Origin of the sequence: Allotabrizicola aquatica (SeqCode) (assembly GCF_965194375.1) — a bacterium.
Classification (GTDB): domain Bacteria; phylum Pseudomonadota; class Alphaproteobacteria; order Rhodobacterales; family Rhodobacteraceae; genus Tabrizicola_A; species Tabrizicola_A aquatica.
The window spans coordinates 442602-844083 of sequence record NZ_OZ239428.1 but is presented as its reverse complement, the minus strand read 5'-3'; the positions used below and the strand labels follow the sequence as shown (position 1 = coordinate 844083).

Here is a 401482-nt window from a genome sequence, read left to right as displayed (position 1 = left end):
GGAGCGGCCCAATCAGGTCTGGTGTGCTGACATCACCTACATCCCGATGCGCCGTGGCTTCCTCTATCTGGTCGCCATCATGGACTGGTATACCCGCAAGGTGCTGGCCTGGCGGATATCCAACACGCTGGAAGCCGACTTCTGCGTGGAGGCTTTGAACGAGGCGATCCATAAGTTCGGCCCGCCCGAGATCATGAACACGGATCAGGGCAGCCAGTTCACGTCCTTCGTCTGGACTGACAGGCTGAAACGGGTTGGCACCCGGATCTCTATGGACGGCAAAGGGCGCTGCATCGACAACATCTTCATCGAGCGCCTGTGGCGGTCCCTGAAGTATGAATGCGTCTATCTGCACGCCTGGGAAACCGGATCGCAGGCACGGGTCGGCATCGGGCGCTGGATCACCTTCTACAACCACCAACGCCCTCACACTGCCCATGGCGGCCAACCGCCCGCCGTGGTCTACTTTAACCGCATTGAAACCGATCAGCAGGTGCAGGCAGTAGCTTAAACAACCCGGAAAGCTGTCCAAGAGTTGGGGAGTAGCTCAACCTTCTTGTCGCTGAACCGCGAATTACACTTCATCCTCTACACCTCGGCCGACAACACGCGTCAGTTAAGGTTCATCGAAACGCTGTGGCTGCAGATCGGCCCCCTCCTGCGGTTGGTCTCAAACGAAACAGACGGCCGGACGGGGCTTGAAGCTCATGGCGAGATGCTGACGGCCGCGCGGGCTCGCGATGCCACGAGCATGGCCGCCGCGATGTCACGCGATATCGAGGAGGCCGCAGTCGGCATTCTGGCTTGGTTGCACGCCCAAAGCGACGAAAACTGACAAGCGATCCCACTGCCAATCTCGTTTGGCCCTGTGAGCTGCAAAAGCTGGCAGCATGACTTTGCCTTCTGAAATCCGAAGCTGCGTGTTCCGTCCTTGGAATCTGGACACCTAGAGGGCAATCGAGGCCACTACAGATTGCAGATGTTCCATCGCAGCACCATCGCCATACCGCATCCGCTGCAGCGCATGGCCCATAAGGTCGCGCCTTATCCTCTCATCAACATTGGCGGCCAGCATCCTGTCCTCGAATGAGTGCCTGAGACTGTAGAGGCTATGATCCAGGGTCTCCAGAAGCCCGTTTTCGCGCAGATACTTGTTGATGGTCGCCGATAGGGTCGGGCTGTCGGCATAGCGAGGGAAGCCATTCGGGAATGCCTTAAACGCCTCAAGGCTCACGCCCACCAAAGGGATAATCCGCTTGGAGTGCTTGGTCTTGAGCGCGCGGATAACCGGTTCGATGCTAATGTAGGGCACGGGCCCATCCAGCCGGATCTGCGCCGCGGTCAGCTGCGAACCCTCCGAAGGCCGATAACCGGTGTTGACCATGCCTAGCAGGATTGCCCGCGCCTCTGGGTTGAGACCGTCCAGCGCACCGGGTGCAAGCAATTTCTCCCTGATCCACTTCTCAGTGAAGGGCGGCCGATGATCGGCATCTTCTTGCTTGAACATCAGCTTCGCCCGGTTGAAGCCAAGCATGATGTTCTTGGCGCGGGCCACGTCCTCGATCACGGTAAGAAGGTGGATCAGGTCTTTGTTGGCCGATGAAGCCACAATCTCACCGGCGCGCACGCGGGCTGATAAGCTGGTCTTGAAGGTGCCGAGATCCTCGGTGGTGATGTCGGCAAGTGGCTTATCGTCGACGGCGGTAATGAACCCAGCAACTGCTTTCTTGCGCGGGTTCTCCCAGCGCCGGATCTGGTCCGCACTCTTGCCCAAGGTCTTGTCTTCGGCGATCGACCAGTATGCCCTCAGCGCCTTAGACACCGTGAATTTTGGCTCCTTGGCGAGACCAAGCAAAGCTGCAGCCTCCAGCCTGTCCGGTCGACCCTCACGGCTGCGAGCGGCGACCGCCTCGACCCTGCGCAGGATTTCCTCGGTCGGCAGTTTTGCGACTTCGGCGGCCGGGAGGTATCGGAACCCGCGCCGGGCGGCGAGGTTCTTGGCAGCCGCGAAAGCTGCATCTGCATCCGCGGAAGCCCCAACCATCTTCGCTTCCCAAGCCTCGATCATTTCCTGCCAGATCGTCGGCGCCTTGATCCGGGCCTGCGTCTCGCTGTCGGTGTGAAGGCTGATCCAAATGAACTCGCGCGCCTCGACCTCACGGTATCGACGCGGAACACGCTTTCGGATGTAGAGGGTCGACTCACGTCGCAAAAAACTGAGTTTCATACCCCAAGAATGGTGAAAATCAGCCGGGCGCGCAAGAAAATCGTACAGCAAAATGTGCAGCAAAAATGACAGAAAGAAACCAGGCGCAGCTAGGGATATTGAGATTAATCCTTACGAAACATCGTATTATCTCAACATTCCCACGATCAAAATCAGGCCGTCTGGCGGAGTGGAAGACCTTCGGGCACCGGTCGTATCGCGTTGCAACTCGCCGCCTGTCCATGAGCCGCCCGAACATGATCTCGATCCGGTTGCGGCGTTTGTAGCGACGCTTGTCGTGCTTGATTGGCTTGCCACGGGATTTCCGGCCTGGGATGCAAGGCTTTATCCCCTTGTCTTTCAACGAATCTGTGAACCAGTCAGCGTCATAGCCCCGGTCGGCCAGCAACCACTCCGCCTTTGGCAAGCTGCCCAGCAGGGCCGCCGCGCCGGTATAGTCGCTGACCTGGCCTGCGGTCATGAAGAAGCGGATCGGGCGGCCATCGGCCTAGGTGACGGCATGCAAATTGGTGTTCATGCCGCCCTTGGTTCGGCCGATCAGACGGCCCCTCTGGTCGCCTGCCCCCCCTTTTTCGACCGCAGGCTGGTCGCCGTGCGGTGTACCTTCAGGTAGGTCGCGTCGATCATCACCGCCTTCGGAACGGCTCCCTCGGCGGCCAGCCCGTCCTTCATCAAGGCAGAGGCCCCTTTGTTGCTCAACGCCCTCGAGCTATTGTTAAGTGTCTTCGGCGGGCCATATTCCTTCGGCGCATCGCACCAGCGCCAGCCATTGCGATTGATGAAGATTATGCCGCTCAAAACCCGCCGATCATCGACGCGCGGCTTGCCATGGCTCTTGGGAAAGAAGGGCTGCAGCCGCGCCATCTGCGCGTCCGTCAGCCAAAAAGGTTGCTCACGGGACAGTCTCCTGGCGGAGGTTGGATCACGCTGCAGACGCAAGATTAATAGGTCCTGACACTAATCTCCGCGGCCAAGCGTTTGGGTCAGAAAGGTGCGAAAGACCCGCGCAGCATCGCCAAGCTGCCGCCCACGCGCCCAAGTCAGGCCGACATCCATGGTCGGGATCGGCTCTTTCAAGCTGCGCTGTTCAAGTCTTTGGCCTTCAAGGGACCAGGGCCGATAGACCATATCCGACAAGATCGTGACCCCCATCCCGGCGGCCACCATTGACCGGACTGCCTCGACTGAGGAGGTGGTGAAGACGACATTCGGGGCAAGCCCGACGATGTTCCAGTAACGGCCGGCGGTGTGGCTCGCCTCGTCCACCGTCAGCATGATGAACGGTTCGCGGGCGACATCGGCAAGGGTGATCTCGTCGTGCAACAAGAGTGGATGTTCTGACGGCAACCACAGCCGGCGCAAGGACCGAAACAGGGTTTCGGCCTCTAGTTCGGCCTCATTGGCCAAGTTTGAGGTCAGCATGACCGCCAAATCCAGATCGCCCGTGACCAGCCCTTGTTCAATCGCAGCCCGTGGTTGTTCGCTCAACTCCAGCGTGACGCCGGGAAAGTTGCGCCGGAACGCGGCATAATGGCGGGCCATGAAGTAGCCTGCCACTGTATATGTGACCCCGAGCCGCACCCGCCCCGTGGCGCGGCTTTCCTCGCCCAAGGGGCTGCGGGTGGCATCCTCGACGGCGGCCATGATGCCGCGCGCGCGGGCCAAAAACCGCGCGCCTTCGGGAGTGACCGTGACGCCCTGAGCGCCACGCCGCAGCAGGCTGACGCCCAGTTGCGCCTCAAGCCCCTGAATGCCGGCAGTAACAGCCGATTGCGAGATGTTCATCTCCATCGCGGCATGGCTGATCTGGCCCGTTTCGGCGGCAGCAATGAAATACCGTAGTTGTTTCAAGGTCAGTGACATGCGGCACTCTCATCTGATTTTTCGATAACGTAATGCAGAATTTCGCATTTGCAAATGCGGGAGACTCGGCTCAGCATCTCGAAAAATGGCGATATCGCGGGGGGAGTGAGATGCCTGTCACGGTCAATTGTGACATGGGTGAGAGCTTTGGGCTTTGGCGCATGGGGGACGATGCGGGGCTGATGCCGCTGATCCATATTGCCAACGTCGCCTGCGGCTTTCATGCCAGTGATTACGACCACATGCGCGCCACCGTTCGGTTGGCCAAACAGCATGGCGTCAAGGTGGGCGCGCATCCCTCCTTGCCCGACCTTCAAGGCTTTGGTCGGCGCGAGATGAAGATGGGCCGCGAGGAAATGGCCAATTGCCTGATCTATCAGATCGGCGCACTCTGCGGCTTTCTAAAAGCTGAGGGCATGGAGCTTAATCACATCAAGCCGCACGGCAGCCTTTACGGCATGGCCGCCCGGCAAGAGGATATCGCCCATGCGGTCTGCGATGCGGCCGATGTGTTCAAGGTGCCGCTTTTGGGCATGACCGGCACGCTGCATGAAAAGATCTACCCCGCGCGCGGCCACGGCTTTGTGGCCGAGTTCTATGCCGATCTGGAATATCGCCCTGACGGCAGCTTGATCGTGACGCGCGAGCATGATGCCAAGGACCCCGCCCTGATGGCTGCGCGCTGTGTCCGCGCGATCACCGAAGGTAAGGGCACCGCCACCGACGGGTCAGATATTCCCGTGCGCTGCGACAGCATCTGCATCCATTCCGACACCCCGAACGCCATCGACATCGCCCGCGCGGTGCGCACGGCCGTTCAACCCTATACCTGAGAGGTTCCCATGGCCCAGCTTCACTCCCACCTTCCCGGCACGTTTTATCGCTCCTCGGCGCCTGACAAGCCGCCGTTCAAGGCCGAAGGCGATACCGTCGCTGTGGGCGATGTCATTGGCTTGATCGAGGTGATGAAATCCTTCCACGAGGTCAAGGCCGAGGTGGCTGGCAGCAACATCCGTTTTGTCTGCGACAATGAAGAGCCCGTCATGGCTGGCGCGGTTCTGGCCGAGGTGGATTGATGCTTCGCAAACTTCTGGTCGCAAACCGGGGCGAGATTGCCGTGCGGATCATCCGCGCAGCCCGCGACCTTGGGATTGCGACCGTTGCGGTCTATTCGGACGCCGACCGTGACAGCCTGCATGTGCAGATCGCCGATGAGGCGGTGAACATCGGCCCGCCTGCGGCGAAGAAAAGCTATCTGAACGTCGCCAATATCCTGAAGGCCGCCGCTGACACCGGCTGTGATGCCGTGCATCCCGGCTATGGCTTTCTGGCTGAAAACGCCGATTTCGCCGATGCCTGCGCGGCGGCAGGTCTGGCCTTTGTCGGGCCAAGCGGTGAGGCGATCCGCACCATGGGCGACAAGGTGGCCGCACGCTCTGCCGCGCATGCGGCGGGTGTGCCGGTTGTACCCGGCTCGATCGGTCGGGTGGCCGACATTGACGCGGCGCGCCATATTCTGATCGACACCGGCTTTCCGGTGATGATCAAGGCCGCAGCTGGCGGGGGCGGGCGCGGCATCCGTATTGCCAATGATCTGGCCGAATTCGAGGCCGCCTTCCCGCAGGCCGCCGCCGAGGCGCTGGCCGCCTTTGGCGATGGCGGGCTTTACATGGAAAAGGTGATCGCAAAGGCCCGCCATATCGAGGTGCAAGTTCTGGGCGATGGCAAGGATGCCGTGCATTGCTTTGAACGCGAATGTTCCTTGCAGCGCCGCCGCCAGAAGGTTTGGGAGGAAGCCCCTTCGCGCGCCTTGTCAGAGCGCGTCCGCGATGAGCTTTGCCAAAGTGCGGTGCGCCTGACCCGCGCGGTGGGGTATTCCGGGGCGGGGACCATCGAATATCTGTATGACGATGAGGCAGACCGTTTTTACTTCATCGAAATGAACACCCGGATTCAGGTGGAACATCCGGTAACCGAAATGATCACCGGCATTGATCTGGTGGCCGAAATGTTGCGGATTGCCGGGGGCGAACCGCTTCGCCTCAAGCAATCTGATATCACGGTGCGCGGCCATGCCATCGAAGTGCGGCTGAACGCCGAAGACCCCAGCCGCGATTTCGCGCCCTTCCCCGGCACGGTGTCCAACTTGCGGGTTCCCGGCGGGCCGGGCGTGCGGTTCGAAAGCATGCTTTACGCTGGTTACACCGTGCCGCCGTTCTACGATTCCCTCTTGGCCAAGCTGGTGGTTCACGCTGAAACCCGCGAGGCTGCGATCACCCGTCTTGTGCGGGCGCTGTCTGAGACCCGCATCGACGGGTTGCGCACCACAAAGCCGTTGTTTCTGGCGCTGGCCGAGGATCCTTCGGTGCAGGCCAATGCTGTTCACACCCGCTGGCTGGAAGGCTGGCTTGAAACCCATTCCACCCGGCTGGTGCCGGACCTGGAGCCATAGGAGGGACCATGTCGATCCGTTTCAGTTTCGGGGGCGACGAGCACATCTTTGCGGAAGTCAGCGAGGAAATGTCGCTTGAGGCCTTCTTCACCTCATTGTCGATGACCAATGCCGTCAAGGCCGCCAGCATCAAGGGCGTGACCGAGATCTGCCCGGCCAACGCGAGCTTTCAGATCAAGTTCGACCCTGATCAGATCAAGCCCGGCGACCTGATGCGCGAGTTGCAGTCGATGGAAGGGGCGGCGTCCAAGTCGGATGCCACGCTCAAGACCCGGATCATCGAAATTCCGGTGCTGTATCAAGACCCTTGGACGCATGAAACGCTGATGCGGTTCCGTGAGCGTCACCAGAACCCCAACGCGACCGACCTTGAGTATGCGGCGGAAGTGAACGGCATGGGCACGGTCGACGATTTCATCCAGTCCCACTCCAGCCAGCCATGGTTTGTTTCGATGGTGGGCTTTGTGGCGGGTCTGCCGTTCCTCTATCAGATGGTGGAACGCAAACGTCAGTTGCAGGTGCCGAAATACCTGCGGCCGCGCACGGATACGCCGAAGCTGACCGTTGGCCATGGTGGCTGCTTTGCCTGCATCTATTCGGTGCGGGGCGCGGGCGGGTACCAGATGTTCGGCGTCACCCCGATGCCGATCTATGACCCGGCGCAGAAGGTGAACTACCTGACCGACGAAATGTGCCTGTTCAAACCCGGCGACATCGTCAAATGGAAGCCTGTCACGCGCGACCAATACGATGCTGCGATCGAGGCGGTTGAGGAGAACCGGTTTGAACCGGTGATCCGCCCGGCCAGCTTTAGCCTGACCGAGTTCAACAAGGATATGGCCGGCACCAATGCCAAGCTGATGGAGGCTTTGAATGGCCGTTAATGTCATTTCTCCCGGTCTGTCCACCACGGTGCAAGACCTTGGCCGTCCCGGATACTATCACCTTGGGATTCCGATCTCCGGCGGGATGGACCGCTTTGCCTTACGTGCCGCCAATATGCTGGTGGGTAATGACGAAGGCGCCGCTGTCCTTGAGGCGGTCTTCATGGGGCCAGAACTGGAGTTCACCTCGGCTGCAACGGTTGCGGTCACTGGCGGCGATCTGCCGCCCAAACTGAACGGCGATGAGCGCGCCACTTGGGAGGCGTTTCCGGTCAAGGCGGGTGACCGTCTGTCCTTTGGGTTCCTCAAGTCCGGCGCGCGGGCCTATATCGCGGTGTCAGGTGGCATTGATGTGCCAGTGAAACTGGGCTCGCGGTCGACTTACACGCTGGGTGCCTTGGGCGGGCATGAAGGGCGGGCCTTGAAGGCGGGTGACAGCATGCCCTTGGGCAAAGGCGCGGGCGGCAAGGGGGCCATCCCGGCCGGTTTGCGTCGGATGCCGGGCAATCCGGCTGAACTGCGCATGCTGCCGGGGCTTTACTGGCACCGCATCACTGCCGATGCCGGAAAGCAGTTCTTTGCCGACACTTGGAAAGTGGCACCCGAGGCGGACCGCATCGGATACCGGTTCAAGGGTGGCACTGCGCTCGACTTTGTGCCGCGCGAGCAGCCCTTTGGCGCGGGGTCGAACCCGTCGAACATCGTGGATGCCTGCTATCCCTATGGCTCGGTTCAAGTGCCGAGCGGGACGGAACCCATCGTCTTGCACCGTGACGCGGTGTCGGGCGGGGGCTATATGATGCTGGGTTGCGTCATCAGCGCCGATATGGATCTGATCGGGCAGTTGCAGCCGCATTCGCCGGCCCGCTTTGTGGAAGTGACGATGGATCAGGCGCTGTCCGCGCGGGCTGACCGCAAGGCCGCCTTGGCCGCCTTGCGCGCGCATCTGGGCCGGTCATCCTGAACGCATGCTCTTCGTAAGCCTTAGGCGTCTCATCGCAGATCAGCGATGAGCGCACGAAGTGCTGCGAAGAGCGGCCTGTCAGGCTCGCCCGCGCGCCTCGGAGGGGCTGAGGCCGAACCGCGCACGAAAGGCTCTCGAAAACTGCGCTTGATCGGTAAAGCCGCGCGCATAGGCAATCTCGCCAATCGCGCGGCGGTCGGCGGGGTTCTTCAAATCTTCCATCGCCGCATGCAACCGTGTGTCGCGGATCCACTGGCCCAAGGTCATGTTGGTGTCGCGCAACAACTCATGCAGATAGCGCAGCGAAATCCCGCACCCTGCGGCCACCGTTTCTGGCCCAAGATCCGCATCGTCGATGTGGCGGCGCACAAAGCTTTCGATCCGCGCCAGATGTGCCGTGCGCACCGTGGAATTGCCCGATGTCAGCACCCGTTCATCCGATTGGATCGCCAGCGCCAAAAGGTCCACCAACTGCCGCCCGACGATCAGGCGCGTCTCTTCTGTCATGCTGTCATAGCGCGCGGGGATCAGGTGGACCATGTCGACAAAGAGGCCATTCGCGCCGTTGGTGGCGTCAAACTGCAGGCTGCAAAACCGGTCCGGCGCGCGGATGCGGCCGCCCAGCATTTCCTTGGACAGCTTCATCACCCAAAGATCGGCAGGTTCGGCATGGCTGAATTCATAAGGCTCGTGGCTGCGTTCAATAAAGAACGCGCCCGGATTGGCCCGCACCTCTTTGCCACCTTGGGTGAAGCGAAGTTCAGATTTGGCGGGCAGTGTGACCAGAAACTCCTCTGGCCCCGGTTCACGGAAATGCTTGGGCAGGCGGCGATATATCAACGCATCTGATGTCAGCCGCGATAAAGACACATCGCCTAAGTCCCAACTTGTCAGCTCGCCATCAAAGGCTTCGGGGCGCTGAAATGTCAGGTCGAGCGGGAAGTAGGTGCGCGCGATGGTTTCATGCCAGTGGCGGCTGCGCCCTGACACATCAACCCCGCGCGTGCTGATCGTGGACTTCATCGCGTTGATCCTCGTTGCACACAGAAGGCCACGGCTGGGCGGCCCTGTAAAGTGGCGCGTTGGCTTGGGGGAGGTGACTGCACGGAAAAACAAAAGCCCGTGCATCCGGTGCAAAGACGCCAGACCGGGCTGGCCGCTAGGCTTTTTGCCACAAAGGCGCAACAGACGCCGCGCAACAGGGAAGATAAGGGGTCAGACGGGCATGTTGCCCGACCCTTTTCCCTATGCGCGGCCCCCAATCGGAGGGCTTCGAAGTGGCGAAAAAATCAGCAAAAAAGGTCGAGGTTGACCCCATCACCCTGTCGGTGGTGCGCGGCATTCTGGAGACGACGCAGCGCGAGATGACGCTGAGCCTTGAGAAAACCGCGCGATCCTCGGTGTTCAACCTTGCGCATGACTATTCCACCGCGCTGTTCAACGCGACGCCGGAAATGATCCTGCAAGGTCAGGACATTCCCATTCACCTTGGATCCTTGATCCCGGCGATGAAGGTGGTCGCGGGGTATTTTGAGGGCGACATCCATGAGGGTGACCTTCTGATTCACAACGACCCGGCATGGGGTGGCAGCCACGCCATCGACACCTGCTTTTACCGGCCGGTGTTTTGGAAGGGCAAACTCAAGTACTGGACTGTCTGCAAGGGACACCTGACCGATGTCGGCGGCCCGGTGCCTGCGGGCTATAACCCTAATGCCAAGGACATCTTTGCCGAATGCCTTCGGATCCCGCCGGTCAAGGTGTGGGACCGCGGGCAGCCGCGCAAGGATGTGCTCAACTTCATCCTGACCAACATGCGCGCCCGGCGCGACCAAGAGGGTGATTTCAACGCGCTGATCGGGGCCTGCCAGGTCGGTGAACGCGCGCTGATCGCCATGCTCGAGAAATACGGCGAAGAGACGGTTGATGCCTGCATCGACACGCTTTTGAACATGGCTGAACGCCAGATGCGGACGCTGATTTCCGAAGTGCCCGACGGCACCTATGAAGGCAGCGCCATTTTGGAGGACGCAGGCCATGGGTTTGGTGATTTCGAGATCAAGGCGAAGGTCACCATCACCGGTGACAATTGCCACATCGAAATCTCGTCCCCGCCGCAGATCCCCTATTTCATCAACAGCTATGAAGGGAACAGCTATTCCGGGGTCTATCTGGGCCTTATGATGTTCGCCCAACTGCCGCCCCCTTACAACGAAGGGCTTTATCGCTGCGTTTCGGTGAACATGGGGCCGAAGGGTACGATCTGCAACGCGGCAGAGCCCGCCCCGCACATGAACTGCACCACCACCCCGATGGAGACGCTGACCGATGCCGTGCGTCTGGCCTTTGAAAAGGCCGTGCCGTCAAAGGTTTCGGCCTCATGGGGCCATGCCAATGGGTTGAACATCGCCGGGTGGGACAAGCGCCACGATGAGGAATATGTGACGATGGTGCTGGCCACCATCATTTCCGGCGCGGGGGCCACGCCATCTCAGGACGGCTGGCACGCCTGCGGGCCGGAATGCTGCTTTGGTGCGCTGACGTCCGGGGATGTGGAACTGCTGGAATACTCTTATCCCATCATCATCCACCGCTATTCCTTGATGACCGACAGCGGCGGTGCGGGCAAATTCCGCGGCGGCTCGGGTACCGCGTGGGAGGTGGAACCGCTGAACGACGACATGACCTTCATCACCTTTGGCGAAGGCCGCCGGATTCCCGCCGTGGGTGCCGCAGGCGCGGCGAGCACGATGATCGACACCAAGGTGGGCCGACTGGAACTTGTAGAAGGCGATCATTCTGAAACCATCCGCGAGAATGTCATCAAGGTGATCAAGCCCGGTGACCGCATTACCAACATGAACCCCGGCGGCGGCGGCTATGGCAACCCGATGGAGCGGCCGGTGGAAAAGGTGGTTTGGGATGTGAAGAACGGCCTCGTGTCACTGGAGGGCGCGCGGGAGGATTATGGCGTCATCATCACCGACCCCGTGTCATTGGATGTAGACATCACGGCAACCCGCGCCTTGCGCGCAAAACGCGCCGTGGCGGCGAAATAAGAGGGCATAGCAATGAAATCCAATTATCGTCTGGGCATCGACGCTGGCGGCACCTTCACCGATTTCGTGCTGGCGGACAAAACGGGCCAAGTGCGCCTGTTCAAAGCCCTTTCTACCCCGCAAGATCCAACCCTGGCCATCAAGAACGGTTTGGCGCTGATTTCCGAAGAAATGGGCGTTTCTGCCGAAGAGGTGGTGTCGAACTGCGATCTGTGCATCAACGGCACCACAGTGGGGCTGAATGCGCTGATTACCCACAAGGGCGCCAAGACCGGTCTGATCTGCACAGCGGGCCATGAGGACAGCTTGGAGATCCGCCTTGGTCACAAGGAAGACGGCTATCGCTATGACCCGGAATATCCGCCCGCAACCATGCTGGTGCCGCGCTTTATGCGCCGTGGCGTGCGCGAACGCATCTTGTCAGACGGCACCGTCCGCGAAGCCTTGACCGAGGCCGATGTCCGCGCCGCCTGTGAGGTGTTCAAGGCCGAAGGCGTGGAAACCGTGGCAATTTCCTTTGTCTGGTCCGTCCTGCATCCCGAACATGAACGCCGCGCTGGCGAGATTGTGCGCGAGATGATGCCGGGCGTGATCCTGACACTGGGGTCAGAACTTTACCCGCAGGTGCGCGAATACACCCGCACCTCAACGGCCGTGGTGAACGCCTATCTGGCCCCGATCATGAAGCGCTATGTCGCCGCGGTTGATAGCTATTTCCGCAGCCTTGGGGCCAAGCAACCGGTGCGCTATTATCAGTCGAACGGTGGGCTTGCGATTGGCCAAGCGATGACGGATCGCTCGGTTTACGCCATCAATTCCGGTCCCGCCTCGGCCCCTGCGGCGGGTCAGTATGTGTGCGAACCCTTTGGCAAGAAAGACGTCATCACGGTCGATATGGGTGGTACGTCTTTTGACATTACCCTGACCAAGGACGGGTCGACCAACATCAACAAGAATATCGACTTTCTGCGCTACCGCATTGGCGTGCCGATGATCCAAGTGGAAACACTGGGCGCGGGCGGTGGTTCGATTGGCTGGATCGACGAGATGGGCCTGATGCAGATGGGCCCGCAATCGGCGGGGTCTGACCCCGGACCGGCCTGCTATGGGCAGGGCGGCAAACTGCCCACCGTGTCGGACGCCAATCTGGTCTTGGGCTACCTCAATCCTGATGGTCTGGTCGGCGGGCGGCTGCCGCTTGACTACCAAAAGGCTCATGATGCCATTAAGGCCAACCTTGCCGATCCCTTGAAGATGACGGTTGAGCGTGCCGCCTATGGCATGTTCACCATCGTCAACGCGAACATGGTCAACGGCATCCGCCGCGTCACGGTGGAACGTGGCTATGACCCGCGCGATTTCGTGCTGGTCGGGGCTGGGGGCGCGACGGCGGCCCACATCACCGCGCTGGCCGATTCCATCGGCATCGACACCATCGTGCTGCCGAAACTCGCCTCGGGGCTTTGTGCCTTCGGGCAGATCATTTCGGACGTCAAATACAACTACATGGCCACCTCGCCGCTGCGGCTGGAAACCGATGCGGCCTATGCGCGGATTGATGAGCTGTTCAACCAGATCGAGGCGCAGGGCATCGCGCATCTGAAGGATGACGGGTTCAAGGGCAAGGACATCAAGGTCAAGCGCAGCCTTGACATGCGCTATGTCGGACAGGTGCATGAATGCACGGTGGAAATCGACAACTTCAAGGTGGACGCCAAGTCGATCGGCAAGATCATCGCCGCCTTCCACAAGCGGCATGAACAGCTTTACACCTATTCCGAACCGCATTCGGTGGTTGAGGTGGTGAACATCGAAAGCACGGTCTACGGCGTGGTCGACAAGCCTGAGCGTATGCGCATTGGCAAAGGTGCCAAGCCTGAGGCTGCGCTGAAGGGCCACCGCAATGCCGTGTTCAGCGCCGATGGCCGCCGCGTCAAGACGCCGATCTATGACGGCACGCCTTTGGGTGTCGGGGCCAAGATCAAGGGCCCGGCGGTGATTGAAGAGGTGACCACCACCATCGTGGTCGAGCCGGGCTGGACAGCAGTTCTCGAGGAAAGCGGATCCTACCTGATCACCCGTGACAAGAAGAAAAAGGCAAAGTAACCAGCGCCTGATTGCATCAACGGCCCCCGTTTGCGCGGGGGCCGTTTTGCTTAGACTCTTGCCTTGCGATAGCTGTCTTTCACCGCAATCAGTTCGCCGGAAAAGGCGAACACGTCGCAACCGCGCACATCTACTGCACTGCCATCCGCCCTTTGCCCGACAAAGCGCCAGCTGGATAGGCCCGTGTCGCCCTCGACCACATGCTGCCCCTCGGTCCATGCCGCCTGAGGGAAGGCTGCGAAAATCGCCTCGGTCGCCAGCCGCACCGCATCGCGGCCGATGTGGCGTTGTCCCTCAGCTTCAGCCCCTGCCGAGGCGTGGAATGCGCAGTCCTCAGCCATGCAGGCCATCACCCCGTCAACATCGCGGGCGTTGAAGGCGGCCATCATCGCCACCATCGTGTCACGGCGCCGATGGGCTGCGGCATCATCCACCACCTCGACCTCGAGAAAGGCCAAAGGCTGGCTGTTTGATCCGTTGATGACGTTATGCTCCACCCCGACGCGGCGCGAGTAGGGTACGCCTTGGGTCAACTTTGCCTCGGCTTTTTGCTCCTCGGGCAGGTCCAGCGAAAGGGTCCCATCGCACAAAGGTACGATCACGTAATCATGCCCATGCCGGTGCCAACCGGTCTCGGCGCCTGGTGCGAACTGCCATTCGGTGACACGGAAGCGGTCATCATCGATATGAACGACGGGTGTGGCGGTCGCGGGCATTGCTTCGTCCTTTTTGGGCAGGTTTCATTCAACATGCTAGACACCAGACACATCTATAGTCAAAGCGAGAAAAGGCGCGCAGACCGTTGCAAAGAGTGCATTGACCCATCCGTGTTGCCCTCTGGGAACCCCGGATAGTTTTGCATCGGCCGAAGATGATTTCGACATGGTTTCTGTGGTCCGAGCTATGCTTTTCAAGGCACTCGCAAGGGAGTCGTGGTCCGCGTGACCAAGGCGGTCTTTACACCCCAGCTGCATCAGGGGGGCAGGCACTTCAGCCTCAAAGCACCGCACCGATTGACGAGATACCAGCTATCGCCTTGGGGTATGGCTTGCGTTCAAGCTGTGCCGATGGGAGCACGCTCTTGCCGCTTTTCTAAGTTATATCAGTGGCTAGTATGCCATTGAGAGGCTTTGACTGACCTTGATCTGGTGCTGCCTGCGGGGGGTACTCCAACCCTTTGCCAGAATTTCGTTGTTGGCAGACGAGAAGGAGTTGGATCAACTGGTCCATATTCATTTTCACGCAAGCAGACAGAACGAACCCTGCGCGGCGGCATTTATGGGTCGCCAAGTCTGGTATTTCTGTCGTGCCGGATCAGGGAGACAGCGATGATCAGGGTCGGTGTTGATGTTGGCGGAACCTTCACAGACCTCGTGCTGGAGGTTGCGGGCGGGCAGGGTGGGCAAAGAGTGTTCACCCATAAAGTGCCCAGCACGGTCGCAGATCAGTCGATCGGTGTGGTGCAGGGCGTCGTGGAGCTGTGCGCCATTGCCGGAGTTGCCCCAGGCCAGATCGACGCGCTGTTCCACGGCACCACCGTTGCCACCAACATCGTGATCGAGCGCGACGGGGCTGAGGTGGGCATGATCACCACCAAGGGCTTTCGCGACATCCTGCACATGGGCCGTCACAAACGCCCACACAACTTTTCCCTGCAGTTCGATGTGCCATGGCAAAGCGCCCCACTGATCAAGCGGCGCAACCGGATTGCCGTGACGGAACGGTTGATGCCGCCAACCGGCGTGGTGGAAACTCCGCTGGATGAGGATGAGGTTGAACGCGCCGCCGAGCTTTTCGCCAAGCGCGGGCTTGAGGCGGTGGTGATCGGCTTTCTCTATTCCTTCCTGAACAACGACCATGAGATGCGCGCCAAAGAGATCGTACGCCGGGTGATGCCCGATGCGTTCATCTGCGCCTCCTCCGAGGTGGTGAACACCATCCGCGAATATGAGCGGTTCTCGACGGCCGCGATGAACGCCTATATCGGGCCACGCACCGCGCGCTATCTGGACAATTTGAAGCGCCGTCTGCGTGAGGCCGGTGTGACGGCCTTTGTGCGGATCATGCAATCCAATGGCGGGGTCACCACCATCGAACAGGCCAGCCGCAGCCCTGTCGGGTTGCTCTTGTCTGGTCCGGCGGGCGGTGTGATCGGCGGGCGCTGGACCGGCGAGGCCTGCGATCAGCGCGAGATCATCACCATCGACATTGGGGGTACCTCGGCCGATATCAGCGTGATCCGGGGTGGGGAACTGACCATCAAGAACCCGCGTGACACCGAAGTGGCCCATATGCCGGTGCTCGCGCCCATGATCGACATTGACGCCATCGGCGCGGGCGGCGGATCGATCGCTTATGTTGACAGTGGTGGGGCCTTCCGTGTGGGACCCCGGTCGGCTGGCGCAGAGCCGGGACCGGCCTGCTATGGGCGAGGCGGCGAGAACCCGACGGTGACCGACGCCCAAGTCGTGTTGGGCCGGTTGGACCCCGAACACTTCCTTGGTGGCGGGCTAAAGATTGACCCCGCCCTGTCCGAGGCCGCGATCCGCGACAAGTTGGCCGCGCCCCTTGGCATGAGCGTCAAGGACGCCGCCTTGGGGGTGCTGAAGATCATCAACAATTCCATGGCCTTGACCATCGCCTCCAACTCTGTGGCGCGCGGCATTGACCCGCGCGGCTATAGCCTGATGGCCTTTGGCGGGGCAGGACCCCTGCACGGCGTGGCCTTGGGTCAGTTGATTTCGGCCAAGAATGTGATTGCGCCTTTGCATCCCGGTATCACGGCGGCGATGGGGCTTTTGGTCACCGAACCGCGCTACGAATTCACCCAAACGGCGCTGACCATTCTGCAAGGCGCGGATGCGGCAGTATTGGCCAACATCAGCGCCACCTTTGACCGGCTGCGCGCCGAGGCCGTGGCGCAGCTGAATTCCGATGGCATCGCTGCAGCGGATCAGAAGTTCACCCGAATCGCCGAATGCCGCTATCTGGGCCAAGGGTTTGAATTGCGCGTTGATGTGCCGGATGGTCCTTTCACCGCCGCGACAGCTACTGAGGTGGCGCGAAGATTCTTTGCCACCCACCGAACCGAATATGGTCATGCGTTTGAGGATCAGCCGGTGCAGGTGGTGACGCTGCGGGTGATCGGGACATCTTCCTCTGACACGTTGAGGCTCCCGCCACTCGAGAAGGGTGGTCGCAACAACCCGTCCGAGGCTGCGCTCTATGCCCGCCCCACGACCTTTGACGATGGCCAGACCATCCAGACCCCGCGCTTTGACCGCATGAAGCTGAAGGCCGGCGATACTGTCACCGGACCTGCGGTCATCGTGCAGCAAAACTCCACCACCATCGTTCCGCCCGGTTTTGTCTCGCAAGTGATGCGGTTGGGCGATCTTGTCATCAGCCGCGATACTCAGGAGGCATGAGCCATGACAATTGATCCGATCACACTGCAAGTCATCGGTGGCGCGTTGCACGCCATTGCCGAACAGATGGGCAATGTCCTCTATCGCATGTCCTATTCATCCATCATCCGCGAAAGCCAAGACCTTGGCGCTGGGCTGTTTGATCTGGACTACAACACGCTGTGCGAAAGCGATTCGACGCCGATGCACATCGGGTCGATCCCGGGCTATATGCGCGGCATCGAGAAAAGCATCCCGCTGTCAGACTGGCGTGAGGGGGATGTGGTGATCCACAACCACCCCTATTACGGTGCCAGCCATTCGCCCGATATCGGCATCGTCATGCCGATCTTTTACCGGGGTGATCTTGTGGGCTTTTCGGCCAACACGGCGCACCATCTGGATATCGGCGCGGCCACACCCGGCCTGATCATCGACGTGCCGGATGTGTTTGCCGAAGGCATGCTTTTGAACGGGCTAAAGCTGGTCGAGGCGGGCAAGCGCAATGACACGCTGTGGCGCTATATCTCGGGCAACACCCGGGTGCCGGGGCTGGTTATGCGCGACCTTGAAGCGCAGATTGCCGCTGCCGAACTGGGCGTCAAACGCTATTGCGAATTGATGGATACCTATGGCCGCAGCACGGTGGAACAGGCCGCCAAGCAGTTGATGGATTATTCCGAAGCCATGCTGCGGCGCGAAATCGCCAAGATCCCGGATGGCGACTATTACGCCGAAGGTTTCATGGATGATGACGGGCGCACGCGGGGCAAGCATCTGCCGATCTGTGTGACGGTTCGGGTGCGGGGTGATGATGTTGAAGTAGACCTGACCGGCTCTTCTCCGCAGGTGCCAACCGCCTTCAACGTGCCGTTCGAAGGCTCCACCAAGGTGGCGTGCTATTTCGCCTTCCGCGCGCTTTTGTTGGATACCTATACCAACAGCGAATACATCCCGCAAAACGAAGGGTCGTTCCGCCCCGTCAAGGTGACCGCACCCTTGGGGTCGATCTTCAACCCCATCGCCCCGGCGGCCTGTGAGGCGCGGTTCAACCAGATCCAGCGGGTCGTTGACCTGATCATCAAGGCATTGGCCCCGGTTCTGCCCGACAAATGCACCGCCGGAAACGCTGCGTGTCTGTCGTTTGCCGCCTATTCCGGGGTGAAACCTTCGGGCGATTACTGGGTGCTCATCGAGGTGAACGAGGCCGCGATGGGCGGGCGTCCGAAGTCAGACGGTCCGGACACCATCGAAGAGTTGATGCGCAACACCCGCAACAACCCGCTTGAAGATCTTGGCATGCAATTGCCGATGATCTGCGACCGCTACGAGATCCGTGACGATGTGTTCCCCGGCGCGGGCGAGTATCGCGGCGGCATGGGGGTGGTCAAATCACAGCGCTTCCTGACGCCAGGCTATATGACCCATGAATCCGACCGCAACGAAGATGTGCCATGGGGCATTTTCGGCGGCCATGAGGGGGCGACGGCGGCGGTTCGTATCCACAACCACAAAAGTGATGCCCCTCCGCGCGATGTCGCGGCCAAATTCTCGGGCCTTCAGGCCGAGCTTGGGGATGTTGTGACCTACCTTTCGCCCTGCGGCGGCGGGTATGGCAATCCTTTGAACCGCGACCCCGCCAAGGTGCTGGACGATCTTCTGGATGGCTACATCACGGTGGAACATGCCCGCGACGTCTACGCCGTGGTGTTCAAGCCGGTCAGCAATGGTTACGACTGGGGGCTCGACATGCCCGCAACCGAAGCGCTGCGGGCCAAAGTGAGGTCGGGCCAGCATGCCTGACGGCACAGGCTTTGGCCTGAAGGGAAGGGCAGACGTGGAACTCGTGGACCTGCGCTATTTCGTGAGCATTGCCGAGACCGGCAGCTTCACGAAATCGGCCCTGCAAAACAACATCGCGCAATCGGCGCTCAGCCGCCGGGTGCGCGATCTTGAGGCAGATCTTGGGGTGCAGTTGTTTTACCGCAACGGCCGAGGCGTTCTGCTGACCGAGGTGGGCGAAACCTTTTTGGCCCGGGCGCGTGGGATTCTGGCCGATATGGAAAGCCTGCGGCAGGAAGTGGTGCGAAGCGCAGGCGTGCTGGAGGGCACGGTGACCTTGGGGGTGCCGCCTTCGGTTGGATTGATCTTGCTGGCCCCCTTGCTGTCGCAGGTGCGTGCGGATTATCCGGGCATCCGCATGCGGGTTCTGGAAGCGTTCAGCGGTCATGTGGCCGACTGGCTGGCGAACGGCAAGGTGGATCTTGCCGTGCTTTACAAGACCCGCTCCAGCGCACTGTTGGACAGTGAGCATTTGCTGTTCGAGGATATGTATCTGATCTCATCGCCCTCGCTGCCTTTGCTTGGCAGGCCAGATGGCATTGCGTTGGCCGAGATTGTCGGCGCCGAACTTGCGCTTCCCAGCCAGCCCCATGGCTTGCGGCTTTTGGTGGATGAGGCCTGTGCCCGCGGTCAAGTGGCGCTGAACGTGGCGATGGAACTCGATACCTTGCCGACAATCTGTGATCTGGTCGCCGCAGGCACCATTCGCACCATTTTGCCGCTGACGGCGGTTCAGGCGGACCTTGCCGCTGGCCGCGTCATTGCCCAAAAGATCACCGATCCCATCATCAGCCGTGAGCTGATCCTGGCCCATGCCCCGCACCGTGCTGCAGCTCCTGTCACAAAGGCCGTTGTTCGCCTGATCCGCAGTCACATCAACCGCCTTGTCCAATCTGGCCTTTGGGTCGGACGAATCTAGGCGATCAACTTAATCGGAGACACCCATGACCGAGGCTTTCCCAACCCTGTTCAGCCCTATAAAGCTGGGCCCACTGACCTTGCGCAACCGCATCGCGATGGCACCGCTGACGCGCCAGATGGCCGAGCCCGACGGCACCCCCACCGATGAGATGGTGGCCTATTACGCGCGGCGCGCGCGGGGTGGCCTTGGGCTGATCATCACCGAAGGCACCTATGAACAAGACGCGTTCCAGTCGCGCGCTTACCTGTCGCAACCGGGGATCACCAATGACCGTCATCAGGCAGGTTGGGCCAAGGTGTGCGACGCGGTGCATGCCCATGGTGCCAAGATCATCGTGCAGTTGATGCACGGCGGGCGGGTCTGCGATCCGCGCACGCTAAACGGCCAGCCGCCGGTCAGTGCCTCGGCCACGCAAAGCGGCGGGTGGGTGCTTTACACCGATGGCGATGATGAAAAGCAGATCCGCAACATTGCAGGCGATTGGACCAAGGTCACCTTCCCGCCCGCCCGTGCGCTGACAGTCGAGGAATTGCATGCCATCGCAGACGGCTTTGCCGCTGGGGCCAAACGGGCGGTTGATGCCGGGGCGGACGGGGTCGAAGTGCATGGTGCGAACGGCTATCTTCTGTGGCAGTTCATCACGCCGAAAATCAACCTGCGCACCGATGAGTTCGGGGGCTCGCCCGAAAACAATGTGCGCTTTGCCCGGCTTGTTGGTGACAAGATCCGCGCCGCGATTGGTCCGAACAAGCTGATCACGCTACGCCTGTCGCAAGATGGGGTGGATGATTTTGTGGGCGCTTGGCCGGGTGGTGTCACCTACGCCGAAGCCGTGGGCAAGGCGCTTAAGGGTTCGGCTTTTGATGCGCTGCACTGGTCGAGCTTCAACTACCTCGACAACCGCGACCCGAATGACCCTACGCCGATGGCCACGGTGCTGCGCCGTGCTTCTGGACTGCCCGTCATCACCAACGGCGGTATTGCCGATGGTCCGGGTGCCGAAGCTGCGCTGACCAGCGGTGCTGCAGATATGGTGGCCGTTGGCCGGCCGATTTTTGCCCATCCCGATTGGGCGTATCTGGTGCGCAGCGGCGCGGAGTATCCGTGGATGGCGTTTGACCGCAAATACGTCATCCAGCCGCCCTTGGACCTTGGCTATGCCTATCCGATGGGGCTGCAAGACCCGAAATGGCCGCTTCCATAAGGCTCAGCCGGCAAATTCGGCCCTAAGCCGGGCGGTCGCGGTGCCAAGATCGGGCACCGCGCCGCTGGCAAAGCTTGAATCGCGGGACGGTGGACGGGGCAAAGAGACGCTTGTGCCGTCCGACAGCGCCACTGACATCCGGCGAAGGGCGGGATGGTTCGACAGGTCTTGCACGGTCGAAAGCCGCCCCCAGGCAATCTGCCCAGCCTCAAGCCGCGCGATCATCTGAGCCACGTCAAGCCGCGCAACGATTGGCGCGATCTCGCGGTCCAAAGCTTCCCTGTTTGCAACGCGCTGGGGGTTGGTTGTGAACCGATCATCTTGGGCGAGTTCTGGCTTGAGCAAGACCGCCGCACAAAAGCGTTCCCATTCGGCATTGGTCTGCACCGCTACCACCAAGGTGCCATCGGCGCAGATCATCGGTCCATAAGGACAGATCACGGCATGGTTCAGCCCATGGCGCTGGGTCTCGCGCCCGGCCTGTTCCAAATGCAACAGCGGCACCGCCATCCAGTCGGCCATGACATCGAACATGGCGATGTCGATATGGCGGCCGCGCCCTGTGATGCCACGCGCAATCAACGCTTCGAGCACGGCGGAATATGCGGTCATGCCAGTGGCAATATCGGCTGCCGAGACGCCGATCTTGCAGGCCTCCTCGGCAGTTCCGGTCAGCCCCGCAATGCCGCTTTCGGCCTGCACCAGCATGTCATAGGCGCGGTTGCTGGCATAAGGGGTGTCTTGTCCGTAGCCGCCAATATTGGCCACGATCAGCCGGGGAAAGCGCGTCGTCAATGTGGCGCTGTCCAGCCCCATCCGCGCCAGCGCGCCGGGGATCAGGTTTTGCACCAGCACATCGGCGCGGCCGAGTATGGACAAAAACAGCGCCAAATCCTGCGGCGATTTCAGATCCAGAACCGCGCTTTCCTTGCCGCGGTTAAGCCAGACGAAATAGGCCGATGCGCCCTGCACTGCGGCATCGTAATGCCGGGCTGTTTCGCCGCCGTCGCGTTCAATTTTGATGACCCGCGCCCCGGCATCGGCCAGCCTTTGCGTACAAAACGGGGCCGCGACCGCCTGTTCCAGCGACACCACCAACAGCCCGTCCAGCGCCCCGGCCATGTCAGTAAGACCGGGGCAGGCCCAGCACATGCTCGGCCAAATAGGACAGGATCAGATTGGTCGAAATCGGCGCAACCTGATAAAGCCGCGTTTCCCGGAACTTGCGTTCGATGTCGTATTCCTCGGCAAAGCCAAAGCCGCCATGGGTCTGGATACAGACATTCGCCGCCTCAAAACTGGCATCCGCCGCCAGCATCTTGGCCATGTTCGCCTCCGGCCCCGGGTTGGCCCCGTTGTCGTAAAGTTGAAGCGCCTCGCGCACCATCAACTCGGCGGCGCGCATGTTGGCGTATGCCTTGGCGATGGGGAATTGTATGCCCTGATTTTGGCCGATCGGGCGGCCAAACACCACTCGCTCGCGGGCATAGGCGGTGGCGCGGTCAAGAAACCACTTGGCATCGCCCACACATTCAGCGGCAATCAGGATGCGCTCTGCATTCATGCCGGTGAGGATATAGCGAAACCCCTTGCCCTCTTCGCCGATCAGGTTTTCGGCAGGCACCCGAAGGTTGTCGAAGAACACTTCGGTGGTGGCGTGGTTCATCATGGTGCGGATGGGCCGGATCGTCAGTCCATTGTCCCGCGCCGCCGCCATGTCGATCAGCAGGACCGACAGGCCGTCCGTCTTTTTCATGCCTTCGCGCAGGGGCGTGGTGCGGGCCAAAAGCAGCATGAGATCGGAATGCTCGGCCCGGCTGGTCCAGATTTTCTGGCCGCTGACAATGAAATGATCCCCCTCGCGCCGCGCCGTCGTGCGCAACGCCCCGGTATCCGTGCCACTGGTCGGTTCTGTCACCCCAAAGGCTTGCAGGCGCAACGCACCGCTGGCGATCTTTGGCAGGTAGCGGGCCTTTTGCTCGGCCGATCCGTGGCGCAGCAGCGTGCCCATCGTGTACATCTGCGCATGGCATGCCCCGCCATTGCAGCCTGCGCGCTGAATCTCTTCCAGCACGGCAGCTGCGGCCGACAGGGGCAGCCCCGCGCCGCCGAATTCTTCGGGGATCAGCATGGCCAGCCAGCCAGATTCGGTCAGGGCGGAGACAAACTCGGATGGGTAGGACATATCGCGGTCCCGCGCGCGCCAATAGTCGCCCGGAAAGCGGGCGCAGAGCCGCGCAACGGCGTCACGTATTTCGGGATAAGTGTCGGGGTTCTGTGCCATCTGAGCCCTGCAAGCAACCTGTCCTGAGCCTAACCTGCTCGCAACTTGACCAACAGCCATAAGGGACGCAAACAGATATGCCCACATCATATGCCGGATCAGCAGCACTGATATTCCCGCCCGTTGATTGCGGCCAGTTCGAGGGGCGGCTAACGTTGTGATCTCGCCGCGCTTGCAGCAAACTTTGCCGATCAGCTTAGGGAACCATATCGCCATGACACCCCGGGAGGATGACGACTACCGCGATTGGATCGGGCGCGAGATTGTTCGGCATGACCAGATATCGGCGCGGCTGGTTGAGCAGATCCGTGCGACCTTGGCCCCGCATCTTGCCCCGGCGGAGGTGCCGCTTGGCACCTTTTGGACGCTGTCCCCCGATGCCTTGCCTCCCGAGGATCTGGGGCGCGACGGCCATCCGAAGCTGGGTCTCGTGTTGCCGCGTTTGCCTTTGCCGCGGCGCATGTGGGCGGGTGGTGAGGTGGTCAGCCACGGCGCATTTCGCGAAGGCGATCTCGTGGAGCGCGTGAGCGCGGTCGAGGCAATCACGTTCAAGACCGGGTCGACCGGCCCGCTTGGCTTTGTCGCCGTGCGGCATAACTATTCGGCAGGCGGGCGGCTTGTCGTGTCTGAACGTCAGGATCTGGTCTATCGTCAAGATCCCGTGCCGGGTGAGGCGACACCCAGCTATCCCATGGCACCCGATCTCGGCCCGCCCGTCATGAGCTTTGCGCTATCACCCGATCCTGTGCTGCTGTTCCGCTTTTCGGCACTGACCTTCAACGGCCACCGCATCCACTATGATCGTAGCTATGCCACGGGCGTTGAGGGCTACGCCGATCTGGTGGTGCATGGACCGATGCAGGCGATGTGGATGCTGAACCTTGCGGCGCAGGTTCTGGGCGGTTGCCCGGGCCGGTTCGCCTACAGGGGCATGTCACCCTTGACCGTGGGCGAGCCGATTCTGGTTGAGGCGCATCAGGCATCTGACGGCAGCCTTGCGCTGCGCGTGCGCAAAGAGGGTGGGCCTGTGACGATGACGGCCACGGCCACGGCGCAGATTTGACGGCTTAGGCCGGAATAAGGGTGTGCATTTGGTTGCGCCGATCAGGGCTTTATGTGTTCTACTGACGGCCAGGACGGGGTGACGCCAGCGGCTTTCCCCACCTCGCGATAGGAGGAATGCATGGGCGTGTCATCGGCGTCATTGGCGGCACCGCCACGACGACACCAGCGCAGGTTACGGGTGCGGGGCACTTCGATCACGCTGCTCAGTCAGGTGCGCGAACGCGCTGAAGCCGAGTTGGGCTTTGGGGTCGATTACGAACTCTTGGAGTTCCCCACATGCCAGCGCCGCGCCGCAATGGAGCCGGAAGGCTATGACGTCTATGAGCAATGCTTTCACAATCTAGACATCGTCTGGTTTTGGGGCGCGTTGCAGCCGATCGACATCAACCGCATCACTGAATGGGACAATATCAGCGATCTGGCCAAAGAAGGTGGGATCAGCAAATACGCATGGCGCGGCCATGGCGACGCCCCCGTGCGCAAGCTTTACGTGCAGCCCGGCGGGTTCTTGGGGCCGAAACCCTCTCGTCACATCAGTATGTTGCCCACTGTCTATAACATGGACAGCTTCGGCTATGATCCGCGCGTGTTTGGCATGGCCGAAGATCCAAGGCCCAGTTGGTCGTGGCTTTTGGACAAGCGTGCCAAGGGCCGTATTGCCCTGGTTGATGAGCCTGCCATCGGCCTTTTCGATGCGGCCCTTGCCGCCGAGGCAGCGGGAGAGCTTCAGTTCGCTGACATCGGCAATATGACGATCGAAGAGATCAACGCCCTGATGCGCCTTCTGGAGGATCGCCGCCGTCAGGGCTTTTTCTGCGGTGCTTGGCGTGATGGCGATCAGGCGGCCCAACTTCTGCGCGACAAAAGCGTGGCGGTGCAAAGCATGTGGTCGCCGGTTTACGGCAAGATTGGTCCGCATCCCGGCAGCTTTGTCGAGGCGGCCCCGACCGAGGGCTACCGCGCTTGGCATGGTGGGGCCAGCCTGTCGCGACACTTGGGTGGTGCGGAATTGGATATGGCATATGAGTATCTGAACTGGTGGCTGAGTGGCTATGCCGGTGCAGTCATGGCGCGCCAAGGCTATTATATCTCGACGCCCGAACGCAGTCGTACCCACCTGTCGCCACAGGAATGGGCCTATTGGTATGATGGCGCGCCCGCCGCGCAGGATCTTTATGGTCCGGGCGGGGAATGGGTGGTCCGGGCGGGTGCGCGGCGCGCGGGCGGCACCTACCGCGAACGGGCCAGCCGCATCGCCATCTGGAATACAGTTATGGATGAGTACAACTACGCCGCCCGTGCATGGGATCGCTTTATTCGTCGTATCCAGAATGGCACCGCTGCCGAGGACAGTGCCGCATGATCCGGTCAAGCAACCCGTTTGCGCAAGAGCCGCGATATGAGCTGATTACCCGCGTGTTGCGGAGCAACATTCAACGCGGAACGCTCCCTGAGGGACTTGTGCTGCTTGAAGGTCCGATTGCAGCGGTGATGCAGACCAGCCGGGTTCCGGTGCAGTCCGCCTTGCGGCTTTTGATGTCCGAAGGTCTGGTCCACCGCTTTGAGGGCCGTGGCTATCTTGTTGGACCCCAAAGCAAGGGGATCCTACCCGTGCGCCGCGACATCCGCGAGTTCACGCTGGATGTGCCCGATGAAGTGGATGACGCGCTGCAGACCCGCGGCACTTGGCGCCATGTCTATGAGGAGGTCGAAGAACAGGTGGCGTCTTGCCAGATCTTCGGCGAATTCCGGATCGTTGAAACGGAACTCTCTGACTATCTGGGTGTCAGCCGCACCGTGGCGCGTGATGTGCTGGCGCGCCTGCAAGAGCGCGGATTGATTCGCAAGAATGCCTCATCTCACTGGATTGCCGGCCCCCTGACTGCACGCACGCTGCGTGAGAAGTTTGAGTTGCGCAGCATCATCGAGCCTGCGGCGCTGCGAATGTCTGCGCCCTATATCAGTTATGCCGAAGTCGAGCAGCTTTTGGAAAAGATTGATTCTGGTGCTACACTGACACCAGAATCGCTGAGCGATGCTTTGGTTGAATTTTGCATCGCGCAGGCACCGAACATGACTCTGGTTGAGATGATCCGCAGCAACAGGTTGCTGTTGTCATCTGTAAACCGTGCGCTGACATCACTCGGGCTTCCGAATGACGAGGCGACGATCGACCAGTACCGAACACTTTTTGAGTTGATTGCACGGCATCCTATTGATTCAGCGGCGGAATATCTAAGGGATCAGGTCCAGATCACAGCGCAGCGTAATCTGGCACGCATGAAGATCGTCGCGGTTATCAGCGAAACAGGGGCTTTTGCCCCTTACCTGCTGCCGCAGTAATTCGGATATTGTATACAGCAACCATGTTGCATCGCGGCATTCTTTCGCCGCGTAGCAGAATTTGGGCGCACATTTTGCAGGATTGCTCGTTATGAAGGCGAAAATAGAAATTTAATGACTTGTTGACACACGGAAAAAATAGCCTTGTTATACGAAATACAGTTTTGGTGGTGATTGTGGCGCGCATCTGTCTGGGGCAACCGTGCCAGACTGGGTGCTTTTCAACCGTTGGGCCTACAGCGCAAGCGCTGTCAGCCCGGGCTCGAATGAGGTGATGGTGGAAACGGCAGTATTTCGACTGAGTGGTGTGACCCGGCGCTACGGAGATCTTGTGGCGCTCGAAGATGTGTCGCTCGATGTTGGGGTGAACGAGTATGTCTCGTTCCTCGGGCCATCTGGGTCGGGAAAGACCACGCTGTTGCGGGTGATTGCGGGCTTTGAAGCGCCGGATGCTGGCCGGGTCTTCTTCGAGGGCCGTGATATCACCCATCTGCCTGCACATGAGCGCGGTGTCGGCTTTGTCTTCCAGAACTTTGCGCTTTTCCCGCATCTGACCGTTCTGAAGAACGTTGGCTTTGGTTTGACCTACGGCAAGTCGCCTTTGCCGGCCGCTGAGGTGGATCGTCGGTCACGCGAAGTGATCGAGATGGTTGGACTTGCCGGGCTTGAAGACCGTGGCGTCGACCAAATCTCGGGTGGACAGCGTCAGCGCGTGGCTTTGGCGCGCACTTTGGCGATGCAACCGAAGCTGGTCTTGCTGGATGAACCATTGGGCGCATTGGACGCAAACCTACGCGGCCGGATGCGCAATGAACTGCGCGCGATCCGTGAGCGACTGGGTGTGACCTTCCTGCATGTGACGGGAAGTGAGACTGAGGCCCTGGCCATGGGGGACCGCGTCGTCGTTCTGGATCGTGGCCGGATTATTCAATCTGGCACAGCCGATCAGGTCTATGACACGCCGGCGTCGCCGGACGTCGCGCACTTCCTGAACCGCTTCAATCTGTTTGACGGCAAGTTGAGCTCAGGGAGCTTCTCGGGCCAGTTTGGCACCGTTTCTGCCGCGTCCGCCCGCAAGTCTGACCGTGACGTCTATGCTGTTCGCTATGACCGCATGCGCGTGCAACCTATGTCTGCCAAAGCAGATGGCCCCGCGCTGAAGGCGACATTTGTCGCATCCGAGTATCTCGGATCGTCGATCATGAACTTCTTTGAGGCCGAAGATGGCAAGGTGATCGAGATGGAACATCACCTGAGCCTTGGCGCACCTGACACCTACGAGCCGAAGCAGGACTACCTGCTGACCTGGAACCCAGAGCAGGCCATCGTCTTTGGTCGGGAGGCGCGCTGATGTCTGAAGCAACCGTATCCGTTCCGCGCAAGGACAACACAACGCGGTGGCTGTTGTTGCCCGGTATCATCTGGATGGCGCTGTTTCTCATCACGCCCATCTTGATGATCGTCTACGTCTCGTTCTGGACACAGACGACCTTTAACATCTCGCCCGAACCGACGCTTGATAGCTGGAAGCAGTTTTTCTCGTCCGATACGTACATCGGGTCCTTGTGGACGACGACGCGGATCTGGCTGATCGTTTTGGCAATGACCTTTATTGTCGGCTATCCCACTGCTCTGTTTGTGGGCCTGTTAGTAAAAAGCAAGACGCTGTCCACCATCTTGCTGGTGATCTGCGTCATCCCGTTCTGGACCTCGTTCCTGATCCGCGTTCTGGCCTGGAGGCCGATGCTGGGCAAGGAAGGCGCGATCAACATCATCCTGATGAAAGCCGGGATTATCCAGCAACCGATCGAGGTGCTGTTGTTCACCGAATTGTCGGTCATCATCGGCATGACCCAGATTTACTGCGTGTTCATGGTCGGCCCGATCGCCTTTATGCTGGCACGGATCGACCGCAACATCATCGAAGCCGCACGTGATCTGGGCGCAGGCTTTGGCCGCATCTTCTGGAAGATCATCTTCCCCTTGTCGCTGCCCGGTGTGGTGGTCGGGGCCATCTTCGTCTCGGTGATGGTCTTGGGCGAGTTCGCTACCTCTGGCGCGCTCTCGGGCCGCAAGGTGAACCTTCTGGGCAACATCATCGTCACGCAGGTCGGGTCGTTGAAATGGGCCATGGCCTCGGTCGTGGGGGTGATCCTGACGGTGGTGATGGGCGTGGTGATTGCAGGCTTCCTGCGCATCGTCGATCTGAAGCGGGAGCTCTGAGCCATGGAATCGCGTATCCTCAAGCCCATTCTTGGCGTCTATGTCGGGGCGTTCCTGCTCTTCCTTTATGGCCCGTTTGTCGTGCTGACGATCATCTCGTTCCAGCAAGGGCCAGAGGGCGGGCCGCAGTTCCCGATCATCGAATGGTCGACCTACTGGTATAAGCACATCTTCGGGCTGACCCCGCCGTCCCGCATCGCGCCCTTGCCGTTTGGTGAGGCGCTGTTCCGGTCGCTGGTACTGGCCTTCATGACCATGGTGACATCCACCGTTCTCGGCGTGATGGCCGCACAAGCGTTTCGCAAGCGGTTCAAGGGTGCGAGCATTGTCTTTTACCTGATCGTCCTGGGCATGATGGTGCCGGGCGTGCTGACGGGTCTGGGCACGTCGCTTTTGGCCAACAACATCATCGGGATTGAACGGCACTGGTACACCACCGCGTTTGCGACCCATGTGGTCTATACCTTCCCTTTCGCCTTCTTGGTCATGCTGGCCATCCTGAACCGCTTTGACGCTTCGGTCGAGGAAGCGTCTTGGTCCTTGGGTGTCAGCCCTTGGACAACGTTCCGCCGGGTCACCTTTCCGCTGATCTTCCCGGGCGTGCTGTCGGCCATGTTGTTTGCCTTCACGCTCAGCCTGGATGAGTTTCCCCGCACGCTTTTTGCCTCGGGCCGCGATCAGACCTTGCCTTTGGCGATTTACGGCACCTTCTCGGTGGAAATTCACCCGAACATCTTTGCCTTCGGCGTTCTGACCACGCTGTTCTCCTTCGCGCTCTTGTCTGTCTACGGCATCTTGATGGGCCTGTCGGTCCGCCGTGCGCGCAAGATGGCGATGCAGGAGGACATCGTATGAACGTTGCGATCGTCACCGGGGCAGGGTCGGGCATCGGCCGCGCAATTGCCGTGCAGCTGGCCGCCGAAGGCTACAAGGTGCTGGTCAATGACTTTCGCACCGAAGCGGCCGAAGCTGTGGCCGCCGAAATCGGCGGGTTGGCCTGTGGTGGCGATGTCTCAAACGAGGCGGATGTTGCGGCTATGGTGGCAAAGGCCGAAGCCAGCTTTGGCCCAGTGACGCATCTCATCAACAATGCAGGCCATGTGCATCAGGGCCGCTTTACCGAGCTAAAGGTCGAAGAGTTTGACCGCATGATCGCCGTGCATCTGCGTGGCACCTTCTTGTGCACCCAAGCCGTGCTGAAGGGCATGCTGGCGCGCGGGCAGGGGGTGATTGTCAACATCGCCTCGCAGCTGGGTCAGATCGGCGGGATCGAGTTGGTGCATTACTCGGCCGCCAAGGCCGGGATTATTGGCCTGACCAAGGCGCTGGCGCGTGAGGTGTCGGCCCAAGGCGTGCGGGTTAACGCCGTGGCCCCGGGTCCGATCAACACCCCGCTTGTGCGCAGCCTCTCGGCTGACTGGCAACGTGCCAAGGCTGCGGAATTGCCGCTCGGCCGATTTGGCGAACCCGAGGAAGTCGCGGCAACTGTCGCCTTTCTGTGTTCGCCCGCCGCCTCGTTGTTCGTGGGCCAGACGCTTGGTCCGAATTCCGGAGATGTGATGCTATGACCGATATCACCCTGATCACCGGCGCAGGAATTGGCATTGGCCGCGCCACCGCTTTGGCGTTTGCGCGCGCCGGAAGCCATGTCGTTGTGACCGATGTGCTGGAAGATGCCGGCAAGTCCGTGGTGGCCGAAATCACAGCCGCAGGCGGCAGTGCTGAATTCATGACGCTTGACGTGCGCTCCACCGAAGGGGCGGACGCCGTGGTCGCCGCCGTCGAGGCGCGCCATGGCAAGATTGACACCATCGTTGCGAATGCGGGTATCGCCCACCGCGTGCCCTTGCCGCAATTGACCGATGCCAAATGGGACCACACCTTTGATATCGACCTGAAGGGCATTTACCGCATCGTTCGCCCCGCCCTGCCGGGCATGAAGGCACGCAAATCGGGGTCCGTCATCGCCCTGTCGTCGATCATGGGCGTGGCCTACGGCTGGGATGAGCATGTGCATTACTCCGCCGCAAAAGCCGGGGTTGTCGGGCTGGTCCGTGGTCTTGCCGTGGAACTGGCACGTGACGGTATCCGGGTGAATGGCGTGGCACCTGGCTACATCCGCACGGCCCAGCTTTTGTCCAAAGAACACTCGGTCGGCCCCGACGCCGACAAGTGCGGCGAATACATTCCCATGGGACGCATCGGCGAGCCGGAAGACATCGCTGACGTGATCATGTTCCTAGCATCCAACGGCGCCCGATACATGACCGGTCAGGTCGTGGTCGTGGACGGAGGACTGCTTGTCGGGCGCTACTGACCCGACAGCACGAGAAGACGACTGCACTACACAACGACAACAGGAGGTAGAAGAATGAACGAAATGTCTCTTTCCAGACGGAAGTTCTTGAAAGGCACCGCCGGAACCATGGCTTTGGCTGCGGCTGGCATGCCGATGCTGGGCGCCCAGCAGGCGTTTGCGGCAGATCTTGCAAGCCAAGAGCTCCGCACCGTCGGCCTGTCGGTTACCGTCCAGGAGCGTATCCTGAACGAGTTCCAGGCGGCCTCGGGCGTCAAGGCAGTGTCGGGCAAGGCCGACATCTTCCCGAACACCCAGACCGAACTCTTGTCCGGTTCTACGGCCTATGACTGCTGGGAAACCATCGGTGAGCGTCTGCCGGCCATCGTGCAGACGGGCCTTGTCTCGCCGATCCCGACGGCCAACCTCACCAACTGGACCGGCGTTGGCGAAAGCTTCCTCAAGCCGTCTGACAAGTGGGAAGCCCGCGCACAGATCGTTGGTCAAATCTGGGCTGATGAAGCGCAAACCGCGTTGAACATGGTTCCGACCGTGTACAACTTTGACTCGATCGGGTACCGTCCCGACCTCGTCGATGCCGAAGAAGCCTCGAACTGGTCTTGCCTGTTCGATCCCAAGTTCAAGGGCAAGACGGGCCTGAACGTTGACCCGCTGATCGCCTTCGGTCAGGCCATCATGGCCATGAACGAGCTTGGCCTTCTGGCTGTGCCGAACCCCGGTAACCCCGATGCAGCAGCCATCGAAGAAGCCTCGAAGTTCCTGATCTCCAAGAAGAAAGAAGGCCAGTTCCGCGCCCTTTGGGGTGACTTTGGTGAATTGGTCAACCTTCTGGCCTCGGGCGAGATGGTGTTGGCAGACGCATGGCAGCCGGCTGTTATGGCTGTTAAGGCACAGGGCGTTCAGTGCTCCTATGCCACCATGAAGAACGGCTATCGTGGCTGGTCGATCGGTGTTTCGGCACTGAAGTCTTCGCCCAACCTCGATGCGGTCACCGCCTATGCCGATTACTGGCTGTCGGGTGGTCCGGCTGTGGCTGTGTCCGAACAGGGCTACTACTCGCCCAACGACAAGGTCAAGGCTGTCATGGCCCCCGAGAAGTATGCCTTCTGGTACGAGGGCGCTCCGTGGGTTGGCGCGGAAGATCGCGGCATCAAGGAAGGCGATCTGCGCGACGGCGGCTCGCTCGCGACTCGTGCAGCGAACGTCGCTTACTGGCACCAGTGGCCAGATGAGTATGACCTGTTGATCCAGAAGTGGGACGAATTCTTGTCTGCTTGATCAGTAAAATCCGGGTCGGGGCTTTTGCCCCGACCCACCCCCTAAAAAAACGCACCGAACGCCCTGAAAGCAAGGACGCATAACTTGGCCTACGACCTGCAACTTTCGCATATCGGCAAGGTTTACGACAACGGCACGCCGGCCGTGATCGATTTCAATCTTGACGTTGAAAAGGGCGAATTCATTGCGTTTCTTGGCCCGTCGGGCTGCGGAAAAACCACCACCTTGCGCATGATCGCGGGGTTTGAAACCATTACTTCCGGGGATCTGATGATCCGGGGCAAGCGGGTCAACGACCTTAACCCCGAACAGCGCCCGACCTCGATGATCTTCCAGAATTATGCGCTGTTCCCGCACATGACTGTGCGGCAGAACGTGCATTTCGGGCTTGAGGTGAAAAAGACCCCGCAGGCCGAAGCCAACCGCAAGGTCGACCGCATTCTCGACAAACTGGGCCTGACCGAAGTGGCCGATGTGCGCCCGACGCGTCTCTCTGGTGGCCAGCGTCAGCGCATCGCCCTTGCGAGATCCTTGGTGGTCGAGCCTGATATTCTTTTGCTGGATGAACCCCTTGGCGCACTTGACGCCAACCTTCGCAAAAGCATCCAGAATGAGTTGAAGTTGTTGCAGCGCGATCTGGGCATCACCTTTGTATTCGTGACCCATGCGCAGTCCGAGGCCTTGGCGCTGTCTGACCGCATCGTGGTGATGAACTCAGGCCGAGTGGAACAGATCAGCCCGCCACGCGAGTTGTATACGCGTCCCTCCAGCCTGTTTGTGGCCCGCTTTATCGGCGCAAACACCCTGATTTCTGGCAAAGCCGGTGCGACTGAGAGTGGTAAAGTGAAGGTCAGTTCCGCATTTGGCCCGCTTGTGGCGCTGGAACATGGTCCTGCGGTGGCATCAGGTGCTTCGGTCTCCATCGTCTTGCCGGCTGAGGCCATGCAAATCCTGCCGGGCACCATGCCCATAAGCGAGGTGCGCGCAACCTACGGTGAGAACGTTATTCCCTGCCAGATCAATCGCTTGCAGCTGGTCGGCCATATCATGCAAATCGCGCTGACCTTGCCCAATGGCGATGCGGTGAGCCTTGAGGGCCATGCCGACAAGTACCGTGGCCTTTTGGTGGCCGGTCAGCCGGGCTTTGTTGCTTGGGCACCGCAAGATGCCACGCTGATCGTGGAATAAGGGGGCGGATATGTCGATCGGCACCGTTCAGGATCTTGCAAGCGCGCTGCGCGACGGGCGCCGCGACCCGGTTGATCTGGTGGCTGAGGTGTTTGATCGTATCGACCGCCACCATGATCCTGCCTTGTTCATCCGCACCCTGCGCCCCCGCGCCGAATCCGAAGCCCGCGCCGCGCGCGAGCGGCTGCGCGCAGGCAATCCTGCCAGTCTGGTGGATGGTGTGCCTTTGGCGTGGAAGGATCTGTTTGATCTGAAAGGGTCAGTGACCACCGCAGGGTCGGCCGTGCTGCGCGATGCGGCGCCTGCGGCCGCCGATGGGGCGCTTGTCAACGCAGCGATGCGCGCAGGCATGGTCAGCGTGGGCGCGGTCAACATGACTGAGTTTGCCTACTCGGGCATTGGTCTCAACCCGCATTACGGCACCCCTCGCAATCCCTGTGATCCCAAGGTGGCGCGCTCTCCAGGCGGATCGTCGTCGGGCTCTGGGGCGGTGGTGGCCGCCGGTATCGTGCCGGTTTCCATTGGCACTGACACGGGCGGGTCCATTCGAATTCCGGCCGCCTTTAACGGGGTTGTCGGCTATAAGACCTCGACCGGGCATTACCCGATGCAGGGTGTTTTCCCGCTGTCTCGCACACTTGATACGCTGGGTCCTTTGGCGCAAAGCGTCGCCGATTGCGTGCTGACTGACGCCGCCTTGCGGGGCTTGGCCGCGCCATCGGTTGCCGCAGCCCCGCTCGAAGCTCTGGATTTCGTTGTCCCTGACAGCTTCATGTTCGATGATCTTGCGCCTGCCGTCGCGGCGAACTTCGATGCCGCGGTGGCCCGGCTTGCAAAGGCCGGCGCACGGGTGCGCGCCATTGCGATGCCCGAGCTGCATGAGGTGTCCGCGCTGATGGGCCGGTATGGCCCGCTCACCTCGGCCGAAGCGATGGATGTCCACAAGGAACGCCTTGCGGGGCCAGAGGCTGCCCGCATCGACCCCCGCGTCGTGCGCCGCATCCGCATGGCCGAAGCGATGTCAGCGGTCGATCTCATCCGTCTGACCGAGGGGCGCCGCGCGTGGATCGCGCGTATGAATGCGCGCCTTGGCAATGCCATTCTCATTTGTCCAACGACCCCATCGGTCGCAATGCCGATTGCGCCGCTTGAGGCGGACGTCGAGGTGTTTTTCCACCACAACTTCCGCACGCTTCGCAACACCGCCATCGGCAATTTTCTGGATTGGTGCGGCATGTCCATTCCCAATGGGACGGACAATGACGGCATGCCGACCGGCTTTATGATGTGCGCCCCGCATGGGCAGGACCGCGCCGTTCTTGCGGCAGGGCTTGCCATCGAACCCCTTGTGCGCGGCTGAGCGCACCAAATGACGACAATGTTCACAGGAGGATAAGGACCATGGCTAAGAAAATAATGTGCGCCTTCGGCACCGATATTGACTCGGTTGCTGGTTGGATCGGGTCTTATGGCGGTGGCGACAGCCCGTCCGACATTCAGCGCGGCATCTTCGCAACCGAAGTGGGCGTGCCGCGCCTGCTGCGCTTGTTCAAGAAATATGACCTCAAGACCAGCTTCTTCATCCCGGGCCACAGCCTTGAAACCTTCCCCAAGGAAATGGAGATGATCGTCAAGGACGGTCACGAAGTGGGCGCGCACGGCTATCTGCACGAAAACCCCATCGCGATGACCCCGTCGCAGGAAGAGGACGTGCTGGTCAAGTCGATCGAACTCATCAAGGGCCTGACCGGCCAAGCGCCGCGCGGCTATGTGGCTCCGTGGTGGGAAATGTCGAATTCGACGGCTGCGCTGTTGCTCAAGCACGGCTTCACCTATGACCACAGCCAAGGCTACCGCGACTTCCAGCCCTTCTATGCCAAGGTCGGCGACAGCTGGAACACCATCGACTATTCCAAGACCGCCAAGGAATGGATGCATCCCTTGAAGCACGGCAAAGAGATCGACCTCGTCGATATCGCCGCCAACTGGTATGTGGATGACCTGCCGCCGATGATGTTCATGAAAAAGGCCCCGAACAGCCACGGCTTTGTCAACCCGCGCGACATTGAAGAAATGTGGCGTGACCAGTTCGACTGGGTCTACCGCGAAATGGATTACGCGGTCTTCGCCTTCACCATTCACCCCGATGTTGCGGGCCGTCCGCAGGTTCTGCTGATGCTGGAGCGCCTGATCGAATACATCTCCAAGCATTCGGGCGTGGAATGGGCAACCTTTGAGGACATCGCCAATGATTTCCGCAAGCGTTACCCCTTCGGCGGCAAAGCCCGCCCCGAGGTGATCTGATCTTTTGGCCGGGGCAGCCACAGGCTGCTCCGGCCAATCCTTGAAAGGACCAGCGATGTGCAATGCCTGCGGCAATCCCGCCGTTCCGGGCCATTGGACCGACGCCGGGGCTGCAACGCCCGGCGACCGTTTGCGCGCGCGGTTTCATCGGGTGGGTGTTCTAAACGCCATTCTGCGGCCCTATGGCTTGACCGCCCATGATGGCGGCGTAGTGCCGGGGATTCAGCTCTCGACCCTGTCGGGGGCGGGTGTGATCGTGCAGAATCTGGCTGAAGTTTGGTCCGAGGCGGAACGCCTGATTGGCCGTCCGATTGATCCTTTGGACCCAAGGTACCTGAATGTCGAGTGATGTGCTCGAAGGGCGCCTGCGGCTGACGATTCTGGGCGGCTATCTTGGGTCGGGCAAGACCACTTGGCTACGGCACCAGCTTCACGCTGGGACCTTTGGTCCAAACGTCCATGTGATCGTGAACGAGGCGGCCGAAACCCCTGTGGATGATGCGCTTTTGGGCAAGGTCACGCTTTTGGCGGGCGGGTGCTGTTGCTGCACAGGCCGTCCGGCGCTGATCACGGCCTTGCGTGGCTTGTGCGATGATCGCAGCCGCGAGGGCGGCGCGCGGTTTGACCGGATCGTGCTGGAAACCAGCGGTCTGGCTGACCCGGCCGCGATAGTCGCGGCGATTCAGGCTGATCCGGTTTTGGTTAACCACATTCTAATTGGTGAGACACTCGTGGCCGTCGACGCCTTGCACGCCTTGGCGCAACTGGCGAGTGAGCCATTGGGCCGGCGGCAGGTTGGTGCGGCGGACCAGTTGATCCTGACCAAGACCGACGCCTGCGCGCCGGGTGATCTGGCCGCCTTGCAAGCGACCTTAGCCGTCTTGAACCCAGGCGCTGCTATTTCGGCGGCTGTCTTGGGTGAAACGGTTGCCCTGCCGCCCGTGCCCCCCGGCACCATGGCTGCCGCCTTGCCGCCCTTGCCCGAAGAGGATGCGCGCGGCTCGATCCTGCCCACCCAGATCGAGGTGGACCCCAGTCTGGATTGGTCCGCCTTCGCGCTTTGGCTGTCCGCCCTTCTTCATGCGCGCGGCGATGATCTGGTGCGGGTCAAGGGTGTGCTTCGCACGCCTGCGGGGCGGCTTTTGTTGCAAACCGTGCGTAAGGTGGTGCAATCGCCCGAGATCTTGCCGGAAACCTCGGATCCGGGGCAGGATAACCGGATCGTCTTTATCGGTCGGGGTTATGACCCAAAGGATCTCACGCGCTCGCTCTATCACTTCCTTGGCCGCCCCCTGCCGGCTGCCTTGAAGCCCTCTTAAGAAAGGACCTCACATGCCTTGTACCATCCGTCCCCTGCGCGCAACTGACGAGGCCGACTGGCGGCGTTTGTGGACCGGCTATCTGGAGTTCTACAAGACCTCGGTACCCGAGGCGGTCTATGTCTCGACCTTTGTCCGGCTGCTTGGCGATGATGCGCGCGATTTCAACTGCCTTGTCGCCGAGGTGGACGGCAAGATGGTGGGCTTGACGCATTACCTGTCGCATCGCCACGCGTGGAAGATCGAAGAGGTGATCTACCTGCAGGACCTTTATGTTGATCCTGCGGTGCGCGGCACCGGGGCCGGGCGGGCGCTTATTGAGGCGGTCTATGCTGTGGCCGATGCCGCGGGCACGCCTGCGGTCTATTGGCTGACGCAGGATTTCAACACGCAGGCCCGGCAGCTTTATGACCGCATCGCGCAGGTCACACCCTTCATCCGCTATAACCGCAAGCTCTGAGAGCTTATCCGACAAGGTCCGCAGGGGCAGGGTGGCGCCAGACCTGCATCTGGCCCAACCGAACATGGGTAAAATCCGCCTCGTGGGTGCAGTCCATGCGTTCAGCCAGCCGGATCGACCGTGTGTTGCCCGGATCAATCAAGCTGATCGCCGTGGGCCAGTTGAGCGTGTCGTAAGCGTAGCGGCGCGCGGCAAAGGCCGCCTCTAGTGCAATCCCTCGCCCTTCGGCGGGGCCCATCAGCACCCAGCCCACCTCAGGCTCGGGCCAACCTTCGGGATGCCAAAGGCCCACATGTCCGCAAAAGGCACCCGTGGCCTTTTCTTCAACCGCCCAGAACCCAAACCCACGCAAGGCCCAATGGCCCAAATGTGTCGCTAGCCCGCGCCATGCCAACTCGCGGTGCATCGGCCCGCCAATGAAACGCGACCGATCGGTTGAATAGAACTCGGCAAAGGCGTCGAAGTCTGTTTGCCGGTATTCGCGCATGATCAGCCGTTCGGTCTCAAGCCGTGGGATGGTCACGGTATAGGCGGTCATTTTAGCAGCACTCCCGTCGGTTGCCCGCCCAGCCTAGCGGTGGGCCATCGCCTAAGGCAAGATGGATGCTGTCACAAGGGCAGCCCCTTTGTCACAGCGGCACCCTTTGCTCTGCCGCGGCATATTCCAGTTCCGGTAAATGCATCAGTGCGACCTCAAAAGGCAGCGAACGTGTTTACTATGAACTCGAAGCGACGCTTGCATCTATCGATGCGGCACCTTCGACCGTCGCCCGCTTGCGCCACTTCGCTACCGTCTTGGGGTTGATGCCAAGCTCCCGGCTTGCCTGCGCCAGCGAAGCTTGCTGTCGCTGTAGTGCTGCTCTGTCGGCGTGCCCTCGCCAGCGGGCTCAAACCGACGGCGCCGCGCTGGCTCTCTCGTGACGAACTTGTCCCACAGTACTTCCTTCCATTCCTGCGAAAGGATGACACCATCAAACCGTGGGATCAAACATCTAGACCCCGATGGGCATCAGGCTTTCGTCACGCACGACGGGACGTGGGGCGATAAGATCGCGCCATTGTGAGTAGGCTCGCGAAACTGGCGGGTTTGGCGTGCGCATCACATGCCGACCATGCCCGGGTTGCGGCTGGCCACCGTTCGGTCCCCAAAGCACCATGCCGCGCGATAGCGTGTATCGAGGCAGGCCAGTGACGGTGAAGCCTTCAAACACGTTGTAATCAATGATAGATTTTTGGGCCGATGCAGAGATGGTCTTGCTGGCCGCCGGGTCGAATACGACGATATCGGCATCCGCGCCAACGGCAATCGCACCCTTCTGGGGGTAAATGTTAAGGATTTGCGCGATGTTCGTTGAGGTGACGGCCACAAATTCATTCATCGTGATCCGCCCGGTCGCAACACCATGCGTCCACAAGAGCGAAAGTCTGTCTTCCAGACCCCCGGTGCCATTCGGGATCTTGGTAAAATCGCCGCGCCCCATCTGCTTTTGCTGGGTGGTAAAGGCGCAATGGTCGGTCGCCACCACCGATAGAGTGCCTGCTGCAAGTCCCGCCCAAAGGCTGTCCTGATGCCGTTTGCTGCGAAACGGAGGGCTCATCACCCGCTGGGCAGCATAGTTCCAGTCTTGATTGGCATATTCACCCTCGTCCAACAGCAGATGCTGAACCAAAGGCTCGCCCCAGACCCGCGTGCCTGCCTGTTTCCAACGACGAATGGCCTCATGTGCCTCTTCAGAGGAGGTGTGCACGATGTAGACCGGCACTCCCACCGCATCTGCGATCATGATCGCACGGTTTGTGGCCTCACCCTCGACTGTCGCGGGGCGGGAATAGGCGTGCGCTTCCGGACCTCTGTTGCCTTCGGCCAGAAGTTTTTGTTGCAGACCGGCGATCAGGTCACCGTTTTCTGCATGTACAAGCGGGATCGCCCCCAACTCACGGCAGCGCGAAAAGCTTGCGTACATCTCATCATCATTCACCATCAATGCGCCCTTGTAGGCCATGAAATGCTTGAATGTGTTCACCCCACGGTCAACGCAAACGGCCATCTGCGCCCAGACTTCCTGTGACCAGCCAGTTATCGACATGTGAAAGCCGTAGTCGATGCTGGCCTGCCGGGCCGCTCTTTCTTCCCACAGCCCCAACGGACCGAGTAGGTCAGTTGGGTTAGAAATGATGTGATCGACGATCATTGTCGTGCCACCGCTTGCAGCGGCGAAGGTGCCACTTTCCCACGTCTCGGCGGTGGAGGTGCCCATGAACGGCATCTCCAGATGCGTATGCGGATCGATTCCGCCGGGCATCACATAGGCGCCTTCCGCATCAATCAGGGTATCGCCCACAAGGTTCTGCCCGATGGCTGCAATCACGCCGCGCTCAACCAGCACATCGGCCTTGTAGGTCCGGTCATGGGTGACGATCGTGCCGCCTTTGATAACTGTGGTCATGGCCTACTCCGGCAGAATTGCCCCTGCACGTTCGGTGATGAGGGTATACGCCTCGGGCCGACGGTGCTGGGCAAAGTTGAAAACGGTGTCCTTATACATGCGCCCCATATCGAGGTCACATTTCGCGGTGATTACTTCGTCTTCGACGGTAACGGCTTGCGCCACAATCTCTCCACTTGGGGCAACGATCACGGACTGGCCACCCATCTTCGACCCCTCCTCGTTGCCACATTTTGCGGTGCCGACGACCCAAGTTGCGTTCTGATAGGCCCCTGCCTGCATCGACAGATGGTTATGGAAAAGGGTTAGGCTGTCCATCGGCTCGCTATTCAGATGGCCAAAGGGCGTGTTGTAACCCAGCATAACCATCTCTACCCCTTGCAGACCCATCACGCGGTAGGTTTCGGGCCAGCGACGGTCATTGCAGATGCACATGCCCATGATGCCACCCATCGTGCGCCAGACAGGAAAGCCAAGATCTCCGGGCTCAAAATAGCGCTTTTCCAGATGTTGAAAGGGCCGGTTTGGTAGTGGCTCTGCCCAACCCGGAAGGTGCACCTTACGGTATTTTCCAACAATCTTGCCGGTCTGATCGACTAGAATTGACGTGTTAAAGCGGTGCTTTACCCCGCCTTCGACCACAAGTTCGGCGTAGCCCAAATAGAAACCGATCCCCAGCTTTGCCGACTCGTCAAACAGTGGTTGAGTGGCAAGCGAGGGCATTGCGGTTTCATAGTAGCTGTCCAGCTCAGCCTCGTCTTCGATCAACCAGCGTGGAAAAAAAGTGGTCAACGCCATTTCGGTAAAGACCACCAACTTAGCCCCACGACCATGTGCTTCGCGCATCATTGCCACGAGGCGGGCCACGGTGTCTTTGCGAGTTTCGGATTTGGAAATTGGTCCCATTTGCGCCGAAGCCGTAATCAGGTGTCGCGCCATTATGCCCTCATCCGGTTAACTCGACTTTTAGAAAACCTACCCGCAGCCCCAGCGCTGTCAATAATCATCGGCCGATGTTCCACTATCATTGGCACCGCAAGACCGGCTATACCAGCGCCCGCCAGGATGGATTGCATCTGTGCATTCTAATGGGTTGTCATAAATGTTTTGTGGAACGTCGGCTTGCATGAGAGCCGGGTGCTGGCTGGTTGTGTGTTTGCTAATGATCACAGTCAAAAAGCCCCAAACTTGGAACTCTCCCTCGTAACGAGCCACAGCTATGACCATGCCGCGCGTGTCGTATCTTTCAAGTCTGCTAAAGCGTCTCTTGCCCTACCCGTCGGATCGGTTGCCGGTGACGGATGATGCAATTTTGGGCGACAGGAATGGCGCCACTGAAGGACTGCCACCTAGGCCCAGCGTGCCGCGTGACTGGCTGATGTCCGACCTCACAGATAGTCTGGAGGAGGAGGCTGAGCTGACAGATGACACATTTCTGTCTGAGGGGGTCGCTGAGCTCTACCGCCAAGCCCATCCGGACAGCATTGGCAATAAAGCCTATTTTGATAGCCTGTTCGCCCTTCAAGCCGAACTCATAAAGCTACAGGACTGGGTAAGCCACCATAAAAAGAAGGTCGTTGTACTGTTCGAGGGGCGAGACAGCGCGGGCAAGGGTGGCGTTATCAAACGCATCACTCAGCGGTTAAACCCGCGTGTCGTCCGTGTCGTTGCGTTGCCTGCGCCATCCGACCGCGAACGTACGCAATGGTATTTCCAGCGCTATGTCCCGCATCTACCTGCGGGTGGTGAGATCGTTTTGTTTGACCGGTCATGGTACAATCGTGCTGGTGTCGAGCGTGTCATGGGCTTCGCGACTGAAGATCAGGTCGAGCAGTTCTTCCGGGATGTCCCGGAGTTTGAACGAATGCTCGTCCGATCTGGTATCATCGTCCTCAAGTATTGGTTCTCAATCACCGATGAAGAGCAGCAACTTCGCTTTACGATGCGCATTCACGATCCAATGAAACAGTGGAAACTCTCCCCGATGGATCTTCAATCGCGTGTACGGTGGGAAGACTACACAAAAGCCAAGGAGGACATATTCGACCGAACCAACATCCCCGAGGCCCCATGGTACATTGTCGAGGGAAACGACAAGCGGCGTGCGCGTTTGAACTGCATAGATCATCTGCTCAGCCGATTTCCCTATGAAGCGGTGCCGCATGACGACATCCAATTGCCAGATCGCGTTTTCAACCCTGACTACGAGCGTGCCGTCCTGCCACCTGAGCTCTATGTCCCAAGCAAATACTAAGCCTGTGAGCAGGCGTCTTGGCCCCGAGCACGACGCCCGCGTTGGCGCTGATATGGCCAAGTCCTTTACAGTCAAATGCTCGCAGCGCAGCCTTTTTGAGGAACGAATGAGCACAGATAAATGAGGTGTGCCGTCGAACCAAAGCACCAGACTGTTGTGATTGCAGCCTTGGGCAGCGCTCAGACCATTAGTTGGGCCTCAAGCTACTATATCCCCGCCGTGCTCGCAGCGCCAATGGCGGCCAGCTTTTCTCTCAATCCCGTTTGGGTTTTCGGAGCATTCTCCATAGCCCTGATCGTTTCTGCCCTCGTTGGGCCCTGGGCTGGTGCCCGCATCGATAGGCTTGGTGGCCGCGGCGTATTGATGATTTCTAACGTGCTTTTCGCCTTGGGACTTGTTCTGCTCGCCCTCGCGCCTTCGTTAGCCGTTCTATTCCTTGGCTGGGCAATCATTGGATTTGGGATGGGGCTTGGGCTTTATGAGGCTGCCTTTGCAACACTGGCAGGCATATATGGAAAAGATGCCCGCCGGCCCATAACCGGGATAACCCTAATTGCTGGCTTCGCGAGTACCGTTGGTTGGCCCTTATCAGGTTTGATGCTGGCGACATGGGGTTGGCGCGAGGCTTGTATAGGTTGGGCCCTTATCCATTTGCTTCTGGCGCTGCCACTAAATGCACTTTTGCCCACGGCCAAGAGCACGAATAAGCCCAGCGTAAGTGATACCTCCGAAGATGCAGAGCCGCCAAGATTGGCGCTCTTTCTCTTGTCATTTGTTTTTGCTTCTACTTGGTTCAACTCAACCGCGATGGCCGCGCATTTGCCTGGGTTGCTCCAAGCATCAGGAGCTAGCGTTGCAGTCGCAATTGCGGCGGGCGCTCTCATCGGTCCAGCACAAGTTGCCGCTCGGATTTTTGAGTTCGGGCTTCTGCGCCGGTTCAATCCACTTAGCTCAGCCCGACTTGCAGCCTCAGCTCATCCAGTTGCTGCGGTCTGCCTTCTAACTTTTGGAGGACCGGCGGCCTATGTCTTTGCTGTTATGCATGGCGCAGGCAACGGAATCCTGACCATAGGAAAGGGCACGCTGCCCCTCGCGCTGTTTGGGACGAGGGGATATGGGGCGCGTTTGGGTTGGCTGAACGCCCCGGCCCGCATACTGCAGGCCGCTGCACCGCTACTTTTCGGTGCAGCGCTCGAAACCTGGGGTCTGCAGGCGATCTGGCTGACTGCTGGGATTGGAGCTTTGGCAACGGTGGCCCTGTTTTTGCTCAGGCGGACCTAAGCAGGCCATCAGAAAATCTAGGGTCGCGACCCAATCTGCCTGTGTCAGCAATAGGCCGCTTTCCGCAGCACGGCTCTCTTCATCTTCCAATAGGTTCCAAAGGAAAAGCCTTTCGTGACGCCAAAACGGTTGAAGTGTCACAGAAACGAATCCCGGCCGAAACCCCGGTGTCACGTTCGCGCCCTAAGCGTTTCTCATCGATACTCAAATGAGGGACAACGCATGAACGCCTTTCTGAAAGCTGGTGCAATTGCTCTTGCAACATTTTGTGCGAATGCTGCATTCGCGCAGGAGACTATCCGCTTTGCGGTAACCGACATTGATGGCCTTGAAGCCCTCCAGACCGAGATGGGGCCCTTCAAGGAAGCGTTTGAGGCTGCCTCAGGCCTTAAAGTTGAGTTCTTCCCAGTGTCTGGCCGCACCGTCGCGGTCGAAGCCATGGCGGCTGAACAGATTGATTTTGTTTTGACCGGCCCTGCAGAATATGTCGTGTTCAATGCTCGCCTTGACGCGCAGCCTGTCGTCACCTGGAACCGGCCGGACTACTACTCGAATGTCGTCGTGCTTGATGCTTCACCTCTTATGTCTGCCGAGGATCTGAAGGGCCAGAAAGTTTCGTTTGGTGAAATCGGCTCAACCTCGCAGCATCTGCAGCCCGCCTCTCTGCTTGCTGATGCGGGGCTCGTTTATGGCCAAGATTATGAACCCGTTTTCTTGAAGCGTAACGTGGCAATGGAAGCAATGATCAAAGGTGAGATCGGTGCAATTGGCCTGAATCGTACGCACATCGAAAGCATATCTGAGGCGTACCCTGACCAGAAGCTGCGCGTTTTGTTGAAAGGTGACGAGCTTCCCAACGATATCCTGCTGGCGTCGTCCAAAGTGCCGGCGGAGGTCGTTGATGCCGTCCGCAAAACCTTCACCGAACACGGCGATGCGCTTCTAGCTGCAATCACCTCGACCGAGGCAAACGCCAAGTATGTAGGCGGCAGCTTCAAAGCGACTGTGACGGATGCTGACTATGACGGTGTGCGCAAGATGTTCGAAAACGTGGGTGTAACCGAGTTTACCCAGTTCGTCGGCGAGTAACTTACTGATGAACGTAGCGGTTCGCGATCTGCCGACCCTAACAGGCTCCGCTCTTGCGGGGCCTGTGCTTTCGGTGTCGGGCCTTGCCAAGGCGTTTGATGACGTCAAAGTTCTGCATGGGCTTGATTTTACTGTCCATGCGGGTGTCGCCACAGCGCTTATCGGCGCGAATGGCTCGGGCAAGTCTACGGCCATGAAATGCCTGATCCGGCTGGTGGAACCCAGTTCTGGAAAAATTGATATGCTGGGCCTTGATGTTGTGAGCCTTGGCCCTCGAGATTTGCGGCAGTTTCGGTCGCAGGTCGGTGTTGTCTGGCAAAAACACAATCTTGTGCCGCGCCTGTCGGCTTTGACCAATGTGGTCCACGGTGTTCAGGCGCGCATGTCAGGGCCACGGACTTGGTTCCAATCGCTGGCCACACAAGCCGTGCGGCAAGAAGCCTTGGCCTGCCTGTCCCGCGTCGGTCTGGCAGACAAAGCCTTGCAACGGGTTGATAGCCTTTCGGGCGGTCAGCAACAGCGGGTCGCCATCGCGCGGATGCTCATGCAGCGCCCGGCGATCATCCTCGCGGATGAACCGGATGCGAGCCTCGACCCCCAGTCGGGCGAAGAGGTTATGCGCCTGTTGTCAGATCTGGCCCGGCAGGACGGGCTTACGTTGTTGTTCATCTCGCACCGGATGGAACACACTTTGGAATTCTCTGACCACATCCTGGGCCTTCAGAAGGGCTCGATTGTGATGGATGTCCCGACGTCATCCACCGACGCGGCCCAGCTTCGTCGCTTTTTCGAGGAGTGACGCATGGCTGACAGTCCAATGCATGTACCGCGCTTTCGTCATCGCAGCCTTGCCGAGTATCTGGGAATTGTGGTTGTCGCTGCCTTGGTGATCAGCAGCCTGACGGCGACAGCGCCTGAACTTGGAGCCCTAGGGCGCGGCATCGAAAGGCTATTCGCGCCATCGGGTTTTCTGGCGTAGATGTTTCCGCCTGACTTCTCCCGCATCGACCGGATTGCACTCAAGCTCTTGGAAACATTGCAAATGGCAGTTGCGGGCGCAGCCCTAGGGCTGTTTTTTGCTGTGCCCTTTGCAATTCTCGCCACCGACCGGTTGTCCCCACACCCGTTGCTGCGACACACCGCGCGCGCGATCATCGCCCTGTTTCGCACCATTCCAGATCTGGTCTGGGCCATCTTCTTTATCATCATGGTCGGCTTGGGTCCCGCTGCAGGCGTTCTGGCTATCATGGTGGACAAGATTGGCTTTGCTGGACGCTTCTTTGCCGAAGCGATGGAAGAGGCAGATACTGGACCTCAAGACGCCCTGCGTGCGATTGGGGCGAGCCGCCTCGGGATCATATTCTCGGCGATCTTCCCGGCTTGCCTGCCTTCGTTCACGGCTACGTCACTTTTTGCGCTCGAAAAGGCGGTTCGGGGTTCAGCGGCACTTGGGCTTGTCGGTGCCGGTGGCATCGGGGTGGACCTGAAGGTGGCCTTTGATCTGTTCAACTATGATGAGGCGCTGACGATCATCCTGATGCTCTTCGCCTTGGTGCTCATCGTCGAACAAGGGTCTGGCTGGATCCGTTCAAAACTTATCTGAGAGACTCGCCATGACGACTGAAAGCGCACATATCTACTGGAACATGGAATGGCAGAAAGCGGATGCCACGTCGCCCTGGGCCACGCCCGAGCCCGAGGTCATGACCCATACGGAAACCCTGGCCGCGGGAAGCAGGATCCTTGACCTGGGTGCAGGGATCGGACGGCATTCTTTGGCCATGGCGCGGCTTGGTCATGATGTTGTTGCGCTGGACGCCGCACAAGCTTCTATCGATTGCATCGCCGATGCGGCCCAAAGGGAAACACTGCGGATTGAGACCTGCCTCAGCTCCATGGCAGATTTGCCCTTTGCCGACGGCAGCTTTGACCATGTCTTGTCCTGGAATGTGATCTATCATGGCGACGAAACCGTCGTCCGCCGCAGCTTTTCCGAGGTGGCACGCGTCCTGCGTCCCGGTGGGACCTTCATGGCAACAATGCTGTCATTGCGTCGCCTGCCTATTGAACAGGCAAAAGCTCCAGGCCGAGAACTGTCGCCTGGAACCTGGGTGTTTGAAGGGGATGGTGACAAGGTTCATCCGCACTATTTTTGCAATGCGGCCCGCTTGGTGGATTTGCTCGCTGGCTTCGAACTTTGGCGGCTTGAAGATCGCGAACATGAAAAGCCCGGCTCTTGGCACTGGCACCTTCTTGCGGAACGCCTGTAATGGAGCCGGTCCTTATCGAAGGCGCGCGCGTGGTTCTTGATGACCGTATCGAGCGGGCCTCAGTCCGTATCGAAGGCGGCCGCATCACTGGCATCGACACCGCACGAGACGGGGCCTCTGTTCTTGACGCGAAGGGCAAGATCCTTGCCCCTGCATTTGTCGACATCCACGGCGATGCGTTTGAACGACAAATCATGCCGCGCCCTGGTGTCACTGTCCCGATCGAGGCCGCACTCCTGGAGACCGATCGACAACTGGCTGCGAATGGTATTGCCACCGCCTATCATGCCCTGACGCTAAGCTGGGAACCGGGGCTGCGATCCGTCGATACGGGCTGGCAAGTGCTGCGCGGTCTTACCAAACTCAGGTCGCGAATGACGGTAGAAAACCGCCTCCAACTCCGCTGGGAGACCTTCTGCCCCGAAGCGTTGCCCTTGATTTCTGAGGCGCTAGAATTGCCGGAACGTCCTTCGGTCGCGTTCAATGACCATACAACAGCAGCCCTTCTGCACCCGTCGATTGCGCTGCACGATCGCCCCCTTGATATGGTGCCCGACTATCCCGTGACCGACATGACCTCGCAGGCCTTTGCTTCCAAAATGGAAAGTCGTGCCAAGAGATCTCACATGACCACCCCAGCTTTTGTGGCATTGATGGCAGCGGTCTGGGAGCGCCGCCCGGAGGTTGTCGGTCTTGTTGACAGTGTCGCAACGATGGCCCGCAACCATAGCGCGCCGATGCTGAGCCATGATGATAGCCAAATCGAAACGCGCGCCTTTTATCGCGCACAAGGTGCCGAAATTGCGGAATTTCCGATGCATGAGCGGGTTTTTGTCGCCGCACGAGAGGCAGGCGACTGGATCGTGCTTGGTGCACCGAATGCCATGCGGGGGGGGAGCCATCTGGGTTCGCCAGGTGCCGCTGACATGATCAGGCGCGGGCTTTGTGATATCCTTGCCTCGGATTACTTCTATCCTGCGATGATGGGTGCGATGGTTCGGCTGTTGTCTGATGAAGTCGCGCCTCTGCATGCGTTGTGGAAGCTTGTTTCATCCAACCCAGCCGCAGCCATGTCTTTGACAGACCGTGGCCGCATAGCGCCGGGATTGCGCGCTGATCTTGTGCTGATTGACTGGCCCGAGTCCACGATGCCCTCTCCCATACGAACTTGGTCGGCAGGAAGGGCGGGGTATTCCGCGCTTTAGAAAACACATAAGCGTTCAGTAGCGGACAGGACCAAGACCGCAAAGGTTCTCCAGCGGCGCTTGCACGGTCTGCGGCTTAGTTTTCGACACTGCCCAGTCGCTGGCGCGCTGCCTGTCGCGTTTTCTAGATTTCTGGTGGTCGTGCCAGAAACTACACCAAACAAGGGGGCACGATCTTCCAAAATCGTTTGTCTGATTAGGACCCGGTACACAGCCTTCATCAAGGCCGCCGGTCACAGGTTGGAGTGCCCCCGTGAAGTGGCCCATCAACTGAGATAGCATGATCCCACTTTTTGGAGGACGCGAAGAAGGCTGAGAAGGGTAGTAGCTGTCCTAGAAAAGACTTCCCAACATCTCATCTTTGATGCGGTGTTGAAAATGACGCAGCTGAATGTGACGCTGCAGAAATCATGCCCATTCGTGGTTTCTTGGATTTGCGAGGGGCCGACAAAACGATCTTGCGACATTGTAGGCTGTGCGCCCCCGAAACCATTAAATATAAACACGATAACAAATACATACGCCTCCCTCGCGGGGGGCTTTGTTGTTTGATACCACAAGAAATTGCCGCGCCCAGCAAGCCTTGCACCATCTCCGCCGCCCCAAACGGTGCGAAAGCCACCCAATCGGTCTCGTTGTAAACCCAAAGTTACCAGATAACTTCAGCACACGTGACCAGAGGGGACGACGCTCATGACCAAGACCAGAACGGACCACAGACAGCGGGCCCTTGAACTCTCCGTCGCTCTTGAGATCACCAAGTTTCAGCGTGACGCCTACCGTGATCAGGTCGCAAAGCTTGAATTGCGTTTGGCGGCTGCCGACCATCGTGCCGAACGCGCTGAAGAGCGCCTCCATAGCGCAACCCTCATGCTGTCCAACCTCGCTGTTCAAGCCGTCTCATCCCCCTCGCGATCAACTGCGACCGAGGTTCTCGTCGACGGAAAAAGCATCCTACGGCTCAACAATCCCATAAACTTCCGCTCAGCGCTGGCGACAACAGGCCGGTAGTCGCTGCGGCGCAGCCGGCTAGGCGCCTGTCACTCGGCTGGAGTTGGGTAAACCGAGACGGGTTTGCATTTGTCTCACAGGACCTTGCGAGTGGCTTTACTGGCGCCGCCTGACCTGCACCTCAAGGCGCGAGACAGCGCGCCCGAGGGACGGGCGCGGGCACCGAGCTGGCGTCACGCCCCGCCGATCTGCCCGCGCAGCCCGCCGGTTTGGCCCCGGTCCATCAGCAGATGATCGGCCAGCACACAGGCCATCATCGCCTCGCCCACCGGCACCGCACGGATACCGACGCAAGGGTCGTGCCGCCCCTTGGTGATCAGATCTATCTCTTCGCCCCGGACGTTCACCGTCTGGCGTGGTGTCAGGATCGACGAGGTCGGCTTGACCGCAAAGCGCACCACCACGGGCTGCCCCGACGAAATGCCGCCCAAGATCCCGCCCGCATGGTTCGATAGAAACTCTGGCCCATTCGGCCCCATGCGGATTTCGTCGGCGTTTTCCACGCCCGTCAGGCTGGCTGAAGCCATGCCATCACCGATCTCCACCGCCTTCACCGCGTTGATCGACATCATCGCAGAGGCTAGATCACTGTCGAGCTTGGCATAAAGCGGCGCGCCAATGCCGGCAGGCACGCCATGGGCCACCACCTCAATCACCGCGCCCACCGAATTGTGCGACAGGCGCAAATCATCCAGATAGGCCGCCCACTCTTCGGCCGCCACTGGATCGGGGCACCAGAACGGGTTCTCCTCAACCACAGACGCATCAAACCGCGCCCGGTCAATGCCGCGCGGGCCCATCTGTACCATGTAACCCTGAAGCGTCATACCGGGTGCCAGCGCAGCAATCACCGCCCGCGCCACGCCGCCCGCTGCCACCCGCGCCGCCGTTTCCCGCGCCGAGGACCGACCCCCGCCGCGATAATCCCGCACGCCGTATTTCTGGTGATAGGTGATGTCGGCATGGCCCGGCCGAAACGCTTGCGCGATGTCACCATAATCTTTGGACCGCTGGTCGGTGTTCTCGATCAACAGCGAAATCGGAGTGCCGGTCGTCATCCCCTCAAACACCCCCGAAAGGATGCGCACCTCATCGGGTTCTTTGCGCTGGGTGGTGAACTTCGACGTCCCCGGTTTGCGCCGGTCCAGCCATGGCTGCAAATCGGCTTCGCTTAGGGCAATGCCGGGTGGGCAGCCGTCCACCGTGCAGCCAATCGCCGGGCCGTGGCTTTCGCCCCAGGTGGTGACCCGGAACATGTGACCAAAGGTGTTGAAGCTCATCCCTGCCTCCGCGCTTTTCCCCCGCATAGGCCGAACCGGCCTGCGGGGGAAGGGGTTATGCGACGGTTACTGCGCAGGTTGCTCTTTGTCACCTTTGGTTTTCCACAAGGACACCACAACACCGGCGCCCAGAATGGCAAAGGTAATGCCCAAGGACCATTCTGGCGGGAACTTCTCCCAACCCATGATATCGGCGATGAAGATCTTGGACCCGATGAAAACCAGCAAGATCGACAGCGCGTATTTCAGATAGGCAAAGCGGTGCAGGATCGCCGCCAATGCGAAATACAGCGCCCTCAGCCCCAAGATCGCAAAGATGTTCGAGGTATAAACGATGAATGGGTCTGTGGTGATGGTGAACACCGCAGGCACCGAGTCAACAGCAAAGACCAGATCCGCGAACTCGATCATCACCAGTGCCAGAAACAGTGGCGTGGCAAAGCGCACGACTTTGCCGGTTTCCGGATGTTGCTTTTTCACAAAGAAGTCGTGGCCATGAAACTCATCCGTCACATGGAACCGTTTTTTAGGAAGCGCAGGATGGGATTTGACGCAATGTCATAAGGCTTGTCGTCGGCCATCAGCATCTTGATCCCAGTCAGGATCAGGAACACCGCAAAGATATAAAGCACCCAGTGATACTGCGCGACAATCGTCGCCCCAAGGCCGATCATGATGCCGCGCAACACGATCACACCCAAGATACCCCAGAACAGCACCCGGTGCTGATATTGGCGTGGCACCGCGAAAAAGCTGAAGATCAGCGCAATGACAAAGATATTGTCCAAGGCCAGCGTCTTTTCCACGACAAAGGCCGTCAGATACTGCGCAGTTTCGGTGGGACCGATCTGCCACCAAACAAAGCCAGAAAAGCTGATGCCTAGCGCGATGTAGAAAGCCGACATCTTCAAGCTTTCTGCCACGCCGATCTCGTGGTCGTCCTTGTGAAACACCCCCAGATCCAGCACCAGCAGGCTGAGGACAATCGAAATGAACAAAACCCACATCCAAATGGGTTTGCCCAACCAAAGCAAAGTTAGAAATTCCATGTGACCCTTTTTCCCCATGACGAGGTCAGCCACATGTGCCGGGCTGACATCGAGGTTTCTCTCGATGCGGTCCGACATCACGCAGTGGCTGCGTCAGAGGGGCCCGGCCCGCTGTACCAAGATGGATCACAATCTCGCTATTACAACCCCCGGTCGCGGGGATTATGCGCGCAACTGGTTCATCGCGCGCACCAGCGCGTCGGAAATTCCCGGCTCGGACAGTGCATGTCCTGCCAGCGGAATCATGTGCAACCGCGCTTTCGGGAGGCCCTGCGCCAAGGCCCAAGCCGAGGTGGGCGGGCAGATCATGTCAAACCGGCCCTGAACGATGGTGGTGGGGATCTGCGCGATCCGGTCCAGGTTGCGCAGGATCCACGCGTCGCCGTCCAGAAAGCCGCCATTGACGAAGTAATGGTTCTCCAGCCGGGCAAAGGCGCGGGCATATTCCGCCGGTCCATCGCCTGTTGTGCCGTCTCCATGCACCGAGGCCAAGGCGTTTTCCCACGCCGTCCACGTCCGCGCCACGCGGGTCTCTTCGCCCAGATGCCCCGAGAACAGCCGCCGATGATAGGCGGCCAAAAGGTCAAACCGCTCATCCTCGGGAATGGGGGCCAAAAACCGTTGCCAAAGTTCGGGGTAAAACGCCCCCGCCCCGCCGCCATAGAACCAGTCCAACTCGGCCCGCGTCATCAAAAACACGCCGCGCAGCACCATAGCGGCCACCCGCTCGGGATGGCTGATCGCATAGATCAGCGCCAACGTGGCCCCCCATGAACCTCCGAACAGGATAAACCGGTCAATCCCCAGCGTCTCCCGGATCAATTCGATATCGCGCACCAGATGCCATGTGGTGTTGTCGTCCACACTGGCATGGGGGCGCGAGCGCCCACAGCCGCGCTGATCGAACAGCACCACCCGGTAATGCGCGGGGTCAAAATAGCGCCGCATCGCCGGGCTGCATCCGCCCCCCGGCCCGCCGTGCAACACCAAAACCGGCACACCCGCCGGATTGCCGCATTGCTCGACAAACACCCGATGCCCCTCACCCACGTCGATCACCCTTTGGTCAAAGGGGTCCAGACTCGGATAAAGGTAATCGACTGCGCGCTTTTGGCCTGATCTCTGGTCCATCATCGTCCTATATAGTGTCCAAAGACTGCGCCGCATCGCGGCCGTGTGCAAGGAGTTCTGCATGACCACCACCATCGATCCCGCCGAAGTGGCCAAATTCGAAGCCATGGCTGCCGAGTGGTGGGACCCAAACGGCAAGTTCAAACCGCTGCATCTGATGAACCCCTGCCGATTGGATTACATCACCAGCCAGATCGCCGCGGAGTTTGACCGCAATCTTGCGGGGCCTGCGCCCTTTGCGGGCCTGCGGATTCTCGACATCGGCTGTGGCGGGGGCCTATTGTCCGAACCCATGGCGCGGCTGGGGGCGACCGTTGTCGGTGCCGATGCTGCACCGCGCAACATCCCAGTGGCGCAGGTTCATGCCGAACAGTCTGGCCTGAGCATCGACTATCGCCACACCACCGCCGAGGATCTGGCCGCAGCAGGTGAGCAGTTTGATGTCGTTCTGAACATGGAGGTCGTGGAACACGTGGCCGACCCATTGGCCTACCTCACCGCCTGCCAGCAGCTCTTGAAGCCCGGCGGGTTGATGATCTGCTCCACCCTCAACCGCAATACGAAATCCTTTCTGATGGCGATCATCGGGGCGGAATGGGTCATGCGCTGGCTGCCCAAAGGCACCCATGACTGGGCCAAGTTCATCACCCCGGATGAGCTTTATGGTCTGATCCGCCAAGCCGGCCTTGATCCGGTGGACAAGAAGGGGATGGTGTTCAACCCCGTCTCATGGCGCTGGGCCGTGTCGGATCGGGATCTGTCGGTCAACTATGTGACCGCAAGCATCAAGCGGTAAACAGTCTCTAACCTGCCGGTTAGAGACTGTCTCAGGCGATCAAACCCCTTCGCTGGACCGCGCCCAAAGGTTGAGGTCCGGCTCTTCGGCAATCGCGTCAATCCGCGCCAGTTCATCAGCGGTAAAGCTGGTGTTGGCCACGGCGCCCACGCAATCCACCACCTGCTCTGGCTTGGATGCCCCGATCAGCGCGCTGGTGATGCGCCCGTCCCGCAGAACCCAAGCCAGCGCCATCTGCGCCAGCGTCTGACCGCGCGCCTCGGCAATCGCGTTCAGCGCCCGCACCGACTCAATCGCACGCGGGGTGATCGTGGCTGGGTCCAACGATTTGCCTTGCGCGGCACGGCTGCCCTCAGGAATGCCGTTGAGGTACTTTTTCGTCAAAATCCCCTGCGCCAAAGGCACAAAGGCAATCGACCCCACGCCCAAATCATCCAACGTGTCTTTCAGCCCGTCCCGTTCTAGCCAACGGTTCAGGATGGAATAGCTGGGCTGATGGATCAGCATCGGCGTGCCAAGGTCGCGCAGAATCGCCGCTGCCTCACGCGTGCGCTGGCTGTTATAGCTTGAAATCCCCACATACAGCGCCCGACCCGACCGCACGATATGGTCCAACGCCATCATGGTTTCTTCCAACGGCGTTTCGGGGTCAAAGCGGTGCGAGTAAAAGATATCGACGTAGTCCAGCCCCATCCGTTTCAGCGACTGGTCACACGAAGCAATCACATATTTCCGGCTGCCCCATTCGCCATAAGGCCCGGCCCACATGTCATAGCCCGCCTTGGAGGAGATGATCATTTCGTCTCTATACGGCCGAAAGTCACTTTTCAGCAGATCGCCAAACGCCTCTTCGGCGCTGCCGGGGGGGGGGCCGTAATTGTTGGCCAGATCGAAATGCGTGATGCCATGGTCAAAGGCCGTGCGGCAGATCGCGCGCTTGGTGTCATGCGGGGTGTCATGGCCAAAGTTGTGCCACAGGCCAAGGCTGATGGCAGGCAGTTTTAGCCCCGAACGGCCGCAGCGGTTATAAGTCATGCGGTCATAGCGGCTGGGGTCGGCGTGATAGGTCATGGGGCACCTTGTGCGAAAGTTTAGGAGACAAACCTAGCGCCCCGCACCGGGCAAGCACAAGGTGGCCAAGACCGCCCCGCTTCGACCTTGATCCCGGTGGCAGTTTGCCGCCGTTGCAGGCAAATCCCCTCAGGTCACATTGCGCATCCCCCCAAGGCTTGCGATACTGTTCCATCGAGTTTCGGGGGTAAATGATGGCTGCCGCAACGATCCGCTCCATGGGTCGGATTTGTTTTCTTGCGCTGGCCCTTGCGGCATCCGGCGCGCAGGCGCTTGACACCGTTGATTTCCAAGTTGCCACCGAAGACGCCCAGCTGATCCGCGCGCTCAAATCGGCCTCGGTGATCCTTGCCGCCGAAAGCGATGGCCAGACCGACGCGCAAGATATTCTCTCGGATGGCCGCGCCGAATATGGCGCGCTTCTCGACGCGCTCTATGCCCGTGGGCATTATTCGGCGGTGATCCACGTCTATGCCGATGGCCTCGAAGTGGCGGCGATCCCGCCGCTCGATGCCCCTGCCCGCATTGATCGCATCCAGATCACGGTTGACCCCGGCCCGCGCTTTGCCTTGTCGCGCGCCACGGTGAGCCCCTTGCCCAACCGGCCCAGTCTGCCCAATGGCTTTCGCATCGGCGCACCTGCTGAAAGCGGCGTCATCGTCGCGGCGGCAGGGGCGGCGGTCGACGGCTGGCGCGGCCAAGGCAACGCCAAGGCCAAGGTCACGGCGCAGGATATCGTGGCCAACCATGCAAGCGCCACGCTTTCGGCCGATATCCAGATCGCCCCCGGCCCGGTCTTGCGCTTTGGACGGCTGACCGTCACCGGACAAGACCGCATGCGCGAGGGCCGAATCCTGAAAATCGCGGGCCTCCCGGAAGGTGAGCAGTTTGACCCGGCCGAGCTTGACCGCGCCGTCGCGCGCCTGCGCCGTACGGGCGTGTTCACGTCTGTCAGTCTTGCCGAAGACGCCGCCATCACGCCCCCCGACTATCTGGGCATCACCGCTACGGTCGTCGAACAAAAACCGCGCCGCTACAGCCTTGGGGCAGAGCTTGGCAGCCTTGACGGGCTTACGCTTTCGGGCACCTGGCTGCACCGCAACCTGATGGGCGGGGCCGAGCGGCTGGAACTGGGGGCCGAAGTCACAAATATCGGGTCGGGCACCAGTGGGGTCGATTACACCCTTGGCGCCAAACTCGACCGCCCCGCCACGTTTTCACCTGACACCAATCTTGGCCTCGCGGTCGAATTCGGCCATCTCGATGAGGCGGATTTCTATGCTGATGTCGCCTCCACCTCGGTCACGCTCAGCCATGTCTTTTCCGACAGCCTCACCGGGCGGGCAGGCCTGTCCTACAGCTATGCCGACATCACCGACGAGGTGGGCGATGCCACCTATCGCGACCTAGCCTTGCCCTTGGGCCTGGCATGGGACCGCCGCGACAGCAAAACCGACGCCAAACTAGGGTTCCTGATCGATGCCGAGGCGAAGCCCTTTGTCGGCTTTGGCATCACTGACAACGGACTGCGCGCCAAGCTGGACCTGCGCGGGTTTCGGGCCTTGGGGGCCGAGCAGAGACTGGTTCTCGCCGCCCGCCTGCAAGCGGGTGCCATTTATGGCGCCTCGCTTTTGGGTACCCCGCGCGATGATCTGTTCTATTCGGGTGGGGCAGGCACCGTGCGCGGCCAGCCCTATCAATCGCTGGGCATCCCGCTGACGCGTGGAACAACAGACACCACCATCGGCGCCAATCACTTCCTCGGCGGCTCGCTCGAGGCGCGGGTGAAGACCAGCGAAACGATCGGTGTCGTGGGCTTCATCGATATTGGCCGCATCGATGTGGACGGGTTTTTCACGGATACCGGCGATTGGCACGCCGGGGCCGGGTTGGGCATCCGCTATGCCACCGGGGTCGGCCCCCTTCGGCTGGATGTTGCCGCGCCCGTGGGCGGCACCACTGGAAATGGGGTGCAGCTTTACCTCGGACTGGGGCAGGCCTTCTGATGCTACGCCGCACCGTCCCCACCCTTTGCCTCGCGCTTTGCCTAGCCCCGCTGCCGGGTCTTGCTCAGCAAAGCGACCGCGATTATCTGACCGCCTTTCTTGAGGACAACCTGTCTGGCGCTGGGCGGCAGGTGGTCATCACCGGGTTTCAGGGCGCACTTTCGTCGCAGGCCAGCTTGGCCGAACTGACCATTGCCGATGATCAAGGCGTCTGGCTTACCCTGCGCGATGTGGTGCTGGACTGGAATCGCGCGGCGCTTTTGACGGGCAATGTCTCGGTCAACGAACTTTATGCGGGCGAGATCATTCTCGACCGTTTGCCACAGACGGCCACGACAGGACCGGAACCTGAAGCCAAACCGTTCAGCCTGCCCGATCTGCCGGTGTCCATCACCGTTGGCCGCCTTGCTGCTGACAGCATCACCCTTGCGCCCGAGGTTCTGGGCCAACGGGTTGAAGGTCGCCTTACCGCCGCGCTTGGCCTTTCTGGTGGCGAGGGGTCGGCAAATCTGCTGTTGGAACGCCTTGATGACGGGCCCTCAGGCCGTATTGCCCTGACCGCGAGCTACTCCAACGCCAGCCAGACCCTCGCAATCGACCTTGGCGCGACCGAAGGGGCCAATGGGCTTGTGGTCAACGCCCTTGGCATCCCCGGCCGCCCCGAGGCCGAGCTGACCGTCAAGGGCAAAGGGCCGTTCACGGGCTTTATCGCTGATCTTGCCCTGTCCACCAACGGCGTGCCGCGTCTGACTGGGCGGGTGGTGACCCAATCGGTCACAGGTCAAACCGGATTTGCCGCCAACCTCGCGGGCGATCTCGCGCCCCTCTTTTTGCCGGATTATGCCGCGTTCTTCGGCCCCCGCGTCAGCCTTGTCGCGCAAGGCACCGCGCATGATGACGGACGGCTTGACCTGACCCGCGCCCATCTCACCGCCCAGGCGTTGGACCTTACTGGCGCGCTGTCGCTCGCCGCTGATGGCAGCCCGCGCAGCTTTGATCTGCAAGGCCGCATCGCCCAACCTGACGGTACGGCGGTTCTGTTGCCGCTCACCTCCGATCTGCCGGTTCGCATTCAATCGGCCGACATCGCGCTTGGCTATGACCGCGAGGACGGTGATGGCTGGACGACCCGCGCCAGCCTTACCGGCCTAGATCGGGACGATCTGCGCCTGTCGTCGCTGGTCCTGTCGGGGTCGGGGCGCATCATACCGGGCCAGTTTGACGCAAGCGTCCGCTTTGACGCCGAAGGTCTGCAGCCCACCGATGCGGCCCTTTCCCGCGCGCTGGGTTCGGTTCTGTCGGGCGATGCGGTGGTGAGTTACGCCACCGACACCCCCGGCCTGTCGATCCCAACGCTGACCTTGTCGGGGCAAGACTATGCGGCCCGCATCACTGAGGCGCGGATCGGCAGCCTTGCCGATGGTTTGCCGATCACGGGACAAATCAGCGCCAGCCTTGCCGATCTGTCCCGCTTTGACGCGCTGGCTGGCCAACCCCTGCAAGGGGCCGCCGAGGCCAAGCTTTCGGGCCGCCTTGATCCGCTGTCCGGTGCCTTCGATCTATCCCTGCAAGCCGATGGGCAGGATCTGGCCACCGGCCAAGCCCAGCTTGATCCGCTTTTGCGTGGCCAAACCCAAGTTTCTGCCCATATCCGCCGCGATGAAACCGGCATGCAGGTGTCGAACGGCACGCTTGCAGGCAATGGCATCTCCGGCAGCCTGACGGGCCGCCTCTCAAGTGATGCCAGCGACCTTGCGGCCACGCTGGTGCTGCAGGATCTTTCCGTGCTGGGCAGCGGCTATGGCGGCGCCACTTCCGCCGAGGTTCGGCTGATCGGCCCCTTGGACCGCGCCCATATCACGGCCACGGCCACCGGCCAGCGCCTCCGCCTTGGCAATCCCGAGGTGGACAGGCTTCTGGCCGGGCAAAGCCGCCTTGCCGCCGATCTAGATGTGCAAGATGGCCAACTGCGCATCAACAGCGCCAGCCTTTCCAATCCCGAACTGACCGCCAATGTCACCGGTCAGGCCGACGGCACTCGGCAGGTCTTGGACATTCAGGCCCAACTGCGCAACCTTGGCCTTTTGATCCCCGAATTCCCCGGTGCGCTTTCACTCTCTGGCTCGGTGGTTAATGACGCTGACGGTGCGGTGGTGAACGTCACGGGCCAAGGGCCGGGCGGGATTGATGCCAGCATCAAAGGGCGCATCACTTCCGGGCAGGGCGATCTGACGATCACCGGACGCGCGCAGGCAGCACTTGCCAATGCCTTCATTGCCCCGCGCGCGCTGTCTGGCGATCTGGGCTTTGATCTGCGCCTTAATGGCCCCTTGGCCATCTCATCCCTTGCAGGCCAGATCACCCTGTCCAACGCCCGGCTTTCGGACCCGTCGCTTGCCTTTGGCGTCACCGGGATGTCGGCCCGCGCCGATTTGGCTGGGGGCCAAGCCAAGCTGACCGCCACCCTGCCGCTGACCACCGCTGGCCAACTGGCCGTCGCCGGCACGATCGGCCTTGCGGCACCCTATCCATCTGCCCTTGGCATCGCGCTTGACGGTGTCACCCTGCGCGATCCTGACCTTTACGAGGCCCAAGCCCAGGGCGCACTTAAACTCACCGGGCCGCTTGCGAACCAGCCGCTGCTGTCTGGCCAGATCACCCTCATCAAGACCGAACTGCGCGTGCCTTCGACCGGCTTTGGCGGTGCGGCGGGGTTGCCGGACCTGCGCCATGTCAACGAACCGGCCGATGTGCACGCCACCCGCGCCCACGCCGGGCTTTTGGACAGCGCCGCCACCGGGCGCCGTGGCAGTAGCGATCTGGCGCTTGATCTGGCCATCGCAGCGGCGAACCAGCTTTTCATCCGGGGCAGGGGTCTTGACGCTGAACTTGGCGGCGAGGTCCGGATTCAGGGCAGCCTTGCCAACCCGCAGCCTTCCGGTGCCTTTAACCTGATCCGGGGGCGGCTCGACATTTTGGGCAAACGCTTTGCCCTTAATGAGGCGCTTTTGCAGCTTGAGGGCGATCTGGTTCCCTTCCTGCGGGTTCTGGCCAGCACCGAAAGTCAGGACATCACGGCGAATGTCCTGATCGAGGGCCGCGCTGATGACCCGAAGGTCAGCTTCACCTCATTTCCCGAACTTCCCGAGGAAGAAGTCTTGGCGCTCCTCCTCTTCGGGCAGGGGCTCCAGAACCTTTCGGCCCTCCAGGCCCTGCAACTCGCCAACGCGGTTGCAACCTTGGCCGGGCGCGGCGGCGAAGGCGTGGTGTCGCGGCTGAGGCAGGGCTTTGGGCTCGACAATCTGGATGTGAAAACCTCGGCCGAAGGGGCAGCCGAACTGACCGCAGGCAAGTATCTGGGCCAGAACCTGTATTCTGAAGTGACGGTCGGCCAAGATGGTAAAACCCAGATCGACCTGAACTTTGACCTGACCGACAGCATCACCCTGCGCGGCAGCACTGGGTCTGGTGGCAACACCGGCGTCGGGGTGTTCTTGGAAAAGGATTACTGACGCTTGGCCCTGTGCCGTTCGGCATCCACGGCCGCCCCCAAAAGCACGGCATAGGCTGACACGTACAGCCACATCATCAGCGCGGCCACCGCCCCGATGGAGCCGTAAATGCGGTTGTAGCTTGGGAAGTTCTCAAGATAGAGCATGAAGCCCCGCGTTGCCAGAACCCAAAGCACGACCGCCACCAAAAGGCCCCATGACAGCAAGGGCGGTGGGTTTTTCCCGTGGTTCGGCCCCAGCCGATAGGCCAGCGCCATAGCCAGCACCCCAAGTCCCAGCCCCAAGGCCATATTGGCCCCCTGCAAGGCGCCAATGCTGTAACTGCCTAAGGGCAGGAACGCCACGACCAGTGGCAGGATCACAGCCAACACCAGCGCCGCCAGAACCAGCCCCACCAGTACAAAGGTCAGTGACACCGCCCGCAGTTGGTGCCAATGACCCGACCGGTTCGGCCTTTGGTGAATGGCATTCAACCCCCGGATCAGCGCCGCCATTCCCGCCCGCGCTGACCACAGCGCAAAGACCGTCGACAGCACCGTCGTCACCCCAAGGTTCGAGGAATTGACGGACATCAGCCCCTCAACTTGGTCAGAAATCAGCGTGAACACGTCGGGCGGCAAGACGGGGCGCAACAGGTTCATCTCTTGTCGGATCACATCGGGGTCCGACACAAAGCCCCAAATGGCGATCACCGCCGCAGCAGCGGGAAAGATCGCTAGAAAGCCGTAAAAGGCCACCCCCGCCGCGATCAGATCCAGTTCAGCCTGCTCTGTGCGCCGGTAAAAGCGCCACAGGGCCGCAAGAACATTGGGGGGAACAAACTGACGCATGGGGCCAAGATGCGGCAGCCGCGCCCGTTCGGCAAGCGACTAGAGCCGAAACCCCTCGGGGATCGTATCGCGCCCTTCCAGAACCAGATCGACCATCGTGGTTGCAACCTTGGGCGCCATGCCAAAGCCAATCTTGAACCCGCCATTCGCGACAAACTCACCCGGCCGTCCCGGCCAAGCGCCCAAAAGGGGGGCGCGTGTCTTGGCGCGGGGGCGGATACCGGCCCAACGCTCCACCACCGGCGCACCCGCCAGCACCGGAAGCGCGGCAATCGCGCGGGCGTGAATCGTCTCTAACTGGCCGTCTGTGCCGGATTCATTGTCCCAAACCGTCTCGCTGGTGGAGCCAATTGCAACAGTGCCGTCAGAATGGGGGATGATGTGCAAACTGTCGGCGTAAAGCTGCGGCGCGTCGCGGGCATCGAACTGCAAGCTAATAGCCTGCCCCTTCACCCCATCGCCCACCGGGCGCCCCAGATCAGCCGTCAGGTCGCGCAACCCCTGCACCCCCGTGGCCCAGATCACCGGGCCTTCATGTGCGCCGTCTCCCAGAACCACCTCACCGCCCTTGGCCTGAATGGCCGCCACCAGCGCCGCCGAGGCCATCCGCGGATGCAGCCGCGCCGAGAGCGTGTCTTGCACCACCCAGCCCGAAGGGCTTGCCGGTTCCCAAGCCCCGCCCGTCGCCGGAATTACCCGCCACTCGGCCCGGTCCTGCCACAGCGCCCGCGCCGTCTCGCCCCGCGTCTGGGCAAGCACAACCGCCGCCGCGTCGGCCAAGGGCTGAACCCGCCCGACCCGGCCATAGCCCGTCGGCAAGCCCGAGGCGTCAGAGACCCCGCCCCAAAACGCCTCGGCCATCAAGAGGCTGTCCAGCTGAAACGCCTTCTTCGGGTTCCAATTCTCCGGCACATGTGGCGACAAGGCGCCCACGATCCCGCCCGACGATCCCGCTCCGATCTGCACAGCCTCGATCAGCCGCACCCGCGCCCCGCGCCGTGCCGCCTCCCACGCGATGCACAGGCCAAAGGCTCCCCCGCCCCGCACTGTCAGATCGACACTTGCCATTCCGGCCCGCCTTCCCCATGGTCCGCCCGATTGCGGAGATACGGCAGATGACGGGCGGCGAACAGGGGCAAGGCCATGATCTGGGCGGGCTAGACTGGCGCGATGGCGTCATCCCGGTGTCGCGCCGCTTTGACGATCCGTATTTCTCGCTGAACGAGGGGCTGGCCGAGACGGGCCATGTCTTTCTGGCCGGAAACAACCTGCCCGCCCGCCTGCGCCCCGGCTTTCAGGTGGCCGAACTTGGCTTTGGCACCGGGTTGAACCTTTTGGCCCTGCACCTGTGCAATCCCGGCCATCCCATCCGCTTTACCAGCTTTGAAGCCTTCCCGCTGGACAGTGCCGACATCGCCCGCGCGCTGGACCATTTCCCGCGGACCCGCGCGGTGGCTGCCCCCTTTTTGACCGCATGGGCCAAAGGGGAACGGCGCTTTGAAATCGGCTCGATCTCCGCAGAGATCATCATCGGTGATGCCCGCGAAACCCTGCCGAAATGGCAGGGCCGTTCGGATGCCTGGTTTCTCGACGGGTTTTCGCCCGCCAAGAACCCCGAGCTTTGGTCATCCGACCTGATGGCCGAAGTCGCCCGCCACACCGCGCCCGGCGGCACCTTTGCCACCTACACCGCCGCAGGCCACGTCCGCCGCGCGCTGGCTGACGCGGGCTTCGCGGTTGATCGCCGCCCCGGCCATGGCCGCAAGCGGCATATGACGGTGGGGGTCATGGCATGAAGCCATCGCATCTAGGCATCGGGCTGATGATCGCCGCCATGCTGTCGTTTTCGGTGCAGGACGGGCTGTCGCGCTATCTGGCGGAAACCTACAACACGCCCATGGTTGTGGCCTTCCGCTATTGGGTCTTTGCTGTCTATGTCATGATCCTTGCCGCCCGCCGCCCCGAGGGATTTCGCGCCGCGATTCACTCCACCCGCTTGCCCGTCCATGTGCTGCGTGCGCTGCTTTTGGTGATCGAGATCGCCATCATGATCTGGGCCTATACCATCATCGGCCTGATCGAGACGCATGCCGTCTTTGCCTTTTGCCCCTTGATGGTGGTGGCGCTGTCTGGCCCTCTCTTGGGGGAAAAGCTGGACCGCCAACGCCTGATCGCGCTGGCCGTCGGGATGGCGGGGGTCATGATCATCCTACGCCCCGGCACGGGAGTGTTCAGTTGGGCTGCCGTGCTGCCCCTCGTCTCGGCCTTTTTCTTCGCGCTTTACTCGGTCCTCACCCGCCTCACCGCGCGGGCCGAGCCGAACTTCCCCTCTTTCTTCTGGCCCGCCGTGATTGGCGCGGTGGTGATGACCTTTATCGGCGTGCCAAAATGGCAAGAGGTGGCAGTGCATGACTGGCCATGGATGTTCGCCTATGCCGCCGTGTCGGTGCTGTCGAACTGGCTTTTGCTGAAAACCTATGAACTGGCCGAGGCCAGTGCGGTGCAGCCGTTTGCCTATATGCAATTCGTGTTCATCACCGTGATTGGCATCTTCGTCTTTGGCGAAAGCCTGTCTGTGGTGGTTGTGCTGGGGGTCGCGCTGGTTGTAGCGGCAGGGATTTATGCCCTTTGGTCGGAAAGAAAGCCCAACCATGGCTGAGCAGAACAGCCGCATTGGCACCCTGATGTTCTGCACGGCCATGTTCATCTTTGCCGCGCAGGACGGAATCTCTCGCCACCTTGGCAGCCACTACAACGTGTTCAGCATTGTGATGCTGCGCTACTGGGTTTTTGCTGCCTTCGGGGTCTTGCTGTTGCAGCGTGCCCATGGCTCGATTCGCCCGGCCTTTGCAACGCCCCATCCTGTCCGGCAGGCGATACGTGGCCTTCTGCTGGCAGTGCAAATCTGCATCATGCAGTTGGCTTTCGTTACATTGGGCCTGATCGAAAGCCATGCCGTCTTTGTCACCGCGCCGCTGATCGTGGCGGCGCTTTCAGGTCCGCTTCTAGGCGAAAAGGTGGGATGGCGGCGCTGGACGGCCATCGGAGTGGGCTGCATGGGCGTCCTTGTGGTCCTAAAGCCCGGGGCAGGGGTGTTCTCCCTTTGGTCTCTCGTTCCACTTTTGGGCGCTCTTCTCTACGCGCTTTACGGCCTCTTGACCCGCTATGTCGGCCGGGCCGACAGCAGCGCTATTAGCTTTTTCTGGATGGGAATGATGGGTGCGCTGGCAATGACTGTGCCGGGCCTTTGGCTGTGGAAACCCATGACCCTGGTTGATTCTTTTTGGATGGCCACACTTTGCTGCACCGGCATCATTGGCCATTGGTTGCTAATTCGCAGCTATGAAATCACTGAGGCCAGCGTTGTGCAGCCCTTTGCCTATCTACAACTGGTGTTCATCGCGATGTTCGGAATCACCATCTTTGGCGAGGTGCTGCGTTGGAACGTAGCCCTTGGCGCGCTTATTGTTGTGGCGGCGGGTCTCTTTACGCTCTGGCGTCAGCGCGTCCGCGCGCAGGCCGAGGCCGCTAACCGCCGCTCAGTTCAGACATAACCCGCACCGGCCCCGCCTCGCCCTTCAGCCGCTGGCGATAGATCACAAGGCTTTCGGTCACCCGCATCACATAGGTGCGGGTTTCGGCAAAGGGGATCGTCTCGACCCAATCTACCGGATCATCCCTGCGCGGATCGCCAAACTCGCTGACCCAGCGGCGCGGGCGGCCGGGGCCAGCGTTGTAGCCCGCCGCCACCATGGCGACCGTCGGGCCGAATTCTTCGATCATCTGCGCGAGATAGGCCGCGCCCAAGACCGCATTGTGCGCCGGATCGGCGGTCAACTGCCGGGTCTCATGCGCCATGCCCAGCTGCTTTGCCATCCGCGCGGCGGTTTCCGGCAACAGCTGCATCAGCCCCAGCGCATTGGCGCTGCTGCGCGCGGTCGGCTCGAACTCGCTTTCGCGGCGGCTGATGGCCAAGGCGAGCGCCCGGCTCACCGCCAGCTCTTGCGGCACCATTTCGGGCACCGGGTAATAGGCGCGCGGCAGGATCCAGCCCTGTTCGGCCGCCTGCTTGGCCACCACCAAGGCCAGATGCGGCTCATCCAGCAACAGCGCCAGATCCGACAGCGCCTCCAGCCCCGCGCGGTCTTGCCCCTCGGCCAGATGCAGGAAGAACCGCTTGGCCTGACCCCGCTCGCCAATGGCCTGCAACAGCCGCCCCGCCTCTAGCACGGACGATTGCGCGAAGGGCGCAGCTTTATAGCCGCGCTGCGGTTCGCCCACCTTCACCAAGGCCGGGTCCAACACCAGCCCCAGCTTTTCCGACGCCAACTGGCCGTAATAGGCGGTTTGATGCTGTGCTGCTGCCTGATAGGCGGCCTTGGCACCCGCCACATCGCCCTTGGCCTCCAACGTACGCCCGGTCCAGTAATCGGCCCGCGACAGGCTGATCGGGGTGGCCACCGCCGCTTTCAGCCGCATGAAATGCCCCAAGGCCGTGTCGGCATCGCCCAGCTTGCGCAAGGCAATGAAGCCCGCCAGAAACTCCAGATCAACGAAATCGCTGCCCTCGGTCAGCTGATGCGAGGCGGCTGCCCGATAGGCCAAGCTCTCTTGCCCGTTGCGCATCAGCCAGCGCGCCACCAGTGCGCGGCGGTCGGCCCATGCCTCGGGCCGGCCCAAGGCCGCTGGGCTGGTCGAGCGTTCAACCAAAAATGCCGCCGCATCGGGGTAATTCTCGCGCCGCATCCGCCACGTAAAGCGTTCATAGGCCAGCCCCGGATCGTCACGCAAAGCCTGCGGCACGGCATCGATTAACCCGCTGGTGCCGGGCTTGTCGGCATGCAGACCCATCCGCGCCTTGGCCAATGCCTGCCAACCTGCCGACACACGGGGCAGCATGCGCAAGACCTCGGGCGTGCGCTTGCCGTCCCACAAGAGATTGTCGAGCCGCACCTCATGCGCCACATCCATCGCGGCACCCTGTAAGGCCAACAGCGCGGCCTCTTCCGCCTCTGAGAATTTCAGCACCGCCCAAGCGCGATGGGCCTCGGCTTCGGCCTCACCGGGCCGCCCAGCGGCCATCAGCGCCTGCACCAAAGCCACGGCGCCCTGCCCGGTCTGTGGCTTGGCCGCCCCGAAATAGGCGATCACCCGCGCGGGGTCGCTGGACCGCGCTACCGCCACCTCGCCCTTTTGGCGCAAAAGCCCCAAGCCCGGCCAATCCGGCCGCTTGGCCAGAAACGCCTCGTAATCCCCCAGCCGTGCCCCCTCATCGCCTGCGCGCAAGCGACCCCATTCCACCAGATCCGCCGCAACGCCGCCGATACCTGCCACGGCAGCACCAGCGCCGGGCCAATCTTCCTCGCGTGACAGGCGTAACCCCTCGCGCAGCGCATCCTCGGCAGGATTCGCCTGCGCGGGCAGGGCAAGGGCAACCAAAAGCGGAAGGATCAGGGCAATTTTCATACCCCCAAACTGCCAGAGCCACCGCGCGGTCACAACCCGGGGCGCGATGAACTTTGCTTTATCGCCCCTGCTTGGCAAAAGCCCGCCGTCCCGTTAATGAGGCTCTCGTTTGCAACCGGGCGCAAAGCTCACCCCAAATAGGAGACGTGTCATGATCAAAGGGTCCATTCCAGCCCTGGTGACGCCGTTCAAAAACGGCGAGCTGGATCTTGATACGCTCAAACACCTTGTCGAATGGCAGATCGCCGAAGGCTCCACCGGCCTTGTGCCGGTCGGAACCACCGGCGAAAGCCCGACGCTGTCCCATGACGAGCACCAGACCGTGATCGAAGTGGTGGTGAAAACCGCCCGTGGCCGCGTGCCAGTCATTGCCGGGGCCGGGTCGAACAACACGGTCGAAGGCATCTCGCTGATGCGCTTTGCCGAGAAGGTCGGCGCCGATGCCGCCCTTGTCGTGACGCCCTATTACAACAAGCCGACCCAAGCCGGGATGATCGCGCATTACACAGCCCTGCATGACTGCTGCAATCTGCCAATCGTGATCTACAACATCCCCGGCCGGTCCGTCGTTGATATGATGCCTGACACCATGGGCACGCTTGCCAAGCTGCCCCGGATCATCGGGGTCAAGGATGCCACCGGCAAGATTGACCGCGTCTCGCAGCAACGCGCCTCTTGTGGCGAGGGGTTCATCCAGCTTTCGGGCAATGATGAAACCGCGCTCGCGTTCAATGCCCATGGGGGTGTTGGCTGCATTTCGGTCACCGCCAACGTCGCGCCGCGTCTTTGCGCCGAGTTTCAGGCGGCCACGCTGGCAGGCGACTACAAAAAGGCGCTGGCCTACCAAGACCGGCTTTTCCCCCTGCACGAGGCGATCTTCCTTGAGCCGGGTCTCGCGGGCGCGAAATATGGCCTGTCGCTTCTGGGCAAGTGCAGCGAAGACGTGCGCCTGCCCTTGGTCACCCTGACCGACGGCACCAAGGCCCGGATCAAAGCCGCCATGCAACACGCGGGCCTGATCTGACCCTCTCAGATTTGGCCCTCATCGTCGCCGTTCCGGCGCTCTTCGGGTGTCACACGACGAGCGTCGAAGACGACGAGGAGCTGTCATGACCGCCAATCAACGCGGCAGCCTGTTCATGGTCGCAGCCATGGCAGGTTTCGCCGTTGAGGACATGTTCATCAAATCCGCCGCCAAGGCGATGCCTTTGGGGCAAGTCTTGGCGCTGATGGGCGCGCTGGGGGTTCTGTGGTTTGCCCTGCAATCCCGCCGGGTGGGAGAACCCGCCTTTCCCGCTGCCTTGCGCTCGCGCACGATGTTGGTGCGTTCCAGCTTCGAGATGGTGGGGCGCCTCTTTTATTCGCTTGCCATCGCCCTGACCCCGATCTCGGTGGCCTCGGCCATCCTGCAAGCAACCCCCTTGGTCGTGGTGGCCGGGGCCGCGCTGATCTTTGGCGAACGCGTTGGGGTTTGGCGCTGGGCCTTGACCGCCCTCGGCTTTGCCGGGGTTTTGGTCATCTTGCGCCCGGGGCTTGAAGGCTTTGACGCCATGGCAGTTTTGGCGGTCATTGGCCTTTTGGGCTTTGCTGGCCGCGATCTGGCTACCCGTGCGGCCCCACCCGCGCTGTCAAACGCCCAGCTCGGCGTCGCGGGCTTTGCGGTTTTGGGCCTGTCCGGCCTCATCATTCTTGGCCTCCAAGGCGGCCCAGTTCTGCCCGATGCGCTGCCAATGGCCAAGGCGCTGGGCGCGGCTGCCTTTGGCATCCTTGGCTACAGCTACCTGACCCGCGCAATGCGCACGGGCGAGGTCTCGGCCGTCACCCCGTTCCGCTACACCCGGCTTTTGTTTGCCTTGCTGGTGGGCGTCGTGGTCTTTGGCGAGCGGCCCGATCTGGCCACGCTCATCGGCTCGGCCATGATCGTTGGCTGCGGTGTCCTGATCCTGACACGGCGCTAAAGCGTGGTCACCGTAGTGGTGAACCCGGCGGGCAAGGTCGCCTCCAACAGCTCCAGATCGGCTGAGCAATCGGTATATTGTGCCGCCATGCCCGGCGGGATCACAAAGGCATCGCCCGGCGACAGGTCCTTGTCGGGCTGACCCTTGGCGCGCAGGGTCATGGTGCCCTCCAGCACAAAGGTGAAATGGATGTCGGTGTCATGCACCGTGGCAGGAGGCGTGCCGCCATCAAACTTCGCCACCTGAATATTCGCCACCCCTTTAGTGCCCGCCGCAATCCCGGTGTCGCGGGCGATAAAGCCCGGAATCCGGAACGGCTGCCACGTCGCGCGGTCCTTCACATGATGGACAAACCGCTGCCCCTGCCATTCGCGCGCGGGGTCGCCTTGGCCGTTGGGAAGGGTCATGTGGTGGTCAATCGTAGTGATATGCTCGGCCGGAACCCCAATTTCGACCACCTCGATATTGGGCGAGGCATGGCAGACCCGGTGGCGGATTTCGGGCGGCTGGATCACGCAATCGCCTGCCGAAAGCCGCATCATCTCATTGCCCTGATCTTCATACAGGACATCCACCCAACCCTTGTAGCAATAGATCAGCTGGAACCCGACGGTGTGATAATGGACCATGTCCGGCACCGGCCCACCGTCCGGAATCCGGATATGGCTCGCAATGATCGACCCGCCCAAGCGGCTGGGAATGAGGTCGCGGTAATGCATCCCCGCCCGGCCAATCACCCAAGGGGCGGAATCTTTCAGCCGCCGCACCCCGTATTCGTGCAGCGTTTCCGGCTGCGTCAGGCGCGGGGTCAACGGCACCACCTCGATCTCAGTGCCATTTGGCGCGGTTAGATGCGTCTGCCCGCCCGCAAAATTCGTCGGATCATCGGTCAGGATGCGCAAGCGCCCCGGCGAAACCTGCGCGTCCCGGTCGATCCGCACCCGCAGCCCATGCCCCGACAAGGTCGCCACCGAGGGGTTGTCGGCGGGAAAGATGTTCTCCAGCTGCATGCCGAGGGTCTTGGTATAGAACGGCAAGTCGTTGCGCAGTTCCTGCGTCGGCAACAGCACTTCGGCGAGGATATCTTGGGTCATCGGGTCAGGTCCTTGGCAATCGGGTCTTTTTGGGTCCGGCAGTTGCGGGTAACTAGGGCGCGGCAAGCAATCCCGCCAGCCCCGCGCGATAGTCGGGGTAGTTCAGCGCCACTCCCAACTCGCGCTTGATCCGGTCATTTCGAACCCGCTTTGACTCGGCATAGAAACTGCGGGCCATCGGTGTCATCTCGGCCTGATCATAGGGCACGGCGGGCGGTTCGGGCAGGCCTAGAAGATGTGCGGCGTAGGACAGCACATCCTCGGGCGGGGCCGGATCATCGTCGCACAGGTTGTAGATCGCGCCCGGATTGGGCTGGGCGATGGAGGCGATGAGGGTCTCGGCGATATCGGCAACGTGAATCCGCGAAAACACCTGACCGGGCTTGATGATCCGCCGCGCGCTGCCGTCACGCACCTTTTCAAAGGGGCCACGACCGGGGCCATAGATGCCCGCAAGGCGGAAGATGTGGACGGGCAGGCCGGTTTCCAGCCACTGGCTTTCGGCCAGCACGCGCTGATGCGCCCGGGCCGAGCCGGGGGTCACTGGGGTCATCTCATCCACCCAGCCGCCCTGATGGTCGCCGTAAACCGCGGTGGTCGACAGATACCCCACCCATGCAGGGTTTGCCGCGCGCAAGGCATCGCCCGCCACCTGCAGGAACGGATCACCCGCCGCATCCGGCGCGGCTGAGGCAAGGACATGCGTCGCACGGGCAAGCGCTGGGGCCAGATCGGCGGGCCACATGAGGGGTTCAACCCCGGCGGAGCGCAAGCCTGCGGCGCGGGACGGATCGCGGCAGGTGCCGATCACCGTCCAACCCAAAGGGATCAGCCGCGCCGCAAGCGCGCTGGCAGAGTAGCCATGGCCAAGGGAAAGAAGCGTGTTCATGCGCGCACTATTGCGACAGCGCGGGGTGGCGGCAAGGCTTGATCTGCGACCGCCAATCGTCCAGCATCATTGCATGACCGATCCAGACCTTTCCGGCGCCCTGACGCTGAACAGCCCCGAAGCCTGCCTCGCCCATTACCGGGCTTGGGCCGACAGTTATGACAGCGGCTTTGCCGAGGGGATGGACTATCTCTTGCCCGCCCATGTGGCTGCAGCCTTCCGCTCGGCGGGCGGGGGCAGCCCCGTGCTGGACGTGGGCGCAGGCACCGGCCTTTTGGCCGAGCGCTTGCGCGAGATGGGGCAGGCCGGGCCGATCGATGCGGTGGATTTTTCGGCCGAGATGCTGGGTCGGGCGGCCGAAAAAGGCATTTACCGCACCTTGGCGCAGGCCGACATCACCCAGCCCATCGCGCTCCCGCGCCAGTATGGCGGCATCGTCAGTTCCGGCACCTTTACCGCAGGCCATGTCGGCCCCGAGGCTTTTGTGCATCTTATCGCCCTTGCCCTGCCTGGCGCCCAGTTTGCCCTGTCGGTCAATCTGCGGGTCTGGACGGCACAGGGCTTTGACCGGGCCGTGGCTGCCCTGCAATCCGCCGGGCAGATCACCGCCCTGCAACTGATCGAGGTGCAGATCTACGGCGCCGCCGCTGCTGCCATTGACCCCGATCACGCCGCTGACCGGGCGCAGGTGGTGCTGTTTCGCGCGACCTGACGTCATAAAGACGTCACTTGCAGCACCCTGCGCCTTCCGGTTTAGATGCGCGATCAAACGGAAGATGAATTTATGCAAGATGATCCCACCCCGGTCCTGACCCCGGACCACCCTGAACCGAAAGCTTTTGATGATGCCGCCGATGCGGTCGCCCGACTTGAGTGGCTTTATGAACAGGCGACCACCTTTCTGGCCCAACATTTCATCCAATCGGTGACCGGGTCCAAACCAGCCCATCGCATCCGCGCCTTTTACCCCGAGATCCGCCTGACCGTGACCAGCCATGCCGAGGTGGACAGCCGCCTGTCCTTTGGCCATGTGTCCGGCCCCGGCACCTATTCCACCACGATCACCCGGCCTGACCTTTTCCGCGCCTATCTGATCCAGCAGATCGCCCTCTTGATGGAAAACCACGCGGTGACGGTCCAGATCGGCCCGTCGCAAACCCCGATCCCGGTGCATTTCGCGGTGGCCGGAAACCCGTCGGTTTCGGTCCCGCATGAAGGCGTGCTGGAGTTTTCCTTGCGCGACGTGTTCGATGTCCCTGATCTTTCGACAACGAATGACGACATCGTCAACGGCACTCGCACGGTGAATGACGACGGGTCCATGCCGCTTGCCCCCTTTACCGCGCAGCGGGTCGATTACTCGCTGGCCCGTCTGGCGCATTACACCGCCACCGATGCGGCGCATTTCCAAAACCATGTGTTGTTCACCAACTATCAGTTCTACGTCGATGAGTTTGAGGCTTATGCTCGCGCCGCCTTGGCTGACAAATCGCTGGGCTATACCGGCTTTGTCGCCACCGGAAATCAGGAGATCTCCTCCCCTGACGGGCTGATCATCCAGCCCACAAAGATGCCCCAGATGCCCACCTATCACCTGAAACGGGCCGATGGGCAGGGGATCACGCTGGTCAATATCGGCGTTGGCCCGTCGAACGCGAAAACCGCGACCGACCATATCGCAGTTTTGCGCCCGCATGCTTGGCTGATGGTCGGGCACTGTGCAGGCCTGCGCAACAGCCAGCGCATGGGCGATTTTTGCCTTGCCCATGCCTACCTGCGCGAAGATCACGTTCTGGACGACGATCTTCCCGTTTGGGTTCCCATTCCCGCGCTGGCCGAAATCCAGATCGCGTTGGAAGAGGCGGTGGCCGAGGTGACGCAGCTCAAGGGTTATGAGCTGAAGCGGATCATGCGGACCGGTACCGTCGCCACCATCGACAACCGCAACTGGGAATTGCGCGACCAATCTGGCCCGGTGCGGCGTCTAAGCCAAAGCCGCGCCATCGCGCTGGATATGGAAAGCGCCACCATCGCCGCCAACGGGTTTCGGTTCCGCGTGCCCTATGGCACGCTTCTGTGTGTCAGCGATAAACCCCTGCATGGCGAATTGAAACTGCCCGGCATGGCCAGCGACTTCTACAAGACCCAAGTCGCCCGTCATCTGCAAATCGGCATCCGCGCGATGGAGCGGTTGCGCGAAATGCCACTGGCCCGCATTCACAGCAGAAAGTTGCGCAGTTTTGAGGAAACAGCCTTCCTTTAAGGCCCTTTGAGATGGCATTTCCTGCAGAAAACAAGGAAAAACACCTTGCATTTCCGCTTTGAAACATGGGAAGTCATGTCATCGCCGTAAGGTAGGATTTGCGTCGCCCTCCGGGCCCTGTAACAACAAGGAAAAGACAGATGACCAAACCGATGACCAAAACCCAGCTCGTCGCGGCACTTGCCGAAGCCATGGGCTCTGACAAGAAAACCGCCAACGCTGCCCTGGACGCCATTGCTGAGGTTGTCTCCAAAGAGGTTGCCGCTGGTGGCGCTGTGACCCTGCCGGGCCTTGGCAAAGTCGTCTGCCGCGAGCGTGGCGAGCGTATGGTTCGCAACCCCGCCACCAACGAGATGGTCAAGAAGCCCGCCGACAAGCAGGTCAAGTTCTCGATCGCCAAGGCACTCAAGGACAGCGTCAACGCCTGATCTCGATCAGCACTGCGTTTGAACCGGAAAGGGTCGCCCGCTGGGCGGCCCTTTTCGCTGGAGGGATGATGGACGTCAAAGCCATAGCGCTGGGTCTGGCCTTTGCGGTCATGTGGTCCTCGGCCTTTGCCTCGGCGCGGATCATCCTGATGGACGCCCCGCCCCTGTGGTCGCTGGCCCTGCGCTTTGCGATCTCGGGCGGGCTGGCCGTGGGGGTCGCGCGTATCCTTGGCCAATCTTGGCGCTTGCCCCATGCGCAAACCCGCGCCGTGGTGATCTTTGGTCTGTGCCAGAACGCGCTGTATCTGGGGCTGTTCTTCGTCGCGATGCAAAAGATCGAAGCCTCACTCGCGTCGATCATCGCCTCGTCCATGCCGCTGATCGTCGCCGGTCTGGGTTGGGGGTTCCGGGGTGAGCGGGTTGCGCCGCTTGGGATTGTTGGCTTGGTCGCCGGATTTGCCGGTGTGGCTCTCATCATGGGCAGCCGATTGCAAGGTGGGGCTGATCTGATGTCGGTGGGCCTGTGCGTGATTGGCGCAACCGCCCTCGCGGTGGCCACGCTTTCGGTGCGGGGCGCCAGTGCGGGGGGCAATCTTCTCATGGTGGTGGGTTTGCAGATGCTGGTGGGGTCTGCCGCGCTGGCCGTCGTTGCCCTGCTGACCGAACCCTTTGCCTTTACCCCGACTCTGCGGCTGGCCTTGGCCTTTGCCTATCAGATCATGGTGCCCGGTTTGGCGGCAACACTGATCTGGTTCCACCTGATCGGCCGCATCGGCGCGGTCAAAGCCTCAGCCTTCCACTTTCTGAACCCATTTTTCGGCGTGGGCATCGCAGCACTTTTGCTGGGGGAAACCATCACCGGGCTGGACATGATTGGCGTCGCGATTGCTGCTGGCGGGATCCTTGCCGTGCAACTGGCCAGAATTCGCGGGGCAGGCGCTTAGCGCGTCTCGCCCAAGATATCGCGCAGCAACGACCGCACCGGGTCTTGCTGTTGCCCGACGCCACCTGTCTGCCCTGTGCCACCAAGACCCGGACTGGGGTTCTGGAACACTCCCAATCCCGGCGCTTCGTCTGGCCGGGCTCGCGGGCTGGGCACGATCATCGGCAATTCCTGCACCGGCAGCCCATCATGCACGCGCATCATCACCTCGCGCCAGATTTCCGCTGGCAGTCCGCCCCCGGTCACCCCTTCCAAGGGTGTGTTGTCGTCATAGCCCATCCAGACCCCTGCGACGTAATCGGCGGTAAAGCCCACGAACCACGCATCGCGCCCCGCCGATGTGGTGCCTGTCTTGCCCGCCGCAGGCCGCCCATCCAGCCGCGCCCGCGCGCCTGTGCCGTCATTGACGACCTGCGCCATCATATAGACCAAAAGCTGCGCCGCTTCCTCGGTGATCACCCGCTCCCCGATCCCGGTTTCGGTGAACATGTTCAGCTCTTCATTGCCCGGCACTTCCAGAATACGAATGCCAAAGGGCGCCACGGACGAACCGCCGTTCAAAATCCCCGCATAGGCCCCCGTCATCTCAATCAGGGTGGATTCACTGGCCCCAAGCGCCAGCGCCGGACCGGCGGCCAGATCGCTTTCAATCCCGAAATCGGCGGCGATCTGACGGACATTCTCGCGGCCCACTGCCTCGGACACTCGCACAGCGGGGATGTTGCGGCTTTCCGCCAATGCCTGCGACAGCGTCACCAGACCCTTGAATTCCTCATCATAGTTTCTGGGCGTCCACGGGCCAGAGCCGGGAATGTTGATCGTCAGCGGCGTGTCCTCGACGAAATCCATCGGGCTCCATCCCTGATCCATCGCGGCGGCATAGACAAAGGGCTTGAACGACGATCCGGTCTGCCGCAGCGCCTGCGTTGCGCGGTTGAAACTGCCCGCCGCCTCAATCTGGCGGCCACCGACCATGGCGCGCACCGCGCCATCGGCGCTCATCACGACAATCGCCGCCTGCGCCTTTGAGCCTTCCTTGACCTTGTTGTCAAAAACCCACGCCAAACCTTCCTCGGCGCGCTTTTGCATCTCGGTGTCCAGCGTGGTGCGGATCACCACATCTTCCATCGTTTCCGTGGTCAGGAAAGAGGGCGCGGTTTCCATCACCCAATCGGCGAAATATCCGCCTGATTTGGCCTGCGCCGCCGAAGACAATTGCGCGGGGTTGGCGCGTGCCTCATCGGCCTCGGCCTTGGTCAGATAGCCCTGCTCCTCCATCAGACCGACAATCAGATTGGCCCGGTCCTGCGCGCGTTGCAGGTTGTTGGTGGGGGCAAAGCGCGACGGCGCTTTCAAAAGCCCGGCGAGCATCGCGGCTTGTGCTGGGTTCACCTGATTGGCGGAAATCCCAAAATAGCGCTGCGCGGCCGCCTCAAAGCCCCGCGCGCCCGCACCCAGATAGGCGCGGTTGAAATAGATCGTCAGGATATCGGCCTTGGAGTACTTCGCCTCCATCGCCACCGCAAAGGGCAGTTCCTTCAGCTTGCGGTAGACCCCGCCCGAGCGGCAATCTTCTTCGTATTCCGCCTCGGACGCCCATTTCGTTTGGTCATAGGGCACGCCAAGGCACAAAAGCTTGGCCACCTGCTGGGTGATGGTCGACCCGCCGTTGCCGGACAAAGGCCCGCGCCCTTCGGACAGGTTGATGCGGATCGCGCTGGCAATGCCGCGCGGGGACACCCCGAAATGCAGGTAAAACCGCTTATCCTCGGTCGCCACCACCGCATTGAGCAGATGCGGCGAGACATTGTCCGAGGTGATCTGCCCGCCAAACGTCTCGCCCCGCCATGCAAACACCCGGTCATTGCGGTCCAACAGCGTGACTGAACCGCGCGCCCGGCCATCCAACAGGTCGGTGACAGGGGGAAGCTGGGCATAGAAGTAATAGACGATCCCGGCAAAGATCAGTGCGGTGACGAATGTGATCCGCCAGACAATCCCGAAGAACAACTGCCACAGAAACCGAAAGAACCGAGAGATCAACCCGCCCTTTCGCCGCGGTGCAGCGGCGCGGCGCGGTTTGCGCGGAGGTTTGGGCGGCGGCGTGCTGGGTGCGCGACGCGTGGGTGTGGGCGCGCCATAGCGCCTATCTGCCACCAAGGGCCGCTGCCCTTTGCCCGTTCCCGCCATGCCTGCCCATTCCGGTATTCTTGGTTTTGTTACCTGTCACCATAACGGCTTCTGCGCGCTTTGCGAAGGGCAGTGGGCGATGATTCGCCTATCGGTTCCGCCTAAAAATGAGGCAACGGCGCAAATTTATGCAGCAGATACCCGGTATTCCTGACATCGGATCCGCTCGCGCCCGCCGCAAACTTGTGCTGCACCTGCGAAGGCCGCCTCATCAGCCCATGCGGCCTGCTCTCAAAGGGCCGAAGACTGGGGAAACAAGTTTTTTGGAAAGGGGTGCGACATGAAGATGATCATTGCCGCCATCAAGCCTTACAAGCTCGACGAGGTGCGCGAAGCGCTGACCGCGATCGGCGTTCGGGGCATGATGGTGACCGAAATCAAAGGGTTTGGCACACAGTCTGGCCACACCGAGATTTACCGTGGTGCCGAATATGCCGTGAATTTCGTGCCGAAGATGCGGCTTGAAATCGTTGTCACAGACAGCATGGCCGAAACCGTGGTGGACACCATCACCAAAACAGCCCGGACCGGAAAAATCGGCGACGGCAAGATCTTCGTCCTCGACGTGGCCAAAGCCCTGCGCGTGCGCACGGGTGAAGCCGACGATGACGCGCTTTAAGGGGGAACCGAGATGAAAAAACTGATGCTTTCCACGGCGTCCCTGCTGGCGGCACTGCCCGCCTTGGCACAGGAAGCCACCACCGAAGCGGTTGAAACCGTGGCCGAGGCCGCTGCCCCCGTGATGGACAAGGGCGATGTCAGCTGGATGATGGTCTCGACCGTTCTGGTGCTGTTCATGACGCTGCCCGGCCTTGCGCTGTTCTACGGCGGTCTGGTGCGGTCGAAAAACATGCTGTCGATCCTGATGCAGACCACCGTCATCGCCTGTGTGATGATGATCGTCTACGTGGTCTATGGCTATTCCCTCTCGTTTGGTGGCTCGACCAGCCCTTGGTGGGGCGGCACGGGCAAACTGTTCCTGTCGGGCGTGACGGTTGACAGCATGGCTGCAACCTTCAGTGCCGGTTACGTCATTCCGGAATACCTGTTCATCGCCTTCCAGATGACCTTTGCCGCCATCACCCCCGCCCTCATCATCGGCGCCTTTGCCGAGCGGGTGAAGTTCAAGGCGGTTCTGGTGTTTTCGGTCCTGTGGGGAACCTTCTCGTATTTCCCGATTGCCCACATGGTCTGGGATGCCAATGGCTACCTCTTCGCCAAGGGCGCCATCGACTTTGCAGGCGGCACGGTGGTGCATATCAACGCTGGCATCGCGGCCTTGGTTGGTTGCATCGTGATCGGCAAGCGCATTGGCTATGGCAAGGAAAACATGGCGCCGCATTCCATGGTGATGACCATGATCGGGGCATCCATGCTGTGGGTCGGCTGGTTTGGCTTCAACGTCGGTTCGAACCTTGAAGCGAACGGCGGCGCGACGCTGGCCATGATCAACACCTTCATCGCTACCGCAGCCGCCACGCTGGCTTGGTCGGCGCTGGAAGGTCTGCAGCGCGGCAAAGCCTCGATGCTGGGCGCGGCCTCGGGCATGGTGTCGGGCCTTGTGGCCATCACCCCGGCCTGCGGCACGGTTGGGCCGATGGGCGCGATTGCGCTGGGCGTGATTGCGGCGGCGGGCTGCTACTTCTTCGTCACGGTGGTGAAGAACAAGATGAAGTATGACGACAGCCTTGATGTCTTCGGCATCCACGGCGTCGGCGGCATCATCGGCGCGGTTCTGACTGGCGTGTTCTCGGCCGCCGCCTTTGGCGGGGTCAAGGGCGACGACTATGCCATGATGGCGCAACTCTGGATCCAGATCGAAGGCGTGCTGATCACGATCGTCTGGTCGGGTGTGGTGTCCTATGTCCTGTTCAAGGCTATCGACATGACCATCGGCCTGCGGGTTGACAGTGACACAGAACGTCAGGGCCTTGACTTGACCGCGCATGGCGAGCAGGCCTATCACGGCTAAAACGCTATGATCGAAATCGAAAAGGCCCGCTTCGGCGGGCCTTTTTCATGTGCCCAGACTGATGAGCCCGGTCCCCAGCACCGCGAGCCCGGCCCCGATCCACCCCGGCAGGGCGGGGGCCTTGCCCGTGACGATCCAGATCAACGGCAGGATCAGAACCGGTGTGGTGGATGTCAGCGTAGCCACAATCCCCACATTGCCCACCGCCAAGGCCGCCATCATCAGGCTCATCCCCAGAAAGATGCCGAGGAAGGCCGACCCCCCAATCGCGCGCATACCTTTCAGATCGGGCAACTGCGCTGCGCGGGCAAAGGGCAGCACCATCAGCGCGACATAAAACCCAAAGCCCAGACCTGACCGGATTGCCATGGCGGTAAAGGGCTCCACCCCATCAGCCATTGCGGGCCGTGCCAGCAGACTGCCACCGGCCTGCCCAAGGCTGGTAATAACCCCCAAAACCACGCCCTGCCATAAGGGCCGCGTCGGGCGATCGCCGGGATCGGCGATCATCACCGCCATCACGATGCCGCCAAGGATCAACGCAATGCCCGCCCCTTGCAGCCCGTTCACCACCTCGCCCAAAAAGAAATAGCCAAGGATCAAGCCAAAAGGTGCGGCCAGTGAAAACAGCACCGCCGTGATGCGCGGCCCGACGGCATAAATGGCCGCGAAATAGGTGGTCGACGCCAGCATGATCCCTGAGGCCGATGAGGCGGCCAAGAGCCAAAACTGGTCGCCCGTCACCCCGCGCCATCCGCCCAGCACAACCGACGCAGCCGCTGTCATCAAAAAGGCCAGCCCCATTTGCCAGCGGCCCAGTTGAAACGGACCAACCCGGCCCTGAAGCCCGGCAATCAGCATGGCGGATAGCGAAAAGGCAATCGCCGCCGCCAAAGACAGGACGACGGCGATCATCTTAGATCACGCTGGCAATCGCCGCAGCCAGGATCGGCACCGTGCGCGTGTTCAGACCGGCAATGTTAATGCGGCTGTCGCCCACCATGTAAATGCCATGCGTCTCGCGCAGTACATTCACCTGCGCCTCGGTCAGACCCAGACGGCTGAACATCCCGCGATGGGTGGCGACAAAGTCAAAGCGATCAGAATTGGTCGCCCGGCGCAGCGCATCGGCCAGCGCCTGCCGCAAGGACAGCATGTTCAGCCGCACCTCTTCCAGCTCGGCCTTCCAATCGGCGCGCAGGCTGTCATCCTCAAGGATCATCGTCACCAGCCGCGCGCCATGATCGGGCGGAAAGCTGTAGTTCTGGCGGTTCAGAAACGCGAGATTGCCCTGCACCACCGCCTTGCGGTCGGGGCTGGTCAAGGCGATCAGAACGCCCGTCCGCTCGCGGTAAATGCCGAAGTTCTTGGAGCATGAGGCAGCAATCAGCACCTCGGGGAACGACTGCGCCACCAAACGCGTGGCCGCGGCATCCTCTTCCAGCCCGTCACCAAAGCCCTGATAGGCCAGATCCACAAACGGCACCGCCCCGCGCGCTTTCAACAGCGCCACCACCTGAGACCATTGGTCCATGGTCAGATTGGCCCCAGTCGGGTTGTGGCAGCAGCCATGCAGCAGCACCGCATCGCCCGCCTTCACCCGGCCCAGATCTTCCATCAGCCCGGCGAAATCGATGCCCCGCGTGGCGGCATCGAAATAGCGATACTCGGCCATGGGCATGCCCAGATACTTGATGATCGACGGATGGTTCGGCCACGTGGGGTTCGACAGCCAGACCGTCGCCCCCGGTGCCGACATGCGGATCAGCTCCAGCGCCTGACGAATGGCCCCGGTGCCGCCGGGCGTCGCGACGCTTGCCGCGCGGTCGGCATAACCGTCACCCAGAATCATTTGCACCATGGCCGCGTTGAACGCGGGCTCGCCGGCCAGACCGGTGTAGGTCTTGGTGGTTTCCGTCTCCCACAGCTTTTTCTCGGCGGCTTTCACAGCGCGCATCACCGGCGTCAGGCCGGTGGCGTCCTTGTAGACACCAACGCCAAGGTCGATTTTGTCTGCGCGCGGATCATCACGATACATCGCGATCAGCTGCAAGATCTTGTCTTGCGGCTGCGGGTTCAGGGTTTCCAGCATTCTTCAGCCTTTCTCGACGGCCAGATCTTCGTACATGCCCCATTCGGCCCATGAGCCGTCATAAAGCGCGTGGTTCTTGTGGCCCATCCGCTCCAGCGCCAAAGACAAGATGGCCGCCGTAACACCCGACCCGCACGAGGTGATGGCGGGCTTTGACAGGTTTACCCCCGCCGCCTCGAACACGGCGCGCAGATCGGCCACCGGCTTCATCGTGCCGTCCGGGTTCAGGAGGCTGGCATAAGGCACATTCTTTGACCCCGGAATATGACCGGCCCGCAGGCCGGGCCGGGGCTCCGGCGCCTCGCCCTTGAAGCGCGCGGCGCTGCGGGCATCAATGATCTCAGCCTCGCCAAGCTTGGCCGCATGGGCCACTTGCGTCACATCCTTGACCAAGGCGTGCTGGCGGCTGACGGTGATGTGGCGGTCGCGCAGCACGGGCGGCATGTCTTCCACCTCGCGGCCCTCGGCCTGCCATTTGGGAAAGCCGCCGTCCAGAACGGCCACATCCGTCTTGCCCATCAGCCGGAAGGTCCACCAAACGCGCGCCGCCGAAAACAGCCCAGATCCGTCATAAACCACCACCTGATGCCCATCGCCAATGCCCATGGCGCGCATGCGGCTGACGAATTTCTCGGGCGGGGGGGCCATATGCGGCAGGTTCGATCGGCTATCGGTGATTTCGTCAATGTCGAAGAACCGCGCGCCGGGAATATGAGCAGCCTTGTACTCGGCCTTCGCATCGCGGCCTGCGTCGGGCAGGTACCAACTGGCATCGATCACCCTCAGATCGGGGTCAGAGCGATGCGCCGCCAGCCACGCGGTGGAGACAAGCGTCTTGGGATCGTCGGCGAGGGTCATCGGCGTCTCCTGTCAGGGATGCTTCGGACCTAACCCGACAAGACCTTTGCCGCAAGTGTCGCGCGGCCAGAACCCCGCCCTTGGCGTACAAATCTGCGATTTCATGGGCCGCAGGCGCCAACCAGCGCGGTGCAGACCCTGTCAGTCGCGGTTGCCCTGCTTCAACAGCCGCGCCTTCTGACGGTCCCAGTCGCGCTTGGCCGAAGTCTCGCGCTTGTCGGCCACCTTCTTGCCCTTGGCGATGCCCAGCTTGACCTTCACCATGCCCCGGTCGTTGAAATACCACTTCAACGGCACCAGCGTCATGCCCTCACGGCCAATTGCGCTCCACAGCCGCGAGAGTTCCTTGCGGCTGACCAACAACTTGCGGTGACGGCGCTCCTCATGGCCCCAAGTCTTGGCCTGCAGATAGGGCGCGATATAGCTGTTGATCAGCCACAGCCCACCGTTCTCAATGCTGGCATAGCTGTCTGCGATGTTCGATCCGCCCTGCCGCAGGCTCTTGACCTCGGACCCCAGAAGCATGATCCCGGCCTCTAAGTCGGATTCGATATGGTAATCGAACCGCGCGCGGCGGTTCTCGGCAATCAGCTTGTTGTTCGGATCGGACATCTTGGCCATGATCGCCCCGAAATAGGGGGTTCAGCCCCCCAAGTCCAGAAGGGGTCGGGCATGTTACTGCAAATCAGCGTTGGGACTGGCCTTTTGCTGGCCAATATCCTGATTGCCGCCGTGGCTGCCATGCTTTTAGAGGTGGTGTTTCAACGCAGCCACCCTTGGATGCTGCGCGAACCCCACAGGCCAAAGCTGGTGCTGATGATCGCGGGTGTCTCGCTTTGGGTTTTGGGCGTGATCACCGCCGGAGTCTGGCTCTGGGCTTTTGCCTACCTGTGGATCGGTGCCTTTGGCACGCTTGAAGAGGCAGTCTATTTCTCGCTGGTCTGTTTTACCACGCTGGGCTTTGGCGATGTTTTACTGCCGCAAGACTGGCGCATCCTTGCGGGGATGACAGCGGCCAACGGGTTTCTCAACTTCGGCCTTCTGACCGCGCTCTTGATCGAAGCGCTGCGCCAAATCCGGCTGGGTCAGTTTGAGCGGCGCAAGTCGCGCTAACGCCGCCCTCAGCCGTTTTCGCGCAGAATGCTGCCCGCCAGATAGAGCGAGCCGCAGATCAGAACCCGCGCCTCGGGCGAGGTCGCCGCAATCGCGGCCAAGGCCTCGACCACCGAAGGCGCGGTCGTGGCGTCAATTCCCGCCTTAACCGCCGCCTCGGCGGTGACTTCTGCAGGAAGCGTGTTCTTCTCGCCGGGAATCGACACCGCATGCAGCCGCGTCGCATGGCCTGCCAAGGGCCGCATATAGCCCGCGACATCCTTGGTGTTCAGCATGCCGCAAATCAGATGCGTCTCACGCTTTGGCATCCGCGTCAGCGTCGCCGCCACCGCCTCGCCGCCAGCCGGGTTATGCCCGCCGTCCAACCACAACTCGACCTTCGGCGCGCTGTCGATCAGCGGACCATGGCGCAGCCGCTGCATGCGGGCGGGCCAATAGGCGCGCGTCACCGCGGCCTCGCAGGCGGCCTCATCCCGCCCCAGCGCGCGCAAGGCGGCAATCGCGGCGCCTGCGTTTTGCACTTGAAACGGCCCAGGAAGATTGGGCAACGGCAGATCAAGAAGGCCGTTTTCATCCTGAAACACCAGCCGCCCGCCCTCTTCGGCCACATGCCAATGCTGCCCAAAGGCCAGCACCGGAGCGCCCGACCGCGCAGCCTTGGCTTCCATCACTGCAAGCCCCGCCTCATCCTGCGGGCCCACAATCACCGGCACGCCGCGCTTGATGATCCCAGCCTTTTCACCTGCAATCTCGGGCAGCGTTTCGCCCAGGTATTGCTGATGGTCCAAGGACACCGGGGTGATAACAGTCAGCGCAGGGCGGTCGACCACATTGGTGGCATCCAGCCGCCCGCCAAGACCCACCTCAAGCAGCGTAAAATCCGCAGGGGTGCGCGAAAACGCGAGGAAGGCCGCGCAGGTGGTGATCTCGAAAAACGTGATCTCATCGGGGCCATTGGCCGCCACGCATTCATCCAAAAGCGCCGTCAACGCGGGTTCCGAAATCAACTCCCCCGCCAGACGGATGCGCTCATGAAACCGCGCCAGATGCGGCGAGGTATAGGCATGAACCTTCGCCCCCCCCGCCTCCAGCCCGGCGCGGATCATCGCCTGCGTGCTGCCCTTGCCATTGGTGCCCGCAATATGGATCACCGGCGGCAAGGACCGCTCTGGGTTGCCCAGCACCGCCAAAAGCCGATGCACCCGGTCCATCGTCAAATCGATGACCTTCGGATGCAGCGTCATCATCCGCTCAAGGATCAAATCCGAGCCGTTCATCGCGCCGCTCACTTTGCGTCAGCCGCCACGGCCAGATCGCCCGGAGGCGGCAGATCGCCTTTGATCGCCGGCGAAAGGCCCATCAACATGCGCAGAACCGTGATCAACTCATCGCGCATATCCTTACGATGGGTCACCCGGTCCAGCATGCCATGGTCCAACAGATACTCCGCCCGCTGGAACCCCTCGGGCAGCTTTTCGCGGATGGTCTGCTCAATCACCCGCGCGCCCGCAAAGCCGATCAGCGCGTTCGGTTCGGCAATCTGCACATCGCCCAGCATGGCATAGCTGGCCGTGACCCCGCCTGTGGTCGGATGGGTCAAAACCACGACATAGGGCAGCCCCGCCTCTTTCAGCATCTGCACGGCCACCGTGGTGCGCGGCATCTGCATCAGGGACAAGATCCCCTCCTGCATCCGCGCGCCGCCTGCGGCGGAAAACAGCACGAAGGGCCGCTTCAACTTCACCGCCCGCTCGGCCCCGGCCAAAATGGCATTGCCGACATAAAGCCCCATGGACCCGGCCATGAAACTGAAATCCTGCGCCGCCGCCACAATCGGGGTGCGGCCCATTTCGCCCTCGGCCACGAGCATCGCCTCGCGCTCGCCACTGGCCTTTTGCGCGGCCTTCAGCCGGTCGGGGTATTTCTTCTGATCGCGGAAATGCAAGGGGTCGGCTGGGGGCTCTGGCACCTTGACCTCGGTGAAGATCCCGCCATCAAACAACGCCGTGAACCGGTCGCGCGGGTTGATCGCCATATGGTGATCACAGGAAGTGCAGACGTTCAGGTTGCCCGCCAATTCGCGGTGAAACAGCATCGTCCCGCATTCCGTGCATTTGGTCCACAGGTTCTCGGGCACCTCACGGCGCGAAAACAGCGAGTTGATCTTCGGTCGGACGTAGTTCGAAATCCAGTTCATCGCCTGCCCTGCGGTCATGTGGTTGCCCCCTCAGATATCCCTCAGGGGGGCAAATTGCAACGCCGGGGGCCGGGCATGGGCAAGCACCTGCAGGCCCGGCCTTTCATCTTGGCAAAAATACTCCCGCCGGAGGCTTACCCGGCCAAAAGCTTGCCCTGCGCCTGCCCGATGATGCGCGCCAAGACGATCTGCCCCTCGGGCTGATCGGTGTCAAAGACCACTTCGGTGAACTGCTCGGTGCGGCCAAGGCGCGGGGATTCCATCAAGACGCGATGGCTCGCGCCCTGCTGGCTGTCCAGATGCCGGGCCAGCGCCGCATCGCCCGCCGCCCGCAACCGCGCGGCGCGCAGCTTGATCTGATCCCCCGGAACCTTGGGCATCCGTGCCGCAGGCGTGCCTTTGCGCGCCGAAAAGGGAAAGACGTGCAGAAAGGTCAGATCGCAGTCGGTCACCAGCTTGACCGAGTTTTCGAACATCTCTTCGGTTTCGGTCGGAAAGCCTGCGATGATATCGGCGCCGAAAATCATTTCCGGACGCAGGCGGCGCGCCTCTTCGCAGAACCGGATCGCATCGTCGCGCAGATGCCGCCGCTTCATGCGCTTCAAGATCAGATCATCGCCCGCCTGCAAAGACAGGTGCAAATGCGGCATAAGCCGCGGCTCGGTGGCAATCGCCAGCATCAGGTTCTCATCCGCCTCGATGCTGTCGATGCTGCTAATCCGCAGCCGCACAAGGTCGGGCACCAGCCGCAGGATACGCATCACCAGATCGCCCAGACGAGGGCCTCCCGGCAGGTCCGCGCCCCATGAGGTCAGATCAACCCCGGTCAGCACCACTTCCAAAAAACCCTTGTCCACAAGCCGCTGAATCTGCTCCACCACCACCCCGGCCGGAACTGACCGAGAGTTGCCCCGGCCATAGGGGATGATGCAAAAGGTGCAGCGGTGGTCGCAGCCATTTTGCACCTGCACATAGGCCCGGTGGCGGCCAAAGCCGTCAATCAGGTGGCCAGCGGTTTCGCGGACGGCCATGATGTCATTGACCTGCACCTTTTCGGTCTCGCCGATAAAGTCGGCAGGGCGGAGCGATCTCCATGTCTCGGCCTGCATCTTTTCATGATTGCCGATCACCCGCGTCACTTCGGGCATGGCCGCAAAAGTTTCCGGCTCGGTCTGCGCCGCGCAGCCCGTCACGATCACTGGCGCACCGGGGTTCTCGCGCGCCAAGCGGCGGATCTCTTGCTTGGCCTTGCGCACCGCCTCGGCGGTGACGGCACAGGTGTTCACCACCACCGCGCCCTCAATCCCTGCCGCCTCGGCCAACTCCTTCATCGCCTCAGTTTCATAGGCGTTCAGGCGGCAGCCAAGGGTGGAAAACACCGGCGGGCGAAAATTTGGCAGGCTCATGGGTGGGCGGCCAGAAACGCGGCCGACAGCCAGCCGTCAAAGACATGCGCCACCGGGCCGGTCATCCAGACACCATCCTCGCGCCAGTCAATCTCCAAGACACCACCGTCCAGATCCAGCGTCACGCGCCGCCCGGTCAGCCCGCGCAGATGCGCGGCCACGGCCGTGGCACAGGCCCCGGACCCACAGGCCAGCGTAATGCCCGCCCCCCGCTCCCAGACGCGCATGCGCAGGCGATCCGGCCCGATCAGGCTGGCAAACTCCACATTGGTGCGCTGGGGATAGAGCGGGTCATGCTCATAGCCGGGGCCAAGGCCCGCCACATCCACCGCCTCGGCGTCTGGGACAAACAGCACGCAATGCGGATTGCCCATGCCCACCGCCACCGGATCGCCCGCCAAGGGCAGGTGCAGCGGATCCACCTCATGCGCCAATGGCACCGACGCCCAATCGAGTTGCGGCGCGCCCATATTCACCGACACCCGCCCATCTGTCAGCCGCACCGCCGACAAACCGCCGCGTGCCGTCACAAGGGTGACCGCTTCCTTGCCAAGCTGGCGCATCATGTAATCCGATACGCAGCGTGTGGCATTGCCACAAGCCCCGGCGCGGCTGCCGTCATTGTTCCAAAAATCCAAACCGAAATCAGCCTGATCCGAATCGCGAATCTCGGCCAGTTGGTCAAAGCCCACGCCCCGGTTGCGATCCCCCAGCGCGCGTGCCAGCGCAGGCGTGACCACGGCGGTCTTCTGCCCGCGTGAGTCGATCACCACAAAATCATTGCCCGCCCCATGCATCTTCATGAAGCCAAGGCCGGAAGGGTCGCGCATCTGGTCCATGCCCCGCATATACGCCCCCCGTCAGGATTTCGCCAGTCACCCGCGCATTTTACCCTTGACCCCACCGCGGCATCCTCCTAATCAGCGGCCCTGTTGTGGGCCGGTAGCTCAGTTGGTAGAGCAGCTGACTTTTAATCAGCGGGTCACAGGTTCGAATCCTGTCCGGCTCACCACTTCATCCCGTTCGATCCGTTGAACATCACGTGACAGTGGTGATGCCGCCCTCGACAGCGCGGGCCTGTGCCCCTTGTGGCGTCCTCCCAACTTTTTTTGCCGATCTTGCTTGCGAAAGGTTCCGCCGGGCGACGACTGACGACAAGGACGTCGCAGCGCCCGAATCCTGGCAGCAGGGACTACTGCGCCAAAACACGCTTTAGGCCCGTCTGGTGCCCGTGTGGTTTGTGTCTGGTTTGCGTCTGGCATCCGTCCCGACACGGGAGCCGGACATCGGCCCCACGCAACCGCCCTTCAGCGCAACTGGACCGACCAGCACCGGGGCATAACTTGCCGTGGTTTCGGATCTCTCGGGCAGGTCATTGTGCATGAAGGGCGCGGCTGATCGGGAACCAGAAAGATGGCGGATCAAAACGGCCAACGGCGATCCTGATCAGGTCTGGGGTCAACCCGATTCTCCACAGTATGTTCGACCCGCAGTTTGGGTGGATGCGATGAAGGCCGCTGGCCCTGCGCCGTGCGATGACACCCGTCAGATGCGGGCCTTGAACTATGTGGTGAGTGAGTTGACAAAGCGGCCAAAGCTGACGGGCGAGAAGATCACCAAGCCCGGCTTCTCGCTGGACCTGAACGGAGGCCATAGATGCATTCCCACCCCATTCGCGCGGCTGTCTTTGACATTGATGGCACGCTGGCCATGCTGGACAAGGACACGGGCACCTATGCCGCCCTGCCGGGGGCTGTGGCTGCCTTGCGGGCGTTGGACGCGCGGGGGATGCCGGTGGTGGCCTATACCAACGGCACCTTCTTTCCGCCTGCGCATTACTATCCCCTTCTGGCCGAGGCCGGGCTGGTGCTGGCGCCGGGGCATATCTTGACGCCTGCCACGGTGGCGGCACGGCAATTGGCCAAGATGGGGGTCAAGCGGCTGTTGACCATTGCCGCCGATGGCACGCGGGTGCCCTTGCGTGATGCGGGGATTGAGGTGGCGCTGGCCGGGCAGGGCGGTGAGGTGGATGGCGTGATGCTGGGCTGGACCAAGGATTTTGGCGCCCGCGATCTTGAGGAGGCAGCGCAGCTTTTGTGGGCGGGAAAGCCGCTTTATGCCACATCCATCGCGCCGCATTTTGCCGGGGCCAAGGGGCGGCTTTTGGGGATTTCGGGGGCGGTGGCGGCGGCGTTGCACAATGCCACAGGGGTCAAGGCCAAGGTGTTTGGCAAGCCGGAAACCATCGGGATTGAGGATATCTCGGCCATGCTGGGGGTTCCGGCGCAGGAGATGGTGGTGATCGGCGATGACCCCAAGTTAGAGATTGCCATGGCCCGCAAGGCTGGGGCTTTCGCGGTTGGGGTGACGACGGGCACCGTGGATGCGGCGGGTTTTGAGGCCGCCGAGCCGGGCTTGCGCGCGCAGGTCGTGCTGCCGGGGCTGGAGGGGGTGATGGCCCAAGGCTGGTGGGGATGATCGCCGAGGGCCAGCTTTCGCGTATGGCCTTCAATCTGGTTCAGATTGAAGGCAACCCCAGACAGGCAAGCCGTTGGAACTGTTGCGTATCGCGTTTGATCTTCTGAACCTGATCAAACGCGGCACGCGCTAGCAGGGCACCACGATGAGGCGGGGGCCTTTGGCTTCCATAGCTTCGGCAAAGGCGGTGTTGAAAGCCTCCGCAGTTTCGACCCGCACGGCCTGCACGCCGTGGCCTTGCGCCAAGGCGACCCAATCCAAGGTTGGCTCCACCATGTCGAACATCCGCGCCACGTTGCGGCCGGGGGTGGCGCCGACGTTCAAAAGCTCTCCATGCAGGATGCGGTAGGTGTCGTTGGCGAAGATGATGGTGCAGATATCCAGCCCTTCGCGCGCCATGGTCCAGAGGGATTGCAGCGTGTACATGGCCGAGCCGTCGCCAGAGAGGCAGAGCACCTTGCGATCCGAGCAGGCCACGGCAGCACCGACCGCTGTCGGCAGGCCTGCGCCAATGGCCCCGCCCATGGTGAAGCGCCAGTCATGCCCACGGGCGGTTTGCAACGGCCCGGCGACGGGCGCGCCGGAGGTGATCGCCTCATTCACCACGACGGTGTTTTCGGGCATGAGATGCGCGATGGTCGCCCCCACCTTTTCCAGCGTCAGCGCGCCGGTGGGCAGGGCGGGCAGGGCCAGCGGGTGCCGCGCATCGGGGGCGAGATTGGGCAGGGGGCCGATGGCATCGGCCATGGCGGCCAGTGTGGCGGGAATGTCCATGGTGATATCGGCCAGCTCCAGCACCGCCGTTCCGGGCGCTTCGGGCAGGCTGGGTTTGCCGGGATAGGCGAAAAAGGCGGTGGGGCGCTGGGCGCCGCAGAGGACGAGGGTTTTGACATCGGCCAGAATGGCGCTGTTGAGATCCACCTCATAGGCGAGCCGGGCCATGCGCAGCGATTCTGCGCCGCGCCTGGCACGGGCGGTGAAGAAGGGGGCCATCAGCCGCGCGCCGGTGGCCGCCGCGATGCGGGCGGCAAGTTGGGCGGTGGCATCGTCGTAAAGGGCGGGACCGTCCACCATGAGCGCTGCACCGGGCTGGCGGAGCGCGGTGACGGCGGCGGTGATCTCGGCGGCGGATGGCAGGCGCAGTGCCGGGGGTGGAGCGGCGGTGGCGGGTGCTGCGCCCGCCTCCCAAGCGGTGTTGGCGGGCAGGATCAGCGTCGCGATCTGGCCGTTCAGGCTGCGCGCCGCTTGCACCGCCGCTGCGCCATCGGTGGCGACTTGGGCGGCATCGGCGCTGGTGCGGGTCCAGTGCGAGATGGATTGGGAAATGCCGGCCGTATCGCCTTTGAGCGGGCTTTCGTGGCGCAGGTGATAGGTGGCGTGTTCGCCCATGACATTCAGCACGCCCGACTGCGCCTTGCGGGCGTTGTGCAGGTTGGCAAAGGCGTTGCCAAAGCCGGGGGCAAGGTGGAGAAGCGTCGCTGCCACGCGGCGCGACATGCGATAGTAGCCGTCTGCCGCGCCTGAGGTGCCGCCTTCGAAGAGGCACAGGATGCAGCGCATCTGCGGATGGTCGTCCAAGGCGGCGACGAAATGCATCTCGGAGGTGCCGGGGTTGGCGAAACAGACGTCAACGCCCGAGGCGAGCAGGGTCTTCACCAGAGATTCCGCGCCGTTCATCTGAGCCCCCAATGTCTGACCGGGCCAGTCTGGCCCCATGGGGCAGGGGAGGCAAGATCAGCCGTTCAGGAAAAACCCGTCATGCGTCTGCCAATAGCGCACAAGATCGGCGCCGCTGCGATGGGGCAGGCCAAGCGCTTGGGCGTCGTAGAGATCAACGCCCAAAAGGGCCGCCATCTGCCAGGCCTCGCGCGCCAGACGGTCGGCCTCGGCCCCGGTCAGGGTGCTTTCGATGCCATTGGCGGCCAAGGACAGGACCAGCACAAATTCCAAGGCGGGGTGATCAGGCCAGCGGGTCGCCAGCTCTCGTGTCAGGGCCCGTGCGCTGCCGCGACCGGACACCAGAAAATCGATGGCAAACTCTGCCAGCTCATCGCCCGTTTCCAAGGCGGCCCCCCGCTCTCCACCGGCCGCCCTGCCGGGCTGGGCCGTTCCCACCGGGGTAATTGGCCATGGCTGTGGGGGCTGTGGCAAGTCTCATGCTGCTGACCGGCCAAGGCCCGGCGTGAAAAGGTCACGCGATGTCGCGCACCAGCCAAGCGTTGGCATCTTTGCGGACCTCGAACCGTTTGGGCAGGCCCTTGATCAGGTCTGAGAGCTTGGCCGCCCCATAGGTGCGCGAATCGAAATCGGGATCGGCGCGCACCATGTATTGGCCGATCTGGCCCAGATGAAACCACTCGCCATCGGGATCGATGCTTTGCATGGCCTTGGCGATCAGGGGGATCGCCTCGATCATCGGGCGTTTCGTGGGTGGGGCGCTGGCGGTGCCCTCGGTGCGGGCGGCGGCCATGACGGGGGCGGCGGGGGCGGTGGCGGTTTCCGCCTCGGCCTCGGTCACGATGTTTTCGATCAGGATAAAGCGATTGCAGACCTTGCGCAGGCTTTCGGGGGTCTTGGACTCGCCGATGCCGATCACCTCAAGCCCTTCTTCGCGGATGCGGCTGGCGAGACGGGTGAAATCGCTGTCAGAGCTGACCAGCACAAAGCCATCGAACTTGCCTTGGTGCAGGATGTCCATCGCATCGATCACAAGGCCGATGTCGCTGGCGTTCTTGCCCTTGGTGTTGGCCGATTGCTGATGCATCACCAGCCCCAGATCGCGCGCCGCCGATTTCCAGCCCGCAAGCTGCGAGCTGGACCAATCGCCGTAAACCCGCCGCAGGGCGGGTTCGCCAATGCGGCCGACCTCTTTCAAGATCGCCTCGGCATGGCGCGAGAGCACGTTGTCGGCGTCGATCAGAACCGCCAGCAGTTTGGCCCCATCGCGGGCCACTTAGTAGACCACGACCGAGCGGATCGATTCACCTTTGTGCATCAGATCGAAGGCGTCGTTGATCTTTTCCAAGGGCAGGATGTGGGTGATCATGGGGTCGATCTCGATCTTGCCGTCCATGTACCAATCCACAATCTTCGGCACATCGGTGCGCCCGCGTGCGCCGCCAAAGGCGGTGCCTTTCCAGATGCGGCCGGTGACCAGTTGGAAGGGCCGGGTTTCAATCACCGCGCCCGCAGGGGCCACGCCGATGATGATGGACTGACCCCAGCCGCGGTGGGTGCATTCCAAGGCGTCGCGCATCACCTTGACGTTGCCGGTGCAGTCGAAGGAGTAATCCGCGCCGCCGATCTTGTCGAAGGGGGTCTTGGTCAGATCGACGATGGTTTGCACCATCGACTGACCTTCGGCCAGCTTCTTGGGGTTGATGAAATGGGTCATGCCAAAGCGGCGGCCCCATTCTTCTTTGTCGTCGTTCAGATCGACGCCGATGATCATCCGCGCGCCGGCCATTTTCAGGCCCTGAATGACGTTCAGACCAATGCCGCCAAGGCCAAAGACCACCGCCGTCGCATCCTGTTCCACCTGCGCGGTGTTCAGAACCGCGCCGATGCCCGTGGTGACGCCGCAGCCGATGTAGCAGATCTTGTCAAAGGGCGCGTCGTCGCGGACCTTGGCCAGCGCGATTTCGGGCATGACGGTGTGCTGGGCGAAGGTGGAGCAGCCCATGTAGTGATAGATCGGCGTGCCATCCAGCATGGAGAACCGGGTGGTGCCATCGGGCATCAGGCCTTGGCCTTGGGTGGCGCGAATGGCGGTGCAGAGGTTGGTCTTGCGCGACAGGCACGAGGGGCATTCGCGGCATTCGGGGGTGTAAAGCGGGATCACGTGATCGCCGGGCTTGAGCGATTTCACGCCGGGGCCGCATTTCACCACCACGCCCGCGCCCTCATGGCCGAGGATCGAGGGGAAAATCCCTTCGGGGTCGGCACCCGACAGGGTGAATTCGTCGGTGTGGCAAATGCCGGTGGCTTTGATCTCGATCAGAACCTCGCCCTCTTTCGGGTCATCAAGGTTCACCTCCATGATTTCAAGCGGTTTGCCAGCGGCAACGGCAACGGCGGCACGGGTGCGCATTTCGGAATTCCTCCCCTTATCAAGGGTCTCAGGCTGTGCCAGAACGTGTGGAATTGCAATTCAGGAAACGACATTTGACAGTGACTTTGTTCCGGGTTTCGGCCCTGTTTGCGGGCCGCATTGCCCCGAAGCGGCGGGGGGCGTTGGGCTGCGCGGTTGCGGTTATGGTGCTGGGGGGGCTCTTGGCCGGGTGCCTGCGGGCGGGTCCGATGTTGGGGCCGGTGGACGAGATGTTGCCCGATTTGCCCGACAGCTGCGGCCTTGCTGCCCTGTCTGACCTGCGTGGTCAGCCGATGGAGCGGCTGGCTGATTTCCGCCTGATGGGTCCGCTGCGCGTGCTTTGGCCGGGGCAAGAGATTACAAATGACATTGTGCCCACCCGGCTGAACGCCGAGGTTGATGTGACCGGTCGAATCCAGCGGTTGATCTGTGGCTGATTTCGGCTGACGCCTGTTCAGGAGAGTGCCATGCGTCCCTTTGCCCTGCTTATCCCTCTTGGCCTTGCCGCCTGCGTTGAGGCCGAAAGCCCGCCCTATCCCGGTGACATTCCGCCACCGCTGCCGCCCGAGGACAGTTGCGGAGCGCCTGATCTTCAGTTTCTGCGTGGGCAGCCTGAGACCGTGCTGCAGACCATGAAATTCGGGGTACCGGTGCGGATCATCCGGCCGGGGATGGCGGTGACGATGGATTACAACCCGACGCGGTTGAACATTGAAATCGACGAAACCGGCGAGATTTTCCGCATCAGCTGCGGCTGAGTTTCGCGGGACATCGCCCATTTGGTCAAACAAAGGCCCCCCGGACATAAGGTCCGAGGGGCCCCTTACCAACGCACCGTTTACTTCTGAACGCGATAGTCGGTGTGGCAGGCCTTGCAGGTGCCACCAATGGCCCCCATGCCTGCGCCAATGCTTTCAGCGCTGGCCACATCAAGGGCACCAGCCGCATCACCCAGCGCCTTGCCCTTGGCCAAGAAATCATTCCAGTTGGTCCAAACCTCGGGCTTGGCCTCAGAGGCCGGATCGGCCGCGTTGTTGGTGAACTTGGCCTCGATCTCGGCGGCGGCCGCGATCATGGCTTGCTTGGCCGCTTCGGCGGCGGCGGCATCATGCGCCACCTCGCCCGAGGCCATGCCGCCCAAGGTTTTGGCTGCCCCACCGATGGTTTTCATCAGATCCTTGCGGGCAATCACATCGGGATCGGTCGCGGTGACAGCTGCAAAGGCGGCCCCGGTCATCAAAAGCGCGCTGATACACAGCGTTTTGGCAAAGGTTCTCATCTGGCTCTCCGCTGATTGGACGAAACACGTTTGGGCTGAATTCAACTTCTGAAACTCAGCTTAGCCAGATCGATACCGCCCGCATAGGGACTTTGGTCTGAACCCTGCCGGTACACGAAGTCGTTACTGCAGGGCCTGCAAGACCGAAAGGCTGGGAAAGCCGTCTGGCACCATGCCGCGGGCCTTTTGAAACGTCTTAATGGCGGCCACGGTTTTAGGGCCCATCTTGGCGTCAACGCCGCCGGTATCAAACCCGGCCGCTGTCAGCCGTTTTTGCAAGGCGACGCGTTCCTCAAACGACAGCGCGCGTTCGTCACGCGGCCAAGGCGCGAGGATCGGTCCTGCCCCGCGCAAACGGTCGGCCAGATGGCCCACGGCGATGACATAGGCATCGGCGGTGTTGTAGGTCTCGATCACATGGAAGTTCTGGAAGATCAGAAAGGCCGCGCCCCGGTGCCCGCCGGGCAAAAGGACCGAGGCCGGGCCATGGTCTGGCAGATCGGTGCCGTCCGCCAGCCGAACCCCCATCGCTTGCCACTCGGCGACGGGCTTTTTCACCCGCTCGGTCGTCAGGTCATAGTTAAAGCCCGGCGGCAGGGTGATTTCGGCGCCCCAAGGCGCGCCTTTCACCCAGCCCTTGCCCGCGAGATAGGCGGCGGTTGAGGCCAGCGCATCGGTGGGATCATCGTCCCAGATGTCGCGCTTGCCATCGGCGGTGAAATCCACCGCAAAGGCATGCCAAGACGAGGGCATGAACTGCGTATGCCCCATCGCTCCGGCCCATGAGCCGCGCAGGGTGGCTGGGGTGGCATCGCCCAGTTGCAGGATCTTGAGGGCGGCGATCAACTCGGCTTCAAAAAACGCGCCGCGCCGCCCGTCATAGGCCAACGTGGCGAGCGCGTGCAGCGTGGGAATGTCCCCGCGCACCGCGCCATAGGCGCTTTCCAGCCCCCAGATGGCGGCGACGACTTCGGCGTCAACGCCATAGGTGGCCTCGATCCGGGCCAGCGTTTCGCCGTGGGATTTCAGGGCCTTAAGCCCATGAGCGATGCGATCATCTGATACGGCGGTGTCAAGATATTCCCAGATCGTCTTGGTGAATTCGTTCTGGTGGCGGTCATTGCGCACGACCTTTGGCAGGTATTCCGCACCTTTCAGCGCATCAAGCGTGGCGGACGAAAAGCCCGCCGCCAAGGCGCGGTCTTTGAAGGTGGAAAGCCACTGGGTTAGCCCCTCTTGCGTGCCGGTTCCTTCGGTCAACATCGCCTCCCCGATGGTTTCAGTCATGGCCGCTTCGGTGTCTTGCGGGCCTGCAAGGGCGGTGGTGGCCAGCGTCAGCGCGGCGGCCATGCTCATCAAGCCCTGACGGGCATTCTTCGCAAAGATTGCCCGCGCGTCGCCCATCCTTAGCCCCGCCGTTTGCGCACAATCTTGCGGGCGAGCTTGGCGGCCTTGGCATTTGCCGCCCCCGGCTTGCGCGGCTGGTAGCGCCCGCCCTTGCGGCCCCGGCCCCCGGCGGCGATGGCAGCGCCGTCAATCTCGACCAGTTCCAGCACAAGGCCACCTGTGACCGGCACCGCCTCGGCCAGTTTCACGACCACGCGCTGCCCGATGCCGATGGTCAGCCCGGTATCGGCCCCCATCAGCGTCTGGGTGGCCTCGTCATAATGGAAGAACTCGCGCCCCACGGCGCGGATCGGGATCAGCCCATCGGCCCCGGTTTCCTCGAGCCGGACAAAAAGGCCAAAGCGCTGCACGCCGGAAATCCGGCCCGCAAAGGTGCTGCCCACCCGGTCGGCCAAGAAGGCCGCGAGATAGCGGTCGGTCGTGTCGCGTTCGGCGGCCATGCTGCGCCGTTCAGAGTCGGAAATCAGCTTGGCGGTCTCATCGAGGCTTTCCACATCCCACGACGAGAGCCCGTCTTTGCCCCAGCCATGGCCTGCAATCAGCGCCCGGTGCACGATCAGATCGGAGTAGCGCCGGATGGGCGAGGTGAAATGCGCATAGTTGCGCAGGGCCAGCCCGAAATGGCCAAAGTTTTCCGCATTGTAATAGGCCTGCGTCATGGAACGCAGGGTGGTCAGGTTGATGAGCTCATCAAACTCGGTCCCCTGCGCTTGGCTGAGCAAACGGTTCAGATGCGAGGTTTTCAGCACCTGCCCCTTGGCCAGCACAAGGCCCGAAGCCTCGGCCACCTCGCGCAGCGCCTCAAGTTTCAGCGGCGAGGGTTCCTCATGCACGCGGAAGAGCAAAGGCTGCTTCAGCTTCACCAATTCCTCGGCGGCGGCGACATTGGCGAGGATCATCATCTCCTCGATCAGCTTATGCGCGTCAAAGCGTTCATAGAACGACACCGAGGTGACCTTGCCCGCGTCATCCAGCACGATCTTGCGCTCGGGCAGGTCGAGATCGAGGGGCTGGCGGGCGGCGCGGGCCTGTACCAGCGCGGCATAGGCGGCATAAAGCGGGCGCAGGACCGGGTCGAGCAGGGGCGCGGTCTTGTCATCGGGCTGGCCGTCGATGGCGGCCTGAACCTGGGCGTAATGCAGGGAGGCCTTTGACCGCATCAGGCCGCGCACATAGCGGTGCGAAAGCTTGTTGCCGTGAGCGTCAATTCGCATCCGGACGGCCAGACAGGCGCGGTCGACATGCTCGTGCAAGGAGCACAGATCGCCCGACAGGATATCGGGCAACATCGGCACGACGCGGTCGGGGAAATAGCTGGAATTGCCGCGCCGCCGCGCCTCACGGTCAAGGGCAGAACCGGGCGTGACGTAATGGGCGACATCGGCGATGGCGACCCAGATGATATGGCCGCCGGGATTGCCGGGCTGATCGTCGGCCATGGCATAGACCGCATCATCGCGGTCACGGGCATCGATGGGGTCAATGGTGACCAAGGGCAGATCGCGCAGATCCTCGCGGCCTTGAAGGCCAACGGGGGCGGCCTTGTCGGCCTCGGCAATGACCGGATCGGGGAATTGGTCGGGGATGCCGTGCTGGTGAATGGCGATCAGACTGACCGCGCGGGCGCCGGAGGGATCGCCGAGCCGCGCCACGATGCGGGCCTGCGGCAGGCCCATGCGGCGGTTGCCAATGGCTTCGCCTTCCACCAATTCCCCATCGCGCGCGCCGTTGGAGGCATCGCGGGCGACGCGCCATTCCTTGTCTTGGCCCTTGTCGATGGGCACAATCCGCCCGCCTTCGTGGCTGTCGCGGTAAATGCCCAAAACCTTAAGCGGATTTGATCCCAGCCGCCGGATCAACCGCCCTTCATAGGCGTGGCCCTCGCCCTTGACGGGGGTCAGACGGCCCAAGATCCGGTCCCCGGCGCCCAGCGCAGGATCGCCCTTTTGGGTGACGATCAACACCCGCTGGCTGCTGTCGACGCCGTCTTCCAACGGCACGGCAAACAAATCCCCCGCCGCATCGGGAGCCAGAATCTGCAGCACAGCGACGGGCGGCAAGACCCCTGGTTCCTGGAAGCGGCGCGCCTTTTTCTCAAGCGCGCCTTCGTCTTCCATCTCGCGCAGGATGCGCTTGAGGTCGATCTTGGCATCGCCTTTGATGCCAAAGGCTTTGGCAATATCGCGCTTGGCGACAAGGCCGGGGTTCTCGGCGATCCATTGGCGGATCTGATCTTTGGTCGGAATGGGGTTCATGGCCTTTGCCTAACACGCCATGACACCCAAGACCACCGCCCGCCCTTTCATCTTGGCGAAAATACTCCCGCCGGAGGCATCCGCGGCTGGCCACAGGAGCCTCCGGCGGGAGTATTTGGGGCCAAGATGAAATCAGCCGCTGGGGTTACAGGGTCAGCACCATTTCGCGGTGGGGGATGCCGGCGTCGTCGAATTCCGGGCCAATGGCGGTGAAGCCGAGGCGTTCGTAAAAGCCCAAGGCATGGGTCTGCGCGCCGAGTTTGACTTTGGTGACGCCCGGCACGGAGCGAAACCGCGCGACCGCCGCTTGCATCAGGTTCGCGCCGAGCCCGGTGCCGCGCGCCTCAGCCAGGACGCAGACCCGGCCGATCTTGCCGGTTTCGCCCAGCACCAAAAGCCGGGCGGAGCCGACCGGTTTGCCGTTTTGTGTGGCCAGAAGGTGGATTGCGTCGTCGTCCTTGTCGTCCACCTCATCGGCCTCGGAGACCCCTTGTTCTTCGATGAACACGGTGCGGCGGAGGGTGCGGCAGGCGGCGATGTCGCGGGTTTCCTCGATCAGCGTCATGCGAAATAGTCTTTCAGGATGCGGCCGTAGATCGCCTTTAGCTGGTGGATCTGCGCCACTTCGACCCGTTCATCGACCTGATGCATCGTGCGGCCCACCAGCCCGAATTCCACCACCGGGCAGTGGTCTTTGACAAAGCGCGCATCCGAGGTGCCACCTGAGGTGGAGGGTTCGGGCAGGCGGCCGGTTTCGGCCTGTACCGCGCCTGCGACCAGTGCCGAGAAGGCGCCGGGGGGTGTGAGGAAGCTTTCGCCGGAGATTGAGATGCGGGCTGTGATCTCGACCCCGGTTTCGGCCTGTACGGCCGCCGCATGGTTGTGCAGCCAGTCTGATAGGCTGGCCCCGGTGTGCAGGTCGTTGAAGCGGATATTGACTGTGGCCGTGCCTTTGGCCGGGATCACGTTGTTGGCCGGGTTGCCGCAGTCGATGGTGGTGATCGCCAGTGTCGAGGGGTCGAAATGGGCAGTGCCTTGATCCAGCGGTTGCGCTTCGAGCCGTGCAAGGAGGGAGACCAGCGCTGACATCGGGTTCTTGGCGCGGTGTGGATAGGCCGAATGGCCCTGCACGCCTTTGGCGGTGAACCAGCAGGTCATTGACCCGCGTCGGCCGATCTTCATCATCTCGCCCATCACGTTGGGGCAGGTGGGTTCGCCGACAAGGCAATGGGTCATCCGCTCGCCCTCGGCAGCCATCCAGTCGAGAAGCGCCACGGTGCCGTCGGTGGCCACGTCTTCCTCGTCGCCGGTGATGGTCAGGATCACGGCGCCATCGGGCGGGGTTTGGCGCACGAAATCGACGGCGGCGGCGGCGAAGGCGGCGACGCCGGATTTCATGTCGGTGGCACCGCGGCCATACATCCAGCCGTCGACCACTTCGGCACCAAAGGGATCGCGGGTCCAAGCGGCGAGATCGCCGACCGGGACCACATCGGTGTGGCCGTTGAAGCCAAAGCTTTTGTTGGCCCCTTTGGCCCCCCAGCGGGCGAAAAGATTGGCGATGCCGCCGCGGTCCACCCGTGTGCAGGCAAAGCCAGCGCCCTCGAGAAGGTCTTGCAAGAGGACCAGCGCGCCGCCCTCAACCGGGGTGACCGAGGCGCAGCGGATCAGGTCTGCCGTCAGGGCGGCGGGGTCAACGGGCGGAGGGTTGGTCATGGTATGTCCTTTCGGCGGGCTGGCTTTGGGATAGCGCAGCCGCCCGGCCAAAGGCAACCATGCCTGCGCCCTGTGGCCGATACGCAACCTAAGCGCGACAAGTCGGCGGAGGATTCAGTTTGGGATGACAGGGTGGAGTGGGCTGACTACTCTTGTCGCCAAGGACGGAAGCCGGGGAAAACCCGGCCAAAGGTGGGCATGGCAGGCAAGAGCATCCCAGATTTCGGGCGGACCCCCTTGGCATCGCGCTTTGGGCTGGCGGTGGCGCATGGCTGACGACTGGCTGTTGCTGTCTGACCGCGCCCCGGTGGCCGATCTGGCCTATGGTCTGGTTGAGGCGGGGATGTTCGTGGTGGAACTGCACCTGCCGCTGGATGAGGCGGCCGTGCTGTTGGATTTTCACAGCACGGCGGGGTGGCCCCGGACCTTTACGCTGTTTCATGATCCCTTGGTGGGTTTGGTGTTGGTGCATCGGCAGGGTCAAAGCGTGGCGCGCCATGCTCTGCCCGGCCCTTTGCCGCAGCATGCCTGCACCGGCCGGTTGAGCCTGCGTTTTGACGCTCCGGCGCGGCATTGGGAGATGCGGTTGGAGTTTCTGGGGCGCGAGGATTTGCCCCCACGCCGGGCGCGCGGGCAGAACCCTTTGCCGATCCGGCTGGAGGATCTGGAACAGTTGAACCACGGCCCCGCCCGGCTGTCGCGGCATGGGTCGGTTTTGTGGTTTGGGCTGACCCGGGGGGCCGATTTGCCAGCGCGTGCGCCGTGGATCGGGCAGCGCACGCCTATTCAAACCGCGGAAGGTCCGGTTCTGGCCGGGCATCTTAAGCCCGGCGATTTGGTGGCCACGGCGGATGGCGGTCTGTTGCCGCTGCGCCGGATCACGCGGCTGGACCTGCCAGCCTGCGGATCATTTTCCCCCATCATCCTGCGCGCGCCCTTCTTTGGGACCAGCCATGATATGCTGGTCGCCGCCGATCAGCGGGTGGCGCTGACCGGGCCTGAGGTGGAGTATCTCTTCGGCGAGGAATGGGTGCTGGTGGAGGCGGGGGCTTTGGTTGATGGCCATTCGGCCTTGGCCGAGCAGCGCCGCGCTGTGGCGTCGGTCTTGGTGCTGGAGTTTGACCATCCGGCGCTGATTTTGGCGGATGGCTGTCCGCTTGTCGCGGCTTCTCAGGGTCGGTCTGTGCCGATGCGGATGCTGGAGCCCTATGAGGTGCTGACGCTGATGGCGCTTTTGGGCCGGGCCAGTCAGCGCCGTGTGGCCTAAGCGGCCTTAGTCGAAAAACGGCGTCATCTGTGCCACGATGACCGAGTTTTCGGCCAAGGCGCGGCCCATCAGTTTGCGCTCTTCAGCGTCAATCTCATCGCCTGCGGCTTCGCGTTCTTCGATGGTGCCAAGGCCTTCAACCTCGAGCACCGCAAGATCCGCCTCTTTCAGAATGGCGACGGTTTCACGCACGGCCTCGGCCTCATCCACGCCGCTGGCGTAGATCATCAACCCGCCGCCCGTGGCCTTTTCTGGCAGCCCATCGCCCGCCTTGCGGCCCACCTCGACCAAAAGCGTATAGACGCTTTGGGCGCGTTTCACCTTGGCAGGCTTTTCGGCGGGGGTGCTGTCGGGTTTGTCGGCCTCGGTCATTGCGGCCTCAGTCCCGCAGGAGTTCGTTGATCGAGGTTTTGGAGCGCGTCTGTGCGTCGACCTTTTTCACAATCACCGCGCAGTAAAGGTTGATCCCGCCCTTGGACGGCATCGATCCGGCCACCACAACCGAGCCGGGCGGCACTTCGCCATACATCACGTCGCCGGTTTCGCGGTCGACGATCTTGGTCGATTTGCCGATGAACACGCCCATGCCAAGGACCGAGCCTTCGCGGATGATGCAGCCTTCGACCACTTCGGAGCGGGCGCCGATAAAGCAGTTGTCTTCGATGATGGTCGGACCGGCCTGCATGGGTTCCAACACGCCGCCGATGCCGACGCCGCCCGAGAGGTGGACGTTCTTGCCGATCTGGGCGCAGGAGCCGACTGTGGCCCAGCCGTCGACCATCGAGCCTTCATCGACGAAGGCGCCGATGTTCACGAAAGACGGCATCAGGACGACGCCCTTGGCGATATAGGCCGAGCGGCGGACGATGGAGCCCGGCACGGCGCGGAAGCCTGCGGCGCGCCAGTCGGCCTCGGTCCAGCCTTGCCATTTGGAGGGCACCTTGTCCCACCAATTGGCCCCGCCGTTGGAGCCGGAGATTTCATACATGTCGGTCAGGCGGAACGACAACAGAACGGCCTTTTTGGCCCACTGGTTTACGTGCCAATCATTGCCGCGCTTTTCGGCCACGCGCAGTTTGCCGCTGTCCAGCGCTGAAAGCGTGGCCTCGATCGCATCGCGCGCCTCACCCTTGGTGGCGGGGCTGATGCCGTCGCGGGCCTCCCATGCGGTTTCGATGGAGGCTTCAAGTGCGGCGTATGACATGGACGGGGCTCCCTGAAAGGTTCGCAGCCCTATAGCCGCCCCTGACCCATCGTGCAATCTTTCCGAGATTTGGCAGTCCGCGATCTGGCTGTGCAGGGCCTGCACATGCGAAAGGGGCGAAGTTCCCTCGCCCCTTTCCCAAACCAGAAGGCTTGCAGGTCAGAAGGAATAAACCAGCGAAACGCCCAGTTTGTTCTCGCTGCGTACGGCGCGGGAATCGTTGTATTCGGTCAGATAGCTGACCCGCGTGGCAAACATTTCGGACATTTTGAAATTTAGGCCCAGATCATTGTTGATCCGCAGGGCGGAATCCGATTTCAGAACATCGGTGTCATTGGTGGCAAACATTCCATCGCTGAGCCGGGCATAAAAGCGCGACGAGGCGATATAGCCGGTCTCGGTGTCACTGGCCCCGGTGCCGTCCTTGAGATAGCTGATTCCAAGGCCCGCTTGCAGCCGCAAGGTCATCTTGGATGTATTGATGACGCGGTAGCCCGGACCAAAGCCGATGAAGGCATCCGTTTTGACTTCATCGGCCAGCGCTGCCAGCCGATCCGAGTTCACTCGGCCAAGCGCAAAGACGTAAATCCCGTGGGAAAAAAAGAAATCGGCCTCATAGACGGCAAAGACGTCATGCTTGGTCTTGACCGATCCCGCGTCCGAAACATCCATCACCAAACCATTGTTCTGAGACATCGGTCCCCCCGCAGAGCGCAGGCGCGCGGCCAGCCGGAAATCGCTGAAGTCTGTCGCGCTGGTCTTGCCACTGTAGTCCAGCGACGCGCTGCCCGATATGCCGCGGCGGACTTCTGGGTTGCCATAGCGAAACGGGTCAGTGCTGCGGTCAAGGTCAACCTCAGTGGCACGGTCAATGCCGTTAATCTGGCCCTCCACCGTCCGGATGTCGGTGAAGGTGGTCTGCGCCAGCGCTCCCTGCGCGCCAAGCGTCAAAGCCAAAGCCGCAGCGCCGACCAACAATCGCAAACGGATCATGGGAAAGGCTCTCATAAAGAAGGCCCGAAAATCGGCGTGCCCCTCGCTTTATGCGCCTCCGCCCATCTGACCGCCCTGCTTTAGGTCAGCGCTGGTGCCGTTTAGCGCAGGGGACCATCGGGCGCGGCCTTTCCAAGCCAGCGCAAAGCCGTTACCCCTTTGACCTGTATTCCGTTTAAGGCTGTGTTTGATGAAAGACGAACCTCGCGCCCATCCGTTCCGTGACAGCACTCAGGATATTGAGGCGGCGCATCGGATCCCCGACACCCCGCAGACCCGTGCTCCGGCCTATCGTCTGGCCTTTGCCGACCCCGATTTCATGACCCGCGAAGAGCTGCGCCCGGTTCGGTTGCAGTTGGAGCTTTTGAAGCCGCAGTTGGTGATGGATGAGCGCGGGATCGAATCTACGATTGTGCTGTTTGGCGGCGCGCGGATTCCGGCGCCGGAACATAAGGACAGCGCCAAGACCCCGATGCTGGCCGAGCTGACGCGCTATTACGATGAGGCGCGGCGGTTTTCGCGGCTGATGACCGAACGCAGCATGGAGTCTTACGGCAAGCAGAATGTGATCGTCACCGGCGGTGGCCCCGGTGTGATGGAGGCGGGCAATCGTGGTGCGGCCGAGGCGGGGGGCCAGTCGATTGGGCTGAACATCGTTTTGCCGCATGAGCAGGCGCCGAACCGCTATGTCACGCCGGACCTGTCGTTCAACTTTCACTACTTTGCCATTCGCAAGATGCATTTCCTGATGCGGGCGGCGGCGGTGTGCATCTTTCCCGGCGGGTTTGGCACGCTGGACGAGATGTTTGAAAGCTTGACGCTGATCCAGACCAAGCGGATGAAGCCGATCCCGTTCCTGTTGTTCGGGCGCGCGTGGTGGGAGACGGTGATCAACTGGGGCCATCTGGCCGAGGCGGGGGTGATCAGCCCCGAGGATCTGAAGCTGTTTCAGTTCGTCGAGACCGCCGAAGAGGCGATGGCGGCGATTGATGCGTTTGAGACCCCCTGCCCCTAGGGTTTGGGGGCCAGGAAGTCACGCTGCCAGTCGGGCAGGAATTCCACGCGGTCGCAGCCGGAGAACCGGGCCAATCGGTCGAGTTCGGCCATGAGTTTTGTTTCGCGAGCCTTGGTCAATTGCACCCCGGCCTCGGGCCAGAAGGCGCGGACCCTGAGGACGCCTTCGGCGCGGTGGGCTTTGGCGTCCAATCGGCCGACCAGCCGGTCACCTTCCAGAACGGGAAAGACATAATAGCCCCAGCGGCGTTTGGGTTCGGGCACGAAAACCTCGATGCGGTAGTAAAAGCCGAAGAGGAATTCTGCGCGCGCCCGGTCGCGCAGGGCGGGGTCAAAGGGGGACAGGACGCGCAGGCGGGCGGGTGGCGGTGGGGCGGCCTCGGCGTTTGTCAGAAGATCGGGGCGGGCAAGGGCGGTGCGTTGCGCGCCATCGGCCCCTTCGACCACGATTTCGACGATCTCGCCCCGCGCCAAGGCGGCCTGCGCCCAAGCCCGGGCCGCGTCACGCGGGAGTGCATCCCAGAAGGCGGCGATTTCGGCCGCAGAGCCAAAGCCCAGATGGTCAAGCGCGCTGGTGCAGGCCCAGTTGGCCTTGGCCTCGGCCGAGACTTCGGCCTGCAAAAGCGGTGCGGGGATCACGCGTTCGGTCAGGTCATAGACCTTTTGGAAGCCCTCGCGCCGGGTGATCGCCAGTTGCCCGGTGCGCCACAGCCATTCCAGCGCGGTTTTCGACGGGTGCCAGTCCCACCAGCCGCCGCTGCCGCGCGGTTCGCCCGTGCTGACATCGGCGGAGGTGACGGGGCCATGGGCGGCGATGTGGTTCAGGATGCGGTCGAACTGCGCCTCATAACCATCGCGGAACCAGCGCTGCCAACTGCCGTGCAAACGTGCCGCGTCGCGTTCAAAGCGGTGCTTCCAATAGGGATAGGTTTCCATCGGCAGGATGGCCGCGTCATGGGTCCAGTGTTCCCAAAGGTGGCGGTCCTGTTCGAGCGGGGCTTTCAGCGCCTCGGGCCGGTAGCTTTGGTCGCGCGACCACAGGATCATGTGATGGGCGCGTTCGACTGTGGTGATGCTGTCGACCTGCACAAAGCCGATGCGGCGCACCAGATCGGCCGGGGCCGTCCCGCGCGCGCTGTCTGACAGGCCGTGGCGGTGCAGAAACAGGCGCCGCGCCAGCTTGTTGGGCAATCGAACCAAGGGGAGTGGCGTGACCATAAGGCAAAGGCCTATCAGGCCAGCCGCAGCCGTCAATCACACCCTGTGCAAGCGGTGGTCAGAAGCGCGATTAGACCGCTTCGGCGAAGACCGGTAGCTGGCTGTCCTGCGCGTCCAGCGCGGCGATGTCCTCGGCGTCAAGACTGACCATGCCGTCCAGCTCTTCCAGCCGCTTTTGCCAGATCAGATTGTTGCTGACGGCATTTTGCACGGCCACATGCAGATCTGCTGCCGTGCAGGGCAGGGCCATCGAGGAATCGCAGATCGGCAGGCGCTCGGTCGAGAAGTCATGCGCGGCCATCCGGGTCGATGCGAGGATGATCGGCAGATCGGGATGCTCTTCGCGCAGCATCAAAAGCTTTGCGATCACCGAGGTGATGCCGCCAAAGCCCTCGATCTCGATGATCAGCATCGACCAATGCTCGATGGGAAGGCCCAGAAGATTCTGAAACTGCCCCATGTCGCTGCAGACGGCCACGTCACGGCCCTGCTTTCTGAGATGCTCGATCTGGAAGGTCAGCGGCGCGGGATCGGCGGCCAGAACCAGCACTGGCCCCGCATGCAACGGACCCGTGGGTGCGGCCTTGTCATGGGCCTTGAACACTTTCAGGCGGTTGTCCCTGCCAGCATCGGTGGTCTTGAGGTCGCGCATCCTGCTCTCCTGTATGCCGCCGGTTTTACCCGCCTGTGCATGGTCTTAACGCCCATCGGCAAAGACCTTTTCACGCTCAGTATCGGCGCTTCAAAGATATGGCGCAAAACAGCATTCGGTCGATTGAGATGCCCGAAGGATAGAAAGATGACTCAATAGTTAGAATTTGCCGAAAAGAGGCTGGAGCTATCCTCGTTTTGGGTCCACTATCTCTATTCAGCGAATCGTCTGAGGCTTGGACTTTTCAGGATTTCTGCTAAACAAAGCTTGATTTGTTGCGACCTGTGCTTGGTTTTCCCGAGATTTCTTTTTGGTTATATCGCAAGCGCAAGTTATTTATCTTTAGCTGTATAGCAATCTCTTTCGCGAAATCGACATTCAAAGGGTTGATCTTGGGCTGTTTACTGACCTACTTCCGCCAGATCGGTCCAAATGGTCCTTCATTTAGAGAACGTTTGACGGAAAAATGACAGAAGATGCCCCTGCCAACCGAATGCGTGTCCTCGTAGTTGATGACCATCTGCTTTTGGCAGAAACCGTCGTCATGGCGCTGTCGAGCACCGGTTTGATGGAAGTTGAGTCGGTTTCAGGCATTGACGCAGCCTTGGGCCGCATCGCCGGCTCTGGGCGGTTTGATGTGGTCTTGTTGGATTATTCGATGCCGGGCGGTGATGGCCTGGCCGGGTTGCGCCATATCATCGCGGCGAATGGCAAGGGTGTCGCCGTGTTCTCGGGCGTGGCAACGCCGGCTGTGATTGAGCGCGCGTTGGCCGAAGGGGCCATGGGGTTTATCCCCAAGACGCTGCCACTGAAATCCTTGGAAAGTGCCGTGCGGATGATCGCGCAGGGTGAGGTTTTCGTGCCTTACAACTATGTTTTGCAGGTGATGGGCAAAGATGAGCCCACCACGAACCTGAAGCCACGCGAACGGCAGGTTTTGCAGTTGGTGTGTGAGGGTGCGCAGAACAAGGAAATCGCGTTCAAGCTCAAGCTGAGCGAAGTGATCGTCAAGGCGGATGTCAAATCCCTTTGCCGCAAGCTTGGGGTTCGCAACCGGACCGAAGCCGCAATGATGGCGCGCAACGAAGGCCTGTGCTGAACAGGCTATCTTACGGGCCGGACGGTGACGTGATTGCCAGTTTCCCCTCCGGTTTCCGAGGACCCTATGCCTGTAAACAACAGGACTTCGGGCAAAGCGCGCCCGCCACACCCTAAAGCGTCTTTAACAGAGGCACATCTCGTGGCTTTGGCCGGGGCTGTGCAGGACATGGACTTTGTCGGGGGCCACGGGTCTGACCTTGAAGCCGGTCTGATCGCGGCGTTGCGCCGGGGCAAGGCAACGCTCAAGGCCGATGTCTGCGCCTTGGTGCGAAGAACAGATACGGGCGATCTTGCCGTGGCGCTTGAGATTGACGGCGAGGCGACGCGCGCGCTGGCCGGAATTCAAACCGAACCGGACAAGCGGCCGCGTCTTGTGGCCCCGGTCGAGCGTGCGGGCGATACATCGCTGCTGCTTTGGGCGGTGTCGGAGGGAACACATGCCTTCTCGGCGGAAGCGAACAGCTTTTTCCAAGCCCTTGCGCAGGCCATCCGGGACCGGCTTGATCTGGCTGATGCCCGTGATCTGGAGCAGGCCAATCGTCCGCCGGAACCTGGGGTCTCCACGCTTTATTGGCAGATCATCGAGCTAACCAACGATCTCTTGGGGCATCAGGGGCCAGATATTGATGCGCATATCAATCTTGCGCTGGCGCGGGTCGGCCAATTGGTTGGGGTGGGGCGCAGCTATGTTTGCCGATTGCAACCGCCCGGCCAGATCAGCACCACGCATGAATGGACCGCGCCGGGTGTTCCGGTGACGCTGAACATCGGCCAAGATCTGCCCTTTGGGTTGCTGGACCCTTGGCATGATCAGTTGAAAGAACCGCGTCCTGTTGCCATTGAGGATGTCGACGCACTTCCCAAAGAGCTGCCCACCCGCGGCATTCTGCAAGAGCAGGGCGTCAAATCGATGGTGGCGGCCCCGATGCGCCGGAACGGAAAGTTTGCGGGCTGTGTCGGCTTTGACTGCACGCTGCGCCCGCGCAGCTTTACGCCTGATGCGTTGCGCTTGATGCAATCGGTCGCCAATGCGATCGACGTTCTGTTGTTCCGGCGCGATGCCGAGCAAGAGGCGAGCATCGCCAAGGCCAAGCTGCAGGCGCACAGCGACCGCCAGACTGCCATGCTGAGCGCGGTTCCCGTTTTTGTGCTTGAGCTTGATGCGAAAGGCCGCTGCGTTGCCTACAACAATGGCGCCGGGCAGAAACAGCGCCTTGTAAAGACAGACTGCGTTGGCAAGACCATTGGACAGCTTTTCGCGCCTGATCTTGCGGCGCGCTTCCGCAAGACCATGAAGGCCGTCAAGGCTGATGGCGTGCGGCGCAGCTTTGAATATGATCAGGAAGACGACGGCAATACGCACATCAGCAAAGCCTTCATCACGCAGCGCAGTGCCAATGGTCCACAGGATGGCTGGTTCGTCGTCCTGGGCGACATCACGTCAAGCCGCCTGCAAGCGCGCCGCGTCGCCCAGTTGAGCAAGATTGCCGAGTTGACCTCGCATATGGTGATCCTCACCGACGCCGACGCCAACATCGAATGGGTGAACCCGGCCTTTGAAAAGCGCAGCGGCTGGCGGTTGGACGAAATTCGTGGCCGCCGACCTGAAAGCTTCTTGCGCTCGCGGCGCGGCGGGCGGCTGGCCAGTTCACGGGTGGAATATGCGCTGCGCCGAGGGAGCCTGACGCAGACCGAAATCATGAACCATGACCGGGCCGGGGTTGAGTATTGGGTCAGCATGGATGTTCAGCCGATGCTGGATGACAGCGGTACCGTGCAGGGGTTTGTGTCGGTTCAGACCGACATCACCGAGCTTAAGCGCAAGCACAGCCGCGAGATGTATGATTGGAAACTGGCCATTGAAGGGGCCAGTGACGGGGTGGCCATGCTGAATGCCCAAGGGCAATTCCTGTTCATGAACCATGCCTTCCGCGACATGTTCGGCATCCCCGATGCCGAGGCGGTCAAGACGTTGACCTGGCGCGACCTTTATCCTTCTGAGGCGGCGGACTGGTTCGCTGCCCGCGCGTGGCGCCAGATCATTGTTGGGCGCGCGCTGCGGGTTGAGCTGCGCGGCAAGCACCGCGAAGGGCATTCGATCCGGCAGGAATTGTCGCTGAACACCCGCTCGGATGGCGGGCTTTTGGTGATTGCGCGCGACATCTCGGACCGCGCGCGGGCGGAATCCGAAAAGTCCCTGCTGCGCGACCAGTTGCAGGTCGCTCAGCAGCGCGAAGTGATTGCGCATATTTCGGCGGGTGTAGCCCATGACCTGCAAAACATCTTCGCCGTTGTCAGCGGCACGGCCTCGCTTCTTGAGACCGGTTTTACAGACAAGGATGAGGCCCTGGCCGGCATTCAACGGATCAAGCGCGCGGCGCAGATGGCGATTGACCTTGGCGCGGGTCTGACCACGTTGGGCCGCAACGACGCCTATCCGATGCAACAGGACCTGCGGGAGCTTGTGCAGCAGGGGGTCGACCTGTTGGGAACCGCGCGGATCGAACAGCATGGCATTGTGCCGAAGGTTCCCGATAGCGTTCAGCCGGTCTGGGCTGATAGCACCAAGCTGTTGCAGGTTATTGTCAATCTGGCGCTGAACGCCTGCGACGCCGATCCTGAGCGGCCAACCGCGGTTCGGGTCGAGGTGCTGCCTGCGGCGGCGTGGCATCCAAGCCGGCCGCCAGACACCGGGACTTGGTCTGTCGCCCGGCTTTATCGCGTCTTTCAGGTGGCGGACGATGGACCGGGCGTCGCGTCCAAGGATCGCGCGCTTTTGTTTCAGCCCTACTTTACCACAAAGGGCGCGGCAGGCACTGGGCTGGGTCTGACGATTGTGACCAATATCCTGCAGCAAAGCGATGCGGCCATGTGGTTTGACACGGTGCCGGGGAAGGGCACGACAGTCACCGTCGCCTGGCCAGAAAGCGCCGCCGAGCCGGTCTTGCTGCTGCCGCCTCAGGACCAGACGGCAAAGAGCGGGGACCAGATCGAAGCGGGAACGCTGGTGGGTCGCACGATCTTGGTGGTGGATGATGTGCCTGATGTGGCCGATGTGCTGGCTGAGATGCTGGATGTGGCGGGGGCTGAAACGCTGGCCCTGTCTGACGCGCAAGAGGCTCAGGCGCTTTTGGTGGACAATCCGGGCCTGTGGTCTGCCCTTGTCACGGATCTTAAGATGCCGCGGAAATCGGGGGTTGATCTGGCACGGGCCGCGGCGGCGCTGGATCCGCCGGTGCCTTGTATTCTGGTCTCGTCGCAGATCGGGGGCAAAGAGCTACCCGCGGGGCTTTTCGCCGCCATTCTGCCCAAACCAACCGAGGCCCCGGCGTTGATTTCAGCGGTTCAGCGGGCGATTGCCAAGCGCTGAGCGGGGTGTCAGGCGGTCTTGGCCTGCTGGCGGGAAAGTTGGTTGACGCGCGCCTTGATCATGCCCGAGCAGATCGACAGGGTCAGTTGGCAGCGCTGTACGTGATCTGCAATCTGCGATGTCTCATGCTTTAGCGCGGCGGTCTCCAGCGCGCAGCAGGCAGCGTGTAGGGGCAAGGCCCCGAGGATCGCCGCCGCCCCGGCGCATTTATGCGCTTCACTGGCAAGTTCGGCCAGATCGCCCTTGGCCGACGCAAGTTCGAACAGGGCGTCAAAACTGCTGTCGACGTCGCGCACCAGCTTGGCCAACCGGTCAACCCCAAGGCTGTTGGCCAGCAGGTCGACCGCATCGCAAATCCCTTCATTCAGCCCCGCCACGTCTTCGGCAGGCGGTGCCAACGGCACATTGTACAACACGCGTTCGACATCGGCCGGGCGCGCTGGCTTGTACAAGATCTCACGCATCCCGGCGGCCAGCGCGCGCGCATGGTCTGCGGGTTGCAGATTTGCGGTAAAGCCGACGATGGGAGACTGGCACGATGCGCCTTCAGCCCGGATATGGCGCGTTGCTTCGATGCCATCCATTTCGGGCATACTGATGTCCATCAAGATCAGGTCATAGCGCTCTGCCCGGGCCATGCGAACGGCAACCTGACCCGAGTCTGCCTGATCCGCCTGATGGCCAAGCGCGTTGACCATTTTTTCAAACAGCAAGCGATTGATCGACTGGTCGTCCACCACGAGGATCTGCATCGGGGTAAGCTGCCCGGTTGCCTGTGGCTGGGGCAGGGCGGGCTGGACGGGAATCTCAAACCAGAAGATGCTGCCTTGGCCAAGGCGGCTGAACACGCCGACTGTGCCGCGCATGCTGAGCACGGCGCGGCGCACGATGCCCAAGCCGATGCCGATTCCACCTGAGAGACGGGTATAGTCGCGGTCCAGCGCTTCAAAATCGTCGAAGATGCGGGACTGATCCTTGAGATCAATGCCAATCCCGGCATCTTCGACTTCGACGCGCAGTGCATCGGGCGACAGGCAGGACAGACGCAGGATGATGGGCTTGCCCGCGCCGAACTTGACCGCGTTGCTGATCAGGTTGCGCAGGGTCTGGCGGAAGGCCCTAGGCTTGCCGATAACCTCGGACGGCACATCGCCCACAAGATCCAGCCGAATGTCGAGCCCCTCTTGTGGTCCGTTGCGGACGGCGGCGGCAATAAGATCGGCCGCGATGGTGGCTGCTGAAAAGGGCTCATCCGCGCGTTCGGGCTGTGCCACGTCATCCAGTGCGGTGACTTCCAGAACATGGTCGATCTGGTCAAGCGCGGCCACGGCGCTTTCTTGGGCGATGTGCAGCAGGGACTGAATGGCCGGATCTGACTGCTGACGCAGCACCAGATCAATCGCGCCCAACACGCCTTGCATGGGCGTGCGCAGCTCGTGGCTTGTCGCGGCCAGAAAGCGCACCTTTTCTGCCGCATCGCGTTCAACGCGCCGGGCGGCTTCGCGCCGTTGCCGTTCCATCATCACGACCGAGGAGATGTCGCGCACAAAGCCAACGTGAATGGGCTGCCCTGAGGAGCCGGTATCGCCGACCGCCGAGACGCTGATCGGAAGCATTTGCCCATCGCGGCCGCGCAGCCGCAGTTTGCGGCGGCGGCGGCGCTCGATCTGTTGGATCAGCTGGCGCGCATCGACCGCCTGACGCTGCCCGGCGCGCGGGGGCAGAAGGATGCTGATGCTCCGGCCGATCACAAAGGCGCGTCGCTGATTGAACAGCGTTTCGGCCGCGCTGTTGAACAACAAGATCCGACCCTCGGCATCGGTCACGATCACACCGTCAAGTGCGGCCTCGAAGCTGGCCCGCAGGTTGGAATCGAGCCGTTCCACCATTGTGTTGCGCAAGGCGCTTTGCCTGTAAAGATGCGCTGAAACGGCAAGAAGCCCAAGGATCAGGGCCAGCGCCAATGCTCCGGCTGTCAAGAACTGCTCCAGCACCGCTTCGCGCTGAAGCCTCAGCATCTGTGCGCGCCGCTGCCAGGTTTGGACCGCAGTGACCACGACATAGCGGATGTCGGGCAACACTTCGGCCATGAGCGCGTTCATCTGGGCAAGGCCAGCCAGATCGCCCGGTCGCAGCGCGTCAACCAGCGGGGTCACGCTGGACAGATTGTTGCGGATGATCTCAAGCCGGGCGTCAAACTCTTCGCGTTCGGCCACAAAATCTTTGACCGTGGCCGTGTGAGAGAGGACGGTTTGCACCCGACTGAAGTAGATGTCGAATTTCAACAAGACCTCTGACAGCGATCTGTCCTGCGGCCCGGTCTGGTTCAGGTGCTCTTGCAGGGCCAAGAGCACATGCTGATGATCGACTTCCAATTGGGCGATAACCCATGAGGAATCTTCGGCCATGTAGAGCCGCAAGTCCCGCGAGGCATCGACGACCCGCCACGCGAGCACGGCAACCGCAGATAGGCATACTCCCAGCACCAGCGATGTGGCCAGCGCCAGCCATCGCGCCCTGCGCCGGTCTGCTTGCGCGGCCCTATCGTGGTGTCCGTCCATCTAGGCTATGGTCTTACAGTCAGGTCGACCAACTGCCAGATGCTGAGCGAGATGACCTCTTCGGTTCGATAGTTGTCCGAAGAGTCATAGGGAAACACAATCCACAATGGTCCGCGGTCGCGGCGCGAAAACGGCGCGCCGTCCATTTTTGTCGCGATGATCGGAACCTGATCCTCAATGTGACGGGGCTCGAAGACAACCTGATAGTCGTTGATCGCCCGGGCGGCGATTGACCGATCTTCTTCTACGCCCGCAAATTCAAGAACGTCTTTTAACGCGGGCCCGGAAAACTCGATAATGCCTTCGGTCCATGTGGTGGAGGTGCGGAAGGTTTCTTGGGGCAAGCTGTCCAAGGTGTTTCGATCTAGGGACACGGTTTCGCCCGTCGCAAGCGTGACGGTGAGAAGCGCGCCTTCTTCGGCGCTGCCGCTTTCGGGAGTTGTCTGTGCCGTCACGGGCAAAGCCAATGTAAAAGCGGCGCAGAAGCAAAGGATGAACTGTCTGAGCAAGATGGATCCTATTCGCAAGGCATTTGAATATCGTACTCGGCACGGACGAGGACTGCTGCAATTGATAGCGAAATAATCGAAATTTCTCAATGTAAGTATCTAAAGATATCCTATGGCCCTTGCGCGGGTATGGAACCCCGCGCGAAATAATCTAACGTTGTGCAAGATAGCCGCAGTGATGCAAATCTTGTCGAACAGTGGTGACGTGGACAACCCTAGGGTTGTCAGAGTGATCCAGACGGCTCATAGAAAATAAAACGAAGATACGGTGCCTAGGGTGATAGATCAAAAGCGTTATTCGATACTCATCGCCGACGACCATAATCTGGTGCGCGATGCTGTTGCAGAGACCCTTGTGGCTGAAGGCGGCTTTTCGGCGACATGCGTCGGTGACCTGCCCTCGGCGCTGGTCGCGTTGCAAGGGACAGAGCCCTTTGACTTGCTCTTGCTGGATGTGTTCATGCCCGGCATGGCCGGCATCGGGTCTATTCAGCAGCTTTTGGTCAAACATCCCGATCTGAAAATCGTGCTGTTCTCTGGAAGTGTCTCAAGCGAGTTTGTCTTTCAGACCTTGCAGTCCGGGGTGAAGGGCTATGTGCCAAAAACACTACCGCTGCGGTCATTGACGTCGGCCTTGCGTCTTGTGCTCTCGGGTCAGGTTTTTCTGCCGATGTCCTTGCTGTCAGAGGCCGATGGATCGACCGGCTTTGACCAGCGTGGCGACAGTCAGAAACTCTTGACCCCGAAAGAGGTGAACATTCTGAGGCTGGTTTCAGACGGCAAAACCAACAAGGAAATCGCTTGGGCGCTTGGGGCATCTGAAGTGACGATCAAGATGTATTTGCGCACTGTTTTCAACAAGTTGGGCGCTTCAAACCGGACCCACGCGGTTATGCTTGCCAAGGCCAGAACCCTGCTTTGACACCGGCCAGCCGACGCTGGCTTTCGACTGTCAGGTCTTGTGGCACTTGATCTGCGACAGTTCAATCTGCCGCTGCTGCCAGACGGTGTTGTTCACCTCTGCCTCGCGCAGCGCAAAGCCAAAACTGGCAAAACTGAATGGGATGCGCAGCGAAACATCGCACAAGGCCAAACGATCCGTGCCGAAGTCATCCGTTGAAAACTCGTCTGACAGCAAAATGACCGGGATATCGGGATGGCGGTCCCGAAACGCGCGCAAGCCGGGGTAGGCCGATGTGATGCCGCCTGCGGCCTCGAGATCTATGATCACATGGTCGGGGTTTGCCCGCGCGATTGGGTAGAATGTGGACAGCGCGGTGCTGTCCAGAACCAAAATCTCGCCGCCCCCATCTTGAACAAAATCCTGGATTTTGTGGAGCGAGGCTTCCTTGAGGCCCACCACAACCATGATATCGGTCGCCCCTTGGACTTGTCTGGGGGGCGTGGCCAAGGCGTTGCGACCCTGCACGGTAAGACGTTCCAGCAGATTGCGAAGGTGCTGCACAGCAAATTGCGTCGTCTCTAACCGCATTCCAAGGACCCCTTCCCGATCGATCGAGATTACACCCCCAAATCGGTGGGTCATTTTCTCCTTGGTTAGAGCGTATAACCATTCGAACATGCCCAGGGTCTGGGGGCATGAATTTCAGCCGATCACCGGGCCGCCTTGTGGTGCTTTTCAAGTTCGCATACTAAAAACGCGTCACGCAGCGGGTGGCGGCCTGAGATCGAACCATCCTTTATTACAATTAAAAGTTGTTTTTAAGATTAATGAAGCACGTCAAGGAATAATTTTGATACATTAAGAGAAATATTGACTCTTTAGATAAGTATAAAAATCAAAAATATTGATAATAAAATCCGTCCGCAGAAGATACCAATCCATCTGAACATATCTATCAGGCGGTACGGCGCATATGAAAGGTTGGCTTCTCCGCGTGATTGCGCCGGGCGTTCCGCTTTTGGCGGTCTTGCTTTGGCAAGTCGCCGAGACCCAGCGCGCCCATGACATGCAAGTCACGCAGGCCATGACGGTGCGATTGGCCGAGAGCATCGATGCTGAATTTGCGCTGCTTGCGCATGAGCTGGATCTTTTCGCACGCCTGCCATCGGTTCAGGACGGCGATCTCCCCAGGATTACGCGCGATGCCGCACAGGTGTCGTTGTACCTGCGCGGATGGCTTTCGCTCGTGGAGAACGGCACGGACCAACACGCCTTTCTTGTCCCGCAGGGCCTAAGCGTCGAGGCTGCCAACGAAGACTACGAGCAGGCCCAGAGCGACCTCGCTGGCGGTGACACCAGCCTTGCCTCGGAAAGCTCCGCTGATCCTGACCGCGTGGTGGTGTCGGCTGTCCGTCCGGGGGCAGAGATGGAGCTGTCCGTCTTTACCATGTCCAAACGGGTGAAAGACAAGTCGTTCCCCGATCACAGTCTGGTCTTGACCGTCGCGGTGAGCCGTCTGGCTCAAAAGCTCTCGGGTCTCGCTTTGCCCCCGGCGGCGGTTGCGGCTATTGTTGACAGCTCCGGGCAGCTGATTGGTGGCGGTGCCGATGTCCCGATGCCGCAGTTGACGGCGATCCCGCAGGGTTTTGCCGAGCAACTTGCCTCACAGTGGCAGGGCAGCACCAACAGTGACGTCCTCGGGTTCGGTTCGCCGCAGTCGGTGACCGGATGGGAGAGCCTGTCGAATGCGCCGGGTTGGGCGGTGGTGGTCAGCCTGCCCAAGGGCCAGCCCGGTGCCGCCTATGGCAGCTTGGCTGTGCCGACCGCTTTGGTTCTTCTGAGCTTGATCTTGCTTGTGGGCCGTCATGCCTTGATCGCGCGGCTGGAGCGGGCCAGCGATGCACCGGCTGTGACGCCGACCGATGCGATCACCCAATTGGTGCAAGATGTCGAGACCTTGCGCCGGGATGCGGCCCTGAGGGATGAGCAAGTGTCGATGCTGTCCCATGATATGCGCACGGCCCTTTTGGGGACTCAAGACTTGATCCAGCGGATCACAGTGGCCAGCCGGGACCCGGGGCAAACCTTTCATCTCAACGCGGCGCTTGCGGCCACCGGCCGGATGTTGCGGATGATCGACCCGCAGATGATGCGCCCAGAAGCCGGGGCACAGTCGCTGTCGCGACTTGAGCCCTTTTCGCCCTATACGCTGTTGGCCAGCCTGCCGCCCCTGATTGAGGGGCCCGCGCAGAAGAATGGCACGCGCCTGTCGGTCAATCTGGCCAGCAACATGCCGTGGCTTTTGGGAGATGCGACGCAGATCGGGCAGATCGTGCTGAACCTTCTTGGGAATGCGGCCAAGTTCACGCGCAACGGTGCCGTCTATCTTGCCGCGCGGGTTGAGCCGATGCCCGACGCTTCACAGCGCGGTCGGCTGGTCATCACGGTGACCGACACCGGCCCCGGCATTGCTTCGGATGAGCTGAGCAAAATTTTCACATCGCGTTTTCGGGGTGCGCAACAGGTTGATCAGCAGATCGAGGGCAGCGGGCTTGGTCTGTCCATCGTCAAGCGGTTGGTGGATGCGATGCAGGGCAGTATTGCCGTCAACAGTGTGGTTGGTCAGGGCAGTATGTTCACCTTGACCCTGCCGCTGGATCTGGCTTGGCCCGTTGAGCGCCGCGAGCCGGATGCCGTGCCGAACCTTCTGGTCGGACGGCGTGTGCTGTTGGTGGATGATGATCCAACGATGTTGCTGGCGGGCTCTAAGGCGCTGCAGCGCGCTGGGGCACAGGTGCGATTGGCCAACACGGCCGAAGATGCTTTGGCGGCCTGCCAGGATGCGTCACCTGACGCCTTCGTGTTGGATCTGAACATTCCGGGCGTCGACGTTGCCGAGCTTGTTCGCACCATCCGCCGCATGCCCGAGTTGAAAGCGCGTCCGATCATTGCCTTTTCGGCCAAGATGGATGCGCAGCGCGCGGCGGAATGCCGGGCGCTGGGGTTTGATGCGGCCATCCAGAAGGATGCCGACCTGTCGCTGGCGGTTGCCGATGTTCTCTTGGCGGCCTGAGCCTGCCAAGGTGCTGCCTGCAGGTTGGCCCGCTTAGGCCTGACCGTACCGCCGCCGCGCATCAGCGAAGGAGGTCAGCTTTTGCAGCTTTTCATCCCACAGGTGCAGTCGCACCGAGGCAAGGCTTTCGCGGATGGTCAGACGTTGCGCCTGGGCCAATTCCCCATGGTCGCGCAGCACTTCGGGCAGCCGGTAGAAGGGGATGCGGCTGTAGAGGTGATGCACATGGTGGATGCCGATATTGGCTGAGAGCCAGCGCAGCGGTTGGGGCAGCACGTAATGCGATGAGCCTTCCAGTGCGGCCTCGTGCAATTGCCAGTCAGAGTCCTTTGCCCAGTGGGTGTCTTCGAATTGGTGCTGCACATAAAACAGCCAGATGCCAACGGTTGCTGCGATCACCGAGGTGGGCAGATAGATCAACAGGAGCGGCATGAACCCGCCCAGCCAAATGATCAGCCCAACCAAAATGGCAATCACCGCATTGGTGCCCATGGCCGACAGCCAATAGCGCCAGCCCGAGGTCATCAACCCCAAGGGAACGCGGTTTTGCACGATGAAGATATAGCTTGGCCCCAGCCCGAACAGCACCAAGGGGTGGCGGTAAAGCCGGTAGATCAGCCGTCCAAACCAGCTGCGGGCGCGGTATTCTTCCACCGTCAGCGTCATCACATCTCCGATGCCGCGCTGGTCAAGATCGCCGTGATGCGAGTGGTGGATGGAATGGGTGCGCCGCCAGACGTCATAGGGCGTCAGCGTCAGCACGCCCAGACAGCGGCCGACCCAGTCTTGGACCTTGCGATTGTTGAAAAAGCTGGCGTGGCCGCAGTCATGCTGGATGACAAAGATGCGCACGAGGAACAGCCCGTTCAGCGCGGCAATGGCGAAGGCCAGCCAGTAGCTGACCGACATCGTCGCCCAGGCCAGCGCCCAGAGGAGCGCAAAGGGCCCGAGCGTGACCACCAGTTCCAGCACGCTGCGTCGGATGGAGGGTTCGCGGTAGCGGGCCAGAATCTGTACCCAATCCTTCGCCGGCCGCGGATCAGCTGCCGTCTCGGTCGTCGTGGTCGTCATATGGTCTGCCCAAGCCTGCCGGTTCGTGGCCCCCCGCAGCTGCGCGGCGCCTTTTTTGTTGTTCCCGTGCCATCGCCCGGTGTCCACATGCATACAGTGGGCAGTTGGGAGCTGGAAAGCACAAATTTTTGACAAGCGCCGCCGGTGGTCTGACCTAAGCCAGAGTTAGCCCACCGAGGCTTTGTCCTTCAGCGCCGATTTGCGCTGCTTCTCGGTGGCCGATTTCAACTGACCGCAGGCCGCCATGATGTCTTCGCCGCGCGGGGTGCGGATCGGGGTGGCGAAACCGGCATGGTACAGGATGTCGGCAAAGGCGTGAATCCGGTTGCCGGACGACCGTTTATAGGGCGCGCCGGGCCATTCGTTGAAGGGAATGAGGTTCACCTTGGCCGGGATGCCCTCAAGCAGCTTGACCAGCCGGTGTGCGTCTTCCTTGGTGTCATTCACCCCGTCCAGCATCACATATTCAAAGGTGATCCGTTCCGAGTTCGACAGGTTCGGATAGTCCTTCAGGGCGGCGAGCAGGGTCTGGATGTTCCATTTCTTATTGATGGGCACCAGAACATCGCGCACCTCGTCGGTGGTGGCGTGGAAGGACACCGCCAAAAGGCAGCCGATTTCGGTGGCGGTGCGGGCGATTTCGGGCACCACGCCGGAGGTGGACAGGGTGATGCGGCGGCGGCCAAGGGCGATGCCTTCGTTGTCCATCACGACCTTCATCGCGTCGCGGACGTTGTCGAAGTTGTACAAAGGCTCGCCCATGCCCATCAGGACGATGTTCGACACCAGCCGCACCTCTTCCTTGGGGGCGCCCGGCACGGGCCATTCGTCCAGATCATCGCGCGCCAGCATCACCTGACCGACAATCTCGGCCGCTGTCAGGTTGCGCACCAGCTTTTGCGTGCCGGTGTGGCAGAAGGAACAGGTCAGCGTGCAGCCGACCTGAGAGGAAATGCACAGCGTGCCGCGGTCGGTTTCGGGGATATAGACCACCTCCACCTCATGCCCGCCGTTGATGCGGACAAGGTATTTGCGGGTGCCATCGGTTGAGATTTGCCGGGTCACCACTTCGGGCACCTCAAGCACGAAATTCTCGGCCAGAAGCGCGCGGTAGTCTTTGGCAAGGTTGGTCATGCGGTCAAAGTCACGCACGCCCCAATGGTAGACCCATTGCCAAACCTGCCCCACGCGCATCTTGGCCTGCTTTTCCGGCGTGCCGGCAGCGATCAGCGCGTCGCGCATCTGGTCGCGCGTCATGCCGACAAGGTTCTGCTTCCCGCCTTCCGCCGGTTTGCGCGGCAGTGTCAGCACGTCTTGGGTGATGGGCGCGGTGGCGTCGGTCATGGGGTGGGTCCGTTGCGATGAAGCGGTTGTATAGGGGATTCGGCTGCAAAACAAAAGCGCCCCAACCTTGCGGCGGGGCGCCTGATCTGCGCGGCTGTCACATCAGCCGCAGCGCTTGCCCGCGTCTTCCATCGCGGCGGTGAACCCGCGCAGCGAGAAGGTATCCACAGTCTGCGTGCCTTTGCCCGAACGCGCGGTCAAAACCGCCGTCGTGCCTTTTTTCAAGGCCTCCAGAATGGCAGCGTCGTCTTCTTTGGTTCCCGGCCATGCCCATTCACCATCGGTGATCAGCTCATACCCGTTGCCATCGACGTTCAGATTGACGGTGGAACCGTCTGCAAAGGGATAGCCGCCGGAAAACGAAATCTCGCCCACAGCGCCGGCGCGGAAGGTGACGAACAACAAGATGTCGCCCCGGCGCACCTGAACGGGCTGGCCGTCACGGGTGTTTACGGTTTCCTTGGGGCTGGAGACGCCCCAGCATTCCTTGGGGTTTTCTTCGACGAAAACGCTCCAGTCGGTCATGGCTGCGACCTGATTGGTCGATTCCTGTGCCACAGCATCTTGCGCGGCGAACGTGCCGACACCCAAACCAACAGTCGCCACCATCAGGGCGCGGGTCATCCAGCTTGCCATATGTCTCACAGCCTCCAAGCTGCAGTTTGCCTCTGCCCTGCCAAGACCGCTTGATCTTGCGGTTTTTCCTGTGGCGCGGGGCGATTTCACTCGATATCCCATGCATAACCAAAATGACCAATCCGCGAAAGCCCCTTGGGCATAAAATCGCGCATCCGTGACAGGAGAAACTGATGGGCAAACCGATCCCGATGGTCGAGCTTTGGCGCGGCGGGCTTTTGGAAAGCACGCATTTGGGCCATGCGGTTCTGGTCGATGACACCGGGCAGATCGTGCAGGCTTGGGGCGACCCTGACCGCATCATCTTTCCGCGCTCGTCGTGCAAGATGATCCAAGCGCTGCCTTTGGTGGAAAGCGGGGCGGCGGATGCCTTTGGCCTGACTACGGCGCAATTGGCGCTGTCTTGTGCCAGCCATCAGGGGGCGGCGCTGCATGTCAACGCCGCGCGTGACTGGTTGGCGGGGATTGGGCTTGGCGAGCCTGATCTGCGCTGTGGCAGCCATGAGCCTTATGACAAGGCGGAGCGCGACCGTCTGATCTGCGACCATGAGGGGCCGTGCCAGTTGCACAACAACTGCTCGGGCAAGCATTCGGGCTTTCTGACGGTGACAAAGCACCTGAAGGCCGGGCCGGAATATGTGGAGATTGACCACCCGTTGCAAAAGGCCATTCGTGCGGCGACCGAAGAGGTGACGGGCGAAACCGTGGCCGGGTACGGGATTGACGGCTGTTCGGCCCCCAATTTTGCCATGTCGGTGGCAGGGTTGGCCCGCGCGATGGCCGAGTTTGCTAAGGCGCGCGAGGGCGGGTCGGTGCGGGAGCGCGCCATGCAGCGGTTGCGCGATGCCATGGCCGCGCATCCCGAATATGTCGCGGGCGAGGGGCGGTCTTGCACCGAGCTGATGCGGGCCATGGGCGGGCGTGTGGCGATCAAGACCGGGGCCGAGGCGGTGTTCATCGCCATGATCCCCGAGAAAAAGCTCGGCCTTGCGATGAAGATCGAGGACGGCAATTCCCGCGCATCTGAGGCCGCGCTGGTTGGGATTTTGACCCAGCTGGGTGTTTTGGATGCCGCGCACCCGATGGCGCAAAAGCGGCTGCCTGCGCCACAGACCAATTGCCGGGGGTTCACCACCGGGGAATTGCGTCTGTCGGAAGGGTTTCTCTGACCCGGCATCAGGCTTGATTCAGGGGCGGCTTGCGTTACAGTTTTGTCATGAACGCGCCGACCCCCTTCTCTCAAGCCGCCGAAGTGGTCAGCTTTGACCGCAGGGAGCTTTCCACCATCCTATCGCTCTATGGGCGGATGGTCGCCTCGGGGGATTGGCGCGATTATGCGATGGATTTCCGCCCCGATGTGGCGGTGTTCTCGGTGTTTCGGCGGGCTGCGGAGGTGCCGCTCTATCGCATTGAAAAGCGCCCGGCCTTGAGGTCGCGGCAGGGCCTTTATGCGGTGTGCGGCGGCGAAGGGCAGGTTCTGCGCCGGGGCCATGATCTGGCCGCAGCGCTGCGGGTGTTGGAAAAGCCGTTAAGGCCGATCGACTAAAGCGTGCGATTACAGCACGCGGCGGCGGTGGGTGACCGGGCCGCCACCTTGCGCGAGGATGCGGGCGATGCAGGCTTTGGTATCCTCATAAGCGACCGACATTGAGTGGCCGTTGGCGTGGATCAGACGGTGGTCATCGACGATGATCGCCACATGGCCTTTCCAGAAGATCAGATCGCCGCGGCGCAGGGGGGCATCGGCGGGGATGTCCTGCCCGGCTGTCTGTTGCAGATCGCTGTCGCCGGGCAGGGCAATGCCTGCGGCCGCAAAGGCCAGTTGCACAAGGCCCGAGCAATCAAGCCCCGCGCGGGAATTGCCGCCCCAGAGATAGGGGCTGTGCAACAGGCTTTCCGCCACCGTGACCGGATCGGGCAGCTTATGGCCCAAGGGCAAGAGATGGCCCGAGGGTAGGAAGCCTTGGGTGGTTTCGGCCCAAGCGCCGTGGTGCGCGGTGATCGCCAGCTCGGCGCCCAAGGACAGCGCGCAAATCTCGGGCGCTTGGACTTTTGGTTCGGGGTAAAGATGGGTGCCGGGGGTGCAGACCCAATGGGTGGGCGTGGGCCCGCGCGACAGGGCGGCGTCGGGCAGCCAGCCGCAATAGCCGTCTTTGTTTGCAAAGCCAAAGGCGTGGCCCTCGTGGCGGTCAATCACGGTGAAGGCTGCGCCCAGCAACAGTTGACGTTCCCGCGCGCCGTTCGGGGCGCGCAAGAGATCGGCAACGGGCAGGGACACCCGCATGGCGGTGCCGTCGGTATAGACCGGCACGTCGATGCGGCCTTTCAGGGAGCTGTGCGCGATGCGTGGGGTGGCGGGGGTCAGGCGGCGGTCCATTCTGTCTCCATCAGCTCGTCGTCGGCCCGATGGGCCGCTCCTCGCGGGTCAGCCAGCAAGGCCAAGGATCGCGGGCAAGGCCCCCAACACCGCCCGCGCCCCTTGGCCAGCACCGCCCTTGGGCCGGGCTGGCAGGTCGGCGGGGCTGTGGCCGTAGATGTCGAAATGCAGGTAACGCGGCCCATCGACAAAGCGGCGCAGGAAGAGGGCCGCCGTGACAGACCCCGCAAAGCCCCAGCCCGGCGCGTTGTCGAGATCGGCGATGCCGGGTTCGATGATATGTTCATAGGGCGTCCAAAAGGGCAGACGCCAGACCGGATCGAAGCCTTGTTTGGCGCCTGACTCGAGCGCCTGCGCCATCGCCTCGTCGTCGCAGTAATAGGGGGCGAGATCGGGACCCACAGCAATGCGCGCCGCCCCTGTCAGCGTGGCCATTGAGATCACCGCGTCGGTGGGCGTTTCGCAGGCATAGGCCAAGGCATCGCCCAAGACCAAGCGACCCTCGGCGTCGGTGTCGTTCACCTCGACGGTCAGGCCCTTGCGGCTGGTCAGGATATCCTTGGGGCGCTGGGCGTTGCCGGCAATTACGTTTTCGACCGCCGGGATCAGAACACGCAGGCGGATCGGCAGGGCAAGGCGCATGATCATATGGGCAAGGCCCATGACCGTGGCCGCGCCGCCCATATCCTTTTTCATCAGGAGCATGCCCGAGGAGGGTTTGATGTTCAGCCCGCCGGTGTCAAAGCACACGCCTTTGCCGACCAGCGTCAGATGCGGGCCGGTGGTGCCCCAAGTCATTTCCAAAAGGCGCGGCGCGCGGGTGGAGGCGCGGCCGACGGCGTGGATCATGGGGAAGTTTTGCGCCAGAAGGTCATCGCCCCGGACGATCTGGGTGGTAGCGTGGAACCGGTCGGCGAGTGCCAGAAAGGCCGCTTCCAATTCTTCGGGGCCCATGTCGAGGGCTGGGGTGTTGATGAGATCGCGCGTCAGGAACTCACCTTCGGCCATGGCCAGAAGGCGGGCGGCATCAACGCCTTTGGGGGCTTTCAGAAGGGTGGGTTCGCTGGCCGATTTGGTGGGGCGATAGCGGTCGAAGCGGTAGGATTGCAAAAGGAAGGCAAGGGCGGCCTCCTCACGTTCGGCTTGGGTGAGATCGCCCTCAAGATGCCAGGCCCCGGCGGGCAGGCCTGCGGCGGCGCGGGCCAGATGGAAGCGGCCCCGCGCGCGGGATTTGGCGCTGCCCATCCCGGCCGCGGCGGCCCGCACCGTGCCATCGGCATCGGGGATCAGGCGCAGCTCGCCCGGTCCCGCTTCAAACCCCGTGGCGCGCAGCCATGCGGCGGTGGCGGGGGCTTGGGCGGCCAGAAAGCCTGCAAGCCCCTCAGGCGTGACAAGATGTAGGGCGCGCGAGGCGGCATCGGCGGCGGCGAAGGTGGGGTTTGGCATGGTGACCTGCGGGCTAAGAGCGTTGCCCCAACCCTAGCCAATCCCGCGCCGCCCGCAACCGCCGATCCGAAGGGGAGGGGCGGCGCGTTGCCGTCACCTAGTTAAAGGTCTGGTCCAGCAACCCCTTGTCGGGGGCCAAGGACCGCTCGGCGATCCGCACCAGACGCGCCCAGACGGCGGCAAAGGCAGTGACATCGGAGCGGTCGAGACACTCGCGCACATCGCCGGCCACAAGGCCCAGACTGACCATGCCCAGATTTTCCGCCATCCGCTGCAACCGCCGCAACTGTCGCGCGAGATCCTGCATGTCGCGCTGGCGCACCTGCGCGGCAAGCCCTGCCATCGTCAGCGCCAGTTCCCCCAGCGCGCGCGTCACCACCTGCTCGGCCGAGGCGGTTCCCAGATTGCGGTAGATGGTGGCAATCGGTTCGGAATCCTGCCGGACCCGTTCCCTGACCGGCAAGGCCACCACGTTTTCCAAAGCCATGACACACCCTTTCTGCAACACCCGGCCCCAGAGTGGCGTATCGTGCTGAAGAAAAGGTTCACCCCTGGGCAGAAAAGCGGGGGAATGGCCCATAATCCCTCTCGCATTTTCCGCGAATGCGGCCTAACCCAACCGGCAAGACAATCGCAGGACGCCGACCATGTCAGCCACCGCACGCCCCCTTCCCGCTTATCTCGTCAGTCGGTTTCAGGGCTGGAAAGCCACCACCTATAAAGACAATCGCGCTTGGTACCGCCGTCTGGCCGAAAGCGGCCAGCATCCGCGCGCGATGGTGATTTCCTGCTGCGACAGCCGGGTGCATGTCACCTCGATTTTTGGGGCCGATGAGGGGGAGTTCTTTATCCACCGCAACATCGCCAATCTGGTGCCGCCCTATAATCCCGATGGTGAGCGTCATGGCACATCGGCGGCGGTGGAATATGCGGTTACCTCGCTAGGGGTCGCCCATATTGTCGTCTTGGGCCATTCCAACTGCGGCGGGGTCAAGGGCTGCCATGACATGTGCTGCGGTCTTGCGCCGGAGCTGGAGGAAAAGACCAGCTTTGTCGGCCGCTGGATGGATATCCTGAAACCCGGCTTTGAACGCGTGGCCAGCCTGCCCAAGGAATTGATCCTGCGCGCCCTTGAAAAAGAGGCGGTTGTTGTCAGCTTGGAAAACCTGATGACTTTCCCCTTCGTGCGCGCTGCCGTGGAAGATGACCGTCTGACCCTGCACGGGCTGTGGAACAACACGGGCGAGGGTGAGTTGGAACAATATGACTCTGACCGCGGCGGTTTCGCCCCCATCTGAGGATCTGCCCATGACTATGCCTGATTTTTCCACCCATCTGGCCCTTGCCCAAATGGATCTTGGCCCGTTTGTCGCCAAACCCACCTCGATTGAAGGCAATCAGTCTGAGGCCTCGGTGGATCTGTGGACCTCGCCCGATGGTCGGGTGGCGTTGGGGGTCTGGGAATGCACGCCCGGTCGCTTTACCGCTGACCGTGCCGCCTCGACCGAGTTTTGCCATTTCCTGTCGGGCCGGGTGGAAATGACCCATCCTGATGGCAGCGTGCAGGCCTTTGGCCCCGGCGATGCGATCACCCTGCCGCAGGGCTGGAAGGGTGTGTGGCGTGTGGTAGAGCAGGTGCGCAAGATCTACGTCATCACCCAAGGCTGACGCGCTGGGCAAAAGTTCAGGTCAAACGGCGTCCAAGGGGTTGTAAACCAGCCCCGAAGTCTTAAGTGGCCTGAAACGCGTGGAGGGCATATGGCAGACCTACTGGCCGTCGCAGGCGACAATCTTCTGACACCCATGATCCTGTGCTTTGCGCTTGGGCTGTTTGCCTCAATCGCGCGATCTGAGCTTACCATCCCCGAAGCCTTTGCCAAGGCAATGTCGATTTATCTCTTGTTTGCCATCGGCTTTAAGGGCGGTGTCGCGGTCGCAGGGCATGGGATTGATGGGCATGTGATTATGGCGCTGGTCGGGGGCATTGCGCTGTCCTTTGTCATCCCCTTTGCCGCTTTTGCGCTCTTGCGGGTGATGACCGGACTGTCGGCGGTGGATGCCGCGGCGGTTGCGGCGCATTACGGGTCGATCTCGATTGTGACCTTTGTCACCGCCACCTCGGTGATCACCGGTCAGGGATTGGCGTTTGAGGGCTATATGGTCGCGGTTGCAGCGGCGATGGAGGCCCCGGCCATTGTCTCGGCGCTGTGGCTGGCCGCCCGCTCTGGCTCGGGCGCGCGGATGGATGCGCGGCTTTGGCATGAGATTTTGCTCAATGGCTCCATCGTGCTTTTGGTCGGCTCCTTCCTGATTGGCGCGGTCACCGGGGCTGAGGGCATGGCGCGGATCGATGCGTTTATCGTGGCACCATTTCAGGGCATCTTGTGCCTTTTCCTTCTGGATATGGGCCTCGTCGCGGGCCGGGGTTTGCGCGGATCGAAGGGCGTCTTGGGGCTGGGCACCATCGCCTTTGGCATGGTGATGCCGATGGTCGGCGCCGCCTTTGGCCTTGTCGTCGCGCTGGTGATTGGCCTGTCAGTGGGGGGCACCGCGCTGATGATGACTTTGGCGGCTTCGGCCAGCTATATCGCCGTGCCCGCCGCCATGCGCGTGGCTTTGCCCGAGGCGAACCCTTCGGTTTACCTGACGCTGTCGCTGGGCGTTACCTTCCCCTTTAACCTGATCTTCGGCATCCCGGCCTATCTGGCCGTTGCCCAGACCCTTAGCGGAGGCTGACCCGTGCAAACCCATCTTGCCAAACGCGTCGAGATCATCATCGAAGCCCCGATGGAAAACCGTCTGACTGAGGCGTTGGAACGTGCGGGCGTGTCGGGCTTTACCGTGCTGCCGGTGCTGGGCGGTTCGGGCCGGTCAGGGCGTTGGAGCCGCGAGGGGCAGTTGGGGCGCGCCGGGATGGTCTCGGTGATTTGCCTGATCCGCCCGGAGCGGCTGGACAGCCTGCTGGAAGCCGCGTTTCAGGTGGTGGAGCGCCACATTGGCGTGGTCTCGGTGACGGATACCCAAGTGCTGCGGGCTGAGCGGTTCTGAGGGTGGCTTTGCGCCCCTAGCGCGCAGGTTCCCCCCACCCCCACCCCTCCCCACAAGGGGGAGGGGATCCGCGGGGTTTATGGCGTTTCTCTTTGTGGCTACCGAAAGCGGCAACATCTGGTCGCCTGTCACCTCCCCTCCCCCTTGTGGGGAGGCGGCGGGGGCGGGGGACCGTCGAGTTGGGTGGTGTCTGGTGCCACGGCCACAAGAAAAAAAGCCCCGCCTGAGCGGGGCTTTTGCTTTGGTCCCGGATCGGGCCTTACATCGACGGATAGATCGGGAACTTCTCGCACAGCGCCTCGACCTTGGCCTTCACCGCGGCCTCAACTGCGCCGTTGCCGTCTTCACCGTTCTTGGCCAGACCATCGACCACTTCGACGATCCAATCCGCGATCAGGCGGAATTCGGGTTCGGCAAAGCCGCGCGTGGTGCCGGCGGGGGTGCCAAGGCGCACACCGCTCGTGATGGTGGGCTTTTCGGTGTCAAACGGGATGCCGTTCTTGTTGCAGGTGATATGCGCCCGGCCCAGGGCCTTTTCGGTCGCATTGCCCTTCACGCCCTTGGGGCGCAGGTCGACCAGCATCAGGTGCGTGTCGGTGCCGCCGGTGACGATGTCCAATCCGCCCTTCATCAGCTGATCGGCCAGCGCTTGGGCGTTCTTCACCACCTGCTTTTGGTAGTCGACGAAGTCCGGGCGCAGCGCCTCGCCGAAGGCCACGGCCTTGGCGGCGATCACATGCATCAGGGGGCCGCCCTGAATTCCCGGGAAGATCGCCGAGTTGCACTTTTTGGCAATCGCCTCGTCATTCGTGAGGATCATGCCGCCGCGCGGACCGCGCAGGGTTTTATGGGTGGTGGTGGTCGCCACATGGGCATGCGGGAAGGGCGAGGGGTAAAGACCCGCCGCGATCAGCCCGGCAAAGTGGGCCATATCGACCAGAAGATAAGCGCCGACCTTGTCGGCAATCGCGCGCATGCGGCCGAAGTCGATGATGCGCGGAATGGCCGAGCCACCGGCGATGATCAGCTTGGGGTTATGCTGCACCGCCAAAGCCTCCAGCTGGTCATAGTCGAGCTGGCTGTCTTGCGGGCGCACGCCGTATTGGATGGCGTTGAACCACTTGCCCGACTGGTTCGGGGCGGCACCATGGGTCAGGTGACCGCCGGCGTCCAGGGACATGCCAAGGATCGTGTCGCCGGGCTGGATCAGCGCCTGAAACACGCCTTGGTTCGCCTGCGAACCCGAGTTCGGCTGGACGTTAGCGAAAGAGCAATTGAAGAGCTTGCAGGCCCGCTCCATCGCCAGATTTTCGGCGATGTCGACGAACTGGCAGCCACCGTAGTAGCGCTTTCCAGCATAGCCTTCGGCGTATTTGTTGGTCATCACCGAACCCTGCGCCTCCATCACGGCGCGCGACACGATGTTTTCGGAGGCAATCAGCTCAATCTCATGGCGCTGACGGCCCAGTTCTTTTGTCACCGCCCCGAAAATGTCGGGGTCGCGGGCGGCGAGGGTGTCGGTGAAAAAGCCGGTGGATACTTTGGCAGAGATGGTCATGGGGTCATCCTTTCATCAGCCGGTCCAGCCCAGACCGGCGGCTATGCAGTTCATGGATTGCATCAAGGGCACGCTGGTGCCGAACCCCGGTTCGGCCCGGGCCCGGCGCAACAGCGCCACTTGCAAATGATTGATCCGGGTCAGTTGCGGCGTTTGCGCCCGGAAGCGGTCATACATGTTGGGGAAACGCGCGCCGGGTTGGGCCGAGCCGGTCAAGAGGCGCAGCGCGTCCAAGGCGGCGGCATGTTCCGCCGTGATGCGGCCAAAGATATCGTCGCGGAGTGCCGCATCTTCGATCAGACCGGCGTATTCGGCGGCGATGGCAAGATCGGTCAGCATCAGCGACTTTTCCACCTCATCCACCATCAGGCGGAAGAGCTTGTGACGCTCAAACATCTCGGCCAGAAGCCGGTCTGCCGCCGCACCCCGGACTTGGCGAAAGGCGGCAATCGCGCTACCAAAACCATACCAGCCGGTGATCATGTGGCGGTTTTGCGACCAAGCAAAGACCCATGGGATCGCCCGCAGGTCAGCCAAGGACCGCGCGCCAAAGCGGCGGGCGGGGCGCGAGCCCATTTTCAGCATGGCGAGCTCTTCCACCGGGCTGGCCTGCTGGAAGTAATCAATGAAGCCGGGGCGCGAGATTAGGTTGACATAGGCGGTCTGCGACAGACCTGCCAAGGCCTCAAGCGCGTCGTTGCTTTCGGGGTCGGCCACCGGCTGCACCCGCGTTGGCAGATGGCCCAAGACCGAGGAGGCCAACAGTTCAAGCTGGTTCAGCGCGGTGCCGCGATTGGCGTATTTTGACGACACCACCTCGCCCTGTTCGGTGATCCGCAGGCGGCCTTGCACGGTGCCCATGGGCTGGGCGGCGATAGCGCGGCCTGTGGGCGCACCACCCCGGCTGACCGAGCCGCCGCGGCCGTGGAAGAACACCGGGCGCAGGCGATGCTGGCCAAGGCTGGCGGTCAGGCGACGCTGGGCCTTGTCCAATTCATAGGTGGAGCAGAGGAATCCGCCGTCCTTGTTGCTGTCGGAATAGCCGAGCATCACTTCAACCGTGCCATCGCGGCTGCGCAGGCTGCGCTGTGCCAAGGGCACGGCCAGCACCGCATCAAAGACGGCGGGCGCGTTGCGCAGATCTTCGATGGTTTCAAAGAGCGGCACGACCCGAAGGTCCAGCTTTTCGGAGCCAAAGCCGGCATGGCGGGCCAGCAGATAGACGGCCAACACATCCTCGGCCGAGCGGGTCATGGACAGGATGAAAGGGCCAATCGCTTCGGGGTCGTCTGAGATATGCGCGTCACGCATCAAGGTGAGCAGATCAAGGAGTTCGCGAGCATCGGGCCCAAGGCGGCTGCGGTTGACATGGACCAGATCCGACTGGCCCAACTCGTCGCGCAGACGGCGCGCCCAATCGGGGCTGCCTTGTGCGGGGACCGGGCCAGTCAGGGCCCAGATTTCAGACAGAACCGCGGTGATCACCGTTGAGTTCTGCCGAACATCCAGCGTTGTGGTGCGGAAACCAAAGGTTTCGGCCCGAAAGCGGAGCGGCGCGATGAACCGTGCGGCCAGCCGATGGGCATCAATCGCCTCAAGCCCCGCTTCAATGCAGCGCAGGTCGGCGATGAAATGGCTGACCGAAGGGTAGCCTGCGCCGGGTTCGTCCGAGCGTTCCTGCATGGCGCGCAGCCGCGCACCGATGGCGGTCAGCGCTTGACGGAACACCTCGCCGGGATTGCGCGAGGCCAGCCGTTTGGCATCGGGGCTGCGGGCAATGAGCGCGCGGATCTGCGCCTCGGTTTGCGCGGGCAGCGGCACGATCCGCTGAGTGATCGAGATCCGGGCGGCGGCGGTGGCGATGTCTTCTTGGTACCGGGTCAGAATGCTGCGCCGGGCGCGGGCCAGTGCATCGCGCGTCACCTCGGCGGTGACATTGGGGTTGCCGTCACGGTCGCCGCCGATCCAGGAATGAAAGCGCACGCAGGGCGTGGTGTCGAGCCCTGGGCCAAAGCGGGCTTCGGCGGCGGTGCTGAACCGGTCAAAGAGTTGCGGCACGGCGTCAAAGAGGGCGTCACGGAAGAACTGCAGGCCCCATTCGATTTCATCGCGCAGGCTGGGGCGTTCCATCCGCAATTCGCCGGTCATCCAAAGAAGATCAATCTCGGCTTCGATGTCTTGCAAGATGTCGTCGCGTTCGCGCGGGGTCCAGCGTTGGGTTTCCAGCGAGACGAGGTGACGATAGATGCGGCGGTGAATCTCGAGCACCGTGACGCGCTTGGCCTCGGTCGGGTGGGCGGTGATGGTGGGGCCGACCGACAGGTTCTGGGTTAGCGCGGTAAACTCGGCGGCGGTCATCTTGGGGTCAAGCGTGGCGAAGGTCTTGGCAAAGCTGCCCTCGACCGCCTCGGGGCCTTGGGCGCCCTCAATCGTGCGGCGGCCGCGCATGGCGGTGTTTTCGTCGATGATCCGGGTCAGTTGGAACCAGATGTTCACCGCCTGCAGGCAGGGAATGGCGGTTTCGTCACTGGGAAGATCGGCCCCGGTGGCAAGAACGGTTTCCAGAACATGGGGTGCGCGGCGTTCGATGACCCTGTGCCACAGGCGGCGCATCTCGTCGCGCAAGCCCGCTGCCTGATCTTCGGGGCCATCCGGGGTGTGCTTGGCGACGGCGACCATGGCTTATGCCACCCGGTCGCGCGGCTGGCGACCCTCAAAGAAATCGGACAGGTTTTCCAAGACGCGAAAGCCCATAGCCTCACGCGTTTCGCGGGTGGCCGAGCCGAGATGCGGCAAGAGAACGAGGTTGTCGGAGTCTAGGAGTTCGCGCGGGATTTTGGGTTCGCGTTCGAACACATCCAGCCCCGCGCCGCCGATGGTGCCAAACCACAGCGCTTGGGCCAGCGCGTGTTCGTCCACGACTTCACCGCGTGCGGTGTTGATAAGAAAAGCGCCCGGGCGCATCAGGTCCAGCCTGCGGCTGTTGATGAGGTGGCGGTTGGCCACACCGCCCGGGCAGTGCAGGGAAACAAAGTCACACTGCGGCAGCAGGTCTTCGATGGTCGGGACCTGAACCGCATTGTAGCGGGCCAGCACTTCGGCCGGGACGGCCGAGCGGTTTTGCACGATGATCTTCATGCCAAAGCCGAAATGCGCGCGCTGCGCCATGGCTTGGCCGATGCGGCCAAAGCCAATGATGCCAAGCGTGGCGCCCGATACTTTGGTTCCGATCATGTGGGTCGGGCGCCAGCCGGTCCAGCGGCCATCGCGCAATTCGCGTTCACCTTCACCGGCGCGGCGGGCGACCATGAGCATCAGGGTCATCGCGATGTCGGCGGTGCATTCGGACAGAACATCCGGTGTATTGGTCACCGCGATGCCTCGGTCTTTGGCGGCGGCGGTGTCGATGTGGGCAAAGCCCACACCGTAGTTGGCCAAGATCCTTGTGCGCGGTGCCGTGCTTTCAAAGACAGCCGCAGGAAGGCGGTCCGTCACTGTTGGCAAGATCGCGTCATACTGGCCGAGGGCGGATGTGAACTCCGCCTCGGTCAGCGGGGTGTCAGAGGTGTTCAGGCTGAGATCAAAGATCTGCGCCATCTTCTCTTCCACCGCCTGCGGCCAGCGCCGCGTCACAAGGACCTTGGGTTTTGACATCATGGCTTCCTTAGGCTGCGCGCTTTGCCATCACGCGTGCCACGGTCTCGCCGATGACCGAGGGGTTCTCGGCCACGGTGACGCCCGCTGCGGTCAGGATTTCCACCTTTTCCGAAGCGCTTTCGCCGAAGGCCGAGATGATCGCGCCCGCATGGCCCATGGTGCGGCCTTTGGGTGCCGTCAGACCGGCGATATAGGCGATAACCGGCTTGGTCATGTGGTCCTGAATATAGGCCGCCGCTTCAGCTTCTTGCGGGCCGCCGATTTCACCGATCATGCAGACGATATGGGTGTCCGGGTCAGCCTCGAACCGCTCCAGCACGTCGCGGAAGGACGAGCCGTTGATCGGATCGCCACCGATGCCGACCGAGGTTGAGACCCCGATGCCGCGGTCCTTAAGCTGCTGTGCAGCCTCATAGCCCAGCGTGCCGGAGCGGCTGACGATGCCCACGTTGCCCGGCAGATAGATATGGGGCGGCATGATGCCCAAAAGCGCCTTGCCGGGGCTGATGGTGCCAGCGCAGTTCGGGCCGGTCAGAACCATGCGCCGCTCGCGGGTGTAGCGCATCATATAACGCTTCACGCGGATCATGTCCTGTGCCGGGATACCGTCGGTGATGCACACGCAATAGCGGATGCCCGCATCGGCGGCTTCCATGATGCTGTCTGCCGCGAAGGGCGGCGGGACAAACACAAGACTGGTGTCAGCGCCGGTGGCGGCAACGGCCTGCTTTACGGTGTCAAACACCGGGATGCCGAAGACGGTTTCGCCGCCTTTGCCGGGGACAACACCGCCGACAACATTGGTGCCGTAGTCTTGCATTTCCTTGGTGTGGAACTGGGCCATACGGCCGGTGATGCCTTGCACGATGACACGGCTGGCGCGATCAAGAAAGATGCTCATCAGATGGACCTCACGGTGGTGTTCTGCTTACGGTCGTTCTTCCAGGCGACGACGGCACGTTCGGCCGCCTCCATCAGCGTGTTGGCGCGGATGATCGGAAGACCGGATTTGGCGAGGATTTTCTGACCCTCTTCCACATTGGTGCCCGACAGGCGCACGATCACCGGCACGTTCACCGGGTTTGCGGTCAGTGCCTGCACGACGCCTTCGGCCACCCAGTCGCAGCGGTTGATGCCGGCGAAGATGTTGACGAGAATGGCTTCGACATTCTCATCCGACATCACCAGACGAAACGCCTTGGCCACACGCTCGGGTGTTGCACCGCCGCCGATGTCGAGGAAGTTCGCAGGCTCGCCGCCGGCCAGTTTGATTGTGTCCATCGTGGCCATGGCAAGGCCCGCACCGTTCACGATACAGCCGATGTTCCCCGACAGGCCGATATAGGCCAGACCGCGGTCAGCCGCACGGCTTTCGCGCGGGTCTTCTTGGGATTTGTCGCGCAGCTCGGACACCTGCGGGTGACGGAAGAGCGCGTTGGTGTCGAAGGTCATCTTGGCGTCAAGCGCCAGAATGCGGTTGTCGGCGGTGATGACCAGCGGGTTGATCTCCACCATCGTCGCATCCAGATCGCGGAAGGCGCGGTAGCAGCCTTGCAGCGTGCGCACCATTTGCTGGGTCAGCGCGTTGGGAATGCCAAGGGCGTAAGAGATTTCGCGTGCTTGGAACTCTTGCAGACCTGCAGCGGGTTCCACGGTCGAACGGACGATCGACTCGGGCTTTTGCTCGGAAATCTCTTCGATCTCCATGCCGCCTTCGGAGGAGGCGACGATCATGATGCGCTGGGTGGAGCGGTCCAGCACGAAACCCAGATAGATCTCGCGGGTAAAGTCGACCGCCGCTTCAACGTAGACGCGGTAGATGCCCTTGCCTTCGGCGCCGGTCTGATGCGTCACCAGTTTGCGGCCGAACATGTCGTTCGTCGCATCCTGAATTTCATGCTCGGAATTGCACAGCTTGACGCCGCCCGCTTTGCCACGGCCACCTGCGTGGACCTGGGCCTTGACGATCCAGCGGTTGCCGCCAAGTTCGCGGGCCCGGTAAGCCGCCTGTTCGGGGCTGTAAGCCAGCCCGCCAGGCGGCACCGTGACGCCGAATTTCGCCAAAATCTCTTTGGCCTGATATTCGTGAATGTCCATTTTTCCCTCCCTCAGGCCGACGTTACTCGGCTGCCATTTCTGCTAGGTAATGCTGGTTCAGCGCCTCCCGCGCCGCGCCAACATCTGCCCCCGCGCCCATCTCGTTCATCGCGGCGGCGAAACGCTCGACGATGTCGGTGATGGCATGGCGGGAGAGTTGGTTGAGAATGCCGATGCGGACCTGAACCGGTTCGGACAGGGTCGGCCAGATGCCGAAGCCGCGGGCGCGGCAGGCCTGCACCAGATCCTTTTCGCGACCGGCCAAAGCGCCGGGCAGGTTCAAGACCACAAGGCTGGTCATGTTCGAGGTGACATCGCAGCCAAGGGCGACGACGGCGGCGCGCAGGGCTGCCTCGTGATAGGCGTAGTCAGCGGCCTTTTGCGCCTTGCCGTGCTGCAGGTTGATGCGCAGCGCCTCGTGGAAGGCGGCGACGGCATAGCCCGAATGGGTGCGGTGATAGGTGCCAGCGGCGCTGTCCTTGCCGTCATGGATGGCCCAGTGGCGGGCTTCCATCATCGGGTGGTTCACATAGCTGGACGAACCATTGGCCTTCAGATGCGCGATGTAGCGGTCCGAAAAGCTGACCGGGGCATAGGTGAGCGGCAGGCACAGAACGCCCTTTTGCGGGCAGGAGGCCCAGCCGACGATGCCGGGATAGTCGTCGATGTCGAAATCTTCGATGCCAAGGGACGAGACGGCGTCAACCAGACCCATCACGCCATGGCGCTCACATGCGTCCGAGAAGGCGCGGATTTCGTTGATCCGGCCCGAGCCGGTTTCCCAATGCGCCATCACGGCCCAAGTGGGCTTGTTGGCGGCAAGGGCGGTTTCAATCACGTCGCCCGTGACCGACTTGCCATGCGGCACGGTGACGAGGGTCACGTTGGCGGGCTTGGGGTCCAAGGAGTTGGCGGCCAGATCTGCGCGGCTGGCGGCTTTCATCCGGACGGTCAGCGCATCGATGCCGCTGAAGGTGCCGTTGACGAAGGTCACGACCGTGTCGCCCGGCAGGATGGCGCTGAACAGGCAGTCCAGCCCGCTCCAGCCCGTACCGGCGACGCCGAAGGTGTAAGTGTTTTTGGTGCCCCAGATCTTGCGAAGCATCTCTTTGCATTCGATCATCCCGCGCAGCACGTCGGCCTGCATGTGATCGGCAAGGCCGGCGTTGGCATAGGCTGCCAGAACGCGGGCATCGGTGTTGCCGGGGCCAGGCCCTGCGGCCAGAGTCTCGGGAATCTGCAGTTTCGACGGAATGCTGGTGTTGGTCACGGACGATCCTCCCTCGGATGGTTGATGCAACAAATGCTGCTTTGACTTTCTGAACAACCTTCCTTAATCCTGCTTTTGGAAGTCCTTATGGGTGGGAAAGTTACTACCCAAATTGGTAAGTATGCGGGTGTATACCGTTTGTGACCAGTTCAAATGGGTAGGTTTATGTCATGAACCGTGCAGAATCTGGGGTGTACGATGCTGGAGATTAGGCCTGAACAGATTGACTTGGCGCTGGCCGAGGGCAACCCTCTGGTGCTGTCGGCCTTGTCGGAAGTCTTTGAAAAAGATCGAAGATTCTCGCTTGTCGCGACATCGTCAACCGCTGAGGGCTTGCTTGGCGCGGTGATGCGGGTGCCGGTCAAGGTGGCGGTGATTGACTGGCACATCCCACAGCTGGGCGGCCAGAAGCTGGCCGAAGTGTTGCGCGATCAAGAGGGCGCGCCGCGGTTGGTGATCTATGCCGATGACTCGGCAGGGACCGAATCGCTTAAGGCTTTGGCAGCGGGGGCGGCCGGATTCGTGGACCGCAAGTCGCCGGTCGAGCGGCTTTTGGACACCTGCGTTGACGTCGCCGCTGGGAAAATGGTGTTCCCCTTCATCGACGTGCGCGGGCTGCAATCGGACCCGATCCAGCAGCTGACACGCCGCGAAAAGGCGCTGTTGGAGGCGCTGGCGAATGGTCTGGCCAACAAAGATCTGGCCCGCGAATTCGACATTTCGACGAACACGGTGAAGTACCACCTGTCGAACCTTTTTGAGAAACTTGGCGTCACCAGTCGCACACAAGCAGTTGCGTATTACTTCAAGTCACGCTAGGCAGATTGCATGCGAATGCATACTTTCAGGAAATTATTTTTCTTGACAGTATAGGATTTTGCGCCGCTTTCTGACCCCGAATCCGGCAATCAGAAAGGCCAAAGCATGAGCTTTCACGTCATCACCCAAGCCCCGGCGCGGCTGAACCGCAGCGAACTCGCCGTTCCCGGCAGCGCTCCGCAAATGTTTGAAAAGGCAGCACAATCTGATGCCGATGTGATCTTCCTTGATCTGGAAGATGCGGTCGCTCCTGATGACAAAGCACAGGCGCGCAAGAACATCATCAAGGCCCTGAACGAGATGGATTGGGGCAAGAAAACCATGTCGGTCCGAATCAATGGACTCGACACGCACTACATGTACCGCGACGTGGTGGATGTGGTGGAACAGGCCGGCGAGCGTCTGGATCTGATCATGGTGCCGAAAGTTGGCACCGCCGCTGACGTCTATGCCGTCGACATGATGGTGACCCAGATTGAGGACGCCAAGGGCTACAAAAAGCGGATCGGTTTCGAGCATATCATCGAGACCGCGCTGGGCATGCAAAACGTGTCCGAAATCGCCGCGGCGTCGAAGCGCAATGAGTCGCTGCATTTCGGCGTGGCCGACTATGCCGCCTCGACCCGTGCGCGCACCACGATCATCGGCGGTGTAAACCCCGATTACTCGGTGCTGACCGACAAGTTGGACGATGGCAGCCGTCAGGTGCATTGGGGCGACATGTGGCACTATGCGCTGGCGCGTATGGTGGTCGCTGCGCGGGCCAATGGTCTGCGTCCGGTGGATGGTCCGTTCGGTGATTTCTCGGACCCCGACGGCTATCGCGCCGCCGCCAAGCGTGCTGCGGTCTTGGGATGTGAGGGCAAATGGGCCATTCACCCCAGCCAGATCGCGCTCGCCAACGAAGTGATGAGCCCGTCTGAGGCTGAAGTGACCCGCGCCAAGCGGATCCTTGAGGCGATGGCGCAGGCTGCAGCCGAAGGTAAAGGCGCAGTGTCGCTGGATGGCCGTCTGATCGACTATGCGTCCATCCGTCAGGCCGAAGTTCTGGTGCAAAAAGCCCGCCAGATTTCGGCGGCCTAAGGCATGGCAAGCTTGCGCGACCTGGCCAATGCGCTGTTTCAGACCGCCTGCACGGCGGCTGATCCGGGCATTGCCTTGTCGCGCGCCTTGACAGACTCCCCTTTGCCCCGCCCCGATACGGGCGGGGCTTATCGCATTGTTTCCATTGGTAAAGCTGCGGTGCCTATGGCTGAGGCCATGATTGCCAAGGTTCAGGGCCAAGAGTTCTCTGCGCTGGTCGTGACAAACTATGAGAACGCGCGCGACGTTGCGGGTGCGGTCGTCATCGCCTCGGGTCATCCGGTCCCGGATGAGAACGGCGCCAAGGCGGCTTTGGCGGTCGAGGCGATGCTGGCAGACACCACGTCTGCCGACCGGGTGATTGCCCTGATCTCGGGCGGCGGATCGGCGCTGTTGCCGGCGCCGGTTGAGGGCGTGTCCTTGGCGGATAAGGCTGCGACCAGTCGGCTTTTGCTGGGCGCAGGCGTGGACATTTCACAGTTGAATCTGGTGCGTCAGGCGCTGTCGCGCTTGAAAGGTGGGGGTTTGTTGCGCGCCGCCCATCCCGCGCCAGTGACGGGCTATATCCTGTCGGATGTGATCGGCGATGATCTGCGCGTTATCGCCTCGGGCCTGACGGTGGCCCCGGTGGGCAGCCGCGCCGAGGCGCGGGCACTGTTGCAGGGCAAGGGCCTTTGGGCGGATTTGCCCGCATCGGTGCAAGCGGCGTTGGAGCGTGACACGGTTGAGCCGCCTTTGCCCGCGGCAACTAACGTGCTGATCGGGTCGAACCGCAAGAGCCTTGAGGCGATGCGGGCTGAAGCGGGCGCGGATGCGGTGATCGTGTCGGACCGGTTGGAGGGCGATGTGGCCGATGCTGCGGCGGAAATCCTCGCGGCGGCGAAAAGCGCGGGAGATCGCGCCTGCCTGATCTTTGGCGGCGAAACCACGGTTCGGCTGCAAGGCACGGGTCTGGGTGGGCGCAATCAGGAACTGGCGCTGCGGGTGGCGATGGGCATGCCCGACCTTGGGCGCGATTGGGTGTTTCTGTCGGGCGGCACCGATGGCCGCGACGGGCCAACCGATGCGGCGGGCGGCGTGGTCGATGCCGGGACCGTTTCGCGCATCATCGCGGCAGGGGGCGATCCGTCGGCACTTTTGGCCAACAATGACAGCCACCGCGCGCTGTCCTTGGCAGGGGATCTTCTGGTCAGCGGCGCAACGGGCACCAATGTGGCCGATGTTCAGGTGCTGCTGCTGGGCCCTTTGCACTAAGCGTATCTCTCCTTGCAATCACGGGGGGATCGGCCTATATGCCCTTCAACAGCGGTTTCAGGGTCCACACCTGAAGCTACCGAAAGTCACGGCGGGCCTCTGTGGCCCGTTTTTCATTTCTGGAACCTGAATGTCTGATCTTGTTGCCAAAACTGCCATGGACCGTCGCCTTGCGGACATCGTCCAGCCCGTGATTGAGGGCTTGGGCTTTGAACTGGTGCGCATCCGCCTGATGGGCGGGGCGACGCGCATTTTGCAGATCATGGCCGACAAGCCCGACGGCGGGATCGAGGTTGACCATTGCGGTGATATCTCGACTGCCGTTTCCGCCGTTCTCGATGTGGAAGACCCGATTGAAGAGAATTACGTGCTGGAAGTGTCGAGCCCCGGCATTGACCGCCCGCTGACGCGGCTGAAGGATTTCGAGATGTGGAAGGGCTGGGAAGCCCGCATCGAGACGACCGAGCTGATCGACGGCCGCCGCCGCTTTAAAGGCACCCTTGGTGGTGTTGAGGGCGAGGAAGTGCTGATCGAGATCGAAGATGGCAAGGAGACCGTGACCATCGGGTTGCAGTTTGACTGGCTGTCGGACGCCAAGCTGATTCTCACCGATGAGCTGATCTCGGAAATGCTGCGCCAGAAAAAGGCCAGCGGCGTGATCGACGAATCGCAGTTCGACGAGATTGAAGAAACCGACGCGACTGAAGAAAACGGCGGGGACGACGACAGCGACGCCCCCGAGACGACCAAACACTAAGCCCCAAAACACTAGGCCGGGAGAAGACCCATGGCGATTACATCAGCCAACCAGCTTGAACTTCTGCAAACCGCCGAAGCGGTCGCGCGCGAGAAGATGATCGACGCCGAACTGGTGATTCAGGCGATGGAAGACAGCCTCGCCCGCGCGGCCAAGTCGCGCTATGGCGCGGAAATGGACATCCGGGTCAAGATCGACCGTAAGACTGGCCGCGCCAGCTTTGCCCGCATCCGCACCGTGGTGGAAGACGACGCGGTGGAAAACCACCACGCTCAGCTGACGGTGAAGCAGGCCAAATCCTATCTTGCCGACCCGCAGCTTGGCGACGAGGTGATTGACGAAGTTCCCCCGGTTGATCTGGGCCGTATCGCCGCACAATCGGCCAAGCAGGTGATCTTGCAAAAGGTCCGTGAGGCAGAGCGCGACCGTCAGTACGAAGAATTCCGCGACCGCAAGGGCACGATCATCAACGGTCAGGTCAAGCGCGAAGAATACGGCAACGTCATCGTCGACATCGGCCGTGGCGAAGCGATCTTGCGCCGCAACGAAAAGATCGGCCGCGAGGCGTATCGCCCCGGCGACCGCATCCGCTGCTATATCAAGGACGTCCGTCGCGAGCCGCGCGGCCCGCAGGTGTTCCTGTCGCGCACCGACCCGCAGTTCATGGCGGAGCTGTTCAAGATGGAAGTGCCGGAAATCTATGATGGCATCATCGAGATCAAGGCCGTCGCCCGTGACCCGGGTTCGCGCGCCAAGATTGCCGTGATTTCCTATGACAACTCGATCGACCCGGTCGGCGCTTGCGTCGGTATGCGCGGCAGCCGTGTGCAGGCCGTGGTGAACGAATTGCAGGGCGAAAAGATCGACATCATTCCGTGGAATGGTGATCAGGCGACCTTCCTTGTGAACGCGTTGCAACCGGCCGAAGTGTCGAAGGTTGTGATCGACGAAGAGGGTGGCAAGATCGAAGTGGTCGTGCCGGATGAGCAGCTGTCGCTGGCCATCGGTCGTCGCGGTCAGAACGTGCGTCTGGCCAGCCAGCTGACCGGCCTTGATATTGATATCATGACGGAATCGGATGAATCGACTCGCCGTCAGGCCGAGTTCGCCGAGCGCACCAAGCTGTTCATGGACACGCTGGATGTCGACGAGATGATGGCGCAGCTTCTGGTGTCGGAAGGCTTCACCAATCTGGAAGAAGTGGCCTATGTCGAGTCGGATGAACTGCTGTCCATCGACGGGTTCGACGAAGGCACCGCCGGGGAATTGCAGGCCCGTGCCCGCGATTATCTGGAAGAGCAGGCCCGCAAGTCGCTGGAAGCCGCCCGCGCGATGGGTGTGGAAGAAAGCCTTGTGAACTTTGAAGGGCTGACCCCGCAGATGCTGGAAGCGCTGGCGCATGACGGGATCAAGACGCTGGAAGACTTCGCCACCTGCGCCGACTGGGAGTTGGCGGGCGGCTGGACCACTGAGAATGGCCAGCGCAAGAAGGACGAGGGCGTGCTTGAAAAGTTCGACGTCAGCCTTGAAGAGGCACAGACCATGGTCATGACCGCCCGTGTCATGCTGGGCTGGGTTGACCCCACTGCGATGGATGCCGCCGACGAGGGCGCAGCCACCGAGGAGGCCGAGGCCTGATTTCAGGCCTCGGAGGTAGCGCCCGTGACACGCGGCGGCCGGGAAAAAGAGCAGGACGACCCCGAACGCAAGTGCATTGTGTCGGGGGACAGCCAACCCAAGACGGGTCTGGTGCGGTTTTGCATTGGGCCTGACAACTCGGTGGTGCCCGATATTCTGGGACGCCTGCCGGGCCGGGGCATCTATGTGGCCGCAGACCGTGCGGCCATCACCAAGGCGGCGACCAAGGGGCTGTTCTCCCGTGCGGCACGCCAATCGGTGACGGTGCCGCCGGGGCTGGCCGATCTGGTGGAAAGCCTCTTGGCCCGTCGGGTGGTTGACCTCATCAGCATGTGCCGCAAGGCGAATGCGGCGGTGATGGGCTATGAAAAGGTGAAAGACTGGCTGCAGTCGGGCAAAGCACGGGTTTTGGTGCAGGCCTCGGACGGGTCAGAACGCGGCAAGACCAAGCTGCGCCCACCCGAAGGCGAAGGTCGATTTATCGGCCTCTTGTCTGCAGGGGAATTGGGTTTGGCTTTCGGTCGCGAACGTGCGATACACGCGGCGCTTGGCGCTGGTGGACTCACGACGCGTGTTGTAGAGGAAGCGGCAAGGCTTTCCGGGTTGCGAATTGCGCAGCCGGATGAGCAGGACGGCGGCTCGACCGCCATGAAGGATATGTAGGACGCATGAGCGATACTGACGGTAAAAAACCCCTCGGCCTGGGTGGCGCACCTCGTTCCGGTTCGGTGAAGCAAAGCTTCTCCCATGGCCGGACGCATGCTGTGGTGGTTGAAACCAAGCGCAAGCGCGTTGTGGTGCCGACGCCGGGCAAGCCCGGGTCTGGCTCTGGCGCAGCCTCGGGTGGCGCGCCCAACTTGGGCGATCCGTCCAAGCGCCCGGCAGGCATCTCCGATGCCGAGATGGAACGCCGCCTGACCGCTTTGCGGCAGGCCAAGGCGCGCGAGCAGGAAGACGCTGCCAAGCGTGCCGAAGAAGAGCGGGCGCGCGAAGAAGACCGTATGCGTCGGCGCGAAGAAATCGAAGCCAAGGAACGTGAGGAGCGCGCCCGCGAGGCCGCCCTGCGCGCCAAGGCCGAGGAAGAAGAGCGGCTTCGCGCCGAAGCGGCCCTTGAGGCCGCAAACCGTGCAGAGCAGCGCAAGGCCGATATCTTGGGCACGCAGCGCCGCAAGCCCGCTGCTCCCGAACCGGCTGCCCCCGCCGCCAGCACGGAAGCCGCCGCTCCGGCGCGCAACGCCCGCCCGGCACCCGCCCCGGGGATGGACGAGCGCGGCCCGGCCAGCGCCAAGCCCGGTTTGCCGACCCCGCGCAAGACCGACCGCGAACGCGAAGAGCGCGAGCGCAACGCCAAGGCCAAGGGCGACGAAGGTCGTCGTTCGGGCAAGTTGACGCTGTCTTCGGCCATGGATGGTGAAGGCGGCCGTACCCGCAGCCTTGCCGCCATGAAGCGCAAGCAGGAAAAGGCCCGCAACAAGGCGATGGGCTTTGGCAACAAGCCTGAAAAGCAGTTCCGCGACGTGCAACTGCCCGAAGTCATCGTGGTCAGCGAGCTGGCCAACCGTATGGCTGAACGCGGGGCAGACGTTGTCAAATCGCTCATGAAAATGGGCATGATGGTGACGTTGAACCAAGCCATTGACGCCGACACCGCCGAATTGGTGATCGAAGAGTTTGGCCACAAGGCGGTTCGTGTGTCGGATTCCGACGTGGAACAGGCGATCGAAACGGTCGCGGATGCAGATGAAAACCGCATCACCCGCCCGCCGATCGTGACGATCATGGGCCACGTTGACCACGGCAAGACCTCGCTTCTGGATGCGATCCGCAAGGCGAATGTGGTCTCTGGCGAAGCCGGTGGCATTACCCAGCACATCGGTGCCTATCAGGTGAAAACCGATAAGGGTCAGGTTCTGACCTTCCTCGATACCCCCGGCCACGCTGCGTTCACCTCGATGCGCGCACGCGGTGCGAATGTGACCGACATTGTTGTGCTGGTGGTTGCCGCTGACGATGCCGTCATGCCGCAAACGGTTGAGGCGATTGCCCATGCCAAGGCAGCCAAGGTGCCGTTGATCGTGGCCATCAACAAGATGGACAAGCACGGTGCGGATGCGACCAAGGTCCGCACGGATCTGTTGCAGCACGAAATCGTCGTCGAAGCGATGTCGGGTGATGTGCAGGATGTGGAAGTGTCGGCGAAAACCGGCATGGGTCTGGACAATCTGCTGGAAGCTATCGGCCTGCAGGCCGAAATTCTGGAACTGAAGGCCAACCCGAACCGTTCGGCCGCCGGTGCTGTGATCGAAGCCAAGCTGGATGTGGGCCGCGGCCCGGTTGCGACCGTTCTGGTGCAGAACGGTACGCTGCGCAAAGGCGATATCTTTGTCGTCGGCGAGCAGTGGGGCAAGGTGCGTGCGCTGATCAACTCCAAGGGCGAGACGATTGCCGAGGCTGGACCTTCGGTTCCGGTCGAAGTGCTGGGCCTGTCGGGCACGCCGTCGGCGGGTGATACGCTGAACGTCGTCGAAACCGAAGCTTCGGCACGGGAAATCGCCGATTACCGGATCAAGGCCGCAAAAGACAAGCGTGCCGCCGCCGGGGCTGCGACCACGCTGGAACAGCTGATGGCGAAGGCCAAGGCTGACATGGACGTGGCAGAGCTGCCGGTTCTGGTGAAGGCCGACGTGCAGGGGTCTGCCGAAGCCATCGTGCAAGCCTTGGAAAAGGTTGGCAACGAAGAGGTGCGCGTGCGCGTGCTGTCGTCGGGCGTGGGCGCGATCACCGATACAGATGTGTCCTTGGCCGAAGCCAGCAAATGCCCGATCATCGGTTTCAACGTGCGTGCCAATGCCTCGGCCCGCAATTCGGCCCATCAGAAGGGTGTCGAGATCCGTTATTACTCGATCATCTATGATCTGGTGGATGACATCAAGAAAGCCGCCTCGGGTCTCTTGAAGGCCGAGATCCGCGAAACCTTTATCGGTTATGCGCAGATCAAAGAGGTGTTCAAGGTTACCGGCGTTGGCATGGTTGCCGGCTGCTTGGTCACCGAAGGTGTCGCCCGCCGGTCTGCTGGGGTGCGTCTGTTGCGTGACAACGTGGTGATCCACGAAGGCACGCTCAAGACGCTCAAGCGCTTCAAGGATGAGGTCAAGGAAGTCATCTCGGGTCAGGAATGTGGTATGGCGTTTGAACGCTATGAAGACATTCGCGCCGGTGACGTTATCGAAATCTTCGAGCGCGAATCGATTGAACGCACCTTGGCCTAAGGCCGCAAATATCCAATCAAAAAGGGCCGGGGTTTTCCCCGGCCTTTTTCATTCGTCGCCCCGGATCAGGCGGCGCGAACCACGGGAACTGGAACACCGACAAAGGTCTTGTCATCGACCTTGACCATGATCTTCCCATCGGACATCTGCCCGACCATAAGTCCTTGAACCGAAACGCAGCTTCCGACAACAATCGTACGAAGCATGTGCCAATCCCCCAATTAGCTGAGCTGGGGTCAATCTAGGTCTGATTCGTTAAAAAAGAGCAACAATTTCGCGGCACCTGCGGCGGAATCCCCCCGGGGTTTTCACCGGGTCTTGGATCACAGCCAGTCGCGCAGGATCGGAATCAGTGGGATATCGGCTGGCGGCATTGGATAGTCGCGCAGCTTCTCGGGCCGCACCCAAGCCAGGGTCTGCCCCTCGCGTCCGGAGGCGATGCCCTCCCAGCGGCGGCAGGCGAACAGCGGCATGAGCAGGTGGAAATCGTCATAGCTGTGGCTGGCAAAGGTCAGTGGCGCAAGGCAGCTGGCCTTGGTTTCGATCCCCAACTCCTCGCGCAGCTCGCGGATCAGCCCGGCTTCGGGGGTCTCACCCGGGTCAACCTTGCCGCCGGGAAACTCCCACAGGCCGGCCAAGGACTTGCCCTCGGGCCGCTGGGCCAAAAGCACGCGGCCATCGGGGTCGATCAGGGCCACGGCAGAGACAAGGACGATCTTCACGAGCGATAATCGGCGTTGATCGCGATATATTGGCTGGTCAGATCACAGGTCCAGACCGAGCGCGCTGCCTTGCCCAGACCCAGATCGACGTGAATCAAGAGTTCGGGGTTCAACATGTAGCTTGCCCCGTCCTCTTCCTGATAATCGGGATGCCGCCAGCCCTTTTCGGCCACCAGAATATCACCAAAGCGAATGGCCAGCCGGTCGCGGTCGGCCTCGGCGCCAGATTTGCCGATGGCTGCAACAATGCGGCCCCAGTTCGGGTCTTGTCCGGCGATTGCGGTCTTGACCAAGGGCGAGTTGGCAATTGCCATTGCGACCTTGTGGGCGTCGCTGTCGCTGGCCGCGCCGGTCACGCGCACTTCAACGAATTTGGTGGCCCCTTCGCCATCGCGCACGACCTGATGGGCAAGGTTCATCATCACCCCGCGCAGGGCCGCCTCAAAGGCCTTGGCCACGGGTCCCTTGACCTCGGCGGCAGTCGATTGGCCGGTGGCCGCGACAAGGAGGGTGTCAGAGGTGGAAGTGTCGCTGTCGACCGTGATCGAGTTGAAGGTCGCATCGACATGGCGCGACAGCATCTTTTGCAGATTGGTCGCTGAAATCTTCGCGTCGGTGAAGATATAGACCAGCATCGTCGCCATATCCGGCGCGATCATGCCCGAGCCTTTGGCGATGCCTGAAATGTGGATCGGCCCGCCATCGCCCTGCACCAAGGCGGCGGCACCTTTGGGGAAGGTGTCGGTGGTCATGATCGCCTCGGCCGCGCCTTGGATGGCGGCTTCGGACAGTTGACCGGCCAGAGTGGAAATCACGGTGGTGATCTTCTCGAACGGTAGCGGCTCACCGATCACGCCGGTTGAGGAGGAAAACACGCGAGAGGCGGGAAGGCCCAGCGTCTGGGCCACACCGCCGGTCACGGCGGCCACGGCCTTGTCACCCACTGCGCCGGTGAAAGCGTTGGAATTCCCCGAGTTCACGATGATCGCCGCGCCCGCGCCCTCTGGCACGCGGGTGGCCAGTTTGGTCTGGCAATCACGCACGCAGCCTGACCGGGTGGTCGAGCGGGTGAAGGCCCCTGCCATCGTGGTTCCGGGGGCGAGCCGGACCAGCATGACGTCCTTGCGGTTCTGGTATTTGATGCCCGCGCCAATGGCCGCGAATTCGGCGCCTTTGATGACCGGCAAGTCAGGGAAATGCGCTGGAGCCAGCGGCGAGACGGGCTTGGCGGCCTTTGCGATGGCCGCACTGCCTTCAGCAGACGGGGTGCTGCCGCGCAGCGCTTTCAACGCGTTCTTCAGCGCCTTGGCCTTAGCTTTCCAGTCTTTCTTTCCCATCATTCACCCCCCTGTTGCCCGTTTACTTGTCCAGCAAGCTAAGATCACCCAGCAGCGCCGGGTCAATCCCCTCGCCGGGCGTTTCCACGGCCGCTGCCGCTGTGACCTCGGTCACATGGGCTTCGATCGCTTGCTGCTCAATCTCGGTCGCCAATTCGTCACGGATGTCGTCCAGTGTCGGCTGAGCCGCGACGCGGGTTTCCTTGACCAAGATCAGGTGAAAGCCGAAATCTGACTGCACCGGGCCTGCGACCTTGCCCACTTCGGCCGCCACCACGGCCTCTTCAAAGGGTTTGACCATCATGCCAAGGCCGAACCATCCCAGATCGCCCCCGACGGCCCCTGACCCGGTGTCGGTGGAATTGGTCTTGGCCAGTTCGGCGAAATCAGCGCCCGCTTCAAGCTCGGCCAAAAGCTCTTTGGCCTTGGCCTCATCGGCGACAAGGATATGGGCGGCGTTGTATTCGGTCTGCGGAGCGGCATCTTTAAAGCGGGCGTCATACGCGGCCTGCAGCGCCGCATCGGTGACGGCACCACGAACCACGGCTTCCAGCGCGCGGGCCGAGACATAGCCGCGTTCTTCATTTTCCAAGTGCAGCGTGTCACGGCGCGTCAGTTTGCCGTCCATCGACTGTTCCAACGCGGTCTGCTGCACCAACTGGTCGAGAATCCCCTTGAACAGCACATCCGGCGGCAAGGCCTTATACTGATCAGGCAGCGCCTCGCGGGCGATGATCATGTGACCCAGCGTGATGGCGGTTCCGTTCACCGTGGCCACGACCGTGTCTGCGGTTGGCGCATCTTCGGCCCAGACTGGAGCGGTCAAGACCGGCAGCGCCAAACCTGCGGCCAGCGCCGCCCCCGCGAAAAACCGCATCGCTTTTGCCATCTCACTTACTCCTGATCGTGCCGCGGCCTTGCGCGACGTTGACTATCCCGGCCCTTCCCCTTACATCGCGTCAGTCGCGTGCGACAGGGCCGCCCGGCCTTGACTGTCCTTCTAGGGAAGGCCGGAGGGGCGGGCAAGGCCAGAGCCTCACACGATCCGCGGAAACAATGACCAGTCGGAGATAACATGCTCGGTTTTGGGGCTCTTACGCGCAAGATTTTCGGTACGCCGAATGATCGCAAGGTGAAATCGGTGCGGCCTTTGGTGGCGAAGATCAACGCACTCGAGGCCGAATTCGCCGCCCTCTCGGATGAGGGGATCATCGAGAAGACCCGTGAGTTCCAGCACCGTGTGCAAGAGGGCGGTGAGGCGCTGGACGCGATCCTGCCCGAGGCCTTTGCCAACTGCCGTGAAGCTGCCAAGCGTGCCCTTGGCCTGCGTGCCTTTGATGTGCAGCTGAAGGGCGGGATTTTCCTGCATCAGGGCAACATCGCCGAAATGCGCACGGGGGAAGGCAAGACGCTGGTGGCGACCTTCCCGGCCTATCTGAATGCGCTGACCGGCAAGGGCGTGCATGTCGTGACGGTGAACGACTACCTCGCCAAGCGCGATGCGGATTGGATGGGCAAGGTTTACGGTCAGTTGGGTCTGACGACCGGGGTAGTCTACCCCTATCAGGGCGACGCCGAAAAGCGCGCCGCCTACCGTGCTGACATCACCTATGCTACCAACAACGAATTGGGCTTTGATTATCTGCGTGACAATATGAAGGGCAGCATCGAGGAAATGGCCCAGCGGGGGCATTTCTTTGCCATCGTCGACGAGGTGGACAGCATTCTGGTCGACGAGGCGCGCACGCCACTCATCATCTCCGGCCCCAGCCAAGACCGCAGCGATCTTTATCAAAAGGTCAACGCGCTGATCCCCCAGCTGGACGAGACGCATTTCAAGATCGACGAGAAAACCCGCAACGTCACCTATACCGAGGATGGCAACGAGTTTCTGGAGCAGGTCTTGCACCAATCGGGCCTCTTGCCCGAGGGGCAGAACCTTTATGATCCTGAAAGCACCACCTTGGTGCACCACGTCAATCAGGCGCTTAAGGCGCACAAGCTGTTTCACCGCGACCAGCAATACATCGTCCGCGATGGCGATGTGATGCTGATCGACGAATTCACCGGCCGCATGATGAAGGGCCGCCGTCTATCGGAAGGTCTGCATCAGGCGATTGAGGCCAAGGAAGGCGTGGCGATCCAGCCGGAAAACATCACTTTGGCCAGCGTGACCTTTCAAAACTACTTCCGGCTTTATGAAAAGCTGGGCGGCATGACCGGCACCGCGGCGACCGAGGCCGAAGAGTTTATGGAAATCTACGGTCTTGGCGTGGTCGAAGTGCCCACCAACCGACCCGTGGCCCGGATTGACGACCATGACGCCGTCTATCGCACCGTCCGCGAAAAGTATGAGGGCGTGGTCAAGTCGATCCACGAAGCCCATGCAAAGGGCCAGCCGATTTTGGTTGGCACCACCTCGATTGAAAAATCAGAGCTCCTCTCTGGTCTTTTGAAAGAGGCGGGGATTCCGCACAGCGTGCTGAACGCCCGCCAACACGAGCAAGAAGCCCAGATCGTGGCCGATGCCGGCAAGCTCGGTTCGGTGACCATCGCCACGAATATGGCCGGTCGCGGCACCGACATCAAACTGGGCGGCAACGTCGAATTCAAGGTGATGGAGGCTTTGGCCGCCAATCCCGAAGCCCACCCCGACGAAGTGCGCGCGCAGATTGAAGCCGAACACAAAGGCGCCGAAGAGGCCGTCAAGGCCGCCGGCGGCCTCTTTGTTCTGGGCACCGAACGCCATGAAAGTCGCCGCATCGACAACCAGCTGCGCGGCCGTTCGGGCCGTCAGGGCGACCCGGGCCGGTCGGCCTTCTTCCTGTCGCTGGAAGATGACCTGATGCGGATCTTCGGATCGGAACGGCTGGACTCGGTCTTGTCCAAGCTGGGGATGAAGGAAGGCGAGGCCATCGTTCACCCGTGGGTCAACAAATCGCTAGAACGGGCGCAGGCCAAGGTCGAAGGCCGCAACTTTGACATCCGCAAGCAGCTGTTGAAGTTCGATGACGTGATGAATGACCAGCGCAAGGCGATCTTCGGCCAGCGGTTGGAGATCATGGAAGCCGAGGATCTGGGCGAAATCACGCGCGACATGCGCCATCAGGTTTGCGAAGATCTGATCGACGCCCATATGCCGCCGAAATCCTATCCTGATCAATGGGATGTGCCCGGTCTGGTTGACTCCGTCCGCGAAAAGATGACGATGGATCTCCCCGTCGCAGCTTGGGCTGCCGAAGAGGGCGTCGATCAGGCCGCCATGCTGGAACGGCTGGTGGCGCAGTCCGATGCCATGATGGACGAAAAGCTGGCTGCCTTTGGGGCCGACGCCATGCGGTCGATCGAAAAGCAACTTCTGCTGCAGACCATCGACGCCAAGTGGCGCGAGCATCTGCTAAAGCTGGAACACCTGCGGTCTGTCGTAGGCTTCCGCGGCTATGCCCAGCGTGACCCGCTGAACGAATACAAGACCGAAAGCTTTACGCTCTTTGAAACGATGCTGGACTCGCTGCGCCAGGATGTGACGCAGAAACTGTCACAGATCCGCCCGATCTCGGCCGATGAGCAAAAGGCGCTGATGGAGCAATATCAGGCACAACTGGCCGCCCATCAGGCGGCGCAGGCCCAAGCGCAACTTGCCGCGGTGCAGGCGACGGCTGGGGCGGTGGCTGCGGCTGCGACGGGGTTTGTTGAAGCCGATCCCAGCACTTGGGGCAATCCGGGCCGCAACGACCCCTGCCCCTGCGGATCGGGCGAGAAGTTCAAGCACTGCCACGGGAAACTGTAACCTCTTGGTGTCGCGCGGCACCATCAATGCCGCGCACGCAGAGGGATGTGTTAAACTGGCGAGCCTTACTTCGTGAGGGCGCGGCTGTCTTTCGACGGCGCGAAGATCGATGCGAGCAGGATTGAAACTCTGCGTGGACGTCCATGGGCGTATCGCCCTGCTGTTGCTTTAATCGCAACTCTCAGGGTCTGACGATGCGGGGCTCAGATGTCGCGACCCAAGGGAAAGGCCAAGAGTTTCTCTTGTTAAAAGGCATCTTCAGACATTAAGCATTTCTTGTAGAACTCAAGTGTCCTTGTAAAATATCAATGCACCCACTGTCGCAATCATGAACAGGGGCCGTGAAAGAGCATAAGCTGAAAAAATTGGCGTCTCTGCGAAGTTGAAGAAGCCGAAATTGCTATGAATTACAATGATTTGCGAAAAAGTCGCATTGATCGAGTAAAGCAAGATAACTCCCGCGACAACGCGAAAGCCAACCCCAAAATAAAACGCCATGTTGAAGGCCCCGAGAAGCCAAAGGAATATAAACGCGCGCCTTTCTAGCAAATCAAGATAATGATGCTCTAGAAATTGTGGATTGATGTAGTCAAGTAGATAATTTGCTACGATATAATAGACTAACATCATTGAAATCGCATAGATGTTCATAAAGTAGAAAGAAACTCGGAACGGCATACTCTGGCTTGAGGTTTTGCGAAAAGAAAATTTCTGCCCATCAAAAGCATTGAGGAGTGCTTGATACTCCTCATCATCCAGCTTTCTTTTCATGAGCTCAGTATCCGTTCTTTATTCTGAACTGCAGTTCAAACGCCATCCAAATCAAGGCCATGATCGCGAATGGCCGCAAAAACAATGCAAGTTGGACCACTGGTGCATCGGGGTATTGAATAACGTCATACAACACGAGATGGTCGTCAATGTAATTGAATGCCATAAATGCAACATAAAATCTGATGAGGTTTAGTGCGTATCGAAAAGACTTCCACAGCAAAATCGGAAGCAAACTGATGCCGATACAGATAGCTGGCAGACGAACATAATTCATTTTGATCGCCAAGCTTTCGTGATCATTTTCACGAAGCAGCAGTCCATCTACATCAGGCGACTGGATTCCCACGACCGCCAAGACTGCAACGATATAGACGAACAGTAGGCAAAGCCAAAAAACTGGAGACAATCTTGGTCTGCCGTGCCAGATCTTGTGGGTCAGCTCTGCCAACATGTTGGTCTTTTCGGGCCGTTAAGGTGCTGAAATCAATAGATGTAGATTCAAGCGATTGCAACAAAGATGTGACACCTCGGCACAACTTTAAGTGTCATGCTGTTGAGCAATCTGCCCTCTGGTCTCTCTTATGAGGGAAGCAGAGGCCCTTCAGGCGTGCTCTTGGTGCCCCAAGACATTGGTTTGATCCACACAACAGCACGTTGATGCATTGCGTTGTAGACAACGGGACTCTCAAAAGAACTTTTTAGGGAAGCCTACCTTATGTTTTTTGAATTGTGAGGCGCCGTTTCACCCCACCAAACCGGTTAAGAATTGGGGTTTGAATGGCCTTGAAGCGGGCTGCGGGCATTCTGCGGGCACAACCGCTCCCACACGGCCCTCAGCCAAGGCAAAGAGTGCGATACGCGCCCCTTTTTCATGTTGACGGAAACATTCCCAGATCCTGCCACGGGATTGCCCTGTTTCCCCGCGACTCTGCAGATGGGAAACTGCCTGTAGGGGGCGACGATGGATATCAAACGCAAGGCGGCTCGCGGGATCGCGGTGCTGGCGGTGGCCTTGGCGGCCGGGCATCTGGTGCAAAACATGAGTGCTGCGCCCGCGCCGAAACCTGTGGCGTCTGCCGAGTTGGCCAAGATGCCGGTGAAGGTGGAAACGGTAGCCGCTGGGCCTGAAACAGTTCTGGCCGAAAAGGCTCCGGCCTTTGTGGCACCGGTGCAAGAGGATGTGGCCCCGGTTGCCGCTGCGCCCGCCACCTTGAGTGGGCCGTCTCCAGCGGCTGTGGTGGCACCTGTCACCGAGCCCGACACCATCACCGCAGCGCTTGGTCCGGCTGATCCTGCCGTCACAACGCCCAACGCGCCCGCTCAGACCGAGGGCGTTCTGATTGCGCCCATGGCCAATGATCTTCAGCCTGCCGATCCGGTTGAGACAGCGCCCGTCGCCGCTTGCGACACCACGCTTGACCTCATGACCGAGGCCAATGCGATGATCGGCATCACGCTTTTGGCCCCGTGCCACCCGAACCAGCGCGTCGTACTGCGCCATGCAGGCCTTGCTGTGACGGTGCAGACCACCTCGACGGGGGCGCTCTTCACCGCCATTCCCGCGTTGGAGGCTGATGCCACGGTGGAGCTGTCCTTTGCCGACGGCACCGACGCCAGCGGCACGATCGCCGTGCCGGATGTGGCCACGCTGCGGCGCTTTGGCGTGCAATGGCAGGCCGACGACGCTTTCCAAGTTCATGCCTTTGAGAACGCCGCCGCCTATGGCGCGCCGGGCCATGTCTCGGCCGCCGATCCGCATCGCCCTGCCGTTGGCATGCAGGCGACGGGGGGTTTTCTGTCGCTGCTGGGTGATGCTGCCACCGAAAACCCGCTTCTGGCCGAGGTTTACACCTTCCCCGCCGATCCGACCGCCAAACCCGAAGTCGTGGTCGAGGCCGCCGTCACCGACAAGACCTGCGCGCGTGAGCTTTTGGCCGAAACCCTGAGCAGCAGCGGCGGCAGTGTCTTTGTCACCGATCTGACGCTGGCGATGCCGGAATGTGATGCGGTGGGCGATTATCTGGTGTTGAAAAATCTGTTCCTTGACCTGAATATGGCGTCATTGAATTAACGGATCAGGTTATTTTTATGACAGCCCTGATGCGCGCGGCGGTTTTCGCCGCGCTTGTCTTTTCGGGTCTTTGCCAGCGTGCGTTTGCCCAAGATGTGACTTTGACCTCACGCGATGGGGCGTTGGCGATTTCCGGTCTTTTGCAGGGCTATGACGGTGAGTTCTACCGCATCGACAGCGCCTATGGTCTGTTGACCATTGATGCCCAAGGGGTGATCTGCGATGGGCCGGCCTGCCCGGATTTGACGGCGCCAAAGGCCGTGATCCGGATCGTCGGCGCGGCGGAGGCTGGGGCGGCGCTGATGCCGGGGCTGATTGCAGGCTTTGCCAAGCATCAGGGTTTTGACCTGATCTTGCCCGCCAGCCCGGGCACCCCCACGCGGCTGAGCGATCCGGTGACTGATAAGGTTCTGGCGGAATTCAGTTTTGAACCGCTTGACCCTGCCGCCGCCCATGAAGCGCTCGCGGCGGGGCGGGCCGAACTGGTGATCGCATCGGCCAGTGATCCGGCCTTTGGCATCCGCACCATCGGGCTGGATCCGCTGGTGGCGATTGGGGCCAGCGATAACCCGCTGCCTGCACTTGCGACCTCGGATCTGGCCCGCGCGCTGACGGGCGATGTCGCCAATTGGGCCGATCTGGGTGGGCCGGATATGCCGCTGGTTCTGCATGGTTTGGCCGAAGAGGCCGATCTGAACCGTGCCTTGGCCGCGCGGCTGGGGCGCAAGATTGCGGCGACCGTGGTGCATGACACCCCCGCCGATCTGGCATCGGCTGTGGCACGCGACCCTTGGGCGCTGGCGGTGACGGGGCGGTCATTGGTGGGCCCGGCGCGGCCCTTGGGGCTGACCGACAGCTGCGGCTTTCCGCTGTCGCCCACCCCGCTGGCCGTCAAGGCCGAGGATTATCCCCTGACCCTGCCAGTCTATTTCCTAACCCCCCGCCGCCGTCTGCCCTTGGTCGCGCGGGAGTTTCTGGACTATCTACCCATGCCCACTGCGCAGCAGGCGGTCGAGGCGGCCGGATATGTTGGCCGCAGCCTTGACCAGCAGCCGATTGCCGCAGATGGGTTGCGGCTCATCAACGCGATTCAAAACGCGGGAGATGAGACGACGCTGGAAGATCTTAAAACCCTTGTCATGGCCATGCAGGGGGCCGAACGGGTGTCTTTCACCTTTCGCTTTCAGGACGGCGGGTCCGAGATGGAGCCGCACAGCCGCGACAGCCTTGTCGATCTCGCGCGTTTGATCGAGGCAGGGGCGTTTTCCGGGAAAACGCTTGTTCTGGCCGGGTTTTCAGATGGATCAGGTGCTGCGGATGCCAATCGAGAGCTGTCCTTACAGCGCGCGGACCAAGTGCTGCGCGCCTTGCAGCAGGCCGCGCCGGGGCTTTCGCCGGAGGCTCTGCCGCAAGTTACCGCCTTTGGCGAGGCGCTGCCCATGGCCTGCGATGAAACCCCGGCCGGGCGGCGGTTGAACCGTCGCGTCGAAGTCTGGATCACGCCTTCATTCGCAAAGGACGCCGCGCCATGACAGAGCCGAGAACCTCGGATGAGCTGTTCGAGATTGCGCTACAGCACATGCCCGACATTGAACCCGAGATCGTGCCGGGCACTTGGCGGTGGAATGTGGTCGATGGGCTGGGCGGGTCGGACAATCTGGGCATCGAGCTGGGCGTGGCGGGCGGCGGCTTTTCGCGGCGGATGCTGGAGTCTGGCAAGTTTCGCCGGTTCTGGGGCGTGGACGCTTACAGCGACCACCACGATGTCGGCCAATACCGCCAAGCCTTGCAGACCGTGGGGCTGGACCGGAACCATCATCTCTTGCGTATGACCTTTGCCGAAGCGCATCTGCTGTTTCCCGACGCATTTTTCGACTTTGTCTATGTCGATGGCTATGCCCATTCCGGCGAAGAGGGTGGGCGCACCATTTTGGATTGGTATGCCAAGGTAAAGCCCGGTGGCATTCTGGCGGGCGATGATTATGACCCGGTGCGCTGGCCCTTGGTGGTGTGGGGCGTGCATCATCTGGTGGCGCAGATCGGCGTGCCCTTGTGGGTGACCGAGAACATTCTGGAAGGCACCTATAACAACTATGCCTCATGGTTCATCGTAAAGCCGACCGATCCCGCAGCGCCGATCCCGCAGCCGGATCTGGTGCTGCAAAAGCTGGGGCAAGAGGAGCGCATGGCCGTTGCGGCGCGAAAGGCCGCGCAGCGGGCGGCCAAGCGGGCGGCGCGGCCTAAAGATAACCCGCCGCGCGAAAGCTGATCTCGCGCGATTTACCCACGATCAGGTGGTCATGCAGCACAAGGCCTAGAACCTGCGCAGCCTCCTGCACCTGATGTGTCATGCTGATATCGGCATCTGATGGTGTGGGGTCGCCCGATGGGTGGTTGTGCACCAGAATAAGCGCGCTCGCGTTCAGCTCCAGCGCGCGCTTGACCACCTCACGCGGGTAGACCGGCACATGGTCAACCGTGCCCTTGGCCTGTTCTTCATCGGCGATCAGCACATTCTTGCGGTCCAGAAACAGGATGCGGAACTGTTCGGTTTCGCAGTGCGCCATGGTGGTGTGGCAATAGTCCAACAGCGCATCCCATGACGATAGCACTGGCCGGTTCATCACCCGCGCCCGCATCATGCGCTGCGCGGCGGCCTCAACGATCTTCAGCTCGGTGATCACCGCCTCACCCACCCCCTTGACCAACGCCAGCCGGGCCGGGGCAGCGGTGATGACCCGGTTGAAATCACCAAAAGTGTCGAGAAGCAGCCGCGCCAGCGGTTTCACATCCTGCCGGGGGATGGCGCGGAACAAGACCAGCTCCAGCATCTCATAATCGGGCAGGGCGCCAGCCCCGCCGTCGCGAAAGCGCGCCCGAAGCCGGGCGCGGTGATCGGCGATGTAGCTGGGCAAGCGGCCCTGAGGCAACGCATCAACAGACGCAGCCTCATCCCCGTCCCCGGTAGGGGCGAAAAGTGGCAAGCCGGAATCTTGAAAGCCATGCGACCGTCTCATACCCGAAGCATCTGGCGAAATGATGAACGACTGGTAAACAGACCCCGTAAGCTTGCATTGCGGTTCAACTCCGCTTACTCCGCGGCAAGGAACGGGAGACACATCGATGACGGTTGCTTTGCACTATTTCCGCTGGGCGTTTCTGGTGACAGCCGTTGGACTGGCCCTCGCGGCATGGCTCGGCTGGATTTACACCCATTCGTGGACTGGGGTGATGGGGTTCTTGTTCGTCGGCACCGTGCTGTCGATCTTGGAAATCAGCCTGTCCTTTGACAATGCCATCGTCAACGCCAACAAGTTGCAGGAAATGACCCCGGTCTGGCAGCAACGGTTCCTGACTTGGGGCATCCTGATTGCGGTCTTTGGCATGCGGATCATTTTCCCGCTCTTGATCGTGGTCTTTGCTGCCAAGATCGGCCCGTGGCAGGCGATTGAACTCGCCGCAACCCAGCCCGAGGAATACTCCCGCATCATCGGCGGCGCGCATCTGTCGATTGCGGCCTTTGGCGGAGCGTTCCTGATGATGGTGGCGCTGAAATACTTCTTCGACGAGGGCAAAGACGTGCATTGGATTGCCGCCATCGAACGCGGCATGTCCAAGTTCTCCTCGATTCAAGGGCTGGAATTGGCCATCGTGCTGACCATCATCCTGATCTTTGCCTCGATCATGCCAGCAGCGGTGCTGGCGACCTTCCTCTATTCCGCTGTTGCCGGGCTTGTCACCTTTATGGCCGTCGATGTGCTGGGCCACCTGCTCGACAAGTCGCAAGAGGGCATGGACATTGCCGTAAAGGGCGGGCTTGGCGCGTTCTTGTATCTTGAGGTGCTGGATGCATCGTTCAGCTTTGACGGGGTGATCGGGGCCTTTGCGCTGACGCAAAACCTGTTCCTGATTGCCATCGGTCTTGGCATTGGCGCGATGTATGTGCGGTCCATGACCATCATGCTGGTCGAACGCAACACGCTGGCGCAGTTCCGCTATCTGGAACACGGCGCGTTTTGGTCGATCTTTATCCTGTCCTGCGTGATGTTTGGCCAGACCTTGGGCCATATCCCCGAAGTGATCACCGGCCTTTTGGGCGCAGGCTTCATCGGGGTGGCGCTGTGGTCATCGATCCGGTGGAACCGGCTGCATTCCGGAGCCGCATCCGAGATCTGACGCGGCGCAAGACCTCTGGTGTCGCACAACAAAGCCCGCCTAGGCGGGCTTTGTCATGTCAGCCTTTCATGCCGTCCCAAAAGCCTTTGACCTTTGAAAAGAACGTGCGGCCTTCGGGATTGTTGTCTTCGGACAGCTCTTCGAACTCGCGCAAGAGTTCCTTTTGCCGCGAGGTGAGGTTGACCGGGGTTTCCACCGCCAGCTCCAAAAGCATGTCGCCCACACCGCCACCGCGCAGGGCTGGCATGCCTTTGGCGCGCAGGCGCATTTGCTTGCCGGTCTGGCTGCCTGCGGGCACCTTCACGCGGGCTTTGCCGCCGTCAATCGTCGGCACCTCCACCTCGCCGCCAAGCGCGGCTGTGGCAAAGGAAATCGGCACGCGGCAGAAGAGATGCGCGCTATCGCGTTGGAAGATCGGGTGCTCTTTCACTTCAATAAAGATGTACAGATCGCCCGTCGGCCCACCGCGCAGGCCCGCCTCACCCTCACCGGCCAACCGGATCCGGGTGCCGGTTTCCACGCCTGCCGGAATGTTCACCGACAGAGCGCGTTCTTTTTCAATGCGGCCATGCCCGTGGCAAGATTTGCACGGGTTCTTGACGATCTGGCCCGCGCCATTGCAGGTCGGACAGGTGCGTTCGACGGTAAAGAAGCCTTGCTGCGCGCGAACCTTGCCCATGCCCGAACAGGTGGGGCAGGTGGTGGGCTCGGACCCGCCTTCGGCCCCGGTGCCGCGACAGCTGTCACAGGCGATCGAGGTCGGCACGTTGATGGTCTTGGGCACCCCGGCATAGGCCTCTTCCAAAGAGACGCGCAGGTTGTAGCGCAGGTCAGACCCACGCTGCGCCCGGCTGCGACCACCGCCGCCCCCGCCGCCGCGACCCATGAAATCGCCAAACAGGTCTTCGAACACATCCGAGAAGGCCGAGCCAAAATCGCCCTGCCCGCCGCCACCGAACCCGCCACGCTGGCCGCCACCGCCCATGCCACCTTCAAAGGCGGCATGGCCATAGCGGTCATAGGCCGCCTTTTTATCGGCATCCTTCAGCACATCGTAAGCCTCGTTCACCTCTTTGAACTGGGCTTCGGCGTTGGGGTTGTCGGAATTGCGGTCGGGGTGAAGCTCTTTCGCTTTGGTGCGATAGGCTTTCTTCAGCTCTTCAGCCGAAGCGCCCTTCTTGGCCCCGAGAACCTCGTAGTAATCGCGTTTTGCCATGGCAGAACCCCCTGATGGGGAACAGGCGAAGGGCGGCCTTTTTCAAGGCCGCCCCCGGGAGTTCCCTGCGGCTTACTTCCGCTTGTTGTTGCCCATGTCTTCGAAATCGGCGTCGATGATGTCATCATCCACGTCGCGCGGGGCGTCGCCGTCGTCATTGCCACCCTCGGCGGCCTGCGCTTTGTAGATGGCCTCGCCCAGCTTCATCGCAGCTTCGGTCAGGTTCTGGATGGCACCTTTGATCTTGCCAGCGTCGTCGCCTTTCAGCGCGTCTTCCAAGGGGCCCATCGCCAGTTCGATCACTTCAACAGTGGACGGGTCCACCTTGTCGGAATGCTCTTTCAGCGACTTCTGCGTCGAATGGAGCAGGCTTTCGCCCTGGTTCTTGGTCTCCACCAGCTCGCGGCGTTCCTTGTCGGCTTCGGCATTGGCCTCGGCGTCCTTGATCATCTTTTCGATGTCATCATCCGACAGACCGCCCGAGGCCTGAATGGTGATCGCCTGTTCGCGGTTGGTGCCTTTGTCCTTGGCCTTGACGGTCACGATGCCGTTGGCGTCGATGTCGAAGGTCACCTCGATCTGCGGCATGCCGCGGGGCGCGGGCGGGATCTGTTCCAGATTGAACTGGCCCAGCATCTTGTTATCCGCGGCCATTTCCCGCTCACCTTGGAACACACGCAGGGTCACGGCGTTCTGGTTGTCTTCGGCGGTCGAGAAGATCTGGCTCTTCTTGGTCGGGATCGTGGTGTTGCGGTCGATCAGGCGGGTGAACACACCGCCAAGGGTTTCAATGCCCAAGGACAGCGGGGTCACGTCCAGAAGCACCACGTCCTTGACGTCGCCCTGCAAGACGCCGGCCTGAATGGCGGCACCGGCGGCCACAACTTCGTCGGGGTTCACGCCCTTGTGGGGCTCTTTGCCGAAGAATTTGGTCACTTCTTCAATGACGCGCGGCATGCGGGTCATGCCGCCGACCAGAACCACCTCATCGATGTCAGAAATCGAGACGCCGGCATCTTTGATCGCGGCTTGGCACGGCTTGATCGACTTCTTGATCAGGTCATCCACCAGGCTTTCCAGCTTGGCGCGGGTCAGCTTGACGACCAAGTGCAGCGGTTGCCCGGTGTTCTTGTCCATCGAGATGAAGGGCTGGTTGATTTCGGTCTGCTGGCTGGACGACAGTTCGATCTTGGCCTTTTCCGCCGCCTCTTTCAGACGCTGCAGGGCCATTTTGTCCAAGGACAGATCGACGCCGTGTTCCTTTTTAAACTCATCCGCCAGATAGTTGACGATGCGCATGTCAAAGTCTTCACCGCCCAGGAACGTGTCCCCGTTGGTGGATTTCACTTCGAACAGACCGTCGTCAATTTCCAGAACCGTGATGTCAAAGGTGCCGCCGCCAAGATCATAAACCGCGATGGTGCGCGATTCCTTACGGTCCAGACCATAGGCCAGCGCCGCTGCGGTGGGTTCGTTGATGATGCGCAGCACTTCAAGACCGGCGATCTTGCCCGCGTCCTTGGTGGCCTGACGCTGGGCGTCGTTGAAATAGGCGGGCACCGTGATGACGGCCTGAGTGACGGTTTCACCCAAATACGACTCGGCGGTTTCTTTCATCTTTTGCAGGATGAAAGCCGAAACCTGGCTGGGCGAATACTTCTCGCCGCGCACTTCAACCCACGCATCGCCATTGCCGCCGTTGACGATCTTGTACGGCATGTTCTTTTGATCTTTGACGATCACCGGGTCGTCAAAACGGCGCCCGATCAGGCGCTTGACGGCGAACACAGTGTTCGCGGCGTTGGTGACTGCCTGACGCTTGGCGGCCTGACCGACCAGACGTTCGGTTTCGGTGAAACCGACGATCGACGGCGTGGTGCGCGCACCTTCAGCGTTTTCGATGATCCGGGGCTGCGAGCCGTCCATGATGGCAACGCAAGAGTTGGTCGTCCCGAGGTCAATACCAATGACTTTGGCCATGAGTGTCCCTTTCCTTAGGCGATGATGTGGGCGGAACCCAAGATGGCATTCCGACCCGATCCCATGTGAGACTCGGAAAAAGGCATCCGCCTCATTCCGGCTTCAGGGCGTATATAGGGGGGGGCAATTGGGCCTGCAAGCGGGCTAAGCGCTTTGCAATCAGAAGAATCCTTAGAAAGTTGAGAATGACAGCACCGGCTGCGCACCCCAAGCCCGGCGCAACCCCATGACCAGGGCCAAGAAACCCCCGCTTTAGCGTTTGGCGTTCCAACTGGCCGAGATGTGCTTTTCGGTATAGCGCTCGGCCATCAGGCCGATGACGATCAGCACGAAGGTGGTGATCACCGGATAAAGCGCCGAAGTGTAGCGCGGGTCATAGTTCAGAAACATATAGCCCCGCGTCTGGTCGATGCAGTGGAACAAGGGGTTCCACATAAAGATCGCCAGAATGTGCGTCGGGGTGATGTTGGCCACGAACATCTTGCCTGAAAAAACCATGTTGGCCCGCGTATAGGCGGTGGTGGCCACGGTGAAAAAGTCGGGCGCCCAAGGGGTGGCGGCCTTGAAGATCAGCCCGATCCCAATGCCCGAGGACCATGACAAGAGATACATCGCCGCCACACCCACCGGCTCATCGATGGTGATGGGGGTCCACAGCGCGTGATAGCCAAACAAGATCACCGCGGCCGACAGCGTTTGCAGATACAGCGCCGAAAGCGCCGCCGCCGAGACCGAAACGATGGTGTTCATCGGCGCATGTTTCATCATGGCCGAGGTCGGACCATCGGCGCTGGACACCGCCTTGATGGTCTTGGAATGGGTCATAAAGCTGAAGATGCCCGACATGATGAACAAGATGAAATCACCGCGCACCTGCGTGCCGATCCCGCGCCCGATCAGGCTGAACATCAGCACCATCACGCCGATGCCCACCAGCGACTGCGCGATCGATACCAAAAGCCCGATAATGGCATTGCCGTTCGATTTACGGACATGGCGGACGGTGGCGTGGAAGATCAGTTCAAGGAATGCAACTGTGCTGCCAATGCGGGTTCGTGGCATGCTGGGCTGAAACATCTGCATCACCTCACTCGGGGTCTGGGCCCCGTTTACACCGGAAATCTTGCTGTTCCCTTTTCAAGGCATGATAAAGGCGAGGTCATGTTTAATCAACGCCAAGGGCGATAACGCCAAGGGCGATTTTGCCCCGCTTAAAGGACCGACCATGGATTTCGACCGCCTGATTCCGATCATCCGCCGCCTTGCCCTTGAGGCGGGGGACCGCATCATGGAGGTCTACAACGGCCCTGAGTTCGAGGTGAAATCCAAAAGCGATGCCAGCCCCGTGACCGAGGCCGATGAGGCCGCCGATGCGATCATCTCGGCCGGGCTGCGGGCGGCGTTCCCCGATGTGGTCTTGATCACCGAGGAACAGGCCGCCAGCCACGCGCTGAAGGCGCAGACCTTTTTGATCGTTGATCCGCTGGATGGCACCAAGGAATTCGTCCAGCGCCGGGGCGATTTCACAGTGAACATCGCCTATGTCGAAAACGGCGTGCCTTTGCGCGGGGTGGTCTATGCCCCGGCCCAAGGGCGGCTGTTTTATACGCGTGCCGATGGTCAGGCGGTGGAAGAACCCGGTGCTTTGGATAAGGCCGCAGCGGGGGCGACTCGCGTCATTTCGGTGTCACAGCCCGACAATGCGGGCCTGATGGTGGTGGCATCCAAATCGCACCGCGATGCGGCGACCGATGATTACATCGGCAAATACGCCTGCAAGGATATGAAATCGGCTGGCTCCAGTCTGAAGTTCTGTCTGGTGGCCACGGGCGAGGCTGATCTTTACCCCCGCCTTGGCCGCACCATGGAATGGGACACCGCCGCAGGCGATGCCGTCTTGCGCGGCGCGGGCGGCCATGTCGTGCGCTTTGACGATCATACCCCCTTGGCCTATGGCAAGCCGGGCTGGGACAACCCGTTCTTCATCGCCTATGCCCCCGGAGTTCAGCTCAAGAAATGACCACCCTCATCGCCATTCCCGCCCGCTATGCCTCAACCCGTTATCCGGGCAAGCCTTTGGTGTCCTTGAAAGGGCCCGATGGCGAGAAAACCCTGATCCGCCGCAGTTGGGAGGCGGCGATGGCCGTCAAGGGCGTGGATCGGGTGGTGGTCGCCACCGACGATGACCGCATTCGCACCCACGCCGAAGCCTTTGGGGCCGAGGTGGTGATGACCTCGTCTGATGCGCAAAACGGCACCGAACGCTGTGCCGAGGTGGCGGCCAAGCTGCCCGGCTATGATGTGGTGGTGAACCTGCAAGGCGATGCGCCGCTGACGCCTGCATGGTTCGTCGAGGACCTTGTGCGCGGCCTTCTGGCCGACCCCGGGGCCGATATCGCCACACCCGTCCTGCGCTGTGATGGCCGGGCACTGAATGGCTTTCTGGCCGACCGCCGCGCGGGCCGGGTCGGTGGCACAACTGCGGTGTTCGGGGCCGGGATGCGCGGGCTCTATTTCTCGAAAGAGGTGATCCCCTTTACGGCCAAGACCTATGCCGATGAGGCCGAAACCCCGGTGTTCCACCACGTCGGCGTCTACGCCTATCGCCCGGCGGCACTGGCGGCCTATCCGACCTGGCCTATCGGCCCGTTGGAAACGCTGGAGGGGCTGGAGCAGTTGCGGTTTTTGGAAAACGGACGGCAGGTGCTGTGCGTTGAAGTGCAGGCCAAGGGCCGCCAGTTTTGGGAGTTGAACAACCCCTCGGACGTGCCGGTGATCGAGGCCATGATGGCAGAGATGGGATGACCCTGCCTGCCGCCAGCGTTATCGTCGTCAGCCGCCACCGCGCGGCGGCGCTCGGGCGCTGTCTGATGGCGCTGGCGCAGCAAGACCATCCGCAGATCGAGGTGATTGTCGTGGCTGACCCTGAGGGCTTGGCTGCGGCTAAGGCCACTGGGCTGGCGCTGAAACTGAAGCCGTTCGATGAAGCCAATATCTCGGCCGCCCGTAACTTGGGCCTCGGCCTTGCGGCCGCCCCGGTCGTGGCCTTCATCGACGATGATGCGGTGGCGGAACCGACTTGGATTTCGCGGCTGTGTGCGGCGTTTTCTGACCCAAAGGTGGTGGCCGCCACCGGCTTTGTGCGCGGGCGCAATGGGATTTCCTTTCAATGGCAGGCCTGTGAGGTCGATGCCTTTGGCTTTGATCACCCATTGCCCGACCATGCCGCCAGCTACCCCGGCACCCCGTCGCGCGCGGTCAAGACCCAAGGCACCAACTGCGCCTTTCGTCGTTCGGTGCTAATGGCCATCGGCGGGTTTGATCCGGCCTTGCGGTTCTATCTGGATGAGGCGGACGTGAACCTGCGGCTGGCCGGGCAGGGCCTGACGGCCGTGGTTCCTGAGGCGCAGGTTCATCACGGGTTTGCCGCCAGCGCGCGCCGCCGCGAGGATCGGGTACCGACATCGCTGCATGAAATTGCCGCCTCGATCGCGGTGTTCCTGCGCCGCCATGCGCCGGATGTCGTGGGGCAAGAGACCATCCCCGCCATCGAGGCGCAGCGCAGCCGTGTCGCCGATCTACGCCGCGCCCGGCGCGTCGCGGCTGCCGAGGCTGAGGCGCTTTTGGCCAGCCTGGCGACAGGATGGGATGACGGGATGTCCCGCCCCCTGCCAGCCTTGCTGCCTGTCAAGGCAGAAGCCCCCGGGTTCAAGGCTCTTCCCGACACTGGCCCAAAATCCGGCAAGGTGATTTCTGGGCGGTTCTTGCAAAGGGCTGCCCTGTTGGCGCAAGCCCAGGCGGCACGCGCGCAGGGCAAGATTGTGACCGTGATTTCCATTGAACCCACCCCGCGAGCGCATCGGATGCAGTTCACTGACCAAGGGATCTGGCTTCAAAGCGGTGGGCTCTTTGGCTGGTCCACCCGCCACGGCCCTCGCCTGCGCTTTGCCCCCTTTTCTCGCCGCATTGCCGAGGAGACCGCCCGCATCGCACCATTTCGACCCGTAGGTTGATCGGCCTTGGACAGTGGATTGCTGGATTATTGCATCTAGGCTACGGTTGCACGGCGTAAGTCAGGAAGAGTTAGGCCGCGCCCTATTTTTGACTTAATTTTCACTGTCATTTTCCATATTGTGAACGCCATTGATCGAAAAAAGATATTGCAAAGGTATAGGATATGAAGGCGAAAAAAGTCACCAAGGCGGTATTTCCTGTCGCAGGCTTGGGCACGCGGTTCTTGCCGGCGACCAAGTCGATCCCGAAGGAAATCATGACCCTCGTCGACCGCCCTCTCATCCAATATGCCATTGATGAGGCGCGGGCCGCTGGCATCAAGGAGTTTATCTTCGTCACCTCCAAAGGCAAATCGGCGCTTGAGGATTACTTCGATCACGCGCCCGAGCTTGAGAACACCCTGCGTAAGGCGGGCAAAGAGGAACTCCTTGAAATCCTCAAGGAAACCAACATGGATTCCGGGGCCATCGCCTATCTGCGGCAGAACCGCCCGCTTGGTCTGGGCCATGCCGTCTGGTGTGCCCGCCGTCTGATCGGCAATGAACCCTTCGCGGTGCTCTTGCCCGATGATGTAATCGCCGCTGAAAAGCCTTGCCTGCAGCAGATGATGGAAGCCTATGAGCAAACCGGCGGCAACATGGTTGCCGCGATGGAGGTGTCTCCGGAAAAGGCTTCCAGCTATGGTATCTTGGATATCGGCCAAGACATGGGGTCCATCGTGGAAGCCAAGGGGATGGTGGAAAAACCCAAGGCCGCCGATGCGCCGTCCAATCTGGCCGTGATCGGCCGCTATATCTTGCAGCCCAAGGTTCTGACCAATCTCAACAAGCGCAAGCAAGGCGCGGGCGGTGAAATCCAACTGACCGACGCGATTGCCGAAGAGACCAAGTCGGGCAAGGTTTATGGCTACCGCTTCCGTGGCCAGCGCTATGACTGCGGGTCCAAGTCTGGGTTCTTGCAGGCGACCGTGGCCTTTGGTCTGGCCCGCCCCGATCTGCGGGATGAGTTTTCGGCCTATCTGCATGACATGATGGCCCTGCAAAAGGCCGCGCAGTAACCTGTGGTCCCGGCCCGGCTTCTTGATCTCACGCGGCTGATGTCGCGTTTGGGGCGCGGCCCGATGACGGGCATAGACCGGGTCGAATGCGCCTATCTCACCCATCTTGCATCGCGCGAGACGCCGCTTTTCGGTCTGGTGCGCAGTGGGGCGGGCTGGCTTTTGCTGGACCAACCCGGCTGCGCCCGCTTTGCCCAGATCGTCAGCGGCAAAGTGGGCTTGCCCCCAGCGGACCTTCTGTCACGCCTTCTCCATCGCCGCGATCCTATCCGCGCCCGCGCCGAAACCGCCGCGCGCCAGCTTGCCATCGCCCGCGCGGCCCGGCCGTTTTTGCCGCGCCTGCTGCGTCGGTTGCCACGGGGCACAAGCTATCTGAATGTCGGACATGCCAACCTAGGCGAGAAAGCTCTGGCCAGCCTGTCCCGTGCGGGTCTTTCGGTGACTGTTCTGATCCATGACACCATTCCCTTGGACCATCCGCAGTTTGCCCGGCCCGGCACGGTGGAGCCCTTTCGTGCACGCCTTGCCGCCGTTTCCGCCCATGCCAGCAGGATCATCCACCTGACCGAAGCCACCCGTCGCCTGACCGAGGCGCGGCTGGCCCTTCTGGGCCGCGTGCCGCCGGGGCTTGTTGCACCCATCGGCGTCGATCTGGCCGCGCCGGACCCGGCCTTGCTGCCCCATGGGATTGATCTTTCGGCACCCTATTTCGTGACCCTTGGCACGATTGAGCCGCGCAAGAACCACGCCTTCTTGCTGGATGTCTGGGCCCGCCTGCCGACCCCGGCACCCCTGCTTTACATTGTCGGCAACCGGGGCTGGGCCGAGGCCGCCCTTCTGGCCCGGCTTGATGCTTTGCCCGCCGATGGGCCAGTTCGCGTGCTGCACGGCCTGCCCGATGGCGCGGTGGCGGCCCTTGTCGCCCAAGCGCGCGCCCTCTTGGCCCCCTCGCTGGCCGAAGGGTTTGGCCTACCCCCGGTTGAGGCGGCAAGCCTTGGCACGCCCGTGATTGCGACGGATCTCGCCGTCACGCGCGAACTCCTTGGAAACAAGGCGGTTTACCTGCCCGCAACAGACCTATATCCTTGGATAGAGACAATCGTTCGACAGGCAGCCCTGCCGCAGATCGATGGCGAAAAGGCCGTATGGCAGGCCCCTACGTGGGATGCGCATTTCAAGACGGTCTTAAGCCTTGCGTGATAGGTGTGGGCAAAGGACGGTGGTTGCAGGCAGGATTTTTTGGTTTGAGCATTTTTTCAAGATACATGCTGCGCCTTGCGCGCAAGCGCTGGCTTTTCCGAGCGTTTCGAAAACGCCGCGAATTGCGCGCTGTCGCAGACCGTTCTGCGACCCTCTCTGGCGATGCGATCCTTGTCTTCTCCACCCTGCGCAACGAACGCGTGCGCCTGCCGTTTTTCCTGCGCTATTACCGGGAGATGGGGGTCAATCACTTTTTTATCGTCGACAATGACAGCGATGATGGCAGCCGCGAGTATCTGGCTGAGCAGCCCGATGTGTCGCTGTGGACCACCACGCACAGCTATAAACGCGCCCGCTTTGGCGTGGATTGGCTGAACTGGCTGCAAATGAAGCACGGGCACAACCACTGGTGCCTTGTGGTCGATCCGGATGAATTCTTCGTCTACCCGTTTTGCGACACACGCCCCCTGCGTGCGTTGACCGATTGGCTGGATGCCTCCTCGATCAAGTCCTTTTCAGCGATGCTTCTGGATATGTATCCCAAAGGCCCGTTTGACGCCCAACCCTATCATGAGGGGCAGGATCCCTTTGAAATTGCGCAATGGTTTGACAGCGGCAACTATACAATCCAGCGCAACCGCAAATACGGCAATCTGTGGATTCAGGGCGGCCCCCGCGCGCGCATGTTCTTCCCCGATTTGCCCGAACGCGCTCCGGCCATGAACAAGGTGCCCTTGGTGCGCTGGAACCGGTCTTACGCCTATGCTTCCTCCACCCACATGCTTTTGCCGCGCGGGCTGAATCAGGTTTATGACGAATGGGGTGGTGAAAAGGCGTCTGGCGTTTTGTTGCACGCCAAGTTCCTCGACACCTTCGCCCACAAGGCCGAAGAGGAAATGCAGCGTAAGCAGCACTATGCCAACAGCCACGAATACCGCGCCTATCGGCTGGCCATCGCCAAGCAGCCCGACCTGTGGTGCAAGTGGTCTGAGAAATACATCAACTGGCGCCAGCTTGAGATTTTGGGTCTCATGTCCAAAGGAAACTGGGCATGAGCGTTGGCTTTCTCATGCTGTGCCACACCGCACTGGACCGGGCGGCACAGGTGGCGCGGCACTGGGCGACGCAGGGCTGCCCAGTTGTGATCCACGTCGACAAGCGCGTTCGGCGCAAGGGCTATGACGGGATCGTCAAAGCCTTGGCCGATCTGCCGAATGTTCGGTTTTCTGGGCGCCATGCCTGTGAATGGGGCACATGGGGCATTGTGGCGGCCACCCAAGAAGCCGCGACCATCATGCTGCAAGACTTTCCGCAGGTGCGGCATGTCTACCTCTCCTCGGGGTCCTGCCTGCCGCTGCGCCCGGTGGCAGAGCTGGTGCGCTATCTGGATGAACGCCCGCGCACCGATTTTATCGAAAGCGTCACCACCGAAGATGTCGGGTGGACCATCGGCGGGCTGAATCTGGAACGCTTTACCATGCGCTTCCCCTTTAGTTGGCGCAAACAGCGGCGGCTGTTTGACACCTATGTGCGGCTGCAACGCCGCGTCGGGCTAAAGCGGCGCGTCCCGGCGGGCATCGTGCCGCATTTGGGCAGCCAGTGGTGGTGCCTGACGCGCCAAACCCTGTCGGCCATTTTGGACAATCCCGACCGGGCCGAGATTGACCGCTATTTCCGTCATGTCTGGATTCCGGATGAATCCTATTTCCAAACGCTTGTTCGGCAGGTGTCGGATCAGGTGGAAAGCCGGTCCTTGACCCTGTCGAAGTTCGATTTTCAGGGCAAGCCGCATATCTTTTATGATGACCATCTGCAGATCTTGCGCCGGTCTGATTGCTTTGTGGCCCGCAAGATCTGGCCCCATGCCGATCGGCTTTACGACAGCTTTCTGTCCAATGACCCCAGCGGTCAGGCGGCGGCGGAACCCAACCCCGGCAAGATTGACCGGCTGTTTGCCCGCGCCGTGGAGCGGCGCACGAAGGGCCGGGCCGGGCTTTACATGCAATCGCGCCATCCGAATGAAAACTGGGAGAACGGCCGCACCGCCGCGGCTTATTCGGTGTTTGAAGGGTTTTCAGACCTGTTCGAGAATTTTGAAACCTGGCTGGGCAAGGCGACAGGCACCCGGGTGCATGGCCACCTCTTCGCCCCCGACCGGGTGCATTTTGCCGGGGGCGATTCCGTCTACAACGGCGCGCTGTGCGACAGCGCGGCGATGCGCGACTATAACCCGAAAAGCTTTCTGACCAGCCTGATCTGGAACACTCGCGGTGAGCGGCAGTGCTTTCAATTCGGGCCGGGCGACAATCAGGACCTCATCTGGTTCATGGCCGCCGACGCAAATGCCCAGATCTCGGTGATCTCGGGGGCTTGGGCCATTCCCTTGTTCCATTCGAACCGAAATTTCGGAGATATCCGCCGCGAAGCCGCCCAGTTGCAAAAGATCGAGGCGGAGTTTCTGACGATTCTGCGCGCGTCTTGGGTCAAGGCGCGGGTGCGAACTTGGACATTGGCCGAGTTTGTCGAAAACCCGATGGAGCCTTTGCAAACCATCGTCGATGAAATCAGCCCGCGCAGCCTGCGCCGTCTGACCGAGGCGCCGCGTCTGGCGGATCTGACCGGCTTTGGCCAATTCCTGCAGAATCTGCGCAATCAGGGCATGCAGCCTGTGCTGATGGGGGATTTCCCGGCCACCGGCGTTTTGCCCCTTGGCGCCAACCGGCGCGGTCGGCCCTATCTGGTCAAGTGATCAGGCCGCTTGCGGCGCCTTGCTCTCGGTCAGGATCGCGTAAAGTTTGGACACATCGGAATTGGCGCGCAGCTTGGCGCAGATGCCTGCGTCCCGCATGGTGCGGCTGACAAGGGCCAAGGCCTTAAGGTGATCCACGCCCGAATCCTTGGGGGCCAGCAGGCAGAACACCAGATCCACCGGCTGACGATCGACGCTTTCGTAATCCAGCGGCTTTTCCAGCCGCAGGAAAATGCCGGTGATCTTTTCCAACCCGATCAGCCGGGCATGGGGCAGGGCAATCCCATTGCCCACGCCAGTTGGCCCAAGGCTTTCACGCTCTTGCAACCCATCAATGGCCATAGCCGCCGTCAGGCCATAGGCCTGAGAGGCAATCTCTCCCAGTTCCTGGAAGAGACGCTTTTTACTTGTCATCTGGCCCATGACCCGCACTGCGGCGGGGGTCAGAAGTTTCGACAGGTCCATCGGCCGTTCCCGTATGCGCCATCCCTGACGGGCGGCTTATTTGCTGTTGCGCGGGTCGATCCAGCCGATATTGCCGTCATCCCGGCGATATACGACGTTAACCCCGCCATGTCCTTCGTTGCGAAACACCAGCATCCGCTGACCACCAAGCTCTAGCTGCATCACCGCTTCGCCGACAGTGATCGAAGGAATCTTCGTCTCCATCTCGGCAATTACGATGGGCTGCAGCTCGCCCGTGTCCTCGTCTTCGGGTTCCTCCGTTGGCGCGAGGATATACGAGGAAGCCCCACCGAATTCAACAGGGGCTGGACGGCTGTGATGGTGGTTGCGGATGCGGCGCTTATAGCGGCGCAGCTGCTTGTCCATCTTCTCACGGCACGATTCAAATGCCGCATAGATTTCAGTGGCATGACCCTTGGCTTGCGCTGAAAGACCCGTCGAAAGATGGATCGTGGCCTCGCAAACATACTCATGGGCCGACTTTGAGAACACCACAACAGCCTCGGTCGGGCGTTGCGCGTATTTCTCGACGACCTCGCCAAGCTCGGCCTTCACATGGGTCTGAAGTGCCTCACCAATGTCGATTTGCTTGCCGCTGATCTGATAGCGCATGATGCCTCCTTCGCGCAGGTAACCAGTCCCGGTCTGCCCGCCGGGGCTGTGGGTTCTTGTCGTTCTTGGTTGGGAATTCTTGGCCACATCAGGTTTGTGGCGGGGCCGGGGACCGGCCGCATCGTCAAGACCATGAAGGGCAACAGACGCTTGCATCCCTTTCATTTGGGGATGGGCAGGGGCGGTTGTCAACCATGCCGTGCACGGTTGCGTCAAATGATGCGGAAGTTCTCGCCCAGATACACGCGTCGCACCATTTCATCGCGCACGATCTCATCTGTGGTACCGTGTTTCAGCACGGTGCCATCGTGCAGGATATAGGCCCGATCCACGATTTCCAGCGTCTCACGGACGTTGTGATCGGTGATGAGAACCCCGATCCCCCGCGATTTCAGATCCTGCACGAGATGGCGGATTTCGCCCACCGCAATCGGGTCAACCCCGGCGAAGGGTTCGTCCAGCAACAGGTATTTCGGGTCGGCGGCCAAGCAGCGGGCAATCTCGACCCGCCGCCGCTCTCCGCCCGACAGGGCCAAGGCCGGTGCGCGGCGCAGATGGGTGATGGAAAACTCGGACAACAGCTCTTCCAGCCGCTCACGCCGCTTGTGACGGTCCGAGATGCCGATCTCCAGCACCGCCAGAATGTTGTCCTCGACCGAGAGGCCGCGAAAGATTGACACTTCCTGCGGCAAATAGCCGATGCCGAGCCGCGCGCGGCGGTACATGGGCAGCGTTGTGACGTCACGCCCATCGATCAACACCTGACCGCCTTCGGGTGTCACCAGCCCAGCGATGGCATAAAAGGTCGTTGTCTTGCCGCTGCCGTTGGGGCCAAGAAGTGCCACCACCTCGCCCCGGTTCAGCTGCAAGGATACATCCCGGATCACCGGCCGCCGCTTGTAGCTTTTGCGCAGGTTTATGATGGACAGCCCGCCACTGCCGTCAGTCACGGTCAGGTCCGGGCCTTGGCCTGTCGTGGAGTTCGCAGACTGGGGCATCAATCCCCTCCCGGCGTGAAGGTGGTGGTCACGCCACCCTCCATCCGCCCGGTCCCGGTCTTGAGGTTGATCACCAACCGCTCGCCCTTGATCGCGGCCTGCCCTTGGGTCATCAAAACCCCGCCCGTCATGACCACCTCGCCCGTGGCGATGGTATAGTCAGCCGCCGCCGCTTCGGCGGCATCCGTGGCATTCACCACCAAGACCCCGCCTGTGGCCAGCAGGCGAGAGATGGCCTTGCCGGTGGCGTCATATTCCACGCGCACCTCGCCGGCCTGCATCCGCATTTCGCCTTGCTTCACCAGCACGTCGCCCGAGAAAATCGCAGTGCCGTCGGTCTGGTTCACGGTCAAGTTCTCAGCGGTCACCTCAACTGGCAGCTGCGTGTCCGCCTTCAGCCCGCCGAAAGCGACATTCGTCCCCTGCGCCAGGGCCGCGCCCAAGGGCAGCGCCAAGGCTGCCGCAAGGAAAAGGGGAATGAAACGGCTGCGCATCTGAAAAATCCGTCAGTGGTTGGGCTGGTATATCAGGCGCACGCCCTTATTGAAAACCAGAAGATGGGTTTTGCCATCACCTGTCACATCCATGCGCAGCCCGCCCGCTTCAAGCTGACCGATGGGGGCGGTTGCCAGCACCGCGCCGCCGCTTTCCATAAAGCTGCGATCGGTGCCCAGCGTCAGCCGGTCGGTCGTCACCTCATAGCCGGTTGAGGTTGCAAGCCGCACCCCCGCGTCCAGCACAACCGTGCCAGCGTTGCTGTCAAGCTGTCCTGAGCCCGCCGATATCTCGGTGCGAAAGCCAGCGGCTGTTGAAAGCTCACCCTTCAGCCCGGTCACCCGCCCGCCGCCCTCGCTGGGTGTAGCTTTATCGGCTGACAGGGTCAGCGTGGCCCCATCCGATGTCACGGTTGAAAAGCCTGCCCCGGTCATCCGCGGTTGGGCCAGCCGGTCGGCGATTTCGACATCGGCATAGGGAATCGCGTCTTCCGGGTCGATCTCGCGGGAAAACAGGAACAAGGAGGACAGTATGGCCAGCGCCACCAAGGGCAGCGTGACCTTTAGGATCATCACGATCCGGGAATGGAGATTGTCTTGGGCGGGGTTCCGCGCCACCTAGACCACTCCGGCCCGCAGGCAATCATGGATGTGCAAGATGCCCCGAACCTGGCCAGGTTGGGCCGGGTCGACGACGAAAAGGCAGGTGATCTTGCGATCATTCATCAAGGCCACCGCCGTTTCGGCCAGCGCATCGGGTGCCACGGTGCGCGGCGCGCGTGTCATGACCTGCCCGGCGGTCAGGGCCAAAAGCCCCTCCATATGGCGGCGCAAGTCGCCGTCGGTGACAATCCCGGCCAAAAGGCCCGCATCATCGGTGACACCGACCACGCCAAAGCCCTTGCGGCTGATCTCCAGCAGTGCCTCGCCCATCGGGCGGTCATGCTTGATCAAGGGCAGTTCGGCATGCATCAGGTCGCGCACCTTCAGAAGTTTTGCGCCCAGCTTGCCGCCGGGGTGGAACATGCGGAAATGTTCGGGGGTAAAGGCGCGATGCTCCATCAGGGCAATCGCCAGCGCGTCGCCCAAGGCCAGTGTCATGGTGGTGGAGGTAGTCGGCACAATCCCGGTCTCACAAGCCTCAGCCGCCGGGGGCAAAAGGATGGCCACATCCGATTGCCGCAACAATGTTGATCCGTCGCGCCCCGCAACCCCGATCAGCGGGATTGAGAATCGCCGGGTATGGGCGACGATATCGGCGAGTTCCGAGGTCTCGCCAGAATTGGACAAAACCAGCGCCACATCGCCTTGTGTTACCATCCCCAGATCGCCGTGGCTGGCTTCGGCGGGGTGCACGAAATGCGCCGGCGTGCCGGTCGAGGCCAAGGTCGCGGCGATCTTGCGGGCGATGTGGCCCGATTTGCCCATGCCCGACACGATCACCCGGCCCTTGGCGGCCAGAATCAGCTCAACCGCGCGGCCAAAACTGTCGCCAAGGCTGTCGCCCAAGAGCGTCAGGGCCTCGGCCTCGCGGGCGATGACGCGGCGGCCGGTGGCCAGAAAATCAGTGGTGGAAGAGGTCATTCGGCTCATCCCAGCCCAAAAGGTCCAGTTCCGCCCGCGTGGGCAGGAAGTCAAAGCAGGATTGCGCCAGCGCCATCCGCCCCTCGCGGTGCAAGATCGCCTCAAGCGCGGCTTTCAGCTTGTGCAGATACAGGACATCCGACGCCGCATAGTCCTTTTGCGCCTCGGTCAGCGTGGCCGAGCCCCAATCGCTGGTTTGCTGGGCCTTGGACACATCCACGCCCACATATTCCAGCAACAGGTACTTCAGCCCATGCCGGTCGGTATAGGTGCGGATCAGCCTTGAGGCGATCTTGGTGCACCAGACCGGCGCGGTGCGCACGCCAAAGGCCTTTTGCAAGGCGGCAATGTCAAAGCGACCAAAGTGAAAGAGCTTCAGCACCGCCGGATCGGTCAGCAGCCGCTGCAGATTCGGCGCCGTTGTCTGCCCGCGCGCGATCTGCACCAGATGCGCATCGCCCTTGCCATCCGACAGCTGCACCACGCAGAGCCGGTCGCGGCGCGGGTCCAGACCCATGGTTTCGGTGTCAATGGCCACGACGGAGCCAAGGTCCAGCCCATCGGGCAGGTCGTTTCTGTGAAGGTGAATGGTCACGAGGTCCGTCCGATCATCAGGGTTGCAAGCGGCTTAGCCCCGCCCGCGCCATGGGTCAACGTCGACAAGCCCTGAAAAGCAAAAGACCGCCCGAAGGCGGTCTGTTGAACGAAATGGTGCCCAGAAGAGGACTCGAACCTCCACGCCTTGCAGCGCTGGTACCTGAAACCAGTGCGTCTACCAATTCCGCCATCTGGGCACGTTTTCAGTGGGCCGGGGTTTAGCCGGGGCGCTTTGGGGTGTCAACGGGCATTTCGTGAATTATGTCGCGGCGTGATGCGACAAGATCGGGGCCTTTGGCCTTGCCCGTTCGGGGCCACAAAGCTATGCAGAGGCCAATTCAAAGTAGGCCAATAGGGGTTTCCCACATGAGCAAACTTGTCACCATCTTCGGCGGCTCGGGTTTTGTCGGTCGCTACATTGCGCGCCGCATGGCCAAAGAAGGCTGGCGCGTGCGCGTCGCGGTGCGTCGCCCGAATGAGGCGCTGCATGTCAAACCCTATGGCGCTGTCGGGCAGGTGGAGCCTGTCTTGTGCAACGTGCGCGACGAGGGTTCGGTGCGCGCGGCCATGGCGGGGGCGGATGCGGTGGTGAACTGCGTCGGCACCTTTGACCGAGGCGGCAAGAATAACTTTACCGCCGTGCAGGCTGAAGCGCCGGGCCGCATCGCGCGGCTGGCGGCTGAGGCGGGGGTGGAGAGCTTGGTACATCTTTCGGCCATCGGGGCCGATGTGGAGGGGGCAAGCCTTTATGCTCAATCCAAAGGTGCGGGCGAAGCGGCGGTGTTGGCGGCGTTTCCTACTGCCGTGATCCTGCGCCCCTCGGTGATTTTCGGCACGGAAGATCAGTTCTTCAACCGCTTTGCCGCCATGTCGCGCATGGGGCCGCTTTTGCCCGTGGTGGGCGCCGAGACGCGGTTTCAGCCTGTACATGTGGACGATGTGGCACAAGCGGCGGTCAAGGGCGTGCTTGGGCAGGCGCATGGCATTTATGAACTCGGCGGGCCCGAGGTTGCGACTTTCCGCGCGTTGATGGGCAAGATGCTGGGCATCATTCGCCGCCGCCGTCTGGTGCTGAACATCCCGTTCTTTGCGGCGCGCATCATGGCGACGGGGCTGGATTTCGCCTCGGCGCTGACGCTGGGGCTGTTCCCGAACAAGATGCTGACCCGCGATCAGGTCACGAGCCTTGGGTCCGACAATGTCGTGGCCGCTGGGGCCAAGGGATTTGCCGATTTGGGGATCGAGCCTGCGGATATGGATTCGGTGCTGCCGGAATATCTGTGGTGCTTCCGCCCCTCGGGCCAATATGCCGCGATCAAGGAATCGGCCAAGAACCTGCGGAAGGCCTGATTGGACGATCTGTTAACAGTCGCCCTTCTGGGCCTGTTGGAGGGGCTGACCGAGTTTCTGCCGGTTTCCTCGACGGGCCATCTTCTGTTGGCATCGCATTTCTTGGGCTTTGAAAGTGCCGGGAAAACCTTTGAGGTGGTGATCCAGCTGGGTGCCGTGTTGGCGCTGTTGACCGTGTATTTCGCCAAACTGTGGCAGGTGTTTTCCACCGCCCACCGCGACCCGGCGGCGATGCGGTTTATCATCTCGGTTTTGTTGGCCTTTTTGCCCGCCGCTGTGATTGGCGTTCTGGCGCATGAGTTCATCAAGACGGTGCTGTTCGAGACCCCGCGCCTGATTGCCATCATGCTGATTCTGGGTGGAATCGTGCTGCTGTTCGTCGACCGCATCGCGCCGACCCCGGTGTATCACGATGCCACCGCGCTGCCCCTGCGCAAGGCGCTGGCCATTGGGTTTGTGCAGTGTCTGGCGATGATTCCCGGTGTGTCGCGGTCTGGGGCCACGATTGTGGGTGCGCTGTTGATGGGGGTCGAAAAGCGGGCGGCGGCGGAGTTTTCGTTCTTCCTGTCGATGCCGACCATGGCGGCGGCGGTTGGGTATGACCTGCTAAAGAACCGCGATGTGCTGGATTTTTCGGCCTGGTCACAAATCGCGCTGGGCTTTGTGCTGGCCTTCATCACCGGGGTGATCGTGGTCAAATGGCTGCTGAGCTATATCAGCCGCCACGGCTATGCGCTGTTTGGCTGGTGGCGAATCATCGTTGGATCCTTGGCTTTGATCGCGCTTTCCTTGGGGTTTTGAAGGTATAGGTAAATTGTGCTGACCTAATATTCGGCCAATTTGTGCGTTTGCTGCCCGTGGGGGGTGAAAAACAGCCGAATAGGTCACGCATGCTGACTTTTATTCCCAACCGGTCCAAAGTATCCCTGCGCCGATAACCAAGAAGTTTGGGGGCGCAGCCATGGCCACGCAGAAGATGCTGAAGTTCGTAAGCTTGGGCAAAGAGATGCCCACCAAGCGTGATGCCACGATGCGCGCCAGCGATTTCCATGAGATTTACCGCGAGTTCGCTGCCGAGAAGGCCGCCGAGCAGGCGAGCCGCTGCAGCCAGTGCGGCGTGCCTTACTGCCAGTCGCATTGCCCCTTGCACAACAACATCCCTGACTGGCTGCGCCTGACCGCCGAGGGTCGTCTGCAAGAGGCCTATGAGATTTCTCAGGCCACCAATACCTTCCCCGAGATCTGCGGCCGCATCTGCCCGCAGGATCGGCTGTGCGAAGGCAACTGCGTCATCGAACAGTCGGGCCATGGCACGGTGACCATTGGCGCGGTCGAGAAATATCTGACCGATCTCGCGTGGGAAAACGGCTGGGTGCTGCCGATCACGCCGGGGGCCGAGCGGGCGGAATCGGTGGGCATCATCGGCGCGGGTCCCGGTGGGCTGGCGGCGGCGGATGTGCTGCGGCGCAAGGGCGTGCAGGTCACGGTCTATGACCGCTATGACCGCGCGGGCGGCTTGCTGACCTATGGCATCCCCGGCTTTAAGCTGGAAAAGCCGGTGGTCATGCAGCGCATTGAACAGTTGGAAAAGGCGGGCGTGCAGTTTGTGATGAACTGTAACGTCGGCACTGACATTTCCTTTGACGCCATCCGCGGCCAGCATGATGCGGTGCTGATCGCTACGGGCGTTTACAAGGCCCGTGACATCGAAGCCCCGGGCGTTGGTCTTTCGGGTGTCGTCAAGGCGCTGGATTATCTGACCGCGTCGAACCGCAAGAGCTTTGGCGACGAGGTGGTTGAGTTTGACAATGGCACGCTGGATGCCAAGGGCAAGCGCGTGGTGGTCATCGGCGGTGGCGATACCGCGATGGACTGTGTGCGCACCGCCATTCGGCAGGGTGCGGTGAGCGTCAAGTGCCTCTATCGCCGCGATAAAGCCAATATGCCCGGCTCGCAGCGCGAGGTGCAGAACGCCGAGGAAGAGGGCGTGGATTTCGTCTGGCTGACCGCGCCGCGTGGCTTTGTCGGATCAGACCATGTGCATGGCGTGATCGTGCAGAAAATGCGCCTTGGCGCGCCGGATGCCAGCGGTCGCCAGTCGCCCGAGATCATTGAAGGGGCCGATTATACGGAAGCGGCGGATCTGGTCATTCAGGCGCTGGGCTTTGAGCCCGAGGATCTGACCGGCCAGTGGGATGCGCCGGATTTGGCCGTGACCCGTTGGGGTACCGTCAAGGCCGACTTCCGCAGCCATGCCACCAACCTGCCCGGCGTCTATGCGGCGGGCGACATTGTGCGCGGGGCCAGCCTTGTGGTTTGGGCCATCCGCGATGGGCGTGAAGCGGCGGATGCGATCTTGGAATATCTGGCCCAACCGGCCCAAGTGGCGGCGGAATAGCCGTCTGGTGTGTGTCTGGTGCGCGTCGGGTCTGCGTATGGCATCCGTCCCGACAGGCGCCAATCGGTAAAATGTTCATCGGTCAGCACGGCTGACCAAAACCGGAGTGACAGAATGAAGGCCCTGATCGCGCTTCCGCTCCTCTTTGCCACCCCTGCGTTTGCGGGCAGCTTTGTCGCGCCCGAGGGCTGCACGACCTACCTCACCGTGCAGTCGCGCGGCTGCTATGTCGCGAATTACTACACCTGCGAGGCTGACCCTGCGGGCCACAAGTGGCGGGCGGATTTCGATCAGGAAGGTCCGTTCTTTCTGAGCCGGATTGATGATGAGACCCAGTGGATCGAAAGCATCGAATTGAACCCGGTGGTCACGCAGACGCTGGATGCGAACCCCGAGGACCCGGCAAGCTTTACCAACCTGACCGAGACGGGCCGCGATGATTTTGTCTTCAGCCTGTCCAAGGACAATGGTGAGCATTCCAATGTGGTGGGGTTTGACCAGCTGACGGGTCGCACCATCACCATCGACGGGGTCACGCTGGACGAGACCCAGTTCGAATACACTGAGACCGACGATGCTGGCACTGTCCTGCGCCAGGCGCGGGGCAATGAATACATCAGCCGTGAATTCCGGATGTTCTTTTCGGGATCTTCCGAATGGGATGACGGCAATGGCAACTGGCTGCCGATGGACAGCCATCCGATCAAGTTCTTTCGCGACGGCGACAAGGGCTTTGAATCCACCCAACCGATTTTCGACTGTGACGCCGTCTTGTCGCAGCTTAGCAGAAAGGGCCTGACCCATGACAACCTATGATGACGCCTGGGTAAAGGCTGAAGAGGCCAAGCGCGCTTGGTTGGATGCCAACGGGCTTTACAAGGCCGAGGATGAACATTCGTCCTGCGGCGTGGGTCTGGTGGTGGCGATTTCCGGCAAGCCAAGCCGCAAGGTCGTTGAAAACGGGATCAACGCGCTGAAGGCGGTGTGGCACCGGGGCGCGGTCGATGCCGATGGCAAGACCGGGGATGGTGCGGGGATCCATGTGCAGATTCCGGTCAAGTTCTTCTATGACCAAGTGCGCCGCACGGGCCATGAGCCGGACACCAAAAAGCTGATCGCTGTAGGTCAGGTCTTCTTGCCGCGCACGGACTTTGGCGCGCAGGAGCGGTGCCGGACCATCGTGGAAACCGAAGTGCTGCGGATGGGCCATTACATTTATGGCTGGCGGCATGTGCCGGTGGACACGAGCGTTCTGGGCGACAAGGCCAATGCGACGCGGCCCGAGATTGAGCAGATCCTGATCCGCTGTGAGAAGGACATCGATCAGGAGCAGTTTGAGCGTGAGCTGTACATCATCCGCCGCCGGATTGAGAAAGCCGCTAATGCCGCCGGTATTCAGGGGATGTATCTGTGCAGCCTGTCGTGCCGCAGCATCATCTACAAGGGCATGATGCTGGCCGAACAGGTCGCCACCTTCTACCCCGATCTGATGGATGAGCGGTTCGAGTCCGCCTTTGCGATTTATCACCAGCGTTACAGCACCAACACCTTCCCGCAGTGGTGGCTGGCCCAGCCCTTCCGGATGCTCGCCCATAACGGCGAGATCAACACGCTGAAGGGCAACGTCAACTGGATGAAGAGCCACGAGATCCGGATGGCGTCCTCAGCGTTTGGCGATATGGCCGAGGATATCAAGCCGATCATTCCGGGTGGCACCTCGGATTCGGGTGCGCTGGATTCGGTCTTCGAAGTGCTGGTCCGCTCGGGCCGGTCTGCCCCCATGGCAAAAACCATGCTGGTGCCGGAGGCTTGGTCGAAGGCCACGACGAACATGCCCAAGGCTTGGGCGGATATGTATTCCTATTGCAACTCGGTCATTGAGCCGTGGGATGGTCCGGCGGCGCTGGCCATGACCGATGGCCGCTGGGTCTGCGGGGGCCTTGATCGCAATGGCTTGCGCCCGATGCGCTATGTTGTGACCGGCGATGGGCTGCTGATTGCGGGCTCTGAGGCGGGCATGGTGCCGGTGGATGAAACCACCATCCGTGAAAAGGGCGCGCTTGGGCCGGGGCAGATGATTGCTGTCGATATGGCCGAGGGCAAGCTCTTCCACGACACCGAGTTGAAGAACAAGCTGGCCAATGCCCAGCCCTATGGCGATTGGGTCGGCAAGATCGTTGATCTGAATGCGCTGTTGAAGGACGTGCCGGAGCAGCCGCAATTCACCGGGGCGGAACTGCGTAAGCGGCAGATCGCGGCGGGCTATTCGATTGAAGAGCTGGAGCAGGTGCTGGCCCCGATGGTGGAGGACGGCAAGGAAATGGTCGCCTCGATGGGCGATGATACGCCGGCGGCTGTGCTGTCGTCGGTTTACCGGCCGCTGTCGCATTTCTTCCGGCAGAATTTCAGCCAGGTGACCAACCCGCCGATCGACAGTTTGCGCGAAGGCCGGGTGATGTCTTTGAAAACCCGGTTCGGAAACCTGCGCAACGTCTTGGACGAGAACAACAGCCAGACCGAGATTTTGGTGCTGGAAAGCCCGTTCATCGGCAATGGTGAGTATGAGGTTCTGGTCAAGCGCTTTGGCGATCAGGTGGCCTTCATCGATTGCACCTTCCCGGCAGGCGCGGGCGCTGATGCGCTGCGGCAGGGGTTGGAGCGGATCCGGTCTGAGGCTGAGGTGGCGGTGTCGTCGGGTGCGGGTCAGTTGATCCTGACCGATGAGCATCAGGGTGCGGGCCGGGTGGCCATGCCGATGATCTTGGCCACCAGCGCGGTGCATTCGTGGCTGACCCGCAAGGGGTTGCGGACCTTCTGTTCGATCAACGTGCGGGCGGCGGAATGTATTGATCCGCATTACTTTGCCGTGCTGATCGGGTCGGGGGCGACCACGGTGAACCCCTATCTGGCCGAGGACAGCATTGCCGACCGCATTACGCGGGGGCTGTTGGACGGCTCGCTGTTGGACGCCATGCGCAACTACCGCGATGCGATTGATGCTGGGCTTTTGAAGATCATGTCCAAGATGGGCATTTCGGTGATCTCGTCCTATCGCGGGGGCCTGAACTTTGAGGCTGTGGGCCTGTCTCGCGCCATGGTGGCCGAGTATTTCCCCGGCATGCAAAGCCGCATCTCGGGCATTGGTCTGCAAGGTTTGCAGATGAAGGTCGAAGAGGTGCACGCGAAGGGCTGGAAGGGTGGCTCGGATGTGCTGCCGATTGGCGGCATCTACAAAGCGCGGCGGTCGGGCGAAAAGCACGCTTGGGAAGCCCAGACCATGCATATGCTGCAATCGGCCTGTGACCGGGCGTCTTATGACATCTGGAAGCAGTATTCGGCTGCGATGCGGGCCAATCCGCCGATCCATATCCGCGATCTTCTGGACATCAAGGTCCTGGGCAAGCCCGTGCCGATTGAAGAGGTGGAAAGCATCACCTCGATCCGCAAGCGGTTTGTGACGCCGGGCATGTCCTTGGGCGCGCTGAGCCCCGAGGCGCACAAGACGCTGAACGTGGCGATGAACCGGATTGGCGCGAAGTCTGACTCGGGTGAGGGCGGTGAAGATCCGGCGCATTTCGTGCCGGAACCGAATGGCGACAACCCAAGCGCCAAGATCAAGCAGGTGGCGTCAGGCCGCTTTGGCGTGACGGCGGAATATCTGAACGCCTGCGAAGAGTTGGAAATCAAGGTCGCCCAAGGGGCCAAGCCCGGTGAGGGTGGGCAGTTGCCCGGCATGAAGGTGACCGCGCTGATCGCGCGGCTGCGCCATTCGACGCCGGGTGTGACGCTGATCTCGCCGCCGCCGCACCATGACATCTATTCCATCGAAGACCTCGCGCAGCTGATCTATGACCTGAAGCAGATCAACCCGCGCGCCAAGGTAACCGTGAAGCTGGTGTCGTCCTCGGGTGTTGGCACGATTGCCGCCGGGGTGGCCAAGGCCAAGGCGGATGTGATCCTGATCTCGGGGCATAACGGCGGCACCGGGGCCTCTCCGGCGACCTCGATCAAATATGCGGGTCTGCCGTGGGAGATGGGTCTGACCGAGGCGCATCAAGTTCTGGCGATGAACAACCTGCGCGACCGGATCACGCTGCGGACCGATGGTGGTTTGCGGACCGGGCGCGACATTGTGATGGCCGCGATGATGGGGGCTGAAGAGTTTGGCATCGGCACGGCGGCGCTGATTGCCATGGGCTGTATCATGGTGCGTCAGTGCCAGTCGAACACCTGCCCGGTCGGGGTTTGCACGCAGGACCAAAAGCTGCGCGACAAGTTCACCGGCAGTGCCGACAAGGTGGTGAACCTGATCACCTTCTATGCCCAAGAAGTGCGGGAAATCTTGGCTCAGATTGGCGCGCGGTCGATTGATGAGATCATCGGGCGGGCGGATTTGCTGACGCAGGTTTCGCGTGGCTCGGCGCATCTGGATGATCTGGACCTGAACCCGCTGTTGATCACGGTGGATGGGGCAAACCGCATTACCTATGATCGGTCCAAGCCGCGCAATGCGGTGCCGGACACGCTGGATGCGGAAATCATCAAGGATGGTCACCGCTTCTTTGAAGACGGCGAAAAGATGCAGCTGTCCTATGCCGTGCGCAACACGCACCGCACGATTGGCACGCGGGCATCCAGCCATATCGTCAAGAAGTTCGGGATGAAGAACAGCCTGCAGCCTGACCATCTGACAGTGAAGCTGACCGGGTCTTGCGGCCAGTCTTTGGGGGCTTTTGGCGTTCGGGGTCTGAAGATTGAGGTGCAAGGCGATGCCAACGATTATGTTGGCAAGGGCCTGTCGGGTGGCACGATCACCGTTCGCCCGCCGATGTCGTCGCCGCTGACCGCATCTGACAACACCATCATCGGCAATACGGTGCTCTATGGCGCGACGGGGGGGTATCTGTATGCCTCGGGTCGTGCGGGGGAGCGCTTTGCGGTGCGCAACTCGGGCGCGTCGGTGGTGGTTGAGGGCTGCGGGTCGAACGGGTGTGAGTATATGACGGGCGGTGTGGCGGTGATCCTTGGGTCCATTGGCGCCAACTTTGGCGCGGGGATGACGGGGGGCATGGCCTATCTCTATGACCCGAAAGGCACGGCGGAAGATTTCATCAACCCCGAAAGCCTTGTGACCTGTGCGGTTGGCCATGCCCATTGGGAAGCCCAGCTGAAAACCCTGATCGAGGCCCATGCCGCCGAGACGGGCAGCCGATTGGCCGCGCGGATCTTGGCGAATTGGGAGGCCGAGCGGGCGAATTTCCTGCAGGTCTGCCCGAAGGAAATGCTAATCCATCTGCCGCATCCTTTGTCGGATGAGGCGGTGAAGGTTCCGGCGGAGTGAAGGTGAGAGGCCCCCGGAAGGGGGCCTTTTGCTGTGAAGGGTGCGGGTGAATGATCCAAGGGTTTAGGGTGAAATGACCGCTTGGAACCCATTGCGGACGTCAGTCCGCGCCTCACTTCTTGCCCGGAATCAAGGGCGAAGCCCGCCGGGCCGCGCCCGACCTCCTCCCGGGAGGGCGCGTTTGCAACGGGTGCCAGCAGAAATTCGGGGGAAGAACTGGAACCATAAAGTGCCTAGAACTTTTGTCGGCGCGCCGTCCCGAGGTCGGGCGCGGCCCTGTGTTGGATCCGGTCAATGACGGCTTCGTCCCGCAAACCGGACTTTGGGCAAAACCGCCTTACCCCAGCGCCTGCCACAAAAGCCGCAGCGCCATGGCGACCGAGACCACCACGATCAAGGGCTTGATCAGCCGCGCCCCGACACGCATGGCCATGCGGGCGCCCAGGGTGGCTCCGGCCATCTGCGCCAGACCCATGGCGATGCCGACCCCCCACCACATCACGCCCAAAGGGATGAACACGGCGAGTGAGCCGATGTTGGAGGCGAAGTTCAGCAGTTTCGTATGCGCCGTGGCCTTGAGCATGCCAAAGCCCGCCAGCATGACGAAGGCGAGCATGAAAAAGCTGCCGGTGCCGGGGCCGAAGAAGCCGTCATAGGCGGCGATCAGCGGCACGGCGGTGAAGGCAAAGACCGCAGGCGCCATGCGTTGGGCGCGGGCATCGTCTGAGATGCCCGGTTTCAGGGCGAAAAACGCGGCCACGGCCACGAGGATCACCGGCATAATGATGCGCAGGGCATCGGCGGGAAGGGATTTTGCCACCAGCGCGCCGCCCGCTGCGGCCAGCGCCGAAATCGCCGCCATGCCCAGTTGGTCCTTTAGACGCACATGTCCGGCGCGGGCGTAGGCCACGGTGGCGGTGCCTGCGCCGAATGCGCCTTGCAGTTTGTTGGTCGCCAGCGCCTCGAGTGGGGAGGCCCCGGCGATGAGCAGCATCGGCATGGCGATAAGACCGCCGCCGCCCGCGATGGAATCGACGAACCCCGCCACAAAGGCCGCAAGGATCAGGAGGAGGGCGAGGTGGGTGGCGACTTCGAACATGTGTTTCTCGGGGGGGTCAGGGGGCGCGGGCGATGGTGACCAGCGTATCGCCGTATTTGCGCTGATCTTCCAGTGTGAAGCCTTCGGGCAGGGTGGGCGCGCTGCCCTCTTCCCAAACGACCAGCGATTGCGGGGCAAGCCAGTTGCCTGCACGCGCGGCTTCGAGCGCGGCTTCGCCCATGGATTTACCATAGGGCGGGTCAAGGAACACCACGTCAAAGGCCGGGCCGGGATTAGCCCCTAGGGTGCGGACATCGCGGCGCAGGATTGATGTTTCCGCTTCGGCCCGCATCAGGGCGATGTTGCGGGTGAGAAGGGCGAGTGCCGCCTTGCCGTTTTCGACAAAGGTGGTGTGGGTGGCGCCACGCGACAGGGCCTCAAGCCCCAAGGCCCCGGTGCCTGCAAAAAGGTCAAGCACCCGCGCGCCTTGCAGGGGGGTGCCATAGCCGCCGTTGACGAGAAGGTTGAAAATCGCCTCGCGCACCCGGTCCGAGGTGGGGCGCAGATGCGCCGCCGGATCGCCTGCGCCGACTTCGGCCAGCTTCAGCCCCCGTGCGCGGCCGCCGATGATTCTCATGCGCTCAGGAGGTCCTTCAGCGGCACCGACAGATCGGCGACCTTGGCCTTGTCGGGCGATTTGCCCGCCTCGATCAGGCGTTTGCCGACCATGTAGCCGCGCGGATCGTTCATCGCATCGACGGCGAGGAGGGTGTCGCCTTGGTAATACCAAAAGCTGACGCCCTCGCCTTCGGGGCCGCGGGTGACGATGTTGTCATAGCCGGTGTTCAGGCCCGCGATTTGCAGTTTGCAGGCGTATTGGTCAGACCAGAACCACGGCTTCGCGATGTAGTCCTTGCCCGCGCCCATGATGTTTTCGGCCACGACTTCGGCCTGATCAATGGCATTGCCCACGGATTCCAGCCGGATGCGGCCGCCCTTGTAGGGGAATGAGGCGCAATCGCCCGCCGACCAGATAAAGGGGTCTGAGGTGCGGCCATGGGCGTCGGTTTTGATGCCATTGTCCAGCTCTAGCCCTGCCGCCTCGGCCAGCGCTTGGCCGGGCAGGATGCCGACGCCTGCGATGACGAAATCGGCGGGCAGTTCGCGGCCATCTTGCAGGCGCACGCCGGAGACATGGCCGGTGCCCAACAGCCGGTCAAGGCCGGTGGATTCCAGAATGGTGACGCCATGGGCCTGATGCAGCGCGCGGATGTAGTCGCTGGTTTCCGGCGCGGCGACGCGTTGCAGGATGCGCGGGGCCATTTCCAGCACGGTCACCTCAAGGCCCAGTTTGCGGGCCACGGCGGCGGCCTCGAGCCCTATATAGCCGCCGCCGACGATCACCACACGGCGGCCCGGGGCGAATTCGGCGCGCATCGCGTCGACATCGGCCAAGGTCCGCACGGTGTAGACGCCCGCGAGATCGCCGCCGATGGCGGCGGGCAGGCGACGGGGGGTGGAGCCGGTGGTCAGCACCAGATGGTCGTAGGAGAGGGTCTCATCGCCGACCGTCAGGGTCTTGGCGGCGCGGTCGATGCCGCCCGCTTTGGCGCTGAGGCGTAGGGTGATGTTCTGTTCAGCATAAAACGCGTTGGAGCGCAGCCAGAGGCGTTCTTCCTCCATCTCGCCCATGAGGTAAGCCTTGGACAAGGGCGGGCGCTGATAGGGGGGGGCCGGTTCTTCGCCCACAAGGGTGATCTGGCCATCAAAGCCAAGGCCGCGCAGTTTGGCCACCACGGCCGAACCGGCCTGCCCTGCGCCCACCACAACCACATGCGCCATCGCTCCCCCCTCTGGTCGAACTTCGCGGCGGAGCCTATATCCGGGTGATACGGAAACGCAACGCGCGAGGGACAACAAATGACGATTTCAGTGGGCAGCCAGTTGCCAGAGGCGAAACTGCTGCAAATGGGCGCCAATGGCCCCGAAGCGGTGGATCTTTCGGCCAAGCTTAAGGGCCGCAATGTGGTGATTTTCGGCTTGCCCGGCGCTTATACCGGCACCTGCACCACGAGCCATGTGCCGTCGTTCATGCGGGTGATCGAGAAGCTCAAGGCCAAGGGCGTCGATGAGGTGATCTGCCTGTCGGTCAACGATCCCTTCGTGATGAAGGCTTGGGGCGACAGCACGGGCGGCGCTGCCGCTGGGATCAGCTTCTTGGCCGATGGCGATGCGAGCTTTACCAAAGCGGTTGGCATGGATTTCACCGTGCCGGCGATTGGGTTTCATGACCGGTCCAAGCGCTATGCGCTGCAGGCGGTGAACGGGGTTGTGAAGGTGCTGCACGCCGAGGAAAATGCCGGTCAGTGCGATATCTCTGGCGGTGAGGCGATGCTCTCCGCGATCTAAGAGAAGCGCCCCCTTCCCCTGTCACGGGGAGGGGGGCAACCGCATCAGATGCGGAAAATCGGCTGCAAGAGGCGGGGCATTATACCCCGGAAGCGCAAGGGCGCATCGGTCGCGGCCAGACAGACGCAATCGCACCCTGCCTCGGCCACGGGCTTGTGCTGATCGGCCTCATCGGCGATTTCCACATCGCCCGGACCAAAGCGGTCTTTGTTGTCGCGGAAGGCGCCTTGCAGCACCAGTGTCAGTTCCAGTCCTCGATGGCCATGGTCTGGCACGGCTTGACCGGCGGGAATGCACAACAGGCGGGCTGAGGCCCCCTTGCCGGTCGGCAAGATCGCCTGACGGACGCCCATGCCGATGGGCTTCCAGCGGATAGCTTTAGGGTCACCGCCGATATAGTGCGCCAGCGGTGAAGGGATCACGCTGCGCGGGTGTGCCTTGCCGTTGACGACTGATGTGGTGGGCTTGTCCAGCCGGGCCATGCAGGCCTCAAGGCTCGCGTCGCTCATAGGGGCGGTTTCGGCCTCGAGCACGGCGCCGCCGACGGCCTCATAAGCCTCGGCAAGGGCGCGGCATTCATCGCAGAGCGACACATGGGTGGCGACCACGAGGGAGAAGGCTTCTGGCAGGCTGCCTGCGGCGTAGGACATCAAGAGCTGGTCGGACAGATGATGATTAATCGGTGATGTACGGTTTTTCATGGCTTAACTCATTCTGGTGCGCAGGCGGTCCAGCGCCAGTCGGATGCGCGACTTGATTGTTCCAAGGGGAAGCCCGGTTTCGGCGGCGATTTCGCTGTGCGACAGGTCACCGTAGAAGGCCCGCGCCACGAGGGCGCGCTGGGCTTCGGGCAGGGTGGAGAGGGCTTCGGTCAGCCGCCGGGTCTCTTGCGCGGCTTCAAAGACGTCGGCCTGATCCGGCTCGTGGCTGTCACCGCCCCAATCCAGCGCCTCGGGGTCGGGGCGGCGGTCGCGGCGGGCGATGTCGATGCGGCGGTTGCGGGCGATGGTAAAGACCCACGTCGCCACCGAAGCGCGCGAGGGGTCAAACAAATGCGCTTTCTGCCAAACGGTGGCCAGAACATCCTGGGCGCAATCTTCGGCCAAGGCGGCCTCGGTTCCGGCCTTCATCAAGAAGGCCTTTACCCGGGGCGCGAAATGCCGGAACAGCTGAGCAAAGGCGGCCCGATCCTTCCGGTCGCGCACAGCGACCATCAGCGCCGCCCAATCCGTTTCATCTGACTTCGACACTTGCCTGTCCTGCGGCTTCCGCTCGGGCACAGCATAAGCTGTTCGCCGAGGCGGTGCATGCGGAATTTGCAAAGTGAGCGTGTCTAACATCATGGACGAGATACGCGGCCATTTGGCAACTGGATCACCTGAAGTGTTTGATGCGACACATTGGATGATCCATTTCGCGAAACCCCGCGTAATATCCCTGAAAATCACGGAAAAAGGACTGCCCATGCCGTTCGAAACTTACGGCCAGCCACCGCGCCGGATTGCTATTGTCGGCGGGGGCATTTCTGGCATGGCCGCGGCCTATCTCTTGGCAGGAACCCACGCCGTTACCTTGTTTGAAGCCGAGCCGCGTTTGGGCGGCCATGCCCGGACGCTGATTGCGGGCAAGCGGGGCGATCAGCCGGTGGATACCGGGTTCATCGTGTTCAACAAGGTGAATTACCCCAATCTTCTGGGTCTCTTTGACAAGCTGGATGTGCCGGTGGTTGCCAGCGACATGAGCTTTGGCGCCTCGTTCGGCGGTGGCAAGCTGGAATATGCGCTGCGCAGTCTGAATGCGCTCTTTGCCCAGCGGCGCAATGCGGTCAGCCCCAAGTTCTTGCGCATGATCCGCGACATTGCGCGGTTCAACGCCAATGCCGAGGCGGCGGCCATCGGCACCACGCTGACGATTGGCGGGCTGTTGGAGAAGTTGGGCACCTCGGACGGCTTCCGCGACCATTACATCACGCCGATTTCGGGCGCGATCTGGTCCACCCCGGTGGAGGGGATTTTGGACTTCCCGGCCGAGGCGATGATCCGGTTCTTCAAGAATCACGCGCTGTTGCAGGCCACGGGGCAGCATCAGTGGTACACGGTGCAAGGCGGGTCGGTCGAATATGTGCGCCGTTTGCAGGCCTATCTGATGAGCCACGGGGCCGAGCTTCGCACCGGAACGCCCGTTGCCGCCATCCGGCGCGATGGCAATGGTGTGATGCTGCGCGCGGCAGGCGGCGAGTGGGAGCATTATGACGATGTCATCATGGCCACCCATTCGGATGACACGCTGGCGCTGTTGTCGGATGCCAGCCCTGCCGAGCGGGCCGCGCTGTCTTCGGTGCGCTATCAGCCGAATGAGGCGGTCTTGCATGCTGACACCACGGTGATGCCGAAAAGCCGCCGGGCTTGGGCGAGCTGGGTTTATGTGGAACCTGCGGGCCAGCCGAAGCCCGAACGCATTGCGCTGAGCTATTGGATGAACTCGCTGCAGCCCATTCCGCAAGATGACCCGCTGTTTGTGACGCTGAACCCGCAGGCGCGGATTGATGACAAGCTGATCCATGATGTGACGACCTTCCGCCATCCGGTGTTTGATCATGCCGCGATCGCCGCCCAATCGACGATCCGGGCGATGAACGGGGCGCGCAACACGTGGTTCTGCGGGGCATGGATGAAGAACGGGTTCCACGAGGACGGCTTTGCCAGTGCGGTGGATGTGGTGAATGCCATGGGCGAGCGGCAGGCCGAGGCGGTGGCTGCGTGACCGAAACTGGGGTTGACCATATCGCTGGCACCACCTTTCACGGCCGCAAGGGCACTGTGCAAAATCGGTTCCGCTATACGGTCGACTATGTGCTTTTGACGCCTGACAGCGCCAAGGGGCCGGGGCTGTTTTCCCGCAACCGGGCCAATCTGGCGGCGCTGCATGATGCCGATCATGGCGGCGCGCCGAAGGAAGGCCGGGGCACGGCTTGGGTCCGCGAGGTTCTGGTCAGCCATGGGCTGCCCGCCGCGGCGCGGATTGACCTGTTGGCCCAGCCGCGCCTTTTGGGCCATGTGTTCAACCCGGTGTCGTTCTGGCTGTGCCATGACGCGGCGGACGGCTTGCGCGTGGTGATTGCCGAGGTGTCGAACACCTTTGGCGACCGCCATTCCTATCTGGTGCATCGCGCCGATCACGGCCCGATCACCGCTGAGGATCACCTGACAGCGCAGAAGATCTTTCACGTCTCGCCGTTTCAGCCGGTGGCGGGGGGCTATCGGTTCCGCTTTGACATTCGGGCGGATCGGATTGGGATCTGGATCGACTTTACCGCTGGGGAAAACGGGGTGATCGCCACGCTGGTCGGGCCGCGCAAGCGGTTGACCAATGGGGCGATTCTGTGGGCTTGCCTGCGGCGGCCGTTCGGGTCGCGCCGGGTCTTGGCCTTGATCCATTGGCAGGCGGTGAAGTTGTGGTGGAAGGGTGCGGCCTATCGGGCGCGGCCTCAGCCTCCGGTAGAGGAGGTCAGCTGATGGGCGCGTTTCAGGGCAAACGCTATTGGCTGGTCGGCGGCAGCGACGGGCTGGGTCTGGCCTTGGCGCGGCAGATGCGGGCCGAGGGGGCGGATCTGGTGATTTCGGCGCGCAATGCGGAGCGGCTGGCGACGGTCTGCGCTGAGCTTGGCGCGCAAGCCCTGCCGATGGACATGGCGGATGCGGCTTCGGTCGCGCAGGCGGCGGGGGCGCTGGGGCCGGTGGATGGCGTGGTGCTGTTGGCCGCCGTCTATTGGCCGATGTCTGCCCAGGCGCTGGATGCCGACAAGCTGGTGGCGATGTGTGATGTGAACCTGACCGGCACGGCGCGGGTGCTGGGTGCGGTTCTGCCCGCGATGATCGCGCGCGGGGCGGGGCATGTGGTGCTGACCGGGTCCTTGGCGGGCTATCGTGGCTTGCCTGGGGCGATCGGCTATGCCGCGTCCAAGGGTGGGGCGATGGTGCTGGCCGAAAGCCTTTATGCCGATCTGCGCGGCAGCGGGGTTAAGGTGCAGCTGGCCAATCCGGGGTTCATTGAGACCCGGCTGACGGCGCAGAACAGTTTTTCCATGCCCTTCATCATGACGCCCGAAAAGGCGGCGGGGCATATGATGCGGTTGATGCGGTCGAACCGGTTCAAGTCCAGCTTTCCCGCGCCGTTTTCGTGGCTGTTCCGCTATGGGCAGGGGCTGCCCGATTGGCTGTGGTATCGGATGTTCCCGCGCGGTTAGGGCCGCTTTAGGCAGGCCATGAAGAACCCATCCATACCGCCTTTGTCGGCCCAATAGTCAGGCCGCAGGCGCAGGCCGCCGTCTGGCGTGATCCAGTCCGGCGAAAGGCCGGGCAGGGTGGGGCGAAGCACGCTGAGGCCGGGATGGCGGGCGAGCGCGGCGGTCAGTTGCGCCTCGCCTTCGTCGGGCAAGAGCGAGCAGGTGACGAACACGAGGCGCCCGCCCGGTTTCAGCCAGCCAAGGGCGCGGTCGAGAAGGGCTGTTTGCAAGGTGACCAGCCCGGTGATTTCGGAGCCGTCTTTGACGAAGGGCAGGTCGGGGTGGCGGCGGATGGTGCCGGTGGCCGAACAGGGCGCGTCGAGAAGGATGGCGTCGAAGGGCTGATCGGGCTGCCAATCCAGCGCATCGGCGGTGATGCAGGTGGCGGCAAGGCCGGTGCGGGCAAGGTTTTCGACCACACGCGCCATGCGGGGGCCAGAGATATCAAGGGCCGTCACATCGGCCCCGGCGGCGGCGAGTTGCATCGTCTTGCCGCCCGGTGCTGCGCACATGTCCAGCACGCGCTGGCCTTTCACATCGCCGAGGAGCGGCACGGCCATGGCGGCGGCGGCGTCTTGGACCCACCACCCGCCCGCGGCATAACCCGGCAGGGTGGAAACTTGGCCACGGTCGGCGAGCCGCAGGGAACCCGTGGGCAGAAGATCGCCCTCGGGTGCCTCGGCCCCCGCGCGCAGGGTGAGGTCAAGGGGTGGCGCGGTGGCCTGCACGGCCTCAATCGCCGTCACGGCGTCGCGGCCATAGGCATGGACCAAGGGCTGACGCAGCCAGCGCGGCAATTTCTGCACGCCGTTCAGCGCCACGCCCACCGGCACCTGCCGCAGAACGGCGTTGACCAATCCGGCCAGATGGCTGGTTTTGCGCCCGGCACGGGCCAAACCCACCGCTTCGTTCACCACGCCATGCGCGGCGGCACCTTCGGCGAGTTCAACCACCGCAAGGCGCAGGATGTTCCAGACCGGCAGGGGCGGTGCCTTGCGCATCAGGGGGTGCAGCACCTTGTCGGCGGGCTCCAACACGCGCAGCACGGTGAGGGCCAGACGCTGGGCGCGGGCACGCTCGGCGGGCGGGAGGGCGGCGAAATCGGGGTGATCAAAGGCTTCGGCCAAGAGGGCACCTTCGCCCAGAACCGCGTTCAAAAGCGCCACGGCCCCGCCGCGCGCTGTGGGTCTGGGGGTTTTGCCCTGAGTCGTTGCGCCCTTTGTCATTTCGCCTGTGTCATCCTGTGTCCTTGCCCTTGCCCTTGGCCTGTGCCGCGCCCTATATCACTGGCAGAGCCCGAAGGGATAGAGCATGTCCGACGACACCCCCAACCTTCCCCCAGCCGCCCTGCGCGCCTTGGCCGAAGCCGAGGAACGCCGCAAGGCCGCCAAGGACATAGGCCTGCCCACAGAACTGGGTGGGCGCAATGGGCCAGAGCCTGTGCGCTATGGCGATTGGGAGAAAAAGGGCCTTGCGATCGACTTTTGAGGTCTAGCGCAGACGGAACTGCGCGCTGTCGCCGGTGCCACGGTCCACGGTAAAGCGGACGATCCGGCCGTCGTTCGTTTCAACAAGCTGACAGTTGTAGGGGATGGCATAGCCTTCCCAATCCATCTCGCGGCAGAAATAGCCGTCATTCCACGACCAGCTTCCGGTGATCTGCCAGCCCAGCGCATCGCCGGTGATCTTGCCTTCGGGGCTGACGAAGAGGCTGAGGTCATAGAGGCTGTTGCGCAGCTCTTTGCCGGCCACCAGATCCATGAAGGCCTCTTTCTCCATGATTGGCTGATAGTCATCGGCAAAGGCAGGGCTGGTCACCACACACAAAGCAAGCAGGGCACGCATCGAAGAACTCCGTCAAATAGTATGACGGGTACGCAGGCCGGGGCGGTTTGGATCACCCGAGTGTGACGCGGGTTAAAGGCCCAGCACGTCCATCATGTCATAGCGGCCGGGCTTTTGGCCTTGGCCCCAGAGGGCGGCACGCAGAGCACCGCGGGCAAAGATGGTGCGGTCGGTCGCCACGTGGCGCAGGATGATCCGCTCGCCCTCACCGGCAAAAAGCACATCATGCTCGCCCACGATGTCGCCGCCGCGAATGGCGGAAAAGCCGATGCTGCCGCGTTCGCGGGCGCCGGTGATGCCATCGCGGCCTGAGACGCGGGCATCGTCCAGTGACACGCCGCGCCCATCAGCGGCGGCTTGGCCGAGCATAAGGGCTGTGCCCGAGGGCGCATCGACCTTCATGCGGTGATGCGCCTCGATCACCTCGATATCCCAATCGGCATCAAGGGCGGCGGCGACCTTTTGGGTCAGGCGGGTCAGAAGGTTGACGCCAAGGCTCATGTTCCCGGCCTGCACCACGACGGCATGGCGGGCGGCGGCGTCAAGTTTGGCGTGATGGGCCGCTTCCAACCCGGTGGTGCCGATGACATGCACGGCGCGGGCCTGTGCGGCGAGTGCGGCGAACTCCACCGTCGCAGCGGGGGCGGTGAAATCGATCACCGCTTGGGCCGAGGCGAAGGCGGGAAGCGGGTCATCGGTGACCAGAACGCCCAAGGCCGCGCCACCCATCGCCTCGCCAATGTCGCGACCCAGCCAAGGATTGCCGGGCCGTTCGATGCAGCCGACCAGCCGCGCCTTGCCACTGGCCACCACGGTTTTCACCAGCATCTGCCCCATGCGGCCCGATGCGCCCGTAATCACGATTCCCGGCAGGTGTTCCATGGCGATACCCCTCTGTATTGCCCCCCTTTAGCGCCGTTCCGCAGGCGCGCAAAGCCCGGCGTTGCGGGCGGGGCCAAAAGGGCTTACATGGCCCCCATGTCAAACAAGCGCTTCCACACCGGCTCTGGCCCCTCTCAACGGCAACTTCGCGTCGGCGAACTGATCCGGCGCACGCTGTCGGATGTGTTGAACCGGGCTGAAATCCACGACCCCGAGCTGAACGCCATGTCGATCACCGTGGGCGAAGTGTCCTGCTCGCCAGATCTGAAGGTGGCGACGGCCTATGTGATGCCTTTGATGGGATCGGTCCCGGTGGAGAATGCCATCGCGGCTTTGGCGCGCAACAAGGCCGAACTGCGCCACCGCGTGGCGCAGGGGCTGACGCTGAAATACGCGCCGGATTTGCGCTTTCGCCCGGATGAGACCTTTGACCGGCTGGATGACACGCGCCGCATGTTTTCGGACCCGTCGGTGGCCCGCGATCTTGCCGCGCAGGACGAAGGCGATGAGGATTAAGCCGCTGGTTCTGGCGCTGTTACTGGCGCCAGCCCTGCCCGGTCTGGCGCAGGCCGTCACCTGCCGCGATGTGATCTTTGACGCCCAATCCTACACCGTCTGCGACGTCGCTCCCGGCGAGGATCTCCGGCTGTTTTTGAGGGGTGACGAGCTGCCCTATGCCAGCTTTGCCGCCGTGGACGTGGCGCTGGAGGCGAAGGGCAAGCAGCTGGCCTTTGCGATGAATGCGGGCATGTTTCACCCTGATTTGGCCCCTGTGGGGCTGTATATTGAAAACGGGATCGAGCGGGCGCGGCTGATTACCTCGGACGGGCCCGGGAATTTCGGGCTGTTGCCGAACGGGGTCTTTTGCGTGGGCGAGGGCTTTGCCCTGATCGAATCGCGCAGCTTTGCCGAGACGCGGCCGCCCTGCCGTTATGCCAGCCAATCCGGCCCGATGCTGGTGATTGACGGCGCGCTGCACCCGCGCTTTTCGCCGACGTCCGACTCCTTGCATTATCGCAATGGGGTGGGCGTCACCGAGGAGGGGCATGCGATCTTTGCCATCTCAAATGAGGTGGTCAATTTCCACAGCTTTGCCCGGCTGTTCCGCGATGTGCTGGCCACGCCCAACGCGCTTTTCTTTGACGGCTCGGTCTCGCGGCTGTATGCGCCCATGCTGGAGCGTCACGATGCGGGCTTTCCGATGGGGCCGATGATCGGCGTCGTCACCGATCTGACCACGACAAAGGACTGACATGGCGCGCGGGAAAAAGGGCCGGCCGGTGAACGGCTGGCTGGTGGTGGACAAGCCTGCGGGCGTGGGGTCAACCACGGTGGTGAACAAGGTGAAATGGGCCTTTGGCGCGCAGAAGGCGGGCCATGCGGGCACGCTGGATCCGGCGGCGACCGGGGTGCTGGCCGTGGCCTTGGGCGAGGCGACCAAGACCGTGCCTTACGTCACCGATGCGGTGAAATGCTATCGGTTCCGGGTGACGCTGGGGGCTGCGACCACCACCGATGATGCCGAGGGCACGGTGATTGAGACCCGCCACATGCGCCCAACCGATGCCGAGATCGCGGCTGCGCTGGGCGCGTTTCGCGGTGAGATCGAACAAGTGCCGCCGCAGTTTTCCGCGGTGAAGGTGGATGGTGAGCGCGCCTATGATCTGGCGCGCGAGGGTGAGGTGATGGATCTGGCTGCGCGGCCCCTGTGGGTGGAGCGGTTGGAGATGATCGGCCGCCCGGACGCTGACCATGTCGATCTGGAGATGGTTTGCGGCAAGGGCGGCTATGTGCGGTCCATCGCGCGGGATCTGGGCCGCGCCTTGGGCTGTCTGGGCCATGTGGCCTGGCTGCGGCGCGAATGGTCGGGGCCGTTCAATGCCCGTGACGGGGTGTCGCTGGAGGAGATCGACCGGCTGGCCAAATTGCCCGAGATTGACGCGTTGTTGTTGCCGTTGGAGTTGGGTTTGGCCGATCTGCCGGAGCTGCCCTGCACGCCGGAAGGGGCGGTGCGGCTGAAGAACGGCAATCCGGGCATGGTGTTCAGCTCCACCGCGCAATACGGCGATGAGGCTTGGGCGAGCTATCAGGGCCGCCCGGTGGCGGTGGGGATTTACAAGGCGGGGGAATTGCATCCCAGCCGGGTGTTCAACCTCGACTGAGATGATCACACGGGCGCATCAAAAGGGCGATGCGGCGAGTGTGGCGGTCTATTCTGACTGTGAGGCCTACCGCTACGCGCTGACCCGCGAATGGGCGGCGGGGCGGCGGTTGTTGGTGGTGATGCTGAACCCATCAACCGCGACGGAAGAGGCCAATGACCCCACGGTGGAACGCTGTGAGCGCCGGGCGCGGGGTTTGGGCTATGGCGGGTTTCGGGTGGTGAACCTGTTTGCATGGCGCGCGACGGATCCGCGTGTGCTGCGGGCGGTGGCCGATCCGATCGGGCCGGACAATGACGCGGCCTTGGACGCGGGCGCGCTTTGGGCGGATGATGTGCTGTGCGGTTGGGGCGGGCATGGTGGGCTGTTGGGGCGTGATGCGCGGGTGGCAGCGTTATTGCGCGCCACGGGGCGGCCCTTGTGGCATTTGGGGCTAACCTTGGGCGGCCAGCCGAAACATCCCTTGTACATCGGCTATGCCCAAGCGCCGGTTTTGTGGGATTGATCCGTCAGGCCGCTTGCAGCCGGATTGCGGCAAGATCGATGTTTGCGCCTGCGGTCAGGCTGGCCAGTGGCACGCCATCGAGCAGAAGGAGCGTCGCGCCGCTGCCTTCGGTCAGCGAAAGCTGCGGGTCAGGGTGCAGGGCGCTGTCGTAGATCACCACCAGATCATCTTCGGCGGGATCGAAATCGGTGATCTGCATCAGCGGCGCGCCGGGGCCAAAGTCTTGCAAAGTGAAGCTGTCAGCCCCCGCGCCGCCGTGGCCGTAGTCGCCCGCGCCAAGGTGCAGGGTGTCATCGCCGTCGCCGCCGTTGAGGATATCGACATCCGTATCGGCAGCGCCGGGGGCGGCGCCCCAAAGCGTGTCATTTCCTGCGCCGCCGTCCACCTCATCGGTGCCTGTGCCGCCGAAGACAAGATCATTGCCCTCACCGCCGAGCACCGTGTCATCCCCGGCGCCGCCCGCCAATTGATCTTGGCCCGTGCCGCCGGAGACAAGATCATTGCCCTCACCGCCCTGCGCGGTGTCGTCGCCCTCACACCCGGCGAGAACGTCGTGGCCTGCGCCGCCGGTCAGGCTGTCTTGGCCGTCATCGCCCCAAAGGCTGTCGTCGCCATCGCCGCCCGCCAGACCGTCATCACCATCGCCGCCGTGCAACACATCTTGGCCTGCGCCGCCGTCAAGGCTGTCATCGCCTGCGCGCCCGTCGAGGTGATCATCGCCCGCGCCTGCGGTGAGGCGATCATCGCCGGATCCGCCGGTCATTTGATCGGCCCCGGCGGTGCCGGTCATGTCGCGATCCGGGTCAATTGGGGTGGGGGTGTCATTTGAAATGGGCTGGCCGTCAGGTTCCGTGCCGCTGTGATCGGTGCCAGAATCCTCGTCTGCGCCAAAGCCTAAGTAGGCCGCTGACACGCCCCAAGCCTCTCCCTCAGGGGTGTCTTGGGGCTCATGCTCATCCTCGCGGGGGTCGGACCCGCTGTCGAAGGCAAGGCCCGCGACCACGGCCCCCAATAAACCAAGCAATCCAAGCATTTTGCAGCCTAAGGTAGAGTTATGGGTGGGGCGTGCCTAAAGGTTATTAACCAATAAATTCATGAATAATTGGATAATCCCCTACATTCAAATACCACCTTAGCACGAAACGCTAGATCTCTCCAGCTTGGCCTTGGCCTCTGTGGAACTATCTGACGCGATGGTTAACAGGGTGGCCCGATGCCGATTCAGGGCTTTTCTTTTGGCGAAAGCCCGTCTATACGCCCGCATCCGGCTCTTTATGGGTCGGCTGCCCCTTTTCGGGCATCAAGGGCCCTGCTGGACGACATCCCGGCTTGTGCCGTCAACTTAAACCTCGAAGGAGACATCCGATGTCGATCACCGTTGAAGAAAAAGCCCGCCTGATCAAGGAATACGCGACCAAAGAGAACGACACCGGCTCGCCGGAAGTTCAGGTTGCGATCCTGTCGTCGCGCATCGCCACGCTCACCGAGCATTTCAAGGGCCACAAGAAAGACAACCACTCGCGTCGTGGTCTGTTGATGATGGTTGCCCAGCGCCGCAAGCTGTTGGACTATCTGAAGTCCAAGGACGAAGCGCGCTATGCCTCGCTGATCTCGCGTCTGGGCCTGCGCCGCTAAGCGGACCAAAGGTTTCAAAAGCGCCCGTAGCGAAAGCTGCGGGCGTTTTCTTTTGGCTTTATGCTAGGCTGAGCCAAAGTCTGAGGGTGTGCGATGCCGAACCAATCTTTGCGCGTGCTGTTGCTGGGGGCGACTGGCACCATTGGCCGGGCCACGGCGGCGGCCTTGATTGCCGCGGGGCATGAGGTGGTGGCGGTGGTGCGGCCCGGCGCAAGCGGGCCTGCGGGCGGTGCGCGGCTTGAGGCGGATGTGACGCAAGCGGGCGCGTTGGCGGCGGTGATTGGGGCTGCGCGGTTTGATGCGGTGATCTCGTGCCTTGCCAGCCGCACGGGGGCGCCAAAGGATGCTTGGGCGATTGACCACCGGGCCAACAGTCTGGCGCTGGCGGCGGCGATCGCGGCGGATATCCCGCGCTTTGTGCTCTTGTCGGCCATTTGCGTGCAAAAGCCGCTGTTGGATTTTCAGCGCGCCAAGCTGGCCTTTGAGGCCGAGTTGCAGGCCGAGGCGATCAAATGGTCGATCGTGCGGCCGACGGCGTTTTTCAAATCTTTGTCGGGTCAGGTGGCGCGGGTGCAGGGGGGCCGACCGTTTTTGGTGTTCGGCGATGGGCGTCTGACCGCTTGCAAGCCGATTTCGGACGCGGATTTGGGGCGCTATTTGACTGCCTGCCTGACCGATCCGGCGCTCGAAAACCGGATCTTGCCGATTGGTGGGCCGGGACCGGCGATCACGCCACTGGATCAGGCGCAGATGTTGGAGCGTCTGACGGGTCAGCCGATGCGGCTGAAACGGGTGCCGGTGGCGCTGATGGATGGGATCATTGCCGTGCTGTCAGCGCTGGGCCGGTTGTCGCCAAAGCTGGCCGAGAAGGCCAATCTGGCGCGGATTGGGCGCTATTATGCCACGGAATCGATGTTGGTTCTGAACCCCGCCACGGGCCAGTATGAGGCGGATGCGACGCCAGAATTTGGCACTGACCGGCTGGCCGATCATTATGCCGCGATGTTGAACGGCACCGCCCACGACGACCGGGGCGCGCATAAAGTGTTCTGATCGGGCAGCGCTCGGCCGCCTGAGTCCAAAACGCTTCCCAATCCCCCGGTTTTCCTGTATGCGCCCGCCATCTGCGACGTGAGGCCCGCCCCCGGCCGCATGCAAAGGATAGGGGGCGGCGGCAATGGGGCCGCCATGCAAAAGGAAGACATGGCAGGGGCCATGGGTGCTTCCATATAGGGAACGATAGATGTTCAACGTGACTAAAAAATCAATCCAGTGGGGCGGTGAGACGCTGACCCTGGAAACCGGCAAGGTTGCCCGTCAGGCTGACGGCTCGGTCATTGCCACGCTTGGCGAAACCTCGGTCATGGCCAACGTGACCTTCGCAAAGGCACCGAAGCCCGGCCAGGATTTCTTTCCGCTGACCGTGCATTATCAGGAAAAATACTATGCAGCCGGCAAGATCCCCGGCGGCTTCTTCAAGCGCGAGGCGCGGCCTTCGGAAAAGGAAACGCTGGTTTCCCGTCTGATCGACCGTCCGTGCCGCCCGCTGTTCGTTGAAGGCTTCAAGCACGAAGTTCTGGTGATGGCGACTGTGCTGTCGTGCGATCTGCACAACGATCCCGACATCGTGGCGATGATCGCGGCTTCGGCGGCGCTGACCATTTCGGGCGTGCCGTTCATGGGCCCGATTGGCGCGGCCCGCGTGGGCTTTGTCGATGGCAAATACGTGCTGAACCCGGCGATGGACGACATGACGCAGCTGCGTCTGAAGCCCGAGCAGCGTTTGGATCTGGTTGTCGCCGGCACCAAAGACGCCGTGATGATGGTGGAATCGGAAGCCTACGAGCTGACCGAAGAGGAAATGCTGGGTGCAGTCGTGTTCGGCCACGAACAGATGCAGCCCGTCATCGACCTGATCCTGGATCTGGCCGAAGATGCTGCGAATGAGCCCTTCGACTTCACCCCGCCCGACCTGTCGGCGATCTATGCCAAGGTCAAGGCTGCTGGCGAAGCCCAGATGCGCGCTGCGTTCGCGATCCGCGACAAGCAAGACCGCACCAACGCCATTTCGGCGGCGGTGGATGCGATCAAGGGCGCGCTGTCGGACGAAGACCTGAAGGACATCAACCTTGGCTCGGCGATCAAGAAGCTGGAAAGCTCGATCCTGCGCGGGGATGTGGTGAATACGGGCGCCCGGATTGACGGCCGTGACACCAAGACTGTTCGTCCGATCGTGTGCGAAACCGGCATCCTGCCGCGGACCCATGGTTCGGCCTTGTTCACCCGTGGCGAAACCCAAGGTCTGGTCGTGACCACCCTGGGCACCGGTGAAGATGAGCAGATCATCGACGCGCTGAATGGCAACACCCGGTCGAACTTCTTGCTGCACTACAACTTCCCGCCCTATTCGGTGGGTGAAGTGGGCCGCGTTGGCTCGCCCGGTCGTCGTGAGATTGGCCATGGCAAGCTGGCATGGCGCGCGCTGCAGGCGGTTCTGCCGGCACCGACCGATTTCCCCTACACCATTCGCGTGGTGTCGGAGATCACCGAATCGAACGGCTCCTCCTCGATGGCGTCGGTCTGCGGTGGTTCGCTGTCGATGATGGACGCGGGCGTGCCGCTGAAGTCGCCGGTTGCGGGCGTCGCGATGGGTCTGATCTTGGAAGATGACGGCAAATATGCCGTGCTCACCGACATTCTTGGCGACGAGGATCACCTCGGCGACATGGATTTCAAGGTGGCTGGCACCGCGTCGGGCATCACTTCGTTGCAGATGGACATCAAGATTGCGGGCATCACGCCCGACATCATGAAGCAGGCTTTGGCGCAGGCCAAGGACGGCCGTCTGCATATCTTGGGTGAGATGAACAAGTCGCTCTCCGCGCCGCAAGGCTTCTCGGAATATGCGCCGAAGATCGAAACCCTGCAGATCCCCACGGACAAAATCCGCGAAGTGATCGGCTCGGGCGGCAAGGTGATCCGTGAGATCGTCGAGCTGTCGGGTGCCAAGGTGGACATCAACGACGAAGGCATCATCAAGATCGCTTCTTCGTCGGCTGAGAACATCAAGAAGGCCTATGACATGATCTGGTCGATCGTGGCAGAGCCGGAAGAAGGCCAGATCTACACCGGTAAAGTGGTGAAGCTGGTGGACTTTGGGGCTTTCGTGAACTTCTTCGGCAAGCGCGATGGTCTGGTGCATGTGTCGCAAATCGCGAACAAGCGTCTGAACCACCCGAATGAGCTGTTGAAGGAAGGTCAGGAAGTGAAGGTCAAGCTTCTGGGCTTTGACGACCGCGGCAAGGTGCGCCTTGGCATGAAGATGGTCGATCAGGAAACCGGTGCCGAGATCGTTGAAGTCAAAGGCGAAGGCGCCGAGGCGTAATCGCTTTTCATTGCAAGGTTACAGAAGGCCCCGGGGGAAACCTCGGGGCTTTTTTCTTCGCTTGAAGTTTCAGAGAGAAATATTTTCTTCGGGTATTTTACCATTTCATGATGAATTCTTCCAATATCGACGCTTCATCCGCCCAAAATCTCCAAATCATTTCTGCCGGATGCGCTATTTTGCGCCCAAGTTTCGCGAACAGGAGCATCCCATGCGTGTCGTCGTCCTTGGTGCTGGTGTCATTGGTGTCACCTCGGCCTATTACTTGGCGAAACAAGGCCATGAGGTGACGGTGATTGACCGCCAGCCCGGCCCGGCGCTGGAAACCTCGTTTGCCAATGCGGGCGAAATCAGCCCCGGTTATGCCAGCCCTTGGGCGGCCCCCGGAATTCCGGCCAAAGCGGTGAAGTGGCTGTTCATGAAGCATGCACCGCTGATCATCGGCGCGCGTCCCGATCTGGCCAAGGTCGAATGGGTGGCGCGGATGCTGATGAACTGCACGAGCGCGGCCTATGGGGTGAACAAATCCCGCATGGTGCGGCTGGCGGAATACTCGCGCGATTGCCTGATTGAGCTGCGTCGTGACACTGGCATTTCTTATGACGAGCGGACGCAAGGCACTTTGCAGTTGTTCCGCACCGAAAAGCAGGTTGAGGCGGCGGAGAAGGACATCAAGGTTCTGAAGGCCGATGGTGTGCCGTTCGAAGTGCTGGACGCCGAGGCTTGCGTGCGGGCCGAGCCGGGTCTGGCCCCGAACATCGACAAGATCGCGGGCGGTTTGCGTCTGCCGGGCGATGAGACGGGCGATTGCTTTAAGTTCACCAATCGGCTGGCCGAAATGGCGGCCGAGCTGGGCGTGGTCTTTCGCTGGAACACCGAGATCAAGGCGATGGACGCCGATCTGGGCCGGATCACCAGCGTGCAAACCAGCGCGGGGCGCATCGCGGGTGATGCGTTTGTGCTGGCTATGGGAAGCTATTCTCCCTTCTTGGCGCGGCCCTTTGGCATGCGCCTGCCGGTCTATCCGGTGAAGGGCTATTCGATCACCGTGCCGATCGTGAACGAGGACCGCGCCCCTGTGTCGACCGTGATGGACGAGACGTTCAAAATTGCGATCACCCGATTGGGCGACCGGATTCGGGTGGGCGGCATGGCGGAAATCTCGGGGTTCAACAACCACCTGCACCCGCGCCGTCAGGCGACGTTGACCCATTCGGTTGAGGACCTGTTTGGCGGGGCGGGTGACCAGTCGAAGGCCACCTTCTGGTCGGGCCTGCGTCCGATGACGCCGGATGGCACGCCTTTGGTGGGCCGGTCCACTGTGCCGAACCTCTATCTGAACACCGGGCACGGCACCTTGGGCTGGACCATGGCCGCCGGGTCGGCGCGGGTGGTGGCCGATATGGTCTCGGGTCGTTTGGCTGCGATTGACGTGGCGGATCTGGGCTACGTCCGCTATCAGATGCGTGCAAGAACCGCCAAAGCCGGGGGCTTGATTCCCGCCGCCTGACAGAAAGACACCATGCCGCAACAGGTCAGCGCCGCCGAGCAAGTCACTATCGTGACGGTCAGCTACAATAGCCTGACCGTACTGCCGCAGATGCTGGCCTCGGTTCCTGAAGAGGCAAAGGTGGTGGTGGTCGACAACGCTTCGGACGACCGCGTGGCCCTTCAGGCGCTATGCGACCAGCATGGCGCAGCTTGCCAGCTAAACGACTGCAACATGGGCTTTGGTACGGCGTGCAATCAAGGCGCGGCTGTGGCCACAACGCCGTTTGTGTTGTTCTTGAACCCCGACGCCACGCTGATGCCCGATACGCTGGACCAACTAGTTGCCGCCGCCGCGCGCTATCCCAAAGCCAGTGCGATGAACCCACGCATCGCTGCTCCGAATGGGTCAGCCTTTTTCCACCGCGCCACCAGACTTTTGCCCCGGGAGGAGCATATGCCGCGCGGCTGGCCCGAGAAAGACCGCGAAGTGACTCTGCTGTCTGGAGCGGCACTTTTCGTGCGGCGCAGCGATTTCGAGGCGGTCGGCGGCTTTGATCCGAAGATTTTCCTCTATCATGAGGACGATGACCTTTCGATCCGCCTGCGCAAGGAGCGCGGCCCCATTCTGTTCATCCGTGACGCCCTTGTGCAGCATCAGGCTGGCAGTTCCACGCCGCGCCGCCCGCAGGTCGCCGCGCTGAAGGCCTATCATAGGGCGCGCAGCGCAGTCTACGCGACGCGCAAACATGGCCGCTCTGCGCCATTTGTCCACGCTTTGCTCATGGCGATTGCTGGTCTCATCGCGCCGGATATGCTTTGGTCATCGCGTCGCCGTGCCAAGAACTGGGCCTTTCTGAAAGGTGTTCTCAGCACGCTGCGCGACGGTGGAGCGGCTTGAAGGGGAGACATAATGCACACTTTGCGACGGAAACTGCATCTGGCGGTGCTACGGGCCATGGGGCGGGAAAAGCTGGTGTTTTCGCCGCATGGCATTGCGGTGCAGGTGCCGCGCGATGCTGATGTAAAGCTCCGCTATGATCTTTCACGCGGGCGGCCCTATGAACATGCCGAGGCTGAAATGATCACTGCCCATTTGAAATCTGGCACCCCGGTGATCGAACTTGGCGGCTGTCTGGGCATTGTGTCAGCTCTGATCCGCCAGCAGATTGGCCCGGCCGCCCCGCATATTGTGGTCGAGGCCAACCCGCGGCTGGCCCGGATGTGCGAACCAAACGCCTGCATAGGCGCCAACGTCGGCGCGACACAGGTTGTGGTGGCGGCGGTGGACTACTCGGGCGCAGAAACGGTCAGTTTTTCGTCGGGCCGCACCGCCCATGGTGGCCATGTGTCGCAAAGTGGCGACCTGTCAGTCCAGGCAACGACGCTTTCGGCGCTGGCATCCAATCTGCCAGAGGGGCCGTTTGCCCTGATCTGCGATATTGAAGGGGCCGAGGTGGGTTTGATCGATAATGAATCCGACCTATTGCGCCGCGTCTCGCTTTTCGTTCTGGAGACCCACCCCAAGGTTTATGCCAAAGGCGAGGTGGAGACCGGGCGCCTGATCGAACTGATCAAGGCCGCCGGATTACACCAGGTGGCGCAGGCAAAGCACGTCTACGCCTTTGCCCGCTAGGTCTGCGTGTCGCTTACACCGGCCGCTTGGCAAAGCGCAGGTAGGGCAGTTTGATGTCCAACGCGCCGAACTTGGCCTTGGCGTCGTCGGTCGTGACTGACAGCGCCACGATCACATCTTGCCCCGGCACCCAGTTGGCGGGGGTGGCGAAGGGCACGCCATCGGTGGCCTGCACTGCATCGAGCGCGCGCAGGATTTCAGCGAAGTTGCGGCCGACGGACATGGGGTAAGACATGGTGAGGCGGATCTTTTTGTCCGGCCCGATGATATAGACCGTGCGGACCGTGGCCGAATTGGCCGGGGTGCGGCCTTCGGTTGGCAGGTAGAAATCGGCTGGCAGCATGTCATAGGCTTTGGACACGGTCAGCGAGGTGTCGTCGATGATCGGAAAGTCGGCGGGCGCGCCGGAGAAGGCCTCAATATCGCGCTTCCATTTCTCATGGTCGGCCACAGAATCCACCGAAACGCCGATCACCTTGGTGTTGCGCTTTTTCCATTCGGGGGCGAGCTGCGCCACGGCGCCGAATTCGGTGGTGCAGACGGGTGTGAAATCGCGCGGGTGCGAGAAGATGATGGCATAGCTGCCGCCCAGCCAATCGTGGAACTTGATGGTGCCGGCGGTGCTTTCGGCGGTAAAATCGGGGGCGGTGTCGTTGATGCGGACGGCCATGGGATACTCCGGTGTGTGATGGGACCAGTGTACGCCCTTTGCCCAGAGAAGGGCACCCTACCACGCGCCCGGACCCCAAGTTAAGGACCACTTCGCGGTTTGGTCCCGCAGGGCAAAACACCCTCCCGCTTTCGCGCGGCTGGGCAGAACCCCTGTTCCGCCAGCGTCGCATCTTTGACCATAGTGTCGCGTCAGCCCCTTGCCGGAATCTGCCCGCCCTGTCAGGTTGCGCGCAAACCGAAGGAGGGCGCCATGCTCATCAAACGTGATTTTTACATCAATGGCCGTTGGGTCGCCCCGATTGCGGGCCGCGATTGCGATGTGATCAACCCGTCCAACGAAGAGCCGGTGGCGGTGATCTCGCTTGGCTCGGAAGCCGATTGTGATGCGGCCGTGGCTGCTGCCAAGGCCGCGTTTCCGGCTTGGGCTGCGACCTCTCCGGCCACCCGCCGTGCGGCGGTGGTGCGGATTTTGGAGCAGTATGAGGCGCGCAAGGAAGAGTTGGCCCATGCCATCAGCCTTGAAATGGGTTCACCCCTGAAACATGCCCGTGAATTGCAGGCGCCGTGCTTGCCGTGGCATGCGGGCAATTTCCTGACCGCCTTTGACACGCTGGAATGGGACCGCCCGCTGGGGGATCATGCCCCGAATGACCGGATCATTCTGGAGCCGATTGGCGTGGTGGGTCTGATCACGCCGTGGAACTGGCCGATGAACCAGATCGCGCTGAAGGCGATTCCGGCGATTCTGGCGGGTTGCACCTGCGTGCTGAAGCCTTCGGAAGAAAGCCCGCTGAACGCGATGATTTTCGCCGAGTTCTGCCATGATGCGGGCCTGCCGCCGGGGGTGTTCAACCTGGTGAACGGGGACGGCATGGGGGTGGGCAGCCGCCTGTCGAGCCACCCTGATGTCGAGATGATTTCCTTTACCGGGTCAACCCGCGCGGGCCGTGCCATTTCCAAAGCCGCTGCCGAGACGCTGAAGCGTGTGACGCTGGAGCTGGGCGGCAAGGGCGCCAACGTGATCTTTGCCGATGCCGATGATCGCGCGGTGGAGCGCGGTGTGCGCCATATGATGGACAACACTGGCCAGTCCTGCAACGCGCCCAGCCGGATGCTGGTGCAGCGCGGGGTCTATGACAAGGCTGTGGAAATCGCCGCACAGGTCGCCAGTGAGACCAAGGTTGGCAATGCGCTGGAAGAAGGCTCGCATGTTGGCCCGGTGGTGAACAAGCGCCAGTGGGAGCAGATTCAGGGCTATATCCAGAAGGGCATTGATGAGGGCGCGCGGCTGGTTGCTGGCGGCCCCGGTCTGCCGGATGGCTTTAACCGCGGTTACTTTGTGAAGCCGACGGTGTTTGCCGATGTGGTGCCGGGCATGACGATTGAGCGCGAGGAGATCTTTGGCCCGGTTCTGTGCATGATTCCCTTTGAGGACGAAGCGGATGCGGTGCGCATCGCCAATGACTCGCCCTATGGTCTGACGCATTATGTGCAAAGCCAAGATGGGGCCAAGCGCAACCGCATGGCCCGGGCCTTGAAGGCGGGCATGGTGCAGATGAACGGCAAAAGCCGGGCGGCCGGGTCACCCTTTGGCGGGGTGAAGCAATCGGGCCGCGCGCGGGAGGGTGGCATCTGGGGCTTGGAAGAATTCCTTGAGGTCAAGGCGGTTTCCGCTTGGGACCCGAGCCAAGGCTGACGCGAAACCCCGGCCTTGGCCGGGGTTTTTCTTTGCCCAAAGAAAACTTGACACATATGTCGATTTATTCTTCCCTTTGGCATCAGCCGAAGGATCCGACATGACCCAGCATCCCCGCCTTTTGTCGCCCGTCACCTTGCGCGGCAAGACCCTGCGCAACCGGATCGTCTTTGGCGCGCACACCAACAACATGGCCGAAGGCGGCCTGCCACTGGCTCGCCAAGGGGCCTATTGGCTGGAACGCGCGCTGGGCGGGGCGGGCATGATCGTGACCGAACCGGTGCCCGCGCACCGCACCGGGGTTCTGACGCGGGGCAATCTGGCCCATGAATCCGATGCCGTTATTCCGCATTTTCAGGCGATCACCGACAAGGTGAAAGCGGCTGGCGCGGTGATTGTGCAGCAGATTTACCACGTTGGCGCGCATGGCGATTCCGATCTGTCGTTTCAGCCGCATTGGTCGCCTTCGGGCGGGCCGTCTTACCATGACAGCGACGGCAGCCATAAGATGACCGAAGCCGAGATTGATGAGGTGCTGGAGGCCCACGCCACCGCCGCCCGCCGCGCGCAGGCCTGCGGCTTTCAGGGGGTGGAGGTTTGGGCGGCCTATCATTCGCTGATCGACCAGTTCTGGACCCCATGGTCAAACCAGCGTGACGACCAATGGGGCGGGTCTTTGGAAAACCGCACCCGGTTTTCGCGCGAGTTGATCGCCCGCATTCGCCGTGACTGTGGGCCGGATTTCATCATCGGTTTGGCGATCAGCTATTCGCCGGGCTATTCGGTGTCTTTGTCGGCCGATGATCTGTGCGAGATCGTCGCCTTGCATGATGCGACCGAGGATGTCGATTATGTCACCTGCGGCTTTGGCAGCTATCTCGAGTTTGAAGGCATTATCCCGGCCTTTACCGAGGGTGAAAAGCTGACCACGCCGCTGACGGCGCGGCTGAAAGCAGTGGTGAAGCACGCGGTCATCACGTCTGAGGCGGGGGTGCGGACGCCGGACAATGCCGAAACCATCCTTGCCTCGGGCGAGGCGGATATGGTGTCGATCGTGCGCGGGCAGATCGCCGATCCGCATCTGGCGCGTAAGGTGACCGAGGGGCGGGCCGAGGATATTCGCGGCTGTATCTCGTGCAACCAGATGTGCTGGGGGCGGCGGTCGCGCGACTACTGGATTTCTTGCCTTGTGAACCCCTCGGTGGGCCGCGAGTGGGAATGGGGCGGCGATCGGTTTGAAAAGGCCGGGGTGGCGAAGTCGGTGTTGGTGGTCGGCGCTGGGCCCGCGGGGTTGGAGGCGGCGCGGGCGGCGGCGGAGCAGGGGCACCGGGTGGAGATTGTCGAGGCACTGCCGCAGATTGGCGGGCAGTTCCGGCTGGCGGGGATGCAGCCGCGCCGGGCGCAGATTTTGGATCTGATGGAGTGGTATGAACGCCAGTTCGCCAAGCTGGGTGTGACGCTGCGGCTGAATACTTTTCTGGACGAGGCCGAGATTGCCGCCCATCCGGCCGATGTGGTGATCTTGGCCACCGGGTCCCTGCCCGATGAAACCGGGTTCCAGCGCTGGCAGCCGCATCTGGCCACCCTGCCGGGGATTGATCTCGGTGGGGTCTGGTCGCCCGAGGCCGCGATGCGGCGTGAGGCGCGGCTCGGTGATGCGGTGATCGTGTATGACGAAGGGTCAAACTGGCGCGGGGTGGGCACGGCCTGGACTTTGGCGGAGCGCGGGCATCAGGTGGTAATTGTCACGCCCGAGCCCTTTGTTGGCAAAGAGATCGCCCGCACCGCCGCCGATGGCGCGGCGCGGCGGCGGTTGGCCAAGCTGGGGGTGAAATTCCTGACCGAACATTGCCTGACGCGTTGGCACGGCAATGGCGTCACCGTGAAGAACATGCTGACGGGTGAGGAAGAAACGCTCGCCGCTTCGGGTCTTGTGATGGCCACGACGAACCGCAGCTTTGACCCTTGGCCCGAGGGGTTCGCGGGCAAGGCGACGCACCGGATCGGCGATTGCGCGGCCCCTCGGCTTGCGGCCTATGCCTTTCATGAGGGGCGCAAGGTGGCGCTGGGGCTTTGACCCCCGCGAGAAGGGACCAACGGGACCGAGGAGCCACGCTCATCGAGCCCGTGCCGGGCACTCTTCGCGGGTTTCATCCTACCCGGGCAAAGCTGCTGCTTTGCGCCAGTGCCCAAGCCGCGCCGTAGCGCGGGCTTGCGGCTGGGTTGTGCAAGAGGATGCCGGGGGCAAGCTGTTCATATTGTTCAGCAAAGGAAATCACCTTGTCCGAGGAGGCCCGGCGCTGAAAGTGATGCGGGCGCAGATCGCGGGGGTGGGCCAGCCCCGCCGCTGCCACCAGTTCTGACAGCGCGTGCAGCGTGTTGTGGTGAAAGTTGCGCACCCGGTCTGCCTTGTCGGTCACCACCAGCGCGCGCTGGCGCAGGGGGTCTTGGGTGGCCACCCCGGTCGGGCATTCGCCGGTATGGCAGGATTGGGCCTGAATACAGCCGACCGCGAACATGAACCCCCGCGCGGCGTTGCACCAATCGGCCCCGAGCGCCATGACGCGCGCCATGTCAAAGGCCGAGGTGATCTTGCCCGAGGCCCCGAGCTTCACCCGGTCCCGCAGCCCCACACCGATGAGCGCGTTATGGGCAAAGGACAGCCCATCGCGCAAAGGCATGCCGATGTGATCCATAAACTCAAGTGGGGCGGCGCCGGTGCCGCCCTCTTTGCCGTCGATCACGATGAAATCGGGGGTGATGCCCGTGTCCACCATCGCCTTGCAGATTGCCAGAAACTCCCACTCATGCCCGATGCAGAGCTTGAACCCGGTGGGCTTGCCGCCTGACAGATCGCGAAGCTGTGCGATGAAGTGCAAAAGCCCAATGGGGGTGGAAAACGCCGAATGGCTGGCGGGTGAGACGCAATCTTGACCCATCGGCACGCCGCGAATGGCGGCGATTTCCGCTGTGACCTTGGCCGCGGGCAAGACCCCGCCATGGCCGGGCTTGGCCCCTTGGCTGAGTTTCACCTCGATCATCTTGATCTGCGGATCGGCGGCGTTTTGGGCAAACTTTGCCGGGTCAAACCCGTCATCGGCAGCCCGGCAGCCGAAATAGCCCGATCCGATTTCCCAAACCAGATCACCACCCTGTTCGCGGTGATAGGGCGAGACGCCCCCTTCGCCGGTGTCGTGAAAGAACCCGCCCGCCTGCGCGCCCTTGTTCAGCGCGCGAATGGCATTGGCGGACAGCGCCCCATAGCTCATGGCGGAGATGTTCAGAAGGCTGGCGGAATAGCTGCTGATCTGCACGCGCATCTGGTCAATGGGCAGGGGTGCGGAGGGGGCAAGGGAATGGTGCAGCCATTCGTATTGCTCTTGATAGACATCGTACATCGTGCCGAAGGGGCGTTTGTCCAATTCCTTTTTGGCGCGCTGATAGACGATGGCGCGTTTGTCGCGCGGGAAGGGCGCACCGTCTTTTTCGCCTTCGAAGAAATACTGCCGCATTTCGGGACGGACGGATTCCAGAAGGAAGCGCAGATGCGCGGCGATGGGATAGTTGCGCAAGACGGCATGGCGGGTTTGGCTGATGTCATGCAGGCCAAGGGCGACCAGCATGGCAAAGCCGACAAAGGTGCAGGTGAAGAAAAAGGCCCAGTCAGGCCAGACGGTTGCGGCCACCAATGCGGCCATCGCCAGAAGGGCTGACAGCGTCAGCGGCAGAAAGCGGAACTGAAACAGCAGGCACATGTGGCCTCCTTTCACTCCGCATTAGACACCACCAACATTGCAGTAAGGTAAACGACGTGAGCCTCAAAACGGGCAGGGGGCAGTAAACTCCACCCAAGCCCCGCTGCGGGGGTGATGCAGCCCCAGTGTCTCGGCATGAAGCATCAGGCGCGGATAGGCGCGAGCCGCGCCCGTGGCATAGATCGGATCGCCCAAGATCGGGTGGCCCAAGGCCAGCATATGCACCCGAAGCTGGTGGCTGCGCCCGGTCAGTGGCGAAAGCCGCACGCGTGTCTCGCCGGGGGCGCGGCCGATGACCTGCCAATCGGTCTGCGCGGGGCGGCCATGCTCATGGCTGACCATCTGGCGCGGTCGGTTCGGCCAATCGGCCCCCAAGGGCAGGTCGACATGGCCAGAGTCTTGCGCCATGTCGCCCATCACCCGCGCGACATAGGTTTTCTTCGCCCGGCGCTGTTCGAATTCCTGCCCCAAGAACCCCTGCGCCTGTTTGGTGCGGGCGAAGATGATGACGCCTGACGTGTCACAATCCAGCCGATGCACCAAAAGCGTATCCCAATGCGCGGCTTGCAGGCGGGTGACGAGACAATCTTCGCGCCCTTCCAGCTTGCCCGGCACCGACAAAAGCCCCGCAGGTTTGTTGGCCACGATGATTTGGTCGTCCTGATAGAGGATGTCCAAAGGCACGTCTGGCGGGCGATAGTCGAAATCGGGGATCATGCGATCTGGTGGCCCGCCGATTTCAGCGCCGCGGCCAGATGGGCGATATGGGCCGGGCCCACCTCGCAGCAGCCGCCGACGATGGTGGCGCCCATGTCCACCCAGCGCAGGGCGAAGGCGGTGTAGCGTTCGGGTGTCAGGTCATGGCGGGCGCAATAGTCGGGCGCGTCGTGGGTGTCGGGCAGCGGCAGGCTGGAGATTTCGGAAAAGCCGTTGGCATAGGCGCCAAAGGGCCGCCCCATATCGCGCAAGACGGCCAGTGCCGCCTCCATCGCTTCGGGCATCGAGCAATTGGCCAGCACGGCGGCGGTGGGGTGTTCGGCGATCACCTTGGCAAGGTCTGCCACCGCCTCACCCGAGCGCAGTTTGCTGCCGTCGCGGTCATCGACCGAGATTGAGAGCCACACTGGCTTGCCCGCCGCCTGCGCGCCAGCAAGTGCACCGCGGCAGAGGTCGAGGGACGACATGGTTTCGCACAGGATCACATCGACATGGGGCGCCATGAGAGCGGCCTTTTCGGCATAAAGCGCGGTGGAGACCGCAACCGCAGGGGTCAGGTCGGGGCGATAGCTTTCGCCCAACGGCCCCATGGACCCGGCGATGAGGCCGCGTCCGGCCTCGGCGCGGGCCTCATGCGCCTCCATCAGGGCGCGCAGGTGGAGCGCGTGGTAGTAGTGGTCAAGGCCGACGCCCACCAGCCGGTCATGCAGGATGTTATAGGTGTTGGTCGTGGCCACCGAGGCCCCGGCGGTGAAGTAATCGGCGTGGATGGCTTTCACCAGACCGGGATGGTCGATCATCACGCGGGTGGCCCAAAGCGGCGTCGGCTCATCCCCCGAGCGCGCCACCAATTCCTGCCCCATGCCGCCATCCAGAAGGGTAATTACCGCCATCGTTCACTCCTGCATCATGCGCAGCGCCAAAAGGGCAAAGACCCCGGCTGCGAGTTTGTTCATCACACCCATGCGGGCGGCGAGGGCCTGCCCGGCATATCCGGCCAAGGCGCCGTAGCCTGAAGTAATCACCATCCCCGTCGCCGTAAAGACCGCACCAAGGATAAGGATCTGCTGCCAAACCGGGCCGCGCGCGGGATCGGTGAACTGGGGCAGGAAGGCCAGTACGAAAAGTGCCACCTTGGGGTTCAGCGCATTGGTAACAAACCCCCGCCAGAAGGCGCGGGCGAGGCTTGCGGTGCCAGTGGGGGTCTGCGCGGGGCCGGTGGTCCAGGCGCTGTAGGCCAGATAGAGCAGATAGCCCGCACCGAACCAGCGCAGGGCGACCGTCGCGGCCGGGTGTGCGGCCAGAAGGGCGGCCACGCCAAGGGCGGCAAGCCCCACATGCCAAAACCCGCCAAGCCCTACCCCTGCCCCCGCCGCCATGCCTGCACGCGGCCCGCCTGCCATGCCGCTGGCGGTGGCGAACATCACATCTGACCCCGGTGTCAGGTTCAAAAGAATGCCCGCCATGGCAAAGGTCAGGAGCGTGTCGAGGGGGACAAGGTGAAACATCGTGGCAGAGTTTCCGGGCTGCGGGGAAAGATCAAGCGGGGTTGGGGGTGGGGGCTGCTTACCCCAACCGCCTTACAACAAGGGTGTGCCCCTCAACCCGGGCGGCATCTTCGGTCAGGATCAGATCTTGTGCCGCCATGGCATGGTTATTCACCACCGACGGCCCCAGCGCATAAATGGCCAAAAGCCCGCCTTGCGGCAGATTAACCCGGCCTGTGATCACGGCGACCTCGGGGCGCGGCAGGGCGCGGGCGGTCATGACGTTGAAATCGTCTGACGGTGCCGAAACGCCTTCGGCGCGCAGGGCCACATCGCCGGGGAATTCCACGGGCACCAAGGGGCGGGCGGCAAGGTGCAGCCCGTCGCCCACCAGATCAAAGCCCGGCCCGGTCAGGACGGTCAGGTTCCGCTCGATGCCCGGAAACAGGGAAAAATCGCCGTTTTCCACCACTGAGGCGCGGGAGAGCCGCCATTTGAGCCGGCCCTCTGCCTCGACCCGCAGCATCTCGATCGTGCGGCCTTTGCCATTGGCCCAAGGCATGGTGGTGTAATCGGCAGGCGTCAGGTGGCGCATCATTCGGCAGCTCGTGGTCCCAGAATGGGGGTGGGGTCGGCGGGGGTGGGGGCCAGTTCTTCGAAATCGAAATTGTCCAATCGCGCGGCGCGTTTGCCTGCACGCTCGGCTGCGGTGGAGATGCCGTCAAGGTCTTGGCGGGCCTGATTGAAATGGGTGTTCAGCTTGTCGACCCGTTCGGTGATGATTTCAACATCGCGGTGCAGATGGCGGAGCGCAGTGCGGATCGCACCGGCCTGTTCGCGCATCCGGGCGTCTTTCAAGACGGCGCGCATGGTGTTCAGCGTGGCCATGCAGGTGGTGGGCGAGACTATCCAGACGCGGGCGGCAAAGCCATCGCGCACCACTTCGGGGAAATTGGCGTGCAATTCGGCATAGACCGCCTCAGACGGCAGGAACATCAGCGCGCCTTCGGCGGTTTCGCCTTCAAGGATGTACTTATCGGAAATCGCCTTGATATGCGCCCGGACGGCTCCGCGCAGAAGCGTTTGCGCCTCTTGCACTTGGCGGGGGTTCTCGGCGCGGCGCAGGGCTTCATAAGCCTCCAGCGGGAATTTCGCGTCAATCACGATGGGGCCGGGCGGGTTGGGCAGATGGATCAGGCAATCGGCGCGCTTGCCGTTCGAAAGCGTGGCCTGCATCGTGTAGGCGTCGGCTGGCAGGGCCTTTTGCACGATGTCATTCAGCTGAATTTCACCAAAGGCCCCGCGCGCCTGTTTGTTGGCGAGGATGTCTTGCAGGTTCAGCACGTTGCCCGACAGCTTTTCGATATTGGCCTGCGCCTTGTCGATGGTTTCTAGGCGTTGCTGCAATTCGCCCAAGGATCGCGCTGTGCGGGTGGCGGTGCCCTGCAGGCTTTCGCCCATTTGCCGCGTCACCTCGGCCAGACGTTGTTCCATCACCTGCAACATGGCCGTCTGGCTGACCGCCTGATTTTCCGAGACGTGATGCAGCCCACCGGCCAGCCGTTCCTGACCGTCTGACAGGGACTGCACGCGTTGGGACATCCAAGCCATCTCGCGCATCAGGGGTTCGGCGGATTTGGCGGATTTGCCCGCAGAGCGCAGGGTCAGGAGGAGAAGGCCGACGAGCAGCACGAGGAGGCCGCCGACGATCAGCGCTTCGGGGGAATTCCAGAGAAAGCTTTGGCCAAAGAGCGTGATCATCTGCGTCCAAACAACCGTTCAATATCGTGAAGCGGCAGCTCCACATAGGTGGGGCGACCGTGGTTGCACTGGCCGGAATGCGGCGTCGCCTCCATCTCGCGCAACAGGGCGTTCATTTCATCGGGGCGAAGCTGGCGGCCCGAGCGGACTGAACCGTGGCAGGCCATGCGGCTGAGGATCGCGTCGATGCGGGCTTGCAGCCCGTCGCTGCGGCCCATGTCGGACAGTTCATCGAGCACATCGCGCAAGAGGGCGGCTGCCGACACGGTGCCAAGGATCGCGGGCGTTTCGCGCACCGCCACGGCGCTGCCGCCAAAGGATTCAATGGCGAGGCCAAGGGCGGCCAGATCGGCGGCATGGGCCAGAAGCAGGCTGGCATCCGAGGGCGAGAGGTCGACGATTTCGGGGATCAACAGCGCCTGCGCGGTGATGCCAGTTTCGGCCCTTTGCCGTTTCAGCCGTTCATAGACCAGCCGTTCGTGGGCGGCGTGTTGGTCAACGATCACCATGCCGCGCGGGGTTTGGGCGACGATGTAATTGCCGTGCAACTGCGCTTTGGCGGCGCCGAGGGGGTGTGCCTCTTCGTCGGGCTGCGCCCGCTCATCGGCGGGTTCGATGCGGGCTTGCGGGGCTTCGGCGAAACCGGGGGTTTCGGGAGCCTGCCATGTGGCGGCGCGGGCGAAGCTCGTCTGTGACGGGCGGTCCATCTGGTAGATGCGTGGTGCGTGTGTTGGGCTTTCGGGACGCATCGCGGCCAGCGTGGCATCGGCCACGGTGCTGCTGGCACGGTGGCCCGCGCCGGAGAGCGCGGTGCGCAGGCCCGTGATGATCAGGCTGCGCGCGGCCTCGGGTTCGCGAAAGCGCACTTCGGATTTGGCGGGGTGCACGTTCACGTCCACCCGCTCGGGGTCGCAGATCAGGTTCAAGACGGCGGCGGGGTGGCGGTCACGGCTGAGGACATCGAAATAGGCCACCCGCAGCGCGCCCAAAAGAACGCGGTCCAGAACCGGGCGGCCATTGACGAACACAAACTGCTGCACCGAGGAGCCGCGCGAATAGGTGGGAAGTGCGGCATAGCCCGTGAGCCGCAGCCGGTCGCGTTCGACGTCGATCTTGAGCGCGTTGGCGGTGAAATCAGCCCCCAGAATGCCGGTCAGGCGGCCATGCAGCGCGTCGAAAAAGTCGCCCGATTGGGCATCGGCGCGGAAGATCAGGCGGGGGGCCTCGCCTTCAGCCACTTCGGTCAGGGTAAAGCCGACCGAGGGTTCGGCCATGGCCAGACGGCGCACCACCTCGGCAATCGCTTGGGCCTCGGCCCGGTCGGTGCGCAGGAATTTCAGCCGGGCGGGGGTGGCGTAGAAAAGATCGCGCAGTTCGATGACTGTGCCCTTTTGTGCCGCCGCCGGGCGCGGGCCGGTCATCCGGCCCCCGGCCACGGTGAGTTGCGCGCCGTCGGACGCGTCGGTGCGCGAGGTGAGGGTCAGGCGGCCCACGGCCCCCAGTGAGGCCAGCGCCTCACCGCGAAAGCCGAAGGAGCGGATGTTGAGGAGATCGGAGCCGTCGATTTTCGATGTGGCATGCCGGGCCACGGCCAAGGGCAGGTCATCTGCCGTCATGCCACAGCCGTCATCGGTGACGCGGATCAGCACTTTGCCGCCTGCGGAATAATCGACCGCAATGCGCCGCGCCCCGGCATCAAGCGCGTTTTCCACCAGTTCCTTGACGGCAGAGGCCGGGCGTTCCACCACCTCACCCGCCGCGATGCGGTTGATCGCCGCCTCATCCAAGGGGCGGATCACCGGGGGCGACTTTGGACGGTCAGCACCAGATATATGGGGGGCGTCGAGGGTCATGCCCCAAACTCTAGCAGGCAGGGCGTGACAAGGCCACAGATTCGGCGGCGCCTTGTCCTATTCGGTGCTTTGCAGGCCCACGGGCTGACCGACCACCTTAAAGAACAGATGGTCCGGGTTCATCAGCCGCGCTGCGACGCGCTGAAGATCGGCCAGCGTGACCGCGTTCACCTTGTCGTTGCGGGTTTTGGGGTAATCGGAGGGCAGGCCCAGCATCTGCATGCCGACCAGAATGCTGGCAATCGGCCCGTTGCCTTCGAAGCGCAAGGGATAGGCGCCAGTCATGTAGGTCTTGGCGGTGGACAGGTCTTCTTCGGTGACATCGCCCGCCGCCATGCGCGCCCATTCGGCGCGGACGACGTCAATCGCTTCGGCCACCTTGTCGTTGCTGGCCTGAAACTGGCCGGCCCATTCCGCCGAGAGATCGCGCGCTGAAAGGCCGGTGCCGATGCCATAGGTCAGCCCGCGTTTTTCGCGCACCTCTTGCATCAGGCGGGCCGAAAAGCGGCCACCGCCGAGAATGTCGTTCAAGAGATTGGCGGCGAAGAAATCGGGGTCGTCAAAGGCAATGCCGCTGTGGCCGAAGAGGACAACCGATTGCGGGCCGGGGAAGTCTTGGGTGCTGATGCCGCCTGCGTCATTCCATGTGGCTTTGGGCGGCATGGGCCAGCCGGTGGCGGGCAGTCCGGCGAAGAGCTTGTCCAGAAGAAGGCCCAGCTCCTCGGCGGTGATATCGCCCGCTGCGGCGACATAGATGCGGTCACGCGCCATCGTGCCTTGCCATGCGGCGATGATGTCGTCGCGGGCAAGGGCGGTGACGCTGTCAATCGTGCCATCGCCCGAGGAGCCATAGGGGTGGTCACCATAGGCGCGCGCGCTGAAGACGCGCCCTGCAATCGCCGAGGGGTCTTGTTCATCGGCGCGCAGGCCTGCCAGAACCTGCCCTTTCACCCGGTCAAGGGCGGTCTCATCAAAGCGGGGTTCGGTCAGGGCAAGGCGCAGAAGGTCCATCGCGGCGGCGCGGTTTTCGCTGAGCGCTTGGACGGACACCGAGACCTCATCGGAATTCGCGCCAAAGCCGATCTGGGCGGCCAGCCCGTCGCGTGCGGCGGCAAAGCCCTGAGCATCGAGATCACCCGCGCCTTCCTCAAGCGTGGCGGCCATCAGGTTCACCGCGCCGCGCTTACCCGGCTGATCGAGCGAGGTGCCGCCGCGAAAGCGGATTTCCAGCGCCATGAAGGGGATGTTGTGGTCTTCGACCAGCCAGGCCTTGATGCCGCCGGGCGAGGTGACCTCTTGAATGGCGATATCGGCGCGCAGGGGGGTGGCAAGGGTGGCTGCAAAAGCCAGCGCGGCGAGGGTGAGGCGAAGGATCATTCTGTGGCCTCCTCGGTGGTGGCGGCGGGTTCGGGGGCTTGCAGCCAGCCTGTCACGGCGCGTTTGCGGTCAAAGACCTCGGTCGCGGCGGCCATGATTTCGGCTTCGGTCACTGATTGCAGGATATCGGGCCAGTCTTGCACATCCTGCACTGTCAGCCCCACGGCCAGCGCCTGCCCATACAGGCGCGCCAGCCCGCCCGCATCATCGCGGGCATAGATGGTGGAGGCGCGCAGCTGCGTTTTGATGCGGTCCAACTCTTCGGGATTCACGCCTTCGGCGAGGAACGTGTCAATCACCGCGTCCATTGCCGCCTCGGCCTTGGCCAGAGAGACGCCCGGCACCGGCATGATGTAGACGCCAAAGGTGTCGGCATCGACCGAGGTGCCGTCATAGAACGCGGCCGACCATGTGGCGATGGCCTGACCGAACTGCAATTCGCGGGCAAAGACCGAGGTGGTCGGGTTGCCGCCTAAGAGCTCGGCCAGAAGGGTCAGCGCGGCGGCCTTGCGCTGATCGCCGGGGTTGCGTTCGGTCGCGAGATAGCTGCGGATGACATAGGGTTCCGAGACCCGCTCATCGGTCAGCACGATGCGGCGTTCGGCAAGCTGCGGCGGCTCGGACGGGCGGAGGCGCGGGGTGATGGCATCGGACGGCTGAAGCGGGCCGTAATGGGTTTCGGCCAAGGCCCGCGCATCCTCGGGCGTGACATCGCCCGCCACCACCACGATGGCGTTGTTGGGCGCGTAATTGGCCCTGTAGAAAGCCAATGCATCGTCACGGTCGAGTGCTGTGATCTCATGCATCCAGCCGATGATCGGGCGGCCGTAGGGGTGGTTCAGGAACTGCGCCGCCGCCATTTGTTCGCTCAAGAGCGCGCCGGGATTGCTGTCGGTGCGCTGGCTGCGTTCTTCGATGATGACTTGGCGTTCGGTGGCCACATCCTCTTCGGAGAGGATCAGATCGCGCATGCGTTCTGCCTCCATCTGCATCATCAGGCCCAGACGGTCGGCGGCAACCCTTTGGAAATAGGCGGTGTAATCCCAGCTGGTAAAGGCGTTGTCATTGCCGCCCTGCGCCTCGACCGTGTTGGAAAACTCACCCGGGGCGAGATCGTCGGTGCCTTGGAACATCAGGTGTTCGAAGAAATGCGCGATGCCGGAATGGCCGGGCGTCTCATCCGCGGCACCGGTGCGATACCAGATCATATGGGTCACGACGGGGGCGCGGTGATCTTCGATCACCACAAGTTCCAGCCCGTTTTCAAGGGTAAAGCTGGTAACGTCATCGGTTGCCTGTGCCGGAGCGGCAAGACCAGAACCGATTGCCAAGGCCGCAAGGATCAGACGCATCGGGACAAACTCCGGCAAAAGGGCGTAGCACGGGAAAAGATAGGCGCGGGATGTGGAACGACAAACCCCGCTTGCACAAATGTGATGCGGTTCAGAGGGGTCTTAGCGTTCGCCCGATTGGCGCGGCGGGGCTGAGGGCGTGCCTGCGCCTGCGGCGCGCCAGCGTTCCAACTCGGCCTGTTGGTTCAGCGCTTGTTTGCGGTAGGCGCGGAAATAGACATTGGTGCCAAACAGCCGCTCAAGCAGGCGGCCATTGTTCTTGCGGCGGAATTCCACATCTTCGGCGGCCAGCGTCGGGCGAATGTCGCCCGCCACGCCTGCACGCGCCGCATAGGACACCAAAGCGCCGTCCGAGGCTGGGGCCGAGGCGCTGGCCACACGCGGGGTGCCGCCGAGGGCCAACACAGCCTCATCCTTGGGGCGCGGATCGGTGAGGTTTTCGCCGCCCGGGGTCGGCTCCGGCAGAACGGCCAGATCTTCCGGCATTTCCAAGGCCTTGGGCGGGACGATCGAAAATTCATCCGGGCCAGCGGTCGAGGAGCGTAGGTTCATCAACTGCGGGGGCTTGTCGCGCCAAGCGCCGCATCCGGCCACGGTCAGCAGCGCAGCGCCCGCAAGTGCGAGGACCAATCGTGCTGCCGTCATGCCTGCCTCCATCTTCCCTTGCGGGACGTTGATAGCCGTTTCTTAGCGCAAAGCCCGGACCGCGTCACGGGGTCTTATCAGCCCTTGGGCGTCGGTGCTCCACTTTGGCTTTTCCCGGTAAAGAGAACAAGCCCGATGGCCCCGGCAAAGATCGCAATATCGGCGACGTTGAAGGCATAGGGGTTTTCGATGCCACAGCAGGACATGTTCAAAAAGTCGGCCACATAGCCATAGGCCACGCGGTCCACCACATTGCCAGCGGCTCCGCCGATCAAAAGGCCCGCCGAAATCTGGCCCCAGCGGGTGAACCCATCACGCCGCGCCCAGTGCAGGACCCATCCCGAAATCACCACCGCGAGCGCGATGAGGACCCAGCGCATGAAGTCGGCGTCATGCGACAGAAGGCCAAAGTTCACGCCCCGGTTTTCGGCCCAACGAAAGTTGAGCAAGGGGTCCATGACGTCGACGTAACCAACGGTGCGCAGATCAAGCGCGTGGATCACGTAAAGTTTGGACGCCTGATCGGCGACAAAGGTGGCAAGGGCGGCAACGATCAGCGCGCGCATGGGTCAGTGCCGGAAATGACGTTGGCCGGTGAACACCATGGCCAGCCCGGCCTTGTCGGCGGCCTCGATCACGGCGGGATCGTTCATGCTGCCGCCGGGTTGGATCAGCGCGGTGGCCCCGGCCTCGGCGGCGGTCAAGAGACCGTCGGGGAAGGGAAAGAACGCATCCGACGCCACGACCGAGCCGATGGCGGGCGATTGGGCAAGGCCCAAGGCCTCGGCCATATCCTGCGCTTTGCGCGCGGCAATCCGGGTTGAATCCACGCGGCTCATCTGTCCTGCCCCCACACCTACGGTCGCGCCATCTTTCACATAAACGATGGCGTTCGACTTCACATGTTTGGCAACTTTCCATGCAAAGAGAAGATCGGCAAGCTCGGCCTCGGTGGGTGCGCGTTTTGTCACCACCTTGAGATCGGCGGCGGTGATGCTGTCGATGTCGGCGTCTTGCACCAGAAAGCCGCCCGCGACCTGACGGAAGGAAAGCCCGCCCTTTTTGGCATCGGGCAGGCTTGCGGTGGTCAGAAGGCGGAGGTTCTTTTTGGTGGCAAAGATCGCGCGGGCCTCGTCGCTGGCGCCTGGTGCGATGACCACCTCGGTAAAGATCTTGACGATCTCTTCGGCGGTCGCGGCATCAAGCGGTTGGTTCAGCGCCACGATCCCGCCAAAGGCCGAGGTCTGGTCGCAGTGATAGGCGCGCAAATACGCCTCAAGCAGGGTGCCGCCCATGCCCACACCGCAAGGGTTAGCGTGTTTGATGATGGCGCAGGCCGGGCCTTGGCCTGCAAACTCGGCCACCAGTTCAAAGGCGGCGTCGGTGTCGTTGATGTTGTTGTAGGACAGCTCCTTGCCCTGCCATTGGCGCGCGGTCGCCACACCCTCGCGGCGGCTGCCGTCGGTGTAAAAGGCTGCACCCTGATGGGGGTTTTCGCCGTAGCGCAGGGGTTGGGCGAGCTTGCCCGCGAACGCGCGATAGCGCGGGGCGGTTTCCTTCAACTCACCGGCCAGCCATGTGGACACGGCGGTGTCATAGGCGGCGGTGCGGGCATAGGCGGTCAGGGCCAGTTTCTGGCGGAAGGCCAGCGTGGTGGCGCCACTGTTGCCCTTCATCTGATCGATCAGCTGCGCGTAATCGGCTGGATCGGTCACCACGGTGACAAAGCGGTGGTTCTTGGCCGCAGCCCGGATCATTGCCGGGCCGCCGATGTCGATGTTTTCGATGCAGGTGGCGTGATCGGCGCCCTTGGCCACGGTTTCTTCGAACGGGTAGAGGTTGACGATCAGAAGGTCGATCGGTTCGATCCCATGGGCGGCCATGGCCAGAAGGTGTTCGTCATCATCGCGCAGCGCCAGCAGGCCGCCGTGGACATTGGGGTGCAGGGTTTTGACCCGACCATCCATCATTTCGGGAAAGCCCGTGACATCCGACACATCGCGCACCGTCAGCCCCGCCGTGCGCAGCATGCCCGAGGTGCCGCCGGTCGAGATCAGTTCCACCCCCATCGCCGCCAAGGCGCGGGCAAGGTCGAGAAGGCCCGATTTGTCGGACACCGAAATCAGCGCGCGTCCGACGTAAACATGATCAGTGGCGACAGGATGGGTCATGGCGGGCGCACCTCAAAGGGGGACCTAGAGAGGAACCGGCATCTCCTCACGGTCCAGATCACGAATGGCCAGCGCAGTATCCTGTGCCTTGGCCAAGGTCCAGCCCAGAGGGGTCTCAAAGGCCGTGGCGCGGCCCGAAAGGACGATCTGACGCGCTGGGCGCGGCCTGAGCCGCCCCTTTTGCAGGTAGACCGAGGCATCCAGCGACAGAACCGCCTGCGAATTGTGCCGAAACACCCAGATCTCGCCGCTTTTCAGGGCGATTGAAACGGCGTTCCCGCCCATGTCCAGCGTGGCATCGACATCGGGGTGCAGATGAAACCGCAGGGCAAAGCCGACCCCTGCCAGACGACCTTCGGTCATCAGCCGTTCGAATCGGGCTTTTTGGCTGTCGGTGCCAGCCGTCAGGGCATCTTGCCCGATCAGACGGCGGCCATCGGCGGAGAGGGTCAGGGTGCGCAGATGTGACAGGCCGTGGGTGGCGGCCCAGCCGTCATGGCTGGCCGAAAAGAATGGTCCGCCATCGCCTGCGCCCAAGCGCAGATGATGCACCCCGGCGCAGTCGGTCAGCAATTCGCTGCCCGGTTTGAAGCGCGACGAGGAGAACCCCTCCAGCGCCAGCGTCGAATGGCTGGCGGTGGCGCGGCCTGCGAGCCGCCAGTCGGGACCAAACGGAGCGCCTGATCCGCAAGACACGATCAGGGGACGGCGTCCTGAGGTCAGCTCAAAGGCCAGCGTCGAGGCGTGGGCCAGCGCGCTGGCCAACCCGGCCGGAGGGGTGCTCGCGTCGATCACCACCGAGGTGCGCCCGCCTTGCAGCCGGGCAAAGCCCATGGCGAGGCCTTGGGCGCTGGTTGCCGTGGGTTTGACAGCCGCCGCTGCAAGGGCCTGATCCAACCGCCCCTCAAGGCCCCGCCCGCCGCTATGAAACCGCGCAAGGCCGCCATCGGCATGGCGCAGCGCGCGCAGCGTGGGGGTGATGCGTTCGATTGCGGCCAAGAGGGGTTCGGGGGGCATCTGTCCCGCCTCGTTCAGCGCCTGCACGGCCCAGGTCAGGAGGGTGAACACCTCAAGCAGTTCTTCGGGGTTGCGGGTGGGAATCCCGCCTTGGGCGTCCACCTCGCGGCCACATTCGGCGGACAAGGCAGTGACCGCCGGCCCGACCAGCTTTTCCATGCCAACCAGCGCAAGGCTGGCTGAGACCAGCCCGACCAGCGCCTCAAATCGCGGCAGGCCGGGGGCGGCCTGCTGCCAGCGCCAAGACAGGAACACCGTCTGCGCCGTGACTTGGGCGTAATAGGCATCCGACTGCGCCCGGTCGCGGCCGCTAAGGACAAAGAGCGCATGGTTGATCCAGCGGATCAGCCGCCGCCCGGTCAGATCGGGCGACCAGCCCGGACCGCGGCCAGCGCCATAGCGCGCGATCCAATCCCACAGCCAGTTTTGCGCCCGCGTGCGGGCCTGCGCGTCGCCCACGGCCGCCAGATCATCGAGCCAACTGAAGCCATGAATGTCATCGGCCTGTCCCGGATCGGGTTGCACGATGTCCCATAGTGTGCCGCCCTTCACCTCGACCAACTCCCCGCCAAAGAGCGCGTTGCCGGCGATCAGCTGACGACCTCGGGCATAAAGCCCGATGGTGCGCGGTTCAGGCTGCGCCACAAAGCCGCGCGCAGGCAGTGCCCGCAAGGTGCGCCCCATTGCCCAGCGAGTGCCGAGGCCGCCCATCAGGGATCCTGTGCCGAGCGATGCCATGGTGTGTCTGCTCTTTGGGGCTGCCCGCCTTGCGGGTCATTCTTGAGTCAAAGCATAGCTTCATGACCCCTCGATGTCACCCCAAAGCGGCAGAAATCGAGCGAATTGTGGCGCCTTTGTGGCGCAGGCTGCCGGGTGGGGTTTGTATCCCACCCAGCAGGACGGCCCGTCAGGCCAGATGATCGACGCGGGTCATATACTGCGCCAGATGGGTAACCTGCCCAAGGAACTTGGCAATCAGCTTGGGGTCATGCGGGGCGGCATGCACACCCGCGGGGAATTCCCGCGCCTGCACCGTCTCGATCGCCAAGGAGACCGGCACCGACACCAGCCGCCCCATGGCCGAGCCGCGCGCATCGCCCCAAGCGTCCATCGCCCAAGTCTGGTCGAACACCGCGCGCCCGTCGCGTTCGGCCTTCAGGCTGACGAACAAGACCACGCGGTCCGGCTCGCCCGGTGCGTAGGAGTTTTCTTTCAACAGCGCATCGGCCCGCGCGGTCAGGGCCGCGTTGATCTCGGCATCTGATTTGCCTTCAAGCCCCTCGATCTCGCGGAAGATCGGCGTCCAAGCGTCGGCCCAACCATTCAACCGGATGGTGCCGCGCACGAAATCGCGCACCTTCCATGCCGGATCGAATCGGTAATCTTCCATGAAGGGATAGCTGTCGCGGTTGGGGTAAACCTCAAAGCTTTCGGCCTGCGGCAGGGGCGCGTCATAGCGCGTGATCGCATCCCAAGGCCGATTGACCCGCAACTCGCTGAAGTTCTTCAAGCTGCGCGAGGGCGAGCGCAGCGCCTTCAGCACGCCCGCAGGGGCCCAGCTGAACTTATAGCGGAAGGGGTTCGGGATTTTCGGCACCCCGCCGCAGTAGGAGACGAAGGACAGCACATTGTTGGCGTGATAGGCGGGCGAAGCGCGGTAGGTGGCCACCAGATCATGCGCCATCAGATGGTCAATGCCGGGGTCCAGACCCACCTCGTTGACCGAAACGAGGCCCTTGGCGCGGAACTCGTCATCCAGCGCCCGCATTTCCGGCGCGATGTAGGAGGAGGAGACGAAGTTCGCCCCATTGGCAAGGCAGGCCTTGGCAATCGAGACATGCTGATCGGCGGGCAGCATCGACACCGCGATGTCGCCGGGTTGAAGAGCGGCGGTCAGCGCGTCAAGGCTGTAGGGGCGGATATCGCCCGTCAGATCGCCCACCACCTCGCGGGCCTTCTCAACCGTGCGGTTCCAGACCACCACTTTTTGCCCGGCTTCCAAAAGCCGCCGCAGACCCGGACCCGACGACAGCCCCGTGCCGCACCAATGAATCGTCATGTCTCATCCCTCCACTTTGCCGCCCCAAGGCGCCAAGAATCATCGATAATTCTTGCAAATTTCTTCGAAGAAATTTGCCTTACATGCCTGTCGTATGCGTCTCGAACTCCGCCTTGGCCCGGCCCCAGACGCCCGCGCCAAGATCGGTCAGGGTCACAAGGCTGGGCAACAGCTGTGCTGCGTAATCTTCCGAGGATTCCACCGGCAGCATCGAGGGAAGGTTGTCAATCGCCGTCACATCCAAGGGCGGATTGTCGGCCACCCGCAGCGCCGGTTCGCCCCATTCGGTGACGCGGTCATAGACCTTGATCGGCGAGAAATCTGACGTCGGATCGCAGGCGATATCGCCGATCACGGTCAGCTTGCGGGCATCGGTTTTGGCGCTGGCTGGGACAAAGACCGGGCAGCCGGGACGGGCGAGGATGCAGTTGAGGAAAATCTCATGCTGCAGGACTTCTGGGAACGGTCCGCCGCTGGCGGTTTCGGCCATGTCCCAAAGCGTGGTTTCCACCCCCATCGCGGCGCAAAGATCGGCGGCACCGGTGCCAACCCGGCCCTTGGCGCCGATGATGATGGCGCGCGGGCGGGCAGGGCCGCCCAAATCGCGTGCGAGGTCTGCCAGAAGCGCGTCTTTGCCGGGGTATTTTGACACCGGCCCGGCAATGCCGCCACGCTGCTGCGCGGCCCAGCATTTCAAGCTGACTGCCGCCCCTGCATAGCCCGCCCAATAGCCAAAGGCCGCCACGCGCCGCCCGGTCGTGTCCACCAGATACTCCAGATCATAGAGCGTGCCGCCCCCGGCCTTGAACCGCTTGAGCAGGATCTGCCCGGCAGGTTGGCCTTTGTAGGCATGGCCGAACATGATGTGGCGGTGGGTGAGCGGGGTGCCATCCTCGGGCAGTTCCTTCAGCCCGAAGATGATCGCATCCGCCGGGGCCTTGGGCCACAGGTTTTCATCCGCAATCTCGCAGCCCGCTGTTATATAGCCATCCAACGGAATAGCCCGAACCGAGGAGCGTTCGACTGTCACCCGGATGCCCGCCTTGACAAGTGCCGCAGCCCCTTCGGGCGTCAGGCCGACGCGTTCCTCGTTCGGGCGCTGCTCGGCCCTTACCCACAGATGCGTCATGCGCGCCCCCTTCGGTTTTTGCCAGATGCCTCTGGTCATCACGGGGCTGAATACCCAGATATCGGGGCAAAGAACAGAGGGGCGCGCGATGGAGCGGCGGATGATCTTGGCGGCCTTGGCGGCGGCGGCAGGGGTTGGGGCTGCGGCTTGGGCTTGGTTTGGCCGGACCAAGACCCTGTCGGATGCCGAATGGGACACCGCATTTGCCACGGCCCTGCCGCCGCCTGGCGGGCCGATGCAGACCTATCATCTGGGCCACAGCCTTGTGGGCCGCGACATGCCCGCGATGCTCGCGCAGTTAGCGGGTCATGCCTACCACAGTCAGTTGGGGTGGGGGTCCTCCTTGGGCGACCATTGGACGGGTGAGGTCAACGGCTTTGCCGAGGAAAACGCCCATGCCGCGCACCGCCCTGTGCGCGAGGCTTTGCCGAGCGGGGATTATGCGGCGGTGGTCCTGACCGAGATGGTCGAATTGAAGGACGCCATCCGTTCTCACGACAGCGCCGCGCGGCTGGCCGACTGGGCGGCGCTGGCGCGCGAGGCGCGGCCGGATGTGCGGCTGTATCTTTACGAAACATGGCATCGGTTGGGCGATCCTTCGGGCTGGCTGGAGCGGATCGACGCCGATCTGCCCGCGCTGTGGGAGGGGCAGCTGCTGCGCCCTGCGATGGCCCGGGCGGGTCTTGAGGCGGGTGTGATCCACGTCATTCCCGGGGGGCAAGTCATGGCCGCCGCCGTCCGCGCGGTGGAGGCAGGCCAGGTGCCCGGCCTGACCCGGCGCGAGGATTTTTTCACCGATGACATCCATCTGAACGACATCGGCGCATGGCTGATCGCCATGACCCATTACGCCGTCTTGTATCACCGCTCGCCCGAGGGTCTGCCCGCCCAATTGGCCCGCGCAGATGGCACGCCGGCCACGCCTCCGCCACCCAATGCTGCACAGGCGTTGCAAAAGGTGGTCCGGCAGGTGGTGACGGGTTATCCTGCGAGTGGAGTGTTGAAAGGGTAACCCATGTCGGTGTTTTCGGTTTTGGCAGATGTGCTGATGGTGGGGCACAGCCTCTTTGGGGGCAATCTGCCGGTGCTGACCGAAGAGGCCCTGCGCCAGATGCAAGGCCCTGCGGTGGTTGAGGCGCAGATCATCAATGGCGCGCCTTTGGGGTTTAACTGGGAAAACTCGGCCAATGCCGAAGGGGTGGACGCGCGGGCGCGTCTGGCGCTGCGCCCGACCGATGCGCTGATCCTGACTGAGGCGATCCCGGTGTCTGAGCATGTGAAATGGTCGGACACGGCAGGCAATGTCGCGCGCTTTGCCGAACTGGCGCGCGCGGCCAACCCCGAGGTGCGGGTCTATCTGTTCGAAGGCTGGCCCGCCCGGTCGGGCGAAGGCCTGCCGTGGCGCGAGCAAGTGGCGCAAGATCTGCCCCTGTGGATGGGCGCGGCTGGGGAGGGGGTGGAGATCATTCCCGCAGGGCAGGCGCTGGCGCTTTTGGAAGATGAGATCGCCGCCGGGGGCGTGCCGGGGATCGACAGTCTGGATGCGATGTTTTCCGATGAGATCCATCTGGGCGGCAAGGGCCAGTATTTCGTGGCCATGGTGATTGCCGGGGCGGTGGCGGGCCAATCGCCCGAAGGGCTGCCGGCCAAGCTGACGCGCAGCTGGGCCAATCGGGATGCGCATCTGACCGAAGAGCAGGCGCGCGCGCTGCAACGGGTGGCTTGGGCAGCGGTTTCGGCGGGGGTGCCGTCTGGCACAACGCCCACGCCTGAGGCTGCGCCGGACCCTGAGCCCGCCGCCGCGATCGTGCCTGATCCGGCGCCTGCGGCCCCTACGGCGGAGCCCGCGCCGATGCCCGTCTTTGCCCCCGTCACCAACCCCAGCCTCGCCTTTGGGCTTGCCGGGGTGAATGACTGGTCGGTGCAGCAGCCCTTTCTGGACGTGATGAAAACCGCCCGACCTTGGGTGGGGCATCTGTCCGGCCAATGGGGTGGCTGGGACCATGAGGATTTGGCGGCCAAGGGGGTCTTGGACGAAAACGGCTGGCCGAAATCGCTGCCGGCAGAGCTTTCGGCCATTGCCACGCTGATCCTGACCGACCTGCCCGAAGATGCCGCAGGCGTCGCCGGGCGTTATGTGCTGACATGGGAGGGGCAGGGCACGCTGGCGCTTGAGGGCCGCGCCGAGGTGGCCGAGGCGGTGCCGGGGCGCATGGTGTTTGACTATACCCCCGGCCCCGGCGCGGTGATCGTGACGCTTAGCGCGATTGATCCGGCCGACCCTATCCGCAACATCGTGGTGGTGCGCGCGGACCGGGCCGAGGCGCTGGCCTCGGGTCAGATCTTTAACCCCGACTGGCTGGCGCGCATCCGGGGCGCCAGTGGTCTGCGGTTCATGGACTGGATGGCGACCAATGACAGCACGCTGTCACGCGCCGCCGACCGACCGAAGCCTGCCGATTACACATGGGCGCGGGCCGGTGTGCCGATGGAAACTCTGATCGCGCTGGCCAATGAGCTCAAGGCCGACCCATGGTTCACCCTGCCGCACCTGTCCGAGGATGCCTTGGTGCGGGACTGGGCAGAATTGGTGGAATCCGATCTGGCCCCCGGTCTTGTCGCCCATGTGGAATTTTCCAACGAGGTGTGGAACTGGCAATTCGCCCAAGCGCATTGGGCCGAGGCGCAGGGAAAGGCGCTGTGGAACCAAGACAACACTTGGGTGCAATTCTATGCCCGCCGCGCGGCTGAGGTGGCGGATATCTGGGCCGATGTGTTCAAGGGTGACCCCGCGCGGCTGGTGCGGGTGATCGCGGTGCAGACCGGCTGGTTGGGGCTGGAAGAGCAGATTTTGGATGCGCCTTTGGTGGTGGCTGAAGGCCGCCCGGCCCCGGTCGAGAGCTTTGATGCCTATGCGGTGACAGGCTATTTCTCGGCCCTTCTGGGGGCCGATGACAAGGCGCTGACGGTCAAGGGCTGGCTTGTGCAGTCCAAGGATGCCGATCCGGCCAATCCCTATGCGCTGGCCAATGCCATGGCCGCCGATGAGTTGCGCGATGGTAGGGTCACCGGCCAGACCGAGGACACGCTGACCACGCTTTTGGGGCAGACCCTGCCCTATCACGCCAGCATTGCCGCCGATCGCGGGCTGGCCTTGGTCATGTATGAGGGCGGCACGCATGTGGTGGGGTTTGGTGCGCAGATGGAGGATGCGGAGCTGACCGCGTTCTTCAGCCAGCTGAACTATGCCCCCGAGATGGGTGCGCTGTATGGGGAGTTGGTGGCGGGTTGGTCGCTCATTTCGGATCAGCCGTTCAACGCCTTTGTCGATGTCTACAGCCCCGGAAAATGGGGGTCTTGGGGGGCCTTGCGGCATTTGGGCGATGACAGCCCGCGCTGGCAGGCTTTGGCCAAAGGGTGCCACGGGTGCTGAGCGTCATCCTGCCCGCGTCCAATGAAGAAGCCTATATCGGCTCCTGTCTGACGGCACTTTTCGCCAGTGATCCGGTGCCCGGCGGGGCCGAGGTGGTGGTGGTGGCCAATGGCTGCCGCGATGCGACGGCGGACCGCGCCCGCGCCATGGCCGGGGCGGCCAAGGCGGCGGGTTGGGGGTTTCAGGTGCTGGAGCGGGCCGAGGGCGGCAAACCGGGTGCGCTGAACGCGGGCGATGGGGCCGCGCATGGCACGATGCGGGCCTATCTTGATGCTGATGTGATCGTGACGCCGCCGGTGATGGCGGAGCTGGCCCGCGCGCTGGAGATTGACCGGCCGCGCTATGCCGGGGCCACCCCCCGCATTCCGCCTGCGCAAAGTGCGGTCACCCGCGCCTATGCCCGGTTCTGGCAGCGCCTGCCCTTTGCCCAAAGCGTCGCCCCCGGCTTTGGGCTTTTTGCGGTCAACGCCAAGGGTCGCACGCGCTGGCGTGACTTTCCTGCGCTGATTTCCGACGACACCTTCGTGCGGCTGCAATTTGCGCCCGAGGAACGGGTGCAGGTGCCGGGATTTTATGACTGGCCCATGATCGAGGGCTTTGCCGCCCTGACCCGTGTGCGCCGCCGCCAAGATGCCGGGGTGGCCGAGATTGCGCGGCTGTATCCCGGTCTGTTGGCGCGGGAAGGCAAAGCGTCCTTGGGCGCGGGCGGGCTGGCGCGTCTGACGGCGCAAGACCCGGTGGGGTTTGGGGTTTACGCGGCCGTGTCGGTGGCGGTGAAGTGGGGGAAAACAACGGGCTGGACGCGGGGGCGGTAGGGGCGGTGGCCCCCCACCCCCACCCCCAACCCCTCCCCACGAGGGGGAGGGGAGGCGTGCGGTGCCCGGCGTCGTGATGGCGGTTAAACGGCTTAGGCCTAACCAAGCTGACAGAATGGGCGCTTCCCTCCCCCTTGTGGGGAGGGTTAGGGTGGGGGCAGTTACCCCCGCCGACGCGGACCGCCCGGCACCCGGCTGAGAAAGCCCGGTGGACGTTTGGCCACCCAATCCAAAAACGGCCGCAGCCGATCCGACTCGCGCAGCGCCTCGACGGTGTGAAAGCTGCGGGCGAGTTCGGTTTCGGTAAAGCGGGCGTGGATTTCTTTATGACAGATATGATGAACCCGCACGACCGGCCCGCCTTTGCCGCCTTTCAGCCGGGGCACCTGATGATGCAGGCTTTGCGGCACATCGGGCGGGATGGGGCGCAGGCACAGCGGGCAGGTGGGATCAGGCTCGCCAAACTCGGGTGGATTCGTCATCTTGTCTCCACGGTCTTGTGCTGGCACAGGATGGGCCGGGGCACGCCCTTGGCAAGTCGGTAATGGTGGGGAGTGCAAAAGATGAACGGGAAGGGGGATTTTGCCGCGACGCTGACAGGCTGGGCGCATCAGGCGGGCGAGATTGCGCTGGGCTGGCTGTCCTCGCCTGCGGCTTGGTCGCAGTTTGGCCTTCTGGCCGTCGCCTATCTTGTGGCCCGCCTTGCCACGGCAAGGGTTACCCCGATCGTCATCCGCCTCTTGGACCCCGCCGCCAAGACTGGCCCTCTCCCCAATGCCCGCCGCTTTGCCCTGCGCTTTGTGCCATTGATGTTGCCGCTGATCGCCTATGGGCTGACCGCGATGGGCGAGGAGGTAACGCGCGCCACCTTCGGCTCGGGCGAGGTGATTGCCTTTGGCAAACGAGTGTTCATCTTCCTCGCCGCCCGCATTTTTGTGCGCGAGGTGCTGACCGACAGCTTCCTGCGGCTTTTGGGCAAATACGTGCTGATCCCGGTGGCCGCGCTTTATGTGCTGGGCGTTTTGGATGACATCACGCAGCGGTTGGATGAGACCGTGATTGCGTTGGGCAACATCCGCTTTTCGGTGCTGGCCCTGATCCGGGGGGTGATTGCCGGGGCGGTGCTGTTCTGGCTGGGGTCTTGGTCAAACCGGCAAAGTGCGAGCTACATCAAGGCTCAGGACGAGTTGCGCCCCGCCACCCGCGAATTGGCGGTCAAGGCGGTGGAAGTGATGATCTTTGGCGCGGCCTTCCTGCTTTTGCTGTCGATCATGGGCATTGATCTGACGGCGGTGGCGGTTTTGGGCGGGGCCTTGGGTGTTGGGATTGGGCTTGGCTTGCAGCAGATTGCTGCGAATTTTGTGTCTGGGATCATTCTGTTGATCGAAGGCCAGACCACGGTGGGCGATTACGTGGAGTTGGATGGCGGCGAGCGCGGCACCATCGTCAAGATGACCGCCCGCGCCTGTATTCTGGAGACGTTTGACGGCCGATGGATCGTGGTGCCGAACGATCATTTCATCACCACAAGGGTGGTGAATTATTCCGATCAAGGCAGCGCCAACCGCTATGAGGTGCCGTTCTCGGTCAGCTATGACACCGACATCAACCGGGTGCCCGAGATCATTGAAACTGCGGTGGCGGCCCTGCCCTTTGTGCTGCAAGATCCCGATGGCCCCGATTGCGAATTGCGCGGCTTTGGTGAAAGCAGCGTGGATTTTGCGGTGGAATACTGGGTGGCGGGCATTGATGACGGCAAGAACAAATACGCCAGTCAGGTGAATTTTGCGATCTGGAACGCGCTGAAAGCAGCGGGAATCGAGATGCCCTATCCGCATCGGGTGATTGAGATGAAGGGCGGTTCGCTTGGCTGATCTGCACCCCGATGCGCTGGTTGTCGGCGCGGGCCCGGCGGGGCTGATGGCCGCGGAAGAACTCGCGCGCGCTGGGCGACGGGTCTTGGTGGTGGAGGCCAAACCCTCGCCGGCGCGCAAGTTCCTGATGGCGGGGAAGTCGGGGCTGAACATCACCAAGGATGCACCACCAAACGACTTTCTCGCCGCCTATGACTGCCCCGCCCAGTTGCGCCCGATGTTGGAGCGGTTTGGCCCCGAGGAGGTGAAGGCGTTTTGTCGGGGCCTTGGGCAAGAGGTGTTCACCGGCTCATCGGGCCGGGTGTTTCCGGTTGCCATGAAAGGCTCGCCCCTGTTGCGGGCATGGCTGGCGCGGTTGTCAGGCTTGGGGGTTGAGCTGCGCAGCCGTTGGCGCTGGGTAGGGTTTGAGGGCGAGGCGCTGGCCTTTGACACGCCCGAGGGTCGGCAGGTTCTGCACCCGGCGGTCACCGTGCTGGCGCTTGGCGGCGCCAGTTGGGCGCGGCTGGGGTCGGATGCGGCTTGGGTGCCGTGGCTGGCCGAGAAGGGGGTGACGATCACCCCGTGGCAGCCAGCAAATATGGGCTTTGCGGTGAACTGGTCACCCCATATGGCGCGGCATTATGGGCAGGCGGTCAAAGGGGCCGCACTGATGGTTGGCCAGAGCCGCGAGCGGGGGGAGTTCGTGATTTCCGCCCGCGGGGTTGAGGGCGGCGGCATTTATGCCGTCAGCCGCACGCTGCGGCAGGGGGCGCGGCTGGTGATTGATCTGATGCCCGATCTGGCCTTGGCCGAGGTTGCGGCCCGGCTGGACCGGATGAAGTCTGGCGAAAGCACGGCCAACCGGCTGCGCAAGCTGGGGCTTGCCCCGGCCGCTGCCGCGCTGGTGATGGAGTGGGGCCGGGGGATAGATCTGGCGCAGGCTGTCAAGTCGCTGCCCGCGCCGCTGGCTGGTCCGCGCCCTTTGGATGAGGCGATTTCGGTGGCCGGTGGCGTGGCTTGGGAGGCGGTGACCGACGGTCTGGAACTGCGCACGCGGCCGGGTGTGTTCGTTGCGGGCGAAATGCTGGACTGGGAGGCCCCGACGGGCGGGTATCTGTTGACGGCCTGCCTTGCCACGGGGGCTTGGGCGGGACGGGCGGCGGCGGGCTAGGCCCTCCTCGGGCGACTTCGTCTTCTCGTCGGGGAGAGGAATGCCCGCGCCGCCGCGCATGATGCGCTGTGCTGCTTCAGCCTTGGCGCATCTGGGCTACGAGGGCCGCGTGGTTTTCGGTGACCAGCGCCTGATAGCCGGCCAGTCGGTCGGCGGTGAAGTGGTGCTCTTCGGCCAAGAGGTTCACGGTGCCGAGCACGGTTCCCGCCGCGACCACGGGGATGTTGATGCAAGAGCCGAGACCCAGCGAGGTGATGAGCGCGTGGTCAAAGAAATACTGGGCGAACTCGGTGGTCGTGTTGGCCACGAACACCTGTTGGCCGGTGATGCAGAAGTCATACCAGCCGTCACGGGTGAGGGGCTTGGTGCCGGATACCGGATAGTCCACCGGGTTCGAACTGTAGGCCCGGCGGGTGACACCGGCGGCCTCGTCTTGGGTGGTGATGGTGAAGAGCAGCGTGCCGAGGGCGGCGCAGGCGGCGTGCAGGTGGTCATAGGCGCTGGTCATCGGTTGGTCCCTTGATCTGGGCGCATCCGATCATGCAGCGTGGGCTTGTGCAAGGCTTGGGCGGCGGGTGTCTGGATTAGGTGGCTTCGGTCCGGGACTCGGCCATCACGCGCCAGCCCTCATCGGGCGAGGGCACCTCAGGCGTCTCGCCGGCTTGCCACAGGAAGAGCCGCACCAAAAGCGGGTCTTTCGGGGCGTCCTCTTCAGCCAGAACCTGCCAGTGCAGGCCAAAGCCTTCGTCCAAAAGGCCCTCGGCGTAAAAGGCGATTTCTTCGCCGTCGATCATGGCGTCGTCGTCGTCTTGCGCCTGCCAGAAGCCGTCCTCCCACCAGATCGCCTGCCCCTCAAGGTCGGGGTGGCGCAGGGTGAGCTTGTCCAAGGGGGCAAGGAATGTCTGGTGTGGGGTTGGGGTGGGGGCCATACTGGGGTTCCTTTTGCGAATAGGCATGGCAGAGGCCGTGCCCGGGATCAAGCGGTGGAGGCAGGCATGGACTATCGGGTGGTGGCGCATCGCGTCGATGCGAACGGCAGTCTGGCGCAGGCCAAATCGGCGGAAGTCGTCTTGGGCACCGATATGGCGGGGCGGCAGGATGCGTTCAATCCGGTGGAGCTTTTGTTGGCGGCGCTGGCGGCCTGCATGATCAAGGGCGTGGAGCGTGTGGCGCCGATGCTGGCGTTTCAGTTCACCACCGTCGAGGTGCGGCTTGAGGCGGACCGGCAGGACAGCCCGCCCAAGCTGGTGGCGATCCGCTATGAGATTGTCATGGGCAGCGATGAGCCAGACGCCCGGCTGGACCTGATGCACCGCAACATCCTGAAATATGGCACGATTTCGAACACATTGGCCGGGGCGGTTCCCTTGGCGGGCAGTTTGCGGCGGGCGTGAAGGAGGGGGGCTTCACGCCCCCCCCGCGGGATTTGTGCCAAATCCCGCGCCCCCCGTGGAGTATTTTGGCCAAGATGAAATCAGATCTTGGATGAGGTATTGGGTTTCAGCGCTTCATCATTGCCAGACGGATCAGCGCGCGTTCCATCACCGCCATGGCGGGGGCCTTGGAGGTGGAGCGCAGGGTCAGGTCGGTGTCGACCAAGAGTGCCAGCGCCTGTTCCAGCGCCCGCAGGCCCCATTGGTTGGCTTGGCGCTGCACCGCGTCGCGCAGTTTGAAGATCACGCGGGCCTTGTTGATGCCGTTTGGATCGGCTGCGACCAGATGGAGTGTACGAAAATGGCGCAGGGCGGCGATGCAGATGGTGACGGGCGCGGTGCCTTGGCCTTCGAGCCGTCTGAGCAAAGGGCCGATGGCGGGGGCGCGGCCCTCGGCGGTGGCGATCACGAGGTCATCCACCTCGGCCTCGATGGTGGCGGGTGCCATGGCGGCAACCTCGGCGGGGGTCAGGGGCGTGGCATCGCCCCACTTGTAAAGCGCGATCTTCTCCAGCGTCTGGCGAAAGTCGCCGGGATCAAGCGCGCGGGCCAAGGCGGAAAGATCGGCCATGGCGGTGGGGTCGATCTGGGTGAGACCGGCTTTTTTCAGCGCATCTTCAATCTCTTCGCGCGAGGGCGGGTCGTCGTAAAGGCCGATGCAGACCGCGCTTGGGTGCTTTTCAAACAGCGTTTTCAGCGCGGATTTTGCGGTGAGCCCGCCTGCAGTGACGGTGATTTGGGCATCACCGGGTTTCCAGTCTTTCAGGGCGGCGGCGATGGTGTCGGTCAGGCCGTCAGTGGCATCTTCGACAAAGGCGACACGCGGGCCGGGGAAAAAGCCGACCGCCTTGATCGCATCAAAGAGCGCGGCGGCGTCTTTGCGCAGTTCGGATGCCGCGATGCGGGTTAGGCGCATCTCGGCCTCGCCCTCGGGGCCGATCAGGGCGGCGATGGCCTCTTGACGCCTCAAAGCCACGCGCATCGGATCGGCGCCAAAGATCAAAAGGCCCGCATGGGCCGGGTTGGGCTTGGCGCAATAGCGGCTGGCCTCCACCCCCTTAAGGATCATGGGGTGAACCGGACCGAGGCGGCGAGGATTTCCGCAGCGATTTGGTCGGCAAGGATCACCATCAGCCGCTTGGCCGCGTCTTGTTCGGCGGCGACTGCGGCGACTGTGGCGCTGGTGGCCGACCATGAGGTGAAGTTCTCGGCCGTACCGCCCGCAATGCGGGTGTCGCTTTCGGTGTCGGTCAACGACCAGTCAACCCGGCCTTTGAGATTGTAGCGGGTGATCGTGGTGTCGGTGGCAAAGCCGACGCCGACCGATTGGGTGGTGATGGTATAGGCCAGCCCATAGCGCGGGTCTTTGCTGCGGCCAAAGCGGGCCTCAATCGCGGTGACGAAGTCAAAGCCATTCTTGTCGCCCGGGTCGGCGGCGCGGATGCGACCCTGCAGCCCTTGGGCGGGGCCCGCGGGGCCATAGGCCGGCGTAAAGCCGCAGGCGGCCAGAACGGCTGGCAGCGCCAGCGGGAGCGTCAGGAGGGTTCGGCGGTTAAATGACGACATTGATGATGCGCCCTGGCACGACGATGATCTTCTTGACCGGCTGGCCAGCCAAGAATTTGACCACATCATCATTGGCCAGAGCGATCTTTTCAACCTCATCAGCGGGCATGTCTTTTGGCACGCTGATTTCCGCCCGCCGCTTGCCGTTGATTTGGATCGGCAGGATGACCGTATCATCGATCAAAAGCGCTGGATCGGCCTTGGGCCAAGGGGATTGGGCGCAGAGGCCCGCGCCGCCTTGGTAGGTCCAAATCGATTCGGCGATATGGGGGGTCATCGGTGACATGAGTTTGGCCAAGGTGCGGATGGCGTCTTTCATGGCCGGGGTGGAGGCATTGGCGCGACTGATGGTGTTGGTCAGGCCGTAAAGGGAGGCGATGGCTTTGTTGAAAGCGAAGGTTTCGATCGCGCGGGTGACCTCGTCGATGGCCTTCGCGACGCTGCGGGCCAACTCCTCGTCGCCTTCGCCTTTGTGATCCGCAGGCATCTGGCCGATGCGGTCGCAAATGCCCCAGACGCGGGAGAGGTGTTTGTAAGTCGCCTCGGCGCCGGAGGCTGTCCATTCCACATCCCGCTCGGGCGGGCTGTCGGACATCACGAACCAGCGCGCGGTGTCGGCACCGAAGGACGCGATGATGTTCATCGGGTCGACGACGTTTTTCTTGGATTTCGACATCTTGGCCGAGGGGATGACCTCAACCAAGGTGCCGTCTTTCAAGGTGGCACCAGATTCGCTGCGAATGATGTCTTCGGGCAGGTGGTAGACCGGGCGATCCTTGGCATCGCGGGTCATGTAGATTTCATGCGTCACCATGCCTTGGGTGAAGAGCGCGTTGAACGGCTCAATCGCTTTGGCGGGCAGGTGGCCAGTCTTGTGCATCGCGCGGGCGAAGAAGCGGGAGTAGAGCAGGTGCAGGATCGCATGTTCGATGCCGCCGATGTATTGGTCGACGTTCATCCAATAATCGGCATCTTCCGCCACGGTGGGCGTGGTGGCGCGGGGCGCGGTGAAGCGGGCGTAATACCATGACGAGTCGACAAAGGTATCCATCGTGTCGGTTTCGCGCCGGGCTTTCGCCCCGCATTTCGGGCAGGTGCAATCGCGCCAGGTCGGGTGACGGTCCAAGGGGTTGCCGGGGATGTCGAAGGTGACATCATCGGGCAGTTGGACGGGCAGGTTTGCCTTCTTCTCGGCCACCACACCGCAAGTGGCGCAGTGGATCACCGGAATCGGGCAGCCCCAATAGCGCTGGCGGGAAATCCCCCAGTCGCGCAGGCGGTATTTGGTGACGCCTTGGCCGTAACCCTTGGACTCCGCGTGGGCGATGGCGGCAGCAACGCCCTCTTCGCCGGTCTGAACGGCATTGCCCGTAAAGCCGCGAATGTAGGTGACTTTTTCCGATTTCATCGGAACGTAAGCTTCGGTGAGTGCCGCATCAGCACCGTCAGCCGAGAACACCAGTTTGATCGGCAGGGCGTATTTGGTGGCAAAATCAAAATCGCGCTGGTCATGGGCCGGGCAGCCGAAGATCGCGCCGGTGCCGTAATCCATCAGGATGAAATTGGCGATCCAGACCGGGAGTTCCCAAGACGGGTCCAAGGGATGCTTGACGCGGATGCCGGTGTCCATGCCGATCTTTTCCGCCGTTTCCAGCGCCTCGGCGGTGGTGCCGCCCAGACGGCACTGGGCGAGGAAGGCGGCAACCTTGGGGTCGGCTTCCAGCGTTTTGGCCAAGGGGTGATCTGGCGAGATGGCGGCAAAGCTTGCGCCCATCAGCGTGTCGGGGCGGGTGGTGTAAACCTCAAGCTTTTCAAAGCCCTTCGGTGCGCCGACGGTGTCAAAGGCAAACTGCAACCCGCGCGATTGGCCGATCCAGTTGGCCTGCATCAGCCGCACCTTTTCGGGCCAATCCTTCAGCCCGTCCAAAGCGGTGAGGAGTTCTTCGGAATAATCGGAGATTTTGAAGAACCATTGGGTCAGCTCGCGCCGTTCCACTGCAGCACCAGACCGCCAGCCCTTGCCGTCGATCACCTGCTCATTGGCGAGAACCGTCATATCGACCGGGTCCCAGTTGACGACGGCGGCTTTGCGGTAAACCAACCCCTTTTCCATCATGTCGATGAACATCGACTGCTGCTGGCCGTAATATTCCGGGTCGCAGGTGGCAAATTCGCGGGACCAGTCGATCGACAGGCCCAAGGGCTTCATTTGATCGCGCATGTCGGCGATGTTGCCGTAGGTCCATTCCTTGGGGTGGCCGCCCCGCTCCATGGCGGCGTTTTCGGCGGGCATGCCGAAGGCGTCCCAGCCCATCGGGTGCAGCACGGAGAACCCCTGCGCCATCTTATAGCGCGCCACCACATCGCCCATCGTGTAGTTGCGCACATGGCCCATGTGGATGCGCCCCGACGGATAGGGGAACATTTCCAAGACGTAATACTTGGGCTTGGCCGGATCCCGCCGCGCGGTGAAGGCACCGGCCTTATCCCAGGCGGTTTGCCATTTCGGTTCGATGGAGCTGGGTTCGTAGCGCGACATGTCTGGCCTCAAAACGTTGCCCGGCGGGATTACACCGCCGCAGGGCCAAAGGTCCAGACAGATTGAGCCGCGTTAGAGCTTGCTGTCTTGCACGCGCAACTGCCGCGCGCGCGTCAGGATAGCGTCTTCAACGGCGCGCACCGTGGCCGGGTCCACATCACCGCCGCCGCGCGTTTGCAGCGAGAGCTTCAGGCTGCGGGCATCAAGGGCCGGGTCTTGCACCAAGATCGTGGCCTTGTAAGCCCGGCCGCTGCCCGGTGGCGTGCCATAGCCGGTGACGATAACGCCCGAGAAGGGATCCACCGATTCGATGGGGAGGAAGTTCAGCACCTCAAGGCTTGCCGCCCAGATGTAGCGATTCACTTCCAAAGAGGTGTTCGCGTCGGTGCTATTGTTAAACAGATCCCAAATCGTGCTTTCGCTTTCGCCTGCCTGAGCGGCATTTCTGCCTCGGGCTGGGGCGGCTGCCTCTCCTTGGGCCTCTGTTTGCGCCCTGTTGCCACCTCCAAACAGGTTGCTGCTGCCGATGCCGCCACCGCAGGCCGATAGGCTTGCCACGGCAAGAACAAGAAAAGCGTTGCGGGCAAGGCGTTGCACGGTCATTCGGGCCCCCGGGGACAATCTGCCTTGTTGTCTAGCCGAGGGTGCGGGGTGGAACAAGGCTTTTTGCCAAGCACATGCGCGCGATGCGGGCATGTGCCCAACCGCTGAGCGCCACATGCCGGACCATAGGCCAGCGGCGATGCGGCCATCCTGGGGCGCAATTGCACTGTGACATTGCTGCACCAGCCGCCCGCTTCTTCCCCGGCCACGGCGGGTCATGATTGCAATCAGGAACGCTTGGGGCGAGAAACGCTCCATACCCAATTCGGATTCCCCTGAGTTGGGCACCACCTTTGACACAAGAGGGAAAACGATGAAAAAGGTTCTTCTCGCGACTACTGCCCTGGCTCTGTCCGCAGGCGTCGCTTACGCTGAAATTTCCATGTCTGGCTCGGCTCGCATGGGTTTGTACTACGATGGCGCTGACACCACTCTGGATAACCGCTTCACCGTCAACATCGACGGCAAGGTGGAAACCACTTCGGGTCTGACCTTCGGCGCTCGCATGCGCATCCGCTCGAACGATGGTGCCGTAACTGCTCCGAACGGTGCTCGCGTTTACATGACGTCTGGCCCTGTCACAGTTGCCGTCGGCAACATCAACGGCGCTATCGACTCGATGCCGAACCTGTACCACTCGGAAGTCGGGTATGCGTACAACATTGCTGCTGGCGACGTGGTTACCGTGAACTATGATGGTTATTCGTCGAATGGTGGGCAGCTCGGCGCTGAAGTCATCTATTCGTCCGACTCATTTGGCGCACACCTCAGCGTGACCGACTCGTCCCTGGGTTCGACAGCCAATCGTACTGCTGCTCACATCTCCTACACCGTTGGTGGCTGGACCTTGGCAGTTGGCACGCAGCAGGATGACGTTGCCGGCAACGATTTGACTGTTGTGACCGCTGCTGGCGCCGTGGGCGATTACGGTATCGGCTTCTCGGCTGCTGACAATGACGGCACCACCAAGATGACCTTGGCTGGCTCGGCCACCATGGGCGCAACTGGTGTTTCGGCTTTCGTGTCTGACGAAGAAGGCGCAACAGACATCGCTTTCGGTCTTGGCCTCACCTACGACCTCGGCGGCGCTTCGCTGGGGGCTGGTGTCCAGCAAGATCATGCTGGTGACAACGCAGCTGAAGTCGGCGTGTCGTTCTCGTTCTAATCTGATCCAGTTAGTTTAACGGAAAGAGCGGGCTTCGGCCCGCTCTTTTTGTTTTGTATTGGGCCATTGGGGTGGTGGGATACGTTATCGGTCGTTTGCCTCGTTTTTGCTTATTGCAAGGGCGTCGAACGCTGTTTTGGTCGGACTGCGAAGCTTGCAAGACACCCCTAATCCGAGTGATCTGCCCTGCCCCAGAAATTCAATGAATGCTGAAACGGCGTCATGATGATGAGCATGTTTTACGGGTCTTCGTTTAGCAGACGTCGGGAGATTTTTTGATCGAGAAGCAACGTTTCGCTTTAGGTAAACAAACACACACAACCAATTCGCGTCATGATGTTGAGGTCACAAAGCCATCGAAATAGAGAGGGATCAGACCTCGAAAGTACCGCCCTTCGATTCGAAATCGTGGGCAGAATGGTTTGAGAAAAACCCGGTAAGCGAAGACTTTATGGTCGAATATGACCAGCCGACGGAGCAACTCCGCGACGACGTCGATGTGCAATCCGATGAAAGCGATTGAGGGCTTTGTTGCCGTTTTGTAATCGTGGCACTTCCTCGATCAAATCAGAAGTTGTCATGTTTTTTGGGGGGAAGTGATCGAGCGCTGCTTGAAATCGCGCAGGATCGATTGGTGGCGTCGCTGCGGAATCTCTCTGATTGAGAGATGGCCTCCAAGCGTCACGATTAAAAATGCGATGGCGCGCCACAAGCGCCAAAACGAATGACCTTAATATATTGATTTATATTGATTAATTTTATAAACACACAACCTTAAAGTGCAATTGGCTTCGTTTTGGATAATCACTGCAAAAGTGACTTGAGGGCCCTGGATTGAGCCGCCTCAGCGTCTGACAAAGAGCGGCGGCGGCGTTTGTAGCGCCTGCGAATGGTGCCACCGCCGCCAAAGGCCGCTTCCCTGAGAACAGATAGAGCCATGGGTACGTGGTTACCATCAATATTCAAAGTTTTGAGGACTTCGATGAGGGTTCCCTCATCAATAGCGTCTGCATCCGTCTCATAGGTGTGGCCATCATCCACGGCGGTACCTCTTTCGAGCTCTGTCTTTTGAACTCTTTTGAGAATGACCTCAGACCTTGCCAGCCGCGCGACCTTGCTTGCGATGATAGGATCTCTGGGGTCCACTCCGGCCCTGAGGAGCTCTTCCTCAATCATGTCGACGATGGGTGACATCTCCTTCCACTCAATAACGGAGTAGTCGCCATGCTTTCTCGAATTGAGGGAGGACCTGCTCTTTCCGAGCAATGTCTTTGGGCCTGTGCTGTTGAGAGCGTTGCGGCGATTGGCGGCAATTTGAGCTTTGGTCGCCATCAGATGACCTCAACGGCATCTTCGACATCCTCACTCGGGGGTCGATTTGACTGAAGCCTGTGGTAGTCATCGCGCAATGATCTGCGTCTGCGCTCCAAATCAGAAACCCTCCCCTCGTGGTAAACGATGTGGTCAAGCTTGTCGCTCATCGCGACAGCCGTGATCTCTGACTTTGTTACCCCCTTACTTGCGATCATCGACAGTGTATGCCTGTCGCCCGCAAGGAGGGCTGTGCCATCCTCGACATCTTCTGAGTAGCCGTAGCCTGGACTTGACTTACCGGCTGCGCCGTTGGCCCGCACGCCAGCCGCGTGACGTCGAAACTGGTCACGAACGAAGGACGCGACCATTCTCCTGTGGCGAGAGATTTCCCACTCGATCAAGACCAAATTCATGGCGAGGCTATGCTGGTAGCGCGTTTGCGGCTTCAGCTCCGCCAAGAGGTCATCGCGGAAGTCTTTGAATTCCTGAGGGTCCTCGTCGGGCAGAAGTGCATCAAGGCCAGCCTTTTCGAGATTTGGCTCTGTTTTGCTTGTCCTTGCCATCAATGCCTCCGTGGTAGTTGGATGGAGACAAGAATACTCAATATTTAGTGGTTTCGAAAGACTTTAGCACAAGGGCGCGGTTTGCAGATTTGCAATAAACCAAAAAGATGTTTGCTAAATTTATGATCGTAATCTGATTACGATCCCGGGGGAGCCGTCTGGAGCTGTGATGAACTCAATGCCATGCGCTTCGAAGGTGCCTTTAATGAGGTGTAGGGTCGCAGTTGTGATGTTTGGTAGATCGGATGCGGCCTCTATCCGCTGCACTGTCTTTCGCGAAAGCCCACAATGAGCAGCTAGTTGGTCTGCTGACCAACCAATAGATGCCCGCGCAGCGCGTACTTGGCTCGGATGGAGCACTTGACAAGCTTTCCAAAATGACCCCTTTTGGGACATATGAGTTTCAATATTGGACTTAAACTATGCACGACTGGCGAGAAAACTTCAAGCGTCTCGAAGGCGCCTACGCGCCCGCGACAATCCGCGGTTACAAGGCAGACTTTGAAGCATTTGCGAGGTGGTGCGCGCGCAACGAAGCACTGCCGATCCCGGCAGAGCGCAGTTCGATCATCATGTTCATGGAGGAGGAGGCGCAAATCTGCGCGATGAACACCATCGAGCGACGACTTCACGCGATCCGCCGGGTGCACAAGCTCTTAGGCCTGTCAGATCCGACGGATGATGAAGACGTCAGGCTGGCGTTCAGAAAGGTCAGGCGATCAAAATTCGCGAGACCGAAGCAGGCGAAGGGCCTGACATCAAATTACTTGAAACGTTTTCTGGAAGCTCAGCCCGACAATCTGATCGGCCTGAGAAACAGAGCGATGATTTCTGTGGGGTATGAGCTTTTGACGAGAAGGTCGGAACTTGTGGCCTTGCGCGTCGAAGACTTGGAGTTTCGCAGCGACGGGACCATCAAGGCCATAATTCGTCGCAGTAAGGCTGACCCCTTCGGCTACGGTCGGCTGGCATTCACGTCTCGTGACACCGCAGATCTGGTCAAGGAGTGGCTGGATCAGCGCGCGATCGACACTGAAATGCTGTTTTGTCCGGTCTATCATGGCAAGGCTGTGGACCGCGCAGTGACAGTCATGACTGTGAGGCGCGTTGTATCGGAGACGGCGGTAAGGGCCGGCATTCCGAAGGAGGAAGCAAAACTCTTCAGCGGCCACTCGATGAGGGTCGGCGCAGCACAGGACTTGCTTTGTCTCGGCTACGACGGCATCGCGATTATGAGGGCGGGCGGCTGGAAATCGCCTCAGACGCTGCTTCGATACGTCGAGGCGGCGGAACACAATGTCTGGCAGGGGAGAGGTTCGCTGAACTCTTTGTCGCGCTCAGGACAGAACTAGCAGTTCTGAAGGGGAAAACATTTGAGATGAAAATAAATGGAGTATGCCTAGTTTTGGACCGCCAAGCAGTCTGAAATTTCAATTGCGTCGGAAGTTCGTCTTGTGAGGCTGTAGGCGGCTAAGCCGATCCACTCCCTCACTCCAGTGTTTAGGTCGTTCAAATTGAGTGCGAAATTCCAACCGATCCTGTCGACGAATCCGCCTGTGCGATAGTCTGTCGGCCATGGAACGATATTCTTCCATCCAGTGGCGCAGAAACTGGCAACGGCCCTTCTCAAGTGAAACGCACTGGTTACCAAAAGCCAGTCGCCCTCTGCATTGTCTGGAGCAAGCTCCAAAGACATGGTGGCATTCTCAACAGTGTTTCGAGAGGTTCCCTCTAGGATCAAACGGCTTTTGTCTAAGCCCGCGCCAATGAAAATGTCTTGAGCGATCTCCGCTCCTGAAGCGCCACCCATCAGGCGACCGCTGCCCCCAGTAAAGAGAACAATCGCTTCAGGGTGCTTATGTGCCAGAGAGAGTGCTGTGATGAAACGATCTCCTGCGTCGCCGGTGTTAGGCTGGGACCAAACGTTGGACTGAATGTCACTCTCGCCACCGCCGAGGACGACAATGCCTGCGACTTTGCGAACTTCAGGATGAGTTGGGTAGGTCTTCTCCAGAGGTCTCAGGAAGGCGTCACCAACTGGAAAAATTGCGACTAGGCAGCATGCAAGAATTGAAACCAAACTTAACGACTGCCCGAGCCTCACCCGCCCCGCGCGCAAAAGTAGCCAACCAAGGGCAAAAAGTAGCAGAAACATGGTCTCCGGGCGCACAAGAACCCAGATGAGCTTTGATGCTATTAAGAACAGGCTATCCAACCTGTAAGTTAGTTTTCATGTTTGAAACTGGAAAGGCGTTTTGCTCCAGCTGCATTTTGGGATTAGCCATTTGAGCTATCAGGTCACGACATCTGGGCTTAGGCCACCGGTTTGCTCGGCGATCCCCGCAATCGCCTCGGCGGCCGCAATCACGGGGGCCAATGCCTCTTGCGGATCAAGATCAAGGCCCAAGGGCCCCGGCGCATAGCGTTCGAGATACAGCCGCAGCGTCGCCCCTTCCGTGCCGGTGCCAGAAAGCCGCATCACAAACCGCGCGCCCCCTTCGAACATCACCCGCACGCCCTGCCCCTTGGAGACAGTGCCATCTACCGGATCTTCATAGTAAAAATCATCCGCCGCTGTCACCGTCAGCCCCGCCATCTGCCGACCCGGCAGGCTGGGCAGGCTGGCGCGCAACGCCGCCATCATCGCATCTGCCCGCGAGGTCTCAATCGCCTCATAATCGTGGCGGCTGTAATAGTTGCGGCCAAAGCGCGTCCAGTGATCGGCCATGATCTCGGCCACCGACAGGCCCCGCACCGCCAGAATGTTCAGCCACAACAGAACCGCCCAAAGCCCGTCCTTCTCGCGCACATGGTCGCTGCCGGTGCCAAAGCTTTCCTCACCGCACAGCGTCACCTTTCCCGCATCCAAAAGGTTGCCAAAGAACTTCCAGCCCGTCGGCGTCTCATGGCACGCAATTCCCAAAGCCGCCGCCACCCGGTCCAACGCCGCCGAGGTGGGCATGGACCGCGCCACGCCCGCCAGACCCTTGGCATAGGCCGGGGCCAGATGTGCGTTGGCGGCAAGCACCGCCAGACTGTCCGAAGGCGAGATGTAAATCCCACGCCCCACCACCATATTGCGATCGCCATCTCCGTCGCTCGCCGCGCCGAAATCAGGGGCGTTTTCTCCCATCATCTCCGCCATCAGCGCATGGGCCCATGTCGGATTGGGGTCGGGATGCAGCCCGCCAAAATCGGGCAAGGGGGTGGCGTTGACCACGGTGCCCTTGGCAGCACCCAAACGGTTTTCAAGAATTTCAACGGCATAGGGCCCGGTGACCGCATTCATCGTATCCATCCGCATGCGAAACCCACGTTGAAAGAGGGCGCAAATGGCGGGGAAGTCAAAAAGCCCTTCCATCAACGCGGCGTAATCCGCCACAGGATCGACCACATCGACGACCATGTCACCGATGTGCTGGCGTCCGATCCGGGTAAGATCGATGTCCTGCCCCTCCCAGATGCGATACTCAGCCATGGTCGTGCTGCGCGAATAGATCGCCTCGGTCACGCTTTCAGGCGCGGGGCCGCCGTTGGGCATGTTGAACTTGACCCCGAAATCCTCCTCCGGCCCGCCAGGGTTATGACTGGCAGACAGGATAATCCCGCCATCCGCTTTGTTCAGCCCTATCAGATGGCTGGCCGCCGGAGTTGACAAAATCGCTCCCTGCCCAACGATCACCCGCGCCACCTCATTGGCCGCAGCCATCGCCAAGATCACCTGCGCGGCGCGTTCGTTGAAATAGCGCCCGTCGCCGCCCAGAACAAAGGTTTTGCCAAGCCCGCCCACCACATCGAAGGTCGCTTGGACAAAGTTCTCCAGATACTGCGGTGCCATGAAGACCTTGGTCTTTTTGCGCAACCCGCTGGTGCCGGGCTTTTGGCCCGCAATCGGCCGGGTCGGAATTCTCCGCAGGGTCATTTACAACCAAGAATAAGACCCACTGATGGGTGATCGATCGCTAGCATTTGGCACCATCCAGATAACGATATTCTTTTCATGATAAGCTTCTCAAGGTCTCAAAAAGAGCCGAACCAAAAGCAAACAGCTATTGTCTCAGCTCTGTTGAAGTATCTTAAGCGCCACTTGATCCATATAGCTCTAGCAAACCGTCTCATTTTCAATCAGGCATTTAGAAAATCTATCTGACTGGCAATGGGCCAAAGTTTTTTCGTTACTCAAGGCTCTATCTCTGCCAAATTTTCTTTCAGATACCGCCCATAGTCATTCTTGCGGAAGATCTCGGCGCGTGCGGCGAGTTCGGTGGGGGTGATCCATCCGAGCCGATAGGCGATTTCATCGGGGCAGCCGACCTGTTGGCCTTGGCGCTCGGTTAGGGTGCGGACGAAGTTGCCGGCATCGAGGAGGCTGCTATGCGTGCCGGTGTCGAGCCAAGCAAAGCCACGGCCCATCTTTTCCACCTGCAAACTGCCTTCGGCTCGGTAGAACTCTAAGAGATCGACGATCTCCAGCTCGCCGCGCGGCGAGGGTTTGACCTGTGCGGCAAGCTCCGGCGCACGGCCGTCGAGGAAGTAAAGTCCGGTCACCGCGAAGTTAGAGGGTGGCTGTGCGGGCTTTTCGATGATCGCCTTCACGGTGCCATCGCGGTCAAAATCCACCACGCCATAGCGCTCGGGGTCGGACACGCGATAGCCGAACACGGTGCCGCCCGTGTCACGCGCCGCAGCGCTGGCGAGGACTTCGGGTAGCCCGTGGCCGAAGAAGATGTTGTCGCCGAGCACCATGGCCGAAGGCGCGCCGTTCAGGAACCCCTTCGCCAAGAGATACGCCTGCGCCAAGCCATCGGGCGAGGGCTGCACGATCCAGGTCAGGCTGACCCCCCATTGGCTGCCATCGCCCAAAAGCCGCTGGAACTGGGTCTGATCCTCGGGCGTGGTGATGATGGCAATCTCGCGGATGCCGGCCAGCATCAGCACCGAGAGGGGGTAATAGACCATTGGCTTGTCATAGATCGGCAAAAGCTGCTTGGAAACGCCCATGGTGATCGGCCAAAGCCGCGTGCCGGATCCGCCGGCCAGAATGATACCCTTACGCTGCCCATTACGCTGCATCGGAGAGCTCCTGCAAAATGTCATCAAGGCCCGCGCGCCAATCGGGGCGTGGGATGCCAAAGGCGGCGGTGATCCCCGAACAGTCCATCCGCGAATTCAGCGGCCGTTTTGCCGGGGTCGGGTAGGCCGACGAGGGGATGTCGTGGATCTGGCAGGCCAGCCCGGCGCGGGTCATGATCAGCCGCGCAAAGCCCGCCCATGAGGTGTCAGGGGCACCGGCAAAGTGATGCACTCCGCCCGGCGCGCCTTGGGCCATCGCCGTGGCGGCGGTGTAAAGCGCGTCCGCAATCGCCGCCGCCGGGGTCGGCCCGCCGATCTGGTCGGCCACGACGTTGAGGCTGTCGCGTTCCCGGCCGAGCCGCAGCATCGTCTTCACAAAGTTCGCGCCATGGGCCGAGACCACCCATGAGGTGCGTAGGATGAGCGAGCGGCCCCCGGCGGCGAGAACACCCTGTTCTCCGGCCAGTTTCGACCGCCCATAGGCCCCAAGGGGGGCGGTCGGGTGATCGGGGCGGAACGGTGCCTCCCCGGTGCCGTCAAAGACATAGTCGGTGGAGATGTGCAGGAACGGCAGACCCAGAGCCGCGCATCTTTGCGCCATCGCTGTGGGGGCAGCACCATTTACCACAGTTGCGGCGGCCTCTTCGGCCTCGGCCTTGTCCACAGCGGTCCAGGCGGCGGCGTTGATCACCGCGTCGCAATCGGCAATTGCCGCAGCGCAGGCGGCGGGGTCCAGCAGATCGGCCTGATCGCGGCCCAGAAACCGGGCCGTGACCCCCGCCGGGCAGCGCCGGGCAAGCTCGCGGGCCACTTGGCCGGTGTGGCCAAAGACCAGAACCCTCATGCCTTCACCCCCAGCCGCACACCCACTCCAGCGCGGGCCTGCAGGGGCGTCCACCAGGCTTCATTGTTCAGATACCACTCAACTGTGCGCTCAAGCCCTTCCTCGACGGTCACGCTGGGCCGCCAACCAAGCTCCTCGCGGATGCGGGTCGGATCAATGGCATAGCGGGCGTCATGGCCGGGGCGGTCGGTGACAAAGCTGATCTGTTTGGCGTAAGGCGTTGCCTTTGGGCGCTTGGCATCAAGGATCGCACAGATCGTGCGCACCAGATCGATGTTGCGCCGCTCATTCTCGCCGCCGATATTGTAGCTGCGCCCCACCCGGCCCTGTTCCAAGACCAGCAAGAGCGCGTCGGCGTGATCCTCGACATAGAGCCAGTCGCGCACATTCTCGCCCGCGCCGTAAACCGGGATGGGCTTGCCCTGAAGCGCGTTCAGAATGACCACCGGGATCAACTTCTCGGGAAAGTGGAAGGGGCCGTAATTGTTGGAGCAATTGGTCAAGACCACCGGCAGGCCATAGGTCTCACCCCAAGCGCGCACGAGATGGTCGCTGGCGGCCTTGGAGGCCGAATAGGGGCTGCGTGGGTCGTAAGGCGTGTCTTCGGTGAACTTGCCGGTGGGACCGAGCGAGCCGAACACCTCATCGGTAGAGATGTGGTGAAAGCGGAAGTCTTCGGGGCGGCCCTCGGCCACCCAATAGGCGCGGGCGGCTTCCAGCATGTTGTAGGTGCCGGTGACATTGGTCTCGATAAAGGCGCCCGGCCCGTCGATGCTGCGGTCGACATGGGATTCTGCGGCCAGATGCATCACCGCATCGGGGAGATGGGTGGCAAAGATGCGGTCCAGCGCGGCCCGGTCGCGGATATCGGCCTGTTCAAAGGCGTAAAGGTTGGACCCCGATACTGAGGCGACATTCTCCAGGCAGGCCGCATAGGTCAACGCGTCAAGGTTCACGACCTTATGCCCACGCCCGACGGCCAGCCGCACCACGGCGGATCCGATAAACCCGGCCCCCCCGGTCACAAGGATCTTCATTCGACGCCCTCCCAGATAAAGGGGCTGTCAAAACCGGCGAAGAGCGGGGCGGCGGCATCCTTGGCCGACAAGGCCGGCGCGCCGGTCAGGCCCCAGTCAATCCCGATGGTCGGATCATCCCAGCGGATGGCGCCGTCACAGTCGGGGGCGTAAAGATCGGTGCACTTGTACTGCACCTCAGTATCCGCCATGCGGGTGACAAAGCCATGTAGGAACCCCTTGGGCACCAAAAGCTGTTTGCCATTGGTGGCGGTCAGCTCCACTCCCACCCAGCGGCCATAGGTCGGGCTGCCGCGCCGGATATCCACCGCCACATCGAAGATCGCGCCGCGGGTGCAGCGCACGAGCTTATCCTGCGCATGCGGCGGGCGTTGATAATGCAGGCCCCGCAGCGTGCCCACCGCGCCTGACATCGAATGGTTGTCCTGCACAAAGGCGAAATCTAGCCCCGCCGCCGCCATGCGTGCGGCGTTCCATGTCTCGCAAAACCACCCCCGGTCATCGCCAAAACGCTGCGGGGTCAAAATCACCGCTCCGGGGAGCGCGGTCGGTTCAATAAGCATCGCTTCATCCTATTGTAGTTCGATCTGAACAAATATTTAAATATGCTCCTGCTGTGCATTAACAACGACTTGAGCCGCCGTCGCGAGTCACGCCGTGCATCATGTACCAAAATAATGTCATCAAAAACTCCAACCTCAAAATTCAGTGCACGAGCCCTCATACACAAGTCACAATCCTCAACATACATAAAAAAAGATTCATCAAACCCCTGCAAAGATCTATAAACTTCTGCTGGAAACAACAACGCCATTCCCGCTAACCAGTCAAATTTCAAACTTTCATCAGAGTGCATCACATGTCGCTTGAACAGGTTGGTAACGGAAAGATCTTTGCGCCGAAAATCAGCAATCTCATTAGTGGGCCCGATAATCAATGGTGAATAGATGCCAGGAGACATCAACGCAACATCACTCACATAGTCGATATCAAACAAACCTTTGAACAAAATATCTGGGTTAACAACCATGAAAAGATCTGGCGAAAATTGTTCAAATACGCGGTTGTGGTTCGCACCGAAGCCAAGCATGCGCAAATTCGATCTTGAAATGATTTTAAGATTTTCAAATGGAAGTATCTCATGATGATCAAATTTGTTTTGTGTTATAACAATCGTTACACTATAACGGGAGGTAACGATGCTTTTGTCAAGGGAACAAAGAAGCTCGTTAATTAAACGATTTTGACCATGGCTAACAATAGAGATAAGAAAACTCTTCATTATTTCAACCTGATCTTCAGAAAGATGAATAATAAATAAAGACGTTGCAATATGATATGTCTAACTCGCTGAGATGACTTTTTTAAAAGAGAACTAGTGTTTCTATCATGGCGGCGATGAGTGATGAGCGCCTCGTTTAAAAATGTGTAAGACACCCGCCTAGCGATTGCATTAACGGCGATCCATTGGTCAAAATAGGGAACCTTATTTGGTAACGGTAAGCATTGAAGCAAAAAACTTCTCCTGCCCACCATACAACAGCCAGTGAATTTATTAACAAATATTGTTGATTTGATATCTAATTTCACTGAAGATTCAAATAACTGGGAACGTCTAGATGCTGAACCACGAACGAACGCATTATGCATCAACAAATCGCAACCACCTAGGACTTCCATGCACCTGTCTCGTTTTCCAGGATGCCATATATCGTCTTGATCGCAAAAAAATATATACTCGTTGGAAGCATGCCGTATGGCATTCTCAAAGTTGAAGTTTACACCCTGTGCTTCGAACGTAAACACCTTAATCCTACCGTCCTGTAATCTCGAAACGATCTCCAACGTTTTATCGGTTGAACAGTTATCTGAGACAACTATCTCGTCGTATTCGCGGAGATCCTCGCAAAGAGTAACCAACTGCTCCCATAAATATTTCTCTCCGTTGTACGTAGCGATGCAAACAGAAATTGGACTTCGACTATTAATGCGCATTTAAACCTCGATACCAATTCAAAAACTCTTGAAACCCATCAGAAAAACTTGCACAAACGTGACGGCCATAACGAGAGTTGAAGGATGACATATCTGCCGTAGCGTTCAATACGTCACCCACTCGAAATTTGGGGCTAACAGAAATTTCGCTTCTACTGTTCAATAACAAAGCAATACTGTGCGCAACATCTAACAGCGTGCTAGAAGTGCCGCTACCAATATTAAACACCGATCGCGAATCCCACTTATCGCAAATTGAAATTTTAAAGATCATTTCAACAAGATCTAAAACATGAATAAAATCACGCGTAATGAAATTATTCTCATAAACTTCAACTCCTTGCTCACGGTAAATGGCGTTGCAAAACCACGTTATCAAGCCAGTGTAGGGATTGTGGATATCTTGATAGCTACCGTAGACATTCTGGGGTCTAATAATAACAACTTCATTGTCGGGCAGGAGAATGTCAACCAAACGCTCGCCTGCCAACTTTGAAACGCCATAGACGGAGATAGGTGCCAGTGTGTGTGATTCGTGCATTGGAATGAAGCGCACAGAGTCGGAGCATATCACACACCGCGGCTCAAATCTCCCAACCGCTGGCTGCCGGGAAATTCGGCACTCAGCCTTGCACTTCTCACAATAGTAGACACCATGACCATAAACGGCCCTCGAGGAAAAAAAAACAACCTTGCAGCTGGGATTATGTAACCTAATCGCCGTGAGAACTATTGAAAGTTTCGAAACATTCTCATTTAAACACGTTTGTGGCTCATCAAATGACCGCCCAGTACCAGTATCTGCTGCCATCAAATAAATTATGTCACAAGCTTTGATATACTCAACATAGTTGTCAGTTGATGCACAGTCACTCTCACACACAATTACTTTTTTTGGGCTAAACTTCTGGAAATACTCTTTTGAAGCGGTAGAAAAGGTATGAGAAGGAAAACAAAAACTATCAACAACCACAATAGAATCAAATACGGTCTGGAGCTTAGCAACTAAGTGCTTACCAATGAAGCCACCGCCGCCAACAAGTAACGCCCTCACTTCACCAATCCCCGTATCTTAAGTGCTACAGAAGTGAGCGCTCTAGTTAAATAATTATTCGATCTGAAGAAACGAGCCACCGTATGCGGAGGTGCATAAAGTATGCTAGAAAAGCGGCGTTTCTGTCGCGCTCCCAAGACCAAGTCAAGAATATCGGGCGAGATGTCACCTTTTCTTATGGCTTCAATCACCTCCTGAATAGAAATGAAGTTATTCTCAACAGCCTCTCGCAACACATCGATCCAAACATCACGCAAAGGATTGGCGGCTGAAATCCAAGGCTGCCTATCCATATCAGTAAAGTGAAGTAGCTTTGTGTTTTTATCAAAAACTTCCAGGTCGTTCCAGTATGCTTCGATTTGGCGCGACTTGCTCGGTTCGAAGTCCAAATCAAACATGATTTTATCATACGAATACGAGGAAGCAGTAGCAATTGCATCTACATCCCATCGCGCCGATTTACAATCAATTACCATCACGGAATACTGCGGCCTACGTTTCACTCCTTCTCGAACCCTACAGGCGGAAACAGTAGTATCGCTTGCCTGCGCTAGCAAATTGGAGATATCGTGAAAAACCAACATATCCGAATCCAAGTAGATAGCATGTCCTGCAAAGTTGTTGAGACGAGGAATTTCAAACCGCTGGCCAGAAAAAGGAGTTCGACCTGAAAACTTGGTGCTTGAAACGACCTCGCCTAACCGTATTACATTCACTTCTATAAGAGTATGCTTGCGAATAGAATACTCCAAGACACGCGCCGGAATATATTGCGCATCTTGCGCTCCAACATAAATGTTTACCATAGTGTCGACCTTTCTGAGTAGGAAGTTGATCTTAGCGTTGAATTCCCTGAAAATTCTAAACTGCCGATCAAAATTACTTGTTAGAGAGCGCAATCGAGAAAGAGGCAAACTATTGGAGTAAGTCAATCCGCCATCAAATCCGACCAGAGCTATGCTTGCAACATTTTTCTCTGCCAAAATTTGAAGAAGAACAGTCACAGATACAAAGTTTGCTTTGAATGTGTCTCTATTTGAATTAGTGACGCCCACATCCGAATGCTCATGATTGTAAAAATACAACCTATCTTCATCACTCAACTGCTTTAATACTTTGTTTTCGATTGAAAGTGACAAAATACTTCTTGAAGACCTTCTCGTTCCTTTATGTGCACACCGGACATTTGGATATAACGGAAGAATGACCTTTACATCTTTTCTAATCGACAGTTCGTTCTGTACTTCTAGAAAAGGCTCCAAATCTAAAAAGAAGGCATAGTGTGGATGACTGATGATACTTGTTACCTGGTTGATTGTGAAAATATGGTCAAAATCAAGATAACGCCTAAAGGCATCGATTGAAGGACCTTTTCCCACAATGAGCGTTTTCTTCTTAGCAAAATCGAGCCCTGATACAGACAGCATTTCTTCAAAGCCAACCTTTTCGTTTCAAAAAAAATACAAGTCTCATTCGTGCAAGGCAAGAAACTTTCAGAAATAGAATACAATTACTATCTCCAAATAGTTTTTCGATTAATGCTAGCTCGGACCTTATAATCAAGCTTTTCCGAAAATCTGACAAGCTAGCGAAGTTGGATAATACAGACAAGTCATGCTCCAATTCGATGTCCAAAGATGTGATGAATGCTCCAAGGCGGCGGAATTCCATAGATAAAAAATAGTCTACTCCATCCACAAAAAAATAATTTGGAATCTCATCGATCCGTTCAAGAAAATCATTACGGACGCAACAAAAGGCGAAAATATAGAAATCAAACCTAATATTATAGCGTCGGAATGGCGATATTGTCCTTCCCTTACAGGTCAGTCTTGGCACGATCACATCTGCGACTCCGGCCCTGATAGAACGCTCCAACTGAGCTATATATTCCCGACTAATTGAGCAGTCAGGATTCAGAAGAATTGTATAACCGTCATTGGTTGACTTTGGTAGCATCTGATAGGCTTTAAGGCCATAATTCTCCTTAAAATCATATATGGTAATCACTTTGTCATCGCAATGCATACTCCTCACCTCATCTTTACCTGAGGCATTATTTATAATGACTATCTCAAAATCCCTTCCCAGATGCTTTTTAGAAGTCAGAAAAGCGTCAGACACCTGAAAATCTTCTTTATAGCAGATAATTATGACCCTATTTTTCATCAAACCTAATCCTGAAACTCAATGTCAGAAGTATTAGAACTGCTGAGATCGTTGTCGTTGTGTAAAGGTATCCAGAAAAAAAGTCAGCGGCAAATGAACAGCAATGGGATAAAATAAAACGTTCAGCCACAATCGGTTAATGACCACCATCATGAGAGCGTAAATCGCCCCGTAGAAAACTATAAAATTCAGATACAAAGGGATTTCCCTACTTAACATCCACTCAGGAACGGTGTTCCAATAACTCACGATTTCAAAGCTACTACCAGTATCGAGAACTGCCATCGCCGGTCCGATGACATAAAGCACCAGAAAGAACAACTGCTCCGGTACAACTAAACCTGGCAGTAGCTCAACATCTGAAAACACACCAGTTTTCGCACGCGCAATACCGATCATCGTAAAAATAATCGCAGTCAACGCCGAACCGGTGATAAGATTCATTATTCTCGGCGGTTTAGCTATGAAGAAGGCGACTAGCGCTGCAAAAAATAAAGTGCGGTTTGCAATACAGACTGCAATGATTAGTATTCCAATTAACGTATACACAGATGGCCTGCGCGTCACTACAAGCAGTATCCACGCGTTCGCGACGAAATGGTGAAGTACCGGAAAACCAAATTTCGTATAGCTTGTGTGTCCTAAAATGGGAACGCCGAAATATGCTAGTTCGAGGATAAATATAGTTAAAACAAGTAAGCTGAAAGACTTGTGATAGCGGAACTGCGCGTTCATTGGCCGTGGTTTAAGAAAATTTCGGGAACTCAAATAAACTATGATCGAAAATGCTATAATAAAAAATGGATCCATTTTTAGAGGAACTGAACCAAATTCGGCCACAAGCACTGCACCCAGCAAAAAGTGAAAAGAAATACCAATAATTGTTGCTGAAATCACATTTATGCCGCCCAGTTTGCGATTCTCACGTTCAAGTGATTGATACACATATGCTCTTGATGGATTTTTTTCAGGCATGTGTATTCTTTCTTATCGAACTATAACTTCCGAAAGGTTGATTTGCCAATGTTTTAACAGACTGAATAGTATAAAAGACATGATCTATAGCAATCAAATCGCTAGGGTCAGGACCATTGATCTTGCGGAGTCTATTTGATTAAATCTCAAAAAGGAGATCCGAGCTAGAGCAACCCTTCTGGCTGCCTGACGCGCAGATGGACCGTTTGCTGGCCTTCTTTCCCAAGAGTCACGGTAAGCCCCGCGTCGACGACCGGCGGATGTTGATTGGAGTGATCTTCATAAATCGGAATGGCTTTCACTGGTGAAATGCAGCGAAGGATTATGCCCAGCCAACGACCCTTTTCAACCGATTGAAGCGGTGGAGCGACAAAGAGGTCTTGGCCCGGATAATGAACGGGTTTGCCGTGGAATCTGACCTTCATAAGACGGTAACGATCTATGCGACTTGTCTGAGGGTGCGCAGCACGGCGATCAGCCCGTGGTCCAAGAGTAGGCGGGCCAGGCGACCTTAGGGGCCGCTTGATTGTTCGATCCAGGATCGGCGTGAGCTTGACGTCACCGACGCTGAGTGCCGCCCGATTCCTTTTTGCACGACGCCAGGCCAGGGCAGCGACTACACGGGTCTGGCGGCCCTGCTGTGCAGACTGCCAGAGGCAAAGTTGTCGTCAGCTGACCGAGGCTATGCCGCTGACTTGTTCTGCGACGCGATGAAAGCAGGGGGACCAAAACCCTTCCTTCCGGATAGATAATCGTGCGGCAAACCCATCAAACACACAAAGGTAGCGACCGGATCGAGATCATGTTCGGTCGATTGAAGGACTGGCGCAGGGTCGCCACTGGCTACGACAGGAAACGATAACGTGTTCCCGCGGCTGAAGGTTTAAGGCGATTTTGAACAAGGTTGAAGATGTCCGACACACTTCCGCTCAAGCTTCACGCTGACTTAGAGGAACTTTTTTTCTGGTTATGTGAGCAGGACTTAGTTTCTCGATACTGTCCTTTGCATTCAAAACCACACAGGAGCCCACATTAAACTTTCCTAACCTACTGCAGAACAAACCTATACAGATTCGAGCGTTTTTATCCACTTATCGAGCACTTCACTCTCCATATTTTCTAGAAACTGATGTACTGGCTCAAAATTCGCTCGCTTCATGTAGGCGTGGACATCTGAGATTGAGCTGTTCCAAGGATCCAAAAAGGCAAACCTGGAGTAGGCCAAATAACTCGGAATTCCTGTAGCCAGTACAGGTATTTTCAGCTTCAAACACGAAGTAAGTCGATTGGCACTTTTTGCATAGGTGAAGGGATTCTCATCAACAGGCAGTAAGCAGCAATCGTGTAGTACTGCTAACTTCTCAAAATTTCTAGCATTCCAACTGGCGTAGTATATTGGAAATTCTGATCGTTGCGAAAAATATGAGAGAGACCGCCGAGAATTACTTAATATGGTTAAGGAAATGGGGCTTTCAGCATTCCAAGTATTAAGCACATCCAAGATACCTTCCACAGCACTTATTCCACTCCTTGCGAAGTTTCCCCCGCTATTTCCGAACCACAGAAATTTGGTTCGACCACTACTGGCGAGCTGCAAGTTAAGAATCAGCGTTCGAAAGTCGCTAAGCGACTGCAAAAAAAACGGTCTTCTGACGGTGGATAAACTTCTGTCAACGAAATCTTCTACAACCGTTATTCTAACCTCTGTCGATACTCTTAATCCAATCTGCTCCGCAAGAAATTCGCTTGAGCAAGTAACAAGGTCAGCTTTCGTCAGCGCATCTTTAAGTTCCAACGCTCTAAGTTTTGCAGCGCTGGATGCTACATCGAAATAGAAGAAATTATCACAAATATCAAGAACTATTTTAGTACCGTTTTCTTGCTTTAGATTGAGGGCGTGCTCAATCGAAGCGTTATCATAGCGCTTACTCAGAACCAAAACATCACATACTCTTGGCTCAAATTGTACGCTTACGTCCAAACCTTGCGCCTTTAACCGATTTACTACATCAAAACACCGAATCCTTTGACTCGCCAAATTTAAGTCATCAGTGCTTGGCCAAAATACAATTTTTCTTTTCATCGTTTCATTTTTCTTAGTTTGTAATCCAGACAAAACGAGATCAAAATAGTGGTAAACAAGAAGTACAATGTATGTCCAATCGCTACTCCCTCAAGTCCGTAAAACTGAAAAAATAGCAATTTTACAACGATGCCCCCAAAGAACGAAGTTATTCCAATCAGGGAGGGGAGAAGCGTGCTTCCCAATCCATATAATATTGCAACTGGCAAGGTACCGTATGTGGAAGTGAATATTGAGCCAAATAGCAAACATGTAACAAGGAAAATTCTCGAGGATGACGCATCCTCAGTCAGTAGCACCAAACCAATAATCATCTCAATCGGTTCCCTTAAACATAATACTAAGGAGAAAACCACAATTGAAGCTATTAGACTGTGGATAAGTGTTTGGCTCAGCTCTATTCTGACATTGGAGAAATCTTTTTCTGCTATGAGCCTATTGTAGTGTGGAACATCAGTGCTAAACCAAGACTTCTGTATTATACGGCCAATAGTTGAGATTATCATCATGCTAATCGAGTAGATGCTTACATTACCCGCTCCACTAGACGAGATTATTACATTGTCCACGATGGAGTTGTTTTTTGTAACTGCGCCGAGGATGAATACTGGGAGCATTTGCCTCCAAGCTTGCTCTTTTGACGAGAAGGCTTCAAGATTTAGTTTTGGAAAGCCTATGAACACTAGCGCTGCTACGCTAATTAATATCGACCTTAGCAGAATGAGGTATATTATCGTTGAGAAATCTGTGTCGCTTCTCATTGAGTAAATGAATGCGAAATGAATGAAGGAAGTAACCATGTAAATTGACTCTACGAGCAGGAAGCGGTCACGCGAACGAGCATATATCAACATAGGCAGGGCAAATAGCTCGAAAATAGCAGCGATCATCAAAACAGACGTATATTCCGATATTTTTTTTGTAATTTCATTGGAATAGCTTGTGTAAATCAGCTCCACAAGTTCTTCAATGAGTGGCAGCGAGCATAACGAAAGCAAGCATAGCAAAGCAACAGATGTTCCAAGCGCTCCATATTTTCTTGAAAGCTGAACTTGATCAGTTATCTTACTCAGGGTGCCAATCCAAACGTTCATTATTGGAGTCGATAAAATGGCAAAAAAGGTTAAAGGAATCGCTTGAGATAAGAAATATATATCGGTGTCAATCCCTACACCGAATTTACGCGTAATCATCAAAATAGCGCCGATACCACTTAAGACTTGAAGCGCGACAATCGCGCTAAGAAGCAACCGTTTCTGTTTATTCAATTTGATCATCGCTTTCGTAGTGCATCGAAATCTCGCAATTGCACGATCAATTCAGCCAAGTCGTCGACAGCGATCATATTGGGCCCATCACTGGGTGCGTTATCGGGATCCTGGTGCGTCTCTATGAACACGCCTGAGACACCTACTGCGCAAGCAGCCCGCGCAAGGGCCGAAACAAATTTGCGCTCCCCACCGGAAGAGATACCATGCGCACCAGGTTGCTGTACAGAATGAGTAGCATCAAATACCACTGGATAGCCGGTTTCTGCCATGGTCTCTAAAGCTCGGAAGTCGTTTACCAGAGTGTTATAACCAAATGAAGTACCGCGTTCGCACAGCAAGATCTGTAGATTCCCCGTGCTTGCGACTTTTTCCGCAACTCTGTTCATTTCCCACGGCGCAAGAAACTGCCCCTTTTTAACGTTGACCGGCTTTCCTGTGGCACCAGCGGCCAACAGCAAATCAGTCTGTCGAGACAGGAATGCAGGAATTTGGATAGCGTCAACAATCTCGCCCGCGAGTGCACATTGCACCACCTCATGAACATCTGTGATAACAGGGCATCCAAAGGTTTTTCGAACCTCACTCAAGATTTGTAGCCCATTCTCAATTCCAATGCCGCGCTTAGATTTAATTGAAGAACGATTTGCTTTGTCAAAGCTGGCTTTAAAAACAAATTTGGACCTTGAGGCAGCACAAGCTTCTGTAATGCGTTCAGCCATCATCATCGCATGATCGCGATTTTCTAGCTGGCAAGGGCCTAAGATGAAGGAAACTGGTTGTTTTTCACCGAATGGCACATTTCCGATCATCACTGTCTTTTTTGGCTGCATTGTGCGATAGCTCTCTTAGTTAAAGCGGTTAGATTGCGCTTGTGGGCTCATGTTGAGAAATGAGTTTCTATTTCATGTGACGGGTGCGCTCTATATATACAATTTTTGATTCTTCAGAGGAATTGCATACGTTCCTTTTAAATATTTCGCTTGCTGCAGACTGCTTCCTTTTTCTAGATGCTATCCACGACAGGCTTGAGTCAAATATTTATGGTTTAGTAAATGAATAATTGGCTTTTTCAAAGAGAACGACCCTCACGCAGCTGCTAACCGTAATAGATCATGAATGTGCAGAATACCAAGAAGTTTATTCTGGGCATCCACTACCAATATTGCATTTATTCTTTTTGAATTCATTATACTCAATGTTTCGATGGCAAATGCATCGGGCGCTACAGTCACAGGAGTTTTATTTGCGATCTCGCCTGCAGTTGCGCTCATCAGTATGCCCATATGGCGTCGCAAGTCTCCGTCACTTATTACACCCATCAAAGTGCCATCCTTGATTACAGCGGCGATACCAAACCCCTTGGATGTCATCGTAACAAGGGCAATTTGCATCGAGGTATGGTGATCGACGACAGGCAATGCATCGCCTTGGTGCATTAGTTGCTCGACCCTTGTCAATTTTGCACCCAGGCTACCAGCGGGGTGAAGCAATTTGAAGTTTTCTGGCTGGAAGCCACGTTGCTCCATCAGTGCGACGGCCAATGCATCTCCAAGAGCTAGTGCGAGAGTGGTTGATGTGGTCGGCGCTAGTCCTATTGAGCAGGCTTCGGGCGCTCTTATCAGCACTAATTTGTAATCAGATGCACGCATCAAGGTACTGTCGGGATTGGATGAGATTGCAATTAGTAAAATGCCAAGTCTACGGGTGTGATTTACTATTCCACTCAGCTCAGATGTTTCGCCAGAATTCGAGATTATCAAACATATATCTGCAGCCGTCACCATACCAAGATCACCATGATTTGCCTCAGTTGCGTGCACGAAGCTTGCTGGCGTGCCAGTGCTGGCTAAAGTTGCTGCAATCTTCTTTGCAATATGACCAGACTTTCCCACACCTGAAACAATGACTCGCCCCCTTGTTTGCAGAATAGCGTGAACTGCACTTGTAAAATCTCGTGGTAATTTTCGCGCCATAGCATATAGTGCGTCCGCTTCTATTGATATCACGCGCGATGCAGTTTCACTTACGGATTTATCGCTATTAGGCATCATTACTTATCGCTATGAATTCCTCGACGCTTATTAAATTCAGAATTTTTCTTCGATGTCTTTCAAGATCTTCATATTTATCAATTGGGCCACTCCATAATTCCTGAGCGCCTTTTTCAATCCATCCTACGCCCCAGTCTGTATCAACTACAAACATTCTTAAATTTCTAGAATTTTTTCGATGCCATGCATACCCTTTCCAACTTGTTCCATTCCATGCAGGGTATTTGCCATCTACTTCATAAGTTTCCCGCGCATGAAACGCTGTTGGTGGATTCATATCATGAAGCAGGATCGCACCATTTTCATTTAGATGATTTAATGAGTTACGTATGTCTCTTTCAACTTGCTCACCCGTGTGCAAACCATCTATGAATATTAGATCAAATGTTTGGTTGCATTGACTGAAATACTCATCGGAGGTAATTTGATGGTCGGCGCCTGCGTTTGGGTCTGGATCAACAGAAACCTTTTCTTTAGCAGACACCGCGTTGTGCATAGCAGACTTACGCCGAACGCCAATTTCTAAGTACGAAGTATAACCGCGGAGTTCCATGAGGTGATTAGTTATGCTGATCCTATCAGCAGAGTGAATGCCATGCGAAAAGCGATAATATCCGCTTTCACCATTCAATCGACGAGACCGGATTATCTTATTTTTCTGGTATTTTAATGTCTTGATTAGGTCGGCAATTTGCATTTTTTCTCCTTTGGCTCACGTTGCGAGACTTGAATGTGTAGTGATGTCAATTCATGTCATCTTAGTACCAACTTTTTAACTCAGATGATCGGATTAACTGTAGCATTCCATGATAGAATTTTGCCGTAAATTTACAGATTGGTCAGTGACGAGACCAAGTCTGTCTTCTCCCAACTAAAGCCACCATCTTCGGTCGCGGCGCGCCCAAAGTGCCCGTAGGCAGACGTGCGGGCGTATATCGCCTTGTTAAGCCCGAGATGTTCCCTGATGCCCCTCGGCGTCAGATCCATCGCAGTCATAACTGCCCGCTCAATTGCGCGAGCGTCAACTTTGCCGGTGCCGTGGGTATCGACATAAATTGAGAGCGGCTTAGCGACCCCGATCGCATAAGAAAGCTGAAGAGTGCAGCGGTCAGCGAGACCCGCAGCGACCACATTCTTAGCCAGATAGCGAGCAGCGTAGGCCGCTGAGCGGTCAACTTTGGTCGGGTCCTTCCCAGAAAACGCGCCGCCGCCATGAGGCGCCGCTCCACCGTAGGTGTCCACGATGATCTTACGGCCCGTCAGGCCAGCGTCTCCATCGGGGCCACCGATCACAAACTTACCTGTCGGGTTCACCCACCACTCTGTCTTTGCGGTAATCCAACCCGATGGCAGAACTTCTCTGATATCGGGCTCCACGATGGCACGGATGTCATCGCTCGTCTGTGCCTCATCTAGATGCTGCGTCGACAAGACGATCGACGTGACCTCAACCGGTTTGCCGTCTTCATAACGAAGTGAAAGCTGGGACTTTGCGTCGGGCCCAAGTGTTGGCTCTTTTCCAGATTTGCGAGCCTCTGCTAGCCTCCGTAGGATCGCGTGAGAATATTGGATGGGGGCCGGCATCAATTCTGGGGTCTCGCGGCAGGCGTAACCAAACATGATGCCCTGGTCGCCAGCGCCATCGCGATCGACGCCCTGAGCGATGTGCGCAGACTGTTCGTGAAGTAGATTGTGAACCTTCAGAGTATTCCAGTGGAACTTTTCCTGCTCATACCCAATGTCCCGCACGCAGTCGCGCACGATGCCCTCGACCCTCTCGAGCATTGACTTAGTGGCGGCCTCCGTTGAAAGACCCACCTCGCCTCCCACAACAACTGTGTTCGTGGTCGCAAAGGTTTCGCACGCGACGCGAGCATTCGGCTCCTCCGTCAGGAATGCATCCAGAACTGCGTCAGAGATCCTGTCACACACCTTGTCGGGGTGACCCTCAGAGACAGACTCAGAGGTAAAAATGTAGTCGCTGCGAGACATTGAAACTTCTTTCGATCAGTAGCGGTAGTGTTCCGATTTGAACGGGCCATCCACCGTGACACCGATGTAGTCGGCCTGTTCCTTGCGCAGTTCGGTCAGTTTGACGCCGATCTTTTTCAGGTGCAGGCGGGCGACTTTTTCATCCAGTGCCTTGGGCAGGATATAGACGCCGGGGACGTAGTCTTGGCCTTTGGTCCAAAGTTCGATCTGGGCCAGAACCTGATTGGTGAAGGAGGCCGACATCACAAAGGACGGGTGACCCGTGGCGTTGCCAAGGTTCAACAGGCGGCCTTCGGAGAGCAGGATCAGACGGCTGCCCGAGGGCATCTCGATCATATCCACCTGTTCTTTGATGTTGGTCCACTTGTGGTTGCGAAGGCTGGCGACCTGAATTTCGTTGTCGAAGTGGCCGATGTTGCCGACGATGGCCATGTCCTTCATCTCGCGCATATGCTCGATGCGGATGACGTCGCGGTTGCCGGTGGTGGTGATGAAGATGTCGGCGCTGGCGACTTCGTCTTCCAAGAGGGTAACTTCATAGCCGTCCATCGCGGCCTGCAGGGCGCAGATCGGGTCCACTTCGGTGACCTTCACGCGGGCACCTGCGCCACGGAGGGAGGCGGCGGAGCCTTTGCCCACGTCGCCATAACCGCAGACCACGGCGACCTTGCCGGCCATCATGGTGTCGGTGGCACGGCGGATGCCGTCGACCAGCGATTCCTTGCAGCCGTATTTGTTGTCAAACTTGGACTTGGTCACAGAGTCATTCACGTTGATCGCCGGGAAGGGCAATTGACCCGACTTGTGCAGATCATAAAGGCGATGGACGCCCGTGGTGGTTTCCTCGGACACGCCTTTGATGGCGGCCTTGGTTTTGGTGAAGAAACCGGGGGTTTCTTTCATGCGCTTGTAGATCTGCTTTTTGATGACCTCTTCCTCTTCCGACTGCGGAACGGGGATGATGTCTTCACCAGCTTCGGCGCGTGCGCCGAGAAGAACGTAAAGCGTGGCGTCGCCGCCATCATCGAGGATCATGTTTGCGCCTTCGGGGAACATGAAGGATTTGTCGAGGTAATCCCAATGCTCGGTCAGGGTCTGGCCCTTGATCGCGAAGACCGGGATGCCAGCGGCGGCAATGGCGGCGGCGGCGTGGTCTTGGGTTGAGAAGATGTTGCACGAGGCCCAGCGCACATCGGCCCCAAGGGCTGTCAGCGTTTCAATCAACGCGGCGGTCTGGATGGTCATGTGGAGCGAGCCCACGATCCGCGCGCCCTTGAGCGGCTTCGTGGTGCCAAACTCTTCGCGGCAGGCCATCAGGCCCGGCATTTCGGTTTCGGCGATGGTCAGTTCTTTGCGGCCGAAGTCAGCCAATCCAATGTCTTTGACGATATAATCCATAAGGATTTGCAGTCTTTCTCTGGAGGTTTGGATTTTGCAGCGCGATGTCTAGGAGCTATAGCGCCCAAGGACTTCGATAGAAGGTTCGTAGGATTTCTTGGATTTCTTTGTGAGAGCACTCAAAACGAAGCTCATCACACACTGAATTGGAGCCTTTTTACGGCGTCGGAAAATTCATTCCCACGCCCAAACGCCCGATAAGATAGACCAAACTTGTGACCATCCGACATCTTACTAACGAAGCGACAGCTCCGCCTCGACCCGGGCGAGCTCAAACTGCAACTCAGAGTGCGTCGCGCTGCCCTCCGTCAGATCGACCAGCACTTCAAGAAGGATCGCCCTCGCAATCTGCAAGTCTCCGTCAGACACAGAGGACAGCGAAACTGAGCGAAATTGCGACAGTGCAGACGATTGCGCGGCGCCGAACTGTCCAACGCCATTTATTGCGCTGGGCCCATCGGCGACGGCGGCAGAGCTGGGCGCGCTTCCGCCCTGAGAGCCAGACGTTGGCGGAGCACCGCCGCCGGAGGTGGGCGGCTGAGGCGTCGATGGAGGCGGCGGCGGCGGCGGCAAGATTACAGAGATGCCGCCGGGATTGACCACATTAACCTGCCCCGCCGCAACTGTATTGGGCAGGAGAGGGAGGGAGATGCTGAACACCATCGCACAGCGCAGAAGTGGCGACAGGGCCTGGCTTCGAATTTTGCGTGACATCATCTCTTCCTCCATGGCTCAAGTGCAAGGCTGAGGGCAACAATCACGCGACCGCTCTCGCTGTGACGATGAGTTGCGTCTGCGTAAGTCAACGACATCGATGCAGCTCCCCACCGCTTTGGGAAGTAAACGGCGCCAAGCTGCAGCTCATCACCGAGCCAACCAACGCCCATTGAAAGCTGCCCCGTCACGCCAACCCCGACGGAGGCGAAGGCGCCGGGGTCGCGGTCAACACCCGACACTGCGCTGCCAAAACCCACCGTGGCATTTACTGGGTAGACTTGACCATCGATCGTCACGTCACTGACCTGAGAGTAGGCGGCGTAGTAGTTTCTAGGGAGTTCACGAGTGCTCCCCCAACCCGCGAGGTTGCCGACGCCCGCCGATAATGAGGCGCTCGTCGAGCCAGGCAAGCCGGAGACTGCGCGGTGGAGCTTAAGGCCGACGTTGCCCTCATCACCAAATGTCCCGTCCCCCCAGAATGACGTGCTGACGCTGGTGATGCCGACGACCACCTCGACCCCGACGCCACTTACTGGGTCGCCCAGTCCAAGACCGATCGCAATCGATCCGTCGTCGTCGTCCTGCACTCCGGTGTTACGGTCTTGGCTGGTGTACGCCACCGAACCAAAGGCGCGCCCACCTGATGCACCGAAGCCGCTGGGAACTCCGACCGAAACGGGTTTGCGGTCTGGTTGCGTGAACTTACGAAGAGCCGTCAAATAACGCGACCCCGCATCTTCGGCAGAGGCGGGTGCTGTCGGTAACATCGCAATGCAGAGCGCGACCGTTGCGAGACTTGCCAGCAGGCGCGTTAGGTGAGGTGTTTTTGGCGGCATGTTTATGTCGTGCCCTTCGGTGAGGAACCTGAGTGTGCGTCTGTCGCGTAGCGTCAGAAGCTAAAGACCAGAGCCTGACGTCCGTCGTCGTAGGCTTGTTCCGGCGCCGCGTTGAGAGGATAGCCGTAGGGGTACAACCGGCCCTCAGTAAGTTCGATAAAGGTGTCTTGGTCATCTACCAAATCTTCGAGCGTCCCAACGAAGAAGCCCTCGAAGTCATTGTTGAGCCCAAAGCGCAGCACCTCAGAGCGATCCTCTCCCTCTAGTAGTGATGCGACGTTTAGGTATACCCCGGCCCATGAGTAGCCTGATGGAAGTTCTTCCAGTCCTGGATGAGAGAACGTGTTTCCGGAAACGTCGACCGGATTGAACTCACGATCAATCAGTGTGCGGCTGAGCATTATCCCGGCAGTTGCCCCCGGAGGTACTGAGCCGTCGCGCGTGAGCCAATCCCAGGACAGTGTATTGCCCTCGATCTCAACTCCGTCGACGCCGCCCTGAATGAGGATGAGAGACCTGATGTCGCCGTCATTCATAACTTGGCCGATGTCGCCCTCAATGAGGTTGCCATCTATGATGAGGCCAGACGAAGCGCTCTCATCCTCGGTGGACCAGACCACTCCCCCCATGATGCCTGACTTGTGACGGCTCGTTCCCGAGATGCTGTCGAGGTAGCCGGATGGGTCGGCGTTGATGGACAGAGCAAAGGTGTTGCCGGAAATCGTGATGTCGCTGAAGTTGTTGAGGGTGCTGCCCTCATCCCAAACCTGAATACCACCGCTGTTGAACAGACCGAGGTTGTCAGAGAATGTGACGCCGTCATTGACGCCCTTCAATTCGAGCCAGTAGTTCCGGCCAAAGAAGGGACCGCCGCCGCCATTTCCTCCGTAACCGTAGCCTCCGTATCCGTAGCCGTAGCCGTATCCACCGTCGTTGCCGTAGCCATATCCGTAGCCGGAGCCAGAACCTCCGTATCCACTGTCGTTGCCGTAGCCATATCCGTAGCCGGAGCCAGAACCTCCGTATCCGTAACCGTAGCCAGTGTCGGTGCCATAACCGTAGCCGTAGCCGTAGCCGCTACCAACACCCCCAAGAAGGCCATCAAAATTGGCGCCGCCGGCGTGCATCCCGTGGTAGAAAAAGTTGTTTTCAAGCGTCACAGAAGTGAGGTCTTCGAGGTAGAGGTGTGCTGCACCAGGGCGCCAGAACACGTTGCCGGAGATCGAGCTGTCGGCGAGGCCAGTGAGGTAGAGTGATCCGCCGTTGCTGCTTGAGGTGCTCACGCCCCCGATCAGGTTGCCCTCAATGCGCCAACCGGATGAAGCATCGCCCGTCATGGCGCCGCTTTCTTGGTCCAGCACGTAGTCTGCGTCAGCGAAGCGAATGGAGCCTGCGGCGTGGCCGGTCAGGTATGAGTTCAGAAGGGCGAAGTCGTTGATGTTCGGAACACCCGTCGCAAATCCGAGGCCGCCCTCAGCATTGTGCAAACGAAGGCCGTCGAGCGTCACGCCGCTGGCAGCGATCGTGATTTTGCCAGAAATCCAGCTCTCATCTAGGTCTCGCGGGCTGGCGGATGTATCAAATTTGACGAGGTCGTCGCGGATCTCCTGCGCGATGTCTGCGCGGTGGGTCTCCTCAGTGATGTTTGCGCCAGAACTGTCGGCAAGCACTATATCATCATAAAATTCGACAAAACTCTCGTCTTCCGAAAGGCGATGAACTGCCTCTCCAAAGTTGGCGCCGAGGAGTGTCACGTTGTCGACATTCAATGTCACGTCAAAGTCATGGCGACCTGAGGGCATGTATACGACGTCACCAACATCGAGCTCGCTAAAGAAGTCCTGCGCCTCGTCGTCATTCATTCCGTTTGGTAGGACCCAAAACTTTACGTTCGCCGCTATCTCGTAGGTTTTTCCGTCGATGCCGGTGATCTCCACAGTGCCGACACCGTCGTCGGCAATGTTAACGGCACCGTCAGTGGGGCCGAGGGCTTGATAGGTCGCGAGGTCAACGCTCAGAGTTTGGCCATCGGCGAGACGAATGGTCTTGTTCGCCACATTCTCTACTTTGACACTCACACCGCCGCGATAGAAGGTCGCCGTGTTGTCCTCCAACGATACTGTAATGGGGCCTGTGGCATTGCCGGAGAAGCTGACGACGTTGCCGAGCTCTACCTTGCTAAAGACGAACCCTGACAGAGCGTCATCTAAGTCCTCAAGGTCGCTCCCGTTGATGGCATTCACGAGATTTGAGGGCCCTGAAAATGCTGACGAGTCTTCCAAACTTGTCGCGGACTGCACTGCTGAGTTTGCAGCGACGATCGCATTCGTGATGGCGTCAGAATACAGGTTTACGAAGTCGTCAGGCAAACCAACAGCCTCACTCGCTGCGGCAGTGAATATGTCGCGAATGGTATCAGCGTTTGTGAAATCCAAAGGGGCGTCTGGAGTTGCAGTCCTTACAGCGTCGGTAACTGCCGCGGCCGCGAGGCGATATGCCTCCGATGCGTCGATGCCCCCACTCTTAAGGGCGGCGGCGATGGCGCGAATGGTTCCCATCACCATGTGGGAAGACTTTTCCACCTCGAGGGCTGCTTCAGCTAATGCTTGATCGGCGCCGGGAGCGAGAGCGAAGGGATTGAACGTCAGCAAGTCCACTCCCTCAGGGAGCCCAAGGTTAGCAGCGATTTGTGCTGGCGTGAGGCCAGTCTCAACAACCAGCGTGGTAAGTGGAGATATCACGGTGCTGCCAGAAGGCGCTTTCAGGGTAATTCCGGGCGTCGCAAGGCCTGTGGAGCCGTCGATTGTGTTCGCGTCTGTTGTGACAACAATCTGAGCGCCCTCAACCGTCACATCCAACTGAAACTCGCCATTTGCGTCGGTGAGTTGGCCGGGTTCAGTCCCCTGATCCCAGACGCCGTCGCGGTCGTAGTCGGCGAATGCAAAGGCTCCCTCAAGTAGACCCTTTAGTGCAACCCCACCGATCTGGTCGGTCTGCCCCCCACCCCCTCCGTCACCATTACCGCCGCAAGCGGCGAGGCCGAGGCTGGCAATGCTCAACGTCATGCCCGTCGGAGCACGACGAGCAATCCTCTCAAACAGGGAGAGGAGGGGGTCGGGACGAGCTGCTAATTGACTTTCGGGCACTGCGGGCAAAACAGCTTGCGCGGCATCGGATGGCACGATCTGAGGGGCGTTCATAGTCATGTCTCCCAAGATTGTTTGTGTAACTTTGAGGCTGATTGGCATTCGGAAAATCCGCCGGCGCTACGCTTAATCGCGCAGCGCTAGCTCCTGGACCCGCGCAACGGGCTGCCAGATATAGTCAAGGACGCTGCGTTTTCCTGACACGACATCCACCGTTGCAGACATGCCGGGTAGGAGGCGTGCAGTGCCACCGGCGCCGTCATCGGGTAGTGTGCCATTAAGCGCCACTTCGATCGTGTAGTGTCGCAGCGCGGGATTTGATGGGTCCGGAATTGTGTCTGCACTGATGCGGGTCACCATGCCATCAGCGTGGCCATACCTTGACGCATCATAGGCATCGAAGCGGACACGAGCGGCGTCGCCGAGCGCTATAGACGAAATGTCGCGGGGCTCCATCTTCACCTCAACGACGAGATCCTCACCCGTCGGAACGATCTCCAGGAGTGCGGCACCCGAACTCACGTAGCCGCCAGTGGTGCGTATGCTCAGGCGGCTCACAATGCCATCAACTGGCGCCCTAATCTGAGTGCGGCTCACTCTTTCGCGCAGGAGCGGCAGCGTCTGCTCAATTTCAGCAAGCTCGGAAAGCACCGCGGCGAGGTCTTCCTGTGCCCGCAAAATCTGTGCCTGAAGCCTATTGTCGCGCTCTCCCGCAACTTCGCGAATTGCGGCCTCCGCCTGAACTGCGGAGCTGAGGGCAGCCGCCTCCGCAGCACGCGCATCCTCCTGGCTTAGCTCCAACTCAAGAACGCGCTGAGCTGGCGCGAGCTTTTCTGCACGAAGTGGCGCAAGGCTTGCCAATTGGGCGTCGATCAAGGCACCGCGCCGTGCAGCCGCCTGCTGCGCAGCTGTGGCGCCTGCGAGTGCCTGCTGCCGTTGCTCCAATTGCTCATCCAAAACTTGCAATGCACCCAACAACTCAGAGCGCCGAGCTGCGTGAAGTTCGGTCTCGCTGGCGGCGATCTGCGGCGCGGCAGCCGCAAGATCGGCCGGTACAACAAAATCATCATCTGAGAGCTCTGCGCGAAGGCGAAGCTCTCGGATAAGGGCTGCACTTTGACGTTGAAGAAGTCGGTTCAACTCGCTCTCGGCATCAACTGGGTCCAACTCAAAGAGCATGTCGCCCTGTCTCACGACAGTGTTTTCTTCGACATGGCGGCGCAACAGAACTCCAGCCTCGCCCGCCTGAACCACTTGATTTTGTTCCGCTGCGATGAGGCGACCCTCACCTCGCGTGATATTGTCCAACTCCGTCAGAGCCGCCCAAATCACAAAGGTCGGCAGGAGGGCCGCAATTGCTATGACAATCGCGAAGTCTTTCCTCGATGGCTGTCTGGCAAGTTCGCGCGACAGTTGCTCAAAGTTCTGAGCGCCGTCGTTCACGCGACGACACCCAACTTGTCTGGCGTGGTGTCGGCAATAATGCGACCTGCGTCCAACACCAAAACTCTGTCAACGAGCGCAAGGACTGCGCTTCGGTGGGTCACAATGATGGCAGTACGGCCTGAAATCCACGGCGCAAGTCGCCCAAGGAGTGCCTGCTCACTTGCCACGTCCATCGCGCTCGTGGGCTCATCCAAGACGAGTATCTGCGGGTCGCAGAGGACTGCACGAGCCAGGCAGACCGCCTGTCGCTGACCTCCAGACAGTCCATCGCCTCGCTCCCCCACAACCGTCGCAAGCCCCGACGGATGACGCGATAGTGCCTCATCCAGGCCAGAAAGGCGAGCTGCGGCCAAAACTTGAGCGTCACTTGCCTCGCGACTACCGCCCTGAATGTTATCGCGAATGCTGCCAGCAAAGAGCCAGCTGTCTTGGAGCATAACACCACGGTTGCGACGCAAGTCAGCAGGATCGATGTGAGATAGCGCTGCACCATCGATTTCGATCACGCCGCTGGTCGGCTCTAACGCTCCGGCGAGAAGTCGCGCAAGGGTCGACTTTCCGGAGCCCATCCGACCAACCAGTGCAACTTTTTGTCCCGCCGGAATGACCAACGATAAATCTTGTAGGACCTGCGATGCTGAGCCCTCATAGCTGTAACCAACGCCCCGCAATCGCAGCTCACCACGCATCCGTGGCAGGCTAATTCTCGGCACCGCGCCGTCCTCACCCTGAGCTGTGGCGGACGCAGCTTCTGTTTCCTGCATCAGCCTCTCAATCGAGCGGTAAGATTGAAGTGCGGCGTTGTAACGCGACAGTGCGGACGCGATTTGGGACAGTGGCGCAAGGGCGCGCCCCGTCAAAATGACCGCCGCAATCATGGCACCCATCGTGATGACATCGTCGCGAATGAGCAAAGTGCCTATGAATACGGTCACGACTTGTGCTCCCTGCTGCACCGAGGCGGCAGAGTTCACTGCAAACTGAGAAAGCACGCGACTACGAAGACCAAGATCAGACTGCGTTTGAGCTGCAGCCTCGAACCTCGACCGCATAAGGCCGCCCAAACCAGCCACACGCAGGGTTTCGAGGCCGGTAAGCGTTTCAACCAGAACCGACTGCTTGCTCATGGCAGTCTGCATACTATCCGCAGAAAGGCGCGCCAGAAGGGGTTGAATTGCTAAACTCGTCCCTATCACGAGAGGCACAGCAATGAGAGGCACCCATGCCAGCGGCCCAGCGAGGAGCCAAATGACCCAGACGAACAAGAAGACAAAGGGCAGATCGACAAGCGCCACAAGAGAGGCGGAGGTGAAGAACTCACGAAGAGTATCAAATTCTCTAATGATACTCGCAAGGGCGCCAGAGCGACGGCGCGATCCATCCGGCGTCAAGAGTAGCAGTCTGTCGAATATCAACCTGGCGAGGTACTCATCCGCGCGCATACTCGCCAAGTCCATACTCCGAGCGCGGAGGGTCTTTATGGCAAAATCAAAGACCATCGCGATGACGACGCCAATGGTAAGCGCAATGAGTGACTCGATCGCCTCATTGGGAACAATGCGGTCATAGACCACCATCACAAAGAGTGATGTAGACAGACCAAGGACGTTGCTTACTGCGGCCGCGAGCACGACTTGGCCGTACATGCCCTTACTACGGCCAAAGGCGTCCCATAGCCACCAACCGGGGCGCCGTGTCGTAGAACCTTGCTCTGTGGAGCGCGGCGCAGAGGGCCGGGCGAGAATAACATATGAGCTTAGGTGATCCTGCAGTCGGTTAGGATGCAAATCTAGCCTTACGGGCCGATCAGCATCAAATCCCAACAACTCACACCCTCGTCCATCGGCAGCAGGACGCAGCAAGTGAGCCTGCTGCTGTGCATCGAAGCCGATGACTGTGCCGTGTCCTGGGCCATAGTTTTCCCAGACTAGTGGACCGAATTCAGCCGCAAATCCGAGCCTGCGAAGGGCCAAGACGGCCGCCGAAATGTCAAAATCTTTCTGCACCACACCCGTTAAATCGCAGATGGAAGAGGGTGCACGCGCTTGGCCATGCTCTCGCAATAAAGCTTCGACTGCCAAGAGCAGCGCCGGCATAGGCTGACGAGAGGTCGTCACATCCATCACTGTCCGGACACCACTTCCTTAGCGGGATGTCCTTTGGAGGATGCTGTCTCCAACATTATTGCGCGGCTCAATAATCCCAACTCTGCGGCGAGCCGCGCCTCTAAGAGATAGAGCGCAGCTCTATCTTCTATGACTTGCTCCGCCGCGGAATGGGCAGACATTTCAAGCTCAACCTTTGCGGCGATGTCTTTGTCTCCGGCGGCGTCTCTAAGCTCTGCGACGCGGAGCTCCTCTTTAACACGCAACTCTGAAGCCTTGCTAAGCTCTAGAACAGACAATCCTGCCCTTAGCGCAGCTCTCTGCGCAGCGACGGACGCGCGTGTCTCTGACTGTGCCGCCCTCAGCTGAGCTTCCGCAGCTTTCCTTCGTGCCAAGGCGGCAGATAGTTGAGACTTGCGCTTGCCGCCCTCAAAAAACGAGTATCGTAGTTCTAGACCGACGCCAATCGTGGGGCCGTCTTCAGGGTCCATCGGAGAGCGTGCAGTGGCTTGCATGGCGACCTGTGGACTAAAGGCCGCACGAGCACGACGCTCCGTTGCTTCAGCCACGACAACCTCGGCGGCTGCGGCTCGCAGGGTTGGCGACAACGGCTGGCCGCCCAGGAGCTCATCACGAAGACTATCGTCGAGGAGTGATGGCGGGAATTTAATCTCCCCAGGCGCACGCTCGAAGGCGCGGCGAAAGTTAGCTTCCGCAGCCGCCCTCTCAGACTTGAGACGGACTGCATTGACCTCAGCGGCAATAGCAGTTCGAGCCAACCTTTCTTTCGTGTCGCTCTCGACAAGACCAGAGGCTATGGCGAGCGCGAGTTGTCCTTGCAGCACTTCCAGTCGAGCAACACTCAACTGAGAATTTTGAATAAGAGCGTCCAGCCTCCAGACGGCGACAACTGCCTCCAATGCCTCGAGTGCGAGTGCGTTTTTGAGCTGCTCTAGCCGTGCACTCGCGACAATAAGTGCACCCGTTGCAGCATCAATTTCGCTGTTTCGAGCGCCGCCGTCGGCGATAACTTGCTCGGCCTGAAGAACCAAACCAAGGCCAAATATATCATCTGACGATGTGCCGCTCTGGCCGCCGATTTGCCCGGATCCAGATAAACTCGGCCGAAGGTTGGATGCTGCGCTCTCAATCTCAGCCTCAGATGCAGCAATTTCAGCAAGGGAAGCATGAGTTCTCGGATCTCTCAGAACTGCATCGTGAAGTTCGGACAAAAGTTCTTTACGGGACGCAAACTCGAGACCATCCAACTTAGCGTCGTCTTCTGGCGACGTGGAGAGCAACTGCCCAACTCTTTGTTCTGCGACATTCTGGTGTTCAGTGGTTGAGGTGCATCCCAGCATCACAGACAAAATGAGCGTCGCAGCATAAGCAGCAGTCGCAGATTTTTTGGGCATGCCATGCCACGCAAGCTGCCGTGAACGTGACATCACCTTACTGAACAAGACACTGCTGCAATTCTGTCCGCGCAAAGAACTGCTCTGGCGTCCGCATTACGAGCGCTTCGGGTAGGATACACCACTTAAACCTCACGCACGCCGGATCGCAGGCACAGCCAAGTTTAGCCGCAACAACAATTGTGTTGAGAGCGCCATGACCTTACCCGACTTATGCCCTAACAAGCGCGCCATTATTCTAAAACTTCTGACCAAACATCATTGAGCGCTTCCTCGCGCGCTGTGCGCAAAGTCGACGTATTCCTACGAAGTGTGCTCAGCCCATTCGGCTGGCCGCCAGCATCTAACGCAATACGTGCCGGGCTATTGCCCGAGATGGGGAACGAAAGACCCAAATTGATGCGATTGCGGTTTTCCGTACTATCGCGCCGCAAAGATACATCGACTTCGATAGACGGGTTGGGTCTGTGGCTCATGCCAACAACAAAGTCCCAATCTCCACGCGCCGTCTCAATGAAAGCCCAAGCTTCGGTATTCAATCCAGTTGAGCGCTCGATCAGCGCCGCCGCACTCTGACTATCCTCTCCAGCAGCTAAAGATAGGCCGAATTGAGATTGCCCAAAGTCATGAACTCCGGAGAGCGATATACCGTTACCTATGGTGTCTAGATGTCCAATGGTGACGCTGCTGTAGATTTCCTGTGATGGCCAAAGATGAACTTTTTCTATGGCGTAGCGTGTTTGTTCGCGACCGACTGAAGAAACCTGAATTTCTCCTGACCAGGTATCCGAAATTGGAAAGTAAGCGCCTGCTGAGACAGCACTATCGCCATCATGTTTGAGCGAGAACTCTGGCAATGCACGCCCTAGACGCCATTCTTCGGCTTCAATCCTGGAGAGATATGAGATTTCATCTGATAGCCAAGTCTCACTTGGGTTTCTCAGCGCGAAAGCGGGAATATGGACCTCGTAAATGGAAAGCCGCCCCAAGATTGGCCTGATCACGAGGCTCGACTGTATCTGAGGCATCTCTGTGAGACGTTCAGAGAGACGTTCACCGTACCTTAGGTCGATCGAAATCTGCGGTACAATATCATCCCGCAAATCTCTGCCATCCAAGACTGCCGAATAGACTTGGCCCGCCGTAAACCGCGTTTCTTGTTCAGTGCTCTCAACTGCGTAGTACGATGAAGATATGGGTGTGGCTTGCCAATCGACGCCAATGCACTTTTCATCACCAAGCAAGACAGCCTGGCTTTTGCCAATGACAAGCTCTAGGTCGTCGCCCCCAGTAACTTCCCCAAAGCGCTCAAGGAGCCCCGATGACCACAAGAGTTCCGCGGAGCCCACCTCAACGGCTTTATCATCACGCAACTCTAGAAGGGGCACCCTTCCCACATTCAAGCGTTCCTGAGGAGTTTCTGGAGACGTTACGAGGGCGATGCGCTCACTTGAGATCGCAACTATCGCTTCAAAGGATCCAGATGCCATTTGGGATTGCGCCGCAGCAACAATACTTGAGAGGTCGCATTGAGCAGACGATGGCCCCGCAGTGGCGAAGAGTGCGGCCACTCTAAGGTAGAGTTGCCTCCCTAGCATTACTGGCCCGACAAGACGTCGAGCGCCAATACCGACGAAGCGATGCTGCCAAGGGCCCTAGAGATGCCCTCCGTAAGTTGCATCGTAGACACTCTGTCCAACTTTGGAGGAACGACAATGACGCTGCCAGGAGGCACTGGCACACTGCTGCTATTGCGACGAAGGTTGACAGGAATGCTCCGTCCGTTCGGGAGGATCATGAAACTACGACGGGGATCAGCAAATCTTGTTAGGCCGCCGGCGTCGTCGACGTAGTCCATCGGGCTGGCACCCTCTCTGTAGAGCGCTGCCAACTCAGAATACACAGCACCGATGACGCGGACGTGTGATGGTCGCTTGGGAACGACAAGACGATCGCCATCCTCAAGAAGCACCAATGTCGCCTCTTCACCGTCGGCGATGTTCACAACCTGGCGACCCGTCGGCCTTGAGCCTTCGAGTTCCTGAGCGAAGCCCAGAACAGCCGCAATTTCCTCATCTCTGCTATTGTCAGACTGCGAGTTAAGCAGCACGCTCTCGCGCAGTTGCTTGGCCAACTCGAAGTTGCTGGCGCGCTCACTTTCAACGAGTGATGAACGCGACAGAACTGCACCGAGGGGATAGGCTGTCTTTGTCAAACCTCCCGCGCGCGCCAGAAGGTCTGCAATGGTATCGCCACGTTCAATAGAGTAGGTGCCAGGGCGCACCACTTCTCCACCAACGGTTACCTCGCCCACCAAAGCGTCATTTATAAGAGGCTGCACAAGAACACCGAATATACCATTAAGCGCTACTGTAGATGGATCAACCCGAGTGCTGTCGATTGTTCTTTCCGCCGCCAAGCTGAGTACACCGCCGTCGACCTTATACTGTCGCAAAATGATCGCGGAAGCGTCACCGGAGGGTAGGACGCCACCTGCCGCAAAGAGAATATCAGCCAAAGTCGTGCGCCCCGATACAGGGTATGCTCCGGGCTCTGACACTTCACCACGCACCAATCGTGTATCTGAAGCTAGTCGCCTGTAAATCTTGTCGTCAATTGCGGCATTCTCACCGATTTCTTCAGTGGATAGATTAACCACTGCCTCGTCTACAGCGCCCTGGAGGTTTGACGACAAGAATTGTCTAGAAAACAGGTGTAGTCTAGTCGCTCGCTCTGGTTTGAAATTTAGCAGACTGTTGTTAGCATTTGCGGAAAAGCCAACCGATCTGAGGGATCCATCCTGTCCTTCAATGAGAGCGTAGCTTTCGTAGATTTTGTTTCGGGCCATGACGATAACGAAACGGTCAATTAGGCCGGCTTCCACGCCTGGAGGTACAAGCGCTACGAGGAGGCCGTCAACAAACACTTGGGACGGCGCAGCCACAACAATATTGTCCGCAATAGATTTCTCGAGCGCAGATAGACCTGCGTTTCCTGTGCCAGACACAGATCGCAGCATGGCCTCGACTTGACCCAATGATGGTACAAGGATTTTCGAACCGGGTACCAAGATGGGGTCGTCCATGCCACTCTGAATTGCCTTGATCGGTACAAGTCTAAAGGGCTCTGGCCCGTTGCCGCGGGGAGTTAATAGGACGACAAAGTCGCCATCAGCTTCTGGTGCAAGAACAGCGCCACCCTTGAGCACGGAAGAGAGCTTCAAACCGGCCACGAATGCTTGACTGAATGGTTCTATCACTGCGCCAAACACCGAAACATCACCCTGCGTCATGGCTTTGACCATTCCAACGCGCAGAGCCTCGCCGCTTTTGATTTGCGTGCTGTCTGGATCCGTGACGACGACGCTAACCGGCAAGCCATCCTGAGCAAAGAAGACACGTTCTAGAGGCAGTCCCTGCGGCACTAGCGACAGTCCAGAAAGTTTGAGCGCCTCAGAAACGCTGATGCTTTCCTGCCCCTGAGGCAGCTCAAAGATGCCATACCTCGGCACGACGCCGGCCAATGCAATGCTACCGCTCGATGGGGGAACAAAGACCCTGTCGCCCTCCGCTAAGAGAGGCTCCCGAAACTCAGGGTCTCCCAGCAAAAGCCCGTAGAGATCGATTTCACGAGCGGGCTGCTCCTGAGACAGGATGCGAATGCGTCTGAGCGATGCGTCTGGTTGTAGCCCGCCAGAACGCGCGAGCGCGATGCTGAGCGGAGTATAAGCAGGGATCGCAAGCACTTGTGGAGCGCTGACCATTCCACCCATTTGCAATGGCACCAGCCGCGCGGAGGCTACAGTGACTGAAACCCTCGCACTGGCGTCATTCACCTCCACCACTTCAGCAAGATGGTCTGCAGCTTCATCTACGGTTAAGCCCGCCAAAGAGATTGGAAGAAACCGAGGGAGCGTAACTGCGCCGTTACGGTCAATTTTGACGTTCATGCTTTCAGAGTAGAGCCCACGGATCACAATCTGCAGAACGTCACCAGCCGACAGCTTGTACTCGTCGGAAAGCGCGTTGAATAGAAGTAGTTCGTTGCTGCCGGGGTTCTTGAATTCTGCAAGCCCGAAGGGTTGCAAGACCTCACCCAGCAGTGTCTGAAAGTATGTCTGACTTGCGGAGAGGGTCTTGGGTGCCTCCGCATCGACAGGCGGCGCCTCGAGAGCCTCAGATGGGGCGGCCGCATCGGAGCTCTCACCCGTCGGCTCTGGCGGTGGGGAGACTGGAGCCGGCGCCTGACCGGATTGAAGCATCTCGACCAGCTGACCTTGAATTGCATCTTGTGTGATGACTTGCGCAGCCGCGGGCAACGACACTGCAAGCGACAACACGGCACCTAGAAACAACCTGCTCATGAGGACCTCTGATTTGCAAGAACGCTGCGCAGCAGGACCAAACCCGCACCAGCGAACAGGCCCAACACGACAGATAGTGCGAGGATCAGTGTGGGTTTCGGTGAAGTCGGCATTCTGGATACGTCGGGGCCTCGCAACACCTCTGCGACATAACTGCTAGACCTTGTTGCCAGCATTAGCTTTTGCTCTTCTTTGACGATCAGCTGGGCGAGAGCCTCTCGATGCTCACCAGATTGAGCGCGAGACAGTTGACCCTTGTAGAACTCCAGTGCGGCAGATCCTGCCTTGATGAACCTCTCTCTAAAGAGAGCATCCGTCTCAGAAACAACTCGGTTCATCAGGCTGAGCGCCAGATCAGGATCAGAGGCTTCTGTTGATACGTTGAGTAAGTCTGACTTACTATCAATTGATGCAGAGATTTGTTTTTCAATCAGTTCGGAGAGACGTGCGGCGTTAGGTGGCACATAATCTGTTGTTGGGCTTCCCGTGACAGCGGCCTTTACAGGTGACAACGCTGCTCTCAGGAATGATCGAGATGGTGCTCTCCACTCCTCTTCTGCCGCGTCCCACTCAGTCCAAAAAATTGATTGAATGAGCAGCTCGTCGTCGAAGATGGCTTCCGCGACTTCACGTGATTTCATCAGAAGAGGGAAGGAAGAGAAGTCAGCATTAGAACCTGAGGGGAGTTCGATGCCTGCAAGGCTGGCGATACCTCCCAGGCCCGAAATGCCAGAGGGTTGGCTCGGCTCTTGTGCTGATTTCAGCACAAGTGAGACGGTATACTTGCGGTCAACGACGTTGAGATAGGCCGAGGCGGTTAGGACCGCCATAGTCACGACAAAAGCAATCATGCGTCGGCCGCGCCAAATCGTCTTAGCGAGTTCAACAAGATCGATTTCGTCGTCTTCTATTCTTCGCTCGTCGATCATCTCACAGTCATCCATCGTTGAGCAAGGCCGCAACAACTTGCTTTTCAACACTTAATCAAAACTGAACTGGAAACTGAGAGCTTCTTGAGAGGGCCGAAGCACTTCGCTCGTGACACAGAAAGCCACGAAACAATGATATTCTTGAGCAAAGCAAAGGTTGGTACGTTTTGAGTATTCTTTAACAGCCTTTACTCAGCCAAGGCTCGCTAGCTTGCACAAGTATGGTCCGGCGCCACACTCCAAAGGTTGAACCCTTTAGGGGGTGACATGGTTTCCGACAACCTCACGCTTCAAAGCCTCGATGTCTGCGGAGAGCTTCGCGTGTTCCTGCATTTTTTTCGTAAGGAAGCTGCCTGTTATTGCAACCTTCGCAGACATGCCGGACGGAGCGAGAAGGTATAGGTAACGCCTCTTGTCTTCCGCCGCAAAAAAGTTGGAGCACTCTACAAGTCCTCGATCCACCAAAGCCCGCAAGCAGTAATTGGCGAAGCCCAGGCTGACGTTAAGACGGCGTGCAATTTGCCTCTGGCTCAAAGATGGGCTCTCCGAAAGGAGACCGCAACAGCATGAACTCAATTTTAGGGCGATTCTTTCGGCCGTGACCAGCTTTAGACATAGCTACCGCACAAGCACTGGCTTACGCCGTGCCGTCGAGTCGTTGTTTGTCAACAACTCGTTCATTACTGTACGATCTACTCTTTATAGATGTGTATTGTAAATAAGAGTTTATCAGGCGATTTGGAGAAAAGATATTCATCTTAAGGCGTTAAAATGATACAGAGGCGCTCACAAAAGCTTCTGCGCTTTAAGAACATGGCTGGATCGCCAAAGGAGCGGGCACGAAGCGTCAGTTCGGCAGCGCGGATAAACGGCCAACATCACCGCACGCGCATTCCGCGCACTTGCCCACCATAAACACGCCAAGCACCTCGAGCGCCTTGGCCGCGATCTCGGGCGCGTTCATACCGGGCACGCGATACATCAGCTTAGGGCTGGCGTGATTGATGAAGATGCTGGGCAAGACTATCGAGCGGTTATTCAGCAGCCACTCGCTCCCATCGATCCCAACATAAATCCTGCAAAACTAACTTAACGCAAAGACGTATGCAGCGATCCGAACAACGTGCCTACATCTCGGTCAACATGCTACTATTCGACGTTTATGAGCAGGCGCTCGACACAATGGGCAGGCAGTGCGACCCGGTCAAGAAGGGGGGTAAGGGGACGGTCTGCCATAATGCTTCCAATGTCTTGGGCGCGCCACAAATGACGTGCTTCATTCGTACAAGTTTAACAGAACTCTAGGTATTTCAATTGGATTTCGTGAGATCGACCCCAAAAGCAATGTGAGGGACCCACTTCAAGCAAATGCGAATGTGACCATCCTCAACGCAGCAAGATGGCATCTTGCTCATGACATGCATTAGCCTGAGAGTTTCCAGATCACCTCAAACTCTTAAACTTCAAAGGCTCAGCTAGTGTGTTGAAAATGGGATTTTTAGACCGAGGTTGATGAAGCTGGGTGACATCCCTTCACCCGAAAGCGTTGCAATACGCCCAGCCCCCAAGCTGATCGCCATAGAGGGACTTATCCAGTAATCGACTTCTCCTCGGACAGAATAAATCGCACCACCATCAACTGCGACGCTGCCACCGCCAGCCGCCCCGATGTGACCCTCAATCGACCAAGTTGTGGACGCGCCAACGCGCGCGCGGTACCCCAATCCCACCAAACCGATGGCATAGCCCGCAGCGTTGCCGCCGAGTACTGTTTGAGCATTTCCCGTGAGATAAAGGCGCTCACCCAAGAACATGTCGACGGAGCTCTCTTGCATAAACGGCCGACCGGTTCGGCTGGGAGTGTTCCGAAAATCTGAGTTCGGAAACTGCTGAGAAACGCCTGTGGAAAACTGCCAATCTTGCGCCGGCGACGCGGCATCGACACCCGCCCCGTCGCGGCCAAAAACGCCCGACAGCTTGAGTGTCGCCACGGAGCCCCGGTTTCCGGATTGTGGTGCGATTTGTTCGCACAGCATCGCCTCTAAGACGAGGTGATCTCCAATGTCGACGCCGAAGCCAATGCCGGCCTGGGCGAGGACGCCGCCTGCAGTGTCGACCTCGCCTCCGCCACCAAAGCCCAGAGATCCCTCATAGAACCCTGAAACGCGACCCAGTGATGCTGTGCCGCGAAGGCCGCTCATCACTTGCATGTAACCCTCTCCACCCTTGGCAGCGCCATCGGCAGCAAAGAAGTACTCGCCACTGGGACCGCCCCTGAATGAAAACTCGGCTCCAACGAGGACCAAGTCCTGCTGAGGTGTTCCCCCCCTCGTCACTTCCCCGCCAAAACTGACTAAGGAAGATCGCGCGGCGACAGAGTGTATTGGCAGACCTTCCCATGAGTAGTCTGACGCGCCCGCTGAGTAAGACAGGCCGACGCTCATCGCAGTCACGCCTTCATCACCGCCGTCGATCGCAATGTGCGACAAGCCACCCATGATGCCCCAGTTCTTGGAAACACTGACATCAAGCCCCAGCCCGTAACGCAGCATAAGACCGTCGCCGCTAACTTGCGAGGCGCCACCGCCACCACCCAAGAAGCCCGAGGCATAGACCTCAACAGAACGCGATATTGGCCAAGTCTTTACAGCCTCATATCCCCAAAAAAATGCACCGCCCGCATCACCCTGCGCTGCGGAGTAGATTGACTGTCCCAGGCTGAGGCCATCTCCAGTGGAGTAGCCCACATAGAGACGATGAAGCCCATCAATGGTGGTGTCAGGATCTTGCAGAACATCCAAACCAGTTTGGACCTCGAGCGCTGCAGCGCTCCCTGAAGACAGGCACATCATGGTCGCGAGAAGTCGACCAAATTTGCGTGTCGATTTGCATCGAGCCTTGGTCATGCCCATCTCTCGATCAGTAGGATGACGCCACTATATGATCTAAAAATGTCACAAAAGAGACCAAATTGCGGCAACAGCGAGACCATTGGTTAACTTATTGACAACGCATTGAGGACGTGGCGGAAAACACCTCCGATGATGCAGCTGCGATAGGTCTGGAATTGAACGGTTTCTTGGAGGTGAGCGTTGTAGGCGCTGCGATCTACGGCATCGCGGTTTTGCTGTGCATTGTCGCAGGGTTCTGGGTCGCCGGAGGGGGGCGCATCAGGTTTGAGCCTCGAAAATTCGTCTACTCCGTCACACTCTTCATATTGTTGGGCGCCACTGGTGAGGCATTTGTGAATTCGATGTGGGACATCGTGTTTGGTTGGCCGCTGTGGGAGTATCGCCTCTACCCCGCTCATGGAGGGGACATCAGCCTGTTCTTCCCGATGATTTGGGGCATTTTTGGCACTTACAGTTACCTCAGGGGTCAAGTCGTCGGGGGGATGCGTTTGGGTGGCGGCCCACTATCCATGGTGGTTATTGGAGCGGAGGCCATACTGCTGGAACTCGCTGTGAACATGCCCTACCGGGCGATCTTCGGGGATTACATATTCTACTACACGCCCGCAAACTTGGGGCCTTTTTCACACTACTCCTGCCTACAAGTGATACCGTTCTATGCAGCCGTCGCTGTGGCCACGCGAAAACTGACAGAAGTGCAGGAAATCGCGCAATACCGACACATTAGGGCCACCTTGCTGCTGTACCTTATCGGAATACTATCGTTTGGGTACCTCTAGAGATCATATGCTTGCCAAAAGAGAATTTTACGAACATAAGAGAACCAGCCCGGCGCTAGGCCATAGGCAGCTCCAGATCGTCAAGATCCCAGAGTAACCCTCTGATGATATGGCGTTTTGCAACGATGCTGGGCTCTTGATAACAGGACAATCTTCCAGGAGAGAGGGTCACATTGGAAAGAGCTGATGTGATTGTCGTGGGAGCAGGGCCGGCGGGCTGCGCCGCCGCTGCGCAGGTTCTTTCACTGGGACTGAGCGTCACCATCATCGACAAGTTTGCCTTTCCAAGAGACAAACTGTGTGGGGGCCTCGTCACTGGGAGGTCCATGAAGATCCTTCAAGACCTGTTTGGCGTGCAGCCAGACAATGATCTGTTTTTGAAGACCAATCACATCAGGCTCTGGGCGGGCGAACGAGAGCTCGCAAACAAACCATCAGCACCCAGCATGTACATGACGATGAGAAAGCGTTTTGACCACGCTCTGATGGAGCATTGTCAGAAGCTTGGTGCGTCCATCATTTGCGGGACAGTCAACGAAATCGGTCCGGCCTATGTAAAACTGCGAGATCATCGACGATTTGCGTTCGATGTCCTTATTGGGGCGGATGGTGCGAACTCCGTGGTCGCAAGGCTGGGCCTCGGCAAGCAAGTGCCAAAGTCCAAAATGGCATTTGGGCTAGAAATAGAGGCGCCGAGGCCAGAGGGCGACGACAATGCAATCGAATTGGATCTGGATGCCATGTCTTGGGGGTATGGTTGGTCATTTCCGAAGCACAACAGCCGCACTATAGGGGTCGGCGGCCTTCACAGCAAGAACCCTGACGCGAAGCAGTTGATGAAAGCTTATCGTAGCAAGATGGCACCAGAATCTCATGCCATCGCTGAGAAAGGCGCCTTCCTTCCCTTTGGAAGCTTTTTGAGAACACCAGGCAAAAATCGCATCATCGTCGCTGGTGATGCTGCTGGCCTCGTTGATCCCATCACTGGAGAGGGCATTGCATTGGCGCTTGAAAGTGGTGCACTCGCTGGCAAAGCAGCCCGCGATGCCATCTCAAGAGGGGCACCGTCTTCAGCCTACAAATCTTACAAGCGGAGCCTCTCAAATATCCATCGCGATCTTAGATACGCAAAGGTGGTGAGGTTCTTGATGTTTCATTGGACAACAAGGGAGGCGGTTCACAACGCCTTCGCACGATCTTCTGTTACTGACATGTATCTTCAATTGCTAAGTGGCGGAGTTGACTATCCGACGATCGCCAAGAAGGTCCTGAGAAAGGTTCCAATTCTCGTGGCGAGAGCCCTAAAAGATCGCAGCCGGGCTTCGATTAAGTTAAAACAGGAAGATCGAAATTAGCATTTGTTAGATCTATTGCAGTGTTGTTGTGATGCATCTAGATCCAGTGATGCAAATAGAGATCGGTGAAATTCTTGCATGTAGCGATGATCCTGGACGGAAATGGGCGTTGGGCAAAGCTTCGTGGCTTGCCTAGGGTCTTTGGGCATCGTGCAGGTGTTTCGTGCGCGGAAGAGTGCATCAGAGCTGCCCCTGACCTCGGCATCACCCACCTTACCATGTATGCTTTCTCCACCGAGAACTGGAAGAGGGCGCCCTATGAGATCACCTCAATTTTTAGACTTCTCCGCCTCTATTTTGGCAGGAAGGCTAAGGAATTGAAGGAGCAAGGGGTTCGAGTTCGCTTCATTGGGCGACGCGATAAGCTGGATGACCAAGTTAAGAAGACGATGATCTTTGTGGAAGAATTGACGTCGTCATGCACGCGTCTCCAGTTGAATATCGCCGTTGACTATGGTGGTCAGGACGAAATCGTGAGGACAGTGAGGATGGCCTGCGAGATGGCCGTAAAGGGCAATTTGGCATCTCACGACATTAACGAGGAACTGATCTCGTCGCTCAGCGATTTAGGCGCTTCTCCTCCACCAGATCTGATCATCAGAACTGGCGGAGACAAGCGTTTGTCAAACTTTCTGCTTTGGCACTCTGCATATAGCGAGCTTGAGTTCTGCAATATGCTATGGCCCGATTTCAAGGTTCAGGACCTGAGCGAGATCGTGGACGAATTTCGCGGAAGAGACCGGCGCTTTGGGACTGCCTAGGTTACGCGGCATCATCCTTGATGAGGTCTTCGATCTTCACTTCGACTTCTCTTGATCCGCCAAGTATGTCTAGCAGGATCCAAATCCTCTTGCGGTCATCAATTCTCTCAACTCTCGCGACGAACTCGCTGAAGGGCCCCTTTGCGAGGCGCACTTGATCTCCGGGAGACACCTTTGGGGGCGGGAGTATAAAGCCTTCCTCATCGCAACGTTGCAACAGCAGTTTGATGAATGAACTTGGAAGGAAGGATGGAACTCCTTGTGCGTCCGCAATGATCCGCGAGACGCCGTAGGTGTTTGAAATCGCGCGCCAGCTGGGACGTGTCGCGTCAAACTGGACAAAGAGGTAGCCGGAAAACAAGGATGCGATCTGAACCCTGGGCTTTCCAAATTTCACAACGGTCTTCTTTGTTTTCGGACAGAACACGCGAAAGTCTTGTCGCAAAAGAGACCGCTCGGCGATGCGAAAGGAATTTGGTTTTAGCTGAATTGCGAACCAATTCTGTTCTGCTGCATCATGGCTCCGTTTGGTCTCCTGCATCATGTCAGGTGTCCCGGGCCAACCCGTACACGATCAGCCTTCATTTTGAGACGTGGGGCGGATTTGATGGCGGCATAATAGACCACGCCAAACAACGTCATGAACATCCAAAACAAGGCCGCACTGAGGGCATTATTGTCCGCGAAGAGAACCGCAAGGAATGGTGGCAAAGCCATGAAAGGGAATACCACAATTGTCGCCAGTGGATTGGAGTACTTTCGCGCCCTTCTTCCAAGGAGACTTATCTCAATGATGCGCATGACGACTTGGTGGAAGTGCAGTCGGTCAGGCTGCCCAACAGGAAGACCCGAAATAAGGCGACGCGCTATCGTCATGGCCGTGTCGGCAAATGGCCAAAAAAACATCATCAACATAGCCCAAGGTGAAATTTCGGGCGCCTGCATTAGGACGTCAAGTGACATCCACGACAGAATGAAGCCAATCCCATAGGCACCGGCGTCGCCCAAAAAAATCTTTCCAAAAGGGAAGTTTAGCATCATGAAACCGATGACTGCGCCGCCGATCAGGGTGGCGGGAAGCGCAATATGATTGAGGCCAGCGTCATGAGATATCGCCGCGATACCTGCGGCTGCCACGAGTGCCACCGATCCTGACAGTCCATTAAGGCCATCGATCAGATTGAAAGCGTTGACGATACCGGACGTAATGAAGAGCGTGAAGAAGACCGCAATCACCCAATAATCAAAGAGCGCGTCTAATAGGAACGTACCTGGGTTCTGGAGATACGTGCCAGTTATCGCCATAAAAACACCGCCGGCAACGATCGAAGAGACGAGGCGTCTTGACGGCGATTGATGAAGGCCGACGTCCTCTAGAAGCCCGAGCGCGAGCAATGGAAGCGATGACAAGAGAAGTGTGCTCAATAGCTCAGAGCCCGGCTCAAAAAGGGCATTCGTAATGACGATCGAAACAAATATCGCAACGCCCGCCAATCGAAGCGTTGGCTTGGTATGCATCGACTGTACTGCAGACAGATCATGTCGCCTTATGAAGCCATTCAAAAGCTTGGAAGATTTCGTGAACGCAAAGCAAAGAACGAAACTGATTGTCATAGCAACGATGAGCGGAAGCATTGTGTCTGAGCACCTATTTCACGTCTCGCGCTGATACACTCCTCATATGAGTCTTCTCTAGTCTACTTTAGATTATTATGATATCTTATGAGAGCCAAGATACGCCAAACGATGTCAATCCGCTTAAGGTGCGTTGAAGAAATTCATAGCCTTGCAGCAAAAATCCCATTGATCTGAGAAATGCTTCCAAAATTCGCGCTCTAGCAAGAGATTTTTTTACTATAAAGTGACCATGAGAACCTATTCCCATATCGTGCCATGGTTGGGCCCGTGGGTGCTAAGTGGGGACCTTTTGGCGAAGATCTCTTGGCTTCCAGCTCTCTGACCGGCAACCTCTTCAAACATGTAAGCATTTCGAATGAACGGCAAAGCACCCCTCAACTGGGGTCTACCGCTGAGAAGAACTTACTCTCTCTTCATCAATTCCTGGCCATTTGAGGCTGTGCGCTTGCTTGCTGAAGTCTTGGAACGTTCTTGAGGAACAGCCGTAGCATCACTTCACTGTGGTAGAACAACACAGAGTTCAAATTGCCGCTTTCAATGGAGGCTCTTTTTAAAAGGCGGTGGTTGCTTGTCTTATCCTTGAGACCACATGAGACCCTTACCAATCTGCGCCTTTCTGGCAGATTTGATGCTGCTCGCGGTTAGGACGGGCAGCGTGCTGCGGGGCCCTAAGGAATGTACAAGGCTAGTTTAAGCGCTTGGATGAAACGCGATTTAGCTTCCTTCACTGACGACGCACTTGACCAAGAGGCCAGAAATTTGAACGTAATTAGAGCGCTGGCTCGTCTTGTATCATTTGACCAGGCCCGCCACGATCTCAACCCGCTCGGCCAGCGTGTTGGGCATCAGGTGAGCATAGCGCTCGGTCATCGAGATGTGAAAGTGGCCCAAAAGCTTTTGCACCTCATATAAGCTGGCACCCTTGTTGATGAGGAGGCTCGCATAGGTGTGGCGCAGGTCGTGGATGCGCACATTGGGCAGGCCCGCGCCTTGGCGGATCCGCTCCCATGACGAGAAAAAGCAATTGTAGGGCCGCCGGAAGCGCGGGTTTTGAAACACATACTCGCCTTGCCGGGTGCTGAGGTGAAACACCGCGTTGCGCTCGCGGATTTCGTGCAGCAATTCCACCGCGGCCCCACTCAGCACAATGCGCCGCGCGCGGCCGTTTTTACTGACCGGCACCGTCCAAATGCGTTTGTGCAGATCAATGTCACACCACCGGGCCAAACGCGCCTCGCCACTGCGCGCGCCGGTTAGGATCAGCAATTTCAGGATGTGATGCATGAATGGGTGCTGATCCGCTTGGGCGGATTTCAACACCTTTGCGATTTCTTCAACCGTCAAGAAGCGTTGTTTATAATCGCCCATCGGCAAGCGCTTAATCAGCCGATCTTCGCAGGTGTTCTGGTCGATATAGCCCCAGCGCCGAGCGAGGTTCAGAAGGCGGTTCACCAAGAAGATGTGTTTGTTGATGGTGCCGGGCAAATAGCGCTGTTTGACCTGATCGCGGACCCACGTATCCAGCGCGTTGTTGTCCAACTCGTCAAACCGCAGCGCGCCAATGCTGGCGCGCATGTGTTTGTCAAAGGTTTGGCCAACGACTTTCGGCCGTTTGCGGGTGGATTCAGCGTGCGGATAGTATTTGGTATCGAAAAACTCGGCCAGTGTGATGGCGGACTTCAGCCCTGAGAGCGGCCCACACAGGGGCGCTGTGCCGCTGTCGGTGTCGTGTTTAAGAAGCTTTGAAAACAAGCCCATGTGCGATGTCCTAAGGTCTATGCGCGCCCAAGCTACAGGCGACGTCGCCTTAAGTCCCAGGGCTGCCAATTAATTGATTATCCAATAAAAAATCAGGTCGCTCTTTGGTATAATGCCCGCCCAAAAAAGCAGCAGATAAGGAAAAAGAGCGCACATAAGTACGCTCTTTCTATTTTACTTACACGCGCTTGATTTAAGCGCTCTCGTTCGGATTAGAACGAGAAGGACACGCCAGCGTAGGCAGCGTCGGTGTGGAGCAGGCCAACATCAACCGATGCGCCGCCCAGGTCGTAGGACGCAGTTGCCGACCATTCAGACGCATCATCGGTCGAAACGGTGATGCCCAAGCCATTGGCCGAGTAGCCACCTTCAACAGACCAGGTGCTGTCATCGCCGATTTCCACCGAGGCAGACATGCCCTCAGCCGAGTAGCCCAGGCCAACGGTGTTCACGGTGTCGGTGCCATCGTTGTCCGACTCAAGCGAAGCGTTCACAGCACCAGCGGTGTATGCAACACCGAGGACATAGGCGTCGTTGGAGTCCAAGGCGACCGAGACAGTCGCGCCCGAAGCGGTGAACGAACCGTTTGCCGACCACTCGGTCCCGTGCACACCGTCATTGTCGATGTCAAACACGGCGCCAGCCGACATGGTGTCGGTCGAGTAGGCAACGCCCACATCGCCAGCGAAGTCATCCGAATAGAGGTGGTCAATGCCATCATTAGCGATCGACACGGTGAGGCCCGAACCCGAAATGGTCACGGTCGGAGCGCCAATGGTGCCGTCTTCGGTGGCAAAGCCGCCGTCGTCGAACGAATAGTTGGTGCCGAAGCTGACGCTGGTCGACATGCCAATGGTCAGGCCATTGCTGGTTTCGGTCGAAGCCGAGATGTCGATCGAGCCACCGTTGTACACGTGGAACTCGCCGTCGTTGCGGTCATCGGTGCAAGAGAGAGACATCGGCTCGTTATTACTAGCGCCGTCAATCGGTGTGCAGTTGGGCTGAGTGGAATAATCGTAAGGACCACTTGGAGTGTAAGGAACAATTGTAGTGACAGTATCACGGCCGATACCGGCTGCAGCCGAACCGGAGAAGCTGATTTCAGCGGAAGCGACGCCAGCCGACAGAGCCAGGGCAGTAGTCGCGAGAAGACTCAACCCTCAGGGCAGATGGGAATTTGCGACCATTGCCCCGCAGAAAACCTGCGCCCGCCCGCTTCCCTTTCCCCCCCCGATGTGCCCATCTGGCGGCCAGGAGGACCGCCCATGTCACTTGCCCAGATCACCGCCCGCATCCACGCCGCCGAGGCCCACTCTGGCCGTGTGCCGGGTTCCACCCGGTTGATCGCGGTGTCCAAGGTGCAGCCCTTGGACCGGGTGGTTGCGGTTCTGGAGGAAGGCCATCGCTTGTTCGGCGAGAATTATGTGCAGGAAACGGCGGGCAAATGGCCCGACCTGCGGGCGCGGTTCGCCGGGGTTCAGGTGCATATGATTGGCCCGTTGCAGACCAATAAGGCCAAGCAGGCGCTGGAGCTGTTTGACGCCATTCACTCGGTGGACCGCCCATCGCTGGCCGATAAGCTGGCACGTCTGGTGCAAGACCGGGGGGCCGCGCCCGAGATGTTTGTGCAGGTGAACACCGGGGTGGAGCCGCAAAAGGCGGGCGTGTTGCCTGCCGATCTGGATGCCTTCCTTACCCGCTGCCGGGCGATGGATTTGCCGGTGCAGGGCCTGATGTGCATTCCGCCCGAGGGCGAGGACCCAAGCCCGCATTTCGCCATGCTGGCGGCGATGGCGGCGCAGAACGGGCTGAGCGGGTTGTCGATGGGGATGAGCAGCGATTTTGAGGCCGCCATTGCCCGTGGGGCCACCCATATTCGGGTGGGTAGCGCGATTTTCGGCGCGCGGACCTACGCCTAGCGCATCACGAACGGATCGGGGATCGGGTCGTCCGAGGTGCGGAGCCACACCGCCTTGACGGTTGTGTAATCCAGCGCCGCCGCCATGCCGCCTTCGCGCCCGTGGCCCGAAAGCCCGTGGCCGCCAAAGGGCGCGATGGGCGACACCGCGCGGTAGGTGTTGACCCAGACGATGCCTGCCCGGATGCCGCGGATCATCCGATGCGCGCGGGTAAGCGAGCGGGTGAACACGCCCGAGGCCAGCCCATAGGCGGTGTCATTGGCAAGGGTTAGCGCCTGTTCTTCAGTGTCAAAGGCGATGACCGAGAGGATGGGGCCGAAACACTCTTGCGTGACGCAGGGCGCATGGGGGGCGTCGGTGCAGTCGAGGATCGTCGGGGGGTAGTAAAAGCCGGGGCCAGCGGGCGTTGTGCCGCCGGTGACAAGTTTGGCCCCGGCGGCGAGCGAGGCATCGACCAGCGCCTGAATACGGTCGCGCTGGCGCTGGGTGCAGAGGGGGCCGACCTCGGTTGTCATTTGGTCGGGCGCGCCAATCGCCACAGCCTCGGCCTTGGCCTTGAGGCGGGTCAGCATAGCGTCTTTGACCCCGCGCTGCACCAGATGGCGCGAGCCTGCCACGCAGCTTTGCCCGGTCGCCGCGAAAATGCCCGCGACTTGGGCATTGGCGGCAGAGTCCAGATCGGCATCGTCGAACACGATAAAGGGGGATTTGCCGCCAAGCTCCAGCGAGGTTTTCGACAGGTTCTCGGCACTGGCCCGCACGATGTGGCGCGCGGTGTCTGGCCCACCGGTAAAGGCGATATGGGCCACCTTTGGATGGGTGGTCAGCGCGCGGCCCGCCTCTGGCCCGCCGGTCAGGATATTGACCACGCCCGCAGGAAAGCCTGCCTCATGCACCAGACGCGCAAATTCCAAAAGGGGCGCGGGGCCGTCTTCCGAGGCTTTCAAAACGACCGTGCAGCCCGCGGCCAAGGCCGGGCCGAGTTTGACAGCCGACAGAAAGAGTTGCGAGTTCCACGGCACGATGGCGGCGACCACGCCCACGGGTTCGCGGCGCAGCCAAACCTCCATGTCGGGCTTGTCGATGGGCAAATGCGCGCCTTCGATCTTGTCGGCAAGGCCCGCGTAATAGCGATAGTATTCAGCGACATAGGCAATTTGCGCGCTGGTTTCGCGGATGATCTTGCCGGTGTCGCGGGTTTCTAAAGCGGCCAGACGCGGGGCGGCGGCTTGCACCAAATCGGCGAGTTTGTAGAGCAATTTGCCGCGCGCCGTGGCCGTCAGCCCGGCCCAAGGCTGGCCCAAGAAGGCACGATGCGCCGCCTCAACCGCGCGGGTCACATCGGCGGCGGTGGCATTGGGCATCTCGGCCCAAGCTTGGCCCGTTGCCGGATCAAGGCTGGAAAACCAGGTGCTGCCGTCTTCGAACTGGCCGTCGATATAGTGCTGAAAGCGGTCCATTGGGTCCTCAGGCAAAGGCGGGCATGACGTCATCAATCAACCGGCGCAACCCGTCGCGCTTGCGCTGGAAACTCATGCCGCTGTCGATCCAGAACGAGAATTCGTCATAGCCCAAGGCTTCGATCTTTTTCAACTTTTCAATGACTTCAGCCGCATCGCCGATCAGAAGGTTGTCCCGCATCGCCTTGGCCGAATAGAACGGGTGGGCGGCCATTTCCTCGGGGGTGATGGATTCAATCAGCCCTTGGGTGACGGGCCGTTTGTTGACGAACCATGCGCCGAAATAGCAGTAGAACGCATTCAGCTCTTCGGCGGCGAGATCGGCATCGGCGGCGTCCTTGGCGACATAGCCGTGCTGGAGGATCATGATCTTGGGGCGCGGCACCTCAGGGTGGGCGGCGCAGGCGGCGTTGAACCGCTCCATCAGGCTGACCACCTCATCATGGGGCAGGTGAAGGGGGGTCACCTGCACGTTGCAGCCTTGCGAGACGGCGAAATCATGGCTGTTCGGGTCGCGCGCCGCGACCCAGATCGGCGGGAAGGGCTGTTGCAGGGGTTTCGGGGCCGATGTGGTTTTCGGGAACTGCCAATACTGGCCCTCATGGGTATAGTCCCCCGCCCAAAGCCCTTTGATCGCCGGGATCAATTCGCGCATCCGCCCGCCCGCGTTCCAAGCATCAAGGCCGGGCATGATGCGTTCATATTCATAAGAATAAGCCCCGCGCGCGATGCCAAGGTCCAACCGGCCATCCATGATGATATCGGCCATCGCCGCCTCACCGGCCAGTTTGATCGGGTGCCAGAAGGGGGCAATCACGGTGCCGGTGCCAAGGCGGACGTTCTTGGTGCGGCGGGCAAGGTCGACAAGATTGAGCAGCGGATTGGGCGCGATGGTAAAGCTCATCGCGTGATGCTCACCCGTCCAGATGGCGTGCATGCCGCCCTCATCGGCCATCTGGCACAGTTCCAGCATTTCTTCATAAAGCCGGGGTTCTTCGTCCGCTGTGCTGACGCGCTCCATATGGACGAAAAGCGAGAATTTCATGGCTCTTCCCTTTCTTGGCTTCGCTGCACGCGACCATGTTCATGCGTGCCGAAGTAAATGCCGTAGCGCCCGGTTGGCGCCTCGTCGGCCAGCCGTTCCAGCATGATGCGCGCGGCGGGGTCGGTGACATCGGCCACCCCGTCGCGGGTGAGGTCCACCAGCGCGCCCATGCGGGGCTTGCCCGGGGTGGTGGGGCAGAGAAAGGCGATGTGCTGCGCGCCCTGACCGGGATCGTCATAGACAGAATAGACCGCGCCGGGCTGGGCTTGCAGGCCCGAGGCGGCGATCAATCGGGTAAGGGCGGCTTGCACCCCATCGCGGCCCGCCCGCGCCATGGGCAGGGTCAGCCCGCCACGCCCGTCGTCTTGCAACAGAACCTTGCCCTCGGCCTCGAGAATCGCGGTGATGACCACGTCCGGCCCCGCAGGCATGGCCGCCGAAGTTTGGGCGGGGGTGACATAGGCGCCCCGGTAGTAGCCAAGCCCGGCGGCCGGCGTCGCCTCAAACCCGCCGACCCGACCGATCAGAATGGTGTGGTCGCCCGCAGGGATCGCCTGTTCCAGCGTGCAGTCAAACCAGGCCGAGACCCCGGCGATCAGCGGGCTGCCAACCGGGCCCTTGCGCCAGTAGACGCTGGCAAAGCGGTCCTCGGAAGGGCGGGCGAAGGTGGCGGAGATGTCCTTCTGCCCCTCGGCCAGCACGTTCACGGCAAACCCCGCGCCCTTGGCGAAGCTGTCCAGATTGCGCGAGGAATTGGCAAGGCTGACCAAAAGCAGGGGCGGGTCAAGTGAGACGGAGGAAAACGAATTGGCGGTAAAGCCCTGTGGTGCGCCTGCGGCGTCAAGGGTGGTGACGACAGTCACCCCGGTCATGAAACAGCCAAAGGCATCACGCAGGGCGCGCGGGTCAATTTCGGGTTGGGCAGATGTCATCGGCGCACCTCCTCGGCCAACCACGCGCGCAGGGCATCACTGACTGCGCGCGGGGCGGTCAGGTTGACCATATGCCTGTGGCCCTGAATGACAACTGCCTGCCCGTGCTGAACCATGCCCGCCATGGCATAGGTCATCGCAGGGGTGGAGTTTGCGTCGCCATCGGCTGTCAGAACCAGCGTCGGGCAGGCGATCTCACTGATCCGGTCGGCATAGACCGTGTCACCTTCCGCAAAGGCGCGGTAGGCCATGGCATAGCCGGTCTGGCTGACCGATTGCAGCCATCCCGCCACGCGCGCCCGGATCTCGGCCTGATCTTCGGTGAACCAGCGCGCCAAGGGGGCCTCGATGCTGCCCGCCCCGGCGGCGATTTCGGCGGCGCGGCCCAGCACGGCGGCGCGGGCCTCGGGTGTGCGGCGGTGGACGCCGTTCAACAGGGCAACGCGCTTGACCAGATCGGGGCGTTCAACGGCCAAACCTCCGGCGATCAGCGATCCCATCGAATGGCCTGCCACATTCATCGACCCCACGCCCAAAGCCTCGATCACCTGCGCGGCCCATGCGACATAGTCGGGCAGGCGCGCGCCAGCGGGCAGGGGGGTGCTGTCGCCGTGGCCGGGCATGTCGACGGCAAAGACATGCGCCTCAAGCCGCATCTGGGGGGCCCATGCCTCGGCGCGCAGACCGACGCCGTGGATCAAGAGGAGCGGCTCGCCCGCGCCCGCCTCAAGCACCCGAACAGTGCTGCCGTCAGACAGCCGCAGGGTTTTTGACGTCATGACCAAGGTCTTTCAGGTCCTGATAGCGGTCGCCGATGCGGTGATGCGGGCGGCCCCCTATCGAGGCACCCAAAGCCACAACGATTTCATCGGCTGCGGGGGCATCGGGAATGGCGAACTGGATGGTCAGGTAGTGGCTGCGGCGGCCTTCGTCGTTCTTGTCCATCAAGGGAATCATGATTGGGCAATTGGCCGGGCCGCGCGTGTTGGTGAAGGCCAGATAGGTCTTTGCCCCCACCGCCTGCCGGTAGTGGTTGCCAAACCGAAGCGTATGGATCAGCGCGCTGGCGTGTTCCACCTCGCCATCAAGCCCCACGACTGCGGCTTTGCCGTAGCCTTCCACCTTGTCACCACCGCCGGCCGCCTCAAGTATCATCCCGGTCAGAAGCACGCCCAGTTCGGGGGCGATGTCGTGGATTTCGGGCTTAAGGTCTTCGACAAAGCCGCGACCGGCCCAAGGGTTCTTGATGACCGCCGCCGCCGCGATGAATTTCAGCGGGCGGGGCGCGGCCCGGCCCCCTTCGATCAGCGTGGTTTCGATGTTCAGAAGCGTTTTGCGAATCGTCGCGGGCATGGGGGTCTCCATCGGCTTTTCGGTATGTTGGTATACCATCGGACCATATGTCAAGAAACCCTTGCGCGGCGCTGGGACGCGGCCTAGATTTCGGGCATGAACCGCCCGACCGATGATCTGCGCATCCATGAGGCCCCCGCCACGTTGCGGGCGTTGGCGGTGGACCGTTTGCGCGGGGCGATCATTGCGGGGCGCTTTGCGGGCGGCGCGCGGCTGGTGGAGCGGACGCTGTGCGACCAGTTGGGCGTGTCACGTTCAGTAGTGCGCGAGGTGATCCGCACGCTGGAGGCTGAGGGGCTGGTGGACACATCCGGCCGGGCGGGGCCGATGGTGGCGCGGCTCGATTGGGCGCAGGCGGCGCAGATTTATGACATCCGCAGGCTGTTGGAATCTGATGCCGCCGCCGAATGCGCGCGCCGTGCGGATGAGGCGGTGAAGGCGCAGTTGGGCGCGGCACTGGCGGGGTTGGAGGCGGCGTTCAGCGATGCCCAGCCTTCGGCGCTTTATGCCGCGACGACCACCTTCTATGAGGTGATCTTTGCCGCCGCAGGCCATGATATTGCCTGGGAAATCGTGCAGCGACTGAATGGCCGCATCTCGCGCCTGCGGGCACTGACCTTGGCCAGCACCAACCGCCGAGTGTCGGGTCCGGCGCATATGGCGCGGATTGCCGGGGCGATCGCGGCCAATGATCCGGCGGCGGCGGCGCGGGCGGTGCGGGACCATTTGAAAGATGCCGCCGAGATTGCCCGAACCCTGCTTGAAGCCCCATGACCGCCTATTGGATCGCCCATGTCACCGTGACCGACCCCGAGGCCTATCAGGGCTATCAGGCGCTGGCCCCTGCGGCTTTTGCCGCCCATGGCGCGCGGTTTTTGGCGCGAGGTGGCGCGCATGAGGTGTTGGAAGGCCCATCACTTGATCGCCATGTGGTGATCGAGTTTCCAACACTGGCCGCAGCGCGGGCATGCTACCAGTCCGCCGAGTATCAGGCCGCCCGCGCCCGGCGCGAGGGGGCAGCGGTGGCCCATGTGGTGATTGTTGAGGGGTTGGGCTGATCCGTCGGCACCAGCCGAAGGTTCACAGGTCCCTTCACATCCGCCGCAGCATGACCTCGCGTGATGTGGAGCCGAAATCGCGCCGGACCAGAATCCCGGAAATCACCATCGCCCCGGCCACCAATCCCCAAGGCCCCAGAAGCCAGCCGAGCGACCCCAGCGCGAAATAGATCGACCGCAACCCGCGATTAAAGCTTTTTGCCCCGGTGATGTTGATATCGGCGGCCTGCGTGGCGCGATGCGCGGCCTCGGGGTGGCTGGGGTCATTCGGCACGGCGGCCATCAGGATGGAGCAATAGCCAAACAGCCGGTGCGCCCAGATGAATTTCAACAACGCATTGGCCAGAAAGGCCACCACCAAGGCGACGCGCAGTTGCAGCCCTGCCGTGTCGCTGGCCAGTGTCAAATCGCGGGTCAGCGCCCCCAGCATTGCCGGATTGCCGATGAGGGCAATGCCGCCGCCAATCGCGATCATCGAGGCCGAGGCGAAAAAGGCGGTGCCTTGGCGCAGGCTGTCGATCATTGTGGCATCAAAGATGCGCGGCTGGCGGGTGACGAATTCTGCCATCCAGTCATGGCGGTAGCGCTCCATCAGCTTGGAGACTGACACCCGCCACGCGGGGGGATTTTCGATCAGCCAGCCAAGGCCAAGCCAAAGGGCCAAGGTCAGCCCAAGGGCGGCAAGATCGGGCAGGCCAAAGGGGCCAAGGGAGAGGGCATCGGTCATGGCCGAAGCCTAGGAAGTTTCTGCCCGCAGTGAAAGCCCGGATCACGTTGGCCTTGTGTGTCGCCACCAATTGGTTATATTTTCTTACCAATGCAGCATCAGGAGGCGTCTATGGACATGCCAGCACCCAAGCTTGCGATTCTGGGCCGCAAACCGGCGATCGTGGCAGCGCTGCGCGATGTGCTGCCCGCCGATGCGGTGATCGACGCGCCGGAAGAAACCCGCGCTTATGAATGTGATGCGCTGTCGGCCTATGCCTGCGCGCCGCTGGCCGTGACCTTGCCGCGCACCACGGCCGAGGTGGCTGCGGTCTTGAAGGTCTGCAACACCATGGGCGTGCCTGTGGTGCCGCGTGGGTCGGGCACATCGCTGGCTGGGGGGGCCTTGCCGACCGCCGACTGCGTGGTTCTGGGCATTGGCCGGATGAACCGGGTGTTGGAGACCGACTACGACAACCGCTTTATCCGGGTTGAAGCAGGGCGCACCAATCTGTCAGTCACGGGGGCGGTAGAGGCGGATGGGTTCTTCTATGCGCCTGATCCGTCAAGCCAGCTTGCCTGCGCGATTGCGGGTAATGTCGCGATGAACTCGGGCGGGGCGCATTGCCTGAAATACGGGGTGACCACAAATAACCTTCTCGGCGTGACGCTGGTGCAGATGGATGGCACCGTGGTGGAGATTGGCGGCCCGTGGATGGAGGCCGGGGGGCTGGACCTTTTGGGGGTGGTCTGCGGGTCCGAAGGGCAATTGGGCCTGGTGACCGAGGCCACCTTGCGCATTCTGCCAAAGCCTGAGGGCGCGCGGCCCGTGCTGGTGGGGTTTGACAGCAACGAGGTGGCGGGGGCCTGTGTGTCGGACATCATCAAGGCGGGTATCCTGCCCGTGGCGATCGAATTCATGGACCGCCCTTGCATCCGCGCGACCGAGGCCTTTGCCAAGGCAGGTTACCCGGATTGTGAGGCGCTGTTGATCATCGAGGTGGAAGGCAGTCCGGCGGAGATTGATGAACAACTGGCCCGCATCAAGGCGATTGCGCTGTCGCACAACCCGGTGGAATTCCGTGAAGCGGCGGATGAGGATCAGGCCAAGCGCATCTGGCTGGGCCGCAAATCCGCCTTTGGCGCGATGGGGCAGATCAACGACTATATGTGTCTGGATGGCACGATCCCGGTTTCATCGCTGCCGTACGTCCTGCGCCGCATTGGTGAGATGAGTGTTGAGTTCGGGCTGGACGTCGGCAATGTGTTTCATGCTGGGGACGGCAACATGCACCCCTTGATCCTGTACAATGCCAACACGCCCGGCGATCTGGAGCGGTGCGAGGCGATGGGGGCCGAGATTTTGAAGCTTTGCGTCGAGGTTGGCGGCTGCCTGACCGGCGAGCATGGCGTGGGCATCGAAAAGCGCGATCTGATGTCGGTGCAGTTCACGCCTGAGGATCTTGAGGCGCAGATGCGGGTCAAGGATGTGTTCGACCCCAAGTGGCTGTTGAACCCGGCCAAGGTGTTTCCCTTGGGCGCAAGCGAAAGCCGTCGCGCTGGGTGAGGCCCCGGGGCTGTCTGCCCCGGACCCCGAGAGTATTTTTGCCAAGATGAAAGGGGTTGCCATGCGCCCTGAGACTGAGTCCGAGTTAAGCGATCTGATCCGAGGGGCGATGAGCCCCGTCGTGGTGCGGGGCGGTGGCACGCGGGGTGTTGCGCTGGGCGCTGGTGATGTGTTGGACACCACTGGTTTGCGCGGGGTCACGCTTTATGAGCCCGGCGCGCTGACGCTTGTGGTGCGGGCGGGCACGGGCTTGGCCGAGGTTCAGGCGCTTTTGGCAGGTGAACGGCAGAGGCTGTCCTTTGAGGTGCCGGATCTGCGGGCGATCTTGGGGCGGCCGGGTGACAGCACGATTGGCGGGGTGGTGGCGGCCAATGCCAGCGGGCCGCGGCGGGTGCAGTCGGGCGCCTGCCGCGACAGTCTTTTGGGCGTGCGGTTTGTCGACGGCGCGGGCACCGTGGTGAAGAACGGCGGGCGGGTGATGAAGAATGTCACCGGCTATGATTTGGTCAAGCTGATGGCGGGAAGTCATGGCCGGCTTGGCGTCTTGACCGAGGTGTCACTGCGCGTGCAGGCGGTGCCGGAGGCGGAGACCTCGCTTGTTGGTTCGTGCAGTGCTGAGGCGGGGCTTGCCGCGCTGCGCGTGGCCCTCGGCTCGCCGTTTGACATTTCGGGCGCGGCCTATGCGCAGGCCCAAGCGCTGATCAGGGTGGAGGGGATGGCGGGATCTGTCGCCTATCGGGTGGGCGAGTTGCGGGCCCGGTTGGGTGGCGATTGGCGCGTGGTCACGGGCGCTGAGAGTGCCGCGCTTTGGGCCGGGGTGCGCGATGTGGCACCATTGCAGGGGCGCGCGGGGTCGCTCTGGCGGCTGGTCGTGAAGCAAACCGAGGCGCTGGGCCTTGTGCAGCGGTTGGGTGGTGAGGCGGTTTATGATTGGGGCGGCGGGCTGGTTTGGTTGGCCCTACCCGGTGGGCAGGCCGAGGCGGTTCGGGCGGCGGTGGTGGGGTTCGGCCATGCCACGCTGATGCGCGCCGCGCCTCAGGATCAGTCGGTTCCCGCCCTGCCACCCGAGCCGCCCGCCGTCGCCGCCCTGTCCACCGCGCTGCGCCAAAGATTCGACCCTCGCCAGATTTTTGCTGCCTGAAGGAGACTTAGATGCCCTCGATCCTGATCCTTGCCCTGCCAGTGGTGCTTTATGTCTCGCTGTGCAGCCTGCCGCGCGGGCCGGGCAGTCTTTACACCATTGGCACCATGTTTGTGTTGGCGCAGCTGGTCAGTTGGCTGGGTTTGGTCGGCAGCGGCGGGGCGGCGGTTTTGGCCTTTGCTCAGCTGGGGATTGTGATGGCTGGGCTGGTGCAGGGTCTGCGCCTGATGGTCTTGCCCGCTGAGGCAAGCCGGGGTCGCTATCTGGCGCTGATCTTTGGCGGCCTATTGATCGGCGCGGCGCTGCTTCGCAGCGGTTTGGGGTTCTGATCCGATGCAGACCTATTTCACCGAGGCGCAACTGGCCGATCCGAAGCTGGCGGAAGCCAATAAGATCTTGCGGTCTTGCGTGCATTGCGGGTTTTGCACCGCGACCTGCCCCACCTATCAGGTCTTGGGCGATGAATTGGATAGCCCGCGTGGGCGGATTTACCTGATCAAGGAGATGCTGGAATCGGGTCGTCCGGCCGATGCCCGCACGGTCAAGCACATTGACCGCTGCCTGTCCTGTCTGGCCTGTGTGTCCACTTGCCCTTCGGGGGTAGATTACATGCATCTGATCGATCAGGCGCGGGCCTATGTCGAGAAAACCTATCGCCGCCCGTGGCATGACCGCGCTTTGCGCTGGGTACTGGCCAAGGTTATTCCGCATCCGACACGGTTCCGGTTGGCGCTGTTGGCGGCCAAGATTGCGCGGCCCTTTGCGCCCTTGTTCCCTGATGCGCGTCTGCGCGCCATGCTGGCGATGGCGCCGAAAACCATTCCGCCAGTCAGCCGGAATGATGACCCCCAGACCTTTGCCGCCACGGGCGAGCGCCGGATGCGGGTGGCGCTGATGACGGGTTGTGCGCAAAAGGCGCTGAACACCGATATCAATGATGCCACAATCCGCCTGTTGCGCCGTTTGGGGTGCGAGGTGGTCATCCCGCGCGGCATGGGCTGTTGCGGGGCGCTGACGCATCACATGGGGCGCGAGGCGGAGGCCCATGCTTCTGCCGCCGCCAATGTCGCGGCCTTCATGGCGGAGAAACATACCGGGGGTCTGGATGCGGTGGTCATCAACACCAGCGGGTGCGGCACCACGGTGAAAGATTACGGCCATATGCTGGGCGGTGAGGAGGCCGCGACGGTGTCGGCCCTTGCCATGGATATCAGCGAGCTTTTGGTCAAGATCGGTCTGCCCGAGGGTGCGTCGAAGGGGCTGCGCGTGGCCTATCACGCGGCCTGCAGTTTGCAGCACGGCCAGCAGGTGAAAACCGCGCCGAAGGATTTGCTGAAGCGGGTGGGGTTTGACGTGGTGGAGCCTGCTGACAGTCATCTGTGCTGTGGCTCTGCGGGCACCTACAACCTGTTGCAGCCCGAAATCAGTGCGCAGTTGAAGGCGCGCAAGGTTGAGACGCTGGAGGCCAAGAACCCCGATGTGATTGCCGCCGGGAACATCGGCTGCATGATGCAGATCGGGTCCGGTACCGGGGTGCCGGTGGTGCATACGGTGGAGCTGTTGGACTGGGCCTTGGGTGGGCCGAAGCCGCGCGCTTTGGGGTGAAACGCCGCGCTAGGGCTTGGGCCTGATCAAGGTTTAGGCTTGTCGTCCCAATCCTTGGTGAGGATACGGTTTGCGTCCCCGGTCGGGTCGTCGAACTGTTTGGTTTTCATCGCCCAAAAGAAGGCTGCAAGGCCAATGCCGCCAAGCAAGAGGGAAACCGGGATCAGGTAGGTCAGGATTTCCATGGCGTTACTTCAACCGAAGGGCGTTTAGGGAGACGGTAATCGACGACAGGCTCATCGCCAAGGCGGCGGCCAAGGGGGTGGCCAGACCGACGAGCGCCAAGGGTACGGCGATGACGTTGTAGGCGGCGGAGATGCCGAAGTTCTCCACGATCCGCTGGGTGGTTTGCCGGGCGATGCGGGCGGCGTCGCCGATGGCCGCCATATCCTGACCCAACAGCACGATGTCGGACGCGGTGCGCGCGGCGTCCAATGCGGTGGCCGGGCTGATCGAGACATGGGCGGCTGCCAAGGCGGCGGTGTCGTTCAGCCCGTCGCCCACCATCAATACCCGGTGGCCTTTCAAAGTCAGATCGCGCACCAGCGCGGCCTTTTCGGCAGGCAGCGCGCCCGAGATCCAATCGGTGATCCCAAGACGGGTTGCGAGGGCGGCGACAGCGCCTTCGGTGTCGCCCGAAATCAGGCGGATCGACTTGCCCTGAGCGGTCAGTTCGGCAATCGCGACCTCGGCGCCCGGGCGCAGGCGGTCGGTGAAGGTGAAGGCGCGGGGCTTGCCCTCGCCGGTGCAAAGGTATGTCGCGGTCATGTCCGCCGTCATTGCGTTGCACCATGAGGCGCGGCCCAGCTTTACCTTCTGGCCCTTCCAGATGCCTTCGACACCATAGCCCGGCACTTCGCGCAGATCTTCCACGCGGGCCGGGTGAATGCCTGCGGCCCGCGCCGCATCGGCCAAAGCCGTGGCGAGCGGATGCGAGGAAGCGCTGGCCAAGGCGGCCGCCACCTCAATCGCCGTGCGGGGGTGATCGGAGAGGTTTGTCACCTCGGGCGCGCCCATGGTTAGGGTGCCGGTCTTGTCAAAGACGACTGTATCTACCTCGGCCAAACGCTCTAGCGCGGTGCCGTGCTTGATGAGCAACCCCTTGCGGAAGAGACGGCCAGAGGCGGAGGTGACAACGGCGGGCACCGCAAGCCCCAAGGCGCAAGGGCAGGTGATGATCAGCGTCGCTGCCGAGATATTGACCGCAAAGCGCAGATCGCCGCCGGTTTTCCACATCCAGAAACCAAAGGCGCCGAAGGACAGGATATGCACCAAGGGCGAATACCAGCTGGCCGCGCGTTCGGCCAAGGTGGTGTATTTGGTCTTGGCGCTTTCGGCCACGGCCACCAGATCGGCCATGCGATGAAGCGAGCTGTCCTTTCCCGCCGCCGTGACGCGCAGGGTTAGGGGGCCGGTCAGGTTGACCTCACCGGCAGAGACCACAGTGTCGGGCCCGGCAAAGACTGGCAGGCTTTCGCCGGTCAGAAGTGAGCGGTCCACCTCGGAGGTGCCCTCGATCACGACGCCATCCACCGGCATCCGCCCACCGGGGCGCACGCGGACAAGATCGCCTACGGCAATTTCGGAAATGGGCCGGGTGACTTCGGCCCCATCGACCAGCACCACGGCGCGGGGAACCTCCAGCGCCGCCAGCTCCTCAGCGGCTGACCGCGCCACAGCGCGGGTACGGTGGTCGAGATAGCGGCCCAACAGCAGGAAAAAGCACAGCATCACGGCGGCATCGAAATAGGCGTGATGGCCGGAGTTCCATGTCTCGAAAATCGAAATGCCGGTTGCCAGCACCAAGGCCAGCGAGATCGGGAAATCCATACCCAGACGGCCCACTTTCACCCCGGCCCAAGCCGAGCGAAAGAAGGGTTGGCCGGAAAAGAGGACGGTTGGAATGGCGATGGCGCCAGAAATCCAGTGGAAAAGATCGCGCGTCACCCCATCGGCGCCGGACCAGACGGCGACGGACAGCAGCATGACGTTCATCATGGAGAAAAACGCGACCCCCAGACGCATCAGAAGATCGCGGCCTTGCCGGTCAGTCTCGGTCGCTGACAAAAGGCCGGCGTCCAGCTCATGCGCCTCATAGCCGACGCCGGCCAGCACCTTGATCAGCTGATCGGCCGTCAGGGCGGCATCGGCCTCAACCGAGACCCGTTTCAAGGTCAGGTTGACGCGTGAGGATTGCACGCCCGGCGTGGCGGCAAGCGCCTGTTCAACGGTGGAAATGCAGGCCGCGCAATGGGCGGCGGGCAAGGAGAGCATGATCCGCGCGTGATCGGGTTGCGACAGTTGGGCGATGCGTTCGGCCGAGGGGGCGGCGACGCAGGCCGGGCAGGCCGACAGGGATGCGCGCCCGGCGTCGGAAAAGCTCTCTGGTTCCAACGCGGCGGTCATGCCGTCAGCCCTTTACCGAAAGATCGATGCGCTGACGAAACAGCGTGCCATCTGTGGCCCACGCCTCGATTTGCATCATCCATTTGCCCATGCCCAAATCGGTTTTGGCCACATAGGCCCCGGCTTGGCGCGAGAAGTCGGGGCGGCGATCCTCGGACGCCGAGGTAGTCCGGCCGATCAGCACGCTGAGATCCTGCAGCCTCACTGGCATGCCTGCCGCATCGGTGAACACCAGACGCACCTCTTTGGCTGCCGCATCATATTCGGGTGCCAGGATCCAGCCCAAGGCTTCTTGCGCGGCGCGGTCATGATCGAAGGTTTGGCTGGCGACATAAGAGTTTTTCACCTCCAACCCCGGAAAGGTGCTGACCGCCTTGTAGGCCATGGTCAGATTTACCGCGATGATGACGGCAAAGGCCGAAACGGTGAAAAACAGCACGTGTTTGCCGGTGATCTCGCGCATCTCAATCCTCCTCTTTGCCATTAAAGACAGTGTCATGGTGAACCCGGTCGGTGCCCGTAGCCACGTCTGACCCAAGGTCTTCGATCCAAAGCCGAAGCTCGGTGCGTTCTTCCTCAGCCGCCTCAGACCCGGCGGGGGCGGTGATATAAAGCCGCTGCGTCTTGGTCTGATTGGCCGGGACCAACACCTGCAGCGCCTCTTGCCCTTCAAGGGCGAGCACGAACTCGGCCCCCTCTTCGTTGGTGCTGGAGATCGAGAAGAGACGGTCATCGCCGTGCTTGTTCAACAGACGCAGCTCATAGGTATTGCGGATGGAGCCATCCTTCAGCACCACGAACTGCGGGTTGCGCACGGGGGTGACGTTGACGTCGATCTCGGTGCGCATGAACAGGGCGACAACCAACGCGATGCCCACGGCGGACCACAGTACGGTGTAGATCATGGTCCGCACGCGGAACACATGGCTCCAGACCGATTTCGGGGCCTTGCCTTCTCGCTCACGCACCTCATCGGTCAGAGCCAGATAACCGATCAACCCGCGCGGCTTGCCGATCTTGTCCATCATGTCATCGCAGGCATCGATGCACAGCCCGCAGGTGATGCAGGCCAGTTGCTGACCATTGCGGATATCAATCCCCATCGGGCAGACGTTGACGCAGGCCATGCAATCGATGCAGTCGCCGTTGCCTTCCACGCACTGCTTGCCGCGCGGCTCTCCGCGCCATTCGCGGTAGCCGATGGTGAGGGTGTCCTCATCCATCATCGCGGCCTGAATACGCGGCCAAGGGCAGGCGTAGATGCACATCTGCTCGCGGGCAAAGCCGCCAAAGGCAAAGGTGGTCGCCGCCAGAATGAACATCGTTGTATAGGCGATGGGATGGGCCGTGCCCGCCAACAGGTTCCAAAACAGCGTCGGCGCATCGGTGAAATAAAACACCCAAGCCCCACCCGTGGCCAGCGCAATGGCAAACCAGATCGTCCATTTCACAAGGCTTTTGCGGATCTTCTCGCCATCCCATTTCTGCCGATGCAGGCGGATGCGCGCGTTGCGGTCGCCTTCGACCCAACGTTCGACAAGGATGAAAAGGTCGGTCCAGACGGTCTGCGGGCAGGCATAGCCGCACCAGACCCGGCCAGCCGCCGAGGTGAAGAGAAACAGCCCCAAGCCTGCCATGATGAGAAGGCCCGCGACGAAGTAAAACTCATGCGGCCAGATTTCGATCATGAAGAAGAAGAACCGCCGCCCGCCCATGTCGATCAATACGGCCTGATCGGGCAGGTTCGGACCCCGGTCCCAGCGAATCCAGGGGGTGATGTAGTAAATGCCCAAAAGCACCGCCATCAGCCACCATTTAAGGGTGCGAAACTGCCCTTTCACGCGGCGCGGAAAGATCGGCTCGCGCGCGGCATAGAGGCTGGGCGGGTTGGTATCAGGGGTGGACACGGACATTCTCCGGCAATTCAGGCTTGGTCGTCTGACCTTGGTATCCGCCGTGCGCCGCTCTCCCGCCTTGACCTGCATCAATTATCTATCGCGAAGTCAGCTTTTCTCTGTGGCAGATTGTCTCGCGCCAGTGTTGAGCGCAGGCGGTTGCTGCGCCAAGGTGAACCCGGACTGCGAAAGGGGTCAAAAAGGGGAGGGAGGCACCGACGCTTCTAGGAAACGCGCGAACAGGGCGAAGCGCCGGTGCAATGCCGCAGCCGTTGCAGCTGGGCATGACCGCAAATTGCCCTAAGACCTGCCCCCGCGCCTTGACCTGAGTCAAATGGCCCTTGTCCGGACTGCTTCAGCTTGCCGCAGGCAAAAGCGCGCAATCGGCCATGACAAAGGCCCCCGGAATGCACCGGGGGCCCTTGGTTTCAAGCGGCTCTCTACGGCTATTCGCCGCCGCCCAAGGCGTGAACATAGGTCGTGACCGCCCGCACCTCGTCTTCCGACAGGCGGCCTGCCCAAGCGGGCATCACGCCATAACGTGCGCCGAAAACCGAGGTATGGATCGTTTCGCGGTCGCCGCCATAAAGCCAGATGGCATCGTTCAGGGCAGGAGCCCCTTGGTTGCGGTCGCCCTCTCCCGCTTCCATATGGCAGGCGGCGCAGTTGTCGGCAAAGACGGTTGCCCCGGCGCTTGCCAAGGTGGCGTCATGCTCTTGTCCCGACATTTGCAGAACATATTCCACGACTTCACCGATCTGCGCCTCTTCCAAGAGGCCATCAGCGCCGAATTTCGGCATCTCAGAATAGCGGGCGTCGGCGTCGGTGGTGTTGCGGATACCATGGTTGATCGTCAGATAAATCTGCTCCATGTCGCCGCCCCACAGCCAATCATTGTCGGTCAGGTTGGGGTAGCCCTTGCCCTGCACACCCGCCGCACCCGAGCCGTGGCACTGGGCGCAAAAGGTTTTGAACACGGCCGCCCCAGCTGAGGTGGCATAGGTGTTCAATGCGTCTGTCGCCGGAATGTCGGCCAAAGGTGCTGCCACCAGCTTGGCCTTGATCTCGGCATTGGCGTCGTCAAAGCGTTTGATCTCTTCGGCGACGGCCGTTCGGTTGTCATAACCCAGATACCCTTGGGTCGCTTGGGTCAGCAGGGGCCATGCCGGATAGGCGATCGAGTACCAGATGCCCCAGATGATGGTGGCGTAGAACACCCAGACCCACCAGCGCGGCAGGGGGTTGTTATACTCTTCGATGCCGTCCCATTCATGGCCGGTGGTTTCGACCTGAGCGGGCGCTTTCTTGACTTGCTTGGCGCACATGGCTCACGCCTCCTTCACAGGCTGGGGGTCTTTATCAGACCCCGCGGGTTGCTTTTCGTTGCGAAAGATCGAATTGGCGATGTCACGATGGACCGCATTCGACCCCGGACGCATCGCCCAGAGGATCACCCCGAGGAAGATCAGCGTTAGGGCCAGAAGTGCCCAGCTGTCGGCCAATTGGCGCAGGAAGCTATAGGTATCCATTGGCTTTCCCCCTTATCGCGTCGGATCAGGTATGAAGGTCGTGAAGTCCACCATCGTCCCCAGCACTTGCAGATAGGCGATGATGGCATCCATCTCGGTCAGTTCGGGCTGGCCGTCAAAGTTCGAGACATTGACATCCAGATGCCCGAAGGCAGCCGCACCGTAACGTTCCTGCAGCCCCGCAGTGTCGGCGTTCGGGTCGGCCTGAGCGGCAAAGTCCGCAACGGCGTTCTCGATCATTGCCTCGCTATAAGGCACCCCTACCAAGGCGTTGGTGCTGAGTTTGTCGGCGATGTATTGGCCATCAATGACGTTGTTCATCATGAAGGCGTATTTCGGCATCACCGATTCCGGCACCACTGACTGCGGGTCGATCATGTGATCGACATGCCAGCTGTCGGAATAGCGGCCCCCCACGCGGGCCAGATCCGGCCCGGTGCGTTTGGAGCCCCACTGGAACGGATGGTCATACATCGATTCCGCGGCCAGGGAGTAATGGCCATAACGCTCCACCTCGTCGCGCATCGGGCGGATCATCTGGCTGTGGCAGCCATAGCAGCCTTCGCGGATGTAGATGCTGCGCCCTTCCAGCTCCAAGGGCGTGTAGGGGCGCACCCCTTCGACCTTTTCGATGGTGTTCTCGAGGTAGAACAGCGGCACGATCTGCACCAGACCGCCGATGGTTACGACCAGAAACGACAGCACCAAAAGAAGGGTGGCATGCGTTTCGATTACCTTGTGTTTGTCAAGAAAAGCCATGTTTGATCCCTCCCCTTATTCTGCCGGCACAAAGTTGCCAGCGTTGACAGGGGCCTTTGCGGGCTGAGCGCGAACGGTCATCCACAGGTTATAGGCCATGATCAACGCCCCGGTCAGGAACATCGCCCCACCCAAGCCACGGACCACATACATCGGAAGTTTCGCGGCCACCGTGTCGGCAAAGGCGTTCACGAGGAAGCCGTTGGCGTCGACTTCACGCCACATCAGGCCTTCCATGATCCCGGTGACCCACATCGAGGAGGCGTAGAGCACGATCCCGATGGTGGCGAGCCAGAAGTGCCAGCTGACAAGCTTCAGGCTGTAAAGCCCGTCGCGGTTCCACAGGCGCGGTGTCAGGAAGTAAAGCGCGCCGAAGGTGATCATGCCGTTCCAGCCAAGGGCGCCGGAATGGACGTGACCGATGGTCCAGTCGGTATAATGCGACAGGGAGTTGACGGCCTTGATTGACATCATCGGGCCTTCAAAGGTCGACATGCCGTAAAAGCCGATCGACACCACCATCATGCGGATGATCGGATCGGTGCGCAGCTTGTCCCAAGCGCCCGACAGCGTCATCAACCCGTTGATCATGCCGCCCCACGAGGGCATCCACAGGATCACCGAGAACACCATGCCAAGCGTCGAGGCCCAATCGGGCAGCGCGGTGTAGTGCAGGTGGTGCGGGCCGGCCCAGATATAGAGGAAGATCAGCGCCCAGAAATGGATGATCGACAGCTTATAGCTGAAAACGGGGCGTTCGGCCTGCTTGGGCACAAAGTAATACATCATGCCAAGGAAACCGGCGGTCAGGAAGAAGCCCACTGCGTTGTGGCCATACCACCACTGCGTCATGGCATCCTGCACGCCGGACATGACCTGCACCGATTCAGACCCAAAGATCGACACCGGAATGGCAAGGTTGTTGACGATGTGCAGCATGGCGATGGTCACGATCATCGACAGCAGGAACCAGTTGGCGACGTAGATATGAGGCTCTTTGCGCTTCCAAAGCGTGCCGATGAAGGCCAGAAGGAAGGCGACCCAGACCACGGCGATCCACAGATCAATGTACCAGACGGTTTCGGCGTATTCCTTGCCCTGCGTTCCACCCAGAATATACGAGGTCGCCGCCAGCACGATCATCAGCTGCCAGCCCCAGAACACGAACCAGCCCAGATTGCCGCCGAACAGGCGCGCCGCCGTGGTGCGTTGGACGATGTAGAAGGACGACATGATCAGCGCGTTGCCGCCAAAGGCGAAGATCACCGCACTGGTGTGCAGCGGACGCAGACGGCCAAAGTTCAGGATGCCCTCGGTCACATGACCCAGATTGAGCGCTGGAAAGGCCAGCTGGAAGGCGATGACCACACCGACGAGGAACCCGACCACACCCCAAAAGGTGGTTGCGATAACCCCGGCGCGCACGACGCCATCCAGATATTCGGTTTGAGGGTGATGCGCCGGTTCGCCCACATGGCGCAGTTGCCACACGAATGTGGCGGCCGCAGCCAGCATAACGACCAGGGCATTCACCATATAAGGCAGATCGCGCGCGTAGTTGGCGGCAATCGCGGCAAGCACCACGATCAGCCCCAGCACGATCAGTTTAATGTAATCCCACATGTTGCGTCCCTTCGTCTTTGTCCTGATTCCAGCCCGAACATCGGCTCGGGTCCGACCAGAAGCTTTTTCGACTGCCCTGCTTTTCGCAGGTGCGGCGGAGGGAAGCCTTGATCCATGTCAACAGGCCTCTGTCTGGCTGTTGATCGAGGTCAAGGCATGAGCTGGGCGACTGTGACAGGGTGTCACGACAGGCGATTTCGCCCAAAGGAGGGTTTCCGATGTCCTATAAGTCCATTCTCACGGTTTTGACCCGGGCCGCTGATGCTTCGCTCGCCGTGGGTGCCGCGGCACGATTGGCCCAGACGCTGGACGCACATCTTGATATTCTGGTGCTGGGGGTGGACCGCACGCAGGTGGGCTATTCCTACATCGGATCGGGGGCCATCATGATGCAGGTCTCGCTGGACCGGGCCGAGGCCGAGGCGCGCGAGACCGAGGCGGCGGTGAAGGCCGAACTTCTCAAGCGCCCGCCGGGATTGCGGTCTTCGGTTGAGGCGGCGGTAACGCAACTCGGTGCGATGAATGACCTTGTGGCCCAGCGTGCGCGCTTTGCCGATCTGGTGGTGCTGCCCCGACCTTATGGCGAGGGCAAGGGCGCGGAAAGCGAAGCGGTGATTGAAGCGGCCATGTTCGAAGGCAAGGCCCCAGTTCTGGTGCTGCCCGAAAAGGGGTTGGGCGAGCATGTGGTGCCAAAGCGCATCGTCGTCGCCTGGAACCAAAGTGCCGAGGCGATGACGGCCACCCGCATGGCGCTGCCCTTCCTGAAATCGGCAGATGCGGTGGACATCACCGTGATCGATCCACCGCCGCATGGGGCCGAACGCTCTGACCCCGGTGGTCTTTTGTGCCAGATGCTGGTGCGCCATGGCGTGCATGCCGAGGTGTCCGTTCTGGCCCGCAGCCTGCCGCGCGTCAGTGATGTGCTTGCGCGCCATGTGCTGGATGAAAATGCCGATATGCTGGTGATGGGGGCCTATGGCCATTCGCGCTTTCGCGAGGCGATTCTGGGCGGGGCGACCCGCAACATGCTGGAACAGGCCACGGTTCCAGTGCTGATGGCGCGCTGAGGCAAAGGCAACCGATTTGCGCCCGCCTGGGACAAGCCCCCTGGCGGGCGATTGTCGTCAGATGATGGTGATGTCGTCGCGCAGCGCCGTCAGATTGCCAAAGCCCTGCAGCGTGATAACAAGCGCGGGCGCAAATTCCAGCACGACCGACCCTGCCACCACCGTGCCAAAGCTTGACAGCATCTGAGCCACGGTGAGGCCACCGCCCCAGATCGCATCGTCCAGATGCAGTGTGTCTGCGTTGTCGGTCATGTCGGTGACGCGATCCACGCCAAAACTGCGGCCAAAGACAAAGACATCGCTGCCTCGTCCACCGCTGATGGTATCGTTTCCTGTGTTGCCGCTTAGGGTGTCATTGCCGCTTTCGCCGAAGAGCAGGTCATTGCCCGCGCCGCCGTTGATCCGGTCACTGCCCCGGCCGCCATAGATCATATTGGCCAGCGCATTCCCCGTCAGTACATCGGCCCCATCGCCCGCTTGCAGCCGTTCGAAATCGGTTACCCCCGTGGCAAGTGTGGCCAGCGTGATGCCGTTCACCTGGATGGCCCCGCCCGCCACCATATTGACCGACAGAGTGCCGCTGACCGCCGCAAAGTTCAGCCAATCGACACCGCCATTGGTGTCATCAATCACCCGCCGCCCGGTCTGCAGATTGCGCAGCATCGCGAAATCTTCGGTGAAGCTATAGACATCGTTGGTCGTGTTGGCTGAGCCGTAGAAATCCAGCCGCGCATCGGTGATCACGCCAATGTCGCCCGCGGCGCGGTCATGCACCATCACCCGCCAGGTGCCAAGCGCACTCATTCCGCGGAAGGAATCGGCGGCGAAGGTCCATTCCAGACCAGAATCCAAGAGATAGGAGCCAAAGTTGTAGAACGGATCTGGTGTCGCGCCCTCTCGGTCAAAGAGGGTGATCTGCTGGCCCGTCGGACTGCGCAGAAAGATCACCAGATCGTTTGCATAGCCGTGGGTGATGTCCAGAGTCACATGGATTGAGTCGATCTCGATATCTTGTGTCATCTGAAACGAGATCTTCGCTTCGGGCGTTCCGTTGTTCCTGTCCGAATCCTGGATGGTCACATCGGGCCCAGCATAACTGCGGCGCAGATGGAGTTCATTGGCTGAGGTATCAGCCGCTCCGTTCATCCGGGTCCAGACTTCGGCCATGCGGGTGGCGGCAAAGGCATCGACCATGCCAAATCCGTAAGATTGATGAAAGATCGACCCGCCGCCGTTCCAGTGATTGCCCCCCATGGTCAGCCAAGTGCCGACCTCGGTCGCAGATGGACCGCTGCCCACCGCGCTGCCAGTGTGGCTGGCACTTAACGCAAGGATGTCGTGCACATCGCGCCAACCCAAGCGATCATTGGCATCCAGCATCAGGGCCACAACCCCCGACACAACAGGCGTGGCCGCCGAAGTGCCGTTGAAGGTGGAGGTATAATCGGTCTGCGCCAGCGGATCACCGTCGGTCGTGCCCGAGCGGTTATAGCCTTGCTGGCCGATCAGATCGGTCGTCACCGATGCCGCAGGGGCGGTCAGAAGGATCGAAGAGCCGTAACTGGAATAGTCGGCTGCAAACCCGGTGCGGTCGGTAGCGGCAACGGTGATCGAATGACGCGAGACGTTGGACCCGTCGCCATTGGCGTTCATCGTCTCATTGCCAGCGGCCTTGACGACGATGGTCCCCAGCCCATCCCGCCCGTTGACTGAAACCCAAGCAAAGTGCCCTGAATCCACCTCAGCAGAATTGCCCGGCCTGTTTAGGTTCAACGGATCGCTGAAATCGGGCGTGGTGCCCCAACTGTTGGACATGATGTCGAACCGGCCGGCCCAACGCATCGCGGCATCGTAAAGCGCGCTGGTGGTCTGTGTGGTCCAATTGTAGGCGTGTTGCAGGTCGTTGAGATAATCCAATCCGGTGATCGTTGCGCCATGGGCGACCCCGACGCCTCCGCGCCCGTTGTTGTCCACCGCTGCGATAAGCCCGGCGCAGGCGGTGCCATGGGCATCGGCCGACGTGTTGGGGGTGGGGGCATAGGTAACGCCGTTAAAGCGGAAATGCGCAGCGGCATTGTAGTTGGCCGCCAAATCGGCATGGGTGAATTGAACTCCGTCATCATACACCGCGACCGACACACCCACACCGGTGTACTCGTCCCAGATTTTGCGGATGTTGCTGATCATCGGCAGATGCCATTGTTGGGCAAACAGCGGATCGGTCGGCGTCGCCATCGGTAAACCTCAAGAAAAATCTGAACTTGAAAATTCGTGTCGCCCAAAAATCTGCCGGGCCACGCAATCTATGCCGACAAATGAAAAAGGCGCAAGGCCTTGGCCCTGCGCCCGAATGGTCATCTTTAACGCGGCCGATCCCCAGCCTTAGCGGCGCGGATCGTCGTCATCCTCGTCTTCGTCATCACCAGCGTCGGGCAGGTTGAAGAAGCTGTCAGCATCCGAGAAATCGGCCGCCGTGCGCTTGTCTTCGTCCTGATCGCCGCCGAACACTTCAAAGCCCGACGGCACGCGGGCCTCGGGCGTCATGCCCAGCGACTGTTCGGTCGACACCAGCTTGCGGCGTTCATCGTCCGACATGACCGAGCCTTCGGCTGCCTTCTTGCGGGCGGCGGCCTGCACGGCAGTGTCAAGTTCGGACTGCTTGCACAGTCCCAGTGCGACCGGATCGATCGGCGTGATGTTGTTGATGTTCCAATGCGTCCGCTCGCGGATCGCTTGAATGGTCGGCTTGGTCGTGCCGACCAGCTTGCCCACGGCACCATCCGACAATTCGGGGTGGAACTTGACGAGCCACAGAATCGCAGCCGGGCGGTCTTGGCGCTTGGACAGGGGCGTGTAGCGCGGGCCACGACGCTTTTCCTCGCCTACGGCGGCGGCGTTGAACTTGAGCTTCAGCTTGTAAAGCGGGTCTTTTTCGCCGCGCTCGATCTCGATCGCATCCAACTGGTTGTTGCCCACCGGGTCAAAGCCTTTGACCCCAGTTGCCACATCACCATCGGCAATGCCTTGAACTTCCAATTCATGCAGCCCGCAGAAATCTGCAACCTGCTTGAAGGTCAGCGTGGTGTTGTCCACCAGCCAAACCGCCGTGGCCTTGGCCATCAAAGGTTTCGACATCGGTCCATCCTCTTCGCTTTCGCCCACACGTTCTGGGGCCTTTACAAATCTTTCCCGTGCCGGGAAAACGGCTGCAGCCGGGGCCGCGATCTTCTCGTTTTCGGGAAAGTCTGGCAGGCGTATAGGTGGTTTTTGGGTGAAGGAAAAGGGAAAATGCGTAACCTTGTGCTGGCCGCCGCCCTTGCCCTTGCACCCCCCGCCCATGCCGACGGCGAGATGGCCGGGGATTTCGATTACTACGTTCTGGCGCTGTCGTGGTCGGCCAATTGGTGCGCCCGCGAAGGCGATGGGCGCGACGATCCGCAATGTGACGCAGGGCGTGGGGTGACATGGGTCGCCCATGGGCTTTGGCCACAATACGAACGCGGCTGGCCCGCCTTTTGTCGAACCACCGAACGTGATCCCTCGCGCAGTCAGACCACCGCTGTGGCGGATGTGTTCGGCGGTGCAGGATCGGCGTTTTACCAGTGGAAAAAGCATGGCCGCTGCGCTGGCCTGTCGGCTGCGAACTACTTCGACACTGCCCGCGCAGCCTTTGACAGCATCACCTTGCCACCGGTCTTTGCCGGGTTGCCCAAGGATGTGCAACTGCCCGCCTCGGTCGTGGAAGACGCGTTTCTTGAGGCCAACCCAGGCCTTGCGCGCGATCAGATCACCATCACCTGCGCGGATGGAATGATCCAAGAGGCCCGCATCTGCCTGACCAAGGACCTGACGCTGCGCCGCTGTGGTGACGATGTGATCCGCGATTGCCGGATGAAAGATGCGGTGATGGAGGCGGTGCGCTGAATGCTTTGGCGCGTCACTTGTATTCAATCAACCCGCGCCGCTGCCCGCGCAACCGGCTTGCGTAGTACCCCAAGGCCCCCCGCGCCTCGGCAAATTTGCCGATCACGCTAAAGAGGCCCCAAGCCCAACCGCCGCGCCGGGCCAGACGTGCCAACTGTGCGGGATAAATCAGCGCCAAAAGCCAACCCGCCGGATGCGCCAGCCCCGCCACGAGCACGGCGACGGGCAGGCCTGCCCCCCAGATCAAGGCCCGTCGCGTCTCGGCGCCCCAATGGTCAAACCCGTGCCGGGCAGCACCTTCGGCAAAGGCATGCCCCGCCCGCACCGAGCGCGCCCACCATTGGCCAAAGCGCATCAGCGCCGCATCATGCAGCGTCATCTCCGCGTCGATCCGCCAGACCTCGCTGCCACTGGCGCGCAGGCGCAGGCGCAGGCACAGATCCGGCTCCTCGCCCGCGATCAGGCCCGCCTCATAGCCGCCCACCGCCTGCACCGCGTTAAACCGCATCAGCGCATCGCCGCCGCAGGCGCGGGCCGCGCCAAGGGGCGTGTCCCATTCCCGGTCGGCCAGCGCGTTGTAGACTGAAGCCTTCGGAAACCGCTCGCGCCGCCGCCCGCAGATCACTACGGCGGCCGGATGCGCGGCAAAGGCGGACAGGGCGGCATCGATCCAACCGGGTTGCACCTCGCAATCGCCGTCGACCATCTGCACGAAGTCGGGCGGATCGTCGGCCAGATGCTCTAGCCCAGCATTGCGCGCCCGCGCGGCGGTAAAGGGCAGGGCCATATCCAGCGCCAGCACCTCCGCCCCGGCGGCCGTGGCGAGTTCAACCGATCCATCGTTTGAGCCAGAATCGACATAGACCAGCCGCCGCACCCGGCCCTGCAGCGACGCAAGGCAAGCCACCAGCCGCGCACCTTCGTTGCGGCCAATGACCACAGCATCCACTGTGGCCTGCGTCTCTTTGTCTGCGATATCCTCTGTCATCATGCCCTGTCCAACCGCTCCAGTCCCCCGGCTTTGCCATGTTTGCCCCAACTTCGCCACACTTTGCTTTTTTCTGCCACATCTGTTAAACCATCCGGGCAGGGCGGGGGCCCGGGCGATTCCGATCAGGGCAAGGCGCAGCATCTGCGGCTGCGATGAGAGGGGCCGAACGGGCAAAAGCTCCGCCGCAAGGTGGGTCCAAATGTGACAAAGTGTGTGCATGACATGCCGCACAATGAATGGAGCCGGGCCTAAGATGTCCAGACACGAGATCTTGATGCAGCGTCCCGTTTGGCGGGAAAACATGGAGTTTTCGGCCATGTCCGAAGACAAATCCCACGATCGCCCGCCTCAGCGGGGCCCGGTTGCATCGCTGTTTCGGCCCGGCCAGATCGTTTCGGCACCCGCCATGACGCTTGATCTTGTGACGGGGCGCGAGATCTTTACGGCGCCGCTGGCCCCCCTGCGGGTTAACCCGGCCAAGGTCTGGGAATCGCTCTCGGCGGTGCAGTTGTCGGTGGAACAGCTGCAGGGAAACAATCTGTTTCCAATGCCTTCGAACCAGCCCGCCGCTCTTGCGGTGGACCAGTTGCGCTCGAAGATTTTGCACGGTCTTGCCACAAAAGGGTGGAAGCGGATCGCAGTGACCTCGCCCACCCATGGCTGCGGCAAAAGTTTTGTCGCCACCAATCTGGCGCTGTCTTTGGCGCGTCGTCCGGCCAGCCGCACTGCCCTGATCGATCTCGATCTGCGTCGGCCTCAGTTGGCCGGGCTGCTAGGGCTGACCGACCTTCCCGAATTCGCTGATTTCCTGACCGGTGATCAGCCGCTGGAATCGGTGTTCCGCCGCTTTGGCCGCACGCTGGCCTTGGGCTTGAACGGCACCCCGGTTGAGATGGCGGCCGAGATGCTGCACAGCCCCGAAACGGCGGTGGCGCTGTCGGCTTTGGTGGACCAGTTGGACCCCGAAGTGGTGATCTATGACATGCCGCCAGCCTTGGGCACCGATGATGTGCTGGCCATGGTGCCCTCGCTGGACGCGGTGCTTCTGGTGGCCGATGGGACCAAGACCACTGCCGAGGATCTGCGCGCCTGCGAGCGACTGTTTGAAGGGCGCATCCCCCTGATGGGTGTGGTGCTGAACCGCGCGCAAGATCGTGCCGCGCAGCGCCGTGGCTATGGCAAGGCCTGATCCATGGGCCACATCCAGTCGTTCGAAGAGCTTTTGGGCTTTCTGCTCCGCCGACGCTGGTTGATTCTGGCGGTCGCGCTGGTTGGGACGCTTTTCTCGGCGGTCTATGCCAAGACGCGCCCGGACATCTATGAAACGGCGGCCGTCATTCAGGTGCAAAGCGCTGCCGTGCAGGGTACAGAAGCGCAGCGCACGAGTGCGGCCGCGGTCACCTTGCAGGGCATTGAACAACGGCTGACCACCCGCGAAAACCTTGCCGCGGTGATCGAGCGGCACGGGCTCTACGCCGATCTTCCGCTGTCGATTGATAAGAAGATCGACCTCTTGCGCATGGCGGTCAGCTTTCAGGGGGTGGAGTCTGCCGCCGGGCAAGGTTTTGGCGATGCTCGCGCGATTTCTGCCATTCTGATCTTTGCCCGCATGGATGACCCTGACCTTGCCGCCCGTGTCGCCAATGATTTTGCCCAAGGCATTCTGGATCAGTCCGCCGCAGGCCAGCGGGTCCGGGCGGATCAGAATGTGCTGTTCTTCCAGCAAGAGGTGACCCGGTTCAGCAATGACATCACAAGGCTTGAAGCAGAGGCCGTGACGTTCAAGAACGCCAATGCCGACAGCCTGCCCGAATTGCTGGAGGCGCGGCGCGATGAACTTGTCAGTCTAGATGCCGACCTGCGCCAGCAGCAGCAAGCCAAGCTGGCGCTTGAGGGTGAGGCGGCCCAGATCAACGCCAAGGCTACCTTGCGTGAAACTGACCGCCGGGCGCTGGATGACATCGCCGCTCAGCTTGAGGTGTTGCAGACCCAGATCCGCAGCACCGAAACCCTGCGGGCTGAGTTAGAGGCCGAACTGGCCACCTCGCCCGAGGTAGAACGAGTTTTGGCAGGCTATGAGCGGCAGCTCGACCAATTGCAAAGCCAGTATGATGCCGCCACCGGTCGCATGGCGCAGGCTGAGATTGACTCGCGGCTGGCCGAAATGCAGCAGGCGGAGCGCTTCACGTTGCTGGAGCGCGCCATCATCCCTGAGGGGCCGATTGGGGGCGACAACAAAAAGCTGGCGATTGCCGGGGCCCTGGCCAGCCTGATGGCCGGGCTGGTGCTGGCCTTTATGCTGGATCTGATGTTCCCGGTGATCCGCACCGCCGCGCAGATGGAGCGGGAATTGGACCTGCGCCCAGTCGTCTCGATCCCCGAGGTACGGCTCGAGAAGGTCGCCCAGCGGGGGCGGGGCATGGTGAAGCTATTGGATGACCCGACCAAACCCCTTCTGGGCCTGCCGCGCTATGCCGTGATTTCGGGGGTGGTCACGTTGGTTCTGTTGACTGCTGCGGCGGTGGTCTGACAGGCAAATCCACCGGGTAAACGCTAAACGGCCCGCCCTGGATTAGGGCGGGCCGTTTCGCTTCTCTCAACCGCGCGCGGCTTCGGCACTTAGCAGCCGGTCCCCTTCACCATGACCCCGACCGTGTTCACAAGAATCCTCAGATCGTTCGGCAGCGACAGGCTTTCCTCATAGGTCGCGTCATAGTCGGCGCGGGCCTCAAAGGTTGTGCGGTTGCGCCCAGCCGTCTGCCACAGGCCCGTGCAGCCCGGGCGCAGGAGATAATAGGCCACGCCCGGATAAATCACCTGCTGGCTCAGCATGATCGGGCGCGGGCCGACAAGGCTCATCTCGCCAACGAGAACATTCCACAGCTGCGGCAACTCATCCAAAGAGGTCTGGCGCAGCACTTTGCCAAAGCGGGTGATGCGCGGATCATCCCGCAGCTTTTGCGTCAGGTCCCATTCCAGACGCGCCTTAGGATGGGCGGCCAGATAGTCCTCCATGCGCGCATCGGCGTCACAGACCATGCTGCGCAGCTTCCACATGCGAAACCGCTTGCCGCCCTGACCAACGCGCATCTGGGAATAAAACGGTTTGCCACCATCCCGCGCCACGATCACCGCCAGAACCCCCACCAGAGGCACCACCACTGGGGCGGCCAGAGCAATGGCTGTGATATCAAACAGGCGCTTAAAGAGATTTCGGTAAATCCCCGGACGCGTCGGCAAGGCAAGCGCGGCCTGCACATTTGTGTCGCCCGGCAGCCCAAGGCCCGGATTGAACTCGGGAAAGCTCATAGTCATTGTTTGTCACTCGGCCACAATGAAGTGGTCAAAAGCGGCGCAAGACTCAGAAATATCAGGAAAAACCCGACCAAGCCCCGAGAATCGGGTTGTCCGAAATCAAGATAGCAGCCCATGATCGCACTCGAAACGCACGCCCCCAGTTACGCATTTTACAAGGTTTTCTGGGGGTCTGGCGAGGGGAGAAATCTAATTATTGCCGTATTTATACAATGTTTCCCCCAAATTGTGCCCTTTATGTGCTGCAATGCTGCCACAATTGCTTAAATTACAACTAAAAGGAGAATTGAACCCAGAACATCTGCAGGATTGATTCGTGGGGCGGCCAGAAAAGTGCCGTTAGGAACGCACGCAGCCTATTGTTCATGGCCAGTGGTCAATGCCTGAGCGGTTCAGCTGCGGCGCAGGCGCATCGGCCGGGCCAGCGCCACAAAGGCCATCACCGCCAGCAAGCCGCCGATCTGATAGGCCAACAGGGTTTCGAGAAGGCCGCTCTCATGCGAAAGGGAAAAGGCCAAACCGGCCAATCCACCCATCACCGCTGAAACCACAATTCCTGCCAGCATTTTCGCTCCATCCGGCCTGATATCGTCAATCTTTGCAGGAATCGGAAACAATGCTAGCGAAAAATTGCAACAAATAGCGGCAAAGTTGATGTTCAGCCGCCTCGATTGGCGGGAAGTTCCTCGGACAGCACCGTCGACAGATACAGCCCATAATCGTTCTTTCGGAAGATCTCGGCGCGTGCGGCGAGGTCTGCGTGGGTGATCCAGCCGAGCCGATAGGCGATTTCATCGGGGCAGCCGACCTGCTGGCCCTGGCGTTCGGTCAGGGTGCGCACGAAGTTGCCGGCATCGAGAAGGCTGCTATGGGTGCCGGTGTCGAGCCAGGCAAAGCCACGACCCATCTTTTCCACCTGCAAGCTGCCTTCGGCGCGGTAGAACTCCAGAAGATCGACGATCTCCAGCTCCCCGCGCGGCGAGGGTTTGACCTGCGCGGCCAGATCCGGCGCACGGCCGTCGAGGAAGTAAAGTCCGGTCACCGCGAAGTTAGAGGGTGGCTGTGCGGGCTTTTCGATGATCGCCTTCACGGTGCCATCGCGATCAAAATCCACCACGCCATAGCGCTCGGGGTCGGACACGCGATAGCCGAACACGGTGCCACCCGTCTCGCGCGCCGCGGCGCTGGCGAGGACTTCGGGTAGCCCGTGGCCGAAGAAGATGTTGTCGCCGAGCACCATGGCCGAGGGCGCGCCGTTCAGGAACCCCTTCGCCAGAAGATAGGCCTGCGCCAGCCCATCGGGCGAGGGCTGTACGATCCAGGTCAACGACACGCCCCATTGGCTGCCATCGCCCAAAAGCCGCTGGAACTGGGTCTGATCCTCGGGCGTAGTGATGATGGCAATCTCGCGGATCCCGGCCAGCATCAGGACCGACAGCGGGTAATAGACCATCGGCTTGTCATAGATCGGCAAAAGCTGCTTGGAAACGCCCATGGTGATCGGCCAGAGCCGCGTGCCGGATCCACCAGCCAGAATGATACCCTTACGCTGCATGGGAGAGCTCCTGCAAAATCTCATCAAGGCCCGCGCGCCAATCGGGGCGTGGGATGCCAAAGGCGGCGGTAAAGCTGGTGCAATCGAGCCGCGAATTCAGCGGCCGTTTGGCCGGTGTCGGGTAGGCGGAAGAGGGGATGTCGTGGATCTCGCAGACCAGCCCGGCGCGGGCCATGATCAGCCTCGCAAAGCCCGCCCATGAGGTGTCAGGCGCACCCGCAAAGTGATGCACCCCACCCGGCGCGCCTTGGGCCATCGCCGTGGCGGCGGTGTAAATCGCGTCCGCAATCGCCGCCGCTGGGGTCGGCCCACCGATCTGGTCGGCGACGACGTTGAGGCTGTCACGCTCGCGGCCGAGCCGCAGCATCGCCTTCACAAAGTTCGCGCCATGGGCCGAGACGACCCATGAGGTGCGCAGGATGAGCGAGCGGCCCCCGGCGGCCAGAACGCCCTGTTCCCCGGCCAGTTTGGAGCGGCCATAGGCCCCAAGGGGTGCGGTCGGGTGATCGGGGCGGAACGGTGCCTCCCCGGTGCCGTCAAAGACATAATCGGTGGAGATGTGCAGGAACGGCAGACCCAAGGCGGCGCAGCGCGCTGCCATCGCTGTGGGGGCAGCACCATTCACCACAGTTGCTGCGGCCTCTTCAGCCTCGGCCTTGTCCACGGCGGTCCAGGCGGCGGCATTGATGACGACGTCGCAATCGGCAATCGCAGCAGCGCAGGCGGCGGGGTCCATCAGATCGGCCTGCTCGCGGCCCAGAAACCGCGCCGTGACCCCAGCCGGGCAGCGCCGGGCAAGCTCGCGGGCCACTTGGCCGGTTTGGCCAAAGACCAGAACCCTCATGCCTTCACCCCCAGCCGCACGCCCACACCGGCGCGGGCCTGCAGGGGCGTCCACCAGGCTTCATTGTTCAGATACCACTCAACCGTGCGCTCAAGCCCTTCCTCGACCGTGACGCTGGGCCGCCAGCCAAGCTCCTCGCGGATGCGCGTCGGATCAATGGCATAGCGGGCGTCATGGCCGGGGCGGTCGGTGACAAATCTGATCTGATCGGCGTAAGGCGTTGCCTTGGGGCGCTTCCGATCCAGAATGGCGCAGATGGTGCGCACCAGATCGATGTTGCGCCGCTCATTCTCGCCGCCGATGTTGTAGCTGCGGCCCACCCGGCCTTGCCCCAAGACCAGCAAGAGCGCGTCGGCGTGATCCTCGACATAAAGCCAGTCCCGCACATTCTCGCCCGCGCCGTAAACCGGGATGGGCTTGCCCTGAAGCGCGTTCAAAATGACCACGGGGATCAGCTTCTCGGGAAAGTGGAAGGGGCCATAATTGTTGGAGCAATTGGTCAAGACCACCGGCAGGCCATAGGTCTCACCCCAAGCGCGCACGAGATGGTCGCTCGCGGCCTTGGAGGCCGAATAGGGGCTGCGTGGGTCGTAAGGCGTGTCTTCGGTGAACTTACCGGTGGGGCCGAGTGATCCGAACACCTCATCGGTAGAGATGTGGTGAAAACGGAACGCATCGGGGCGACCCTGCGCCACCCAATGGGCGCGGGCAGCTTCCAGCATGTTGTAGGTGCCGGTCCCGTTGGTTTCGATAAAGGCACCCGGCCCGTCGATGCTGCGATCCACATGGGATTCTGCGGCCAGATGCATCACCGCATCTGGGCGATGGGTGGCAAAGATGCGGTCAAGCGCGGCCCGGTCGCGGATATCGGCCTGTTCAAACGCGTAGAGGTTGGACCCCGATACCGAGGCGACATTCTCCAGGCAGGCGGCATAGGTCAGCGCGTCAAGGTTCACCACCTCATGCCCACGCCCAACGGCCAGCCGCACCACGGCGGATCCGATAAACCCGGCCCCCCCGGTGACAAGGATCTTCATTCCACGCCCTCCCAGATGAAGGGGCTGTCAAAACCGGCGAAGAGCGGTGCGGCTGCATCCTTGGCCGACAAGGAAGGCGTGCCGGTCAGGCCCCAGTCAATCCCGATGGTCGGATCATCCCAGCGGATCGCGCCATCACAGTCTGGGGCGTAAAGATCGGTGCATTTATACTGCACCTCAGTGTCAGGTAGCCGCGTGACAAAGCCATGCAAGAACCCCTTGGGCACCAAAAGCTGTTTGCCATTGGCGGCGGTCAACTCCACCCCCACCCACTGGCCATAGGTCGGGCTGCCGCGCCGAATATCCATCGCCACATCGAAGATCGCGCCGCGGGTGCAGCGCACGAGCTTATCCTGCGCATGCGGCGGACGTTGATAATGCAGGCCCCGCAGCGTGCCCACCGCGCCCGACATCGAATGGTTGTCCTGCACAAAGGCGAAATCCAGCCCCGCCCCCGCCATGCGTGCGGCGTTCCACGTCTCGCTAAACCACCCCCGGTCATCGCCAAAACGCTGCGGGGTCAAAATCACCACCCCGGGGAGCGCGGTCGATTCAATGTGCATGCTTCAAAATCCCTCTTGTCGGGGTTTGCGTGCGATAATGTTAAAGCAAGACTAAGGCTGCCAACAGGCCAGATTAGGGCATTTGCTGATTTCACAGGCCAAACGTGGCGCGGTTGACCCACAGGATCAACCCTGCAAGCCCCCCGCCCAGTGCGAAAAAGATCAGATCATGCAGCCCATCCCAAGCCCGGTTGCGGTGCGCCAACCACGCAATGGCCGGATGCAAGGCGATCAGCGCCATCCCTTGGGCGGCAAGTGCACCCCAAAGGCCCGCCGTCTCCATCCCTATCAGGAAGGCCAGCGTCTGAACCGCCGCCTTCAGCGCCATGAGGAGAAAATAGCTGCGCGAGTCCCCCGCTGCGAGGGCCGATTGGTCATAAGTCATACCGACCACGGCGGGCATCTGCACTATGGCCATCAGCACCACAACCATGCCAGCCGCTTGATAGCGCGGGTCGTAAAGCACCCCCACCAAAGGTATCCCCACCACGCCCAGAACCGCCAAAAGCCCGAGCGTGCCGCCCGAAATCGCAAAGCGAAAGCGCCGCAGCTTAAGGGCATTTTGCTGTGCCGCCGCTGGATGCTGGTCGCGGTAAAGCGGAATCAGAACCCGCCCCGTCACGGCCCCCGCCAACAAAATGGGGAACGAGGCGAGAAACCAGCCGATGTTGTAGATGCCCAGATCAGCCTTGCTGAGATAAGCACCGAAAATCGCCTTATCGCCCTGAGACAACAGAAAGCCGCAGGCGGTGGACAGGAAAATCCACTTGCCGAAATGAATGAGGTCTCGGCCCGACTCGGCATCCCAATGAAAGCGGTTGGGACGACCGGGCAGCCACAGGTGCATGATGACAAGCTTGGCAATCGACCCGACAATAGCGCCAAGCACCAGCGCCCAGACCGATTGCAGCGCCACGGCCAGTGCAATCATCGCCAACAGGCCGATGATCTGAGCGGCAAGGTCCAAAAGTGTTACCCGACCCAGCAACAAATGTCGGTTGGCCGTATCGATCCGCGTCGGATTGAACCCCGCGATCAACAGCGTCAGCCCCGCCACGGGCAAAAGCTGCAGCAACTCTGGCGCATCATAAAGCTGGGCGGCAGGCCAAGCTAAAGCACAGGTCAAAAGCCACAGCACCCCGCCGCGCAGAACATCCAGCGTAAAAGCGGTGTCGAGAAAGGCCGGATCATCCCCCTTGCGGTGCTGGCTGATCGCTGGGCCAATCCCCATGTCGGAAAACATCGACAGGCCCACCAGGACGACCGACACCAGCGCCATCACGCCAAAGGCTTCGGGGAACAAAAGCCGTGTCAGAATGAGGTTCGAGACCAGCCGCAACCCTTGCGTCACGGCGTAAGACCCCGCCGTCAGCATAGACCCGGTCAGGGCGCGCTGGAACAGGCTGGGCGTCGGATCGGGCGAGGCGGACAACATTTCGGCGAAGCCTATCCCCGGAAACGGCATGAACAAAAGCGGGAAAGGCACAGAACCTTTCCCATGAGACTGGACTGCACCATGGCGCATCTTTCGCGTGTTTTTTGCGGCGAAAAAGCGGATTTATTAGCAAAATGGCCATAGTCTTGCCGCAAGCTCAGCGTAGTTCGTTCGCAAAACTTTTGGTGCCAAGTGAAGCTTGCCTATCTGGTCAACACCTATCCTCGTGCCTCGCATACCTTTATCCGGCGCGAGATTCAGGCGCTGGAACGTATTGCAGTGCCCATTCACCGTTTTGCCATGCGCTCGGACCGAGATGCTTTGGTAGACGCGGGCGACATTGCTGAGGATTTTCGCACCGAACATGTGCTGGAAATGGGGGTGGGGCGGCTGATTGGCACGGCGCTTATGTGGTGGGTCAGCCATCCTGCCCAAAGCATTGGGGCGCTGATCCTTGCCTGGCGCTGTGGTGCGCGGGGTGCGGGCGGGCCTGTTGGCACCGGGGGTCGCTTGCGCCACCTGATCTACCTGATTGAGGCCGCCTATATCGCCCGGCGGTGCCGTGACTTGGGCATATCACATCTGCATGCTCATTTTGGCACCAATTCGGCCACCGTCGCCCTGTTGGCGCGCAGCCTTGGTGGTCCGCGCTACAGCTTCACTGTGCATGGCCCAGAAGAATTTGATGCGCCATTGGCGCTTTCGTTGCGCGACAAAGTGGAAGGTGCGGCCTTTGTCGTGGCCATTTCCTCGTTTGGCCGCAGCCAGCTGTGCCGCTGGGTCGCGCCGTCGCATTGGGACAAGATCAAGGTTGTGCATTGCGGGATTGAGCCTGATCGCTTTCCTGACCCGGTTCCCTTGCCGCAAGGGGGGCCGCATCTGGTGGCCATTGGTCGGTTCTCGGCGCAGAAAGGGTTTGGCCTGTTGGTTGAGGCGATTGCGATTGCCGCCCCGGCCTTACCCAACTTGCGCCTGACGCTGGTCGGCGATGGGGAGTTACGAGGTCAGATCAAAGGGTTGATTGACAAATACGGCCTTGGCCCCCGCATCACTCTGACCGGCTGGCAGGATGAGACCGGGGTGCGAAAGGCACTGGATTCAGCCCAAGCGCTGATCCTGCCCTCTTTCGCAGAGGGCCTGCCGATGGTCTTGATGGAGGCGATGGCCAACGGCCGGCCTGTGATCGCCACCGCGATTGCGGGTGTGCCAGAACTCGTCAACCGCGATGCGGGTTGGACGGTTCCTGCGGGGGATGCCATGGCCTTGGCCACCGCCATTCATGCCCTGTCACAGATGTCACCCGATCGTCTGGCCGAGATGGGCCGCGCCGCCCGTGCCCGCGTGCTCGAACGCCACGATATTGACCATCAGGCCAGTGCCCTGGCGGCTCATTTCCGTGAGGCGGGCGCATGAGCCAGATCGTCCTTGCCTGCGCCAGCCATTCCGAGGCGATCTTGGCCGCCAATCTGGGCCGCTCGCCGCTGTTAGCAGAGGTTCCCTTGCATGTGGAACGAGACGCCCCTTCGGCCGCCATAGCCTACAATCGTGCGCTGGCGGCCACCTCAGCCCCGGTGGTGGTCTTTGCACACCATGATGTCTATCTGCCCCCGGGGTGGGACAGTCTGCTTGCCGCTCGACTGGCCGAACTGCCGCCTGATTGGGCGCTGTTCGGCAGCTTTGGCATCGGGCTGGATGGTGCGCCGATTGGTCCTGTCTGGTCGTCCTCCTTGGGCATGATCGTGGGGCGGGTGCCGATGACCTCAGCTCCGGTGCAGGCCTTTGACGAGTTGCTGATCGTCCTGCGCCGCGCCTCGGGCCTGCGCTTTGATGAGCGGCTCCCAGGCTGGCATATGTATGGCACCGACATTGCCCAAACCGCCCGCGCGGCGGGGCAGGGGGCCTATGCGGGGGCGCTGCCTTGCATCCACAATGACCGCTACCATGGCAGCTTGGGGACCGATTTCGACGAAGCTTACCGCTTTATGCAGCGCAAATGGGCGGGGGCGCTGCCTCTGCGTACCCCGATCACCAAGATCAGCCGCTCGGGCCTGCATCTGATGCGCGACCACTTGCGCAACCGGCGCTCGGCCGGGGTTCGTGAAGGCATGGCGATGGGCACTGACCACCCGGTTGAGGCGTTGGCCGCGCGCTGCGGCTGGTCACATCTCGGCCCATAGGGCGGCGGCCACTGCATCGGCCAAGGCGCCATGCGCGGCTGCCTCATAATGCACGCCATCCTGCGGGCTGACCGAAATCACCTGACCAGCATCCAAAAATGCGACACCCCGCGCCTCGGCCAAGGCCTTGTAAAGCGGCGGCAACTCCAAAGACCGCCGCCGTGCGCCAAAGAACTGGTCGGCAATCGGCCCCTGTTCCAGCACCGGCGGCGGACAGATCAGCAGCACCCGAAAGCCGCCATGGCGGGTCTGCATCTCGGCTGATTGGGCAATGTCCAAAAGCGCGGCAATGCCGCCCGTCACCTGCTCGGCACTGGCGCCAAACCGCGCCTTCACGTCATTGGTGCCCAGCATGATCACCAGCCAGTCAATCGGCCCATGGCTTTGCAGCGCGATCTTTAGCCCCTCGCAACCATCCATATGCGCGCCCATCACCGGATCGGCGATATGCGCGGTGCGCCCCGGCAACCCTTCTTCCACCAACTCCCACCCCAAGGCGCGCGCCATACGACTGGGCCAGCGCACATCGGCCCCAAATCGCGCATACTCGCCCACCGTCCGCATCGGCGGCGTGCCATGGGTGTTGCTGTCGCCAAAGCACAAGATCAACGACATTCCATCCTCCGGGTTTTGCCACAGCCTATGCCGGTGCGCCGTGGCGGTAAAGCGGCGGCACAGCGTCTGCCCCCTTCAAATCCGCGCCCAAGCGGCGCATATAGGGGCCAAGACATATCCGATGAGGACAGACATGTTCGGCACCCCCGACACCCAAGCGACCGCCGGCCTGATCAAGGACGGCAACGAACAGACCTTCCTGCAAGACGTGATCGAGCCGTCCAAGACGGTTCCCGTCATCGTAGATTTCTGGGCCCCTTGGTGCGGGCCTTGCAAAACCCTTGGCCCCGCGCTTGAGGCAGCCGTCACCGCCGCCAAGGGCGCGGTGCGCATGGTCAAAATCAACGTGGATGAAAACCAGATGCTGTCGCAGCAGCTGCGCATCCAGTCGATCCCAACGGTTTACGCCTTCTTCAACGGCCAGCCGGTCGATGGGTTCCAAGGGGCGATTCCGGGGTCGGAGATTAAGAAATTCATCGAAGGTCTGGCCAAGCTGGCCGGGGGCAGCGCCGACGACGGTCTGGCCGATGCTTTGGCCGCCGCTGAAGAGATGCTGACCGAAGGCGCTGCTGCCGATGCGGCCGAAACCTTTGCCGCGATTTTGGAAGAAGACCCTGCCAACGGCGCCGCCTATGGCGGGCTGATCCGCGCCCATCTGGCGATGGGCGATCTGGATCAGGCCGAGACGCTGGCCGCCGAGGCTCCGGCCGAGGTGACCAAATCCAAAGAGGTTGAAGCCGCCCGCGCCCAGATCGAACTCGCGCGCCAAGCCGCCAAGGCTGGCCCGGTTGACGAGTTGCGCGCCCTTTTGGCCAAAGATCCTGCCAACCGTCAGGTGATGTTTGATCTGGCCACCGCGCTGCACGCCTCGGGTGATGTCGAAGGCGCGGTGAACACGCTTCTGGATCTGTTCAAGCTTGACCGCGAATGGAATGACGGCGCCGCCCGCGCCCAGTTGTTCATCATCTTCGAGGCGCTTAAGCCGCAGGATCCGATTGTGTTGGCTGGCCGGCGTCGTTTGTCGTCGATGATCTTTGCCTAAAGCAAAACCGCACTATGTTGTGGGCATGACCAGAACACCCGACCTGCCCGACACCATTCCGCTGTTTCCTTTGCCCGGCGCGCTTTTGCTGCCACGGGCGCGGTTGCCGCTGCATATCTTTGAGCCGCGCTATTTGGCTATGTTCGACGATTGCCTAAAAACCCCCTCGCGGCTGATCGGAATGATCCAACCGCGTGAAGCCCCAAACGGAGAAAAGCGGCTTTCCGCGATCGGTTGCGCGGGGCGCGTGACGGCGTTTTCGGAAACCGAGGACGGGCGCTATATGATCACCCTGTCGGGCATCAGCCGGTTCCGGCTGCGCCAAGAGGTGCAGGGCTTTACGCCCTATCGCCGCGCCGAGGTGGATTGGTCGCCCTTTGGCCGGGACACCGGCCCAACCGAGGATGACCCCGGCCTTGACCGGCCCGCGCTGTTAGAGCGTTTGTCGCGCTATTTCACCCATCAGCGGCTGGGCACCGATTGGGAAAGCCTGAAAGAGGCCGAGCCGGAATTGTTGGTCAACGCCCTGTCCATGCTGTTGCCGTTTTCGCCCGAGGACAAACAGGCGCTTCTGGAAGCGCCGTCGCTTGTCACCCGGCGTGAGACGCTGGTCACGCTGTTGGAATTCGCGCTCCGCTCGGGCAATGGAGATGAGGTGTTGCAGTGAATGACACCGAAACCGACCGTCACATGCTTGAGGCGCTGATCTGTCCGCAGACCCATGCCGTTCTGACCTATGACGCTGAACGGCAAGAGCTGATCTCAAAGGCCGCGCATCTTGCCTTTCCCATCCGCGATGGGATTCCGATCATGCTGGTGTCTGAGGCCCGCAAGATCGACTAAGCCGCCTGCAAGCGCTCCTCAAATCGCCCGGCCCGTCAACAGCCGGGGCACCTCGCCCTGCAAGCCCGCGGCCTGCCTCATGAACCGCCGCCGCAGACCGGGCACCGCATTCACAACGCCAAGGCCCAAGTCACGTCCCGCGCGCAGCAGTGGGTTGTCGTTGGAAAACAGACGGTTGACGCTGTCCATGCCCAAGGCCAGCGTCGTGCTGTCGAACCGCCGCCAGCGCTCATAGCGCTCCAACACATCCACCGCGCCGATGTCTTCACCGCGCCGCGCGGCGAGGATCAGCACCTCGGCCAAGGCGCCCACGTCCCGAAAGCCGAGGTTCAGGCCCTGACCCGCAATCGGATGCACGCCGTGGGCGGCGTCTCCCACCAAGGCGAGTCGGGGTTTCACAAAGGCCTCGGCCAAGGTCAGCGACAATGGGTAGGTGAACCGTGCGCCCGCCAGCGCGATCTCGCCCAGAAAATCGCCAAAGCGTGGGCGCAGGGCGGTCAAATAGCCTGCGTCATCCATCGCTTGAATCTCGGCCGCCGCCGCGTCGGTCTCGCTCCAGACGATCGACGAATGATGTCCACCGGGCAGCGGCAAAATTGCCAAGGGACCCGAGGGCATGAAGAACTGATGCGCGGTGCCTTGGTGATCGTGCTCATGGCGCACCGCTGTTACCAGCGCGGTCTGCCCATAGCCCCAGCCCTGCCGCCGAATGCCCGCCCGCTCGGCGGTGCCCGAGGCGCGGCCATCGCAGCCCACCAGCACTCGGCCGCGCAAAGTGCGCCCCGAGGTCAGCTGCACCGTTACCCCCTGTGCGCCGATCTCCTGCGCGACCACGCTTTCACCGGATAAAAGCGTCAGCCCCGGCGTTTCGGCCATCGCCATGAGAAACGCCGCATAAAGCCGCCGATCCTCAACCATGAAACCCATCGGGCCTTCTTCCAATTCGGCATGGTCAAAGGTCAGGAAAAACGGCGCCGGGCCTTGGCCTGCGCGGCCATCGCTGGCCTTGATCTTCAGGATCGGTTGCACCTCGGCCTCTAGCCGGGGCCAGACGCCAATCGCGGCCAACAGCCGCTTGGAGGCGATCGCCAGCGCATAGGCGCGGCCGTCAAACCCCACATCGGCCCGCGCTGGGGCGGGGCGCGCGTCGATCACCACCACCCGCATGCCCGCCCGCGCCAAGGCCAAGCCCAAAGCCGGGCCATTCAGCCCGCCGCCTACGATCAGAATATCGGCATCATGTTCCATATGCCCCAATATGGGCCACCGGGCGGGATTGTCCATGCGCCGCCTTGCCGCTAGCGTGGCCCGAAACAGCGAGGCGACATGTCGAAAACCTGGACCAACATGACCGCAGCCGACCTTGGCCGCGCCATCGACAAGGGCACCATCAACCCGGTGGAACTGTGCGAGGCTTTTCTGGACAAGATCGCCAGCCACCCGCTGGCATCGCGCATCTATGCCCGCACCACCCCGGCTCGGGCGCGGAGCGAGGCGATGGGGGCGGCCTCACGCGCCAAGACGGGGCCGCGCAAGGGGCTTTTGGATGGGGTTCCGATCAGTTGGAAAGACCTGTTTGACACTGCGGGCGTGGAAACCGAAGCCGGCTCAGCCCTTTTTAAGGGACGGGTACCGCAGGCCGATGCCGCCGTGTTGACCGCGGCCACCCGCGATGGGCTGGTCTGTCTGGGCAAGACCCATATGTCGGAACTGGCCTTTTCCGGGCTGGGGCTTAACCCGATCACCGCGACAAGCCCTTGTATCAACGACGAAAAGGCTGTGTCGGGTGGCTCCTCCTCGGGCGCGGCTGCCTCGGTCGCCTTTGGGCTAGCCCCGGCTGGGATTGGGTCCGACACCGGCGGTTCGGTGCGGATTCCAGCGGCGTGGAATGACCTTGTGGGCCTGAAAACCACCACCGGACGCCTGCCGCTGACCGGGGTCGTGCCCTTGTGCGAAACCTTTGACACGGTTGGCCCTTTGGCCCGTTCGGTGGAAGATTGCGCCCATCTCTTGGCAGCCATGGAAAACCGCCGCGCGCCGGATCTGGAGGGCACGAGCCTGTCCGGCGCCCGGCTGATGGTGCTGGAAACCGTGGCGCTGGATGATCTGCGAGAACGCCCCGCGCGCGGGTTTGACGATGCTTTGGCGCGGCTGGCACGGGCCGGGGCAAAAATCACCCGTGGCGGCCTGCCTGAACTCTCCGAAGCGATGAGCCTGACCTCTACCCTCGTCACGGCCGAGGCCTATGGCATCTGGGGCCCAACTGTGGAAACCGCGCCAGAAAAGATGTTCCCCCGCATTCTGGAACGCGTCCGCGCCGGAGCTGATGTCAAAGCCTCTGACTATGTCGCCGCATGGCGGCGTTTGCGGGTGATCCGCAATCTTTGGGCCGAAATGAGCGCTGGATACGATGCGGTGATCCTGCCCACAGCCGCCATCCTGCCGCCCGATGCCAACCGCTTGATGACCGATTTCGACTATTACATCAGTGAGAACCTTTTGTCCCTGCGCAACACCCGCATTGGCAACCTGATGGACGTCTGCGCCCTGACCCTGCCCACGGCGGAACCGTCCTGTGGCATCAGCTTTATGGCGGGGCCGATGCAGGAAGACCGGCTCTTGCGTCTGGGCATCGCGGCGGAACGTGCGTTGGCGTGACATCGCGCCCTGCTCCACCGCGAAAACCGGGCGAAAAAGCAACAGCTTGTGGGTCAGACAGGGCTTGAGACATGGGTTTTTCTGGACCTGCGGCAGAGGCTTGGCTAAGGTTAGACCGAACGGGGCGACATGACCCCGAAGATTGAGGCAAGTATGGCGTTTCCTGAGCGGTTTTCGAACCTGCCAGATTATGCGTTTCCGCGTCTGCGGAAGCTTTTGGATGCGCACGCCCCCGGCGGCGATCCCATTGCCATGACCATCGGCGAGCCGCGCCATCCGATGCCCGATTTCGTCGGCCCAATCCTTGCCGCCAATCTGGCAGGTTTTGGCGTCTACCCCCCGAACGATGGCACGCCCGAGCTTTTGTCGGCCATCACCAGCTGGATCCAGCGGCGCTATGGCGCGAGCTTGGCCCAAGATCAGGTCATGGTGCTGAACGGCACTCGTGAAGGGCTGTTCAACGCCTGCGTGGCACTTTGCCCCGAAACCAAGGGTGGCAAGACCCCGGTCGTCTTAATGCCGAACCCGTTCTATCAGGTCTATGCCGTGGCCGCACTGTCGGTTGGGGCGGAACCGGTCTATGTGCCCGCCACCGCCGCGACCGGCTTTCTGCCCGATTATGCCAGCCTGCCGCCCGCCGTTTTGGACCGCGTGACCATCGCCTATCTCTGCTCCCCCGCCAATCCGCAGGGCGCGGTGGCAAGCCGCGCCTATTGGCGCGATCTTTTGGCCTTGGCCGAAAAGCACGATTTCATCATCTTGGCCGACGAATGCTATTCGGAAATCTGGCGATCTGCGCCGCCTCCCGGCGCGTTGGAAGTGGCCGCCGAGATGGGCGCCAACCCCGAACGGGTGTTTACCTTTCATTCGCTGTCGAAGCGGTCAAACCTGCCGGGCCTGCGGTCTGGCTTTGTGGCCGGTGGCACGCAAGGCATTGCGCAGATGCGCAAGCTGCGCAGCTTTGCCGGTGCGCCCTTGCCCCTGCCGATCCAGCGCGTCAGCGAGGCGGCTTGGGCCGATGAGACTCATGTCATTGAGAACCGCGCGCTTTATCAGGACAAGTTCCGCGCAGCGGATGCAATCTTTGCCGGGCTTCAGTGCTTTGAGTGCCCCGAAGGCGGGTTCTTCCTTTGGCTGCCTGTCGAGGACGGCGAGGCGGCGGCGTTGAAACTGTGGCGTGAAACAGGGGTTCGGGTTCTGCCCGGTGCTTACCTGTCGCGCGACGCTGGGGGCCAAAACCCCGGCAAAACCTATCTCCGGGTCGCCCTTGTGGCCCCAAAAGAAGAAATGCAGCGCGGGCTGATCCAGCTTCGCGACTGTCTGTATGGGTGAGGCGCAAGACATGGCATCCTATCAAATTCGGCAGCGCGATCCGCTCTTGGACCAAGGCACGCAGGCCATGCTGGAACGCCGCTCGCGCGAGCTGTTTGGGCTGGCACTGATCGGGCTGGGGCTGGCCCTGACCGTGATGTTCTGGACCTATTCGCCGCAAGATCCCGGCTGGATGGTCGCCTCGGACAAACCAATTTCCAACGCCTTGGGTGCTTTTGGCGCGGCAGTGGCCTCGACCTTGATCATCATTGTGGGCAAGGGCGTCTGGACCGTCCCGCTGATTCTGATCGCCTGGGGCGCGCGCTTTGTCAGCCACCGCGGGGCCGAGCGGGTTCTTGGCCGTATGGTCTTTGCCGTCATCGCTGTCGCTGTGGCCTCGGTCTACGCCGCCACGCTGGTGCCGGGGGCGGACTGGACCCATGCATTTGGTCTGGGTGGGCTGTTTGGCGATACCGTTCTTGGCGCTGCGCTGGGCATGCTTCCGGCGGGCGCGGGCTTTGGCTTGAAATTCCTGTCCTTGGCCACAGGTGCTGTGCTTGTGGTGCTGACGGCCTTTGTGATGGGCTTCAACATCTCGGAACTGCGCGCGACGGCGGGCTTCTTGGTCACCAGCCTTGTGCTGACGTACTCCGGCCTTCTGGGCGCTGCGGGCAAAGGGGCCCAAAGCACCGCGCGTGCCGCCGCCGCTTTGCAGGACCGCCGCCGCATGTCGGCCACCGGGCCCACGCCCGCGATGCCTGCCACCGCACGCGGCATCGTTCGTCACTCGGACCCTGTGCAACCCGAAGCCGCCATGCCCGCCTTTGGCAAACCCGCCGGTTTGCGGGCCGATCCGCGCTATCCCGAACCACTTGCTGAGGCACCGCACTACGCGCCGCCGCGTGAGAAAGTTGGCTTTCTGGCGCGTATGCCGTCCCTGTTGCGCCGCGCAGTGGAACCTGAACTGGTCGAGCCTGTTCTGTCTGAGGATCTTGATCTTGACGACATGCCCGATGATGACCGGATCAAGGCCCGCATCTCGAGCGTGATCCGCGCCCGCACCCGCGCGCCCGAGGACACGCTGTCGCCGATTGCCGCCGCCATTCAGCGCCGTGAACCCAGTCTGAACCGCCCGCGTGGGCCGGAACCGCTGATCGCCAATATCCGGCCTCTGGCCGCACCCGGCCTGCGCAGTGAACCCCCGGTTCTGGGCGGCGCCCCGGCGGTGCCGCCGCAAGTTCCTGCAGCCAACGCTTTTGCCAAGGATGATTTCATCACCCACGGCCAGTCCGAGATGGACGATGATCTGCTTGAGGATGATCTGGACTGGCAGGGCGACGTTGACGCGGCCGACGACGCAGCCCCGCAACGCGTTATGCCCATGACGCTGGATCGTCGCCCGGTGGTGCAGCATGTGGCCAAGAAACCTGTTGCCCCTTCGACCCGCGCCATAGCCGAGGCTCAGCCGCGCCTGCGGTTTGATGATGCGGCCCCGGCCTATGAACTGCCGCCGCTGTCGCTGTTGACCAACCCCACCACCATCCAGCGCATGGCGCTTTCGGATGAGTCGTTGGAAGAAAACGCCCGGATGCTGGAAACCGTGCTGGATGACTATGGCGTGAAGGGCGAGATCGTCTCGGTCCGCCCCGGCCCGGTGGTCACCATGTATGAGCTGGAACCCGCGCCCGGCCTGAAAGCCAGCCGCGTGATCGGCCTTGCCGACGATATAGCCCGGTCCATGTCAGCGCTGTCCGCCCGCGTCTCGACCGTTCCCGGCCGCACCGTGATCGGCATTGAACTGCCGAACGTCACCCGCGAAAAGGTGGTCCTGCGCGAAATTTTGGCCGCCCGCGACTTTGGCGACAGCAACCTGCGCCTGCCCTTGGCCTTGGGCAAGGACATTGGCGGCGATCCCATCGTCGCGAACCTTGCCAAGATGCCCCACCTCTTGATCGCCGGGACCACCGGGTCGGGCAAATCGGTGGCGATCAACACGATGATCCTGTCGCTGCTGTATAAGCTGACGCCCGAAGAATGCCGCCTGATCATGATCGACCCCAAGATGCTGGAACTTTCCGTCTATGACGGCATCCCGCATCTCCTGTCGCCCGTTGTGACCGACCCGAAAAAGGCCGTCGTGGCCTTGAAATGGGTCGTGGGCGAGATGGAAGAGCGCTATCGCAAAATGTCCAAAATGGGCGTGCGCAACATCGAAGGCTACAATGGCCGCGTGAAAGAGGCGCTTGCCAAGGGCGAGATGTTCAAACGCACCATCCAGACCGGGTTTGACGAGGAAACCGGCGATCCGGTGTTTGAAACCGAAGAATTCGCCCCGGTCTCGCTGCCCTATATCGTTGTGATCGTCGACGAAATGGCCGACCTGATGATGGTCGCGGGCAAGGAAATCGAAGCCTGCATCCAGCGTCTGGCGCAGATGGCCCGCGCCTCCGGCATCCACCTCATCATGGCCACCCAGCGCCCCTCGGTTGATGTGATCACCGGCACGATCAAGGCAAACTTCCCCACCCGGATTTCGTTCCAAGTGACCTCAAAGATCGACAGCCGCACGATCTTGGGCGAGCAGGGGGCTGAGCAGCTTTTGGGCATGGGCGACATGCTTTACATGGCCGGGGGCGGGCGGATTTCCCGTATCCACGGACCGTTTGTGTCGGATGAAGAGGTCGAAGAGGTGGTGAACCACCTGAAATCCTTTGGCCCGCCGTCTTATATGTCGGGCGTCGTCGAAGGCCCCGAGGACGACGCGGCATCGGATATTGATTTGGTTCTTGGCCTTGGCAGCGGCGACAGTTCGGACGATGCGCTGTATGATCAGGCGGTGGCGATTGTCGCGAAAGACCGCAAATGCTCCACTTCTTACATCCAACGCAAACTGGGCATCGGCTATAACAAGGCCGCGCGTCTGGTGGAACAGATGGAAGAAGAGGGCGTCGTCACGCCTGCCAACCACGTCGGCAAGCGCGAAATTCTGGTGCCGGAGCGGTAAGGACCGCGCCGCGGCCAAGCGCACAAAAAGGCGCCCCCAGACTCGCGTCGGGGGCGCCTTTTTCGTTCAGCGCTGGATTAAGGGGCCCAGAACCTTACCCCCCAAGATGTGCAGATGGTAATGTGGCACCTCTTGCATGCCGTGCTTGCCCGCGTTGGTGATCGCGCGGTAGCCATCCCCCGGCACCACCCCCAGCATCTCGCAGACCTTGGCCGAGGTGCGGTGGAAATCGACGATCTCCTCGGCACTGGCCGCAGCGGCGAAATGGTCAAAGGTCACATAGGGACCCTTGGGAATGACCAGCACATGCACAGGTGCCGCCGGGTTGATGTCATGAAAGGCCAGCGTGTGGGCGGTTTCCAGCACGGTCTTGTTCGGGATCTCGCCACGCAGGATGCGGGCAAAGATGTTCTGCGGGTCGTAGCTATGGGTCATCGGTCAGTCCACATATAGATATTCCGTGGCGGCAATCTCGCGCGCCTTGTCCATCGGAATATCAAGGAATCCGGCCAAAGCCACGGTGTTTTCATCCACCGTCCCGCTTTCGCGGAGGCGATAGAAATTCACAAACCCCGCATCGCGCAGCCGATCGCTTTCAAACTTCACATCATAGCGGATGGTGGGCAGAAGCCGGTCAATAGTTTCCTGAGGCGTCTGTTCCCCCGCGAGACCCACCCGCGTTGCATGGCCGATCAGATAATCATCGGTGAAATCGCATTCGATCTCCAACAGCCGGATATTGGCCTTATCGTTGTAAAAGTCCTGCATCAGATCGACATTGGCCGGATCAATGCAAAAGATCAGCTTATTGCTTTGCCAATAGTCAAAGAGCATCCGCACCAAGGCCCGCCGATGCCGCGTGCGCTTTTCCAGGTTGGACTGGATGCCGCCCAGATCAGGCAGTGGCGTGGACCCTTCGTTGAAGAGATAGTCGAGGGCGGGCAGGTTGGTCACCCGCCGCATGCGATCCACCATCCGCTTGGCCACATGCCATTTCTTGCACGTCACCATCATCAAGGTGCGCTCGCGCCCCAATGATCCCTCGTTCTCCCAAAAGCGCGGGGCAAAGCGGCGGCCAATCCGCCCGCGCCCGGCCAGAAAGGTGAAAAGGCTGCGACCCTCATTCGAAATGGAAAACCGAACGTTTCGGGCGACATAGAGCTTGCCCAGCCGTTCTTTCAGATCCTTCGCATCTGGGCTGATCTTGCGGGCAAAGAGGTAATCTTGGCTAAGAAGGAGGTCATAATGGTCATTGTAGAACGTCACCGGCATGCCGTAATCGGTGAACATCAAAAAGGTCAGCGTGCGGGTGCGAATCTCATGCTCGGGCACCAGATGGCGCACTAGCGTTTGGAAAAACGTCTCATCCGGAATCCATGTGGTGCGGAAAAACCGCATCACATCCTTGCGGCGTCGAACAAAGTCCAAGATCCATTCAATCGTGCGCCGACGCAAACACCACCACTGGCTGCCAATCTGCATCTGAATGTCAGATGGCACCTTGCGTTGCAGACCCAGACGGCGCTGCAGGTTCATCGAGGCATAGAACAAAGACTTTTGATTGCGCTCGTTGAACCAGTGCCGATAGACCAGCCGCTCTTCCTTAATGCCGGTCTTGATCCACTCTGAATTGAAGAAGTCGAAGCTCTCGATGTAGTCGACTTCGTCGCGGTCCAGAAAACTATGGGCAAACTCTGCCGTCTTGATCGGCATGCAATCGCCCGACAGCATGTAGAAATGCGTGGCGCGCGGAAAGCTGTCCACTGCCGCCTCAACCGCCAAAAGCGTGGCCTCGACCAAGGACCACTCGCCCCAGCCGCATTTCGCCCGCCGCGCGGCAAAGGTCACCGCCGGGTTGGTGGACAGGCTGTCGCGGATCTTGTCGAAATCGGCCTGCTTGGCGCGCCCGTCGAAATGAATCGCCACAAAATCGCCCGCCGCCGTCAATCGGCGAGCTTGGGCGATGATCCCCTCGGGGTCTTTGTGACACAGCAGGATGTAAGCGATTCTAGCCATTTGAGAAACAGTTAACGCAATAAGATATAATTGTTTCCCTAAAGTGCGCCATCAGACATTGAAAAACCACAGTTTCTTTGCTTTTTTCCACCCTGTTGCAACAGGTCATGCCGCAAAGGGCTGGCCAAAGGAGGCAGATCGTGGGTTTCCCCGGAACATGGATGACAGAAAGCGAAAGCGTGGTGTATCGGGTCGTGCCGAAATGCGCCTGTTCGACCATCGGGCAGATCATGTTCTATTCCGACCACGGAACGTTTTTTGACGGCGATATCCATGACGCCGTGGGCGGCATGCACAAATGGGCGATCGAGGCGAGCCAGCCCAAGATCGAAAAGGCGGTGAAGGGGCAAAAGGTCTATGCCTTCACCTGTGTGCGCAACCCCTATACCCGCATCCTGTCTTCGTTCTTTGACAAGATCTGTGGCATCCAGCGCAACGGCAAACGCTATCGCGGCAACCTCGTGCCGCTCCTCATTCAGAAGTACGGCATCGAAGTCGGCGGCGAGGACGGCAAGCAAGAGTTTGACCAGATCGCCAGCTTCCGCCGCTTCCTCTTGTTCGCCCGCGACACCATCCGCTGGAAAAAACCGATGGAGCCGGACATCCACTGGTCGGCCATGGCGGGGCATGTCTCGACCTTCATCGTCAACGGCGGCCGCTATGACCAGATCTTCTTTACCGAAAACTTTGATGCTGGCATGGCTAAGGTGCTGAAGAACATCAAAACCACGCACAAGGTTGATCTCAAGAAGATCCCCCGCTTCAACGAAAGCGAAGGTCACGGCCCCAAACGCGCCCATCCGGTGGAAGACTACTTTGACGACCTGTCGCGCCACCTTGTCTGGGAAATCTACAAGCGCGATTTCCAGCTCTTCAAATACGATTTCGACAATCCCGCCAACAAGATGCCGATTGGCGAGATCGATTTGGATGAGGTCCACGCCAAGCTGGGCGACTGACGGTCCAGCGGCGCGCGGGCCAAAGAAGCCCGCGCAAGCCCGGTCCTCGCCTTACGCGCAAGAGCGCGACGGCTCAGGCGTCAGGGGGCTTTCCGCCCCCTCGCGCGTGCCGCGCTCACCCCCGAAGATGTTTGCGCCACATTGAAGGCCTTCAACGCTGTCAAAATATCCCCGCCGGAGGCGACCGGAGGCAAGCGGGCCCCTTGCCCGCGCAGACGACCAGAATGGCTTGTCGCTGCTTTGGCCTGCCAAAGCAGCGGCGCAATCAGATCCCTTCAACCTTCAACAGGATCTTGCCCACATGGCCCGAGCTTTCCAGCCGCCAATGGGCCGCTGGGGCCTCATTCAGCGGGTATTCGCTGTCGACCACCACCTTGAACGCCCCCCGCGCGATCAGCGGCCAGACATGCGCCTCCACTTGCGTGGCAATCCGCGCCTTGGCCTGATCGGACTGCGGGCGCAGCGTGGATCCGGTGATCGTCAGCCGCCGCATCATCACCTCGGCAAAGTTCAACTCGACCTTGGCGCCTTGCAGAAACGCGATCTGAACCAGACGCCCGTCATCGGCCAAAGCCTTGATGTTTTTAGGCAGATAGCTGCCGCCCACCATATCAAGGATCAGGTCGAACCCGCCGATCTTCTTGGCCTCGGCCAGAAAATCCTCATCGCGGTAGTTGAAGCAGCGCTCGGCCCCCAGATCCTCGCAGGCTTTGCATTTCTTCTCGGTCCCCGCCGTGGCAAAGACCCGCGCCCCCAGCGCGCGCGCAATCTGGATGGCGGTTGTGCCGATTCCCGACGACCCACCATGCACTAAGAACCGCTCACCCGCCTTGAGGCCGCCGCGCATCACGATGTTGGACCAGACCGTAAAGCAGGTTTCCGGCAGACCGGCCGCATCGCGCAGGCTCATCCCCGGGGGGATGGGCAGGGCGTGCGCCTCGTGGCAGGCTGCATATTCGGCATAGCCACCGCCGGGCAACAGCGCGCAGACCTTGTCGCCGATCTTCCAGCGCGTCACACCCGGCCCCACTTCGACCACCGTGCCCGACCCTTCCAGCCCCGGCAGAGGTGAGGCGCTGGGCGGTGGCGCATAGGACCCCGCGCGCTGCAGCGCATCGGGACGGTTCACCCCAGCATAGGCGAGCCGGATGATGATCTGGCCATGGCCCGGCACCGGGACCGGCACCGAAACCGGTTGCAGCACATCCGGTCCGCCCGGCTGATAGATCGCCATCGCCAGCATAGAATCAGAGATCGTCATTCGTCGTCAGCCTTTCATCTTACCGGGCAGGTCCGCAGCCCCTTTTGGCGCGGAAATCCTTTCCAGAATCTTGAGTGGCCCTTTCATCAGGGCTTGGAAACCCGGCGCCTTTTGCGCGCCGGCTTTCAGTTTTTCAAACTGCATCACATTCTCGATCCGACGGTCCAGAAAGGCCCATGTCGCCTCGTCGCGGTCAGATGTGTCGCCCAGCCAAAACAGCACCGTCGCGCCATAGACCGCCGAAAGGCTGGCGCGTTTGGAATACCAGCTGAGGTCACGCGAGGTGTCCCCAAGTGCGGTCCAGATCGCGTCGGATGTGGCCCAGATCAGCCCCGCGCCTTCGATTGCGTGATGGGGCAGTGCAAACAACGCTGATCCGCGCCGGACCAACTCTTTGTCTGCTCCGTCAAGCCGCAGGCGGATGGCCAGCACCACCCGCTCGCGAAACCGCAAGGCGCCGAGATCCCGTTCGGCCAGTGCTGCGCGCATCGCGGCATCACCCGCCTGATGGTAGGCCACCGCCAGATCAACGCCGCCGCGCGGGAAAAGCGCGCGTGCTAAGGCCGGGCTTACCCCCGAATCGATGATCGCGGCTTGAAAGCTGGCCTCGGACCAACCGTCAAAGGCCACATGCATCGTTGCGGCCTGCAAAACGCTGGCTTTTGCCCGCTCCATGCTGTTTTCACTGTCCATTGCCGCCTCCATTCCCTGCCCAGTGTAGACAAGCCCGCCGCCTTTTGCTATGCGCGCCAAGCCTGCACATATAGTGCAACTCAAACTTAGAAAGGTGGTGAAAACCACATGCAGGTCAGCGTCCGCGATAACAACGTTGAGCAAGCGCTCCGCGCCCTCAAGAAAAAGCTCCAGCGCGAAGGCGTGTTCCGCGAAATGAAGCTTAAGCAGCATTTCGAGAAACCCTCCGTCAAGAAAGCTCGCGAGCAAGCCGAAGCCGTACGGCGTTCGCGCAAACTCGCCCGGAAAAAGCTTCAGCGCGAAGGCGGTCTCTAAGACGTCCAGCGAACACTGGGGGCGCAAGCCCCAAGCTCAGATCAACCCCCGTCCGCAAGGTTCGGGGGTTTTTCTTTGCCTACCCTAAACCGCCAGCGCCGTGGTCTGCACGACAGTTCGCAGCGCAAAGGATGATTGCATCTGCCGCACGCCGGGCAGGCGGCTGAGGAACTGGCGGTGGATGCGGGCGAAATCTTCTGTGTCTTCGGCCATGATCTTTAAAAGGTAGTCCGCCGTCCCCGCCATCAGGTGACATTCCAAAATGTCCGGCACCCGCGCCACCTCGCGCTCGAATGCGTCCAGAAGGTCTTCGGCCTGACTTTGAAGCGTGATTTCGACAAACACCGTCGTCGGCTTGCCCATTTTTCGGGTGTTCAACAGCGCCACATACTTGTCGATGTACCCTGCCTCCTCCAACTGCTGTACCCGGCGGTGGCAAGCGGAGGGTGACAGGTTGACCCGTTCGGACAGATCAGCATTGGTGATCCGCCCCTCTTTTTGCAGTACTGCCAGAATGCGGCGATCGGTGGCGTCAAGCATCAGGGTCATGGTGGAATCTTTCGCGAATAGGCCCATTCATCAAATAATCTACCACGTTTGCCTAAAACGACCAGCCAAGTTTCAAAGCAATTGCGCCGATTCAGGCGCAAGCTTTTGCCACAAGGGCGACCCAAAGAGGTCGGTCCAGCAGGGAGGAAGTCATATGAAAATCGGTTGCCCCAAGGAAATCAAACCGCAAGAGTTCCGTGTCGGCATGACGCCCAACGCCGCGCGTGAGGCGGTGAATGCCGGTCACTCGGTGATGGTGGAAACGAACGCCGGCACTGGCGCGGGCTTTACAGATGCTGACTATGTCGCAGCCGGGGCCAAGATCGTTGGCACCGCGAGCGAGATTTTTGCCGCCGCTGATATGATCGTAAAGGTCAAGGAACCGCAGGCGGGTGAGCGCAAGATGCTGCGCGAGGGCCAGATCCTGTTCACCTATCTGCACCTTGCTCCCGATCCGGAACAGACCCATGACCTGCTGAAATCCGGTGCCACCTGTATTGCCTATGAAACGGTGACTGATGATCGCGGTGGCTTGCCCCTGCTGGCCCCCATGTCCGAAGTGGCGGGCCGTCTGGCCCCGCAGGTTGGTGCATGGACGCTGCAAAAGGCCAATGGCGGCCGTGGTGTGCTGATGGGCGGTGTCCCCGGCGTGCTTCCGGCCAAGGTGCTGGTGATCGGTGGCGGCGTGGTCGGTACGCATGCCGCGAAAATCTCCGCCGGGATGGGCGCGGATGTCACCGTGCTGGACCGGTCTGTGAATCGCCTGCGCTATCTGGATGACGTGTTCGGCGGCCAGTTCAAATGCGGCTATTCCGATGCTGCCACCACGATCGAGCTGGCCCGTCAGGCCGACATGATCATCGGCGCGGTGCTGATCCCCGGTGCTGCTGCCCCCAAGCTTCTGTCGAAGGCGCAGCTGAAAGAGCTGAAGCCCGGCGCGGCGCTTGTGGACGTGGCGATTGACCAAGGCGGTTGCTTTGAAACCTCCCGCGCCACCACCCACCAAAACCCGATCTATGAGGTTGACGGCATCATGCATTACTGCGTGGCCAACATGCCGGGCGCGGTTGCGCGAACCTCGACCCAGGCCCTTGGCAATGCCACCTTGCCCTTCATGATGGCCTTGGCCAACAAGGGTTGGAAAAAGGCCTGCGCCGATGACAAGCACCTGTTGAACGGCCTTAACGTGCACGCTGGCAAGCTGACCTACGAAGCGGTCGGCGTCGCACTGGGTCTGCCGACGATTTCGGCGGCGGATGCGCTGAAGATGTAAGGCACTGCACATCGCCCAAAGAAAAAGGCCCCCGTCTTGCGGGGGCCTTTCCATATGTCGTGTCGCTTACTTCTTCAGCGTCGCCAGAATTTCTGCCAGAAGCTCCGTCTCGGACGGGCCAGCCGGGGCGGCAGGCGCAGCCGGCTTGGGCGGCATCAGGCGGTTCATGAACTTCACCAGCATGAACACCACCCAGCCGATGATGACGAAATTGATCAGCGCGGTGATGAATGCGCCATAGGCAAACACCGCAGCGCCCGACTCTTTGGCCGCTGCCAGCGAGGCCGGATTGGTGCCGGACAGGTCAAGGAACATGTCCGAAAAGTTGATCCCGCCGAGGATCAAGCCGATGATGGGGTTGATCAGGTCCCCGACAAGGCTGTTGACGATCGCGGTAAAAGCCGCACCGATGATGATACCGACCGCAAGGTCCATCACATTGCCTTTCATGAGAAAGGCCTTAAATTCTTGAATCATAACAAATCCCTCAAACTGCTCATCACCTTTTTCAGGTGATTTGATGCCTGCGCAAAAAAAACGCGCAGGCGCAGTATGCCCTAAATGAATTACAATTTACAGATGTTTCCTCTGGCCCCAAGGGGCCGGAGGATCACTCGCCGTAAGGCACCCAGATCGTCTTGATCTCGGTCGCATGGCGCAAGAACTCGCGGCCTTCACCTTCTGCGCCAAACCAGTTGCGCGCGCGCCCGTGGTTGACCCATGTCCGCTTTAGGTTGCCTGCTGCTTCGGTTTCGATCTGGGCAGACAGGGGCGCGGATGAAAAGCTCCACACCGCATCCACATCCAGATGCCCGGCCAAGGGCTTGGCCAAATCCTGATGCGCGCCGGTGACAATGTTCACCACCCCGGCGGGCAGATCCGACGTCTCCAGCACCTGATAGAAATCGGTGGCCGACAAGGGCGCCGACTGCGACGGCACCAACACGCAGGTGTTGCCCATGGCAATGGCTGGCGTCATGACAGAGACAAATCCCAAAAGCGGGGCCTCATCTGGACAGAGCGCGCCAATGACGCCCACAGGTTCATTCATCGCCAGCGCCACAGCCCGCATCGGCACCTGCTTCACCGCGCCATCATACTTGTCAGCCCATGCGGCATAGGTGAACAGCCGGTTGATTGCGGCCTCTACCTCGTCCCCACCGTCACGCCCAGTCTGGTCCTTGATCCGCTGGGCAAATTCCCCAGCGCGCGCCGATAGGTTCTCGCCCATGTAATACAGGATCTGCGCCCGGTTATGTCCGGTCGCCTTGCCCCAGCCCTTGGCGGCATGGGCTGCCTCAACCGCGTTGCGAATGTCTTTGCGATTGCCAAGGCCGACATGGCCCAAAAGCTTGCCTTTGGCGGACCAGATGGCCTGGCTGTAGCCGCCGTCCGGGCGCGCCTGTTTGCCGCCAATGTAAAGTTTGGCTGTTCGGTCGATCCCTTCAACCAAAGCCGCCGCTGGGGCCGGGGCAGGTTTCAGCACCGCCAGCGCCTTGGTCTTTGCGACGGGGCGCAGATAGGCCATTAAGCCTTCCCAACCGCCCTCGCGCCCGAACCCGCTTTCGCGCACCCCGCCAAAGCCTGCCGCCGCATCAAAGAGGTTGGTCGCATTGACCCAGACGACACCCGCCTTTACCTTGGGCGCCATATCCAGCGCCAGATTGACATTCTCGGTCCAGATACTGGCCGCCAGCCCATAGCGGGTGTTGTTGGCCAGTTCCACCGCCTCACTCGGCGTGCGGAAGGTCATCGACACCAGAACCGGGCCAAAGATCTCTTCTTGCATCAGACGCGAGGCCGCGTTCAGCCCGGTGATCAGCGTCGGCGGATAGAAACAGCCCTCGGGCACAGCACAGGCGGCGTGGTACACCTCGCCGTCGCTGCCCTCCACCATGCCGCGGATCATCGCCAATTGCACCGGATCCACGATCGCGCCGACGTCAATGCATTTGTCCAACGGATCGCCCATGCGAAGGCCATCCATCCGGCGCTTCAGCTTGGCATGGAACCGATCGGCAATCCCTTCCTGCACCAAAAGGCGTGACCCGGCACAGCAGACCTGGCCCCCGTTGAACCAGATCGCATCGACCAAGCCTTCAATGGCGCTGTCGATGTCGGCATCGTCAAAGACGATATAGGGCGACTTACCCCCCAACTCCAACGTCAGCGCCTTGCCCGTCCCTGCCGTTGCTGCCCGGATCTTGCGGCCCACGGCGGTGGAGCCTGTAAAGGCAATCTTGTCCACACCCGGGTGCGCGACCAAGGCCGCACCGGTGTCGCCATCGCCGGTGATGATGTTGAGCACCCCTTTGGGCAGCCCCGCCTCACGGCTGATCTCGGCAAAGAACAGCGCGGTCAAAGGCGTGTATTCGGCGGGTTTGAGCACCACGGTATTGCCGGCCGCCAAGGCAGGGGCCACCTTCCACGCCAGCATGAGGAGCGGAAAGTTCCACGGGATCACGGCCCCGCAGACCCCCACAGGGGCGAAACCCGGCTGCTCGCTGTCCAAAAGCTGGGCAAGGCCCGCGTGATAGTAGAAATGCCGCGCCACCAAGGGGACATCAATATCGCGCGCCTCACGGATTGGCTTGCCGGTGTCCAGCGTTTCCAGAACTGCGAACATGCGAGAGTGTTTCTGCACCAACCGGGCCAGCGCATAAAGCACCCGCGCCCGCCCGGCCCCGCCCATGCGCGCCCATTTGCCTTGCGCAGCCCGTGCCGCCGCTACGGCAAGGGCGATCTCCTCGCCCGAACCTTGCGTGACTTCGGCCAAAACCTTGCCTGTCGCCGGGTTGCGCGTTTCAAACATCGCCCCGGGTGCGGTGAACGCCCCATTGATCCAATGGCCAAACCGCCCCTGATGCCCCGCAATCCAGGCCAAAGCCTCGGCATGTCCTTCGGGCGCAGGGCCGTAAGCCATGCTGTCGAAAATCTCGCGGACAGAGGTCATGTCATGGTCCTTTCGGCAAAGGGGATCGCAGAGGGCCGCCGTGCGCCTCCGGCGGGAGTATTTGGGGCCAAGATGAAATGCGCGGGGGATTTCATCTTGGCAAAAATACTCCGGGGTGAGCCGCGAAACGCGGCGAGGGGCAGCGCCCCTTCTTTGAGCAGGGTCGTCATTCAGCCCATCGCATGGCGGTTGGCCGCCGAATACTGCCCGGTCAGGTAATGCTCCAATTGCCGTTCGATATCGCCCAGAAGGGAGGAGGCGCCAAAGCGGAAGAGGTCGGGCTGCAGCCACGGGTGGCCAAGTTCGTCCTTCATCAGCGCCAGATACATCAGCGCATCCTTGGCCTTTGAAATCCCACCCGCCGGTTTGTAGCCCACCTTGATGCCGGTGCGGTCTTGATAATCGCGGATGCAGCGGATCATGGTCAATGAGACGGGCAGGGTGGCGTTCACCGTCTCTTTGCCGGTCGACGTCTTGATGAAATCGGCGCCTGCCATCATGCACACCAGCGAGGCGCGCGCGACATTGCGTAGGGTTTGCAATTCACCTGTGGCGAGGATCGCCTTGACATGGGCCGCGCCACAGGCCGCGCGCATCTCGCGCATTTCATCATAGAGCGCCTGCCAATTGCCGGTCAGCACATGGCGGCGCGAGATGACGATGTCGATCTCTTGCGCACCTGCCTTTACGCTTTCGCCGATTTCGGCGATGCGCAGGTGATAGGGTGACAGGCCTGCCGGAAATCCGGTGGATACAGCCGCTACGGGAATGTTCGTGCCTTCCAGCGCCCGCACCGCTATTTCTACCATCTCGTGATAAACGCAGACCGCGCCCACCGTCAGCCCCGGCAGTCCCAGCGCCTCAAGCATCTCGGGCCGCACCGGCTGGCGGGCCTTGGCGCAGAGCCGCTTGACCCGGCCTGCCGTGTCATCGCCTGAGAGCGTGGTCAGGTCGATCAGTGAGATGGCCTTCAAAAGCCACGCTGCCTGAAATTCTTTCTTCACCGACCGCCGGCCGCCCAAGCTGCCCGTGCGCCGTTCGACCGCTGAGGTGTTCACCTGAACGTTGGCCACCCAATCCAGATCCAGCGCCATGCCGGGATTGCGGGTATGGGCCAGTTGCGGCAAAAGGTTTGGCTGTCGGGTCGGGGTCTCGGTCTGCATCGGGTCGGTGCCTTGTGCGGCGAAGGGTTGGGTTAACCTGCCATGGGCCGCGACAGCCTGTCCAGTCGAAGCGCTGGTCAAACCCGTCTTGCAGGCACAGGGCCTGCCGGCCCAGTCAAACCTGCGGCGGACCTCGGCCATACCAATACAAAACCAATTGCCTTAGGCGTCGCGCTGGGCTGCGTTTTGATCCAAGAGGTAGCGCTGTGACAGCGGAATCGCCGCTGCGCCCAAGGATCGGGCCTGCGCGCCGACGGTTCCCTCCCGCACCAAAGGCGGGGTGATGCCCGACAGATCGAGACGCTGCAGGGCTGCAATGGTGCGGGCGGTGATCTCGGCTCGGATCGCGGGTGGCATCCAGCCGTCGATCAACACCGCTTCGAGTTCCAACAGTGTCGTGGCCGACAGGATCGCTGAGGCCAGCCCTTCGGTTGCTTCGGTCAGCCAGCGTTCCAGCAAGTGTTCCGGGACCTGCCAACGGTCCGGCTGCTCCCACAGATGATCCGCACTTTCGCCCGCCGCTTCCATTTCATCTGCGAGACTGGCCAGAGAGGCCACTTCGAGAAGGCGCCGCATCCGACCATCTGGTCCTTGAACGGGCATGGGGCCAACGCCCGCCGCATTCCCGGTGCGCCCGAGGCAAAGCTGGCCGTTCAATACCAGCCCACCGCCGATAAAGGTACCAAAGTAGAAATACAGAAAATCCCGTGGCTTATCCCCGGTGCCGAAGACCAGTTCTGCCCCACAGGCGGAGGTGGCGTCGTTTTGCACATAGACCGGCATTGCGGTGATCGCGGCCAGATCGGCCTGAATGTCGCAATCGCGCCAAGCGTCCATTTCAGCCTGCGGCGCGCCCAAGGCTTGCACCCAGTTCCACAGCTGGAATGGCATGGCCACACCCATGCCGCTGACCCGTGGCCGCAGGGTGGCGGGCAGCCCATGCATCAACTCGGGCAAGGCCTCGCCCACAAAGGCAACAATGCCGCCGGGAGTGGGGTAGCGATAGGTTTTCCGGCGGCTGTCGCGCACCCGACCCATAAAATCGACCAGCACAAGATCGGTTGACCGCCGCCCGATCTTCAGCCCCAAAAACAGCGCGCCTTCGGGGTTCAGGTGCATCGGCACAGAGGGTTGGCCAATGCGCCCGCGCACCGGTTCGCCGCGCAGCAAAAGCCCGTCTTGTTCCAGCGCGCGCATGATCACGCTGATCGTTTGCGCCGAAAGCCCGGTGATGCGCGCGATGTCGGATTTGGCCAGCGCGCCATGCTGGCGCAACAGCGACAGCACCAGCCGCTCGTTATGGTCGCGCATCCCAGATTGGTTCGACCCGCGCAAACCAAGATCATCGGCGCCTTGTCGGTCGGTCACGAAATCGGCGGCAAGCGGCATGGCGGCGGTGGGACCTTAGCTGTTGGAAGGCGGAAGGGCCGCCTTGCGCAAAAGAACATTGGCGAAAAGCGCAGGCTCCGAGGTGGCCACCACAGCATAGGCCGCACGGATCCTTGGGTAAAGCTGATCGCCCGAAAGAGATGTCGCACTCTGGCCGCAGCCTTGCGCCAGCGCGTCGATCTGGCGGTGAATGGCACCTGCCTGTGCCGGATCATTGTTCAGGGCCGCCCGCATCACCGCCTCGACTGGCAGCACTGCCAGCACCGCTTGCAGCATTGGCAGGAGGGGAATGCCATCGGCCCGGATCAGGCGGCGGGCATGTTCTGCCGCCGGATAATTTCCGTCGACAAAGGCGATTTCATCGCCGTGGCCCATCGCCCGAAGCGCGTGCAAAAGATCTGGCCCCAAGAGGGGAGAGATGCCGATCAGCATAATGTCATGTGCCTTCCGTGGCCCGCGATTCTGGCAGATATGTGCCAGCCCTAATCGCAAAGACTGCGACCTCAGCGGCGGGCTGTCAATATTAAATCACTCTGATTTATTTATCTTGACGCAAGGATGGGAATCAGGTCATCTACATCCTGTCGCCGGGCGTCATGGCCAAGTCGGACGGCATCAGAATGGGATAATTCCCTTCATTCCTTGGGAGGAAACAGAATGAAACTCAAGACCACTGCGCTGCTTGGCGCTGCCGCTCTGGCACTGATGGCGGGCTCCGCCTCGGCTGCTGATCTGGCTTGCCTGATCACCAAGAACAACACCAACCCCTTCTTCGTGAAGATGAAAGAGGGCGCCGAGGCTGCTGCCGCTGCCGCTGGCCTCGACTTCCAGGCCTATGCTGGTGAAAAAGACGGCGACGCTGCTCCGCAGATCACCGCCATCGAAAACTGCGTCGCTGCTGGTGCCAAGGGCATCCTGATCACCGCCTCGAACGACTCGGTCGCACCGGCACTGAAAGACGCCCGCGCCGCTGGCATTCTCGTGATCGCGCTCGACACCCCGATCGCTGATCCCGAAGCTCAGGACATGACCTTTGCGACCGACAACTTCGAAGCTGGCATCTTGATCGGTAAATGGGCCGCTGCGACCCTGGGCGCCGAGGCTGCCAATGCCAAGATCGCCATGCTGAACATCAACAAAGACAACATCTCGGTTGACGTGCAGCGCAACACCGGCTTCTTGACCGGCTTTGGCATCACCGTTCCCGATTTGACCGTAATGGACTCGGAAGACGATCCGCGCGTCATTGGCCACGAATCCTCGGACGCGAACCCCGAGGGCGGTCTGCGCGCTATGGAAACCCTCTTGGCCAAAGACCCCGACATCAACGTGGTCTACACCATCAACGAACCGGCTGCCGAAGGTGCCTATCAGGCGCTGAAGAACGCTGGCAAAGAAGGCCAAGCGATCATCGTTTCGGTTGACGGCGGTTGCCCGGGCGTGGCTTCGGTCCAGTCGGGCGTGATCGGTGCGACCTCGCAGCAGTACCCGCTTTTGATGGCCTCGAAGGGCATCGAAGCGATTGCCGCCTTCGCCAAGGACGGCACCAAGCCGGCTGCCTCCGACGGTCTGACCTTCTTCAACACGGGTGTGAACCTGGTGACCGACAAGCCCGCCGAAGGCGTGACGTCGATCGACAGCACCAAGGGCACCGAGCTGTGCTGGGGCTAATGCCCCTCACGCACTGACTTGATCAATGGAAGGGCGACTCTTACGGTCGCCCTTCTTCATAGCCGGGGCACACCCTCGGCTTTGGCCAGCCATGACCGGGGGAGACGCCACAGCGATGAGCGCAGATGACGCACCAACCAAGACGATTTCCGATTACGAGGCGACGCTGAACAAGGCCGACACGGCCGTCGCGAGCTTTGACAAGGATGACAAGACCCTGACGCATATCCTGCGCGGTCACCTTCGCAGGAACCCGACGCTGATCCCGGCTCTGGTCCTGTTGATCTCGATCATCGCCTTCTCGATCGTCGCCCCACGGTTTTTTGGCATGGGCGCGCTGTCAACGGTGTTGAAACAGACCACCGTCACCGGCTTTATCGCGATGGCGCAGACGCTGATCATCCTGACCGCCGGGATCGACCTCTCGGTCGGCGCTATTCTGGTGATCTCGTCCCTGATCATGGGCAATCTTGCGGTGGTCGCGGGCCTACCGGTGTTTCTGGCGGTGCTGATCGGCATGTTCTTCGGTGCGCTCATGGGCTTTATCAACGGCGTCCTTGTCGCCCGTATCAAGCTGCCGCCCTTCATCGTGACCTTGGGCACCCTGTCGATCTTTAACGCGCTGAAGCTGTGGTATTCCCAGTCTGAATCCATCCGCAACGCCGATATCGAAGCCAATGCGCCGGGGCTCTTGTGGTTTGGCGAAGGCTTCAACATGGCGGGGGCCTCGCTGACCTATGGCGGCATCGCGCTCATCCTGTTGGCGGCGATCTTGTGGTATGTGCTCAACCACACCGCATGGGGCAGGCATGTTCATGCGATTGGCGATGATCCCGACGCGGCGATGCTTTCGGGCATCAACGTCAGTCGAACACTGATTTCCGTCTATGCTGTGGCCGGGCTCATCTGTGGCTTTGCCGCCTGGATCGCCATTGGCCGGGTTGGCTCTGTCTCGCCCATCGCCTTTGACACGGTGAACCTCGGCTCCATCACCGCCGTGGTGATCGGCGGCACCTCGCTGTTCGGCGGGCGCGGGTCGATCATCGGGTCGGTCCTTGGGGCCTTTATTGTGGGCGTTTTCAACACCGGCCTGTCGCTTGCAGGGGTCGATGATTATTGGCAGATGTTCGCCGCAGGCTGCCTTGTCATCATCGCTGTCGCCTTGGATCAATGGCTGCGGAGGGCAACACAATGACCGCTGTACAACCCATCCTTGAAGCGCGCGGGCTGATGAAACGCTATGGCACCGTGGTGGCCATGAACGGGGCAGATTTTGACCTGATGCCGGGCGAGATCTGTGCCGTGATCGGTGACAACGGGGCTGGCAAATCGACCCTCATCAAGGCGCTTTCCGGCGCGGTCACCCCAGACCACGGCGAGATCTTGTTAGACGGCAAGCCCGTTCATTTCCGCAGCCCCGATGATGCCCGCGCCATGGGCATCGAAACGGTCTACCAAAACCTTGCGATGTCGCCCGCGCTGTCGATTGCCGACAACATGTTTCTGGGTCGCGAATGGCGCAAGCCCGGCATCCTTGGCTCGGTCTTTCGCCAGATGGACCGCCCCCGGATGGAGGCTTTTGCCCGCCAGAAACTGTCGGAACTGGGTCTGATGACCATTCAAGACATCTCACAGGCGGTCGAAACGCTCTCGGGTGGCCAGCGTCAGGGCGTGGCCGTGGCCCGTGCTGCCGCCTTTGGCTCTAAGGTTGTGATCCTCGACGAACCCACCGCCGCGCTGGGCGTCAAGGAATCACGCCGCGTGCTGGACCTGATCCGCGACGTGCGGGCGCGGGGCATCCCGATCATCCTGATTTCGCACAACATGCCGCATGTGTTCGAAGTGGCCGACCGTATCCACATTCACCGCCTTGGCCGCCGCCTTTGCGTGATCCGCCCGCAGGATTATTCGATGTCTGACGCGGTGGCCTTCATGACCGGCGCGAAACTGCCCGACGGCGTGACCGAACAGGCATGACCCCGGCGCAACTGGCAGCAACCATCCGCGCGAAAGCGCAAGCGCAGGGGCGGCTTCTGACCGCCCTTGCCGGCCCGCCCGGTGCGGGCAAATCCACGCTCGCCGCCGAACTGGTTGCGGCCTTGGGGCAAGGTGCCAAGGCGGTCCCGATGGATGGATTTCACTATGATGATGCTGTACTGATCGCGCGCGGTGCCCGCGCCCGGAAAGGCGCGCCGGACACCTTCGATGTGGCGGGCTTTCGTCACCTTCTGACGCGGCTTCGCACCGAAGACGAGGTGGCGATCCCCCTCTTTGACCGCGATCTGGAAATCAGCCGCGCCGGGGCCGACATTGTTGGCCCGGACGACCGTATCCTGATTGTCGAAGGCAATTACCTTTTGTTGAATGAAGCGCCTTGGCCCGATCTTGCGCCGCTCTTTGATCTGACGATCTGGATCGACGTCCCCGAGGCCAAGTTGGACCGCCGCCTGATGGCGCGTTGGGCGCATTACGGCAAAACGCCTGATCAGGCCCGCGCCTGGATCGACGGCAATGACATGCCCAACATCCGCCGCGTGGTGGCAGGCTCTCGCCCTGCCGATCTGGTGATCCGCCACGGCTAGGCCCGCCAGACACCAAGCCACCTTGCGCCAAATCCAAAGGTATGGAACGACAGGCCCAACCCGCCCTGCCTTTACGGAGCCTGTCCATGTCCACCCTCACCAACCTTTTCGTCACGCCGCTTTACCGCGCCAAGTTGAACGATCTGGCCAAGAAAAAGGTGAGCTACGACGAACTGCGCGACACCTGTATCGCGATTGCCGAGGATGACGAGGCCGGTCAGGAATGGTGCGAGCGGGAGGGCTATCCGGGCTATACATCCTATGCCTCACTTGACGATCTTCCTTGGCGCGCGCCGATCTTTGGCAATCTGGAAAAGGCCTTGGACAAGCATGTGGCGGCGTTCTGCGAGGCGCTGGGCTTTGATCTGCAAGGCAAGAAACTCAAATGCAACGCCTTTTGGATCAACATCCTGCCAGAAGGCGGCACGCACTCCAGCCATATCCACCCCCATTCGGTGATCTCTGGCACCACCTACGTGGCGATGCCCGAAGGCACCTCGGCGCTGAAACTGGAAGACCCGCGTCTCGCCATGATGATGCTGTCCCCCCTGCGGAAAAAAGACGCCCCGCAAGAGCTTCAGCCATTCGTCTATGTAAAGCCCGAGGTGGGTGAGCTTCTGCTGTGGGAAAGCTGGCTGCGGCATGAAGTGCCGATGAACATGTCCCAAGAAGAGCGAATTTCGGTCAGCTTCAATTACAATTGGGCCTAGGGGATTTCCCGCTTGCCCTATCCTGCCATCCCCCCTATACGGCCCCATCCAACGATTCCGGGCAACCGCGAATCGTAGGACTATTTTTGTTCCACCGGACCCAAGGTGACCTGAAAGGGGCCTTCTGGTGACTGAGAAAAGGAAAAGGCGCATGAACGCCAAAGAACTGCACGGGAAAACCCCCGAAGCGCTGCGCGAGAACCTCGTTGCGCTGAAGAAGGAAGCCTTCAACCTGCGCTTCCAGGCCGCCACCAACCAGCTGGAAAACACCGCCCGCATGCGCGCTGTCCGTCGTGACGTCGCCCGCATCAAGACTGTGCTTGTCCAAAAAGCTGCTGAAGCTGCGAAGTAAGGGGAACCGCCATGCCGAAACGTATCCTGCAGGGTGTTGTCACCTCGGACAAGAACGAACAGACCATCACCGTTTTGGTGGAACGTCGTTTCAAGCACCCGCTGCTGCAAAAGACCGTTCGTAAGTCGAAGAAATATCGCGCTCACGACGAACACAACAAATTCAAGACCGGTGACACTGTTCGCATCGAAGAGTGCGCACCGATTTCGAAAACCAAACGCTGGACGGTTGTGGTCGAGGCATAAGCCTCGGCCCTTTCGTCTGTCGACAATACGAAACCCTGGGGAATGATCCCCAAAGGTCGGGAGAAACCAAATGATCCAGATGCAAACGAATCTGGATGTGGCTGATAACTCTGGCGCTCGCCGAGTTCAGTGCATCAAGGTTCTGGGCGGTTCGCACCGCCGTTATGCTTCGGTCGGTGACATCATCGTTGTTTCGGTGAAGGAAGCGATTCCGAAGGGTCGTGTGAAAAAAGGCGACGTCCGTAAGGCCGTTGTTGTTCGCACCGCCAAGGAAGTTCGTCGTGAAGACGGCACCACCATCCGTTTTGATCGCAACGCTGCCGTCATCCTGAACAACCAGGGTGAACCGGTCGGCACGCGTATCTTCGGGCCGGTTGTCCGTGAACTGCGCGCCAAGAACTTCATGAAAATCATCTCGCTTGCTCCGGAGGTGCTGTAATGGCCGCCAAGCTCCGTAAAGGCGACAAGGTTGTCGTGCTCACCGGCAAGGACAAGGGCAAGCAGGGCGAAATCGCTTCTGTGAATCCGACCGCCAACAAAGCCGTGGTTGAAGGCGTCAACGTCGCGATCCGTCACACCAAGCAGTCGCAAGCCTCGCAGGGCGGCCGTCTGGCGAAAGCCATGCCGATCGACCTGTCGAACCTGGCGCTGATGGACAAGAATGGCAAAGCCACCCGCGTTGGCTTCCGCATGGAAGGCGACAAGAAGGTTCGTTTCGCCAAGACCACCGGGGAGGCCATCTGATGTTGGATCAAGCCAAATACACCCCGCGCGCCAAGGCTGACTATCACGCCCGCATCCGCGCCGCGATGAAGGCCGAGTTCGGCTACAAGAACGACATGCAGATCCCCAAGCTGGACAAGATCGTCCTGAACATGGGTGTCGGCGAAGCCGTGAAAGACACCAAGAAGGTCAAGACTGCCGCTGAAGAACTCACGGCGATCGCGGGCCAGAAAGCTGTCATCACCAAGGCCAAGAAGTCCATCGCAGGTTTCCGCGTTCGCGAGGAAATGCCGCTGGGCTGCAAGGTCACGCTGCGCGGCGACCGCATGTATGAATTCCTCGACCGTCTGATCACGGTGGCTCTGCCCCGCGTTCGCGACTTCCGCGGCGTGAAAGGCTCCTCGTTCGACGGCCGTGGCAACTATGCCATGGGCCTGAAAGAGCAAATCGTGTTCCCCGAGATCAATTTCGACAAAGTCGATGAGATCCTCGGCATGGACATCATCATCTGCACCACCGCAAATAACGACGCGGAAGCCAAGGCGCTGTTGAAGCATTTCAACATGCCCTTCACGTCGTAAGCGCGAGGAACCGAAGCAATGGCAAAAAAATCCATGGTGAACCGCGAAGTGAAGCGTGCCGCCCTTGTGAAGCAGCATGCTTCCAAGCGCGCCGCCCTCAAAGCGGTGATCAACGACCAGTCCAAGCCCGTCGAAGAGCGCTTTAAGGCGACTCTGAAGCTGGCTCAGATGCCCCGCAACTCGTCGGCAACGCGGATCCACAACCGCTGCCAGCTGACGGGCCGTCCGCATGCGTTCTATCGCAAGCTCAAACTCAGCCGCATCATGCTGCGTGAACTGGCCTCGTTCGGTCAGATCCCGGGCATGGTCAAGTCCAGCTGGTAAGGAGATCGCACAATGTCGATGAACGACCCTATTGGCGATATGCTGACGCGCATCCGCAACAGTCAGCTGCGTGGCAAGTCCACCGTGAAAACCCCGGCGTCCACGCTGCGGGCTCGCGTTCTGGATGTGCTGCTGTCGGAAGGCTATATCCGCGGCTATGAAAAGACCCCCACGGCCAATGGCCAGGGTGAGTTTGAAATCAGCCTGAAGTACTACGAAGGCACTCCGGTGATCCGCGAAGTTAAGCGCGTGTCGAAGCCCGGCCGTCGTGTGTACATGGGCGTTAAGGATATCCCCACGGTCCGCAATGGCCTGGGTATCTCCATCGTCTCGACGCCGAAGGGCGTCATGTCGGATGCAAATGCACGCGCGGCCAATGTTGGCGGCGAAGTGCTTTGCACCGTGTTCTAAGGAGGGTTGAATGTCTCGTATCGGCAAGAAACCCGTCGCCCTTGTCAAAGGCGTCTCGGCCACGATCTCTGGCCAGACCGTCGAAGTCAAAGGCCCGAAGGGCACCCGCAGCTTCACCGCTGGCGACAACGTGACGCTGACCATTGAAAACGACACGATCAAGGTGACGCCGCGCGGCACCTCGAAGATCGCGCGTCAACAGTGGGGCATGTCGCGCTCGATGATCGAAAATTTGGTCATCGGCGTCAGCACCGGCTTCAAGAAAGAGATGGAAATTCAGGGTGTGGGTTATCGCGCTGCGATGAACGGCAACGTCCTGAAGCTTTCGCTGGGTTACAGCCACGAAGTAAACTTCGCGGTTCCGGCTGGCATCACCGTCACCTCTCCGAAGCAGACCGAAATCATTGTGGAAGGCATTGACCAACAGCAGGTTGGTCAGGTCGCCGCGAACATCCGCGAGTGGCGCAAGCCCGAGCCCTATAAGGGCAAAGGCATCCGCTACAAGGGCGAGTTCGTCTTCCGCAAGGAAGGCAAGAAGAAGTAAGGGGCGCAAAAATGGCGAACAACAAAAGAGAGCTGTTCCTCAAGCGCCGCATGCGCGTCCGGAACAAGATCAAGGCGATGGCCAATGGCCGCCTTCGCCTGTCCGTCCACCGCTCGTCGAAAAACATCAGCGCTCAGCTGATCGACGACGCCAAGGGCATCACTGTCGCGGCAGCTTCGACCTTGGAAAAGGATCTGGGCTTCGTTGGCAAAAACAATGTGGAAGCGGCGGCGAAGGTGGGTCTCACCATCGCCGAGCGCGCCAAGAAGGCCGGTGTCGAAGAGTGCTACTTCGATCGCGGCGGTTTCCTCTTTCACGGCAAGATCAAGGCTTTGGCCGATGCTGCCCGTGAAGGTGGACTGAAGTTCTGAGGAGTTGAAAAATGGCAGAACGTGAAAACCGTCGGGACAATCGTGGTGGCAATGATCGCCGCGATAACCGGCCCGAGGAAACCCCGGAATTTGCTGACCGTCTGGTCGCAATCAACCGCGTTTCCAAAACCGTAAAGGGCGGCAAGCGCTTTGGCTTTGCAGCACTCGTCGTGGTCGGCGACCAAAAAGGTCGTGTCGGCTTCGGCAAGGGCAAGGCAAAGGAAGTGCCGGAAGCGATCCGCAAGGCAACGGAACAGGCCAAGCGCCAGATGATCCGCGTGCCCTTGAAGGACGCCCGCACCCTGCACCACGACATGGAAGGCCGTCATGGCGCCGGTAAAGTCGTGATGCGCTCGGCTGTGGCTGGTACCGGCATCATCGCCGGCGGCCCGATGCGCGCCGTCTTCGAAATGCTGGGTCTGCAGGACGTTGTTGCGAAGTCGATTGGCTCGCAGAACCCCTACAACATGATCCGCGCTACCATCGACGGTCTGAAAGCAGAGACCTCGCCCCGTCAGGTTGCGGCTCGCCGCAACAAGAAGGTGGCCGAGATCCTGAACAAGCCCGCCGCTGAAACCGTGGAGGCTTGATCATGGCAGCCAAGAAAGCAGCGGCTCCGGCCGCGAAGAAAACCATCGTCGTGAAGCAGGTGGCCTCGGCCGCCCGGCGCCCGGCCGTTCAGACCGCGACCCTCAAGGGTCTGGGCCTGAACAAGATGAACCGCACCCGTGAGCTGGAAGATACCCCTTCCATCCGCGGTATGGTCAACAAGATCAGCCACCTCGTTCAGATCATTGAAGAGCGTGGCTAAAGGTTAGGTGCGCCAAAGCGCACCGTACAGATTGCGCCCCTGCGGAAACGCGGGGGCGTTTTCATTTGGGCGAAACTCGGTCATCCTGCAGCGACCAAGCCAATCTAAGGAGCCGCCATGATCGTTAGAACCCTTGCCTCCATCCTGAACACCGCGGCCCATGTGAAAGGCGACGCCTTCGAAAGCCGCCGCATCCTCTTGGCCGCTGATGGCTTGGGCTATTCCTTGCACGATACGCTGTGCAAGGCCGGGACCGAGCAGCAGTTGGAGTATAAGAACCACGTCGAGGCCAACTATGTCATCGAAGGCGTGGGCGAGGTGGTGAATGTGGCCACCGGCCAGACCTGGCCCTTGGGGCCGGGGACAGTCTATGTGCTCGACCACCACGAAGCGCATCTTCTGCGCGCCACAACTGACCTGAGGATCATTTGCGTTTTCACTCCTGCGCTGACCGGGCAGGAAAAGCATGATGCGTCCGGCAGCTATCCGGCGCCTGCGGCGGGTTGAGCCCCGTCCTACGGGGGTTGATTGATCGGCATGCGCCCTCTATACGCGCCCGGTGACCTTCCAAGGCCACAGAATCAACAAGACCCGTGACGCCCGGCGTCACATAACCAAGAAAAATCGCCGTGTTTGCCCCGCCGTCGCAGTGGGTGCAGTTCCGGCATAGGAGTTTGCGACATGAAACTGCATGAACTTTCCGACAATCCCGGCGCCGCCAAAAAGCAAAAGCGCGTCGCACGTGGTCCCGGCTCGGGCAAGGGCAAGACCGCTGGCCGTGGTATCAAGGGCCAGAAATCGCGTTCGGGCGTGGCCATTGGTGGTTACGAAGGCGGCCAGATGCCGCTCTATCGCCGCCTGCCCAAGCGCGGCTTTAACAAGCCGAACCAAAAGCATTACGCCGTCATCAATCTGGGCCTGATCGAAAAGTTCATTGGTCTGGGCAAGCTGGATGCCAAGGTCGAGATCACCGAAGATGCGCTGATCGCTGCGGGCCTGACCAAGCAAAAGCTGGACGGCATCCGCGTTCTGAACAAGGGCGAGATCAAATCGGCCGTCAAGCTGGTGGTCACCGGCGCATCGGCTGCCGCGATCGAGGCTGTAAAGGCCGCTGGCGGTTCGCTCACGGTTGCAGCAGCGGCTGAATAAGAGGTTGTGAGCGGCGACAAGACCGCTTACATCATCCCACGAGTTTTCCCGCGCCGCCGACCGGAGAACGGTTCGGCGGCGCTGTGCATGAAAGAGACCAAACATGGCATCTGCTGCAGAGCAAATGGCGGCCAACCTGTCTTGGGGGGCCTTCGGTAAAGCGACGGATCTGCGTCAGCGTATCTTCTTTACCCTTGGCCTGCTGATCGTTTACCGCCTTGGCACCTATATCCCGGTTCCCGGGATCGATGGTCAGGCGCTGCGCGAGTTTATGGCCGATGCAGGTGCCGGTCTGGGCGGTATTCTGAACATGTTCACCGGCGGCGCGATCAGCCGCATGGGGATCTTTGCCCTTGGCATCATGCCCTATATCTCGGCCTCCATCATCGTCCAGCTTCTGGCATCCATGGTGCCCGCGCTGGAACAGATGAAGAAAGAGGGCGAGCAGGGCCGCAAGAAGATGAACCAGTGGACGCGCTACGGCACCGTGGCGCTGGCGCTGTTCCAAGGCTATGGCATCGCCATTTCGCTGCAAGCGGGCGGTTTGGCCCACACGCCGGGTGCGTTCTTTGTGGCGTCCTGTGTCATCACGCTGGTGGGCGGCACTATGTTCCTGATGTGGCTGGGTGAGCAAATCACCGCACGCGGCATTGGCAACGGCATTTCGCTGATCATCTTTGTGGGCATTGTGGCGGAAATTCCGGCAGCACTCGCCCAGTTCTTCAGCCAAGGCCGCGCGGGTGTCATCTCGACCCCGGTTATCATTGGCGTGCTGATCATGGTCGTGGTCGTGATTGCGGCTGTGGTGTTCATGGAGCGCGCGCTGCGCAAGATCACGATCCAGTATCCCCGCCGTCAGGTGGGTATGAAGGTGTTCGATGGCGGCTCGTCTAACCTGCCGATCAAGGTGAACCCCTCGGGCGTTATCCCGGCAATCTTCGCCTCGTCGTTGCTCCTGCTGCCGATCACAATCTCGACCTTCTCGGGCGCGCAAACCGGCCCGATCATGTCGACCATTCTGGCCTATTTCGGCCCCGGTCAGCCGCTCTATCTGTTGTTCTTCGTCGGCATGATCGTGTTCTTCGCGTATTTCTACACGTTCAACGTGGCCTTCAAGGTCGAGGATGTCGCCAAGAACCTGCAAGATCAGAACGGCTTTATCCCCGGCATCCGCCCCGGGAAAAAGACCGAAGAATATCTCGAATATGTGGTCAATCGTGTCTTGGTGGTCGGCTCGGGTTATCTGGCGCTGATCTGCCTGCTGCCCGAAGTGCTGCGCGACCAGTTTGCCATTCCCTTCTACTTTGGCGGCACCTCGGTGTTGATCGTGGTCTCGGTGACCATGGACACCATCAATCAGGTGCAATCGCATCTGCTCGCCCATCAGTATGAAGGGCTGATCGAAAAGTCGAACCTGCGGGGCAAGAAACGCACCCCGAAGGCTCCGGCGCGGCGCTAAGAGGGCAGGCTATGACGAATATCATCCTTCTCGGACCGCCCGGGGCTGGCAAAGGCACCCAAGCCATGCGCTTGGTGGATGAGCGCGCCATGGTGCAACTGTCGACTGGCGACATGCTGCGCGATGCCAAGACCAGCGGCACCGAAATGGGTCGCAAGGTTGCTGACGTGATGGAACAGGGCGGTCTCGTCACCGATGAGATCGTCATCGGCCTGATCGAGGAAAAGCTGGAAAAGGGGGCCTCTGGCGGGTTCATCTTTGACGGCTTTCCCCGCACGCTGAAACAGGCCGATGCGTTGGCCGATCTTCTGGCCAAGCGCGGTCTGACGCTGGATGCGGTGATCGAGCTTGTGGTGGATGACAAAGCGCTGGTTGGCCGCATCGTCAAGCGCGCCGAAGAGGCACGCGCCGCAGGTCAGCCGGTCCGCAAGGATGACACGCCCGAGGTCTTTGCTGTGCGGCTGCAGGAATACTACAAGAACACCGCCCCCCTGATCGGCTATTACTGGGCCAAGAAAAGCCTTGTGCAGATTGACGGCATGGCCGCGATGGATCAGGTCGCGACCGCAATCGCGAAAGTTCTGGACAAGGCTTGAGATTCCGGCCCGCGCCGCTTGACGGCAGGGGGGAAAGCCCCTAAAGCACGGCGTCCCGACACGGAATCGCCCGTGGTTTGGGTTTCCCGTAATTGGGAAGATCGTTGTCGGGCTTATGCCCGGCTGTTGTGAAAAAAGGTTCTGGCACTACGGAACCGCAACCAAAAGGAAGATACGTTTGGCACGTATTGCTGGCGTTAACATCCCGACGCAAAAACGGGTTCCCATTTCTCTGCAGTATATCGCTGGCATCGGCGCCCATAACGCCGAAGCGATCTGCGCCGCGCTGAACATTGACCGCGCACGTCGTGTCAATCAGCTGACCGACGCCGAAGTGCTGGCCATCCGCGAATTCATCGACGCCAACTTCACCGTTGAAGGCGACCTGCGTCGCGAAGTGTCGATGAACATCAAGCGTCTGATGGACCTCGGCTGCTATCGCGGTCTGCGTCACCGTAAGGGCCTGCCGGTCCGCGGTCAGCGCACCCATACGAACGCTCGTACCCGCAAGGGCCCCGCAAAAGCCATCGCTGGCAAGAAGAAATAAGGGGTAGGGCACTATGGCACGCGATACCAAAGCATCCCGCACGAAGAAAAAAGAGCGCAAGAACATCGCCGCTGGCGTGGTTCATGTGAACTCTTCGTTCAACAACACCAAGATCCTGATCTCTGACGTTCAGGGCAATGCGATTTCCTGGTCGTCCTCGGGCACCATGGGCTTCAAAGGCTCGCGGAAATCGACCCCTTATGCAGCCCAGATGGCTGCCGAGGACGCTGCCCGCAAGGCGCAAGAGCATGGCATGAAGACCGTCGAAGTCGAAGTCCAGGGCCCCGGTTCGGGCCGTGAATCGGCTTTGCGCGCGCTGGCTGCTGTCGGCCTGAACATCACCTCGATCCGTGATGTGACCCCGCTGGCGCACAACGGCTGCCGTCCGCCGAAGCGCCGCCGCGTCTAACGTTATTCGAATTCAATCGGGCCGTGCGATTTCGCGCGGCCCGATTGCGTGATTCCAGATCCTCGGGCGTCACCTGCTTACGGGACATGGGCAGGCGACAAGAATGGAGGCGAAAGCATGATCCACAAGAATTGGCAGGAACTCATTAAGCCGCAGCAACTGGTCGTGAAGGCCGGTGCTGATGCTCAGCGCGTGGCGACCGTTATCGCCGAACCGCTGGAGCGTGGCTTTGGCTTGACGCTCGGCAACGCGCTGCGGCGCGTTCTGATGTCGTCGCTGCAGGGCGCGGCCATCACCAGCGTCCAAATCGACAACGTGCTGCACGAGTTTTCCTCGGTGGCGGGTGTTCGCGAAGATGTCACCGACATCGTGCTGAACCTGAAGGGCGTTCGCCTGAAGATGGAAGTCGAAGGGCCGAAGCGCCTGTCGATCTCTGCCAAGGGCCCGGGCGTTGTCACCGCTGGTGACATCTCGGAAACCAACGGGATCGAGGTTCTGAACAAGGACCACGTGATCTGCCACCTTGACGATGGCGCCGACGTTTACATGGAACTGACGGTTAACACCGGCAAGGGCTATGTCTCGGCTGACAAGAACCGTCCGGAAGATGCGCCGATTGGCCTGATTCCGATCGACGCGATTTATTCGCCGGTCAAGAAAGTGTCGTACGAAGTGCAGCCGACCCGCGAAGGTCAGGTGCTGGACTATGACCGGCTGACCATGAAGATCGAAACCGATGGCTCGCTGACCCCCGATGATGCCGTGGCTTATGCCGCGCGTATCCTGCAGGACCAGCTGGGCGTGTTCGTCAACTTTGACGAGCCTGAGTCGGCGAAGGCGGGCGAAGTGGATGCGGGCCTTGAGTTCAATCCGCTGCTGCTGAAGAAAGTTGACGAGCTGGAGCTTTCGGTCCGTTCGGCGAACTGCCTGAAGAACGACAACATCGTCTACATCGGCGATCTGATCCAGAAAACCGAAGCCGAGATGCTGCGCACCCCGAACTTCGGCCGCAAGTCCTTGAACGAGATCAAGGAAGTGCTGTCGGGCATGGGTCTGCATCTGGGTATGGAAGTCGAAGATTGGCCGCCAGAGAACATCGAAGATCTGGCAAAGCGTTTCGAAGACCAGTTCTAAGAATTTGGGCGGGGGAAACCCCGCCCAGTTACAAATGCCCGGACTGCCGGGGAAAACATGGCGAAAGCCCAAGGTGAGCGGGACCAGTCGTAGGCCCTGCCGGACAAAGCAAAACAAGCGTCTAGGAGATTCCGATGCGTCACTCAAACGGCTACCGCAAGCTGAACCGCACCCACGAACACCGCAAAGCGATGTTCGCCAACATGGCCGGTTCGCTGATTGAACATGAACAGATCAAGACCACCTTGCCGAAAGCCAAGGAACTGCGTCCGATCATCGAAAAGCTGATCACGCTGGCCAAGCGTGGCGACCTGCACGCACGCCGTCAGGCCCATGCCCAGCTGAAGCAGGACATGCACACTGCACGTCTGTTTGAAATCCTCGGCCCGCGCTATGCCACCCGTCAGGGCGGCTATGTGCGCATTCTGAAGGCTGGCTTCCGCTATGGCGACATGGCCCCGATGGCGATCATCGAATTCGTCGATCGTGATCCTTCGGCCAAGGGCGCCGCAGACCATGCCCGCAGCGCCGCTGATGAAGCCGCTGAGGACTAAGACTGCGCCTCTGGCACAGCATCTAGGACTTTGACGAAAGGCCCGCGTTTCGCGGGCCTTTTTCCATTGTATCCTTTGCCAATAACACTCTAAGATTGTATCAAATCATCGATAGGTTGTTTTTCAGTGACTGTGTTCAGGGGTAAGGGAAGGCAAAATGGCGCGCACGATCGGTCTGGAGATGGGACTGGCAAGATTGTCGACCTTTGCCCCTGCAGGTTATGCGCTCGGCCTGCATATCCGGTTTGCCTCGGCACAAATCATGGTCAACACTTATGACCCGCGCTGGGTCGAGATTTATACGAACCGGGGCTACATGCTGTGCGATCCGCTGATCTCTTGGGGGTTTGGCACCGAAGGTATCGCGCGGTGGAGTGTCCTGAACCATCCCGATCCGCATGATGTCTTGGGGCAGGCCAAGGCCTTTGGCCTGACCTACGGCGTTGCGGTGGCGCATGGGCCGACCAGCTCGCGCACGATTGGCGGCTTTGCCCGCAGCGACCGCGAATTCACGGACGCTGAGATTGCCGAAATCGTCGAGATGGTGCGCATCCTCCACCGCGAAACTGAACCGCCTGAACACCTCTCGGCCGCCCAGGTTGAGGCGTTGCGGCTGATCGCGAACGGCTACCGCTATTCTCAGGCGGCGCAGCAGATCGGCATCTCGGAAAGCGCGCTTAAGGCCCGGTTGCGCAGCGCACGCGAACGCTTGCTGTGCCGCACCACTGCCGAAGCGGTCCAGCGCGCGCTGGAAGCTAAGCTGCTCTAGGTGGTGCCCCGGCCGATTTCTGTTTTTCAAACCGGCTGGAGGTTAGCATGCAGACGACGACTTTATCCTTTGACAATATTCATACCCACGGCACGCTGTTCACCAATGTCCTGCGAGCGCGGCATCAATCCTTTATCGTACAGCGCAAATGGAACTTGCCGCAGGTCGATGGCATGGAATTCGACCAGTATGACACACCCCAAAGCCGCTGGATTGCAGTGCATGACGGCGGGCAGGTGCTGGCAGGCATCCGGCTGACGCCAACAACCGCGCGATGCGGCATTTACAGCTACATGATCCGCGATGCACAGGCGGGACTCTTGGCGACGATTCCGGACACGCTTTTGTTTGGACAGGCCCCTGTGTCGCCGAAGGTCTGGGAATCCAGCCGCGTCTTTATTGCACACGATGTGCCCTCTTGTCTGCGCAGCCGCGTCCAGCGCGATCTGATGACCGAGATGGTCAACACCGCACAGCTCATGGGGGCAGAACGGTTGCTCGGGCTTTGCCCGCAGGTCTGGGGCCGCTGGATGCGCCGGATTGGGTTCCGGACCGAGGTTGCGGGCCCTCCCATCGAGATTGACGGCGTGGTGAACCAATGCGTCGCCATGGACTGCGGCGCGACCCGCCATTAGCCATATCGCTCTGCTCGGTCAGTCATGACGTACCCTCCTCGATCCGTCGTGGGATGCATGCCCAATTGATCGCCCAATTGGGTGAAATGGTGCGCCGATTGGGTGCCAGCCATTGTTTGACACCTTTGGCGGCGGCATGGCCCCGATGGGCCGACCGGTCCGGTGTCGAGATGGAGGGCATCGGCCCTGTGAGGGAGATCGCAGGGATCAAACATCAGGTCGTTCTGATGGGCTTTCGCCAGACCGGTCACTGACGGCAGGGCTTTCCCCGCTCTGCATCCGGGGGTAGTCTGAACAGCATGGCTGATCTGTTTGACACCGCTGCTGCCCAACCCGCCCCCGGCGCGCCACGCCCGCTGGCGGATCGGCTGCGCCCGCGTAACTTGTCCGAGGTGATCGGTCAGGCGCATGTGCTGGGCCCCGAGGGGCCTTTGGGCGCCATGCTGGCGGCGGGATCCTTGTCCTCGCTGATCCTGTGGGGGCCACCCGGGGTGGGCAAGACCACGATCGCGCGGCTTTTGGCCGATCAGACCAATTTGGCCTTTGTGCAGATCTCAGCCATCTTCACCGGGGTGCCGGATCTGAAAAAGGTCTTTGAGCAGGCCCGGATTCGGCGGCAAAACGGGCAAGGCACGCTTCTGTTCGTCGATGAAATCCACCGCTTTAACAAAGCCCAGCAAGACGGCTTTTTGCCCCATATGGAGGATGGCACGATCCTTCTGGTGGGGGCGACCACCGAAAACCCCTCGTTTGAATTGAACGCAGCTCTTCTGTCACGCTCGCAGGTCATCGTCCTGGTACGGCTGATGCCGGCCGATCTGGAGCGCCTGACCCAACGCGCCGAACGTGAGTTGGGCCGGGCGCTGCCGCTGACGGGCGAGGCGCGCGAGGCGATGATCGACATGGCCGACGGCGATGGGCGCGCTTGCCTGAACCTGATTGAACAGGTGGCGGCTTGGAAGGCAGACAAACCCCTGACCCGTGAGCAACTGGCCACCCGCCTCATGCGGCGCGCGACGAAATACGACAAATCGGGTGAAGAACATTACAACCTCATTTCCGCTTTGCACAAATCGGTGCGGGGATCAGACCCGGACGCGGCACTTTACTGGTTCGCCCGCATGCTGGAAGGCGGCGAAGACCCGCGGTTTCTTGCGCGCCGGATCACCCGGATGGCGGTCGAGGATATCGGCCTTGCCGACCCTCAAGCCCAGAGTGTTTGCCTTGACAGCTGGCAAACCTATGAACGCCTTGGCAGCCCTGAAGGGGAACTCGCTCTCGCACAGGCGGTGGTCTATCTCGCCCTCGCCCCGAAATCGAACGGCGTGTACACCGCCTACAAAGCCGCCCGCGCCGCCGCGCGCGAAACCGGCAGTCACCCTCCTCCGCTGCACATTCGCAACGCGCCGACCAAGCTGATGAAAGAGATCGGCTATGGTGCGGGCTATGCCTATGATCATGATGCCGAAGATGGCTTTTCTGGGCAGAACTACTTCCCTGACGGTATGCGCCGCCCCGTCTACTACGCCCCGCCAGAACGCGGCTTTGAACGCGAGTTGAAAAAGCGCATCGATTACTTCGCCAAACTGCGCGCCAAACGAGATAGCTAACCCGCGCCGGGCTTTCATCTTGGTCCAAATACTCCCCGCGGAGCGTTCGACATTGGCCGAAGGAGCCTCCGGCGGGAGTATTTTGGCCAAGATGAAAGCCGCAACAGGCAGTCGGCCCAAAGCGCGGCGGTTGACAAACCGGGCGGGCAGTCGCAAGGAAACGCCATGTTCTGGACGCTTTCCCAAGTTGCGATCGGCGGGGCCATTGGCTCGGTGCTGCGCTATCTGACCGTGGCCGCTTTTGGTGCGCCGTGGGCGGTGGTGGCTGTCAATGTGCTGGGCAGTTTCGTGATGGGGGTGTTGTTTGTGGTGCTTGCCACACGCGCCGCGCTGTCCCCTGTGTTGCTGGCCGGGGTGCTGGGAGGGTTCACCACGTTCTCGGCCTTCTCTCTGGATGCCTTGAAGCTCTGGCAATCCGGTCAGACCGTGCAGGCGGTGCTTTATGTCGGCCTTTCGGTCGGCCTCTCTCTTCTCGCGGTTGCCCTTGGGGCGGCCCTTGCCAAAGGAGCCCTCGGATGAGCGGCGTGAAACTTCTGACGGTCTCGGCGGATGAGGGCGAGCAGCGGCTGGACAAATGGTTCAAGCGCCGCTTTCCGCAGATCAGCCAAGGCCATGTCGAAAAGATGTGCCGCACGGGCCAAGTGCGCATCGACAGCGCGCGCGCCAAGGCGTCTGATCGTGTGGCGCCAGGCATGGTCATTCGGGTGCCACCTTTGCCAGACACCGAGGCGCCAAGCCGCCCGGCCGAAGGGCGCGTCAGTGCCGCCGACACCAAGATGATCCAGAACGCGGTGTTGTGGAAAGATGAGCATATCATCATCCTCAACAAACCCGCCGGTCTGCCGTCGCAAGGGGGATCGGGGCAGGGGGATCGTCATGTGGATGGTCTGACCGAGGCCCTAAAGTTCGGTTACAAAGAGCGGCCAAAGCTGGTTCACCGCTTGGACAAAGACACCTCCGGCGTTTTGATGCTGGCGCGCACCGACCGGGTGGCGCGGGCTCTGTCTGAAGCCTTGCGCAACCATCACACGCGCAAGATCTATTGGGCCTTGGTCGCCGGTGTGCCAAACCCGCGGCAGGGCTCTGTCAAATATGGGCTGATGAAAGCCCCCGGTCATGGCCGTGGCGGCGAGGGGGAGAAGATGCAATGCGTCCATCCCGCCAAGATGGCCGATTACCCTGACGCCAAGCGCGCCCACACCGATTTTTTCACCCTGTGGTTTCTGGGCACCCGGATGTCGTGGATGGCGCTGGAGCCGATCACTGGCCGCACACACCAGTTGCGTGCCCATATGGCGGAGTTGGGCCACCCGATCATCGGGGATGGCAAATATGGCGGGTCGGCGACCGAGAATCTGGGCGATGGCTGGGGTGCTGGCTTGGGCGGAGAGGTCAGCCGCAAGCTGCATCTCCACGCCCGCAGCCTGACCATTCAACACCCGATCACCAAAGCAATGCTGACCTTTACCGCCCCCTTGCCAGACCACATGGCCAAGACGTGGAAGCTGCTCGACTGGAAAGAAAACGACGTGCCCGCCGATCCTTTTGAGTTTCGCAAATGAGCGGCTGGAAAGCCAAACGCTTTTGGACAGTTGCAACCGCCGAGCCCTGTGACGGCGGGTTCACCGTTCGGCTTGACGGGCGTGCCGTGAAAACGCCCGCCAAGGCCCCCGTTGTGATGCCGACACAGGCCATGGCCGAGGCCGCAGCCCGCGAGTGGGACGCGCAGCAGGGGGCGATCAAGCCAGAGACCATGCCGGTGACGCGCGCGGTGAACTCAGCCATCGACAAATTGGTGCACCAGCGCGACGAGGTGATTGATCTTCTCGCGGCCTATGGTGCCAGCGACCTTCTATGCTATCGCGCCACTGGGCCGGAGGGGTTGATTACCCGCCAGATGGTTGGTTGGGATCCGCTGCTGGGTTGGTCTGCATTGGAACTGGCGGCCCCGCTCGTGGTCACCGCGGGTATTGTGCCGGTCGCGCAACCGGTGGAAAGTCTTGTCCGTCTGAAGGCCACCGTTGCCAGTTTTGACGCCTTTCAACTGGCTGCTTTTCACGACTTTGTCGCCATCACCGGGTCATTGATCCTTGGCATTGCGATCACCCGCGGACGGCTTTCGGCGGCCGAGGCCTTTGCCTTGAGCCGAATCGATGAGAGCTGGCAGGCCGAATTTTGGGGTGTTGACGAGGATGCCGCCGCCCTTGAGGCCGCCAAGCAGCGTGCTTTATTGGAGGCCGAGCAGTTCTACGCTTTGTGTCGGTAACAATCTTGCGCAATCCAACGGCGATGGTTTCGGCATTATGCGTGATACAATCGTCAATCTGCTTGTTGCCAAGAACTGCTCCGCTTTAGCGGATGTTTTTCTTGACCTTAGCTAAGACCGTGACAGATGATGTCCAACACTGGCACCTTCGGCGCCACACAGAACCCGCATCTGTCGCTAAGACGGGGCGTAAACCCCTGCCCCTCGGGGCAGACCCACAGGAAGAGGTAAGAATGAAAAAATCCGTGTTCCTCGGCACTCTCGCTGCCACCACCGTGCTTGCAGGCGCCGCATTTGCCGGCACTCTGGACGATGTGAAGGCGCGTGGCGAGCTGATCTGCGGCGCGAACCCCGGTCTGACCGGCTTTGCCGCCCCCGATGCCAATGGCGTGTATCAGGGTTTTGACGCTTCGCTTTGCAAGGCCATCGCTGCTGCCGTTCTGGGCGACCAGAACAAGGTCAAGTTCGTCCCGCTGACCTCGGAGACCCGCTTCACCGCGCTGGCTTCGGGCGAAGTTGACGTGCTGATCCGCAACTCGACCTGGACCTTCTCGCGCGATCACGACCTTAAGCTCGATTTCGTTGCGGTGAACTACTACGACGGTCAGGGCTTCATGGTGAAGAAGGACCTCGGTGTTTCGTCGGCCAAGGAACTGGACGGCGCAACCGTCTGCATCCAGACCGGCACCACCACCGAATTGAACCTTGCTGACTTCTTCAAGCAAAACAACATCACCTATACCCCGGTGACCGTTGCTGACGACGCCGAAGCTCAGCGCAACTATCTGGCTGGTACCTGCGACGCCTTCACCACCGACGCCTCGGGTCTTGCCGCGGCGCGTTCGTCGTTCCCGGATCCGGAAAACCACATCATTCTTCCGGAAATCATCTCGAAAGAGCCGCTCGGCCCGGTCGTTCGCCATGGCGACAACCAGTGGGGCGACGTTGTGCGTTGGACCTTCAACGCGCTGCTGATCGCGGAAGAAAAAGGCATCACCAAGGCCAACCTGGCTGAAGTCGAAGCCTCGACCACCGACCCGGAAGTCAAGCGTCTGCTCGGCAGCGAAGGCGATATGGGCGTGATGGCTGGCCTTGATAACGCCGCCTTCAAGAACGCGATCCTTGCCAACGGCAACTATGGCGAAATCTTTGAAGCCAACATCGGCTCGTCCACCCCGATCGGTCTGGCCCGTGGCCTGAACGCTCTGTGGACCCAGGGCGGCCTGCAGTACGCGGCACCGTTCCGGTAATCATTGATTTCGGGCGCATCCCTAACCGGGGTGCGCCCGTTTTTTCTTTAGCCTAATCGCTTTGACCATTGGACAAGATCCAGACAGGCCGCATCAAGACGGCCGCCGGTCGGCACAGGGGGTATGATGTCACTCGCATCCGAAGCGCCGAAGGACTCCTTCCGGCTGTCCATGCTTGTCTATGACACGCGCTATAGGTCTTACACGATTCAGCTGGCCGTGTTGGTTCTGCTTTTGGCCTTTTTGGGCTGGATGGCCGACAACACGATCAAGAACCTTGCAGAACGTGGCAAGGACATCAATTTCAGCTTCCTGTGGCAGCGTGCTGGTTATGACATTGACCAACAGTTGATCCCCTACACGAACGACAGCAGCCACGGTCGCGCCGCGATCATCGGCCTGCTGAACACCCTGCTTATCGCCGTTATCGGCTGTTTTTTCGCGACCATCGTTGGTGTGCTTGCCGGGGTGCTGCGGCTGTCTAAAAACTGGCTCGTGGCCCGGTTGATGACGGTCTATGTCGAGATTTTCCGCAACGTGCCCTTGGTTTTGTGGATCATCCTGATCTTTGTGGTCTTTACCGAGACCTACCCCCAGCCCAAGGATTTTCGCGTCACCGACGAGATGGTTGCGGCGGGTGAGGCCCCCAAAGAGACGATGATCTTTGGCGCCATCGCCATCACCAACCGTGGATCCAACATTCCCGGCCCGGTCTTTGATCGGCCGCTGCCAATGATTGAAATCGCCACTGTGCCGATCAGCCTGTCGGGCGTGGCCTTTCTTGTGGTCGTCTTGGGTTCGGTTCTGGTAAACCGCAGGATCTTGGCCCGCGCCAAGGCCATTCAAGAAGACACCGGTGACCGCCCGACCACATGGTGGCAATCGCTTTTGGTGCTGTTTGTGCCTGCGATTGCGCTGTTGATGGCCATGGGCTTCCATCTGGAATACCCGCAAATCAAGGGCTTCAACTTTACGGGCGGTCTTGCGGTGAACCACTCTTTCACCGCGCTTTTGGTGGCGCTGATCCTCTACACCGGAGCCTTCATCGCCGAGATTGTCCGCGGCGGTATTCAAGCCATTTCCAAAGGTCAGACCGAGGCCGCTTTTGCCCTTGGCCTGCGCCCCGGTCGCACCATGAACTTGGTCATCCTGCCGCAAGCGCTGCGTGTCATCATCCCGCCCTTGATCAGCCAGTTCCTAAACCTGACCAAGAACACCTCGCTGGGTATTGCTGTGTCTTACCTTGACCTGCGCGGCACGCTGGGCGGCATCACGATGAACCAGACCGGGCGCGAGATGGAATGCATGGTGCTGATGATGGGCATCTACCTGACGATCAGCCTGCTGATCTCGTCGCTGATGAACATCTACAACAATTCCGTCAAGCTAAAGGAGCGTTAAGATGCCCGATACCGCATTCGTCCGCTCTGAGATTCTGCCGCAACAGGCCCCGCCGCTGACAGAACGCGGCGCTGTGAAGTGGCTGCGCGAGAACCTGTTCTCCTCGCCGTTCAATGCGATCTTGACCCTGATTGGTTTGACCGTGGTCTTCCTGCTTGTGCAGGCGGCCTTGCCTTGGCTGTTGAACAGCGTGTGGACCGCCAATTCCTTGAAGGAATGCCGCGAGATCGTTTGGGCCAGTGCTGGCCCTGAGGCAACGGGCGCTTGCTGGGCGCTGATCCGCGAACGCTGGCACCAGTTCCTGTTCGGCTTTTATCCAGCCGACCTTTACTGGCGTCCAGTTTTGGCGCTTGGCCTGTTGCTGATCGCTTTGGCGCCTGTGCTTTATTACGGTCTGCGTAAGCCCAATGTGGTCCTTGTGGGCACAGTTGCAGCGCTGACCATGATCGCGCTGGCCCTTTTGGATCACAACCCCACCCATTTGGCGCTCTTTGCGTTGATCCTGATCGGGTTGACTGCGACGGCTTGGATCGCACCCAAGAGGTTGGTTGTTCTGACTGTCCTCTACCCGCTCTTGGGGTTTTGGCTTCTCTACGGCGGGTCGCTCTGGGGGCCGGTTGGCGTCGCCATGGGCTTTGTCTTGCTTGCAGTGGTCTATAGGGCGACGAAGCCCTTGCTCGGGGTGGTCGTGGCCACAGGGGCCGGCACGCTGGCAGCGGCGATTTGGTGGTTGTCGGTACAAACCAGCGTCACCACGGCGCTGCAAGGGGCCATGCCTCTGGGCATGACGGATGTCGGTTCGGACGAGTTTGGCGGCTTTCTTCTGGCCTTTGTGATTGGCGTCACCTCCATCGGGGCCTCCCTGCCAATTGGCATCCTTCTGGCGCTTGGTCGCCAGTCTGACATGCTGCTGATCAAGACCCTCTGCGTCGGGTTTATCGAGTTTGTGCGCGGCGTGCCGCTGATCACGGTGCTGTTCACCGCGACGCTGCTTTTGGGTTACTTCCTGCCGCCGCAAACCAACTTCGACGTGGTGCTGCGGGTTATCATTCTGGTGACCTTCTTCTCGGCGGCCTATCTGGCCGAGGTGATCCGCGGCGGTCTGGCAGCACTTCCCAAGGGTCAGTATGAGGCCGCCGACGCACTGGGCCTTGACTACTGGCAGGCGCAGCGGCTGATCGTGATGCCGCAGGCGCTCAAGGTGTCGATCCCTGGCATCGTCTCGACCTTTATCGGTCTGTTCAAAGATACCACGCTGGTGGCCTTTGTCGGCCTGATGGATCCCCTGAAAGGCGTCACCACCATCGTGCGGGCCGATACTGCGTGGAAGGGCATCTACTGGGAGCCTTACATCTTTGTCGGCGCCATCTTCTTTGCCGTCTGCTTCGGGATGTCCAGATACTCGATGTATCTGGAACAGAAGCTGAAAACCGATCACCGTTAAGGAGCCCTGACCATGGCAGAAGCAACCAAACAGATGCAGGTCTCGGACGAGGTCGCCATCCAGATCACCGGCATGAACAAGTGGTACGGCCAGTTCCACGTGCTGCGTGACATCAACATGACCGTCAATCGCGGCGAACGGATTGTGATCTGCGGGCCGTCTGGGTCGGGCAAGTCAACGCTGATCCGTTGCATCAACCGGCTGGAAGAACACCAGTCGGGCAAGATCGTGGTCGACGGCACCGAGTTAACCAACGACCTGAAGAACATCGACAAGGTCCGGTCCGAAGTGGGGATGGTGTTTCAGCACTTTAACCTTTTCCCGCATCTGACCATTTTGGAAAACTGCACGCTGGCGCCGATCTGGGTTCGCAAGACCCCAAAGCGCGAGGCGGAAGAGATCGCGATGCATTTCCTGCACAAGGTCAAGATCCCCGAGCAGGCCCACAAATACCCCGGCCAGTTGTCAGGCGGTCAGCAGCAGCGTGTGGCGATTGCCCGGTCCTTGTGCATGAAGCCCCGGATCATGCTGTTCGATGAGCCAACCTCGGCGCTTGACCCCGAGATGATCAAAGAGGTGCTCGACACCATGATCGCCTTGGCCGAGGAGGGGATGACCATGATCTGCGTCACCCACGAAATGGGCTTTGCCCAAGCCGTGGCGAACCGTGTGGTGTTCATGGACCAAGGCCAGATCGTCGAGCAGAACGCGCCGAAAGAGTTCTTTTCGAACCCGCAAAGCGACCGGACCAAGCTGTTCCTCAGCCAGATTCTCGGTCACTGATCCTCCTCGTCGCCTTTGGCGCTCGTCGTGCGACGAGACGCCGAAGGCGCCCGAGGAGCGGTTAGGCGACGATTTCGCGCGGAACGATGAAATCCGCCGTCACGCCTTGGCCGAAACCGGCATCGGCCCAAGTGTCCACCATGAAATCCACCACCAGCGTTGCGCCTGTGGGGTATTTGCGAAACTCCGGGCTAACCGGGGTTTTCGACACCAAGCGATGGGCAAATTCTGCAATGCCGGGATTGTGGCCGATCATCATCACCGTATCCGCCGTGGCATGGCGCAGCACCGCCAGCATCACATCGGGGCCCGCATGATAGAGCGCGGGCTTCAGATCCAGCACCGGCGCGCCGGGCAGGGCGGGGGCAATGCCCGAAAAGGTCGCCCGCGTGCGCACTGCGTCTGAACACAGCACCTCGGACGGCACATAGCCGCGCGAGGCGAGCCACTGGCCCAGATCGGCCGCGGCCGCTTTGCCACGCTCATTCAGCGGGCGGTCGTGGTCGCTCATCAGCGGGTCATCCCAGCTGGATTTCGCGTGCCGCGTCAGGATCAAGCGCTTCATTTGTGGAACTGCCTCATGTGATAGGCCGATTGTTCTGGCATCCTTGCATAGGCTTGGGTCACCGGGCAAGCGCGGCGCACAAGGCAGCCCGCTTTCATGCAATCACGATCACCGCCCGACAGATAGGCATGGCAGGCTGGCACGTCATAGCCCTTCTCACCCAAGGCACCCGCCGGGCAGGCCGCAAGGCACGGCGCGGCGCAGTCCTCGCAAGGTTTTGCGGTCGGGGGCGGCACAGCGATGTGCTCTTTCAACGCCAAAGCCCCGCGAAAGCTGACCATCAAGCCCTGACCCGCATGCACCAACAGCCGCACAGGGCTGTCCCAGACCCGACCTGTGCGCAGCGCCCATTTGTAGAACGGATGATAAGGCGGCCCGCCAAAGGGAAACAGCGCCTTGGCCCCTAGATCGCAGGCCATCCCACCAATCACCCGGCGTGACCAGCGGTCCACCGGATCGGGCGCGCCATCCCATTCGGGTTGTGCGGTCAGATGCGGCCAGAACCCCGGCTCTTTTGGCCCGATCAGGAGCAAGGTCTTGGTACCAAGGGGCAGGGCCTCATCCTCCTCGGCGTGAAACCCGCCCAAGATTTCAAGCTGATGGGCCGCCAGCCGGGTTTCTATTTCCGAAAGGGCAGCATCAGCGCCCAGCCCAGCCGCGAGGGTCTTTCGTCCTGCCATTCCAGCCCCACTGTCATCAGGTCATGCCCAGCCTCAGGCTTAGGCCGATAGGTGCGAAAGATCCTGTCCCAAACCGACAGGGCAAAGCCGTAATTGCTGTCATGCTCATGGCGGTGGATGGAGTGGTGCACGCGGTGCATGTCCGGCGTCACCAAGACCAGCCGGACCGCCCGATCTAACCACAACGGTAGCCGTAGGTTCGAATGGTTGAACATCGCCGTGCCGTTCAGGATGATTTCAAACAGCAGCACCGCCAGCGCGGCGGGGCCAAGCAGATAGACCAGCCCGATCTTCAGCATCATTGACGCCAAAATCTCCACCGGATGAAAGCGCAGCGCCGTGGTGACGTCGAAATCGCGGTCGGCATGGTGGACTCGGTGAAACCCCCACAGGATTGGCACCTTATGGGTCACCAGATGCTGCGCCCAGATCGCCAAATCAAGGATCAGGATGGCCAGCACCACCTCAAGCCACTGGGGCCAGTCGAGCGCGTTGAACAGCCCCCAACCCATGCGCCCGGCATCCACCGCTGCGCCAACGGCCAGCAAAGGCAGGGCAATGGCAAGGGCGCGCAGGGCAAGCGTGTCCAGAACCACAATCGACAGATTGGTAAACCAGCGCGCGCTGCGCGGCTGGCTGCGGGCCCGGCGCGGGGCCAGCGCCTCAAGCGTGGCAAACAAGGCGAAGAGTCCCACAAAGACCCCAAGCCGCCAAAGCAGATCGTGTTCCATCGCGCCTCACATTCCGTCTATTGAACGTAAGGGCGCGATGGGCAAATTGCTAGCGTTTCACGTGCGGTTTGATCCGGGGCTCGGTGGAGCGGATCTGGCTGCCTGCGCCGTGATCGGTGAACAGCTCCAGCAGGCAGGCATTTGGCACCTTGCCGTCGAGAATGGTGACCGCCCGCGTGCCCTTTTCCAAAGCCATTAGCGCGGTTTCGGTTTTCGGGATCATACCGCCCGAAATCACCCCATCACGCGTCATCTGGCGAATCTCTTCGGGCGTGATTTGGGTCATCACCTGACCCGAGGCATCCTTGACCCCCGGCACATCGGTGAGCAACAGCAGGCGATCCGCCTGCAAGGCCCCGGCAATGGCACCCGCCGCCGTGTCGCCGTTGACGTTGAAGGTCTCATTGTCGGCCATGCCGGTGCCGACAGGGGCAATCACGGGAATGATCCCGGCCTTGTATAGATCGCGCAGCACCTGCACGTTCATCTCGATCGGGCGGCCGACATAGCCGAGTTCCGGATCATCGGCCTCGCAGACCATCAGATCGTCGTCCTTGCCCGAAATCCCCACCGCGCGGCCACCGGCATCCATGATCGCCTGCACGATCCGCTTGTTCACCAGACCTGACAGGATCATTTCCACGACCTGCACCGTGGCCTTGTCGGTCACCCGCTTGCCGCGCACAAATTCGGACTTGATCCCCAGCTTGCTCAGCATGTCGTTGATCATCGGGCCGCCGCCATGCACCACAACAGGGTTTACCCCAACCTGCCGCATCAGCACGATATCGCGGGCAAATTCCGCCATAGCCGCATCGTCGCCCATGGCATTGCCGCCAAACTTCACGACCACAACCGCGCCTTCGAACCGCTGCAAATAGGGCAGGGCCTCGGACAGCATCTTGGCGGTGGTTTTGGCGTCTTGGGCGGTGAGGGTCTGTTTTTCCATGGCGGCCTCCGATCTTTTCCGCCCCATAAGGCTTTTCCCCCCCCGTGCCAAGCGGCGATTGGCCTGCACATCGCTTGCACATGCCACGCATTGGCCTAAGGTCAGCGTCAAAATGGAGACCATCGTGACGGACCAGAAAACTCTCCTCTTGACCGGGGCATCGCGCGGCATCGGCCATGCCACCGTCAAGCGTTTTGAACGCGAAGGCTGGCGGGTGCTGACCTGCTCGCGTCACCCCTTCGATCCGCGTTGCCCTTGGCCGAATGGTGAGGCGAACCATGTGCAGATCGATCTGGCCAGCCCCGACAAAACGATTGCGGCCCTTGAAGGCATCAAGAAAACGCTGGGTGGCAAACTGCACGCGCTGGTCAACAACGCTGGGATTAGCCCGAAAGGGCCGGGCGGCAGCCGGTTGAACACGCTTGAGACCGACCTGCGCACGTGGGGGCAGGTGTTTCATGTGAATTTCTTCGCCTCGATCGTGCTGGCACGTGGGTTGAAGGATGAATTGTCGGCGGCCAAAGGATCGGTCGTCAACGTCACGTCGATTGCAGGCAGCCGGGTGCATCCTTTTGCCGGGGCGGCCTATTCCACGTCAAAAGCGGCGCTGGCGGCGCTGACCCGCGAAATGGCGCATGATTTCGGCCCGCTTGGGGTGCGCGTCAACGCCATTGCTCCGGGCGAGATCGAAACTGCGATCCTGTCGCCGGGGACGGACAAGATCGTTGAAAAGCTGCCGATGCAGCGGTTGGGCCAACCCTCAGAGGTGGCCGATGCCATCTGGTTTTTGTGCTCAGACCAGTCGAGCTATATCTCGGGCGCCGAACTGCAGGTCAACGGCGCGCAGCACGTCTAGGGCTACTCCAGCGTTGCGATAATCGCCCGCAGGGTTTCAATCCCTTCGCCTTTTTCCGAGCTTGTCACCACAATCTCGGGGAAGGCGGCGGGATGCTTGGCCAAAGCGCCCTTGACCTGTTCGATCACCGCATCGCGTTCGGTGCGGTTGATCTTGTCCACCTTGGTCAGCACTGCCTGATAGGTCACGGCCGAGCGGTCCAAGAGCTTGAGGATCTCCTCATCCACCGCCTTCACCCCGTGGCGCGCATCGATCAGCACAAAGGCCCGGCGCAGGGTTTGGCGCCCGGCAAGGTATTGCTTGAGCAACGCCTGCCATTTGGCCACAATCGCCAAAGGGGCTTCGGCATAGCCATAGCCGGGAAGGTCGACCAGATAGCGTTCCTCACCCAGCGCGAAATAGTTGATTTCCTGCGTCCGCCCCGGCGTGTTCGAGGCGCGCGCCAGCGTCTTGCGCCCGGTCAGAGCATTGATCAGGCTCGATTTCCCAACGTTCGAGCGGCCTGCAAAGCACACCTCGCGCCGGTCTGCCGGCGGCAGGCCCGACATAGCGACCACGCCTTTGACGAAATCGACCGGACCGGCAAAGAGCAGGCGGCCCTTCTCGCGGGCTTCAAACTCTGGCTCATCGGCCAGCTTGAATTGCATCTGGCTCATGTCAGGCTCCATTCATCGCCGGTGGCGACCATACCGCCCGCAATCACGGTGGCGTAGACCCCGAAATCCTGATGGCCAAACGCGGCCTCTAAGGCGGAAAGGGTATCCGCGTCGGTCTTGCCGCTGTCGGGGTTCACTTGGGTGGCGGTGCAGCGCGTGATGCGTTCTTCAATCCGCAGCACAGCCTGACCTATGCGGATCTCACGGCCAATCCAGTCAAACTCGGCCCAAGGCGCGGCCCCGTCCAGCCAGAGATTGCCACGCCAGCGGTGCGGCGACAGGTCCTGCCCCATGCGCGCCGATAGATCGGCGAGCGAGGCGGTGGACAAGATTGCGACCGAGGGAAAGTCACTGTCGGTCAGCCCGCGCCCGGCGGTGACGATCCGCGCCGGTTGGGCGCGGGACTTTGGGTTCAGCGGGCGCACCCAGTCCAGAAAGCGCGGCAGATCGGCAGGGTCATCGGGGCGCAAGGTGATCTCGCCCTGCGCCGGGTGGCGCAAGGTGACGGTTGCCGTCGCCTCATCCAGCACACTGGTGATCGCCATCAACTCCGGTGCTTTCGCCCCGCGCGCAAAGTTCACACACGGGTTCCAGCCGGGCTCCAACTGCGCCGCTTCATGGGCCACGGCCCAATGGCGGTCCCAAGGCAGGCACTCCCCCGCCAAAAGACGAACGGACGCGAGGGTTTCGCGTCCGTGTCCCTTGATCGGGTGGCGGCAGATCTGCGCCAGCCGTCCTGTCATTTCTTCTTGCTCTTGTCCGAGACAGCCACTGGCTTTTTGGCCCCGGCCTTGATGTTACCAAAGAAGTCGGGTCGGCTGCCGTGGCTGGCCATGATCAGATACTGCTGCACAAAGGTGATCGTGTTGTTGGTGATCCAGTACACGATCAAGCCCGACGCGAAGGTCGACATCATGAACATGAAGACCCAAGGCATCCAGGCAAAGATCTGCTGCTGTATCGGATCGGTCGGTGCCGGGTTCAGCTTTTGCTGCATCCACATGGTGATGCCCAAGATGATCGGCAGGATACCGATAAAGATCATGTGGGTCAGGCTGCCGGTGACCGGTCCGTCCCACGGCAGCAAGCCAAAGAGGTTGTACATCGACGAGCTATCAGGCGCGGCAAGGTCATTCAGCCAGCCGAAGAAGGCGGCGTGCCGCAGTTCCAGCGTGACCGAGATCACCTTGAACAGCGCAAAGAAGATCGGGATCTGGATCAGGATCGGCAGGCAGCCCGCTGCCGGGTTCACTTTCCGGTCCTTGTAAAGCTGCATGATCTCGCGTTGCAGCTTTTGCTTGTCGTCGCCCGCCTTCTCTTTCAGAGCCTCCATCTCGGGCTGCAATTCTTTCATGCGCGCCATGGAGACATAGGATTTGTAGGCCAAGGGCAGCACCAGAACCTTCAACACGAAGGTCAGCGCGATGATCGCAAGGCCCATGTTGCCGATGGTGGCGTTCAACCAGTGCAGGAGCGCAAAGATCGGCTTGGTCAGGAAGTAGAACCAGCCCCAGTCGATCGAATCGATGAACCCAGCGATCCCACCCTCGTTCTGATAGCCGCGGATGGTTTCCCATTCCTTGGCACCCGCATAAAGCCGGGTGCTGACCTCGGCACTGGTGCCAGGGGCGATGGCCATGACATCATGGCGCACTTCAGCCTGATAGATATCGTTTTGCGGCACGTACTTGGCGATGGACGTCCAAGGCTTGCCCTGTTCCGGGACCAGCGTCGCCATCCAGTAATGGTCGGTAAAGCCGATCCAGCCATCGGTGGTGGCGGCCTGCTTTTCGGTCGGCAGCGCCTCGCCCTCGGGCACGGCGAAATCAGCGAAATCGGCGTAATCCACTTCGCCGAAGGTGCCATCGGTGCGGCGCACCAACCCTTCGTGGACGATATAAGTATTCTGCAGCTTGGGCAGGCCATGGCGCGCAACAATGCCATAGGGCGCAAGACGCGCTTCGGCGGTGCCGGCGTTGTCCACCTTGTCGGTGATGGTGAACATGAAATCCGCGTCAATGCTGATCGTGCGGGTAAAGGTCAGGCCCTTGGTGTTCTGCCATGTCAGCGTCACCGGGGTCTCATGGGTCAGCGTGGCATTGCCCGCGACGGACCACTGGGTCTTGGCATCCGGCACATCTGCCGGTTCCAGCCCGTTGCCAGCCAGCCAGCCAAAGACGGCATAATAAGGGTGGTCCTTGCCCACCGGCGACATAAGCCGCACTTCGGGCGAGGTCGGATCGACCGTCTCGCGATAGCCCTTCAGCAGAAGGTCGTCGATCCGCCCGCCCGCAAGCGACAGGCTGCCCGACAGTTTGGGCGTGTCGATGGTCACGCGCGGCGCCTCGGGGGCGGGCTCGTTGCTGGCGGCGGTCGCAGCGTCCTCAGCCGCCGGGGCAGCAGTGGCCTCTGGCGCGGCGGCGGGTGCCGCGGCCTGCTGCGCTACGGTCTCCTCGGGGAACCATTGCGGAAACAACATCGGACCGCCGACAAACCAGGCGAGGATCACCATGAAGCTGAGCGCGGTTGCGAGGAGAAGATTCTTGTTCTGATCGTCCATCCGGACCACCACCATTCCTGTTCTGGGTCAGCGGTGGTTCAACGCCAGGGGCGACAAAAGGTCAAGCGCTTTCCCCTGCCCAGGCCCGGGAAAGCGCGTCTTTTCGCGGCAAACGCGCCGCAAGCGCCCCTTGGCCTAGCGCGCGCGGTGGCTGATGCGGGGGGTGGCTGAGGGCCGGGCGCGGTGCCGCTCGATCCAGTCCATGGTTTCGTCCACTGGCATAGGGCGGGCGATGCCAAAGCCTTGGACGTCCCCACAGCCGAGTTGGGCCAGCATTGCATGTTCGCCCGGCGTTTCCACCCCTTCGGCCAGCGTCTGCAGCCCCAACCGCTCCGCCATCGACAGGATCGCTGACACCATCTTTTGCTGGTCGCGGTCCTCGTCCACCTTGGTGACGAAACTGCGGTCAATCTTAATGCGCCGCACCGCAAAGCGCCGGATCGAGGTGATCGAGGCATGGCCTGTACCGAAATCATCCAGATCAATGCCACAGCCCATGCGGGCAAGGGCGGAAATGTTGGAGACGATCACATCATTATCAGTTTCGGCCACCACATGTTCCAGCACCTCGACACAGAGCCGCTTTGGCTCCAGCCCGAACCGGTCCAGCTCCCATTTCAGCTTTTCGGCCAGCTTCGGGTTCCGCAATTCCGCGGCCGAGAAGTTCACGGCGACCGTGGGCACATCAAGCCCGGCCCTGTCCCAACGTGCGAGCGCGGTGAGCGCATTGAACAGCATTACCTCGCCCAAACGCTCGGACAGGCCCGCATCTTCGATCATCGGCAGGAAATCGGCGGGCGGGATCAGGCCGCGTTCGGGGTGATACCAGCGCGCCAAAGCCTCAAACCCCGTAATGGCTCCGGTGTCTGTGGAAATCTGCGGTTGGAAATGGGCGCGAATCTGCCCTTCGTCCAACGCCAGTTCCAACTCTTCGCGCAGCGCATCGCGGTCAGCCCGGTGCCGCGCCATGTCTGGCGCATAGGCGCGAATGGTCCCCGGCCCGTGGCGCGCGGCCTCATCCGCCGCCACTTGGGCGGCATCCAAAAGCGCCTTGCCGCGCGGCGCTGGCGCGCGCTGCGCCATGCAAAACCCGACCGAGGCCGAGACATAGATCCGCTGCGCGTTCAGGGACACCGGCACATTGATCGCGGCCTGCAGGCGCGAGGCCAGCTGCACCACGGTTTCCAGATCCAGACGACGCACCGGGGCCAGCGCTATGCCCAAACCGCCCCCTTCCAGCCGGGCGACCAGATCGCCGCTGCGCAGGGCGGCACAGATCCGTTCCGCGCAGCGCGTCAGAACCTCGGTGTGGGCGGCGCGACCATGCCGGTCCAGCACCTGATCCATCTCGTCGAACTGCACCACAAGACAGGCGGTCGTTTTGCCACTGATCGGCTCATCCGTCACGATGGCCTCAAGCGCCGTGACAAGATGCGCGCGCAATCCAAGCCCGCTGAAAGCATCCGGCAGGGCGGGCGCGGGGTCCGCCTGGCGAAACGCTCCGGCCAGTGCAAAGACCAAAGGCGCGCCGAGCGCCACCATGACCAGCAACCGCTCTCCCCCGAACCAAAAGGCGGCCAGCGTGATGGCCGGCAAGAACAAGATCATCTCAGGCCGCCGCATCATGACGGCAAGGCTGCGGGCAGGGCGTGTCAGTCGGGCGGCGAGTGAATGGGGCATCAACCATGTCTCCGGCGCGGCACCGGGACGGCCCCGGCACCTGAAACGCTAGGCAAAGAGGCTGATGGCTTTGTTAATCCGGGTCGCGAAGATACGGAGGATTTTCGCTAATTGTTCCCATTTCCCGCAACAGGCCGGCAAAGTCGAATAGCCCGGGGTCGGCCAGATGTGACGGGCGCACATTCATCAGTGCGCGGAACATCACCTGACGGCGCCCCGGCGTGCGTGCCTCCCAGTCATCCAACAGCTTTTTGACCTGCACGCGCTGCAAGCCTTCTTGGCTGCCGCAGAGATCACATGGGATGATCGGGTAATTCATTGCGCGGGCAAAACGGTCACAATCCGCCTCGGGCACAAAAGCGAGCGGGCGATATAGGAACAGATCGCCCTCTTCGTTCACCAGCTTTGGCGGCATGCTGGCCAACCGACCGCCGTGAAACAGGTTCATGAAAAAGGTTTCCAGAATGTCATCGCGGTGGTGCCCCAGCACAACGGCCGAACAGCCTTCCTCACGCGCGATTCGGTACAGATTCCCGCGCCGCAGCCGCGAACACAGGGAGCACATCGTGCCCCCCGGCGCGATCTTTGAGGTTACCACTGAATAGGTGTCTTGATACTCAATCCGGTGCGGCACCTGCATGCGCGACAGAAACTCGGGCAGGACGGTGGCCGGAAATCCGGGCTGCCCCTGATCCAGATTGCAGGCCAACAGGTCAACCGGCAAAAGCCCGCGCCATTTCAACTCGTGAAGGATGGCCAGTAGCGTATAGCTGTCCTTGCCGCCAGAAAGGCACACGAGCCAGCGCGCGCCGGGTTCGATCATGCCGTAGGTCTCGATCGCTTCGCGCACGTTCTGCACCAGCCGCTTGCGCAGCTTGCGAAACTCGGTCGACTTCGGCGCGCCGTGAAACAGCGGGTGAATGTCGTCGGAAAGATCGTCGTCCAGCATGATGACCTCGCAGATGCTTTCCCTTCGCAGAAACGCAGCGCATGGGAAAGCCCCTTCGTCCTGTGCAAGTGCTATGATGGGGTGCCCTGGACGCCTCGTCGTTGCCTCCAGCGGGAGTATTTCGAAAGGCGCAAATCACAAGGCTTGGCTGCGGATGGGTTTGCGCAGGCGCACCAACGCCGCCTGCAAGGCTAGGGGCAGCCGTCCTTAAGCTCAATCGTGGCCCAAGTTTCAAAGCAGACCCCGCCGGCCAAGGCCATGACACCGATCGTCGCCCGACCGCCCAGGCCACGCTCGCGCCCGAAGACCTCGACAAAAAGGTCTGACAGGCCAGAGGAGACCTTGTGGACGTCCTCGTAATCCGGGGCGCAAACGACAAAGTTTAGCGTGCGGACAATTGACTGGACGTGGTCAAGACTGCCCACGGCCTGTTTGATCCCGCCCAGCACATTTAGCCCGGTTTGGCGGGCGGCGGCATAGCCCTGTTCGGTGGTCAGGTCTTTGCCAAGCCGACCCTTGTGTGTGATCTCGGTGCCGATCTGGGCGACGTGGCCCGAGAGGAACAACAGGTTCCCGATCCGGTGAAAGGGCTTCATCGTCCCATAATCCGCCCCGTAATAGCCGATGCGGTCAAAGTCGGGCAGATCAAGACCCATGCGCAGGGCAAGGCTTTCAGGGCTTTCGGTCATGGCGGAACCTCTCTTGTGGTGCGCTCACCCTAACAGTCTCGTGATGGTCGGCAAGGGGGGCAGGCCTTGGCCCGCTGTTGCGCCCGGGCGCGGGCGGCTGTATCCCAAGAACAGAAGCTGCCCTTTCGGAGTTTTCCAAATGCGATTCTTGCGTGCCGCGGTTCTTGTGCTTGGAGTGGGCTTTGCTCTGTCGGCCTGTCAGAAGAATGATCTGGCCGAGCCGCCCGTGCCCTTGGGCGATTTCGCGCTGGGCCATAACATTGTGGTCACCTCGAACATGCAAAAGGTGGCGATTTCGCGCAATGCCACACCTGAACAATGGGAAGCGGCGCTGGAAAAGGCCATGGAAGAGCGGTTCGGCCGCTATGAGGGGGCCAAGCTTTACAACATCGGCATCTCGATTGACGCCTTTGCCCTGGCCCCGCCCGGCGTGCCTTTGGTGCTGAATCCCAAGTCGGCTTTGGGCATGACCGTGACAATCTGGGATGATGCCGAGCAGAAAAAGCTGAACGAAGAGGGCAAGCAGATCATCGTGATGGAGAAGATGTCCGAGAAAACCGTCCTCGGCTCGGGCCTGACGCAATCGGCCGCCCGGCAGATGGAAATCTTGTCCTATAATGCGGCCAAGGCTGTCGAGCGCTGGCTTTTGGAAAACCCTGAGTGGTTCGGTCTGCCGCCTCTAGGGACGCCCGCAACCCCGGCGGCGACGACGTTCGGTCCCAACCTGCCCGGAGTGACACCAGCGGCTGTGGTTGCGGAATAAGGCGCGCGCCAGATTCACGGCTATTGGGGTCGGGTGATTGGTGCGCATGGGCGGCGCAATCTTGGCTCCTTTGCCCGCCGGGTCTTGATTTTTTGCATGGGGGCAGATAAGTGCCCGCCCGTGGAACACAGGGCCCCTGATGGGCCCCCGAAGAAGCAAGGGCGCCCGACATGGCAAAGGCAAAGTTTGAACGTAACAAGCCGCACGTGAACATTGGCACGATTGGCCACGTTGACCACGGCAAGACCACTCTGACGGCAGCGATCACCAAGTATTTTGGTGAATTCCGCGCCTATGACCAGATTGACGGTGCACCGGAAGAGCGTGCTCGTGGGATCACGATTTCGACCGCACACGTCGAATATGAAACCGCGAACCGTCACTACGCCCACGTCGACTGCCCCGGCCACGCTGACTATGTGAAGAACATGATCACCGGTGCGGCACAGATGGACGGCGCGATCTTGGTGTGCGCGGCCTCGGACGGCCCGATGCCCCAGACCCGCGAGCATATCCTGCTTGGTCGTCAGGTCGGCATTCCGTACATGGTTTGCTACATGAACAAGGTTGACCTTGTGGATGACGAAGAGCTGATCGAACTGGTGGAAATGGAACTGCGCGAGCTGTTCTCGTCCTACGAATATCCCGGCGACGACATTCCGATCGTCAAGGGTTCGGCCCACCAGGCTATGATCGGCGAGCGCCCCGATATTGGCGAAAACTCGATCCGCGCCCTGATGGCGGCTGTTGACAGCTACATCCCGACCCCGGCTCGCGCCGTGGATCAGCCGTTCCTGATGCCCATCGAAGACGTGTTCTCGATCTCGGGCCGTGGCACGGTTGTGACCGGTCGTATCGAGCGCGGCGTGATCAACGTCGGCGACGAAGTTGAAATCGTGGGCATCAAGGACACCAAGAAGTCGGTTTGCACCGGCGTCGAGATGTTCCGCAAGCTGTTGGACCGTGGTGAAGCTGGCGACAACGTCGGTGTTCTCTTGCGCGGTATCGACCGTGAAGGCGTGGAACGTGGCCAGGTGCTGTGCAAGCCGAAGTCGGTGAACCCGCACACCAAGTTCGAAGCCGAAGCCTATATCCTGACCAAGGAAGAAGGCGGCCGTCACACCCCGTTCTTCGCGAACTACCGCCCGCAGTTCTACTTCCGCACCACGGACGTGACCGGCACGGTTGAGCTTCCGGCTGGCACCGAGATGGTGATGCCGGGCGACAACCTGAAGTTCAACGTGACGCTGATCGCCCCGATCGCGATGGAAGAGAAGCTGCGCTTCGCCATCCGTGAAGGCGGCCGCACCGTTGGCGCAGGCGTCGTGTCGAAGATCATCGCGTAATCGACTGGTGGGGGATAACCCCGCCTGACGACATCAAGAAGGCCGCCCGAACCGGGCTGCCTTTTTCCTTTGTGCCCGTCGGAACCTCGTCGAGCCCTCCGGGCACTCCTCGTTACCCCCGACGAGGCCACGCAGGGCCCGAGGAGGGTAGGCTCAACGCTCTTGCGCGCCTTTTCCAGCAAGGATGAGCGGAGCAAGCTTTACAACGCGCGCCGCCCTTGTGGCGCTCGCCTTGGCGGATCCTACCGCGAGCGCATGGCTTTTCTGTCGGCCCGGCGTCAGAGCGTGGAACGCCTCGGCCAGATGCGGATCGGCATCAAGGGCCGAGACAAGCTCATCAGGCAGAACCACCGTGGTTTCGGTTTTGGCGGGCTTGGTTCCGGCTTCGGCATGGGCCTTGGCTTGTGCCAGAAGGCCCCGCAAAACCGGCGTCACGGGGCCGATCTGCGCAGCATCGGTGAAACGGGCGCAATCTGCGATTGGACTGTTCTCGCCCTGCCGGGTGAGCAGGCCCGTAGCATCGTCCAAAAGGCTTGCGTTGAAAAAGGTTAGCCGGACATCGCCGCGAAAGGCGCCGAGAATCGCGACGTTGCGGCCTGCATGCATATAGCAAGGATGGCCCCACTTCACGGTTTCGATCAAACCTGCGTCAAGGCAAAGCGCCCTGAGCACCGCCAACCCTTCTGACCAGAGGCGGGCCGAGCAGGCCTCGGTGGCAAAACGCTTGCAGCGCCCGCAGCCATCTTGGAAGAACTCTTTAGGGTTGGTGATCATGGTGCGGCTCCTTTGCCATCTTTCTTAGGCGTGGGATTCTTTCGCGCCAAGCCAGATTCCCCGCTGCGGCCCCTTGATTTCCCTCGGGCCATGCCGTAACTCGCCCGCAGGCCTAGGGGTATAGCTCAGCTGGTAGAGCGACGGTCTCCAAAACCGTAGGTCGCGGGTTCGATCCCTGCTGCCCCTGCCAAGGCCCATTTCCAGAACACAGTCGCCAACACGTCCCGCATTCGGGCGCGACGTGGCCTTTGCGGCGCTTACCTTGCCTTTGAGCAGGTTTCTTCAGTTTAGCCCAAGGCACAGAATTCCGCCTTGCAGGCGGACTGCAGCGCCGTCGTTCCGGTGAGCCATGGTCAGGGAAAACGTTGTCCTCCTCCCTCCGCCAAGCCAACGAACATTTGACGTTTTTCTCTGCACTCCAAAGGTTTGACTTGAAAATGCTTAATCTCGATAGATAATGTCGTGATATAAATGGAGGTTAAGATGGAAGATATGTTTCTGTTGTTCTTGATCGTTGGATTCCTCGCGCAGATTGTCGATGGCGCGCTTGGGATGGCGTATGGGGTGGTTTCGTCCTCGGTCCTTCTGGCCTTCGGTGTCCCGCCTGCGGCGGCTTCGGCCAGTGTCCACGCGGCCGAAGTGTTCACGTCGGCGGCATCGGCAGGCTCGCATGTATGGCATCGCAATGTTGACTGGCGCCTGTTTCGTATTCTGGCGCCCGTCGGAATCCTTGGGGGCGTGACTGGAACCTATGTGGTTACTTCGATCGATGGCGACGTTCTCAAGCCTTATATCGCTGCCTATCTTGGGTTCATGGGCGTTTACATCCTGTACAGGGCTTTTCGGCGTGCAAAGCCGATCGATGCTCATAGCCCCGCTCTCGTGGCACCTTTGGGGGCGGTTGGCGGCTTTGCCGACGCCATTGGCGGCGGCGGTTGGGGGCCGGTGGTGACCACGGGGCTGGTCGGCACCGGTGGTGCGCCGCGGCAGATGATCGGCACTGTCAACACGGTGGAATTCTTTCTGACGGTGGCGGTTTCTGTCGCGTTTCTGGTGGCGCTTCTGACGGGCCATTGGTCGGAGGCTGGAGGGCTGATGACCTATTTTTGGGCTGTTGCTGGGCTGATTGTTGGTGGTGTGATCGCCGCTCCGCTGGCGGGCTATGTCACGCGTATCCTGCCCCAACAGGCCCTGATGGCGTTGGTGGGGGTGCTGATAACGGCCTTGTCCGTCTATCAGACCCTGCGGCTGTTGTAAGCGCGGGCCGCCGGGGCAGCGCGGGCCTCGCTCTGGCGGCTTTGGCCTGCGCGGCCAAGCGGCTTGAAATCCGGAAGGGTTCGGCGTATCTGACCGCATAGACAATTATCGGATCCAACAATGGCCACCAAGACCTCCCCCACGCAGTTCATCGCTCAGGTTCGCGCCGAGGTGGCCAAGGTCGTCTGGCCGACGCGCCGCGAGGTCTTGCTGACCACGATCATGGTGTTCATCATGGCGGCCCTGACCGCGACCTTCTTTAGCCTCGTCGACATGGCGATCCGTTTTGGTCTGAAGCTGATCATCGGCGGCGTCTGAGCGGGGTATCCCGCGGAATTCCCTTGAAATCAGGGCTGTTGGCGGCTATCCCGCCCACAACCACGGGAACACGGCGCGCAGCGATTCGAGTTGCGCGCTGTTTTTTGTTCCCGAAACAGCCGGGGCAAATCCCGGATAATGCAGGAAATTCAGTCACTTAGCGGGGCTGGCAAGTTAAGGTGGAATGGGCATGGCCAAGCGTTGGTATTCGGTGAGCGTGCTGTCGAACTTCGAAAAGAAGGTCGCAGAGCAGATCCGTACGGCTGTCGCTGACGCCAATCTTGGCGACGAGATTGACGAAGTGCTGGTGCCGACCGAAGAGGTGATCGAAGTGCGCCGCGGCAAGAAGGTGACGTCGGAACGTCGCTTTATGCCGGGCTATGTGCTTGTGCGGATGGAAATGACCAACCGTGGCTATCACCTGATCTCGTCGATCAACCGCGTGACGGGCTTCCTTGGCCCGCAGGGCAAGCCGATGCCGATGCGTGACGCCGAGGTGAACCAGATTCTGAACCGTGTCGAGGAAGGCGAGGCTGCGCCGCGCAACCTGATCCGCTTTGACATTGGCGAAAAGGTCAAGGTCACCGACGGCCCGTTCGAGGGCTTTGACGGCATGGTTGAGGACGTGGACGAGGCGCACAACCGCCTGAAAGTCTCGGTCTCGATCTTTGGGCGCGCGACGCCGGTCGAATTGGAATTCACTCAGGTGTCGAAAAACCTCTGAGTGCATCGCGTGGGAGGCGCGCTTGTGGGGCCAGACCCCATGGGCAGACCGGACCACTAAACCGCGCCAATGCCCATGAGGGGCGGCGCAGTGATAAAGGAGAGGCCACATGGCCAAGAAGATTATTGGCAGCTTGAAGCTGCAGGTGAAGGCCCAGCAAGCCAACCCGTCGCCCCCGGTTGGTCCGGCGCTGGGTCAGCGCGGGTTGAACATCATGGCGTTCGTGAAGGAATTCAACGCCAAGACCGCCGAGATTGCTCCCGGCACCCCGACCCCGGTCATCATCACCTACTACGCCGACAAGTCGTTCAGCCTTGAGCTGAAGACCGCGCCTGCGTCGTTCCTGATCAAGCAGGCCGCTGGTCTGCCGGCAGTGGGCAAGCGCGCCCGCGCCAAGGGTTCGATGAAGCCGGGCCGTGAAGTGGCCGGTTCGATCACCACCGCAGCGCTGCGCAAGATTGCTGAAACCAAGATGAAAGATCTCAACGCCAACTCGATCGAAGCGGCGATGAACATCATTCTTGGGTCTGCCAAGTCCTGCGGCATCGAAGTGAAGGGCTGATCATCATGGCAGATATCGGTAAGCGTTCGGCTAAGGCCAACGAAGTTTTCGCCGGCAAGTCGCTGATCTCGGTTGAGGATGCGGTCAAGCTGATCAAGGGTGCCGCGTCGGCCAAGTTCGACGAGACGCTGGAAATCGCGATGAACCTTGGCGTTGACCCGCGCCATGCGGACCAGATGGTTCGCGGTGTGGTCCAGCTGCCCAACGGCACAGGCAAAACGGTGCGCGTGGCTGTGTTCGCCCGTGGCGCCAAGGCTGATGAAGCCAAGACCGCTGGCGCGGATATCGTCGGTGCAGAAGACCTGATGGAAACCATCCAGTCCGGCAAGATCGAGTTTGATCGCTGCATCGCCACCCCCGACATGATGCCGCTGGTCGGCCGTCTGGGTAAGATCCTTGGCCCGCGCAACCTGATGCCGAACCCAAAGGTCGGCACGGTGACGATGGACGTTAAGTCCGCCGTCGAAGCTGCCAAGGGCGGCGAAGTGCAGTTCAAGGTCGAAAAGGCCGGGGTTATCCATGCCGGGATCGGTAAGGTGTCGTTCGATGAGGCCAAGCTGGCCGAAAACGTCCGCGCCTTTGTGGATGCCGTGTCCAAGGCCAAGCCGGCCGGTGCCAAGGGCGCCTATCTGAAAAAGGTCTCCTTGTCCTCGACCATGGGTCCGGGCGTCTCGGTGGACCTGTCCTCGGCAACCGCCTAAAGGCTGGCGGGCCCCAAGCCCGCGTGACCAAAATTGCAACGGCCGCCCTTAAAAGGGCGGCCGTTTGCTTGTTTGGGTTCCGAACTTGGGTCAAACTGCGCGCATTGAGGCGAAAAGCATATTTGACCAAGAGGCAATCATGGCAAAACAAGTATTTCAGGATGGGGAAATGCGCCGCCTGGCGCGGCGGCTGGCGCCCGAGGCGGTCGAGCGGCTGAGTGCGGCAAAGGTGCAAGAGGCCGAGGATTTCCGGCTGTTTCGCTATGATACGGCCGATGGCAAGGTGGATATTGACCTCTATCGTCGGCTGCAGACCGAAGCCAACAAGATGAAGATCGAAAACCAGTGGGTGCCGGAAGAGCATATTCAGCTTTTGTCGGCCTATCTGCGGGCGATGGGGGTTCAGGTGGCCCGCGGGGTCTGTCACGGCACCCGGCGCGGCAATGAGCAGGTCTGGTTCCGCAAGCATCTGGGCGCGCAGGCCGATGTGTTTGGCACCGAGATTTCCGACAATGCGACCGAGTTTCCGCACACGATCCAGTGGGATTTCCACGAGGTGGATCCGGATTGGGTGGGGCAGATGGAGCTGGTCTATTCTAACTCTTGGGATCATGCGCATGACCCGGAAACCGCCTTTGCCGGGTGGATGTCGTCTTTGCGTCCGGGTGGGTTTTTGATTCTGGACCACGGCTGGAACTATCAGCCCGAGCGGGTGACGGCGATGGACCCGTTCGGAATTTCTGAGGCCGGGCTGGTGGCGATGCTGAACCGGGTCGGGGCGGGCAAGGGGGCAGTTGTCGAGGTGATTGATGGCGGCACGCACAAGGACATGCCGATCCGCACGGTCATGTTCCGCGCCAACCTGTGAGCGCAGGGTCGGCAGGGCCTGTGCTGCAACCGGGGGCGGATGGCCCCCGGATTGCAGTGTATTCCTGCTATTTCGGCGCGCATGAGCCGTTCAACGCGGCGGCCACGGGCAGCGACAGCCCGGCCTATGACCGGTTCGTTTTTACCGACCATGCCAGCCTGCCCTCACCCGCCCGACTGATCCGGCTGGAAGATGCGGGCGAGGGGCCGGCCATTCTGTCGCGTCTGCCCAAACTGTGTCCGCACCTCTTCTTTCAGGGCTATGACTGGGTGGTCTACTTAGACAACAACGCGCGGTTCCTTTTGGACCCGGCGCGGATCATCCGCCGGGTGGTCAAGGAACATCCCGATACCCCCGCCGGGCGCTATCTGTTCCGCCACCGCCGCCGCGACTGCGCGTGGGATGAGGCGGACGAATGCTTGCGGCTGGGCTACATGACGCCCGACCAGCACGCCCAAGTGACGGCCCATTTCACGGCCCAAGCCCTGCCGCGCCATGCCGGGCTTTATGTGAACACCTGTCTGGTGCAGCGGATGGGCTGCGCGCGGACCGATGCGCTGAACGCCGCGTGGTATGACAGCCTGACCAGCCTGACGCGGCGCGATCAGGTGATGCTGCCGTGGTTGTTGGCCAGCCATGCCTGCCCGCATCGGGTGCTGGGGGCCAAGATCCGGGCTTGGGTGGAGTGGCCAATCTTCAGCCCCAAGGCCCGCGCGCGGTTTCGTCGCAAACAGATTGCGGCTTGATCCGACGGCAGGGCTTTCAAATTCGTGCGCCAGGGGCTATTGACCCCCTCATGCCACACTTCCGTGATTCGTCGCGGGGGTTAGGTATGCTTTGTCCGAGACGGTGGGTGGCGCGCAAACGCCTTAATTTCCCTCCTGAGATGGGGTTCGAGAACAGTGAGTCCGGGGTTTCCTCGGGTGATCAAGGCTCGGGACTTTATCGTGGACCCGAACGTGGCGGGCCTTCGGTTCGCCACAAACATGAGCCGGGGGGAAACCCCCACACTTGGAGTGAAACTGTGGATAGAGCCCAAAAAGAACAGTTGGTCGAAGAACTCGGCCAAATCTTCGCAAGCTCTGGCGTTGTTGTGGTTGCACACTACGCAGGTATGACGGTTGCACAGATGCAGGACCTGCGCGCAAAAATGCGCGAAGTTGGTGGGTCCGTCCGCGTTGCCAAGAACACGCTCGCCAAGATCGCCCTTGAAGGTAAAGCTTCGGCCAATATGGCCAAGCTCCTGACGGGCATGACCATGCTGTCCTACTCGGAAGACCCTGTGGCTGCGGCCAAGGTTGCCGAGGCCTATGCCAAGTCGAACGACAAGTTCGTCATTATTGGCGGGGCAATGGGCGGTGAGGTTATGGACCAGGCCGGTATTAAAGCCGTGGCCTCCATGCCGTCGCGCGAAGAGCTTATCGCTCAGATCGTGTCGTGCATTGGTGCGCCCGCCTCGAATATCGCTGGTGCCATTGGCGCGCCTGCTTCGAACATCGCAAGCATCCTTTCAACCATCGAGGAAAAGGCTGCCGCCTGATCCTTGCCTCGCGTGGGTTAACCCCACTTCGTTGGACCCCTCTCAAACTTACGGAATATGAAAATGGCTGATCTGAACAAACTCGCCGAAGACATCGTTGGTCTGACCCTGCTGCAAGCGCAGGAACTGAAGACCATCCTGAAGGACAAGTATGGCATCGAGCCCGCCGCTGGCGGCGCTGTCATGATGGCTGCTGGTCCGGCTGCTGCTGCTGAAGTTGCAGAAGAAAAGACCGAATTCGACGTCGTTCTGACCGACGCCGGCGCCAACAAGATCAACGTGATCAAAGAAGTGCGCACCATCACCGGTCTGGGCCTGAAAGAAGCCAAGGACCTCGTGGAAGCCGGTGGCAAAGTGAAGGAAGGCGTTTCGAAAGCAGACGCCGAAAACTTCAAGAAAGCCCTGGAAGCCGCTGGCGCCAAGGTGGAACTCAAGTAATCCACTCCGGGGCGCTTGCCCCGGCAAGGATTTGCAGGCTGGGGGCAGAGAAATCTGCCTCCAGCTTCTCGCGTCTCGGAAGGGGCTTTTGCGCAAAGCCCCTTCCAAGGCGCGGTAAGGTTCGGGAGCCAGCTGACGGGACAGCTGGCATGAATGGAACCTTCCCCCCTATGCCCAAGCGGCGCGCTCCTGTGGCCCGACAGGACGTGTGCCGGGGAAAAGATGAAAGGTAACGACGAGCATGGCTCAAGCTTACGTTGGCCAGAAGCGTATCCGCCGGTATTTCGGCAAGATTCGCGAAGTTCTGGACATGCCGAACCTGATCGAGGTTCAGAAATCCTCTTATGACCTGTTCCTGCGCTCGGGCGATAGCCCGAAGCCCTTGGACGGCGAAGGCCTGCAAGGCACCTTCCAGTCGGTGTTTCCGATCAAGGATTTCAACGAAACCGCCGTTCTCGAGTTCGTGAAATACGAGCTGGAAAAGCCAAAGTATGACGTGGACGAGTGCCAGCAGCGCGACATGACCTATGCCGCCCCGCTGAAAGTCACCCTGCGTCTGATCGTGTTTGATGTCGATGAATCCACCGGCGCCCGCAGCGTTAAGGATATCAAGGAACAAGACGTGTTCATGGGCGATATGCCCCTGATGACCAACAACGGCACGTTTATCGTGAATGGCACCGAGCGCGTTGTTGTGTCCCAGATGCACCGCTCGCCGGGCGTGTTCTTTGACCACGACAAGGGCAAAACCCATTCCTCGGGCAAGCTGTTGTTCGCTTGCCGGATCATCCCGTATCGCGGTTCGTGGCTGGATTTTGAATTCGACGCCAAGGACATCGTGTTCGCGCGTATCGACCGTCGCCGCAAACTGCCGGTGACCACGCTTCTGTACGCGCTGGGCATGGATCAGGAAGGCATCATGGATGCCTATTATGAGACCATCAGCTTCCGCCACGTGAAGAACAAAGGTTGGGTCACCAAGTTCTTCCCGAACCGCGTGTCGGGCACCCGCCCGACCTATGATCTGGTTGACGCTGCCACGGGTGAGATCATCCTGAAGGCTGGCGAAAAGGCCACGCCGCGGATGGTGAAAAAGTGGAAAGACGAGGGTTCGGTCACCGAGCTTTTGGTCCCGTTTGATCACATCATGGGCCGTTATGTGGCCAAGGACATCATCAACGAAGAAACCGGCGAGATCTGGGCTGAAGCCGGCGACGAATTGACGATGGACTATGACCGCGACGGCGAGCCGAAGGGCGGCACCGTCAAGACGCTGCTGGATCAGGGCATCACCGATATCCCGGTTCTCGACATCGACAACGTCAATGTCGGCCCCTACATCCGCAACACCTTGGCGGCAGACAAGAACATGGGCCGCGACACCGCCCTCATGGACATCTACCGCGTGATGCGTCCGGGTGAACCGCCGACCGTCGAGGCTGCAAGCCAGCTTTTCGACACGCTGTTCTTCGACAGCGAGCGTTACGATCTGTCGGCCGTTGGCCGCGTCAAGATGAACATGCGTCTGGATCTGGGTCGCCCGGACACCCAGCGCACGCTGGACCGCGCCGATATCGTGGCTTGCATCAAGGCGCTGACCGAACTGCGCGACGGCAAGGGCGAGATTGACGACATCGACCACCTCGGCAACCGCCGTGTGCGCTCGGTCGGCGAACTGATGGAAAATCAGTATCGCGTCGGTCTGCTCCGCATGGAGCGCGCGATCAAGGAACGCATGTCGTCGGTGGAAATCGACACGATCATGCCGCAAGACCTGATCAACGCCAAACCCGCCGCGGCTGCGGTGCGTGAATTCTTCGGCTCGTCGCAGCTGTCGCAGTTCATGGACCAAACCAACCCGCTGTCGGAAGTCACCCACAAGCGCCGCCTCTCGGCCCTTGGGCCAGGTGGTCTGACGCGTGAGCGTGCGGGCTTTGAAGTCCGCGACGTTCACCCGACCCACTATGGCCGGATGTGCCCGATTGAAACGCCCGAAGGCCAGAACATCGGTCTGATCAACTCGCTGGCCACCTTTGCCCGCGTGAACAAGTACGGCTTCATCGAGACCCCGTATCGCAAGGTGATCGACGGCAAGGTGACGGATGACGTCGTCTATATGTCGGCGACCGAGGAAATGCGCCACACCGTGGCGCAGGCCAACGCAGCACAAGACAGCGAAGGCCGCTTCCAGGATGATCTGATTTCGTCGCGTAAAGCGGGCGAATTCATGCTGAACCCGCCGGATGCGATCGACCTGATCGACGTGTCGCCGAAGCAGCTTGTGTCGGTTGCGGCCTCGCTCATCCCGTTCTTGGAAAACGACGACGCCAACCGCGCCCTTATGGGTTCGAACATGCAGCGTCAGGCGGTTCCTCTGCTGCAGGCCGACGCCCCCTTCGTGGGCACCGGCATTGAAGCGGTGGTTGCACGCGACTCGGGTGCCGCCATCATGGCCCGCCGCGCGGGTGTGATCGACCAGGTCGACGCCAGCCGTATCGTTATCCGCGCAACCGAGATGCTGGAGCCGGGCGAGCCGGGCGTCGACATCTATCGTCTGCGCAAGTTCAAGCGGTCGAACCAGTCGTCCTGCATCAACCAGCGTCCGCTGGTGAAGGTGGGTGACGTGGTCAAGCGCGGCGAAGTGGTGGCCGATGGCCCCTGCACCGACATGGGCGAACTGGCCCTTGGCCGGAACGTCATCGTCGCGTTCATGCCGTGGAATGGCTATAACTACGAAGACTCGATCCTGATTTCGGAACGCATTCTGAAAGACGACGTGTTCACCTCGATCCACATCGAAGAATACGAAGTCGCAGCGCGCGACACGAAGCTGGGGCCGGAAGAAATCACCCGCGACATTCCGAACGTCGGTGAAGAAGCGCTGCGCAACCTCGACGAGGCGGGCATCGTTTACATCGGTGCCGAAGTGCAGCCGGGCGATATTCTGGTTGGCAAGATCACCCCCAAGGGCGAAAGCCCGATGACACCGGAAGAAAAGCTTCTGCGCGCCATCTTTGGTGAAAAGGCCTCTGACGTCCGCGACACCTCGTTGCGTCTGCCGCCCGGTGCCTATGGCACGGTGGTGGAAGTGCGCGTGTTCAACCGCCACGGTGTGGACAAGGACGAACGTGCGCTCCAGATCGAGCGCGAAGAAGTCGAACGTCTGGCGCGTGACCGCGACGACGAATTGGCGATCCTTGAGCGCAACATCTACTCGCGCCTGAAAACGCTGGTGATGGGCAAGACGGCTGTCAAAGGCCCGAAAGGCATCAAGGCCGGTTCGACGATTGACGAGGATCTGTTGTCCTCGCTCAGCCGTGGCCAGTGGTGGCAGCTTGCCCTTGGCGAAGAAGCCGAGGCCAAGGACGTTGAAGCCCTGCACGATCAATACGAGGCGCAGAAGCGTGCGCTGGACAACCGCTTCGACGACAAGGTCGAGAAGGTCCGTCGCGGCGACGATCTGCCTCCGGGCGTGATGAAGATGGTCAAGGTGTTCGTCGCGGTGAAGCGCAAGCTGCAGCCGGGCGACAAGATGGCCGGTCGTCACGGCAACAAGGGTGTTATCTCCAAGGTCGTTCCGGCCGAGGACATGCCCTTCTTGGCAGACGGCACCCCGGTTGATCTTGTGCTGAACCCCTTGGGCGTGCCGTCGCGTATGAACGTCGGGCAAATCTTGGAAACCCACATGGGCTGGGCCGCGCGCGGTCTGGGCCTGAAGATCGACGATGCTTTGAAAGAGTATCGTCGTTCGGGCGACCTGACCCCCGTGCGCGAAGCAATGCGTCTGGCTTACGGCGACGAGACCTATGACGAGGCGCTCGCTGACCGTGATGAAGCCGAGTTCCTTGAACTGGCTGGCAATGTCACCCGTGGCGTGCCGATTGCCACCCCGGTCTTTGACGGGGCGAAAGAGGCTGACGTCAACGAGGCGCTGCGTCGCGCGGGCTTTGACACTTCGGGTCAGTCCGAAGTGTTCGACGGCCGCACCGGCGAGAAGTTCCAGCGCAAGGTGACCGTGGGCGTGAAGTACATGCTCAAGCTGCACCACTTGGTGGACGACAAGCTGCATGCCCGTTCGACCGGGCCTTACTCGCTGGTCACCCAGCAGCCCTTGGGCGGTAAGGCACAGTTCGGCGGTCAGCGTCTGGGGGAAATGGAGGTCTGGGCTTTGGAAGCTTACGGCGCCGCCTATACCCTGCAGGAAATGCTGACGGTCAAGTCGGACGACGTGGCAGGCCGGACCAAGGTCTACGAGAGCATCGTCAAGGGCGAGGACAATTTCGAAGCCGGGGTTCCGGAATCGTTCAACGTCCTTGTCAAGGAAGTGCGCGGCCTTGGCCTCAACATGGAACTCCTGGATGCGGAGGAAGAATAACGGGTAACGGATTTTTGAAAAAAATCCGGGCCGATTTCTGAACAGAAATCGGCCGCCCGCTTCCCCCGCCGCCTTAATTCTTAGGAATCAAAATGAACCAGGAACTCAGCACCAACCCGTTCAACCCGGTGGCCCCCGTCAAAACCTTTGACGAGATCAAGATCAGCTTGGCATCGCCCGAGCGCATCTTGTCGTGGTCCTATGGCGAGATTAAAAAGCCTGAAACCATCAACTACCGCACGTTCAAGCCCGAGCGTGACGGCCTGTTCTGCGCCCGTATCTTTGGCCCGATCAAGGATTACGAATGCCTGTGCGGCAAATACAAGCGCATGAAGTATCGCGGCGTTGTCTGCGAAAAATGCGGTGTGGAAGTCACGCTGCAAAAGGTCCGCCGTGAGCGGATGGGCCACATCGAACTGGCCTCGCCGGTTGCCCATATCTGGTTCCTCAAGTCGCTGCCCTCGCGTATCGGCCTGATGCTGGACATGACGCTGCGGGATCTGGAGCGTATTCTTTACTTCGAAAACTACGTGGTGATCGAACCCGGTCTGACCGACCTGACCTATGGTCAGCTGATGACCGAAGAGGATTACCTCGACGCGCAAGACCAGTATGGCGCTGACGCCTTCACCGCCAACATCGGCGCGGAAGCGATCCGCGAAATGCTGGCCGCGATCGATCTGGACGCGACCGCTGAGCAGCTGCGCGCTGACCTCAAGGAAGCCACCGGCGAATTGAAGCCGAAGAAGATCATCAAGCGTTTGAAGATCGTGGAAAGCTTCCTTGAATCCGGCAACCGTCCTGAGTGGATGGTTCTGACCGTTCTTCCGGTCATCCCGCCGGAACTGCGCCCGCTCGTCCCGTTGGATGGTGGCCGCTTTGCGACCTCTGACCTGAACGACCTCTATCGCCGCGTCATCAACCGGAACAACCGTTTGAAGCGCCTGATCGAGCTTCGTGCGCCCGATATCATCGTGCGCAACGAAAAGCGGATGTTGCAGGAAGCTGTGGACGCCCTCTTTGACAATGGCCGTCGTGGCCGTGTCATCACCGGCACCAACAAGCGCCCGCTGAAATCGCTGTCCGACATGCTGAAAGGCAAGCAGGGCCGCTTCCGTCAGAACCTTCTGGGTAAGCGCGTCGACTTCTCGGGTCGTTCGGTTATCGTGACCGGTCCGGAACTGAAGCTGCACCAGTGCGGTCTGCCGAAGAAGATGGCTTTGGAGCTGTTCAAGCCCTTCATCTACTCGCGCCTTGAGGCCAAAGGCCTGTCCTCGACCGTGAAGCAGGCGAAGAAGCTGGTCGAAAAAGAGCGTCCCGAAGTTTGGGATATCTTGGATGAAGTGATCCGCGAACACCCGGTTCTTCTGAACCGTGCGCCGACGCTGCACCGTTTGGGCATTCAGGCGTTTGAGCCGATCCTGATCGAAGGCAAGGCCATTCAGCTGCACCCGCTGGTTTGCTCGGCCTTCAACGCCGACTTCGACGGTGACCAGATGGCCGTTCACGTCCCGCTGAGCCTTGAGGCCCAGCTGGAAGCCCGCGTTCTGATGATGTCGACGAACAACGTTCTGTCGCCCGCCAACGGCGCGCCGATCATTGTTCCGTCGCAGGACATGGTTCTGGGTCTGTATTACGCGACGATGGAGCGTAAGGGCATGGTCGGTGAAGGCATGGCCTTTGCCGATATGGACGAGGTGGAACACGCCTTGGCCGCCGGTGCTGTGCATCTGCACGCCAAGATCAAGGCCCGCCTTAAGCAGGTCGATGACGAAGGCAACATCGTCTGGAAGCGCTTTGAAACGACCCCCGGCCGTCTGCGTCTGGGCAACCTTTTGCCGTTGAATGCGAAAGCACCGTTCGATCTGGTGAACCGCCTTCTCCGCAAAAAGGACGTGCAGACCGTCATCGACACCGTCTACCGCTATTGCGGCCAGAAAGAGTCGGTTATTTTCTGCGACCAGATCATGGGTCTGGGCTTCCGCGAAGCCTTCAAAGCGGGCATCTCGTTCGGCAAGGACGACATGCTGATCCCCGACACCAAGTGGACCATCGTCAACGAGGTGAAGGAACAGGTTGCCGGCTTTGAACAGCAGTACATGGACGGCCTGATCACTCAGGGCGAAAAGTACAACAAGGTCGTGGACGCTTGGTCGAAGTGCAACGACAAGGTGACCGATGCGATGATGACCACCATCTCCGCCCCGCGGTTCGACGCCGCCGGTGCTGAGATGGAGCCGAACTCGGTCTATATGATGGCCCACTCCGGTGCCCGGGGTTCGGTGACGCAGATGAAGCAGCTTGGCGGTATGCGCGGCCTCATGGCCAAGCCGTCGGGCGAAATCATCGAAACGCCGATCATCTCGAACTTCAAGGAAGGTCTGACCGTTCTTGAATACTTCAACTCGACCCACGGCGCCCGTAAGGGTCTCGCCGACACCGCGCTGAAGACGGCAAACTCGGGTTACCTGACCCGCCGTCTGGTGGACGTGGCGCAGGACTGCATCGTGCGCATGCACGATTGCGGCACTGACCGTGCGATCACCGCCGAAGCCGCCGTCAATGACGGCGAGGTTGTGCTGCCCTTGGCCGAGCGTGTGCTGGGCCGTGTCGCGGCCGATGACGTCACGGTGCCCGGCACCGGTGAGGTGATCGTGCAGCGTGGTGAGCTGATCGACGAACGTCGTGCGGACATGATCGCACAGGCGAATGTGGCGGTGATGCGCATCCGCAGCCCGCTGACCTGTGAGGCCGAAGAGGGCGTTTGCGCCATGTGCTATGGTCGCGACCTTGCACGCGGCACGCTAGTGAACCAAGGCGAAGCGGTGGGCATCATTGCCGCCCAGTCCATCGGTGAACCCGGCACCCAGCTGACGATGCGGACCTTCCACATCGGCGGCGTGGCACAGGGTGGCCAGCAGTCGTTCTTGGAAGCCAGCCAAGAGGGTAAGGTTGAATTCCGCAACCCGAGCCTTCTGGCCAACGAGCATGGCGAGCAGATCGTGATCGGCCGTAACATGTCGATGGCGATCATCGATGAGGCTGGTCAGGAACGTGCGGTGCACAAGCTGACCTACGGCTCCAAGCTGCATGTCAAGGAAGGCGCGACCGTCAAGCGTGGCACCAAGCTCTTTGAATGGGACCCCTATACCCTGCCGATCATCGCCGAAAAGGCCGGTGTGGCGCGGTTTAAGGACCTGATCAACGGGATCTCGGTGCGTGATGAGACCGACGAAGCCACCGGCATGACGCAAAAGATCGTCTCGGACTGGCGTTCGGCACCCAAGGGTGGCGATCTGAAGCCCGAGGTGATTGTCATGGATCCGGCCACCGGTGAACCGGTGCGCGGCGACAGCGGCAACCCGATCACCTATTCGATGTCGGTGGATGCCATCCTGTCGATCGAGGACGGTCAGGAACTGCGGCCGGGCGACGTTGTGGCCCGTATCCCGCGCGAAGGTGCCAAGACCAAGGACATCACCGGGGGTCTTCCCCGCGTGGCCGAATTGTTCGAAGCCCGTCGTCCGAAGGACCACGCCATCATCGCAGA

Annotated in this window: 379 protein-coding genes, 3 tRNA genes and 3 pseudogenes (1 of these 385 running past the window's edge); 192 read left to right on the top strand and 193 right to left on the bottom strand. The window is 60.9% G+C overall.

The window, feature by feature from the left end:
* Nucleotides 1-511: IS3 family transposase (locus AC72UB_RS17325; RefSeq protein WP_505190827.1), on the top strand; the 511-nt coding region annotated here is incomplete at its 5' end.
* 24 nt (nucleotides 512-535) lie between these two features.
* Nucleotides 536-835 carry an FCD domain-containing protein gene (locus tag AC72UB_RS17320; protein ID WP_505190826.1) on the top strand — a complete coding sequence of 100 codons (300 nt, stop codon included), beginning with the start codon at nucleotides 536-538 and terminating at the stop codon, nucleotides 833-835.
* Nucleotides 836-946: 111 nt separating this feature from the next.
* Here AC72UB_RS17320 and AC72UB_RS17315 read toward each other — a convergent pair whose 3' ends face one another.
* The 3 genes and pseudogenes from AC72UB_RS17315 to AC72UB_RS17305 all read right to left on the bottom strand — a co-directional run bounded on the left by AC72UB_RS17315 (nucleotide 947) and on the right by AC72UB_RS17305 (nucleotide 4090).
* On the bottom strand, nucleotides 947-2227 hold the full coding sequence (locus AC72UB_RS17315; protein ID WP_505190825.1) for a DUF6538 domain-containing protein: 1281 nt from the start codon (nucleotides 2225-2227) through the stop codon (nucleotides 947-949).
* 163 nt (nucleotides 2228-2390) lie between these two features.
* Nucleotides 2391-3091 (bottom strand): annotated as a pseudogene (locus AC72UB_RS17310) (IS5 family transposase); the annotation flags it as partial.
* A gap of 93 nt (nucleotides 3092-3184) precedes the next feature.
* On the bottom strand, nucleotides 3185-4090 hold the full coding sequence (locus AC72UB_RS17305) for a LysR family transcriptional regulator (RefSeq protein WP_463290972.1): 906 nt from the start codon (nucleotides 4088-4090) through the stop codon (nucleotides 3185-3187).
* Between the two features lie 110 nt (nucleotides 4091-4200).
* Here AC72UB_RS17305 and AC72UB_RS17300 point away from each other — a divergent pair, with 110 nt between their 5' ends.
* From AC72UB_RS17300 to AC72UB_RS17280, 5 genes are read left to right on the top strand one after another with little or no spacing between them, the layout of a single operon-like run.
* A complete protein-coding gene (locus AC72UB_RS17300) occupies nucleotides 4201-4923 on the top strand; it encodes a LamB/YcsF family protein (protein WP_463290973.1) in 723 nt (240 codons plus the stop codon).
* Nucleotides 4924-4932: 9 nt separating this feature from the next.
* The gene (locus tag AC72UB_RS17295; RefSeq protein ID WP_505190824.1) at nucleotides 4933-5166 is read left to right on the top strand and encodes an acetyl-CoA carboxylase; all 234 of its coding nucleotides are present in this window, start codon (nucleotides 4933-4935) and stop codon (nucleotides 5164-5166) included.
* Complete coding sequence (locus tag AC72UB_RS17290) at nucleotides 5166-6542, top strand: acetyl-CoA carboxylase biotin carboxylase subunit (protein ID WP_505190823.1); 1377 nt, start codon at nucleotides 5166-5168, stop codon at nucleotides 6540-6542. The genes AC72UB_RS17295 and AC72UB_RS17290 overlap by 1 nt, the downstream gene beginning before the upstream one ends.
* Before the next feature lie 8 nt (nucleotides 6543-6550).
* Complete coding sequence (locus AC72UB_RS17285; RefSeq protein ID WP_505190822.1) at nucleotides 6551-7426, top strand: 5-oxoprolinase subunit B family protein; 876 nt, start codon at nucleotides 6551-6553, stop codon at nucleotides 7424-7426.
* Entirely contained in the window at nucleotides 7416-8390 is a 975-nt protein-coding gene (locus tag AC72UB_RS17280) for a 5-oxoprolinase subunit C family protein (RefSeq protein ID WP_505190821.1), read from the top strand. The genes AC72UB_RS17285 and AC72UB_RS17280 overlap by 11 nt, the downstream gene beginning before the upstream one ends.
* Nucleotides 8391-8468: 78 nt before the next feature.
* On the opposite strand, the gene AC72UB_RS17275 is transcribed toward AC72UB_RS17280, so the two are convergent.
* Entirely contained in the window at nucleotides 8469-9413 is a 945-nt protein-coding gene (locus tag AC72UB_RS17275; protein ID WP_505190820.1) for an AraC family transcriptional regulator, read from the bottom strand.
* Nucleotides 9414-9667: 254 nt separating this feature from the next.
* Here AC72UB_RS17275 and capB point away from each other — a divergent pair, with 254 nt between their 5' ends.
* Both capB and capA read left to right on the top strand, forming a co-directional pair.
* A complete protein-coding gene (gene capB, locus AC72UB_RS17270; RefSeq protein WP_505190819.1) occupies nucleotides 9668-11449 on the top strand; it encodes a caprolactamase subunit beta in 1782 nt (593 codons plus the stop codon).
* A 12-nt stretch (nucleotides 11450-11461) separates the two neighbouring features.
* Nucleotides 11462-13555, top strand: coding sequence for a caprolactamase subunit alpha (gene capA / locus AC72UB_RS17265; protein ID WP_505190818.1), 2094 nt, complete (start codon nucleotides 11462-11464; stop codon nucleotides 13553-13555).
* Nucleotides 13556-13605: 50 nt separating this feature from the next.
* Here capA and AC72UB_RS17260 read toward each other — a convergent pair whose 3' ends face one another.
* Nucleotides 13606-14271, bottom strand: coding sequence for a nuclear transport factor 2 family protein (locus AC72UB_RS17260; RefSeq protein WP_505190817.1), 666 nt, complete (start codon nucleotides 14269-14271; stop codon nucleotides 13606-13608).
* 612 nt (nucleotides 14272-14883) lie between these two features.
* Between AC72UB_RS17260 and AC72UB_RS17255 the strand changes: the two genes are divergently transcribed.
* Genes AC72UB_RS17255 through AC72UB_RS17240 form a run of 4 tightly spaced genes read left to right on the top strand, consistent with a single transcriptional unit; the run spans nucleotide 14884 to nucleotide 20930 of the window.
* The gene (locus tag AC72UB_RS17255; RefSeq protein ID WP_505190816.1) at nucleotides 14884-16983 is read left to right on the top strand and encodes a hydantoinase/oxoprolinase family protein; all 2100 of its coding nucleotides are present in this window, start codon (nucleotides 14884-14886) and stop codon (nucleotides 16981-16983) included.
* Between the two features lie 3 nt (nucleotides 16984-16986).
* The gene (locus AC72UB_RS17250) at nucleotides 16987-18765 is read left to right on the top strand and encodes a hydantoinase B/oxoprolinase family protein (RefSeq protein WP_505190815.1); all 1779 of its coding nucleotides are present in this window, start codon (nucleotides 16987-16989) and stop codon (nucleotides 18763-18765) included.
* Nucleotides 18758-19723 carry a LysR family transcriptional regulator gene (locus AC72UB_RS17245; protein WP_505190814.1) on the top strand — a complete coding sequence of 322 codons (966 nt, stop codon included), beginning with the start codon at nucleotides 18758-18760 and terminating at the stop codon, nucleotides 19721-19723. Before AC72UB_RS17250 ends, AC72UB_RS17245 begins: the two co-directional genes overlap by 8 nt.
* Before the next feature lie 25 nt (nucleotides 19724-19748).
* Complete coding sequence (locus AC72UB_RS17240; protein ID WP_505190813.1) at nucleotides 19749-20930, top strand: oxidoreductase; 1182 nt, start codon at nucleotides 19749-19751, stop codon at nucleotides 20928-20930.
* Nucleotides 20931-20933: 3 nt separating this feature from the next.
* On the opposite strand, the gene AC72UB_RS17235 is transcribed toward AC72UB_RS17240, so the two are convergent.
* Together AC72UB_RS17235 and AC72UB_RS17230 are read right to left on the bottom strand one after the other, a co-directional pair.
* Nucleotides 20934-22052 (bottom strand): CaiB/BaiF CoA transferase family protein, encoded by a 1119-nt coding sequence (locus tag AC72UB_RS17235; RefSeq protein ID WP_505190812.1) that lies wholly within the window; start codon nucleotides 22050-22052, stop codon nucleotides 20934-20936.
* Between the two features lies 1 nt (nucleotide 22053).
* Nucleotides 22054-23214: an acyl-CoA dehydrogenase family protein gene (locus AC72UB_RS17230; RefSeq protein WP_505190811.1), complete on the bottom strand. Its 1161-nt coding sequence runs from the start codon at nucleotides 23212-23214 to the stop codon at nucleotides 22054-22056.
* Nucleotides 23215-23428: 214 nt separating this feature from the next.
* Here AC72UB_RS17230 and AC72UB_RS17225 point away from each other — a divergent pair, with 214 nt between their 5' ends.
* The 15 genes from AC72UB_RS17225 (at nucleotide 23429) to AC72UB_RS17155 (ending at nucleotide 37711) form a co-directional block, all read left to right on the top strand.
* Entirely contained in the window at nucleotides 23429-24277 is an 849-nt protein-coding gene (locus tag AC72UB_RS17225; protein WP_505190810.1) for an HTD2 family dehydratase, read from the top strand.
* A gap of 120 nt (nucleotides 24278-24397) precedes the next feature.
* On the top strand, nucleotides 24398-25642 hold the full coding sequence (locus tag AC72UB_RS17220) for an ABC transporter substrate-binding protein (RefSeq protein ID WP_463290989.1): 1245 nt from the start codon (nucleotides 24398-24400) through the stop codon (nucleotides 25640-25642).
* Entirely contained in the window at nucleotides 25639-26622 is a 984-nt protein-coding gene (locus tag AC72UB_RS17215; protein WP_505190809.1) for a GntR family transcriptional regulator, read from the top strand. Before AC72UB_RS17220 ends, AC72UB_RS17215 begins: the two co-directional genes overlap by 4 nt.
* A 202-nt stretch (nucleotides 26623-26824) precedes the next feature.
* Nucleotides 26825-27973: an ABC transporter ATP-binding protein gene (locus AC72UB_RS17210; protein WP_505190808.1), complete on the top strand. Its 1149-nt coding sequence runs from the start codon at nucleotides 26825-26827 to the stop codon at nucleotides 27971-27973.
* Entirely contained in the window at nucleotides 27973-28845 is an 873-nt protein-coding gene (locus AC72UB_RS17205) for an ABC transporter permease (protein WP_505190807.1), read from the top strand. Before AC72UB_RS17210 ends, AC72UB_RS17205 begins: the two co-directional genes overlap by 1 nt.
* A gap of 3 nt (nucleotides 28846-28848) precedes the next feature.
* The gene (locus AC72UB_RS17200; RefSeq protein WP_463290993.1) at nucleotides 28849-29700 is read left to right on the top strand and encodes an ABC transporter permease; all 852 of its coding nucleotides are present in this window, start codon (nucleotides 28849-28851) and stop codon (nucleotides 29698-29700) included.
* The gene (locus AC72UB_RS17195; protein WP_505190806.1) at nucleotides 29697-30413 is read left to right on the top strand and encodes an SDR family NAD(P)-dependent oxidoreductase; all 717 of its coding nucleotides are present in this window, start codon (nucleotides 29697-29699) and stop codon (nucleotides 30411-30413) included. Before AC72UB_RS17200 ends, AC72UB_RS17195 begins: the two co-directional genes overlap by 4 nt.
* Entirely contained in the window at nucleotides 30410-31162 is a 753-nt protein-coding gene (locus AC72UB_RS17190; protein ID WP_505190805.1) for an SDR family NAD(P)-dependent oxidoreductase, read from the top strand. Before AC72UB_RS17195 ends, AC72UB_RS17190 begins: the two co-directional genes overlap by 4 nt.
* Before the next feature lie 54 nt (nucleotides 31163-31216).
* Complete coding sequence (locus AC72UB_RS17185) at nucleotides 31217-32440, top strand: ABC transporter substrate-binding protein (RefSeq protein WP_505190804.1); 1224 nt, start codon at nucleotides 31217-31219, stop codon at nucleotides 32438-32440.
* 84 nt (nucleotides 32441-32524) lie between these two features.
* Nucleotides 32525-33628 carry an ABC transporter ATP-binding protein gene (locus AC72UB_RS17180; RefSeq protein WP_505190803.1) on the top strand — a complete coding sequence of 368 codons (1104 nt, stop codon included), beginning with the start codon at nucleotides 32525-32527 and terminating at the stop codon, nucleotides 33626-33628.
* A gap of 10 nt (nucleotides 33629-33638) precedes the next feature.
* A complete protein-coding gene (locus AC72UB_RS17175; protein ID WP_505190802.1) occupies nucleotides 33639-34988 on the top strand; it encodes an amidase in 1350 nt (449 codons plus the stop codon).
* A gap of 41 nt (nucleotides 34989-35029) precedes the next feature.
* Nucleotides 35030-35932, top strand: a complete 903-nt coding sequence (locus tag AC72UB_RS17170) for a polysaccharide deacetylase family protein (protein WP_463290999.1) — start codon at nucleotides 35030-35032, stop codon at nucleotides 35930-35932.
* Nucleotides 35933-35987: 55 nt separating this feature from the next.
* A complete protein-coding gene (locus tag AC72UB_RS17165; protein WP_505190801.1) occupies nucleotides 35988-36281 on the top strand; it encodes a hypothetical protein in 294 nt (97 codons plus the stop codon).
* Complete coding sequence (locus AC72UB_RS17160; protein WP_505190800.1) at nucleotides 36271-37251, top strand: CobW family GTP-binding protein; 981 nt, start codon at nucleotides 36271-36273, stop codon at nucleotides 37249-37251. The genes AC72UB_RS17165 and AC72UB_RS17160 overlap by 11 nt, the downstream gene beginning before the upstream one ends.
* 13 nt (nucleotides 37252-37264) lie before the next feature.
* The gene (locus AC72UB_RS17155; protein WP_505190799.1) at nucleotides 37265-37711 is read left to right on the top strand and encodes a GNAT family N-acetyltransferase; all 447 of its coding nucleotides are present in this window, start codon (nucleotides 37265-37267) and stop codon (nucleotides 37709-37711) included.
* 4 nt (nucleotides 37712-37715) lie between these two features.
* Here the strand turns inward: AC72UB_RS17155 and AC72UB_RS17150 are convergent, their stop codons facing one another.
* The 4 genes and pseudogenes from AC72UB_RS17150 to AC72UB_RS17135 all read right to left on the bottom strand — a co-directional run bounded on the left by AC72UB_RS17150 (nucleotide 37716) and on the right by AC72UB_RS17135 (nucleotide 41097).
* Nucleotides 37716-38249 (bottom strand): GNAT family N-acetyltransferase, encoded by a 534-nt coding sequence (locus AC72UB_RS17150; protein ID WP_505190798.1) that lies wholly within the window; start codon nucleotides 38247-38249, stop codon nucleotides 37716-37718.
* Between the two features lie 178 nt (nucleotides 38250-38427).
* Nucleotides 38428-38583 (bottom strand): annotated as a pseudogene (locus tag AC72UB_RS17145) (helix-turn-helix domain-containing protein); the annotation flags it as partial.
* Between the two features lie 120 nt (nucleotides 38584-38703).
* Nucleotides 38704-40158 (bottom strand): dihydropyrimidinase, encoded by a 1455-nt coding sequence (hydA, locus tag AC72UB_RS17140; RefSeq protein ID WP_505190797.1) that lies wholly within the window; start codon nucleotides 40156-40158, stop codon nucleotides 38704-38706.
* A 3-nt stretch (nucleotides 40159-40161) separates the two neighbouring features.
* Complete coding sequence (locus AC72UB_RS17135; RefSeq protein WP_505190796.1) at nucleotides 40162-41097, bottom strand: N-carbamoyl-D-amino-acid hydrolase; 936 nt, start codon at nucleotides 41095-41097, stop codon at nucleotides 40162-40164.
* Nucleotides 41098-41536: 439 nt separating this feature from the next.
* On the opposite strand from AC72UB_RS17135, the gene ppk2 reads away from it, so the two are divergent.
* From ppk2 to AC72UB_RS17090, 9 genes are all read left to right on the top strand, one after another.
* Nucleotides 41537-42412 carry a polyphosphate kinase 2 gene (gene ppk2 / locus AC72UB_RS17130; RefSeq protein WP_505190857.1) on the top strand — a complete coding sequence of 292 codons (876 nt, stop codon included), beginning with the start codon at nucleotides 41537-41539 and terminating at the stop codon, nucleotides 42410-42412.
* 120 nt (nucleotides 42413-42532) lie between these two features.
* Entirely contained in the window at nucleotides 42533-43693 is a 1161-nt protein-coding gene (locus AC72UB_RS17125) for an MFS transporter (RefSeq protein ID WP_505190795.1), read from the top strand.
* Between the two features lie 222 nt (nucleotides 43694-43915).
* Entirely contained in the window at nucleotides 43916-44782 is an 867-nt protein-coding gene (locus AC72UB_RS17120) for a PhnD/SsuA/transferrin family substrate-binding protein (RefSeq protein ID WP_505190794.1), read from the top strand.
* A gap of 7 nt (nucleotides 44783-44789) precedes the next feature.
* On the top strand, nucleotides 44790-45581 hold the full coding sequence (locus AC72UB_RS17115) for a phosphonate ABC transporter ATP-binding protein (protein ID WP_505190793.1): 792 nt from the start codon (nucleotides 44790-44792) through the stop codon (nucleotides 45579-45581).
* Nucleotides 45582-45584: 3 nt separating this feature from the next.
* Entirely contained in the window at nucleotides 45585-45761 is a 177-nt protein-coding gene (locus AC72UB_RS17110; protein WP_505190792.1) for a hypothetical protein, read from the top strand.
* Nucleotides 45762-46385: a phosphonate ABC transporter, permease protein PhnE gene (phnE, locus tag AC72UB_RS17105; protein WP_505190791.1), complete on the top strand. Its 624-nt coding sequence runs from the start codon at nucleotides 45762-45764 to the stop codon at nucleotides 46383-46385. It abuts the gene before it with no gap.
* Between the two features lie 10 nt (nucleotides 46386-46395).
* Nucleotides 46396-47052, top strand: coding sequence for a class I SAM-dependent methyltransferase (locus AC72UB_RS17100; RefSeq protein ID WP_505190790.1), 657 nt, complete (start codon nucleotides 46396-46398; stop codon nucleotides 47050-47052).
* The gene (locus tag AC72UB_RS17095) at nucleotides 47052-48257 is read left to right on the top strand and encodes an alpha-D-ribose 1-methylphosphonate 5-triphosphate diphosphatase (protein WP_505190789.1); all 1206 of its coding nucleotides are present in this window, start codon (nucleotides 47052-47054) and stop codon (nucleotides 48255-48257) included. Before AC72UB_RS17100 ends, AC72UB_RS17095 begins: the two co-directional genes overlap by 1 nt.
* A 693-nt stretch (nucleotides 48258-48950) precedes the next feature.
* Nucleotides 48951-49268 carry a hypothetical protein gene (locus AC72UB_RS17090; protein ID WP_463291020.1) on the top strand — a complete coding sequence of 106 codons (318 nt, stop codon included), beginning with the start codon at nucleotides 48951-48953 and terminating at the stop codon, nucleotides 49266-49268.
* A gap of 173 nt (nucleotides 49269-49441) precedes the next feature.
* On the opposite strand, the gene aroC is transcribed toward AC72UB_RS17090, so the two are convergent.
* From aroC to pip, 4 genes are all read right to left on the bottom strand, one after another.
* Nucleotides 49442-50548 (bottom strand): chorismate synthase, encoded by a 1107-nt coding sequence (gene aroC, locus AC72UB_RS17085; RefSeq protein ID WP_505190788.1) that lies wholly within the window; start codon nucleotides 50546-50548, stop codon nucleotides 49442-49444.
* Between the two features lie 66 nt (nucleotides 50549-50614).
* Nucleotides 50615-51028, bottom strand: a complete 414-nt coding sequence (locus AC72UB_RS17080) for a TerC family protein (protein WP_505190787.1) — start codon at nucleotides 51026-51028, stop codon at nucleotides 50615-50617.
* Nucleotides 51029-51057: 29 nt separating this feature from the next.
* A complete protein-coding gene (locus tag AC72UB_RS17075; RefSeq protein ID WP_505190786.1) occupies nucleotides 51058-51675 on the bottom strand; it encodes a TerC family protein in 618 nt (205 codons plus the stop codon).
* 84 nt (nucleotides 51676-51759) lie between these two features.
* Nucleotides 51760-52728, bottom strand: coding sequence for a prolyl aminopeptidase (pip, locus tag AC72UB_RS17070; RefSeq protein ID WP_505190856.1), 969 nt, complete (start codon nucleotides 52726-52728; stop codon nucleotides 51760-51762).
* A 61-nt stretch (nucleotides 52729-52789) separates the two neighbouring features.
* Between pip and ubiG the strand changes: the two genes are divergently transcribed.
* Nucleotides 52790-53524 carry a bifunctional 2-polyprenyl-6-hydroxyphenol methylase/3-demethylubiquinol 3-O-methyltransferase UbiG gene (ubiG, locus tag AC72UB_RS17065; protein WP_505190785.1) on the top strand — a complete coding sequence of 245 codons (735 nt, stop codon included), beginning with the start codon at nucleotides 52790-52792 and terminating at the stop codon, nucleotides 53522-53524.
* A 39-nt stretch (nucleotides 53525-53563) separates the two neighbouring features.
* On the opposite strand, the gene mgrA is transcribed toward ubiG, so the two are convergent.
* The gene (gene mgrA, locus AC72UB_RS17060) at nucleotides 53564-54595 is read right to left on the bottom strand and encodes an L-glyceraldehyde 3-phosphate reductase (protein WP_505190784.1); all 1032 of its coding nucleotides are present in this window, start codon (nucleotides 54593-54595) and stop codon (nucleotides 53564-53566) included.
* A gap of 194 nt (nucleotides 54596-54789) precedes the next feature.
* Here mgrA and AC72UB_RS17055 point away from each other — a divergent pair, with 194 nt between their 5' ends.
* On the top strand, nucleotides 54790-56601 hold the full coding sequence (locus AC72UB_RS17055) for an autotransporter assembly complex protein TamA (protein WP_505190783.1): 1812 nt from the start codon (nucleotides 54790-54792) through the stop codon (nucleotides 56599-56601).
* On the top strand, nucleotides 56601-60113 hold the full coding sequence (locus AC72UB_RS17050) for a translocation/assembly module TamB domain-containing protein (protein WP_505190782.1): 3513 nt from the start codon (nucleotides 56601-56603) through the stop codon (nucleotides 60111-60113). Before AC72UB_RS17055 ends, AC72UB_RS17050 begins: the two co-directional genes overlap by 1 nt.
* On the opposite strand, the gene AC72UB_RS17045 is transcribed toward AC72UB_RS17050, so the two are convergent.
* A complete protein-coding gene (locus AC72UB_RS17045) occupies nucleotides 60107-60943 on the bottom strand; it encodes a YihY/virulence factor BrkB family protein (RefSeq protein WP_505190781.1) in 837 nt (278 codons plus the stop codon). The two genes, AC72UB_RS17050 and AC72UB_RS17045, sit on opposite strands and share 7 nt — an antisense overlap.
* A gap of 39 nt (nucleotides 60944-60982) precedes the next feature.
* Nucleotides 60983-62011, bottom strand: a complete 1029-nt coding sequence (locus AC72UB_RS17040) for an NAD(P)/FAD-dependent oxidoreductase (protein WP_505190780.1) — start codon at nucleotides 62009-62011, stop codon at nucleotides 60983-60985.
* Between the two features lie 47 nt (nucleotides 62012-62058).
* Here AC72UB_RS17040 and mnmC2 point away from each other — a divergent pair, with 47 nt between their 5' ends.
* From mnmC2 to AC72UB_RS17025, 3 genes are read left to right on the top strand one after another with little or no spacing between them, the layout of a single operon-like run.
* Complete coding sequence (mnmC2, locus tag AC72UB_RS17035) at nucleotides 62059-62739, top strand: tRNA (5-methylaminomethyl-2-thiouridine)(34)-methyltransferase MnmC2 (protein WP_505190855.1); 681 nt, start codon at nucleotides 62059-62061, stop codon at nucleotides 62737-62739.
* Nucleotides 62736-63602, top strand: coding sequence for a DMT family transporter (locus AC72UB_RS17030; RefSeq protein ID WP_505190779.1), 867 nt, complete (start codon nucleotides 62736-62738; stop codon nucleotides 63600-63602). Before mnmC2 ends, AC72UB_RS17030 begins: the two co-directional genes overlap by 4 nt.
* Complete coding sequence (locus AC72UB_RS17025; RefSeq protein ID WP_505190778.1) at nucleotides 63595-64497, top strand: DMT family transporter; 903 nt, start codon at nucleotides 63595-63597, stop codon at nucleotides 64495-64497. Before AC72UB_RS17030 ends, AC72UB_RS17025 begins: the two co-directional genes overlap by 8 nt.
* On the opposite strand, the gene AC72UB_RS17020 is transcribed toward AC72UB_RS17025, so the two are convergent.
* A complete protein-coding gene (locus tag AC72UB_RS17020; RefSeq protein ID WP_505190777.1) occupies nucleotides 64472-66409 on the bottom strand; it encodes a lytic transglycosylase domain-containing protein in 1938 nt (645 codons plus the stop codon). The two genes, AC72UB_RS17025 and AC72UB_RS17020, sit on opposite strands and share 26 nt — an antisense overlap.
* A gap of 151 nt (nucleotides 66410-66560) precedes the next feature.
* On the opposite strand from AC72UB_RS17020, the gene dapA reads away from it, so the two are divergent.
* Nucleotides 66561-67433 (top strand): 4-hydroxy-tetrahydrodipicolinate synthase, encoded by an 873-nt coding sequence (dapA, locus tag AC72UB_RS17015; RefSeq protein WP_463291526.1) that lies wholly within the window; start codon nucleotides 66561-66563, stop codon nucleotides 67431-67433.
* An 85-nt stretch (nucleotides 67434-67518) separates the two neighbouring features.
* Nucleotides 67519-68367 (top strand): DMT family transporter, encoded by an 849-nt coding sequence (locus AC72UB_RS17010; RefSeq protein WP_505190776.1) that lies wholly within the window; start codon nucleotides 67519-67521, stop codon nucleotides 68365-68367.
* Here AC72UB_RS17010 and AC72UB_RS17005 read toward each other — a convergent pair.
* Nucleotides 68364-69461 carry a cupin domain-containing protein gene (locus tag AC72UB_RS17005; RefSeq protein ID WP_505190775.1) on the bottom strand — a complete coding sequence of 366 codons (1098 nt, stop codon included), beginning with the start codon at nucleotides 69459-69461 and terminating at the stop codon, nucleotides 68364-68366. The genes AC72UB_RS17010 and AC72UB_RS17005 overlap by 4 nt on opposite strands.
* Before the next feature lie 52 nt (nucleotides 69462-69513).
* Nucleotides 69514-70350, bottom strand: coding sequence for an SDR family oxidoreductase (locus tag AC72UB_RS17000; protein ID WP_505190774.1), 837 nt, complete (start codon nucleotides 70348-70350; stop codon nucleotides 69514-69516).
* Between the two features lie 73 nt (nucleotides 70351-70423).
* Here AC72UB_RS17000 and AC72UB_RS16995 point away from each other — a divergent pair, with 73 nt between their 5' ends.
* From AC72UB_RS16995 to AC72UB_RS16980, 4 genes are all read left to right on the top strand, one after another.
* Entirely contained in the window at nucleotides 70424-71062 is a 639-nt protein-coding gene (locus AC72UB_RS16995; protein WP_505190773.1) for a class I SAM-dependent DNA methyltransferase, read from the top strand.
* 72 nt (nucleotides 71063-71134) lie between these two features.
* On the top strand, nucleotides 71135-72613 hold the full coding sequence (locus tag AC72UB_RS16990) for an AMP nucleosidase (RefSeq protein WP_505190772.1): 1479 nt from the start codon (nucleotides 71135-71137) through the stop codon (nucleotides 72611-72613).
* Nucleotides 72614-72753: 140 nt separating this feature from the next.
* Nucleotides 72754-73041, top strand: coding sequence for an HU family DNA-binding protein (locus AC72UB_RS16985; RefSeq protein ID WP_463291073.1), 288 nt, complete (start codon nucleotides 72754-72756; stop codon nucleotides 73039-73041).
* A gap of 68 nt (nucleotides 73042-73109) precedes the next feature.
* The gene (locus AC72UB_RS16980) at nucleotides 73110-73985 is read left to right on the top strand and encodes a DMT family transporter (RefSeq protein WP_505190771.1); all 876 of its coding nucleotides are present in this window, start codon (nucleotides 73110-73112) and stop codon (nucleotides 73983-73985) included.
* Here the strand turns inward: AC72UB_RS16980 and AC72UB_RS16975 are convergent.
* Nucleotides 73982-76174: a transglycosylase domain-containing protein gene (locus AC72UB_RS16975; protein WP_505190770.1), complete on the bottom strand. Its 2193-nt coding sequence runs from the start codon at nucleotides 76172-76174 to the stop codon at nucleotides 73982-73984. The genes AC72UB_RS16980 and AC72UB_RS16975 overlap by 4 nt on opposite strands.
* Before the next feature lie 280 nt (nucleotides 76175-76454).
* Here AC72UB_RS16975 and AC72UB_RS16970 point away from each other — a divergent pair, with 280 nt between their 5' ends.
* On the top strand, nucleotides 76455-76793 hold the full coding sequence (locus AC72UB_RS16970; protein WP_463291076.1) for a P-II family nitrogen regulator: 339 nt from the start codon (nucleotides 76455-76457) through the stop codon (nucleotides 76791-76793).
* 12 nt (nucleotides 76794-76805) lie between these two features.
* Nucleotides 76806-78146 (top strand): ammonium transporter, encoded by a 1341-nt coding sequence (locus AC72UB_RS16965; protein WP_505190769.1) that lies wholly within the window; start codon nucleotides 76806-76808, stop codon nucleotides 78144-78146.
* A gap of 45 nt (nucleotides 78147-78191) precedes the next feature.
* Here the strand turns inward: AC72UB_RS16965 and AC72UB_RS16960 are convergent, their stop codons facing one another.
* The 4 genes from AC72UB_RS16960 to smpB all read right to left on the bottom strand — a co-directional run bounded on the left by AC72UB_RS16960 (nucleotide 78192) and on the right by smpB (nucleotide 81717).
* Nucleotides 78192-79061 carry a DMT family transporter gene (locus tag AC72UB_RS16960; RefSeq protein WP_505190768.1) on the bottom strand — a complete coding sequence of 290 codons (870 nt, stop codon included), beginning with the start codon at nucleotides 79059-79061 and terminating at the stop codon, nucleotides 78192-78194.
* Between the two features lies 1 nt (nucleotide 79062).
* Entirely contained in the window at nucleotides 79063-80238 is a 1176-nt protein-coding gene (locus tag AC72UB_RS16955) for an amino acid aminotransferase (protein WP_505190767.1), read from the bottom strand.
* Nucleotides 80239-80241: 3 nt separating this feature from the next.
* On the bottom strand, nucleotides 80242-81096 hold the full coding sequence (gene sseA, locus AC72UB_RS16950; protein WP_505190766.1) for a 3-mercaptopyruvate sulfurtransferase: 855 nt from the start codon (nucleotides 81094-81096) through the stop codon (nucleotides 80242-80244).
* A gap of 141 nt (nucleotides 81097-81237) precedes the next feature.
* Entirely contained in the window at nucleotides 81238-81717 is a 480-nt protein-coding gene (gene smpB / locus AC72UB_RS16945; protein WP_463291081.1) for an SsrA-binding protein SmpB, read from the bottom strand.
* A 51-nt stretch (nucleotides 81718-81768) separates the two neighbouring features.
* Here smpB and AC72UB_RS16940 point away from each other — a divergent pair, with 51 nt between their 5' ends.
* A complete protein-coding gene (locus tag AC72UB_RS16940) occupies nucleotides 81769-82209 on the top strand; it encodes an ion channel (RefSeq protein ID WP_505190765.1) in 441 nt (146 codons plus the stop codon).
* Between the two features lie 8 nt (nucleotides 82210-82217).
* On the opposite strand, the gene AC72UB_RS16935 is transcribed toward AC72UB_RS16940, so the two are convergent.
* The 4 genes from AC72UB_RS16935 to dapF form a co-directional block, all read right to left on the bottom strand.
* The gene (locus AC72UB_RS16935) at nucleotides 82218-83486 is read right to left on the bottom strand and encodes a bifunctional folylpolyglutamate synthase/dihydrofolate synthase (RefSeq protein WP_505190764.1); all 1269 of its coding nucleotides are present in this window, start codon (nucleotides 83484-83486) and stop codon (nucleotides 82218-82220) included.
* An 8-nt stretch (nucleotides 83487-83494) separates the two neighbouring features.
* Nucleotides 83495-84406 (bottom strand): acetyl-CoA carboxylase, carboxyltransferase subunit beta, encoded by a 912-nt coding sequence (gene accD / locus AC72UB_RS16930; protein ID WP_463291113.1) that lies wholly within the window; start codon nucleotides 84404-84406, stop codon nucleotides 83495-83497.
* Between the two features lie 134 nt (nucleotides 84407-84540).
* A complete protein-coding gene (mtaB, locus tag AC72UB_RS16925) occupies nucleotides 84541-85812 on the bottom strand; it encodes a tRNA (N(6)-L-threonylcarbamoyladenosine(37)-C(2))-methylthiotransferase MtaB (RefSeq protein WP_505190763.1) in 1272 nt (423 codons plus the stop codon).
* Nucleotides 85809-86651 carry a diaminopimelate epimerase gene (gene dapF, locus AC72UB_RS16920; RefSeq protein ID WP_505190762.1) on the bottom strand — a complete coding sequence of 281 codons (843 nt, stop codon included), beginning with the start codon at nucleotides 86649-86651 and terminating at the stop codon, nucleotides 85809-85811. The genes mtaB and dapF overlap by 4 nt, the downstream gene beginning before the upstream one ends.
* A 97-nt stretch (nucleotides 86652-86748) precedes the next feature.
* Between dapF and AC72UB_RS16915 the strand changes: the two genes are divergently transcribed.
* A tRNA-Lys gene (locus AC72UB_RS16915) sits at nucleotides 86749-86824 on the top strand.
* 644 nt (nucleotides 86825-87468) lie between these two features.
* On the top strand, nucleotides 87469-88290 hold the full coding sequence (locus AC72UB_RS16910) for an HAD-IIA family hydrolase (protein WP_505190761.1): 822 nt from the start codon (nucleotides 87469-87471) through the stop codon (nucleotides 88288-88290).
* Between the two features lie 129 nt (nucleotides 88291-88419).
* Here the strand turns inward: AC72UB_RS16910 and AC72UB_RS16905 are convergent, their stop codons facing one another.
* The 4 genes from AC72UB_RS16905 to AC72UB_RS16890 all read right to left on the bottom strand — a co-directional run bounded on the left by AC72UB_RS16905 (nucleotide 88420) and on the right by AC72UB_RS16890 (nucleotide 92380).
* On the bottom strand, nucleotides 88420-89967 hold the full coding sequence (locus tag AC72UB_RS16905) for an acetolactate synthase large subunit (RefSeq protein ID WP_505190760.1): 1548 nt from the start codon (nucleotides 89965-89967) through the stop codon (nucleotides 88420-88422).
* Nucleotides 89968-90024: 57 nt separating this feature from the next.
* Nucleotides 90025-90405: a hypothetical protein gene (locus AC72UB_RS16900; protein ID WP_505190759.1), complete on the bottom strand. Its 381-nt coding sequence runs from the start codon at nucleotides 90403-90405 to the stop codon at nucleotides 90025-90027.
* Between the two features lie 76 nt (nucleotides 90406-90481).
* Nucleotides 90482-91243 (bottom strand): NYN domain-containing protein, encoded by a 762-nt coding sequence (locus AC72UB_RS16895; RefSeq protein WP_505190758.1) that lies wholly within the window; start codon nucleotides 91241-91243, stop codon nucleotides 90482-90484.
* Nucleotides 91244-92380, bottom strand: a complete 1137-nt coding sequence (locus AC72UB_RS16890; protein ID WP_505190757.1) for an S-(hydroxymethyl)glutathione dehydrogenase/class III alcohol dehydrogenase — start codon at nucleotides 92378-92380, stop codon at nucleotides 91244-91246.
* An 80-nt stretch (nucleotides 92381-92460) separates the two neighbouring features.
* Between AC72UB_RS16890 and AC72UB_RS16885 the strand changes: the two genes are divergently transcribed.
* Both AC72UB_RS16885 and AC72UB_RS16880 read left to right on the top strand, forming a co-directional pair.
* Nucleotides 92461-92817: an I78 family peptidase inhibitor gene (locus AC72UB_RS16885; protein WP_505190854.1), complete on the top strand. Its 357-nt coding sequence runs from the start codon at nucleotides 92461-92463 to the stop codon at nucleotides 92815-92817.
* Between the two features lie 30 nt (nucleotides 92818-92847).
* Nucleotides 92848-93138: an I78 family peptidase inhibitor gene (locus tag AC72UB_RS16880; RefSeq protein ID WP_505190756.1), complete on the top strand. Its 291-nt coding sequence runs from the start codon at nucleotides 92848-92850 to the stop codon at nucleotides 93136-93138.
* Between the two features lie 80 nt (nucleotides 93139-93218).
* Here the strand turns inward: AC72UB_RS16880 and AC72UB_RS16875 are convergent, their stop codons facing one another.
* The 5 genes from AC72UB_RS16875 to dapE all read right to left on the bottom strand — a co-directional run bounded on the left by AC72UB_RS16875 (nucleotide 93219) and on the right by dapE (nucleotide 99037).
* Nucleotides 93219-93659: a c-type cytochrome gene (locus AC72UB_RS16875; protein WP_505190755.1), complete on the bottom strand. Its 441-nt coding sequence runs from the start codon at nucleotides 93657-93659 to the stop codon at nucleotides 93219-93221.
* A 123-nt stretch (nucleotides 93660-93782) separates the two neighbouring features.
* Nucleotides 93783-95063, bottom strand: coding sequence for a lytic murein transglycosylase (locus AC72UB_RS16870; RefSeq protein WP_505190754.1), 1281 nt, complete (start codon nucleotides 95061-95063; stop codon nucleotides 93783-93785).
* Between the two features lie 2 nt (nucleotides 95064-95065).
* Nucleotides 95066-97321: a ribonuclease R gene (gene rnr, locus AC72UB_RS16865; RefSeq protein ID WP_505190753.1), complete on the bottom strand. Its 2256-nt coding sequence runs from the start codon at nucleotides 97319-97321 to the stop codon at nucleotides 95066-95068.
* A gap of 145 nt (nucleotides 97322-97466) precedes the next feature.
* Complete coding sequence (locus AC72UB_RS16860) at nucleotides 97467-97886, bottom strand: GNAT family N-acetyltransferase (protein ID WP_505190752.1); 420 nt, start codon at nucleotides 97884-97886, stop codon at nucleotides 97467-97469.
* Entirely contained in the window at nucleotides 97883-99037 is a 1155-nt protein-coding gene (dapE, locus tag AC72UB_RS16855; RefSeq protein ID WP_505190751.1) for a succinyl-diaminopimelate desuccinylase, read from the bottom strand. Before dapE ends, AC72UB_RS16860 begins: the two co-directional genes overlap by 4 nt.
* Nucleotides 99038-99305: 268 nt before the next feature.
* Between dapE and AC72UB_RS16850 the strand changes: the two genes are divergently transcribed.
* On the top strand, nucleotides 99306-100304 hold the full coding sequence (locus AC72UB_RS16850; protein WP_505190750.1) for a Hint domain-containing protein: 999 nt from the start codon (nucleotides 99306-99308) through the stop codon (nucleotides 100302-100304).
* Nucleotides 100305-100310: 6 nt separating this feature from the next.
* On the opposite strand, the gene AC72UB_RS16845 is transcribed toward AC72UB_RS16850, so the two are convergent.
* The 3 genes from AC72UB_RS16845 to AC72UB_RS16835 form a co-directional block, all read right to left on the bottom strand.
* The gene (locus tag AC72UB_RS16845) at nucleotides 100311-100676 is read right to left on the bottom strand and encodes a DUF8846 family protein (protein ID WP_463291099.1); all 366 of its coding nucleotides are present in this window, start codon (nucleotides 100674-100676) and stop codon (nucleotides 100311-100313) included.
* 7 nt (nucleotides 100677-100683) lie between these two features.
* Complete coding sequence (gene dapD / locus AC72UB_RS16840) at nucleotides 100684-101508, bottom strand: 2,3,4,5-tetrahydropyridine-2,6-dicarboxylate N-succinyltransferase (RefSeq protein WP_505190749.1); 825 nt, start codon at nucleotides 101506-101508, stop codon at nucleotides 100684-100686.
* A gap of 159 nt (nucleotides 101509-101667) precedes the next feature.
* Nucleotides 101668-102501: a DUF481 domain-containing protein gene (locus tag AC72UB_RS16835; RefSeq protein ID WP_505190748.1), complete on the bottom strand. Its 834-nt coding sequence runs from the start codon at nucleotides 102499-102501 to the stop codon at nucleotides 101668-101670.
* A 190-nt stretch (nucleotides 102502-102691) separates the two neighbouring features.
* On the opposite strand from AC72UB_RS16835, the gene AC72UB_RS16830 reads away from it, so the two are divergent.
* The gene (locus AC72UB_RS16830; RefSeq protein ID WP_505190747.1) at nucleotides 102692-103516 is read left to right on the top strand and encodes an LOG family protein; all 825 of its coding nucleotides are present in this window, start codon (nucleotides 102692-102694) and stop codon (nucleotides 103514-103516) included.
* On the opposite strand, the gene AC72UB_RS16825 is transcribed toward AC72UB_RS16830, so the two are convergent.
* Nucleotides 103513-104733, bottom strand: a complete 1221-nt coding sequence (locus tag AC72UB_RS16825) for a winged helix-turn-helix domain-containing protein (RefSeq protein WP_505190746.1) — start codon at nucleotides 104731-104733, stop codon at nucleotides 103513-103515. The genes AC72UB_RS16830 and AC72UB_RS16825 overlap by 4 nt on opposite strands.
* 70 nt (nucleotides 104734-104803) lie before the next feature.
* Entirely contained in the window at nucleotides 104804-105385 is a 582-nt protein-coding gene (locus AC72UB_RS16820) for a hypothetical protein (protein ID WP_505190745.1), read from the bottom strand.
* Nucleotides 105386-105878: 493 nt separating this feature from the next.
* Between AC72UB_RS16820 and AC72UB_RS16815 the strand changes: the two genes are divergently transcribed.
* Nucleotides 105879-106484 (top strand): response regulator transcription factor, encoded by a 606-nt coding sequence (locus tag AC72UB_RS16815; protein WP_463291105.1) that lies wholly within the window; start codon nucleotides 105879-105881, stop codon nucleotides 106482-106484.
* A 168-nt stretch (nucleotides 106485-106652) separates the two neighbouring features.
* Nucleotides 106653-109856, top strand: a complete 3204-nt coding sequence (locus AC72UB_RS16810) for a PAS domain-containing protein (RefSeq protein ID WP_505190744.1) — start codon at nucleotides 106653-106655, stop codon at nucleotides 109854-109856.
* Between the two features lie 8 nt (nucleotides 109857-109864).
* Here the strand turns inward: AC72UB_RS16810 and AC72UB_RS16805 are convergent, their stop codons facing one another.
* Together AC72UB_RS16805 and AC72UB_RS16800 are read right to left on the bottom strand one after the other, a co-directional pair.
* Complete coding sequence (locus tag AC72UB_RS16805) at nucleotides 109865-112312, bottom strand: response regulator (RefSeq protein ID WP_505190743.1); 2448 nt, start codon at nucleotides 112310-112312, stop codon at nucleotides 109865-109867.
* Between the two features lie 110 nt (nucleotides 112313-112422).
* Complete coding sequence (locus AC72UB_RS16800) at nucleotides 112423-112872, bottom strand: putative pterin-binding protein (RefSeq protein ID WP_463291108.1); 450 nt, start codon at nucleotides 112870-112872, stop codon at nucleotides 112423-112425.
* Between the two features lie 331 nt (nucleotides 112873-113203).
* Between AC72UB_RS16800 and AC72UB_RS16795 the strand changes: the two genes are divergently transcribed.
* Entirely contained in the window at nucleotides 113204-113848 is a 645-nt protein-coding gene (locus AC72UB_RS16795) for a response regulator transcription factor (protein WP_463291109.1), read from the top strand.
* A gap of 30 nt (nucleotides 113849-113878) precedes the next feature.
* Here the strand turns inward: AC72UB_RS16795 and AC72UB_RS16790 are convergent, their stop codons facing one another.
* The gene (locus tag AC72UB_RS16790; RefSeq protein WP_505190742.1) at nucleotides 113879-114418 is read right to left on the bottom strand and encodes a hypothetical protein; all 540 of its coding nucleotides are present in this window, start codon (nucleotides 114416-114418) and stop codon (nucleotides 113879-113881) included.
* Between the two features lie 385 nt (nucleotides 114419-114803).
* Between AC72UB_RS16790 and AC72UB_RS16785 the strand changes: the two genes are divergently transcribed.
* On the top strand, nucleotides 114804-116903 hold the full coding sequence (locus tag AC72UB_RS16785; RefSeq protein WP_505190741.1) for a hybrid sensor histidine kinase/response regulator: 2100 nt from the start codon (nucleotides 114804-114806) through the stop codon (nucleotides 116901-116903).
* A 33-nt stretch (nucleotides 116904-116936) separates the two neighbouring features.
* Here the strand turns inward: AC72UB_RS16785 and AC72UB_RS16780 are convergent, their stop codons facing one another.
* The 3 genes from AC72UB_RS16780 to AC72UB_RS16770 form a co-directional block, all read right to left on the bottom strand.
* Nucleotides 116937-117974: a fatty acid desaturase gene (locus AC72UB_RS16780; RefSeq protein WP_505190740.1), complete on the bottom strand. Its 1038-nt coding sequence runs from the start codon at nucleotides 117972-117974 to the stop codon at nucleotides 116937-116939.
* 165 nt (nucleotides 117975-118139) lie between these two features.
* Nucleotides 118140-119318: a dual-specificity RNA methyltransferase RlmN gene (gene rlmN, locus AC72UB_RS16775; RefSeq protein ID WP_463291613.1), complete on the bottom strand. Its 1179-nt coding sequence runs from the start codon at nucleotides 119316-119318 to the stop codon at nucleotides 118140-118142.
* A gap of 102 nt (nucleotides 119319-119420) precedes the next feature.
* Nucleotides 119421-119942, bottom strand: a complete 522-nt coding sequence (locus tag AC72UB_RS16770) for an invasion associated locus B family protein (RefSeq protein WP_463291614.1) — start codon at nucleotides 119940-119942, stop codon at nucleotides 119421-119423.
* A 185-nt stretch (nucleotides 119943-120127) separates the two neighbouring features.
* On the opposite strand from AC72UB_RS16770, the gene AC72UB_RS16765 reads away from it, so the two are divergent.
* Together AC72UB_RS16765 and AC72UB_RS16760 are read left to right on the top strand one after the other, a co-directional pair.
* Nucleotides 120128-121123 carry an asparaginase gene (locus AC72UB_RS16765; protein WP_505190739.1) on the top strand — a complete coding sequence of 332 codons (996 nt, stop codon included), beginning with the start codon at nucleotides 120128-120130 and terminating at the stop codon, nucleotides 121121-121123.
* A gap of 47 nt (nucleotides 121124-121170) precedes the next feature.
* Nucleotides 121171-121500, top strand: coding sequence for a DUF2794 domain-containing protein (locus AC72UB_RS16760; protein ID WP_505190738.1), 330 nt, complete (start codon nucleotides 121171-121173; stop codon nucleotides 121498-121500).
* A 9-nt stretch (nucleotides 121501-121509) separates the two neighbouring features.
* On the opposite strand, the gene AC72UB_RS16755 is transcribed toward AC72UB_RS16760, so the two are convergent.
* The 3 genes from AC72UB_RS16755 to AC72UB_RS16745 form a co-directional block, all read right to left on the bottom strand.
* The gene (locus AC72UB_RS16755) at nucleotides 121510-122331 is read right to left on the bottom strand and encodes a C40 family peptidase (RefSeq protein ID WP_505190737.1); all 822 of its coding nucleotides are present in this window, start codon (nucleotides 122329-122331) and stop codon (nucleotides 121510-121512) included.
* Between the two features lie 48 nt (nucleotides 122332-122379).
* Complete coding sequence (locus AC72UB_RS16750) at nucleotides 122380-123777, bottom strand: leucyl aminopeptidase family protein (RefSeq protein ID WP_505190736.1); 1398 nt, start codon at nucleotides 123775-123777, stop codon at nucleotides 122380-122382.
* Between the two features lie 97 nt (nucleotides 123778-123874).
* Entirely contained in the window at nucleotides 123875-124264 is a 390-nt protein-coding gene (locus AC72UB_RS16745; RefSeq protein WP_505190735.1) for a hypothetical protein, read from the bottom strand.
* Between the two features lie 160 nt (nucleotides 124265-124424).
* Between AC72UB_RS16745 and AC72UB_RS16740 the strand changes: the two genes are divergently transcribed.
* From AC72UB_RS16740 to AC72UB_RS16725, 4 genes are all read left to right on the top strand, one after another.
* The gene (locus tag AC72UB_RS16740; RefSeq protein ID WP_463291620.1) at nucleotides 124425-125075 is read left to right on the top strand and encodes a carbonic anhydrase; all 651 of its coding nucleotides are present in this window, start codon (nucleotides 124425-124427) and stop codon (nucleotides 125073-125075) included.
* A gap of 10 nt (nucleotides 125076-125085) precedes the next feature.
* Nucleotides 125086-125445 carry a cupin domain-containing protein gene (locus AC72UB_RS16735; RefSeq protein ID WP_505190734.1) on the top strand — a complete coding sequence of 120 codons (360 nt, stop codon included), beginning with the start codon at nucleotides 125086-125088 and terminating at the stop codon, nucleotides 125443-125445.
* A gap of 90 nt (nucleotides 125446-125535) precedes the next feature.
* Complete coding sequence (locus tag AC72UB_RS16730; RefSeq protein ID WP_463291622.1) at nucleotides 125536-126513, top strand: sodium-dependent bicarbonate transport family permease; 978 nt, start codon at nucleotides 125536-125538, stop codon at nucleotides 126511-126513.
* A 3-nt stretch (nucleotides 126514-126516) separates the two neighbouring features.
* Nucleotides 126517-126825, top strand: coding sequence for a P-II family nitrogen regulator (locus AC72UB_RS16725; protein WP_505190733.1), 309 nt, complete (start codon nucleotides 126517-126519; stop codon nucleotides 126823-126825).
* 259 nt (nucleotides 126826-127084) lie between these two features.
* Here the strand turns inward: AC72UB_RS16725 and glyA are convergent, their stop codons facing one another.
* The 6 genes from glyA to AC72UB_RS16695 are packed head-to-tail and all read right to left on the bottom strand — an operon-like array spanning nucleotide 127085 to nucleotide 135407.
* Nucleotides 127085-128383 carry a serine hydroxymethyltransferase gene (gene glyA / locus AC72UB_RS16720; RefSeq protein WP_505190732.1) on the bottom strand — a complete coding sequence of 433 codons (1299 nt, stop codon included), beginning with the start codon at nucleotides 128381-128383 and terminating at the stop codon, nucleotides 127085-127087.
* 15 nt (nucleotides 128384-128398) lie between these two features.
* Complete coding sequence (locus AC72UB_RS16715; protein WP_505190731.1) at nucleotides 128399-131062, bottom strand: phosphoenolpyruvate carboxylase; 2664 nt, start codon at nucleotides 131060-131062, stop codon at nucleotides 128399-128401.
* A 3-nt stretch (nucleotides 131063-131065) separates the two neighbouring features.
* Nucleotides 131066-132037: a 2-hydroxyacid dehydrogenase gene (locus AC72UB_RS16710; protein WP_505190730.1), complete on the bottom strand. Its 972-nt coding sequence runs from the start codon at nucleotides 132035-132037 to the stop codon at nucleotides 131066-131068.
* 10 nt (nucleotides 132038-132047) lie between these two features.
* Nucleotides 132048-132941: a succinate--CoA ligase subunit alpha gene (gene sucD / locus AC72UB_RS16705; protein ID WP_463290896.1), complete on the bottom strand. Its 894-nt coding sequence runs from the start codon at nucleotides 132939-132941 to the stop codon at nucleotides 132048-132050.
* Nucleotides 132941-134152, bottom strand: coding sequence for a malate--CoA ligase subunit beta (locus AC72UB_RS16700; protein ID WP_505190853.1), 1212 nt, complete (start codon nucleotides 134150-134152; stop codon nucleotides 132941-132943). Before AC72UB_RS16700 ends, sucD begins: the two co-directional genes overlap by 1 nt.
* 7 nt (nucleotides 134153-134159) lie before the next feature.
* Nucleotides 134160-135407 (bottom strand): pyridoxal-phosphate-dependent aminotransferase family protein, encoded by a 1248-nt coding sequence (locus AC72UB_RS16695; RefSeq protein ID WP_505190729.1) that lies wholly within the window; start codon nucleotides 135405-135407, stop codon nucleotides 134160-134162.
* Nucleotides 135408-135605: 198 nt separating this feature from the next.
* Here AC72UB_RS16695 and AC72UB_RS16690 point away from each other — a divergent pair, with 198 nt between their 5' ends.
* The 7 genes from AC72UB_RS16690 to infB all read left to right on the top strand — a co-directional run bounded on the left by AC72UB_RS16690 (nucleotide 135606) and on the right by infB (nucleotide 144227).
* Nucleotides 135606-136226, top strand: a complete 621-nt coding sequence (locus AC72UB_RS16690) for a response regulator transcription factor (RefSeq protein WP_463290894.1) — start codon at nucleotides 135606-135608, stop codon at nucleotides 136224-136226.
* Between the two features lie 105 nt (nucleotides 136227-136331).
* Nucleotides 136332-137309, top strand: coding sequence for an HpcH/HpaI aldolase/citrate lyase family protein (locus AC72UB_RS16685; RefSeq protein ID WP_463290893.1), 978 nt, complete (start codon nucleotides 136332-136334; stop codon nucleotides 137307-137309).
* Nucleotides 137310-137312: 3 nt separating this feature from the next.
* A complete protein-coding gene (locus AC72UB_RS16680; RefSeq protein WP_505190728.1) occupies nucleotides 137313-138563 on the top strand; it encodes a glycerate kinase type-2 family protein in 1251 nt (416 codons plus the stop codon).
* Between the two features lie 130 nt (nucleotides 138564-138693).
* Nucleotides 138694-139320 carry a ribosome maturation factor RimP gene (rimP, locus tag AC72UB_RS16675; RefSeq protein WP_505190727.1) on the top strand — a complete coding sequence of 209 codons (627 nt, stop codon included), beginning with the start codon at nucleotides 138694-138696 and terminating at the stop codon, nucleotides 139318-139320.
* Between the two features lie 30 nt (nucleotides 139321-139350).
* Nucleotides 139351-140958 (top strand): transcription termination factor NusA, encoded by a 1608-nt coding sequence (gene nusA, locus AC72UB_RS16670; protein WP_463290890.1) that lies wholly within the window; start codon nucleotides 139351-139353, stop codon nucleotides 140956-140958.
* Nucleotides 140959-140982: 24 nt separating this feature from the next.
* Nucleotides 140983-141621, top strand: coding sequence for an RNA-binding protein (locus AC72UB_RS16665; RefSeq protein ID WP_505190726.1), 639 nt, complete (start codon nucleotides 140983-140985; stop codon nucleotides 141619-141621).
* A gap of 5 nt (nucleotides 141622-141626) precedes the next feature.
* Nucleotides 141627-144227: a translation initiation factor IF-2 gene (gene infB, locus AC72UB_RS16660; RefSeq protein WP_505190725.1), complete on the top strand. Its 2601-nt coding sequence runs from the start codon at nucleotides 141627-141629 to the stop codon at nucleotides 144225-144227.
* A gap of 65 nt (nucleotides 144228-144292) precedes the next feature.
* Here infB and AC72UB_RS16655 read toward each other — a convergent pair whose 3' ends face one another.
* From AC72UB_RS16655 to AC72UB_RS16640, 4 genes are all read right to left on the bottom strand, one after another.
* Nucleotides 144293-144433, bottom strand: coding sequence for a hypothetical protein (locus AC72UB_RS16655; protein ID WP_463290887.1), 141 nt, complete (start codon nucleotides 144431-144433; stop codon nucleotides 144293-144295).
* Nucleotides 144434-144550: 117 nt separating this feature from the next.
* Complete coding sequence (locus tag AC72UB_RS16650; RefSeq protein WP_505190724.1) at nucleotides 144551-144949, bottom strand: (deoxy)nucleoside triphosphate pyrophosphohydrolase; 399 nt, start codon at nucleotides 144947-144949, stop codon at nucleotides 144551-144553.
* Nucleotides 144946-146286: a bifunctional glutamate N-acetyltransferase/amino-acid acetyltransferase ArgJ gene (gene argJ, locus AC72UB_RS16645; protein WP_505190852.1), complete on the bottom strand. Its 1341-nt coding sequence runs from the start codon at nucleotides 146284-146286 to the stop codon at nucleotides 144946-144948. The genes AC72UB_RS16650 and argJ overlap by 4 nt, the downstream gene beginning before the upstream one ends.
* Nucleotides 146287-146308: 22 nt before the next feature.
* Nucleotides 146309-147175: a peptidylprolyl isomerase gene (locus AC72UB_RS16640; protein WP_505190723.1), complete on the bottom strand. Its 867-nt coding sequence runs from the start codon at nucleotides 147173-147175 to the stop codon at nucleotides 146309-146311.
* A 186-nt stretch (nucleotides 147176-147361) separates the two neighbouring features.
* On the opposite strand from AC72UB_RS16640, the gene secA reads away from it, so the two are divergent.
* On the top strand, nucleotides 147362-150076 hold the full coding sequence (secA, locus tag AC72UB_RS16635) for a preprotein translocase subunit SecA (RefSeq protein WP_505190722.1): 2715 nt from the start codon (nucleotides 147362-147364) through the stop codon (nucleotides 150074-150076).
* 285 nt (nucleotides 150077-150361) lie between these two features.
* On the opposite strand, the gene AC72UB_RS16630 is transcribed toward secA, so the two are convergent.
* Together AC72UB_RS16630 and AC72UB_RS16625 are read right to left on the bottom strand one after the other, a co-directional pair.
* Nucleotides 150362-150847: a hypothetical protein gene (locus tag AC72UB_RS16630; protein ID WP_505190721.1), complete on the bottom strand. Its 486-nt coding sequence runs from the start codon at nucleotides 150845-150847 to the stop codon at nucleotides 150362-150364.
* 4 nt (nucleotides 150848-150851) lie between these two features.
* Nucleotides 150852-151301: a hypothetical protein gene (locus AC72UB_RS16625; RefSeq protein WP_505190720.1), complete on the bottom strand. Its 450-nt coding sequence runs from the start codon at nucleotides 151299-151301 to the stop codon at nucleotides 150852-150854.
* A 510-nt stretch (nucleotides 151302-151811) separates the two neighbouring features.
* Here AC72UB_RS16625 and AC72UB_RS16620 point away from each other — a divergent pair.
* The 3 genes from AC72UB_RS16620 to AC72UB_RS16610 are packed head-to-tail and all read left to right on the top strand — an operon-like array spanning nucleotide 151812 to nucleotide 155190.
* Nucleotides 151812-152921: a hypothetical protein gene (locus tag AC72UB_RS16620; protein WP_505190719.1), complete on the top strand. Its 1110-nt coding sequence runs from the start codon at nucleotides 151812-151814 to the stop codon at nucleotides 152919-152921.
* A 17-nt stretch (nucleotides 152922-152938) separates the two neighbouring features.
* Nucleotides 152939-154453: a phosphate ABC transporter substrate-binding/OmpA family protein gene (locus AC72UB_RS16615; RefSeq protein WP_505190718.1), complete on the top strand. Its 1515-nt coding sequence runs from the start codon at nucleotides 152939-152941 to the stop codon at nucleotides 154451-154453.
* The gene (locus AC72UB_RS16610; protein ID WP_505190717.1) at nucleotides 154450-155190 is read left to right on the top strand and encodes a class I SAM-dependent methyltransferase; all 741 of its coding nucleotides are present in this window, start codon (nucleotides 154450-154452) and stop codon (nucleotides 155188-155190) included. Before AC72UB_RS16615 ends, AC72UB_RS16610 begins: the two co-directional genes overlap by 4 nt.
* Here the strand turns inward: AC72UB_RS16610 and radC are convergent.
* Nucleotides 155162-155938 (bottom strand): RadC family protein, encoded by a 777-nt coding sequence (gene radC, locus AC72UB_RS16605; RefSeq protein WP_505190716.1) that lies wholly within the window; start codon nucleotides 155936-155938, stop codon nucleotides 155162-155164. The two genes, AC72UB_RS16610 and radC, sit on opposite strands and share 29 nt — an antisense overlap.
* Before the next feature lie 106 nt (nucleotides 155939-156044).
* On the opposite strand from radC, the gene AC72UB_RS16600 reads away from it, so the two are divergent.
* Complete coding sequence (locus tag AC72UB_RS16600; RefSeq protein ID WP_463290877.1) at nucleotides 156045-157097, top strand: DUF475 domain-containing protein; 1053 nt, start codon at nucleotides 156045-156047, stop codon at nucleotides 157095-157097.
* A 58-nt stretch (nucleotides 157098-157155) separates the two neighbouring features.
* Here the strand turns inward: AC72UB_RS16600 and dnaJ are convergent, their stop codons facing one another.
* The 3 genes from dnaJ to AC72UB_RS16585 form a co-directional block, all read right to left on the bottom strand.
* Nucleotides 157156-158313: a molecular chaperone DnaJ gene (dnaJ, locus tag AC72UB_RS16595; RefSeq protein ID WP_463290876.1), complete on the bottom strand. Its 1158-nt coding sequence runs from the start codon at nucleotides 158311-158313 to the stop codon at nucleotides 157156-157158.
* A 72-nt stretch (nucleotides 158314-158385) separates the two neighbouring features.
* Complete coding sequence (gene dnaK / locus AC72UB_RS16590; protein WP_505190715.1) at nucleotides 158386-160293, bottom strand: molecular chaperone DnaK; 1908 nt, start codon at nucleotides 160291-160293, stop codon at nucleotides 158386-158388.
* A 252-nt stretch (nucleotides 160294-160545) separates the two neighbouring features.
* Nucleotides 160546-161370, bottom strand: a complete 825-nt coding sequence (locus AC72UB_RS16585; RefSeq protein ID WP_463291630.1) for an ABC transporter permease — start codon at nucleotides 161368-161370, stop codon at nucleotides 160546-160548.
* Nucleotides 161371-161518: 148 nt separating this feature from the next.
* On the opposite strand from AC72UB_RS16585, the gene cysQ reads away from it, so the two are divergent.
* From cysQ to AC72UB_RS16550, 7 genes are all read left to right on the top strand, one after another.
* A complete protein-coding gene (gene cysQ, locus AC72UB_RS16580) occupies nucleotides 161519-162313 on the top strand; it encodes a 3'(2'),5'-bisphosphate nucleotidase CysQ (protein ID WP_505190714.1) in 795 nt (264 codons plus the stop codon).
* A complete protein-coding gene (locus tag AC72UB_RS16575; RefSeq protein WP_463291632.1) occupies nucleotides 162310-163098 on the top strand; it encodes a 3-deoxy-manno-octulosonate cytidylyltransferase family protein in 789 nt (262 codons plus the stop codon). Before cysQ ends, AC72UB_RS16575 begins: the two co-directional genes overlap by 4 nt.
* Entirely contained in the window at nucleotides 163095-164306 is a 1212-nt protein-coding gene (locus AC72UB_RS16570) for a glycosyltransferase family 2 protein (RefSeq protein ID WP_505190713.1), read from the top strand. Before AC72UB_RS16575 ends, AC72UB_RS16570 begins: the two co-directional genes overlap by 4 nt.
* 164 nt (nucleotides 164307-164470) lie before the next feature.
* Nucleotides 164471-165364, top strand: a complete 894-nt coding sequence (gene galU, locus AC72UB_RS16565) for a UTP--glucose-1-phosphate uridylyltransferase GalU (RefSeq protein WP_505190712.1) — start codon at nucleotides 164471-164473, stop codon at nucleotides 165362-165364.
* Between the two features lie 39 nt (nucleotides 165365-165403).
* Complete coding sequence (locus AC72UB_RS16560) at nucleotides 165404-166564, top strand: glycosyltransferase family 4 protein (RefSeq protein ID WP_505190711.1); 1161 nt, start codon at nucleotides 165404-165406, stop codon at nucleotides 166562-166564.
* A gap of 65 nt (nucleotides 166565-166629) precedes the next feature.
* A complete protein-coding gene (locus AC72UB_RS16555) occupies nucleotides 166630-167619 on the top strand; it encodes a glycosyltransferase family 2 protein (RefSeq protein WP_505190710.1) in 990 nt (329 codons plus the stop codon).
* On the top strand, nucleotides 167616-169313 hold the full coding sequence (locus AC72UB_RS16550; protein WP_505190709.1) for a DUF5927 domain-containing protein: 1698 nt from the start codon (nucleotides 167616-167618) through the stop codon (nucleotides 169311-169313). The genes AC72UB_RS16555 and AC72UB_RS16550 overlap by 4 nt, the downstream gene beginning before the upstream one ends.
* On the opposite strand, the gene AC72UB_RS16545 is transcribed toward AC72UB_RS16550, so the two are convergent.
* The 8 genes from AC72UB_RS16545 to AC72UB_RS16510 form a co-directional block, all read right to left on the bottom strand.
* A complete protein-coding gene (locus AC72UB_RS16545; protein ID WP_463291638.1) occupies nucleotides 169314-169778 on the bottom strand; it encodes a PTS sugar transporter subunit IIA in 465 nt (154 codons plus the stop codon).
* Between the two features lie 36 nt (nucleotides 169779-169814).
* On the bottom strand, nucleotides 169815-170390 hold the full coding sequence (gene hpf / locus AC72UB_RS16540) for a ribosome hibernation-promoting factor, HPF/YfiA family (RefSeq protein ID WP_505190708.1): 576 nt from the start codon (nucleotides 170388-170390) through the stop codon (nucleotides 169815-169817).
* Nucleotides 170391-170602: 212 nt separating this feature from the next.
* Nucleotides 170603-171388 (bottom strand): LPS export ABC transporter ATP-binding protein, encoded by a 786-nt coding sequence (gene lptB, locus AC72UB_RS16535; RefSeq protein WP_463290805.1) that lies wholly within the window; start codon nucleotides 171386-171388, stop codon nucleotides 170603-170605.
* Nucleotides 171388-171882 carry an LptA/OstA family protein gene (locus tag AC72UB_RS16530; RefSeq protein WP_505190707.1) on the bottom strand — a complete coding sequence of 165 codons (495 nt, stop codon included), beginning with the start codon at nucleotides 171880-171882 and terminating at the stop codon, nucleotides 171388-171390. Before AC72UB_RS16530 ends, lptB begins: the two co-directional genes overlap by 1 nt.
* A 12-nt stretch (nucleotides 171883-171894) precedes the next feature.
* Nucleotides 171895-172500 (bottom strand): hypothetical protein, encoded by a 606-nt coding sequence (locus AC72UB_RS16525; RefSeq protein ID WP_505190706.1) that lies wholly within the window; start codon nucleotides 172498-172500, stop codon nucleotides 171895-171897.
* Complete coding sequence (locus AC72UB_RS16520; protein ID WP_505190705.1) at nucleotides 172501-173466, bottom strand: KpsF/GutQ family sugar-phosphate isomerase; 966 nt, start codon at nucleotides 173464-173466, stop codon at nucleotides 172501-172503.
* On the bottom strand, nucleotides 173447-174061 hold the full coding sequence (locus AC72UB_RS16515; RefSeq protein WP_505190704.1) for a ribonuclease D: 615 nt from the start codon (nucleotides 174059-174061) through the stop codon (nucleotides 173447-173449). The genes AC72UB_RS16520 and AC72UB_RS16515 overlap by 20 nt, the downstream gene beginning before the upstream one ends.
* A 114-nt stretch (nucleotides 174062-174175) precedes the next feature.
* Nucleotides 174176-174260 (bottom strand) — tRNA-Leu (locus AC72UB_RS16510).
* Between the two features lie 169 nt (nucleotides 174261-174429).
* Between AC72UB_RS16510 and AC72UB_RS16505 the strand changes: the two genes are divergently transcribed.
* The 5 genes from AC72UB_RS16505 (at nucleotide 174430) to gltB (ending at nucleotide 183152) form a co-directional block, all read left to right on the top strand.
* On the top strand, nucleotides 174430-175413 hold the full coding sequence (locus AC72UB_RS16505) for a complex I NDUFA9 subunit family protein (protein WP_505190703.1): 984 nt from the start codon (nucleotides 174430-174432) through the stop codon (nucleotides 175411-175413).
* Nucleotides 175414-176214 (top strand): undecaprenyl-diphosphate phosphatase, encoded by an 801-nt coding sequence (locus tag AC72UB_RS16500; protein WP_505190702.1) that lies wholly within the window; start codon nucleotides 175414-175416, stop codon nucleotides 176212-176214.
* 160 nt (nucleotides 176215-176374) lie between these two features.
* Nucleotides 176375-177811: an NAD(P)-dependent oxidoreductase gene (locus AC72UB_RS16495; protein WP_463290798.1), complete on the top strand. Its 1437-nt coding sequence runs from the start codon at nucleotides 176375-176377 to the stop codon at nucleotides 177809-177811.
* A gap of 114 nt (nucleotides 177812-177925) precedes the next feature.
* The gene (locus tag AC72UB_RS16490) at nucleotides 177926-178627 is read left to right on the top strand and encodes a hypothetical protein (protein ID WP_505190701.1); all 702 of its coding nucleotides are present in this window, start codon (nucleotides 177926-177928) and stop codon (nucleotides 178625-178627) included.
* On the top strand, nucleotides 178614-183152 hold the full coding sequence (gene gltB / locus AC72UB_RS16485) for a glutamate synthase large subunit (protein WP_505190700.1): 4539 nt from the start codon (nucleotides 178614-178616) through the stop codon (nucleotides 183150-183152). Before AC72UB_RS16490 ends, gltB begins: the two co-directional genes overlap by 14 nt.
* A 337-nt stretch (nucleotides 183153-183489) precedes the next feature.
* On the opposite strand, the gene AC72UB_RS16480 is transcribed toward gltB, so the two are convergent.
* The 3 genes from AC72UB_RS16480 to AC72UB_RS16470 are packed head-to-tail and all read right to left on the bottom strand — an operon-like array spanning nucleotide 183490 to nucleotide 186033.
* Entirely contained in the window at nucleotides 183490-184251 is a 762-nt protein-coding gene (locus AC72UB_RS16480) for a TSUP family transporter (RefSeq protein ID WP_505190699.1), read from the bottom strand.
* A gap of 16 nt (nucleotides 184252-184267) precedes the next feature.
* Entirely contained in the window at nucleotides 184268-184828 is a 561-nt protein-coding gene (gene rsmD / locus AC72UB_RS16475) for a 16S rRNA (guanine(966)-N(2))-methyltransferase RsmD (protein WP_505190698.1), read from the bottom strand.
* Nucleotides 184825-186033 (bottom strand): NAD(P)/FAD-dependent oxidoreductase, encoded by a 1209-nt coding sequence (locus tag AC72UB_RS16470; protein WP_505190697.1) that lies wholly within the window; start codon nucleotides 186031-186033, stop codon nucleotides 184825-184827. The genes rsmD and AC72UB_RS16470 overlap by 4 nt, the downstream gene beginning before the upstream one ends.
* 78 nt (nucleotides 186034-186111) lie before the next feature.
* On the opposite strand from AC72UB_RS16470, the gene AC72UB_RS16465 reads away from it, so the two are divergent.
* The gene (locus tag AC72UB_RS16465; RefSeq protein WP_505190696.1) at nucleotides 186112-186600 is read left to right on the top strand and encodes a peroxiredoxin; all 489 of its coding nucleotides are present in this window, start codon (nucleotides 186112-186114) and stop codon (nucleotides 186598-186600) included.
* 44 nt (nucleotides 186601-186644) lie between these two features.
* On the opposite strand, the gene AC72UB_RS16460 is transcribed toward AC72UB_RS16465, so the two are convergent.
* Both AC72UB_RS16460 and AC72UB_RS16455 read right to left on the bottom strand, forming a co-directional pair.
* Entirely contained in the window at nucleotides 186645-187301 is a 657-nt protein-coding gene (locus AC72UB_RS16460; protein ID WP_505190695.1) for a ChrR family anti-sigma-E factor, read from the bottom strand.
* Between the two features lie 3 nt (nucleotides 187302-187304).
* Nucleotides 187305-187814 carry a sigma-70 family RNA polymerase sigma factor gene (locus AC72UB_RS16455; RefSeq protein WP_505190851.1) on the bottom strand — a complete coding sequence of 170 codons (510 nt, stop codon included), beginning with the start codon at nucleotides 187812-187814 and terminating at the stop codon, nucleotides 187305-187307.
* A 250-nt stretch (nucleotides 187815-188064) separates the two neighbouring features.
* On the opposite strand from AC72UB_RS16455, the gene AC72UB_RS16450 reads away from it, so the two are divergent.
* The 3 genes from AC72UB_RS16450 to AC72UB_RS16440 are packed head-to-tail and all read left to right on the top strand — an operon-like array spanning nucleotide 188065 to nucleotide 190846.
* Nucleotides 188065-189363, top strand: a complete 1299-nt coding sequence (locus AC72UB_RS16450; RefSeq protein ID WP_505190694.1) for an NAD(P)/FAD-dependent oxidoreductase — start codon at nucleotides 188065-188067, stop codon at nucleotides 189361-189363.
* Entirely contained in the window at nucleotides 189360-190115 is a 756-nt protein-coding gene (locus AC72UB_RS16445) for a DUF1365 domain-containing protein (protein WP_505190693.1), read from the top strand. Before AC72UB_RS16450 ends, AC72UB_RS16445 begins: the two co-directional genes overlap by 4 nt.
* Nucleotides 190115-190846, top strand: a complete 732-nt coding sequence (locus AC72UB_RS16440; protein ID WP_505190692.1) for an SDR family NAD(P)-dependent oxidoreductase — start codon at nucleotides 190115-190117, stop codon at nucleotides 190844-190846. Before AC72UB_RS16445 ends, AC72UB_RS16440 begins: the two co-directional genes overlap by 1 nt.
* On the opposite strand, the gene AC72UB_RS16435 is transcribed toward AC72UB_RS16440, so the two are convergent.
* Nucleotides 190843-192111, bottom strand: coding sequence for an RsmB/NOP family class I SAM-dependent RNA methyltransferase (locus tag AC72UB_RS16435; RefSeq protein WP_505190691.1), 1269 nt, complete (start codon nucleotides 192109-192111; stop codon nucleotides 190843-190845). The genes AC72UB_RS16440 and AC72UB_RS16435 overlap by 4 nt on opposite strands.
* A gap of 85 nt (nucleotides 192112-192196) precedes the next feature.
* On the opposite strand from AC72UB_RS16435, the gene AC72UB_RS16430 reads away from it, so the two are divergent.
* The gene (locus tag AC72UB_RS16430; protein ID WP_505190690.1) at nucleotides 192197-192373 is read left to right on the top strand and encodes a DUF1674 domain-containing protein; all 177 of its coding nucleotides are present in this window, start codon (nucleotides 192197-192199) and stop codon (nucleotides 192371-192373) included.
* A gap of 3 nt (nucleotides 192374-192376) precedes the next feature.
* Here AC72UB_RS16430 and AC72UB_RS16425 read toward each other — a convergent pair whose 3' ends face one another.
* Entirely contained in the window at nucleotides 192377-192730 is a 354-nt protein-coding gene (locus AC72UB_RS16425) for a dihydrodipicolinate reductase (protein WP_463290786.1), read from the bottom strand.
* Between the two features lie 72 nt (nucleotides 192731-192802).
* A complete protein-coding gene (gene dapB, locus AC72UB_RS16420; RefSeq protein ID WP_505190689.1) occupies nucleotides 192803-193612 on the bottom strand; it encodes a 4-hydroxy-tetrahydrodipicolinate reductase in 810 nt (269 codons plus the stop codon).
* 87 nt (nucleotides 193613-193699) lie between these two features.
* Here dapB and rbfA point away from each other — a divergent pair, with 87 nt between their 5' ends.
* Genes rbfA through AC72UB_RS16400 form a run of 4 tightly spaced genes read left to right on the top strand, consistent with a single transcriptional unit; the run spans nucleotide 193700 to nucleotide 196279 of the window.
* Entirely contained in the window at nucleotides 193700-194128 is a 429-nt protein-coding gene (gene rbfA / locus AC72UB_RS16415; RefSeq protein ID WP_463290784.1) for a 30S ribosome-binding factor RbfA, read from the top strand.
* Nucleotides 194118-194864: a phosphodiester glycosidase family protein gene (locus AC72UB_RS16410; RefSeq protein WP_505190688.1), complete on the top strand. Its 747-nt coding sequence runs from the start codon at nucleotides 194118-194120 to the stop codon at nucleotides 194862-194864. The genes rbfA and AC72UB_RS16410 overlap by 11 nt, the downstream gene beginning before the upstream one ends.
* Before the next feature lies 1 nt (nucleotide 194865).
* On the top strand, nucleotides 194866-195774 hold the full coding sequence (gene truB, locus AC72UB_RS16405) for a tRNA pseudouridine(55) synthase TruB (RefSeq protein ID WP_505190687.1): 909 nt from the start codon (nucleotides 194866-194868) through the stop codon (nucleotides 195772-195774).
* 1 nt (nucleotide 195775) lies between these two features.
* Complete coding sequence (locus AC72UB_RS16400; protein ID WP_505190686.1) at nucleotides 195776-196279, top strand: DUF1643 domain-containing protein; 504 nt, start codon at nucleotides 195776-195778, stop codon at nucleotides 196277-196279.
* Between the two features lie 4 nt (nucleotides 196280-196283).
* Here AC72UB_RS16400 and AC72UB_RS16395 read toward each other — a convergent pair whose 3' ends face one another.
* Complete coding sequence (locus tag AC72UB_RS16395; RefSeq protein ID WP_505190685.1) at nucleotides 196284-197282, bottom strand: calcium-binding protein; 999 nt, start codon at nucleotides 197280-197282, stop codon at nucleotides 196284-196286.
* 362 nt (nucleotides 197283-197644) lie between these two features.
* Between AC72UB_RS16395 and rpsO the strand changes: the two genes are divergently transcribed.
* The 6 genes from rpsO (at nucleotide 197645) to AC72UB_RS16365 (ending at nucleotide 204423) form a co-directional block, all read left to right on the top strand.
* Nucleotides 197645-197914 carry a 30S ribosomal protein S15 gene (gene rpsO / locus AC72UB_RS16390; protein WP_463290779.1) on the top strand — a complete coding sequence of 90 codons (270 nt, stop codon included), beginning with the start codon at nucleotides 197645-197647 and terminating at the stop codon, nucleotides 197912-197914.
* A gap of 93 nt (nucleotides 197915-198007) precedes the next feature.
* Nucleotides 198008-198967, top strand: coding sequence for an NAD(P)H-binding protein (locus tag AC72UB_RS16385; protein WP_505190684.1), 960 nt, complete (start codon nucleotides 198008-198010; stop codon nucleotides 198965-198967).
* Nucleotides 198968-199157: 190 nt separating this feature from the next.
* Nucleotides 199158-201299: a polyribonucleotide nucleotidyltransferase gene (pnp, locus tag AC72UB_RS16380; RefSeq protein ID WP_505190683.1), complete on the top strand. Its 2142-nt coding sequence runs from the start codon at nucleotides 199158-199160 to the stop codon at nucleotides 201297-201299.
* A 169-nt stretch (nucleotides 201300-201468) separates the two neighbouring features.
* A complete protein-coding gene (locus AC72UB_RS16375; RefSeq protein ID WP_505190682.1) occupies nucleotides 201469-202809 on the top strand; it encodes a D-amino acid dehydrogenase in 1341 nt (446 codons plus the stop codon).
* A 12-nt stretch (nucleotides 202810-202821) separates the two neighbouring features.
* On the top strand, nucleotides 202822-203688 hold the full coding sequence (locus AC72UB_RS16370; RefSeq protein WP_505190681.1) for a glycosyltransferase family 2 protein: 867 nt from the start codon (nucleotides 202822-202824) through the stop codon (nucleotides 203686-203688).
* A 12-nt stretch (nucleotides 203689-203700) separates the two neighbouring features.
* Nucleotides 203701-204423 carry an FkbM family methyltransferase gene (locus AC72UB_RS16365; RefSeq protein ID WP_505190680.1) on the top strand — a complete coding sequence of 241 codons (723 nt, stop codon included), beginning with the start codon at nucleotides 203701-203703 and terminating at the stop codon, nucleotides 204421-204423.
* 13 nt (nucleotides 204424-204436) lie between these two features.
* Here AC72UB_RS16365 and AC72UB_RS16360 read toward each other — a convergent pair whose 3' ends face one another.
* Complete coding sequence (locus tag AC72UB_RS16360) at nucleotides 204437-205093, bottom strand: peroxiredoxin (protein WP_505190679.1); 657 nt, start codon at nucleotides 205091-205093, stop codon at nucleotides 204437-204439.
* Between the two features lie 252 nt (nucleotides 205094-205345).
* On the opposite strand from AC72UB_RS16360, the gene AC72UB_RS16355 reads away from it, so the two are divergent.
* Together AC72UB_RS16355 and AC72UB_RS16350 are read left to right on the top strand one after the other, a co-directional pair.
* Nucleotides 205346-206791, top strand: coding sequence for an aldehyde dehydrogenase family protein (locus tag AC72UB_RS16355; RefSeq protein ID WP_505190678.1), 1446 nt, complete (start codon nucleotides 205346-205348; stop codon nucleotides 206789-206791).
* Nucleotides 206792-206891: 100 nt separating this feature from the next.
* Complete coding sequence (locus AC72UB_RS16350; protein ID WP_505190677.1) at nucleotides 206892-208868, top strand: oxidoreductase; 1977 nt, start codon at nucleotides 206892-206894, stop codon at nucleotides 208866-208868.
* 73 nt (nucleotides 208869-208941) lie between these two features.
* Here AC72UB_RS16350 and AC72UB_RS16345 read toward each other — a convergent pair whose 3' ends face one another.
* The 15 genes from AC72UB_RS16345 to AC72UB_RS16275 all read right to left on the bottom strand — a co-directional run bounded on the left by AC72UB_RS16345 (nucleotide 208942) and on the right by AC72UB_RS16275 (nucleotide 226114).
* Nucleotides 208942-210546 carry an FMN-binding glutamate synthase family protein gene (locus tag AC72UB_RS16345; RefSeq protein WP_505190676.1) on the bottom strand — a complete coding sequence of 535 codons (1605 nt, stop codon included), beginning with the start codon at nucleotides 210544-210546 and terminating at the stop codon, nucleotides 208942-208944.
* 63 nt (nucleotides 210547-210609) lie between these two features.
* A complete protein-coding gene (locus AC72UB_RS16340) occupies nucleotides 210610-211263 on the bottom strand; it encodes an RluA family pseudouridine synthase (RefSeq protein ID WP_505190675.1) in 654 nt (217 codons plus the stop codon).
* Nucleotides 211260-212156, bottom strand: coding sequence for a homocysteine S-methyltransferase family protein (locus tag AC72UB_RS16335; protein WP_505190674.1), 897 nt, complete (start codon nucleotides 212154-212156; stop codon nucleotides 211260-211262). Before AC72UB_RS16335 ends, AC72UB_RS16340 begins: the two co-directional genes overlap by 4 nt.
* A gap of 3 nt (nucleotides 212157-212159) precedes the next feature.
* Nucleotides 212160-212771, bottom strand: a complete 612-nt coding sequence (locus tag AC72UB_RS16330) for a LysE family translocator (protein ID WP_505190673.1) — start codon at nucleotides 212769-212771, stop codon at nucleotides 212160-212162.
* Nucleotides 212772-212829: 58 nt separating this feature from the next.
* Nucleotides 212830-213348 (bottom strand): HutD/Ves family protein, encoded by a 519-nt coding sequence (locus AC72UB_RS16325; protein WP_505190672.1) that lies wholly within the window; start codon nucleotides 213346-213348, stop codon nucleotides 212830-212832.
* Nucleotides 213345-214511 carry a DNA recombination protein RmuC gene (locus tag AC72UB_RS16320; protein ID WP_505190671.1) on the bottom strand — a complete coding sequence of 389 codons (1167 nt, stop codon included), beginning with the start codon at nucleotides 214509-214511 and terminating at the stop codon, nucleotides 213345-213347. Before AC72UB_RS16320 ends, AC72UB_RS16325 begins: the two co-directional genes overlap by 4 nt.
* Nucleotides 214508-216364, bottom strand: a complete 1857-nt coding sequence (gene mutL, locus AC72UB_RS16315) for a DNA mismatch repair endonuclease MutL (protein ID WP_505190670.1) — start codon at nucleotides 216362-216364, stop codon at nucleotides 214508-214510. The genes AC72UB_RS16320 and mutL overlap by 4 nt, the downstream gene beginning before the upstream one ends.
* Before the next feature lie 57 nt (nucleotides 216365-216421).
* A complete protein-coding gene (locus AC72UB_RS16310) occupies nucleotides 216422-217741 on the bottom strand; it encodes a M16 family metallopeptidase (protein WP_505190669.1) in 1320 nt (439 codons plus the stop codon).
* Nucleotides 217738-219093 (bottom strand): M16 family metallopeptidase, encoded by a 1356-nt coding sequence (locus AC72UB_RS16305; protein ID WP_505190668.1) that lies wholly within the window; start codon nucleotides 219091-219093, stop codon nucleotides 217738-217740. Before AC72UB_RS16305 ends, AC72UB_RS16310 begins: the two co-directional genes overlap by 4 nt.
* Nucleotides 219094-219195: 102 nt before the next feature.
* Nucleotides 219196-219738 (bottom strand): DUF3035 domain-containing protein, encoded by a 543-nt coding sequence (locus AC72UB_RS16300; protein WP_463290763.1) that lies wholly within the window; start codon nucleotides 219736-219738, stop codon nucleotides 219196-219198.
* Between the two features lie 77 nt (nucleotides 219739-219815).
* Nucleotides 219816-220304: a signal peptidase II gene (gene lspA / locus AC72UB_RS16295; protein WP_505190667.1), complete on the bottom strand. Its 489-nt coding sequence runs from the start codon at nucleotides 220302-220304 to the stop codon at nucleotides 219816-219818.
* Nucleotides 220305-220307: 3 nt separating this feature from the next.
* Complete coding sequence (gene purH / locus AC72UB_RS16290; protein WP_505190666.1) at nucleotides 220308-221909, bottom strand: bifunctional phosphoribosylaminoimidazolecarboxamide formyltransferase/IMP cyclohydrolase; 1602 nt, start codon at nucleotides 221907-221909, stop codon at nucleotides 220308-220310.
* Nucleotides 221910-221933: 24 nt separating this feature from the next.
* A complete protein-coding gene (locus AC72UB_RS16285; protein WP_505190665.1) occupies nucleotides 221934-223664 on the bottom strand; it encodes a heparinase II/III family protein in 1731 nt (576 codons plus the stop codon).
* Nucleotides 223665-223833: 169 nt separating this feature from the next.
* The gene (locus AC72UB_RS16280) at nucleotides 223834-224985 is read right to left on the bottom strand and encodes a saccharopine dehydrogenase family protein (RefSeq protein ID WP_505190664.1); all 1152 of its coding nucleotides are present in this window, start codon (nucleotides 224983-224985) and stop codon (nucleotides 223834-223836) included.
* 79 nt (nucleotides 224986-225064) lie between these two features.
* Nucleotides 225065-226114 (bottom strand): saccharopine dehydrogenase, encoded by a 1050-nt coding sequence (locus AC72UB_RS16275; protein WP_505190663.1) that lies wholly within the window; start codon nucleotides 226112-226114, stop codon nucleotides 225065-225067.
* Here AC72UB_RS16275 and AC72UB_RS16270 point away from each other — a divergent pair.
* The 3 genes from AC72UB_RS16270 to AC72UB_RS16260 are packed head-to-tail and all read left to right on the top strand — an operon-like array spanning nucleotide 226113 to nucleotide 230362.
* Nucleotides 226113-227126: a hypothetical protein gene (locus AC72UB_RS16270; RefSeq protein WP_505190662.1), complete on the top strand. Its 1014-nt coding sequence runs from the start codon at nucleotides 226113-226115 to the stop codon at nucleotides 227124-227126. The genes AC72UB_RS16275 and AC72UB_RS16270 overlap by 2 nt on opposite strands.
* A gap of 3 nt (nucleotides 227127-227129) precedes the next feature.
* Nucleotides 227130-229547, top strand: a complete 2418-nt coding sequence (locus AC72UB_RS16265) for an SGNH/GDSL hydrolase family protein (protein WP_505190661.1) — start codon at nucleotides 227130-227132, stop codon at nucleotides 229545-229547.
* Nucleotides 229532-230362: a glycosyltransferase family 2 protein gene (locus AC72UB_RS16260; RefSeq protein WP_505190660.1), complete on the top strand. Its 831-nt coding sequence runs from the start codon at nucleotides 229532-229534 to the stop codon at nucleotides 230360-230362. The genes AC72UB_RS16265 and AC72UB_RS16260 overlap by 16 nt, the downstream gene beginning before the upstream one ends.
* A 161-nt stretch (nucleotides 230363-230523) precedes the next feature.
* Here AC72UB_RS16260 and AC72UB_RS16255 read toward each other — a convergent pair whose 3' ends face one another.
* Nucleotides 230524-230844 carry an HNH endonuclease gene (locus tag AC72UB_RS16255; protein WP_505190659.1) on the bottom strand — a complete coding sequence of 107 codons (321 nt, stop codon included), beginning with the start codon at nucleotides 230842-230844 and terminating at the stop codon, nucleotides 230524-230526.
* Nucleotides 230845-230925: 81 nt separating this feature from the next.
* On the opposite strand from AC72UB_RS16255, the gene AC72UB_RS16250 reads away from it, so the two are divergent.
* On the top strand, nucleotides 230926-232236 hold the full coding sequence (locus tag AC72UB_RS16250; protein WP_505190658.1) for a mechanosensitive ion channel family protein: 1311 nt from the start codon (nucleotides 230926-230928) through the stop codon (nucleotides 232234-232236).
* On the top strand, nucleotides 232229-233386 hold the full coding sequence (locus tag AC72UB_RS16245; protein WP_505190657.1) for a TIGR03862 family flavoprotein: 1158 nt from the start codon (nucleotides 232229-232231) through the stop codon (nucleotides 233384-233386). The genes AC72UB_RS16250 and AC72UB_RS16245 overlap by 8 nt, the downstream gene beginning before the upstream one ends.
* A 76-nt stretch (nucleotides 233387-233462) precedes the next feature.
* Here AC72UB_RS16245 and AC72UB_RS16240 read toward each other — a convergent pair whose 3' ends face one another.
* Nucleotides 233463-233894: a GAF domain-containing protein gene (locus AC72UB_RS16240; RefSeq protein WP_505190656.1), complete on the bottom strand. Its 432-nt coding sequence runs from the start codon at nucleotides 233892-233894 to the stop codon at nucleotides 233463-233465.
* A 76-nt stretch (nucleotides 233895-233970) separates the two neighbouring features.
* Complete coding sequence (locus tag AC72UB_RS16235; protein ID WP_505190655.1) at nucleotides 233971-234315, bottom strand: hypothetical protein; 345 nt, start codon at nucleotides 234313-234315, stop codon at nucleotides 233971-233973.
* Between the two features lie 66 nt (nucleotides 234316-234381).
* Between AC72UB_RS16235 and AC72UB_RS16230 the strand changes: the two genes are divergently transcribed.
* Nucleotides 234382-234780: an OsmC family protein gene (locus AC72UB_RS16230; RefSeq protein ID WP_463290649.1), complete on the top strand. Its 399-nt coding sequence runs from the start codon at nucleotides 234382-234384 to the stop codon at nucleotides 234778-234780.
* A gap of 106 nt (nucleotides 234781-234886) precedes the next feature.
* Here AC72UB_RS16230 and holA read toward each other — a convergent pair whose 3' ends face one another.
* From holA to AC72UB_RS16210, 4 genes are all read right to left on the bottom strand, one after another.
* Nucleotides 234887-235888, bottom strand: a complete 1002-nt coding sequence (gene holA / locus AC72UB_RS16225) for a DNA polymerase III subunit delta (protein WP_505190654.1) — start codon at nucleotides 235886-235888, stop codon at nucleotides 234887-234889.
* Nucleotides 235885-236385, bottom strand: a complete 501-nt coding sequence (gene lptE, locus AC72UB_RS16220) for an LPS assembly lipoprotein LptE (protein WP_505190653.1) — start codon at nucleotides 236383-236385, stop codon at nucleotides 235885-235887. The genes holA and lptE overlap by 4 nt, the downstream gene beginning before the upstream one ends.
* Entirely contained in the window at nucleotides 236372-238924 is a 2553-nt protein-coding gene (gene leuS / locus AC72UB_RS16215) for a leucine--tRNA ligase (RefSeq protein ID WP_505190652.1), read from the bottom strand. The genes lptE and leuS overlap by 14 nt, the downstream gene beginning before the upstream one ends.
* 72 nt (nucleotides 238925-238996) lie before the next feature.
* On the bottom strand, nucleotides 238997-239527 hold the full coding sequence (locus tag AC72UB_RS16210) for a DUF3576 domain-containing protein (protein WP_505190651.1): 531 nt from the start codon (nucleotides 239525-239527) through the stop codon (nucleotides 238997-238999).
* A 313-nt stretch (nucleotides 239528-239840) separates the two neighbouring features.
* Between AC72UB_RS16210 and AC72UB_RS16205 the strand changes: the two genes are divergently transcribed.
* On the top strand, nucleotides 239841-240692 hold the full coding sequence (locus tag AC72UB_RS16205; protein WP_505190650.1) for a porin: 852 nt from the start codon (nucleotides 239841-239843) through the stop codon (nucleotides 240690-240692).
* Between the two features lie 804 nt (nucleotides 240693-241496).
* Here AC72UB_RS16205 and AC72UB_RS16200 read toward each other — a convergent pair.
* From AC72UB_RS16200 to AC72UB_RS16190, 3 genes are all read right to left on the bottom strand, one after another.
* On the bottom strand, nucleotides 241497-242024 hold the full coding sequence (locus tag AC72UB_RS16200; protein WP_505190649.1) for a hypothetical protein: 528 nt from the start codon (nucleotides 242022-242024) through the stop codon (nucleotides 241497-241499).
* Complete coding sequence (locus AC72UB_RS16195) at nucleotides 242024-242569, bottom strand: hypothetical protein (RefSeq protein WP_505190648.1); 546 nt, start codon at nucleotides 242567-242569, stop codon at nucleotides 242024-242026. The genes AC72UB_RS16200 and AC72UB_RS16195 overlap by 1 nt, the downstream gene beginning before the upstream one ends.
* Nucleotides 242570-242689: 120 nt before the next feature.
* The gene (locus AC72UB_RS16190) at nucleotides 242690-242965 is read right to left on the bottom strand and encodes a helix-turn-helix domain-containing protein (protein WP_505190647.1); all 276 of its coding nucleotides are present in this window, start codon (nucleotides 242963-242965) and stop codon (nucleotides 242690-242692) included.
* Between the two features lie 26 nt (nucleotides 242966-242991).
* Here AC72UB_RS16190 and AC72UB_RS16185 point away from each other — a divergent pair, with 26 nt between their 5' ends.
* Entirely contained in the window at nucleotides 242992-243921 is a 930-nt protein-coding gene (locus tag AC72UB_RS16185) for a tyrosine-type recombinase/integrase (protein ID WP_505190646.1), read from the top strand.
* A gap of 47 nt (nucleotides 243922-243968) precedes the next feature.
* On the opposite strand, the gene AC72UB_RS16180 is transcribed toward AC72UB_RS16185, so the two are convergent.
* From AC72UB_RS16180 to AC72UB_RS16125, 12 genes are all read right to left on the bottom strand, one after another.
* A complete protein-coding gene (locus AC72UB_RS16180; RefSeq protein WP_505190645.1) occupies nucleotides 243969-244784 on the bottom strand; it encodes a YdcF family protein in 816 nt (271 codons plus the stop codon).
* Between the two features lie 78 nt (nucleotides 244785-244862).
* Complete coding sequence (locus AC72UB_RS16175) at nucleotides 244863-246491, bottom strand: alpha-D-glucose phosphate-specific phosphoglucomutase (RefSeq protein ID WP_505190644.1); 1629 nt, start codon at nucleotides 246489-246491, stop codon at nucleotides 244863-244865.
* Nucleotides 246492-246748: 257 nt separating this feature from the next.
* Nucleotides 246749-247642, bottom strand: coding sequence for a glucose-1-phosphate thymidylyltransferase RfbA (gene rfbA / locus AC72UB_RS16170; protein ID WP_505190643.1), 894 nt, complete (start codon nucleotides 247640-247642; stop codon nucleotides 246749-246751).
* Nucleotides 247632-248486 carry a dTDP-4-dehydrorhamnose reductase gene (gene rfbD, locus AC72UB_RS16165; RefSeq protein ID WP_505190642.1) on the bottom strand — a complete coding sequence of 285 codons (855 nt, stop codon included), beginning with the start codon at nucleotides 248484-248486 and terminating at the stop codon, nucleotides 247632-247634. Before rfbD (AC72UB_RS16165) ends, rfbA (AC72UB_RS16170) begins: the two co-directional genes overlap by 11 nt.
* A complete protein-coding gene (gene rfbB, locus AC72UB_RS16160; protein WP_505190641.1) occupies nucleotides 248483-249523 on the bottom strand; it encodes a dTDP-glucose 4,6-dehydratase in 1041 nt (346 codons plus the stop codon). Before rfbB (AC72UB_RS16160) ends, rfbD (AC72UB_RS16165) begins: the two co-directional genes overlap by 4 nt.
* The gene (gene rfbC, locus AC72UB_RS16155; protein WP_505190640.1) at nucleotides 249520-250086 is read right to left on the bottom strand and encodes a dTDP-4-dehydrorhamnose 3,5-epimerase; all 567 of its coding nucleotides are present in this window, start codon (nucleotides 250084-250086) and stop codon (nucleotides 249520-249522) included. The genes rfbB (AC72UB_RS16160) and rfbC (AC72UB_RS16155) overlap by 4 nt, the downstream gene beginning before the upstream one ends.
* Entirely contained in the window at nucleotides 250050-250805 is a 756-nt protein-coding gene (locus AC72UB_RS16150) for a glycosyltransferase family protein (RefSeq protein WP_505190639.1), read from the bottom strand. Before AC72UB_RS16150 ends, rfbC (AC72UB_RS16155) begins: the two co-directional genes overlap by 37 nt.
* Nucleotides 250805-251518 carry a glycosyltransferase gene (locus AC72UB_RS16145; RefSeq protein WP_505190638.1) on the bottom strand — a complete coding sequence of 238 codons (714 nt, stop codon included), beginning with the start codon at nucleotides 251516-251518 and terminating at the stop codon, nucleotides 250805-250807. Before AC72UB_RS16145 ends, AC72UB_RS16150 begins: the two co-directional genes overlap by 1 nt.
* Complete coding sequence (locus AC72UB_RS16140) at nucleotides 251508-252572, bottom strand: NAD-dependent epimerase/dehydratase family protein (protein ID WP_505190637.1); 1065 nt, start codon at nucleotides 252570-252572, stop codon at nucleotides 251508-251510. The genes AC72UB_RS16145 and AC72UB_RS16140 overlap by 11 nt, the downstream gene beginning before the upstream one ends.
* A complete protein-coding gene (locus AC72UB_RS16135; protein ID WP_505190636.1) occupies nucleotides 252569-253999 on the bottom strand; it encodes a hypothetical protein in 1431 nt (476 codons plus the stop codon). The genes AC72UB_RS16140 and AC72UB_RS16135 overlap by 4 nt, the downstream gene beginning before the upstream one ends.
* Before the next feature lie 4 nt (nucleotides 254000-254003).
* On the bottom strand, nucleotides 254004-254741 hold the full coding sequence (locus tag AC72UB_RS16130; protein ID WP_505190635.1) for a glycosyltransferase: 738 nt from the start codon (nucleotides 254739-254741) through the stop codon (nucleotides 254004-254006).
* A 33-nt stretch (nucleotides 254742-254774) separates the two neighbouring features.
* Nucleotides 254775-255716, bottom strand: coding sequence for a hypothetical protein (locus AC72UB_RS16125; protein WP_505190634.1), 942 nt, complete (start codon nucleotides 255714-255716; stop codon nucleotides 254775-254777).
* Between the two features lie 197 nt (nucleotides 255717-255913).
* On the opposite strand from AC72UB_RS16125, the pseudogene AC72UB_RS16120 reads away from it, so the two are divergent.
* Nucleotides 255914-256578: pseudogene (locus AC72UB_RS16120) on the top strand (IS5 family transposase).
* Between the two features lie 201 nt (nucleotides 256579-256779).
* On the opposite strand, the gene AC72UB_RS16115 reads toward AC72UB_RS16120, so the two are convergent.
* From AC72UB_RS16115 to AC72UB_RS16030, 18 genes are all read right to left on the bottom strand, one after another.
* Nucleotides 256780-257799, bottom strand: coding sequence for a hypothetical protein (locus AC72UB_RS16115; RefSeq protein ID WP_505190633.1), 1020 nt, complete (start codon nucleotides 257797-257799; stop codon nucleotides 256780-256782).
* Nucleotides 257796-258893 (bottom strand): MATE family efflux transporter, encoded by a 1098-nt coding sequence (locus AC72UB_RS16110; protein ID WP_505190632.1) that lies wholly within the window; start codon nucleotides 258891-258893, stop codon nucleotides 257796-257798. Before AC72UB_RS16110 ends, AC72UB_RS16115 begins: the two co-directional genes overlap by 4 nt.
* Nucleotides 258894-259072: 179 nt before the next feature.
* Entirely contained in the window at nucleotides 259073-259879 is an 807-nt protein-coding gene (gene kdsA, locus AC72UB_RS16105; RefSeq protein WP_505190631.1) for a 3-deoxy-8-phosphooctulonate synthase, read from the bottom strand.
* 276 nt (nucleotides 259880-260155) lie between these two features.
* Nucleotides 260156-261121 (bottom strand): KpsF/GutQ family sugar-phosphate isomerase, encoded by a 966-nt coding sequence (locus tag AC72UB_RS16100; RefSeq protein WP_505190630.1) that lies wholly within the window; start codon nucleotides 261119-261121, stop codon nucleotides 260156-260158.
* Nucleotides 261111-261818, bottom strand: a complete 708-nt coding sequence (locus AC72UB_RS16095; RefSeq protein ID WP_505190629.1) for a class I SAM-dependent methyltransferase — start codon at nucleotides 261816-261818, stop codon at nucleotides 261111-261113. The genes AC72UB_RS16100 and AC72UB_RS16095 overlap by 11 nt, the downstream gene beginning before the upstream one ends.
* Nucleotides 261819-261949: 131 nt before the next feature.
* Complete coding sequence (metK, locus tag AC72UB_RS16090) at nucleotides 261950-263113, bottom strand: methionine adenosyltransferase (protein WP_505190628.1); 1164 nt, start codon at nucleotides 263111-263113, stop codon at nucleotides 261950-261952.
* Between the two features lie 15 nt (nucleotides 263114-263128).
* Nucleotides 263129-264517: an adenosylhomocysteinase gene (gene ahcY / locus AC72UB_RS16085; protein ID WP_505190850.1), complete on the bottom strand. Its 1389-nt coding sequence runs from the start codon at nucleotides 264515-264517 to the stop codon at nucleotides 263129-263131.
* Between the two features lie 707 nt (nucleotides 264518-265224).
* Entirely contained in the window at nucleotides 265225-265995 is a 771-nt protein-coding gene (locus AC72UB_RS16080; protein ID WP_505190627.1) for a hypothetical protein, read from the bottom strand.
* Between the two features lie 122 nt (nucleotides 265996-266117).
* On the bottom strand, nucleotides 266118-269264 hold the full coding sequence (locus tag AC72UB_RS16075) for a hypothetical protein (RefSeq protein ID WP_505190626.1): 3147 nt from the start codon (nucleotides 269262-269264) through the stop codon (nucleotides 266118-266120).
* Between the two features lie 72 nt (nucleotides 269265-269336).
* Nucleotides 269337-270653, bottom strand: coding sequence for an HlyD family type I secretion periplasmic adaptor subunit (locus AC72UB_RS16070; protein WP_505190625.1), 1317 nt, complete (start codon nucleotides 270651-270653; stop codon nucleotides 269337-269339).
* Complete coding sequence (locus AC72UB_RS16065; protein WP_505190624.1) at nucleotides 270650-272779, bottom strand: ATP-binding cassette domain-containing protein; 2130 nt, start codon at nucleotides 272777-272779, stop codon at nucleotides 270650-270652. Before AC72UB_RS16065 ends, AC72UB_RS16070 begins: the two co-directional genes overlap by 4 nt.
* Nucleotides 272779-274209 (bottom strand): TolC family protein, encoded by a 1431-nt coding sequence (locus AC72UB_RS16060; protein WP_505190623.1) that lies wholly within the window; start codon nucleotides 274207-274209, stop codon nucleotides 272779-272781. Before AC72UB_RS16060 ends, AC72UB_RS16065 begins: the two co-directional genes overlap by 1 nt.
* 200 nt (nucleotides 274210-274409) lie before the next feature.
* Nucleotides 274410-275747 (bottom strand): hypothetical protein, encoded by a 1338-nt coding sequence (locus tag AC72UB_RS16055; RefSeq protein ID WP_505190622.1) that lies wholly within the window; start codon nucleotides 275745-275747, stop codon nucleotides 274410-274412.
* Nucleotides 275748-275773: 26 nt separating this feature from the next.
* Nucleotides 275774-278539 (bottom strand): SLBB domain-containing protein, encoded by a 2766-nt coding sequence (locus tag AC72UB_RS16050; RefSeq protein WP_505190621.1) that lies wholly within the window; start codon nucleotides 278537-278539, stop codon nucleotides 275774-275776.
* Nucleotides 278536-279468 carry a Wzz/FepE/Etk N-terminal domain-containing protein gene (locus tag AC72UB_RS16045; protein WP_505190620.1) on the bottom strand — a complete coding sequence of 311 codons (933 nt, stop codon included), beginning with the start codon at nucleotides 279466-279468 and terminating at the stop codon, nucleotides 278536-278538. Before AC72UB_RS16045 ends, AC72UB_RS16050 begins: the two co-directional genes overlap by 4 nt.
* A 255-nt stretch (nucleotides 279469-279723) precedes the next feature.
* Nucleotides 279724-280044, bottom strand: coding sequence for a MarR family EPS-associated transcriptional regulator (locus AC72UB_RS16040; RefSeq protein WP_505190619.1), 321 nt, complete (start codon nucleotides 280042-280044; stop codon nucleotides 279724-279726).
* 271 nt (nucleotides 280045-280315) lie between these two features.
* Nucleotides 280316-280489, bottom strand: coding sequence for a hypothetical protein (locus AC72UB_RS16035; RefSeq protein ID WP_505190618.1), 174 nt, complete (start codon nucleotides 280487-280489; stop codon nucleotides 280316-280318).
* Between the two features lie 454 nt (nucleotides 280490-280943).
* Nucleotides 280944-282380: a hypothetical protein gene (locus tag AC72UB_RS16030; protein WP_505190617.1), complete on the bottom strand. Its 1437-nt coding sequence runs from the start codon at nucleotides 282378-282380 to the stop codon at nucleotides 280944-280946.
* Between the two features lie 110 nt (nucleotides 282381-282490).
* Here AC72UB_RS16030 and AC72UB_RS16025 point away from each other — a divergent pair, with 110 nt between their 5' ends.
* The 3 genes from AC72UB_RS16025 (at nucleotide 282491) to uppS (ending at nucleotide 285275) form a co-directional block, all read left to right on the top strand.
* A complete protein-coding gene (locus AC72UB_RS16025) occupies nucleotides 282491-283159 on the top strand; it encodes a hypothetical protein (protein ID WP_505190616.1) in 669 nt (222 codons plus the stop codon).
* A gap of 173 nt (nucleotides 283160-283332) precedes the next feature.
* Entirely contained in the window at nucleotides 283333-284514 is a 1182-nt protein-coding gene (locus AC72UB_RS16020) for an NAD(P)/FAD-dependent oxidoreductase (RefSeq protein ID WP_505190615.1), read from the top strand.
* Nucleotides 284515-284600: 86 nt separating this feature from the next.
* Nucleotides 284601-285275: a polyprenyl diphosphate synthase gene (uppS, locus tag AC72UB_RS16015; protein WP_505190614.1), complete on the top strand. Its 675-nt coding sequence runs from the start codon at nucleotides 284601-284603 to the stop codon at nucleotides 285273-285275.
* A 1-nt stretch (nucleotide 285276) separates the two neighbouring features.
* Here the strand turns inward: uppS and nusG (AC72UB_RS16010) are convergent, their stop codons facing one another.
* The 4 genes from nusG (AC72UB_RS16010) to AC72UB_RS15995 all read right to left on the bottom strand — a co-directional run bounded on the left by nusG (AC72UB_RS16010) (nucleotide 285277) and on the right by AC72UB_RS15995 (nucleotide 289828).
* Complete coding sequence (gene nusG, locus AC72UB_RS16010; protein WP_505190613.1) at nucleotides 285277-285819, bottom strand: transcription termination/antitermination protein NusG; 543 nt, start codon at nucleotides 285817-285819, stop codon at nucleotides 285277-285279.
* A complete protein-coding gene (locus AC72UB_RS16005; protein WP_505190612.1) occupies nucleotides 285816-286889 on the bottom strand; it encodes an MraY family glycosyltransferase in 1074 nt (357 codons plus the stop codon). Before AC72UB_RS16005 ends, nusG (AC72UB_RS16010) begins: the two co-directional genes overlap by 4 nt.
* Nucleotides 286890-287705: 816 nt before the next feature.
* Entirely contained in the window at nucleotides 287706-288671 is a 966-nt protein-coding gene (locus AC72UB_RS16000) for a tyrosine-type recombinase/integrase (RefSeq protein WP_505190611.1), read from the bottom strand.
* A 212-nt stretch (nucleotides 288672-288883) separates the two neighbouring features.
* Nucleotides 288884-289828 (bottom strand): porin, encoded by a 945-nt coding sequence (locus tag AC72UB_RS15995; protein ID WP_505190610.1) that lies wholly within the window; start codon nucleotides 289826-289828, stop codon nucleotides 288884-288886.
* Nucleotides 289829-289936: 108 nt separating this feature from the next.
* Between AC72UB_RS15995 and AC72UB_RS15990 the strand changes: the two genes are divergently transcribed.
* Nucleotides 289937-290590: a YggS family pyridoxal phosphate-dependent enzyme gene (locus AC72UB_RS15990; RefSeq protein ID WP_505190609.1), complete on the top strand. Its 654-nt coding sequence runs from the start codon at nucleotides 289937-289939 to the stop codon at nucleotides 290588-290590.
* On the opposite strand, the gene AC72UB_RS15985 is transcribed toward AC72UB_RS15990, so the two are convergent.
* Genes AC72UB_RS15985 through AC72UB_RS15965 form a run of 5 tightly spaced genes read right to left on the bottom strand, consistent with a single transcriptional unit; the run spans nucleotide 290587 to nucleotide 295380 of the window.
* Nucleotides 290587-292050, bottom strand: coding sequence for an aldehyde dehydrogenase (locus AC72UB_RS15985; RefSeq protein ID WP_505190608.1), 1464 nt, complete (start codon nucleotides 292048-292050; stop codon nucleotides 290587-290589). The genes AC72UB_RS15990 and AC72UB_RS15985 overlap by 4 nt on opposite strands.
* A 7-nt stretch (nucleotides 292051-292057) precedes the next feature.
* Nucleotides 292058-293095, bottom strand: coding sequence for an LLM class flavin-dependent oxidoreductase (locus tag AC72UB_RS15980; protein ID WP_505190607.1), 1038 nt, complete (start codon nucleotides 293093-293095; stop codon nucleotides 292058-292060).
* On the bottom strand, nucleotides 293092-294027 hold the full coding sequence (locus tag AC72UB_RS15975) for a flavin reductase family protein (RefSeq protein WP_505190606.1): 936 nt from the start codon (nucleotides 294025-294027) through the stop codon (nucleotides 293092-293094). The genes AC72UB_RS15980 and AC72UB_RS15975 overlap by 4 nt, the downstream gene beginning before the upstream one ends.
* Nucleotides 294024-294806 (bottom strand): alpha/beta fold hydrolase, encoded by a 783-nt coding sequence (locus AC72UB_RS15970; RefSeq protein ID WP_505190605.1) that lies wholly within the window; start codon nucleotides 294804-294806, stop codon nucleotides 294024-294026. Before AC72UB_RS15970 ends, AC72UB_RS15975 begins: the two co-directional genes overlap by 4 nt.
* The gene (locus AC72UB_RS15965) at nucleotides 294778-295380 is read right to left on the bottom strand and encodes an amino acid synthesis family protein (RefSeq protein WP_505190849.1); all 603 of its coding nucleotides are present in this window, start codon (nucleotides 295378-295380) and stop codon (nucleotides 294778-294780) included. The genes AC72UB_RS15970 and AC72UB_RS15965 overlap by 29 nt, the downstream gene beginning before the upstream one ends.
* Before the next feature lie 96 nt (nucleotides 295381-295476).
* Between AC72UB_RS15965 and AC72UB_RS15960 the strand changes: the two genes are divergently transcribed.
* Nucleotides 295477-296154, top strand: a complete 678-nt coding sequence (locus AC72UB_RS15960) for a GntR family transcriptional regulator (protein WP_505190604.1) — start codon at nucleotides 295477-295479, stop codon at nucleotides 296152-296154.
* Nucleotides 296151-296438, top strand: coding sequence for a DUF1330 domain-containing protein (locus AC72UB_RS15955; protein ID WP_505190603.1), 288 nt, complete (start codon nucleotides 296151-296153; stop codon nucleotides 296436-296438). The genes AC72UB_RS15960 and AC72UB_RS15955 overlap by 4 nt, the downstream gene beginning before the upstream one ends.
* A gap of 34 nt (nucleotides 296439-296472) precedes the next feature.
* On the opposite strand, the gene AC72UB_RS15950 is transcribed toward AC72UB_RS15955, so the two are convergent.
* On the bottom strand, nucleotides 296473-297165 hold the full coding sequence (locus tag AC72UB_RS15950; RefSeq protein WP_463290063.1) for a DUF599 domain-containing protein: 693 nt from the start codon (nucleotides 297163-297165) through the stop codon (nucleotides 296473-296475).
* Nucleotides 297166-297276: 111 nt separating this feature from the next.
* Between AC72UB_RS15950 and AC72UB_RS15945 the strand changes: the two genes are divergently transcribed.
* The 4 genes from AC72UB_RS15945 (at nucleotide 297277) to glcF (ending at nucleotide 301456) form a co-directional block, all read left to right on the top strand.
* Nucleotides 297277-298710, top strand: a complete 1434-nt coding sequence (locus AC72UB_RS15945) for an FAD-linked oxidase C-terminal domain-containing protein (protein ID WP_505190602.1) — start codon at nucleotides 297277-297279, stop codon at nucleotides 298708-298710.
* A gap of 61 nt (nucleotides 298711-298771) precedes the next feature.
* Complete coding sequence (locus AC72UB_RS15940; RefSeq protein ID WP_505190601.1) at nucleotides 298772-299851, top strand: FAD-binding protein; 1080 nt, start codon at nucleotides 298772-298774, stop codon at nucleotides 299849-299851.
* An 11-nt stretch (nucleotides 299852-299862) separates the two neighbouring features.
* Nucleotides 299863-300180: a hypothetical protein gene (locus AC72UB_RS15935; RefSeq protein WP_505190600.1), complete on the top strand. Its 318-nt coding sequence runs from the start codon at nucleotides 299863-299865 to the stop codon at nucleotides 300178-300180.
* Between the two features lie 4 nt (nucleotides 300181-300184).
* Nucleotides 300185-301456 carry a glycolate oxidase subunit GlcF gene (glcF, locus tag AC72UB_RS15930; protein WP_505190599.1) on the top strand — a complete coding sequence of 424 codons (1272 nt, stop codon included), beginning with the start codon at nucleotides 300185-300187 and terminating at the stop codon, nucleotides 301454-301456.
* Nucleotides 301457-301482: 26 nt separating this feature from the next.
* Here glcF and ccoS read toward each other — a convergent pair whose 3' ends face one another.
* From ccoS to ccoN, 8 genes are all read right to left on the bottom strand, one after another.
* Entirely contained in the window at nucleotides 301483-301641 is a 159-nt protein-coding gene (gene ccoS, locus AC72UB_RS15925) for a cbb3-type cytochrome oxidase assembly protein CcoS (protein ID WP_463290058.1), read from the bottom strand.
* A 4-nt stretch (nucleotides 301642-301645) separates the two neighbouring features.
* Nucleotides 301646-303862: a heavy metal translocating P-type ATPase gene (locus AC72UB_RS15920; protein ID WP_505190598.1), complete on the bottom strand. Its 2217-nt coding sequence runs from the start codon at nucleotides 303860-303862 to the stop codon at nucleotides 301646-301648.
* A 4-nt stretch (nucleotides 303863-303866) separates the two neighbouring features.
* Nucleotides 303867-304325, bottom strand: a complete 459-nt coding sequence (locus AC72UB_RS15915; RefSeq protein WP_505190597.1) for a FixH family protein — start codon at nucleotides 304323-304325, stop codon at nucleotides 303867-303869.
* Nucleotide 304326: 1 nt separating this feature from the next.
* Nucleotides 304327-305769 carry a cytochrome c oxidase accessory protein CcoG gene (gene ccoG, locus AC72UB_RS15910; protein ID WP_505190596.1) on the bottom strand — a complete coding sequence of 481 codons (1443 nt, stop codon included), beginning with the start codon at nucleotides 305767-305769 and terminating at the stop codon, nucleotides 304327-304329.
* A 434-nt stretch (nucleotides 305770-306203) separates the two neighbouring features.
* Nucleotides 306204-307082, bottom strand: a complete 879-nt coding sequence (gene ccoP, locus AC72UB_RS15905; protein ID WP_505190595.1) for a cytochrome-c oxidase, cbb3-type subunit III — start codon at nucleotides 307080-307082, stop codon at nucleotides 306204-306206.
* 3 nt (nucleotides 307083-307085) lie between these two features.
* Complete coding sequence (locus AC72UB_RS15900; RefSeq protein WP_505190594.1) at nucleotides 307086-307286, bottom strand: cbb3-type cytochrome c oxidase subunit 3; 201 nt, start codon at nucleotides 307284-307286, stop codon at nucleotides 307086-307088.
* Between the two features lie 12 nt (nucleotides 307287-307298).
* On the bottom strand, nucleotides 307299-308045 hold the full coding sequence (gene ccoO, locus AC72UB_RS15895; RefSeq protein ID WP_505190593.1) for a cytochrome-c oxidase, cbb3-type subunit II: 747 nt from the start codon (nucleotides 308043-308045) through the stop codon (nucleotides 307299-307301).
* 15 nt (nucleotides 308046-308060) lie between these two features.
* Entirely contained in the window at nucleotides 308061-309668 is a 1608-nt protein-coding gene (ccoN, locus tag AC72UB_RS15890) for a cytochrome-c oxidase, cbb3-type subunit I (protein ID WP_505190592.1), read from the bottom strand.
* 218 nt (nucleotides 309669-309886) lie between these two features.
* On the opposite strand from ccoN, the gene AC72UB_RS15885 reads away from it, so the two are divergent.
* Nucleotides 309887-310735 (top strand): universal stress protein, encoded by an 849-nt coding sequence (locus AC72UB_RS15885; RefSeq protein WP_463290050.1) that lies wholly within the window; start codon nucleotides 309887-309889, stop codon nucleotides 310733-310735.
* Nucleotides 310736-310792: 57 nt separating this feature from the next.
* Here AC72UB_RS15885 and AC72UB_RS15880 read toward each other — a convergent pair whose 3' ends face one another.
* Both AC72UB_RS15880 and AC72UB_RS15875 read right to left on the bottom strand, forming a co-directional pair.
* Nucleotides 310793-312970: a S8 family serine peptidase gene (locus AC72UB_RS15880; RefSeq protein ID WP_505190591.1), complete on the bottom strand. Its 2178-nt coding sequence runs from the start codon at nucleotides 312968-312970 to the stop codon at nucleotides 310793-310795.
* A 147-nt stretch (nucleotides 312971-313117) separates the two neighbouring features.
* A complete protein-coding gene (locus AC72UB_RS15875) occupies nucleotides 313118-313870 on the bottom strand; it encodes a DUF1013 domain-containing protein (protein ID WP_463290048.1) in 753 nt (250 codons plus the stop codon).
* Nucleotides 313871-314023: 153 nt separating this feature from the next.
* Between AC72UB_RS15875 and AC72UB_RS15870 the strand changes: the two genes are divergently transcribed.
* Complete coding sequence (locus AC72UB_RS15870; RefSeq protein WP_505190590.1) at nucleotides 314024-314659, top strand: ribonuclease T2 family protein; 636 nt, start codon at nucleotides 314024-314026, stop codon at nucleotides 314657-314659.
* A 13-nt stretch (nucleotides 314660-314672) separates the two neighbouring features.
* On the opposite strand, the gene AC72UB_RS15865 is transcribed toward AC72UB_RS15870, so the two are convergent.
* Nucleotides 314673-315647 (bottom strand): glycosyltransferase family 2 protein, encoded by a 975-nt coding sequence (locus AC72UB_RS15865; RefSeq protein WP_505190589.1) that lies wholly within the window; start codon nucleotides 315645-315647, stop codon nucleotides 314673-314675.
* Between the two features lie 256 nt (nucleotides 315648-315903).
* Here AC72UB_RS15865 and AC72UB_RS15860 point away from each other — a divergent pair, with 256 nt between their 5' ends.
* Nucleotides 315904-316839, top strand: coding sequence for a CpsD/CapB family tyrosine-protein kinase (locus AC72UB_RS15860; protein WP_505190588.1), 936 nt, complete (start codon nucleotides 315904-315906; stop codon nucleotides 316837-316839).
* A gap of 3 nt (nucleotides 316840-316842) precedes the next feature.
* A complete protein-coding gene (locus AC72UB_RS15855) occupies nucleotides 316843-318180 on the top strand; it encodes a GumC family protein (RefSeq protein ID WP_505190587.1) in 1338 nt (445 codons plus the stop codon).
* A gap of 89 nt (nucleotides 318181-318269) precedes the next feature.
* Here the strand turns inward: AC72UB_RS15855 and AC72UB_RS15850 are convergent, their stop codons facing one another.
* The 7 genes from AC72UB_RS15850 to AC72UB_RS15820 all read right to left on the bottom strand — a co-directional run bounded on the left by AC72UB_RS15850 (nucleotide 318270) and on the right by AC72UB_RS15820 (nucleotide 324399).
* Nucleotides 318270-318965, bottom strand: coding sequence for a sugar transferase (locus AC72UB_RS15850; RefSeq protein ID WP_505190586.1), 696 nt, complete (start codon nucleotides 318963-318965; stop codon nucleotides 318270-318272).
* A 392-nt stretch (nucleotides 318966-319357) separates the two neighbouring features.
* Nucleotides 319358-319531, bottom strand: a complete 174-nt coding sequence (locus AC72UB_RS15845) for a hypothetical protein (protein ID WP_505190585.1) — start codon at nucleotides 319529-319531, stop codon at nucleotides 319358-319360.
* 92 nt (nucleotides 319532-319623) lie between these two features.
* Nucleotides 319624-320520: a glucose-1-phosphate thymidylyltransferase RfbA gene (gene rfbA / locus AC72UB_RS15840; RefSeq protein WP_505190584.1), complete on the bottom strand. Its 897-nt coding sequence runs from the start codon at nucleotides 320518-320520 to the stop codon at nucleotides 319624-319626.
* Nucleotides 320510-321364 carry a dTDP-4-dehydrorhamnose reductase gene (gene rfbD / locus AC72UB_RS15835; RefSeq protein ID WP_505190583.1) on the bottom strand — a complete coding sequence of 285 codons (855 nt, stop codon included), beginning with the start codon at nucleotides 321362-321364 and terminating at the stop codon, nucleotides 320510-320512. The genes rfbA (AC72UB_RS15840) and rfbD (AC72UB_RS15835) overlap by 11 nt, the downstream gene beginning before the upstream one ends.
* Nucleotides 321361-322401: a dTDP-glucose 4,6-dehydratase gene (rfbB, locus tag AC72UB_RS15830; protein WP_505190582.1), complete on the bottom strand. Its 1041-nt coding sequence runs from the start codon at nucleotides 322399-322401 to the stop codon at nucleotides 321361-321363. The genes rfbD (AC72UB_RS15835) and rfbB (AC72UB_RS15830) overlap by 4 nt, the downstream gene beginning before the upstream one ends.
* Nucleotides 322398-322964 (bottom strand): dTDP-4-dehydrorhamnose 3,5-epimerase, encoded by a 567-nt coding sequence (rfbC, locus tag AC72UB_RS15825; protein WP_505190581.1) that lies wholly within the window; start codon nucleotides 322962-322964, stop codon nucleotides 322398-322400. The genes rfbB (AC72UB_RS15830) and rfbC (AC72UB_RS15825) overlap by 4 nt, the downstream gene beginning before the upstream one ends.
* A gap of 91 nt (nucleotides 322965-323055) precedes the next feature.
* Nucleotides 323056-324399, bottom strand: a complete 1344-nt coding sequence (locus AC72UB_RS15820; RefSeq protein WP_505190580.1) for an oligosaccharide flippase family protein — start codon at nucleotides 324397-324399, stop codon at nucleotides 323056-323058.
* 192 nt (nucleotides 324400-324591) lie between these two features.
* On the opposite strand from AC72UB_RS15820, the gene AC72UB_RS15815 reads away from it, so the two are divergent.
* Nucleotides 324592-325812 (top strand): glycosyltransferase, encoded by a 1221-nt coding sequence (locus tag AC72UB_RS15815; protein ID WP_505190579.1) that lies wholly within the window; start codon nucleotides 324592-324594, stop codon nucleotides 325810-325812.
* Nucleotides 325809-326576, top strand: a complete 768-nt coding sequence (locus tag AC72UB_RS15810; protein ID WP_505190578.1) for a hypothetical protein — start codon at nucleotides 325809-325811, stop codon at nucleotides 326574-326576. The genes AC72UB_RS15815 and AC72UB_RS15810 overlap by 4 nt, the downstream gene beginning before the upstream one ends.
* Here AC72UB_RS15810 and AC72UB_RS15805 read toward each other — a convergent pair.
* Nucleotides 326559-327191: an SGNH/GDSL hydrolase family protein gene (locus tag AC72UB_RS15805; RefSeq protein WP_505190577.1), complete on the bottom strand. Its 633-nt coding sequence runs from the start codon at nucleotides 327189-327191 to the stop codon at nucleotides 326559-326561. The two genes, AC72UB_RS15810 and AC72UB_RS15805, sit on opposite strands and share 18 nt — an antisense overlap.
* A gap of 133 nt (nucleotides 327192-327324) precedes the next feature.
* Here AC72UB_RS15805 and AC72UB_RS15800 point away from each other — a divergent pair, with 133 nt between their 5' ends.
* Genes AC72UB_RS15800 through AC72UB_RS15790 form a run of 3 tightly spaced genes read left to right on the top strand, consistent with a single transcriptional unit; the run spans nucleotide 327325 to nucleotide 329076 of the window.
* Nucleotides 327325-328233, top strand: a complete 909-nt coding sequence (locus AC72UB_RS15800; RefSeq protein WP_505190576.1) for a tetratricopeptide repeat protein — start codon at nucleotides 327325-327327, stop codon at nucleotides 328231-328233.
* A 25-nt stretch (nucleotides 328234-328258) separates the two neighbouring features.
* Complete coding sequence (locus AC72UB_RS15795) at nucleotides 328259-328900, top strand: LON peptidase substrate-binding domain-containing protein (RefSeq protein ID WP_505190575.1); 642 nt, start codon at nucleotides 328259-328261, stop codon at nucleotides 328898-328900.
* A gap of 23 nt (nucleotides 328901-328923) precedes the next feature.
* Nucleotides 328924-329076, top strand: coding sequence for a Trm112 family protein (locus AC72UB_RS15790; RefSeq protein ID WP_463290078.1), 153 nt, complete (start codon nucleotides 328924-328926; stop codon nucleotides 329074-329076).
* A gap of 18 nt (nucleotides 329077-329094) precedes the next feature.
* Here AC72UB_RS15790 and AC72UB_RS15785 read toward each other — a convergent pair whose 3' ends face one another.
* Nucleotides 329095-330324, bottom strand: a complete 1230-nt coding sequence (locus AC72UB_RS15785) for a UbiH/UbiF/VisC/COQ6 family ubiquinone biosynthesis hydroxylase (RefSeq protein ID WP_505190574.1) — start codon at nucleotides 330322-330324, stop codon at nucleotides 329095-329097.
* Nucleotides 330325-330402: 78 nt separating this feature from the next.
* Between AC72UB_RS15785 and AC72UB_RS15780 the strand changes: the two genes are divergently transcribed.
* The 3 genes from AC72UB_RS15780 to AC72UB_RS15770 all read left to right on the top strand — a co-directional run bounded on the left by AC72UB_RS15780 (nucleotide 330403) and on the right by AC72UB_RS15770 (nucleotide 336049).
* Nucleotides 330403-331734 carry an amidase gene (locus AC72UB_RS15780; protein ID WP_505190573.1) on the top strand — a complete coding sequence of 444 codons (1332 nt, stop codon included), beginning with the start codon at nucleotides 330403-330405 and terminating at the stop codon, nucleotides 331732-331734.
* 153 nt (nucleotides 331735-331887) lie between these two features.
* On the top strand, nucleotides 331888-333066 hold the full coding sequence (locus AC72UB_RS15775; protein WP_505190848.1) for an aminotransferase class I/II-fold pyridoxal phosphate-dependent enzyme: 1179 nt from the start codon (nucleotides 331888-331890) through the stop codon (nucleotides 333064-333066).
* 10 nt (nucleotides 333067-333076) lie between these two features.
* Nucleotides 333077-336049 (top strand): DNA translocase FtsK, encoded by a 2973-nt coding sequence (locus AC72UB_RS15770; RefSeq protein WP_505190572.1) that lies wholly within the window; start codon nucleotides 333077-333079, stop codon nucleotides 336047-336049.
* Between the two features lie 66 nt (nucleotides 336050-336115).
* On the opposite strand, the gene AC72UB_RS15765 is transcribed toward AC72UB_RS15770, so the two are convergent.
* On the bottom strand, nucleotides 336116-336484 hold the full coding sequence (locus AC72UB_RS15765; protein ID WP_505190571.1) for a histidine triad nucleotide-binding protein: 369 nt from the start codon (nucleotides 336482-336484) through the stop codon (nucleotides 336116-336118).
* A 3-nt stretch (nucleotides 336485-336487) separates the two neighbouring features.
* On the bottom strand, nucleotides 336488-338065 hold the full coding sequence (locus tag AC72UB_RS15760; RefSeq protein ID WP_505190570.1) for a DUF5928 domain-containing protein: 1578 nt from the start codon (nucleotides 338063-338065) through the stop codon (nucleotides 336488-336490).
* A gap of 140 nt (nucleotides 338066-338205) precedes the next feature.
* On the opposite strand from AC72UB_RS15760, the gene AC72UB_RS15755 reads away from it, so the two are divergent.
* On the top strand, nucleotides 338206-339024 hold the full coding sequence (locus AC72UB_RS15755; RefSeq protein ID WP_505190569.1) for a sulfotransferase family protein: 819 nt from the start codon (nucleotides 338206-338208) through the stop codon (nucleotides 339022-339024).
* A gap of 265 nt (nucleotides 339025-339289) precedes the next feature.
* On the opposite strand, the gene AC72UB_RS15750 is transcribed toward AC72UB_RS15755, so the two are convergent.
* Both AC72UB_RS15750 and AC72UB_RS15745 read right to left on the bottom strand, forming a co-directional pair.
* Complete coding sequence (locus tag AC72UB_RS15750) at nucleotides 339290-340285, bottom strand: NAD(P)H-quinone oxidoreductase (RefSeq protein ID WP_505190568.1); 996 nt, start codon at nucleotides 340283-340285, stop codon at nucleotides 339290-339292.
* A gap of 6 nt (nucleotides 340286-340291) precedes the next feature.
* Nucleotides 340292-340978 carry a COQ9 family protein gene (locus AC72UB_RS15745; protein ID WP_505190567.1) on the bottom strand — a complete coding sequence of 229 codons (687 nt, stop codon included), beginning with the start codon at nucleotides 340976-340978 and terminating at the stop codon, nucleotides 340292-340294.
* A gap of 108 nt (nucleotides 340979-341086) precedes the next feature.
* Between AC72UB_RS15745 and rpsU the strand changes: the two genes are divergently transcribed.
* Nucleotides 341087-341293 carry a 30S ribosomal protein S21 gene (rpsU, locus tag AC72UB_RS15740; RefSeq protein ID WP_309666006.1) on the top strand — a complete coding sequence of 69 codons (207 nt, stop codon included), beginning with the start codon at nucleotides 341087-341089 and terminating at the stop codon, nucleotides 341291-341293.
* Between the two features lie 84 nt (nucleotides 341294-341377).
* Here rpsU and AC72UB_RS15735 read toward each other — a convergent pair whose 3' ends face one another.
* Nucleotides 341378-341836 carry an Lrp/AsnC family transcriptional regulator gene (locus AC72UB_RS15735; protein ID WP_505190847.1) on the bottom strand — a complete coding sequence of 153 codons (459 nt, stop codon included), beginning with the start codon at nucleotides 341834-341836 and terminating at the stop codon, nucleotides 341378-341380.
* Nucleotides 341837-341996: 160 nt separating this feature from the next.
* On the opposite strand from AC72UB_RS15735, the gene ald reads away from it, so the two are divergent.
* Nucleotides 341997-343115 (top strand): alanine dehydrogenase, encoded by a 1119-nt coding sequence (gene ald, locus AC72UB_RS15730; protein WP_505190566.1) that lies wholly within the window; start codon nucleotides 341997-341999, stop codon nucleotides 343113-343115.
* Nucleotides 343116-343181: 66 nt separating this feature from the next.
* On the opposite strand, the gene mscL is transcribed toward ald, so the two are convergent.
* From mscL to AC72UB_RS15705, 5 genes are all read right to left on the bottom strand, one after another.
* Nucleotides 343182-343592 (bottom strand): large conductance mechanosensitive channel protein MscL, encoded by a 411-nt coding sequence (gene mscL, locus AC72UB_RS15725; protein ID WP_463290022.1) that lies wholly within the window; start codon nucleotides 343590-343592, stop codon nucleotides 343182-343184.
* A 133-nt stretch (nucleotides 343593-343725) separates the two neighbouring features.
* The gene (locus AC72UB_RS15720) at nucleotides 343726-346068 is read right to left on the bottom strand and encodes an aldehyde dehydrogenase family protein (RefSeq protein WP_505190565.1); all 2343 of its coding nucleotides are present in this window, start codon (nucleotides 346066-346068) and stop codon (nucleotides 343726-343728) included.
* Nucleotides 346069-346238: 170 nt separating this feature from the next.
* Nucleotides 346239-347231, bottom strand: a complete 993-nt coding sequence (gene deoC, locus AC72UB_RS15715) for a deoxyribose-phosphate aldolase (protein WP_505190564.1) — start codon at nucleotides 347229-347231, stop codon at nucleotides 346239-346241.
* 162 nt (nucleotides 347232-347393) lie between these two features.
* Nucleotides 347394-348620 carry an ROK family transcriptional regulator gene (locus AC72UB_RS15710; RefSeq protein ID WP_505190563.1) on the bottom strand — a complete coding sequence of 409 codons (1227 nt, stop codon included), beginning with the start codon at nucleotides 348618-348620 and terminating at the stop codon, nucleotides 347394-347396.
* Between the two features lie 15 nt (nucleotides 348621-348635).
* Nucleotides 348636-349052, bottom strand: coding sequence for an RbsD/FucU family protein (locus AC72UB_RS15705; RefSeq protein WP_463290018.1), 417 nt, complete (start codon nucleotides 349050-349052; stop codon nucleotides 348636-348638).
* A 225-nt stretch (nucleotides 349053-349277) separates the two neighbouring features.
* Between AC72UB_RS15705 and AC72UB_RS15700 the strand changes: the two genes are divergently transcribed.
* The 34 genes from AC72UB_RS15700 to AC72UB_RS15535 all read left to right on the top strand — a co-directional run bounded on the left by AC72UB_RS15700 (nucleotide 349278) and on the right by AC72UB_RS15535 (nucleotide 373951).
* Entirely contained in the window at nucleotides 349278-350291 is a 1014-nt protein-coding gene (locus AC72UB_RS15700) for a substrate-binding domain-containing protein (RefSeq protein WP_505190562.1), read from the top strand.
* Nucleotides 350292-350406: 115 nt separating this feature from the next.
* A complete protein-coding gene (locus AC72UB_RS15695) occupies nucleotides 350407-351486 on the top strand; it encodes an ABC transporter permease (protein ID WP_463290016.1) in 1080 nt (359 codons plus the stop codon).
* Nucleotides 351483-352268, top strand: a complete 786-nt coding sequence (locus tag AC72UB_RS15690; RefSeq protein WP_505190561.1) for an ATP-binding cassette domain-containing protein — start codon at nucleotides 351483-351485, stop codon at nucleotides 352266-352268. Before AC72UB_RS15695 ends, AC72UB_RS15690 begins: the two co-directional genes overlap by 4 nt.
* Nucleotides 352265-352873 (top strand): nucleoside triphosphate hydrolase, encoded by a 609-nt coding sequence (locus AC72UB_RS15685; protein ID WP_505190560.1) that lies wholly within the window; start codon nucleotides 352265-352267, stop codon nucleotides 352871-352873. Before AC72UB_RS15690 ends, AC72UB_RS15685 begins: the two co-directional genes overlap by 4 nt.
* Before the next feature lie 86 nt (nucleotides 352874-352959).
* Complete coding sequence (locus tag AC72UB_RS15680) at nucleotides 352960-353583, top strand: TIGR02466 family protein (protein WP_505190559.1); 624 nt, start codon at nucleotides 352960-352962, stop codon at nucleotides 353581-353583.
* Nucleotides 353584-353734: 151 nt separating this feature from the next.
* On the top strand, nucleotides 353735-353935 hold the full coding sequence (gene rpmC, locus AC72UB_RS15675; protein ID WP_164626386.1) for a 50S ribosomal protein L29: 201 nt from the start codon (nucleotides 353735-353737) through the stop codon (nucleotides 353933-353935).
* 11 nt (nucleotides 353936-353946) lie between these two features.
* On the top strand, nucleotides 353947-354180 hold the full coding sequence (gene rpsQ, locus AC72UB_RS15670) for a 30S ribosomal protein S17 (RefSeq protein WP_430465318.1): 234 nt from the start codon (nucleotides 353947-353949) through the stop codon (nucleotides 354178-354180).
* 70 nt (nucleotides 354181-354250) lie between these two features.
* Entirely contained in the window at nucleotides 354251-354619 is a 369-nt protein-coding gene (gene rplN, locus AC72UB_RS15665; RefSeq protein WP_091302592.1) for a 50S ribosomal protein L14, read from the top strand.
* Entirely contained in the window at nucleotides 354619-354924 is a 306-nt protein-coding gene (gene rplX / locus AC72UB_RS15660) for a 50S ribosomal protein L24 (protein ID WP_505190558.1), read from the top strand. The genes rplN and rplX overlap by 1 nt, the downstream gene beginning before the upstream one ends.
* Nucleotides 354924-355484, top strand: a complete 561-nt coding sequence (gene rplE, locus AC72UB_RS15655) for a 50S ribosomal protein L5 (protein ID WP_463290011.1) — start codon at nucleotides 354924-354926, stop codon at nucleotides 355482-355484. Before rplX ends, rplE begins: the two co-directional genes overlap by 1 nt.
* 18 nt (nucleotides 355485-355502) lie before the next feature.
* A complete protein-coding gene (gene rpsN / locus AC72UB_RS15650) occupies nucleotides 355503-355808 on the top strand; it encodes a 30S ribosomal protein S14 (protein WP_463290010.1) in 306 nt (101 codons plus the stop codon).
* 12 nt (nucleotides 355809-355820) lie between these two features.
* Nucleotides 355821-356219, top strand: a complete 399-nt coding sequence (gene rpsH, locus AC72UB_RS15645; protein WP_463290009.1) for a 30S ribosomal protein S8 — start codon at nucleotides 355821-355823, stop codon at nucleotides 356217-356219.
* A 10-nt stretch (nucleotides 356220-356229) separates the two neighbouring features.
* Nucleotides 356230-356763, top strand: coding sequence for a 50S ribosomal protein L6 (rplF, locus tag AC72UB_RS15640; protein ID WP_463290008.1), 534 nt, complete (start codon nucleotides 356230-356232; stop codon nucleotides 356761-356763).
* Between the two features lie 11 nt (nucleotides 356764-356774).
* The gene (gene rplR, locus AC72UB_RS15635; RefSeq protein WP_505190557.1) at nucleotides 356775-357134 is read left to right on the top strand and encodes a 50S ribosomal protein L18; all 360 of its coding nucleotides are present in this window, start codon (nucleotides 356775-356777) and stop codon (nucleotides 357132-357134) included.
* 11 nt (nucleotides 357135-357145) lie between these two features.
* On the top strand, nucleotides 357146-357724 hold the full coding sequence (gene rpsE / locus AC72UB_RS15630; protein ID WP_463290006.1) for a 30S ribosomal protein S5: 579 nt from the start codon (nucleotides 357146-357148) through the stop codon (nucleotides 357722-357724).
* 2 nt (nucleotides 357725-357726) lie between these two features.
* Nucleotides 357727-357945: a 50S ribosomal protein L30 gene (gene rpmD, locus AC72UB_RS15625; RefSeq protein ID WP_505190556.1), complete on the top strand. Its 219-nt coding sequence runs from the start codon at nucleotides 357727-357729 to the stop codon at nucleotides 357943-357945.
* 117 nt (nucleotides 357946-358062) lie between these two features.
* A complete protein-coding gene (locus AC72UB_RS15620; protein WP_505190555.1) occupies nucleotides 358063-358452 on the top strand; it encodes an ectoine synthase in 390 nt (129 codons plus the stop codon).
* Between the two features lie 174 nt (nucleotides 358453-358626).
* Complete coding sequence (gene rplO / locus AC72UB_RS15615; RefSeq protein ID WP_463290003.1) at nucleotides 358627-359094, top strand: 50S ribosomal protein L15; 468 nt, start codon at nucleotides 358627-358629, stop codon at nucleotides 359092-359094.
* 103 nt (nucleotides 359095-359197) lie between these two features.
* Entirely contained in the window at nucleotides 359198-360553 is a 1356-nt protein-coding gene (secY, locus tag AC72UB_RS15610; protein WP_505190554.1) for a preprotein translocase subunit SecY, read from the top strand.
* An 11-nt stretch (nucleotides 360554-360564) separates the two neighbouring features.
* On the top strand, nucleotides 360565-361149 hold the full coding sequence (locus AC72UB_RS15605; RefSeq protein WP_505190553.1) for an adenylate kinase: 585 nt from the start codon (nucleotides 360565-360567) through the stop codon (nucleotides 361147-361149).
* 178 nt (nucleotides 361150-361327) lie between these two features.
* Nucleotides 361328-361696, top strand: coding sequence for a 30S ribosomal protein S13 (gene rpsM / locus AC72UB_RS15600; RefSeq protein ID WP_463290000.1), 369 nt, complete (start codon nucleotides 361328-361330; stop codon nucleotides 361694-361696).
* Between the two features lie 13 nt (nucleotides 361697-361709).
* Nucleotides 361710-362105 (top strand): 30S ribosomal protein S11, encoded by a 396-nt coding sequence (gene rpsK, locus AC72UB_RS15595; protein ID WP_103334365.1) that lies wholly within the window; start codon nucleotides 361710-361712, stop codon nucleotides 362103-362105.
* Between the two features lie 117 nt (nucleotides 362106-362222).
* The gene (locus AC72UB_RS15590) at nucleotides 362223-363239 is read left to right on the top strand and encodes a DNA-directed RNA polymerase subunit alpha (RefSeq protein ID WP_463291234.1); all 1017 of its coding nucleotides are present in this window, start codon (nucleotides 362223-362225) and stop codon (nucleotides 363237-363239) included.
* 134 nt (nucleotides 363240-363373) lie between these two features.
* Nucleotides 363374-363793: a 50S ribosomal protein L17 gene (rplQ, locus tag AC72UB_RS15585; protein WP_463291235.1), complete on the top strand. Its 420-nt coding sequence runs from the start codon at nucleotides 363374-363376 to the stop codon at nucleotides 363791-363793.
* Nucleotides 363794-363950: 157 nt separating this feature from the next.
* On the top strand, nucleotides 363951-364562 hold the full coding sequence (locus tag AC72UB_RS15580) for a helix-turn-helix transcriptional regulator (protein WP_463291236.1): 612 nt from the start codon (nucleotides 363951-363953) through the stop codon (nucleotides 364560-364562).
* Between the two features lie 47 nt (nucleotides 364563-364609).
* Entirely contained in the window at nucleotides 364610-365197 is a 588-nt protein-coding gene (locus AC72UB_RS15575; protein ID WP_505190552.1) for an acyl-homoserine-lactone synthase, read from the top strand.
* 299 nt (nucleotides 365198-365496) lie between these two features.
* Nucleotides 365497-366807 (top strand): replication-associated recombination protein A, encoded by a 1311-nt coding sequence (locus AC72UB_RS15570; RefSeq protein WP_505190551.1) that lies wholly within the window; start codon nucleotides 365497-365499, stop codon nucleotides 366805-366807.
* A 165-nt stretch (nucleotides 366808-366972) separates the two neighbouring features.
* On the top strand, nucleotides 366973-367326 hold the full coding sequence (locus AC72UB_RS15565) for a fluoride efflux transporter FluC (protein ID WP_505190550.1): 354 nt from the start codon (nucleotides 366973-366975) through the stop codon (nucleotides 367324-367326).
* Nucleotides 367323-368369 carry an RluA family pseudouridine synthase gene (locus AC72UB_RS15560; RefSeq protein ID WP_505190549.1) on the top strand — a complete coding sequence of 349 codons (1047 nt, stop codon included), beginning with the start codon at nucleotides 367323-367325 and terminating at the stop codon, nucleotides 368367-368369. Before AC72UB_RS15565 ends, AC72UB_RS15560 begins: the two co-directional genes overlap by 4 nt.
* The gene (locus AC72UB_RS15555) at nucleotides 368366-369073 is read left to right on the top strand and encodes an ATP12 family chaperone protein (protein WP_463291242.1); all 708 of its coding nucleotides are present in this window, start codon (nucleotides 368366-368368) and stop codon (nucleotides 369071-369073) included. The genes AC72UB_RS15560 and AC72UB_RS15555 overlap by 4 nt, the downstream gene beginning before the upstream one ends.
* A 233-nt stretch (nucleotides 369074-369306) precedes the next feature.
* Complete coding sequence (locus AC72UB_RS15550; protein WP_505190548.1) at nucleotides 369307-370323, top strand: amino acid ABC transporter substrate-binding protein; 1017 nt, start codon at nucleotides 369307-369309, stop codon at nucleotides 370321-370323.
* 126 nt (nucleotides 370324-370449) lie between these two features.
* Nucleotides 370450-371724 carry an amino acid ABC transporter permease gene (locus AC72UB_RS15545; RefSeq protein WP_505190547.1) on the top strand — a complete coding sequence of 425 codons (1275 nt, stop codon included), beginning with the start codon at nucleotides 370450-370452 and terminating at the stop codon, nucleotides 371722-371724.
* Nucleotide 371725: 1 nt separating this feature from the next.
* Nucleotides 371726-373168 (top strand): amino acid ABC transporter permease, encoded by a 1443-nt coding sequence (locus AC72UB_RS15540; protein ID WP_505190546.1) that lies wholly within the window; start codon nucleotides 371726-371728, stop codon nucleotides 373166-373168.
* A gap of 12 nt (nucleotides 373169-373180) precedes the next feature.
* Nucleotides 373181-373951: an amino acid ABC transporter ATP-binding protein gene (locus AC72UB_RS15535; protein WP_463291246.1), complete on the top strand. Its 771-nt coding sequence runs from the start codon at nucleotides 373181-373183 to the stop codon at nucleotides 373949-373951.
* Nucleotides 373952-374012: 61 nt separating this feature from the next.
* Here AC72UB_RS15535 and AC72UB_RS15530 read toward each other — a convergent pair whose 3' ends face one another.
* Genes AC72UB_RS15530 through argB form a run of 4 tightly spaced genes read right to left on the bottom strand, consistent with a single transcriptional unit; the run spans nucleotide 374013 to nucleotide 376876 of the window.
* Nucleotides 374013-374516 (bottom strand): SixA phosphatase family protein, encoded by a 504-nt coding sequence (locus AC72UB_RS15530; protein ID WP_463291247.1) that lies wholly within the window; start codon nucleotides 374514-374516, stop codon nucleotides 374013-374015.
* Nucleotides 374513-375196 carry a ferredoxin gene (locus AC72UB_RS15525; RefSeq protein ID WP_505190545.1) on the bottom strand — a complete coding sequence of 228 codons (684 nt, stop codon included), beginning with the start codon at nucleotides 375194-375196 and terminating at the stop codon, nucleotides 374513-374515. The genes AC72UB_RS15530 and AC72UB_RS15525 overlap by 4 nt, the downstream gene beginning before the upstream one ends.
* The gene (locus tag AC72UB_RS15520; protein WP_505190544.1) at nucleotides 375136-375927 is read right to left on the bottom strand and encodes a sterol desaturase family protein; all 792 of its coding nucleotides are present in this window, start codon (nucleotides 375925-375927) and stop codon (nucleotides 375136-375138) included. Before AC72UB_RS15520 ends, AC72UB_RS15525 begins: the two co-directional genes overlap by 61 nt.
* Before the next feature lie 49 nt (nucleotides 375928-375976).
* Nucleotides 375977-376876, bottom strand: a complete 900-nt coding sequence (argB, locus tag AC72UB_RS15515) for an acetylglutamate kinase (RefSeq protein WP_463291250.1) — start codon at nucleotides 376874-376876, stop codon at nucleotides 375977-375979.
* A 112-nt stretch (nucleotides 376877-376988) separates the two neighbouring features.
* Between argB and AC72UB_RS15510 the strand changes: the two genes are divergently transcribed.
* Nucleotides 376989-377732 carry an SDR family oxidoreductase gene (locus AC72UB_RS15510; RefSeq protein WP_463291251.1) on the top strand — a complete coding sequence of 248 codons (744 nt, stop codon included), beginning with the start codon at nucleotides 376989-376991 and terminating at the stop codon, nucleotides 377730-377732.
* 2 nt (nucleotides 377733-377734) lie between these two features.
* On the opposite strand, the gene yihA is transcribed toward AC72UB_RS15510, so the two are convergent.
* The 6 genes from yihA to AC72UB_RS15480 all read right to left on the bottom strand — a co-directional run bounded on the left by yihA (nucleotide 377735) and on the right by AC72UB_RS15480 (nucleotide 384266).
* Nucleotides 377735-378388 carry a ribosome biogenesis GTP-binding protein YihA/YsxC gene (gene yihA / locus AC72UB_RS15505; RefSeq protein WP_505190543.1) on the bottom strand — a complete coding sequence of 218 codons (654 nt, stop codon included), beginning with the start codon at nucleotides 378386-378388 and terminating at the stop codon, nucleotides 377735-377737.
* Nucleotides 378385-379131 carry an MOSC domain-containing protein gene (locus tag AC72UB_RS15500; RefSeq protein WP_505190542.1) on the bottom strand — a complete coding sequence of 249 codons (747 nt, stop codon included), beginning with the start codon at nucleotides 379129-379131 and terminating at the stop codon, nucleotides 378385-378387. The genes yihA and AC72UB_RS15500 overlap by 4 nt, the downstream gene beginning before the upstream one ends.
* Entirely contained in the window at nucleotides 379128-380948 is a 1821-nt protein-coding gene (yidC, locus tag AC72UB_RS15495; RefSeq protein ID WP_505190541.1) for a membrane protein insertase YidC, read from the bottom strand. Before yidC ends, AC72UB_RS15500 begins: the two co-directional genes overlap by 4 nt.
* A gap of 135 nt (nucleotides 380949-381083) precedes the next feature.
* Nucleotides 381084-382628 carry a putative bifunctional diguanylate cyclase/phosphodiesterase gene (locus AC72UB_RS15490; protein ID WP_505190540.1) on the bottom strand — a complete coding sequence of 515 codons (1545 nt, stop codon included), beginning with the start codon at nucleotides 382626-382628 and terminating at the stop codon, nucleotides 381084-381086.
* A 73-nt stretch (nucleotides 382629-382701) separates the two neighbouring features.
* Nucleotides 382702-383577, bottom strand: a complete 876-nt coding sequence (ttcA, locus tag AC72UB_RS15485) for a tRNA 2-thiocytidine(32) synthetase TtcA (RefSeq protein WP_505190539.1) — start codon at nucleotides 383575-383577, stop codon at nucleotides 382702-382704.
* A gap of 191 nt (nucleotides 383578-383768) precedes the next feature.
* Entirely contained in the window at nucleotides 383769-384266 is a 498-nt protein-coding gene (locus tag AC72UB_RS15480) for a RidA family protein (protein WP_463291256.1), read from the bottom strand.
* A gap of 139 nt (nucleotides 384267-384405) precedes the next feature.
* Between AC72UB_RS15480 and AC72UB_RS15475 the strand changes: the two genes are divergently transcribed.
* Nucleotides 384406-385029: a hypothetical protein gene (locus tag AC72UB_RS15475; protein WP_505190538.1), complete on the top strand. Its 624-nt coding sequence runs from the start codon at nucleotides 384406-384408 to the stop codon at nucleotides 385027-385029.
* A gap of 170 nt (nucleotides 385030-385199) precedes the next feature.
* Complete coding sequence (gene tuf / locus AC72UB_RS15470) at nucleotides 385200-386375, top strand: elongation factor Tu (protein WP_505190528.1); 1176 nt, start codon at nucleotides 385200-385202, stop codon at nucleotides 386373-386375.
* 153 nt (nucleotides 386376-386528) lie between these two features.
* Here the strand turns inward: tuf and AC72UB_RS15465 are convergent, their stop codons facing one another.
* Nucleotides 386529-387149, bottom strand: a complete 621-nt coding sequence (locus AC72UB_RS15465) for a YdeI/OmpD-associated family protein (RefSeq protein WP_505190537.1) — start codon at nucleotides 387147-387149, stop codon at nucleotides 386529-386531.
* A 114-nt stretch (nucleotides 387150-387263) separates the two neighbouring features.
* On the opposite strand from AC72UB_RS15465, the gene AC72UB_RS15460 reads away from it, so the two are divergent.
* The 12 genes from AC72UB_RS15460 to rpoC form a co-directional block, all read left to right on the top strand.
* Nucleotides 387264-387339 (top strand) — tRNA-Trp (locus AC72UB_RS15460).
* A 293-nt stretch (nucleotides 387340-387632) separates the two neighbouring features.
* Entirely contained in the window at nucleotides 387633-388406 is a 774-nt protein-coding gene (locus tag AC72UB_RS15455) for a sulfite exporter TauE/SafE family protein (protein WP_505190536.1), read from the top strand.
* A 120-nt stretch (nucleotides 388407-388526) separates the two neighbouring features.
* Complete coding sequence (secE, locus tag AC72UB_RS15450; protein ID WP_463291481.1) at nucleotides 388527-388724, top strand: preprotein translocase subunit SecE; 198 nt, start codon at nucleotides 388527-388529, stop codon at nucleotides 388722-388724.
* A gap of 190 nt (nucleotides 388725-388914) precedes the next feature.
* Nucleotides 388915-389448 carry a transcription termination/antitermination protein NusG gene (gene nusG / locus AC72UB_RS15445; RefSeq protein WP_505190535.1) on the top strand — a complete coding sequence of 178 codons (534 nt, stop codon included), beginning with the start codon at nucleotides 388915-388917 and terminating at the stop codon, nucleotides 389446-389448.
* Between the two features lie 109 nt (nucleotides 389449-389557).
* Entirely contained in the window at nucleotides 389558-390010 is a 453-nt protein-coding gene (gene rplK, locus AC72UB_RS15440; RefSeq protein ID WP_463291479.1) for a 50S ribosomal protein L11, read from the top strand.
* A 5-nt stretch (nucleotides 390011-390015) separates the two neighbouring features.
* The gene (gene rplA, locus AC72UB_RS15435) at nucleotides 390016-390711 is read left to right on the top strand and encodes a 50S ribosomal protein L1 (protein ID WP_505190534.1); all 696 of its coding nucleotides are present in this window, start codon (nucleotides 390016-390018) and stop codon (nucleotides 390709-390711) included.
* 139 nt (nucleotides 390712-390850) lie between these two features.
* On the top strand, nucleotides 390851-391579 hold the full coding sequence (locus AC72UB_RS15430; protein WP_505190533.1) for a hypothetical protein: 729 nt from the start codon (nucleotides 390851-390853) through the stop codon (nucleotides 391577-391579).
* Nucleotides 391576-392325, top strand: coding sequence for a glycosyltransferase domain-containing protein (locus AC72UB_RS15425; RefSeq protein WP_505190532.1), 750 nt, complete (start codon nucleotides 391576-391578; stop codon nucleotides 392323-392325). Before AC72UB_RS15430 ends, AC72UB_RS15425 begins: the two co-directional genes overlap by 4 nt.
* 278 nt (nucleotides 392326-392603) lie before the next feature.
* Nucleotides 392604-393119, top strand: coding sequence for a 50S ribosomal protein L10 (gene rplJ, locus AC72UB_RS15420; RefSeq protein WP_463291484.1), 516 nt, complete (start codon nucleotides 392604-392606; stop codon nucleotides 393117-393119).
* A 63-nt stretch (nucleotides 393120-393182) separates the two neighbouring features.
* Nucleotides 393183-393557: a 50S ribosomal protein L7/L12 gene (rplL, locus tag AC72UB_RS15415; RefSeq protein WP_463291475.1), complete on the top strand. Its 375-nt coding sequence runs from the start codon at nucleotides 393183-393185 to the stop codon at nucleotides 393555-393557.
* Between the two features lie 241 nt (nucleotides 393558-393798).
* Nucleotides 393799-397932: a DNA-directed RNA polymerase subunit beta gene (rpoB, locus tag AC72UB_RS15410; RefSeq protein ID WP_463291474.1), complete on the top strand. Its 4134-nt coding sequence runs from the start codon at nucleotides 393799-393801 to the stop codon at nucleotides 397930-397932.
* Nucleotides 397933-398024: 92 nt separating this feature from the next.
* Nucleotides 398025-401482, top strand: the 5' portion of a protein-coding gene (rpoC, locus tag AC72UB_RS15405; protein ID WP_463291473.1) for a DNA-directed RNA polymerase subunit beta'. The gene runs 784 nt beyond the window's last position; only the first 3458 of its 4242 coding nucleotides appear in the window; the start codon lies at nucleotides 398025-398027; its stop codon lies beyond the right edge, outside the window.

What these genes read in the sequence shown, in the direction of transcription:
- rpsU (WP_309666006.1), top strand. Translation starts at nt 341,087, where the DNA reads ATGCAGGTCAGCGTCCGCGATAACAACGTTGAGCAAGCGCTCCGCGCC.
- rfbC (WP_505190581.1), bottom strand. Translation starts at nt 322,964, where the DNA reads ATGCACATTGAATCGACCGCGCTCCCCGGGGTGGTGATTTTGACCCCG.
- rpsQ (WP_430465318.1), top strand. Translation starts at nt 353,947, where the DNA reads ATGCCGAAACGTATCCTGCAGGGTGTTGTCACCTCGGACAAGAACGAA.
- AC72UB_RS16375 (WP_505190682.1), top strand. Translation starts at nt 201,469, where the DNA reads ATGCGCTATTTTGCGCCCAAGTTTCGCGAACAGGAGCATCCCATGCGT.
- AC72UB_RS15900 (WP_505190594.1), bottom strand. Translation starts at nt 307,286, where the DNA reads ATGGATACCTATAGCTTCCTGCGCCAATTGGCCGACAGCTGGGCACTT.
- gltB (WP_505190700.1), top strand. Translation starts at nt 178,614, where the DNA reads ATGACAACCTATGATGACGCCTGGGTAAAGGCTGAAGAGGCCAAGCGC.
- AC72UB_RS15970 (WP_505190605.1), bottom strand. Translation starts at nt 294,806, where the DNA reads ATGACGTCAAAAACCCTGCGGCTGTCTGACGGCAGCACTGTTCGGGTG.
- AC72UB_RS16850 (WP_505190750.1), top strand. Translation starts at nt 99,306, where the DNA reads ATGGCTGACGACTGGCTGTTGCTGTCTGACCGCGCCCCGGTGGCCGAT.
- AC72UB_RS16630 (WP_505190721.1), bottom strand. Translation starts at nt 150,847, where the DNA reads ATGAAAAGAAAGCTGGATGATGAGGAGTATCAAGCACTCCTCAATGCT.
- AC72UB_RS16530 (WP_505190707.1), bottom strand. Translation starts at nt 171,882, where the DNA reads ATGCGCAGCCGTTTCATTCCCCTTTTCCTTGCGGCAGCCTTGGCGCTG.
- rplX (WP_505190558.1), top strand. Translation starts at nt 354,619, where the DNA reads ATGGCCGCCAAGCTCCGTAAAGGCGACAAGGTTGTCGTGCTCACCGGC.
- AC72UB_RS16335 (WP_505190674.1), bottom strand. Translation starts at nt 212,156, where the DNA reads ATGGCGGTAATTACCCTTCTGGATGGCGGCATGGGGCAGGAATTGGTG.
- nusG (WP_505190535.1), top strand. Translation starts at nt 388,915, where the DNA reads ATGGCCAAGCGTTGGTATTCGGTGAGCGTGCTGTCGAACTTCGAAAAG.
- AC72UB_RS16845 (WP_463291099.1), bottom strand. Translation starts at nt 100,676, where the DNA reads ATGACCGAGGCCGACAAACCCGACAGCACCCCCGCCGAAAAGCCTGCC.
- AC72UB_RS16555 (WP_505190710.1), top strand. Translation starts at nt 166,630, where the DNA reads ATGCTGCGCCTTGCGCGCAAGCGCTGGCTTTTCCGAGCGTTTCGAAAA.
- AC72UB_RS16570 (WP_505190713.1), top strand. Translation starts at nt 163,095, where the DNA reads ATGACCCTGCCTGCCGCCAGCGTTATCGTCGTCAGCCGCCACCGCGCG.
- AC72UB_RS17005 (WP_505190775.1), bottom strand. Translation starts at nt 69,461, where the DNA reads ATGACCCAAGATATCCTCGCCGAAGTGCTGTTGCCGACGCAGGAACTG.
- dnaK (WP_505190715.1), bottom strand. Translation starts at nt 160,293, where the DNA reads ATGGCCAAAGTCATTGGTATTGACCTCGGGACGACCAACTCTTGCGTT.
- AC72UB_RS16465 (WP_505190696.1), top strand. Translation starts at nt 186,112, where the DNA reads ATGACGATTTCAGTGGGCAGCCAGTTGCCAGAGGCGAAACTGCTGCAA.
- accD (WP_463291113.1), bottom strand. Translation starts at nt 84,406, where the DNA reads ATGAACTGGATTTCGAACTACGTCCGACCGAAGATCAACTCGCTGTTT.
- AC72UB_RS16505 (WP_505190703.1), top strand. Translation starts at nt 174,430, where the DNA reads ATGAGCAAACTTGTCACCATCTTCGGCGGCTCGGGTTTTGTCGGTCGC.
- AC72UB_RS16745 (WP_505190735.1), bottom strand. Translation starts at nt 124,264, where the DNA reads ATGGCTTTGGAAAACGTGGTGGCCTTGCCGGTCAGGGAACGGGTCCGG.
- smpB (WP_463291081.1), bottom strand. Translation starts at nt 81,717, where the DNA reads ATGGCCAAGATGTCCGATCCGAACAACAAGCTGATTGCCGAGAACCGC.
- AC72UB_RS15700 (WP_505190562.1), top strand. Translation starts at nt 349,278, where the DNA reads ATGAAACTCAAGACCACTGCGCTGCTTGGCGCTGCCGCTCTGGCACTG.
- rnr (WP_505190753.1), bottom strand. Translation starts at nt 97,321, where the DNA reads ATGAACCCCATTCCGACCAAAGATCAGATCCGCCAATGGATCGCCGAG.
- rplF (WP_463290008.1), top strand. Translation starts at nt 356,230, where the DNA reads ATGTCTCGTATCGGCAAGAAACCCGTCGCCCTTGTCAAAGGCGTCTCG.
- AC72UB_RS15465 (WP_505190537.1), bottom strand. Translation starts at nt 387,149, where the DNA reads ATGATCACCAACCCTAAAGAGTTCTTCCAAGATGGCTGCGGGCGCTGC.
- AC72UB_RS16005 (WP_505190612.1), bottom strand. Translation starts at nt 286,889, where the DNA reads ATGACAATCAGTTTCGTTCTTTGCTTTGCGTTCACGAAATCTTCCAAG.
- AC72UB_RS17225 (WP_505190810.1), top strand. Translation starts at nt 23,429, where the DNA reads ATGACACCCCGGGAGGATGACGACTACCGCGATTGGATCGGGCGCGAG.
- AC72UB_RS15510 (WP_463291251.1), top strand. Translation starts at nt 376,989, where the DNA reads ATGGAGACCATCGTGACGGACCAGAAAACTCTCCTCTTGACCGGGGCA.
- AC72UB_RS16210 (WP_505190651.1), bottom strand. Translation starts at nt 239,527, where the DNA reads ATGACCGTGCAACGCCTTGCCCGCAACGCTTTTCTTGTTCTTGCCGTG.
- AC72UB_RS17050 (WP_505190782.1), top strand. Translation starts at nt 56,601, where the DNA reads ATGCTACGCCGCACCGTCCCCACCCTTTGCCTCGCGCTTTGCCTAGCC.
- AC72UB_RS15885 (WP_463290050.1), top strand. Translation starts at nt 309,887, where the DNA reads ATGTCCTATAAGTCCATTCTCACGGTTTTGACCCGGGCCGCTGATGCT.
- AC72UB_RS16300 (WP_463290763.1), bottom strand. Translation starts at nt 219,738, where the DNA reads ATGACGGCAGCACGATTGGTCCTCGCACTTGCGGGCGCTGCGCTGCTG.
- AC72UB_RS17190 (WP_505190805.1), top strand. Translation starts at nt 30,410, where the DNA reads ATGACCGATATCACCCTGATCACCGGCGCAGGAATTGGCATTGGCCGC.
- AC72UB_RS16145 (WP_505190638.1), bottom strand. Translation starts at nt 251,518, where the DNA reads ATGCGCATTAATAGTCGAAGTCCAATTTCTGTTTGCATCGCTACGTAC.
- AC72UB_RS15720 (WP_505190565.1), bottom strand. Translation starts at nt 346,068, where the DNA reads ATGACCTCTGTCCGCGAGATTTTCGACAGCATGGCTTACGGCCCTGCG.
- AC72UB_RS15960 (WP_505190604.1), top strand. Translation starts at nt 295,477, where the DNA reads ATGAACCGCCCGACCGATGATCTGCGCATCCATGAGGCCCCCGCCACG.
- AC72UB_RS17255 (WP_505190816.1), top strand. Translation starts at nt 14,884, where the DNA reads ATGATCAGGGTCGGTGTTGATGTTGGCGGAACCTTCACAGACCTCGTG.
- AC72UB_RS16440 (WP_505190692.1), top strand. Translation starts at nt 190,115, where the DNA reads ATGGGCGCGTTTCAGGGCAAACGCTATTGGCTGGTCGGCGGCAGCGAC.
- infB (WP_505190725.1), top strand. Translation starts at nt 141,627, where the DNA reads ATGAGCGATACTGACGGTAAAAAACCCCTCGGCCTGGGTGGCGCACCT.
- AC72UB_RS15605 (WP_505190553.1), top strand. Translation starts at nt 360,565, where the DNA reads ATGACGAATATCATCCTTCTCGGACCGCCCGGGGCTGGCAAAGGCACC.
- AC72UB_RS16880 (WP_505190756.1), top strand. Translation starts at nt 92,848, where the DNA reads ATGCGTCCCTTTGCCCTGCTTATCCCTCTTGGCCTTGCCGCCTGCGTT.
- AC72UB_RS16970 (WP_463291076.1), top strand. Translation starts at nt 76,455, where the DNA reads ATGAAGATGATCATTGCCGCCATCAAGCCTTACAAGCTCGACGAGGTG.
- AC72UB_RS16355 (WP_505190678.1), top strand. Translation starts at nt 205,346, where the DNA reads ATGCTCATCAAACGTGATTTTTACATCAATGGCCGTTGGGTCGCCCCG.
- AC72UB_RS16760 (WP_505190738.1), top strand. Translation starts at nt 121,171, where the DNA reads ATGAACGCGCCGACCCCCTTCTCTCAAGCCGCCGAAGTGGTCAGCTTT.
- AC72UB_RS15680 (WP_505190559.1), top strand. Translation starts at nt 352,960, where the DNA reads ATGTCCACCCTCACCAACCTTTTCGTCACGCCGCTTTACCGCGCCAAG.
- AC72UB_RS16685 (WP_463290893.1), top strand. Translation starts at nt 136,332, where the DNA reads ATGAGCTTTCACGTCATCACCCAAGCCCCGGCGCGGCTGAACCGCAGC.
- AC72UB_RS16425 (WP_463290786.1), bottom strand. Translation starts at nt 192,730, where the DNA reads ATGCGTGCCCTGCTTGCTTTGTGTGTGGTGACCAGCCCTGCCTTTGCC.
- AC72UB_RS16400 (WP_505190686.1), top strand. Translation starts at nt 195,776, where the DNA reads ATGATCACACGGGCGCATCAAAAGGGCGATGCGGCGAGTGTGGCGGTC.
- AC72UB_RS17115 (WP_505190793.1), top strand. Translation starts at nt 44,790, where the DNA reads ATGAACGTAGCGGTTCGCGATCTGCCGACCCTAACAGGCTCCGCTCTT.
- AC72UB_RS17215 (WP_505190809.1), top strand. Translation starts at nt 25,639, where the DNA reads ATGATCCGGTCAAGCAACCCGTTTGCGCAAGAGCCGCGATATGAGCTG.
- AC72UB_RS15530 (WP_463291247.1), bottom strand. Translation starts at nt 374,516, where the DNA reads ATGAAGCGCTTGATCCTGACGCGGCACGCGAAATCCAGCTGGGATGAC.
- AC72UB_RS16980 (WP_505190771.1), top strand. Translation starts at nt 73,110, where the DNA reads ATGGACGTCAAAGCCATAGCGCTGGGTCTGGCCTTTGCGGTCATGTGG.
- AC72UB_RS16935 (WP_505190764.1), bottom strand. Translation starts at nt 83,486, where the DNA reads ATGAACGGCTCGGATTTGATCCTTGAGCGGATGATGACGCTGCATCCG.
- AC72UB_RS17290 (WP_505190823.1), top strand. Translation starts at nt 5,166, where the DNA reads ATGCTTCGCAAACTTCTGGTCGCAAACCGGGGCGAGATTGCCGTGCGG.
- ccoO (WP_505190593.1), bottom strand. Translation starts at nt 308,045, where the DNA reads ATGGCTTTTCTTGACAAACACAAGGTAATCGAAACGCATGCCACCCTT.
- argB (WP_463291250.1), bottom strand. Translation starts at nt 376,876, where the DNA reads ATGGAAAAACAGACCCTCACCGCCCAAGACGCCAAAACCACCGCCAAG.
- rpoB (WP_463291474.1), top strand. Translation starts at nt 393,799, where the DNA reads ATGGCTCAAGCTTACGTTGGCCAGAAGCGTATCCGCCGGTATTTCGGC.
- AC72UB_RS15875 (WP_463290048.1), bottom strand. Translation starts at nt 313,870, where the DNA reads ATGTCGAAACCTTTGATGGCCAAGGCCACGGCGGTTTGGCTGGTGGAC.
- AC72UB_RS16370 (WP_505190681.1), top strand. Translation starts at nt 202,822, where the DNA reads ATGCCGCAACAGGTCAGCGCCGCCGAGCAAGTCACTATCGTGACGGTC.
- mutL (WP_505190670.1), bottom strand. Translation starts at nt 216,364, where the DNA reads ATGACCCTCGACGCCCCCCATATATCTGGTGCTGACCGTCCAAAGTCG.
- AC72UB_RS17155 (WP_505190799.1), top strand. Translation starts at nt 37,265, where the DNA reads ATGCCTTGTACCATCCGTCCCCTGCGCGCAACTGACGAGGCCGACTGG.
- AC72UB_RS17200 (WP_463290993.1), top strand. Translation starts at nt 28,849, where the DNA reads ATGGAATCGCGTATCCTCAAGCCCATTCTTGGCGTCTATGTCGGGGCG.
- AC72UB_RS15865 (WP_505190589.1), bottom strand. Translation starts at nt 315,647, where the DNA reads ATGACAGAGGATATCGCAGACAAAGAGACGCAGGCCACAGTGGATGCT.
- AC72UB_RS15870 (WP_505190590.1), top strand. Translation starts at nt 314,024, where the DNA reads ATGCGTAACCTTGTGCTGGCCGCCGCCCTTGCCCTTGCACCCCCCGCC.
- AC72UB_RS17295 (WP_505190824.1), top strand. Translation starts at nt 4,933, where the DNA reads ATGGCCCAGCTTCACTCCCACCTTCCCGGCACGTTTTATCGCTCCTCG.
- AC72UB_RS16785 (WP_505190741.1), top strand. Translation starts at nt 114,804, where the DNA reads ATGAAAGGTTGGCTTCTCCGCGTGATTGCGCCGGGCGTTCCGCTTTTG.
- AC72UB_RS15455 (WP_505190536.1), top strand. Translation starts at nt 387,633, where the DNA reads ATGGAAGATATGTTTCTGTTGTTCTTGATCGTTGGATTCCTCGCGCAG.
- AC72UB_RS16100 (WP_505190630.1), bottom strand. Translation starts at nt 261,121, where the DNA reads ATGATGCCTAATAGCGATAAATCCGTAAGTGAAACTGCATCGCGCGTG.
- AC72UB_RS15750 (WP_505190568.1), bottom strand. Translation starts at nt 340,285, where the DNA reads ATGACGATCTCTGATTCTATGCTGGCGATGGCGATCTATCAGCCGGGC.
- AC72UB_RS17160 (WP_505190800.1), top strand. Translation starts at nt 36,271, where the DNA reads ATGTCGAGTGATGTGCTCGAAGGGCGCCTGCGGCTGACGATTCTGGGC.
- AC72UB_RS17135 (WP_505190796.1), bottom strand. Translation starts at nt 41,097, where the DNA reads ATGGCGCGACACCTGATTACGGCTTCGGCGCAAATGGGACCAATTTCC.
- rfbB (WP_505190641.1), bottom strand. Translation starts at nt 249,523, where the DNA reads ATGAAGATCCTTGTGACCGGGGGGGCCGGGTTTATCGGATCCGCCGTG.
- AC72UB_RS16410 (WP_505190688.1), top strand. Translation starts at nt 194,118, where the DNA reads ATGAGGATTAAGCCGCTGGTTCTGGCGCTGTTACTGGCGCCAGCCCTG.
- AC72UB_RS16680 (WP_505190728.1), top strand. Translation starts at nt 137,313, where the DNA reads ATGGCAAGCTTGCGCGACCTGGCCAATGCGCTGTTTCAGACCGCCTGC.
- AC72UB_RS16620 (WP_505190719.1), top strand. Translation starts at nt 151,812, where the DNA reads ATGGATATCAAACGCAAGGCGGCTCGCGGGATCGCGGTGCTGGCGGTG.
- rfbB (WP_505190582.1), bottom strand. Translation starts at nt 322,401, where the DNA reads ATGAAGATCCTTGTCACCGGGGGGGCCGGGTTTATCGGATCCGCCGTG.
- secY (WP_505190554.1), top strand. Translation starts at nt 359,198, where the DNA reads ATGGCATCTGCTGCAGAGCAAATGGCGGCCAACCTGTCTTGGGGGGCC.
- tuf (WP_505190528.1), top strand. Translation starts at nt 385,200, where the DNA reads ATGGCAAAGGCAAAGTTTGAACGTAACAAGCCGCACGTGAACATTGGC.
- AC72UB_RS16325 (WP_505190672.1), bottom strand. Translation starts at nt 213,348, where the DNA reads ATGATGCGCCACCTGACGCCTGCCGATTACACCACCATGCCTTGGGCC.
- lptB (WP_463290805.1), bottom strand. Translation starts at nt 171,388, where the DNA reads ATGCCCCAGTCTGCGAACTCCACGACAGGCCAAGGCCCGGACCTGACC.
- AC72UB_RS17235 (WP_505190812.1), bottom strand. Translation starts at nt 22,052, where the DNA reads ATGGCCGGGGCGCTGGACGGGCTGTTGGTGGTGTCGCTGGAACAGGCG.
- AC72UB_RS17250 (WP_505190815.1), top strand. Translation starts at nt 16,987, where the DNA reads ATGACAATTGATCCGATCACACTGCAAGTCATCGGTGGCGCGTTGCAC.
- AC72UB_RS16135 (WP_505190636.1), bottom strand. Translation starts at nt 253,999, where the DNA reads ATGCTGTCTGTATCAGGGCTCGATTTTGCTAAGAAGAAAACGCTCATT.
- AC72UB_RS16990 (WP_505190772.1), top strand. Translation starts at nt 71,135, where the DNA reads ATGCAAGATGATCCCACCCCGGTCCTGACCCCGGACCACCCTGAACCG.
- rplQ (WP_463291235.1), top strand. Translation starts at nt 363,374, where the DNA reads ATGCGTCACTCAAACGGCTACCGCAAGCTGAACCGCACCCACGAACAC.
- AC72UB_RS16655 (WP_463290887.1), bottom strand. Translation starts at nt 144,433, where the DNA reads ATGCTTCGTACGATTGTTGTCGGAAGCTGCGTTTCGGTTCAAGGACTT.
- AC72UB_RS16000 (WP_505190611.1), bottom strand. Translation starts at nt 288,671, where the DNA reads ATGGGCTTGTTTTCAAAGCTTCTTAAACACGACACCGACAGCGGCACA.
- AC72UB_RS17025 (WP_505190778.1), top strand. Translation starts at nt 63,595, where the DNA reads ATGGCTGAGCAGAACAGCCGCATTGGCACCCTGATGTTCTGCACGGCC.
- AC72UB_RS16030 (WP_505190617.1), bottom strand. Translation starts at nt 282,380, where the DNA reads ATGGGCATGACCAAGGCTCGATGCAAATCGACACGCAAATTTGGTCGA.
- AC72UB_RS16715 (WP_505190731.1), bottom strand. Translation starts at nt 131,062, where the DNA reads ATGGTCGCCGTCGCCAAGCACACCCCGGATGGCCCCGAAGATCAGGCA.
- AC72UB_RS16550 (WP_505190709.1), top strand. Translation starts at nt 167,616, where the DNA reads ATGAGCGTTGGCTTTCTCATGCTGTGCCACACCGCACTGGACCGGGCG.
- AC72UB_RS16740 (WP_463291620.1), top strand. Translation starts at nt 124,425, where the DNA reads ATGTCAGCCACCGCACGCCCCCTTCCCGCTTATCTCGTCAGTCGGTTT.
- AC72UB_RS17245 (WP_505190814.1), top strand. Translation starts at nt 18,758, where the DNA reads ATGCCTGACGGCACAGGCTTTGGCCTGAAGGGAAGGGCAGACGTGGAA.
- AC72UB_RS15745 (WP_505190567.1), bottom strand. Translation starts at nt 340,978, where the DNA reads ATGGACAGTGAAAACAGCATGGAGCGGGCAAAAGCCAGCGTTTTGCAG.
- AC72UB_RS16825 (WP_505190746.1), bottom strand. Translation starts at nt 104,733, where the DNA reads ATGGTCACGCCACTCCCCTTGGTTCGATTGCCCAACAAGCTGGCGCGG.
- AC72UB_RS15490 (WP_505190540.1), bottom strand. Translation starts at nt 382,628, where the DNA reads ATGCCCCATTCACTCGCCGCCCGACTGACACGCCCTGCCCGCAGCCTT.
- yidC (WP_505190541.1), bottom strand. Translation starts at nt 380,948, where the DNA reads ATGGACGATCAGAACAAGAATCTTCTCCTCGCAACCGCGCTCAGCTTC.
- AC72UB_RS15555 (WP_463291242.1), top strand. Translation starts at nt 368,366, where the DNA reads ATGAGCGGCTGGAAAGCCAAACGCTTTTGGACAGTTGCAACCGCCGAG.
- AC72UB_RS17300 (WP_463290973.1), top strand. Translation starts at nt 4,201, where the DNA reads ATGCCTGTCACGGTCAATTGTGACATGGGTGAGAGCTTTGGGCTTTGG.
- AC72UB_RS15545 (WP_505190547.1), top strand. Translation starts at nt 370,450, where the DNA reads ATGTCACTCGCATCCGAAGCGCCGAAGGACTCCTTCCGGCTGTCCATG.
- AC72UB_RS15855 (WP_505190587.1), top strand. Translation starts at nt 316,843, where the DNA reads ATGGGCCACATCCAGTCGTTCGAAGAGCTTTTGGGCTTTCTGCTCCGC.
- glyA (WP_505190732.1), bottom strand. Translation starts at nt 128,383, where the DNA reads ATGACCATCTCTGCCAAAGTATCCACCGGCTTTTTCACCGACACCCTC.
- dapD (WP_505190749.1), bottom strand. Translation starts at nt 101,508, where the DNA reads ATGTCATACGCCGCACTTGAAGCCTCCATCGAAACCGCATGGGAGGCC.
- AC72UB_RS15535 (WP_463291246.1), top strand. Translation starts at nt 373,181, where the DNA reads ATGGCAGAAGCAACCAAACAGATGCAGGTCTCGGACGAGGTCGCCATC.
- AC72UB_RS15805 (WP_505190577.1), bottom strand. Translation starts at nt 327,191, where the DNA reads ATGTCGTTGATCTTGTGCTTTGGCGACAGCAACACCCATGGCACGCCG.
- rfbD (WP_505190642.1), bottom strand. Translation starts at nt 248,486, where the DNA reads ATGAGGGTTCTGGTCTTTGGCCACACCGGCCAAGTGGCCCGCGAGCTT.
- AC72UB_RS16890 (WP_505190757.1), bottom strand. Translation starts at nt 92,380, where the DNA reads ATGCGCACCCGTGCCGCCGTTGCCGTTGCCGCTGGCAAACCGCTTGAA.
- sucD (WP_463290896.1), bottom strand. Translation starts at nt 132,941, where the DNA reads ATGAGCATCTTTCTTGATCGCGCCAGCCGTGTCATCGTGCAAGGCATC.
- AC72UB_RS15520 (WP_505190544.1), bottom strand. Translation starts at nt 375,927, where the DNA reads ATGGAACACGATCTGCTTTGGCGGCTTGGGGTCTTTGTGGGACTCTTC.
- AC72UB_RS15575 (WP_505190552.1), top strand. Translation starts at nt 364,610, where the DNA reads ATGCAGACGACGACTTTATCCTTTGACAATATTCATACCCACGGCACG.
- AC72UB_RS16110 (WP_505190632.1), bottom strand. Translation starts at nt 258,893, where the DNA reads ATGAACGTTTGGATTGGCACCCTGAGTAAGATAACTGATCAAGTTCAG.
- AC72UB_RS16750 (WP_505190736.1), bottom strand. Translation starts at nt 123,777, where the DNA reads ATGCCAAACCCCACCTTCGCCGCCGCCGATGCCGCCTCGCGCGCCCTA.
- ccoN (WP_505190592.1), bottom strand. Translation starts at nt 309,668, where the DNA reads ATGTGGGATTACATTAAACTGATCGTGCTGGGGCTGATCGTGGTGCTT.
- AC72UB_RS15790 (WP_463290078.1), top strand. Translation starts at nt 328,924, where the DNA reads ATGCTTGAGGCGCTGATCTGTCCGCAGACCCATGCCGTTCTGACCTAT.
- AC72UB_RS16610 (WP_505190717.1), top strand. Translation starts at nt 154,450, where the DNA reads ATGACAGAGCCGAGAACCTCGGATGAGCTGTTCGAGATTGCGCTACAG.
- AC72UB_RS15965 (WP_505190849.1), bottom strand. Translation starts at nt 295,380, where the DNA reads ATGCCCGCGACGATTCGCAAAACGCTTCTGAACATCGAAACCACGCTG.
- AC72UB_RS16820 (WP_505190745.1), bottom strand. Translation starts at nt 105,385, where the DNA reads ATGCGCGACCTCAAGACCACCGATGCTGGCAGGGACAACCGCCTGAAA.
- rpsH (WP_463290009.1), top strand. Translation starts at nt 355,821, where the DNA reads ATGTCGATGAACGACCCTATTGGCGATATGCTGACGCGCATCCGCAAC.
- ald (WP_505190566.1), top strand. Translation starts at nt 341,997, where the DNA reads ATGAAAATCGGTTGCCCCAAGGAAATCAAACCGCAAGAGTTCCGTGTC.
- rbfA (WP_463290784.1), top strand. Translation starts at nt 193,700, where the DNA reads ATGGCCCCCATGTCAAACAAGCGCTTCCACACCGGCTCTGGCCCCTCT.
- AC72UB_RS15570 (WP_505190551.1), top strand. Translation starts at nt 365,497, where the DNA reads ATGGCTGATCTGTTTGACACCGCTGCTGCCCAACCCGCCCCCGGCGCG.
- pip (WP_505190856.1), bottom strand. Translation starts at nt 52,728, where the DNA reads ATGGACCAGAGATCAGGCCAAAAGCGCGCAGTCGATTACCTTTATCCG.
- AC72UB_RS16150 (WP_505190639.1), bottom strand. Translation starts at nt 250,805, where the DNA reads ATGAAGAGTTTTCTTATCTCTATTGTTAGCCATGGTCAAAATCGTTTA.
- AC72UB_RS17205 (WP_505190807.1), top strand. Translation starts at nt 27,973, where the DNA reads ATGTCTGAAGCAACCGTATCCGTTCCGCGCAAGGACAACACAACGCGG.
- rfbD (WP_505190583.1), bottom strand. Translation starts at nt 321,364, where the DNA reads ATGAGGGTTCTGGTCTTTGGCCAAACCGGCCAAGTGGCCCGCGAGCTT.
- leuS (WP_505190652.1), bottom strand. Translation starts at nt 238,924, where the DNA reads ATGTCGCGCTACGAACCCAGCTCCATCGAACCGAAATGGCAAACCGCC.
- AC72UB_RS17020 (WP_505190777.1), bottom strand. Translation starts at nt 66,409, where the DNA reads ATGAAAATTGCCCTGATCCTTCCGCTTTTGGTTGCCCTTGCCCTGCCC.
- AC72UB_RS16200 (WP_505190649.1), bottom strand. Translation starts at nt 242,024, where the DNA reads ATGGCGACCAAAGCTCAAATTGCCGCCAATCGCCGCAACGCTCTCAAC.
- AC72UB_RS16235 (WP_505190655.1), bottom strand. Translation starts at nt 234,315, where the DNA reads ATGGCCCCCACCCCAACCCCACACCAGACATTCCTTGCCCCCTTGGAC.
- AC72UB_RS17120 (WP_505190794.1), top strand. Translation starts at nt 43,916, where the DNA reads ATGAACGCCTTTCTGAAAGCTGGTGCAATTGCTCTTGCAACATTTTGT.
- AC72UB_RS17220 (WP_463290989.1), top strand. Translation starts at nt 24,398, where the DNA reads ATGGGCGTGTCATCGGCGTCATTGGCGGCACCGCCACGACGACACCAG.
- AC72UB_RS17095 (WP_505190789.1), top strand. Translation starts at nt 47,052, where the DNA reads ATGGAGCCGGTCCTTATCGAAGGCGCGCGCGTGGTTCTTGATGACCGT.
- AC72UB_RS17230 (WP_505190811.1), bottom strand. Translation starts at nt 23,214, where the DNA reads ATGGCACAGAACCCCGACACTTATCCCGAAATACGTGACGCCGTTGCG.
- AC72UB_RS15500 (WP_505190542.1), bottom strand. Translation starts at nt 379,131, where the DNA reads ATGACAGGACGGCTGGCGCAGATCTGCCGCCACCCGATCAAGGGACAC.
- AC72UB_RS16065 (WP_505190624.1), bottom strand. Translation starts at nt 272,779, where the DNA reads ATGGATGTGACGACCTCTCGTCAGCCTATGCCGGCGCTGCTCTTGGCA.
- AC72UB_RS15705 (WP_463290018.1), bottom strand. Translation starts at nt 349,052, where the DNA reads ATGCTGATCGGCATCTCTCCCCTCTTGGGGCCAGATCTTTTGCACGCG.
- AC72UB_RS16810 (WP_505190744.1), top strand. Translation starts at nt 106,653, where the DNA reads ATGGACTTTGTCGGGGGCCACGGGTCTGACCTTGAAGCCGGTCTGATC.
- AC72UB_RS17175 (WP_505190802.1), top strand. Translation starts at nt 33,639, where the DNA reads ATGTCGATCGGCACCGTTCAGGATCTTGCAAGCGCGCTGCGCGACGGG.
- galU (WP_505190712.1), top strand. Translation starts at nt 164,471, where the DNA reads ATGAAGGCGAAAAAAGTCACCAAGGCGGTATTTCCTGTCGCAGGCTTG.
- AC72UB_RS16765 (WP_505190739.1), top strand. Translation starts at nt 120,128, where the DNA reads ATGGGCAAACCGATCCCGATGGTCGAGCTTTGGCGCGGCGGGCTTTTG.
- AC72UB_RS17010 (WP_505190776.1), top strand. Translation starts at nt 67,519, where the DNA reads ATGACCGCCAATCAACGCGGCAGCCTGTTCATGGTCGCAGCCATGGCA.
- AC72UB_RS16830 (WP_505190747.1), top strand. Translation starts at nt 102,692, where the DNA reads ATGAAAGACGAACCTCGCGCCCATCCGTTCCGTGACAGCACTCAGGAT.
- AC72UB_RS17195 (WP_505190806.1), top strand. Translation starts at nt 29,697, where the DNA reads ATGAACGTTGCGATCGTCACCGGGGCAGGGTCGGGCATCGGCCGCGCA.
- AC72UB_RS15695 (WP_463290016.1), top strand. Translation starts at nt 350,407, where the DNA reads ATGAGCGCAGATGACGCACCAACCAAGACGATTTCCGATTACGAGGCG.
- AC72UB_RS15430 (WP_505190533.1), top strand. Translation starts at nt 390,851, where the DNA reads ATGGCAAAACAAGTATTTCAGGATGGGGAAATGCGCCGCCTGGCGCGG.
- AC72UB_RS16520 (WP_505190705.1), bottom strand. Translation starts at nt 173,466, where the DNA reads ATGACCTCTTCCACCACTGATTTTCTGGCCACCGGCCGCCGCGTCATC.
- AC72UB_RS17000 (WP_505190774.1), bottom strand. Translation starts at nt 70,350, where the DNA reads ATGAACACGCTTCTTTCCCTTGGCCATGGCTACTCTGCCAGCGCGCTT.
- AC72UB_RS16360 (WP_505190679.1), bottom strand. Translation starts at nt 205,093, where the DNA reads ATGGCCGTCCGCATCAACGACACCGCCCCCGATTTTACCGCCGAAAGC.
- rplO (WP_463290003.1), top strand. Translation starts at nt 358,627, where the DNA reads ATGAAACTGCATGAACTTTCCGACAATCCCGGCGCCGCCAAAAAGCAA.
- AC72UB_RS15540 (WP_505190546.1), top strand. Translation starts at nt 371,726, where the DNA reads ATGCCCGATACCGCATTCGTCCGCTCTGAGATTCTGCCGCAACAGGCC.
- AC72UB_RS15985 (WP_505190608.1), bottom strand. Translation starts at nt 292,050, where the DNA reads ATGGACCGCTTTCAGCACTATATCGACGGCCAGTTCGAAGACGGCAGC.
- rplL (WP_463291475.1), top strand. Translation starts at nt 393,183, where the DNA reads ATGGCTGATCTGAACAAACTCGCCGAAGACATCGTTGGTCTGACCCTG.
- rplN (WP_091302592.1), top strand. Translation starts at nt 354,251, where the DNA reads ATGATCCAGATGCAAACGAATCTGGATGTGGCTGATAACTCTGGCGCT.
- uppS (WP_505190614.1), top strand. Translation starts at nt 284,601, where the DNA reads ATGATCCTGGACGGAAATGGGCGTTGGGCAAAGCTTCGTGGCTTGCCT.
- AC72UB_RS16940 (WP_505190765.1), top strand. Translation starts at nt 81,769, where the DNA reads ATGTTACTGCAAATCAGCGTTGGGACTGGCCTTTTGCTGGCCAATATC.
- AC72UB_RS16560 (WP_505190711.1), top strand. Translation starts at nt 165,404, where the DNA reads ATGTCGCGTTTGGGGCGCGGCCCGATGACGGGCATAGACCGGGTCGAA.
- AC72UB_RS16870 (WP_505190754.1), bottom strand. Translation starts at nt 95,063, where the DNA reads ATGGGCGACGCGCGGGCAATCTTTGCGAAGAATGCCCGTCAGGGCTTG.
- rplR (WP_505190557.1), top strand. Translation starts at nt 356,775, where the DNA reads ATGGCGAACAACAAAAGAGAGCTGTTCCTCAAGCGCCGCATGCGCGTC.
- rsmD (WP_505190698.1), bottom strand. Translation starts at nt 184,828, where the DNA reads ATGAGAATCATCGGCGGCCGCGCACGGGGGCTGAAGCTGGCCGAAGTC.
- AC72UB_RS16130 (WP_505190635.1), bottom strand. Translation starts at nt 254,741, where the DNA reads ATGAAAAATAGGGTCATAATTATCTGCTATAAAGAAGATTTTCAGGTG.
- AC72UB_RS16305 (WP_505190668.1), bottom strand. Translation starts at nt 219,093, where the DNA reads ATGCGTCTGATCCTTGCGGCCTTGGCAATCGGTTCTGGTCTTGCCGCT.
- AC72UB_RS16985 (WP_463291073.1), top strand. Translation starts at nt 72,754, where the DNA reads ATGACCAAACCGATGACCAAAACCCAGCTCGTCGCGGCACTTGCCGAA.
- AC72UB_RS16600 (WP_463290877.1), top strand. Translation starts at nt 156,045, where the DNA reads ATGACGGTTGCTTTGCACTATTTCCGCTGGGCGTTTCTGGTGACAGCC.
- AC72UB_RS15820 (WP_505190580.1), bottom strand. Translation starts at nt 324,399, where the DNA reads ATGTTGTCCGCCTCGCCCGATCCGACGCCCAGCCTGTTCCAGCGCGCC.
- AC72UB_RS16385 (WP_505190684.1), top strand. Translation starts at nt 198,008, where the DNA reads ATGCCGAACCAATCTTTGCGCGTGCTGTTGCTGGGGGCGACTGGCACC.
- AC72UB_RS15850 (WP_505190586.1), bottom strand. Translation starts at nt 318,965, where the DNA reads ATGACTATGAGCTTTCCCGAGTTCAATCCGGGCCTTGGGCTGCCGGGC.
- AC72UB_RS17260 (WP_505190817.1), bottom strand. Translation starts at nt 14,271, where the DNA reads ATGCCCGCGACCGCCACACCCGTCGTTCATATCGATGATGACCGCTTC.
- AC72UB_RS16640 (WP_505190723.1), bottom strand. Translation starts at nt 147,175, where the DNA reads ATGGCAAAAGCGATGCGGTTTTTCGCGGGGGCGGCGCTGGCCGCAGGT.
- AC72UB_RS16995 (WP_505190773.1), top strand. Translation starts at nt 70,424, where the DNA reads ATGACCGATCCAGACCTTTCCGGCGCCCTGACGCTGAACAGCCCCGAA.
- AC72UB_RS16490 (WP_505190701.1), top strand. Translation starts at nt 177,926, where the DNA reads ATGAAGGCCCTGATCGCGCTTCCGCTCCTCTTTGCCACCCCTGCGTTT.
- AC72UB_RS16780 (WP_505190740.1), bottom strand. Translation starts at nt 117,974, where the DNA reads ATGACGACCACGACGACCGAGACGGCAGCTGATCCGCGGCCGGCGAAG.
- AC72UB_RS16265 (WP_505190661.1), top strand. Translation starts at nt 227,130, where the DNA reads ATGTCGGTGTTTTCGGTTTTGGCAGATGTGCTGATGGTGGGGCACAGC.
- AC72UB_RS16585 (WP_463291630.1), bottom strand. Translation starts at nt 161,370, where the DNA reads ATGTTTCAGCCCAGCATGCCACGAACCCGCATTGGCAGCACAGTTGCA.
- AC72UB_RS17305 (WP_463290972.1), bottom strand. Translation starts at nt 4,090, where the DNA reads ATGTCACTGACCTTGAAACAACTACGGTATTTCATTGCTGCCGCCGAA.
- AC72UB_RS15710 (WP_505190563.1), bottom strand. Translation starts at nt 348,620, where the DNA reads ATGCCGCTTGCCGCCGATTTCGTGACCGACCGACAAGGCGCCGATGAT.
- AC72UB_RS16185 (WP_505190646.1), top strand. Translation starts at nt 242,992, where the DNA reads ATGCACGACTGGCGAGAAAACTTCAAGCGTCTCGAAGGCGCCTACGCG.
- AC72UB_RS16960 (WP_505190768.1), bottom strand. Translation starts at nt 79,061, where the DNA reads ATGATCGCCGTCGTCCTGTCTTTGGCGGCGGCGATTGCCTTTTCGCTA.
- secA (WP_505190722.1), top strand. Translation starts at nt 147,362, where the DNA reads ATGCTCGGTTTTGGGGCTCTTACGCGCAAGATTTTCGGTACGCCGAAT.
- AC72UB_RS16975 (WP_505190770.1), bottom strand. Translation starts at nt 76,174, where the DNA reads ATGGCGGGAACGGGCAAAGGGCAGCGGCCCTTGGTGGCAGATAGGCGC.
- AC72UB_RS16625 (WP_505190720.1), bottom strand. Translation starts at nt 151,301, where the DNA reads ATGTTGGCAGAGCTGACCCACAAGATCTGGCACGGCAGACCAAGATTG.
- AC72UB_RS15525 (WP_505190545.1), bottom strand. Translation starts at nt 375,196, where the DNA reads ATGGCAGGACGAAAGACCCTCGCGGCTGGGCTGGGCGCTGATGCTGCC.
- AC72UB_RS15685 (WP_505190560.1), top strand. Translation starts at nt 352,265, where the DNA reads ATGACCCCGGCGCAACTGGCAGCAACCATCCGCGCGAAAGCGCAAGCG.
- nusG (WP_505190613.1), bottom strand. Translation starts at nt 285,819, where the DNA reads ATGATGCAGGAGACCAAACGGAGCCATGATGCAGCAGAACAGAATTGG.
- AC72UB_RS15765 (WP_505190571.1), bottom strand. Translation starts at nt 336,484, where the DNA reads ATGACCCATAGCTACGACCCGCAGAACATCTTTGCCCGCATCCTGCGT.
- pnp (WP_505190683.1), top strand. Translation starts at nt 199,158, where the DNA reads ATGTTCAACGTGACTAAAAAATCAATCCAGTGGGGCGGTGAGACGCTG.
- AC72UB_RS16075 (WP_505190626.1), bottom strand. Translation starts at nt 269,264, where the DNA reads ATGAACGCCCCTCAGATCGTGCCATCCGATGCCGCGCAAGCTGTTTTG.
- AC72UB_RS17185 (WP_505190804.1), top strand. Translation starts at nt 31,217, where the DNA reads ATGAACGAAATGTCTCTTTCCAGACGGAAGTTCTTGAAAGGCACCGCC.
- AC72UB_RS16310 (WP_505190669.1), bottom strand. Translation starts at nt 217,741, where the DNA reads ATGATCCTTCGCCTCACCCTCGCCGCGCTGGCTTTTGCAGCCACCCTT.
- glcF (WP_505190599.1), top strand. Translation starts at nt 300,185, where the DNA reads ATGCAGACCTATTTCACCGAGGCGCAACTGGCCGATCCGAAGCTGGCG.
- AC72UB_RS15795 (WP_505190575.1), top strand. Translation starts at nt 328,259, where the DNA reads ATGACCAGAACACCCGACCTGCCCGACACCATTCCGCTGTTTCCTTTG.
- phnE (WP_505190791.1), top strand. Translation starts at nt 45,762, where the DNA reads ATGTTTCCGCCTGACTTCTCCCGCATCGACCGGATTGCACTCAAGCTC.
- AC72UB_RS16910 (WP_505190761.1), top strand. Translation starts at nt 87,469, where the DNA reads ATGCATTCCCACCCCATTCGCGCGGCTGTCTTTGACATTGATGGCACG.
- dapF (WP_505190762.1), bottom strand. Translation starts at nt 86,651, where the DNA reads ATGGACCAGATGCGCGACCCTTCCGGCCTTGGCTTCATGAAGATGCAT.
- AC72UB_RS16835 (WP_505190748.1), bottom strand. Translation starts at nt 102,501, where the DNA reads ATGATCCGTTTGCGATTGTTGGTCGGCGCTGCGGCTTTGGCTTTGACG.
- AC72UB_RS16455 (WP_505190851.1), bottom strand. Translation starts at nt 187,814, where the DNA reads ATGGTCGCTGTGCGCGACCGGAAGGATCGGGCCGCCTTTGCTCAGCTG.
- AC72UB_RS17315 (WP_505190825.1), bottom strand. Translation starts at nt 2,227, where the DNA reads ATGAAACTCAGTTTTTTGCGACGTGAGTCGACCCTCTACATCCGAAAG.
- AC72UB_RS16280 (WP_505190664.1), bottom strand. Translation starts at nt 224,985, where the DNA reads ATGACGATTCATTGGTGCGGCACGGGGCTGTCGTCGGGTCCGGGTCTG.
- AC72UB_RS15770 (WP_505190572.1), top strand. Translation starts at nt 333,077, where the DNA reads ATGGCATCCTATCAAATTCGGCAGCGCGATCCGCTCTTGGACCAAGGC.
- AC72UB_RS15565 (WP_505190550.1), top strand. Translation starts at nt 366,973, where the DNA reads ATGTTCTGGACGCTTTCCCAAGTTGCGATCGGCGGGGCCATTGGCTCG.
- AC72UB_RS16470 (WP_505190697.1), bottom strand. Translation starts at nt 186,033, where the DNA reads ATGGCGCATGTGGTTGTGGTGGGCGCAGGGCAGGCCGGTTCGGCCGTG.
- cysQ (WP_505190714.1), top strand. Translation starts at nt 161,519, where the DNA reads ATGGATTTCGACCGCCTGATTCCGATCATCCGCCGCCTTGCCCTTGAG.
- AC72UB_RS16815 (WP_463291105.1), top strand. Translation starts at nt 105,879, where the DNA reads ATGCGTGTCCTCGTAGTTGATGACCATCTGCTTTTGGCAGAAACCGTC.
- AC72UB_RS16195 (WP_505190648.1), bottom strand. Translation starts at nt 242,569, where the DNA reads ATGGCAAGGACAAGCAAAACAGAGCCAAATCTCGAAAAGGCTGGCCTT.
- AC72UB_RS16710 (WP_505190730.1), bottom strand. Translation starts at nt 132,037, where the DNA reads ATGTCAAAACCCAAGGTCCTTGTGACGCGGCGCTGGCCGCAGGCGGTG.
- AC72UB_RS16275 (WP_505190663.1), bottom strand. Translation starts at nt 226,114, where the DNA reads ATGACGCATCTGTGGGTAAGGGCCGAGCAGCGCCCGAACGAGGAACGC.
- aroC (WP_505190788.1), bottom strand. Translation starts at nt 50,548, where the DNA reads ATGAGCTTCAACACCTTTGGTCACATGTTCCGGGTCACCACCTGGGGC.
- lptE (WP_505190653.1), bottom strand. Translation starts at nt 236,385, where the DNA reads ATGTCGTCATTTAACCGCCGAACCCTCCTGACGCTCCCGCTGGCGCTG.
- ccoP (WP_505190595.1), bottom strand. Translation starts at nt 307,082, where the DNA reads ATGTGCGCCAAGCAAGTCAAGAAAGCGCCCGCTCAGGTCGAAACCACC.
- rlmN (WP_463291613.1), bottom strand. Translation starts at nt 119,318, where the DNA reads ATGACCGACGCCACCGCGCCCATCACCCAAGACGTGCTGACACTGCCG.
- ccoS (WP_463290058.1), bottom strand. Translation starts at nt 301,641, where the DNA reads ATGGAAATCCTGACCTACCTGATCCCGGTTTCCCTCTTGCTTGGCGGC.
- AC72UB_RS17110 (WP_505190792.1), top strand. Translation starts at nt 45,585, where the DNA reads ATGGCTGACAGTCCAATGCATGTACCGCGCTTTCGTCATCGCAGCCTT.
- AC72UB_RS15780 (WP_505190573.1), top strand. Translation starts at nt 330,403, where the DNA reads ATGTCGAAAACCTGGACCAACATGACCGCAGCCGACCTTGGCCGCGCC.
- AC72UB_RS17240 (WP_505190813.1), top strand. Translation starts at nt 19,749, where the DNA reads ATGACCGAGGCTTTCCCAACCCTGTTCAGCCCTATAAAGCTGGGCCCA.
- AC72UB_RS16175 (WP_505190644.1), bottom strand. Translation starts at nt 246,491, where the DNA reads ATGACCCTGCGGAGAATTCCGACCCGGCCGATTGCGGGCCAAAAGCCC.
- AC72UB_RS16060 (WP_505190623.1), bottom strand. Translation starts at nt 274,209, where the DNA reads ATGTCACGTTCACGGCAGCTTGCGTGGCATGGCATGCCCAAAAAATCT.
- AC72UB_RS16320 (WP_505190671.1), bottom strand. Translation starts at nt 214,511, where the DNA reads ATGATCACGCTCTTTGGCCAAAGCTTTCTCTGGAATTCCCCCGAAGCG.
- AC72UB_RS16255 (WP_505190659.1), bottom strand. Translation starts at nt 230,844, where the DNA reads ATGACGAATCCACCCGAGTTTGGCGAGCCTGATCCCACCTGCCCGCTG.
- rpsN (WP_463290010.1), top strand. Translation starts at nt 355,503, where the DNA reads ATGGCAAAAAAATCCATGGTGAACCGCGAAGTGAAGCGTGCCGCCCTT.
- AC72UB_RS15955 (WP_505190603.1), top strand. Translation starts at nt 296,151, where the DNA reads ATGACCGCCTATTGGATCGCCCATGTCACCGTGACCGACCCCGAGGCC.
- AC72UB_RS16460 (WP_505190695.1), bottom strand. Translation starts at nt 187,301, where the DNA reads ATGAAAAACCGTACATCACCGATTAATCATCATCTGTCCGACCAGCTC.
- AC72UB_RS16860 (WP_505190752.1), bottom strand. Translation starts at nt 97,886, where the DNA reads ATGACGCTGATCGAGGAAACCCGCGACATCGCCGCCTGCCGCACCCTC.
- rfbA (WP_505190643.1), bottom strand. Translation starts at nt 247,642, where the DNA reads ATGCAGCGTAATGGGCAGCGTAAGGGTATCATTCTGGCCGGCGGATCC.
- AC72UB_RS16615 (WP_505190718.1), top strand. Translation starts at nt 152,939, where the DNA reads ATGACAGCCCTGATGCGCGCGGCGGTTTTCGCCGCGCTTGTCTTTTCG.
- AC72UB_RS16575 (WP_463291632.1), top strand. Translation starts at nt 162,310, where the DNA reads ATGACCACCCTCATCGCCATTCCCGCCCGCTATGCCTCAACCCGTTAT.
- ubiG (WP_505190785.1), top strand. Translation starts at nt 52,790, where the DNA reads ATGACCACCACCATCGATCCCGCCGAAGTGGCCAAATTCGAAGCCATG.
- AC72UB_RS17150 (WP_505190798.1), bottom strand. Translation starts at nt 38,249, where the DNA reads ATGACCGCCTATACCGTGACCATCCCACGGCTTGAGACCGAACGGCTG.
- AC72UB_RS16730 (WP_463291622.1), top strand. Translation starts at nt 125,536, where the DNA reads ATGGCAGACCTACTGGCCGTCGCAGGCGACAATCTTCTGACACCCATG.
- AC72UB_RS16435 (WP_505190691.1), bottom strand. Translation starts at nt 192,111, where the DNA reads ATGACAAAGGGCGCAACGACTCAGGGCAAAACCCCCAGACCCACAGCG.
- dapB (WP_505190689.1), bottom strand. Translation starts at nt 193,612, where the DNA reads ATGGAACACCTGCCGGGAATCGTGATTACGGGCGCATCGGGCCGCATG.
- AC72UB_RS16250 (WP_505190658.1), top strand. Translation starts at nt 230,926, where the DNA reads ATGAACGGGAAGGGGGATTTTGCCGCGACGCTGACAGGCTGGGCGCAT.
- argJ (WP_505190852.1), bottom strand. Translation starts at nt 146,286, where the DNA reads ATGGGAAAGAAAGACTGGAAAGCTAAGGCCAAGGCGCTGAAGAACGCG.
- AC72UB_RS16495 (WP_463290798.1), top strand. Translation starts at nt 176,375, where the DNA reads ATGGCCACGCAGAAGATGCTGAAGTTCGTAAGCTTGGGCAAAGAGATG.
- AC72UB_RS16115 (WP_505190633.1), bottom strand. Translation starts at nt 257,799, where the DNA reads ATGAAAAGAAAAATTGTATTTTGGCCAAGCACTGATGACTTAAATTTG.
- rimP (WP_505190727.1), top strand. Translation starts at nt 138,694, where the DNA reads ATGTCTGATCTTGTTGCCAAAACTGCCATGGACCGTCGCCTTGCGGAC.
- rplA (WP_505190534.1), top strand. Translation starts at nt 390,016, where the DNA reads ATGGCAGATATCGGTAAGCGTTCGGCTAAGGCCAACGAAGTTTTCGCC.
- AC72UB_RS15980 (WP_505190607.1), bottom strand. Translation starts at nt 293,095, where the DNA reads ATGAAATTCTCGCTTTTCGTCCATATGGAGCGCGTCAGCACAGCGGAC.
- ttcA (WP_505190539.1), bottom strand. Translation starts at nt 383,577, where the DNA reads ATGCTGGACGACGATCTTTCCGACGACATTCACCCGCTGTTTCACGGC.
- AC72UB_RS15945 (WP_505190602.1), top strand. Translation starts at nt 297,277, where the DNA reads ATGGACATGCCAGCACCCAAGCTTGCGATTCTGGGCCGCAAACCGGCG.
- AC72UB_RS15560 (WP_505190549.1), top strand. Translation starts at nt 367,323, where the DNA reads ATGAGCGGCGTGAAACTTCTGACGGTCTCGGCGGATGAGGGCGAGCAG.
- AC72UB_RS16480 (WP_505190699.1), bottom strand. Translation starts at nt 184,251, where the DNA reads ATGTTCGAAGTCGCCACCCACCTCGCCCTCCTCCTGATCCTTGCGGCC.
- AC72UB_RS16350 (WP_505190677.1), top strand. Translation starts at nt 206,892, where the DNA reads ATGACCCAGCATCCCCGCCTTTTGTCGCCCGTCACCTTGCGCGGCAAG.
- AC72UB_RS16755 (WP_505190737.1), bottom strand. Translation starts at nt 122,331, where the DNA reads ATGGACCGCCGCCTGACCCCCGCCACCCCACGCATCGCGCACAGCTCC.
- AC72UB_RS16770 (WP_463291614.1), bottom strand. Translation starts at nt 119,942, where the DNA reads ATGACCCGCGCCCTGATGGTGGCGACTGTTGGTTTGGGTGTCGGCACG.
- AC72UB_RS16905 (WP_505190760.1), bottom strand. Translation starts at nt 89,967, where the DNA reads ATGAACGGCGCGGAATCTCTGGTGAAGACCCTGCTCGCCTCGGGCGTT.
- AC72UB_RS17165 (WP_505190801.1), top strand. Translation starts at nt 35,988, where the DNA reads ATGTGCAATGCCTGCGGCAATCCCGCCGTTCCGGGCCATTGGACCGAC.
- sseA (WP_505190766.1), bottom strand. Translation starts at nt 81,096, where the DNA reads ATGACCCTCGCCGACGATCCCAAGACGCTTGTCTCCACCGCGTGGCTG.
- AC72UB_RS16095 (WP_505190629.1), bottom strand. Translation starts at nt 261,818, where the DNA reads ATGCAAATTGCCGACCTAATCAAGACATTAAAATACCAGAAAAATAAG.
- AC72UB_RS16205 (WP_505190650.1), top strand. Translation starts at nt 239,841, where the DNA reads ATGAAAAAGGTTCTTCTCGCGACTACTGCCCTGGCTCTGTCCGCAGGC.
- mscL (WP_463290022.1), bottom strand. Translation starts at nt 343,592, where the DNA reads ATGATTCAAGAATTTAAGGCCTTTCTCATGAAAGGCAATGTGATGGAC.
- purH (WP_505190666.1), bottom strand. Translation starts at nt 221,909, where the DNA reads ATGACCCATCCTGTCGCCACTGATCATGTTTACGTCGGACGCGCGCTG.
- lspA (WP_505190667.1), bottom strand. Translation starts at nt 220,304, where the DNA reads ATGCGCGCGCTGATCGTTGCCGCCCTTGCCACCTTTGTCGCCGATCAG.
- AC72UB_RS15480 (WP_463291256.1), bottom strand. Translation starts at nt 384,266, where the DNA reads ATGACCGAAAGCCCTGAAAGCCTTGCCCTGCGCATGGGTCTTGATCTG.
- AC72UB_RS17090 (WP_463291020.1), top strand. Translation starts at nt 48,951, where the DNA reads ATGACCAAGACCAGAACGGACCACAGACAGCGGGCCCTTGAACTCTCC.
- AC72UB_RS15950 (WP_463290063.1), bottom strand. Translation starts at nt 297,165, where the DNA reads ATGACCGATGCCCTCTCCCTTGGCCCCTTTGGCCTGCCCGATCTTGCC.
- mtaB (WP_505190763.1), bottom strand. Translation starts at nt 85,812, where the DNA reads ATGAGCCTGCCAAATTTTCGCCCGCCGGTGTTTTCCACCCTTGGCTGC.
- dnaJ (WP_463290876.1), bottom strand. Translation starts at nt 158,313, where the DNA reads ATGGCAAAACGCGATTACTACGAGGTTCTCGGGGCCAAGAAGGGCGCT.
- AC72UB_RS17170 (WP_463290999.1), top strand. Translation starts at nt 35,030, where the DNA reads ATGGCTAAGAAAATAATGTGCGCCTTCGGCACCGATATTGACTCGGTT.
- hpf (WP_505190708.1), bottom strand. Translation starts at nt 170,390, where the DNA reads ATGCGCTATCAGATCAGCGGCAAGCAAATCGACATTGGTGAGGCACTT.
- AC72UB_RS15760 (WP_505190570.1), bottom strand. Translation starts at nt 338,065, where the DNA reads ATGGCTAGAATCGCTTACATCCTGCTGTGTCACAAAGACCCCGAGGGG.
- AC72UB_RS16790 (WP_505190742.1), bottom strand. Translation starts at nt 114,418, where the DNA reads ATGCGGTTAGAGACGACGCAATTTGCTGTGCAGCACCTTCGCAATCTG.
- AC72UB_RS17030 (WP_505190779.1), top strand. Translation starts at nt 62,736, where the DNA reads ATGAAGCCATCGCATCTAGGCATCGGGCTGATGATCGCCGCCATGCTG.
- AC72UB_RS16270 (WP_505190662.1), top strand. Translation starts at nt 226,113, where the DNA reads ATGCGCGCCCCCTTCGGTTTTTGCCAGATGCCTCTGGTCATCACGGGG.
- AC72UB_RS16330 (WP_505190673.1), bottom strand. Translation starts at nt 212,771, where the DNA reads ATGTTTCACCTTGTCCCCCTCGACACGCTCCTGACCTTTGCCATGGCG.
- AC72UB_RS15550 (WP_505190548.1), top strand. Translation starts at nt 369,307, where the DNA reads ATGAAAAAATCCGTGTTCCTCGGCACTCTCGCTGCCACCACCGTGCTT.
- AC72UB_RS15920 (WP_505190598.1), bottom strand. Translation starts at nt 303,862, where the DNA reads ATGACCGCCGCGTTGGAACCAGAGAGCTTTTCCGACGCCGGGCGCGCA.
- rplE (WP_463290011.1), top strand. Translation starts at nt 354,924, where the DNA reads ATGTTGGATCAAGCCAAATACACCCCGCGCGCCAAGGCTGACTATCAC.
- AC72UB_RS16345 (WP_505190676.1), bottom strand. Translation starts at nt 210,546, where the DNA reads ATGTGCCTGCTGTTTCAGTTCCGCTTTCTGCCGCTGACGCTGTCAGCC.
- AC72UB_RS15940 (WP_505190601.1), top strand. Translation starts at nt 298,772, where the DNA reads ATGCGCCCTGAGACTGAGTCCGAGTTAAGCGATCTGATCCGAGGGGCG.
- hydA (WP_505190797.1), bottom strand. Translation starts at nt 40,158, where the DNA reads ATGACCACAGTTATCAAAGGCGGCACGATCGTCACCCATGACCGGACC.
- AC72UB_RS17285 (WP_505190822.1), top strand. Translation starts at nt 6,551, where the DNA reads ATGTCGATCCGTTTCAGTTTCGGGGGCGACGAGCACATCTTTGCGGAA.
- AC72UB_RS17055 (WP_505190783.1), top strand. Translation starts at nt 54,790, where the DNA reads ATGGCTGCCGCAACGATCCGCTCCATGGGTCGGATTTGTTTTCTTGCG.
- AC72UB_RS16690 (WP_463290894.1), top strand. Translation starts at nt 135,606, where the DNA reads ATGCTGGAGATTAGGCCTGAACAGATTGACTTGGCGCTGGCCGAGGGC.
- AC72UB_RS17275 (WP_505190820.1), bottom strand. Translation starts at nt 9,413, where the DNA reads ATGAAGTCCACGATCAGCACGCGCGGGGTTGATGTGTCAGGGCGCAGC.
- AC72UB_RS15810 (WP_505190578.1), top strand. Translation starts at nt 325,809, where the DNA reads ATGAGCCAGATCGTCCTTGCCTGCGCCAGCCATTCCGAGGCGATCTTG.
- AC72UB_RS17125 (WP_505190795.1), top strand. Translation starts at nt 42,533, where the DNA reads ATGAGGTGTGCCGTCGAACCAAAGCACCAGACTGTTGTGATTGCAGCC.
- rfbC (WP_505190640.1), bottom strand. Translation starts at nt 250,086, where the DNA reads ATGCTTATTGAACCGACCGCGCTCCCCGGAGCGGTGATTTTGACCCCG.
- AC72UB_RS15800 (WP_505190576.1), top strand. Translation starts at nt 327,325, where the DNA reads ATGTTCGGCACCCCCGACACCCAAGCGACCGCCGGCCTGATCAAGGAC.
- AC72UB_RS16125 (WP_505190634.1), bottom strand. Translation starts at nt 255,716, where the DNA reads ATGCCTGAAAAAAATCCATCAAGAGCATATGTGTATCAATCACTTGAA.
- dapE (WP_505190751.1), bottom strand. Translation starts at nt 99,037, where the DNA reads ATGACCAACCCTCCGCCCGTTGACCCCGCCGCCCTGACGGCAGACCTG.
- AC72UB_RS17040 (WP_505190780.1), bottom strand. Translation starts at nt 62,011, where the DNA reads ATGGCAAGTGTCGATCTGACAGTGCGGGGCGGGGGAGCCTTTGGCCTG.
- truB (WP_505190687.1), top strand. Translation starts at nt 194,866, where the DNA reads ATGGCGCGCGGGAAAAAGGGCCGGCCGGTGAACGGCTGGCTGGTGGTG.
- AC72UB_RS17045 (WP_505190781.1), bottom strand. Translation starts at nt 60,943, where the DNA reads ATGCGTCAGTTTGTTCCCCCCAATGTTCTTGCGGCCCTGTGGCGCTTT.
- AC72UB_RS16190 (WP_505190647.1), bottom strand. Translation starts at nt 242,965, where the DNA reads ATGTCCCAAAAGGGGTCATTTTGGAAAGCTTGTCAAGTGCTCCATCCG.
- capA (WP_505190818.1), top strand. Translation starts at nt 11,462, where the DNA reads ATGAAATCCAATTATCGTCTGGGCATCGACGCTGGCGGCACCTTCACC.
- rpsO (WP_463290779.1), top strand. Translation starts at nt 197,645, where the DNA reads ATGTCGATCACCGTTGAAGAAAAAGCCCGCCTGATCAAGGAATACGCG.
- rpsK (WP_103334365.1), top strand. Translation starts at nt 361,710, where the DNA reads ATGGCACGCGATACCAAAGCATCCCGCACGAAGAAAAAAGAGCGCAAG.
- AC72UB_RS15590 (WP_463291234.1), top strand. Translation starts at nt 362,223, where the DNA reads ATGATCCACAAGAATTGGCAGGAACTCATTAAGCCGCAGCAACTGGTC.
- nusA (WP_463290890.1), top strand. Translation starts at nt 139,351, where the DNA reads ATGGCGATTACATCAGCCAACCAGCTTGAACTTCTGCAAACCGCCGAA.
- secE (WP_463291481.1), top strand. Translation starts at nt 388,527, where the DNA reads ATGGCCACCAAGACCTCCCCCACGCAGTTCATCGCTCAGGTTCGCGCC.
- AC72UB_RS16045 (WP_505190620.1), bottom strand. Translation starts at nt 279,468, where the DNA reads ATGATCGACGAGCGAAGAATAGAAGACGACGAAATCGATCTTGTTGAA.
- mgrA (WP_505190784.1), bottom strand. Translation starts at nt 54,595, where the DNA reads ATGACCTATCACGCCGACCCCAGCCGCTATGACCGCATGACTTATAAC.
- AC72UB_RS15785 (WP_505190574.1), bottom strand. Translation starts at nt 330,324, where the DNA reads ATGGAACATGATGCCGATATTCTGATCGTAGGCGGCGGGCTGAATGGC.
- AC72UB_RS15475 (WP_505190538.1), top strand. Translation starts at nt 384,406, where the DNA reads ATGCGATTCTTGCGTGCCGCGGTTCTTGTGCTTGGAGTGGGCTTTGCT.
- AC72UB_RS16735 (WP_505190734.1), top strand. Translation starts at nt 125,086, where the DNA reads ATGACTATGCCTGATTTTTCCACCCATCTGGCCCTTGCCCAAATGGAT.
- AC72UB_RS16285 (WP_505190665.1), bottom strand. Translation starts at nt 223,664, where the DNA reads ATGGCATCGCTCGGCACAGGATCCCTGATGGGCGGCCTCGGCACTCGC.
- AC72UB_RS15775 (WP_505190848.1), top strand. Translation starts at nt 331,888, where the DNA reads ATGGCGTTTCCTGAGCGGTTTTCGAACCTGCCAGATTATGCGTTTCCG.
- AC72UB_RS16955 (WP_505190767.1), bottom strand. Translation starts at nt 80,238, where the DNA reads ATGCTGGAAACCCTGAACCCGCAGCCGCAAGACAAGATCTTGCAGCTG.
- metK (WP_505190628.1), bottom strand. Translation starts at nt 263,113, where the DNA reads ATGTCTCGCAGCGACTACATTTTTACCTCTGAGTCTGTCTCTGAGGGT.
- deoC (WP_505190564.1), bottom strand. Translation starts at nt 347,231, where the DNA reads ATGCAGACCGAGACCCCGACCCGACAGCCAAACCTTTTGCCGCAACTG.
- rpsE (WP_463290006.1), top strand. Translation starts at nt 357,146, where the DNA reads ATGGCAGAACGTGAAAACCGTCGGGACAATCGTGGTGGCAATGATCGC.
- AC72UB_RS16430 (WP_505190690.1), top strand. Translation starts at nt 192,197, where the DNA reads ATGTCCGACGACACCCCCAACCTTCCCCCAGCCGCCCTGCGCGCCTTG.
- rplK (WP_463291479.1), top strand. Translation starts at nt 389,558, where the DNA reads ATGGCCAAGAAGATTATTGGCAGCTTGAAGCTGCAGGTGAAGGCCCAG.
- AC72UB_RS16080 (WP_505190627.1), bottom strand. Translation starts at nt 265,995, where the DNA reads ATGTTACCGACAGCACCCGCCTCTGCCGAAGATGCGGGGTCGCGTTAT.
- AC72UB_RS15935 (WP_505190600.1), top strand. Translation starts at nt 299,863, where the DNA reads ATGCCCTCGATCCTGATCCTTGCCCTGCCAGTGGTGCTTTATGTCTCG.
- dapA (WP_463291526.1), top strand. Translation starts at nt 66,561, where the DNA reads ATGATCAAAGGGTCCATTCCAGCCCTGGTGACGCCGTTCAAAAACGGC.
- mnmC2 (WP_505190855.1), top strand. Translation starts at nt 62,059, where the DNA reads ATGACGGGCGGCGAACAGGGGCAAGGCCATGATCTGGGCGGGCTAGAC.
- kdsA (WP_505190631.1), bottom strand. Translation starts at nt 259,879, where the DNA reads ATGATCGGAAATGTGCCATTCGGTGAAAAACAACCAGTTTCCTTCATC.
- AC72UB_RS15580 (WP_463291236.1), top strand. Translation starts at nt 363,951, where the DNA reads ATGGCGCGCACGATCGGTCTGGAGATGGGACTGGCAAGATTGTCGACC.
- AC72UB_RS16545 (WP_463291638.1), bottom strand. Translation starts at nt 169,778, where the DNA reads ATGGACCTGTCGAAACTTCTGACCCCCGCCGCAGTGCGGGTCATGGGC.
- AC72UB_RS15620 (WP_505190555.1), top strand. Translation starts at nt 358,063, where the DNA reads ATGATCGTTAGAACCCTTGCCTCCATCCTGAACACCGCGGCCCATGTG.
- AC72UB_RS16340 (WP_505190675.1), bottom strand. Translation starts at nt 211,263, where the DNA reads ATGATCCCCGATTTCGACTATCGCCCGCCAGACGTGCCTTTGGACATC.
- rfbA (WP_505190584.1), bottom strand. Translation starts at nt 320,520, where the DNA reads ATGCAGCGTAAGGGTATCATTCTGGCTGGTGGATCCGGCACGCGGCTC.
- AC72UB_RS16230 (WP_463290649.1), top strand. Translation starts at nt 234,382, where the DNA reads ATGGACTATCGGGTGGTGGCGCATCGCGTCGATGCGAACGGCAGTCTG.
- AC72UB_RS17280 (WP_505190821.1), top strand. Translation starts at nt 7,416, where the DNA reads ATGGCCGTTAATGTCATTTCTCCCGGTCTGTCCACCACGGTGCAAGAC.
- AC72UB_RS16965 (WP_505190769.1), top strand. Translation starts at nt 76,806, where the DNA reads ATGAAAAAACTGATGCTTTCCACGGCGTCCCTGCTGGCGGCACTGCCC.
- AC72UB_RS15845 (WP_505190585.1), bottom strand. Translation starts at nt 319,531, where the DNA reads ATGCTGGCAGGAATTGTGGTTTCAGCGGTGATGGGTGGATTGGCCGGT.
- AC72UB_RS15915 (WP_505190597.1), bottom strand. Translation starts at nt 304,325, where the DNA reads ATGCGCGAGATCACCGGCAAACACGTGCTGTTTTTCACCGTTTCGGCC.
- AC72UB_RS15880 (WP_505190591.1), bottom strand. Translation starts at nt 312,970, where the DNA reads ATGGCGACGCCGACCGATCCGCTGTTTGCCCAACAATGGCATCTGCCG.
- rpmD (WP_505190556.1), top strand. Translation starts at nt 357,727, where the DNA reads ATGGCAGCCAAGAAAGCAGCGGCTCCGGCCGCGAAGAAAACCATCGTC.
- AC72UB_RS16050 (WP_505190621.1), bottom strand. Translation starts at nt 278,539, where the DNA reads ATGAGCAGGTTGTTTCTAGGTGCCGTGTTGTCGCTTGCAGTGTCGTTG.
- AC72UB_RS15975 (WP_505190606.1), bottom strand. Translation starts at nt 294,027, where the DNA reads ATGACATCTGCCCAACCCGAAATTGACCCGCGCGCCCTGCGTGATGCC.
- AC72UB_RS16450 (WP_505190694.1), top strand. Translation starts at nt 188,065, where the DNA reads ATGCCGTTCGAAACTTACGGCCAGCCACCGCGCCGGATTGCTATTGTC.
- ppk2 (WP_505190857.1), top strand. Translation starts at nt 41,537, where the DNA reads ATGTCCGACCTCACAGATAGTCTGGAGGAGGAGGCTGAGCTGACAGAT.
- AC72UB_RS17100 (WP_505190790.1), top strand. Translation starts at nt 46,396, where the DNA reads ATGACGACTGAAAGCGCACATATCTACTGGAACATGGAATGGCAGAAA.
- AC72UB_RS16365 (WP_505190680.1), top strand. Translation starts at nt 203,701, where the DNA reads ATGCACACTTTGCGACGGAAACTGCATCTGGCGGTGCTACGGGCCATG.
- yihA (WP_505190543.1), bottom strand. Translation starts at nt 378,388, where the DNA reads ATGAGCCAGATGCAATTCAAGCTGGCCGATGAGCCAGAGTTTGAAGCC.
- AC72UB_RS17075 (WP_505190786.1), bottom strand. Translation starts at nt 51,675, where the DNA reads ATGTCGGACCGCATCGAGAGAAACCTCGATGTCAGCCCGGCACATGTG.
- AC72UB_RS16240 (WP_505190656.1), bottom strand. Translation starts at nt 233,894, where the DNA reads ATGACCAGCGCCTATGACCACCTGCACGCCGCCTGCGCCGCCCTCGGC.
- AC72UB_RS15690 (WP_505190561.1), top strand. Translation starts at nt 351,483, where the DNA reads ATGACCGCTGTACAACCCATCCTTGAAGCGCGCGGGCTGATGAAACGC.
- holA (WP_505190654.1), bottom strand. Translation starts at nt 235,888, where the DNA reads ATGATCCTTAAGGGGGTGGAGGCCAGCCGCTATTGCGCCAAGCCCAAC.
- rpmC (WP_164626386.1), top strand. Translation starts at nt 353,735, where the DNA reads ATGAACGCCAAAGAACTGCACGGGAAAACCCCCGAAGCGCTGCGCGAG.
- AC72UB_RS16875 (WP_505190755.1), bottom strand. Translation starts at nt 93,659, where the DNA reads ATGAGAACCTTTGCCAAAACGCTGTGTATCAGCGCGCTTTTGATGACC.
- AC72UB_RS15990 (WP_505190609.1), top strand. Translation starts at nt 289,937, where the DNA reads ATGTCACTTGCCCAGATCACCGCCCGCATCCACGCCGCCGAGGCCCAC.
- AC72UB_RS15860 (WP_505190588.1), top strand. Translation starts at nt 315,904, where the DNA reads ATGTCCAGACACGAGATCTTGATGCAGCGTCCCGTTTGGCGGGAAAAC.
- radC (WP_505190716.1), bottom strand. Translation starts at nt 155,938, where the DNA reads ATGAGACGGTCGCATGGCTTTCAAGATTCCGGCTTGCCACTTTTCGCC.